General features: G+C 32.6%; 375 protein-coding genes and 5 tRNA genes (1 of these 380 cut by a window edge). 212 read left to right on the forward strand and 168 right to left on the reverse strand.

The features are described 5' to 3' along the window. From atpD to ACFS5M_RS03360, 6 genes are all read right to left on the reverse strand, one after another. A protein-coding gene (gene atpD / locus ACFS5M_RS03335) for a F0F1 ATP synthase subunit beta (protein WP_183485736.1) crosses the window boundary here: on the reverse strand, positions 1-728 show its beginning. Its footprint begins 781 nt before the window's first position; the window shows 728 of its 1,509 coding nt (coding positions 1-728); its start codon is at positions 726-728; its stop codon lies beyond the left edge, outside the window. A 170-nt stretch (positions 729-898) separates the two neighbouring features. Further along, entirely contained in the window at positions 899-2,416 is a 1,518-nt protein-coding gene (locus ACFS5M_RS03340) for a G-D-S-L family lipolytic protein (protein WP_183485738.1), read from the reverse strand. 10 nt (positions 2,417-2,426) lie between these two features. Further along, a complete protein-coding gene (locus ACFS5M_RS03345) occupies positions 2,427-5,246 on the reverse strand; it encodes a TonB-dependent receptor (RefSeq protein ID WP_183485741.1) in 2,820 nt (939 codons plus the stop codon). 177 nt (positions 5,247-5,423) lie between these two features. Beyond that, entirely contained in the window at positions 5,424-7,271 is a 1,848-nt protein-coding gene (gene glmS, locus ACFS5M_RS03350) for a glutamine--fructose-6-phosphate transaminase (isomerizing) (protein ID WP_183485744.1), read from the reverse strand. A 6-nt stretch (positions 7,272-7,277) separates the two neighbouring features. Next, positions 7,278-8,918: a DUF4270 domain-containing protein gene (locus tag ACFS5M_RS03355; RefSeq protein ID WP_183485747.1), complete on the reverse strand. Its 1,641-nt coding sequence runs from the start codon at positions 8,916-8,918 to the stop codon at positions 7,278-7,280. Between the two features lie 16 nt (positions 8,919-8,934). Continuing rightward, positions 8,935-9,744 (reverse strand): glycogen/starch synthase, encoded by an 810-nt coding sequence (locus ACFS5M_RS03360; protein WP_183485750.1) that lies wholly within the window; start codon positions 9,742-9,744, stop codon positions 8,935-8,937. A gap of 109 nt (positions 9,745-9,853) precedes the next feature. On the opposite strand from ACFS5M_RS03360, the gene panC reads away from it, so the two are divergent. The 10 genes from panC (at position 9,854) to ACFS5M_RS03410 (ending at position 21,102) form a co-directional block, all read left to right on the forward strand. Beyond that, the gene (gene panC / locus ACFS5M_RS03365; protein ID WP_183485752.1) at positions 9,854-10,702 is read left to right on the forward strand and encodes a pantoate--beta-alanine ligase; all 849 of its coding nucleotides are present in this window, start codon (positions 9,854-9,856) and stop codon (positions 10,700-10,702) included. A gap of 13 nt (positions 10,703-10,715) precedes the next feature. Then, a complete protein-coding gene (gene panD / locus ACFS5M_RS03370; RefSeq protein ID WP_183485756.1) occupies positions 10,716-11,066 on the forward strand; it encodes an aspartate 1-decarboxylase in 351 nt (116 codons plus the stop codon). Positions 11,067-11,071: 5 nt separating this feature from the next. Continuing rightward, the gene (locus ACFS5M_RS03375; protein ID WP_183485759.1) at positions 11,072-12,025 is read left to right on the forward strand and encodes a lysylphosphatidylglycerol synthase transmembrane domain-containing protein; all 954 of its coding nucleotides are present in this window, start codon (positions 11,072-11,074) and stop codon (positions 12,023-12,025) included. Between the two features lie 38 nt (positions 12,026-12,063). After that, positions 12,064-13,212 (forward strand): alpha/beta hydrolase, encoded by a 1,149-nt coding sequence (locus tag ACFS5M_RS03380; protein ID WP_183485763.1) that lies wholly within the window; start codon positions 12,064-12,066, stop codon positions 13,210-13,212. Further along, positions 13,213-14,577, forward strand: a complete 1,365-nt coding sequence (radA, locus tag ACFS5M_RS03385; RefSeq protein ID WP_183485766.1) for a DNA repair protein RadA — start codon at positions 13,213-13,215, stop codon at positions 14,575-14,577. It begins immediately after the preceding gene. 512 nt (positions 14,578-15,089) lie between these two features. After that, positions 15,090-18,494 (forward strand): isoleucine--tRNA ligase, encoded by a 3,405-nt coding sequence (gene ileS, locus ACFS5M_RS03390; RefSeq protein ID WP_183485768.1) that lies wholly within the window; start codon positions 15,090-15,092, stop codon positions 18,492-18,494. Between the two features lie 4 nt (positions 18,495-18,498). Then, a complete protein-coding gene (locus ACFS5M_RS03395) occupies positions 18,499-18,879 on the forward strand; it encodes a TraR/DksA family transcriptional regulator (RefSeq protein ID WP_183485771.1) in 381 nt (126 codons plus the stop codon). A gap of 35 nt (positions 18,880-18,914) precedes the next feature. Further along, complete coding sequence (locus tag ACFS5M_RS03400; protein ID WP_183485774.1) at positions 18,915-19,556, forward strand: hypothetical protein; 642 nt, start codon at positions 18,915-18,917, stop codon at positions 19,554-19,556. Between the two features lie 33 nt (positions 19,557-19,589). Then, entirely contained in the window at positions 19,590-20,213 is a 624-nt protein-coding gene (locus ACFS5M_RS03405; RefSeq protein ID WP_183485777.1) for a lipoprotein signal peptidase, read from the forward strand. Between the two features lie 67 nt (positions 20,214-20,280). Further along, complete coding sequence (locus tag ACFS5M_RS03410) at positions 20,281-21,102, forward strand: M23 family metallopeptidase (protein ID WP_183485779.1); 822 nt, start codon at positions 20,281-20,283, stop codon at positions 21,100-21,102. Here ACFS5M_RS03410 and ACFS5M_RS03415 read toward each other — a convergent pair. The 4 genes from ACFS5M_RS03415 to ACFS5M_RS03430 are packed head-to-tail and all read right to left on the reverse strand — an operon-like array spanning position 21,099 to position 23,928. Continuing rightward, complete coding sequence (locus ACFS5M_RS03415; protein ID WP_183485781.1) at positions 21,099-21,662, reverse strand: 5-formyltetrahydrofolate cyclo-ligase; 564 nt, start codon at positions 21,660-21,662, stop codon at positions 21,099-21,101. The two genes, ACFS5M_RS03410 and ACFS5M_RS03415, sit on opposite strands and share 4 nt — an antisense overlap. Beyond that, positions 21,659-22,627 (reverse strand): succinylglutamate desuccinylase/aspartoacylase family protein, encoded by a 969-nt coding sequence (locus ACFS5M_RS03420; protein WP_183485783.1) that lies wholly within the window; start codon positions 22,625-22,627, stop codon positions 21,659-21,661. Before ACFS5M_RS03420 ends, ACFS5M_RS03415 begins: the two co-directional genes overlap by 4 nt. Before the next feature lie 3 nt (positions 22,628-22,630). After that, a complete protein-coding gene (gene rimK / locus ACFS5M_RS03425) occupies positions 22,631-23,503 on the reverse strand; it encodes a 30S ribosomal protein S6--L-glutamate ligase (protein WP_183485785.1) in 873 nt (290 codons plus the stop codon). Next, a complete protein-coding gene (locus ACFS5M_RS03430; protein WP_183485787.1) occupies positions 23,503-23,928 on the reverse strand; it encodes an ATP-dependent zinc protease family protein in 426 nt (141 codons plus the stop codon). The genes rimK and ACFS5M_RS03430 overlap by 1 nt, the downstream gene beginning before the upstream one ends. 87 nt (positions 23,929-24,015) lie before the next feature. Between ACFS5M_RS03430 and uvrC the strand changes: the two genes are divergently transcribed. The 10 genes from uvrC to ACFS5M_RS03480 all read left to right on the forward strand — a co-directional run bounded on the left by uvrC (position 24,016) and on the right by ACFS5M_RS03480 (position 38,968). Further along, positions 24,016-25,809, forward strand: a complete 1,794-nt coding sequence (uvrC, locus tag ACFS5M_RS03435; RefSeq protein ID WP_183485790.1) for an excinuclease ABC subunit UvrC — start codon at positions 24,016-24,018, stop codon at positions 25,807-25,809. Then, complete coding sequence (locus ACFS5M_RS03440) at positions 25,806-28,037, forward strand: patatin-like phospholipase family protein (RefSeq protein WP_183485793.1); 2,232 nt, start codon at positions 25,806-25,808, stop codon at positions 28,035-28,037. The genes uvrC and ACFS5M_RS03440 overlap by 4 nt, the downstream gene beginning before the upstream one ends. 426 nt (positions 28,038-28,463) lie before the next feature. Next, positions 28,464-29,621: a homogentisate 1,2-dioxygenase gene (locus tag ACFS5M_RS03445; protein ID WP_183485796.1), complete on the forward strand. Its 1,158-nt coding sequence runs from the start codon at positions 28,464-28,466 to the stop codon at positions 29,619-29,621. A 13-nt stretch (positions 29,622-29,634) separates the two neighbouring features. After that, a complete protein-coding gene (gene hppD / locus ACFS5M_RS03450; protein WP_183485799.1) occupies positions 29,635-30,795 on the forward strand; it encodes a 4-hydroxyphenylpyruvate dioxygenase in 1,161 nt (386 codons plus the stop codon). A gap of 14 nt (positions 30,796-30,809) precedes the next feature. Then, entirely contained in the window at positions 30,810-31,748 is a 939-nt protein-coding gene (locus ACFS5M_RS03455) for a tryptophan 2,3-dioxygenase family protein (RefSeq protein WP_183485803.1), read from the forward strand. Positions 31,749-31,842: 94 nt separating this feature from the next. Then, entirely contained in the window at positions 31,843-32,622 is a 780-nt protein-coding gene (locus ACFS5M_RS03460) for a DUF3108 domain-containing protein (protein ID WP_183487227.1), read from the forward strand. 159 nt (positions 32,623-32,781) lie between these two features. Further along, positions 32,782-34,086 carry a peptidoglycan DD-metalloendopeptidase family protein gene (locus ACFS5M_RS03465; protein WP_379897877.1) on the forward strand — a complete coding sequence of 435 codons (1,305 nt, stop codon included), beginning with the start codon at positions 32,782-32,784 and terminating at the stop codon, positions 34,084-34,086. Positions 34,087-34,089: 3 nt separating this feature from the next. Continuing rightward, positions 34,090-35,709, forward strand: coding sequence for a glucose-6-phosphate isomerase (gene pgi, locus ACFS5M_RS03470; protein ID WP_183485805.1), 1,620 nt, complete (start codon positions 34,090-34,092; stop codon positions 35,707-35,709). A 166-nt stretch (positions 35,710-35,875) separates the two neighbouring features. Beyond that, complete coding sequence (locus ACFS5M_RS03475) at positions 35,876-38,425, forward strand: TonB-dependent receptor (RefSeq protein WP_183485807.1); 2,550 nt, start codon at positions 35,876-35,878, stop codon at positions 38,423-38,425. Positions 38,426-38,527: 102 nt separating this feature from the next. Next, on the forward strand, positions 38,528-38,968 hold the full coding sequence (locus ACFS5M_RS03480; RefSeq protein ID WP_183485810.1) for a hypothetical protein: 441 nt from the start codon (positions 38,528-38,530) through the stop codon (positions 38,966-38,968). A 65-nt stretch (positions 38,969-39,033) separates the two neighbouring features. On the opposite strand, the gene ACFS5M_RS03485 is transcribed toward ACFS5M_RS03480, so the two are convergent. Next, positions 39,034-40,092 carry an endonuclease/exonuclease/phosphatase family protein gene (locus tag ACFS5M_RS03485; protein WP_183485813.1) on the reverse strand — a complete coding sequence of 353 codons (1,059 nt, stop codon included), beginning with the start codon at positions 40,090-40,092 and terminating at the stop codon, positions 39,034-39,036. Between the two features lie 138 nt (positions 40,093-40,230). Here ACFS5M_RS03485 and ACFS5M_RS03490 point away from each other — a divergent pair, with 138 nt between their 5' ends. The 3 genes from ACFS5M_RS03490 to ACFS5M_RS03500 all read left to right on the forward strand — a co-directional run bounded on the left by ACFS5M_RS03490 (position 40,231) and on the right by ACFS5M_RS03500 (position 44,950). After that, complete coding sequence (locus ACFS5M_RS03490) at positions 40,231-43,047, forward strand: carboxypeptidase regulatory-like domain-containing protein (protein WP_183485816.1); 2,817 nt, start codon at positions 40,231-40,233, stop codon at positions 43,045-43,047. A 36-nt stretch (positions 43,048-43,083) separates the two neighbouring features. Then, positions 43,084-44,502 (forward strand): DUF5689 domain-containing protein, encoded by a 1,419-nt coding sequence (locus ACFS5M_RS03495; RefSeq protein WP_183485819.1) that lies wholly within the window; start codon positions 43,084-43,086, stop codon positions 44,500-44,502. Between the two features lie 70 nt (positions 44,503-44,572). Beyond that, a complete protein-coding gene (locus tag ACFS5M_RS03500) occupies positions 44,573-44,950 on the forward strand; it encodes a hypothetical protein (RefSeq protein WP_183487231.1) in 378 nt (125 codons plus the stop codon). Between the two features lie 46 nt (positions 44,951-44,996). Here the strand turns inward: ACFS5M_RS03500 and ACFS5M_RS03505 are convergent, their stop codons facing one another. Next, positions 44,997-45,965, reverse strand: coding sequence for an endonuclease/exonuclease/phosphatase family protein (locus tag ACFS5M_RS03505; protein ID WP_183485822.1), 969 nt, complete (start codon positions 45,963-45,965; stop codon positions 44,997-44,999). A gap of 76 nt (positions 45,966-46,041) precedes the next feature. Between ACFS5M_RS03505 and hflX the strand changes: the two genes are divergently transcribed. The 3 genes from hflX to ACFS5M_RS03520 all read left to right on the forward strand — a co-directional run bounded on the left by hflX (position 46,042) and on the right by ACFS5M_RS03520 (position 49,946). After that, positions 46,042-47,256 (forward strand): GTPase HflX, encoded by a 1,215-nt coding sequence (gene hflX, locus ACFS5M_RS03510; RefSeq protein WP_183485825.1) that lies wholly within the window; start codon positions 46,042-46,044, stop codon positions 47,254-47,256. Between the two features lie 219 nt (positions 47,257-47,475). Beyond that, positions 47,476-48,594 carry a helix-turn-helix domain-containing protein gene (locus ACFS5M_RS03515; RefSeq protein ID WP_183485828.1) on the forward strand — a complete coding sequence of 373 codons (1,119 nt, stop codon included), beginning with the start codon at positions 47,476-47,478 and terminating at the stop codon, positions 48,592-48,594. Between the two features lie 101 nt (positions 48,595-48,695). Continuing rightward, complete coding sequence (locus ACFS5M_RS03520; protein ID WP_183485832.1) at positions 48,696-49,946, forward strand: erythromycin esterase family protein; 1,251 nt, start codon at positions 48,696-48,698, stop codon at positions 49,944-49,946. 76 nt (positions 49,947-50,022) lie between these two features. Here the strand turns inward: ACFS5M_RS03520 and ACFS5M_RS03525 are convergent, their stop codons facing one another. From ACFS5M_RS03525 to ACFS5M_RS03550, 6 genes are all read right to left on the reverse strand, one after another. Next, positions 50,023-50,997 (reverse strand): DUF3078 domain-containing protein, encoded by a 975-nt coding sequence (locus ACFS5M_RS03525; RefSeq protein ID WP_183485834.1) that lies wholly within the window; start codon positions 50,995-50,997, stop codon positions 50,023-50,025. A gap of 103 nt (positions 50,998-51,100) precedes the next feature. Then, a complete protein-coding gene (locus ACFS5M_RS03530; RefSeq protein ID WP_183485837.1) occupies positions 51,101-51,613 on the reverse strand; it encodes a DUF2480 family protein in 513 nt (170 codons plus the stop codon). Positions 51,614-51,616: 3 nt separating this feature from the next. Further along, on the reverse strand, positions 51,617-51,940 hold the full coding sequence (locus ACFS5M_RS03535) for a DUF59 domain-containing protein (RefSeq protein ID WP_183485840.1): 324 nt from the start codon (positions 51,938-51,940) through the stop codon (positions 51,617-51,619). A 1-nt stretch (position 51,941) separates the two neighbouring features. Next, positions 51,942-52,364 (reverse strand): SufE family protein, encoded by a 423-nt coding sequence (locus ACFS5M_RS03540; RefSeq protein WP_183487233.1) that lies wholly within the window; start codon positions 52,362-52,364, stop codon positions 51,942-51,944. Positions 52,365-52,416: 52 nt separating this feature from the next. Further along, positions 52,417-53,217 (reverse strand): META domain-containing protein, encoded by an 801-nt coding sequence (locus ACFS5M_RS03545; protein WP_183485843.1) that lies wholly within the window; start codon positions 53,215-53,217, stop codon positions 52,417-52,419. A gap of 53 nt (positions 53,218-53,270) precedes the next feature. After that, positions 53,271-54,485, reverse strand: a complete 1,215-nt coding sequence (locus tag ACFS5M_RS03550) for an aminotransferase class V-fold PLP-dependent enzyme (protein WP_183485845.1) — start codon at positions 54,483-54,485, stop codon at positions 53,271-53,273. A gap of 107 nt (positions 54,486-54,592) precedes the next feature. On the opposite strand from ACFS5M_RS03550, the gene ACFS5M_RS03555 reads away from it, so the two are divergent. From ACFS5M_RS03555 to ACFS5M_RS03565, 3 genes are read left to right on the forward strand one after another with little or no spacing between them, the layout of a single operon-like run. Beyond that, complete coding sequence (locus tag ACFS5M_RS03555) at positions 54,593-54,931, forward strand: PadR family transcriptional regulator (RefSeq protein WP_183485848.1); 339 nt, start codon at positions 54,593-54,595, stop codon at positions 54,929-54,931. Beyond that, entirely contained in the window at positions 54,928-55,356 is a 429-nt protein-coding gene (locus tag ACFS5M_RS03560; protein WP_183485851.1) for a GldL-related protein, read from the forward strand. The genes ACFS5M_RS03555 and ACFS5M_RS03560 overlap by 4 nt, the downstream gene beginning before the upstream one ends. Before the next feature lie 10 nt (positions 55,357-55,366). Next, complete coding sequence (locus tag ACFS5M_RS03565; RefSeq protein ID WP_183487321.1) at positions 55,367-55,546, forward strand: hypothetical protein; 180 nt, start codon at positions 55,367-55,369, stop codon at positions 55,544-55,546. A gap of 210 nt (positions 55,547-55,756) precedes the next feature. Here the strand turns inward: ACFS5M_RS03565 and sufD are convergent, their stop codons facing one another. From sufD to ACFS5M_RS03615, 10 genes are all read right to left on the reverse strand, one after another. Next, positions 55,757-57,070 (reverse strand): Fe-S cluster assembly protein SufD, encoded by a 1,314-nt coding sequence (sufD, locus tag ACFS5M_RS03570; protein WP_183485854.1) that lies wholly within the window; start codon positions 57,068-57,070, stop codon positions 55,757-55,759. 9 nt (positions 57,071-57,079) lie between these two features. After that, entirely contained in the window at positions 57,080-57,832 is a 753-nt protein-coding gene (gene sufC, locus ACFS5M_RS03575) for a Fe-S cluster assembly ATPase SufC (RefSeq protein ID WP_183487235.1), read from the reverse strand. Position 57,833: 1 nt separating this feature from the next. After that, positions 57,834-58,241 (reverse strand): hypothetical protein, encoded by a 408-nt coding sequence (locus tag ACFS5M_RS03580; RefSeq protein ID WP_183485856.1) that lies wholly within the window; start codon positions 58,239-58,241, stop codon positions 57,834-57,836. An 83-nt stretch (positions 58,242-58,324) separates the two neighbouring features. Beyond that, complete coding sequence (gene sufB, locus ACFS5M_RS03585) at positions 58,325-59,776, reverse strand: Fe-S cluster assembly protein SufB (RefSeq protein WP_183485859.1); 1,452 nt, start codon at positions 59,774-59,776, stop codon at positions 58,325-58,327. 8 nt (positions 59,777-59,784) lie between these two features. Further along, positions 59,785-60,114: a HesB/IscA family protein gene (locus ACFS5M_RS03590; RefSeq protein ID WP_183485862.1), complete on the reverse strand. Its 330-nt coding sequence runs from the start codon at positions 60,112-60,114 to the stop codon at positions 59,785-59,787. A 105-nt stretch (positions 60,115-60,219) separates the two neighbouring features. After that, positions 60,220-61,293 (reverse strand): cytochrome-c peroxidase, encoded by a 1,074-nt coding sequence (locus tag ACFS5M_RS03595; RefSeq protein WP_183485864.1) that lies wholly within the window; start codon positions 61,291-61,293, stop codon positions 60,220-60,222. Positions 61,294-61,308: 15 nt separating this feature from the next. After that, positions 61,309-62,088 (reverse strand): MbnP family protein, encoded by a 780-nt coding sequence (locus ACFS5M_RS03600; protein ID WP_183485867.1) that lies wholly within the window; start codon positions 62,086-62,088, stop codon positions 61,309-61,311. Then, the gene (locus ACFS5M_RS03605) at positions 62,088-63,416 is read right to left on the reverse strand and encodes a hypothetical protein (protein WP_379897894.1); all 1,329 of its coding nucleotides are present in this window, start codon (positions 63,414-63,416) and stop codon (positions 62,088-62,090) included. Before ACFS5M_RS03605 ends, ACFS5M_RS03600 begins: the two co-directional genes overlap by 1 nt. Beyond that, positions 63,409-64,887 (reverse strand): choice-of-anchor B family protein, encoded by a 1,479-nt coding sequence (locus ACFS5M_RS03610; RefSeq protein WP_183485870.1) that lies wholly within the window; start codon positions 64,885-64,887, stop codon positions 63,409-63,411. Before ACFS5M_RS03610 ends, ACFS5M_RS03605 begins: the two co-directional genes overlap by 8 nt. Positions 64,888-64,896: 9 nt before the next feature. Continuing rightward, the gene (locus ACFS5M_RS03615; protein ID WP_183485873.1) at positions 64,897-66,396 is read right to left on the reverse strand and encodes a choice-of-anchor B family protein; all 1,500 of its coding nucleotides are present in this window, start codon (positions 66,394-66,396) and stop codon (positions 64,897-64,899) included. A gap of 190 nt (positions 66,397-66,586) precedes the next feature. On the opposite strand from ACFS5M_RS03615, the gene thiL reads away from it, so the two are divergent. Then, positions 66,587-67,633: a thiamine-phosphate kinase gene (gene thiL / locus ACFS5M_RS03620; RefSeq protein WP_183485876.1), complete on the forward strand. Its 1,047-nt coding sequence runs from the start codon at positions 66,587-66,589 to the stop codon at positions 67,631-67,633. Here the strand turns inward: thiL and ACFS5M_RS03625 are convergent. The 3 genes from ACFS5M_RS03625 to ACFS5M_RS03635 form a co-directional block, all read right to left on the reverse strand. Beyond that, complete coding sequence (locus ACFS5M_RS03625) at positions 67,623-67,847, reverse strand: hypothetical protein (RefSeq protein ID WP_183485879.1); 225 nt, start codon at positions 67,845-67,847, stop codon at positions 67,623-67,625. The genes thiL and ACFS5M_RS03625 overlap by 11 nt on opposite strands. A gap of 69 nt (positions 67,848-67,916) precedes the next feature. Beyond that, positions 67,917-68,183 carry a hypothetical protein gene (locus tag ACFS5M_RS03630; RefSeq protein ID WP_183485883.1) on the reverse strand — a complete coding sequence of 89 codons (267 nt, stop codon included), beginning with the start codon at positions 68,181-68,183 and terminating at the stop codon, positions 67,917-67,919. Positions 68,184-68,247: 64 nt separating this feature from the next. After that, the gene (locus tag ACFS5M_RS03635; RefSeq protein ID WP_183485886.1) at positions 68,248-69,021 is read right to left on the reverse strand and encodes an alpha/beta fold hydrolase; all 774 of its coding nucleotides are present in this window, start codon (positions 69,019-69,021) and stop codon (positions 68,248-68,250) included. Between the two features lie 70 nt (positions 69,022-69,091). Here ACFS5M_RS03635 and brnQ point away from each other — a divergent pair, with 70 nt between their 5' ends. Then, positions 69,092-70,393, forward strand: a complete 1,302-nt coding sequence (gene brnQ, locus ACFS5M_RS03640) for a branched-chain amino acid transport system II carrier protein (RefSeq protein WP_183485888.1) — start codon at positions 69,092-69,094, stop codon at positions 70,391-70,393. Between the two features lie 141 nt (positions 70,394-70,534). On the opposite strand, the gene ACFS5M_RS03645 is transcribed toward brnQ, so the two are convergent. Continuing rightward, a complete protein-coding gene (locus ACFS5M_RS03645; protein WP_183485891.1) occupies positions 70,535-71,095 on the reverse strand; it encodes a hypothetical protein in 561 nt (186 codons plus the stop codon). A gap of 85 nt (positions 71,096-71,180) precedes the next feature. Next, complete coding sequence (locus tag ACFS5M_RS03650; RefSeq protein WP_183485894.1) at positions 71,181-71,723, reverse strand: fasciclin domain-containing protein; 543 nt, start codon at positions 71,721-71,723, stop codon at positions 71,181-71,183. Between the two features lie 241 nt (positions 71,724-71,964). Here ACFS5M_RS03650 and ACFS5M_RS03655 point away from each other — a divergent pair, with 241 nt between their 5' ends. The 5 genes from ACFS5M_RS03655 to ACFS5M_RS03675 all read left to right on the forward strand — a co-directional run bounded on the left by ACFS5M_RS03655 (position 71,965) and on the right by ACFS5M_RS03675 (position 76,510). Beyond that, the gene (locus ACFS5M_RS03655) at positions 71,965-72,294 is read left to right on the forward strand and encodes a LytR/AlgR family response regulator transcription factor (protein ID WP_183485897.1); all 330 of its coding nucleotides are present in this window, start codon (positions 71,965-71,967) and stop codon (positions 72,292-72,294) included. A 94-nt stretch (positions 72,295-72,388) separates the two neighbouring features. Further along, complete coding sequence (locus ACFS5M_RS03660; protein WP_379897901.1) at positions 72,389-72,901, forward strand: hypothetical protein; 513 nt, start codon at positions 72,389-72,391, stop codon at positions 72,899-72,901. A gap of 54 nt (positions 72,902-72,955) precedes the next feature. Next, a complete protein-coding gene (locus ACFS5M_RS03665; protein WP_183485900.1) occupies positions 72,956-73,834 on the forward strand; it encodes a helix-turn-helix domain-containing protein in 879 nt (292 codons plus the stop codon). 91 nt (positions 73,835-73,925) lie between these two features. Further along, positions 73,926-76,127, forward strand: a complete 2,202-nt coding sequence (locus ACFS5M_RS03670) for a leucine-rich repeat domain-containing protein (protein WP_183485903.1) — start codon at positions 73,926-73,928, stop codon at positions 76,125-76,127. A gap of 11 nt (positions 76,128-76,138) precedes the next feature. After that, on the forward strand, positions 76,139-76,510 hold the full coding sequence (locus tag ACFS5M_RS03675) for a group I truncated hemoglobin (RefSeq protein WP_183485906.1): 372 nt from the start codon (positions 76,139-76,141) through the stop codon (positions 76,508-76,510). A 174-nt stretch (positions 76,511-76,684) separates the two neighbouring features. Here the strand turns inward: ACFS5M_RS03675 and ACFS5M_RS03680 are convergent, their stop codons facing one another. Both ACFS5M_RS03680 and ACFS5M_RS03685 read right to left on the reverse strand, forming a co-directional pair. Continuing rightward, the gene (locus ACFS5M_RS03680; RefSeq protein ID WP_183485909.1) at positions 76,685-78,451 is read right to left on the reverse strand and encodes a T9SS type A sorting domain-containing protein; all 1,767 of its coding nucleotides are present in this window, start codon (positions 78,449-78,451) and stop codon (positions 76,685-76,687) included. 68 nt (positions 78,452-78,519) lie between these two features. After that, positions 78,520-79,809: an aminopeptidase P family protein gene (locus tag ACFS5M_RS03685; protein ID WP_183485912.1), complete on the reverse strand. Its 1,290-nt coding sequence runs from the start codon at positions 79,807-79,809 to the stop codon at positions 78,520-78,522. Positions 79,810-79,981: 172 nt separating this feature from the next. Here ACFS5M_RS03685 and ACFS5M_RS03690 point away from each other — a divergent pair, with 172 nt between their 5' ends. From ACFS5M_RS03690 to ACFS5M_RS03720, 7 genes are all read left to right on the forward strand, one after another. Further along, a complete protein-coding gene (locus ACFS5M_RS03690) occupies positions 79,982-82,822 on the forward strand; it encodes a WD40/YVTN/BNR-like repeat-containing protein (protein ID WP_183485915.1) in 2,841 nt (946 codons plus the stop codon). A 48-nt stretch (positions 82,823-82,870) separates the two neighbouring features. Next, complete coding sequence (locus ACFS5M_RS03695; RefSeq protein ID WP_183485917.1) at positions 82,871-83,737, forward strand: hypothetical protein; 867 nt, start codon at positions 82,871-82,873, stop codon at positions 83,735-83,737. A 153-nt stretch (positions 83,738-83,890) separates the two neighbouring features. Beyond that, complete coding sequence (locus tag ACFS5M_RS03700) at positions 83,891-84,577, forward strand: succinate dehydrogenase cytochrome b subunit (protein WP_183485925.1); 687 nt, start codon at positions 83,891-83,893, stop codon at positions 84,575-84,577. 2 nt (positions 84,578-84,579) lie between these two features. After that, complete coding sequence (locus tag ACFS5M_RS03705) at positions 84,580-86,595, forward strand: fumarate reductase/succinate dehydrogenase flavoprotein subunit (protein WP_183485928.1); 2,016 nt, start codon at positions 84,580-84,582, stop codon at positions 86,593-86,595. Between the two features lie 10 nt (positions 86,596-86,605). Next, complete coding sequence (locus ACFS5M_RS03710) at positions 86,606-87,349, forward strand: succinate dehydrogenase/fumarate reductase iron-sulfur subunit (protein ID WP_183485931.1); 744 nt, start codon at positions 86,606-86,608, stop codon at positions 87,347-87,349. Between the two features lie 81 nt (positions 87,350-87,430). Then, positions 87,431-88,369 carry a M28 family peptidase gene (locus ACFS5M_RS03715; protein WP_183485934.1) on the forward strand — a complete coding sequence of 313 codons (939 nt, stop codon included), beginning with the start codon at positions 87,431-87,433 and terminating at the stop codon, positions 88,367-88,369. A 5-nt stretch (positions 88,370-88,374) separates the two neighbouring features. Then, positions 88,375-90,144 (forward strand): MutS-related protein, encoded by a 1,770-nt coding sequence (locus tag ACFS5M_RS03720; protein WP_183485937.1) that lies wholly within the window; start codon positions 88,375-88,377, stop codon positions 90,142-90,144. Here ACFS5M_RS03720 and ACFS5M_RS03725 read toward each other — a convergent pair. After that, positions 90,141-91,052: a thioredoxin family protein gene (locus tag ACFS5M_RS03725; protein WP_183485940.1), complete on the reverse strand. Its 912-nt coding sequence runs from the start codon at positions 91,050-91,052 to the stop codon at positions 90,141-90,143. The genes ACFS5M_RS03720 and ACFS5M_RS03725 overlap by 4 nt on opposite strands. A 125-nt stretch (positions 91,053-91,177) precedes the next feature. Here ACFS5M_RS03725 and ACFS5M_RS03730 point away from each other — a divergent pair, with 125 nt between their 5' ends. Further along, positions 91,178-92,203, forward strand: a complete 1,026-nt coding sequence (locus ACFS5M_RS03730) for a sensor histidine kinase (protein ID WP_379897909.1) — start codon at positions 91,178-91,180, stop codon at positions 92,201-92,203. A gap of 84 nt (positions 92,204-92,287) precedes the next feature. Beyond that, a complete protein-coding gene (locus ACFS5M_RS03735; RefSeq protein ID WP_183485943.1) occupies positions 92,288-92,983 on the forward strand; it encodes a LytR/AlgR family response regulator transcription factor in 696 nt (231 codons plus the stop codon). Between the two features lie 58 nt (positions 92,984-93,041). Here the strand turns inward: ACFS5M_RS03735 and ACFS5M_RS03740 are convergent, their stop codons facing one another. Next, on the reverse strand, positions 93,042-95,138 hold the full coding sequence (locus ACFS5M_RS03740) for a S46 family peptidase (RefSeq protein WP_183485946.1): 2,097 nt from the start codon (positions 95,136-95,138) through the stop codon (positions 93,042-93,044). A gap of 98 nt (positions 95,139-95,236) precedes the next feature. Here ACFS5M_RS03740 and ACFS5M_RS03745 point away from each other — a divergent pair, with 98 nt between their 5' ends. From ACFS5M_RS03745 to ACFS5M_RS03755, 3 genes are read left to right on the forward strand one after another with little or no spacing between them, the layout of a single operon-like run. After that, on the forward strand, positions 95,237-96,379 hold the full coding sequence (locus ACFS5M_RS03745; protein WP_183485947.1) for a methionine aminotransferase: 1,143 nt from the start codon (positions 95,237-95,239) through the stop codon (positions 96,377-96,379). Positions 96,380-96,436: 57 nt separating this feature from the next. After that, on the forward strand, positions 96,437-96,937 hold the full coding sequence (locus ACFS5M_RS03750) for a hypothetical protein (protein WP_183485950.1): 501 nt from the start codon (positions 96,437-96,439) through the stop codon (positions 96,935-96,937). 58 nt (positions 96,938-96,995) lie between these two features. Then, positions 96,996-97,778, forward strand: coding sequence for an amidohydrolase (locus ACFS5M_RS03755; RefSeq protein WP_183485952.1), 783 nt, complete (start codon positions 96,996-96,998; stop codon positions 97,776-97,778). Here the strand turns inward: ACFS5M_RS03755 and ACFS5M_RS03760 are convergent. Beyond that, on the reverse strand, positions 97,762-99,372 hold the full coding sequence (locus tag ACFS5M_RS03760) for an Ig-like domain-containing protein (protein WP_183485954.1): 1,611 nt from the start codon (positions 99,370-99,372) through the stop codon (positions 97,762-97,764). The genes ACFS5M_RS03755 and ACFS5M_RS03760 overlap by 17 nt on opposite strands. Before the next feature lie 57 nt (positions 99,373-99,429). Then, complete coding sequence (locus ACFS5M_RS03765; protein ID WP_183485956.1) at positions 99,430-100,107, reverse strand: ComF family protein; 678 nt, start codon at positions 100,105-100,107, stop codon at positions 99,430-99,432. A 141-nt stretch (positions 100,108-100,248) separates the two neighbouring features. On the opposite strand from ACFS5M_RS03765, the gene ACFS5M_RS03770 reads away from it, so the two are divergent. Then, the gene (locus tag ACFS5M_RS03770) at positions 100,249-101,133 is read left to right on the forward strand and encodes a hypothetical protein (protein WP_183485961.1); all 885 of its coding nucleotides are present in this window, start codon (positions 100,249-100,251) and stop codon (positions 101,131-101,133) included. A 63-nt stretch (positions 101,134-101,196) separates the two neighbouring features. Continuing rightward, positions 101,197-102,741 (forward strand): glycine--tRNA ligase, encoded by a 1,545-nt coding sequence (locus ACFS5M_RS03775; RefSeq protein WP_183485964.1) that lies wholly within the window; start codon positions 101,197-101,199, stop codon positions 102,739-102,741. 92 nt (positions 102,742-102,833) lie between these two features. Here the strand turns inward: ACFS5M_RS03775 and ACFS5M_RS03780 are convergent, their stop codons facing one another. Together ACFS5M_RS03780 and ACFS5M_RS03785 are read right to left on the reverse strand one after the other, a co-directional pair. Next, positions 102,834-103,406 (reverse strand): DUF3575 domain-containing protein, encoded by a 573-nt coding sequence (locus ACFS5M_RS03780; protein WP_183485967.1) that lies wholly within the window; start codon positions 103,404-103,406, stop codon positions 102,834-102,836. A gap of 105 nt (positions 103,407-103,511) precedes the next feature. After that, positions 103,512-106,946: a hypothetical protein gene (locus ACFS5M_RS03785; protein WP_183485970.1), complete on the reverse strand. Its 3,435-nt coding sequence runs from the start codon at positions 106,944-106,946 to the stop codon at positions 103,512-103,514. Between the two features lie 122 nt (positions 106,947-107,068). Between ACFS5M_RS03785 and ACFS5M_RS03790 the strand changes: the two genes are divergently transcribed. The 6 genes from ACFS5M_RS03790 (at position 107,069) to ACFS5M_RS03815 (ending at position 120,113) form a co-directional block, all read left to right on the forward strand. Next, a complete protein-coding gene (locus ACFS5M_RS03790) occupies positions 107,069-107,830 on the forward strand; it encodes an exodeoxyribonuclease III (RefSeq protein WP_183485972.1) in 762 nt (253 codons plus the stop codon). Between the two features lie 24 nt (positions 107,831-107,854). Next, on the forward strand, positions 107,855-108,811 hold the full coding sequence (locus ACFS5M_RS03795) for an OmpA/MotB family protein (protein WP_183485975.1): 957 nt from the start codon (positions 107,855-107,857) through the stop codon (positions 108,809-108,811). Positions 108,812-109,162: 351 nt separating this feature from the next. After that, positions 109,163-110,200, forward strand: coding sequence for an aldo/keto reductase (locus ACFS5M_RS03800; protein ID WP_183485978.1), 1,038 nt, complete (start codon positions 109,163-109,165; stop codon positions 110,198-110,200). Between the two features lie 257 nt (positions 110,201-110,457). Then, a complete protein-coding gene (locus tag ACFS5M_RS03805; protein WP_183485981.1) occupies positions 110,458-117,246 on the forward strand; it encodes a T9SS type B sorting domain-containing protein in 6,789 nt (2,262 codons plus the stop codon). Positions 117,247-117,266: 20 nt separating this feature from the next. Then, positions 117,267-118,181 carry a PorP/SprF family type IX secretion system membrane protein gene (locus ACFS5M_RS03810; RefSeq protein ID WP_183485983.1) on the forward strand — a complete coding sequence of 305 codons (915 nt, stop codon included), beginning with the start codon at positions 117,267-117,269 and terminating at the stop codon, positions 118,179-118,181. A gap of 18 nt (positions 118,182-118,199) precedes the next feature. Continuing rightward, positions 118,200-120,113, forward strand: coding sequence for an OmpA family protein (locus tag ACFS5M_RS03815; protein ID WP_183485985.1), 1,914 nt, complete (start codon positions 118,200-118,202; stop codon positions 120,111-120,113). A 64-nt stretch (positions 120,114-120,177) separates the two neighbouring features. On the opposite strand, the gene ACFS5M_RS03820 is transcribed toward ACFS5M_RS03815, so the two are convergent. Together ACFS5M_RS03820 and ACFS5M_RS03825 are read right to left on the reverse strand one after the other, a co-directional pair. Continuing rightward, complete coding sequence (locus ACFS5M_RS03820; RefSeq protein ID WP_183485987.1) at positions 120,178-121,722, reverse strand: Rne/Rng family ribonuclease; 1,545 nt, start codon at positions 121,720-121,722, stop codon at positions 120,178-120,180. A gap of 393 nt (positions 121,723-122,115) precedes the next feature. Further along, entirely contained in the window at positions 122,116-122,406 is a 291-nt protein-coding gene (locus tag ACFS5M_RS03825; protein ID WP_044626974.1) for an HU family DNA-binding protein, read from the reverse strand. 133 nt (positions 122,407-122,539) lie between these two features. On the opposite strand from ACFS5M_RS03825, the gene mutY reads away from it, so the two are divergent. The 4 genes from mutY to gldD all read left to right on the forward strand — a co-directional run bounded on the left by mutY (position 122,540) and on the right by gldD (position 126,036). Then, positions 122,540-123,580 (forward strand): A/G-specific adenine glycosylase, encoded by a 1,041-nt coding sequence (gene mutY / locus ACFS5M_RS03830; protein ID WP_183485989.1) that lies wholly within the window; start codon positions 122,540-122,542, stop codon positions 123,578-123,580. Between the two features lie 88 nt (positions 123,581-123,668). Continuing rightward, on the forward strand, positions 123,669-124,118 hold the full coding sequence (locus ACFS5M_RS03835; RefSeq protein WP_183485991.1) for a single-stranded DNA-binding protein: 450 nt from the start codon (positions 123,669-123,671) through the stop codon (positions 124,116-124,118). 23 nt (positions 124,119-124,141) lie between these two features. Then, the gene (locus tag ACFS5M_RS03840) at positions 124,142-125,446 is read left to right on the forward strand and encodes a gliding motility-associated protein GldE (protein ID WP_183485993.1); all 1,305 of its coding nucleotides are present in this window, start codon (positions 124,142-124,144) and stop codon (positions 125,444-125,446) included. Positions 125,447-125,457: 11 nt separating this feature from the next. Further along, positions 125,458-126,036, forward strand: a complete 579-nt coding sequence (gene gldD / locus ACFS5M_RS03845; protein ID WP_183485994.1) for a gliding motility lipoprotein GldD — start codon at positions 125,458-125,460, stop codon at positions 126,034-126,036. 54 nt (positions 126,037-126,090) lie between these two features. On the opposite strand, the gene ACFS5M_RS03850 is transcribed toward gldD, so the two are convergent. Next, positions 126,091-126,720, reverse strand: a complete 630-nt coding sequence (locus tag ACFS5M_RS03850) for a heavy-metal-associated domain-containing protein (protein WP_183485996.1) — start codon at positions 126,718-126,720, stop codon at positions 126,091-126,093. Positions 126,721-126,819: 99 nt separating this feature from the next. Here ACFS5M_RS03850 and ACFS5M_RS03855 point away from each other — a divergent pair, with 99 nt between their 5' ends. Next, entirely contained in the window at positions 126,820-127,695 is an 876-nt protein-coding gene (locus ACFS5M_RS03855) for a DMT family transporter (RefSeq protein ID WP_183485998.1), read from the forward strand. A gap of 48 nt (positions 127,696-127,743) precedes the next feature. Here ACFS5M_RS03855 and ACFS5M_RS03860 read toward each other — a convergent pair whose 3' ends face one another. Continuing rightward, entirely contained in the window at positions 127,744-129,807 is a 2,064-nt protein-coding gene (locus ACFS5M_RS03860) for a M16 family metallopeptidase (protein ID WP_183486000.1), read from the reverse strand. A gap of 22 nt (positions 129,808-129,829) precedes the next feature. Further along, entirely contained in the window at positions 129,830-131,155 is a 1,326-nt protein-coding gene (locus tag ACFS5M_RS03865) for a M16 family metallopeptidase (protein WP_183486002.1), read from the reverse strand. A 155-nt stretch (positions 131,156-131,310) separates the two neighbouring features. Between ACFS5M_RS03865 and ACFS5M_RS03870 the strand changes: the two genes are divergently transcribed. The 11 genes from ACFS5M_RS03870 to ACFS5M_RS03920 all read left to right on the forward strand — a co-directional run bounded on the left by ACFS5M_RS03870 (position 131,311) and on the right by ACFS5M_RS03920 (position 145,919). Continuing rightward, a complete protein-coding gene (locus tag ACFS5M_RS03870; protein ID WP_379897923.1) occupies positions 131,311-131,799 on the forward strand; it encodes a DUF4199 family protein in 489 nt (162 codons plus the stop codon). 77 nt (positions 131,800-131,876) lie between these two features. Then, on the forward strand, positions 131,877-132,560 hold the full coding sequence (gene rplU, locus ACFS5M_RS03875) for a 50S ribosomal protein L21 (RefSeq protein WP_183486004.1): 684 nt from the start codon (positions 131,877-131,879) through the stop codon (positions 132,558-132,560). Between the two features lie 42 nt (positions 132,561-132,602). Beyond that, a complete protein-coding gene (gene rpmA, locus ACFS5M_RS03880; RefSeq protein ID WP_183486006.1) occupies positions 132,603-132,863 on the forward strand; it encodes a 50S ribosomal protein L27 in 261 nt (86 codons plus the stop codon). Positions 132,864-133,106: 243 nt separating this feature from the next. Beyond that, positions 133,107-134,618 carry a sodium:solute symporter family transporter gene (locus ACFS5M_RS03885; protein WP_183486008.1) on the forward strand — a complete coding sequence of 504 codons (1,512 nt, stop codon included), beginning with the start codon at positions 133,107-133,109 and terminating at the stop codon, positions 134,616-134,618. Beyond that, positions 134,593-136,098 carry a class I adenylate-forming enzyme family protein gene (locus tag ACFS5M_RS03890; RefSeq protein WP_183486010.1) on the forward strand — a complete coding sequence of 502 codons (1,506 nt, stop codon included), beginning with the start codon at positions 134,593-134,595 and terminating at the stop codon, positions 136,096-136,098. Before ACFS5M_RS03885 ends, ACFS5M_RS03890 begins: the two co-directional genes overlap by 26 nt. After that, entirely contained in the window at positions 136,095-137,039 is a 945-nt protein-coding gene (locus ACFS5M_RS03895; protein ID WP_183486012.1) for an alpha/beta fold hydrolase, read from the forward strand. Before ACFS5M_RS03890 ends, ACFS5M_RS03895 begins: the two co-directional genes overlap by 4 nt. A 36-nt stretch (positions 137,040-137,075) precedes the next feature. Continuing rightward, on the forward strand, positions 137,076-138,491 hold the full coding sequence (locus tag ACFS5M_RS03900; RefSeq protein WP_183486014.1) for a hypothetical protein: 1,416 nt from the start codon (positions 137,076-137,078) through the stop codon (positions 138,489-138,491). 159 nt (positions 138,492-138,650) lie between these two features. Continuing rightward, positions 138,651-141,143 carry a TonB-dependent receptor gene (locus ACFS5M_RS03905; protein ID WP_183486016.1) on the forward strand — a complete coding sequence of 831 codons (2,493 nt, stop codon included), beginning with the start codon at positions 138,651-138,653 and terminating at the stop codon, positions 141,141-141,143. Between the two features lie 15 nt (positions 141,144-141,158). After that, positions 141,159-141,944 (forward strand): alpha/beta fold hydrolase, encoded by a 786-nt coding sequence (locus ACFS5M_RS03910; RefSeq protein WP_183486018.1) that lies wholly within the window; start codon positions 141,159-141,161, stop codon positions 141,942-141,944. Continuing rightward, complete coding sequence (locus ACFS5M_RS03915) at positions 141,934-142,707, forward strand: 3-hydroxybutyrate dehydrogenase (RefSeq protein WP_183486020.1); 774 nt, start codon at positions 141,934-141,936, stop codon at positions 142,705-142,707. The genes ACFS5M_RS03910 and ACFS5M_RS03915 overlap by 11 nt, the downstream gene beginning before the upstream one ends. 104 nt (positions 142,708-142,811) lie before the next feature. Then, entirely contained in the window at positions 142,812-145,919 is a 3,108-nt protein-coding gene (locus ACFS5M_RS03920) for an SIR2 family protein (protein WP_183486022.1), read from the forward strand. Here the strand turns inward: ACFS5M_RS03920 and ACFS5M_RS03925 are convergent, their stop codons facing one another. Together ACFS5M_RS03925 and ahcY are read right to left on the reverse strand one after the other, a co-directional pair. Further along, positions 145,920-146,384: a DUF1569 domain-containing protein gene (locus ACFS5M_RS03925; protein ID WP_183486024.1), complete on the reverse strand. Its 465-nt coding sequence runs from the start codon at positions 146,382-146,384 to the stop codon at positions 145,920-145,922. A 239-nt stretch (positions 146,385-146,623) separates the two neighbouring features. Next, positions 146,624-147,940 (reverse strand): adenosylhomocysteinase, encoded by a 1,317-nt coding sequence (gene ahcY / locus ACFS5M_RS03930; RefSeq protein ID WP_183486026.1) that lies wholly within the window; start codon positions 147,938-147,940, stop codon positions 146,624-146,626. 139 nt (positions 147,941-148,079) lie between these two features. Here ahcY and ACFS5M_RS03935 point away from each other — a divergent pair, with 139 nt between their 5' ends. From ACFS5M_RS03935 to ACFS5M_RS03965, 7 genes are all read left to right on the forward strand, one after another. Further along, a complete protein-coding gene (locus tag ACFS5M_RS03935; RefSeq protein WP_183486028.1) occupies positions 148,080-148,709 on the forward strand; it encodes a 4'-phosphopantetheinyl transferase family protein in 630 nt (209 codons plus the stop codon). Continuing rightward, complete coding sequence (locus ACFS5M_RS03940) at positions 148,709-149,440, forward strand: geranylgeranylglyceryl/heptaprenylglyceryl phosphate synthase (protein ID WP_183486030.1); 732 nt, start codon at positions 148,709-148,711, stop codon at positions 149,438-149,440. Before ACFS5M_RS03935 ends, ACFS5M_RS03940 begins: the two co-directional genes overlap by 1 nt. Next, positions 149,437-150,069, forward strand: a complete 633-nt coding sequence (pnuC, locus tag ACFS5M_RS03945) for a nicotinamide riboside transporter PnuC (RefSeq protein WP_221267546.1) — start codon at positions 149,437-149,439, stop codon at positions 150,067-150,069. Before ACFS5M_RS03940 ends, pnuC begins: the two co-directional genes overlap by 4 nt. Then, positions 150,030-150,599 carry an AAA family ATPase gene (locus ACFS5M_RS03950; protein WP_183486032.1) on the forward strand — a complete coding sequence of 190 codons (570 nt, stop codon included), beginning with the start codon at positions 150,030-150,032 and terminating at the stop codon, positions 150,597-150,599. Before pnuC ends, ACFS5M_RS03950 begins: the two co-directional genes overlap by 40 nt. After that, positions 150,596-152,152 (forward strand): DUF4301 family protein, encoded by a 1,557-nt coding sequence (locus ACFS5M_RS03955; RefSeq protein WP_183486034.1) that lies wholly within the window; start codon positions 150,596-150,598, stop codon positions 152,150-152,152. Before ACFS5M_RS03950 ends, ACFS5M_RS03955 begins: the two co-directional genes overlap by 4 nt. Next, positions 152,152-152,559: an alternative ribosome rescue aminoacyl-tRNA hydrolase ArfB gene (arfB, locus tag ACFS5M_RS03960; RefSeq protein ID WP_183486036.1), complete on the forward strand. Its 408-nt coding sequence runs from the start codon at positions 152,152-152,154 to the stop codon at positions 152,557-152,559. Before ACFS5M_RS03955 ends, arfB begins: the two co-directional genes overlap by 1 nt. 256 nt (positions 152,560-152,815) lie before the next feature. Continuing rightward, positions 152,816-154,999, forward strand: a complete 2,184-nt coding sequence (locus ACFS5M_RS03965; protein ID WP_183486038.1) for a TonB-dependent receptor — start codon at positions 152,816-152,818, stop codon at positions 154,997-154,999. A 237-nt stretch (positions 155,000-155,236) separates the two neighbouring features. Here ACFS5M_RS03965 and ACFS5M_RS03970 read toward each other — a convergent pair whose 3' ends face one another. Next, on the reverse strand, positions 155,237-155,677 hold the full coding sequence (locus ACFS5M_RS03970) for a hypothetical protein (protein WP_183486040.1): 441 nt from the start codon (positions 155,675-155,677) through the stop codon (positions 155,237-155,239). 148 nt (positions 155,678-155,825) lie between these two features. On the opposite strand from ACFS5M_RS03970, the gene greA reads away from it, so the two are divergent. Both greA and ACFS5M_RS03980 read left to right on the forward strand, forming a co-directional pair. Beyond that, complete coding sequence (gene greA / locus ACFS5M_RS03975; protein WP_183486042.1) at positions 155,826-156,299, forward strand: transcription elongation factor GreA; 474 nt, start codon at positions 155,826-155,828, stop codon at positions 156,297-156,299. Positions 156,300-156,376: 77 nt separating this feature from the next. Beyond that, on the forward strand, positions 156,377-156,766 hold the full coding sequence (locus ACFS5M_RS03980; RefSeq protein ID WP_183486044.1) for an HIT family protein: 390 nt from the start codon (positions 156,377-156,379) through the stop codon (positions 156,764-156,766). On the opposite strand, the gene ACFS5M_RS03985 is transcribed toward ACFS5M_RS03980, so the two are convergent. Both ACFS5M_RS03985 and ACFS5M_RS03990 read right to left on the reverse strand, forming a co-directional pair. Continuing rightward, complete coding sequence (locus ACFS5M_RS03985; protein ID WP_183486046.1) at positions 156,757-157,104, reverse strand: hypothetical protein; 348 nt, start codon at positions 157,102-157,104, stop codon at positions 156,757-156,759. The two genes, ACFS5M_RS03980 and ACFS5M_RS03985, sit on opposite strands and share 10 nt — an antisense overlap. An 11-nt stretch (positions 157,105-157,115) precedes the next feature. After that, the gene (locus ACFS5M_RS03990; RefSeq protein ID WP_183486049.1) at positions 157,116-158,291 is read right to left on the reverse strand and encodes a sensor histidine kinase; all 1,176 of its coding nucleotides are present in this window, start codon (positions 158,289-158,291) and stop codon (positions 157,116-157,118) included. Between the two features lie 119 nt (positions 158,292-158,410). On the opposite strand from ACFS5M_RS03990, the gene ACFS5M_RS03995 reads away from it, so the two are divergent. The 4 genes from ACFS5M_RS03995 to aat all read left to right on the forward strand — a co-directional run bounded on the left by ACFS5M_RS03995 (position 158,411) and on the right by aat (position 161,961). Beyond that, a complete protein-coding gene (locus ACFS5M_RS03995; RefSeq protein WP_183486050.1) occupies positions 158,411-159,280 on the forward strand; it encodes a flavin reductase family protein in 870 nt (289 codons plus the stop codon). A gap of 33 nt (positions 159,281-159,313) precedes the next feature. Next, complete coding sequence (locus ACFS5M_RS04000) at positions 159,314-159,691, forward strand: DUF3127 domain-containing protein (protein WP_183486052.1); 378 nt, start codon at positions 159,314-159,316, stop codon at positions 159,689-159,691. 84 nt (positions 159,692-159,775) lie between these two features. Continuing rightward, positions 159,776-161,152: a short-chain fatty acid transporter gene (locus ACFS5M_RS04005; RefSeq protein ID WP_183486054.1), complete on the forward strand. Its 1,377-nt coding sequence runs from the start codon at positions 159,776-159,778 to the stop codon at positions 161,150-161,152. 182 nt (positions 161,153-161,334) lie between these two features. After that, entirely contained in the window at positions 161,335-161,961 is a 627-nt protein-coding gene (aat, locus tag ACFS5M_RS04010; protein ID WP_183486056.1) for a leucyl/phenylalanyl-tRNA--protein transferase, read from the forward strand. 19 nt (positions 161,962-161,980) lie between these two features. Here aat and ACFS5M_RS04015 read toward each other — a convergent pair whose 3' ends face one another. After that, complete coding sequence (locus ACFS5M_RS04015; RefSeq protein WP_183486058.1) at positions 161,981-162,547, reverse strand: DNA-3-methyladenine glycosylase I; 567 nt, start codon at positions 162,545-162,547, stop codon at positions 161,981-161,983. 97 nt (positions 162,548-162,644) lie between these two features. Here ACFS5M_RS04015 and ACFS5M_RS04020 point away from each other — a divergent pair, with 97 nt between their 5' ends. After that, positions 162,645-163,241, forward strand: coding sequence for a thioredoxin family protein (locus ACFS5M_RS04020; protein WP_183486060.1), 597 nt, complete (start codon positions 162,645-162,647; stop codon positions 163,239-163,241). Here the strand turns inward: ACFS5M_RS04020 and ACFS5M_RS04025 are convergent. From ACFS5M_RS04025 to ACFS5M_RS04050, 6 genes are all read right to left on the reverse strand, one after another. Continuing rightward, on the reverse strand, positions 163,238-163,909 hold the full coding sequence (locus ACFS5M_RS04025; protein WP_221267547.1) for a hypothetical protein: 672 nt from the start codon (positions 163,907-163,909) through the stop codon (positions 163,238-163,240). The genes ACFS5M_RS04020 and ACFS5M_RS04025 overlap by 4 nt on opposite strands. Before the next feature lie 113 nt (positions 163,910-164,022). Next, complete coding sequence (truB, locus tag ACFS5M_RS04030; RefSeq protein WP_183486062.1) at positions 164,023-164,727, reverse strand: tRNA pseudouridine(55) synthase TruB; 705 nt, start codon at positions 164,725-164,727, stop codon at positions 164,023-164,025. Position 164,728: 1 nt separating this feature from the next. After that, complete coding sequence (locus ACFS5M_RS04035; protein WP_183486064.1) at positions 164,729-165,523, reverse strand: undecaprenyl-diphosphate phosphatase; 795 nt, start codon at positions 165,521-165,523, stop codon at positions 164,729-164,731. Positions 165,524-165,574: 51 nt separating this feature from the next. Beyond that, positions 165,575-165,829: a DUF3098 domain-containing protein gene (locus tag ACFS5M_RS04040; protein ID WP_183486066.1), complete on the reverse strand. Its 255-nt coding sequence runs from the start codon at positions 165,827-165,829 to the stop codon at positions 165,575-165,577. A gap of 3 nt (positions 165,830-165,832) precedes the next feature. Beyond that, a complete protein-coding gene (locus tag ACFS5M_RS04045; protein WP_183486068.1) occupies positions 165,833-166,168 on the reverse strand; it encodes a hypothetical protein in 336 nt (111 codons plus the stop codon). 59 nt (positions 166,169-166,227) lie between these two features. Beyond that, complete coding sequence (locus ACFS5M_RS04050) at positions 166,228-167,103, reverse strand: cell division protein FtsX (RefSeq protein WP_183486070.1); 876 nt, start codon at positions 167,101-167,103, stop codon at positions 166,228-166,230. 128 nt (positions 167,104-167,231) lie between these two features. Here ACFS5M_RS04050 and ACFS5M_RS04055 point away from each other — a divergent pair, with 128 nt between their 5' ends. From ACFS5M_RS04055 to ACFS5M_RS04080, 6 genes are all read left to right on the forward strand, one after another. Next, positions 167,232-168,092 carry a UbiA family prenyltransferase gene (locus tag ACFS5M_RS04055; protein WP_183486072.1) on the forward strand — a complete coding sequence of 287 codons (861 nt, stop codon included), beginning with the start codon at positions 167,232-167,234 and terminating at the stop codon, positions 168,090-168,092. 64 nt (positions 168,093-168,156) lie between these two features. Continuing rightward, positions 168,157-171,012 (forward strand): leucine--tRNA ligase, encoded by a 2,856-nt coding sequence (gene leuS, locus ACFS5M_RS04060; protein ID WP_183486074.1) that lies wholly within the window; start codon positions 168,157-168,159, stop codon positions 171,010-171,012. Then, entirely contained in the window at positions 171,013-171,378 is a 366-nt protein-coding gene (locus ACFS5M_RS04065; RefSeq protein ID WP_183486076.1) for a hypothetical protein, read from the forward strand. A gap of 155 nt (positions 171,379-171,533) precedes the next feature. Next, the gene (ald, locus tag ACFS5M_RS04070) at positions 171,534-172,622 is read left to right on the forward strand and encodes an alanine dehydrogenase (RefSeq protein ID WP_183486078.1); all 1,089 of its coding nucleotides are present in this window, start codon (positions 171,534-171,536) and stop codon (positions 172,620-172,622) included. A gap of 103 nt (positions 172,623-172,725) precedes the next feature. After that, on the forward strand, positions 172,726-173,421 hold the full coding sequence (locus tag ACFS5M_RS04075) for a zinc metallopeptidase (RefSeq protein ID WP_183486080.1): 696 nt from the start codon (positions 172,726-172,728) through the stop codon (positions 173,419-173,421). 165 nt (positions 173,422-173,586) lie between these two features. Continuing rightward, on the forward strand, positions 173,587-174,594 hold the full coding sequence (locus tag ACFS5M_RS04080) for a T9SS type A sorting domain-containing protein (protein WP_183486083.1): 1,008 nt from the start codon (positions 173,587-173,589) through the stop codon (positions 174,592-174,594). A gap of 57 nt (positions 174,595-174,651) precedes the next feature. Here ACFS5M_RS04080 and ACFS5M_RS04085 read toward each other — a convergent pair whose 3' ends face one another. Together ACFS5M_RS04085 and ACFS5M_RS04090 are read right to left on the reverse strand one after the other, a co-directional pair. Next, positions 174,652-175,122, reverse strand: a complete 471-nt coding sequence (locus tag ACFS5M_RS04085; protein WP_183486085.1) for an Lrp/AsnC ligand binding domain-containing protein — start codon at positions 175,120-175,122, stop codon at positions 174,652-174,654. Positions 175,123-175,318: 196 nt separating this feature from the next. Next, on the reverse strand, positions 175,319-176,686 hold the full coding sequence (locus tag ACFS5M_RS04090) for a saccharopine dehydrogenase family protein (RefSeq protein WP_183486087.1): 1,368 nt from the start codon (positions 176,684-176,686) through the stop codon (positions 175,319-175,321). 101 nt (positions 176,687-176,787) lie between these two features. Between ACFS5M_RS04090 and ACFS5M_RS04095 the strand changes: the two genes are divergently transcribed. The 4 genes from ACFS5M_RS04095 to ACFS5M_RS04110 all read left to right on the forward strand — a co-directional run bounded on the left by ACFS5M_RS04095 (position 176,788) and on the right by ACFS5M_RS04110 (position 180,995). Continuing rightward, positions 176,788-177,180, forward strand: coding sequence for a DUF423 domain-containing protein (locus ACFS5M_RS04095; RefSeq protein ID WP_183486089.1), 393 nt, complete (start codon positions 176,788-176,790; stop codon positions 177,178-177,180). Between the two features lie 65 nt (positions 177,181-177,245). Further along, positions 177,246-178,856, forward strand: coding sequence for a phosphoenolpyruvate carboxykinase (ATP) (gene pckA, locus ACFS5M_RS04100; protein ID WP_183486091.1), 1,611 nt, complete (start codon positions 177,246-177,248; stop codon positions 178,854-178,856). A gap of 105 nt (positions 178,857-178,961) precedes the next feature. Continuing rightward, positions 178,962-179,939 (forward strand): T9SS type A sorting domain-containing protein, encoded by a 978-nt coding sequence (locus ACFS5M_RS04105; protein WP_183486093.1) that lies wholly within the window; start codon positions 178,962-178,964, stop codon positions 179,937-179,939. Positions 179,940-180,011: 72 nt separating this feature from the next. After that, positions 180,012-180,995, forward strand: coding sequence for a T9SS type A sorting domain-containing protein (locus tag ACFS5M_RS04110; protein WP_183486096.1), 984 nt, complete (start codon positions 180,012-180,014; stop codon positions 180,993-180,995). A 70-nt stretch (positions 180,996-181,065) separates the two neighbouring features. Here ACFS5M_RS04110 and ACFS5M_RS04115 read toward each other — a convergent pair whose 3' ends face one another. Beyond that, positions 181,066-181,815, reverse strand: a complete 750-nt coding sequence (locus ACFS5M_RS04115) for a uroporphyrinogen-III synthase (RefSeq protein ID WP_183486098.1) — start codon at positions 181,813-181,815, stop codon at positions 181,066-181,068. Between the two features lie 21 nt (positions 181,816-181,836). Next, on the reverse strand, positions 181,837-182,484 hold the full coding sequence (locus tag ACFS5M_RS04120) for a DUF4271 domain-containing protein (RefSeq protein ID WP_183486100.1): 648 nt from the start codon (positions 182,482-182,484) through the stop codon (positions 181,837-181,839). Between the two features lie 107 nt (positions 182,485-182,591). Between ACFS5M_RS04120 and ACFS5M_RS04125 the strand changes: the two genes are divergently transcribed. The 3 genes from ACFS5M_RS04125 to ACFS5M_RS04135 are packed head-to-tail and all read left to right on the forward strand — an operon-like array spanning position 182,592 to position 185,122. Continuing rightward, positions 182,592-183,314 carry a polyprenol monophosphomannose synthase gene (locus tag ACFS5M_RS04125; RefSeq protein WP_183486102.1) on the forward strand — a complete coding sequence of 241 codons (723 nt, stop codon included), beginning with the start codon at positions 182,592-182,594 and terminating at the stop codon, positions 183,312-183,314. A 9-nt stretch (positions 183,315-183,323) separates the two neighbouring features. Further along, complete coding sequence (locus ACFS5M_RS04130; protein ID WP_183486104.1) at positions 183,324-184,673, forward strand: dihydroorotase; 1,350 nt, start codon at positions 183,324-183,326, stop codon at positions 184,671-184,673. After that, positions 184,673-185,122: a DUF4296 domain-containing protein gene (locus ACFS5M_RS04135; RefSeq protein ID WP_183486106.1), complete on the forward strand. Its 450-nt coding sequence runs from the start codon at positions 184,673-184,675 to the stop codon at positions 185,120-185,122. Before ACFS5M_RS04130 ends, ACFS5M_RS04135 begins: the two co-directional genes overlap by 1 nt. Here ACFS5M_RS04135 and ACFS5M_RS04140 read toward each other — a convergent pair whose 3' ends face one another. Then, the gene (locus ACFS5M_RS04140) at positions 185,123-186,184 is read right to left on the reverse strand and encodes an NAD-dependent epimerase/dehydratase family protein (RefSeq protein WP_379897951.1); all 1,062 of its coding nucleotides are present in this window, start codon (positions 186,182-186,184) and stop codon (positions 185,123-185,125) included. It abuts the gene before it with no gap. Between the two features lie 33 nt (positions 186,185-186,217). Between ACFS5M_RS04140 and tyrS the strand changes: the two genes are divergently transcribed. Then, positions 186,218-187,525, forward strand: coding sequence for a tyrosine--tRNA ligase (gene tyrS, locus ACFS5M_RS04145; RefSeq protein ID WP_183486108.1), 1,308 nt, complete (start codon positions 186,218-186,220; stop codon positions 187,523-187,525). A gap of 101 nt (positions 187,526-187,626) precedes the next feature. On the opposite strand, the gene ACFS5M_RS04150 is transcribed toward tyrS, so the two are convergent. Together ACFS5M_RS04150 and ACFS5M_RS04155 are read right to left on the reverse strand one after the other, a co-directional pair. Then, positions 187,627-188,607 carry a LuxE/PaaK family acyltransferase gene (locus tag ACFS5M_RS04150; protein WP_183486110.1) on the reverse strand — a complete coding sequence of 327 codons (981 nt, stop codon included), beginning with the start codon at positions 188,605-188,607 and terminating at the stop codon, positions 187,627-187,629. Between the two features lie 77 nt (positions 188,608-188,684). Continuing rightward, on the reverse strand, positions 188,685-190,673 hold the full coding sequence (locus ACFS5M_RS04155; RefSeq protein WP_183486112.1) for a lamin tail domain-containing protein: 1,989 nt from the start codon (positions 190,671-190,673) through the stop codon (positions 188,685-188,687). Between the two features lie 275 nt (positions 190,674-190,948). Between ACFS5M_RS04155 and ACFS5M_RS04160 the strand changes: the two genes are divergently transcribed. Next, complete coding sequence (locus tag ACFS5M_RS04160) at positions 190,949-191,632, forward strand: response regulator transcription factor (protein WP_183486114.1); 684 nt, start codon at positions 190,949-190,951, stop codon at positions 191,630-191,632. After that, the gene (locus ACFS5M_RS04165) at positions 191,632-192,675 is read left to right on the forward strand and encodes a sensor histidine kinase (protein ID WP_183486116.1); all 1,044 of its coding nucleotides are present in this window, start codon (positions 191,632-191,634) and stop codon (positions 192,673-192,675) included. Before ACFS5M_RS04160 ends, ACFS5M_RS04165 begins: the two co-directional genes overlap by 1 nt. Here the strand turns inward: ACFS5M_RS04165 and ACFS5M_RS04170 are convergent. Then, a complete protein-coding gene (locus ACFS5M_RS04170) occupies positions 192,649-193,704 on the reverse strand; it encodes a glycosyltransferase (RefSeq protein ID WP_183486118.1) in 1,056 nt (351 codons plus the stop codon). The two genes, ACFS5M_RS04165 and ACFS5M_RS04170, sit on opposite strands and share 27 nt — an antisense overlap. Positions 193,705-193,907: 203 nt before the next feature. Here ACFS5M_RS04170 and trmB point away from each other — a divergent pair, with 203 nt between their 5' ends. The 7 genes from trmB (at position 193,908) to ACFS5M_RS04205 (ending at position 198,733) form a co-directional block, all read left to right on the forward strand. Continuing rightward, positions 193,908-194,582 (forward strand): tRNA (guanosine(46)-N7)-methyltransferase TrmB, encoded by a 675-nt coding sequence (trmB, locus tag ACFS5M_RS04175; RefSeq protein WP_183486123.1) that lies wholly within the window; start codon positions 193,908-193,910, stop codon positions 194,580-194,582. A gap of 1 nt (position 194,583) precedes the next feature. Beyond that, the gene (locus tag ACFS5M_RS04180; protein WP_183486125.1) at positions 194,584-195,213 is read left to right on the forward strand and encodes a LysE family transporter; all 630 of its coding nucleotides are present in this window, start codon (positions 194,584-194,586) and stop codon (positions 195,211-195,213) included. Then, a complete protein-coding gene (locus tag ACFS5M_RS04185; protein WP_183486127.1) occupies positions 195,213-195,542 on the forward strand; it encodes an MGMT family protein in 330 nt (109 codons plus the stop codon). The genes ACFS5M_RS04180 and ACFS5M_RS04185 overlap by 1 nt, the downstream gene beginning before the upstream one ends. 201 nt (positions 195,543-195,743) lie before the next feature. After that, on the forward strand, positions 195,744-196,880 hold the full coding sequence (locus tag ACFS5M_RS04190; RefSeq protein WP_183486129.1) for an Mrp/NBP35 family ATP-binding protein: 1,137 nt from the start codon (positions 195,744-195,746) through the stop codon (positions 196,878-196,880). Between the two features lie 3 nt (positions 196,881-196,883). Then, on the forward strand, positions 196,884-197,126 hold the full coding sequence (locus tag ACFS5M_RS04195; RefSeq protein WP_183486131.1) for a NifU family protein: 243 nt from the start codon (positions 196,884-196,886) through the stop codon (positions 197,124-197,126). 213 nt (positions 197,127-197,339) lie between these two features. Then, positions 197,340-198,401: an NAD(P)/FAD-dependent oxidoreductase gene (locus ACFS5M_RS04200; protein ID WP_183486133.1), complete on the forward strand. Its 1,062-nt coding sequence runs from the start codon at positions 197,340-197,342 to the stop codon at positions 198,399-198,401. Next, positions 198,401-198,733 (forward strand): 2Fe-2S iron-sulfur cluster-binding protein, encoded by a 333-nt coding sequence (locus tag ACFS5M_RS04205; RefSeq protein WP_183486135.1) that lies wholly within the window; start codon positions 198,401-198,403, stop codon positions 198,731-198,733. Before ACFS5M_RS04200 ends, ACFS5M_RS04205 begins: the two co-directional genes overlap by 1 nt. Before the next feature lie 147 nt (positions 198,734-198,880). Here the strand turns inward: ACFS5M_RS04205 and ACFS5M_RS04210 are convergent, their stop codons facing one another. From ACFS5M_RS04210 to ACFS5M_RS04240, 7 genes are all read right to left on the reverse strand, one after another. Further along, positions 198,881-199,780, reverse strand: a complete 900-nt coding sequence (locus tag ACFS5M_RS04210; RefSeq protein ID WP_183486137.1) for a metallophosphoesterase family protein — start codon at positions 199,778-199,780, stop codon at positions 198,881-198,883. A gap of 72 nt (positions 199,781-199,852) precedes the next feature. Further along, the gene (locus tag ACFS5M_RS04215; RefSeq protein WP_183486139.1) at positions 199,853-200,653 is read right to left on the reverse strand and encodes a T9SS type A sorting domain-containing protein; all 801 of its coding nucleotides are present in this window, start codon (positions 200,651-200,653) and stop codon (positions 199,853-199,855) included. A gap of 38 nt (positions 200,654-200,691) precedes the next feature. After that, positions 200,692-204,903 carry a proprotein convertase P-domain-containing protein gene (locus ACFS5M_RS04220; protein ID WP_183486141.1) on the reverse strand — a complete coding sequence of 1,404 codons (4,212 nt, stop codon included), beginning with the start codon at positions 204,901-204,903 and terminating at the stop codon, positions 200,692-200,694. A 339-nt stretch (positions 204,904-205,242) separates the two neighbouring features. Continuing rightward, positions 205,243-206,421: an acyl-CoA dehydrogenase family protein gene (locus ACFS5M_RS04225; RefSeq protein WP_183486143.1), complete on the reverse strand. Its 1,179-nt coding sequence runs from the start codon at positions 206,419-206,421 to the stop codon at positions 205,243-205,245. Between the two features lie 130 nt (positions 206,422-206,551). Beyond that, a complete protein-coding gene (locus ACFS5M_RS04230; RefSeq protein WP_183486145.1) occupies positions 206,552-207,211 on the reverse strand; it encodes a tRNA1(Val) (adenine(37)-N6)-methyltransferase in 660 nt (219 codons plus the stop codon). 56 nt (positions 207,212-207,267) lie between these two features. Then, positions 207,268-207,798 carry a ribosome maturation factor RimM gene (gene rimM, locus ACFS5M_RS04235; RefSeq protein WP_183486147.1) on the reverse strand — a complete coding sequence of 177 codons (531 nt, stop codon included), beginning with the start codon at positions 207,796-207,798 and terminating at the stop codon, positions 207,268-207,270. Between the two features lie 151 nt (positions 207,799-207,949). Then, positions 207,950-208,456, reverse strand: a complete 507-nt coding sequence (locus ACFS5M_RS04240) for a 30S ribosomal protein S16 (protein WP_183486149.1) — start codon at positions 208,454-208,456, stop codon at positions 207,950-207,952. Between the two features lie 134 nt (positions 208,457-208,590). On the opposite strand from ACFS5M_RS04240, the gene ACFS5M_RS04245 reads away from it, so the two are divergent. From ACFS5M_RS04245 to ACFS5M_RS04285, 9 genes are all read left to right on the forward strand, one after another. Next, a complete protein-coding gene (locus ACFS5M_RS04245) occupies positions 208,591-209,460 on the forward strand; it encodes a DUF6252 family protein (RefSeq protein ID WP_183486151.1) in 870 nt (289 codons plus the stop codon). Positions 209,461-209,598: 138 nt separating this feature from the next. Beyond that, positions 209,599-213,984 carry a DNA polymerase III subunit alpha gene (dnaE, locus tag ACFS5M_RS04250; protein ID WP_183486153.1) on the forward strand — a complete coding sequence of 1,462 codons (4,386 nt, stop codon included), beginning with the start codon at positions 209,599-209,601 and terminating at the stop codon, positions 213,982-213,984. A gap of 63 nt (positions 213,985-214,047) precedes the next feature. Continuing rightward, positions 214,048-214,212 (forward strand): hypothetical protein, encoded by a 165-nt coding sequence (locus ACFS5M_RS04255; RefSeq protein WP_183486155.1) that lies wholly within the window; start codon positions 214,048-214,050, stop codon positions 214,210-214,212. A gap of 120 nt (positions 214,213-214,332) precedes the next feature. Then, entirely contained in the window at positions 214,333-214,650 is a 318-nt protein-coding gene (gene trxA / locus ACFS5M_RS04260) for a thioredoxin (RefSeq protein WP_183486157.1), read from the forward strand. 209 nt (positions 214,651-214,859) lie between these two features. Next, complete coding sequence (locus ACFS5M_RS04265; protein WP_183486159.1) at positions 214,860-215,789, forward strand: DUF58 domain-containing protein; 930 nt, start codon at positions 214,860-214,862, stop codon at positions 215,787-215,789. 81 nt (positions 215,790-215,870) lie between these two features. Then, positions 215,871-215,944 (forward strand) — tRNA-Asp (locus ACFS5M_RS04270). A 545-nt stretch (positions 215,945-216,489) separates the two neighbouring features. After that, positions 216,490-216,657, forward strand: a complete 168-nt coding sequence (locus ACFS5M_RS04275) for a hypothetical protein (RefSeq protein ID WP_183486161.1) — start codon at positions 216,490-216,492, stop codon at positions 216,655-216,657. 115 nt (positions 216,658-216,772) lie between these two features. Next, a complete protein-coding gene (locus tag ACFS5M_RS04280; RefSeq protein WP_379897968.1) occupies positions 216,773-218,800 on the forward strand; it encodes an ATP-binding protein in 2,028 nt (675 codons plus the stop codon). A 16-nt stretch (positions 218,801-218,816) separates the two neighbouring features. After that, a complete protein-coding gene (locus ACFS5M_RS04285) occupies positions 218,817-219,491 on the forward strand; it encodes a response regulator transcription factor (protein ID WP_183486163.1) in 675 nt (224 codons plus the stop codon). Positions 219,492-219,766: 275 nt separating this feature from the next. Here the strand turns inward: ACFS5M_RS04285 and ACFS5M_RS04290 are convergent, their stop codons facing one another. Further along, positions 219,767-220,270: a DUF456 domain-containing protein gene (locus ACFS5M_RS04290; protein ID WP_183486165.1), complete on the reverse strand. Its 504-nt coding sequence runs from the start codon at positions 220,268-220,270 to the stop codon at positions 219,767-219,769. A gap of 112 nt (positions 220,271-220,382) precedes the next feature. Between ACFS5M_RS04290 and ACFS5M_RS04295 the strand changes: the two genes are divergently transcribed. Further along, positions 220,383-220,859 carry a hypothetical protein gene (locus ACFS5M_RS04295; RefSeq protein ID WP_183486167.1) on the forward strand — a complete coding sequence of 159 codons (477 nt, stop codon included), beginning with the start codon at positions 220,383-220,385 and terminating at the stop codon, positions 220,857-220,859. On the opposite strand, the gene ACFS5M_RS04300 is transcribed toward ACFS5M_RS04295, so the two are convergent. The 4 genes from ACFS5M_RS04300 to ACFS5M_RS04315 are packed head-to-tail and all read right to left on the reverse strand — an operon-like array spanning position 220,856 to position 224,577. Further along, positions 220,856-221,590, reverse strand: a complete 735-nt coding sequence (locus ACFS5M_RS04300; RefSeq protein ID WP_183487253.1) for a Bax inhibitor-1/YccA family protein — start codon at positions 221,588-221,590, stop codon at positions 220,856-220,858. The genes ACFS5M_RS04295 and ACFS5M_RS04300 overlap by 4 nt on opposite strands. Further along, positions 221,587-222,426, reverse strand: a complete 840-nt coding sequence (locus tag ACFS5M_RS04305) for a hypothetical protein (protein WP_183486169.1) — start codon at positions 222,424-222,426, stop codon at positions 221,587-221,589. The genes ACFS5M_RS04300 and ACFS5M_RS04305 overlap by 4 nt, the downstream gene beginning before the upstream one ends. Before the next feature lie 55 nt (positions 222,427-222,481). Further along, positions 222,482-223,609 (reverse strand): glycosyltransferase family 2 protein, encoded by a 1,128-nt coding sequence (locus ACFS5M_RS04310; RefSeq protein ID WP_379897977.1) that lies wholly within the window; start codon positions 223,607-223,609, stop codon positions 222,482-222,484. Continuing rightward, a complete protein-coding gene (locus ACFS5M_RS04315; RefSeq protein WP_183487256.1) occupies positions 223,606-224,577 on the reverse strand; it encodes a lysylphosphatidylglycerol synthase domain-containing protein in 972 nt (323 codons plus the stop codon). The genes ACFS5M_RS04310 and ACFS5M_RS04315 overlap by 4 nt, the downstream gene beginning before the upstream one ends. A gap of 47 nt (positions 224,578-224,624) precedes the next feature. On the opposite strand from ACFS5M_RS04315, the gene ACFS5M_RS04320 reads away from it, so the two are divergent. The 10 genes from ACFS5M_RS04320 (at position 224,625) to ACFS5M_RS04365 (ending at position 230,536) form a co-directional block, all read left to right on the forward strand. Then, positions 224,625-225,257 (forward strand): outer membrane beta-barrel protein, encoded by a 633-nt coding sequence (locus ACFS5M_RS04320; RefSeq protein ID WP_183486171.1) that lies wholly within the window; start codon positions 224,625-224,627, stop codon positions 225,255-225,257. Beyond that, the gene (gene ruvC, locus ACFS5M_RS04325; protein WP_183486173.1) at positions 225,257-225,811 is read left to right on the forward strand and encodes a crossover junction endodeoxyribonuclease RuvC; all 555 of its coding nucleotides are present in this window, start codon (positions 225,257-225,259) and stop codon (positions 225,809-225,811) included. Before ACFS5M_RS04320 ends, ruvC begins: the two co-directional genes overlap by 1 nt. Before the next feature lie 32 nt (positions 225,812-225,843). Further along, a complete protein-coding gene (gene hemW / locus ACFS5M_RS04330) occupies positions 225,844-226,968 on the forward strand; it encodes a radical SAM family heme chaperone HemW (RefSeq protein WP_183487258.1) in 1,125 nt (374 codons plus the stop codon). Positions 226,969-226,979: 11 nt separating this feature from the next. Next, the gene (locus ACFS5M_RS04335; RefSeq protein ID WP_183486175.1) at positions 226,980-227,732 is read left to right on the forward strand and encodes a cyclase family protein; all 753 of its coding nucleotides are present in this window, start codon (positions 226,980-226,982) and stop codon (positions 227,730-227,732) included. Positions 227,733-227,780: 48 nt separating this feature from the next. Further along, positions 227,781-228,389: a DUF4230 domain-containing protein gene (locus ACFS5M_RS04340; protein WP_183486177.1), complete on the forward strand. Its 609-nt coding sequence runs from the start codon at positions 227,781-227,783 to the stop codon at positions 228,387-228,389. Then, positions 228,386-228,748, forward strand: coding sequence for an MmcQ/YjbR family DNA-binding protein (locus ACFS5M_RS04345; RefSeq protein WP_183486179.1), 363 nt, complete (start codon positions 228,386-228,388; stop codon positions 228,746-228,748). The genes ACFS5M_RS04340 and ACFS5M_RS04345 overlap by 4 nt, the downstream gene beginning before the upstream one ends. Before the next feature lie 169 nt (positions 228,749-228,917). Beyond that, entirely contained in the window at positions 228,918-229,196 is a 279-nt protein-coding gene (locus ACFS5M_RS04350; RefSeq protein WP_183486181.1) for an STAS domain-containing protein, read from the forward strand. A 55-nt stretch (positions 229,197-229,251) separates the two neighbouring features. Next, positions 229,252-229,530 (forward strand): STAS domain-containing protein, encoded by a 279-nt coding sequence (locus ACFS5M_RS04355; protein WP_183486183.1) that lies wholly within the window; start codon positions 229,252-229,254, stop codon positions 229,528-229,530. 63 nt (positions 229,531-229,593) lie between these two features. Next, positions 229,594-230,172 (forward strand): PhnA domain-containing protein, encoded by a 579-nt coding sequence (locus ACFS5M_RS04360; RefSeq protein WP_183486185.1) that lies wholly within the window; start codon positions 229,594-229,596, stop codon positions 230,170-230,172. 100 nt (positions 230,173-230,272) lie between these two features. Then, positions 230,273-230,536, forward strand: coding sequence for a DUF1272 domain-containing protein (locus ACFS5M_RS04365; RefSeq protein ID WP_183486187.1), 264 nt, complete (start codon positions 230,273-230,275; stop codon positions 230,534-230,536). On the opposite strand, the gene ACFS5M_RS04370 is transcribed toward ACFS5M_RS04365, so the two are convergent. The 6 genes from ACFS5M_RS04370 to ACFS5M_RS04395 form a co-directional block, all read right to left on the reverse strand. Next, complete coding sequence (locus tag ACFS5M_RS04370; protein WP_183486189.1) at positions 230,531-231,631, reverse strand: DUF4407 domain-containing protein; 1,101 nt, start codon at positions 231,629-231,631, stop codon at positions 230,531-230,533. The genes ACFS5M_RS04365 and ACFS5M_RS04370 overlap by 6 nt on opposite strands. A gap of 117 nt (positions 231,632-231,748) precedes the next feature. Next, complete coding sequence (locus tag ACFS5M_RS04375) at positions 231,749-231,889, reverse strand: hypothetical protein (RefSeq protein WP_183486191.1); 141 nt, start codon at positions 231,887-231,889, stop codon at positions 231,749-231,751. A 55-nt stretch (positions 231,890-231,944) separates the two neighbouring features. Then, positions 231,945-234,110 (reverse strand): M56 family metallopeptidase, encoded by a 2,166-nt coding sequence (locus tag ACFS5M_RS04380; RefSeq protein ID WP_183486193.1) that lies wholly within the window; start codon positions 234,108-234,110, stop codon positions 231,945-231,947. A gap of 2 nt (positions 234,111-234,112) precedes the next feature. Next, positions 234,113-234,478: a BlaI/MecI/CopY family transcriptional regulator gene (locus ACFS5M_RS04385; RefSeq protein ID WP_183486195.1), complete on the reverse strand. Its 366-nt coding sequence runs from the start codon at positions 234,476-234,478 to the stop codon at positions 234,113-234,115. A 71-nt stretch (positions 234,479-234,549) separates the two neighbouring features. Next, complete coding sequence (locus ACFS5M_RS04390; protein ID WP_183486197.1) at positions 234,550-235,794, reverse strand: DoxX family protein; 1,245 nt, start codon at positions 235,792-235,794, stop codon at positions 234,550-234,552. 15 nt (positions 235,795-235,809) lie between these two features. Next, entirely contained in the window at positions 235,810-237,198 is a 1,389-nt protein-coding gene (locus tag ACFS5M_RS04395) for a dipeptidase (RefSeq protein ID WP_183486199.1), read from the reverse strand. A gap of 115 nt (positions 237,199-237,313) precedes the next feature. On the opposite strand from ACFS5M_RS04395, the gene ACFS5M_RS04400 reads away from it, so the two are divergent. Next, positions 237,314-237,395 (forward strand) — tRNA-Leu (locus ACFS5M_RS04400). A 127-nt stretch (positions 237,396-237,522) separates the two neighbouring features. Beyond that, positions 237,523-239,895 carry a GAF domain-containing protein gene (locus ACFS5M_RS04405; RefSeq protein ID WP_183486201.1) on the forward strand — a complete coding sequence of 791 codons (2,373 nt, stop codon included), beginning with the start codon at positions 237,523-237,525 and terminating at the stop codon, positions 239,893-239,895. Here the strand turns inward: ACFS5M_RS04405 and ACFS5M_RS04410 are convergent. Beyond that, a complete protein-coding gene (locus ACFS5M_RS04410; RefSeq protein ID WP_183486203.1) occupies positions 239,892-241,106 on the reverse strand; it encodes a Pycsar system effector family protein in 1,215 nt (404 codons plus the stop codon). The two genes, ACFS5M_RS04405 and ACFS5M_RS04410, sit on opposite strands and share 4 nt — an antisense overlap. Positions 241,107-241,277: 171 nt before the next feature. On the opposite strand from ACFS5M_RS04410, the gene ACFS5M_RS04415 reads away from it, so the two are divergent. Next, positions 241,278-244,970 (forward strand): metallophosphoesterase, encoded by a 3,693-nt coding sequence (locus ACFS5M_RS04415; RefSeq protein ID WP_379897995.1) that lies wholly within the window; start codon positions 241,278-241,280, stop codon positions 244,968-244,970. Here ACFS5M_RS04415 and ACFS5M_RS04420 read toward each other — a convergent pair. Beyond that, positions 244,967-245,767 carry a hypothetical protein gene (locus ACFS5M_RS04420; protein ID WP_183486207.1) on the reverse strand — a complete coding sequence of 267 codons (801 nt, stop codon included), beginning with the start codon at positions 245,765-245,767 and terminating at the stop codon, positions 244,967-244,969. The two genes, ACFS5M_RS04415 and ACFS5M_RS04420, sit on opposite strands and share 4 nt — an antisense overlap. A gap of 170 nt (positions 245,768-245,937) precedes the next feature. Here ACFS5M_RS04420 and msrB point away from each other — a divergent pair, with 170 nt between their 5' ends. The 15 genes from msrB to ACFS5M_RS04495 all read left to right on the forward strand — a co-directional run bounded on the left by msrB (position 245,938) and on the right by ACFS5M_RS04495 (position 259,911). Continuing rightward, on the forward strand, positions 245,938-246,399 hold the full coding sequence (msrB, locus tag ACFS5M_RS04425) for a peptide-methionine (R)-S-oxide reductase MsrB (RefSeq protein WP_183486209.1): 462 nt from the start codon (positions 245,938-245,940) through the stop codon (positions 246,397-246,399). Then, the gene (gene msrA / locus ACFS5M_RS04430) at positions 246,389-246,928 is read left to right on the forward strand and encodes a peptide-methionine (S)-S-oxide reductase MsrA (protein WP_183486210.1); all 540 of its coding nucleotides are present in this window, start codon (positions 246,389-246,391) and stop codon (positions 246,926-246,928) included. The genes msrB and msrA (ACFS5M_RS04430) overlap by 11 nt, the downstream gene beginning before the upstream one ends. 27 nt (positions 246,929-246,955) lie before the next feature. Further along, complete coding sequence (locus ACFS5M_RS04435) at positions 246,956-248,173, forward strand: bifunctional alpha/beta hydrolase/OsmC family protein (protein WP_183486213.1); 1,218 nt, start codon at positions 246,956-246,958, stop codon at positions 248,171-248,173. Positions 248,174-248,190: 17 nt separating this feature from the next. Then, positions 248,191-249,402 (forward strand): BaiN/RdsA family NAD(P)/FAD-dependent oxidoreductase, encoded by a 1,212-nt coding sequence (locus ACFS5M_RS04440; RefSeq protein WP_183486215.1) that lies wholly within the window; start codon positions 248,191-248,193, stop codon positions 249,400-249,402. A 3-nt stretch (positions 249,403-249,405) separates the two neighbouring features. Continuing rightward, positions 249,406-249,957 carry a DUF1697 domain-containing protein gene (locus tag ACFS5M_RS04445; RefSeq protein WP_379898002.1) on the forward strand — a complete coding sequence of 184 codons (552 nt, stop codon included), beginning with the start codon at positions 249,406-249,408 and terminating at the stop codon, positions 249,955-249,957. Between the two features lie 32 nt (positions 249,958-249,989). Further along, positions 249,990-251,069, forward strand: coding sequence for a diphosphomevalonate decarboxylase (gene mvaD / locus ACFS5M_RS04450; RefSeq protein WP_183486217.1), 1,080 nt, complete (start codon positions 249,990-249,992; stop codon positions 251,067-251,069). 27 nt (positions 251,070-251,096) lie between these two features. After that, positions 251,097-252,023 carry a mevalonate kinase family protein gene (locus tag ACFS5M_RS04455; protein ID WP_183486219.1) on the forward strand — a complete coding sequence of 309 codons (927 nt, stop codon included), beginning with the start codon at positions 251,097-251,099 and terminating at the stop codon, positions 252,021-252,023. A 10-nt stretch (positions 252,024-252,033) separates the two neighbouring features. After that, the gene (locus ACFS5M_RS04460) at positions 252,034-252,936 is read left to right on the forward strand and encodes a geranylgeranylglycerol-phosphate geranylgeranyltransferase (protein ID WP_183486221.1); all 903 of its coding nucleotides are present in this window, start codon (positions 252,034-252,036) and stop codon (positions 252,934-252,936) included. Between the two features lie 51 nt (positions 252,937-252,987). Beyond that, positions 252,988-253,863, forward strand: coding sequence for a pseudouridine synthase (locus tag ACFS5M_RS04465; protein ID WP_183486222.1), 876 nt, complete (start codon positions 252,988-252,990; stop codon positions 253,861-253,863). A gap of 339 nt (positions 253,864-254,202) precedes the next feature. Next, on the forward strand, positions 254,203-255,600 hold the full coding sequence (locus ACFS5M_RS04470) for an arginine decarboxylase (protein WP_183486224.1): 1,398 nt from the start codon (positions 254,203-254,205) through the stop codon (positions 255,598-255,600). Next, complete coding sequence (speB, locus tag ACFS5M_RS04475; protein WP_183486225.1) at positions 255,590-256,528, forward strand: agmatinase; 939 nt, start codon at positions 255,590-255,592, stop codon at positions 256,526-256,528. The genes ACFS5M_RS04470 and speB overlap by 11 nt, the downstream gene beginning before the upstream one ends. Continuing rightward, the gene (locus tag ACFS5M_RS04480) at positions 256,518-257,492 is read left to right on the forward strand and encodes a deoxyhypusine synthase family protein (RefSeq protein WP_183486227.1); all 975 of its coding nucleotides are present in this window, start codon (positions 256,518-256,520) and stop codon (positions 257,490-257,492) included. Before speB ends, ACFS5M_RS04480 begins: the two co-directional genes overlap by 11 nt. Positions 257,493-257,494: 2 nt before the next feature. Next, positions 257,495-259,030 (forward strand): bifunctional GNAT family N-acetyltransferase/carbon-nitrogen hydrolase family protein, encoded by a 1,536-nt coding sequence (locus ACFS5M_RS04485; RefSeq protein ID WP_183486229.1) that lies wholly within the window; start codon positions 257,495-257,497, stop codon positions 259,028-259,030. A 72-nt stretch (positions 259,031-259,102) separates the two neighbouring features. Then, positions 259,103-259,426 carry a hypothetical protein gene (locus ACFS5M_RS04490; protein ID WP_183486231.1) on the forward strand — a complete coding sequence of 108 codons (324 nt, stop codon included), beginning with the start codon at positions 259,103-259,105 and terminating at the stop codon, positions 259,424-259,426. A 71-nt stretch (positions 259,427-259,497) separates the two neighbouring features. Beyond that, positions 259,498-259,911: a VOC family protein gene (locus tag ACFS5M_RS04495; protein WP_183486233.1), complete on the forward strand. Its 414-nt coding sequence runs from the start codon at positions 259,498-259,500 to the stop codon at positions 259,909-259,911. 10 nt (positions 259,912-259,921) lie between these two features. Here ACFS5M_RS04495 and ACFS5M_RS04500 read toward each other — a convergent pair whose 3' ends face one another. The 6 genes from ACFS5M_RS04500 to ACFS5M_RS04525 form a co-directional block, all read right to left on the reverse strand. After that, the gene (locus ACFS5M_RS04500) at positions 259,922-260,719 is read right to left on the reverse strand and encodes an alpha/beta hydrolase (protein ID WP_379898012.1); all 798 of its coding nucleotides are present in this window, start codon (positions 260,717-260,719) and stop codon (positions 259,922-259,924) included. A gap of 13 nt (positions 260,720-260,732) precedes the next feature. After that, positions 260,733-262,148, reverse strand: coding sequence for a mannosyltransferase (locus tag ACFS5M_RS04505; protein ID WP_183486237.1), 1,416 nt, complete (start codon positions 262,146-262,148; stop codon positions 260,733-260,735). A 124-nt stretch (positions 262,149-262,272) separates the two neighbouring features. After that, entirely contained in the window at positions 262,273-263,763 is a 1,491-nt protein-coding gene (locus tag ACFS5M_RS04510) for a cellulose synthase family protein (RefSeq protein ID WP_183486239.1), read from the reverse strand. After that, positions 263,760-264,452 (reverse strand): glycosyltransferase family 2 protein, encoded by a 693-nt coding sequence (locus ACFS5M_RS04515; protein ID WP_183486247.1) that lies wholly within the window; start codon positions 264,450-264,452, stop codon positions 263,760-263,762. The genes ACFS5M_RS04510 and ACFS5M_RS04515 overlap by 4 nt, the downstream gene beginning before the upstream one ends. A gap of 43 nt (positions 264,453-264,495) precedes the next feature. Next, positions 264,496-266,085 carry a 4Fe-4S binding protein gene (locus ACFS5M_RS04520; RefSeq protein ID WP_183486249.1) on the reverse strand — a complete coding sequence of 530 codons (1,590 nt, stop codon included), beginning with the start codon at positions 266,083-266,085 and terminating at the stop codon, positions 264,496-264,498. 2 nt (positions 266,086-266,087) lie between these two features. Next, positions 266,088-267,392, reverse strand: coding sequence for an NAD(P)/FAD-dependent oxidoreductase (locus ACFS5M_RS04525; protein WP_183486251.1), 1,305 nt, complete (start codon positions 267,390-267,392; stop codon positions 266,088-266,090). A gap of 93 nt (positions 267,393-267,485) precedes the next feature. Here ACFS5M_RS04525 and ACFS5M_RS04530 point away from each other — a divergent pair, with 93 nt between their 5' ends. Both ACFS5M_RS04530 and ACFS5M_RS04535 read left to right on the forward strand, forming a co-directional pair. After that, positions 267,486-268,490: a glycoside hydrolase family 113 gene (locus tag ACFS5M_RS04530; RefSeq protein ID WP_379898018.1), complete on the forward strand. Its 1,005-nt coding sequence runs from the start codon at positions 267,486-267,488 to the stop codon at positions 268,488-268,490. Next, positions 268,487-269,749 carry a POTRA domain-containing protein gene (locus tag ACFS5M_RS04535; RefSeq protein ID WP_183486253.1) on the forward strand — a complete coding sequence of 421 codons (1,263 nt, stop codon included), beginning with the start codon at positions 268,487-268,489 and terminating at the stop codon, positions 269,747-269,749. Before ACFS5M_RS04530 ends, ACFS5M_RS04535 begins: the two co-directional genes overlap by 4 nt. On the opposite strand, the gene ACFS5M_RS04540 is transcribed toward ACFS5M_RS04535, so the two are convergent. From ACFS5M_RS04540 to ACFS5M_RS04580, 9 genes are all read right to left on the reverse strand, one after another. Next, positions 269,746-270,495, reverse strand: a complete 750-nt coding sequence (locus tag ACFS5M_RS04540; RefSeq protein ID WP_183486255.1) for a TIGR04283 family arsenosugar biosynthesis glycosyltransferase — start codon at positions 270,493-270,495, stop codon at positions 269,746-269,748. The genes ACFS5M_RS04535 and ACFS5M_RS04540 overlap by 4 nt on opposite strands. Further along, a complete protein-coding gene (locus ACFS5M_RS04545) occupies positions 270,488-271,366 on the reverse strand; it encodes a DUF547 domain-containing protein (RefSeq protein ID WP_183486256.1) in 879 nt (292 codons plus the stop codon). The genes ACFS5M_RS04540 and ACFS5M_RS04545 overlap by 8 nt, the downstream gene beginning before the upstream one ends. Next, complete coding sequence (locus ACFS5M_RS04550; RefSeq protein WP_183486258.1) at positions 271,363-272,247, reverse strand: sterol desaturase family protein; 885 nt, start codon at positions 272,245-272,247, stop codon at positions 271,363-271,365. Before ACFS5M_RS04550 ends, ACFS5M_RS04545 begins: the two co-directional genes overlap by 4 nt. A gap of 49 nt (positions 272,248-272,296) precedes the next feature. Next, positions 272,297-273,265 (reverse strand): arsenosugar biosynthesis arsenite methyltransferase ArsM, encoded by a 969-nt coding sequence (arsM, locus tag ACFS5M_RS04555; RefSeq protein WP_183486260.1) that lies wholly within the window; start codon positions 273,263-273,265, stop codon positions 272,297-272,299. 204 nt (positions 273,266-273,469) lie between these two features. Continuing rightward, positions 273,470-274,282: a purine-nucleoside phosphorylase gene (locus tag ACFS5M_RS04560; protein ID WP_183486262.1), complete on the reverse strand. Its 813-nt coding sequence runs from the start codon at positions 274,280-274,282 to the stop codon at positions 273,470-273,472. Further along, the gene (locus tag ACFS5M_RS04565) at positions 274,275-274,880 is read right to left on the reverse strand and encodes a TIGR04282 family arsenosugar biosynthesis glycosyltransferase (RefSeq protein ID WP_183486264.1); all 606 of its coding nucleotides are present in this window, start codon (positions 274,878-274,880) and stop codon (positions 274,275-274,277) included. The genes ACFS5M_RS04560 and ACFS5M_RS04565 overlap by 8 nt, the downstream gene beginning before the upstream one ends. Continuing rightward, entirely contained in the window at positions 274,873-275,367 is a 495-nt protein-coding gene (locus tag ACFS5M_RS04570) for a rhodanese-like domain-containing protein (RefSeq protein ID WP_183486266.1), read from the reverse strand. The genes ACFS5M_RS04565 and ACFS5M_RS04570 overlap by 8 nt, the downstream gene beginning before the upstream one ends. A gap of 1 nt (position 275,368) precedes the next feature. Further along, on the reverse strand, positions 275,369-276,424 hold the full coding sequence (arsS, locus tag ACFS5M_RS04575) for an arsenosugar biosynthesis radical SAM (seleno)protein ArsS (protein ID WP_183487264.1): 1,056 nt from the start codon (positions 276,422-276,424) through the stop codon (positions 275,369-275,371). A gap of 182 nt (positions 276,425-276,606) precedes the next feature. Then, entirely contained in the window at positions 276,607-276,942 is a 336-nt protein-coding gene (locus ACFS5M_RS04580; protein ID WP_183486268.1) for an arsenosugar biosynthesis-associated peroxidase-like protein, read from the reverse strand. Between the two features lie 218 nt (positions 276,943-277,160). Between ACFS5M_RS04580 and ACFS5M_RS04585 the strand changes: the two genes are divergently transcribed. From ACFS5M_RS04585 to ACFS5M_RS04600, 4 genes are read left to right on the forward strand one after another with little or no spacing between them, the layout of a single operon-like run. Further along, entirely contained in the window at positions 277,161-278,402 is a 1,242-nt protein-coding gene (locus ACFS5M_RS04585) for a cation:proton antiporter (RefSeq protein ID WP_183486270.1), read from the forward strand. 5 nt (positions 278,403-278,407) lie between these two features. Further along, positions 278,408-279,178, forward strand: coding sequence for a xanthine dehydrogenase accessory protein XdhC (gene xdhC / locus ACFS5M_RS04590; RefSeq protein ID WP_183486272.1), 771 nt, complete (start codon positions 278,408-278,410; stop codon positions 279,176-279,178). Further along, entirely contained in the window at positions 279,175-280,182 is a 1,008-nt protein-coding gene (locus ACFS5M_RS04595; protein WP_183486274.1) for a hypothetical protein, read from the forward strand. The genes xdhC and ACFS5M_RS04595 overlap by 4 nt, the downstream gene beginning before the upstream one ends. Next, on the forward strand, positions 280,179-280,670 hold the full coding sequence (locus tag ACFS5M_RS04600) for a nucleoside-triphosphatase (protein WP_183486276.1): 492 nt from the start codon (positions 280,179-280,181) through the stop codon (positions 280,668-280,670). Before ACFS5M_RS04595 ends, ACFS5M_RS04600 begins: the two co-directional genes overlap by 4 nt. On the opposite strand, the gene ACFS5M_RS04605 is transcribed toward ACFS5M_RS04600, so the two are convergent. From ACFS5M_RS04605 to ACFS5M_RS04625, 5 genes are all read right to left on the reverse strand, one after another. Next, positions 280,647-281,054 (reverse strand): hypothetical protein, encoded by a 408-nt coding sequence (locus ACFS5M_RS04605; RefSeq protein WP_221267549.1) that lies wholly within the window; start codon positions 281,052-281,054, stop codon positions 280,647-280,649. The genes ACFS5M_RS04600 and ACFS5M_RS04605 overlap by 24 nt on opposite strands. A gap of 86 nt (positions 281,055-281,140) precedes the next feature. Continuing rightward, positions 281,141-283,465: a xanthine dehydrogenase molybdopterin binding subunit gene (locus ACFS5M_RS04610; RefSeq protein WP_183486278.1), complete on the reverse strand. Its 2,325-nt coding sequence runs from the start codon at positions 283,463-283,465 to the stop codon at positions 281,141-281,143. Further along, positions 283,458-284,873, reverse strand: coding sequence for an FAD binding domain-containing protein (locus tag ACFS5M_RS04615; protein ID WP_183486280.1), 1,416 nt, complete (start codon positions 284,871-284,873; stop codon positions 283,458-283,460). Before ACFS5M_RS04615 ends, ACFS5M_RS04610 begins: the two co-directional genes overlap by 8 nt. Positions 284,874-284,876: 3 nt before the next feature. Further along, the gene (locus ACFS5M_RS04620; protein ID WP_183486282.1) at positions 284,877-285,350 is read right to left on the reverse strand and encodes a nucleoside deaminase; all 474 of its coding nucleotides are present in this window, start codon (positions 285,348-285,350) and stop codon (positions 284,877-284,879) included. A 127-nt stretch (positions 285,351-285,477) separates the two neighbouring features. Beyond that, positions 285,478-285,553: transfer RNA gene (locus ACFS5M_RS04625), tRNA-Phe, on the reverse strand. Positions 285,554-285,706: 153 nt separating this feature from the next. Between ACFS5M_RS04625 and ACFS5M_RS04630 the strand changes: the two genes are divergently transcribed. The 6 genes from ACFS5M_RS04630 to ACFS5M_RS04655 all read left to right on the forward strand — a co-directional run bounded on the left by ACFS5M_RS04630 (position 285,707) and on the right by ACFS5M_RS04655 (position 293,492). Then, positions 285,707-286,471 carry a type III pantothenate kinase gene (locus ACFS5M_RS04630; RefSeq protein WP_379898028.1) on the forward strand — a complete coding sequence of 255 codons (765 nt, stop codon included), beginning with the start codon at positions 285,707-285,709 and terminating at the stop codon, positions 286,469-286,471. Next, positions 286,471-287,781: a hypothetical protein gene (locus ACFS5M_RS04635; RefSeq protein ID WP_183486284.1), complete on the forward strand. Its 1,311-nt coding sequence runs from the start codon at positions 286,471-286,473 to the stop codon at positions 287,779-287,781. Before ACFS5M_RS04630 ends, ACFS5M_RS04635 begins: the two co-directional genes overlap by 1 nt. Positions 287,782-287,800: 19 nt before the next feature. Continuing rightward, a complete protein-coding gene (locus ACFS5M_RS04640; protein ID WP_183486286.1) occupies positions 287,801-289,159 on the forward strand; it encodes a hypothetical protein in 1,359 nt (452 codons plus the stop codon). After that, positions 289,159-289,710 (forward strand): LPS export ABC transporter periplasmic protein LptC, encoded by a 552-nt coding sequence (lptC, locus tag ACFS5M_RS04645; protein WP_183486288.1) that lies wholly within the window; start codon positions 289,159-289,161, stop codon positions 289,708-289,710. Before ACFS5M_RS04640 ends, lptC begins: the two co-directional genes overlap by 1 nt. 234 nt (positions 289,711-289,944) lie before the next feature. Continuing rightward, positions 289,945-291,234, forward strand: coding sequence for a hemolysin family protein (locus ACFS5M_RS04650; RefSeq protein WP_183486290.1), 1,290 nt, complete (start codon positions 289,945-289,947; stop codon positions 291,232-291,234). Between the two features lie 134 nt (positions 291,235-291,368). Further along, positions 291,369-293,492, forward strand: a complete 2,124-nt coding sequence (locus tag ACFS5M_RS04655) for a peptidylprolyl isomerase (RefSeq protein ID WP_183486292.1) — start codon at positions 291,369-291,371, stop codon at positions 293,490-293,492. Between the two features lie 78 nt (positions 293,493-293,570). Here ACFS5M_RS04655 and ACFS5M_RS04660 read toward each other — a convergent pair whose 3' ends face one another. Continuing rightward, the gene (locus ACFS5M_RS04660) at positions 293,571-294,515 is read right to left on the reverse strand and encodes a GYDIA family GHMP kinase (protein WP_183486294.1); all 945 of its coding nucleotides are present in this window, start codon (positions 294,513-294,515) and stop codon (positions 293,571-293,573) included. Then, positions 294,512-295,810 carry a hydroxymethylglutaryl-CoA reductase, degradative gene (locus ACFS5M_RS04665; RefSeq protein WP_183486296.1) on the reverse strand — a complete coding sequence of 433 codons (1,299 nt, stop codon included), beginning with the start codon at positions 295,808-295,810 and terminating at the stop codon, positions 294,512-294,514. Before ACFS5M_RS04665 ends, ACFS5M_RS04660 begins: the two co-directional genes overlap by 4 nt. A gap of 151 nt (positions 295,811-295,961) precedes the next feature. Between ACFS5M_RS04665 and ACFS5M_RS04670 the strand changes: the two genes are divergently transcribed. The 3 genes from ACFS5M_RS04670 (at position 295,962) to ACFS5M_RS04680 (ending at position 300,447) form a co-directional block, all read left to right on the forward strand. Continuing rightward, entirely contained in the window at positions 295,962-298,193 is a 2,232-nt protein-coding gene (locus ACFS5M_RS04670; protein WP_183486298.1) for a S9 family peptidase, read from the forward strand. Positions 298,194-298,223: 30 nt separating this feature from the next. After that, entirely contained in the window at positions 298,224-299,813 is a 1,590-nt protein-coding gene (locus tag ACFS5M_RS04675) for a peptide MFS transporter (RefSeq protein WP_183486300.1), read from the forward strand. An 85-nt stretch (positions 299,814-299,898) separates the two neighbouring features. Then, positions 299,899-300,447 carry a thioredoxin family protein gene (locus tag ACFS5M_RS04680; RefSeq protein ID WP_183486302.1) on the forward strand — a complete coding sequence of 183 codons (549 nt, stop codon included), beginning with the start codon at positions 299,899-299,901 and terminating at the stop codon, positions 300,445-300,447. Positions 300,448-300,452: 5 nt separating this feature from the next. Here the strand turns inward: ACFS5M_RS04680 and ACFS5M_RS04685 are convergent, their stop codons facing one another. Genes ACFS5M_RS04685 through surE form a run of 5 tightly spaced genes read right to left on the reverse strand, consistent with a single transcriptional unit; the run spans position 300,453 to position 305,236 of the window. Further along, positions 300,453-302,486 (reverse strand): ComEC/Rec2 family competence protein, encoded by a 2,034-nt coding sequence (locus ACFS5M_RS04685; RefSeq protein ID WP_183486304.1) that lies wholly within the window; start codon positions 302,484-302,486, stop codon positions 300,453-300,455. Between the two features lie 43 nt (positions 302,487-302,529). Further along, positions 302,530-303,054 (reverse strand): C40 family peptidase, encoded by a 525-nt coding sequence (locus ACFS5M_RS04690; protein WP_183486305.1) that lies wholly within the window; start codon positions 303,052-303,054, stop codon positions 302,530-302,532. Positions 303,055-303,062: 8 nt separating this feature from the next. Continuing rightward, positions 303,063-304,178 (reverse strand): lipid-A-disaccharide synthase, encoded by a 1,116-nt coding sequence (gene lpxB, locus ACFS5M_RS04695; protein ID WP_183486306.1) that lies wholly within the window; start codon positions 304,176-304,178, stop codon positions 303,063-303,065. 4 nt (positions 304,179-304,182) lie between these two features. Next, on the reverse strand, positions 304,183-304,467 hold the full coding sequence (locus ACFS5M_RS04700) for a hypothetical protein (RefSeq protein WP_183486308.1): 285 nt from the start codon (positions 304,465-304,467) through the stop codon (positions 304,183-304,185). Then, complete coding sequence (surE, locus tag ACFS5M_RS04705) at positions 304,460-305,236, reverse strand: 5'/3'-nucleotidase SurE (RefSeq protein ID WP_183486310.1); 777 nt, start codon at positions 305,234-305,236, stop codon at positions 304,460-304,462. Before surE ends, ACFS5M_RS04700 begins: the two co-directional genes overlap by 8 nt. 209 nt (positions 305,237-305,445) lie before the next feature. On the opposite strand from surE, the gene ACFS5M_RS04710 reads away from it, so the two are divergent. Together ACFS5M_RS04710 and ACFS5M_RS04715 are read left to right on the forward strand one after the other, a co-directional pair. Further along, positions 305,446-307,566, forward strand: a complete 2,121-nt coding sequence (locus ACFS5M_RS04710) for a carboxy terminal-processing peptidase (RefSeq protein ID WP_183486312.1) — start codon at positions 305,446-305,448, stop codon at positions 307,564-307,566. Positions 307,567-307,574: 8 nt separating this feature from the next. After that, positions 307,575-308,669, forward strand: coding sequence for an ABC transporter permease (locus ACFS5M_RS04715; RefSeq protein ID WP_183486314.1), 1,095 nt, complete (start codon positions 307,575-307,577; stop codon positions 308,667-308,669). Here ACFS5M_RS04715 and yihA read toward each other — a convergent pair. Both yihA and ACFS5M_RS04725 read right to left on the reverse strand, forming a co-directional pair. Further along, on the reverse strand, positions 308,666-309,271 hold the full coding sequence (yihA, locus tag ACFS5M_RS04720; RefSeq protein WP_183487270.1) for a ribosome biogenesis GTP-binding protein YihA/YsxC: 606 nt from the start codon (positions 309,269-309,271) through the stop codon (positions 308,666-308,668). The two genes, ACFS5M_RS04715 and yihA, sit on opposite strands and share 4 nt — an antisense overlap. 10 nt (positions 309,272-309,281) lie before the next feature. Further along, positions 309,282-310,046: an alpha/beta fold hydrolase gene (locus ACFS5M_RS04725; protein ID WP_183486315.1), complete on the reverse strand. Its 765-nt coding sequence runs from the start codon at positions 310,044-310,046 to the stop codon at positions 309,282-309,284. A 295-nt stretch (positions 310,047-310,341) separates the two neighbouring features. Between ACFS5M_RS04725 and mraZ the strand changes: the two genes are divergently transcribed. The 17 genes from mraZ (at position 310,342) to ACFS5M_RS04810 (ending at position 327,975) form a co-directional block, all read left to right on the forward strand. After that, positions 310,342-310,812, forward strand: coding sequence for a division/cell wall cluster transcriptional repressor MraZ (gene mraZ, locus ACFS5M_RS04730; protein WP_183486317.1), 471 nt, complete (start codon positions 310,342-310,344; stop codon positions 310,810-310,812). Further along, on the forward strand, positions 310,799-311,695 hold the full coding sequence (gene rsmH / locus ACFS5M_RS04735; protein WP_183486319.1) for a 16S rRNA (cytosine(1402)-N(4))-methyltransferase RsmH: 897 nt from the start codon (positions 310,799-310,801) through the stop codon (positions 311,693-311,695). Before mraZ ends, rsmH begins: the two co-directional genes overlap by 14 nt. 41 nt (positions 311,696-311,736) lie before the next feature. Then, entirely contained in the window at positions 311,737-312,054 is a 318-nt protein-coding gene (locus tag ACFS5M_RS04740; RefSeq protein ID WP_183486321.1) for an FtsL-like putative cell division protein, read from the forward strand. A gap of 60 nt (positions 312,055-312,114) precedes the next feature. Further along, the gene (locus tag ACFS5M_RS04745) at positions 312,115-314,076 is read left to right on the forward strand and encodes a penicillin-binding protein (RefSeq protein WP_183487272.1); all 1,962 of its coding nucleotides are present in this window, start codon (positions 312,115-312,117) and stop codon (positions 314,074-314,076) included. Continuing rightward, positions 314,073-315,536, forward strand: a complete 1,464-nt coding sequence (locus ACFS5M_RS04750; protein WP_183486323.1) for a UDP-N-acetylmuramoyl-L-alanyl-D-glutamate--2,6-diaminopimelate ligase — start codon at positions 314,073-314,075, stop codon at positions 315,534-315,536. Before ACFS5M_RS04745 ends, ACFS5M_RS04750 begins: the two co-directional genes overlap by 4 nt. A 1-nt stretch (position 315,537) precedes the next feature. Beyond that, on the forward strand, positions 315,538-316,779 hold the full coding sequence (mraY, locus tag ACFS5M_RS04755; protein ID WP_183486325.1) for a phospho-N-acetylmuramoyl-pentapeptide-transferase: 1,242 nt from the start codon (positions 315,538-315,540) through the stop codon (positions 316,777-316,779). Between the two features lie 79 nt (positions 316,780-316,858). Continuing rightward, a complete protein-coding gene (murD, locus tag ACFS5M_RS04760) occupies positions 316,859-318,196 on the forward strand; it encodes a UDP-N-acetylmuramoyl-L-alanine--D-glutamate ligase (RefSeq protein ID WP_183486327.1) in 1,338 nt (445 codons plus the stop codon). 41 nt (positions 318,197-318,237) lie between these two features. Continuing rightward, on the forward strand, positions 318,238-319,428 hold the full coding sequence (locus tag ACFS5M_RS04765) for an FtsW/RodA/SpoVE family cell cycle protein (protein WP_183486329.1): 1,191 nt from the start codon (positions 318,238-318,240) through the stop codon (positions 319,426-319,428). Then, positions 319,428-320,519: an undecaprenyldiphospho-muramoylpentapeptide beta-N-acetylglucosaminyltransferase gene (gene murG, locus ACFS5M_RS04770; protein WP_183486331.1), complete on the forward strand. Its 1,092-nt coding sequence runs from the start codon at positions 319,428-319,430 to the stop codon at positions 320,517-320,519. The genes ACFS5M_RS04765 and murG overlap by 1 nt, the downstream gene beginning before the upstream one ends. Further along, positions 320,519-321,874 (forward strand): UDP-N-acetylmuramate--L-alanine ligase, encoded by a 1,356-nt coding sequence (murC, locus tag ACFS5M_RS04775; RefSeq protein ID WP_183486333.1) that lies wholly within the window; start codon positions 320,519-320,521, stop codon positions 321,872-321,874. Before murG ends, murC begins: the two co-directional genes overlap by 1 nt. Before the next feature lie 16 nt (positions 321,875-321,890). Next, positions 321,891-322,583: a cell division protein FtsQ/DivIB gene (locus tag ACFS5M_RS04780; RefSeq protein ID WP_379898042.1), complete on the forward strand. Its 693-nt coding sequence runs from the start codon at positions 321,891-321,893 to the stop codon at positions 322,581-322,583. A gap of 3 nt (positions 322,584-322,586) precedes the next feature. Continuing rightward, entirely contained in the window at positions 322,587-323,912 is a 1,326-nt protein-coding gene (gene ftsA / locus ACFS5M_RS04785; RefSeq protein WP_183486337.1) for a cell division protein FtsA, read from the forward strand. 24 nt (positions 323,913-323,936) lie between these two features. After that, a complete protein-coding gene (gene ftsZ / locus ACFS5M_RS04790; protein ID WP_183486339.1) occupies positions 323,937-325,928 on the forward strand; it encodes a cell division protein FtsZ in 1,992 nt (663 codons plus the stop codon). A 155-nt stretch (positions 325,929-326,083) separates the two neighbouring features. After that, positions 326,084-326,533 carry a GatB/YqeY domain-containing protein gene (locus ACFS5M_RS04795; RefSeq protein ID WP_183486341.1) on the forward strand — a complete coding sequence of 150 codons (450 nt, stop codon included), beginning with the start codon at positions 326,084-326,086 and terminating at the stop codon, positions 326,531-326,533. Positions 326,534-326,543: 10 nt separating this feature from the next. After that, positions 326,544-326,617, forward strand: a tRNA-Arg gene (locus ACFS5M_RS04800). A 12-nt stretch (positions 326,618-326,629) separates the two neighbouring features. Further along, positions 326,630-327,511, forward strand: a complete 882-nt coding sequence (locus ACFS5M_RS04805) for a zinc-dependent peptidase (RefSeq protein ID WP_183486343.1) — start codon at positions 326,630-326,632, stop codon at positions 327,509-327,511. A 38-nt stretch (positions 327,512-327,549) separates the two neighbouring features. After that, positions 327,550-327,975 carry a nuclear transport factor 2 family protein gene (locus tag ACFS5M_RS04810; RefSeq protein ID WP_379898047.1) on the forward strand — a complete coding sequence of 142 codons (426 nt, stop codon included), beginning with the start codon at positions 327,550-327,552 and terminating at the stop codon, positions 327,973-327,975. 19 nt (positions 327,976-327,994) lie between these two features. Here the strand turns inward: ACFS5M_RS04810 and rpe are convergent, their stop codons facing one another. From rpe to rpsO, 4 genes are all read right to left on the reverse strand, one after another. Next, complete coding sequence (gene rpe / locus ACFS5M_RS04815) at positions 327,995-328,657, reverse strand: ribulose-phosphate 3-epimerase (RefSeq protein ID WP_183486345.1); 663 nt, start codon at positions 328,655-328,657, stop codon at positions 327,995-327,997. 188 nt (positions 328,658-328,845) lie between these two features. After that, positions 328,846-329,709 (reverse strand): sigma-70 family RNA polymerase sigma factor, encoded by an 864-nt coding sequence (locus ACFS5M_RS04820; RefSeq protein WP_072349917.1) that lies wholly within the window; start codon positions 329,707-329,709, stop codon positions 328,846-328,848. Between the two features lie 289 nt (positions 329,710-329,998). Then, a complete protein-coding gene (locus tag ACFS5M_RS04825; RefSeq protein ID WP_183486347.1) occupies positions 329,999-332,251 on the reverse strand; it encodes a polyribonucleotide nucleotidyltransferase in 2,253 nt (750 codons plus the stop codon). A gap of 175 nt (positions 332,252-332,426) precedes the next feature. Continuing rightward, positions 332,427-332,696: a 30S ribosomal protein S15 gene (rpsO, locus tag ACFS5M_RS04830; protein WP_183487276.1), complete on the reverse strand. Its 270-nt coding sequence runs from the start codon at positions 332,694-332,696 to the stop codon at positions 332,427-332,429. Positions 332,697-332,908: 212 nt separating this feature from the next. Between rpsO and ACFS5M_RS04835 the strand changes: the two genes are divergently transcribed. Beyond that, positions 332,909-333,748, forward strand: a complete 840-nt coding sequence (locus ACFS5M_RS04835) for a hypothetical protein (protein ID WP_183486349.1) — start codon at positions 332,909-332,911, stop codon at positions 333,746-333,748. Positions 333,749-333,794: 46 nt separating this feature from the next. On the opposite strand, the gene accD is transcribed toward ACFS5M_RS04835, so the two are convergent. The 3 genes from accD to tamL form a co-directional block, all read right to left on the reverse strand. Continuing rightward, on the reverse strand, positions 333,795-334,652 hold the full coding sequence (accD, locus tag ACFS5M_RS04840; protein WP_183486351.1) for an acetyl-CoA carboxylase, carboxyltransferase subunit beta: 858 nt from the start codon (positions 334,650-334,652) through the stop codon (positions 333,795-333,797). A gap of 168 nt (positions 334,653-334,820) precedes the next feature. Next, a complete protein-coding gene (gene fbaA, locus ACFS5M_RS04845; RefSeq protein WP_183486353.1) occupies positions 334,821-335,888 on the reverse strand; it encodes a class II fructose-bisphosphate aldolase in 1,068 nt (355 codons plus the stop codon). A 202-nt stretch (positions 335,889-336,090) separates the two neighbouring features. Continuing rightward, positions 336,091-338,610, reverse strand: a complete 2,520-nt coding sequence (gene tamL, locus ACFS5M_RS04850; RefSeq protein ID WP_379898054.1) for a translocation and assembly module lipoprotein TamL — start codon at positions 338,608-338,610, stop codon at positions 336,091-336,093. A gap of 112 nt (positions 338,611-338,722) precedes the next feature. Between tamL and ACFS5M_RS04855 the strand changes: the two genes are divergently transcribed. Next, positions 338,723-339,439: a TrmH family RNA methyltransferase gene (locus tag ACFS5M_RS04855; protein WP_183486357.1), complete on the forward strand. Its 717-nt coding sequence runs from the start codon at positions 338,723-338,725 to the stop codon at positions 339,437-339,439. A gap of 1 nt (position 339,440) precedes the next feature. Here the strand turns inward: ACFS5M_RS04855 and porT are convergent, their stop codons facing one another. Both porT and ubiE read right to left on the reverse strand, forming a co-directional pair. Beyond that, positions 339,441-340,154 (reverse strand): type IX secretion/gliding motility protein PorT/SprT, encoded by a 714-nt coding sequence (gene porT, locus ACFS5M_RS04860; protein ID WP_183486359.1) that lies wholly within the window; start codon positions 340,152-340,154, stop codon positions 339,441-339,443. 2 nt (positions 340,155-340,156) lie between these two features. Then, positions 340,157-340,882 (reverse strand): bifunctional demethylmenaquinone methyltransferase/2-methoxy-6-polyprenyl-1,4-benzoquinol methylase UbiE, encoded by a 726-nt coding sequence (ubiE, locus tag ACFS5M_RS04865; RefSeq protein ID WP_183486361.1) that lies wholly within the window; start codon positions 340,880-340,882, stop codon positions 340,157-340,159. 132 nt (positions 340,883-341,014) lie between these two features. Here ubiE and trkA point away from each other — a divergent pair, with 132 nt between their 5' ends. The 3 genes from trkA to ACFS5M_RS04880 all read left to right on the forward strand — a co-directional run bounded on the left by trkA (position 341,015) and on the right by ACFS5M_RS04880 (position 344,261). After that, positions 341,015-342,364: a Trk system potassium transporter TrkA gene (trkA, locus tag ACFS5M_RS04870; protein ID WP_183486363.1), complete on the forward strand. Its 1,350-nt coding sequence runs from the start codon at positions 341,015-341,017 to the stop codon at positions 342,362-342,364. Next, complete coding sequence (locus ACFS5M_RS04875) at positions 342,364-343,866, forward strand: TrkH family potassium uptake protein (protein ID WP_183486365.1); 1,503 nt, start codon at positions 342,364-342,366, stop codon at positions 343,864-343,866. Before trkA ends, ACFS5M_RS04875 begins: the two co-directional genes overlap by 1 nt. 140 nt (positions 343,867-344,006) lie before the next feature. Next, on the forward strand, positions 344,007-344,261 hold the full coding sequence (locus ACFS5M_RS04880) for a hypothetical protein (protein WP_183486367.1): 255 nt from the start codon (positions 344,007-344,009) through the stop codon (positions 344,259-344,261). Positions 344,262-344,781: 520 nt separating this feature from the next. Here ACFS5M_RS04880 and ACFS5M_RS04885 read toward each other — a convergent pair. Both ACFS5M_RS04885 and ACFS5M_RS04890 read right to left on the reverse strand, forming a co-directional pair. Further along, the gene (locus tag ACFS5M_RS04885; RefSeq protein WP_183486369.1) at positions 344,782-345,966 is read right to left on the reverse strand and encodes a pyridoxal phosphate-dependent aminotransferase; all 1,185 of its coding nucleotides are present in this window, start codon (positions 345,964-345,966) and stop codon (positions 344,782-344,784) included. A 35-nt stretch (positions 345,967-346,001) separates the two neighbouring features. Further along, positions 346,002-347,096, reverse strand: a complete 1,095-nt coding sequence (locus ACFS5M_RS04890; protein ID WP_183486371.1) for a fatty acid desaturase family protein — start codon at positions 347,094-347,096, stop codon at positions 346,002-346,004. Positions 347,097-347,237: 141 nt separating this feature from the next. Here ACFS5M_RS04890 and rsmG point away from each other — a divergent pair, with 141 nt between their 5' ends. Further along, complete coding sequence (gene rsmG / locus ACFS5M_RS04895; RefSeq protein WP_183486373.1) at positions 347,238-347,867, forward strand: 16S rRNA (guanine(527)-N(7))-methyltransferase RsmG; 630 nt, start codon at positions 347,238-347,240, stop codon at positions 347,865-347,867. Between the two features lie 3 nt (positions 347,868-347,870). Here the strand turns inward: rsmG and ACFS5M_RS04900 are convergent, their stop codons facing one another. The 3 genes from ACFS5M_RS04900 to pruA all read right to left on the reverse strand — a co-directional run bounded on the left by ACFS5M_RS04900 (position 347,871) and on the right by pruA (position 352,563). Next, the gene (locus tag ACFS5M_RS04900) at positions 347,871-348,413 is read right to left on the reverse strand and encodes a DUF4440 domain-containing protein (protein ID WP_183486375.1); all 543 of its coding nucleotides are present in this window, start codon (positions 348,411-348,413) and stop codon (positions 347,871-347,873) included. A gap of 6 nt (positions 348,414-348,419) precedes the next feature. Further along, positions 348,420-350,795, reverse strand: a complete 2,376-nt coding sequence (locus ACFS5M_RS04905) for a T9SS type A sorting domain-containing protein (protein ID WP_183486377.1) — start codon at positions 350,793-350,795, stop codon at positions 348,420-348,422. A 142-nt stretch (positions 350,796-350,937) separates the two neighbouring features. Then, entirely contained in the window at positions 350,938-352,563 is a 1,626-nt protein-coding gene (gene pruA, locus ACFS5M_RS04910; RefSeq protein WP_183486379.1) for an L-glutamate gamma-semialdehyde dehydrogenase, read from the reverse strand. Positions 352,564-352,668: 105 nt separating this feature from the next. On the opposite strand from pruA, the gene ACFS5M_RS04915 reads away from it, so the two are divergent. Continuing rightward, a complete protein-coding gene (locus ACFS5M_RS04915) occupies positions 352,669-353,394 on the forward strand; it encodes an NRDE family protein (protein WP_183486381.1) in 726 nt (241 codons plus the stop codon). Then, positions 353,387-354,385 (forward strand): DUF6695 family protein, encoded by a 999-nt coding sequence (locus tag ACFS5M_RS04920; protein ID WP_183486383.1) that lies wholly within the window; start codon positions 353,387-353,389, stop codon positions 354,383-354,385. The genes ACFS5M_RS04915 and ACFS5M_RS04920 overlap by 8 nt, the downstream gene beginning before the upstream one ends. Here the strand turns inward: ACFS5M_RS04920 and apaG are convergent. The 3 genes from apaG to ACFS5M_RS04935 all read right to left on the reverse strand — a co-directional run bounded on the left by apaG (position 354,382) and on the right by ACFS5M_RS04935 (position 356,934). Then, complete coding sequence (gene apaG, locus ACFS5M_RS04925; RefSeq protein WP_183486385.1) at positions 354,382-354,768, reverse strand: Co2+/Mg2+ efflux protein ApaG; 387 nt, start codon at positions 354,766-354,768, stop codon at positions 354,382-354,384. The genes ACFS5M_RS04920 and apaG overlap by 4 nt on opposite strands. 110 nt (positions 354,769-354,878) lie before the next feature. Further along, on the reverse strand, positions 354,879-356,126 hold the full coding sequence (locus ACFS5M_RS04930; protein ID WP_183486387.1) for a type IX secretion system plug protein: 1,248 nt from the start codon (positions 356,124-356,126) through the stop codon (positions 354,879-354,881). Positions 356,127-356,199: 73 nt separating this feature from the next. Next, positions 356,200-356,934, reverse strand: coding sequence for a DUF6090 family protein (locus tag ACFS5M_RS04935; RefSeq protein WP_183486389.1), 735 nt, complete (start codon positions 356,932-356,934; stop codon positions 356,200-356,202). A gap of 225 nt (positions 356,935-357,159) precedes the next feature. Here ACFS5M_RS04935 and ACFS5M_RS04940 point away from each other — a divergent pair, with 225 nt between their 5' ends. From ACFS5M_RS04940 to nqrF, 6 genes are read left to right on the forward strand one after another with little or no spacing between them, the layout of a single operon-like run. Then, entirely contained in the window at positions 357,160-358,515 is a 1,356-nt protein-coding gene (locus ACFS5M_RS04940; RefSeq protein WP_183486391.1) for a Na(+)-translocating NADH-quinone reductase subunit A, read from the forward strand. Then, complete coding sequence (locus ACFS5M_RS04945; RefSeq protein ID WP_183486393.1) at positions 358,515-359,720, forward strand: NADH:ubiquinone reductase (Na(+)-transporting) subunit B; 1,206 nt, start codon at positions 358,515-358,517, stop codon at positions 359,718-359,720. The genes ACFS5M_RS04940 and ACFS5M_RS04945 overlap by 1 nt, the downstream gene beginning before the upstream one ends. Positions 359,721-359,722: 2 nt before the next feature. Continuing rightward, positions 359,723-360,472, forward strand: coding sequence for a Na(+)-translocating NADH-quinone reductase subunit C (locus ACFS5M_RS04950; RefSeq protein WP_183486395.1), 750 nt, complete (start codon positions 359,723-359,725; stop codon positions 360,470-360,472). A gap of 3 nt (positions 360,473-360,475) precedes the next feature. Then, positions 360,476-361,120 (forward strand): NADH:ubiquinone reductase (Na(+)-transporting) subunit D, encoded by a 645-nt coding sequence (locus ACFS5M_RS04955; protein ID WP_183486397.1) that lies wholly within the window; start codon positions 360,476-360,478, stop codon positions 361,118-361,120. A gap of 51 nt (positions 361,121-361,171) precedes the next feature. Further along, the gene (gene nqrE / locus ACFS5M_RS04960; protein ID WP_183486399.1) at positions 361,172-361,885 is read left to right on the forward strand and encodes an NADH:ubiquinone reductase (Na(+)-transporting) subunit E; all 714 of its coding nucleotides are present in this window, start codon (positions 361,172-361,174) and stop codon (positions 361,883-361,885) included. Position 361,886: 1 nt separating this feature from the next. Then, on the forward strand, positions 361,887-363,197 hold the full coding sequence (gene nqrF / locus ACFS5M_RS04965; protein WP_183487278.1) for an NADH:ubiquinone reductase (Na(+)-transporting) subunit F: 1,311 nt from the start codon (positions 361,887-361,889) through the stop codon (positions 363,195-363,197). 86 nt (positions 363,198-363,283) lie between these two features. On the opposite strand, the gene ACFS5M_RS04970 is transcribed toward nqrF, so the two are convergent. Both ACFS5M_RS04970 and ACFS5M_RS04975 read right to left on the reverse strand, forming a co-directional pair. After that, positions 363,284-364,222 carry an NAD-dependent epimerase/dehydratase family protein gene (locus ACFS5M_RS04970; protein ID WP_183486401.1) on the reverse strand — a complete coding sequence of 313 codons (939 nt, stop codon included), beginning with the start codon at positions 364,220-364,222 and terminating at the stop codon, positions 363,284-363,286. 189 nt (positions 364,223-364,411) lie between these two features. Beyond that, positions 364,412-365,158, reverse strand: coding sequence for a DUF6090 family protein (locus ACFS5M_RS04975; RefSeq protein ID WP_183486403.1), 747 nt, complete (start codon positions 365,156-365,158; stop codon positions 364,412-364,414). Positions 365,159-365,281: 123 nt separating this feature from the next. Between ACFS5M_RS04975 and ACFS5M_RS04980 the strand changes: the two genes are divergently transcribed. Both ACFS5M_RS04980 and ACFS5M_RS04985 read left to right on the forward strand, forming a co-directional pair. Continuing rightward, positions 365,282-365,659: a Na(+)-translocating NADH-quinone reductase subunit F gene (locus tag ACFS5M_RS04980; RefSeq protein WP_183486405.1), complete on the forward strand. Its 378-nt coding sequence runs from the start codon at positions 365,282-365,284 to the stop codon at positions 365,657-365,659. Continuing rightward, complete coding sequence (locus ACFS5M_RS04985; protein ID WP_183486407.1) at positions 365,660-366,637, forward strand: FAD:protein FMN transferase; 978 nt, start codon at positions 365,660-365,662, stop codon at positions 366,635-366,637. Positions 366,638-366,645: 8 nt separating this feature from the next. On the opposite strand, the gene ACFS5M_RS04990 is transcribed toward ACFS5M_RS04985, so the two are convergent. From ACFS5M_RS04990 to gpmI, 4 genes are read right to left on the reverse strand one after another with little or no spacing between them, the layout of a single operon-like run. Beyond that, a complete protein-coding gene (locus tag ACFS5M_RS04990; RefSeq protein ID WP_183486409.1) occupies positions 366,646-367,410 on the reverse strand; it encodes a class I SAM-dependent methyltransferase in 765 nt (254 codons plus the stop codon). 6 nt (positions 367,411-367,416) lie between these two features. Next, positions 367,417-368,235 (reverse strand): type I methionyl aminopeptidase, encoded by an 819-nt coding sequence (gene map / locus ACFS5M_RS04995; protein WP_183486411.1) that lies wholly within the window; start codon positions 368,233-368,235, stop codon positions 367,417-367,419. Position 368,236: 1 nt separating this feature from the next. Further along, complete coding sequence (locus ACFS5M_RS05000; RefSeq protein ID WP_183486413.1) at positions 368,237-368,650, reverse strand: BT0820 family HAD-type phosphatase; 414 nt, start codon at positions 368,648-368,650, stop codon at positions 368,237-368,239. Between the two features lie 41 nt (positions 368,651-368,691). Next, complete coding sequence (gene gpmI / locus ACFS5M_RS05005; protein ID WP_183487280.1) at positions 368,692-370,209, reverse strand: 2,3-bisphosphoglycerate-independent phosphoglycerate mutase; 1,518 nt, start codon at positions 370,207-370,209, stop codon at positions 368,692-368,694. A 251-nt stretch (positions 370,210-370,460) separates the two neighbouring features. Here gpmI and ACFS5M_RS05010 point away from each other — a divergent pair, with 251 nt between their 5' ends. Continuing rightward, on the forward strand, positions 370,461-370,847 hold the full coding sequence (locus ACFS5M_RS05010; RefSeq protein WP_183486415.1) for an ankyrin repeat domain-containing protein: 387 nt from the start codon (positions 370,461-370,463) through the stop codon (positions 370,845-370,847). A gap of 45 nt (positions 370,848-370,892) precedes the next feature. Here ACFS5M_RS05010 and ACFS5M_RS05015 read toward each other — a convergent pair whose 3' ends face one another. Together ACFS5M_RS05015 and ACFS5M_RS05020 are read right to left on the reverse strand one after the other, a co-directional pair. Then, a complete protein-coding gene (locus ACFS5M_RS05015) occupies positions 370,893-371,660 on the reverse strand; it encodes a M48 family metalloprotease (RefSeq protein WP_183486417.1) in 768 nt (255 codons plus the stop codon). A gap of 29 nt (positions 371,661-371,689) precedes the next feature. Then, a complete protein-coding gene (locus ACFS5M_RS05020; protein WP_183486419.1) occupies positions 371,690-372,418 on the reverse strand; it encodes a M15 family metallopeptidase in 729 nt (242 codons plus the stop codon). A gap of 108 nt (positions 372,419-372,526) precedes the next feature. Here ACFS5M_RS05020 and ACFS5M_RS05025 point away from each other — a divergent pair. After that, positions 372,527-372,599 (forward strand) — tRNA-Gly (locus ACFS5M_RS05025). Between the two features lie 31 nt (positions 372,600-372,630). On the opposite strand, the gene pepE is transcribed toward ACFS5M_RS05025, so the two are convergent. Beyond that, the gene (pepE, locus tag ACFS5M_RS05030; protein ID WP_183486421.1) at positions 372,631-373,338 is read right to left on the reverse strand and encodes a dipeptidase PepE; all 708 of its coding nucleotides are present in this window, start codon (positions 373,336-373,338) and stop codon (positions 372,631-372,633) included. A gap of 187 nt (positions 373,339-373,525) precedes the next feature. On the opposite strand from pepE, the gene ACFS5M_RS05035 reads away from it, so the two are divergent. The 6 genes from ACFS5M_RS05035 (at position 373,526) to ACFS5M_RS05060 (ending at position 380,689) form a co-directional block, all read left to right on the forward strand. Beyond that, positions 373,526-374,248, forward strand: coding sequence for a carboxypeptidase-like regulatory domain-containing protein (locus ACFS5M_RS05035; protein WP_183486423.1), 723 nt, complete (start codon positions 373,526-373,528; stop codon positions 374,246-374,248). Continuing rightward, positions 374,235-375,002: a hypothetical protein gene (locus tag ACFS5M_RS05040; protein WP_183486425.1), complete on the forward strand. Its 768-nt coding sequence runs from the start codon at positions 374,235-374,237 to the stop codon at positions 375,000-375,002. Before ACFS5M_RS05035 ends, ACFS5M_RS05040 begins: the two co-directional genes overlap by 14 nt. Before the next feature lie 64 nt (positions 375,003-375,066). Continuing rightward, entirely contained in the window at positions 375,067-375,570 is a 504-nt protein-coding gene (locus ACFS5M_RS05045) for a DUF6702 family protein (protein ID WP_183486427.1), read from the forward strand. Positions 375,571-375,631: 61 nt separating this feature from the next. Then, the gene (locus ACFS5M_RS05050; RefSeq protein ID WP_183486429.1) at positions 375,632-377,938 is read left to right on the forward strand and encodes a M1 family metallopeptidase; all 2,307 of its coding nucleotides are present in this window, start codon (positions 375,632-375,634) and stop codon (positions 377,936-377,938) included. Positions 377,939-378,018: 80 nt separating this feature from the next. Further along, the gene (locus ACFS5M_RS05055; RefSeq protein WP_183486431.1) at positions 378,019-378,306 is read left to right on the forward strand and encodes a Sec-independent protein translocase subunit TatA/TatB; all 288 of its coding nucleotides are present in this window, start codon (positions 378,019-378,021) and stop codon (positions 378,304-378,306) included. A 127-nt stretch (positions 378,307-378,433) separates the two neighbouring features. Continuing rightward, positions 378,434-380,689 (forward strand): tetratricopeptide repeat-containing hybrid sensor histidine kinase/response regulator, encoded by a 2,256-nt coding sequence (locus ACFS5M_RS05060; RefSeq protein ID WP_183486433.1) that lies wholly within the window; start codon positions 378,434-378,436, stop codon positions 380,687-380,689. Positions 380,690-380,698: 9 nt separating this feature from the next. Here ACFS5M_RS05060 and ACFS5M_RS05065 read toward each other — a convergent pair whose 3' ends face one another. The 11 genes from ACFS5M_RS05065 to kynU form a co-directional block, all read right to left on the reverse strand. Beyond that, complete coding sequence (locus ACFS5M_RS05065; RefSeq protein ID WP_183486435.1) at positions 380,699-381,340, reverse strand: O-methyltransferase; 642 nt, start codon at positions 381,338-381,340, stop codon at positions 380,699-380,701. Further along, positions 381,340-382,422, reverse strand: a complete 1,083-nt coding sequence (locus ACFS5M_RS05070; RefSeq protein WP_183486437.1) for an amidohydrolase family protein — start codon at positions 382,420-382,422, stop codon at positions 381,340-381,342. The genes ACFS5M_RS05065 and ACFS5M_RS05070 overlap by 1 nt, the downstream gene beginning before the upstream one ends. A gap of 6 nt (positions 382,423-382,428) precedes the next feature. After that, positions 382,429-382,962 carry a 3-hydroxyanthranilate 3,4-dioxygenase gene (locus ACFS5M_RS05075; protein WP_183486439.1) on the reverse strand — a complete coding sequence of 178 codons (534 nt, stop codon included), beginning with the start codon at positions 382,960-382,962 and terminating at the stop codon, positions 382,429-382,431. Between the two features lie 157 nt (positions 382,963-383,119). Beyond that, the gene (locus tag ACFS5M_RS05080) at positions 383,120-383,902 is read right to left on the reverse strand and encodes an SDR family oxidoreductase (protein WP_183486441.1); all 783 of its coding nucleotides are present in this window, start codon (positions 383,900-383,902) and stop codon (positions 383,120-383,122) included. An 87-nt stretch (positions 383,903-383,989) separates the two neighbouring features. After that, positions 383,990-385,432 carry an aldehyde dehydrogenase gene (locus ACFS5M_RS05085; protein WP_183486443.1) on the reverse strand — a complete coding sequence of 481 codons (1,443 nt, stop codon included), beginning with the start codon at positions 385,430-385,432 and terminating at the stop codon, positions 383,990-383,992. Between the two features lie 80 nt (positions 385,433-385,512). After that, on the reverse strand, positions 385,513-386,211 hold the full coding sequence (locus tag ACFS5M_RS05090) for a DUF6090 family protein (RefSeq protein ID WP_183486445.1): 699 nt from the start codon (positions 386,209-386,211) through the stop codon (positions 385,513-385,515). Positions 386,212-386,435: 224 nt separating this feature from the next. After that, positions 386,436-387,500, reverse strand: coding sequence for a DUF6090 family protein (locus ACFS5M_RS05095; RefSeq protein ID WP_183486447.1), 1,065 nt, complete (start codon positions 387,498-387,500; stop codon positions 386,436-386,438). Further along, complete coding sequence (locus ACFS5M_RS05100) at positions 387,497-387,856, reverse strand: GIY-YIG nuclease family protein (RefSeq protein WP_183486449.1); 360 nt, start codon at positions 387,854-387,856, stop codon at positions 387,497-387,499. The genes ACFS5M_RS05095 and ACFS5M_RS05100 overlap by 4 nt, the downstream gene beginning before the upstream one ends. 40 nt (positions 387,857-387,896) lie before the next feature. Beyond that, positions 387,897-388,304, reverse strand: coding sequence for a RidA family protein (locus ACFS5M_RS05105; RefSeq protein WP_183486451.1), 408 nt, complete (start codon positions 388,302-388,304; stop codon positions 387,897-387,899). Between the two features lie 158 nt (positions 388,305-388,462). Then, the gene (locus tag ACFS5M_RS05110) at positions 388,463-389,860 is read right to left on the reverse strand and encodes an FAD-dependent oxidoreductase (protein ID WP_183486453.1); all 1,398 of its coding nucleotides are present in this window, start codon (positions 389,858-389,860) and stop codon (positions 388,463-388,465) included. Continuing rightward, a complete protein-coding gene (gene kynU, locus ACFS5M_RS05115) occupies positions 389,853-391,124 on the reverse strand; it encodes a kynureninase (protein ID WP_183486454.1) in 1,272 nt (423 codons plus the stop codon). The genes ACFS5M_RS05110 and kynU overlap by 8 nt, the downstream gene beginning before the upstream one ends. Before the next feature lie 116 nt (positions 391,125-391,240). Here kynU and ACFS5M_RS05120 point away from each other — a divergent pair, with 116 nt between their 5' ends. Together ACFS5M_RS05120 and ACFS5M_RS05125 are read left to right on the forward strand one after the other, a co-directional pair. After that, on the forward strand, positions 391,241-391,660 hold the full coding sequence (locus tag ACFS5M_RS05120; protein WP_183486456.1) for a (4Fe-4S)-binding protein: 420 nt from the start codon (positions 391,241-391,243) through the stop codon (positions 391,658-391,660). 145 nt (positions 391,661-391,805) lie between these two features. Beyond that, positions 391,806-392,609, forward strand: a complete 804-nt coding sequence (locus ACFS5M_RS05125) for a class I SAM-dependent methyltransferase (protein WP_379898344.1) — start codon at positions 391,806-391,808, stop codon at positions 392,607-392,609. Here the strand turns inward: ACFS5M_RS05125 and msrA (ACFS5M_RS05130) are convergent. The 3 genes from msrA (ACFS5M_RS05130) to ACFS5M_RS05140 form a co-directional block, all read right to left on the reverse strand. Then, entirely contained in the window at positions 392,606-393,271 is a 666-nt protein-coding gene (gene msrA, locus ACFS5M_RS05130; protein WP_183486458.1) for a peptide-methionine (S)-S-oxide reductase MsrA, read from the reverse strand. The genes ACFS5M_RS05125 and msrA (ACFS5M_RS05130) overlap by 4 nt on opposite strands. 108 nt (positions 393,272-393,379) lie before the next feature. After that, complete coding sequence (locus ACFS5M_RS05135) at positions 393,380-394,159, reverse strand: zinc ribbon domain-containing protein (protein WP_183486460.1); 780 nt, start codon at positions 394,157-394,159, stop codon at positions 393,380-393,382. 3 nt (positions 394,160-394,162) lie between these two features. Further along, the gene (locus tag ACFS5M_RS05140) at positions 394,163-395,257 is read right to left on the reverse strand and encodes a Nif3-like dinuclear metal center hexameric protein (RefSeq protein WP_183486462.1); all 1,095 of its coding nucleotides are present in this window, start codon (positions 395,255-395,257) and stop codon (positions 394,163-394,165) included. 7 nt (positions 395,258-395,264) lie between these two features. Here ACFS5M_RS05140 and lpxK point away from each other — a divergent pair, with 7 nt between their 5' ends. Beyond that, positions 395,265-396,308 (forward strand): tetraacyldisaccharide 4'-kinase, encoded by a 1,044-nt coding sequence (gene lpxK / locus ACFS5M_RS05145; RefSeq protein ID WP_221267552.1) that lies wholly within the window; start codon positions 395,265-395,267, stop codon positions 396,306-396,308. On the opposite strand, the gene ACFS5M_RS05150 is transcribed toward lpxK, so the two are convergent. From ACFS5M_RS05150 to ACFS5M_RS05195, 10 genes are all read right to left on the reverse strand, one after another. After that, positions 396,298-398,532, reverse strand: a complete 2,235-nt coding sequence (locus tag ACFS5M_RS05150) for an ATP-binding protein (protein WP_379898085.1) — start codon at positions 398,530-398,532, stop codon at positions 396,298-396,300. The two genes, lpxK and ACFS5M_RS05150, sit on opposite strands and share 11 nt — an antisense overlap. 47 nt (positions 398,533-398,579) lie before the next feature. Then, positions 398,580-399,578 carry a type I glyceraldehyde-3-phosphate dehydrogenase gene (gene gap / locus ACFS5M_RS05155; protein ID WP_183486464.1) on the reverse strand — a complete coding sequence of 333 codons (999 nt, stop codon included), beginning with the start codon at positions 399,576-399,578 and terminating at the stop codon, positions 398,580-398,582. Beyond that, positions 399,578-400,456 (reverse strand): lipoyl synthase, encoded by an 879-nt coding sequence (lipA, locus tag ACFS5M_RS05160; RefSeq protein WP_183486466.1) that lies wholly within the window; start codon positions 400,454-400,456, stop codon positions 399,578-399,580. The genes gap and lipA overlap by 1 nt, the downstream gene beginning before the upstream one ends. 66 nt (positions 400,457-400,522) lie before the next feature. Beyond that, positions 400,523-401,071 carry an RNA polymerase sigma factor gene (locus ACFS5M_RS05165; protein ID WP_183486468.1) on the reverse strand — a complete coding sequence of 183 codons (549 nt, stop codon included), beginning with the start codon at positions 401,069-401,071 and terminating at the stop codon, positions 400,523-400,525. Beyond that, complete coding sequence (locus ACFS5M_RS05170; RefSeq protein WP_183486471.1) at positions 401,062-402,174, reverse strand: glycosyltransferase; 1,113 nt, start codon at positions 402,172-402,174, stop codon at positions 401,062-401,064. Before ACFS5M_RS05170 ends, ACFS5M_RS05165 begins: the two co-directional genes overlap by 10 nt. Positions 402,175-402,180: 6 nt before the next feature. After that, positions 402,181-402,384: a membrane or secreted protein gene (locus tag ACFS5M_RS05175; RefSeq protein WP_183486473.1), complete on the reverse strand. Its 204-nt coding sequence runs from the start codon at positions 402,382-402,384 to the stop codon at positions 402,181-402,183. A 109-nt stretch (positions 402,385-402,493) separates the two neighbouring features. Beyond that, positions 402,494-403,285 carry an anti-sigma factor domain-containing protein gene (locus tag ACFS5M_RS05180; protein ID WP_183486475.1) on the reverse strand — a complete coding sequence of 264 codons (792 nt, stop codon included), beginning with the start codon at positions 403,283-403,285 and terminating at the stop codon, positions 402,494-402,496. Continuing rightward, the gene (locus ACFS5M_RS05185; RefSeq protein WP_183486477.1) at positions 403,282-403,827 is read right to left on the reverse strand and encodes an RNA polymerase sigma factor; all 546 of its coding nucleotides are present in this window, start codon (positions 403,825-403,827) and stop codon (positions 403,282-403,284) included. Before ACFS5M_RS05185 ends, ACFS5M_RS05180 begins: the two co-directional genes overlap by 4 nt. A gap of 66 nt (positions 403,828-403,893) precedes the next feature. Then, on the reverse strand, positions 403,894-404,907 hold the full coding sequence (gene murB, locus ACFS5M_RS05190) for a UDP-N-acetylmuramate dehydrogenase (RefSeq protein WP_183486479.1): 1,014 nt from the start codon (positions 404,905-404,907) through the stop codon (positions 403,894-403,896). Continuing rightward, positions 404,907-406,097 carry a pyridoxal phosphate-dependent aminotransferase gene (locus ACFS5M_RS05195; RefSeq protein WP_183486481.1) on the reverse strand — a complete coding sequence of 397 codons (1,191 nt, stop codon included), beginning with the start codon at positions 406,095-406,097 and terminating at the stop codon, positions 404,907-404,909. Before ACFS5M_RS05195 ends, murB begins: the two co-directional genes overlap by 1 nt. A 124-nt stretch (positions 406,098-406,221) precedes the next feature. Here ACFS5M_RS05195 and ACFS5M_RS05200 point away from each other — a divergent pair, with 124 nt between their 5' ends. After that, complete coding sequence (locus ACFS5M_RS05200; RefSeq protein ID WP_183486483.1) at positions 406,222-407,565, forward strand: retropepsin-like aspartic protease; 1,344 nt, start codon at positions 406,222-406,224, stop codon at positions 407,563-407,565. Between the two features lie 53 nt (positions 407,566-407,618). On the opposite strand, the gene ACFS5M_RS05205 is transcribed toward ACFS5M_RS05200, so the two are convergent. Then, entirely contained in the window at positions 407,619-408,044 is a 426-nt protein-coding gene (locus tag ACFS5M_RS05205) for a DUF1573 domain-containing protein (RefSeq protein WP_183486485.1), read from the reverse strand. Between the two features lie 187 nt (positions 408,045-408,231). Here ACFS5M_RS05205 and ACFS5M_RS05210 point away from each other — a divergent pair, with 187 nt between their 5' ends. Both ACFS5M_RS05210 and ACFS5M_RS05215 read left to right on the forward strand, forming a co-directional pair. Beyond that, positions 408,232-410,868 (forward strand): valine--tRNA ligase, encoded by a 2,637-nt coding sequence (locus tag ACFS5M_RS05210; RefSeq protein WP_183486487.1) that lies wholly within the window; start codon positions 408,232-408,234, stop codon positions 410,866-410,868. A gap of 1 nt (position 410,869) precedes the next feature. Then, positions 410,870-411,679 carry a DNA/RNA non-specific endonuclease gene (locus ACFS5M_RS05215; RefSeq protein WP_183486489.1) on the forward strand — a complete coding sequence of 270 codons (810 nt, stop codon included), beginning with the start codon at positions 410,870-410,872 and terminating at the stop codon, positions 411,677-411,679. Here ACFS5M_RS05215 and ACFS5M_RS05220 read toward each other — a convergent pair. Beyond that, positions 411,672-412,520 carry a glycosyltransferase gene (locus ACFS5M_RS05220; RefSeq protein WP_183486491.1) on the reverse strand — a complete coding sequence of 283 codons (849 nt, stop codon included), beginning with the start codon at positions 412,518-412,520 and terminating at the stop codon, positions 411,672-411,674. The two genes, ACFS5M_RS05215 and ACFS5M_RS05220, sit on opposite strands and share 8 nt — an antisense overlap. Before the next feature lie 9 nt (positions 412,521-412,529). Further along, on the reverse strand, positions 412,530-413,438 hold the full coding sequence (locus ACFS5M_RS05225) for an FkbM family methyltransferase (protein ID WP_183486493.1): 909 nt from the start codon (positions 413,436-413,438) through the stop codon (positions 412,530-412,532). Positions 413,439-413,532: 94 nt separating this feature from the next. On the opposite strand from ACFS5M_RS05225, the gene ACFS5M_RS05230 reads away from it, so the two are divergent. Further along, positions 413,533-414,391: LamG domain-containing protein (locus ACFS5M_RS05230; protein WP_379898098.1), on the forward strand; the 859-nt coding region annotated here is incomplete at its 3' end.

The following is a 414,391-nucleotide window of genomic DNA, read 5'->3' on the forward strand; positions in this document are numbered from 1 at the left end:
ATTTGTCCGAATACGAAAGTGGCTTTAGATTCTTTCATTCCAGATTTATCAACTTTAGATAAATCCCAACCACCTTCTTCCATAGAATGCATAAAGTCATCACCATAACGAATAATTCCTGACTCTAACATTTCACGAAGTAAATCATTTCCTTCACGAGTTCTTTCACCTACTCCAGCGAATACCGAAAGTCCACCATGTCCTTTTGCAATATTGTTAATCAACTCTTGAATTAATACAGTTTTACCTACACCAGCACCTCCAAATAATCCAATTTTACCTCCTTTTGCATAAGGCTCAATTAAATCGATGACTTTAATACCAGTAAATAAAACTTCAGTAGATGTTGATAAATCTTCAAATTTTGGTGCTTGTCTGTGAATAGGTAAACCCGCTTCACCAGCTTTAGGTAAGTCTCCAAGACCATCAATAGCATCACCAATAACATTAAAAAGACGACCATATACGTCATCACCTATTGGCATTTGTATTGGAGCTCCAGTGGCATGTACCTCTGTTCCTCTACTTAAACCATCAGACGAGTCCATTGCAATAGTACGTACAGTATCTTCACCAATGTGAGATTGTACTTCAAGTACTAAAATTGAACCATCAGGGTTCTTAATTTCTAATGAATCATAAATCTTTGGAAGTTCAGTACCAGCACCGAATTCAACATCGATTACTGGACCTACTATTTGTGCAACTTTACCTGTAACTTTTGACATTACTTTTATATTTAATGTTTTGCTATACTATTTATACGAAATAACAGCTGTTTTTTCGCGCTGCAAATATAGGAGATTTAATTTGAAAATTATAGCAAATTTCACAGCTTTTTTATGCATAAAAAAACGCCTCCAATTTGAAGACGTTTTTAGTATAGATTTTAAGTTGTTTATTGAAGTGTTGGTGAGTAGTTGGTTGGATAATCTCCAGCATCTACTAAACTACCAGAAGCTTCAAAATTTGAGCCATAAGTAGCGTCAATAGCTTTCATTATTTCATTAGCCATAACTGCATAACCTCTAGATGTTAAATGCACACCATCTAAGCTTACTAAGCCTCCAGTAACTAAATCTGTTGTTAGTATAAAGTTTCCTGAAGCAATTCCACTAGTTGATGCTTGCTCTAAAATAGATTTAAAATCTACTAAAGCTAAACCATAAGTATCTCTAGCATTATTAATTGCAGCATTGTAAGCGTCAGTTGCTGTTAGCACTGCTTGAACCTCTGTACTAGTTAGAACCCAATTATCAGCTAAAGGAATAGCCACACCATTTACAGTAAGTGGGTTTCCAGGTACAGCTTCTGTACCAATAAAACTTGATGCAAGTAAAACGATTAAATCATCACTAGTTGCTTGTCTCATACTAACAAGAGCAGGATCATAAACTGTTAAATCAGAAAGGTCTTCATCCATAATAACGACAGCGTTACCTTCGCCTGCTTCAAAATTTATCATTCTACTATCAGCTTCTTCCTGAGTCATCATAACTGGAGGAACTCCAACAAGAGCTTGCACTGTTGCATTATAAGTTGCATAAGCACTATTAACAGCACCAGCAGTAGCAGCGTCTAAAGGAATTGGATTATATGGTACGGTTGTAAAATATGGTAAACTTGTAACATAAGGAACGTTTGCTATAACGCCTTGAGCATTATTTGCGGTTAGTTGAGCAACGATACCATCAAATACTTGTCCAAAAACGGTTGGATCTGTAATATCAAATGAACCATATAGCGCTGGATTAAAATTACCTGTTTGGTCAACACCAATTCCACCAGAGGTTGCATAACTTAAAACATCATTACCTCCAATTTCAGATAAAGTAAAAAATGTTGGGTTTTGGTCAGCAGCATCTCCAAGCATTGTTGCAGTAGCTGAGCTTGCCATTCGTCCAAAATAAGGGTTTAAACTTCCATAACCAGGAAGTGTTAAATGGAAACTTTTAGCACCTGGAACACCAACGTTGTTAAATGTGCTCATTAAATTTACAGAAGCATCAGTAGTTGGTGGAGGTACAGGAGCCCCTAAATCAGCTAAAAACTCATTTAACCTTTCAGGTCCTGATCCATTAAAAATTAATCTATATTCTGCAACAGGAGCAGCGCCAAAAAGCATTGCACCAGTATTATCATTCATAAGGGGTTGACTAAATGTGCCACCACCAATATTAGCAAATTGATTCGATAGTATATTAGGAAAAGAATTCTCTTGTCCTGCTATAAATAAAGCACCATCTGAATACCCAGCAGTAAAAGAAGCTCCTAATGCAACATAATTGGAAAAGGTCGCAGAACCTGCTGTTAAAGGAGGTAATACTTCTTCAGTTGAACTTGATGAGTCATCATCACTATTACACGCTGTAAAGCTTAATGCTACAGCGAGTAACCATATATATTTTGTTTTCATGTTCATTTTTTTATAAGTTATTAATTGTCCAAGACACATAATATTGTGAGCCAATAAATCCAGATCCAAAAGCGGTAAAGTATTCGTCACCTAAAAGGTTAGCAGCTCCAACTTTAAAGGTTGATTTTAAGCTAGGGATTCTATAATTAATTTGTGCATCAATAGTATGGTAAGCAGGAACATCTCCATCGCCAAAAGAGGCTTCCCAAAGATAACTGTCACTCCATTTCCAAGCGAGGTTAAATCCGAAATTTTTGAATAACTCTGTATTTCCAAAAGAGGCTTTCACCTTATGTTCTGGAGTATTGAAGCCAGTTCTAAAATCTGGATCTTGTGATGTGTCAAAATCTAATTTCGCAAAAGTATAGTTCATGGCTAAGTCGAAGTTTCCTAAGACTTTGGTTGATACAGCAATTGCTGCACCATAAGAATTTACAGAAGCATCTGTGTTTGTATATGTTTGATAGACCTCAAAATCATCATTTTGAAGCGCAGCAAGTATCATTTGTGTGTCTTCGTTTAATCCAGCAACAGTAGCTGGGTTTGCAGGATCGTAACCTGTTAAATCAAAATTTTGATTATCTCCATAATATGTTGCAATTACATTTTTAGTAGATTGGAAATCTTTGTAAGAGTTATAATATCCACTTAAATCAATCACAAGTCCTTTTACTTTTCCTCTATATCCTAATTCAAAAGAAGATACTTGCTCAGGTTTTACACTGCCAGGATTTGCTACAAATTCACGACCATTATTAGCAGCATCATGATTTCCTAACTCAGTAGCTATACTAGCAGTCATAGAATTGTTGTAACCACTTTCTCCTGTTTGTGTGATTGTTGCAGGCATACCAAATGCCGCTTGGGCAAATGGACTCACATCATAAGTGCCAAAATAGCGTTCATGGTTGATTTTTGCACCACCTACTAAAAAGGCTCTTCCTCCATCAAGACCTATAAATAACTCTTGAGTTGAAGGGTTTCTAAATCCAGTTTGAAAAGATCCACGAATATTATGATCCTTGTTTATGGTTAAACCAGCAGAAATTCTTGGCGAAAAGAATCCGTCAAATAATTCAGCTTTATCATAACGTACAGAACCTGTAAGTTTCAATTCCATGCTTTCGTTTAAATCTAAACTTTTTTGAATTTGTGTATATATACCAAATTCAGAATAATTAATCGGTCCATCATAGTCCGTATAAATTGTACCAAAAGAATTTAACGAGAATTTTCTGTAAGAACCACCAACTTGAATTTCGGCAATATCTAAAAGATGAGAGAAATTATAATTAGCATCAGCATGATAAATTTTAGAGTTATCTTGAAATTTAGATCCTGTTGTTAAGTCTGGGTCATTTATTATTTTATTGAAAGCTCTATTAAATTGTGGAGAACCTGGTTCATAACGCTCAGCTTCAGCCACAGCTCTTGCAGCAGCGTGTGCTTCAGCTTCAGTTGCACCGCTAAATGTAGCATTTACATAAGTACCTATGTAATCACCAAACCAATCGGCATCAGATTTCCATTCTCTATTTATATTCACACCTGTGGCATCCATAACATAAGTATCACCTGCTTTGTCTTCAGTAACATAGCCTCTTAAGAAGAAGTTATCATTTTTAATTTCTAGCTTATGTTGTTGCATAAAAAAGCCATCAATTCTGTAGCGTTGTGCACCTTGATAGATTGTAGATCCAGTTCCAACTTTACCTACATATGCAATTTCTAGGCTATTATCTGTTATTGGCCTATAATATAAGCCCCAGTCTGCTTTAATACTCTCGGCTTTATTGTCTGTTAAATCAGATTCTTTATACCCTGTTCTACTCACCACAACATTTGGTATAATCCCAACACCACCACCAGCAGCTCTAATATTTGCTGAAACTTCATCACCATATATATTAATACCATCGTAATCTAAGTCGGCTCTAGTTAACCCTCTGTTTAATTTATCTGCTTCACTATCTGCTAACCAATCTGTACCATTGACGTAGCCAAAATTCACTTTAGCTGCAAATTTATCAGAAAATTTATGCGCCATACGGATTCCTAAATCTGTATATGGATTGTCTCCAGCAGCTTCTTGTGATGTAATACCTTGTTTGATATAACCACTAATGCCTACATGATCAAAAGGATTTTTACTAGTCATGAATAAAATACCATTAAAGGCGTTAGCTCCGTATAAAGCAGAAGCGGCACCAGGTAGTAATTCAATACTTTGCACATCTGTTTCAACCATTCCAATTAAATTTCCAAGCGGGAAATTTAATGCAGGAGCCGAATTATCCATGCCATCAACTAATTGCATAAATCGCGGATTATTAAAAGCGGCAAAACCTCTAGTGTTAATTGACTTAAATGTTAAACTGTTAGTATTTATATCTACACCTTTTAAATTTTCTAAACCATCATAGAAATCGGCTGACGCTGTATTTTTAATTTCCTTTAAGCCAAAGCGTTCAACGGTTACTGGCGACTCAAAAATACGTTCAGGAGTTCTAGATGCAGAAACTACAACTTCATCTAAAGCTGTTCCTTCATTTAGAATAAAATTTAGGGTTTGATTGTTTGATGTTACTTCTATTGACATAGATTCAAACCCAATGCTACTAGCTTGTAGCGTAAAGGGAGGATTTTGATCTACATTTAAAGTAAAATTACCATCAAAATCTGTAACTGTACCAACTGAAGCATCTACTACTATAATGTTTGCGCTAGGAATAGGCAATCCATTATCATCCACTACAGTTCCTGTTATTGTTGTTTGTGCAAAGGTTATTCCACAAAAAAACAACAATAAAATTGAAAGAATTGTTCTCATTTTTTAGTTTTAGGTTAAATTAATTGAGCCAATATAATTAATTATTCTCAAAATTTGAGATAGATTCTTTTTAAATTATGCACGCATAGTAGTTTTTTAACAAAAAAACAACGGATAAATTATTGTATTCTATAAAGTTATAGGCTAAAATTGATAATATGAAAAAAGTAGAGGTTACTATTCTACAGTAACAGATTTAGCTAAATTTCTAGGTTGATCTACATTTTTATCTAATAATACAGCAATATGATAGGATAATAACTGTAAAGGAATTGTAGTCAATAATGGTGTTAAAGATTCTAAGGTTTCAGGAACTTCAATAACATGATCAGCTAAGTTTTTAACATTAACATCACCTTCTGTTACAATACCAATTATTTTACCTGCTCTAGATTTTATTTCTTCAATATTACTTACTACTTTTTCGTAATGTCCTTTTTTAGTAGCAATAACAAATACAGGCATTTGATCATCAATAAGAGCAATTGGGCCATGTTTCATTTCAGCAGCAGGATAACCTTCGGCATGTATATATGAAATTTCTTTAAGCTTAAGAGCGCCTTCTAAAGCCACTGGAAAGTTGTAGCCACGTCCTAGATATAAACAGTTTTTAGCATCTTTATAGGTGTTAGCAACAGTTTTAATATGTTCGTCAGACAATAAAGCTTTCGCAACTTTTTCAGGGATTAATTCTAATTCTTGTAAGTGATAACGGTAATTAGAATTTGATATTTTTCCTTTTTCTTTTGCAAGTTTTAAAGCGATTAAAGACAAAACAGTGATTTGTGTTGTAAAAGCTTTAGTGGAAGCCACACCTATTTCGGGTCCAGCATGAGTGTAAGCTCCTGCATCTGTTTCTCTTGCAATAGAAGACCCTACAACATTACAGACACCAAAAACAAATGCGCCATTTTGTTTAGCCAATTTAATTGCAGCTAAAGTATCTGCTGTTTCACCAGATTGCGAGATCGCAATAACGACATCTTTATCTGTAATAACTGGATTTCTATATCTAAACTCCGAAGCGTATTCAACTTCAACAGGGATTCTAGCTAAGTCTTCAAAAATGTATTCTGCAACCAATCCAGCATGCCAAGAAGTACCACAAGCAACAATAGTTATTTTATCTGCATTGATGAATTTTTCAATATTATCATCTATTCCAGCCATTCTAATGATACCTTCTTTCACCAAAAGACGACCTCTGTAAGTGTCGCGAATAGCATCTGGTTGTTCGTGTATTTCTTTCAGCATAAAGTGTTCATAGCCACCTTTTTCAATTTGCTCTAAGTTCATTTGAAGCTCATGAATATAGGGAGCAACAAGAGAATCATCTTTAATCTTTCTAATTTTTACACCTTTTTTTATTCTAACAACTGCCATTTCTTCATCTTCAAGATAAATAGCGTTTTTTGTGTATTCAATAAAAGGAGAGGCATCGCTTGCTATAAAAAATTCACCTTCACCTACACCAATTGCTAAAGGGCTTCCTAATCGAGCGATAACAATTTCATCTGGTTTATTTCTGTCAAATACAGCAATCGCATAAGCACCTACAACTTGATTGAGTGCAATTTGTACGGCTTTACCAAGTTTTACATTTTCTTTAAGTTTTATATCTTCAATTAGGTTTATTAAAACTTCTGTATCTGTATCAGATTTAAAGGTATAACCTCTTTTGGTTAGCTCTGTTTTTAAGGCATCATAATTTTCAATGATTCCATTATGTATAATTACTAAATCACCAGAATTAGAGTAATGTGGATGTGAATTTATATCATTAGGAACGCCATGAGTGGCCCAACGTGTATGTCCAATACCAAGGTTTCCGTTTATAGATATTTCATTTTCTAAGCGTTTTTGTAGATCGGCAACTTTCCCTTTAGTTTTAGATACTTTTAAATCAGTACCATCAAAAAGTGCAATTCCAGCACTATCATAACCTCGATATTCTAAACGTTTAAGACCTTCTAAAATAATAGGGTAAGCTTCTCTATGTCCAATATAACCTACAATTCCACACATAGTTAATTAGTTTTCTGGTTCGGTATAAAAAATTTCTAATTGTACTCTTTTTTCATCATCGACATTTTCATGGCTTCCATGTAATATAGTTCCTTTAGGAGACAAAACGGTTCCAGAAGAAATATTTGTTACTAATTCATCTTCACTATCGAGGATACTAGATTGCTGTATTTCATTTACGTTAGTTGAAACAAATAGACCTAGTTTTGTATTTAAAGAATCTCGTATAAATATATTGTTTATATGTTCTGTTATCTTGATTTTATATTTAATACCATTTTTTTCTTCATCTCTTTCAAGCAGGCTAGAATGGTTGATTTTTGAATTTACTGGGTCAGCACTATTTGTAGATCCATCAATAAAATAATCTATTACAGGTAAATTGGTGTTAAGATCTAATAGCAATATTCTATCTGGTTCATTATCGTTAACTAAGGTTTGGTCAACATAAAAAACAATATTAGCTTCATTAATTAACCATTTCTCTTTTTTGTTATTGAAGTATTCAAAAGCAGGCATATAAGTATCTGTTTCTTCATCTAAGACATCGCCATTAAATAAATCTATAACAGCCATAGCGCCTTCTCCGCCTTTTAGAAACAGATGTTCATCACCATCTACATCATTAGCCATAGTGTTTGCATTGTCGATTACGGTATTTGTTGGGTCGTTTTCAATAATGTTTAAACGATTACCTGAAAAATTAAATCCATAAAACCCATCTTCTCTAACATCTACTTCTTCACCTGTATCGTCATCTATTTCTGTTCCTGTAACATGTGTATAATTGACTATGACACTAGCAGTGCTAAAGTTAAGCATAATCATGTTTCCATTTGCATCAACAGCTTCAGTTTTAAAGTATAAACCTCTAAAATATTCTTTAAAGTTATTAGAGTTGCTTAATTCTTGATGAGAAATGTCTTCTACATCATCAAAAAATAATAAATCTTCCCAAAATGAACCACCAGGATTTAGTAGCTCTACACGTAAGCTAGGCGCTATTCTTTCAGACTCTTCTTCTTCTCCAGTTTCTTCATTTATTTCTGTTAAAACAATTTCTAAATTACTAGGGTAGAAATCATCGCTTTCAAATAATAATTCGCCTCTATGTGGTGGGTTGTCAAAATCTACTGTTGCATTAATATTTGAATAGTATTTTTGTGTTTCTTCAGCATTTTCTGGGTTAAAATCTCTTAAAAAATAATTACTCTTATATATAGACAATTTTATTGGTTCACTACCAAAAAGGGAATCTAATTCATATTCAACCTCGCCATTATCATCAGTGCCCAGATTAGTTACATAATAAGGAACGGTTAATATTACCGATTCTAATTCTGGGTTATCTCCAAAATCAGGATCAAATGATGTTGGTACTATTTGAGTCACAACATTAGTTGTTGTTAATCCGTAGGTGCTACTCTTGTACACACCTAATAAATTAGATGGCAACTGATTGGTTTGTACAGGATTTACTTTTTTATTGTACGCTACTATTGGAAATTTCTTAGAATTTGTACTAAAGTTTTCAGATCCTTGAATGTCACTTTCTATTGAAGAGAAATCTTTATCACAGGCTATAAACGCTAAAGTTATAAGCATAAATAGACTAGTTGTTTTAAGGGCTTTTATTATCTTTTTCATAGTAATTTTGATGATTTTAGCTTAATACTTCTGTGTTGTAAAAGTTCGTATATGCTTCGCTAAATTCATCTTTATTTTTATAATCTAATACTGGTTTTTCAGAGTCTTTTAAATGCTTTTCAATGTCTTTAGGTAAATCTTCAGAACCAATAATTAAAGCATCAGAATAATCAATAGCGACTTTCATTAAGTTGTTAAAAGTTGGCTTTTCAAGTGTTTCAATAGCGTTACTATCAATATTATCAAACTTTACTTTGTTAGACATGTCTTTGTTTAACGTTCCTTCAAAGTTTTGATTGTATATTGAGGTTACTATTTTACTTTCATTAAACAAAGGTTCATCTTTATAATACTCTTTAAGGTATAATGGTAATAATGAAGCCAGCCAACCATGTACATGAATAATATCTGGAGACCAATTTAATTTTTTAACCGTTTCAATAACCCCTTTAGCAAAGAAAATAGCACGCTCATCATTGTCAGGAAATAAATTTCCATCTTCATCTGTTAAAGTTGCTTTGCGTTTGAAATACTCGTCATTATCAATAAAATAAACTTGAATACGTTCTTTAGGAATAGATGCAACTTTTATAATAAGAGGCATGTCTAAGTCATTAATTACCAAATTAATTCCAGAGAGCCTAATAACCTCATGTAATTGATGCCTTCTTTCATTAATATTCCCATATCTAGGCATGAATATTCGTATTTGACCACCTTGTTGATTCACCATTCTAGGGACTTCAAATGACATTGAAGAAATTTCGGTTTCAGGTAAATAAGGCACTACTTCAGATGATACATATAATATCCTCTTATCTTTCATATATCTGTTGCTTTTGAAAATTCAAAATAAAAAACACGCAAAATTACAAAAATTTATGCAGTTTGTCAGTAAAATATTAAGTTTGCACACGTTAATTTTTTATTAAATAGTGAAGATCTTTACAGAAAAAAAACAAATCCAAAAGTTTATAACGCAAATTAAGCGTGAAAATCAAACTATTGGATTTGTACCAACCATGGGAGCATTACACCAAGGGCATTTGTCTTTAGTTCAACAAGCCCTTATAAATAATGACGTTACTATAGTTAGTGTTTTTGTTAATCCTACACAATTTGACAATGCTGAAGATCTAAAAAAATACCCCAGAACCCTAAAAAAAGATACCGCTTTACTAGAAACATTATCAGAAAAAATTTTAATCTATGCGCCTTCAGTTGATGATATTTATGAAGGGAAAACCGAAGCACAACAGTTTTCTTTTGATGGATTAGAACATGAAATGGAAGGTAAATTTAGAAAAGGGCATTTTGATGGTGTTGGAACGATTGTAAAACGTTTATTTGAAATCGTGACTCCTAATCATGCTTATTTCGGAGAAAAAGACTTTCAGCAATTAGCAATTATTAAAAAATTAGTAGAAAAACACAGCATTCCAGTTAAAATTATAGGCTGTAAAATACATAGAGAAACTAATGGTTTAGCAATGAGTTCTAGAAACACAAGGCTTAAACCTGAATATAAAAAAGCAGCACCTTTTATTTATAAGACACTTAAAACTGCCAAAGTCATGTTTGGCACAAAAAGTGCTAATAAAGTTACAGAATGGGTTATTAATCAATTTGATGCACACGATTTATTAACTTTAGAATATTTCATTATTGCAGATGTTAAAACCCTAAAAACAGTTAAAAGAAAATCAAACAAAAAAAACTATAGAGCGTTTATTGCCGTTTATGCTGATGACATCAGATTAATAGACAATATAACCCTAAATTAATTATCTTTGCCTCATGCAAATACAAGTTGTAAAATCTAAAATCCACAGAGTAAAAGTTACAGGAGCTGACTTAAATTATATTGGTAGTATAACTATTGATGAAGATTTAATGGAAGCCGCTAATATTATTCAAGGTGAGAAAGTTCAAATTGTGAATAATGACAATGGAGAACGATTAGAAACCTATGTTATTCCTGGACCACGTAATAGTGGTGAAATTACTCTAAATGGAGCAGCTGCTCGAAAAGTCTCCGTTGGTGATACGCTAATTTTAATTACCTACGCATTCATGGATTATGAAATGGCAAAAACGTTCAAGCCTTCGTTAGTTTTTCCTGATGAAGCGACTAATCTATTAAAATAAACCTTTTGAACTCAACAATAGGAAAGACATTAAAAATAACACTCCCAATTTTATTGGGAGTGTTTTTAATTTGGTATTCTTTGTCTAAACTATCGTTTGATGAGTTGGTAGTGTATTTTAAAGAAGCCGATTATACGTGGATTGCTTTAGGGATGTTCTTAGGCTTATTAAGCCATTTGTCTAGAGCATATCGCTGGCTATATCAATTAGAACCATTAGGCTATAAGGTGAAATTAGGAAATAGCATTATGGCTGTTTTTTCAACCTATTTAATTAACTACACCATTCCAAGAGCAGGTGAAGTGGCTCGAGCTTCAATTTTAACAAACTATGAAGGTGTGCCTTTTGAAAAAGTAATAGGAACTATCGTCGCAGAGCGTATTGCAGATATGATTGTTGTATTATTAATAATAGCAGTCACACTATTCCTGCAATTTGATTTTATTTACACGTTTTTATCCGAAAGGTTTAATCCAACCTTGATTATAATTGGTATTGTAGTTCTTATAATCCTATTTTTAATTTTTTCGCAATACATCAAAAAAAGTAAAACAGGCTTTGCACTAAAAATTAAATCTTTTATTAATGGTTTAATTGAAGGTGCATTAAGTATTTTTAAGATGAAGAAAAAATGGCCATTTATTTTTCATACATTATTTATTTGGGGCATGTATTTACTCATGTTTTATATCACTACATTTTCAGTTGATGAATTATCTGGTATTCCTCTTGGGGCGATATTAATAGGATTTATTTCTGCTAGTTTTAGTATCGCTGCAACCAATGGAGGTATTGGTTCTTATCCTATTGCAGTCTATGCTGCATTTTCAATTTTTGCTATAGCTAAAGAACCTAGTATTGCGTTTGGTTGGATTATGTGGACTTCACACACATTTATGATTATTGTGTTAGGTGGATTGTCGTTATTATACCTCCCAATCTTTAACAGAAAAAAATAATTTGTAACTTGCATTTTCAACTCTCAAACACTTTAAAAATGAAGCCATTAATCTATGTATTTATTCTGTTTTTTACTTTCCAATTTTCTAATGCTCAAGTGCAATATGAGATAATTGATTCGCAAAAACTAGGTGAATCACGTCAAATAAAAATTCAATTACCACGAGGATATGATGAAAATACAGATAAAAATTACCCATTAATTATTGTGTTTGATGGCGACTATATGTTTGAATTGGTGACAGGAAATGTTGATTATTATTCTTATTGGGAAGACATGCCTGAAGCCATAGTGGTTGGTATAAATCAGTCAGAGTTTAGAACTGAAGATTGCATGTATTCTGAGCAAAATTCACTTCCAATAGATTCAGGAGCTGCTTTTTTTGAATTTGTTGGTATGGAGCTTATTCCAAATTTAGAAAAAAACTATAGAACCGAAAATTTTAAAGTCGCAATAGGACATGGCGAAACAGCAAACTTTATTAACTATTATATGTTAAAACCAGCACCTTTATTTCAAGCATATATAGCAATAAGCCCAGATTTAGCAGCAGATATGCCAGCATATATTCCAGAGAGAATTCAGAATATAGAAACTAAGGTGTTTTATTATATGGCAACATCAGATAATGATGTTAAATCAATTAAAACTAAAGTGGATGCTTTAAACACAAGTATAACTGCAATCGACAATAAAAATATACTCTATAATTTTAGCTCTTTTGAAGGGCCATCACACTACGCACTTCCTGCACATGCTGTCCCTGAAGCCTTAGAAAGTATATTCTTTGTGTTTCAGCCTATTAGTAAGCAAGAATATAAAGAAACTATTCTTAAACTAGATTCTTCTCCAGTAGATTATCTTTTAGAAAAATACCAAACTATTGAGGATTTATTCGGAATTGAAAAGCAAATCTTAGTGAATGATTTTAAAGCTATTGCTGCAGCGATAAAAAAAACAGAGAAGTATATTTATTTCGAAGACTTAGGAAAATTAGCTCGTAAGCAATATCCAGACACGATGCTTGGGAACTACTATTTAGCACGCTTCTATGAAGAAACTAATGAGCCTAAAAAAGCAATGAAAACGTATCAATCTGCCTTTATGCTAGAAGAAATTGCAGGCTTAACAAAAGATTTTATGTTGGAGAAAGCAGATGAAATTAAAGCTGATTTTGGATACTAAATGGCAAAAGTAAAAACAACTTTTTTTTGTCAAAACTGTGGTTCGCAATATGCTAAATGGCAAGGTCAATGTACTGCGTGTAAGGAATGGAATACTATTGTTGAAGAAGTCATTCAAAAACCAGAAAAAAGTGATTGGAAAATATCATCCTCTAATTCAAGTCAAAAGAGAGCTTCTAAACCTTTAACCATTAATGCTATTGATGCCTCAGAAGATGCAAGATTAGATACTATAGATAAAGAATTTAATCGTGTATTAGGTGGAGGTGTAGTGCCTGGGTCTTTAATTCTTTTAGGAGGAGAGCCTGGCATAGGCAAGAGTACTTTACTCTTACAAATAGCTTTAAAATTACAGTATAAAACGCTCTATGTTTCTGGTGAAGAAAGTCAGAAACAAATAAAAATGCGTGCGGAACGTATTCAGGCCAATAATGATACCTGCTATATTCTTACCGAAACTAAAACTCAGAATATCTTTAAACAAATCGAAGATTTAAAGCCAGATATTGTTGTTATAGATTCTATTCAAACACTACATAGCGATTATATCGAGTCTTCTTCAGGAAGTATCTCACAAATAAAAGAATGCACAACAGAGCTTATTAAATTTGCAAAAGAAACAGCAACTCCAGTAATCCTTATTGGTCACATTACTAAAGATGGAAACATTGCTGGTCCTAAAATACTAGAGCATATGGTTGACACTGTTTTGCAATTTGAAGGCGACAGAAATCATGTGTTTAGAATTCTTCGGGCTAATAAAAACCGCTTTGGTTCGACTAATGAAATAGGGATTTATGAAATGCAAGGCTCTGGCTTAAGAGAAGTTTCTAATCCTAGCGAGATTTTAATCTCCAAAAAAGACGAAGAATTATCTGGGAATGCCGTAGCTGCAACTTTAGAAGGGTTAAGACCATTAATGATTGAAGTGCAAGCGCTTGTAAGTACTGCTGTTTATGGCACACCACAGCGAAGCGCTACAGGGTTTAATGCTAAACGATTAAATATGCTTTTAGCTGTTTTAGAAAAACGAGCAGGCTTTCGTTTAGGTACAAAAGATGTCTTTTTAAATATTACTGGAGGTATTACTGTCGATGATCCTGCTATTGATTTAGCTGTGGTGGCAGCTATTTTATCTTCAAATGAAGATGAAGCTTTACAAAAAGATTATTGTTTTGCTGCTGAGGTTGGTTTATCTGGAGAAATTCGTCCAGTGCAACGCGTAGAGCAACGTATTTTAGAGGCTGAAAAACTAGGGTTTTCAACCATATTTGTATCAAAATATAATACCATTTCATTAAAAAATACAGGAATAAAAATTCAATTAATTTCTAAAATTGAAGACCTTGTTTCCTTTATTACTTAAAAGTTTGATGTTTTTTATAGGCTTTAATGACTTAACTATTAATGTTTTAATAAAATCGATATGTATTTTGTCGATTTTTTTAACAAAAGAAAACATGATATAGATTTTTCTCGACCTTAAATCGAAAAACAGCCTTATTATTCCAAAATTTAGTTTCTAGGAAATATGTTTGTAGTGTTAGATCCCAAATCTATATCGATATGAATTTAAAAACCGATGTTATAAGAAAGCACATTAAAAGTGCAATTGTAAATATTTTTACTTTACAATATAACCATATATTTCCTTTAAAAATCATTAGCATAGCATCAAATAATTTTGACGCCAAAAATGATATATATAAAATTAGTAATTTTTAATTGTTAGCTATTAATCAAAGTTATTGAGTAACTGCTATTAGTCAATAACACGAAGAAAGTCAAGACCGCAATGTTTTGGCTTTTTTTATACTTTTAAATTAACCGTTTCAGTAGAATTCCTTAATTTCGCATTCTTATACGAAAATAGATATAATGAGCGCGACATTTCCTGAATATAAAGGACTTAACTTACCAAAAGTTGCAGATGAAATCTTAAACTACTGGCAAGAAAATAACATCTTCGAAAAAAGTGTAACTACTCGAGAAGGTGCAGAACCTTTTGTGTTTTTTGAAGGACCTCCTTCTGCAAATGGACTTCCTGGAGTACACCATGTACTAGCTCGTGCGATTAAAGATATTTTCCCGCGTTATAAAACCATGAAAGGGTTCCAAGTAAAACGTAAAGCAGGTTGGGATACACACGGTTTACCTATTGAACTAGGCGTTGAAAAAGAACTCGGTATTACTAAAGAAGATATTGGCAAAACTATTTCTGTTGAAGATTATAACGCAGCGTGCCGAAAAGCAGTTATGCGCTATACAGATGTGTGGCATGACTTGACACAAAAAATGGGTTATTGGGTGAATATGGATGATCCTTATGTGACTTACGATCCTAAATATATGGAGTCCGTTTGGTGGTTGTTAAAGCAAATTTATAATAAAAGCTTGCTATATAAAGGCTATACGATTCAGCCGTATTCACCAAAAGCAGGAACAGGTTTAAGTTCACATGAACTTAATCAACCAGGAACCTATCAAGACGTGACAGATACAACAGTAGTCGCACAGTTTAAAGCCAATGAAGATTCTTTACCTGAGTTTTTACAAAATGAAGGCACGATCTTTTTCTTAGCTTGGACAACAACACCTTGGACGCTTCCAAGTAATACGGCGTTAACTGTTGGACCAAAGATTGATTATGTTTTAGTAGAAACGTATAACCAATATACTTTCCAACCTATGAATGTCATTTTAGCTAAAAATCTAGTTGGAAAACAATTCGATGGAAAGTTTAATCAAGTTGAAGATAAATCAGCATTATTAGCTTATACATCAGGTGATAAAAAAATTCCGTTTTATGTGGTTAAAGAATTTAAAGGCAAAGATTTAGTCGGAATCACTTACGAACAATTATTGCCTTATGCACTTCCAAACGATAATCCAGAACATGCCTTTCGCGTTATTTCTGGGGATTTCGTCACCACTGAAGATGGTACAGGAATTGTTCATACAGCGCCAACCTTTGGAGCAGATGATGCGTTGGTAGCTAAACAAGCAACTCCTGAAGTACCACCATTGTTAGTGAAAGATGACAATGATAATTTGGTGCCTTTAGTTGATTTGCAAGGACGATTCAGACCAGAAATGAACGAGTTTGCAGGTAAGTATGTGAAGAATGAGTATTATGCAGATGGCGAAGCACCTGAGCGCTCAATTGATGTGGAATTGGCTATCAAATTAAAAGAAGAGAACAAGGCCTTTAAGGTTGAGAAATATAAACACAGTTATCCTAATTGCTGGCGAACAGACAAACCTATTTTATACTATCCTTTAGACTCTTGGTTTATTAAAGTGACTGATGTGAAAGAGCGTATGTTCCAACTTAATGAAACCATTAATTGGAAACCTAAAAGTACAGGTGAAGGCCGTTTTGGGAATTGGTTAGCAAATGCCAACGATTGGAATTTATCGCGATCTCGTTATTGGGGAATTCCTTTGCCTATCTGGCGAACAGAAGATGGTAAAGAGGAACTCTGTATTGGTTCTGTGGAAGAATTAAAAAACGAAATGAAACGCGCTGTTGATGCAGGTGTTTTGGCTGAAGATATTTTTGCAGATTTTGAAGTTGGAAATCATTCTGATGATAATTATGCGAAAATAGATCTACATAAAAATATTGTCGATGAAATTGTTTTAATTTCACCAAGCGGACAACCAATGAAACGTGAAAGCGATTTAATTGATGTCTGGTTCGATTCGGGTTCTATGCCTTATGCTCAATGGCATTATCCTTTTGAAAACAAAGACCTTATTGATGAAAATAAATCATTTCCTGCCGATTTTATTGCTGAAGGTGTCGATCAAACACGTGGATGGTTTTATACACTTCATGCGATTGGAACCATGGTTTTTGATTCTGTAGCATATAAAAATGTGGTGTCTAATGGTTTAGTCTTAGATAAAAACGGACAAAAAATGTCGAAGCGTTTGGGGAACGCAACAGATCCTTTCGAGACCTTATCAACGTATGGTGCAGATGCGACGCGTTGGTACATGATTGCCAATGCAAACCCTTGGGATAATTTAAAGTTTGATGTAGAAGGTATAGAGGAAGTGAAGCGTAAATTCTTTGGCACACTTTACAATACATATTCATTCTTTCAGTTGTATACCAATTTAGATAAATTTAGTTACGCCGAAGATGATATTCCGCTTAATGAAAGACCAGAAATTGACCGTTGGATTCTTTCCGAATTGCATACATTAATTCAAAAGGTAGATGATTTTTATGCAGAATATGAACCTACAAAAGCAGCACGTGCTATTTCAGATTTTACACAAGAATTTTTAAGTAATTGGTATGTGCGCTTAAGTCGAAGACGTTTCTGGAAAGGAGATTATCAAACCGATAAAATTTCGGCGTATCAAACCTTATATACTTGTATGGTAACTATTGCAAAGTTAGGCGCTCCAATTGCACCTTTCTTTATGGATAGACTTTACTTAGATTTAACACAAGTGACACGTAAAGAAAACTTTGAAAGTGTACATTTGGCAGAGTTTCCTAAAAGTGATTCAAGTTTTATAGATAAAACTTTAGAACGTAAAATGGAAGCTGCACAAACAATATCATCTTTAGTTTTGTCGTTAAGAGCTAAAGAAAAAATTAAAGTGCGTCAGCCTTTGCAAAAAATCATGATTCCAATAGATTCTATGGCTCAAAAGGAAGAGATATTAGCTGTCGCAGATTTAATAAAGCATGAAGTTAATATTAAAGACATTGAACTTTTAGAAGACGCTTCAGATATTTTAGTGAAACAAATCAAGCCTAATTTTAAGACATTAGGACCGCGTTTTGGTAAAGATATGAAAGCCATTTCTGCTAAGATTCAGCAATTTTCAGCAGAAGACATTAAAAATATCGAGCAAAATGGTGTTTTTGATGTTGAAATTAACGAAAAAAAGATTACTTTAGAACTCAGTGATGTAGAGATCACATCACAAGATATAGAAGGTTGGCTTGTTGCAAACGAAGGCCATTTAACAGTGGCTTTAGATGTGACAATTTCAGAAGAATTACGAAAAGAAGGGATTGCTCGTGAGCTCGTTAATCGTATTCAAAATTTACGTAAAGATTCTGGTTTTGAAGTTACAGATCGTATAGATGTTACACTTCAAAAAGACAACCACGTTGTTAAAGCAGTTCAGTCTAATATAGAGTATATAAAAACTGAAACTTTAACTCAAGAATTAAAAATTATTGACCAAGTAAATAATGGTATAGAAATTGCGTTTGATGATGTAAATACCAAATTATTTATTACAAAACATTAAGACTATGGCATCAGAGACTACAGTTAGATATTCAGATAAAGATTTAGCAGAATTTAAAGAAATTCTTAAAGAAAAAATTAGTAAAGCACAGCATGATTTAGAACTGATTAAAAGTGCTTATATGAATGACCATAATAATGGTACAGATGATACGTCTCCTACATTTAAAGCTTTTGAAGAAGGTAGCGAAACGATGAGTAAAGAAGCAAATTCTCAATTAGCAATTAGGCAAGAAAAGTTTATTCGTGACCTTAAAAATGCACTTATTCGTATTGAAAATAAAACCTATGGTGTATGTCGTGTGACTAAAAAGCTTATTGGAAAAGAACGCTTAAAATTAGTGCCTCATGCTACACTTAGTATTGAAGCTAAAAACATGCAATAAAACATTTAATATATAAAGAAACGCTTCAATGAAAATTGAAGCGTTTCTTTTTTAATATGAAATATACGCTTTACATTTTAGGTCTTTGTTTTACATGGTTCTCTCATGCCCAGCACATAACTAAAAAAACATATTCTGCAGAAGACATAACGAGTGTTAATATTATTGGCGAAAACATATTCAAGATATCTGTAGAAACTCAGCCAATTAACGAAATTAGAATTCATTCAAGAATAGAAGGTGAAAACAGTGAGAGTATTGTTTTAGTTGATAGAAGTTCCGACGAAAACTTTAATATTGAAGCAAAATTTCAGCCTATTATTAAGAATCCAAACGATAAATTAAGTGCTCACAAAGTCATATCAATAGAGGTTGAATTAGTAATTCCAGAAAACTTAAATTTATTGGTATACCTACATGATGCCGATATTAATATAGTAGGACAATACAATAAGACATTGGTAAGTTCGAATAACGGTAATATATTTTTAGATGATTTTTTGGGAGATCTGAAAATATTTACCCAGAATGGAAACATCTTCTTGTCAACCAATAACGTTAAGGTTTCTACTACATCAAAAAACGGTATAGTAAAAAAAGAGAAGTTAGATTCGGGTAAAAACAAAATAGATATTAAAACGATAAACGGAGATATAACTATTATAAAGAGTCAATAATATTTCTATTTTTGCCTAACAGATGAAACACCTATGACTTTAAAAAAATCAATAATACTAATCGCCATCATTCTATTAATTGATCAGGTTAGTAAAATATATATTAAGACGCATTTCCTTTTAGGAGAAAGCTATGAGGTTTTCGATTGGTTTAAAATCTATTTTATTGAAAATCCTGGAATGGCTTGGGGAACTAAAATTAGTGACTTTGTATCTTTTATAAGTGACAGGACAGGAAAGATAGCCTTAACGCTTTTTAGAATAGTTGCCATATTTGGAATAGGTTATTGGTTATACACTGCAACTAAGAACAAAAGTTCTAGAATACTAATTTTAGCTATATCATTGATTTTTGCTGGAGCTTTAGGTAATATTATTGATTCTACTTTTTACGGTTTGTTATTCAACGATAGTTATCATCAAATAGCTTCTTTTTTACCTGAAAGTGGTGGTTATGGTCCATTATTAGAAGGGAAAGTTGTGGACTTATTATACTTTCCAATATGGAAAGGCTATTTACCTGATTGGTTTCCGTTTTTTGGAGGAGAATACTTCACTTTTTTTGAGCCTGTTTTTAATATAGCAGATGTTGCAATTAGCACTGGTTTTATAATGCTTATTGTTTTTAATAAAAAGGCCTTTCCAAAAAACGAGTAAAATTTTCTATATAAATCTATAAAATATAGATTATATTCTCTATATTGTATTTCCTTAATATAGTATTATGAGAGTGTATGTCGTCATCATATTAGCTTTTTTAAATTTTATAACTGCTTTTTCACAAGTTAATGTAAAAACGTATTATGAAAATATAGAAAGGGGCAGTGTTTTATATGCAGATAATAATGAGCTTTCTCCGATTTCAATTAAAATAAAGTTAAACCTTAAGAACATGACTTCTTCAGAAGGTAACGAGAAAATATTTGTTTTACCTCCACTAACAAAGCATTATAAATTAACCACTTTAACAAGAATTGACATGAAAAAGAAATATTATGTTAGAGGAGCGACTTGGTTTAATTATGGCAATCATTTTTTAAAAAAATATGATACTGACTTTGAATATTGCCTTCCTTTTCAAAAAGGCGAAGCTTATACCTTATCGCAGGGCTACAACGGAAAAATTTCTCATGAAAACAAGTATCAATTAGATTTTGCTATGCCAATTGGAACCAAAATAGTTGCTGCTCGAGAAGGCTTAGTCATTAAAGTTGTTGATGTTTATAATAAGCAATGCAGTATGCAGCTATGTGAAAAGTTTAATAACTATATTTATGTTTACCATAAGGATGGCACTTTTGCAGAGTATGTTCATATTAAAAGAAAAGGCGCAAAAGTTAAAGTTGGAGATCAAGTAAAAAAAGGGCAAGTTATTGCCGAAAGTGGTAATGTTGGATGGTCTACAGGACCTCATTTACACTTTTCTGTTTTTCTACAACGCTTAGGTGGTGAAAGAGAATTTGTTAAAACAAAGTTTAAACTGAAGGACGGAAAAATGTCAGATTATTTAGTTGAAAGTGAAAAATACAAGAGATTATATGATTAAAATTTATAAACCTGATTAGGCGTGACACAAAAATTAAGAGGAATGTCATTTTCAAATACCTCAGAGATTTCTTCTTCAGCTTCAAAAAATGAGAGGCCTATTTTTAATGTTTTTGAATTACAAGAAGCTAAAAAATGATCGTAAAAGCCTTTGCCATAACCCACTCGATTTCCTTTTTTATCAAAAGCTAAAAGAGGTAAGAAAACCACTTCTATTTTATCATTAGCGATTTCTATTCCATCAACTGGTTCAGGAATATTGTATTTGTTTTTTATTATTATAGTATTATCAGTGAGTAAATAATTCTTTAATGAACCCGTTTCAAAATCACTTTTAGAAATCAGGATATTTTTATCTTTTCCAGATAAGATATTTAAAATATAATCGGTGTTAACTTCTCGCTGTTCTTCAATAGATAAAAAGAGATGATAAAATGAATATTCCCAAATCTCTAAGCGTAAAAGTTGATTTGCAATTTGAAGGCTTAAATCTTCAATTTGAAAAGCCTTTAATTCGTTACGAAGTAACTTGTATTTTTTTCTTAGTTCATTTTTGGTCATGATTTAATCTTTGTCGTAATATGAAATATAGCATCACCTTGATGAATAATAGGAGATTCATTCACATTAAAAATATAACCAGAATTTGGTGCTTTTACAAAATGATTAAAACCGCCATAAGGATCTGTAATATTACCTAAAACAGTATGCTTTTCAACATAAGAATTTATAGTCACATTAGCTTTAAACATTCCAGAGAACTCTGCTCTTATCCATTTACTTTTGTTAATAACAATGGTTTCTTTTTTTGGCTTTGAGACTTTAAATTTTGAGTTTAACATGCCTAAATGATGTAAAACTCGTTTGGTACCATTAACACCAGTATTAGTAATTGTACTATGAATATTAAAGGATTTCCCGCCTTCAAATAATAGCATAGGCACACCTGCTTTTTGACAAGAATTTCTAAAGGATTTGGCTATGTTTTCGGAGTAAAAAATAAATGGTGCTCCAAAAATATGAGCTAATTCTGATAGTCTTGAATCTTTTTTGACAATACGTATTTGTGCAGCATTAAAACGGTCTGCTCCTCCAGTATGAAAGTCCATAACAAAATCGGCATGTGGAACGATCTCCTTCATTACAAAATTTGCAACTCTGCTGGCTAAAGATCCATTAGCACTTCCGGGAAAAACCCGATTAAGATCTCGACCATCAGGAAAAAAGCGATCCATATTTAAAAACCCAAATACATTGATAATTGGAACACAAATAATAGTTCCTCGTTTAGGTTTATTAATCCCTTTAGCAATGATTTGCCTTACAATTTCAACACCATTAATTTCATCACCATGAATCCCAGAAGTAATTAAAACTGTTGGGCCAGGTTTTTTAGAACGTTCAATAATAATAGGCACGTCTAGTGTATTACGTGTATGTAATTTTGCGACTTCAAAAGTTACTGTTGCGCTTTCACCTAAGGCGATTTGTGTTCCTAAAATTTCTAAGACTTCTTTGTCACTCATATGTTATCTATTTCGTTCTATAAAAGTGATGATAGCTCTTGCAATGTTTTTACCTGTTGCGCCTTCAATTCCTTCTAATCCTGGAGTTGAATTAACCTCAAGAAGTAAAGGGCCTCTTGCAGATTGTAGCATATCTACACCACAAACAGGGAGTTTTAATGCGCGAGACGCATTCATTGCTAATTTTAATTCGTCGGCATCTAATTTAATGATATTAGCACTACCACCTCGATGCAGGTTAGATCTAAATTCACCTTCTTTACCTTGCCGTTTCATAGCGCCTACAACTTGTCCATCTACAACTAAAGCTCTAATGTCTGCACCTTTAGCTTCTTTAATAAATTCTTGAACAATAACTCTTGCTTCTAGTCCATTAAAAGCTTCTAATACAGATTCTGCAGCATTTTTACTTTCAGCCAAAACGACACCAAGCCCTTGTGTGCCTTCTAATAATTTTATGATAACAGGAACACCTCCAACATGTTCTATAACTTCTTCAACATCTCTAGAATAATTAGTGAAAACAGTTTTCGGCATTCCTATTCCTGCTTTACTTAAGCGTTGTAGACTTCTTAATTTATCTCTTGAACGTTGAATGGCATCAGAGGTAACAATCGTAAACACTCCCATCATTTCAAATTGCCTTACCACTGCACAACCATAAAAGGTTACAGAAGAGCCAATCCTTGGTATTATAGCATCTACATAGTTTAAATAGCGATCTTTATAGTATATAGTAGGCTTTTCTTTCTCGATGATGATATCACATTTTAAAGGGTCAATGACTTCTATTCGATGGCCACGTGCTTCACCTTCTTCAACCAGTCTATTGGTAGAGTATAAATTAGCATTACGAGATAAAATAACAATGTTCATTAGTGTTTAGATGAGTTAAATGATTGATTTTCAAGATCGACGTCTATAATAAATTTTTTACTTAAAAATTGCCTGCCAATAAGTACTGGAAATTTCATATCGTCTCTAGTGCTTAAAGTTAAGTTAATCTTATATGTTTTTCCAAAGAATATGACCTCAGATTTAATTTTGAATCTATTTTCTTTAAATCCATTACTGCTTTTGACATCAGTTTGAGTAAAATTTTTAAACACAACTTCTTTTCCGCTAAAGTTTGGATGTCCTTTGCTGTAAAAAGTACACCTAAGTGTATTTCCATCAACTTTAACTTCAGAGCAATGTATCGCTGAGGTATAAGCACCAGAATCTATCTTTACATCGATGTTGTATAAATTCAGTTTTGGAAAGTCAACTTTATCAACTCTTCCAATGATTTTTTTTGTCATCTATATTTTTTAAAAAAGTGAGCAAATGTAGTGATAAAGATAATTGAAATGACATCTTTTTTAGTTTGAATTATTACCTTTGATAGGATGATTAACCCTTCTCTAGATATTCAAATTAAAACACTTCCAAATGCTCCAGGAGTGTATCAGTATTTTGATGAAGACGACACTATAATTTACGTAGGAAAAGCTAAAAATCTAAAAAAACGGGTTGCATCATATTTTACAAAAACTCACGATAATGGCAAAACAAGAGTGCTTGTAAAAAAAATAGCAAGGATGAAGCATATTGTGGTTGAGACCGAAACCGATGCGCTGTTATTAGAGAATAATCTCATCAAAAAACATAAACCACGCTATAATGTACTATTAAAAGACGATAAATCTTATCCTTGGATTTGTATAAAAAAAGAACGTTTTCCAAGAGTGTTTTCTACACGACGTGTTTTTAAAGATGGAAGTGAGTATTTCGGACCTTATACAAGTATGAAAACCGTTTCTACACTTTTAGATTTAATAAAAGGACTCTACCAATTGCGAACTTGTAATTATGATCTCTCTCAAGAAAAAATTGAAGCTGGAAAATATAAAGTCTGTTTAGAATATCATTTAGGAAATTGTAAAGGTGCTTGTGAAGGTCATGAAACGGCTGAGGCTTACAACGAAAATATTATTGCCATACGTGAAATTTTAAAAGGAAATTTTAAAGATTCGTTGTCGCAGTTTAAACTTCAAATGAAACAATTTTCTAAAGAGATGCAATTTGAAGAAGCTCAAAAAATAAAAGAAAAAATTGAAGTTCTTGAAAATTATCAAGCTAAATCAACGATTGTCAACCCTAAGATAAGCAACGTCGATGTGTTTAGTATTGTTAGCGATAAAAGCTATGGCTATGTTAATTTTTTACAATTATCTTATGGCTCTATTATTCGCTCACATACTCTAGAAATAAAGAAAAAATTAGACGAGACCGACGAGGCATTATTGCAATTAGCCATTACAGAAATTAGACAACGTTTTAACTCTAATTCTAAAGAAATTTATGTACCATTTAAAGTGAATTTAGGCGAAGACCTTAAAGTAACAATACCTCAATTAGGAGACAAGAAACACATATTAGATTTATCTGTGCGAAATGCAAAGTATTATAGAATGGAGCGTTTTAAGCAAATTAAAATCACAGATCCTGACCGACATGTAAAACGTATTATGGCACAAATGAAAGCCGATTTACGTTTAAAAGAAGAGCCAGTTCATATTGAATGTTTTGATAATTCTAATATTCAAGGCACTCATCCTGTTGCTGCTTGTGTGGTCTTTAAAAATGGAAAACCGAGTAAAAAGGATTATAGGCATTTTAATATTAAAACCGTTGAAGGTCCAGACGATTTTGCGTCTATGGAAGAAGTTGTTTTTAGGCGTTATAAACGTTTGCTAGACGAAAAGCAACCACTTCCACAATTAATAATTATTGATGGTGGAAAAGGACAACTGTCATCAGCTTTAAAAAGCCTTGATGCGCTAAATTTAAGAGGAAAAATTGCAATCATCGGAATTGCGAAGCGTTTGGAAGAATTATTTTATCCAAATGATCCAATTCCATTATATTTAGACAAAAAAAGCGAAACCCTTAAAATAATTCAGCAATTAAGAAATGAAGCGCATCGTTTTGGAATTGAACATCACAGGAATAAACGAAGTAAATCTGCTTTAAATACAGAGCTTGAAACGATTCCAGGAATTGGCGACAAAACGATTGTTGAACTATTAAAACATTTTAAATCTGTTAAGCGAGTTGCTCATGCTAAATTAGATGAATTAGAAGCCATCGTAGGCGTTTCAAAAGCTGAAAAAATATATAATTATTATCATAATACATGAATAAAGCCCTAATCATAATATTCCTTTTTATCTGTCAGTTTGGCTTTTCACAAACCGCAACTCAAGACGACCTAAAAGTAGGTTTGGTTTTAAGTGGTGGTGGAGCAAAAGGACTAGCGCATATAGGAACCCTTAAAGTTATTGATAGTCTAGGCATTCGAGTAGATTATATTGCTGGGACTAGCATGGGAGCCATCATTGGATCACTATATGCCTCAGGTTATTCAGGGAAAGAAATAGATTCTATTTTTCAAAATGTAGATTTTGATGCTATTATTAATGACAAATTACCTCGAAAAGCAAAGACATTTTATGAAAGAGATAACTCTGAAAAATATGCCGTAACACTTCCTGTTAAAAAATTTAAAGTCAAATTACCTTCAGCGTTATCTAGAGGCCAAAACACATTAAGTTTATTGACTAAATTAACTTTACATGTGAGCGACATTAAAGATTTTAGCAAACTGCCTATTCCATTTTTCTGTATCGCAACAAATATTGAAACAGGAGAACCAGTGGTATTAGACAAAGGAAGCTTGCCTCAAGCCATTGCTGCTAGTAGTGCATTCCCTTCATTATTTCAACCTGTAATAATTAACGATCAAATGTTAATCGATGGTGGTGTTGTTAATAATTATCCTATAGATGAGTTAAAAGCTAAAGGCGCAGATGTTATTATTGGAGTCGATGTACAAGATGATTTATCTACGGTAGAAAATTTACAGACTGCTCCCGCAATTATTCTTCAAATCAATAATTATAGAACAATTAATGATATGAAGTTAAAATCGCTAAAAACCGATGTTTACATTAAGCCAGATATTACAAATTTTAATGTTGTCTCTTTTAGTGATGGCAGAGAAATTGTAGATAATGGGACTCTTGAAACAAAGAAGCATATTGAGCAACTAAGCGCAATCGCATCTAAACAAATAAAAAAAGAAAAGAAAACCTTAAAGATTAAGCCTATAGATAGTATTAGAATTCATAATATAAATATTGATGGCAACAATAAATATACAAGAGCTTATGTTCTTGGAAAGTTAAAATTTAAATCTGAACGAAAGATAAGCTATACCTCGTTTCAAGAAGGTGTAAATAACCTAGCAGCGACTAATAATTTTGAAAGCGTTATCTATCAATTACAGCCTTCTGAAATAAATGGCACTTATAACATGAATTTAACCTTAAAAGAAAGTCAGCAAAACACGTATTTAAGATTAGCATTGCACTATGATGATTTATATAAAAGTGGCGTTTTAATTAATGTTACTCAAAAAAAACTACTATTTAATAGTGATGTTACTTCTTTAGATTTTGTTTTAGGCGATAATATTAGATACAATTTAGATTATTATATAGACAAAGGCTTTTATTGGAGCATTGGCTTACATTCACGATACAATCAATTTGGTAAAGATGTGCCTGCAGCAGCCATTTTAACACCAGAACAGCTCATGAGTATTAATGTCAATAAACTAGATATTAACCTTGGAGACTTTACCAATCAGTTTTATTTACAAACCCTTTTCACCAAAGATGTGTCATTAACACTTGGCGCAGAACATAAACACTTAAAAATAAACACTGAAACCATTTTAACAGATGCTAATCAAGAAGAAACAACCTTTGAAAACAGTAGCTTTTTAAGTGTTTACGGACAAATAAAATTAGACACTTACGACAATAAACACTTCCCTAGAGAAGGGTTTTATTTTAATGGCGATTTTCATTTGTACTTATATTCTTCAGATTTTAACAATAACTTTTCTGAATTCTCCATCGCCAAAGCAACTTTAGGCTATACGACAAAACTTAGCGAAAATTTTACGGCTAACATCACCGCAGAAGGTGGATTCAAAATAGGCGAAGACTCCAACCGTTCTTTAAATTTCACACTTGGTGGTTATGGCAACGACTTTATAAACAATTTCAAATCCTTTTATGGCTATGATTTTATTGCGCTTTCAGGAAATAGTTTCGTCAAAGGTTTGGTCGAATTGGATTACGAAATTTTTAAAAAAAACCACATTAATTTAGCCGCTAATTACGCCAATATAGATGATGATATTTTTGATTCAGGCGAATGGTTTACCTCTCCAAATTATTCAGGTTATGCTTTGGGCTATTCTATGGATACGTTTTTCGGACCCTTAGAAGCAAAATACACCTGGTCACCAGAAACCAATCAAGACCTTTGGTTTTTTAGTATAGGTTTTTGGTTTTAGACTTGTAATTAGGGCGTTACCAAGACTTTGTTTAAAGTCTTGGTCAGGCTTTCAGCAGTCGCTTTTTTGACCAAAAAGAGCTCCAACAAATGCTTCAATCCTTAACGCAAAAATCTCAAAAATTTTCACGATATTTGTTACAGATGAAATGAGTTGTAACAACTAAGTCCATGCTATCAATAAGCACATTAACGAATGACATCTAACCTGTTTTAATAAATGAAAGCGTCCAAATGAAACCATTTTGGGAAGACATATTAATCGTATTAAATTTTCTTATTAAAAGAAACCCCGAATAAGCGGCATATTTGTCTTTCCTGCTTAGGCAGGAATCTTTATTAATTTTAGTACTTTAGTATCAATATTAACCTTATGCTTTTTGTACATTTTTAAGTACAAACCTTTGCATAATTAATAACTCAAAAAATGCCATTTTATCATAAACTAGGAAAAATTCCACCTAAAAGACACACGCAATTTAGAAAACCAGATGGTAGTTTATATGCAGAACAACTATTTGGCACCATAGGTTTCGATGGAATGTCCACTAATTCTTACCATGAGCACAGACCAACTCAAGTTAAAGAAATTAGAAAACAATATAACGTCGCGCCAAAAATTGCCAAAGCAAATCATATCCAATCGTATCGTTTTAGAGGCTTTCAAGTGCAACCTGAAAACGATTATTTAGAAAGTCGCAAAGCGGTACTTACCAATAGCGATTGTACCATTATTTTAGCAGCTCCCAAACAATCGACACAAGCGTATTTTTATAAAAACACAGATGCAGACGAGCTAATCTTTATCCATAAAGGCACAGGAAAACTAAGAACCATGCTTGGTAACCTTGATTTTAAATATGGAGATTATTTATTAATTCCTAGAGGGATTATTTATAAAATAGATTTTAACACTGAAGACAACAGACTGTTTATTGTCGAATCAAGACGACCAATTTATACACCAAAACGATATAGAAATTGGTTCGGTCAACTTTTAGAACATGCTCCTTTTTGCGAACGCGATTTACGCCAACCGCAAGAATTAGAAACCCATAACGAGAAAGGTGATTTTATTATAAAAGTAAAAAAGCAAGATGATATATTCGAAATGGTTTATGCTACACATCCATTTGATGTTGTAGGTTATGATGGTTATAATTATCCTTATGCCTTTTCAATTCATGATTTTGAACCAATTACAGGACGTATCCATCAACCACCTCCTGTACATCAAACTTTTGAAACAGATGCTTTTGTAGTCTGTAGTTTTGTGCCAAGACTCTATGACTACCATCCAGACTCTATACCAGCACCTTATAACCACAGTAACATAGATAGTGATGAGGTGTTGTATTATGTCGACGGCGATTTTATGAGTCGTAACGATATAGATGCAGGACACATTAGTTTGCATCCAGCAGGTATACCTCATGGGCCGCATCCTGGAGCAACAGAGCGTAGTATTGGACAAACAAAAACAGATGAACTTGCCGTTATGGTTGATACCTTTAAACCTTTAATGGTTACAGAAGAAGCAATGAAAATAGCAGACGAAGAGTATATTAAATCTTGGTTAGAATAAAAAATTTAAAACAATGAGTAAAGAAATTAAATCAGTAAACTACGGTTTAGAAAAAATATTTGAAGGCGCACAAGATTTCCTTCCCCTTTTAGGAACAGATTATGTAGAGTTTTATGTTGGTAATGCAAAACAAGCTGCACACTTTTATAAAACTGCATTTGGTTTTCAATCACATGCATATAAAGGCTTAGAAACAGGCTCTACCGATTCTGTAAGTTATGTATTAACTCAAGATAAAATTAAGTTAATGCTAACAACACCTTTAAATAGCAAATCACCAATAAATGACCATATTGTAAAACATGGTGATGGTGTAAAAATAGTTGCACTTTGGGTAGAAGACGCAAGGCAAGCCTATAAAGAGACTACTTCAAGAGGCGCAAAATCCTACATGGAACCTACTGTAGAAACAGACGAACATGGCGAAGTTGTAAGAGCAGGAATTTACACTTATGGAGAAACTATTCACATGTTTGTAGAACGTAAAAATTACAATGGTGCATTTCTACCTGGATTTCAAAAATGGGAATCAGATTACAATCCTCCAGCAGCAGGTTTAAAATATATTGACCATATGGTTGGTAATGTTGGCTGGAACCAAATGAACGTTTGGGTAAAATGGTATGAAGATGTTATGGGATTTGAAAACTTTTTATCCTTTGACGATAAACAAATCCATACAGAATATTCTGCTTTAATGAGTAAAGTAATGTCTAATGGAAACGGAAGAATTAAATTTCCTATTAATGAACCAGCTAAAGGAAAAAAACGTTCTCAAATTGAAGAGTACTTAGATTTTTATGAAGGCGCAGGCGTACAGCATATTGCAGTAGCAACAGATGATATTATTAAAACCGTTTCGCAATTAAGATCTAACGGCGTTGAATTTTTATCGACTCCTCCAGAAGAATATTATAAAGCGGTTCCAGGAAGATTAGAGGAGTTTAGCCACGAATTAAGAGAAGATATAGAGAAACTAAAAGGCTTGGGTATTATGATTGATGCCGATGAAGAAGGGTATTTGCTACAAATCTTTACAAAACCAGTAGAAGATAGACCTACACTATTTTTCGAAATTATTCAGCGTATGGGAGCAAGAGGATTTGGAGCAGGAAACTTTAAAGCTCTTTTTGAATCTATTGAAAGAGAACAAGCATTAAGAGGGACTTTGTAAAAAGCTTGAATAAAATGGAAAGAGACGAACTACTTCAGGAAATAGAAGACAAATACAAAAAACTAGGCGTACCACTTAACACCATGTTAGAAGGGTTGTTGTGGAGTACACCAACAACATATTGGGATTATATTCAAACAGATGCATTATTAGGGCTTCAAATTCCTAGAACTACTGAAAAAGATGAAATGGTATTTATCATGTATCATCAGGTAAATGAATTGTTGTTTAAAATGATTTTATGGGAAATCGACCAAGTTGCTACATCTGATACTATATCACCAGAAAAATTTGAAAAACATTTATTGCGTGTTAGTAGATATTTTGATATGCTATCGAGTTCGTTTACAGTAATGATGAACGGCATGGATGTGGACCAATATCTAAAATTTAGAAATACTTTAGCGCCTGCAAGCGGGTTTCAAAGTGCGCAATACAGAAAAATTGAATTCGCATCAACAGAACTCATTAATTTAATTGATGCTAGATTTAGAAAAACAATAGACAGAAATACACCTTTCAAAAACGCCTTCGATCATTTGTATTGGCAAGCCGCAGGTAAAAATTATGAAACGGGAGAAAAATCAATTCTTCTTAAATTGTTTGAGAAGAAATATATGGGCGATTTTATCGATTTCATGGAAGATTATAATGAAATAAATTTGTCTAAAAGGTTTAAACAACTTCCTAAAGAATCTAAAGAAAATAAAGCACTAATAAATGCTATGCGCCACTATGACCATACTGTAAATGTAAAGTGGGTTATGGCACATTATAATGCTGCAAATAAATATCTAGGCGATGGAGACATTGAAGCTACAGGCGGAAGTAATTGGCAAAAGTATATGCACCCTAGATATCAAAAGAGAATATTTTTTCCAGAATTATGGAGCGAAACCGAAATTGAAAATTGGGGAATAACTAATCTTGATGGTTACGAAATAGTATCTTAAATGGGTTTTATTTTTTTTGGAATAGTAATTGTAATCTAACATATTGAACAATTTAATGTCCGTTTTTCGGTTACATTTACAAGAATTTATTATGATGAAAAAAATAATTATTACCATATTAACTTTAGTTAGTATTAATACAATGGTTGCTCAAGAAGAAAGTGCTTTTCAAGTAGGAGAATGGTTTCGTTTTAAAATGAGCTATAGTGGATGGATGAAAGCTGGAAACGCAACTTTAATAGTTAAGGATGCTGAAATAGACGGTAAACCTGTTTATCATGTTGTCGGTAAAGGATGGACAACAGGTGCTATTAAATGGGTTTTTAAAGTTCAAGACAGATACGAAAGCTATTTTGACAAAACCAAATTAGTACCCTATAAATTTATTAGAGATATTGATGAAGGCGGACACACCAAAGACATTGAAATTAAATTCGATCAAGACAATAATAAAGCACATATTCACAATAAAAAATACAATAAAAAATCTGTTGTAGATACTAAACCTAATGTTCAAGATATGGTATCTACGTTTTATTATTTGAGAAATAATATTAATGTATCTACCTTAAAACCTGGAGATGAAATAACATCTGACATGTTTTTTGATGGAGAAAATTATGGATTTAAACTTAAATATTTAGGCCAAGAGATTATTGATACAGAATTTGGCAACATAAACGCTCTAAAATTTAGACCTTATGTTATGGCTGGACGTGTTTTTAAAGAAGAAGAAAGTTTAACACTTTGGGTTTCTAATGATAAAAATAGAATGCCATTGCGTATTAAAGCAGACTTGGCTATTGGTTCGTTAAGAGCAGATTTAGACGCTTTTAAAGGATTAAAACACCAATTTAAAATTATACCGAAATAAGAGTTGTTATACAGAACCAAATAAAAAGCATGCGATTCGCGTGCTTTTTTTATATTGCTAATAAAGCATGTTAAAAAACTATATTATTAACAGTTTTTGAAGAAAATAACAAAGATGAATTTAGTAGCTTTGCAATAATCAAAAAAACAATACAATTTAATGATTAATAATAGAGCCTTAAAAAGCGTTTCATTTATTGCAATATGTATGTTTTGCTTTGGATGTAAAGAAGACCCTAAAAATGATATCATTGAAGAAGAAGTAGCAGTTGTAGAACCTCAAGATGTTTATGAGTTTGGCTTCAATTTAAATGAATATTTAGTAAAAAGAGATACGATTCAAAAAGGAGATAGTTTTGGAGAAATCTTAGAACGAAATAATATAGGCTATCCTCATATCTTTCAAATTGCAGAAAAAGCTAAAGACACTTTTGATATTAGAAAACTTCAAGTAGGTAAACCTTATACCTTACTTTGCTCCAAAGACGATTCATTACAAAAACCAAAATGCTTTATTTACCAACCTAACAAAGAAGAGTACGTCGTTATTAATTTCCAGGATTCAATTCACGCCTATACAAGCACCAAGCCAATAAAATATGTTGAGAAAACTGCCACAGGAGTTATTGAAAATAATATTTCCCAAACATTACAAGAAAAAGGGTTAAGTCAAAAACTATCTTATAAGATGGCAGATGATATTTATGCATGGACTATAGATTTTAGAAGACTTCAAAAAGGAGATCGCTTTAAAGTTATATATACAGATAAATATATAGACGACACTATTTATGCAGGTGTAGATGAAATAAAAGCGGCTTATTTTGAGCATAATAGCGATACATTATATGCTTTTCAATTTGAAACAGATTCTATAAAAGGAATTACAGATTATTTTAACGAAGATGCTAAAAATTTACGTCGTGCTTTTTTAAAAGCTCCTGTTCAGTTTAGTAGAATTTCTTCACGTTATAATTTGAAACGAAGAATTGCACATTATGGCTATCGAGTAAAAGCTCATAGAGGTACTGATTTTGCTGCGCCAAATGGCACGCCAATTATGGCAACAGCTAATGGTACAGTTACAAAATCTAGTTATACTAGAGGTAATGGGAAGTATGTTAAAATTAGACACAATGCAACTTACGAGACACAATATTTACACATGTCCAGGCGTAAAGCTAAGGTTGGTCAATTTGTAAAACAAGGAGAAATTATTGGTTATGTTGGTAGTACAGGAAGCTCTTCAGGAAACCATGTGTGCTATCGCTTTTGGAAAAATGGCAAAGAAGTCGATCCTTTTAAACAAAAACTCCCAGAAGCAGAACCTATTTCAGATAGCCTAAAAATAGAATATTTAGAGTTTATTAAACCTTTAAAAATGCAGCTTGATAATATTCAATTTGATGCTGAAAATCTAGAAGAGATATTAGATGATAATTTAATTACTCAAACTAATAATTAGCCTATGGCTATACCAAAAATAAATCCGACAACAACAACAGCTTGGAAAAATCTTGAATCGCATTTTAAAACTATTCAAGATGTTCACATGAAAACATGGTTTGCTCAAGATCAGAAAAGAGCAGACAAATTCACAATATCTTGGGAAGATTTTTATGTTGATTTTTCTAAAAATAGAATCACTCAAGAGACCTTTAAATACCTTTTACAATTAACAGATGAAGTACGGTTAAAAGAAGCTATGCAAGCTTATTTTAATGGAGAAACTATTAATGAAACTGAAAAAAGAGCTGTACTACATACTGCTTTAAGAGCTTCAAAAGGCGCACATATTGAAGTTGATGGAGAAAATATAATGCCAGAGGTTTTTTCAGTAAAAGAAAAGATAAAACATTTTTCTCACGATATCATTTCAGGAGCTAAAAAAGGGTACACTAATAAGGCTTTTACAGATGTTGTAAACATTGGAATTGGTGGCTCCGACCTTGGACCTGCAATGGTTGTTGATTCACTACAGTTCTACAAAAATCATTTAACCACGCACTTTGTAAGCAATATTGATGGAGATCATGTTAATGAAGTAATTAAAAAGTTAAATCCAGAAACCACACTGTTTGTTATTGTTTCTAAAACATTTACCACACAAGAAACCTTATCTAATGCAACAACTATTAAAGAGTGGTTTCTACAGTCTGCAACACAAGAAGATATTTCTAAACACTTTATAGCTGTTTCAACTAATATTGAAAAAGTGAAAGATTTTGGTGTCGATGAAACCAATATATTTCCAATGTGGAATTGGGTTGGTGGACGATTTTCTTTGTGGAGTGCAGTAGGGTTAACCATTAGTTTAGCCATAGGAAATTCTAATTTTGAAAACTTACTGCTTGGAGCTCATAAAATGGATGAGCATTTTAAAACCGAAAAGTTTGAAACTAATATTCCAGTTGTTCTTGCGCTAATTAGTGTTTGGTATAATAATTTTTTTAATGCCGAAAGTGAAGCTATTATCCCATATTCTCAATACTTAAATCAATTTGCAACGTATTTGCAACAAGGCGTTATGGAAAGCAATGGTAAAAGTGTTGATAGAAATGGTAATCCGATAGATTATCAAACAGGTGCCATAATTTGGGGAGAACCAGGCTCTAATTCTCAACACGCTTTCTTTCAACTTATACATCAAGGCACAAAACTTATTCCTGCAGATTTTATTGGATTTGCTAAATCATTACATGATAATAAAGAGCATCAAGATAAATTAATGTCTAACTTTTTTGCACAAACAGAAGCACTGCTAAATGGGAAAGACAAAAGCCAAGTTCTAGAAGAAGGAACTGAAGAAACACTTACACCTTTTAAAGTTTTTGAAGGGAATAAACCAACAAACACGATCTTTATAAATCAACTCACTCCAGAAAGTTTAGGAAAACTTATTGCTATGTATGAGCATAAAATTTTTGTTCAAGGCATCATTTGGAATATCTATAGTTATGACCAGTTTGGTGTTGAATTAGGCAAACAACTTGCAGGTAAAATTCTTAAAGAATTAAAAAATAACACTTTTACAAATCATGATAATTCTACCTTAAATTTATTAAAACACTATAAAAATTTAACGTAGTCATTGTTGAAAACTCTGTTTGTAGATTTAATCCGTATTAAATTAATAACTGAATAAATGAATTATATTATATGTTGGCAATAAAATGTTAACATTTGATTAATATTCAACACGTATTTATACGTATTTTTGCACAAAATTTTAAAACAAACCTTAATCTAATAAAATGAAAAACATTACACGATTTTTATTTTTAGTAGTAACATTTATTGTTACTACAAATGCAATGGCTCAAAGTACAGTAACAGGAACTGTTATTGATGCCGAAATGAATGCACCATTACCTGCTGCTAACATTATTGAAAAAGGGACTTCTAACGGAGCATCATCAGATTTTGATGGTAATTTTACGTTGACTTCTCAAGCAAATTCTGGTGAAGTAGTGATATCTTATGTAGGATACACTCCAATAACAGTATCATTTAATGGAGATACTAATTTAGGAAGTATCACTTTAACTAGTGATAATTCATTAGATGAAGTCGTAATTATTGGTTCTGGAGTTATTGATTTAGCTGAAGATAGAAAAACACCAATTGCAGTATCTACTATTAAAGCTAAAGATATTCAAGAAAAAGGAGGGAATTCAGATTTACCTGAAGTCTTAAAATCTATGCCTTCTGTACAGAGTGTTCAAGCTGGTGCATTTGGAGATGGTCAAATGTTCTTGAGAGGTTTTGATCAAACTAATACAGCCTTTTTATTAAATGGTCAACCAATTAACGGGATGGAAGACGGTAAAATGTATTGGTCAAACTGGTCTGGAGTTTTAGACGTTGCTAATGCAGTACAGGTTCAACGTGGTTTAGGAGCTTCTAAATTAGCAATTTCTTCTGTTGGAGGTACAGTTAATATTGTAACTAAAACCATTGATAGACGACAAGGTGGTTTTCTTCAACAAATGGTTGCAAATGATAACTATACCAAAACTACAGCATATTATTCTACTGGAGTGAGCGAAAAAGGATGGTCTTTTGCAGCATTGCTAGGTCACTGGCAAGGTGATGGTTATGTAAATTATACAAACGGACAAGGTCAAACATACTTTATCTCTGTTGGATACCAACCTAATGAAAAACATGCGTTAAACTTCTTATTAACTGGTGCTCCACAATGGCATGCAGTAGCTGGAAGCGGTTCAATAGGATCGTTTTTAGAGAATGGAAGAAAATACAATTCATGGAATTTTGATGGTGTAAATAGTTCTAATACAATTAGTGACGGAAAATTTCCAGGTGGAAGAAATATATATCACAAACCTGTAGCTAACTTAAGTTGGGATTGGACCATCAATGAAAAATCTGAACTATCAACGGTAGTTTATGGTTCAATGGGAAGAGGTAGTTTTGCTCAAGCAATAACTTCGGATGGAGATGTAATTTATGCAAGAGGATCTAATAACAATCACGACTGGTTTGGATTAGTAACAAACTATAACAACCAATTAACTGAAAGTTTAAATTTTAATATTGGTGCTGATGCTCGTTTTTATAATGGTTTTCACTTTAGAGATGTAAGAGAATTTATTGTTGTAGATTCTGTTGGCGCATATAGCGAATATAACGGTGGAGATTACAGCTTAACAGAAGCTGGTGGTATAGATCCTTGGTCAGTGTTCTTTAATCCTAATACAGATCACGGACAACGTTTTGGATATGATTATGAAGAGCAAATTAATTATGCTGGAATCTTCGGACAATTAGAATATTCTAAAGATAAATTATCAGCCTTTTTTCAAGGGGCACTCTCTAACCAATCACATGTTAGAACAGAGTTTTTAAACGCTCAAGAAGAAGGTGTTTCTGAAGAATCTGATAAAGTAAATAACCTAGGGTATAATTTGAAAGCTGGTGCAGCTTATGAAATAAGCGATATGCATAAAGTTTTTGTTAATCTAGGATATTACTCACGTCAACCATTTCACGATACCTTATTTCAAGATGATAGAGGATCTAATGTATTATTAGACCCAGAAGTAGAAAATGAAAAAGTAACTGGTTTTGAAATTGGATACCAATTTGGTAGCGAGAAAATTAAAGCAAACTTAAATGCATATCATACAACTTGGGATAACAGAACTTTAATTGATAATAATGGACAAGATGGCGATGATTTTATTAGCTACCAAACTTTAGGTGTAAAGCAAGTACACATGGGAGTTGAGCTTGAAGTTATGACAAACCCTTTTAGAAACTTAGAAGTCAACGGATTTATTTCTTTAGGAGATTGGAAGTTTGATGGTGATGGTGCGATTACTGCTTTTGATGTTAATGGTGCAGATGTGTCTGACACAGAATTAACAACCAATGTTGCTCCTTTAGATGGAGAGAAAGTTGGAGGAGCTGCTCAAGTAACAGCTGGAATTTCTTCTAAATATGAATTCTTACCACGATTTAGTATTGATGCAAACTGGAACTGGTATAATGACTTACACTCGAACATTGGTGCAGGTAGTAATGCGTTATCATTACCAGCTTATGACACTGTTGATTCAGGGTTATCTTATAAAATGTTGTTATGCGATGACCATAGTAAATCTTTACAATTTAGAGTTAATGTTAATAACGTTTTTGATGAAGTGTATTTAGAATCTGTTTTTGGAAACGACCCAGCTTCTGCTATTGATTCTGAAAACTATAAAGGAATTAATAAATCAAATACAGGTAGATTTGGTTATGGTAGAACATGGAATGTAACTCTACGATACAATTTCTAATAAGAATAGTATTATAAATTTCAAAAAAACCTCTTCTTATTTGAAGAGGTTTTTTTATGACTAATAATTAGTACATTTGTGACTAACCAAAGATAAATAGTTATGTATAATGTTGTAAAAAACCTTCATTCGTATTGGGCTTATATTGTGCTCATTGTTTTAGTAATAGCTGTATTAAATAGTATCTTTAAGAGATTGACTAAAAAAGAATATCAAGCAATAGATTTTAGAATATCACTATTTGCACTTATAGTATCTCATATTCAATTGTTAATAGGAATTGTACTGTATTTTGTGTCTCCTAGATTTAGTCTATTTAGTAACTCTGGAATGGGAGAAATTATGAAAAACGCTGTCGATAGATTGTATTTAATTGAACACCCAATCATTAATATTTTAGCAGTTGTTTTAATTACAATGGGTTATTCTAAACACAAAAAGAAATTAACATCTACACCTAAGTTTAGTACCATAGCTGTGTTTTATACAATTGCACTTATATTATTCTTATCAAGAATTCCTTGGAGTGCTTGGATGAGTTAAAACAAAAAAGGCTTCATTAAAAATGAAGCCTTTTTTGTTTTTATAAATAATAGTAACGTTTTATCTTAATCTACAACTTCTTTTATAAGGTAGGCATATACAGGAAAGTGATCACTAAAGCCATCTGTAAATCCACCATCAGCAAAACTACGTTTAGGATATCCTTTATAGCGTCCACGCTTATTTACTAAATAATTCTTGTTAAAGATCCCTGATTTATAAACTCTAAATGAAGAATAATCCTTGTCAAGCAAAGGTTGAGTAAACATAATCTGATCAAATAAACTCCAAGCATCTCTATATGCTGTAGTCCCTAAGCCTTCTTTTTTGAACATGTCAATATACGGATTGTAAAGCCCTTTTAACCCAAGATTCTCTTTCTTGTTTTGAGCTTGTAAAACATCTTTTACACTTGCATTAATAGGGTCATCATTTAAATCACCCATAATAAATACCTTTGCATAAGGATCATCAGATTGTAATGAATCTAATAATTTTTTACTCAGTTTTGCTGCAGCAACACGTTTAGGCCTACTTTTAGCCTCGCCTCCACTTCGTGATGGCCAGTGATTTACAATAATATGAATCATTTCGCCTTCAAGCTTTCCGCTAACTAATAATTGATCTCTAGTGTAAATACGCTTGTTGTTGCTGTCGTCAAAAATTTTCAATTCATGACTGCTAGTAGATATTGGTGTAAAATATGCTTTCTGATATATAAGTGCAACATCTATACTTCTTACGTCTGGTGAATTGTAATGTACAATACCATAATCTTTTTGAATTAACGATGAATCATTAACAACATCTTCAAGTACTTCTCTGTTTTCTACTTCACATACACCCAAAATTACAGGTGAGTTATTTGTAACTTCTCGACCTATTTCAGAAATTACACGAGCCATATTCTTCACTTTCTTTTCATAAACCTCAGCTTGATTTGCTTTCATTTCCATTATAGGACTCCTTTCATCAAATTTGGTGGTATCATTAATGGTATCAAACAAATTTTCAAGATTGTAAAAGCCAACAGTATGGACCTTAAATTTCTTTTTCTCTTGAGCTTCCGCAGAGACATATGCTATAAAACATAGGGCTACGAGCCAGAATTTTAAATTTTTCATGTAATGTTATGTTATGTTTTTGTTACTTTATTACAAAACTCCTGCCAAATGTATATATTTATTATAAATAATGTAAATTTGCATGCTTTAAATAATAATTATTTAACGTAAAATGATTTATTAACTATAAATTTAAGTATGCAAAAAAGATTATTTATTCTTTTCTTCGGAATTTTATCAGGCTTTTCCATGTTTGCTCAGCAAACAATGGTTACAGGAAGTGTAAAACAACCCATTTCCCTAGAGCCTATTCCAGATGTTACTGTTACTATTGAAGAAACTAATCAATCTACTCTAACGAATGAGCTAGGTGTGTTTACGTTTAGCAGTAATTTGCCTTTAGGCGAACAAGTTTTAAGATTAACTAAAGATGGTTACGTTATACAACGTTACCCAATCATAGTTAATGAAGGTGAAACCTTAACCATCGATGATATGGTCATGGAAAAAGATTTATCAGGAAATGATTTATTTACCATACAATTATCTGATGATGAATTAAATGATGACACCAGTGGAGCAGATAATATTTCTGGATTATTATCATCATCACAAGACATTTTTCAACGTACAGCAGCTTTTGAGTTTAGCTCTTCTTTCTTTAGAGTTAGAGGTCTAGATTCTGATAACGGTTCTGTTTTAGTTAACGGAATTGAAATGAATAAGCTTTACAACGGAAGACCACAATGGAGTAATTGGGGAGGACTTAACGATGTGGTGCGTAATCAAGAATTAACTTCTGGATTAACACCTTCAGCATATAACTTTGGTGGCATTCTAGGAACAACTAACATCAACACTAGAGCATCAAGCTATAGAGAAGGTGGTCGTGTTACCTATTCATCATCAAACAGAAGTTATAGAAACCGTTTAATGGCGAGCTATGCTTCAGGATTATTAGAAGGTGGATGGTCTTATGTTATTATGGCAGGAAGACGTTGGGGAGATGAAGGATACCAGGATGCAACGTTATATGATTCAAATTCATTCTTCGCGTCGGTTGAAAAACAATTAAACGATAAACATAGTTTGAACTTTACTTCAATATATGCACCAAACAGAAGAGGTAAATCTTCTCCTAATACTCAAGAAGTTTATGATCTTAAAGACATAAGATATAACGAATATTGGGGAATGCATAATGGTGAAAAACGTAACTCTCGTATTAAAGAAGTAGAGGAGCCAATTTTAATGTTAAATCATTATTGGACAATCTCACCTAGAACGACATTAAACACAAATATTGGATATCAATTTGGAAAACTAGGCAATAGTCGTATAGATTATAACGGTGTTGATCGATTTGTTAGCCCAGAAGGTGTTGAGTCTTTTGAAGGAGGAGGTGCTAACCCAAGCGCAGCGTATTATCAATTTTTACCTAGTTATATGATTAGAAACTTCCCAGATAATCCTGAGTTCGCTTACGGAGCACAACAAGAGTTTCAGAATGATGGTCAAATAGACTGGGATGAGATGTACCGAAGAAATATATCTAATGCAAGTAGAGGATTAAATTCAACGTATGTTTTATATGAAGATAGAGTTGATGACAAACAGTTAACTTTTAACACCATCCTTAACTCAGAAATTAACGAGAACATTATTTTAAATGCCTCATTAAACTATAAAAGGTTAAAGTCTGAAAACTTTGCAGAAGTTATTGATTTACTTGGCGGAACAGGTGTTTTAAATGTTGATGGATTTGATGGCGTACAGTATGATTTAAGAAATCCAAATCAAATTGTAGGTGAAGGCGATAAATTTAAATACAACTATAACTTATTTGCTGATGTAATTTCAGGATATGCAAGTGCATTATTTAAATACAATAAAATTGACTTTTATGTGTCTGGTAATGTATCAAGCACAAAATACCAAAGAGAAGGTCTTTATGAAACAGAAAATTTCCCAGGAGAACGTTCTTATGGAAAAGGTAAAAAATTATCATTTACTGGATTTGGTGCTAAAGCAGGTCTAACCTATAAAATTACAGGTAAGCATTTATTAGATGTAAATGCAGGTTACATTCAAAAAGCACCTACTTTACGTAATACTTATTCTAATTCAAGAGAAAACCACGATGTAGTAGGTGATGCAATTGGAGAAGATATTACTGAAGAAAAAGTAACTGCAATTGATGCAAGTTATATTTTTAGATCACCAATCATTAAAGCTAAACTTACAGGGTTTTATGCTAAATCTGAAGATGCTAACGAAATTTCATTCTTTTTCGCAGATGGAATTGGGCAAACTATAGATCAGAATAATGACTCTGGATTTATTCAAGAAGTTCTACAAGGTGTTGACAAAAGACACATTGGAGCTGAGTTAGGTGTCGAGGCGCAAGTAACTCCAACAATTAAATTAAAAGCTGCAGGTTCTTATGGTCAATATACTTACGATAACAACCCTAACCTTTATATTACATCTAATGATGTGATAGGAGGATTTCAAGATTTTGGAACAACTAATCTAAAAGATTATAAAGTTGCTGGTGGACCTCAAAAAGCTTATTCTGTAGGATTTGAATACCGTGATCCAGACTACTGGTGGTTCGGTGCAACAGCAAACTTCTTTGATGATACTTACGTCGATGTTGGCCCTCTTAATAGAAGCTCAAACTTCTATACTAATCCTGTAGATGGGCAAATCTTTAACGATTATAATGAAGCAGAAGCAAGAGAGTTGTTAAAACAAGAAGAATTTGATAGCTATATGGTTGTTAACCTTATAGGAGGTAAATCTTGGAAAATAGACAATTATTACATAGGTTTCTTTGCTAGTGTAGGAAACTTATTTAATGAAACATATAAAACAGGAGGGTTTGAACAAGGAAGAAATGCTAACTTTAGACAATTAAAAGAAGATAAATCCTTAGACACTCCAGTTTTCGGTTCAAAGTATTGGTATGGTCGTGGTACAAATTACTTCTTAAATGTGTACTTTAGATTTTAGAAAAAGAAAAATTAATTATAACAACATTACATTATTATGAAAACAAATAAATTTTTAACTTTTTTAAGTGTATTAACACTTATGTTTATTATCACTTCTTGTGTAGAAGATGATGATTATGGAACACCAAGCGTAACCATCCAAGAACCGGATTTATCAACGTTTGGAACTAAAACAACTTTTAGTGCAGTAATATCTAGATACAATGATGCTGTTGCAGATGGAGATCAAGTAGGTATCTTTGATACTGAAGATGATGCGCCATTATATATTGAAGGTTATGTAATATCAAGTGATGCTTCTGGAAATTTCTATGAAGAAATTATTGTGCAAAACTCAACAGATGGTAACGATGTTGGAGCTGACCCAAGAACTGGACTTAACGTTCAAATAAACACAGGAAGCTTATCTGATACTTATGAAATAGGTAGAAAAGTATATATTAAACTAAATGGTTTAGCTATTGGTATCGAAAATGGCGTGTATACTCTAGGAAGAGCTAATGGAAGTAGTTTAGAGCAGATTCAATCTTATGAATACCAAAGCTTTATTAAAAGAAGTACTGAAGTTGCAACCCTTACACCTAAAGTTGTTGCTATCGCAGACTTAACTGAAGCGGATGAAAATACATTAGTTCAGTTTGATAATATGCAATTTAGCAGAGGACAATTAGGATTAACTTATGCTGGTGAAGCTAGCGACGAATTTGATGGTTTTAGAACTTTAGAAAACTGTGAAACTAGCGCTACAATTTCTTTACAAACTAGTACGTTTGCAGACTTTAAGTCTGTTCCAGTAGCTCAACAAAGAGGATCTATTCAAGGAATTTACTCAAGAGATTTTGGAGACGACTTTAGTGTATTAATCCTTAATAGTACTTCTGATGTTAACTTTACAAGTGCTGACAGATGTGATCCAGACATTTTAGAATGTACAGGTGATATTGCTGGTAGTACTGTGGTTTTTGAAGATAACTTTGAAAGCTATGGCGATTTAGCTGATATGATTGCTGGTGGATGGGAACATTATAATATTGCTGGAGGTGTTGATTTTAGAATTGGAAGCTTTAGTGGTAATAACTACGCTCAAATATCTGGATTTAGCTCTGGAGATTCTGAAATAGAAACCTGGTTTGTTACTCCTGATATTAATTTAGATGCTACAACTCAAGAGTCTCTTAATTTTGATTTAGAAGTTGCTTACGCTAATAGTATTATTTTATCTGTTTTAATTACTGAAAATTATACAGGTGATGTTACTACAACTGAGTGGACAGAAGTAGGTGTCGATATACCTAATGTACCAACTAGTGGTTTTGGAGGATTTAATAACTCTGGAGATATTAATATCTCATGTTTAAATGGTAATGTTAGAGTTGCGTTTAAATATTTAGGATCTGACCCAAGCGGAACAACAAGATATCATATAGATAATGTTGAAGTAAAAGGAAACTAATTTTTATTCTATAAATAAAATAAAACCTGCTAAATTTTAGCAGGTTTTATTTTTTAATATCACATTATTGATGACCCTTTTCGATCAATTATTCTTTAGTGTTTTTAAGCACTATAAGGACGCTAAAAGTAAAAACGCCAATACTGTAGCGACAGTTTATGTTTCGGTCTTACAGTGTGCTTTATTGTTGCTATTGGGTGTTTTCTTCGCAGGGTTTTTTAATCAAATGCAAATGAATACCATCTCGCAAGACAAAGCGATTACCTTATATATTTTAGCATGTGTTTTTATTGTCTTTAAAAATTGGATGCAATATGCTGGAAGAAAACGTAAAGTACTAAATGCTAAAATGCTAAAAAACAAATCATTAAGTTATAGTATTTGGCTTATTTGGATGCTTCCATTGGCTTGCTTAAGCTTAGCAGCAATCATTTATCAAGCCGTATAATTCTGTGAGTTATGAAGTTGTATTTTAATAATTCATTTCAACTAAACTATCCTCTCTTCAATGTAATATATACAGGAAAGTGATCACTATAACCTCCTTTGTATTTTTTGCCTACATAAGTTCTAAAAGGTGTGCCTTTATATTTTCCTTTAAAGAGCTTTAAAAAGTCTTCATCAAAAATATTACCTGAATCAAATTGTAGTCTATTTGGTGCTTTTTCAAAAAGAGATTTAGTCACTAATATTTGGTCAAATAAATTCCACTTTCCATTATGTTTTGTAGTTCCTCTACTATAGGAATGTAAAGCTTCAATAGCATTATATAAATCAAAACCTTCAACCAAACGTTTTATACTTTTACTTTTTGGGTCATCGTTAAAATCACCTATAATTATAATCTTAGCATGTTCATCTTGAAGTTTTAAAGAAGAAATAATTTCAGCAACTTTATTTGAACCTGCCATACGCTTATGTTCGGTTTCTCTTTCGCCTTCACGCCTAGAGGACCAATGGTTTACAATGACATGTATCTTTTCACCATCCAATTCTCCAGTTACTAATAATACATCTCTTGTGTAATCAGGTAAACCTTCATCATTATATAATTCTAAAGAAAATTTTTCAGAAGATGTTACCTTAAAATGAGCTTCATCATAAAGTAAAGCCACATCAATACCACGTTCATCTTTTGAATCATAATGCACATAATTATACCGACTTTCAGCTAAATGTTTTGAGGTAATCAAATCTTGCAAAACTAAAGCATTTTCAACTTCAGCTAAACCAACCAAAACGGGATGTTTACCAGTTTCTTTTCGACCTATATTAGATATTGCAAAGCCTAGTTTTCTAAGTTTTTTCTTATAGCGTTTTGCCGTCCAACGCTTATCGGCATTCGGTAAAAAATCGCCATCATGTATTTTCTCATCATCATAAATATCAAACAAGTTTTCAGTATTATAAAATGCGACTGTATGTATATTAGGATAAACTGAAGTTTCAGAAAAATCAATCATATAAAAGATAATTAATGCTAAAAATATAAAAATTAAACTGGTTACAATTGATTAACTTTGTGCTTTAAATATATTTATGCTAGAAAAGAAAGATATTGATTTAGAGAAAGCGGTTTTAATAGGTGTTATTACCAAAGAACAAGACGCAGATCAATCTAAAGAATATTTAGATGAATTGGAGTTTTTAACCTATACTGCAGGCGGCGAAGTTTTAAAACGCTTTACCCAGAAAATGGATATGCCAAACCCAAAGACTTTTATAGGAAAAGGGAAAATGGAAGATGTTCGCCAGTTTATTGAAGATAACAATGTAGGAACAGCCATTTTTGACGACGAACTTTCTGCTGCTCAAGAACGTAATATTAGTAAAATATTAGAATGTAAAGTACTCGATAGAACCAACCTTATTCTAGATATTTTTGCTCAGCGTGCACAAACTAGTTATGCCAGAACTCAAGTCGAATTGGCGCAATGCGAATATTTACTGCCACGATTAAAAGGGATGTGGACACACCTTGAACGACAAAAAGGTGGTATTGGAATGCGCGGACCTGGAGAAACAGAAATAGAAACAGATAGACGTATTGTTCGAGACAGAATTACTCTGCTAAAAGATAAAATAAAGACCATCGACAAACAAATGTCTGTTCAACGAGGGAATCGTGGAAAAATGGTTAGAGTCGCACTTGTAGGTTATACAAATGTTGGAAAATCTACATTAATGAATGTCATTAGTAAAAGTAAAGTCTTTGCAGAAAATAAACTTTTTGCAACTTTAGATACTACAGTACGCAAAGTCGTGATTCAAAACTTACCCTTTTTGCTAAGCGATACAGTTGGGTTTATTAGAAAATTACCAACTCAATTAGTCGAAAGTTTTAAAAGTACTTTAGACGAAGTTAGAGAAGCCGATTTGCTACTTCACATTGTAGATATTTCACATCCTAATTTTGAAGAACATATAGAGTCTGTAAATAAAATATTAGGCGAAATCGATGGTGCAGATAAACCTACTATTATGGTGTTTAATAAAATTGATGCCTATCAGGCCGAACCTTATGATGAAACCGATTTAATTCTTGAGCGTACGAAAGCACATTACTCACTTACCGAATGGAAAAACACATGGATGCATAGAGTAGGAAAAAATAATGCTTTATTTATTTCGGCACTAAACAAACAAAATATTAACGAATTTAAAAAGCGCGTTTACGACGAGGTAAGAGAAATTCACGTTACGCGTTTCCCATACAACCATTTTCTCTATCCAGATTATGAAGAGGAGTCTTAAAATTTGGGCGTTACCTTACTTCACTAAAGCAAAGTAAGGTCAGGCTTTCACCACTCGCTTTTTTGGTTGATGCACTCTGTTTAACCTCTAATGCTGCCAACCAAAAAGAGCTCAAACATATGGCTCAATCCTTAACGCATAAAAAAAACGCACTTCTATGAAGCGCGTTTTTTCTTTTTATAGATTTAGTTTTAAGTATATTTGAAAGACTTTAATCGCATGGATTTAGACTTTTCTTTTTTAAATATACTTATTCTCTTTGGGGCTTTTCAAGGCTTTGTGCTTTGTGTGTATTTGTATCAAAAAAAAGAAGCTAACCCAACCTCTGTAAAAATGTTTATTCTATTTTTATTTAGTTTGGCATTTTTAAATATGATGTATGCTTTTCTAGACCTTAACCTCTTTAAGTATTACAGACCTTTACATATGTTTCCATTTCCCTATAAATGGTTAATTGCACCTGCATTTTACTTTTATTTAAAGCAGCAGTTTATTCAAAAAGACAACCCCTTTTTTTATAAAAAAGAATGGTGGTTATTTCTTCCTGCCATTATTTATTTCTTTTTAAGATTGTATTGGTTTTCAATTTCAGTTTCAGAAAATAGCTATAGAGTAACCCAAGTGGTTGTAGATTCTCATTTTTTTAGAATTCAGGAAGTTTTTATTTTAATCTTTAATGTGGCATTAAGCATTCTTAGTTTAAGGTACTTAAGAAAAAAAAGAAATGAACTGTCAAGCAATTCAAAATATGTAGAAAAAATAAATTGGTTAATTAAGTTCTCTCTTATTTTCATTTCTATATCTACGTTTAATTTACTCACCTATTCTGTAGATTTAATCATTCATAATGGACTAGAAAGCTTTTTGTTTCTCTACCCAATACTTATTATAAATGTTGGTTTTATTTATTGGATAGGGTTTATTGGCTTTTCAAAGCCAAATCTTTTATTTAATGTTTTCAAATTAAAAGATAACTCTTCTGAAGCGTTTCCTGATGATTTACAGCTTAAGTTGCATAATGCCATTACAATAGAAGAGGTGTACACCAACGCAAATCTTACACTTATAGAATTAGCAACACAATTAAAATTGCATCCTAAAGAACTTTCGAAATACATTAACGAAGTCCATCAAATGAATTTTTCTGAATTTCTGAATTTTCATCGCATTAAAAAAGTCAAAGAATTGCTAAAATCTTCTGAAGCGAAAAAATATACCTTAGTAACTTTAGCAGAAGCAGCTGGCTTTAGTTCAAAGTCATCTTTTAATGCGACTTTTAAAAAAATGGTAGGAATGACGCCTTCAGCATTTAAAAAACAAGATTCTGATATTAATTAAAAAAACGTCCAACATTCTTTTTTTTGGACGAAAACTGCACTTTTTTCTGTACAATGTTGATAATTGAATTGCATATTTGTTGAAATCATAAATCAAACACAATGAAATCAATCAAACTATTAGCTTTATTTATCTTTATTACTTTTATGTCTTGTGCTCAAGAACCTCAAACTCCTGAAGCTTGGTTGCTAAAACACACCTTTGAACTAGAACCTAATGGCAATTACGATTTTACAGCGCTCGGAAAAGCTATAGGAAATAAACGAATAGTCGCTATAGGAGAAAGCTCACATGGTTTAGGAAAATACTATGAGCTTAAAGCTGCGTTGGTAAAATATTTATATGAAGAAAAAGGATTTGAAGTCATTGCTATGGAAGGTGGACTAGGAGACATTAATTTAGCATATTCTAATATTGACACTCTTTCTGCAATTGGATTAAGAAACAGTACAATTTTTGGAAATTTTAGAGCTGCAGAAGCTACACCAATGTTTGAGCTTATTAAAGACCAAAGTACTACAGAAAAACCATTGCATTTTACAGGCTATGATACGCAAGCATCCTCAGATTACGTTCAGAATGTATTGTCTAAAATGCTAAAGCCATATCACAAAGAATTATCAGATAGTATTCAAACACGTTTGTGGTCTTACGGAAGAGCGTATCAAGCAGGAAACAAAGGAGATTCTATTGGCTTTATCAAGCACAGAGATATCTTTTTAAATACATCAGCAGAAGCTGAAATGATATTAATACAGAACTCAGTAGAGATTAAAAAGAATTTTAATCTGTCTAATTTTCAATTTAATATTTTAAAACGAACATTAGAAATGTTTCAAAAGTCGTATAATTTGCCTTTTGAAAAGCGCTACCAAGGCACTGCTTTGCGAGACAAATTGATGGCAGAGAATTTAATTTGGTTGATGGAAGAGATCTACCCAGATAAGAAAATTATTGTTTGGGCTCATAATGTTCATATTGAAAATGCTAATGCTGAACACCAAAACATTAAATGGATGGGACACTATTTAAAAGAAACCTATAAAGACCAATACTATGCGTTAGGCTTATTTGCTTATAAAGGAAACACCTATCAGCATTGGACCAAAAAAACGATTCCTTTTGAAAATAATGGCGCTAACTATCTTGAGAAAAAAATGATAGATACAGGTAAAAAAGCAGTGTTTTTAAATTTAGAAAAGATGATACAGAACGAAAATACACAATGGTTATTTGAGCCTGTTAATGCCTATGAGGTTGAAAATATGGGAGAAGTTTCTTTTATTCCAACAAAAAGATTAGATGGCATGATTACAGTTTATCAGTCAGAGATTCCAACTTATGATAAGTAAAATCATTGAGTTTTTACGTTAAAAAAAAAGCGCTTCTTATAAAGAAGCGCTTTACTATAATATATTTTAGCGATGCTTAAAATCCGTAGTTAAAACCTACACCAAAAGCTTCTCTAATTTGAAAACCATTGCTGTTAGCGTTATCATCATAAATAGCTTGAAACACTAAATTAGCAGAGATGTATTTGTTTACAGTCATAGAAAGATTCATAGTGTAATCTACATCTACATTTTGAGGATCTTCTAGGTAATTTGTGTATAAGGCTAAGATGTTTTCCATTGCAATGCCTTTAACAATGTTTAATTTGTAATAACCTCTTAAAGCAGCACCAAGTTCAAAACGTGTAGTTTCATTTGCTTCAACACCAAAATATCCAATTTCGTTAAATTCATCAGCAGTTAAACCATAGTTTGCAGGATCTGTGTATTCACCGTGTACTACGATTAACTTAGCAGCAGCAGGAGAAATCATTACATTTAAATTATCAGACTTTCTCCAGAACATGCCAGGTCCAGCTTGAAAATAGGCAGGTGAGAAAAAATGTGTTTCACCATCTGCTCCTTTGTCTAATTGAGTTCTAGCATTAAAATAAGCTGAGTAGAACCAGTTTCCAGATGCTTTTTTACCACCAATCGAATTGAATTCTATTCTGTCATTAGATTTTGTAAAAGCTTCATCACCTTTATTTTTAATTACACCATAATCTACAATGAATTTATTGTCCCAAATGTAGTCTCCTTTTAATAAGTTAAAATCATAGTTAATTAACAAGTTAGCAGTTATGTTGCCAATACCACCTCCTGTCCATTCATTGTTGAATGCAGATTGGTTAAAAGTTAATAAAATATTTCCGCCTTTTCTCCATCCTGGTAAAGCGTCAATTTGAGCTTGTAGTGCATCAGCTTCAGCTTGTGCTGCATCTGCTACGGCTTGTTTTTCAGCTTTTTGAGCTTGTAACTCAGACTTAGTCTGTTCGTTTTCCTCTTTAGTCTGTGCATGTACTGAAGTGATTCCAATAAATAATGCGAATAAAAGTATTAATTTTTTCATTTTTTTCATGGTTTATTTTGAACGCGCAAAAATAGATATAAAGCCTTAACTACAAACTAAACTGTAAATATTTTCTTTAATTACTAGATTAAGTGCGAGATATTTACGACGAAATACGTTTAAATAACGGCACAGAAGAACATGCTTCTCCAAACATAATAGATTTTGCATGTGGTCTTAACTTATGAGCTATCATTATATAAGCGCTTGAAGGGACAGGTTTTTTAGAACAACCTTTAATAATAATAGGCTTGTCTTTATAAGTAGCAACATCTAAATCTTGTATTATATCTTGGTAAAGAGAGGTTTCTAAAGCTTCTAAATTGCCTAAAACTACTTTTTTAGCATAAGGTTCTAAGTGTATGCTTAATAACATAAACGCCCAATCAGGAATTATGGCATCAGTAGAACAAGTTAATGCAACAAAGGCCTCTTGGTATTGCGACCAATCGTGTGCTTTAACTTGAGCTCGAAATTCTTTTTCGCGTAAAACTAAGCCTTCAAACAACCAGTTTTTAATATCAAAGAGCAAGCGTTTCCCTACAGGATAAAAATCCTCCAAGTCTAAAACGACTAGTTTGCTATTCGCTACGCGATTTATAATTTCTTCAGCCATTTGTTATAGCATCCCAAGTTCTAATTTGGCCTCTTCACTCATAAGGTCTTGACTCCAAGGAGGATCAAAAGTAATTTCTACCTCGGCATCTTTCACCTCATTTAAAGATTTTACTTTTTCTTCAACTTCTAATGGTAGTGTCTCAGCAACTGGACAATTAGGTGTTGTTAAGGTCATTAAGATTTTAACATCATAATCTTCATTTACAAAAACATCATAAATTAATCCGAGTTCGTATATATCAACTGGAATCTCTGGATCGAAAATAGTTTTTAAAACACGAACAATTTTTTCGCCTAATGCTGTAGTATCTATAGTTTCACTCATGTTATTGTAATTGTGTTTGGTATGCAATAGCATACATTTTTATTTGCTTAATCATACTTACTAAACCATTTGCTCTAGTAGGAGACAAATGTTCTTTTAATCCTATTTGATCAATAAAGTCTGTATTAGCATCAATAATAGCCTTTGGACTTTGATTAGAAAATACTCGAATTAAAATTGCGATAATACCTTTTGTTATTATGGCATCACTATCTGCAGTAAAAACGATGTTTTCGTCCTTCATTTCTGCATGTACCCAAACTTTACTTTGACATCCTTTAATAATATGGTCTTCGGTTTTATATTGGTCGTCAATAAGTGGTAAAGTTTTCCCTAAATCAATCATATATTGATAGCGTTCTTCCCAGTCTTCAAACATAGAGAACTCTTCAATAATATCATTTTGTATGTCTTTAATAGTCACCTTCATTAATTTTACACAAAAATACAATTAAGAATTGTTTCTAGTGTATAAATCATTGCTTTTCCATCATTGAAGTCATTGTTTTAACTAACTCAGCAATGTAAATGTTTGGATTGCCATCATCAAACTGCGGAACTTCATAAGTCGTTCCATTATGTGTGATTTTAAATTTTCCAATAGCAGCAGCATCTGTAAAACGATGATTTGAAGGTGCTTCTAAAGTTGATAATTTATCTAGTTCAATAGACTTTATTTGTTCTGAAATAGCTTTGATTTCGTTTTCGCTACATGTTCTTGAAGTTGGTTCAATGCCTCTTTGATTGGAGTAGCTTACAGTATTATTTTTTACTGAAATCATTTTATAACTTCCTCTAGTTTCAGCAATGTATTCGATAATATAATCATCCTCTTGAGCAATTCGAGCACTCATTTTTTTATGGGCTTTAAGTAATGCTGTTTTTGAGTTATGAAAATTCAGAACACCATTTTCTAAAGTATAAGTTTCGGTCAGAGTCAAAGTGTTTAGCATGTTTTGTTCAACATCCATAAAGCGTTTGCACATTCTTTTTGTGGTGGCTAATGCGCCAAATTTAATTGTATGACCTTCAAGACTATAGCTTCCAGTAAAATTATTACAACCTGAATAGCCAGAAACAGTATTTGTAGTTTCATCAAAAGTGATGCTGAGTTCTTCAGGTAATTCTGTGCTATTCTCTATAAAATCAATTTTATAAGTTCCGCTTAAGATTTCTGTTGATTTCATTTCAGTATTGTCTTGCATATTAGCTGTCGCTTTTGAGCTGCCACAGGATTCAAGAACAAAAACAGTTAAAAGTATAGTGATAAGTTTCATATATTTTAAGAGTTATAAATTTTAGATATAATATACAAAAAGGAAGCCAAACTTTATGAAAGCATTAATTTTGCTTTTTTTATGCCATTGACTAATGCATCAATTTCTTCTTTGGTATTGTAAAATGCAAAAGAAGCTCTAATGGTTCCTGGAATTTTAAAGTAATCCATAATCGGTTGTGCACAATGATGTCCTGTTCGAACAGCAATACCCATTTTGTCTAAAATGGTACCAACATCATAAGGATGAATGTTTTCTAAATTGAAAGAGATTACAGACGTTTTATGTTTTGATGTGCCATAAATTTTTAAGCCTTCAATGTCAAGAAGCTTTTGAGTTGCATAGTCTAAAAGTTCGTGCTCATAAGCGGCTATGGCTTCAAATCCAGTGGCATTCATATAATCAATAGCAGCACCAAAGGCAATGCCTCCACAAATGTTTGGTGTTCCTGCTTCAAACTTATGAGGCAAATCTGCATAAGTTGTTTTTTCAAAAGTCACTTCTGCAATCATTTCGCCTCCACCTTGATAAGGCGGTAATTTATTAAGCCATTCTTCTTTTCCATAGAGCATACCAACTCCCGTTGGTCCACACATTTTATGAGCTGAGGCCACGTAAAAATCAACATCTAATGCTTGAACGTCTGGTTTAATATGTGGGCATGCTTGAGCGCCATCAACTAAAACTGCCGCACCTACACGATGTGCTTTTTCAATTATTTCTTTAATAGGATTAATGGTTCCTAATGCATTTGAGATATGATTAACAAAAACGAGCTGTGTTTTAGAAGACAATAATTGGTCGTATTCTGTTATTACCAATTCACCTTCTAAATTCATTGGTATAACTTTTAAAGTGGCTCCTGTGCGTTCACATAACATTTGCCAAGGCACAATATTACTATGATGCTCTAAAGCAGAAACAATAATTTCATCTTCAGGTTTAAGCAGTGACGTAAACCCATTTGCGACTAAATTGATGCTATGAGTTGTTCCAGAAGTATAGATGATTTCATGGGCATGTTTAGCATTAAAATGCTTTTGAATGGTATGTCGAGCAGCCTCATATTTATCTGTAGCTTCTTGACTTAAAGCATGCACACCACGATGAATGTTAGCATTGTAATTAGAATAATAATCAACAATAACATCTATCACTTGCTGTGGTGTCTGTGAGGTTGCTGCATTATCAAAATAGACTAAAGGCTTGCCATTCACTTGACGTGAAAGTATTGGGAAATCGGCTCTTATTTTATTCAAATCTAACATTGGACAAATTTACGGTTTGTTTCATAAATGACATATAAAGAAAATATAAAAGATAATTTTTTTAACTTTTTATACAAATGCATTTAAATAAAATGTATATTTGTAATATGTATAATAAAGAATTAACAAAAGGAACTCTACAACCCATAATTTTGAAGCTTATTAGTCAGCGTGATAAAATGTATGGTTACGAAATAACTCAAGAGGTGAAGAAACTAACTTTAGGAAAGATTGATATTTCTGAAGGTGCACTTTATCCAATTCTGCATAAGCTAGAAGCCAAAGGTGTTCTAGAAACGGAGAAGGTATATATAGGTAAACGTGTTAGGAAATATTATAGCGTCACCAAAGCAGGCAAGCAAGCTGTAGTCGAAATTTCTCAAGAAATAAATAACTTTATTGAAACCTTAAACCTCATATTTAACCCAAATCCAGTCGTAAAATGAAACTACAAGAAAAACATATCGATTTTATTGAGAATAGCTTAAAGCTGTATGGTGTTAAATCTGAAGCACTTAGAGAAGACTTAATAGATCATATTTGCACGTTTATTGAGACTCAGGATTCTGAGGATTTTAATACATTATATCAAGAAGCCCTTCAGAAATTTGGAGGCTATAGTAGTTTTCAAGATTTACAATTAGAAACTAATTTGCAAAAGTTCGCGCAAGAAGTTATTTTATTATCGAAACTAAAGTTTAGTGCAAGCTGTATTGTATTGTTGCTTTTTGTTTTAAGCTTTATTTTTAAAATTATGCATTGGCCATATGCTAATACAATGATGATTGCTGGTCTTCTTGTTGCTGTTTTAGTATTAGTTCCTATTCATTTTTACGCGAAGTATAAATCATCTGTCCACAAATTTTCTTAAACTGTATATTATGAAAAAATCATTTTTTGTTTTGGGTTTTATCACCTGCTTTATTCTAGGTATTGGCGCTATGTTTGAATTTTTAACATGGCCTTATCGAGGGATTATCGTTTTTATTGGCTTTTTATTTTTAAACTTTGGATTGATTCCTATGTATTTTTATCAGAAATATAGGCAAGCAAAAAGTTAAGGATTGAAATAACTTTATAAAAAACCTCAAACTTTAATAGTTTGAGGTTTTTGTTTTTTTAGCCCAGATTGAGGCATGTGTTGGAGCTCCTTAAAATGTCATCTCGACTGCGCGCGATATGATATTTTAAGAGCGACTGCCGAAAGCTGGAAATAGCTTCATATTATTATAATAAAGATTGGAGATCCTTCGCTAATGCTATAATGACACTTATAAATCAAATCCAATGTTAACGCCTAATTTGGTGGCAATTAACTTGTTAATTCGTTTTTTAAGCTCAGGAATTTTTACGGTTTCTAACACATTATTTGCAAAGGCGTACATTAATAAGGCTTTGGCTTCCTTTTGCGGAATTCCTCTAGAACGTAAATAAAACATGGCGTTTTCATCGAGCTGACCTATAGTACAACCATGAGAACACTTCACGTCATCAGCAAAAATTTCAAGCTGAGGTTTGGTGTTTATTGTGGCTTTATCGTCTAGTAAAATGTTGTTGTTAGATTGAAACGCATTGGTTTTTTGAGCTTCTTTATTAACAACTACTTTTCCATTAAACACACCTGTAGCATAATCGCCAAAAATACCTTTGTAATCTTGATGACTTTCGCAATTAGGTTCAATATGATGCACAAGCGTACTATGATCGACATGCTGTTTGTCGCCAATAATAGTGATGCCATTTAAGGTAGAATCTATGCGTTCTCCTTTTTGGTAGAAATTTAGATTGTTACGTGTTAGCTTTCCACCAAAGGAAAAAGTGTGAACAGAGACGTGGCTTTCTTGCTTTTGATTGATAAAGGTATTATCAATTAAAGACGCATTTTTATTGTCGTTTTGTACTTTGTAATAATCGACTATAGCACGTTTATTTCCAAAAATTTCTGTCACACTATTGGTTAAAACTGGATTGTTTGTTAAACTCTGGTGACGTTCTATAATTTGCACATGAGAATTTTCATCAACTACAATTAAATTACGAGGTTGTTGTAATAAAGCGACCTCGCTACCTGTTGAAAAATGTATAATTTGAATGGGCTTTTCTACCAATTTATTTTTTGGAATATGAATATAAGCACCTTCTTGGGCAAATGCTGTGTTTAAAGCTGTAATGCTTTCTTTGTTCGCTATTTTATTGAAATAGGTTTCAATAATTAAACGGTATTTGGGTTTGTTTAAAGCCGAAGACATTAAGCAAACGTCTATACCATCGTGAGTTGTTTGCGATAAGTGAGAGCAATATTTACCATCAATAAAAATGATTTTATAGGTGTCGATATCATGAATTAAATATTTTTTAATATCAGAATATTCAAGTGCATTTTCTTGCTTCGGAAACACGCTATAGTCATGTTTTAAAACATTGTTAAGCGAGGTATATTTCCAGGCTTCTTCTTTTTTTGAAGGAAACCCTTGTGCTTCAAAAGCTTTAAAGGCTTTATTGCGAATATCATGTACAGGCGAATCGATATCGACTTGATTTTCGAAAGCTAAATATGAAGAAACTAATTTTTCTTTTAAATCCATGGACTTGTTTTAAGCGTTCACTTCTTCTTTTATCCAATCGTAACCCTTTTCTTCTAGCTCATGTGCTAAAGAAGCTGGTCCTGTTTTTACAATTTTTCCATTGTATAATACATGTACAAAATCAGGTACGATATGATCTAATAAGCGTTGGTAATGGGTTATTACAATAACAGCGTTATCTTTACTTTTTAATTTATTGACTCCATTAGCTACAATTCGTAAAGCATCAATGTCTAATCCAGAATCAGTTTCATCCAGAATGGCAAGTTTGGGTTCTAGCATTGCCATTTGAAAAATCTCGTTACGTTTTTTTTCTCCTCCAGAAAAGCCTTCATTTAAAGAGCGCGATAAAAATTTTCTATCTATTTCTAGCAGTTCAGACTTTTGGCGAATCAATTTCAGCATTTCGTTGGCAGGCATATCTGGCAACCCTTTAGCTTTACGATTAGCATTTATTGCTGTTTTCATAAAGTTAGTTACAGAAACTCCTGGAATTTCAACAGGATATTGAAACGATAAAAACACGCCTTTATGTGCGCGTTCTTCAGCAGATAAATCTTCAATATCGTGTTGGTCTAAAAGTATATTTCCTTCGGTTACTTCATATTCTTCTTTGCCTGCAATTACTGAGGCCAATGTACTTTTTCCAGAGCCATTTGGTCCCATAATAGCATGAACTTCTCCTGCTTTTACTTCTAGGTTAATCCCTTTTAAAATAGATTTGTCTTCTACACTTGCGTGTAAATTATTTATTTTTAACATATTAGTTTGTGCCAAGTTTTACAACGTTATCAGCTTCAGATTTTAAAGCAGAAACATTTAATATTTCTTTTATTTCTATACGATTATCCCAGCCTTCCTCGCCTTCTGGTTTAGGCATGATTTTACCTCTTACTTCTACAAGCACAAAGTCTGTGTCTTCTTTTTTAAATGGTATGGCTTGCTTGTTTATTTCGTCAACTTTATCATTTAGTATTACACCATAAATCTGACTATTAGTTTGCAAAACAGCAGCATCTGAATAGTAAACAAACTCACCTTTTAATAGGGTTAATCCATCACTTTGTTTTTCAGTTCTGCCATCATTGGTTTCAATAGACTCTTTTTTTGGTTCGTTTTTACAGCTTGTAAATGTTACAGCTAAGACTAATAAGAATATTAATTTTTTCATTTCTACTTTTAAAAAATCAATTTAATTAAACTTAAAATTTATAATTAAGATCATGCGTTATTACTACGCTCAACCTGATAATTTTATCCAACACTTCCTTCTAAACTTATTTCTAATAGTTTTTGCGCTTCAACAGCAAATTCCATTGGGAGTTTGTTTAAAACGTCTTTACTAAAGCCATTAACAATTAAGGCGATTGCTTTTTCTGTATCTATACCACGTTGGTTACAGTAAAAAATTTGGTCTTCGCCAATTTTACTGGTTGTTGCTTCGTGTTCTATTTGTGCTGTTTTATTTTTTGCTTCTATATATGGAAATGTATGTGCGCCACATTCATTTCCCATGAGTAAACTATCGCATTGCGAAAAGTTACGCGCATGATCTGCACGAGAACTAATTTGAACTAATCCACGATACGAGTTTTGTGATTTACCAGCAGATATTCCTTTACTTATAATGGTGGATTTTGTGTTTTTTCCTAAATGAATCATTTTAGTTCCAGTATCTGCTTGCTGATAATTATTAGTAACAGCTATAGAGTAAAACTCGCCAATTGAGTTATCGCCTTTCAAGACACAACTAGGGTATTTCCAGGTGACTGCAGATCCAGTTTCAACTTGTGTCCAAGAAATTTTCGCATTCTTTTCGCATAAACCACGTTTGGTTACGAAATTGAAAACACCACCTTTACCTTCAGCATTTCCTGGATACCAGTTTTGAACGGTAGAATATTTTATTTCGGCATCGTCAAGTGCGATGAGTTCAACAACAGCTGCATGTAACTGATTTTCATCACGACTAGGAGCAGTACATCCTTCTAAGTATGAAACATAGCTGCCTTCGTCTGCAATAACAAGAGTTCTTTCAAACTGTCCTGTTCCTGCTTGATTAATTCTAAAATAAGTTGATAATTCCATAGGACAACGAACGCCTTTTGGAATATAACAAAAACTACCATCACTAAATACAGCCGAATTTAGGGCTGCATAGAAATTATCTTTTTGAGGCACCACAGTTCCTAAATATTTTTTCACTAATTCAGGATGCTCTTTAATCGCTTCAGAAATACTCATGAAGATAATGCCCTTTTTGGCTAGTGTTTTCTTGAAAGTTGTTGCTACAGAAACTGAATCAACAACGACATCCATAGCAACATTTGCTAACTTCTTTTGCTCATCTATAGAAATGCCTAGCTTTTCAAAAGTGGCTAAAAGTTCGGGGTCGACTTCATCTAAGCTGTCGTATTTAGGTTTGCTATTTGGAGCAGAGTAGTAAGAAATGGCTTGAAAATCTGGTTTTTTATAATGAACATTAGCCCATTCTGGCTCGATCATATCTTTCCATACTTTAAAAGCTTCTAGTCGCCAGTCTGTCATCCATTGAGGTTCTTCTTTCTTTTTTGAAATCGCACGAACAATATCTTCATTTAAACCAATAGGAAACGTGTCAGATTCAATATCTGTATAAAAACCATATTCATATTCTTTGGTTTTTAATTCTTCCCTAAGGTCATCTTCTGTATACTTATTACTCATAAATGTATTTATAGTGAGAATGATTCGCCACAACCACAAGTTCTATTGGCATTAGGATTATTAAACACGAACCCTGTTCCGTTTAATCCACCAGAATATTCTAGTGTTGTTCCAATGAGGTATAGAAAGCTTTTTTTATCGACAATAATTTTCACCCCATTGTCTTCAAAAACTTTATCTTCTGCTTGATGTTCTTTATCAAATTTTAAATCGTAAGATAAGCCAGAACAACCACCACTCTTTACGCCAACACGAACAAAATCTGTTGTAGCGTTATAGCCATCTTCAGTCATAAGTTCTACGACTTTCTTTTTCGCAGTTTCTGAAACTTTTATCATTTTCTTTAATTAGATTTTGTCTAAAATAGAGTGCAAATATACAATATATGTCATGGATTTCCATATAACCTAACATTATATTGGCAATACTTTAATAAGAAAAATCTATTCGTTATTGAATAGAGGATTGTTGATGAATGTTGAATCTGAAAGCGATAGCAGAAATGCTTTTAAATCGGCTTTATCTTGATCTGTTAGATGCACACCACCTTCATCTACTTTTTTCATTAATGGATCAATAGTTGGCGAGTCTTGTAAGCCTTCACTATAATGGTTGATGACTTCTTCTAAAGTGTCGAATCGTCCGTCGTGCATGTAAGGTGCTGTAAAGGCTAGGTTGCGTAAAGAAGGCGATTTAAACTTACCATTATCTGTAGGGTCACCTGTGAATTCGCCTAAGCCAAGATCTGTAAACGTTGCATCTAAGCCATTATTATGAAAAGCGTTGTCGGTCCATAAAGGATTATTAGGATTACCATGACAGTGAAAACAATCACCTCTTTCTTCATCTAAAAACACATTTAAACCATTAAGTTCTTGAGGAGTCAATGTTTCAGTGCCTTGTAAGTATCTGTCAAATTTCGAATCAGCAGAAATAAGTGTGCGTTCAAATTGAGCAATTGCTTTAGTCGTTAATTCTTTAGTAATTGGGATTTCACCAAAGGCTTTTTTAAATAATTCTGGGTAATCTGGATGTTGCTCTAGTCTATTTACAACCGTTTCCCAAGTGGTATTCATTTCTATTGGGTTTGTGACAGGCTCTAGAGCTTGATGTTCAAGACTAAATACACGACCATCCCAGAAAAAGCGGTCATCATAATTCCACGCCAGATTAAATAAAGGCATAGAGTTTCGTGTTCCTATGCTTCCATCTATTCCAACACTAAAACGTGCAGCATCTGTAAACGCATTTTGAGGTGCATGACAAGAAGCGCAAGCTTGAGTTTGGTCAGCAGATAAAATAGGGTCAAAAAACAGTTTTTTACCTAAGGCAATGCCTTCAATAGTTTGTTGGTTATCTGTAGGAATTACAGGAGAAATAATTAAATCTTCAAATAATTGAGGTATTTGTAATGGACTTGGTGTTGGTATATAAGAATTGGTGTTCTGGTCATCATTTGTGCATGATAAGCAAAAGCAACTAAGAATTAATATAATATGTACACCATATTTTTTCATGAATTATTTTGAATATTATTGAATGATGTCACCTAAGCTAAATACGTTTTGCCCATTTTGATTCATCATAATTTGCGCATTAAAGTTTGGCATTAGCATATTGTTTAAAACATTTAAATCCCATTGGTTTGGGTTTTTAAACCATTCGGCAATATTCATTTCAATATTAAACGTTATGTGGTCTGAAATAGTGACACTTCCTAAATCTACATCTATATAAGTTTCTTGAACTGTAGGAGGAGTAGTGCTTCCATCTGCAGCTCGAATGACGTGATATGCATAACCGACTTCAGCTGAAGAATTATCGATAAACTTTCCTTCTAGTTGCATGTAATGGTAACCTCCAACACTTCCAAGCATTGGTGTGTTTGGAACATTCCATGTAGCTGAGTTTAAATCTGTATAAGTACCATCCGTATTATCTTCGGCATCAAAACCAAAAGTAAAAGAGACGTTGGTATAGTTTCCTGTTGGGATTTCGATGTTAGGCGTATAAGATAAGTTTTCATTATTGGTTAAATCGACTAAATTATAGCCGTCTATAACTATTGTTTCGCCACCTTCTTTTGTAAACGTAATATCTGAAATTAAGTATCTAAGTTTTTCAATACTTAATTCTTCACCATTAGCATTAGTGTATTGAATGGTATTAAAATCTGTACTGTTTACTTCTGTTCCATCCCAATTATGAGAAAAATTAAATGTAGTTGATACATTTTGAACATTATCATCATCATTGTTATTACAAGAAATAAACAGAGGAGCTATTATAAGTATTGCAAAAAGTCTTTTCATTATTTTATTTTTATTATTAGTAAATCTGAGAATCCTTTATTTGTAGGTATATCGCCTTCATTGCTATTGGAATCACCAACAGCAACAATGGTTAGGTCATTTAATTCGATGGCATCATAAGCAAAATCAATGTTTAAGCCACCAATCGTTTTTTGCCATTCAAGGTTAGCATTGGCATCTATTTTTAAAACTAAAGCATCATTTTGTCCATTATTAGAATTTAGGTCTATATCTGAACTCCTTGAGCTTCCAGAAATTAAAAACCCTTGGTCTTGAGTTTTAACTATAGACCTTCCAACATCAAAATTAGTTCCTCCTATAGTTTTTTCCCAGATTAAATCACCAGTAGGTGTTATTTTTATGACCCACAAATCTGCTGCGCCAATTAAATTGTTAACGTCTAAATCGCTGCTTCTAGTATCACCAACAATAACAAAATTATTATCATTGGTTTGTGTTATTGACCAAGCTTCATCGATTTCTGATCCACCATAAGATTTTTCCCAAATAAGATCTCCTGTCTCACTAATCTTTATAACCCAGAAATCATACGACCCTTTATTGTTATTTATATCGACATCATCGCTATCAGAAGATCCTACAATTATGTAGCCGTCTGTAGTTTGTATAGCATCATAAGGTGTATCTGTAAAACTACCTCCGTAATATTTACTCCATTCGATCTCTCCAGATGAATTTAGTTTAAGTGCCCAATAATCTCCACCAGCATGTCTTCGGGTATTTCCTTCACCACCAGAAGCGGTTACATCTAGAACACCTGTTATGAAGAATCCGTTATCATTAGTTTGTATAAGTGTAATTCCAATATCTGCTCCAGAATAGCCATAAGATTTTTGCCAGATTATGTTTCCAGAAGCATCTAATTTTGCTAACCAGTAGTCGTTAGAGCCTGAATTTCCTGTAACATCTTCGTCATTACTAGAGCTCTGTCCTAAAATAGCATAACCTCCATCAGAAGTTTGCACCAAACTATTTCCTCTATCATCATCTGTTCCACCATAAGTTTTAGACCATTGTATTTCATTGTTAGCATCAAATTTTAAAACCCAATAATCAAAACTTTCATTAGGCTTATCAGTAATATCAAAATCCATACTTTGCGTATGTCCTAGAATAGCATAGCCTCCATCTTGAGTATTTACAATAGATTGTGCGCTTTCGTTTTTTGTTCCGCCAAATGTTGAGATGAAATCTATCTCACCTAAAAAAGTGTGTTGTGGAGTCGATTCGTCATCAGATTTACAGCTAAGGTTTGATATTAATATTAAGCTAAAAAACGATGCTTTTATAAGATTTAGTTTATTCACTTTTTCTAATTATAAATAGACCTCTTTCAATATCACTAACAATAATATTACCGCTTGCAAAATAAGGATAAACACTCCATGCTCCATGAAAACTTGTACTATTGCTTTCTGGATAAGTATCAAAATAGCCAGATTCTGTAAGAGTTCCAGCAGCTATACTGCTAATATCAATCATTCTTAATCCAGCTGTATAACTAGCTTGATAATATGTGTTGCCTTTTACATAGCCATTGTGATCAATAGCTGGTGTTGGGCCAAAATAATCGACATGAAATGAAGGGTTGTCTAAATCACTAAAATTAAAAACTATTGTTCTTGTATTATTACCAAATCCCATTTCGTCTGTTTCATCACCTAGAATAAAATAATTCATATCTTCTGTAAACCATCCTTGGTGTGTATAACCAATATTATCATAATCTATTGTTGAAATAGTTATTGGATTACTTTTATCTGTGACATCAGCAATAACAACTTCATTTTCATTACTTCCAATTAATATTTCTCGTCCAATATAATCTGCATCAGGACCATCATAAGTTACCACTTGTGCATCATGTGCGTAGCCTGCAAATCCACCTTCACCTACAGGATTTGTTGGGTTTTGAATGTTAATAAATAAAGGGCCTCCTGAGAAGGGTCCGCTTCTAGTGGTTCCAACGGCATAAGCATATCCTGAATCTTCATTTATTACAATATTGTGAGCACTTCCAAATTCGGAATATAATGCATCAGAAGTAAAGTTAACAGGAGGGCTAGTTACATCTCTTAATCTTGTTAGGTCAAAAACTTGCATGCCATGAGGACCAACACCATCAGCTACAATAAAGGCATGATTGTTATACACTTTTACATCTCTCCAGAAGTTTGTTCCAGCAGAGGTATCAAGTCTTCCTAAAAATACAGGATTTAAAGGATCTGTCACATCTACAAAAGCAGTACTATTTGTAGTTGCTACAAGGGCATACTCTTTTCCTGTTGATGGATCTGTCCATCCCCAAATATCACTACCTTCAGGAGTTCCCATTGTGTTCGCTAAAACAGAAACAGGAACATGTGCCATTAAATCATAGTCATTACAAGGGTAAGGTCCTGCCATACCACCTTCACATGGGTATAATGGTGCGTCTGATGTTCCTTCACAGATATCACCTACACCATTACCATCAGTATCAGTTTGGTCTGCATTTGAAACATTTGGACAGTTATCAATATTGTCTGGAACACCATCTTCATCAGTATCTGCTGAGTCATCACAGACATCACCTATACCATCATTGTCTTCATCAGCTTGGTCTGGATTCATAAAGTTGATGCAATTATCAATACTATCGATTACTCCATCTCCATCAGAATCTCTTAAAATAGTTTGGTCTACAGGTTCATTATCACAAGAATGAAATAAAGGGGTTAAAAGAATTGATAGCGCTAAGGTTAATAATTGAGATTTCTTTTTTATTAATTTGAGCATAATCGCATTTTATTTAAGTATTATTTTTTTTGTTATTAATGAATTTATTTTAACAAAATAAAGGCCATTGGTATAGTGTTCTGTTTGTAAAACGAATTCATTTTTGCCTATATTGTCTATGGAAGATATTTTCTGTCCAAGGACATTATATAATTCAATACTATTAATTAGAGTATTAGATTTAGCCTTTATGGTTGGGTTGTTAAATGATGGATTTGGAAAAATAGTAAAATTTTCATTTTGAGTAACATCATTAGTGGATAATGTGTTTGTTTGTCTAACTACAAATAAACCTCTTTCAATGTCACTAATAATAATATTTCCACTATTAAAATAAGGATAAATACTCCATGCACCATTAAATGAGGTGTTGTTATTGTTAGGGTAAGTATCGAAAAAACCTATTTCAGCATCATCAGCTGTGGTATTACTTGAAGCCAACATGCTTGGGATGTCTATTACTCGCATACCTGCTCTATAGTTAGCCAAATAAAACTTATTGCCTTTTACATAACCATTATGATCTATGGCACCAGAAGCACCAAGGTATGTTGTTGTAAGAACAGGGTTGTCTAGATCTAAAAGATCAAACACAAGTGTTCTGCTGTTCATACCAAAGGCTTGCTCATCAGTTTCATCTCCCATGATAAAATATCTGTGGTCATCGGTAAACCAGCCTTGATGTGCATAACCAGGTTGGGAATAAGAAATTTCAGCAATTTTTATCACATCATTTTTATTTGTTACATCTAGAATTATGAGTTTATCATCAGCTCCAAAGCTTCCGTTACTAGCAACTAATATTTCTCGGCCAACATAGGTTGGTATAGAAGTCGTCTCAGCGTCAGGCTCTAAATCTGGACCGTTATAAGTTATAACTTGAGCATCATGTGTATAATTATCGTCTGGATAACTCCCTGCACTTGTTGGAGATAATGGATTCGATATATCTACAAAAACTGGACCGCCACTAGCAGTGTTACACCCAACAAGATAAGCCATACCTTCACTTTCATTTATCACAATATTATGACAACTACCTACATCATTGTAAACCGTATCAGCAGTAAATATTTCAGGAGGAGAAGCAACACTTCTTAATCGAGTAAGGTCAAACACTTGCATACCATGGGGTCCAACATTATCTGCAACAATGAAAGCGTAATTGTTATAGACTTTCACATCACGCCATAAATTCACCCCAGCTTCAGTATCTAATCGCCCTAAAAACACAGGGTTGGTTGGAATTGTTACATCAACAAAAGCAGTACTATGACTTGTAGCAATAATAGCATATTCTTTGTCATCTAAAGGATCAGTCCAGCCCCAAACATCGCTACCTTCTGCATTTTCTTCACCTGTGAGGGTTAAGATTGAAATGTTAGACATTAAGTCATAATCGTGACAAGGGTAAATTCCAGCAAAGCCATCTGTACATATTGTTTGAGAATAACAAATGCTAGATTGGACTATCAATGATAGTATTAATATTTTTAAATTGAATTTCATGAATTTAGGTTAAGTATGATAATTTAGCCCAGCAAATTTAACGCAATAATCAATAAAAAGCACAAATATAATGTTAAAATAGAGGGTTTATTTTCAATAAAATCAGAAGATTAGAAGCTTTTTTTACTCTATAACAAGTTAATATGAAAATATCCTACTTTTTTAATAATAAGCTTCCTATTTTTGCATTATGATAGAAGATAAAAACCAACAACGAACACCATTAAATAGTTTAGGAGAGTTTGGACTTATAGACCATTTAACATCTCAGTTTAAAGTATCTCATAAATCGACGATAAAGAGTATAGGTGATGATGCCGCAGTTTTAGAGTTCAAAGACAAACAGGTCGTTGTATCTACAGACTTTTTAGTCGAAGGTGTACATTTTGATTTAAGTTATGTCCCATTAAAACATTTAGGATATAAAGCTGTAGTGGTTAATTTATCTGATGTGTATGCTATGAATGCACAAGCAACACAAATTACCGTTTCAATTGCAGTCTCTAATCGATTTTCATTAGAAGCATTAGAAGCACTTTACGAAGGAATTCAAACAGCGGCAAAAATATATAATGTAGATGTGGTAGGTGGTGATACTACAACCTCTACTTCTGGATTATTAATTTCTGTAACTGCTATTGGCGAAATTGAAAAAGACAATGTGGTTTATAGAAGTGGAGCTAATTCAAATGATTTATTAGTTGTTACAGGTGATCTTGGAGGTGCATATATGGGTTTACAGGTTCTTGAACGCGAAAAACAAGTGTTCTTGGTCAACCCAAATAGTCAGCCAGACATGGAACCTTATACTTATATTATTGAACGCCAATTAAAACCTGAAGCAAGAAAAGACATTATTAAGCTTTTCAAAGATTTAAAAGTGAAGCCAACTTCAATGATTGATATTAGTGATGGCTTATCTTCCGAAGTCATGCATTTATGTAAGCAAAGTAATGTTGGGTGCGATTTATATGAAAATAAATTACCGCTAGATCCACAAGTTATTTCTACCTGTGAAGAGTTTAATATTGATAGTACTACAGTTGCTTTAAATGGAGGAGAGGATTATGAGTTGTTATTTACCATTGCTCAAGAAGATTTTCCTAAAATTAAAGCGAACCCTAATTTTACAGTAATTGGGCATATGACAAACGCTAATTCTGGAATGTATTTAGTGACAAGAGCAGAAACTAAAATACCTATTAAAGCTCAAGGATGGAATCCACTTAACGATTAAAAACTAAAGTTTTACGTTTTTCTTTTTTTCTGTGCATGCTTTTTAAAACCGAATTGATTTCTTGAAATTTCGGAGTTAATGGAATTAAATTACCATTTACACTCGTGGTCATTTGTTTTTTACAATGTTTGCATTGATATTCCTTCACATACCGAGTGACATCTTTAGAAACGATGTAGTCATGACCAAATACGCTACAATGGATATGATTCATAATGATGAATTGATTTGGTTTTGAGGAGTTTAATATAAATCAATTTCATGGTTCAAGTAAGAAATTGCTCTAACTAATCGTTGAAATGAGAGATTTTTCCTGTAAACGCAACATTTTATGATTGTAAATTCGTTCTAATATGGAATTTATCTCTTTGTATTTTGGTGTTAAATCGGTTAAATTTCCATTGCTATTTGTAGTCATTTGCTTTTTACAATGACTACATTGATATTCTTTGACGTGAAAAGTGACTTTTTTTGATACCTCGAAATTATGACCGAAAACATTGCAGATTAAGTTCGGTATTAATGCTGGTTTAGTAATTGTTTTTTCCATGTTTAGAGTAGTTTGGGGATATAAACATAGAAAAAAAAATTAAATAAACGACAAAAGACACAATTTATTCGATGAAATGCATTATCGCATTTTGACATTCTAACTCATTTTCAATATGACTCATGTGTCCTTCATTAAAAATTATAGTTTGAATATTGGTGTTTTTAGTATCGTTTACGAGCTTTGTTTTGTCTATAACAGAATCTTTTTCACCAATGATAATCAGCTTTTTACAATTTAATAATTTATAAAAATGAAACTTGTCTTGACGTAATTTCATCCCTTCTTGACCAGCAATATACCCTTGAATAGGTGTTTTTAAGGCTTCTTTTAAAGCGCTTTCAAATTTTTCATTATGTAATCTTTTGCTTACATCGCTAAATAAATTTGCAAACGACATTCTAACCATATTTTCAAAATTAGATTGAACCATTTTGTTGGCGCGAGTGCGTAATAATTTGCGCTCATCATCATCTGCTTCATACGTTGAGTTCATTAAACACAGCCCTTTTAATGCTGTTGAATTTTTTTCGGCAAAAGCTAAAGCGACGTAGCCTCCCATTGAGTGTCCTATCATGAAATATTTTCTTAATCTTAAATGTTTTAAGACTGCTTCAACAGCGATTGCCATGTCTTCCATCGTGTGTACATAACCTAAACAAGGTGTTTTTCCATGGCCTAGTAGGTCTATACAAATGACTCTGTTTTTTTTGGCTAATGTTGGAATGAAAGTATTCCACATCGTGCTATTTTCAAGAAAACCATGTAAAAGGACAATAGCAGAACCTTTACCTTGATCTGTATAAAAAATGTTAATGCCTTTGTGTTCTAAAATCATTTTTAAACTATATTCGACAAAGATAAAAAGAGTTTGTCTTAAGAAATGTTTAGCACTAATATAAATTTTAATGAATAGCAGAAGAGATATACTAATCACAAGTTTCGCCTTGTTTTCTTTGTTTTTTGGAGCAGGCAACTTGTTGTTACCACCTCTTTTAGGTTATAATGCTGGTAATGATTGGTTATGGGTGATTTTAGGGTTTATGATAACGGCAGTTATAATTCCAATTTTTGGAATTATAGCTCACGCTAGGCTACAAGGTACCATGTATGATTTTGGAAAAAAGGTGTCTCCTAGTTTTAGTTTAGTGTATTGTATTATTGTCTATGTAATTTCTATTGCTATTCCATCACCACGAACAGCTGCTGCTACACATGAAATAGCAATTTACCCAGTTTTTGGCACAAGCAAATTACTAACCAGCGCAGTATATTTTTCATTGGTATTAGTGTTTGTTTTAAACCGTTCTAAAATCCTAAATTTTATTGGAAAATTTCTAACACCATTAATAGTCATTATATTATTATTAGTTATAAGTATTGGATTGTTTTCTTCGGAAATGATTACGAATACAACCCAATTTGATTCACCATTTGTAAGTGGCATCTTGGAAGGCTATCAAACTTTTGATGCTATTGGAGCAGTCGTTGTAGGTGCCGTGATTATTATTTCTTTAAATTTTAAAACAGAGACTTCATTTGAAGCCAAAAAAGACCTTATTAAAAAATCAGGTTTCATTGCAGGCTTCGGTTTGTTTATTATATATGCAGGATTGATAGCTGTTGGAGCGTTCTATGGCTCAGAAATTAATGTTGATTCTACTTTGAGTAATGATATGCAACGTGCCACTTTATTAAGAAATATAAGTATTGCTTCATTAGGCACAATGGGTAATACCGTGTTAAGTATTCTTATTTCATTAGCATGTTTCACAACTGCTGTTGGAATTATTGCTGGAACAGCAGATTATTTTAAAGGCTTATTAAATGATTCTAAAACTGTGTATATAATTACATCAGTAATCGCCTGTGTATTTGGAGTCGTTGTTGGACAATTAGACTTTCATGCTATTATTGTTATTGCCATTCCAGTGTTGCTTTTTATATACCCAATTACAATCGTTTTAATTTTACTGAATGTACTTCCAGAACGGTTCGCGAGTCCGTTAGCTTTTAGAGCAACCGTCATTATTACGTTTATATTTAGTGTTCCAGATGTTTTAAATTTTATAAGCCCATCAGTGAGTCTAAATGAGATTATTCAGATTATTCCTTTAGCAGAAAATAATTTAGGTTGGGTGTTGCCAACTCTAATAACTTTTGTTTGCGTTGTCCTTATTGAAACCAAAAAGGATAATATTATGATATAAAGAAATCCCACCAAGTATCTTTAAATATGATACTTAATGGGACTAGCAAATAAACTACCCCTAGTTTACTTTCTTATTCTGTAGATATGGTATATCTGCAATTTTGTTTCATGAGATACAAATGGTTGTCTGAATATAAAATCAGTCTTTATCTCCTTCACTGTCTCCTTCCATAACAGCTTGTCCAGCAACAGATGAAAAATAAATTTCAAAATCAAACCGTAAAGCATTACCATTAAAATCGCCCTCAACATCCATTTCATTATCGAGTACAAAATGTTCCTCCTCTTCAGAAAGAGCAATAGTAACCTCAAACTCTGCATTGTTGATTTCAAAATCGTTTCCTGAAATTTGAGCGATGATATCGTCATCAATATCTACATCAATTACACCAAGTACAACATCGATATCCAAATACAAACCCCTATAGAGATCTTCAATAAACTCTTCCATATCAACCAATAATTCATCATTATTAAGTGAATTATCAATTTCAAAATTTATTCTTGGGTTAAGATCAATTGATACTTCTGGTTGTGTCCCCTCATTATCTGAATATTGTGCCACTGTTTCAGAAATTCTGTAGGAACCAACAAACTCTAATCTTGGATCCACAGGAACAGATTGGTCATCATCTTTACTGCAAGAATATACAGTTAACAAGCAAAGACATACTATTTTAATACTTTTAAAATGTTTCATAATAAATAATTTTAAATTTTTAAATGTTTTCTAAATCGACTTGCAAACACCAAGACAACATCTAGGCGCTGCAGTCTCTCTTTAATTAGTTTGCAGATATAACATCTCTTACAATGTGTATGATACCATTATCTACTTCAATATCTGTTTCAAGTGCAAGGGTAGCGAAGGTTTCATTCCTATCTATTACCATAGTTACACCTTCAATATAGAAGGACATATCTTCACCATTCATGTTTTGAGTGCTTATGCCTTCATCGGCATCGTCATAGTCTATCATTTCATTTTGAAAGATATGCTGTCTTAATATGATATTAAGCGCTTCAATTTTTGCTTCATCAGATTCAAATTCATGCTCTGCATAATAATCATCAAAAGCATCATTGGTGGGAACAAGCACAGTGTAATCCATAGACATGTCTCTTAACTGTGCTTCAAACCCTGTGAAGTTTACTGCTTCAGAAAATTCTGAATAATCTGAATCGTTTAATAGATAGTCATAGATAGTATTTGTAGGTTCTGGCACTGTGTTCGTATCGTCATCACTGCTACATGATGTCATTAGTAATACCATCAGAACAACATTTGTAACACAACGTGCTGTTTTAAAAAAAAAATGGGTTTTCATAAATTATATTTTTTAAGATTTATGGGGCAAATGTAGAAGCAACCTTTTTTTAGATATTGCAAAACATGCACTAGATTGAGAATTGAGACTTATTTTTTATAATTTTAGAGTGGCAAAACATGGATAATGAAGTTTTAACACAGTGCCTGTTTCGTGTTTTTAAAGCCAAAAGACAGCTCTTAACTAGATATGTTTTTGAGGTATTAAAAGGGTACTGGCAATTTTGAAAACAGAAAGACAAATGAAAAACCAACAGAAGTTCACCTTTATAAAGACTGATAAAAAATTAATCAAATTAAATTTTGACGATATTTTGTTTGTAAAAGGATTAGGGAATTATGTCGAAATATTTATCAAAAACAACAAAAAGTATGTTTACTACAAGACTTTAAAAGTCCTTATTGATAAATTGCCTGACGAATTTATGAGAGTTCATAATTCAAATATTGTGAATTTGAAAAATGTAGAATATATAGAAGATAATCATTTAATTATTGGCGAACATAAAATTACAATAGCAAAAAGCTATAAGGAATGTTTATTGAGCAGTATAGACAAATTGTTACTTTAAATAATATAGCGGACTAATTACATAATAATATAAACGAACTAAATAACTTATTTTTTTAAATACACTAGTATGAGTTGCTTTGTAAAAAAAGATAATGAAACATTTTTTTATTTACTTAATAACGGTCGTATTTATGACAACAGGGAATTTAAAGGCACAGAACAAACCATTTGAAAATGATGCAAAAACAATCGACGCTTTAATGAATGCAAGCTATGAGGTTGTTTCCGGTGAAAAAGGAGCAAAAAGACAATGGGAAAGAGATAATTATTTACATCACCCAAAAGCAACATACTCCTTTTTTGACAAAGAAAAACAAGAACAAGTAACTATGACATTGCAGGAATTTCATAAAGAAACTGATGACATGGTTTTTGACACAGCCTTTTATGAAAGCGAAATCAATAGGGAGGTTAGAGTTTTTGGCAATATTGCACACGTTTGGAGTACTTACGAAACACGATTAGAAAAAGACGGAAAAGTTGAAAGAAGAGGAATAAATAGCCTGCAATTAATTTTTAAAAATGATCGTTGGCATATCATGTCTTGGACATTTTTTGGAGAAACGGATAACAATATAATCCCAAAAACATTTGATAAAAATTAAATAAACCGCAGAGTAGATTGTGCTTACTTCGCAAGAGTTGAATAATCACCAACAATGAAAACCGCATTTGAATTTATTAAATCATTAAACTATTTTTATAGTGGCATGTCGAGCGATATCGATGAAGAGGAAGTGTTATGGTATTTAGCTAGAAAAATTATTATGACACTCAATTTTGTGGATTGTGTTATTTACAAGTATGAGAAAGAAAACAATATGCTCGTACAGTCAGCGGCTTTTGGTACTAAAAACCCTTACGATGATATTATTTTTAATAGAATTGACATCCCAGTTGGTTCTGGAGTTGTAGGTCAAGTAGCCGAAACCTTAATTCCAGAAATTGTTTACGATACGACAACAGATTTACGATATATAGTTGACGATAAGCAACGGTTTTCAGAAATATGTGTACCCATTACTATTCATGGAAAACTGTACGGTATTATTGATTGTGAACATCCAGATAAAGAATTTTTTAATCAGTTGCACTTACAATTACTGCTCTTAATTGCATCGTTATCTTCTCAAAAAATCAAAGAGGTTAGAAAGAACAGCAAGGTTTCAAACTTGGATAACAAACTAAAGTATTTTGAAGATTTGGAAGGTATCATGAAACAGAAAAAACTCTATCGTGATGAGCAGTTAACGTCACTAAAATTAGCTGATGAACTCGATATTTCTTCAGGGTATTTATCTAAAATAGTGAATGAAATTAGCGGTAAACCTATCATTGACTATATTAATGAATATCGCGTAAACGAAATCAAAGAACATATCATTTCCGAAGACTTTAAAAACTACACTTTATTATCAATTGGTCTTGAAGCTGGGTTTAATTCTAAAGCAAGTTTTTATAGAAACTTTAAAAAACTCACAGACATGTCGCCTTCAGAATATCATAAAAACTCAAAAAAACTTTATACGTTTAAATAAGTCTCATTTGTTCAACAGATGATATCCTGAGACCTTGAAAGATTAGTGACATTATACTTTTGAATCATTAAACCGATTTAATTTTTATGTCATGAAAAAAACTTATTTACTAAAACTATTTGTCCTATTGTTTACTTCAAATTTTAGCTATGCTCAATTTACAGCTATACCAGATGCAAATTTTGAACAAGCGCTTGTTGACCTTGGTATAGATGATGTTATGGATGGTCAAGTATTTTTAATTAACACCTATTCAGTAACAACATTAGATGTTGCTAATAAAGAAATTACCAACCTTACAGGAATTAATGCTTTTTACAGTTTAGAGTATTTAGATATCTCTCATAACAATCTTACAACTGTTGATTTATCTTCCTTACCAAATTTACAAACGCTGCGTGCTACAAATATGAATTTAGAGTCTTTAGATGTTAGTGCCAACACCAATTTAACTGAACTATTTTGCTATACAAATGACATTACTAATTTAGTACTCTCTAGTTCATTAGTTTATTTAAATGCTAGTTATAATGATTTAACTACTATAGATTTGAGCCCATGCGCCTTACTCGAAGATGTTCAAATTGGCTTTAACAATCTCGAAGTTATTGATGTTTCACAGAACCCTTTATTACTTTTATTAACAGCATCCAATAATACGATAACATCTGTCGATATATCAAACAACTTAGGACTTGAAAATTTGAGGCTACAACATAACCCTTTAGTAAACATTGACCCAAGTGCTAATAGCAATCTCAAAGTTTTAAGGCTTGGCAATACAGCCATAACTGACTTAGATGTGACAAATAATTCGCAGTTAAGCACACTCTATATTCCTAATAATCCACAGTTTACGTCATCTCTAGATGTGAGCCAAAACACATTACTCACGGATTTTTATGCTACAGGTACACCTCTATCGTGTGTACAAGTTGAAAATTTAACAAATGCTTTAAACAATGTGGATATCTATCAGTGGTGGGAGATTGATGAGATGTCAACGTACTCAGATGATTGTTTTGATACAATAGCCATACCAGACCCTAACTTTGAGCAAGCTTTAATAGACCAAGGTTTCGATGATGTTATTGATGGTATGGTCTTTAGATATATCATACATGAGGTTACACATCTATTCCTTACTAATTATAATATAGACGATTTAACTGGTATTGAAGCTTTTAAAAGTTTAAATTTTTTACAAGCGTCTGGTAACAATCTTACAAGTATTGATCTTTCTCAGAATATAGATTTGATAGTTTTAAATCTAGACAACAATCAATTACAAACATTAGATATTTCAGAAAACGCAGAGCTTGAAGAGCTAAGATGTGCTAATAACAATCTCACAACTTTAGATGTATCGGCAAATACGAGCCTTGAGTTATTGCTATGTCATTCCAACGCTATAACAGAGTTGGTAGTGCCATCGAGTATTGTAGAAATATTTGGTTATGATAATCAATTAGACAATCTAGATATAGAACACTGTATAGACTTAGAATTTCTTGCTTTAAGTAATAATATGTTAACCCAATTGGATTTACAAAACAACGTCAATTTAGAAATCTTATTTTTAGAGAATAATTTATTGAACGAATTAGATGTTTCAAACAATATTAATCTTTTAAGTTTAAATGCTTCGTACAACTCAATATCTGAAATATTTCTTGAAAACTGTTTGCTGTTAGAAGAATTACGATTTTACAACAGTACACTCGAAGCCATTGATGTTTCAAATAATACAAACTTAGAGATGCTGCATGTAAGCTCAAATAATCTCGCTACGATTGATGTATCTCAAAATGTAGCCTTACAATATTTTTTGGCTCAACTCAATCCTAATTTAGGCGAGGAATTAGACCTATCGAATAATCCTACTCTAACCACTGTAAATCTAACAGATACGAATGTATCTTGTATAAAAGTTACAGATGAAGTAGCTGCGACAAATAATGAAGGTCTCTATACATATTGGTTAATTCCTGATTCTGCTATGTATACGGAAACCACTTGTGATGTATTAAGTGTAGAACACGTTATAGCTGATGCTGATATGGCTATTTTCCCGAATCCAGCATCAGATTACTTAAATATCACGATTTCAAATAGTGCTTATTCAGAGTCTATATCTAGAATACAAATTATAGAAATCACAGGCAAAATTGTATTCAATGCCAATAACTTTATAGAACGTATTAATTTACAATCGATGGCACAAGGTCTGTATATCTTACAAATACAGTCCTCTCGATATGCGACTGAAACAAGAAAAATTATAATCAAATAAATCCTATAAACATGACAACACATCAATCTTTATTACATCGATTAGGCGGAGAAGACGCTGTAAATGCAGCAGTTGATTTATTTTATAAAAAAGTCTTAGCAGATGATATAATTAACTCTTATTTTAAACATACTAATATGCAATCTCAAGCTGTCAAGCAAAAGATGTTTTTGTCACATGTTTTTGGAGGAAAAGATACTTACAACGGGAAATCTCTTAGACAAGCCCACAAGTATATGAAACTTGAAAACAAACACTTTGAGGCAGTTGCAAAACATTTACTTGCAACTTTGCATGAGCTTAAAGTAAATTCAGATGTGATAGCAGAAGTTGCGTTAACGGTTTATAAATCTAAAGATGATGTTTTAAACATTAAAACTTAAGAAATATAGACATAGTAATTTAAGGGTTAATCCTGTCTAATTTGCTCTATGATGTGTTTTCATTTTTTAAGTCCATAGATTCCTCAATTTTAATTGAAATATAAATTTTTAGTACTACTTATGTCGCCAGAATATTTGGCTCTAGCGTTTAGCAAATAATGATAAAAAATAAAATTAATTCGTCTTTAAAAACTTCATAGTTTTATAGGCGTTGTTTGACTTTATTCGTAAAAAATAAAATCCATTAGCTAAATTCTCAGTCGTTATTGATTGCTCTGAGGTAAAGTTTTTAAGGTCTTTGACCACCTGTCCTTGTGGAGTTATAATTTGTAATTGATATGTTTTGTTTTCTAAACCTTTAATATTAAAGTTATTTTTAACAGGGTTTGGATATAGTAAAATTTTGCTATCTACAAACTCATCAACACTTAAAGGTTGTGTATAATTAATATCTAAAAAAGGTTTTGCGTTATTCATATATTCTGCTAGTCCTACCGTTTCAAAATCTGCATCTACTGTAGCGTTTCCTGTATTGAAATCTATATAGTCTGCGTTGGCATTCGTGTTTGGAAATGAAATTCTAAATTGTGTATTTCCAGTAAGGTTTAGGGCTGCCATTCCAGCAGCATTTAAATCTATACGCATTGCATAATCGTTTGCAGAAACAGTGCCATGAAAACAGCCTGCATCGGTTGCGTCTGCACTTTCAGTAAAGTCAGAATTTTCTATAGTTAAGCTTCCAAAGCTTCCGTTTTTTACATCAATTTGAGGCGCGCCTAATGCTCCAGAAGTAAAAGGATTGGTAAGGTTGGCGTTATTTCTAATTAAGTATAAGCTTACTTTATCGATTGTTACATCGTCTGGAAGAGAACTCGTATCAAAACTTAATATGCCTTTGTAGCTGTTAGTCCCATCATCACCAATACGGACTTCATTCGTGCCTAATGTTGAGCCATTTGTCCAGCCATCTTCTGTGCCTCCAGTAGAAAAAATAGTTGCATCAACATCATCCCTGATTTTTGGCATGAAATAGTTTAGGGTTTGATGTATAATTTTATTCTCATAAGCGTCTGCACTTAGATGTATAGGGTCAAAAATATTTCTAAAATTTGCGCGTAAACTAGGTAGGTTTAAATTACCACCATAAAAGGTTGCTGAAAAAGGAGCCGTTGCTTCTGGTAGAGGAAGTGTTCCAGGTGCGTTCACGCCATCGCCATAATAGTAATGTGAGAGGCCAATGGCGTTATCAAATGCCAGATTAGGTTCTAAATCTAGCCATGAAATACGTTCTTCTTCAACAGTAATCATCATTTGGTTTAATTCTGCATCTGTAATTAAATCATTTGTGGCGTCTCTACTTAAATCATCTCGTAGCGGACAAGCAAAAAGAAAGCATAAAGTAGTATTAAAGTTAGGATAATCGTAGCTTGAAATTAATATTTCTACATCTGGATGTACAGCTAAAATGCTATCAATAATTACAAAGGTATTATCTCTAATGGTTGCAAATAAAGCAGCTTCAGAGCCTGGTGTGTCTAGATCCATGTCTTTATACCATCCTCCACCAGATTTGGCTGCTAAAATATCATTTCCGCCAATACTTAATATAACCGTTTCAATAGTTGGGTTATTGGTTATTTCATTAATTACATTATCAACCCAAGGGTAATTTTCAGTGTCTGCCCATTCATTTGCTTCCGAACCACTAATAGCATATTCGCTACCTGTATAACCAGGTCCTGGATTAGCACCTAACGATGGTCCAAGTAAGTCAAAATCTGCATGTCCGAATTTATCGAAAATAACATTGTGGGTTTCGTCGTCAGACATGTATTGTGCCCAAGAATCGCCAGCAATTAGTACTTTGGGTTCTGGCGCACAAGTTTGTGCATAAAATAGGGTGCAGAAAAAGCTAAAAAAAAAGGTGTAAAGTAATTTCAAAATAGTGTGAATTTAAGGTTAGTTCTTAGTTGATATTCACAAATATAGCGAAATTAAATGGCGAATGTTTAGTTCATCAAATCTTCAATTTCTTCGGCTTCAATAGGAATGTTATGCATTAAGTTAAAAGGCTCTCCATTAGCTTGAATAACCACATCGTCTTCTAGTCTAATACCAAAACCTTCATCAGGAATATAAATACCAGGCTCGACTGTAAAGACCATATTAGCCTGCATTGGCTCGTGTAATAATCCGTAGTCATGTGTATCTAATCCCATATGATGACTTGTGCCATGCATAAAATATTTTTTATAAGCTGGCCAATCGGGGTTTTCATTTTGAACATCAGCTTTATCAATGAGTCCTAAACCTAGTAACTCATTAGTCATAAGTTTGCCAACTTCAATATGATACTCTGCCCAAAGTGCACCTGGAACTAACAGCTTTGTTGCTTCATCTTTGACACGTTTTACAGCATCATAAACCTCACGTTGACGTTTGGAGAATTTCCCAGAAACCGGAATAGTTCGACTCATATCACTAGAATAGTTGGCATATTCAGCGCCTACATCTAGTAAAATTAAATCACCAGATTTACATTGCTGATTGTTCTCTATGTAGTGTAATACATTGGCATTATTTCCAGAAGCTACTATGGGTGTATATGCAAATCCTTTAGAGCGATTATTTAGAAATTCATGCATAAACTCAGCTTCAATATTAAATTCCCAAACATCAGGTTTTACAAAGTTTAAAATACGTCTGAAGCCTTTTTCAGTAATATCACAAGCAGTTTGAATTAAATCTAATTCTATTTGATCTTTTACTGAGCGTAAACGTTGTAAAATAGGGTTGCTCTTCGCAACAGTATGCGCAGGATATTTTTCTTTTAACCATTTGGTGAAACGATCTTCTCTAGTTTCGGTTTCAACTGAAGCTCTATAATGTTCATTGGTGTTTATATAAATAGTTTCGTTAAGTGTCATTAATTCAAACAACACTTTTTCAAGATCTTGAAGCCAATACACGGTCTTAATTCCACTCGTTTTTAAGGCGGCTTCTTTGGTTAATTTTTCACCTTCCCAAACTGCAATATGCTCATTGGTTTCTTTTAGAAATAGAATTTCGCGATGTTTAGGATTGGGACAATCTGGAAATAAAATCAATATACTTTCTTCTTGATCGACACCACTTAAATAAAAGATATCTCTATGTTGCGCAAAAGGCAAAGTACTGTCTGCGCTTACAGGATAAATATCATTTGAATTGAATACAGCTAAGCTTTTAGGCTTCATCTGTGCTGTAAAGTTTTTTCTGTTTTTTATAAAAAGCGAAGAATCTATTAGGTGATATTTCATTGTTGACTATTATATTATGGAATTCATCAAAAATAAGAACTTTAAGATTGAAATAATAAAAAAGAAGCTTAAAGTTTTGACGTCGTGATCTCGAGATTCAATCTTTGTTGATTCAAGCTTTGAGACTATCTCTAGATTATTTACCTTCATAACTTTAAACATCAAACTTATCATGAAAAATACCTTCACCTTATTTTTAGTACTATTAACGTTTCTTCAAACACAAGCTCAGCAACCTGCTACTTCATCAGGCTTAGTTCAAAGTGCACTAAAAGAGAAGCAATTACTAATGGAAAACTCTTTAGTGAAAAATGTGCCATTTAAAAATATTGGGCCAACGGTTATGAGTGGTCGTGTGGTTGATATTGATGTGAATCCTGAAAATCCAACCGAATTTTATGTAGGTTATGCTTCTGGTGGTGTCTGGCATACGACTAATAATGGCTCAACATTTACGCCAATTTTAGATGCTTCCCCAACCCAAAATGTTGGTGATATTGCTATAGATTGGAAAAACAGAAATATTTGGGTAGGTACTGGTGAGAATAATTCATCGCGTTCATCTTATGCTGGTATTGGGGTTTTAAAATCTAATGATAATGGTAAAACATGGACTAATGTTGGTTTGCATGATTCGCAACATATAGGTAGAATTTTAATCAACCCAAATAATACGAATGAAGTCACCATTGGTGTGACAGGACATTTATATTCTTCAAATGATGAACGAGGTGTGTATAAAACGAAAGATGGAGGACAAACCTGGAAACAAACGCTTTTTGTAGATGATTTAAGCGGAATCATTGATTTACAACATGCGCCAAATAATTACAGCATTATGTTTGCATCATCATGGACACGTGATAGAAAAGCATGGAATTTTAATGGCAATGGAAATAATTCAGCAATCTATAAAAGTACTGATGCTGGTGAGACTTGGACTAAAGTGTCTAAAGAAGGAAGTGGTTTCCCAATAGGACAAGGTGTTGGACGAATTGGATTAGCTGTTTATGATGAAAACACGATTTATGCGTTGCACGATAATCAATTCCGAAGAACTAAAGAAAGCAAAGATGAAGAACAACGTGGATTAACTAAAGAGGATTTTAAAACAATAACTACGGAAGATTTTTTAAAGTTAGACGATAAAAAACTGAATAGCTTTTTAAAAACGAATGGATTTCAAGAAAAATACCGTTCAGAAAATGTGAAACAAATGGTACGTAGTGGAAACGTAAAACCAATTGATTTAGCAAAATACCTTGAAGATGCTAACTCTATGTTGTTCGATACACCTGTTATAGGTGCTGAGGTTTATAAAAGTGAAGATGGTGGACAAACCTGGACAAAAACACATGATGATTATCTTGACGATTTATACTATAGCTATGGGTATTATTTTGGAGAAATACGTGTTGATCCTAATGATAAAAATGGAATTTATGTTTTAGGTGTTCCTATTTTGAAATCTAAAGATGGCGGACAAACATTTACGTCTATAAGTGCTGAAAATGTACATGCCGATCATCAAGCACTTTGGGTAAACCCTAACAAGGCAGGACATTTAATAGATGGGAACGATGGTGGATTAAACATGAGTTATGATGATGGCGAAAGTTGGGAAAAACTAAATGTGACTGCTGTCGGACAGTTTTATGCCATTAATGTGGATAATGAAAAGCCATATAATGTGTATGGTGGCTTGCAAGATAATGGGGTTTGGGTAGGTCCAAATTATGCGTCACAGAATAAAGCTTGGCAACAGAATGGTCACCATCCTTGGGAGAGTCTTATGGGAGGAGATGGCATGCACATTCAGATTGATAATAGAAATTCTAATCTGGTTTATACAGGTTATCAGTTTGGAAATTATTATAGAATCAATCGCGAAACAGATGAACAAACGTATATTCAGCCTAAACATGAATTAGGTGAAAATCCATATCGATTTAATTGGCAAACCCCAATTTTATTGTCACCTCACAATCAAGATATTTTATATTTAGGCGGAAATAAATTGATGCGTTCTATGAATAAAGGTGATGACTGGAAAGCCATTAGTAATGATTTAACACAAGGTGGAAAAAAAGGCAACGTCGCTTATGGAACTTTAACAAGTATTAGTGAGTCGCCTTTTGAGTTTGGATTAATTTATACTGGAAGTGATGATGGATTACTGCATATCACTAAAAATGGAGGTGGAACTTGGCAAAACATTTCTGGAAGTTTTCCGAAAGACCTTTGGGTGAGTCGCGTGATTGCTTCACAACATAAAAAAGAACGTGTTTATCTCACTTTAAATGGATATCGTTGGGATGACTTTAAGGTGTATGCGTATGTTTCAGAAGATTTTGGTGCAACATGGAAAAGCATCAGTTCTAATATCCCAATGTCTCCAGTAAATGTGATTAAAGAAGATCCAGTAAATGAAAGCATACTCTATCTAGGAACAGATAATGGAGCTTACGTGTCTTTTAATAAAGGTGAAAAATGGGAGGCTTTTAACGAAGGCTTGCCAGCAGTTGCTGTACATGATATGGTGATTCAGCCTGAAGCTAAAGATTTACTATTAGGAACACACGGAAGAAGCATCTATAAAACAAATATTGAAGCTTTACAAAATATAAACCCTGAGCATTTAGGTAAAGATTTAGTACTATTTCCAGTTAGAGATATACAATTCTCTTCACGTTGGGGAAGTTCTTGGAGTAAATGGTTTGATGCATACGAGCCTTTAAGAACGATTAAATTTTACACAACTACTTCTGGAAAAAAAGACATTAAAATTCTATCTGAAAACAATACTGTTTTAAACACTATTTCTGTAGAAGCAGATAAGGGCTTTAATTATGTGGATTACGATCTGTCTTTAACCGAAGAGGGAAGAAAAAAGCTCTTGAAAGAAAACACCAGCATAGATATTATTCAAGCTAAAAACGAAAAATATTATCTGCCAAAAGGGACGTATACTGTTAAAATTGACTCAGAAATAGCCATGTTTGAAATGAAATAATATACTATTTACTAGGTTTTTAAGTTATAATATAAAAAACCTTGAAAAATGAAATACTTAAAATTATTGCTGCTTAGCTGTGTCATTGTATTAATATCATGTAGCGATGATGATGCGTCAAACACAACTTCTGAACCAAATTTAATTATCAAATTAAAGTTTGATCCTACTCAAGGACGTTTAGGGAATTCTGGGCAACCTGTTTCAGTAGCTGCAGGAAATGCAGCACAATCACCAAATGTGAATAGAATGAGTGCCAATTATATTGAATTTGCACCTAATGCTTTTACCTTATTAGGTGAAGGTGAAATTATTTTTGAAGGCGCTGAAACTAATGTTGGAGGCGGAAATGCAATCGATTTTCAAAATGCAACATTTGCTGGAAATAACGAAACGTTTTTTACGATTCCATTAAGCCAGGTTAATGATGGTAGTTTTGATTGGGTTCGTGTCTCGCTAGCTTACCAAGAAGGAAATATTGATTTTTTAGCAGATGATGGTAACGACTATACAGGAACTCTTGCTAGTTTTGTAGGTTACAACACTTATATCTCTACGTTTGATTTAAATGGAAGTGACATCGTTGTGAATGCGAATAAATTACAAGGATTTTGGGCTTTTGAAACACTAGGTTTTACAGCTCAAGGTCAGGCACCTGAAGGCGCAACAACCGTTCCAAATCCATTGTTTGACTCTTCTCCCATTCCTCAAGGGTCTTGTGTGGTTACGGGACAATTTGAAAATAGCTTAGAAATTACAGGAGATGAAACTGAAGATGTTGTGGTTACTTTATCGTTTTCAACGAACAATAGTTTTGAGTGGACAGAGGTGAATGCCGATGGGAAATACGAACCAAGTGCAGGAGAACAGGTTGTAGATATGGGACTTCGTGGATTAATCCCTATTGTAGATTAACTCCAATTGAAATAAGTTAAGCCCTTTATTTTTTAAAAATTTAAAGGGCTTTTTAATTAAACCCATTCTAAATAAATTTTAAAAAGATGTAAAACTTGTTTGAGTACTTACCGCTTCTTATCTTTGTGTAACAAATAATTAATCACAATTATAATGAGCGGATTTTTTAAATCTTCGATTGGAAGAAAGGTAGCCATGGCTCTATCAGCTTTTTTCCTCATGTTTTTCTTACTTCAACATTTTGCCATAAATATTTTATCAGTTTTTAGCCCAGATACTTTTAACGAAGTGTCTCATTTTATGGGTACAAATCCTTTAGTACAATACGGATTACAACCTATATTGATTTTTGGGGTAATATTTCATTTTGTTATGGGATTTATTTTAGAATTGAAAAATAAAAAAGCTAAAGGCGTGCCTTATGCTAAAAATAATGGTGCAGCAAATTCTTCATGGATGAGTCGCAATATGATTTGGAGTGGTATAGCCATTTTAGCATTTATCATATTACATTTTATTGATTTCTGGTTCCCAGAGATTAACACCAAATTTATTCAAGGCGATTGGTCTGGAATGCATGAAGGTGTAGAGGGCTATCGCTACTTTGAAGAATTACAGCATAAATTTCATAGCCATATAAGAACTATTGCATACGTCATTGCATTTGTATTTTTAATGCTTCATTTATTACATGGCTTTACATCAGCATTCCAATCAATGGGAGCAACTGCAGGACGAAAGAAAACTTTACAAAATATTGGAAAAGCCTATTCAATTATAATTCCTTTAGGATTTATTTTTATTGCACTTTATCATCACCTTAAATACGTATTATCATAAATATGGGAACGTTAGATTCAAAAGTACCGAAGGGTCCAATTAAAGATAAATGGACAGACTATAAAAATCACATCGATTTAGTAAACCCAGCGAATAAACGCCATATTGATATTATTGTTGTTGGAACAGGTTTAGCTGGTGGTTCTGCAGCGGCAACCTTGGCAGAACTTGGCTATAATGTTAAAGCATTTGCTTATCAAGATTCACCACGTCGTGCGCATTCTATTGCTGCTCAAGGTGGAATTAATGCTGCTAAAAATTATCAAGGTGATGGCGATTCAACATACAGATTGTTTTATGACACTGTAAAAGGAGGCGATTATCGTTCTCGTGAGGCTAATGTATATCGTTTAGCTGAAGTGTCTGCAAATATCATAGATCAATGCGTTGCTCAAGGTGTACCTTTTGCACGTGATTATGGTGGTTTATTGGACAACCGTTCGTTTGGAGGTGTATTAGTGTCTAGAACATTTTATGCTAAAGGTCAAACAGGGCAACAATTATTACTTGGCGCATATTCTGCAATGAATAGACAAATTGCACGTGGTAAAATTGAAATGTTTAACCGTCACGAAATGCTAGATGTTGTAAAAGTCGATGGGAAAGCAAGAGGTATTATTGCTCGTAATTTAATAACTGGAGAAATAGAAAGACACTCAGCACATGCTGTAGTTATTGCTTCAGGTGGCTACGGAAATGTGTATTTCTTATCAACAAACGCTATGGGTTCTAACGCCACTGCGGCATGGAAAATTCATAAAAAAGGCGCGTATTTTGCGAACCCTTGTTATACTCAAATTCACCCAACATGTATTCCGCGTTCGGGAGATTATCAGTCTAAATTAACGTTAATGTCTGAATCACTTCGTAACGATGGACGTATTTGGGTACCAAAAAATATGGATGATGTGATGGCCATTCGCGAAGGACGTAAAAAACCTACAGATTTGTCTGAAGATGAACGCGACTACTACTTAGAAAGACGTTATCCAGCTTTTGGAAACCTTGTGCCTCGTGATGTGGCTTCTAGAGCAGCAAAAGAACGCTGTGATGCTGGTTATGGTGTTAATGCAACTGGTGAAGCTGTGTATTTAGATTTTGCTTCGGCCATAGAGCGTTATGGTAAGGAGCAGGCTAAAATTCATAATATAAATAATGCTTCAGCTGAAAAAATATATGAATTAGGTCAAGCCATTGTTGAAGCCAAATACGGAAACCTATTTCAAATGTACGAGAAGATTGTAGATGAAAATCCGTATAAAACACCAATGATGATTTATCCTGCAACCCATTATACTATGGGAGGTGTTTGGGTCGATTATAACTTAATGACTACCATTCCTGGATGTTATTGTATTGGTGAAGCAAACTTTTCTGATCATGGTGCAAACCGGTTAGGAGCTTCGGCTTTAATGCAAGGTTTGGCAGATGGTTATTTTGTATTGCCGTACACTATTGGTGATTATTTAGCTGATGATATCCGAACAGGTAAAATTTCTACAGAAACAGCCGAGTTTGAAGCCGCTGAAAAAGAAGTGAAAGATAGAATAGACTTCTTCATTAATAACAACGGAACAAAATCAGTTGATCATTTCCATAAACGTTTAGGAAAGGTTATGTGGGATAAAGTTGGAATGGCTCGTAACGAAAAAGGCTTAAAAGAAGCGATGGCTGAAATTAAAGCTATTCGTGAAGAATTCTGGAAAGATGTTAAGGTGCCAGGAACGGCAAACGAAATGAACCCAGAATTAGAAAAAGCAGGTCGTGTAGCTGATTTCTTAGAATTAGGAGAGTTGTTTGCTAAAGATGCCTTAAACAGAAATGAATCTTGTGGTGGGCATTTTAGAGAAGAATCTGTTGAACTTGATGGTGAACAAAAAGGAGAAGCTAAACGTAACGATAAAGATTATGCTTATGTAGCAGCATGGGAGTATAAAGGCGAACCAAGTGATGCTATTTTACATAAAGAAGAATTAGAATTTAAAGATATTGAACTAAAACAACGTTCATACAAATAAGAAAGACGATATGAATTTAACACTTAAAATTTGGAGACAAAAAGACTCAAATACAAAGGGTCAAATGGTCGATTATAAAGTTACTGATATTTCAGAACACATGTCTTTCTTAGAAATGATGGATGTCTTAAATGAACAATTAGTAAACTCAGGAGAAGAACCTGTTGCGTTTGATCATGACTGTCGTGAAGGGATTTGCGGAATGTGTTCTATGTATATTAATGGTGAAGCTCATGGTCCAGATAGAGGCGTGACGACATGCCAGCTACATATGCGCATGTTTAAGGATGGAGATACAATTACAATCGAACCTTTTAGAGCAGCAGCATTTCCTGTAATAAAAGATTTAGTAGTCGATCGTATGGCTTTTGAACGTATTCAACAAGCCGGCGGTTATATTTCAGTAAATACCTCTGGAAACACTCAAGATGCCAACTCTATTCCTATTTCTAAACATGCAGCAGATGAAGCTATGGATGCCGCAACGTGTATTGGTTGTGGTGCTTGTGTGGCAACCTGTAAAAACTCTAGTGCAATGCTATTTGTTGGCGCAAAAGTGAGTCAATATGCATTATTACCTCAAGGTCAAGTTGAAGCTGCAGACCGTGTAAAAAATATGGTGGCTCAAATGGATTTAGAAGGCTTTGGGAATTGTACCAATACTGGAGCATGTGAAATTGAATGTCCTAAAGGCATCTCTTTAGAAAACATTGCACGCATGAATAGAGAACTCATGAAAGCAAATTTAAAGTAAAAAAATATTTAAATAAGTATGAAATCCTAAGCTCATGCTTGGGATTTTTTATTTAGCTTTATGTTCTCTAAACAACCATAAATGAAATATAGACACATCGTATTCCTTTTAATAGGAGTATTGGGACTTACTAGCTGTAAAGCCCAAACAGAAACCCCTAAAGTTGCCGTAGATATCATTGAGCAGTCTTGGTTTAACGCCGATTCATTGTTACATCATGTCGCAGTTTTGTCTTCTGATGCTTTTGAAGGCAGACGAACTGGAACTAAAGGTGCTATAAAAGCAAAATCATATATAATTAATCAATTTAAAAGCTTAAACGTTGAACCTTTAGGTGGAAGTTTTGAACAAGATTTTAGTTTTGACAGAAGAGGAGAAACCTTTCAAGGAACAAATGTTTTAGGCCTTATTAAAGGGACTGATTTACCAGAAAAATATATAGTACTTTCTGCGCATTATGACCATGAAGGTGTTAAGGGCGACGAAATTTATAATGGCGCAGATGATGATGCTTCTGGTATTTCTGCACTATTTGCTTTTGCTGAATATTTCAAAGAAAATCCACCTCAACATTCTGTCATTTTTGCTGCAGTTGATGCAGAAGAATTAGGCTTAGTAGGCTCTCAATATTTTGTTAATAATAGCATCGTTGCTAAAAATGACATTAGGCTAAATATTAATATGGATATGATTAGCCGAAGCGATAAAAACGAATTATTTGTTGTCGGTTCACGTTATTATATGGAGCTTGAACCTGCTATTAAAAGTTTTAAACCTTCAGAAAACATAAGCCTTTTGATTGGTCATGATGGAAGTGATGGAAAGGATAATTGGACCCACTCTTCAGACCATGCATCGTTTTATAAAGCGAATATTCCTTTTCTATATTTTGGTGTTGAAGACCACAAAGACTACCATCAGCCAACAGATGATTATGAAAATATTCATCCAAATTTTTATCAAAATGCAGTACTTGCTATAATAACTGTTTTCAGAAGTTTGGATAACATGCAATTATAAATCAAATGCAAAATCCAAATACATTTTATACAGAGCAACTTAAAAAACATCAACTTGAAGTTAAAACGATTTTTAAACAACTTACAGGTTTAAGCTTTGCAAGACTTTTTGTGTTTTTGGCAACAAGTATTGGGGTGTATTTTAGCTTTTCTACTTTACAAATAGCCATTCCTTTGGGCTTAGTTGGTGTGGTAGGCTTTATTTATTTACTTTCAAGATATACAGATGTTAAGTATCAATATAATTTAAAGAAAGCACTCGTTGTGATTAATGAGGAAGAATTAAAAATAGCTTCAGGAGATTTTCACGATAGAAATGAGGGCTTGGCTTTTCTAAATCCTAATCATGCGTATAGTTTAGATATTGATTTATTTGGTAAAGGTTCTTTCTTTCAATATATGAATAGGACAGTTACCCAAGAAGGTACAAATACCTTAGTTAATGCATTAACTGCAAATGGTATTGAATCTATTGTAACACGTCAGGAATCAATAAAAGAGTTGGCTCAAAAACCAGAATGGAGACAACAATTCTTAGGTATTGCTAGCTTAATAGAAATTGAAACGTCAACAAAACAAATTACTGATTGGTTAAAAAAATACCAACCTTTTTTACCCAAAGCAATCGCATGGTTGCCCTTAACGTTTACCATAGGATCGTTAATTATCCTTGGACTAGGAGTTTTTGAAGTGATTAGTTATTTGTTTTTAGGTTATTGGTTATTGACTGGCTTAGGCATTACGGGATTGTATCTAAAAAAAGTAAATAGCTTAGCATCTAATACAGATAAAATTAAAGACACCTTTAGACAATATGCAGCGTTATTAAATCAAATTGAAAACGAAACATTTACTTCAAAATTATTAAAGAATAAACAGTTAGATATTCAACAAGAGCATAAGAAGGCATCAGCTATTTTCTCAAAATTCTCTAAACATTTAGACGCCTTAGATAATAGAAATAATTTTGTTTCTGCCATTTTTGGGAATGGTTATTTTCTTTCGGATTTAAAAAACACTTATAAAATTGAGCAGTGGATTGCTCTACATAAAAATACAGTAACAAATTGGTTTGAGGTTGTTTCGTTTTTTGATGCTTATATTTCTTTAGGGAATTATACGTTTAACCATCCAGATTATGTTTTTCCAGAGATTGTTGAAGGGAATACAATTATTAAAAGTAAAGATTTAGGGCATCCTTTACTTGCTAAAACAAAACGTATTGCTAGTGATTTGCTAATTGATGATCAGCAGTTTTTTATTGTTACTGGAGCGAATATGGCAGGAAAAAGCACCTTTTTAAGAACAGTCTCATTACATATTGTGATGGCTAATGTGGGTTTGCCAGTTTGCGCTACTTCAAGCCAGTATCATCCTGTTAAATTAATTACAAGTATGAGAACAAGTGATTCTTTAACAGATGACAGTTCTTACTTCTTTTCAGAGTTAACACGCTTGAAGTTTATTGTTGATGCACTTGAAAAGGAGTCTTATTTTATTATTCTAGACGAAATATTAAAAGGGACAAATAGTACTGATAAAGCTATTGGTTCTAGAAAATTTGTAGAGAAGTTAGTTTCTAAAAATGCAACTGGCATTATTGCAACGCACGATTTAAGTTTATGTGAAATAGAAAAAGAGCTCGACGATGTAAAAAACTACTATTTTGATGCGCAAATTATTAACGACGAACTCTTTTTTGATTATAAACTAAAACAGGGTATTTGCCAAAATATGAATGCGAGCTTTTTACTAAAAAAGATGGAAATTGTTTAATCTTCTTTATTCATAGCTTCTGTTTTCAACTGGATTTTATCAATCATTTCAGGCGCATTTTTATCATCAGGTTTTAGACTCAATACTTTGTAATAGTTTTTGAGCGCTTCAGTATAATCACCTGTCTCGTAAAAGGCTTCAGCTAAACTGTCGTAAACATTGTATTTATACGGAAATATTTTTGTGTTTATGTCAAATAGATAAAGGGCTTTATCAAATTGTTCGGCACGCAAATACACGTAACCTAAGGTGTTTAGCTCTCGACTGCCTTTAACAAATTCGGCAAGTCGAGGAACTAAATTTGTTTCATCTTGCTTTAAACTATCAACCCCTTTTTCGGTTAATAAATACTGCATGTAATTCGCTGCCATATAATTTGGCGAATAACGCTCACCATTTACAATGGTTAATATATCGCGCTCCAGAGTTTCTTTAGGATGTTCTACAATTCGATTAACTTCTTTGCCATTTTTATAAAATATAAAAGTTGGTACACGATGAACATTCATGTTCTTTTCTTCTCCATTTGGACCTTGTTTATAGTTTTCTGTCCCATTGTCTAAAGCAAAAACTTCTAGTTGATCTTCCGGAAAATTTGTTTGGTCTATAATTGAATAGAAACGAGGAATTTCCTTTCTACTATCACCACACCACGTACCAAGAAATACTTTTATAGTGTATAAATTTAAAGAATCTTTGAGCTTTTTAACGACTTTGTCGTTTACATCGTAATCATCATAGTTTTTATTAAACCATTCCGCAAAAGCAGGCTTTTTTAAACCGTCTTTGTTGATTTTACCTAAGAGTTTTGCTTTGCCTTTGTCATCAAGAACTTCATGATTTATGGTTTGTGAAAAACCAAATGAAAATGTAATGAATGCGATTAAAAAAAGTACTGTTCGTTGCATGATATGATCGTTTTATAAATCAAACTTAATATGATTTTCTAAGGTAAACGAATATTTTTTACCAACAACAGACTTAAATTAACAAACGGCATCAATCATGCTGTTTGCAACACTAATCGTGGTTTTTGTACATAAAGTTTGATGGTTTTCAGTTTTCTAATTACTTTCATATCGAATTCATGATAACATTAAAGAAACATACCTCACAAATTTTAGTACACATCTTATTTTGGATGCTGTTTATCTTCGTGTCTTTATTTGTGTTCTCACAATACTATTGGCGTGAAAATCCGTTTTTACAGTATTTATCTATTCTCGTGGTCATTGTATATGCCAACAACTATTTACTACTTCCATTTTTTATAAAAAAACGACTTTATATTCTTTACGTCTTTGTGTTTGCTGTTATTTCTTTTTTTGCAACACAACTTTACTGTAATGTGTTTGCGCAATGTGGTTGTTCTATTATGAAATGCCTTAGTGATTATTTATGGCAAACTTTAGTGCCTCTTATTTTCTTTTCATTTGTATGGATGTTATATCGCTTTTTAGATAAGCAAGATGAAGTTGAACATATCAAACAGGAACACCTTGAAATGGAATTAAAGTTTTTGAAGTCTCAAATCAATCCACATGTGCTTTTTAATAATTTGAATACTATTTACTCTTATGCTTTAGAAAAACCAAATGAAACCCCAGAACTCATTTTAATGTTATCAGACAACTTAAAACATGTGTTATATGAAAGCAATTCGGAAACCATATCGCTAGAAAAAGAAATTCAGTTTATAGATAATTATATAACCTTTCAAACCATTAGAACAGAAGGTGTAAAGCATATCAATTATTCAAAATCTATAAGCTCATATCAAAACCAAATAGCACCTTTATTATTAATTACGATCATTGAAAACACATTTAAACATAGCACTTTAAATAGTGATATTTCAGTGTCTATTACTGAAAAGAATGGAATTCTGGAATGTGTGTGTATGAATGATTATGATAAAGATAAAGTGAGTAATGAAGCCTTTAAAATAGGCTTACAAAATTTAGAAAAACGCTTGAAGCTTATTTATAAAGAGAACTATAAGCTTGATATTTCTAAAGATGATAGATATAAAGTGTATTTAAAATTGAAGTTGTCTTGATGCTAATGTCTCCTCGAGCGCAGTCGAGTGGTTTTAATAATGAGGTCTCGACTGCGCTCGACCAGACAAAGTGAGATGAAATATATGACTTGTATTATTATAGAAGATGAAATACCAGCACAAAAAATTATTAAGAATTATGTGTCTAAACTACCTAATGTAGAATTGTTAGGTACTTTTAATGCAGCGATAGAGGCGAATTCTTTTCTTAACCATACAACTGTTGATGTTGTTTTTTTGGATATAAACCTGCCAGACATTTCAGGAATCGATTTTATAAAAACTATTAAAAACCCACCAGCAATTGTCATGACAACGGCTTATCCAGATTATGCTGTGAGAAGCTTTGAGTTAGCAACTATTGTAGATTATCTTGTAAAACCATTTTCGTTTGATCGTTTTTTGAAAGCCATAAACAAAGCGAAGACACGTATTGAAAAACCTGCTTCATCTACAGAAAATAACACCCAAGAAATTCTTTTTTTAAATGTCGATAAAACACTTCACAAAATTGTTTTGAGTGATATTTTGTATTTAGAATCTGATCGCAATTACATTACTGTTGCTACTAAAAATCAAAAACTGTCTTATATCGATTCACTAAAAAATTGGATGGCCAAACTTGACGAAACACAATTTATTCAAGTACATAAATCGTATATTGTAAATAGAAGGTTTGTCGATAAAATCTCAGGGAATGAGATTTATGTTCAAGAAAATAGAATTCCTATAGGTAGAACATATAAACAAGAGTTATTATCTATATTAAATATCACATAAAAAGACCTCAAAAATTTATAAATCTTTGAGGTCTAATACTTGTTAAATGAGCACTAAATTATTGCTTATTTTTCTTAGGATGCACCAGAGTCATTTCCTCAATAAGGTGTTTAGCTCCAGCATATTTATCGACAATAAATAAAACGTAACGTAAATCGACCATAATGTTTCGGCAAATTTCTGGATCGTAGTTCATATCGCTCATGGTACCTTCCCAGACACGATCAAAATTCAACCCAACTAAATTACCATGCGCATCAATAGCTGGACTTCCAGAGTTTCCTCCAGTTGTATGATTCGTTCCTAAAAAGCACACAGGGACTTTTCCGTTACTATCTGCGTACTGTCCGTAATCTTTCGTCTTGTATAAATCTAATAATTTCTGAGGCACATCAAATTCATAATCACCAGGCACATACTTTTCAATAACACCATCTAAGTAACTTACAGGATTGTAATACACAGCGTCTCTAGGAGCATAACCACGAACTTGACCGTAAGTAACACGTAGTGTACTGTTAGCATCTGGGAAATAGCGCTCGTTAGGCAGAGCTTTCATTAACGCAGTCATATACTTTGTTTGTAGGGCAGTGATAGGCTCGTTTTTTTCTTGATACTCTTTATCAATAGTATTATAAAACTCAGCAATAATTGGTTTAGCGTATTGATATGCAGCGTCATTATTTAGCTTTTCAATTACAGAATTTGCATCGCCTTCTAATAATTTTAAAGCAGAATCTAAGTTTGTAAAAGCAGAATTATCATAAATAGAAGCATCAACAGTATTGCTATAAAAAGGCATTACATTTTTATATACACCTTTATCAACTTCAACATCATAGTTCTTATGAATACTTTTTAAACGGCTTACCATTCCTTCTTTGGCTTTTTCGAAAGACTCAGGGTTTCCTGTTATCATTTGTTCCATTTGATAGGCTCTAAATGTCATTTGCATGAGTTCATTAGTGACTAAGAAGACTTCAATAAAGTTTCTTCGTTTAATATTCACAGGACCAAATTCTTTATACAAACGATCAAATTCAGGTAAGATCGTTCCGTATTTATCTTCAAGACCAGTTTCTTTTAAGGCTTTAGTGAAAGTAGCTTCAAAGGCACGCCTTTTTTCAACAGCATTACTTTTTTGAATGCCTAAATTTTCACCAATCCATTTTTTCCAAGCATTTGCAATTCTGGCTTGCTTTGATGCATACTTAATACGAACATCATCACTAGTTTTCATTTTAGCATCAATGACTTTTAAAGCAGCTTCACGAATGGCTATGTTTGTTGGATTAAATTCTTTGGTAATATGTTCTATAGCTACAGCAGGAAGGTATTCGTTAGTTCGACCAGGAAAACCAAAAACCATTGTAAAATCACCTTCAGCAACACCATCTAAAGATATTGGCAAAAAGTGTTTTGGCTTATATGGCTTGTTATCTTTGCTGTATTTTGCAGGTCTATTATTAGCATCAGCATAAATACGAAACATAGAAAAATCTCCTGTGTGTCTAGGAAAAACCCAATTATCTGTGTCACTTCCAAACTTACCAATACTCGATGGAGGTGCTCCAACTAAGCGAATATCTTCAAAACGCTCGGTAACAAATAGGAAATACTGATTGCCATTATAAAACGCTTTTACTTTTACATCTTGCCAAGGTTCTCTAGGCCAGTTTTTCATTAACCCATTGCTGTTTTTATCAATAACCGATTGTTTTTCTTTTTCGGATAAATCATCACTAACAACTGCTAAAACTTCTTGGGTAATATCTGTTATGCTTACAATAAATTCAATAAACAAACCTTCATTTGGAAGCTCTTCTTCTAAATTCATCGCCCAAAAACCATCCTTTAAATAATCGTTTTCTAACGAAGAGTGCGATTGTATTTGGCTAAACCCACAATGGTGATTTGTAAGTATTAAGCCTTGATCTGAAATGACTTCGCTTGTGCAGCCACCATTAAAATGACCTATAGCATCTTTTAAGCTAGAATTGTTAACATCGTAAATGTCTTGAGCTGTAAGTTTACTACCTAGACTAGTCATTTCTTGTTCGTTCATTCCTTCTAAAAGTGAAGGAATCCACATACCACCTTGTTGGGCAGAAAGATTAAAAGTTATAAAAAGTAAAAGGAATTTTAAGAATCTCATAATGGATAAAATTAAGTGAACTCAAAGATAAAAAACCAAGTCATAAAAATTGTTAAAAAGCATTAAATTTATGTCGTTAGAACTGACTATCTTTAAGCATGCAACATATTTCTAAACTTCCAAATGTAGGGACAACCATATTTTCTGTAATGAGCGCATTGTCTAATAAGCACAATGCAATTAATTTATCGCAAGGGTTTCCAAATTTTAAGAGCGATCAAAAGCTAATCAACTTGGTTAGCCAAGCCATGAGCTCTGGTTATAATCAATATGCACCAATGCCTGGAAATTTAGAGTTGCGTGAAGCCATAGCCAAAAAGTTTGATTTACTATATACTACAAGTTATCATCCTGAAACAGAAATTACAGTAACTGCTGGAGCAACTCAAGCAATTTATACAATTATATCAGCTTTTGTAAAAACCGAAGATGAGGTAATTATTTTTCGCCCAGCCTATGATTGTTACGAACCAGCAATAGAAATAAATGGAGGTAAAACAATTTCTGTTCAATTACATGCACCACGTTATAAAGTAGATTGGAATGACGTTAAAAGCAAGGTGAATAGTAAAACAAAGATGATAATCATAAATACACCGCAAAACCCTAGTGGATGTATTTTTTCTGAAGCTGATATGTTAAAACTTCAAGAGCTAACCAAAGACACAAATATTATAGTTTTAAGTGATGAGGTTTATGAGCATATTATTTTTGATGGTGAAAAACACCAAAGCGCATGTTTGTTTTCAGATTTAAAATCTAGAAGTTTCATTACAGCGTCTTTTGGAAAAACATTTCATAATACTGGATGGAAAATGGGTTACTGTTGTGCACCAAAATCACTCATGGAAGAATTTAGAAAAGTGCATCAGTTTAATGTGTTTTCGGTCAATCATCCTATGCAAAAAGGATTAGCCGATTATTTACAAGTGCCTAATCATTTTTTAGGACTTTCAGAATTTTATCAAGAGAAGCGCGATTTGTTTTTAAGCTTAATAAAGGACTCAAGGTTTAATTTTAAACCAGCTCAAGGCACCTATTTTCAGGTTTTAGATTATTCTGAAATCACTAAGGAACACGATGTTAATTTCGCGAAACAACTAACAATAAACCATGGCTTAGCGTCTATACCATTATCTGTTTTCAATGATAACCATAAAGACGATAAAGTTTTGCGTTTTTGTTTTGCTAAAACAGATGATACCTTAAAGCAAGCTGCCGAAATAATAAATCGAATTTAAGTGACTTATTAATTTTTAGTGTGTCTAATTTTATAGTTATACTTTAAAATTAAAACCATGAAGAATCTCATTTTATTACTACTTTTTTTAGCCTTTAGCGTAAATAGCATTGCACAAACTGCTGAAGCAGATTTGGCTTATATTGTAAAGGATGATAAAATTTATCTAAATGATAAAGATGTTACTCAAAGTTTAACGGAAGAACAGCGTGAAGCTATTTTTAGTGCACATCAAACTGAAATAAAAATTAAAGAAGAAGCTGCAGAGAAAACCCAAAAAGAAGAAGAAAAACGCGAAAAAGAGCAGAAAAGGGTTGAAAAAGACTTGAAAAAAGCTCAAAAGAAGCAAAAAAAGGCTGAAAAAGCTTTAAAGAAAAAAGCGAAGGCTCAAAAGAATTTTGAAAAAGCTAAAGATAAAATAGAAAAGACTCAAAAGAAATACGAAAAGCTTCAGAAAAAAGAAAAACTCTCTCCAAAAGATGAAGAAAAATGGCTAAAGAAAATAGAAAAAGCCAACTCAGATCTTAAAAAAGCAGAAAAAAAATTAAGACGTTCGTAATTAATGGTTTCTGAGAAAATTCGTTTTAAATTAGTGAAAAATAAATTACTTTTATCTCATGCAAAACGAATTACATATTGCGCTAATTCAGTCTAATTTAGTTTGGGAAAATCCAATTCAAAACCGATTAAATTTTTCAAAAAAAATAGATAGCATTTCTGAAAGCATTGATGTTATTCTTCTTCCAGAAATGTTCACAACTGGTTTTACTATGAATGCTTCAGAAGTTGCCGAAACGATGCAAGGTGAAACGGTTAAATGGATGCGAGCAGTGGCAGAAAAAAAAGATGCTGCGTTGGTTGGTAGTATTGTAATTTCTGAAGATGATAAGTTTTATAATAGACTCCTTTTTGTTCGGCCAGACGGCAACATTTCGACTTACGATAAACGCCATACATTCACATTAGCAGGCGAAGATAAAGTGTTTAAGGCTGGACATAAAAAGCTTATTGTTGATTATAAAGGTTGGAGGTTTTGTCCTCTTATTTGCTATGATTTACGCTTTCCAGTTTGGGCAAGAAACGTAGAAAACTATGATGTTTTATTTTATGTGGCTAATTGGCCTAAGCTAAGAATTTCGGCTTGGGATAATTTACTAAAAGCTAGAGCTATTGAAAATATGAGTTACTGTATAGGTGTTAACCGAGTTGGTATAGATGCAGGAAATTATGAGTATTCAGGAAATACAGCAGCATACGATGTGATAGGTAAAAAAATAACCAATATCGCCTTGGGGAAAGAGCAAATAGAAATTGTTAAGCTAGATAAAGCACATATTAATAAGTATAGAGAAAAGCTTCAATTTTTAAATGATAAAGACGATTTTAATCTAAAAGTGTAAAGTCTATTATTGGATCCCAATTTGCACGAACTTCAATAGCTTCAGTATAATGACTGACACGCTCAGGTTGTATTTTTTTTAAATAATTACCAGAATCATACTTTTTATTTTTATTGGCATCAAAGATGACACGTAAATAGTAAGTCGAAGGTTTTAAATGTCTAAAATCTAAAGGTTCTTGTTTTCTGCTATATAATTCAGATATCACATTACCCTCCTTATCTGTTAATTGGGCTATTAATGGGTACTTCGCATTGTATAAAGTGACTCTAACATTGCCATAATCTGCAAATGTTTTGGTCGTTAACCGATAGTTTAATGTGTCATTCTTATTTCCAAAAAAATCGACAAAAGCATTTGGTAATGCCTGAACATAATAAGTGTTACTTTCAGTTTTATCAAATTTAAAAGTATAACTATTATTTAGTGTGTCTAACTTAACCTTATAGTCGACTTCTGAAGAATCTTTATCTAAAATGGTTAACTTTTTCCTGTTAAATTTTGAAAAAGGAATATTTGCCGAAATTTGAAAGTCATCATTAAAGTTTAAAGTTCCTCTAGGGTTAGACTCCATAATTAATGAATCGCGAGGTTGGTCGCTTATTTTTACAGTGAAATCTTCGGAGTATTCTTTGTTTTTCACTTTAAAAACTAAAGAGTCTCTATTTTTAAGTCTAGGCTTGAACCAATAATTTAACGAATCTGTTTTTGGGTCTTTAGTAATTCTAAAATTGAATTTTTCTGGAGCTTTAGAAGCTAATTGAATTTTAGTATTAGTGTAATCACCTTGATAACCAAAAGCTATTTTTTCTCCAGAAACTAATCGAGGTCTAATAATTTCAAAATCATTTTCTTCTTTAAATAACTTCAAGGTAAATGATGAATCTGTGGGTACATTAACATACTCTTTATGAAAAGCTATTTTATCAGTTTTTTGCTGAAATTTATTATCTTCATTTGCATCTTTTAAAGCGATAAGCATGTACTGTCCTGCTTTAATATTTTCTAAATTAAAAGTGGTTGTACTGTCTAATGTGTTAGTAACGTATTTTGGGAGCTTCTTATAAACAATTGAATCGTTAAAGGTAGAGTCTATTTCGTATAATCGAACAGAAACAAAGTCTTCAGGTTTCCTTAAACTTGCATCTAATATTTGACCTTTTACTGAAAGTGAATCTATATAGCTACCCGTTGAGAATACAAATTTGTAATAAGAATAAGGGTTTTCTTCGTTGTTGTCTGTAATACTATTACCAAAGTTAAAAGCATAGGTCGTATTAGAGAGTAAAGTATCATGAATCTTTATCGTAATATATTTACTTGCCGAGCCTAAAGGAGTAATTTCTGGAATAGGATCCATAGGTGGAGAAATAATCAGTTGGCGTTGCAGATTTTTGATTTTGACGAACTCATCAAAATAGATTTTAATTTCTTTGCCATTAAAATCTGTAGAAAAATTTTCGGGACTTGAACTCACAATTTTAGGAGCGGTTTCATCTTTTGGACCACCACTTGGAGTGCCTCTATTTGCACAACTAAAAATTAGTAAGCCAATACAAATTATAAAAATAAAATTAGAGTGAAATTTACTCATTATCAATTTTTGATTTTGCACAAAGTAACAACATATTTGTTATTCACAAAACAGGGATTAGACGATTGCCATAGTTGCAATGCTTATTTTAACATTTTTAGCAGTATTTAACACATTAATACAAGATTCTAGAGTAGCTCCAGTAGTAATTATATCATCTACTAATAAAATGTGCTTGTTTTCAATTTGATTTAAGTTTTCTATTGCAAAAAGTTCATTTGTAATTTGCCAACGCGCAAAACGTTTTTTAGTGACTTGAGATTTGGTATTCGTTATTTTAATTAGTGAAGTCTTGTTGTATTCTGTAGAGAGCGCTTTAGCTATTTCTTCACCAAATTTATCAACTTGGTTATAACCTCTTTTTTTAAGTTTGTTTTTATGCAGAGGTACTGGAATTACAACATCAACATCTTTAAAACCCTCAATATCTTTTAACTCATTGCCTAACCATTCGCCTAAAAACACACCAATATCTTCGTAACCTTTGTATTTTAAATTGTGAATAAGCTGTTGTACAATTCCTTTTTTTTCAAAGCGAAGTAAGGCCGTAGCTTTTTCTACTTTTGCCCGACCATAAAACACCTTTTCAACGGGGTTATTAGTGTCATAATGAAAATTAGTAATTGGTAAATTGTGTCTACATTTAGTACAAACATAATTTTCAAAATCAAGTAAGGCATCATAACATGAATAGCATACTTTAGGAAAAAATAAATTAACGACAGTATTTAACATACCTAAACTTACAAAATTAATAGCTTACATGATAATAGTGATAGTAATTTTTTACTTCAACAATTATTTTGTTGACTTCATCGATTTTAATTAATTAACCCAAACTTAATTTCTAGATTCGTACTGTAAAATTAATTAATAATGATAGTTATCCCTCAGTACTTTAACTATAGATTAATTATTGGTACATTGGTAATAGCAATTGCTATTTTAGGGTCTTATAGTATTTCTAGTTATATTTCATTTCAAGATCAAGAAGAATTCTTGGCACAAGAAACAGTTCTTGTTAAAAATGAATTATCTGAAATGGTCTCTCTTTATGACGATGTTTCTGTTGAAAATGAAACGATTAAGTTGCAATTAGAGGAGTCTAAAACTAAAGTCTTAAATATTTTAGATTCAGTAGAAAAAGCAAAAACCAATTTATCTTTAATTTCTAAGTATAGAAGCCAAATTTATGCTCTCAAAAACGAGAGAGAAAATATTTTCGGACAAATAGATTCTTTAGTAAGAAATAATGCAATTCTTCAAGTGCAAGTAGATTCTGTATCTCAGCAATTTGAAAATCAAAAATTACAATTAGCTTACTTAACAAAGAAAAACAACAGTTTAAATCAAATCGTAAGCAAAGTAAGTTTGCTTAAAGCTAAAAACATAAAAGTTTCTGCATTAAAGACAACGAGTGCTTTACAAAGCTTTGAAACGGATAAATTAAGTGAAACAGATCATATTGAAGTCTGCACAACGCTTGCTAGTAATGAATTTACACCAAAAGGAAATAAAAATATTTTTGTTCAAATTCTAGACCCAAACAATGAGGTTGTTTCAGAAAGAGGGATTCTTAAGTTTCAAGGTATGGAGTTAGAATATAGTGGTAAGACTACAATTAAAAATGTAAATGAAAATATTACTGCGTGTTTAAAAATTAGTGTTGCTGAAAGAGAAAAACTAAAAGCAGGAAATTATAATATTAATGTCTTTCAAAATGCAACCCTACTTGGAAGTACTTCAATTAAATTAAAATAAAAATAACCCTATAATTTTTTAAAACCATTCCATTTATATGGAGTGGTTTTTTATTTTTGCACAATGGCAACAAATCAAGACGATCAATTTAAAAAAGTAATCTCTCATGCAAAAGAGTATGGTTACGTATTTCAGAGCAGTGAAATCTATGATGGATTAAGCGCAGTGTATGACTATGCTCAAAATGGAGCAGAGCTCAAAAAAAATATTCGTGATTATTGGTGGAGAGCGATGGTGCAAATGCATGATAATATCGTAGGGATTGATGCTGCTATATTTATGCATCCAACCACCTGGAAAGCTTCTGGTCATGTTGATGCCTTTAATGATCCGTTAATTGATAATAAAGATTCTAAAAAACGTTATCGCGCAGATGTTTTAATTGAAGATTATTGTGCTAAAATTGAAGCGAAAATTGAAAAAGAAGTCAAGAAAGCTGAAAAACGTTTTGGAGATGCGTTTAATAAAGATGAATTTATTTCAACGAACCCTCGTGTTGTTGGCTATTATGAAAAAATAGAAAACATTCTTACACGAATGGGAAAATCCTTAGAAAAAGAGGATTTAACAGATGTCAAAGCGCTTATTGAAGAACTAGAAATTGCCGATCCATTAACGGGTTCAAGAAATTGGACAGACGTTAAGCAATTTAATTTAATGTTTGGCACTAAGCTAGGTGCTTCTGCTGAAACTGCGATGGATTTATATTTACGTCCAGAAACCGCACAAGGCATATTCGTTAACTTTTTGAATGTGCAAAAAACGGGACGTATGAAAATTCCGTTTGGTATTGCACAAACAGGAAAAGCCTTTAGAAATGAAATCGTAGCCAGACAATTCATTTTTAGAATGCGAGAGTTTGAACAAATGGAAATGCAATTCTTCATTAAACCAGGAACTCAAAAAGAGTGGTTTAATCATTGGAAAGAAACCAGAATGAAATGGCATTTATCTCTTGGAATGGGAGAAGACAACTATCGTTTTCATGACCATGAAAAATTAGCACATTATGCAGATGCCGCTACAGATATAGAATTTAAATTCCCATTTGGTTTTAAAGAATTAGAAGGCATTCATTCGCGTACAGATTTTGATTTAAAACAACACGAAGAATTTTCTGGAAAGAAATTACAGTATTTCGATCATGAAGAGAATGCAAGCTATACACCTTATGTTCTAGAAACCTCTATTGGTTTAGATCGTATGTTTTTAGCAGTTTTTTCTAATGCTTTGATGGAAGAAGAATTAGAAAACAATACGACACGAACAGTTTTAAAATTACCAGCAGTATTAGCGCCTGTAAAAGCCGCTATTTTTCCTTTAGTAAAAAAGGATGGCTTACCAGAAGTGGCGAAACAAATTGTAGAGGATTTAAAATGGGATTTTAATGTGTTTTATGATGAAAAGGATGCTGTAGGAAAACGGTACAGACGACAAGATGCTAACGGAACGCCATTTTGTATCACAGTAGATCACGACACTTTAGAAGATAAGACTGTTACTATTCGTCATCGTGATACTATGGAACAGAAACGTGTAAAAATAGAAGATTTAAAACGTATTATTAAAGCAGAAGTTGATGTGAAACATTGGCTTCAAAAGATGTAATATTATAATAGTTTTTCATCCTGAATCAAGTTCAGGATCTCAAAAAAACCAAGCTAATTACTTGGTTTTTTTGTTTTATAAAGTTTTGAGACTTAAAATCGCCAACCAAAAGTAGCACCCAATCTTGGGACAAACTCACTACCAACATCATTATTCGATTGAATAATATTTCGGCCTACTCCACCAAAGACTTCAAAAAGAAACCCTTTTTTACTCACAAATTTTCCACCAACAGCTATACCAAAAGCGAGGTTGTTTGAGGTTTCATCATTAAAAGTATATTCATAATCATTAGTAATTTCATTATATAAATACTCATCAACAGTATCATCTTGCACATTAAACATTCCAAACGCTTCAATGAAAAACCCCCAAGCATATTTACTAGAAAAGTAACGTCTATAATAAGGAGTGAAAGCGAATTTTTCGTTATAAAAAACATCTTCACCAGAATCTGTGTCTCTAAGATTAATTAAAACAGATGCACCTACAGAAGATTCAGAATCTAGTAAATATTCGTATGAAAAATCTAAAGATTTAAATAAGATAAGGTTGAATGCATTGGCTTTAATTTCACTTCGTTTTACTTTTTCTTCTTGTTCTGAAACTTGTGAAAATGATATGAAAGAGGTGAGTAATAATAATCCTAAAAGGGCTTTTTTCATTGTAATATTTTTAAACTTGTGTTCTATAAATTAAAAGGCGTACCTACTATAGATGTCAAAAGCGTAAAAAGGTTGCGTTCGTTTTTATAAAAAAATGATTACAAATTAAAAGTAGGCTTTCAATTGAATAGTTCCTGTATGAATCGTTTTACTGGTTTCAGTTTTTCGGCCAAAATAATTCAAATTTAAATCTAAATATTTAGTCAGTTTTTTTTGTGCTAGTACAGTCCAAGTGTAGTTCTTTCCAGGCTGTAACCCTTCTAACATTTGATAGGCAACAGGTGTGTTAGCATTGCCTGTAAAAGTGTTTGAAAAATAATTAAATTCTCCCGAAATGGCCATTTGTTGCTTGCTAGAAAACGTAAAAGAAGCACCATACTTTTGTTGCTCTAGAGTTTCAAAGTTGTCAATCGTATTTTCTTTATTTGTGAATTGATAAAAGACATCAAAACGTGCATTATCATTAAATAAATAAGAAAGCTTCGGATTAAATTGAGTTTCGTCAAGATTGAAATTCTTACTGGTGAAATTTTCGCTTAAGCTTTCATTAGTATTAAAACTAGTCAGAAAATTGATAAGCCAATGCGTAGCAAATTTATGGTTAAACAATAACTGATGGCTTTTAGATTTTGACCCAATAGATCCAATAGATAATAAATTTTTAGTGGAATTGGTTAAAAAAGTATATGATGTTGTGTAACGCTGTTTCCCTCTATTAAAAAACAATACATTTCTAAAGTTAGATTGTAAGCCTAATTGCTGGTCTTCATCGTCTTTAAAGGGATTGAGATTGAAAGAACTTCCTTGGCGTTTTTGTTTTCGGTCAATTAAATAAGAGGTTTGGTTATAAAAATGAGACCAGAATTTTTTGCTTTTATTGTCTTCGGTTGACCATTGCTGTGGATTAATAGTCAATGTTTGGCTGAGTCTATTTTGGTGCGTTTTTACAAATACTTGATTAGGAAGTAACACTCTAATATATGTACCTTGGTCTGCAAATTGTGCGATTTCAAATTCTTCTAATTCTTGAATGCCATTATTATTATAGTCAATCCATGTATAAGCACCTTGTCCAGGTTCTACTTCAACATAAGTAAATTCTTGTTGAGCAAGTGATCCAGAATTAGTTTCATAAATTGTATTCCAATGTACTATTTGTTTAAATAATTTTTGACTGAATTGTATTCTAGAGTTTAATGATTCTTCATTATCTAAAGACTCGTCTTCATTATTTAATGTTCTATAATTTGCATAAAGCGATAAGTTGGTATTATTATTTTGAATGATTCTCGAGTCTAAATAATAGGTGTTCGAGGTGTTTACTTTTTGTAAATTCGTGTCGACTAGACTGTCGTTTACTCTGTGTTTATAACCAACTTCTGCAAAAACTTTGGTGCTATCTCCAATACCTGTGAATATTTCATACGACTTAAAACGTTGACTTAAAGCTGTAAAAGCATCAGTCACTTTATCCTTCTGCTCATTATTTTCCATGGCAAGCTTAGTACCAACCCAACCCTTTTTTAAACTGTAGATAATACTATTGTATGAACGTAAAAATGTTGAGGTGTTCACATTTGATTCAGCATTTAAGACACTAGAATTAGAATGAATTTGCCATTTCTTTAATCTTAAATCGCCTAATAGAACATGCCGACTACCATTAAAGTTTTCAGAATAATTTAAGTACTCAAACTGATACCTTGCAATGCCTTTGTCATGATGAAGCGCTTGAACACCTGAAGTAAAGAGGATTTGGTTGCCATTATTAATAACATTCTGGTTGGTGTTAGTCTGTTCAATATTCCAGTCTCGAATAAATTCAGCATTATACAAACGTTCAATGGTTCTAAAATTTTCTTGAATATATTGAGTGTCTACAAAGGCGTTAAGATTCCATAGGCTATCCTTTTTAATAATAGATTGTTCTACTTTTAATTTTGCAGCAAAACCATCATTATTATCATCATCAATATTAGAAAATAAATTCAAATCATTTTTACTACCAGCGACTTCAAAATCAATATTCGTCTTCTCGGTTGGCAAGTAGCTTCCATTTAAAACTGCTATTTGTAGTTTGTTTGGAGCAATGAGTTGAACAATAGGCTCGTAATTTCCTTGAGGAATTCCAGCAATGGGCTCAACATATTCATAAATTGTAGTAATGGCATTAACATTACTTATTATATAGTTACCTTGATTATCGCCAACTAAAGAGAATCGAACGCTAAAAAGTTCATCATCTGCGTCATTAGAAAACACAAAAGCTTCAACACCACTAATCAACTCTTTTTTATATAAAATACGGTTTTCATTGTATGTTTCTGGTGTTGCTGATGGTGCAGTCATAAGGCTTTGGTCGTCTCCTGCATTTGCTAAAATGTCAACTTGTTCTGTAGATAAATTTTGTTGTAAAGGATTGTTCTTGGCATCATTTTCACTATAGACCGAAACGCCAAGTTTTAATTTTTCGCTATCGTAATTACCTCCACCATAAACCACTAAACGGGAATAATTACGTTCGCTAAATTGATAATCGACTGTTATTCGCATTTCACTAGTGATAGGGAAAGTAGAGTTGAATATAATTTCGCCTGCATTATAATTAATGATGTAGTCTTTGTTTTCACCACGTTCTAAAGTTATACCATTAACATAAACCGTTTCGCTTCCAGAAACAACTAAAACAAATAATTCGCCACTTGGACCACGAAGTTTATAAGGACCTTGATTTCCTTCTTGTGCTGTAAATTGACTTGATGTAAATTGACCTCTAACAATAGCTCCAGCAGCAAAAAGATTGGTTTTAGACTCAGAATGGTTTAAAGTTGCTTGAAGCGATAAACCTTGTACGCGTTTTGAAAAATTTGCAAAATGTGACTGCGAATTTTCTAAGTCCACATCACCTGCGCGAATCTTCCAATGGTCACTAAACAACTCAACAAACACTTGGTCAAACTCATCTAAACGCTGAGAGTAACCACTTTCCTGTAATGGAATATTAGCATCTTGAATAGAGGCTCTTAAAGAAACTTTATCGCTTAACTTACCTGTAATTTGTAAATCTAACTCACTATTTAAGACCGAGTTTTGGTTATTCCCTATAATGACACCACGAGAAATACTTCCAGAAGTGTTTAAACCATCAAAAGGCGTGAATGTTTTTGCCTCACTAGATTGCTGAATTTTATATAATTGCTGAAGATTGTCTGTGTTTTCTACAATGATTTTATCATCAAGTTGTTTATAGGTTTTAGTTAAAAACTTAGGGTAACTCAAATAGTTGATAATAACTGAATCACTATCTATAGGCTTTTTTAAAGTTATAATCGCTTTAGCAAAATCTACCGAATAATAAGTTGAGTCTATAGAAGAATTATCTTTTCTTTTTAAAATAAAATAAGCCGAATTAATACTTACGCTATCTATAGCAATAGTATCTTGCACAACAACTATTTTAGTTTTGTAATTAGAGTCTTGGTCTTGTGCAAATGCAGTAAAACCAATCAGAAAAATAAAAAGAAAGTATATAAACTTCATGCGATACTAAAACTACAAATTACCTAAAATATTTTGTTGATAGTTTTTTGTTAAAAGGACTTTAAAATTATAGTGTAAATGTAAAGCATTATTTATTTTAGCTGAAATTCAAACCGAACAATATGCAAATCATTTCATATAATGTTAATGGCATTCGCGCAGCAGTAAACAAAGGCTTTGCAGATTGGCTTAAAGCAGCTAACCCAGACGTAATTTGTTTGCAGGAAATAAAAGCGATGGAAGAGCAGCTCGATTTAAATATATTTATTGAAGCTGGATATACTTATAACTATTGGTTTTCTGCTCAAAAAAAAGGCTATAGTGGTGTTACTATATTAAGTAAAACGAAACCAAATCATATTGAATATGGCACAGGAATTGAATCTATGGATGTTGAAGGCCGAAACCTTCGTGTCGATTTTGACGGTGTTTCAATAATGAGTTTGTATTTGCCTTCTGGAACTAACGATTTAAGATTACAACATAAGCTAGATTATATGGCAATGTTTCAAGATTATATTAATGCATTAAAAAAAGATATTCCTAATCTTATCATTTGTGGCGATTATAATATTTGCCATGAAGAAATTGATATTCATAATCCTAAAATGAAAAATGTTTCAGGATTTTTACCTGTAGAACGTGAATGGATTGGGCGGTTTATAGATAGCGGATTTATTGACGCATTTAGATATTTACATCCTACAAAACAAGAGTATAGTTGGTGGAGTTATCGCGCCAATGCAAGAGCAAATAATAAAGGCTGGCGACTAGACTATACGATGGTTTCAAACCCTTTACAAGAAAAAATAAAACGAAGCGTTATCCTTCAAGAAGCGGTCCATAGTGATCACTGCCCAGTTTTAGTCGAAATAGAAAATTAATAAACCTCAAATCAAAATTATAGAATGAAAAAAATTTCAATTTTAGTCCTAGTAACACTTATAAGTGCTTCATGTGTATCGCCAAAAGTGTATAAAGATTTAGAAAGTAAGTATGCGTATCTAAAAAAAGAAAACCGTAAGCTTTCTGACGAAAATGAAGCCTTATTAAATGCTAAAAACAAAACACAAAATGAATTAGATAAACTGCAAAACGACTATAATGAAGCCGTTGCTAATCGCGATAAATACCAAGCAGATTATAATGCCGCTAAAACCAATCTAGCTAATTTAAAAGCATCATACGATGCGCTTGAGAAAAACAGTTCAGCATCTATAGCAGAGAACTCAAGAAAAAACAGAGAACTGTTAGCACAATTAGAAGCTAAAGAACAAGCACTTGCGGCAGAAAATTCTAGATTAGAAAATCTAAAAAAGGAACTAGAAGAACGTTCAAATCGAGTAGCCGAATTAGAACATACAATTGCCGCCAAAGACGCAGCGATGACACAATTAAAAAATGCAATTTCTAAAGCACTCACAGATTTTGAAGGCAAAGGCTTAACTGTAGAACAACGTGACGGCAAAGTATATGTGTCTATGGAAAACAAACTTTTATTTGAATCTGGTAGCTGGGCTGTTGGTACACAAGGAAAAAAAGCGGTTCAACAATTAGGAACCGTACTTGGGGATAATCCAGAAATTGCCGTTTTAATTGAAGGTCATACAGATAATGTTCCTTACACAGGAACTTCTCAAATCTCAGGAAATTGGGATTTATCCACTAAGCGCGCCACAGCTATAGTGAATATTTTACAGGAAAATCAGGCTATCAACCCAGAGAATTTAACAGCAGCTGGACGCGGCGAATTTTCGCCAATTGCGAGTAACGAAACCACAGAAGGCAAAGCAAAAAACCGTCGGATTGAAGTGATTTTAACACCAAAACTTGATGAGGTCACTAAGCTTTTAAACGAGATATAATTTTTTAGGGCGTTCCCTCTTTCGCTTTTAAAGCTTCAGAGGGCCGCGCTTTCACAAGTCGCTTTTTTATAAAAAGAGCTCCAACAAGTGTTCAATCGCTAACGCAACAAAACAATAATGGTTTTGTAAAGAAAAAGAAGGTTCTACTTATAAAATTGATGAGTTGTGAGTTGAAAAGTTGTTAAGTTGTATGATAATATTTAATTTCACCTAAACACCTAAACACCTAAACACCTAAACACCTAAACACCTAAACACCTAAACACCTAAACACCTAAACACCTAAACACCTAAACACCTAAACACCTAAACACCTAAACACCTAAACACCTAAACACCTAAACACCCAAAATGAAATACACTACACTTCCAAATACCAATATTAAAGTCAGTAAATTGTGTCTAGGAACTATGACTTGGGGAAATCAAAACACCCAAGAAGAAGGGTTTGAACAAATGAATTATGCTTTAGATCAAGGTATTAATTTTTTTGATACTGCAGAATTATATCCTGTTCCTGCAACAGCAGAAAAGTATGCAGATACAGAGCGTATCATAGGACGATGGTTTAAAAAAACAGGAAATAGAGATAAAATTGTTTTAGGATCTAAAATTGCTGGAACTGGAGACTATACAGCACATATTAGAACCAATGGCTTTAGTCCAGAAGCAATAAAAGATGCAGTGAACCAAAGTTTAAAACGCTTGCAAACAGATTATATAGACTTATATCAATTGCATTGGCCAGAACGACAGACTAATACTTTTGGAGTTCGTGACTATGCGCATGATTCCAACGAGCAATGGCAAGATAATTTTAATGAAATTCTACACACGCTTGATGGTGTAATTAAAGAAGGTAAAATACGTCAGATAGGAATTTCTAACGAGAAAGCTTGGGCAACAATGCGTTACTTAGAAGAATCAAAAATGAATAACTTACCACGAATGATAACAATTCAAAATGCTTATTCATTATTAAATAGAGTTTTTGAAGGCGACATGGCAGAAATAGCGATTCGAGAAAATATTGGCTTACTCGCATATTCTCCTATGGCTTTTGGAGTGCTTTCAGGAAAGTATATAAAAGGGACTGCAGCAGAAAACTCAAGATTAAAACTTTTTCCTCGCTTTGCTCGATATAGTTCAAAGCAATCTACTGAAGCTACAAAGCAATATTTAAAAATTGCAGAAGCAAACAATATGAGTTTAGCGCAAATGGCCTTGGCATTTGTGACACAACAACCATTTGTAACCAGTAATATCATTGGTGCAACGACTATGTCGCAATTGAAAGAAAATATAAATAGTATTGCAATAGAACTAGACGATAACTTAATAAATAGTATTAAATCTGTTCATAATACCATTCCTAACCCTGCGCCTTAGGCTCTCTTTTTTTTCAAACTAACAAATGTTAATTTTTATTAACATTTTGTCGTTGATAAGTGCATTTAGTCTATTAAAGCACAGTTAATTTATTAAGCATAATCTTTTTTTATAATTTAGGTTTTTAAAAATATTACCAGCCTTTTGGTAATATTATAATAAGCAAATTAAACTCCCCATAATAATTTGTTTTTTAGTGCATTAACCTAAAATTAATAATTAAAAAAAATTTTTAATAACTAACCTTATTTAATAAAATGAAAAAAATTACACTTTCTCTTCTATTTGGGTTTATGTCTTTAGTCGGATTTTCTCAAGTAGGATTAGTAGAAAATTTTGATGGAGGACTAGTATTACCAGCTGGTTGGACATCAGATCCAGGAGATTATTTTGGTGCAGTAGTGCAAGTTTGTGATGGTTTTTCACAACGTGTTAATTTAGATTTAAATAACGACACGGCACATTTAACTTCACCAAACATTGTTGGTCAATCTAATGGTACCGACTTAACTATTGCTTTCGATTATAAAGTTGTTGATTGGTCTGAAGCTATAGATGCAACAGCACCAGGATGGGGACAAATGACGATTCAGTACTCTACAAATGATGGAGGTGTTTGGATTGATGTTGAGGTGATTGATGATGACAATCATGTCACTTCTGATACCTGTGCAAATTGGACAACTATAGTTCCAGCTGCAAGCTTGCCAATTGGCTCGGACTTTAAATTACGAATTGATGCTGAGTGGGAAGCAGGTTCTTATTATATTTATTTAGATAATATTTCTGCAACTCAAGTTGTTGTCGGTCCACCATCTTGTGTCAATTTAATTGCACCAACTGATGGAAGTACAGGAGTGTCAATAAATTCAGATTTAGAATGGAGTGCCGCAACAAATATCCCTACAGGATACACTGTAGTTGTTGGAACAACATCTGGAGGTACAGATATAGCAGACAATGTTAATGCAGGACTTTCTACAACTTATGACTTGCCAACTTTAGAATACTCAACTACATATTATGTAAGTGTTATTCCTTTTAATGCAAATGGTCCAGCGATAGATTGCCCAGAATGGTCATTCACTACAGGAGCAGATCCAAATGCACCAGTAGACTGTGCTGCAGGTACACCAATTAATACAGTGTACTGTTATGACAATAATGATACAATGACTTGGAATTTTCAAAGTTCAGATGGTTCGCCATTGAATATTTTCTTTAATGCAGGTCAATTTGAAACTTGCTGTGACGATATTACTATTTATGATGGTATAGATGATACTGGAACGATATTATTTAGTGATGGCTTAGCCGATATGACTGGTGTTTCACATATTGCACTATCTGGCTTCTTATATGTTGAACTTAATAGCGATGTTTCGCAAAGTTGTGCATCTAATGCATTTATTCCTTTAGATTTTGATGTGTCTTGTGTAGATACAACAGCTTTACCAAATTGTAATGCTGCTTTAATATCTCCAGCGAATGGTGCTCTAGATGTTGGGGTAAATGAAGATTTAACTTGGAGCCCAGCGTCAATTTTAGTTACTGGATATTTTGTGTCTATTGGTACAACTCCAGGAGGTACAGATGTTGCAGACAATGTTGATGTAGGATTAGCTACAACTTACGATCCAGGAACTTTAGATTATGAAACAGATTATTATGTAACCATCACACCATATAATGATAACGGTTCAGCAATTAACTGTAATGAAGAAAGCTTTACAACTAGAGATGATCCAAATCAAATAGTCGATTGCTCTATTAACGAAGTGATTAACACTGTATTTTGCTATGAAAATGGCGACAATACTTTTTTAGAATTATTTAACTTTCAAAGTTCAGATGGATCACCACTATCAATAGTTTTTAATTCAGGATACCTTGAAGATTGTTGTGATTTTATCCAAATTCTAGACTCAGATGGATCAACTATATTTTTAAGTGATACAACTCTTGGTAATGACCTTACAGGATTATCATTTATAACAACTGGCGATTCTTTAACGATCTTATTAGATGCAGATACAAGTGTAAGTTGTGGTAGTACTGGAAATGCACCTTGGGATTTTGATGTCTCTTGTGTTGACACAACTCAACTACCAAACTGTAATGCAGTTTTAACAGCACCTTTAGATGGAGATATAGGCATAAATGAAAATGATGACATTAACTGGTCACCTGCCACTATTTTGGTTACTGGATATTTTGTATCTATTGGAACAACTCCAGGAGGTACGGATATTGCAGATAATGTTGATGTAGGTAATGTAACTACATACGACCCAGGAACTTTAGATTATGAAACAACATATTATGTAACTATTACACCTTATAACGATAATGGTTCTGCAACTGGTTGTATAGAAGAAAGCTTTACCACTAGACCTGATCCAAATCAAATAGTCGATTGCTCTATTAACGAAGTGATTAACACTGTGTTTTGTTATGAAAATGGCGACAATACTTTTATAGAATTATTTAACTTTCAGAGTTCAGATGGATCACCATTATCAATATTTTTTAATTCAGGATACCTTGAAGATTGTTGCGACTTTATCCAAATTCTAGACTCAGATGGATCAACTATATTTTTAAGTGATACGACTCTTGATAATGATCTTACAGGCTTGTCGTTTGTAACAACTGGTGATTCTTTAACAATCTTATTAGACGCAGATACAAGTGTAAGTTGTGGTAGTACTGGAAATGCACCTTGGGATTTTGATGTCTCTTGTGTAGATACAACAGCTATACCTAACTGTAATGCATCTTTAACTTCACCATTAGATGGAGCTATAGATATTAATGAAAATGATGACCTAAACTGGACACCTGCTAGCGTTATAGTTACAGGTTATTTTGTGTCTATTGGAACAACTCCAGGAGGTACAGATGTAGCAGATAATGTTGATGTAGGTAATGTATTAACTTATGATCCAGGAACTTTAGATTATGAAACAACTTATTATGTAACCATTACACCTTATAACGATAATGGGCCAGCAACTGGATGTATAGAAGAAAGCTTTACAACCAGACCTGATCCTAATGTTATTGTTGATTGCGATAGTGGAGAAGTCGTTAATACTACGTACTGTTATGAAAATGGGGTTAATGATGTATTTGTTGAAATATTTAACTTTCAAAGCTCTAATGGTTATCCTCTAAATATTCTATTTAACTCAGGTGAAATCGAAGATTTTTGGGATTCTATACAAATCCTTGATGCAGATGGTTCATTGATTTATGAAGGAGATAATGGTGGTGATTTAACTGGGTTGTCATTTACAACAACAGGAGACTCATTAACAATATTAATTGAATCTGATGGTGTTGGAAGTTGTCAAACTAGTGGATATATTCCATGGGATTTCGATGTATGGTGTAGCTCATGTTTGCCTCAAACAGTAAGTTATAATACTATAGGCGATTGTGAAACCGATCCTGATAATCCAGAATTTGTTGTGGAAGTAGATATTACAGATTTAGGTGATGCAACATCATTAACTATCACAGATGATCAAGGTAGTGCACCACAAACAACTACAACTACTGGAGTTATTGTTTTCGGACCTTATGCCGCGAATACTGTAGTTGTTGTAACTACTGAAAATACGGATGACGCAAATTGCGTAAATGTGAGTAGTGGACTAACGTTTATTTGTCCTCCACCACCAAATCCATGTTCTATTATATATGCAGGTGAAGATGCAACTGTAGATTGTGATGATACTGCAACAGATTTAACAGCAAACTTTCATTTGTTTGGGCAAGATACGAGTACTTATATTATTAATGGTCTTGAAACCTGTCCTACACCTGTAACAGTTGGTGGTACACCAACCAGCCTTAATATAGATGACACATGGTCTGAAGTATTAGAAATTGGCTTTGAGTTTTGTTTCTTTGGAGATGTTTATAGTCAAATCCTTGTCGGTTCTAATGGAGTCTTATCTTTTGAAATAGGAAACGCAGGAGGATTTAACGATTGGGGATTTAATGATCCTTTACCAAATAATACAGATGATGCTTTAGCTCAGGGACAAATATTTGGCGTTGGTCATGATATAGACCCTAGTGTATGTGGTGACATTAATTATTTAGTTGTAGGTTCTGCGCCTTATAGACAGTTTGTAGTTAACTACACTAATGTATGCCATTTTAGCTGTAATGAATTAATGTCTAGTAGTCAGATAATTTTATATGAATCATCAAATAATATAGATATTAATGTTTTTGATAAACCAACCTGCCCAGGATGGAATAATGGAAATGCAGTGATTGGTGTTCAAAATGTTGCTGGAACTGAAGCTTTTACAGCTCCTGGTAGAAATACAGGAAGCTGGTCTATAACAGAGCCTGAATCATGGCGCTTTGCACCTTCTGAAGGGACACCTCTTTATACTTTTGAATGGTTTGATGGAGCGACTTCCTTAGGTAATACCGAAACAATTACTGTTGAACCAACTGTAACAACAACGTATACTGCGTCTGTAACATATGAACTATGTACTGGAGGAACAGCGACAATAACTGATGATGTTGTTGTTGAAGTTTTAGGTGATGGATCTGATGATGCTTCATTTACTTTAACACCAACATGCGATGGAGCGACAGCTACCATTACTGGAACACCTGGTGGAACATTTGATTTTGACCCAGCTCCTGCAGATGCAGCAACGATAGACCCAGATACAGGAACAATAACTGGAGGAACTCCAGGTGAAACATATAGTGTTCAATATGTTGTTTCAGCGTCTTCTACTTGCCCAGCGGCTAGTACAGAGACTGTAACTGTATTGCCTGAAGATGACTCATCATTTACAGTATCACCAGCATGTGATGGAGGTACTGCAACAGTCACAGGTGTGCCTGGTGGAACATTTGCATTTAATCCAGTGCCAGCTGATGGGGCCGTAATAGACCCAGATACAGGAACTGTAACTGGAGGAACTCCAGGTGCTTCATATACTATTGAGTACACGACTAACGGAACATGTCCAAGTACGTCAACCCAAACATTAAATACCCTTTTAGATGGAGGTGCATTTGTTGAAGATTTTGGAACAGGAACAGATAGAGAACCAACACCGTATACAACTTACACATTCAATGGTGTAACACAAGTAGATGACGGAGAATATGCAATTAATAATAATGCTTCCGATCTTAATACTGGATGGCATGACATGGAAGATCACACTGTTGGAGATACAGATGGTCTTATGTTTGTTGTCAATGCTTCCGCTGTAAGTGGGGAGTTTTATAGAAGATCAATATTTGTTACTGAAAATACAGAATACAATTTTAGTGCATGGATAACAACTGTATATGATACAGATACTTTCATTTGTCCAGGTACTGGAGTGCCTTCTAATGTGACGTTTAGAATTGAAGATGCTTCAGGGACGCTTATTTCAGATGTTAATACTGGAGATATTCAAAATGAAGCAAACCCTAATTGGCAAGAATTCCAGTTAACCTTTAATACCTTAACAAATACTGAGGTACAACTTGTTCTATTGAATCAAGGAGCTAGTGGTTGTGGAAATGATTTAGCTATTGATGATATTAGCCTAACTCCTGTAGAACCAGTATTAACTTTTACTGCAGATTGTGATGGTGGAACTATTTCTGTAATGGGAGCAGCTGGAGGAACCTTTGCATTAAACCCTGTACCAACAGATGGAGCGGTAATTGATTCATCTACTGGAACCATTACTGGAGGTACGGCAGGAGCTATGTATACTGTTGAATATACATTACTTGGAGGTTGTTTAACAACAAGTTTAGATGTGACCTTATTACTAGAAGATGATGCTTCATTTACTATGACAGCAACATGTGATGGAGGTACTGCAACTATAACAGGAGATACAGGAGGAACATTTGCTTTTAATCCTGTGCCAACTGATGGTGCGATGATAGATTCATCTACAGGAACAGTAACTGCTGGAACAGCAGGAACTACTTATACTGTGGAATATACTACTGGTGGAACCTGTTCTGCAACAAGTACGCAAACCGTAACGGCTCTACCAGAAGATGATGCGTCATTTACCATGACAGCAACTTGTGATGGTGGTACAGCTACAATAACTGGAGATTCTGGAGGAACGTTTACTTTTAATCCTGTACCAACTGATGGAGCAATGATAGATTCAACTACAGGAACAGTAACCGCTGGAACAGCAGGAACTACTTATACTGTAGATTATACAACAGCAGGAACTTGCCCAACAACAAGTTCGCAAACAGTAACAGTATTACCAGAAGATGACGCTTCATTTACTATGACAGCAAATTGTGATGGTGGAACTGCTACAGTAACAGGAGATGCTGGAGGAACGTTTGCTTTTAATCCTGTGCCAACAGATGGAGCTGTTATTGATAGCTCAACAGGGACAATTACAGGTGGAATACCTGGGACAACCTATACTGTAGAATATACGTCAGCTGGAACTTGTACTAGCTCTAGTACTCAAATGATAACAATACTTACTAGTGTGTTTGATTTTACTGTTGTAGGCGATTGTAATGGAGCCATTTTCGAATTAACTGTTAATCCAACAGGCAATTCTTATGACCCGAATACCGCAACGTATGTTTTATATGATGATATGAATTCAGTATTACAAACGAATACTATTGGAGACAATGTATTTGTAATATCTCCAAGTATATTTACACCTCCAATGGCTGGAAGTTCATACAACTATGTTGTAGAAGTCACTAGTGCAGAAGGTTGTGTTGAAACAAATACGGTCTTAGTAAATAGCATTAACTGTCTAATCCCTCAAGCTATTTCACCAAATAATGACAGTTATAATGATAATTTTGACTTATCAGGATATAATGTAAGCCGTTTAGAAATATTTAACAGACATGGTATCAAAGTATATTCTAAAACAAATTATACAAACGAATGGTATGGTCAAACTGATGATGGTAAAGAATTGCCAGTAGGAACATATTTTTATGTTATGGAATATCAAGGAAATAAAACAAAATCATCTTGGGTATATATTAATAAGTAAACTAACACAACTAATAAATAATGAAAAAAATATATATAATTCTCGTTTTCCTGTTGGCTTATCAAATGCAAGCACAACAAGATCCGCAGTATACACAATATATGTATAACATGAATGTCGTCAACCCAGCATATGCTGGCTCCTTCGAAGGTGTCGCTATTGGAATGTTATACAGAAGCCAATGGGTTGGATTAGAAGGTGCGCCTAAAACAGGAACACTTGCTATTCATTCACCTGTAGGAAAAAAAGTAGGTTTAGGATTATCATTAATTAGTGATGAAATAGGGCCAGTAAGAGAAACAAATGCATATGCAGATTTTTCTTATACGTTATCCTTAGGAGCAGAAACCAAGTTAGCCTTTGGTGTTAAAGCAGGAGCTACTTTTCATAAAATAGGGATTAGTGAAAATGATATTGTGGTGATTGATGCTGGAGATCCTTTTTTCGCTGAAAATATTGATGAAGTTACACCAAATGTAGGAGCTGGAGTTTATTTTTATAAACCAAATAAATACTATGTGTCAGTTTCAGTGCCTAACATTTTAAACGCAACTCATTTAGATGCTGGAGGTACAAAAATAGGTTCTGAAACCCAACATCTATTTGCTGCATTAGGTTACGTTTTTAATCTCTCTGAAAATTTTAAATTAAAACCACATGGGTTATTAAAAACGGCGTTTAAAGCACCTTTAAGTTTTGACATCAATGCAAACTTATTTATGTATGATTTTGTAGAACTAGGAGTTGGTTATCGTTTAGAGGATTCGTTTAGCGGAATGATAAACTTTATGGTTACACCTAATCTAAGAGTTGGTTATGCTTATGATAGCATTCAATCGGATTTAAATTATGTAACGACTTCATCTCATGAGGTGTTTATTAATTTTGATATTTCGTTTCCAAGACGTGTATCGCGTTCACCTCGTTATTTCTAATCAGTTAAGCTAAATAAAATGAAAAACTTAAAAATATTTTTAACATTACTATTATTGAGTAGCTTCAGTTTAACTGCTCAAAATAAAGACACTAGAACAGCCGATAAATATTTTGATCGACTTGAATACATTGATGCGATTGATGCGTATACTAAATTGATTGAAAAAGGGAAAGCAGATGAATACGTTTATTCTCAATTAGCAGAAGCAAATCGTATGATTTTTAGCACTGTTGAAGCTGAAAGATGGTATTCTAAGGTTTTAGAATCTTCACAAAATCCAGAAACAATTTATCAATATTCTCAAATGCTTAAAGCAAACGGGAAGTATGAAGATTCTAATGCTCAAATGAAAAAATTTGCAGCATTACGCCCTGGAGACGACAGATCTATTGCTTTTAATTCTAATCCAGATTACCTTCCTAAAATCTTAGAAAAAGGAAAAAAATTCAACATCCAAAACTTAAGTATTAATTCTGAAAACTCTGATTTTGGTGGAATTGTAAATAATAATGAATTTTATTTTACTTCAGCAAGAAATAGTTCAAGACGTAATTATGGTTGGAACGACCAACCGTTTTTAGATATTTATGTCTCTAGTGTATTAACCGATGGAACATACATGGAAGCTGAATTAATAGAAGGTGATATCAATACGAAATACCATGAAGGATCTGTAACTTTTAGCCCAGATTCAAAAACAATGTATTTTTCAAGAGAAAGTTTCTTTGAAAATGAATTTGAAAAAGATAGTATTTCAAACACAAAATTTAGTGTATTGCACCTATATAAAGCCTCTTTAGATGGAGATACTTGGAGAAATGTAGAACCTCTTCATCTTAATAGTCCAAATTATAGTGTAAGTAATCCGTCTATGAGTGCAGATGGTAAAACGCTTTACTTTCAATCAGATATGCCTGGAGGTTATGGTTTATTCGATATTTACAAAGTTTCTGTAAATGCTGATGGAACGGTTGGAGAGCCTCAAAATCTAGGTCAAAAAATTAATACAGAAGGAAATGAAAGGTTTGCATACCTAAGTGATAATGGCACGCTTTATTTTTCATCTGATGGCCATTTAGGGTTAGGTGGACTTGATGTATTCTTTTCAAGAGAAGTTGATGGAAAAATGACTCCAGTGCGTAATGTAGGCGTTCCAGTAAATAGTAATGCAGATGATTTCGCATTCAGTTTAAATGAAGAATCTGGAGAAGGTTTTGTGTCTTCTAATAGAGAAGGAGGCTTAGGAAGTGATGATATTTACGCAATTAAGAAATTACAACCATTATGTGATGTGTTAATCGTTGCTACCATTACAGATAATAAAACTGGAGAACCTTTAGCAGATGCATCTACAACCTTATACGATAGTGAAGGCAATAAATTAGCTTCAAAAATGAGTGATGCTGAAGGTATTGTTGAATATATGGTTGAATGTGATACAGACACAGAATTAGAAGCAGCTAAAGTAGATTACGAAAGTAATAAAATAGCTATTGAAGGTACAGATGAAGAAGAAGTAGCTGTAGCTTTAGCGCTTGATCCAATTGATAAACTAATTGTTGATGGTAAAGTAGAACTAAACCCAATTTATTTTGATTTTGATAAATCTAATGTTACTGCAAAAGCGGCATTCGAGTTAGACAAATTAATACAAATCATGAATAAGTATCCTGAGATGGTTATTAATGCGACCTCACATACAGATAGTCGTGGTTCTGCTTCATATAATGAAAGGTTATCAGATAGAAGAGCAAAAACGACTGTACAATATGTTATTTCAAAAGGTATTGATGCCTCTCGTATTTCTGGTTTAGGAAAAGGAGAGAGTGAATTAGCTGTTAATTGTGGGAATGCATGTACAGAAGAAGAGCATCAATTAAACAGACGTAGTGAATTTATTATTGTTAGTGGTGGTCCAGTTAGTGAATAGTAAATAAAAATTACTTTATATAAAAATAAAAAGCCTTACTTTTTTTAAAGTAAGGCTTTTTTAATTATTTAATTTGATTACCATCTTTGTCAAAAAAATGATATTCTAAATATGTGTAAGCATCTCTTGGTAAAATTTTCACCCATTTCTTGTGTTCAAAAAACCATTTTGAACGTATCGATGGAAAGCCTTTTGTTAAATAGGCTGCTATAAAAGGATGTGTGTTTAAAGTCAACTTTTTATAGTCTTTTTTAAATAGTTGTTCAAGATCAAGATTGATTTTTGATAAAATACCAATTGGAGCCTCAACTTCAGAACCATTAATACTGTCAGGATTTTCCTCACGGGTTTTAATATTCATTTCTGGGCGCACCCTTTGTCTTGTGATTTGTATCAATCCAAATTTACTTGGAGGGAGTATTTTATGTTTCGCTCTATCATCTTTCATTTCATCTCGTAAATGATTGTAAAGCTTTTTTCTGTTTTCAGCAGAATTCAAGTCAATAAAATCGACTACAATAATGCCTCCCATATCACGTAAACGTAATTGTCTGGCCATTTCTGTAGCTGAAATTAAATTAACTTCAAGTGCAGTATCCTCTTGTGAATTTGCTTTGTTAGATCGATTTCCACTGTTTACATCAATAACATGAAGCGCTTCAGTATGTTCAATTACTAAATAAGCTCCTTTTGCCATAGAAACAGTTTTTCCAAAAGAGGTTTTAATTTGTCTTTCGATTCCGAATTTTTCAAAAATTGGAACTTTTGACTGATACAATTTAACTATTGATTCTTTTTTTGGTGCAATTTCTTGCACATAATCTTTAATTTGAATGTAAAGCTCTTCATCATCAACATGGATTCCTGTAAAGGAATCATTAAATATGTCTCGTAAAATAGAAGAAGCTTTGTTCATTTCTCCTAATACTTTACTTGGATGATGTGCTTTATGTAGCTTTTTACACATTGCGGTCCAACGACCTAGCAAATTTTGTAAATCTTTATCTAGTTCAGCTACTTTTTTGCCTTCTGCTACAGTACGAATAATAACACCAAATCCTTTTGGCGTTATACTTTTAACCAAACGTTTTAATCGTTCTTTTTCTTCTTTACTATCTATTTTTTGTGAAATAGAAATGCGGTCAGAAAAAGGAACTAAAACAATATATCTTCCAGCAATAGAAAGCTCAGAGCTTATTCTAGGGCCTTTAGTAGATATAGGTTCTTTTACTATTTGTACTAATAGCGATTGATTTGATTTTATGGCGTTAGCAATGCTACCGTTTTTATCAATATCTTTTTCAAATGGGAAATTTTTTAATGAAAAATCATTTAGTTTACCTGTGCTTACACGTTTTGTGAATTTTAAAAGGGAAGGTAATTTAGGTCCTAAATCATGATAATGCAGAAATGCATCTTTTTCATAACCTACATTAACAAATGCAGCATTTAGACCTGGAACAGCTTTTCTTATTTTGGCTATAAACACATCACCAACAGAAAAGTTGTTACCACCTTCATCTTTATGTAATTCAATAAGTTTTCCATCTTTTAATAAGGCAAAATCAACATGACTTGAACTAGATCTAATGATCAATTCTTTATCCATTTAGTTAATTTTTATCCATACAATTAAGTACAGATGGATTATACATTATTTTTTTCTAACAATAAAAATCATCTCATTGTTAGTCTAACGCCTTAATTGATCTTAAAATAAATCAAGATTAATTTTTTATTAAGGCATTTCACAGGATTTTTAAATCCATGGAGCTCTAATTACGCAAGGTTTTACGTAGGAATAAGAACTCATTTCAAAGAACGTTTTTTCTATAAATTAAAAAAGTAGTTTATAACTACTTTTTTAATTTATTTTTTCTTTTTGTGACGATTTGCGCGTCTTCTTTTTTTACGCTTATGCGTAGCAACCTTGTGTCTTTTGCGTTTTTTACCACTTGGCATAAGTTGTCTTTTTTTTTAAATTAATATTTTATTTAGCGTTTTACTTAACGTCTACATTAGTCTTTACACCTTCAACAAATACCTTTGCAGGTTTAAATGCAGGGATATTATGTGCAGGTATTTTAATCGTTGTATTCTTAGAAATATTTCTTCCAGTTTTTTCAGCTCTCGTTTTAATAATAAAACTTCCAAAACCTCTTAAATAAACATTATCTCCACTTTCTAAAGATGTTTTTACTTCATCCATAAATGTTTCAACAGTTGCTTGAACATCTCCTTTTTCAATTCCTAATTTCTCAGAAATTTTTGCTACTAAATCAGCCTTCGTCATTTTTTGCTATTTTTAATTTATAATCTGTTATTAAGGGATGCAAATATAGGAATTAAAAATTCAATATTTCAAACCTAATTCATTAAAATTTAACCTAATAAACGTTTATTTTTGCACTTATTATATAAATTTAATGACAATAACAAAAACTTTAACAGATTGGTATTCAGTTAATAAGCGTGATTTACCATGGAGAAGAACAAAAAATCCATACCATATATGGTTGTCTGAAATTATTTTACAACAAACCCAAGTTAATCAGGGCTTGCCTTATTATGAAGTTTTTGTGTCTAATTATCCAACTATTTTCGATCTTGCAAATGCTAAAGAAAGTGCTGTTTTAAAACTATGGCAAGGTCTTGGTTATTATTCTAGAGCAAGAAATTTGCACACAACAGCACAATATATTGTTAAGGAGTTAAGCGGAAGGTTTCCTGATAATTATAAAGCGCTATTAAAACTTAAAGGAGTTGGAGATTATACCGCTAGTGCTATTGCTTCTATTTGTTTTGATGAAGTATGTGCTGTAGTTGATGGGAATGTTTATAGAGTACTCTCTAGATATTTTGGAGTTAAAACACCTATTAACTCTTCTATAGGACAAAAAGAGTTTAAAGCTTTGGCTCAGCAACTCATTGATAAAAATAATCCTGCTGAGTTTAATCAGGCTATTATGGATTTTGGCTCTAGACAATGTAAACCTAAAAGTCCTGATTGTAGTGTTTGTCCATTGCAAAATGATTGTCAAGCCTATATAAATAATAGTATTGCTAACTTACCAGTAAAAGTAAAAAAGACAAGGGTTTCCAAAAAGCATTTTAATTTTTTAGTGTTTATAAGTCACGATAATAAAACTATTCTAGAGAAAAGAACTCAACGCGGAATTTGGCAAAATTTGTATCAATTCCCTCTAGTTGAAACCCAGTCCAGTATTAAGTATAATGAGATGAAAAGCCATCTTAAAACATTTCCTATTACAAATAATGGATACGATAGATTGTCATTGTTTAATAAGGAGGACATTATTCATAAACTATCACACCAACATTTACACACAAAGTTTTGGATAGTTGAAATTGAGCATCTTCCAAAGCAGAGCATTTTAATTGAAAAAATTAGAGATTATCCAGTGCCTGTATTACTTTCAAATTTTATTGAAGCCTTTAATTTTTAATGCTTTAGCTAGAATCATATTTTTTTATTAATTTTAAGTTTATCAATTGCAAAAGCTTAATTTTGCAAAATAAATTAAACCACATATCATGTCAGGAACATTAAACAAAGTGATGCTAATTGGGCATTTAGGCGATGAAGTTAAAATGCATTATTTTGATGGTGGAGGCTGTATTGGTCGTTTTCCATTAGCTACCAATGAAACTTATACCAATAAACAAACGAATGAACGTATTACAAATACGGAATGGCATAATATTGTTGTAAGAAATAAGGCTGCAGAAATTTGTGAAAAATACTTAAGTAAAGGCGATAAAGTTTATATAGAAGGAAGAATTAAGACTAGAAAATGGCAGGATGATAGTGGCAATGATCGTTATTCAACTGAAATACAATGTAACGACTTTACTTTTTTAACCACTAAAAATGAAAGTCAAGCTGGAAGTCATCTCACACCAGCGACACAAAAACCACAGGCATCTCAACCTCAAGTTAGTGAGCCATTGGTAGAAGAAGGTGACGATGACCTTCCGTTTTAATATTTAACTAAATAATTTAATCATTGGATCCCGAACCCTCGAGTTTACTAATATTAATGATGACAATTGATTTTTCAATTGTAAGCGGTTATGTGCTCTTATTTGTGCTTTTATTTTGCTCAGCATTAATTTCTGGAGCAGAAGTCGCTTTATTCTCTTTAACCACTTCCGATATTGAAGAAGGACAAGAAGCGAATTCTAAACCCTTAAAGATAGTTTCACGCTTATTACAAAGACCAAAAAAACTTCTAGCTACCATTCTTGTAGCAAATAATTTTATCAATATAGCAATAGTCATTCTGTTTGCCTATTTAGGTAATTTTATGTTCGAAAGTATAAGTTCTTCAGTTTTAAAATTTATCTTAGAAGTTGTAGTTGTTACGTTTTTAATCCTTCTTTTTGGTGAGATTTTACCAAAAATTTATGCGAGCAGAAACAAAGTTAAGTTTGCCACTTTTATGGCTTATCCTTTACGTGTTTTAGATTTTATTTTTTCGCCTATAAGTTTGCCAATGCGAAGTATAACTATTGCAATTCACAGTAAATTAGGCAAACAAAAATCTAATTTAAGTGTAGATCAGCTTTCTCAAGCTTTAGAGCTCGCTAGCGATGAGGATACAACCAGAGAAGAACAGAAAATATTACAAGGTATAGTATCTTTTGGGAATACAGATACTAAACAGGTTATGCGACCAAGAATAGATATTTTTGCGTTAAATGTAGAACAAAAATACACTGAGATTCTTCCAGAAATTATTAAACAAGGCTTTTCTAGAATTCCGGTTTATAAAGATAGTATTGATAGCGTTCAAGGGATTCTTTATGTTAAAGATTTATTGCCTTACATAGATAGAAAACAATTTAATTGGACAACCCTTTTACGGGAACCATTTTTTGTTCCTGAAAATAAGAAGTTAGATGATTTGATGGCAGAATTTCAAGAGAAAAAAGTACACTTGGCAGTCGTTGTTGATGAATACGGAGGGACTTCTGGATTAATTTCTTTAGAGGATATTATTGAAGAAATTGTTGGAGATATTAGTGATGAATTTGATGACGAAGGATTAATATATTCTAAAATTGATGAACACAATTATGTCTTTGAAGGTAAGACTGCTTTAAAAGATTTTTATAAAGTTATAAAATTAGAAGAAGACACTATTTTTGAAAATAATAAGGGCGAAGCAGAAACCATTGCTGGCTTTGTTTTAGAAATTTCTGGGAGTTTCCCTAAAGTGAATAGTAAAATAAATTTCGAAAATTACGTTTTTACTATTGAGTCATTAGATAATAAAAGGATAAAACGTGTTAAAGTAACCATACCTTAAACTGTATAAATATGAAGCGATATCTAGGTGTAATTTTATTAATTTTATGTTTCTCTTGTGGAAACGATACCACACCTAAGCCTCATGCTTATCTGCGTTTAGATTATCCAGTTCCAGATTATGTTAAGACTCATCTAGATTTACCTTTTACTTTTGATAAAAATAAATTAGCGACAAACATTAAAACGCGAAAGCTTCAAGGTGATGTTGATAGTTATGGTATTGATGTAGAATATCCAGCATTAAAAGGCACTATTTATTTGACTTATAAAGCAATTAATGGTAGTGAAGAAAAACTGATTAACTATTTACGTGATGCACAAAATTTTACTCAAAAACACACCCAAAGAGCAGATGAGATTTCTGAAAGGCCTTATGATAATATAGAACGAAAAGTGTATGGTATGTTCTATGAAGTTGGTGGTAATGCAGCTTCTCAATCACAATTTTATGTTACAGATAGTACTAACCATTTTTTAACTGGCTCATTATATTTTTATGCAAAACCTAATTACGACTCTATACTTCCCGCAGCTAATTATTTGCAAAACGATATTAGACGCTTAATGGAAAGTGTCGCATGGAAATAAAAGAAGGCTTCTCATTGAGAAGCCTTCTTTTATTATTCTATATAGTTAAAAAAACTAAGCCTTTGCTTTATCAGAGCTACAACATGCTTTTTTACAATCTACAGCACATGCCGTTTTATTATTTAAAGAGGCATTAGCTTTTTTAGCTTCACACTTCTTTTTACATTCAGCTGTTTTTTCAGCACATTTTTCGCAGTCTTTTTTTGTGCAATCAGGAGAGCACTTTACAGTACATTCCTTCATATCTTTACCAGAACAACAAGCCATTTTGCAATCCGCAGTACATGCTTTTTTGGCAGAGAATGACTCAACAGTTTTCATTTCTTTAACGGTGTAGGTATCTCCAACTTTTTTAACGGTTTCTTCTAAAGTTGTTGTTGTTACTTTAGCATTATCAAACTCTACCATAGCTAATTTGTTGTCATAATCTACCTTCGCAGATTTTACACCTTCCATTTTGGCTAATTTCTTTTCAATAGTTTTAGCACATCCAACAGCACAAGTCATACCTTCAATTGTGAACTCCGCTTTTGCATAAGTTGCATTTGGGTCTAGATCAGCTTTAGCAGTCTCTAAAACAACTTCCGACTCAATAGTTTTAACTTCTGGTTTAGTTTCGTTTTTACAGCTTAAAGCAGTGCATGCTATTACTGCAACTAATAATAAATTTTTTATTGTTTGCATGATATAAATTTTTGTTATTCAATTGTTTGCAAATCTAATAATTATTTGACGTTAATTGTGTAAAAAAGTATCACTTTTGTGCTATTAAACAAGTTATATATGTTTGCAGTTAACAAAAAATGGGTTTATTTAATCATTTTGTCAGTTATTTGGGGCACTTCTTTTATACTTATAAAAAAGGCGTTAATTGGCTTAAGTCCATATCAATTAGGTGCTTTGCGGACTATAATTACAGGTTTGTTTCTATTTATTGCTGGCTATAATAGTATTAAATCTTTAAAAAAATCGGATTGGAAATGGGTTGCTATTTCTGGTTTTTTAGGGTCTTTTATTCCTGCTTTTTTATTCGCTATCGCAGAAACTGAAATTGACAGCGCTGTTGCTTCTATATTAAATTCATTAGTGCCTTTAAATACGATATTAATGGGTTTTGCCGTATTTAAAATAGCTTCAACCAAAAGGCAGGTGCTTGGTGTTATTATTGGTTTTATAGGAACTGTAATATTAATTTTTAAAGGTGCTGAGTTAAATCCAGAACAGAATTATTTATATGCTGGATATGTTATTATATCTACTTTAATGTATGCAGCTAATGTGAATATTATTAAACGTTATCTGCAAGACGTTAAACCGCTAGCTATAGCAACAGGAAATTACGTTGTTATTATCCTTCCTGCAATAGTCGTATTATTGTTTACTGGCTTTTTTGATCAAGCGACATTGACTAAACCCGAATTAACAACATCTATAGTCTATGTTATAATTTTGTCTTTTTTTGGAACAGCTTTAGCCAAAGTATTATTTAATAAGTTGGTACAAATGTCTACGCCAGTTTTTGCTTCATCTGTAACTTATTTAATGCCTATTGTAGCTCTAACTTGGGGTATTTTGGATGGGGAGGGTTTTAGTCTCTTACAAGCTTTTGCATCTGGTATTATTTTAATAGGTGTTTATTTATCCCAAAGGCGTGTATAAAAAAACCACGCTTATCAAGCGTGGTTTTAATTTTTCATTTAGATTTCTTTAGTCAAAATCAGCATCAGTAACACCTTCGTTTACTTTAATTTCTTTAACTAAGAAATCAAATTTACGAGGGCCCATAGTTTGGCTAATTTTAAATGGAAATTTCACACCAGAAATTTCTTGATAATCTGAAAAGAATATTGAAGAAGTACCCATTTCAGTAGCTTTTTCTTCTTTAATTTTTAATCCAGTGTCAACACTATAAAAATTAGTTTGCTCTTCAGAAACTTTAACTCGATATGCTTTTTCGCCATCAACATCTTCAATTTTTTCTAAAGTTACACCACCATTTAAGTAGTTTACTTCTGGGAAAGGAGAGCTATCTAATTGTGCTTTAGTAACATCTTCAGGACTCATATCAGTACGTTGTCCTTGCATTACTACGTAGCCAGCTTCACCATCTACAACTTTTTTCATCATTGACTGTCCCATTGCAGTAACTTCTTGCGCGAATTGATTTTTAGATGTTTTTTTCATTTCTAAATTCATCATCATGCCTGGTTGTAATTCAGCTTCAGCAGTAATAAGTACAGAATTTACATTCGTAAGGTTCCCTTTTCCGCCAATAGCATCAATATACTTGTTTAATACAGCATTAACATCTATATCACTAGGCATTTCAATAGTATAGTTAGGCTTTTCAACTGGTTTGGCGTAAGTGTCGAAATATTTAACAGGAACTTTTTTTCCTTCAAAAGTAACTTTCTCTAGGTTTTCTAAAACTTCACTTCCTTTACCAACGACAACAATTCTAGCATTTTCTGGCTTGAAATAGGTGTTAGCTACACGATTAACATCTTCTGCTGTAACCGCATTAATTTTTTGCAAATAAGTTGTATAAAAATCTTTTGGTAAATCATTTAATTTGATGTTTAGAGCATAGCGTGCAATAGTTTGTGGATTTTCAAGCGCTAAAACAAAATCACCAACATATTTAGCTTTAGCATTTGCTAATGCTTCAGCAGAGACAGGTTCGGTTTTAATACGCTTAATCTCTTTTAATGTTTGAACTACAGCACTATCAGTTACAGCGTTACGAACTGAAGCTCCAGCTCTAAAACGCGCTACATATTTGTCAGCTCCAACACTTGAACGTGCACCATAAGTATAGCCATGTTCTTCACGAAGATTCATATTTAAGTAGCTATTAAATCCACCACCTAAAATCTTATTTGCAATTAAGACCGAATGATAATCTGCATCGCTCATTTTTAAATCAACATTATTAGTAAGCGAGATATTAGATTGTACGGCATTAGGCATATCTATAAAATTGATTTGCGCGTAGTTTACATTAGGCATTGCTTCAGGAACAGTGCTTACGATATCTATATTGCTTTTCCAGTTGCTGAAATGTTTTGTGATTTGTCTTTCAACATCCATAAATTCAACATCACCAACAACCACTAAATAAGCGTTAGTTGGACTGAAATATTTTTGATAGAAAGCGTTCACATTTTCTAATGTAACTTTGCTCACAGATTCCTCTGTCACAAATTCACCATAAGGATGGTGAGTACCATAAGCTAAAGCACTACCAACACGTCCAGCTACAGCGTCTACACTTTTCTTGTTCGATTTTATACCTTCAATAGACTTGTCTTTTTCTTTTTGAAATTCTTCTTCGGTTAGTAAAGGATTAATGACTGCATCTGCCATAAGTTCTAATATTCTATCAGAATATTTAGACAATGAGCTAGCAAATCCACCTCTATAGCTAAAGTTCATTCTAGCACCAAGAAAGTCTATTTCTTCATTAAAAGCATCTTTAGGAATATTTGTCGTTCCGTTTCCTAACATGCTTCCTAATAAGCCAGAAACTCCAGCGATATCTCCTTCGAGCATAGGCTTATTGTCAATAGTTAAACTATAAGATACACGAGGTAATTTATGGTTTTCAACAACAAGCACTTTTAATCCGTTTGGTAATTCGAATTCGCCAGGAACTTCTAAAGAAATTTTAGGAGCAGGTCCTGGTTTTGGTTGTTTAGATCTATCAATTTGTGCGTTTACGCCAACAGATACTAAAAACAAGGTTAATAATGTAAATATTTTAGTTTTCATTTGTTCTATTATATTTTTAATTTTATTGGTCTTCTTTTTTATCCTCTGGTAAGTATTCCATAACTAAACGCTGATTAGGATTTAGATATTTTTTTGCAACCGCTTGAATATCTTCTCTAGTAATAGATCTATATATATCAATTTCCTTATTAACTAAATCTGTATTCCCATAAAGCATGTAATATCTTGCTAAAGAGTTAGCAATTCCAGAAACACTAGAGTTAGAATTTACAAATTGGTTTTCGAATTTGTTTTGAAGTTTTTGATAGTCTTTTTCAGAAATTAATTCATTTTGAACTTTTAAAATTTCCTCATCAATTTCTTTAATTAAATCTTCAAGTTTTACATCTCCAAGAGGTAAACCAAATAGAATATAAGTGCCATAATCTTCTTGGCTATTATTGAAAGCACCTGTTTGTAGAGCCATTTTCTTTTCATCAACAAGCTTCTTGTATAGCTTTGAAGATTTTCCATCACTTAAATAAGTAGATAACATATCTAAAACATAAGCATCTCTATCTTTCATTGAAGGTGTTCTATAAGCAGCAACTATGGCAGGAATTTGAATATTTGGATCGTAAGCCTTAGCTCTAATCTCTTCAGTTATAGGGTCTTCTTTCGGGAAGTTTCTTACAATATCTGCGCCTCGAGGAATAGGTCCAAAATAATCTTGAATCATTTTTTTAACTGCAGGAACATCAATATCTCCAGCTACTACTAAAACGGCATTATTTGGCACATAGAATTTCTTGTTAAAAGCTTGAAACTCTTCTAAAGTAGCAGCATCTAAATGAGCCATTTCACCAATAGTAGTCCATCTGTAAGGGTGTTTTTTAAACATGTTTTTCTTTACATTTTCAAAAAATCTACCATAAGGAGAGTTGTCTACACGCAAGCGTTTTTCTTCTTTAACAACTTCATTTTGGGTGTCAACACCAATTTGGTTAATAATAGGATGTAATAAACGTTCAGACTCCATCCAAAGGCCAAGTTCAACACTATTAGATGGGAATACTTCATAATAATATGTTCTGTCGTCTGTGGTATTCGCATTATTACTTCCTCCATTAGAGCTTACAATGGTAAACCATTCTCCACGAGGAATATTTTCAGTACCTTCAAATAAAAGGTGCTCAAAAAAGTGTGCAAAACCAGTACGTTCTGGGTTTTCATCCTTAGCACCTACATGGTACATAACAGAAGTTGTTACTACAGGAGCCGAATTGTCTTGATGTAAGATAACATGCATGCCGTTATCTAAATCGTACTCTTCATACTTAACCTCTTGAGCTGTAACTGAAAAACCAGCTAGAAATAAAGAAGCTAAAGCTAAAATGCTTTTTTTCATTGTGTATTTAGTTTATATAGTTTGAAATAAATATGTCTATAACTTATTAGAAATGTTACAGGTTTTCAAAAGTAATAAATCAATAGGTCTTTATTGTTAACAATATCAAAAAAAGTTAGGCTAAAAATTATTTTAAATGACAAATTTTCACGAAATTGAAGAAAGATAACCATAAAAGCTTTTTTGATATGAACTCTTCTGCATCTGTAGCGATTAAATATGGCATACTTACTACGATAGGACTCATTGCCTATTTTTTAATCATTAAATTATTAGATTTACACACTAACCCATGGTTTAGGCTATTAAATGGTTTAGTAATGGCTTGTGGGATTTACATAGCGATAAAGCGTTATAAGCTTATCTCTGGAACAACCTTTAACTATATTAATGGTTTTAAAGTTGGGTTACTAACAGGTTTTTTAGCCACTTTTATTTTTGCGCTTTTCATGGGTATTTATATGTTTCACTTGGATACTGCATTTATGAATGCTTTGTTAAAAGATTGGTTTCAAGATATGAGTTACGGTGGCGGTATTTTAATATTTGTAATCCTAATAGAAGGCATGGCATCTACTGCTATTTTGTCTCTTACATTTATGCAAGTTTTTAAAAACAATGCAAAAATTAGTCAAAATTCATAAAACGTTTGTAGTTTAATTAATTAGCAGTATATTTGCACTCATTTTTTGAACAAATTAATTAATAAAAACGTTACGCTATGTACGCAATTGTAGAGATAGCAGGGCATCAATTTAAAGTTGAAAAAGACCAAAAGGTTTTTGTTAACCGTTTACAAACTGAAGAAGGTAAGAAAGTTTCTTTCGATAATGTTCTTTTAGTTGCAGATGGTGACAAAGTAACTGTAGGCGCCCCAGCTATAGGCGGAGCACAAGTAAGTGCAAAAGTCTTAAAGCACCTTCAAGGTGATAAAGTTATAGTCTTCAAAAAGAAAAGAAGAAAAGGTTACCGTGTAAAAAATGGACACAGACAAGCCTTATCGGAAATTGTAATTGAAAGCATTGTAGCTTCAGGAGCTAAGCCAGCTAAAACTGAAAAAGCTGCTCCAGTAAAAAAAGAAACTAAAAAAGCTGAACCAAAAGCAGAAGTGAAAGCTGCTGCACCTAAAGCTAAGCCAGCTGCTAAAAAAGCAACAGCTAAAGCAGATGATTTGAAAAAGATCGAAGGTATTGGTCCAAAAATCGCATCTACTTTAGTAGAGGCAGGAATCTCAACGTTTGCAGATTTGGCTAAAACAAAGGCCGAAAAAATCTCTGAGATTATAGCTGATGTTCGTGGTAATCATGTTACAGACACTTGGCCAGCACAAGCTAAATTAGCTGCAGATGGTAAGTGGGACGAGCTTAAAAAATGGCAAGACGAATTAGATGGTGGAAAAGCTTAATTGCTAACTACACTAAGTTTAACAATATAAAACCTTAAGACAATGGCTCATAAAAAAGGAGTTGGTAGTTCTAAAAATGGTAGAGAATCAGAATCGAAACGCTTAGGTGTTAAGATATTTGGTGGACAAGCTGCTATTGCAGGGAACATTATCCTAAGACAACGTGGTAATACACATCATCCAGGTGAAAATGTATACCAAGGAAAAGATCATACTTTACACGCTAAAGTAGATGGATTAGTAAAATTCACAAAGAAAAAAGACAATAAGTCTTACGTTTCTATTGAGCCTTTTGAGGCTTAGGAATTTTAACCTAAAGATTTCTAAACACCTTTACTTCTACCTATAGGAAGTAAAGGTGTTTTTTTATGCCAAAAATTTATGATTTTGTCGACAAAATAAAGTCACACCAATAATTTTATTATATATTGAAAGTATTATGGAAGATTTTAATTATTTAAATTGAAAAAGTCACACCATTGAAAAAGTAGATATTTAAGATCAAAATAATATAAAGCTGGTTATTTGTTTTAAAGAAGAATCAAAATGATAGCATCAGACAAATTAGTTACTTATATGTGGGCTTTGTTAGCTATTTATGCTGCCGTAATATTGTATTTTGTCATTCGAGGCGCTAAGAAAAACACAAATATCAAAGATTATGCTGTTGGTAATATTGGTTTTCCGGCTTGGGTCGTAGGCTTGTCTTTAGCTGCTTCAATGACTAGTGCGGCAACATTTATTATTAACCCAGGTTTTATCGCTCTCTATGGGATTTCAGGAGTTATATCGTTTGCTATTGTATTACCAATTGCTGCATTTGTGTCCTTAATTGTTTTCACAAAAGGTTTTGTTAAACAAGGTGTTGCTGTTAAAGCCACAACCATGGCGCAATGGATAGGTAAACGCTATAAAAGTAAAAAATATGCATTTTTCTTTGGTGTAATTGCGCTTTTACTTATTACGTTTATTGTACTTATTAATGTTGGGCTTACACAAGTCATTTCTAAATCACTTAATGCAGATCCTTTTTATGTTCTAATGGCTATTACGGCTTTTGTTTTTGGCTATATGATGTTTGGTGGTGCAAATTCAATGGTATATACCAATACGATTCAAGCCATTATTATGTGTGTTGTTGCACTCATTTTAATAGGTTCTGGGGCTGAATATTTCACAGATGGCATTACTGGCTTCCTAGATCGGTTAAATACAATTGACCCTAACTTAACAAAACCTACTAATGCCTCGAGCTTTCTTTTTCGAGATTATTTTGAAATCATTCTAACTCAAATTGTTATTGGCGTTGCTATTGTTTGTCAGCCTCATATCATTACAAAATCCCTTTTATTAAAAGATTCTAGTAAAATTAACATATATCTATTTAGTGGTATAGCCTTTATGGTTGTATTCTTTTTAGTTGTGATTGTTGGTTTATATGCAAGAATTAGTTTTCCTGATTTTATTGTTAACAGCGAGAAATTAAGAATGGACGAAATTATACCAACGTATGTGGTTACTAAATTTTCTGTAGGTGTTGGTTTAGTTATTGTCGTTGGCTTAATTTCTGCAGGCCTTTCAACTTTAGAGAGCCTAATTCAATCCTTGTCTATTACTATTACTTCAGATATTATAAACCCTTTGTTTAAAGAGAAATTTATTAAAAAAACAATTACAATCAATAAAATTGTTATTGTTATTCTTGGTGTTGTGAGTTTTTTATTAAGTTGGGAGCAAATTAAAAATCCTAATGTAAGTGTGGCTATTTTTGCTCAAAATGGTGTTTATGCTTATTTTGCTGCAGCTTTCGTTCCTGTTCTTTTTGGTACATTTTTAAATAATGTTTCTACAAGGGCGGTTTTTATTGCTAGTATTACTGCAATTATTGTTCATTTTGGTATTTATTATGGAAGAATAACGCCTTATATGCAAGAACCCGTAAATAACCCTGGAGTATCTGCAGCAATTGGAATAATTACGTCACTAATAGTTGGTTATATTATTTATAAAATAGATTCTAAAAAAGTAAAAAGTGGACACGTTAGATTGGACAGCTAAATGGGCAGATTATACTCCCGAAAAGATTGCTATAACATCGTATGACGCCAATAAAAGTTATACCTATAGTGATTTACATATTTATGCCAATCGATTAATTAATAAATTTATTGAACTCAATCTTGAAGAAGGAGATAGAATTGCTATTTTGGCAGAACACAGTTTAGAATACATTGTTCTTTTTGTAGCTTGTCAACGCATGGGATTAGTTATTGTTCCTTTAAATTATCGATTATCTGTAAATGAGATATCTAAACTTATTTTAGACTGTACACCTCGTTTGTTTATAGAAAACGAAAATCATTATGATAAGGCAGAACAATTACCACTTCAAAATATAAAAAAAATATCCTTTAAAGATTTAGAATATTTTTTTCATAACTCAGAAAACACTTCAGAAAAAGCTTTTAAGATTAAAGAAGACAACCCTTTATTTATATTTTATACTTCTGGAACTACTGGTACACCCAAAGGTGTTATTTACACCAATAAAATGATGTTTTGGAACAGTTTAAATACATCCATGCAATTAGGCATTACGTTTAGAGATTCAACAATAAATACCTTACCGCCTTATCACACTTCTGGGTGGCATATTTTTGTTACACCATTATTACACAAAGGTGCACATATTGGCATGTTAGAAAAGTTTGATGCCGAAAAAATATTATGTCTTTTAGAACTCAATAAGACCACATTATTTATGGCTTTGCCAACGATGTTGTTGATGATGCAAAAAACAGCAATTTTTAAAGAGGTCGATTTAAAGAAATTGCGTTACATCATTTCTGGAGGAGAAAAAGTGCCTTCTGAACTTGTTTCTTACTGGAAAAACGAAAAAAACATTCATATAAGACCTGGTTATGGCCTAACTGAAGCAGGACCAAGTATTACTTCATTACATCATAAAATGGCAGAGCTTAAGCCAAATTCTATTGGTAAGCCTAACTTTTATTTAGATTTAAAAATCGTGAATAAAAATGGAGAAATAGTTAAGACAAATGAAGTTGGAGAACTTTGTATTAAGGGGAATATCGTAACACCTGGTTATTGGAATAATTCGGTTAAAACTAGTAGTAAAATAAAAAAAGGATGGCTGTTTACAGGTGATTTCGCCTATTATGATGAAGAAGGGTTTTTGTATATGAAAGGACGAAAGAATGATATGTATATTTCTGGAGGAGAAAACATTTATCCACAAGAAATAGAAGTGCAACTAGAATTAATAAAAGGGATAAAGAAAGCTGTAGTTTTAAGTGTAAAGGATGAGAAATGGGGAGAGTGTGGTATGGCTTTTGTAACTACAGAAAGTGACACGCTTTCAGTCGTGCAAATCCGAGAGTATTTAAAAGAGAACCTTGTGGCTTTTAAACATCCAAAACACTTATTTATTCTAGATGAAATCCCTTTAACTAGTTTAGGAAAAGTGTCTAGAAAAAAACTATATCACTATTTTAATACTATTAAATCACAACAATGAAAAGACTCACGTTACTATTTATTCTTACTTTAATTACAACAACTATATTTTCGCAAAAATCAGATAAACTTATGAAGGAAATAATCTCTCAATATGATTTTAAAACATACGCTGTCACAATTGATAATACTGAAATAAGTTATATTAATGAAGGTGTTGGAGAAAAAACATTATTGTTTGTTCATGGATTGAGTAGTAATTCTGATGCATGGTCTAAAAATATAAAAGTTTTAAAAAATCATTATAAATGTATTGCTTTAGATTTACCAGGTTACGGAAAGTCCTCTAAACCAGAAGCCGATTATACGCCTAGCTATTTTGCTGAAATACTACACAAGTTTATAAATGAATTAGAGCTGAAAAATGTCATTCTTGTTGGACATTCTATGGGTGGACAAGCAACGATAAAACTAGCAACATCCTATAAAACAGATATTGAAAAATTAATCTTAATTGCACCAGCTGGCTTAGAACAATTTTCTGAAGCGAATGCAAATATGCTAAAAAGCTTTTTTACTGAAGAAATGGTAAAAAACACTACAGATGAACAAATTGAAAAGAATTATGCTTTAAATTTTTACAAGTTACCAGAGGAAACATCTAAAATGATTAATGATAGAAAGCAAATTAAATTAGCATCAGATTTTGATGCGCATTGTAAAGCTATTGTTCGTAGTATTTCTGGGATGTTAAGTGATCCTGTATTTAATGATTTAGAGCATATATCTCAAAGGACATTAGTTGTTTTTGGAGATAAGGATATGCTTATTCCTAATCGTTATCTTAATCCTAATTTAACAACTAAAGCTGTTGGGGAAATAGCCTCAGAAAAAATTAAGAGTGTAGATGTAGCCTTTGTAAAAGACGCTGGTCATTTTGTGCAATTTGAAAAACCTGTAGAAGTTAATATGCTTATTCAACAATTTATTGATGCTTATTAACGCTAAACTTATCATTATCATTTTATTTGATGTACAATGAAAACTAAGCTTAAAAAGTTTACTGAATTTAGTAAAACCATCCTGCCAAATGAAGCTAAATACCTGCAAACTAAGTATCAATTTATAGATTCAGAAAAGCTTCAGATTATAAAATTGTTAATATCTAATGCTTTATCTCAAAAAGAATTTATTGATTTTGATACCTCCATTAATAAACGCAAATATTCTTATATTAAAGATTGGGTTGAAAAAAAGTTAGCGAATATTGATGTGGATGCAACCATTGGCTGGTTAATGTCTCTAAAGCAAAAAATACTTACAGATGCCATATCATCTAGTGAAGAAAAAGAATTTCTACACTATGTTTCAACCTATAAAACTATTGAATTTAATTTTCAGAATTTATATGATTTAGCCAAAGAATATAAATCGTATTTGTTGGTTAGAATGCGCTACAAAGATCATCAAATTATAGCAGATTTTATTGAAGCTTATAAAACACATTATATACAAGTTAAAGACATTAATGAAAAATTATACACAGCGACTACAGAAATCACAAACCAATACACTCTTAATAATAACGAAACAAAACATTTAGAAGCATGGCTGCTTGAAGTTTTTAATGATAAAAATATAGATGGTAAAAATAGATATCAAGCATTTGTTTTACTCGCGTTTATCTACACTAATTATAACGAGAATGCTAAGTTAAAAGCAATTTTTGATCAGATTGACTATTATTTTAGTCAAGGAGAAATGTATTCCAGACGTTTACTTTCTAATTATTATGCAAGTCGTGTATTGCTACATTCTAAACAAGACGAATTTATAATAGCAGAATTTTATGGTTATTTATCTATCAGACAAAATAATAACGATACTTTAATGTATTTGAATAATTTGGTCGCTATTTTATTAAGAAATAACAGTCCGAAAAAGGCTTTTACCTTATTAGAAAAGTATAAAGAACTGTATAAAGAAACACATAATTATCATCAAAAAATTGGTTATTGTTCTTATCTCATTCGAGTACTATCCGAATTACAAAAAAATAATCTTGCAGAGGCTACGGCAAAAACATTTTTAATAAAGTACAAAAATGAAGTGTTAAAACATCGTTGGCATCATTTTTTCACATCATTTATTAATGTTTTGATCATACAAGAAAAGTATGAAGAAGTGCTTAAATATGCTGCTAAATTTAATTTAATAGAAAAGGAAAGTGAACGACAAAAACAAAGTAATTATGTGCCTAACATTTCATGGAGTATTTCACTTTCCAGATACATGGAAGGCAAAATAAACTCTTCACGTTTATTAGAGGAAATTAAAGCACCACTTAACGATATTCAACCAACAAAAAATCAAAAACAATTAATGGTAAAGGTCATTGATACGCTTTCAAATAATTTACCAGAGGCTTTTTTTAAACTAAAGTCATACATCTAATGTATTGCTATAAAAAACTAGTAAACTTAGGATTAATTTGATTTATATATTTTTTTTAAGTTAAAAGTCATACTTGTCATTAGATGTTTTTATTCCTGTTTTTTTTCTTTTTCCTAATAGATTGCCACCATAATCTAACTTAAAACAATATTTTTAATTATGAAAAAATTACTTTTCTTACTGACCTTAATTAGTTCTTTGGTGGTAAATGCCCAAGACACAGGAAGTATACAGGGAACTATTACTGAAGAAAACGGTATGCCTTTGTCTGGCGCAACAGTTTTTATTAAAAGTATGAACAAAGGAGGTGTGACCGATTTTGATGGAAATTTCACCATTGAAAATGTAACTGAAGGAACCCACGAAGTGTCAATCTCTTATATAGGTTATGAAACTTTAGATCAAAGTGTTTCAGTAACTTCTGGAAATGTAACACAACTAAATGTGACCTTAAACGAATCTAATAATGTTTTAAATGAAGTTATAATAACTGCAGGTAAAAAACCTCAAAAAATTACAGATGTCCCAGCTACAGTCAATGTAATTTCCGCTAGAGACATTGAAGAATTTCCTAGTTTTAATGTTGGTGAATTGGCAGCAAGACAAAAAGGGGTTGATTTTATAAGAAGTGGTGTTTTAGGAACAGGAATTAATATTAGAGGATTTAATTCTGCTTTCAATTCTAAAAACTTACAAGTAACAGATGATAGATTATCCACGTTAATTGCTACAGGTTTACCAATGGGATCGTTTTCTACAGTAACTAAAGATGACATCTCTCGAGTAGAAATATTATTAGGTCCTAACGGAACACTTTATGGTCCAAATGCACACAATGGACTTGTAAGTACAATAACTAAAAACCCTAGACAATCTGAAGGAACTACTTTTGCTATTGGAGCTGGAAACCAAAAAGTGGTTACAGCTAGATTGAGACACGCTCAAATAATAAACGACAAATTTGCCTACAAAATTCATTTTGAAAGATCTCAAGGAGAAGAGTTTAACTATGTAGATAGTGTTTATGTTGGCACAACAGCATACAAAGAACTTGACTTAGATCGTGATTTCGATACACAAAAATATGGCGCTTCATTGTTCTACAAGCCAACAAGTGGTTCTGAATTATCTGGGTATTATGGGCACAGTAATAATAACAACATTGCGGTTACAAATGCAGGTCGTAACCAGATAAAAGACTGGAGTATCGATGTCGCTCAATTAAAATTTGTATCTAAAAACTTTTTTGCAAATACATATTATACATGGAGTAATACAGACGATACTTATGCTATGAACCAAAGAACACAAAATTACGTGTCATTTATAGAAAATGGCTTCTCAGAAGAAGAAGCTCGTGATCGTTCATTTACAGAGCAATGGTTTCAAACAGGTCCTAATCAAGGAGACGGAATTGTATTACAACGTGGTGCGGTTTTTAAAGATGCCTCAAAACGTTTTAATGCAGAAGCACAATACAATAACAACTGGAGTAATTTCTATTTAACTTTAGGAGCTCAGTATCAATTAGATATGGCAGACTCTAGAGGAACTTACCTTTTAGATGAAGACGGAATAGATTTAGACCAAACAGGGATTTATACGCAATTAGAATATAAATTATCAGACTCAGGTTGGGGATTTTTATTAGGAGGACGATTAGATAATCACGAATTATATGGTTCTAATTTTATTCCTAAAGTAGCAGTTACTAAAAAAATAAATAACGGAACATTTAGATTAACTTATGGTAAAGGTATTGCAGTACCATCTATTTTAAATCTTAAAGGAAACCTATTTGGAGGATTAGTTTTAGGAAATGGAGAAGGATTTACATTAACAGATGGTACTAAAATACAAAAATTAGATGTTGAAACTATTCACTCTTATGAAATAGGGTATAAAGGAAAGCTATCAGATAACTTATTTTTAGATGCTAATGCTTATTATAATCAATCGGATAATTTTATAAGTCCATTGCGTAATATTGCAGATGCTGCAAATGGCAATAATGTAACACATATTGGTGACCAACCAATTGGTGATGTTGTTGATGGCTCTGATGGTTCTTTTATATTAACGTATTTAAACTTTGGTCATGTTGATACTTATGGGTTAGATATAGGCTTGAATTATTATTTTAATGATAGTTTTAGAACCTCTTTTAACTACTCCTATTTTGGTCGTGAATTAGATAAAAATGATCTTGACAATGATGGAAATTTAGATGGACAAGTTTTAGAAAGTGAATTGCCAATTAACACACCTAATCATAAATTTAGCCTAGGACTTCACTACAATAAAGGTAAATTTTATGGAGCTATTTATGGACGATTTGTAGAAAAATACGATTTCTTCTCTGGGATAAATGTAGCTGCAGAAACACAAGATCAAGATGGAGATGGAGTCAATGAAATTGTTGAAGATGCGCAAGTAGGTAGAACATGGAACTACGGACAATTAGGAGGTTTTACAGTAGATGCAAATGCAGGATATAACTTTAATGATAACCTGTCTTTAGGTTTAAGCATTACAAATTTATTCAATGCTAAAAACAGAGAATTTGTAGCTTCGCCTATAGTTGAAACACTAGTTTCTTTTGAATTAAAATATAAAGTGAACTTCTTTAAAAAGAAAACTTCAAACAACTAATTTAGTTTCTAAATCATGCCAAAAGTACATGTTAATGATATAGAACTTGACTATGAAGATTATGGAAAAGGAAACACGCTTCTATTACTTCATGGGTTAGGATCCACAAAAAAAGATTGGGACGCTCAAGTCCCTTTCTTTTCTAAAAAATATCGAGTCATTACTGTAGATTTAAGAGGTCATGGTAATTCTACAAAGCCATTAAATGATTATGGAGTAGGGTTAATGACAGAAGATATTAAACAGTTTTTAGACCAATTAAACATTAAAAAGGCAACTATTGTTGGTTTTTCAATGGGAGGAGCGGTTGCTTTTCAAATGGCAGCAAGTCACCCAGAATATATAGATAATATAGTTATTGTAAATAGTGGTCCAGATTTTAATGATATGGGTCAAACAGGAGTAGATCTTTTAAAAAACAGAATTGAATTTTTAGAAACAAAAGGATTAGAGTCCTTAGCTCATGAAATTTCATTTAATATGTTTCCTGAAGAACATCAAATTGATTTAAGGAATGAATTTGAAACTCGATGCAAAAACAACGACTATAATGCATATTATAAATCGTTTGTCACCTTGATGGCTTGGGGATTAGGAGATGCAATAAAAGATATCACAGCGAGAACCTTAGTTGTTTCTTCAGATATGGATTATACTTCGGTTACTTTTAAAGAAAATTATGTAAATAAACTTTCAAATGCTAGGTTAGTGGTAATAAAAAACTCTAGACACGGAGTGGTTTTAGATCAACCAGATGCGTTTAATACAGCGCTTCAAAATTTTTTAGAGGATGAAGAATAAAACCGTTCTTATTACAGGAAGTACTAGTGGTATAGGCTTAGGCATTGCAAATCATTTTGCTAAGGAAGGTTACAATATTATGTTTCATGGTTTAGAACTTAATGGTGAAGAAATTGCAAAAAAGATAGCAGAAAAACACCATATAAAAGCTGCTTTTTCTAATGCTAATTTATTACAACCAGAAGCTATTGAAGGCTTAGTTAATGAAACCATCAAAACTTTTGGACACTTACATGTACTCGTTAATAATGCAGGAATACAATACGTATCACCAATTGAAGATTTCCCTAATAGTAAATACGAAGCTATTATAGCCATTAACATGAATGCCGTTTTTTACGCCTCTAAAGCGGCTTGGAAACAGATGAAGAAGCAAAAATTTGGAAGAATAATTAATGTGTCGTCTGTTCATGGTATAAGAGCATCCGAGTTTAAATCGGCTTATGTTACTGCTAAACATGGTGTGATTGGGATGACCAAAGTAATGGCCTTAGAAGGTGCGCCATTTAATATTACCAGTAATGCTATTTGTCCTGGTTATGTAAAAACACCTTTGGTTGAAGGACAGATAAAGGATCAAGCGAAAGCACATCAAATGACAGAGAGTGAAGTGATTGAAAAAGTGATGCTTAAAAAGCAAGCTGTAAAAGAGTTTGTTCCTTTAGAAGCGATTTCAGATATGGCGATTTTACTAGCAAAAAATAGCTCTACAACCATTACAGGAACTTCCTTTGTTTTAGATGGAGGTTGGAGTGCACAATAATTTTAGATTGAGTTTTTTAAAAGCCCTTTTCAATTTATTTGAGAGGGTTTTTATTTTTTATGGAAAATCTTTAATAAATTACAAGATATTCAAACTATAATTTCATGACAAATAATAATGACTCTCAGCTTGAAAATCTTTTTGAGCAAATAACAGCAAATAAGGTTGTGCTTATTACAGGAGCTGGGGCTGCAGTAGGCTCTAAAAAAATGCTTAGTAAAGAATTAATGAATTATTATAGAGATGAAGAAAATATCGCATATCAAAGTAATGATATCGTAGAATTTGTAGACAAGGTTTTTTCTAATGGTAAGTATTCTAGAAATCACTTTGATAGTCTAGTAGTAAAATATTTAAGAAGGCTAAAAGTAGAGAATTACCATAAAGTTATATCAAGTATTAATTGGAAGGCAATTATAACTACTAACGTTGACATGTTAATCGAACAGGCGTTTATTGGGAGTGATAAAAGAGATAGTTTAGATGTAATAAGAAATTTAAAGGAATGGGATGACTATATTATGTCCTCAAAACTCAAATACATAAAGTTGCATGGCTGCATTTCAGATATTAGCAACTACGACTTAAAGTTTTCTTCCCAAGACTTTAAAAGTGTAGAAAAGTATTATAGAAAATTATTTGGAAGGCTGAAATCGATAAGTCCTGATGTAAAGTTTCTATTCATAGGGCATTCACTTAAAGACGCTTTTGGGAATTTTTTTTTAGAAGAATTTCTTAAAGAGTTAGATCATAGAAATATTTATTATGTTGATCCATACATTGATGAAATTAATCAATCTTTTTTAGAATCAAAAGGGTTTAAAATAATAAAAGAGGATAGTGATGCTTTTTTTGGAAAGTTTTCAAAGTGGGAAGAAAAGTTTTATGAAACTAATATTAAATCTAGGTCTAAATTTAGAAATGTTTTCAAGAGTATTAAAGGAGTAGAAAGTAAATTACTATATAAAGTTGAGAGTTTTGTTAAGCCATTAAACCTTAAAGACTTTTCCACAACTCTATCGAGAAAAGATTTTTATCTAGGAGCAGAACCAGATTTTTCTATTGTTTGCAAAAATTATGATGTAGTAAAAACTGATAAACTTCAAGAGATAAATAAAAAAATACTTGAACAATTTAAAAATATTGATACTATATATCCATTAATATATCTTTATGGTAGTTATGGCACAGGAAAAACAACATTTACTTACAGAATAATAAATCTTTTATTACATACTTTAGAATCGACAATTGCATTGGAGATTACAGATTTTTTAAAATTGGATATTGATGCTTTTAAAAATTTTATAGAATCAATTAAATTCAAAAACATTTTAATCTTCTCTAATTATTCTGAACTTGATTTTAATTTTAAAAATGTAAGACAATTAAGGTCAAGACTGAGCTCTTTCCAGCTCTATGAGAAAAATATTGTTTTCATTCAGTCAATCAGAGAGAATGTTCTTAAAAGTTTTGAAGTTAAGCATAAACCGCAAATAGTAAAATTTAATATTGATGTTGCTTTAAATGAAAATGAAATTTCCCTTTTGCTAGATTATTTAAAAAACGAATCACTTGTTGAGTTTCGTGATGGTAGAGCAAAAAGAGATATTATTAAATATCTTAACTCGAATTTTTCTAATTCAGATCAGTATTTAATTTTATTAGATTTAATAAAAGGGGGAAAACATAAACAATCACTAATAGATACTTATAATAAATTAACTGATAATTGTAAGCAAGCTTTTTTGTTTACTTCATTACTATATAGACACAATATATTAATGCCTTTTAGTTGGTTGCAAAAAATTCTAAAGATGAATTGGGAAGTTTTTGTTGAGAGTATTATCAGGATGGATGGTCACGGAATTTTGATACAAGAAAACATTGAATCAAGCCAATATTTAGAACCAGATATTTACTTTAGAACGAAGCATGCAATGATATCAGATACATTAATTACGTATGTTTATAAAGGTAATAAAGACAAAGAATATCGAGATTATCAAAGTATTGTAAAGAGTATTGATAATAATAGAGTATCAAGTAAAATAATAATTGACTTATTCAAAGCATTATCAACCTCTAAAACATTTAATTTATTTCAAATAAGTAAATTATATGACTTAGCATTTGATAAGTTCTATGATGATTTTAATTTTACTATAAATTATAGTTTGAATATTGAAAAACGTCGTACTATAAAGAATTTAGAAAAAGCATTAAATATTATCAAAGATTTTGATGACTATAATGAAAATAGATATTATAGAAACCCAATTTTGATTCATAGGAAGGCTGTCTTAAATGGAAAGTTATTTAGAGAACACTTTATTAATGAAGACTTTTCAATATCAAAAGAATACTATGATGATGCTATAGATTTGTTCGAAATAAAGCAAATCATTGATCCCTCTTCGTCATATAGTTATTATGATTACATTAAGATTTATTGGTGGTATTTATCAAAAATAAAATTGAGTGATGAAGAGAAATCAAGAATAGAATTTAATATTTTAAATTTATTTGAACTCGCAACGGACAACTTACATGATGGAATTGAAAAGATTAAAAACCTTCAAGTTCAATTTGAGAAAACCTATAATAAGGATCAGGTATCTATTCAAAAAAGAATAGATGAAATGTACCAAAAAGAAGAAACAAGGCCTTATGCTTTAATATTAAAATACTACAAAGTTAGAAGAGAAGGTAATGAGTTTCCGCACGAATTAATTTTGGAGATGGAAGAATACAATTTTAATTTAGATGTTTTAAAGTTGTTATATAAAATTTATTGTGATAATTTACATGAAATAGAATATAGATTGAAATTTTATGAAATAAATAAAGTTGTTTTCAAAAACAATGCTTACAAACCAATTGAGTATTATTTCTATGATGCTGTAGCTGATTATTATAGTTTTCAATTTGAGTCCGCAAGAAAAAAATTGGTGGAACTCAAAAATGAGTTTTCAGGAGCAATTTTAAGCCATAAAGTTTATTGGCTTGATGAAGATGAAGAATCTATGGTATTTCCAGGTAAAATAGATAGACACTCGAAAGGGAAGTTTCTTATATTTAAACCGAATAAATTTGGAGGGTCTATATGGATAAAAGTTAAAAGTGATTTAGGGTCAAAATTAGATAAAGGTCAAACTAAAAAAGCCAAAATTAGATTTACTTATTCAGGTTTGGTTGCTGAAATAGTATAATTATCTACTCATAATCTCCTTAATAATCTTTAAATGATGATTGGTATGTAATTCTAGAAACCGAGTCACTCTTGAAGTATTAATATTACCAAATATGGGATGCTTAAAAAACGCATTTTTATCGAGCTGAGGTAAAGTCTTTATTGCTGCTCTTGCGTCTTGAAGTTGATGAATAAGGTCCTCTTTTAAAACAACTTCTGGAGGTTTTACATATTTAGGTGCTCTAGCTTTTCCTCTTGGGAAAAAACCTAGTGTAAAAAAGATTTTTCCTAAAACACTAAAATTATTTTTATATAAAGAAGGGTCTGAAGATTGAAGTGATAATGAGACTTTATTTATGACTTTAAAACTATGATCAATATGCCATGCAACATTTGCCTTAGAAATAGTGGCGTTTGAAACCTCATGATGTTCAATATGATTTTCTAAAGCATTAATTAAAAGCGTTAATTTTTTTAAATTCATAAATGTAATATGTTTAGAAGGTGAAGTTAAGTATATTTTTTTTCTTTCAGAACTACATATGATATTTTGGCTTTTGCAATAACGATTGTAGCGGCATCCTTTTTGGTACAAAAAGATATAGCGGAAAGCGTGGTGACACGACGTGGCAATTGCCCAAATAATAAAACATAAAAAAACCCTCACAATGCTGTAAGGGTTTCTTTGTATGATGCATCTTCGCTTAAGCGAAGCAATGTTTATTAGTATCTGTAGTGTTCAGGTTTGTATGGTCCTTCTACAGTTACACCAATATAACTGGCTTGATCTTCACGAAGCTCGGTAAGTTCTACCCCAATTTTTTCTAAGTGTAGTTTTGCTACTTTTTCATCTAAATGTTTTGGTAACATATAGACATCATTTCCGTAAGCATCTTTGTTATTCCAAAGCTCGATTTGTGCTAAAGTTTGATTTGTAAACGAGTTACTCATTACAAAACTTGGATGTCCAGTTGCACAACCTAAATTAACTAAACGACCTTCTGCTAAAATAATAACATCATTTCCATTAACATTATATTTATCGACCTGAGGTTTAATAGTATTTTTAGTATGGCCATGATTTTTATTTAACCACGCCATATCTATTTCATTATCAAAGTGTCCAATATTACAAACAATGGCTTTGTCTTTTAAGGCTTCGAAATGACGTCCTTGAACGATGTCTTTGTTTCCTGTCGTAGTAATTACAATATCAGAATTACCAATAACAGTTTCTAGTTTTTTTACTTCAAAACCATCCATTGCAGCTTGTAAAGCACAAATAGGATCGATTTCGGTAACGGTTACGATACTTCCAGCACCTTTAAAAGACGCAGCAGTTCCTTTACCAACATCGCCATAGCCACATACCGTTACACGTTTTCCAGCCAACATAATATCTGTTGCGCGACGAATAGCATCTACTGCAGATTCTTTGCAACCATATTTATTATCGAATTTTGATTTCGTTACAGAATCGTTAACATTAATTGCAGGCATTGGGAGTGTTCCGTTTTTTACACGTTCGTATAATCTGTGAACACCTGTTGTTGTTTCTTCAGATAAACCGTTAATTCCAGGAGCTAATTCGGGATATTTGTCTAATACCATATTAGTTAAATCGCCACCATCATCTAAAATCATATTTAATGGTTTTCTATCTTCACCAAAGAATAAGGTTTGCTCTATGCACCAATCAAATTCTTCTTCAGTCATATCTTTCCATGCGTAAACTGCGGTTCCTGCAGCAGCAATTGCGGCAGCAGCTTGATCTTGAGTAGAGAATATATTACAAGAGCTCCATGTCACTTCTGCTCCAAGTGCTTGTAACGTTTCAATTAAAACTGCAGTTTGTATCGTCATGTGTAAACAACCTGCAATACGTGCACCTTTAAGAGGTTGTGAATCTTTATATTCTTCGCGAAGACTCATAAGTCCTGGCATTTCAGCTTCTGCAAGCTCAATTTCTTTTCGTCCCCATGCGGCAAGCGAAATATCTTTTACTTTATTAGCGACGTAAGGAATGGTTTTAGTACTCATATAATCTTTATTTTCTTTATGTTATTTAAAAAGGTAACACCTTTGGCAATCGTACTTAAAATAGTTAAATTCGCTTAACTAAAATGGTTTAATCGGCCTTAGGTCGTGCAAAGATAATCAATAACTTTCAGAATATTAAATGCCTCTATATAAAACCCTTACGCCAAATTCACAAACTACTGTTAAAATCTGGAAGATTACAGAGACTTATGATGATTTGTTAGAGCCTATTAGTTTAAAACCAGAAAACATGAAGCGTGTTTTAGGAATGAAAAGCGAGCTGCATCAGCGCGGATTTTTAAGTGTTCGTCATTTATTATTAGAGTTTGGCTATACAGATGACGATTTGTTTTATGATGAATATGGGAAACCACATTTAAAAGACGGAAAACATATTTCAATAACACATTCTTTTACTTTTTCGGGCGTTGTAGTAAGTGATGGTATTGTTGGAATTGACATTGAAAAGCAACGTGAAAAAATAGGTGTAATCGCACACAAGTTTATGGATTATGAATATCAATATTTAGATCAGTCAGATGATAAATATATTAATAAGCTTATTGTAATTTGGTGTATAAAAGAATCATTATATAAATTATTTGCTACGCCTGGATTGAGTTTTTTACAAAATACCTTAGTCATTCCGTTTACACTAGAAGAGGCCTCAACACATGCGTGGATAGATTATCAAGACAAAAAATATCGGTTTGATACTACATTTTTTGAATTTGAAGGGTTTACTTGTGCTTATGCTTTACCGTCATAATGAATATTCTTAACGACATATTAAATTCGGTTAAAGAAAAGCAAAAGCTTTTGGCTGTGTTAATCGATCCAGACAAAATGAAGCTTGAAAGCTTACCTGATTTTATGCAAAAGTTGAACGCTTCGATTGCAACGCATATTTTTGTTGGAGGAAGTACAGTTAAGGATAAAGCCACTGAAAGATTAGTTGTTGAAATTAAAGCGCTTACAGAATTACCCGTAGTGATCTTTCCAGGCGATGTGTCTCAAATAACAGCGTATGCTCATGCGATATTATTTTTGTCGTTAATATCTGGTCGAAATGCAGACTACTTAATAGGAAAGCATGTGGCTTCGGTTTCTAAATTAAGAGCCACGAATTTAGAGGTTATTCCAACAGGTTATATCCTTGTTGAAAATGGAAAAGAAACTGCTGTTCAGAAAGTAACAGGAACACAGCCTATGTCTTACACAAACCCAAAACAGATTATAGATACTGCAAAAGCAGGGGAATTATTAGGACTAAAATTGATGTATTTAGAAGCTGGTAGTGGAGCAATACTTCCTGTATCTACTGAAATTATTAAAAGAACAAAAGCGACCTTGAGTATTCCGCTTATTGTAGGTGGTGGAATTCGAACAAAGGAACAATTAGACAAGGCTTACCAATCTGGAGCAGATTTAGTTGTTATAGGAACTGCTTTTGAAGAGGACAAAGCCTTTTTTAATGAGTTAAAAAAAGAAACACATTGAAGTCGATTATAGATTTTTTCATTGAAGCTTATCAAGGAACATCAGCCTATTTAGTGCTATTAGAAGCTGTTGCTTTTATTTTTGGTATTGCGAGTGTATGGTTTGCTAAAAAGGAAAATATTTTAGTTTATCCAATAGGAATTATATGCACTGTAATTACAGTTTATTTATTATACATAAATGAGTATTTTGGAGATATGATGATGAATTTTTATTATTCTGTGATGAGTATTTATGGCTGGTGGAATTGGTCTAGGAAAAAAGATGAAAAATATATAGTCCCTATTTCTAGAACAAATTTAAAAGAAAAGATCATTGGCGTTGTGTTTTTTGTTGCCACATTAATTATTACTTATTTAGTATATAAAGTCAATAATTATGATATTCAAATCCCTAATTATATAGATATTTTCACCTCTGGAGTTTTCTTTACAGCCATGTGGTTTATGGCGAATAAAAAATTAGAAAATTGGACGCTTTGGATTTTTGCCAACATCATTACTATTCCTTTATATGCTTATAGAGGGTTAGGAATGCTTTCATTACAATATTTAATATTTACAATTCTAGCAATTCAAGGATATAATGCATGGAAAAAAAGCTTAAACAAGAACCTAGCAACTGCTTAAAAGTAGTATTGTTTGGACCAGAATCTTCTGGAAAAACAACCCTTTCTAAACAATTAGCTAGGCATTACAATTCTATTTGGGTTCCAGAATATGCTCGTGAATATTTACAAGAGAAGTGGAATAATGAGCGCCTAACTTGTGAGCCAAAAGATTTGTTGCCTATTGCTATTGGTCAAATGAAAAATGAAAATAGATTAGCAAAGAAAACAGACTCTGTACTTGTTTGCGATACAGATTTGCTAGAAACCAAAGTGTATTCTGAAGTCTATTATTCTGGAGTTTGCGATGCTGTTATAGAAAAATTTGCTCTGGAAAATAAATATGATTTATACTTTTTAACGTATATTGATACGCCTTGGGAAGCAGATGATTTAAGAGATAAACCTCATGAGCGTTTAGATATGTTTAAGGCTTTTCAAGAGGCATTAGTAAAGTATAATAGACCATATGTTTTGTTAAAAGGAGATCAAAGCACACGCTTAGAGTTGGCCATAAAGCATATCGATAATTTATTAAAAGAAAGACTGTGAATTTTACACCAAAAGACATACAACAAATAGAAAATAAAGGGTTAACTGTTGAAAAAGTAAACGCTCAAATCGCACTTTTTGAAACAGGTGTGCCATTTGTTAATTTAAAGAAAGCAGCCAATTTAGATCATGGCATTATAAAAAAATCTGAGGCCAATAAGCAAAAGGCTATTGATTTCTTTGAAACTAAAAGACACTCTATTTCTATTCTAAAATTTGTGCCAGCATCTGGAGCAGCAACAAGAATGTTTAAATTTTTGTTTCAGTTTTTAAAAGATTATGACATTTCTAAAGAAAGTATAAATGCTTATATCAATAGAAATAAGGTGTCAGAATTGTCACTGTTTTTAGTTGGAATTGAAAAGTTTCCGTTTTACAACGATGTACTTAATAAAACAAAAGCACTTGTCGATAACTATGATTCGCTTTCAGAAAATGAACAAAAACTAGAGTTTATTAAAACCATGTTAGATGAAGATAAACTCAATTATGGCTTTTTTCCAAAAGGATTATTACCTTTTCACGAATACAAAGACCATGTCTCTTCTGCGTTTGAAGAACACTTATTTGAAGCTGCTTTATACGCATCATCTAATAATGAAGCCAGTTTGCATTTTACGATTTCTGAAGCTCACAAAAATACATTTACTGAAGAGTTTGAACGCATTCAAAACATTGTTGAACAGAAAACAAAAACTAAATTTAATATTTCATTTTCATACCAATGTCAATCAACAGATACTATAGCTGTTACGCCAAAAAATGAAGCCTTTAGAGAAGACGATGGCAGTTTGTTATTTAGACCTTCAGGACATGGTGCGTTATTAAATAATTTAAACGCACAAGATGTTGATCTTATTTTTGTTAAGAATATTGATAATATTGTGGTTTTTAAATATGAAAATGATGTAGCCGAATACAAGAAAATGCTTGGAGGGATTTTACTTCAAGTCCAAGAACAGGCTTTTGCTTATTTAGAACAGTTAGAGAAGAATGACCTTACTGAAAATCAGCTGATAACTATAGCAGAATTTTTAACGAATCAGATGAATGTGGTGATTAGTAAAGAATTTGAAAAATACTCTAAAAACTATCAAATTGAGTATTTAAGAGAAAAACTAAATCGCCCAATACGTGTCTGCGGAATGGTTAAAAACGAAGGTGAACCTGGTGGTGGCCCTTTCTGGGTGAAAGATGAAAGCGGAAATGTGTCATTGCAAATTATTGAATCAGCTCAAATTGATAAAAAAAATAAAAACCAAAAAAGCATTTTAAAAAATGCGACTCATTTTAATCCAGTAGATTTAGTTTGTGGGATTAAAAATTACAAAGGTGAAAAGTTTAATCTTCAAAATTATGTCGATCATAAAACAGCATTTATTACCATGAAAACCAAAACAGGAAAAGAATTAAAAGCTTTAGAATTACCTGGTTTATGGAATGGCTCAATGGCGTATTGGAATACTATTTTCGTTGAGGTTCCTTTAATTACTTTTAATCCTGTAAAAACAGTAACCGATTTACTAAAACCACCACACCAAATTAAAGAATAATGTTTGATGAAGAACACCTTATAACGGAGCTTCAATTTAAGGCGATAAGAAGCTCTGGTAGTGGCGGGCAGCATGTTAATAAAGTGTCTTCAAAAATAGAATTAACTTTTAATCTTAATGCCTCATTAGTTTTAAACGACGAGCAAAAAAAACACTTAGCTGAAAAACTCAAAACGAGATTAACAAAAGAAAACATGCTTATTATTCAATGTGATGAAAGTAGAAGTCAACACAAAAATAAAGCTTTAGCCATTCAACGGTTTTTAAATATCATTAAAGAAGGTTTGGTTGTTCCTAAAAAACGTAAGCCTACAAAAATCCCTAAAGCTGTTATTGCTAAACGTTTAAAAAGAAAGAGTATTCAATCCGATAAGAAGGCCAATCGTAAAAAACCAGATGTTGATTAATTATTCTATTAAGAATTTAATTAAATCAAAAAACTCAACTATCTTTGCATCGTTCTCAAAAAAGGGGTGCTTTTTTAGCTTTGGCTAAAAAGGCTGAGATCATACCCATTGAACCTAGAACAGGTAATGCTGTTTAGGAACCGAGCGTTAAAATGGATGTTAAACATTTTACGATTTTATGCGCTCAAATAAAAATCAACTATTAACAAAAGAATAATGACCTCTTTTTATTCGATTATAATTTTATTTAATCGATATGAAAAACCTATTTCTTTTTTTAACACTTTTAGTGTTATCAGTCAGTGCTAAAGCACAAGAAAAATCACAAGACACCACTAAAATTGAAATTTTAGATGAAGTTTTAGTTAAATCGGTTCGCGTTAACGCAACATCGCCAATTACGCACTCTAATGTGAGTCAAGAAGAGCTTGAGAAACGTAATCTCGGACAAGACATTCCTGTTTTATTAAACTACTTACCTTCAGTGGTTACCACTTCAGATGCAGGAGCTGGAGTAGGCTACACAGGCATTCGTATTCGTGGTATTAATGCACAATCTACGAACATTACCATTAATGGAATTCCTTATAATGATGCTGAATCTTTAGGGACTTTTTGGGTAAACTTAGGCGACTTTGCTTCAAGTGTAGAAAGCCTTCAATTACAGCGAGGAGTTGGAACTTCTACTAACGGTTCAGGTGCTTTTGGCGCAAGTATTAATATACTTACTGATGTCATTTCTGAAACTGCTAATGGAGAACTTTCTAATTCCTTTGGAAGTTATAATACTCGAAAACACACCTTAAAATTTAGTACAGGAAAACTAAATAATCATTTTGAAATTGCTGGGCGTTTATCGCAAATAAAATCTGATGGTTATATTGATAGAGCTACGTCTGATTTAAAATCATTTTTCTTACAAGGCGCTTATGTTGATGAGCATAGATTGATAAAAGCCATTACTTTTAGTGGACATGAAGTCACGTATCAATCTTGGAATGGTTTAGAAGATTTAGATCTTTTAGAAGATGATAGAACTTTTAATACTGCAGGAATGTACACAGATGAAGATGGTACTGTTAGGTTTCATGAAAATGAAGAAGATAACTATAAACAAGACCACTATCAGTTACATTGGAATGAACGCATTAATAATAATTGGTCAACTAATTTAGGACTAAATTATACACATGGTCAAGGCTACTTTGAGCAATACAAAGAAGATGAAGATTTTGCAGATTATGATTTAGAAGAAGTGGTTATTGGAGGTGAAACCATTAATACCACAGATTTAATTCGTAGACGTTGGCTAGATAGTGATTTTTATGTTGTTAATGCTAACGTTAATTTTAAAAAGAATATGCTAAATATGGATTTTGGTGGTTCTTATAGTGTGCATGATGGAGACCATTTTGGTGAAATTATTTGGGCAAGAAACGCCAGTAATAGTGAAATCAATGATCGTTATTACGATGGGAATGGAAATAAAAAGGATTTTAACGTGTTTACGAAAGCCACAATTAAGTTGAATGAAAAGATTAGTCTTTTTGGTGATTTACAATGGCGTTTAGTTGACTATAAAACAACAGGGTTGACGTCAGATCGTTATGAATTGAAAGTAGATGAAAATTACAGCTTTTTTAATCCGAAAGCTGGAATTACCTTTAAATTGAATGACTTAAATCATTTTTATTTCTCTTATGCTCGTGCGAATAGAGAACCAAATAGAGATGATTTTGAAAACAATGAAAATGTAAAACCAGAGCAGCTTAACGATTTTGAATTAGGATTTAGACATCAGTCTGACCGCTTTATAATTAACACGAATTTATACTATATGCATTACAATGAGCAATTGGTATTAACAGGAAATATTGATAATGTAGGTAATCCAATACGAACTAATAATGGTGAAAGTTACCGTTTAGGGTTAGAAGTTGAAGCCGTAATTAATCCTTTAAAATGGCTAACTATTCAGCCAGCAATAACTTTAAGTTCTAACAAAAACAAAAAGACTGTCGTCTTTCAAGATGGAAGTCTAACAGATTTAGGTGAAACCAATATTTCTTTTTCTCCTGAGCTTATTGCCTCAAACGCTCTAGTTTTTGAACCTTTAGACCATTTGCAAGTGTCGCTTTTAAGTAAGTATGTTGGCGAACAATTCATGGGAAATACAGATAGTGACGCTTCAAAATTAGACAGTTATTTTATTAATGATTTTAACATGTCTTACAAAATAGAGACGAATGCTTTTGTGAAATCTATTACTATTTCTGCGTTAGTTAATAATATTTTTAATGAAGAATACATTTCGAATGGATACTATTATACTTATGATGACACTTGGACAGTACCAGGAACGACAACAACTATTGAAGGCGCAGGGTTTTATCCTCAAGCCACTCGAAATTTTTTAGTAGGTGCGACGTTAAAGTTTTAAGTTGCTTCAACATTTTAACAACAATAAAAAGCCATTCTATTAAAGAATGGCTTTTTGATTAACTAACACTGCTATTAATTTTAAAACCCTTTTCAAATATAGTTAAATTTTAGACATATAGAAAATATTCTACAAATTATTTTTTTGCGAAAAGGATTGAGCATTTGTTGGAGCTCTTTTTGTTTACAAAAAAGCGACTTGTGAAAGCCTGGTTTCTAGCTAAGCTAGAAATTTGCCCTAATTATTATACACTCTAATAATAGTGCCACTGACTTCAACAAAATAAGGTTTTAAAGTATATTGGCCAGTAGTACCATCTTGAGCTTGCCCAGTTAGAATATCGTATTGATTAGTATCTGAACAACCACAGGTGGCAATAACACCCTCGATTGTAAGTTTTGAGCAGGTCTGTAAAGCGTGGTTTGGGTCGCTTAATTCAAAAGCCAAATACGAGCTTCCTGAATAATAAACAACAATACCGTTAAGTCCATATTCTTCAATTACTTCATGATTTCCTGGAAATTGTAGGCTGCTGTATTGAGGGAAGTTCGTATTAATAGTTGAGCCTGTGTCAAAATTTTGCTCAGGTAAATATTCGTTAGTCCTAGATGTATCATCATTTTTACTGCAAGACAGTGTTATAAACCCTATAAATACTATTAAAATCAATTTTTTCATGGCTATTTTTTTTCTGTTGCAAGGTACAAAAAAAGTGCATTGCGTTAAATATTTTGTATATTTGTATCACAATCTCGTGATCGCGGGATTTTTTGTGTTTATATGCTAAATGCAACAAGCATAAGTGTTTAATATTAACGATGAAGTTATGAGTAAAGTATCTTATTATACCGCAGAAGGATTAAAAAAACTTAGAGATGAGCTAAAGCAGCTTAAAGATGTAGAGCGTGTAAATGCTTCAAAAGCGATTGCTGAAGCTAGAGATAAAGGCGATTTGAGTGAGAATGCAGAATATGATGCCGCAAAAGAAGCTCAAGGCATGTTAGAAATGCGTATTTCTAAATTAGAAGATCAGCTAGCAGGAGCGCGTTTAATAGACGAGTCGCAAATGGACACTTCTAAAATTCTAGTACTTTCTAAAGTAAAAATTAAAAATCAAACCAATGGCATGGAAATGCTATATACTCTCGTTGCAGATGGAGAAGCTGATTTAGCAGCAGGTAAAATATCTGTGAATTCACCTATAGGTAAGGGCTTATTAGGAAAATCTGTAGGAGAGGTTGCTGAGATTCAAGTGCCAAATGGTGTGATGAAATTTGATATTATAGAAATTTCAAGATAAAACGAGTTGATATAATTTTGTTAAAAGATTCTTGTTCGCAGGAATCTTTTTATATTTACAGCTATAGAAAATAATAAATGGCTTCTATTTTTACAAAAATTGTTCAAGGTGAAATCCCTTGTTATAAGGTGGCAGAAACTGAAGATTTTTTAGCGTTTTTGGATGTAAATCCTAATGCTAAAGGACACACCTTGTGTATTCCCAAAAAGGAAGTTGATAAGATTTTTGATTTAGATGAAGCGACTTATAGTGGTCTAATGCAATTTTCTAGACGTGTAGCTATAGCTCTAGAAAAGGCAGTACCATGTAAGCGTGTAGGTGTTTCGGTTATAGGATTAGAAGTGCCTCATGTTCATGTGCATTTGATTCCGTTAAACTCTATGGAAGATGCACGATTTCTTCAGAAAGTGAAATTATCTACAGAAGAGTTTCAAGAGGTAGCAAAAACGATTCAATCTTATTTGTAGCCAATCACAACAGCTACTCCAGCAATTATTAATATTCCTAAAAGAGCGATAAGAAGCCAAGCTTTCTTTTTTAACTTTATAGACGACTTTTTTGGTGTAAAGGCTTTTCGTTGATATTCAAAAACACGCTCAATATCATCTGTCCACATAACAGGATATATAATTGTGTTACACGTTTTACATTCTATTTCTTGGGTAGTTTCATCTGTAATGGATTTGTACAGTGTTGTTTCTTTAAACTTTTGTTTAAATGTTAATTGTAATCCATTAGTGTTATAACATTCTGGACAATTATTATTTAATTTAATTTCTTTTATGGTAATGAGTTTCTCTGCCATAAGTTATTATTTTAAATACTTTTAAGGGCAATCTCCATTGTTGTGCCAGTACCAATTTCAGAATTCAAAACTTTTATTTTACCATGATGAAATTCTTCAATGATACGCTTTGCTAAAGAAAGACCTAAGCCCCAACCTCGTTTTTTTGTGGTATAACCAGGTTCAAAAATAGCTTTAAATTGATTTTTATTCAAGCCTTTTCCAGTATCTGATACTTGAATACTAACATTGTTTTCTAATGGTATAATTTCAATTTTAAGTTGACCTTTCCCTTTCATTGCATCAATTGCATTCTTAACTAAATTCTCTATAGTCCAACTGTATAATTGTTTGTTTAAATTTACAAATATTTTATGATCAGGTATTATAATTTCAAATTCAATTAGTTTAGAAGACCTTGTTTTAAGGTAATCGTATGAAGCTAATGTTTCGGCAACAATATCGGTTTTCTCTAATATAGGAAGAGAACCAATTTTACTAAAACGTTCTGTAATAGTTTGTAATCTGCTTATGTCTTTTTCTATTTCTTTTATATATTCTGGATTGGTGTTTTCAGTTTTTAGAATTTCTGCCCAACCAATAAGAGATGATAATGGAGTGCCAATTTGATGCGCAGTTTCTTTAGCCATTCCGGACCATAATTTGTTTTCAGCAGCAGTTTTAGAGCTTCGATAAAAAAAGTAAACAACAGCTCCAAATAGTATTATAATTAGTAATAAGGCTAGAGGATAATATTTTAACTTGTTAAGTAAAGGTGAATTACCATAATATAAGGTTTGATTAATTTGTTTTATTTTAATTGGTGTGTTCTCTTCACTAAACTGCTTCACTAACTTGTTTAAATTATTTTTGACATAAATAGAATCTGCTTTTGTGCCTTTACCAATATTACTATAAGTGTAAATAGAAGAATCTTTATTAATGACAAGTATAGGAGTTGATTTGTTACTAGAAAGGATTTTAAAAATTAAATCGGTGTTTATATTGATGTTTTCTTCAATTGGATTCTCATCTATTACTTTTAATAATTCATTTTGTGCAAAGGACCAATTCTCCATTTTAACACGTTCTTCAGCTTTAAATTTTTGAACAAAAACGTAGGTGTTCCATAGGATAAGAGAGATTATAGCAAAAGAAGCGATGACAATTATCCAACGAATTAAATTTCTATTTTTTGAAAAACCCATATGATCTCATTTACAACCTGTAATATAATGTAAATCTGTTAATAATATTGTATTAGCTTTTTTCAAATCGTTTTTTGTTCTTTATTAAAATGCATAGTTTTGTAAAAATTAAAGCACACATGATATCCTTCGAGCCTAAAGATCTTTCAACTGGCAAATTGCATGCTTATTTATTAAGTGCAGTTGCACCAAGACCAATTGCTTTTGCTAGTACTATGGATGAAAAAGGGAATCCAAATTTATCACCATTTAGTTTCTTTAATGTATTTAGTGCCAACCCTCCAATTATGATATTTTCTCCTGCACGTCGTGTAAGAAATAATACCATAAAGCATACCTTACAAAACGTTGAGAAGACCAAGGAAGTCGTAATAAATGTAGTGAGTTATGATATTGTGCACCAAATGTCTTTAAGTAGTACTGAGTATCCTGAAGCTGTAAATGAGTTTAATAAAGCTGGATTAACCATGCTAGAATCAGATATTGTAAAGCCGTTTCGCGTTGCAGAATCTCCAGTACAATTTGAATGTAAGGTTAACGAAATTATTAAATTAGGTCAAGAAGGTGGTGCGGGAAATTTAGTGATATGTGAAGTTGTAAAATTGCATATTTCTAAGGAGGTTTTAAACGAAGACGATTCTATTAATCAAGAACAACTAGATTTAGTTGCTAGAGCTGGAGGAAGCTATTATAGTCGTGCAAAAAACGGCTTTTTTGAAATCCCTAAACCCTTGTCAACTCTAGGTATAGGCGTTGATAATTTTCCTGAAAGTATTAAGAATAGTATGATTTTAACAGGAAACGATTTAGGGATGTTAGGGAATGTTGAAGCTTTGCCTTCTAAACAAGACATAGATGCTTTTGTAAATGAAATTAGTGAACGCTATCCAGATATAAAAAGTAAAACACATAGAGAAAAACACAAAATTGCCAAAAACTATTTAAGTTATGGCGATGTAGATAGTGCATGGAAATTGCTATTATCGTAATAAAACAATAAAAATTGAATCAAATAAATAATAATGGAAGTACAAGGTAAAGTAAAAATGATTGGAGAAACTCAAACTTTTGGAAGTAATGGGTTTAGAAAAAGAGAGCTAGTGGTAACAACTGAAGAACAATATCCTCAACATATTTTAGTAGAATTTGTTCAAGATAAGACTGATCTTTTAAATAACTATCAAGTTGGGCAATCTGTAAAGATTAGTATTAACTTGCGTGGTAGAGAATGGGTAAATCCTCAAGGAGAAACGAAATACTTTAATTCTGTACAAGGCTGGAGAATTGAAAGCTTACAATCTGATGCTCCAACTGGAGATATGCCTCCAATACCACCAGCTGATGCTTTTGAACCAGCAACTAATTTGAATGAAGACGATCATGATGATTTACCATTCTAAATAATAGTTAAAAATTTAAAACCACCTCAATATTGAAAAGTATTGAGGTTTTTTATTTTTAATAAAATAGTTTAATTTCCTACCATGAATATAACTAAAAGCATTGAGACTTTATTTAAACGCTATTTGCCGTCACCATTTACTATAGCGATTTTATTAACATTACTTACAATAGCTCTGGCGTTTTTCTTTACTCAGCCTGTGAATAACGAAAATCATTTTTTAAGTATTTTATCATATTGGGAAAAAGGCATTTGGAATACTGCGCTTTTAGAATTTGCTTATCAAATGATGCTTATTTTGGTGCTTGGTCATGTTTTGGTTCTAAGCCGTCCAGCAAATACACTCATCACAAAATTATCAAAATACGCTTCTAATTCTGTAAATGCAGTAATTTTAGTTAGTGTTACAACAATGTTAGCAGCGTTTTTAAATTGGGGACTTGGACTTATTTTTGGAGCTATTTTAGCACGTAAAGTAGGAGAGCATGCACAAAGAAATAATATTGCAATCAATTACCCTCTGGTAGGTGCATCAGGTTATGCAGGATTTATGGTTTGGCATTCAGGAATTAGTGGATCTGCACCAATTAAAGCCGCAGAAAGTAATCACTTAGTGAGTTTAATGGAAGGTGTTTCATCTCCAAATATTATAGCACAACTTCCTGATAGTGTTAATTTTGATGCCACTATTTTTAGTTGGTGGAATTTATTACTCTTCGGAATTATACTCGTTATCATACCTTATACATTGTCTCGAATTGCGAAGTCTACACAACCCAAAACAATTCATTTAGACGATTATTTGTTTGATGAAGATTCTACTAAAAAAATAGAAGGCGCAGAAAAACTTGATGTTTCTAATATCTTAGGTATTGGTTTTGGGTGTATTTTATTAGTGACTTTTTTTTATCAATATTGGGAGCACCTCTTAGACCTTCAAATTACTCCAAATATGCTCAATTTTTTTATGCTTGGATTTGCTATTGTATTGCACAAAAATTTTAGTAATCTTATACGTGCTGTTGAAGAAGCAATTAAAGGCACATCGGGAATTTTAATTCAATTTCCACTTTATTTTGGGATTATGGGTATTATGAAAAGTACAGGAATGGTTGTAATGATTTCAGATTTTTTTACTTCAATTGCAACCACGACAACTATGCCTATTTTTACTTTCCTTAGCGCTGGATTGGTTAATATTTTTGTTCCAAGTGGAGGTGGTCAATGGGCTATTCAAGGTCCTATTGTTATAGAATCTGCTTTAAAGCTAGGAGTTTCGCTACCTAAAGCTATCATGGCTCTAGCTTATGGAGACCAAATTACTAATATGTTGCAGCCTTTCTGGGCTTTGCCATTATTAGGAATTACTAAGCTTAAAGCTAAAGAAATCTTACCATACACATTAATTTTAATGTGTGTTGGAATAATGGTTTATGTTTTAGGATTATTATTATTGTAAATAAAAAAAGCCCTGTCAAAAAACAAGGCTTTAGTAATGTGGTTTTAGATTGACCTTTATAAAATAATTCAAAAAAAGCAATGATGAACAAAATTTATTGAACAAAGGTCGTCCCAAATATCATAAAAAAAGTTGTGTTTTCAAAAGAAACAAGTCAGTAATCATAAGGTTTTGTATTGTAAATGAAGTATTTAAATACTAAAATAGAATTTCCAAATGTAACTCATTCAACAAAAGAAGGATTGCTCGCTATAGGAGGAGATTTAAGCGTTGAGCGCCTTTTATTAGCTTATACTTCAGGAATATTTCCTTGGTTTAATGATGAAGAACCTATTTTGTGGTGGTCGCCAGATCCACGTTTTGTGTTGTTTCCAGAAAAATTGAAAATTTCAAAAAGCATGAAACAAATCCTTAAAAATTCTAGTTTCAAAGTCACTGTTAATCAAGATTTTTATAGTGTAATAGAGGCGTGTTCTCATGTAAAAAGAAACAGACAATCAGGAACATGGATTACAGAACCTATGCTACATGCTTATGTGAAACTGCACGAATTAGGTTATGCTAAATCGGTTGAGGTTTGGCAAGATGAGGAACTTGTTGCAGGACTTTATGGAGTAGATTTAAATAATGGTGTGTTTTGTGGCGAAAGTATGTTCACAAAAGTTAGTAATGCAAGTAAGGTGGGTTTTATAAGTTTCATTCAAAATACAAATTATAAGCTTATAGATTGTCAGGTTTATACAAATCACCTAGAAACATTAGGCGCTCAAGATATTTCTAGGGCAGACTTTCTAAAGTATTTGAGTTAGGTTATTATCTTAATTCCACCTAAACCTCACTATATCTAAAACACCCAAGCTCATGATCGTTTACCATTCCTGTAGCTTGCATATGCGCATAAACAACTGTTGAACCAACAAACTTAAAACCTCGTTTTTTTAAATCTTTACTCAAAGCATCACTAAGTGGTGTATTAGCAGGAGCATCCTTATAATTCTTTAATTTATTCTTAATAGGTTTCCCATCAACAAAACCCCAAATGTATTTTGAAAATGAACCAAACTCCTTTTGAATTTCCATAAAAGCTTTAGCATTGCTAATAGTAGCTTTCACTTTTAATTTATTCCGAATAATACCTGCATCCTTTAACAGCTGGTCAATTTTTTTCTGATCGTATTTTGCAATTTTTTTATAATCGAAATTATCGAATGCTTTTCTGAAATTTTCACGCTTCCTAAGTATAGTAATCCAACTTAAACCAGCTTGAAATGTCTCTAAAATTAAAAACTCAAAAAGGCTTGCGTCATCAAAAACAGGAACGCCCCATTCTTCATCATGATAGGCTTCGTATAAGTCATCACCAATACACCAACCGCATTTATGTTTGTTTGTCACTTTTGTAAGATTTTGTTATAAATATAGACATAGATATGATAAAAATCATAATATTAAAATAGATATACAAGTATTTTTGCTTGAAGAAATAAAGGACATGAAAGAAATAATACAAAATAGTTTAGATAAGAGTATGTCTTATCCTGATTACATCTCATTGGTAAAAGATTTGGTTGAAAACAATTCAACCACAGGAAATGAAAAAACAGAAAGTTTAGTAGAATATACAGCTTTAAATAATAGACGCATGAAGCGTTGGGGAAAGACCTTAAAAATTGACCAAGAGGCTAAAGCCCAACTTGAAAAATTCAATAAGAATGTTACATGGTTAGTGCTTACTGAAAGTTGGTGTGGTGACGCAGCGCATGTGATGCCTGTTATGGAAAAATTAGCAGATTTAAACTCAAAGATTAATTTTAAGGTGGTACTTCGTGATGAAAATGAAGCACTCATGGATATGTTTTTAACACATGGTGGAAAAGCCATTCCGAAACTTATTATGATTGATAACAAATCAGGTGAGGTTTTAAATGCTTATGGTCCTAGGCCAAGCGAAGCCACTCAATTAGTTAATGACTACAAAGCAAAACACGGTCAGCTTTCTCCAGAGTTTAAAGAGGATTTACAACGTTGGTACAATAAAGATAAAGGACAAACAGCAGTTAAAGATTTGGTAGCAATGTTAAATGCTTAAGGTTTTCCTTCAAAATAAAAAGTTATTGAACCAATTTGCGATTGAATGGTGTTGTCTGAATTAAATCGTGCTTTTTTGGCATATTCTAAAGCATGCTCTATAAGGCATTGGTTAGCCGAATTTGAAGCATTGTTATAATAGCTATCTATAACTTTTCCAGAACCGTTTACAGTAATGTTTATAACTATTTTTCCGCCAGTTTCACATAAATAAATAGGTGTTGGTAAAAACCGATGTTTTCTATTGGTCAAAGAATAACTGACTGTACTTTTTTCATTGTTTAAATCATCTTTTAGCTGTTTGTTAAGTACGTCATTAACCTTGCTAAATGATTTACGTTCTTCTTTTTCAACCTTCAAGTCTTCTGTAGAAACCTTTATATTTGATGAAGATATGCCATATTCAGATTGACTTAAATCTGGTCTTACATAATCCTTTGGTGGTTCAATTCGTCTATAGGCTTGTGCAAAACTTTTGCTTTTTTGATTCTCATTAAAGGCTTGATTGGTTTCAGCTTTTACTTGTTCTTGCTGAGCTAGTTTTTCTAGTTCTTTTTCAAGAAGATCTTCTTCAGTTTCAGGTTCAATTTCATAAAACGTTTCGGCAATACGATCTTGATGTTTTTTAATATGAAGATTAAACACAGCTAAAACTAGCGTGCCTGCCATAAGGAACGTAATAAGTAAAGCTTTATGTTTAGTATTGAATACCATTTAGTTTATAACGAATTTTTCAAGTGTGTTACTCTAAAAGATACGTTAAAATCCCAAAGTTAGATGTTTTAATCTTTTGCTGAGGCCTTAAATTGCTGAATAAAAGCGTCTAAAGTTTGTGCGTTATCGACATGAAAATCACCTATTTTAGTCCGTCTTAATGCTGAAAGATGAGCGCCAGAATTTAAAGCTTTTCCAAAATCATGAGCTAAAGAACGAATGTATGTGCCTTTACTACAAACCACTCTAAAATCAACTTCATTCCCTTCAAAGCGTGTGATTTCAAAAGCTTCGATAGTAATCTTTCGTGATTTGATTTCTACGGATTCTCCAGCACGAGCAAATTCGTATAAACGTTTGCCTTCTTTTTTGATGGCTGAAAAAATAGGAGGAAACTGATCAATTTCTCCAAGAAACTGTTTCGTGGTCTCTTCAACTAAATCTTTATTAATATGATGTATAGGAAAAGTGTTGTCTATTTCAGTTTCTAAATCATAAGAAGGTGTGGTGCTTCCTAAAACTATGGTTCCTGTATATTCTTTTATCTGTCCTTGAAAGGTGTCTATTTGCTTAGTCATTTTTCCAGTACAAATAATCAGTAAACCTGTTGCGAGAGGGTCTAAAGTCCCAGCGTGACCAACCTTTATTTTTTTAATGTTGAACGCTTGCCTAATTTCCCAGCGCATTTTATTAACCACTTGAAAAGACGTCCAATGTAGTGGCTTATCTATTAATAAAACTTGCCCAGATTTGTAGTCGTCTTCGGTTAACATATTAATTTAAAACTGAAAAAACAATAGCGATTAAACCTACAATAACACAGTACACGGCAAAATAAGTAAGTTTACTCTTTTTAACGAGAGAAATCATCCAAGTACAAGCAAAAAGTCCAGCTATAAAAGCCGCTACAAACCCAATAGAAAGCGATGTGAAATTTTGAGCATCATAAGTTAAATCTCCACTTAAGATATCTTTTGCGATTTTTCCAAAAATTAATGGAATCACCATTAAAAACGAAAAACGTGCCGCTTTGGTTTTATCATTCCCTAACAAAACAGATGTTGAGATAGTTGCTCCAGAACGTGAAATACCTGGAAGCATAGCAATAGCTTGTGAAATACCAATAATAAAGGCGTTTTTAAAAGATACTTTTTTGTCAGTATTCTTTGCTTTATCAGCTAAGAATAAAAGTACTGCAGTGATTAATAACATGCAGCCGACTAGCATAATATTTCCGCCAAATAGAGCTTCTAGTTGTTCTTCAAAAAACAACCCAACCACTACAGCAGGAAGCATTGATAAAGCAATTTTAGAAACAAATTGGAGGTCTTCATTCCATTTCATTTTTAATACTCCCTTTAGGAGTTGCCATATGTCTTTTCTAAAAACAACGATGGTACTTAATGCGGTTGCAAAATGTAAAACAACAGTAAAAAGAAGGCTTTCTTCAGGAACCGATTGGTCGCCAAGGATGGCTTTTCCTAATTCTAAATGTCCACTTGAAGATACAGGAAGAAATTCTGTAAGTCCTTGAATAATACCAAGTATGATGGAGTCTATTATGTTCATCTGGCAAAAATATTAAAATAGACGTACCATAAACGAAAAAAGCTTAGAATTTTATTTTTTGTTCGGATTTAAAAGAATGGCATAAATTTGAATCCCAAACCCTAGAAGCACTAAAGTTGGCGCTAAACGAATACGTCTGAAATTAAAAATTTCTGGATTAAACACATTTGGATCATCACTACCACCACCAGACATGAGTATAAACCCAAGAGCAATACAAGCTAGACCAATAAACATAAATTTATAATTTTTCTTTCCAAAAATAAATTCGCTTTTTGAGTTTTCTTTTCGTTTTTGTTCTCCCATGATCTAGTTGAATTCTGTAAATATAATCTCGTCACCAATGGCTATTTGAGCAATGTGTTCTGATGTCACCATGCCTCCAAGCATTTTTGGTAAGTGCAAAGTAACGGTTTTATTTAAAACTTTTGCGTTAAGAGAATCTAAAATTAATCCATGTTCTAATCCACGATTGATATAATAAAAATCAGAGCCATCATCATGAAATACAATATCGTTTGAAGTGCCTTCAGTGATTTTGGTTATTGTCACATTCTGAACAATACACTCTTCAGGTTTTGGATTGTCAATAACACAAGAAGTGAATACTAAAAGAAGCATTATAAAGGAAAGGTGCTTTTTCATAATAAAGTTGGATGAGTTAATTAAAAAAACTAACGTCAACTTTTAGGTGTTTATTGTTGCTAATACAATTGGTCTGTCTTTAAATTTAAGAAGCGTTGCGTTGCGAAAAAAGTTGAAATCCAAGTGATTACAATACCCAAAATAAAGACAAAAGCAAATAATGCAACAATTAAAACTGGGTTGTTAAGTAGCTGTAATTCTGGGAATGTTTTATTTAAATAAAAGAGTACAATTGCCATTCCTATTAATGAAATAATAGCGCCAATAATACCAAGCTGCACACTTTTCCAGACAAAAGGTTTGCGTATAAAACGTTTGGTAGCACCAACCATCTGCATGGTTTTAATAGTGAAGCGTTTGGCATAGACAGCTAATCGTATAGAACTATTAATTAACAATACAGCAATTAAAGTAAAGATGGCACTCAGTATTAATACCCAAAAACTAATTTTTTTGACATTATTATTCATTAAAGTGACCAAGTCATTGTCATATCGTACTTCGTCCACAAAGTTTTTATTAAGTGCTTCTTTTGAGATCTCTTCTAAATGTGCAGAGGTTACATAATCGGCTTTTAAGTGTACATCGATTGAATTTAATAAAGGATTATAACCTAAAAACTCCATGAAATCCTCACCATTTTCAGCTTTCATCGATGAAGCCGCTTGTTCTTTTGAAACGTATTCTGTAGATTTTACATAATCTGCTAACGCCAAGCTTTTTTCAAGTTGTTTCATTTCCACTTCTTTGGCCGAATCTTTTAAGTAAATAGTAACAACCACCTGTTCTTTAAAATGGTCGGATACTTTTTTAGCATTAAGCACTAGCATGCCTAGTAAACCTAGTAAAAATAAAACCAAGGCAATACTTAATACAACTGAAAAGTAAGATGAAATTAATTTACGTTTTTGATATTTTTCAAAAGATGCGCTCATAAAATGGATTGTTAACGTTGTAAAAATAATAAAGAAATTGTTTCCTCAACGTTTATAACGTTTAAACTTTTAATAGTGTTATAATAAGTTTAAATTTGATGTTATAATAATTGATAATTTATATCTATTTGCTTCACGATTTAAAGATTTCTCGACCAGGTTTATGGTTTCCTACTATTTGGATTTATTTAGTTCCTTTTAGCTTGTCAGTCAATTTTTGGGAATCTACTAATTTTTGGATTGGTTTGCTATTTGTCACATTTCCTCTAAACTATTTGGTGTATGGACTGAATGATTTTAATGATATGAAGTCTGATACTATTAATAAAAGAAAAGGAAATTTCCTTTTTGGCGCAAAATCTTCAGAGAAACAATTGTCATCAATTCCGAGGAAAGTTCTATTTATTATTACACCTTTCATTATTTACTTTACGTATGTCTCAGGTTTCAAAATGTTACTATTATTACTTTTCATGATTCTAGTAAATGTTATTTATAATTTTAAACCATTTAGAATCAAAGAGCGTCCACCTTTTGAAATTTGTATTCAATTTGGTTATGTGTTTACTGCGTTTTTTAGTATTCAACTGAATGATTTATCGATGCTTCCATGGCAAACTATTCTTTATCTAACTTTATTTGCCTTTCAAGCACATGTTGCAGGTGAAATTATGGATATAGAACCAGATCTTCAATCAGGAAAAAAAACAACAGCAACTATTATTGGAAGAAAAAAAACTAAATTATTAATGTTGTTTTTACTGATTCTTGAAATCTATGTTTTAAGCTTTTGGTTTCAAGATTATGTGTTAGCGGGCTTTCTAACTTTATTTTCAATGTGGTTAATCTTAGATGTCTTTATTATTTTCAAAGAAAAACCTTACACTCTTCATCAAATGAAATTATTCGGAATCGCCATGAATATCTCTGCGATTTTATCTATGTTTTGGGTCTTGTATTCAGGAAAATTGCTACAGCCTATATTTTGATTACGCTTCTTTTTACAGTCTTAGTAATAAACCGTAAATTCGCACTTTTATTACAAGACACAAAATGAATTACCATTTTAACGAAATTGAAGCCAATTGGCAAAAATATTGGGCTGAAAAACAGACGTTTAAAGCTGATAATAAATCGGAAAAACCAAAGTACTATGTGTTAGACATGTTCCCTTATCCTAGTGGAGCAGGATTGCATGTCGGACATCCTTTAGGGTATATCGCTAGTGATATTTATGCACGTTATAAACGTCATAAGGGCTTCAATGTCTTGCATCCTCAAGGTTATGATAGTTTCGGATTGCCTGCCGAGCAGTATGCCATACAAACTGGTCAGCATCCTGCTTTAACTACAGAAGAGAATATAAAAACCTATAGACGTCAATTAGATCGTATTGGCTTTTCTTTTGACTGGTCTCGTGAAGTCCGCACTTCAGATCCTAATTATTATAAATGGACACAATGGATTTTTATTCAACTCTTTGAATCTTGGTATTGTAAAGCGCATCAAAAAGCATTTCCAATTTCAGAACTCGTTGATTTGTTTAAAGAGGAAGGTAATGAAGGCGTTAATGAAGCGTGCGGATTCGATGTGCCAGTGTTTACTGGTGAAGAATGGAATTCTTATGCTTCTGAAAAACAACAAGAAATTTTACTCAATTATAGATTAACATATCTCGCAGAAACCGAAGTCAATTGGTGTCCCGCTTTAGGTACTGTATTGGCTAATGATGAAATTGTAAATGGAGTTTCAGAACGTGGTGGCCATCCAGTTGTACGAAAAAAAATGACACAATGGTCTATGCGTATTTCTGCATTTGCTGAACGTTTATTACAAGGTTTAGACACTATAGATTGTGCAGAATCACTTAAGGAAACACAACGTAATTGGATAGGGAAATCTGAAGGCGCTTCAGTGACTTTCAACGTCAATAATCATGATGCTGTTATTGAAGTCTTTACAACACGCCCAGATACTATTTTTGGAGTGAGTTTTATGACTTTAGCACCAGAACATGAACTGGTATCTCAAATCACAACTGCAGAGCAAAAGGAAGCTGTCGAGGCTTATGTTGAAGCGACTGCAAAACGGAGTGAACGTGATAGAATGGCAGATGTAAAAACCATTTCTGGTGTATTTACAGGGGCTTATGCAGAACATCCTTTTACAAAACAACCAATTCCTATTTGGATTGGTGATTATGTGTTGGCTGGCTACGGAACAGGCGCTGTTATGTCTGTACCTTGTGGCGATCAACGTGATTATGATTTTGCTAAACATTTTAATATTGAAATTCCAAATATATTTGAAGGTGTAGATATTAGTGAAGAAGCCTTCTCAGATAAAGATGCTACTATTATTGCCAATAGTGACTTTCTTAACGGAATGGACTATAAAAAAGCAACAAAACGTGCTATTTATGAACTTGAACAATTAGGACAAGGCGAAGGTAAAATCAATTACAGATTGCGTGATGCCGTATTTAGTAGGCAACGGTATTGGGGAGAACCATTTCCAGTATATTATGTCAATGGTATGCCACAAATGATTAGCAAAAATCATTTGCCAGTGCGTTTACCTGAAGTTGAAAAATACTTACCAACAGAATCAGGCGAGCCACCTTTAGGTCGTGCAGATATATGGGCTTGGGATACAAAGACAAATCAAGTGGTTAGTAATGACCAAATAGACCATGACACTGTGTTTCCTTTAGAGTTGAATACCATGCCTGGTTGGGCAGGAAGTTCGTGGTATTTCTTTAGATATATGGAATACGAAAAGCGAGCTCAATTTTTTGCGTCGCAAGATGCGATTAATTATTGGGAGAATGTCGATTTATATATTGGTGGAAGTGAACATGCGACAGGCCATTTATTGTACTCACGTTTTTGGGTAAAATTTATGAAAGATCGCGGCATCGTGAATGTGGAAGAGCCGTTTAAAAAGCTGATTAACCAAGGGATGATTTTGGGGACGAGTGCTTTTGTTTATAGAGTTGAAGGAGAAAATACTTTTTTATCAAAAGGACTAATAAAAGGGAAAAAAGTACAACCTATCCATGCAGATGTTTCATTTGTAAATGCATCAGATGAATTAGATATAGTAGCCTTTAAAAACTGGCGACCAGAGTTCAAAGATGCCGAATTTGTTTTTGAAGATGATGGAACATTTAAAGTCGGTCGCGAAGTCGAAAAAATGTCTAAGTCTAAATACAACGTCGTCAATCCAGATAGCATTTGTGAGCAGTATGGTGCAGATAGTTTACGAATGTATGAAATGTTTTTGGGACCTTTAGAACAGGCAAAACCATGGAATACTGCTGGGATTACTGGCGTGCATGGTTTTCTTAAAAAATTATGGAAATTGTATGTAGGCGATAAAGGATTGTTAGTTAATGATGCCGAGCCGACAAAAGACAACCTAAAAACCTTGCATAAAACCATTAAAAAGGTTGAAGATGATATTGAGAATTTCTCATTTAATACATCGGTCTCTACGTTTATGATTGCGGTTAATGAATTGACTGCTCAAAAATGCACGAGCAGAAAGGTATTAGAACCGTTATTAGTTTTATTGTCGCCTTACGCACCTCATATCGCAGAGCATTTATATGCTTGTATTCAATTTAATATGTTGGTTAGTGTAGCTGAATTACCAGAAGATTATGAAGGGATTTCAAATGTTTCTTTTCCTGTTTTTGATGAAAGCTATTTAGTCGAAAGCTCAAAGAATTATCCAATTTCTTTTAATGGGAAAATGCGATTTACTTTAGAGTTGCCTTTAGATATGTCTAAGGACGATATTGAAACAGCAGTCATGTCTCATGAAAAAACCATTGCACAGTTACAAGGGCGAGAACCAAAGAAAGTCATTATTGTTCCTGGTAAAATTGTAAATATTGTTGGATAAATGTATGTATTATCTAGGCTAAAAAGAAAAGATAAAATAGGATTATTCTTTTTTGTAGCCTTTGCAATAAGTACGTCATTAATTTATTTATTTGAAGAGCGTTTTGATAAAGACCTTTGGAGGTCTAGCCCTTCAAGTCGATATAAAATGGTAGATGATATCATTGAGTCACAGTTACTCATGGGTAAAACTGAAGATGAGGTTCTTTTCCTTTTAGGGAAACCTAATTCGATGATATCAAAAGACTCCAATTCTTTTCTCTATAAGTTAGGTAACGAGCCAAGTTTTATTAAATCGAAGAAAGAACAATTACTGATTGTTTTTAAAAATGGAAAGGTTACAAAAGTGACCATAGCCATAGAATGATTGATCATTATTTTTATTAAAATGATTATAAACTTCGCAATTTCAAGACCTTAATTTGAGAATTTTATAAAAATTACTAAGAACTTAAAAGTCAATAAGTGCTCTTGAAATATTCATTGTATTTTTCCTTCGGTAATTATTAAACAATCTAACCGATGATTATAGGAATTCCTAAAGAAATTAAAAATAATGAAAACAGGGTAGGTATGACACCTGCAGGCGTTTTTGAATTGGTCAATAATGGTCATAAAGTTTACGTGCAATCTAAGGCAGGAGAAGGCAGTGGATTTTCTGATGAAGACTATCATGAAGTTGGCGGAATAATTGCAAACACTATTAATGAGGTATATGAATGGAGCGACATGATTGTTAAGGTTAAGGAGCCAATTAAAGAGGAATATGCATTAATTAAGCCTCACCAAGTTGTCTTTACATATTTTCATTTTGCATCTAGTAAAAAACTAACATTAGCCATGTTAAAAAGTAAAGCTGTTTGTATTGCTTATGAAACCGTTGAAGATGAAGATGGAAGCCTCCCGCTTTTAACTCCAATGTCTGAAGTTGCTGGTAGAATGTCTATTCAACAAGGTGCGAAATATTTAGAAAAACCTATCAAAGGACGAGGTGTTTTATTGGGAGGCGTTCCTGGTGTGCCTCCGGGTCGTGTTCTGATATTAGGTGCAGGTGTTGTTGGAGTTCAAGCAGCTAAAATGGCTGCAGGCTTAGGAGCACATGTTACTATATTAGATATTAATATGAAGCGATTACGCTATGTTAATGATATAATGCCAAACCATGTTGTGACAGAATTTTCAAGTGTTTATAATATTAAAAAGCATATTAAATCTCACGACCTTGTCATTGGTGGCGTTTTAGTAAAAGGTGGTAAAGCCCCTAAATTAATCACAAAATCTATGCTTAAAGACATGCGACCTGGAACAGTCATTATAGATGTTGCTGTAGATCAAGGTGGTTGTTTTGAAACAACCAAACCTACAACACATGAAGACCCAACTTATATTATTGATGATATTGTGCATTATTCGGTAGCGAACATGCCAGGCGCTGTACCATATACATCTACAATGGCTCTAACAAATGTAACACTCCCTTATGTTTTAAAGCTAGCAAATAAAGGTTGGGAAACAGCTTGTAAAGACGATGAAATTTTAGCAAAAGGACTAAACATAGTAAAAGGGAATATCGTCTATAAAGAGATTGCTGATGCGTTTGATTTGAATTAAATACTGATTTTTATTTTTTAGAATGACAAATTAGCATATGTAAAATATTGGCTCATTTTTTGTTATATCCTTATATAGATTTTAAAACTAAAAAAATAAAATAATGATAGGATATTATATATTAATAGGAGCTATTGCTTTAGTAAGCTGGTTGGTAAGTAATAAGCTTAAACAAAAATTCAAGAAGTATTCACAAGTCCAATTGCGTAATGGTATGAGCGGAAAAGAGATAGCTGAAAAAATGTTAGCAGATCATGGTATTACTGATGTTGAGGTGATTTCTACACCAGGACAATTAACCGATCATTACAATCCAAAAAACAAAACGGTTAATTTAAGTGAGTCTGTATATAACCAACGAAATGCTGCAGCTGCTGCAGTCGCTGCACACGAGTGTGGTCATGCTGTTCAGCATGCACAAGCCTACAGTTGGTTGCAAACACGTTCAACTTTAGTGCCTATGGTAAGTGTGACTTCTGGAATGTCTCAATGGTTAGTTATTGGAGGTTTAGTTCTAGGAGCTGCTGCTGGTGTAGGAATGGGCTATTGGGTTGCCGTTGCAGGATTAATATTTATGGCTGTGGCAACGATTTTTAGCTTTATAACATTGCCAGTAGAATACGATGCTAGTAACCGAGCATTAGCTTGGCTAAAGAATAAGAACATGGTATCTCAAGAAGAATACGCTGGTTCTGAAGATGCTTTAAAATGGGCAGCTAGAACCTATTTGGTAGCTGCTATTGGTGCTTTAGCATCTTTATTATATTGGGCGCTTCAAGTGTTTGGTGGTAGAGATTAATTGATATAAAAAATGACTTTAAAAAGCTTCAGAAACTTCTGAAGCTTTTTTTGTTGAAGCCGTTGCCATTTCAGGGAAATAAAATGATTAGTTCAAATACGTAACTATTTAAATATACTAAGGCAATATTTACTATATTTACGTTTAATTTTAAAATTAAACACTATGAAAACAAAATTACTTTCTTTTATATGCATTGCAGGTTTGATGCTTTTTAGCACAAAGACATTAGCACAAACCACTTTGGCTCCAGGCGATATTGTCGTTTTTTGGAATCAAGCAGATACACCTGATAAATTTGCTTTTGCAACCTTTGTTAATATTGCAGCTGGCACTGTGATTTATTTTACGGACTCTGGTGTTGTTCCTTCTGGATCATTTGATCCTTTAGGTACTGGAGAAGGTGCTGTAGCTTATACTGCGCCTGCTGGAGGTTTAAGTATTGGAGATATTGTGATTTGGGACTCAACTGCTCCTGCACCTGAATTTGCAAACTATTCAGACACTATAATAACAGGTCCTACTGGACCAGCGCTTTCAACAGGTGGAGACCAAGTTTTAGTCTTTCAAGCCACAGGAAGCCCAGGAGGTTCAGCTAACGCGTCGTCTAACCCAAATTTTATTTTTATAAATAGTAATTCATCAACCATGTTTGCTGGTGATGATAGTAATAGTTCAACTGAAACAGGTTTACCTACTGGGTTGACCGATGTTGGTTTGCCTAGAACAGCATTAGCTGTGGGAGCAGGAGCTGGACCATCAGAGGAATTTGATAATACAGTATATAATGGGACCTATTCATTTGCAACAGTTTTAGATGCTAAGACTGCATTAACTAATCCTGCAAATTATGTTGGGTCTAATGCAATTACTGATGGGGCTTATAGCTTGCCTGTTAGTTTTATTCCAAATAGAATTACGATTACTACATTGTCAACAGACGAATTTGATGTTAATAGCGTGAAGATGTATCCTAATCCAGCGCAATCTCATTTCTCGATTTCTGGTTATGATTATATAAATGAGGTTCGAGTTTATGATGTTACAGGAAAAGAAGTTATTAAAACCAATGTGGTTGACCGCGTTGATATTTCTCAATTAAATAGTGGATTGTATTTAGTCAACATTATTAGTGATGAAGGTCAGGTGGTAAAAAAACTGATGAAACAATAGAATATATATTCAATTCATAAAAAAAGCGTCTATATTTCTAGACGCTTTTTTTATACATTATATTTTAATTTGTCGATCTATTTGTTGTTGTAATGAAATAAAAGTCTCGGTTCTTGAGACACCAGTAATTGATTGAATGTCTTTGTTTAGAACTTGCATTAAATGTTCGTTGTCTTTACATAAAACCTTAATAAAGATACTCCAGTTTCCTGTTGTGTAATGACATTCTAAAACTTCTGGAATTTTGTTGAGTTGTTTCACTGCTTCAGGGTTACTCATGGCTTTATCTAAATACACGCCAATATATGCCATTGTGGTATATCCTAATACTTTTGGGTTAATGACAAATTTTGATCCAGCGATAAGTCCAGATTTTTCTAGTTTACGCAAGCGTTGGTGTATGGCAGCACCAGAAATGCCAACATGTCTAGCGATTTCAAGAATAGGTGTTCTGGCATCTTGCATTAAAGCACGTAGTATTTTTTTATCGATACCATCGATATGTATATTTTGATTTATAACCTTCATGTCGTATTTTGATTTTATTACAAAACATAAATGTACATAAATGATTTAAATTGAAACTTAAAATCGCGTTAAGGATTGCAGTGACATCCTTTTTTGTCTGGTTGAGCGCAGTCGAAACCAATAAGACAAAAAAGATATAGCGTAAAGCCTGACCCTAAATCGCTTGAAAAGTGATTAGGGAAACGCCATGAAGATGTTAAACATGTAAAGGATTATAGCCTAAATACGGCACTTCTTTTTCACTAAAAACAATGCCGAAATCTTCTAATTCTTTAAGAATAGGTTCGTAAACTTCTTTGTGAATAGGCATTTGTACACCAGGTGTTGTGATTTTTTCATTAAGAATAGCTAAGGTTGCTATCGCTACAGGTAAACCAACTGTTTTTGCCATAGCTGTATAAACTTGATCGTCGCCTAAAGTTACCATTGTTGCATCTATTTGGTGTTTTTTGCCATCAAGTTCATAGCCAAATTTATGATACATGACAATCATATCTTTATCAGCTTCATCAAGCGTCCATGAATCCATTAAAATTTTAGTTAGAATTTGTGCTGGAGTTGCTTTTTTTAGTTCTACCATTTTGGTTTTACTGAAAATATCCAGTTCTAAAAATTTATCCCAAACGACATCATCCTGATCTATTTTTAGTGCATGTCTAAATTTTAATTCTACAGAATCTGTAGGGCTATACGGAAGGAAAGCGTTAACAAAGTCACGATAACTCATGTTTTCACTGTCGTCGATAGTATAACTATCGTCGGTCATACCGAGTTGAACAAAAACATTCCACGCTCGACTATAGCCTACGCGGCGCATAGTGCCTCTGTATAATGTCTTAACATTGTCAAGTCCGTAAACACTTTGGTATTTCAAAGAGTCACGATTAGCATAAGCCTCAAAGCGTCCGTAACCATCGACTTCTAAAAACTCTGTTCTTCTGAAGAGTCGGTTATATGAGATGTATTTATATTTGCCTTCTTGTAAAAATTTAGCAGCGCCACCACCTTGTCCAGCGACAACCACATTTCTTGGGTTCCATGTAAATTTGTAGTTCCATAAATTATTATCATTTTCTGGGGCAACAAGACCGCCAGTAAACGATTCAAATAAAATCATGGTTCCTCCATTATTCCTAATGCGATCAATGACTTGCATGGCACTCATGTGGTCAATTCCTGGATCTACACCAATTTCATTCATGAAAATAAGGCCTTTGTCTTTAGCAGCTTTATCAAGCATTTGCATTTCAGGGCTTATATATGAAGCTGTTACCATATTTTTATTAAACGTAATACAGTCTTTAGCAACCTCAATATGAAAACGAGCAGGAAGCATAGAGACTACTATATCTGCATTTTTTATGGCATCTTGGCGCGAAGCTTTATTAAAAACATCTAATAGGATTGCTTGAGCATTTTCATGATCACCAATTAGTTTTTTAGCGTGAGTAAAATTAATATCACCAACAATTATTAAAAGATCTTCTTCATTAGACTTATCTAATAAGTATTTGATAAGGTATGATGATGATTTTCCAGAACCAATGACTAAAATCTTTCGCATAATGAGAATTGTTGAGTAATTTTGTTTAATTAGAAATTACAATTTACAAACACGAATGTAATAAATAGTAGCAGTTATTAAAACTGAAAAGATAAATTTATATGAACAAAAAAATATTAATTTCAGGAGCTGTTTTAGGTGTCATAGGAATTGTCTTAGGCGCTTTTGCGGCTCATGGGTTAAAAGAATTGCTTCCTGCTGCATCTATGCAATCTTTTGAGACAGGAGTACGATACCAAATGTACCATGCTTTTTTTCTTTTAATACTAGCAAATATTTCAATAATAAAAGAAAAACCTAAAAAAGTAATTTTTATTTTAGTGTTAATTGGTGTGTTCTTTTTTTCAGGATCTATTTATGGTTTATCAACAAATGAACTTACGAGTATAAATTTTAAAAGTATAGCTTTAATAACACCAATAGGAGGTTTTTTATTAATTTTAGCATGGTTAATACTGTTAATAAACTTTTTAAAAATGAGAGCTGATAATTAAGAAATTAGATGGCTACTTTAAAATAAAGTTTTAATTTTGTACCATAAACAATACTATCAAAAAATATGATTAATCATACTCAAGCAGCGAAAACGATTTCGTTAGAACAATACGGAATTAAGAATGCAAAAGTAAATTATCAACTATCACCAGATCAACTACACGACATAACAATAGAGAAAAACCAAGGTGTTGAAGCGTCTTCTAAAGCTCTTGCGGTCAATACCGGAGAATTCACAGGTCGTTCGCCAAAAGACAGGTTTATTGTAAAAGATGATATCACAAAAGATCGTGTTTGGTGGGGAAATATTAATATCCCTTTTGATTCTGATAAGTTTGAAAAATTATATGATAAAGTTGTTAATTATTTATCTGAAAAAGAAGTTTTTGTAAGAGATAGTTACGCTTGTGCAGACGAGAATTACAAGCTTAATATTAGAGTTATAAATGAGTACCCTTGGAGTAACATGTTTGCTTATAACATGTTTTTAAGGCCTACTGAAGAAGAGTTAAAAAACTTTTCTCCAGAATGGACTATTGTTAATGCGCCAAGCTTTATGGCAGATCCAGAAGTTGATGGTACACGTCAACATAATTTTGCGATATTAGATTTCACTAGAAAAATTGCTTTAATTGGAGGTACAGGATATACAGGTGAAATAAAGAAAGGCATTTTTTCAGCATTAAATTTTGTACTCCCTGTTTTTAAAAACACATTGCCAATGCACTGTAGTGCTAATGTTGGTAAAGATGGTGATACCGCAATTTTCTTCGGATTATCAGGTACAGGAAAGACCACACTTTCAACAGATCCAGATAGGAGCTTAATTGGAGACGATGAGCATGGTTGGACGAGTGAAAACACCGTATTTAACTTTGAAGGAGGTTGTTATGCTAAAGTAATTAACTTGTCGGAAGAGCAAGAACCAGAGATTTATTCTGCGATTAAAAAAGGAGCGATACTTGAAAATGTGATTATGAATGAAGCAGGTGAAGTGGACTTTAAAGATACTTCTATCACTCAAAACACAAGGGTGAGCTATCCTATTTATCATATTGAAAACATACAAGTGCCATCAATAGGTAAAAACCCAAAAAACATTTTCTTTTTGACGGCTGATGCGTTTGGAGTTTTGCCTCCAATTTCAAAGTTAACACCTGGTCAAGCAGCCTATCACTTTATTTCAGGCTATACGGCTAAAGTTGCTGGAACTGAGGCAGGAATAGACGAGCCATTACCAAGTTTTTCAGCTTGTTTTGGAGCTCCATTTATGCCTTTACATCCTGCAAAATATGCTGAAATGTTAAGCAAAAAAATGAAAGAAGCTGGAGTTAATGTTTGGTTAGTTAATACAGGTTGGACTGGTGGACCTTATGGTGTTGGAACAAGAATGAAATTAAAGTATACACGAGCAATGATTTCTGCTGCTATGGATGGAAGTCTTGAAGCTGCTAATAAAGATAATTACCATATACATTCTGTGTTTGGAGTACAGCAACCAAGAACATGTCCAAACGTTCCGACAGAAGTTTTAAGTCCGAGATCAACATGGAATAATGATGAAGGCTATTATAAAACAGCGTATAAATTATCAGACTCTTTTAGAGATAATTTCAAAAAATTTGAAAGTTACGCGAATCAGGAAATCATAGAAGGTGCTCCTAATGTTAGGTAATTAATTAGGCAAATTGCACAAAATTTAGTCAGAATAGTTAAATTAGGGTTTGTTTGTAAAATAATAAAACAGTAATTTTACAGATTAATCTTAAACCCTAAAACTATGAAAAAAACTACTTTTAGTATAGTTTGTTTTTTTGTTATGCAATTAAGCCTACTAGCACAATGTCCAGGAACACCTCCAGTTGGTTATACATGTATTCCAGATGCCAATTTTGAACAGGCTCTAATTGACTTTGGTTACGATACCGAAGGGACTTTAGATGGTCAAATGTTAACTATTGATGCTGTTTCTAGACCAACACTTTCAATAATCAATAGAAGCGTTTTAGACTTTACTGGTGTGGAAGCATTTGCGAGTATAACATCTCTTGATGTGTCTTACAATCCAGGAATAGTAACTTTAGATACGTCTTCAAATACATTATTAGAAAGCTTAAATACTGAAGGCTGTACAGCTTTAGCAAACTTAGATTTAACTAATAATACAGCGTTAACAAGTATTAATTTATTCAACAATGATTTAAGTGCTTTAGATTTATCTAATAATTTGTCTTTAGAAACGATTAATATTAAACAAAACCAATTAACTAGTCTTGATTTTTCTAATCATACAGCGCTTACTAGTGTGGATGTTAAGAACAATATGTTAACATTTTTAGACATGCGCAATGGTTTTAATTCGAATATCACTTTTTTCGATTCAGATTTCAATCCTAATTTAATTTGTTTGTTTGTAGATGATTCAAGTGCACCTTATTTAACAACTTTACCTTGGATTATAAGTTTTGCGACTACTTTTGTGAATAACGAAGCAGAATGCAATACTTTGAGTACTGAAAATATAGATCGTGTTTCATTTCATTTATACCCTAATCCTGCAAGTGATTTAATTTATATTTCTTCAAGTGCTTCTGATGCTTCGTTAGAGTTGTATGACATTAATGGAAAGCAGGTGATAACTAAATCTATTCTTTTAGGGAATAATACACTTGATATATCGAAATTAAATGCAGGTATTTATATTGCAAAGTTGCTCACAAAAAACAGCGTTGAAACCACAAAATTGATAGTGGATTAATTCTGATTGATTACAATATTCTTTAAAACAGACTAATAGCAAATAAACTCTTAAACTTTAAAACAATTAATTATGAAAAAAATTACTCTTTTACTAGCAATATGTTTTGCTTTTCAATTTAACGCATTTTCACAATGCCCAGGTTCACCAGATCCAGGATTCGTTTGTGTACCAAATGCAGATTTTGAACAATTTTTAATTTCAACAACGACAATTAATGGTCCTTTAGATGGTCAAATATCTATTGCAGAGGCAAGTGCAGTTGTTGGAACACTTAATTTAGGTGGTTCTGCGCCTTATAATGCTATCGATGATTTTACAGGTATTGAAGCGCTAACTGGGATTACTGAATTAGTCATCACTTATAATTCAGTGGTAACAAGTATTGATGTTTCTGCGAACTCAAGTTTAACGACGCTTAATGTAGAAGGATGTACTTCAATGTCTTCTATTACAACAGGAGCAAATACAACTTTAAGTTCATTACTTATGGCTGGAGCAGCTGCAACGACTATAGATGTTTCTTTAAATTCTGGATTAACAACTGTTGATGCTAGATTTTCAGATTTAACGTTATTAGATTTGTCTAATAATTCAGCTCTTGTAAGCTTACAATGTAGAAACACTTCTTTAACTAGTTTAGATATGCGTAATGGAAACAACGCGAATGTCACTCAATTTAATTCTGATTTCAACAGTAATTTGGTTTGTATTTTTGTAGACGATAAAACAGCTCCTTATTTAGCGACTTGGTCTAAAGATGCACTTAGTACTTATGTTGATAATGAAGGTGAGTGTAATACACTAACTCTTGAAGACGCAAATCAAGTTGTGTTTGAGATGTATCCAAACCCAACCAAAAACACAGTGTTTATTAATGCTAATGCTCAAGACACTCAACTTTCTATTTATGATATAACTGGAAAATTAGTACTTAATAATGCATTGTATTTAGGACAAAATACTGTTGATGTTAGTCAAATGACTTCAGGGATTTACTTAGCTAGATTTACAGCTAATGGAAATGTTCAAACTAAGAAACTGATAATTCAATAATCACAAAGTATTGATATAAAAAAAGCGCAACCTATAGGTTGCGCTTTTTTTATTCGTTAAGGTAAGGTTCTTATTTGCCTTTATTCATTTCAGTAATATACTTTTCTAAAGCCATAGTCATTGATGGTGTTTCAGGTGTAGGCGCAGAAATGTCTACACGTAAACCATGAGATTCAACAGCTTTTATGGTTGTGTTTCCAAAAACGGCAATTTTAGTGTCATTTTGTTTAAAATCAGGAAAATTCTTAAACAATGAATCTATTCCAGATGGACTAAAAAACACAAGAATATCATAATACACATTAGCCAGATCAGATAAGTCACTAATAACCGTTTTGTAAAAAACAGCTTCCTTCCAGTTAACAGATAAACCGTCTAATATTTCAGGAACTTCTGGTTTTAATTTATCTGTGGTAGGCAGTAAAAAAGTTTCGTCTTTATATTTTTTTATAATAGGAGACAGCTCACTAAAGGTTCTTTTACCAACATAAATTTTACGCTTTCTGTAAACCACGTATTTTTGTAAATAATAAGCAACAGCTTCAGATTGACAAAAATATTTCATAGAATCTGGCACTTTAAAACGCATTTCTTCAGCAACTCTAAAAAAATGGTCAACCGCATTTCTACTGGTTAATATAATGGCTGTGTAATTTGTTAAATCAACTTTTTGAAGTCTAATTTCTTTTACAGGAACACCCTCTACATGTATAAAAGGTCTAAAGTCAATCTTTACTTTTTGTTTTTCTTGCAAATCAAAATATGGCGAATTCTCAATTTTAGGTTCTGGTTGAGATACTAAAATAGTTTTCACTTTCATAAACATTTAACTTTTAATCCCTTAGGCGTCTATAGCTAACTTGTATAGAATGACATAAGGTGAAATTTCGAGAGCGCAAAGATACAAAATAAAATAAAATAAATTGGATTTAATTAAACTTTGATAAGTCTTGAAAGAAGATGCTAATCCTATGCCATTAACTAAAAGAAAAATTACGATAAGAATTTGAAGTATGTTTTCTGTTGGGACATTTCTATATATTAAAACCGCATTAATAGGAATAAGTAGTAAGCCAAGAAAGTTTTTATAGCTCATTTTCTGAAAGACATAAACATCTATTAATGCATCGATATTAAACAAACTACCAATAAGTCGTTCAATTAGTATTTTACCAAGAATAAATACACCTATTCCAACAAAAAGTTTGATTAGAAGGGTGTAAACATCTTCTGCTTCACCAACAAAACTCTTATAAATTAAATACCCAAAAATTGAACCTGAAACTAATAAATTAGTAAAGAGTAAGGCATCAAAACCATCAATAAATTTTTGGTCTCTTGCATAAACCTTTAAATATCTAAAATTCCCTAAAACATAAATAAAATCGTTAAATCGCTTAGGAAAAAACACTTTGGCAAGAGCAATTAATACTAGACAGATGACTAGTAAAATGGTGAATATTTCATTAAAAACTATTGGACGAAGCATATTGTAAAATTATCATAAATAATCCTATTCTTATTGAATTATTTAAGGAATATTTAAAATAAAGTAACTTCTAAATAACTACATTTGCTAAAATTAAACATCAATTAATGCAAGACAGTATTGTCATTATTCCCACTTTTAATGAAATAGAAAATATTGAGGCTATAATCAAAGCTGTGTTTTCTCTTGAAAAAGCATTTGATGTTTTAATTGTTGATGATAATTCCCCAGATTTAACGGCATTGAAAGTAAAAGAGTTACAAAGCCAGTTTCCAGATCGATTGTATTTAGAAGTTAGAACCAAAAAGTCAGGATTAGGAACAGCCTATATTCATGGATTTAAATGGAGTCTAGAAAGACATTATGATTATATTTTTGAAATGGATGCCGATTTCTCACATAATCCAAAAGATCTTATACGTCTATATAACACGTGTCACTTAGAAGATGCAGACATGTCTATTGGGTCGCGTTATGTTCAAGGAGTTAATGTAGTTAATTGGCCTATGAGTCGTGTTTTGCTTTCGTATTTAGCATCTAAATATGTGCGATTAATTACGCGGATGAAGATTCATGATACTACAGCTGGATTTATTTGTTATAAAAGAAAAGTGCTTGAATCATTCAATTTAGACGCTATAAGTTTTACAGGTTATGCCTTTCAAATTGAAATGAAGTTTAAAGCCTATTGTAAGAACTTTATAATAAAAGAAATTCCAGTTATTTTTACAGATAGAACTAAAGGTGAATCTAAATTGAGCTCTGGAATAATATCTGAAGCTATTTTTGGCGTTTTCTCCATGAAACTTAAAAGTTTTTTTAAAAAGTAATAATATTTTATGACCTCTAAGAAGACACTTATTAAGAATGCAAAAATTGTAAATGAAGGCTCTATTTCTCTTGGAGATATTCTTATTGAAGGGGAGTATATTGTTGAAATAAATAAAACTATAAACCCAAAGCATATAGCAGATGTGCATGTGATAGATGTAGATGGAAAATATGTCATGCCTGGTGCTATAGATGACCAAGTGCATTTTAGAGAGCCTGGATTGACGCATAAGGCTAATATAGAAACAGAGTCAAGAGCAGCCATTGCTGGTGGTATTACATCGTTTATTGAAATGCCTAATACCAATCCGCAAACAACAACTATTGAAAAGCTTAATGAAAAGTTTGAAATAGCATCAAAAACCTCTTCAGCAAATTATTCGTTTATGTTTGGAGGGACTAATGATAACCTTGATGAAATTTTAAAAGTAGACCCTAAACAGGTTGCCGCTTTAAAACTCTTTTTAGGGTCATCAACTGGAAATATGTTAGTTGATAACCCAGAGGTTTTAGAAAATATATTTTCAAAAACAAAGCTGTTAATTGCTGTGCATTGTGAAGATGAGACTACAATTAGGCAAAATTTAGAAAAATATAAAAACAAGTTTGGCGACTCTATTCCAATTAAATATCATCCAGAGATAAGAAGTGAAGAAGCTTGCTATTTGTCTTCTTCAAAAGCAATTGAACTTGCTAAAAAAACTGGAGCTAGACTACATGTATTTCATTTATCTACTGCAAAAGAAACCGATTTATTCAGCAATAAAATTCCTTTAAAGGATAAAAAAATAACAGCAGAAGTTTGCATCCATCATTTATGGTTCACTAATAAAGATTACGATGAAAAGGGAACCTTTATTAAATGGAATCCAGCGGTGAAATCTCAATCAGACAAAGAAGGCTTATTAAAAGCTTTGTTAGACGATAGGATAGATGTTATTGCAACAGACCATGCACCTCATACTCTTGAAGAAAAAGCTAATGTTTATACCAAGGCGCCATCTGGTGGTCCATTAGTACAGCACGCACTTCCAGCACTATTAGAGATGTATCATCAAGGTAAGATTACCTTAGAAAAAATCGTCGAAAAAATGTGTCATAACCCTGCCATACTATTTCAAATTGAGAAAAGAGGCTATATTAAAGAAGGGTATTTTGCCGATTTAGTGGTTGTAGATTTAAACTTACCATGGACAGTTAAAAAAGATAATATTTTGTATATGTGTGGCTGGTCTCCATTTGAAGGAACAACCTTTAAATCATCCATAACGCATACTTTTGTAAATGGATGCTTGGCTTATGAAAACTTTAAGTTTAATGCTGTAAAAGCAGCTAAACAATTAACATTTAATAGATAATGAGAAGCCTTATAAATATATGCTTTGTATTGTTATTAGTGTCATGCTATGATATAAAAAAACCTAAGAAGCCTGACAATCTTATTGCAAAAGATAAAATGGTTAATGTTATTATTGATTTGTCTTTGTTCAATTCAGCAAAAGGGATTAATAAAAGAATACTTGAAGATAAAGGGATTAACTTAGAGCAATATGTTTATGAGCAGCATGATATAGATAGCCTTCAGTTTGCAGAGAGCAATAATTATTATGCGCATCATATAGACGATTATGAAGCTATTTATAAAGAGGTAAAAGATAGTTTAAGTCAATTAAAAGACAAGTACACTGAAATAGAGAATAAGCAAAAAAGAATTCAACAGAGGAGAGATTCTATTAGAAGAGCTGAAATTAAAGATTCTATTTATAGGAATAAAAAAGGAATGAAGGCTTTAACTAAAGATCATTAGTTAATGCTCTTTTAAAAACTGTTCTGACACGTCCTTGATACTTGTTTTAATAGGTGTAAAGCTAAAGTTTAGTGCCTCAACAATTTTATTATTATTATAATTAGTTATTGTTAATGCAGTATTGGCATTCTGTTTTGTTAAGCTTCTGGGCTTACCAGTTATAAAGCTTTTTAGCCAATCAAATCGCCAAGCTATTTTTAGCATTAAAGGCGTTACAGATTTCTTCGGAGCTTTCACCATTAAATACTTTGATGCCATTTCTGTAAACTGTTTGAAGCTTAAATTTTCAGAAACCACAATAAAGCGTTCGTTTATAATTTTACTTTCCATGAGTTGCGTCATGCACTTAATAACATCTTTAACACTAACATAACCTGAGGTTCCAGTAACATAATGCGATAAACCTCGATGTACTTTTGTAAATAACATGCCACTTCCAGACTCCCAAAAACCAGCACCTATTATTAATCCAGGGTTAATAATTACAGCGCCTAGTCCTTCTTGAGTTCCTCGCCAAACCTCCATTTCTGCGCCATACTTTGTAATGCCATAAACACTATTATCTGCTTCTGGACTCCAATAAGTTTCTTCACTAATTAAACTATGATCATCACAAGTTCCTAAAGTAGAAATTGAACTTACATAGCATAGTTTTTTAATGCTGTTTGCAACACTTAAATTAACAATATTCGCGGTACCATCAATATTAATTTGTCTTAACTCATAATAATCTTTTGGGTCAAAAGAAATGAATGCAGCACAATGATAGACGTAGTTTATGTTTTGAAAAGCCTCAGTTAAAGCAGGAATATCAAGTATATTAGCTTCTACCCAGTCAATTTTATTGAAAAGTAAATCAGCGTCATCAGAAAAATAAGAAAACACTTTTTTTACGACTTCAAGTTTTTGCTTAGTTCTATATATAGCACGAACGTTTTGGTTACTACTTGCCAATTCAAAAAGTAAATGCGAACCTACTAATCCTGTTCCTCCTGTAACTAAAATCATAAAACAAAAATAGTCTTTTTTGGTATTCGCTTTTCTCTTTTGTTTGATAAACATATCTTTGTTGCACTTTAGAATAATAAACAGAAAATGAACTATAATTTAGTAGAAGAATTAACGTGGCGTGGAATGGTACATGATATCATGCCTGGAACGGAAGCACAATTAAATAAAGAGATGACCACAGCCTATATTGGTTTTGATCCTACGTCTGATTCTTTACATATTGGCAGTATGGTTCCTATTATTTTATTAATGCATTTAGAAAAAGCTGGACATAAACCTATAGCATTGGTTGGTGGCGCAACAGGAATGATTGGAGATCCTTCTGGTAAAAGTGATGAACGTAATTTATTAGATGAGGAAACACTTAATCATAATGTGGATGGTATAAAAAAGGTATTGTCTCGATTTTTGAATTTTAATTCAAAAGAAAAAAATGCACCAGTTTTAGTGAATAATTATGACTGGATGAAAACATTTTCATTTATTGATTTTGCTCGTGATGTTGGAAAGCGTATTACAGTAAACTACATGATGTCTAAAGACTCTGTAAAAAAGCGTTTAAGTGGCGAAGAAGGCAGTATTGGAATGTCTTTTACAGAGTTTACCTATCAGCTTATTCAAGGCTATGATTTTTATCATTTACATAAAAACCATAATTGTTTATTGCAAATGGGAGGAAGTGATCAATGGGGAAATATAACAACTGGAACCGAATTAGTAAGACGCATGAATGTAGGTGAAGAGGCTAAAGCCTTTGCTATGACTTGTCCGTTAATCACTAAAGCAGATGGTTCTAAATTTGGGAAAAGTGAAAGTGGAAACGTTTGGTTAGATGCCGATAAAACTTCTGTTTATAAGTTCTATCAGTTTTGGTTAAATACCAGTGATGAAGACGCAGAAAAATATATTAAGATATTTACTTTTTTAGATCAAAAGACAATTGAAGCTTTGGTTCTTGAACATAAAGAAATGCCACATTTACGTCTGTTACAAAAACGTTTAGCAGAAGAAGTAACAATTTTAGTGCACTCTAAAAGCGATTTTGAAAATGCTGAGCGTGCATCTAATATTTTATTTTGCAAATCCTTTAAAGAAGATATCAATACTTTAGATGAAAACACCTTTTTAGATGTTTTTGAAGGTGTACCTCAAGCTGAAGTTTCTAAACAAGAAATTGAAGGCGGTTTAGATATGATTGCAGCGCTATCTGCACAAACGAACTTCTTAGCATCAAATGGTGAAGCACGTCGTGCTTTAAAAGAGAATTCAGTTTCTGTAAACAAAGAAAAAGTAACTGAAGATTATAAAATTACTACACAAGATTTAATTAATAATACCTATGTTGTCATCAACAAAGGGAAACGAAATACATATATTATTAAGGTTGTTTAAATTCAAAGCCTGACTGCTATTAGCAGCCAGGCTTCAAAAAACTAACCAATCAACTAAAAAAAAATTCTAGTACTGTGTTAGTCGTATTTTTATAGGTTTACTTACAATACCATAAGGTTACAACCACGAATATCACTTTGATCAAATCGTCCTAAAATTTCAAAAGACCGATTATTGTGTGTTCGACCCAAATCTTGAGTAGCTATAAAGGAACAGGAGTAAATATTTGCTAAATCTATAATATTTAGTCCTCCAGTTTTCTTAGGGCTTTGTATGGTTAATGCATCTTCTGTATCACGAGTTAAAACACGCATCCAATTAGGGCAATTAAAAAAACCATTTCCATTTGAATAAGCTTGACTTAATAATTCGGTCATGCCGTATTCGCTATGTATAGTATTTACACCAAAGCCTTCTTTTAAAATTGCATGTAATTCATCTCGAATCAATTCCTTTCGTTTACCTTTCATGCCACCTGTTTCCATAATTATAGTGTTTTTTAATTGAAACTGATGGACTTCCACTAAATCTAATAGAGCAAAAGAAACACCAATGAGTAATACCTTTTCTCCTTGCTGATCTAAAGTTTCAAGCGTATTTGTTAATGAAGAAAGTTGATCTAAATAAAAACCGCTTTTAGGTTTATGAGATTGTTTTATTAAATCATCTACCATATAGACTAAAGAAGAGCCTTCACGCTCTAAATAACTAGGCAATAAAGCAAGAACAGTATAATCCTTGATATTTCCATAAAACTGTTTAAAACCACTTCTAAAACTGTTTTCATAAATTGATATATCTGAAATATGATGTTTACTTGTTACACTTCCTGTTGTTCCACTACTCGTAAATGTTTGGACAATATTTTTATTTGAACATAACACCTGATGCGATTTAAAAAATTGAATAGGAAGAAATGGAATGTCTTCAATGCGTTTCACATCACTTGGATGCTTATATAATAAATCACAAAACGACCGATAGACAGAATTATTCTCAAACTGAAACTTGAAAATGCGTAATGCTATATTTTCAAATTCAGCATCAGTATTAATGCTAAATATGTCTTTTGAATTGATCATGTTTTATAAAACAAAAATAGATAAAATAAAAAAGCGCTACCAATTGGCAGCGCTTTTTATATGTTGAAAAATAGAAACTATTTTATCACTAATTTCTTAGTCGATACATTTCCATTTTGAGACATTTTAAGAATATAAACCCCACTATTTAAACGAGAAACGTTTAACACATTGTTAGTGATAGTTTGATTAAGAACTTGTTTTCCAAGAATATCATAAACACTAACTAAGATCGCTTCATTTTTAGAGCTTGTAATATTTACTATTCCAGTTGAAGTTGGATTAGGATATACATTAAAAGAAGACAAATCAAAAGAATCTACAGATAATGAGTTTGGAGCTCCAGGAGTTCCAAAATCTCCTAAACCTATATCAGTCGTAGAATTTTGCCAATTCATTCCATCATTATTACTTACATCGTCAAAAGCAGTATCTATAAGCTCCATAGAAGTTCCAGTAGTATCAGGGAAATCTGCATCTGTATAAGCTACAGCATCTATTATAGTTCCTGAACATTCTAATTGTACTTCATCATCACCATTAGATAAGGTATAACTAGAGTATTGATAATCTACATTTACACCTCCATTAGTTGCAAAATCACTGTTAATTCCTAATACAGCATAGCCTGAAGCAGGTACGATTAATGTAGCAGCAATAGTATGAGACTCTCCGTCAGCATCAGTAATATCCCAACCTTGCATATCAATTGGGCTTCCTGTGGTATTATAAACTTCAAAATATTCACCTAGACCATCAGCTACAGCATTTGGGTTCTTCATGATTTCAGTCACAATAATATCACCAACATTCGGACATACAAGTGTTCCTATACATACAGGGCTATTAATTGTTCTACTTAAGTCACAGCTACTATCAGCTGAATCTCCAGTTACCGTTACAGTAACGTTTGTGCCTTCAGGAATATCATTAATCAATATGGTACCATCAGTCATAACCGAAGGATTATCACCTCCTACAGAACCAACACCACCAGTATCGATAGTGTAAGTAGAAGACCCACCACCAGTAAATTCAATTGATGCTGTATAATTATCTACACCACTTGTTTCAGTATCACAAACAGCGTCTAATGTTCCTAAAAACAAATCACAAGGAAATGCAACAGAAAATGTAACCGTAGCATTAACCGCAGGAGTTATTGGTGTATGAGAATTATCTACTAATTGCATAAAAACCACATAAGTTTCTCCATCAACAGTTGCAATCATTTCATCATCAACATCATATTTCATTGGTTGAGCTACACCATTAATAGTCCAATGTATATGGCCATCAATGCCTGCGCCAGGATCACCAACAATAAAGTTTTCTACAGAAACTGATAAATCAACATTTGTAGTACCAGAAGGGAAAACTGCCATATCAGCTGGTGCGCCAATTGTTAAAACAGGATCACTTAAACAACCAGAAAATGCACCTATATTTCCCCAACCAGAATCACTTGCTCCAACAATCCATTCAGAAGAGTCAGCGTCAACACCTGCAGAATCAGCCCAATCATTATTTGGTCCGCAAACAGAAGATTTTCTTGTTAGAGTATTGTCTGTTGTAGCATTTGAAACTCCAGCAACGTCCCATGGACCATCACCTTGCCAAGTTCCTATCCAGTCTAAAATTGTAAATCCAGTCATTTCACCTGGATCTACTTGATCATCCATATCAGCATCATCCCATGTTCCATCATTTGCAACTAAAGCAAAACCATCATCACCATTACTTAAAAAGTTGAACAACATATCTGCTTCATCTGTAATTGCTGTATCAGCACTTGAATGAGCAATAACAAAAACATCACCATCAGCTAACATCGTTCCCTCTGGAAAAGTATTCCAAAATTCATACTCACCAGCTGTTGTTGGAGCATTAGATACATTTGGAAAAGCATAGTTGTCTAGATTGACAGCTGCTCCAGTACCATTATAAATTTCTAAAAATTTATTATTACTTGATCCTTCTCCATACATACTAAAATATAAGTCTGAAGTTTGACCAAAAGACACTGCACTAATTAATAATGCGAATAAAAAGTAAATTTTTTTCATAATTGTTTTTTTATAAATATAAATTAAGACTACAAATATAAGGAGAATATAGGTTTAAACGATGATAAACACATAAAATAAATACCTTTTTACAATTATTTAACATGCTTTATTGGCTTAGTTATCAGTTTTGTAATGTAAAATATGTCTTTTAATTAAAGTGCCTCTGCGAAATAAATTTCAATATTACCTTATTGTTATTTGTGTGTAAAGTTTGTGTGTATCTTTATGATTAATTTTATCTTTACTTCATCTTAAAACTAACTTTAAAATTAATGAAGAAGAAAGACATAAAAATCCTATTGGTAGATGATGAACCAGATATTCTCGAAATTGTGGGTTATAACCTAACTTCTGAAGGCTATCAAGTCCTAACTGCCGAAAACGGAATACAAGCTGTTAAGAAAGCAAAAAAGGAACATCCTCACCTTATTATACTTGACGTTATGATGCCTGAAATGGATGGCATAGAGGCCTGCGAACAAATCCGTAAAATAGATAGCCTAAACAATACGATTATTACTTTTTTAACCGCTAGAGGTGAAGATTATTCACAAATGGCTGGTTTTGATGCTGGCGCAGACGATTATATCACAAAACCTATTAAGCCAAAAGTTTTAGTGAGTAAAGTAAAAGCTTTATTAAGACGCTTTAAAGAAGATGATACCGAAATTAATGTTGTAAAAATAGGAAGTCTCGTTATTAACAGAGATGAATATAAAATAGAACTTAAAGGAAAAGAAATTATTTTACCACGAAAAGAATTTGAATTATTATCTTTACTAGCATCTAAGCCAGGTAAAGTTTTTAAGCGCGAAGATATTCTTGACAAAGTATGGGGAAATGAAGTCGTTGTTGGCGGAAGAACCATAGATGTGCATATTAGAAAACTTAGAGAAAAAATAGGCGACAATTACTTTAAAACCGTTAAAGGTGTAGGCTATAAGTTCGTAGATTAATGCAAAGACAATTAAAAAAGACGTATAAGTTTGCTTTTAAAACAGCACTATACATCACTATTTTTCTAACGCTCTTAATGAGTGTTTTTTTGTATAAATTTTATGCTGTAGATTGGATACAGATTGTATTTATTGCACTGACTTGCTATGTGTCCTCTTTTATCATCATTCAATATCGTGTAGAACAATTCATTTACAAACGTGTAAAAAAAATATACGATGACTTAACGCTTTTAGAGTCTTCTAGTTTACGTAAAAATAGAATTACTACAGACATGGCGACCCTAACAGAAGAAATAGATAAATACGCCAAAGACCGAAAGTTAGAAATAGAAACCCTGAAAGTTCGTGAGGAATATCGAAAAGAATTTTTAGGGAATGTATCTCACGAACTCAAAACCCCTTTGTTTACTGTGCAAGGCTATATTCTTACCTTGTTAGATGGCGCTATTAAAGACAAAGCTGTTCGAGATAAATATTTAAATAATGCGAATAAAGGCGTCGAACGACTTATCTATATTGTTAAAGATTTAGATATGATAACTAAGTTAGAGATTGGCGATTTAAGGTTAAATATAGAAACTTTCGATATCGTTGAACTCGTTCAAAGTGTTTTTGAACTTTTTGAAATGAAAGCGAGTAAAAAGCAAATTAGCTTGACATTTGATTTAGATTATAAAAATCCAATTTATGTTAAAGCAGATAAAGAACGCATTCAACAAGTGCTTACGAATCTTATTGTAAATTCTATAAAATACGGAAGATCTCAAGGAACAACGGAAGTTAGTATTGAAAACCTTATAAAAAACAAAGTCATTGTTCGTGTTACCGATAATGGCGAAGGTATCGCAAAACAACACATTCCGCGCTTATTCGAACGTTTTTACCGCGTCGATAAAAGCGGTTCTCGTAAAGTTGGTGGCTCTGGATTAGGACTGGCCATTGTAAAACACATTATAGAAGCTCACGACGAAAAAATATATGTCGAAAGTGAATTAGAAGTTGGAAGCGAATTTTCATTTACCCTTGAAAAGACCGAATAGTTTTTTGTAGTTAATCTGGTAGTCAGCGTTTTTTAAACCTCGACTTCTACTTACACGGTTTAACATATCTAGTGTAAAATCAGCTTGTTTACAACTTGGCACCATACTTAAATCATCTAATCGCTGTGCTAAATATTCTTGTTCATATTGACCAGGAGTTGGAATAAAAAAAGCTTTTTTCTCTAGTTTAGCTAAATCCATAATTGTAGTATAACCAGAGCGTGATAAGACCATAGCACTTTCATTTATGGCTTGCTCAAGTTCAGTACTCGTCATAAAATTGTAGATTACAATATTATCATTTACAATTCTTGATTGTACTTTCTCAACAACACCTCTTACAAAAAGCACCTGACCTCGAAAGTCTTTTAATCTCTTTAATAATGTATCTTCTAATAAGCTACGCTGAGGTTCTGGACCAGATAATAACACCAATAAATCATAAATAACTTTTGTATTTTTTTTAGAAAATCGACTTATAGGTCCAAGATATTTAATAGTCATTTCATCTATAGAAACATGGCCAAGCTTACCGCTTAAATTAGTGTCATTTTTGTTGTCAGGAACCCAGCATTCATCATATTGTTTAATGATTTTTTGATGCATTTTAGTGCTTAGCCAAGTTGTATTTCCACTTAAAACTTGTAATTGATGCGTCATAAACACACAAGGGATGCTCTTACTGTGCACACCTAACCTGTTATCACTAATTAAACCATCAATTTTATACGCTTTAATAATCGTTTTTACAGCTTTCTTTTCAGCTTTAATCGCTTTTATTAATTTAGGAGAACCCTTTAGTAATTTCCATTTAAAAAGCTGCGAATTTTTAGCATAAGTAATATTATAGCTCGGGAGCTCAACCGTGTCTAAATCTGGAAATTCTTTTCTTAATAAATCTAAAGCAACACCATCACTAGCTAAGACAACATCAAAATGATGATGTAAAAGCGCATGAATAATCGGTATGCAGCGCGTCGCATGACCTAAACCCCAATTTAAAGGTGCAACAAGAATTCTTTTTTTCATATGTGTTTTTGGGCGTGACCAAGACCATGTTAACTCATGGTCTTCGTCGGGCTTTACGTTAAATCTTTTTTATACTAAACAAGGTTCAGCATAAAAAAGGATACCACTGCAATCCCTCACGCAAAATTTTATCTAAAATTCAAAGATAAGCATAATATAGGCTCGCTATATTTCCTTAATTTTGCCAAAAGATTAAATTAATCGTGGGAAGTAAAAATAAACTCAAACGCTTTAAAGAAAACGAGACCTTTAAGAATGTGTTTCAACCAACAAGAGAAGAACTTGTTGAGCAAGACTATAAATTAAAAGGACAGTGGAATGCTTCTTTTTTTAAGAATAGTAACCCATTAATTTTAGAATTGGGTTGCGGTAAAGGAGAGTACAGTGTGGCTTTGGCAAAAATATATCCAAATAAAAACTTCATTGGTATCGATATCAAAGGAGCACGATTCTGGCGAGGTGCAAAAACAGCTATTGAAGAGAACTTACCTAATGTGGCTTTTATTCGTACCCAAATAGAACTAGTTGAATTCGTCTTCGCTCAAAATGAAGTCGATGAAATTTGGATTACGTTCCCAGATCCACAGATTAAATATAAGCGTACGAAGCATAGAATGACGAATACCACATTCTTACAACGCTATAAAAACATTCTTAAACCAGAAGGTGTGGTGAACCTTAAAACAGATAGCGAGTTTATGCATGGTTATACTTTAGGGCTGTTGCATGGCGAAGGCCATGAGGTGCTATATGCAAATCATAATGTGTATAAACAAGAAGGGAGTCCAGAAGAAGTAACCAACATACAAACCTATTACGAAAGTCAATATCTTAAAGAAGACAAAGCAATTACGTATATTAGATTTAAATTAAAATAGTTTGAATATTACTATCGTCTTTTTTATTGGGTTTGTCGTTGCATTGGTTGGTGTAGTTCCTCCTGGATTACTCAACATGACTGCTGCTAAAATTAGCCTAAAAGATGGTTATGCTAGAGGAATTACCTTTTCTATAGGTGCTTGTGTTATTATTGTTTTTCAAACTTATATTGGGACTCTTTTTGCACGTTATTTAAGTAATCATCAAGATGTTGTAGATGTTCTGCAACGCGTCGCATTCGTCATTTTTGTATTAATTACGATTTACTTTTTAGTCATTGCTAAAAGTGAAGATAAACCCAAAGCCGAACTCAAAGTAAAGAGTAAAAAGAGTCGTTTTTTTCAAGGCATGTTGCTTTCGGCATTAAATGTGTTTCCAATTCCATATTATGCGTACATGAGTATAACTGTAGCCTCATTTGGTTGGATGGATTTCGAAAAAACTAGTATTATCTCTTATGTTGCTGGAGCTACCATGGGAAGTTTTGTCGCTTTTTATTTTTATATTTTCTTTTTCGATAAAATTAAAAGCAAGACGCTGACTTCTCAAAAAAGCATGAATTATCTTATAGGAACAGTAACAGGAGTTATTTCTATTATTACTTTGGTTAATATTATTAAAGAAATGTAATGCAAGAAAAAACTTTAAATTTCTTCGACAAAGTTTATCAAGTTGCCAAGTTAATTCCTTATGGTCGCGTAACGAGTTATGGTGCTATTGCAAAATACTTAGGTGCAGCAAAAAGCGCACGCATGGTGGGTTATGCGATGAACGGTTCAGGAGGCAAAGATGTACCAGCACATCGTGTGGTGAATAGAAAAGGCTTACTGACTGGCAAATTTCATTTTGATGGCACTAATCTCATGCAACAACTTTTAGAAAATGAAGGTGTTAAAGTTATAGACAACCAAATTCAAGATTTTGAAGCCTTGTTTTGGGATCCTGCAAAAGAGCTTTAATTAGTTTTTACACACTTTTTTAGAAAATCCGTTTTGTACTGCATTCGGATGGATCGAAATAAATTTCAGCTTCATTTTCAAAGGTATCATCTAAGACGAAAGTGAAAGTAAATTAAACCATCAATCATTTCAATAAAAGGGTTTCTAATTCTAAACATTTCGCTGTATATTTGCACTTTAGAATTAATCTAAATTGAGAGCATGAAGTTGAATAAACAAGACATATATAAAGCCCTTGAAACCATTACAGTGCCTGGAGAAGGACAAAATATGGTAGAGAGTGGCGCCATCACAAACGTGATTACTTTTGGCGATGAAGTTATTGTAGATATTACTATAAAAAACCCAAGCCTTCAAGCCAAAAAGAGAACAGAAGTCGATATCCTTAAAACCATACATGAAAAAGTGTATGAAAAAGCTAAAATAAAAATCAACATTAAAGTTGAGGCTCCTGCAAAAGCGGCAACCAACGTTATTAAAGGGAAATCAATTCCTGGCATTCAAAATATTGTGGCTATTGCTTCAGGAAAAGGTGGTGTAGGGAAATCTACAGTCACTGCAAACTTAGCAGTGTCATTAGCCAAAATGGGCTTTAAAGTTGGTGTTCTAGATGCCGATATTTACGGACCTTCAATTCCTATCATGTTTGATGTCGAAAACGAACGGCCTTTGGCGGTTAATATCGATGGCAAATCTAAAATGAAGCCTGTAGAAAACTATGGTGTTAAGGTCTTGTCTATTGGGTTTTTTACAAAACCAGATCAGGCTGTCGTGTGGCGAGGACCAATGGCTGCTAAAGCCTTAAACCAAATGATTTTTGATGCGCATTGGGGCGAACTTGATTTTATGTTAATAGACTTACCTCCTGGTACAGGAGACATTCATTTAAGTATTATGCAATCGCTTCCAATTACAGGCGCTGTTGTGGTGAGTACACCTCAAAATGTCGCTTTAGCAGATGCTAAAAAAGGCGTCGCGATGTTTCAGCAAGATAGTATTCAAGTCCCTGTTTTAGGTATTATTGAGAATATGGCTTACTTTACACCAGAAGAATTACCAAACAATAAATATTATATCTTCGGAAAAGAAGGCGCAAAGAACCTTGCCGAAGACTTAAAGGTGCCATTTTTAGGTCATCTTCCATTAGTGCAAAGTATTAGAGAAGCAGGTGATGTTGGTCGTCCTGCAGCATTACAAACAGCAACAATTTTAGAACAAGCTTTTGAAAAGCTTACTCAAAATGTAGTTCAGGAAGTCGTGCGAAGAAATGACACATTACCTCCAACCGAGGCGATTAAAATAACAACTATGGCTGGCTGTTCAGCTGTTAAAAAATAGCATATGAGTTCAGAAGAATTAAGGCTTAATATAGAAAAAGCCCTAGATGAAATTCGCCCTTTTTTGCAAAGCGATGGAGGCGATATTTCGTTATTGTCTATCGAAGACGATAAGTTGGTAAAGGTCCAATTACAAGGCGCTTGTGTTGGATGCAGTGTCAATCAAATGACGCTTAAATCTGGTGTAGAAATGACCATTAAAAAGTATGCGCCTCAGATAGAACAGGTTATTAATATTGAATCTTAGTTGGGCGTGACCACAAGGGTCAGGCTTTCGGCAGTCGCTTTTTTACTGTCACCTTGAGCGCAATCGATAGGTCTATAGTAAAGTAAAAAGAGCTCCAACAAAGCCTCAATCCTTCACGCAAACTGACAAATGTCATAAAAACTAAAAGATAAAAAATAGAACTTTGCAGAGTTAAAGTTAAAATAAAAAGCACCCATTTTTAAGGGTATTTATATGATTAAAACAGACATACTTATAATTGGCGCAGGCCCAACTGGACTTTTTACTGTTTTTGAAGCAGGCTTACTCAAATTAAAATGCCATTTAATCGATGCACTTCCTCAGGCTGGCGGACAATGCTCAGAGATTTATCCTAAAAAACCTATTTACGATATTCCCGCCTATCCAGAAATTCTTGCAGGCGATTTAACCGATAAGTTATTAGAACAATGCAAGCAATTCGAGCCAGGATTTACCCTAGGAGAACGTGCCGAAACGATAGAGAAACAAGACGATGGTACCTTTATTGTAACCACCAATAAAGGAACAAAACACCATGCTCCTGTAGTAGCAATTGCTGGTGGATTAGGAAGTTTTGAGCCTAGAAAGCCATTGATTCATAATATTACAGATTTTGAAGATAAAGGTGTAGAATACATTATAAAAGATCCAGAAATCTATAGAAATAAAAAAGTAGTTATTGCTGGTGGAGGTGATTCTGCTTTAGATTGGAGTATTTTTCTAAGTGATGTGGCTAGCGAAGTAACTTTAATTCACAGACGAAATGAATTTCGTGGCCATTTAGATTCTGTTGAAAAAGTACAAGAATTAAAAAATGCAGGGAAGATTAATTTAATCACTCCTGCAGAAGTTGTAGGTATTGTAGGCGATCACCAGGTGAAAGCAATAGTGGTTAAACAAGCGGAGCATATCGAAAAAGAATTTGAGTTAGAGTGTGACCATTTTGTCCCTCTATTTGGCTTATCGCCAAAGCTAGGGCCAATTGCAAATTGGGGACTAGAAATTGAAAAAAATGCGATTAAAGTTAATAATGCTCTAGATTACCAAACGAATATTCCTGGTATTTTCGCCATAGGTGATGTGAATACCTATCCTGGAAAATTAAAATTAATTTTATGCGGTTTTCATGAAGCCACATTAATGTGTCAAGCGGCTTATCAAATTATAAATCCAGGAAAACGGTATGTGTTAAAATATACCACTGTAAGTGGTATTGATGGTTTTGATGGTACACGAAAAGAAGCGCCAAAAGCAGTGGTTAAAAAAATAGAATAGTGGAACAAGACGTAAATATTAAAATCACAGATCGTGATGGTGTCATTCATGAGGTGTTAGCACCTACAGATATGGCTATGAACTTAATGGAAGTGGTACGTTCTTATGAACTTGCTCCAGAAGGTACCATTGGTATTTGTGGTGGTATGGCCATGTGCGCTTCTTGTCAATGCTATGTCAATTCTAATCATGAATTGCCAGAGATGCAAGACGATGAAGAAGCCATGTTAAGTGAAGCGTTCCATGTGAAAGACAATTCGCGATTAGGCTGTCAAATACAAATAACACCTGAAATGGAAGGTTTGGAAATTGAGCTAGCTCCAGAAAGTTAAATATTAAACCTAAGCCTTGCGTTAAGGATTGAAATGGCATCCTTTTTATGTTTGTTCTTGTGTTTGTTTTGAAATAGGATGGAGAAGACATAAAAAGATATAATGTAAAGCCTGACCTTTTGAAAAAAGGGAACGCCCAAAAACTAATTATTCTGTTTTATAATCGATTAATTTTTTAGGGCCTTCAAGTAAAACTCTTACTATTTTGAGTGTGCCATCCTCACTCGTTGCAATTTGCCATTTGATTAATGAAATGGCACCATTTTCAATTTCTATTCCTGTAATACTGCGAGGATGTACGCAGCTTCCATCATTAAAAAAAGCAATATCGCCTGGTTCTGGAAAACGCGGTCTATGTGTATGACCAACAATGGTAATGAGGTTATTGTTTTCGATAATCCATTTTTTGGTGCGACGCTCTACTTTAATTAATTCTTTGTAGTTTTTTGCTGGACTTGTAGGGTCTGCAATTCCCATAACATTTAATGGTTTCCATAAAACACGAACCATAAAACGGCTCCATTTCCAAAACGTGTAATTCCACCAATCTGCTTGGTGACCATGAGTTAAAAACAATTCTTGCTGAGTTTTGGTGTGCTTTAAAATAATACCTTCATGATATTTAATATTGGTAAAGAGTGCGACATCTTCTCCAATTTTTGGGTCAAAATAAGTCGATAAATTTTTCTTAACATACTCAGGGTCTCTATATACCATGTCGTGGTTTCCCCAAATCATGTGCAGTCTGTTTTGCTCATGAAAAAGTTTCATGAGCATATACACATTTTTATGTGCTTCTAGAATAGGTGTAAAGGACAAGTTTTCCCAAAGTTCATCACCATCACCAATTTCACAATAATTAAAGCCTTCTGCATAATAGTGTTTTAAGGCATGAAAGTATATGTTTCTGTTGTTGGCAAAATCATCAGCAAAACTATTGTCACCTCGATGACAATCGCTAAATAGGATAAATTTAGAATTATCGTCAAAGTCAACAATTTTTGAATCATTGTAGGCTTTATCTAATCGTTTTTTTGCTGAAAACATAAAGTAAATGTAATTAAAAAGCATAAAAAAAGCGAACCTTTTAAGCTCGCTTTTTTATACTTTTATAATTGGTTATTCTATAATAATCTTTTTTGTTAGATGTCCATTGGAAGTATATACTTTAAGCAAATACACACCAACAGGTAGTTGATTGACACGAATTTGATTGGTTTGCTTTGTTTCAAGAACACGTTTACCTGTGATATCAAATAATTGCGTTGATTGAATTTGATAAGATGACGAGATATTAATAAGCTCAGAAGTTGGATTCGGATAAATCTGAATGCTTGCATTATCCAGTGTGATGTCTTCAACAGTAAGCGTAGAGAACATAAAGCTATCTAGTCCAGCCGCAGGCGAAGAAAAGTAATCTTGAGTTGATGTGGCATCAATATTAGAGTTGTAAAAGCTATCTAAAACGCCTCCAGCTCCCATTGCAATAGGGTCAGAATTTAAAAGAAAATACATTTCGCCAGAAGTAGGGTTATTCGTTATTTGAAAACTTACTAAGTCTATTTGTTGTCCAGAGGTATGAGCTAGAATACTTTGTCCTGGTGGTAAATTAAATTGAAATACATCTTTTGAACCATCACCTAAACCAAGACCTGTTAAAAAAGCGGCGTCATATTGCTGAACATCCCATGGTCTTCCTGTTAATAAACCTACTTGATTAGCGACATCATCAGCGCCAGCAGGAAGTACTAATGTAAAACCAACATCAGAAGCATCTGTATTTCCAGAGGAATCAAAATCTGGAATGGCTACGATTTTAAAGTCATAATTAGAAACATGTATTATACCAAATTCATAGCTTTGAGCGTAACTAAAAATGGTTGTCAATGTTAGAATAATAATTAAATAATTTTTTTTCATAATGGTAAATATATAAATTTTATAATAAGTGGTTTAGATTAATCTTGAGGTACTGCACTATTAATAGTAAAAGTTGGTGAATTAAACCCATTTCCTGGGTGAGATAAGACATTGTCTTTAATAATATTTCCGTCGTTGTTAGCGCCAGAGAATTTTCCGTTACCATCCATATTTAAATCATAATTTAAATATCCAGACGATGTAAATGTCGCCGAGTTAAAGCCGTTAGCAGGATCGTCAAGGACGCCATCTTTTATGGCATTGGCATCATTATTAGAGCCAGAAAATTTAATTTGACCATCACCACCAACATCACCAGTCCATAAAGCAAAGGTTCCGCTCATGTTAACTAAAGCATTCGCGCCTAAAACAGTCGTGCTTCCATTCATATAATTTTGTGTCTGATTAAGCGGGAAAGGTTGCTTAAGACTTGTTATTACGCCAACATGATTACGGTGTTTTAGCACCACATTATAATGTTTGGCCTGTTGTGAAAATACTAATGGGCTCACACCATCTGGAGCGACAATATCACCATCGCGTTGTAAAAGAGCAGATTGCCCTTCTATGACTAGAGTGTTATCTGTATCATCACGTAACTCTACCCAAACCCAATCTACAATGGCATCTGTGCCAATCGTACTAAAAGGTGTGCCAATAAGAGGCGCATTATCTGCATAAGGTGAGGTTGATGGTAAATAGCCATTGGCGCGTAAATCGTCACGCATAAAAGCTTCTTCACCAACACGAGGGTTTAAAAAGGCACCTTGTAAATACGCAGAGGCTTCTACAACAACCTCCCCACAATTGGCACTAAATTGGGTTTGAGGGTCAACAGAAAAGTTGATTGGCGTATTAATTACATTATTCCAGTCGTTTGCAATGCTCTGATTATCTACTTGAATACAAGTGAGATTAGGGTTGAAGTTAACAACTAACTCTAATAAACTAGTGTTGAAATTGTTGTTAATATTTAAGTTTTCTAGTAGATTTCCGAAACAATGCAATGAAATTATATCTGAATTCTGACTGACATCTAATGTTGTTAATTGATTTATCGAACAGTTCAAATAAACTAAAAATGAATTCTGACTGACATTTAATGTTGTTAAATAATTGTCATGACAATACAAAACAGATAGATTTGTAAATCCTTCAATCCCTGTTAAGTCATAAATATCTTGATTTGATACTTCTAAAACATCTACTGTATTAATTCTATTATTAAGCACAAAATCATCGTTAGCAATACCATTTCCCATACTTGTTGGGTCGCCTAGAGGCACAACCGTTCCTAAAGCATCATGAGTTTCTAGGTGGTTTTCAAAATTATCATCTGGCACATACGTGCTGATTGCAGGATTTCTATAGGCAGAAATTTTAAAGGTGCCTAAGTTGTTATTTTCATAATCCCAGGCACGAGCATAAATAACTTCTCCTGGTGTACGATTTGTTAAAGTGATGATTGAATAAAAATCATTATTATCTATATCAACATCGTCATTACAAGTTATTTGGATAAGGCTCCCTGGTAAGCCAGAATAAACTGCTAAACCAGTGTCGTCGATACTAGATCCACTATTTAATTCTGTTTCAATAATAACACTCCCGTCATCTGGAATGGTAACTTCATACCATAAATCACCACCAAGATAGCCTGCAGAATCACTAAAAGTACCACAACCTGTTGGTATTGGAATAGAGGAATCTATAAGCTCAGACGCTGTAGCAATGGTATTATCTGCAATTTGTGCTTGATCTTCAAAATCATGACCAACGTTTAATGTATAAGCTTTTTTAGGAATGTTATTAAAGTTGCAATCGATACTAAAATAGGATTGAGGATCTATATTTATCCAGTTGGTCGTTGAGTATACTGTGTTGTCAACCTGAATACATTGTAAATTAGAATTAGATCTACTATCAAAAGAAGTGAAATTAACATTATTATTATTCCTAACATTTAAAGAATTAAGATTATTAAATCTACAATTTAAAGAAGTTAACGAAGTATTATTGCTCACATCCAAAGTGGTTAGATTACTATTAAAAGAACAATCTAAAGAAGTTAATACAGTATTATTGCTCACATCCAAAGTGGTTATATTAGTATAAGAACAATCTAAAGAAGTTAACGCGGTATTATTGCTAACATTCAAAGTGATTAGACTATTATTAAAAGAACAATCCAAAAAAGTTAGAGCAGTATTATTGCTAAAGTCCAGAGAAGTTAGGCTCATATCACTGCATCGTAAATCAGTTAACGCAGTATTATGACTCAAATCTAAAGTATCCAGACTATTGTTGTCACAATTTAAAACTGTAAGACTTGTAAAGTCTTCAATTCCAGTTAAATCATCAATATCTTCATCGTTTACATCTAAGGTTGTTACTGTGTTTATATTAGCAGTTGTCACATAATTGTCGTTGGCAATACCATTACCCATACTGGTTGGGTCTGCTAATGGGACCACTGCCCCTGAAGCATCATGGGTTTCTAGATAGTTTTCAAAATTATCATCGGGAACGTATGTGCCACAATCTTCACTAAAAGAAGAAGTAGGGTCAATAAGTGTCCAATTAGTAGTCGAGTAGGTCGTATCATCTACTTCTATACAGCTTAAATTAGGATTGCCATCACTTCTAAAATAAACAAAGCTTGTGTTATTTCCATTAGCAACGTTTAAATAACTAAGTTGGTTATTAAAACACCGTAGGTTATTTAAAACGATATTATTGGTTAGATCTAGAAATTCCAAATTATTATTGCCACAATCTAAATAGGTTAGACTAACATTATTACTTACATCTAATTCACTAATATTAATTCCTTTAATATCCAAAGTTTCTAAAGCGCTATTATTAGTTACATCTAAAGTTCCAAGGTTATTTAATATAAGCCATAAATATTTTAATTCTAAATTATGACTAAGGTTTAAATTTGTTACAGTATTAGCAGTAATGTCAAATGCTTCTAAATTAATATTAGTATCAACATTTATGGCAGTTAATGAATTTGATCTTAAAGAAAGATTTTTTAGATTAATATTATTCGATACGTTAATGGTTGCTAGATTGTTATTGTCACCATTTAAAATTTCAAGAGCAATAAAATCTTCTATTCCAGTAAGGTCTGATATGCCTAGGGTACTAACATTTAAATGTGTAACCGTATCAATTTTTGAAGTAGGTACAAAATTATCATTAACTGTACCATTTCCCATACTTGTTGGGTCGCCTAGAGGTACGACAGCTCCAGAAGCATCATGCGTTTCTAGGTAGTTTTCAAAATTATCATCTGGGACATAAGTGTCATTAGCGTAAGCAGAAATTTGAAAGTCACCAAAGTTGTTGTTATTGAATTCCCAGACTCTTACAATGTAAGGACTACCAGGGTTTAATCCGCCTACTTCAATTTTAGAAAAGAAATCTGAACCACTTTTATCATCATTACAAGCAATGAGGTTATTAGATGTGTCATAAATAGCGATGGCTGTATCTGTCACATCAGAACCAGGAACGGCAGCAGTTTCTATGGTTATGGTTCCGTTATTAGAAGCCCAAGATTCAAACCATAAATCACCACCAAAATAACCACCATTATCAATGGTGCCACATCCTGTTGGAATATCTAAATTGGTCCAATCATTAATTTCAGAAGCTGTTGCTCCTGTATTATTAGCAGTAATAGGATCATCTGAAAATTGCTCACCAGGTACTATTAAATTAAGTGGTCCTATAAAATTATCATTTTCATTATAACCTGCAAACGTAATAGACCAAGAGTTAAGTGTACCTGTATCAAATTCATAAGCATCACAAACAATTAATAACCATTCGCTATTTGGGTCAAGGCTATCAAAAGCACTTAAGCTGTTTTCAGGTAAATACCCGGCTCTATATGGTGCAACACCAAGTGTAATACTAGTATTAGAGCCTCTAGTAAAAACGGTATTTGTATAATTGTCTCCATTATCTGTTGCATCAGGGTTAACTAAAACGACTGAAGTTCCAGAATTTACATGCGTTAGTGTTAATGAGATATCACCAATATAGGTATGTGTTATATCGATATCGATATGTGCCAGATTTGATGACGTTGCACCTGTAACTGTGGTTGAAAACGTATTAGGTGTAGTCGCACAATTGTTGTCAGTTATTGGCCCTGTTGTCCCATTAAAAGTTTGAGAAAATGAAAATATAGTTGTGAAGAACACCACAAAAATTGTGGAAATGTAGTTTTTGATCATTGGTTAGTTGGTTTTAAAACTTGATATATATCTAGTTTATAACACCAATAGGTAGCTTAGTAGAAAAGGTAACTATACATCAAAAACAATAAGAATAAGTAATAATTAATTAGTACTTAAAACAAGAATGGTTGATTAATAGCTGAGCTAATTTATGAAAAAAAAACATACAAAGTTGATAATTAGTTTATTATGCATTAATTTTTTTTAGAATTGTATATTTAAAGGGGATATTAAAAAAAATGCTCCTCAATATAGAGAAGCTTTTTTGTAAATTATATCAACCCGGTTAGTAGTAAATTTTATTTCTACCATTAGATTTTCACATTCGTTGAGATTTTACTTAAAAGCATTTAAGCCAGTCACATCTAAACCAGTAATTAATAAATGAATATCGTGTGTCCCTTCATAAGTAATCACACTTTCTAGGTTCATTGAATGCCTCATAATTGAGTATTCTCCAGAAATCCCCATGCCGCCAAGCATTTGTCGTGCTTCACGAGCAATATTTATTGCCATATCTACATTATTACGTTTAGCCATAGATATTTGAGCAGAAGTTGCTGTACCATTATTACGCATAACTCCTAATTTCCAAGCTAATAATTGTGCTTTAGTAATCTCTGTAATCATTTCGGCTAATTTCTTTTGTTGTAATTGAAATTGTCCAATAGGTTTTCCAAATTGCATGCGTTCTTTACTATAGCGTAAAGCAGTATCGTAACAGTCCATAGCAGCACCAATTGCTCCCCAAGCAATTCCAAAACGAGCTGAATCTAAGCAACCAAGAGGTGCGCCCAATCCAGATTTATTAGGCAATAAATTTTCTTTAGGAACCTTAACATTGTCAAAAATAAGCTCACCAGTAGCAGATGCTCTTAAAGACCATTTGTTGTGTGTTTCTGGAGTAGAAAATCCTTCCATACCACGCTCAACAATTAAACCGTGAATTCGGCCTTCTTCATTTTTGGCCCAAACGACAGCAACTTGAGCAAAAGGCGCATTAGAAATCCACATCTTAGCTCCATTTAAAAGATAATGATCGCCCATATCTTTAAAATTAGTCACCATGCCTCCAGGGTTAGAGCCATGGTCGGGTTCTGTTAATCCGAAACAGCCCATCCATTCACCAGAAGCTAGTTTAGGAAGATATTTTTGGCGTTGTTCTTCATTTCCATATTTCCAAATAGGATACATGACTAAAGAGGACTGTACAGAAGCTGTACTTCTAACTCCAGAATCTCCACGTTCTATTTCTTGCATGATTAACCCATAAGAGATTTGATCTAATCCAGCACCTCCATATTCATGTGGAATATATGGACCAAAAGCGCCAATTTCGGCTAATCCTTTAATAATTTGAGAAGGGAATTCAGCTTTTTGAGCATAGTCTTCAATAATAGGAGATACATCTCGTTTTACCCAATCTCTAGCGGCATCACGAACAAGTTTATGTTCGTCAGTTAGCAACTCATCGAGGTTATAATAATCTGGTGCTTGAAATAAATCTGGTTTCATCTAGTTGTTGTTATAGTTTTAGAGGTCAGATGTCATTCACAATAAATGTTCATTTCATTTATTCCTCTATGCTCTTAATTTTTAATTGAATAATAGAAAAACTATTAATGAAAGCAAATGTAACAAAATGCTACATTTTAAGATAGAAATCTTTCACCAAATTTATATACGCTTCTGTATATTTATGTCTTTGGGTTTCTATAATAAGCTCTTCTGTTTTGATATCACTTTTGTGGAAAGAAAATTCAATCAAACTACGCTTTATTTCAGATGAAGGCGAGCCTTTTACATGTAAAATTCTATTAGGTATGAGTTTGACTTCTGAAGCTAAAGAAATAAAATAGGCCTCTTCTTTAAACGGAAGCACCACAGAAAATATACCATCGTCAGATAATAATTTTGAGACGCCTTCAACTAAATGTTTAAAAGGTAAGGCGTCAACAAAGCGCGCTAAATCACGTTTAGAGTTCTCCGTTTTATAATTTTCCGAATAAAAAGGAGGGTTAGAAATGATAAGGTTATATTGATCGTCTATTTCGTTAACAAACTCTTCCAAAGATGCATGATAACAAAAAAGCCGATCTGCCCAAGGCGAGTTTTCAAAATTCGTCACGCATTGCTCGTAGGCATTAGTGTCTATTTCAATAGCATCAATAAGTTCCGCTTGACTACGTTGGGCTAGTATAAGCCCAAGAATACCTGTGCCTGAGCCAATATCTAAAGCAGCAAAAGGATTGTTTTTTAGCGAAACCCATGCGCCAAGCAATACAGCATCTGTGCCAATTTTCATAGCACATTGGTCTTGCTGTACTTTAAATTGTTTAAATGTAAAAGGTTTGTCTGACACTATTCTTCTAAATATAAATCAATAAGACCTTCAGGTGTTTCTACTGTAATAGTTTTATTGACTTTATCGACTTTCTTAATAAAATGATCATTCATCGGAATTAAAATTTCAATCCCATTTCTATCTATTTCAAAAAGGGCTTGTGCAGTCGAATCATTAACACCAGTAATAATGCCAACTTGCCCAAAGTTTACATCTTCAATAGTAAAACCTATAATCTCATGATAGTAAAATTTATCATCATCTAGTTTAGGTAAAAACTCTAAGGGCAAATAAAGATTACTTTTCATAATAGAATCTACATCAGCTTCAGTATCTACATCTTCAAATTTTATGCGAAGTAATTCCGATTTATGTAATTGTGCATGCTCAATAAAAAAAGGAACAAGGTGGCCTTTTAAATCTACAAAAACAGAGTCAAGTCCATCATATATTTCAGGTTCATCTGTATCGAGTTTTACAAGGATTTCACCTTTAAAGCTGTATTTTTTTACAATTTTGCCAAGAAAAAAACAATCTTCTTTTTTCATGTGTTTATATTTATTGTTTTTCAATGGTCACATGTAGCATCCATTTAATCATAATCCTTGAGTATTAAATTTATTGTATGGATGTTTCATAATATTAAATAAAAAACTCCGATACATGTATCGGAGTTTAAAAGTATAAAAAATAATTTTTTTATTCTTCTTCGTTTGATGCTTTTGCTTCTTCTTCAGCTTCGGCAACTTCTTCAACAACAGGAGCTGCTGCTGCGATTCTAGCTTCGTTAGCTGCTTTTTCAGCTTCAAAAGCTTTTGCTTTTGCATCAGCTTCAGCTTTAGCTAATTCATCAGTTTTAGAACCAATTTTATTAGCTTTTTCTTCTAACCAAGCATTAAATTTAGCTTCAGCTTGTTCCTCAGTTAAAGCTCCTTTTGCTACACCACCTTTTAAGTGTTTTTTTAACATAACACCTCTGTAAGATAATATAGCTCTTGCAGTATCGGTTGGCTGTGCACCATTTTCTAACCAAGTTACAGCACCATCAACATTTAATTCAATTGTTGCTGGATTTGTGTTTGGATTGTAAGCACCTAATTTTTCTAGGTATTTACCATCTCTCTTCGCGCGAGCATCTGCTGCTACGATCCAGTAATAAGGTTTTCCTTTCTTACCGTGTCTTTGTAATCTAATTTTTACAGGCATAATAATTAATTAATTGAGGTTCACGACCTCGGGTTATTAATAAGTGCGCAAAGATACTGTATTTTTTTTATTTAAAAGTTTTCTGTTAATCATTTTTTTTATCTTATTTTTAGAGTCTTAAAAAATGAGATGAAATGAGAAAATTATTAATATGTTTACTTGGAGTGTTTTTACTTCATGGATGTGCAGAAGAAATAGAATTTAATAACCCTTCAGTTCAGGCGAATAAAGATGGTCAATTTTGGAGAGCAACTAATTATCAAGTAGATATTGATGATGGTGCAATTATTATTAGAGGAGGCTATAATTCTGAAGCTATTTGGTTGTTGCCTAATGATGATGTTCGTGGGACTTATGTGTTAGGAGAAAATGCAATTAGCGAAGCAAGATTTGTTGATGAAAACGATTTAGAGTATTCTACAAGGTATGAGCCAGATCCTTCAGTGCAATTGTATCCCGCTGACGGACAAATTATTATAGAGAGTTTTGATGAGGTCGATGGTCGTAATACAGTTACAGGAACGTTTTGGTTTAATGCTTTTACTCCTGATGGACTTCAAAAGATTAACTTTAATGAAGGCCATTTTTACAGGATTCCATTTACAGGTGGATTAGTTGTAGACCCTATATTGTCTTGTGACGAATCTGTTGCGGCATCTGCCGCTGCATTAGAAACATACAATGCAACAGATGAGGCGAGTGAAGAGTTCCCAGCAGTATGTAATGCTTATATTGCTGCTTTAATGAATCAAATTACGAGTTGTGGAGATGAAACTAATGTCATTCAAGACATTATTGATGGACTTGATTGCTCAGAAATTGTAGTGCCTGGCGAGTGTCAAACCTGTACTGGTGGAGTTATACCAGATTCAGAATATTGTGACAATGGCGATGGAACTATGGATGTAACTACTGGAGGGTCTACTACTACAGTTGATTTAGGTGGTGTTAGTTTTGAATTTTACATTGAGGCTTTAGAGTCTAGTGGCTCTACATGTAACTAAGTGAAATAGTAAATAATACAAAAAAGCACAACATTTATGTTGTGCTTTTTTGTTTACAACTGTTTATAACTTTAAACAAATTAGAAGGTCAATTTTTCTTATTTTTAACCTCCTTATTTATTTTGAAGAACAGACTCTATGTACTTAATTTTTGATACTGAAACTACTGGCTTACCTAAGCGATGGGATGCACCAATTACTGATACAGATAATTGGCCTCGATGCATACAAATTGCATGGCAACTTCACGATGCCCTTGGGAATTGTATAGAACATCAAGACTATTTAGTGCAACCTGAAGGTTTCAATATCCCTTATGATGCTGAGAAAATTCATGGGATTTCAACAGAGCTAGCGCAAGAGCAAGGAGCACCACTGTTAGAGGTTTTAGAGAAATTCAATGAGGCACTGAGCAAAACCAAATTTGTTGTAGGTCAAAATGTGGGATTTGACTTAAATATTATGGGAGCTGAGTTTGTTCGTGAAGATATAGCTAACCAGTTGCAAGAATTACCAATATTAGATACTTGTACAGAGCATACGGCTAGTCTGTGTCAAATTCCTGGAGGCCGAGGAGGGAAATTTAAATTACCAACTTTAACTGAATTACACCAGTTTTTATTTCAACAACCTTTTGCTGAAGCACACAATGCAACCGCTGACGTGGAAGCAACAACACGATGCTTTTTTGAACTGATTCGTCGAGGCGAGTACACCAAAGAACAGCTTGATGTACAGCCTGATTATTTTCAGAAATTTTCTGAAGCCAATCCTAAAACAATTCAGCTTATAGGCTTGAAACATATTAATCTCAAGCAGGAAAGCGCTAAGATTAATGAAAGGCTACAACAGGCTCAAGTTAGTGACCTCTCTTCAGAAGATTTAAAACAAAACGTTTCGGCTTTAGAAGCTGTCGATTTTGCTCATCTACATAACCATTCTCAGTTTTCAGTATTACAATCTACTATAAGTATTCAAGATTTAGTGGCTTCGGCCGCAGAACATAATATGTCTGCTGTTGCACTTACAGATCATGCAAATATGATGGGGGCTTTTCATTTTGTAAAGGCAATTAATAATCATAATAAGAGTGTAAAAACTAAAAACGCTGAGGCCATAGAACAAGGTGAACCAACACGATTAAAAGAAATTAAACCTATTATTGGTTGTGAGTTTTTTGTTTGTGAAGATCACTTAGATAAAACCAGAAAAGATAATGGCTATCAAATTGTTCTTATTGCAAAGAATAAAAATGGCTACCATAATTTAGCGAAATTGTCTTCACATGCTTTTGTTGATGGATTTTATTATTTGCCTAGAATTGATAAACAACTTATTCAACAATACAAAGAAGACCTCATTGTACTTACAGGAAATTTATATGGTGAAGTGCCTAGTAAAGTTTTGAATGTTGGTGAAAGTCAAGCCGAAGAAGCTTTGCTTTGGTGGAAATCGGAGTTTAAAGACGACTTGTACATTGAGCTCATGCGTCATAATCAGGAAGATGAAAATCGCGTAAATCCTGTCCTTATAGATTTTTCTAAAAAACACAATATAAAACTTATAGCTACAAACAATACCTATTATTGCAATAAGGAAGATGCCAATGCACACGATATTTTATTATGTGTGAAAGATGGTGAGAAGCAAGCGACACCAATTGGAAGAGGACGAGGCTATAGGTATGGATTGCCAAATCAAGAATATTATTTTAAGTCTTCTGAAGACATGAAAGCTTTATTTCATGATGTTCCCGAAGCGATTATTAATATTCAAGAGGTGGTTGATAAAATTGAAGCTTATCAATTAGCAAGAGAGGTCTTATTACCTGCTTTTGATATCCCTGAAGAATTTCAAGACATAGCAGATCAAACCGATGGTGGCAAACGAGGAGAAAATAAATTCCTCCGCCATTTAACCTATCAAGGTGCTAAAGAACGTTACGAAGAACTTACTGAAGAGATTACAGAACGTCTCGATTTTGAGTTGAGTGTTATTGAAAATACAGGTTATCCAGGGTACTTTTTAATTGTCGAAGATTTTATTAGGGAGGCGAGGAATATGGATGTGTCTGTTGGTCCAGGTCGTGGTTCAGCTGCAGGATCTGTGGTTGCCTATTGTTTGAAGATTACAAATATCGACCCTTTAAAGTATAATCTGCTTTTTGAGCGTTTCTTAAATCCGGATCGTATTAGTATGCCAGATATTGATATCGATTTTGATGATGAAGGTCGAGGGCGTGTCATGGATTATGTAATTGATAAATATGGAAGTAATCAGGTTGCACAAATTATTACTTACGGTACCATGGCAGCCAAGTCATCTATTCGTGATACAGCACGTGTATTAGATTTGCCTCTATTTGATGCCGATCGTATTGCAAAACTTATTCCTACCATGTCTAAACTAGGTAAGATATTTGGTGCAGACGAAAAGAAGTTAAAAGGCATGTTTCGTGCTGAGGACCTAGAAAAAGTCAATCAACTCCTTAATATTTCTGAAGGTGAAGACTTAGAAGCTGAAACTGTCAATTTAGCTAGAACATTAGAAGGCTCTGTTCGTAATACTGGAATTCATGCGTGTGGCGTCATCATTACACCAGACGATATTACCAAGTTTGTACCTGTAGCTACTGCAAAAGATTCCGATTTATACGTGACACAGTTTGATAATTCTGTGGTTGAAGATGCTGGGCTATTAAAAATGGATTTCTTAGGATTAAAAACCTTAACCTTAATCAAAGATACCGTAAAAATCGTTAAGGCTAAACACAATATTTTATTAGATCCAGACAATTTTCCACTTGATGATGAAAAAACCTATGAGCTCTTCCAAAGAGGTGAAACTGTTGGTGTGTTTCAGTACGAATCTCCTGGAATGCAAAAACATCTTAAAGAATTAAAACCAACAGTTTTTGAAGATTTAATTGCTATGAATGCCTTGTACCGTCCTGGTCCGATGGAATATATTCCAAGTTTTACAAGACGTAAACATGGCGACGAAGAGATCGAATATGACCTTCCAGCTATGGAGGAATATTTAAAAGAAACTTACGGAATTACGGTCTATCAAGAGCAAGTAATGCTGTTATCTCAAAAACTTGCTGACTTTACTAAAGGTGAAGCTGATGTCCTACGTAAAGCTATGGGGAAAAAGCAAATAGCGGTTCTTAATAAAATGAAACCAAAATTTATCGAGCAAGCAAATGCGAATGGACACGATACAGATAAGCTTGAAAAAATCTGGAAAGATTGGGAAGCCTTTGCTAGTTATGCTTTTAACAAGTCTCACTCTACGTGTTATGCATGGATTGCTTACCAAACCGCGTATTTAAAAGCGCATTATCCAGCAGAATATATGGCAGCTGTGTTGTCTAATAACATGAACGATATTAAACAGGTTACCTTCTTCATGGAAGAATGTAAACGTATGCGATTAGAAGTATTAGGGCCAGATGTGAATGAGAGTTATTATAAATTTTCTGTTAATCAAAATAACGCGGTACGTTTCGGAATGGGAGCCATCAAAGGTGTTGGGCATGGTGCTGTAAAAACCATTGTGCAAAACAGAAAAGAAGACGGACATTATACTTCAATTTTTGATTTGTCTAAACGTATTGACTTACGTGCAGCAAATAAAAAAGCTTTCGAAAATTTAGCACTAGCTGGTGGATTTGATTGCTTTAAAAATACTCATAGAGCACAATATTTTCATAGCGAAGGTGATGGCATCACCTTTTTAGAAAAAGCTATTAAATATGGAGCAAAACATCAAGAAAATGAAAACTCAGCACAAGTGAGTTTGTTTGGCGATGCTAGCGATGTGCAAATTGCAGAGCCTCAAGTACCACCATGTGAAGAATGGGGAACCATGGAAAAATTAGCACGTGAAAAAGAAGTGGTTGGAATTTATATTTCAGGGCATCCATTAGACGATTTTAAAACTGAAATGAAAACCTTCTGTAATGCCAATTTAGCATTGTTTAATGATTTAGAAACGTATGTCAATCGAGAATTGACTTTTGGAGGAGTGGTTACAGATATTCAGCATCGTGTAAGTAAACAAGGTAAAGGCTGGGCTTCTTTTACAGTTGAAGATTACACAGATAGTTTTGAATTTCGAATTTTTGGCGAAGAGTATTTAAAGTTTAGACATTTTTTGATGCAAAATAACTTTGTGTTTGTTAAGACGTATGTGAAAGAAGGTTGGACCAATCGTGAAACAGGTAAAAAAGGTGAGCCACGACTCCAGTTTAATAGCTTCCAATTATTGCATGATGTCATGGATCAGTATGCAAAGAAATTATCAATACAATTAAACATTAAAGAACTCGCCGAAGATAAAATACAAACTCTAAAAGAGACCTTACAAATGCATCCAGGAAATCAGATGCTCAATTTTGTCATCTATGATAATGCCGACCAAATTAAACTGCAAATGCCAAGTCGAAAACAAAAAGTAAAAGTCTCTCAAGAACTATTAGATGAGTTAGATGAGCAACAGGTGTTTTATAAGTTGAATTAAATATGTATGTAACATTTTTAATGAAACAAATACGTATTACGTATAACTAAAACAGTATAAGTTATGAAAAATACAAAATACATATTATTGATTATTGGGCTTCTCGCTATTGCTTCAACTGTGTATTTCCTAATACAAGGAGAACCATTTGTAGAGCAAATTATGTCATTGGTTTGTGGTTCAAGTTTAATTTATGGATATTTTGAACTCAATAAGACCTCCAAATAAGGCATAGAGCAAAACAATACACTAATAAACTAAACAAATTGTTAGTATGTAAGCTTTGGCAAAATTTTTGACTAATATTGCATATTAATATGAAGTAAAACACAATTAAATTATAATATTATGGCATTAGAAATCACAGATGCAAATTTTGAAGAAACAGTATTAAAAAGTGATAAACCAGTAATGGTTGACTTTTGGGCAGCTTGGTGTGGACCATGTAGAATGGTTGGACCAATCATTGACGAAATTAGTAAAGAATACGATGGTAAAGCTGTTGTTGGTAAAGTAGATGTAGATGCAAATCAAGAATTTGCTGCTAAATATGGTGTGCGTAACATTCCTACTGTTTTGGTATTTCAAAACGGAGAGGTTGTTGGACGTCAAGTTGGTGTAGCGCCTAAAAATGCATACTCCGATGCGATTGATGCACTTTTATAAATCATTACGCAAAAGAAATCTTAAAAGGTTTGTCATTATGGCAAACCTTTTTTAGTTTAGACCAATTGCAATATGGGCGTTTCTCTACGTCGCCAAAGCGACCTAGAGTCAGGCTTTTCGCTATATCTTTTTTCTTGCAACTTCTCGACTACACTCGAAGGACAAGAAAAAAGGATGCCGCTGCAATCCTTAACGCAAAACAAGATAGATTGAACTTAAGAGACGAACTTAATAAAGCTGGAGGATTTAAAAACCTAGAACTACTTGCCAAACAAGTGGTAGAAGGGTTTATTTCTGGGATGCATAAAAGTCCGTTTCATGGCTTTTCTGCAGAATTTGCTGAGCATAAAATTTATAATCAAGGCGAAAGCACCAGACATATAGACTGGAAACTCTTTGCTAAAACCGACAAGCTATATACCAAACGTTATGACGACGAAACTAATTTACGGTGTCATATTATACTAGACAATAGTAGCTCGATGCATTATCCAGAAATGCGCGAGTTTTCTATTGATGACCTCAATAAAATTGCCTTTTCAGCATTAGCGTCTGCTGCTTTAATGCACATGCTAAAAAAACAACGTGATGCTGTAGGTCTAAGTATTTACAGTGATGCCTACGATTTTTATGCACCAGAAAAAGGCAGTGAGCGTCATCATCAAATGTTATTAAGTCAGTTAAGCCAAACTGTAACCACGAAAACACTTAACAAGAAAACCGAAACCTATACCTATCTACATCAAATTGCAGAAAAGATTCATAGACGCTCTATGATTTTCCTGTTTACAGATATGTTTCAAACGAGTGAAGACGAGACTAAATTATTTGAGGCTCTACGACATTTAAAGCATAATAAACATGAAGTGGTTCTGTTTCATGTTTTTGATAAATCTAAAGAACTCACTTTCGATTTTGATAACAAACCCAAACGTTATGTAGATGTAGAAACAGGAGAGTATATTAATTTGTATTCAGAAAGTATAAAGGATAATTACGAAAAAGCAGTACAAGTTTATTTTGATAATTTACGCTTAAAGTGTGGGCAATATCGCATTAAATATGTTGAGGCAGACATTAATAAAAATTTCGATAATATCCTCACAACTTATATGATAGAGCGTCAACGATTTGTTTAAACGTTATTTTTTTAAAAAAACTTAATAAAAGATTTGACATATTAAATTTGCAATGTATATTTGCCCTCGCAATAATGCAACGGTTTGGTAGTTCAGTTGGTTAGAATACCTGCCTGTCACGCAGGGGGTCGCGGGTTCGAGTCCCGTCCAGACCGCAAAAATTGCTAAAAGCTTCTCTTAGGAGAAGCTTTTTTTAGCAATACAAAGAAGTTGTGTTGTTTTACCTTAATGAAAGTTAGGGTGAAAGTTGTAAGAAACCCAATTTTGTTGGGACTTACCAATGGAAAGCTTTCCTTTTTTCTTTTTAGAAGATTGGGATGCTTTTTTGTTTTAGTGAAATGTGTAAATTTTTAATAATATTATAATTTACCTCTTTTTTAGTGTAAATAATAACAAAAAATACATTTCATCGATAAAATGCATCATTTCATCGATTATATTTTATATGTCATTTCACTTTAACCTATATTTACAACCCTTCATAAGTCCCCAAAAGATTTATTCTCAGCTTATCAAGGCATAAATTAATCCATTTTATTACTTCCCTCATTAAATAGATTATTAGTTAGTTACTAATAGCACTATTTTAAAATTTAAGTTAATTATCCATTTTTCCCTCAATTAAGGATTTTTGCTATGCAATAATCTGTATTTAAAACAATAAGAAAAATAATTATAAATAACTTAAACCTAAATTAACATGAAATCCCTAAAAATTACATTAGCAGTTGCAGTTGTATGTGCAGTATTTGCATCATTAACGCCACAAAACCAACCTACAGAAGAATTAGATAAAAACAATGAGACTATTGTTAAGGTTACTTTTAAGAAAGAAAAGAAAAAATATCAAGTACCTTCTCAATCGTAAACAAAAAATATCATTTTATTATAGCCCTTTGTATCATATACAAGGGGCTTTTTTTTATCTTTAGTCAAATTGTATTTGATAAAATATTATAAATTTGATTACTAAATAAAATATATTGAAGCCTTACCTTACTTTTCTATTACTATTATTCTTTTTTAATGTTGGCTATGCGCAAAAGAACAAAGCGTTTCAAGATCAATTGAATCGTATCCAAAACTATAGAAGTTTATCTTCAGATGGAGCATTAACCATGGAAGAAAGACTTGATTATGCCGAAAAGGCCGTTGAACTTTCGCTACAAACTAAGGAAGATACAATCATCTTAAAAAGCAAAAGAAACCTTTCGTTGTTATACATGCAAAAAGGCGACTTAGAGATTTTTAAAACGATGAGTTTAGAAAGCTTAGATAATGCAATTAAAATAAAAGATACTTTTTCAATAGCTATTGCAAATTACTATTTAGGTTCATATTATCATATCAACGAGAAGCATGATAGTGCTTATTATCATTATTTCAATTCTGCAAAATTATATAAAATATTAAATGACATTCAAAGTGAAGGAGAAGTGCTCTCTAACATGGCTGATATACAAGAAACTGAAAGAGATTATGTTGGTTGTGAAAATAATGCTATTAAGGCAATTGCTTTAATAGAACAGCTTCCTGAAACAGAAAGGAACTTGCTTTATTTGTGGAGTACACATAATCTAATAGCATTAGTTTCGGCAGAACTAGAACAATATCAAAAAGGCTTAGAGTATCATAATAAAGCCTTAGCTATTTGTGAAAGAATGGAAGACCCTTATGAAAGTCAGTTGTTTTCAAACATTAATATCGCAGCTTTATATAGAAGAAAGGGCGATTATGAAACGGCACAAAAGCTTTATGAAAAACTAAAAGAAGACGAATTGGTTTATGAATTTGATCCGACTTCATATTCTATCATTTTGTCTGGTTTAGCTCATGCCAAGTTTAAAAATGGAAATAAAAATTATGACGAAATAACAACCCTTTTTCATAAGGCCTATTCTATTAGTAAAAAAGAGGATGATCAATTTGGGCTTTTATCTATAAGTATGGATATGTCCGAATTTTACTTCAATACCAAAAACATGGATAGTGCCAGATACTATGTCGACAATGCCTATGTTATTGGAAAAGATTTAAAAGCCAATGAAACCATATTAGAAGCCTTATTATTAAAGTCTGAAATAGAAACTGGAGCGGAAGCTAAAGCGAGTTTAAATAGATACATAAGTTTAAGCGATAGTCTTCAAAAAGCAGAACGCTCTATTAGAAATAAATTTGCTAGAATTGATTATGAAACCGATCAAATAAAAGCAGAAAAAGAACAGGTCACTAAAGAACGCTTACTGTTTTTAATCCTTTCTATAGGGTTATTTATAACACTAGCCTTATTGTATATCGTAATCACTCAACGATCAAAAAATAAGGAGTTAAAATTTATTCAGCAGCAGCAAGAAACAAATGAAGAGATATATAACCTTATGCTTTCACAACAAGATAATATTGAAGAAGCTAGAACTATAGAAAAAAGAAGAATTTCTGAAGAACTTCATGATGGTATACTTGGTAGATTGTTTGGTACACGATTAAGTTTAGATAGCTTAAATATGAGTAACACTGAAGAAGCCATGAAATCTCGTGAAGGCTATATAGATGAATTACAATCCATAGAACAAGAGATTAGAAAAGTATCTCATGATTTAAATTCAGATTTTGTTTCAGGTTCAGGATTTACAGATATAATTAAAACACTGTTAGAAACACAAACAGAAGCTTATAAATTAAAATATGAATTTACAAAAGACGATGCGATTCAATGGGATTCAATATCCAATAAAACCAAAATACACATATACAGGATATTACAAGAATCATTACAGAATATCTACAAACATGCTAATGCAACACTCGTTGAAATTAGTTTTAGTTTAAAAAATAATGTAATTTGTATCACGATTAAAGATGATGGAACTGGTTTTGATGTTAACAAATCAAGAAAAGGTATTGGCATTAAAAACATTACATCACGAGTTAAAGAAATTGATGGCGAACTCACTATAGAATCTCAAAAAGACATAGGAACAAGTATCATGATTACAGTTCCAACCAAATGAAAAAAGCCTAACAAACATGGAAGAAACTATACGTATCTTAATGACAGATGATCATCCGATAATTATTGAAGGTTACCAAAATACGTTACTTGCCACAAAAAAAGAAAGTCAGAACTTAATTATCGATATTGCTAATAATTGCGACCAATCTATAGCGTTTATGAATAAATCTATAGAAGAAGAAAATCCTTACCAAATTCTTTTTATGGATATTAGTTTACCGCCTTCATCTGACGGAACCATTACCTCTGGTGAAGATTTGTCGAAATTTGCAAGAGAGATTTTACCTGATGCAAAAATTATTATTCTCACGATGTTTAATGAACCGTTTAGAATTCACAATATTATTAAGGAAATTAATCCTGAAGGCTTTGTCGTTAAAAGCGATTTAACTTCTAGAGAATTAGCAAGTGCATTTCAAGCCGTTGTAAATAATCCGCCATTTTATAGTACGACTGTTACAAGTTATCTTAGAAAAACACACGCTTCTGAAATTGAGATTGACGACAAGGATAGGAAGATATTATATTTGCTGTCTCAAGGTATTAAAACAAAGAGCTTAACAAAACATTTAGGTATTTCTACAAGTTCTGTTGAAAAACGAAAAAAACAACTCAAAGAAATTTTTTCTATTACAGATGGTCAAGATGAAACACTTCTAAGTGAAGCTAAAAAATTGGGATTTTTATAGATTTTGAAGCGATTTACTGGATGTAAATGTTAAAGTTTCATTTTTTTTCATTTTTTTTCAATGCTTATAAGCCCTATTAAGCATAAATAGTACGGTTTTCCCGTAAACACTGTACGGAAAAACCGTAACCAAGATTCGTGTAAATTTTTATATTGGTACCAGTCAACAAGCATAATTAGTTAATCCCTCGAGTGAAATTATGTTGGTTATAGCATGTAGAGCCTTATGGTATTTAATATTTTGTTGAATACTGTGAGGTTTCTTCATTTATAGTATTATAGTGTGAAAATAGCACTCCAATGACTAATAAGTGTATTTATAAAAAACCCTGCATAAATTACCGCTACAATAAACTTCATAAATGTTCCAGTTAAAAAACCTAAAAATGAACCAAAAGCGGCTTTTATTGCTGTTGCCGAATCTGCTTTGTTCGAGAGTTCGCCAATTAAAGCACCTAAAAAAGGACCTATAATTATACCAAAAGGAATTGGAGCAATAATACCAACGATTAAACCTACAGTAGTTCCAATCATACCAGCTTTTGTTCCACCAAATTTTTTTGTTCCTATAGCTGGGATAATATAATCTAAGGCAAATACAATTAATGCAACAACAAGTGTAATGCCTAAAAACCACCAGTCATCAGGTACTGCTTGTGTTAAATATATAAGTAATAAACCAACCCAACTCATTGGAGGACCAGGAAGTATAGGTAAAAAGCTACCAATAATTCCAATTATAATAAAAACCACTCCAATTAAAACTAAAAAGATATCCATTGTGAATTTTTAATATAAGACGAGAATTTATAAATATTGTTACAAAGTTTTCCAGAAGCTATTTTTTAAATTAAATCAAAAAAAATTGTACATTTCGGTTTGACTAAAATTTATGCAAAGAATATTCTTTTTTTTGATATTTATAAGTGTTACTTCCTGTAATTATTTTAAAGCAAAGAAAACATCTTCAGAGGCTATTTTAAATGAAGAGATGCAAGCCTTTAATTGGAATGAAGTTGATGAATATCCTAATTTTTCTTCATGTGTTACTGCTCTAGAAAAAGAAGAAAAAAAGGAGTGTTTTGAAAACACTTTGATAGATAATATATATAGTAATCTTTCTTCAGAAAAAATAATAGTTACTCAAGATATTCATGATACTATTTTAGTTCAATTTTTAATATCTGAAACAGGTGAAATAAAGTTTGTTGAGGCTAAAATAGATTCAATAACAAGATTGGAAATTCCAAATATTGAAGAGTTAATTACCCAAAGTTTGGAGTCTCTGCCAGAAATTTATCCAGCTATAAAAAGAAGTCAACAGGTTAAAACTCAATTTACTTTACCAATTCTTATTCAGGTGAATTAAAATCGAATGGCTAGTTTTTTCATAAGTCTTAAGGTCTCTGCATACAACCATACTAAGGAAACTAAAAGTCCCCAAGTGGCTATCCATTCTTTACTTTTTGGCGCTTTGTTTTTTTGTTTTTCAATATAATCAAAGTCTAAAAGTAAACTTAGAGACGCAAAAATTGCAGCTACAAAGTTAAAAAGAATTGCAACCCATGATGTTCCCCAGACAAATGATTTTATACCAAAAAAACCTAAAATCCAAGAAATAATATAGACTAAAAAGATACTAGCACAAGCAGTAATAATAATACTTCGTATTTTTTTTGAAACAACAATAAGTCGGGTTTGGTAAAGGAGTAAAACAGTTATAAATGTTATTATAGTTACACCTATAGCTTGATATGGTAAATTAGGAAATTTCGCATGTGCATAACTGCTTATTCCTCCTAAAAAGAACCCTTTAGCAATAGCGTATAATGGCACTAAAAATGAAGCCCAATGTTGCCTAACTGAAATGACGATGCTAATAATAATAGCAGATAGCATACCACCAGAAATATACCATTTTATTGAGTTGCCTTCAGAGTATAGTTTCCAGATTCCAACAGTTATGATTGCTATTAAAAGGATACAAAATATAGATTTATAAAATATCCCAGAAACGGTCATCTTATTAGAAGACGATTTATTATCATCCCAAAAATAATTAGAAAATGCTGGATTTGAAGTTTGATTTAAAAGCACTATAATTTCATTTTATAGCCAATAGCAAAATCTATAGGGAAATTCCCTTCATTATCTATAAAGACTGCGAATAACTCATTATAAGCAAATGTTATAAAGCCATTTTTTCCAACTTTTATATCTGAGCCAATTCCAAAAATAAAAGGCACATCAAAAGACGATTCGCTTTCATCTAAGAATTTAGAAAATGTATAGGTTGCAAATTTCACATTAGCATAAATATTGAAACTAGGCTGATTAATAAATCGATATCTATAGCCCAAAGCTAATTGCGTTGCAGAGTATTTATAATCTGAGTGTTCTAAAGCATGTCTCATACTAAAAAAACCAGCATGTCTTGGCATTTTATTAGCTTCTAATATCTCAAATTCGATACCAAAAAATGGGGTTGATTTATTGTCAGGATTTTCAACAAAAGGATGGTTTGTTAATCCACCAAAAACACCAATTCTAGATTCTAGTCTGGCTTTTTCAGAAACTTGATAATCTATGTTTTTAGAAACATTGTAGTCATCAAAAAACTGTCTTAAGCTAGAGAGTGTTAGGTTGACTTTATCTGTAGAAATTGAATTTCCTGTTAGGCGATTTAAAACAGTTTTATATTCTTCTTTGTAGGTTTTAGATTCTGAGTCTTTCGTGTTTTTTAGTTCTTGTATTGCGTCACTATCATCCTTTACAAAGTATCTAAATTCACCATCAATTGTATTCCAGAGGAGGTCAAGAGTACCTTCAACTTCTGTTTTAAGCTCTAAAGTTTCATTGTTTACAGTGAATGTGTTTTGCGCAATTGAAGACGTTGTTATAGTAAATAGAAAAACTAAAATTAGGCATTTTTTCATCTCAAATTTTTATTATGATTCTTGTAAAACTACAAAAATTTATACTGATATACTATTATTTACGAAACGCTCTACCTTTCCATTTATAGTGTGAGAATAGACTAATAAAGGCTATATAAACACAAAAAATTGGATATAGTAATCCGCAGAATAAATAAGAAGATAAATAAGATTCTTGATTAAAAAATCGAGCTGTTTTAAAGAGGAGTAAAAAATCAATACTCAACTTAATAAAAAATAAATACAGTAAAATTTTAATAGGAAAAATACCAATAGAACTTAATGTTAATCCAACAATAAGACTAGCATTCATCATTAATATAATAAGTCCTGTTATTTTAGCAAATAGGCTTTTGTATTTTGATGTTTTTGAAGCCCAACGAACACGTTGAGAAATTAATTGTTTTACATCTGGTTCGGCCTTAGTGGTTACAATGGCCTTTTCAGATTTTAAATAATGTACAGTACTAGACTTTTGCTTAAGGGCTTTTTCTAGTAGAAAGATATCATCACCACTCGCAATATGATCGTTCCCAATAAAACCATTTACAGATTTAAAAAGCTTTGTTTTGTAAGCTAGATTTGCTCCATTGCATAAAAAAGGACGATGTATTCCAAAGCCGCCAATGGTTGCTCCTTGAAGGCTTAAAAAATCAAGTAGTTGAAAGCGTTTTAAAAACGAATCAACTTTACTGTATGTCACTGGCGCTACAATTAAATCGGTGTTATTTTTCTGTATAAAAGCATCGAAAGAGGCTAACCAATATTTTGGTAAAATACAGTCGGCATCTGTAGTGACAATCCATTCGTTGGACGCTAAATGTATTGCCGAAGTGATAGCATCTTTTTTTGGAGAAAGGCTTTGACGGTCATTTTTTATAAGATGAACAGATATCTTTGATTTAGAGATAAATTGAGTTACAATATCAATTGATTCATCGTCTGAGGCATCATCTACAAGAAATACTTCAATGAGATGCTTCGGATAGTGTATTACACTTAAAGATTTCAAAAGTTCAGGTAAGTTTTCGGCTTCATTTCTAAATGGAATAATGACCGAAAACGATGTTGTAGCTTGCACATCGTATACATAAAAAGATTTCACTTTATCAAAACCTAGAGCCAAACTTCCTATTAAAAACAGGTAAATTATAGTAATACAGACCAATAACAAAACCATCATATTGCATTGTTTTTAGGAAGCTTAAAAGTAAGCACATAGAAACTCCCAATTAGGCTTGGTAAAACAAAGTTTAAAATCCACATTAATAGTACAATACTTAAAATAGTAAACTCATGCACACCATAAGCTGAGAAAATATATACAGCAACACTTCCTTTTATAAGAACATCAAAAATAAAAACAGAAGGTATAATAGAGGCTAATAAATATAGGCTTGAAATGAGTACCATGGCATCCATATAAAAAATATCAACATTAAAAATATGAAGTAAAAAGTAAAACTGAAACGAAAAAATTAAATACCTCAATAAAGAAAACACAAAACCAAGTAGTTTGGTTTTAGAGGGAAGATTTTTAATAAATTCAATAATTTTTTTGATAGAAAATCCTTTAATTCTAAACCTTTTTTGTTTGGCACCAAATACAGAAAATGCAAATATGATAACAATAATTAAAAAAAATCTGACGACTTTTTGTGGGCTAAACTCAATGTTATAATCAGTAACAAAATAGTATATAGCAATAACTCCAAACAGAACAGTTATACTCATTTGTAAGACATTACCAATAAAGTTTAAAAGTAGAATGCGTTTTCTATAATTTGAACTATAGTATAATGCTTTTGCGCCATATTCTCCTATTCTATTTGGTGTTAAAAGTGATGCTGTTAAGGATCCTAAGCTTTGTTTTAAGGCTTCAAAAAAGGTGATTTTTTTGACAGAATCGACTAAATATTGCCATTTTATAATTTCGAAAAACCAATTAAAAATGCTTAAAACAATTAAAAAACTTACATTTTTTAAAGAAAAAAGCCTGTTTTTGCTTAAAATCGAGACAAAATCAGAAAAACGCAAATCAGGATTAGAAGTGACTTTATTATAAATAAAGTAAAAAGCACCAATAACAATACTTAATTTAATAAGTACAAAAAAGAATTGTTTAGTTTTGTAAGGCAGTGCTCGATTCATCATTACTGAATTAATCAGTTTAGTACAAATTAAAACAATATTGCCTTATGAACACATCATTTAAAACATTTAAGTTCGCATCTACAATTTTGCTCATAGTTGTATGTTATTTTTCAGGATATTCACAAAGTGAAACGAGTACTTGGAAAGCTCAATTTGCAGTCGGCATTAATAGTCCAAGTCAAAATGCATTTGTGACTCCTTTTGAAGCCAAACCTGTGAATTTTCCAACCTTCAATATTGGATTACAGCGAATGCTTAGTAAAAGTTTAGGAGTAAAATTAGACTTTGGCTATAATCGATTTTCAAACGCTTCTAATTCACCAGATTTTAAAGTTAACTATTCTAGAATAAATGCTCAAGCTGTTTACGACCCTAGTGATATGATTAATTTTTTGCCTCCAAGAATATCTGTAATTGCTCATGGTGGACCAGGATTTACTTTTGTTAAACCTCTTGGTAATTACGTAGATTATAATACTTCTTTTTTAAATGCTATGGTTGGCTTAGAGGTTCATTATGGTATTTCACAAACCCTTTCTTTATACTTTGATACCTCATACATTTATAGTTTTGGTCGTACACATGATAGTTTAGGAGATGGCTTTTATAACGGAAACCTTTTAACAGCAACTGTAGGGATTTCTATTTCTTTAAGTGGTTGTTATTACTGCGAATAATGAGTAACGAAAGAATTATATTAGGTATAGATCCAGGGACGACTATTATGGGTTTTGGACTCATAAGAGTTAAAAATAAAAAGATGGAGTTCTTGCAGTTAAATGAACTCGATTTAAAAAAATATAGTGATCATTACTTAAAACTCAAGCTTATTTTTGAACGTACTATTGAGTTGATTGACACGCATAATCCTGATGAAATAGCCATTGAGGCGCCTTTTTTTGGAAAGAATGTACAAAGTATGTTAAAGCTTGGTCGAGCTCAAGGTGTTGCCATGGCAGCAGGCTTGTCGCGTGAAATTCCTATTACCGAATATTTACCTAAGAAAATAAAAATGGCAATTACAGGAAACGGTAATGCAAGTAAAGAACAAGTAGCTAAAATGCTACAAAGTCTTTTAGGCTTAAAAACCTTACCAAAAAATTTAGATGCTACAGATGGCTTAGCAGCTGCAGTGTGTCATTTCTATAATTCAGGGAAAATCAATGTTGGAAAAAGCTACTCAGGATGGAGTGCCTTTGTAAAACAGAATGAAGGTCGAGTTAAAAAATAAGAAAGTTAATGCATCCTTAATATCAGTTAATCATCGCAGGAATTTATATTCATATCCCATTTTGTAAACAAGCGTGTTACTATTGCGACTTTCATTTTTCGACGTCGTTTAAGAAAAAAGACGAACTCATTCAAGCTTTAATTAAAGAACTTGAATTGAGAAAAGATGAACTGCAAAATCAAATTATCGAAACTATTTATTTTGGAGGTGGTACACCTTCACTATTAAATAATAACGAGTTACAAACAGTGATTGAAGCTGTTTATAATAACTATAAAGTAATTGATAAACCTGAAATTACTTTAGAGGCTAATCCAGACGATTTGTCAAAGGATAAAATCATTCAATTATCAAACACACCAATCAATAGACTGAGTATTGGTATTCAATCTTTTTTTGAAGACGATTTAAAAAGTATGAATCGTGCACATAACGCTCAAGAAGCAGTAAAATGTCTTGGAAATGCAACGCAATATTACGATAATATCACTGTTGATTTGATTTATGGAATCCCGAATATGGCTCTAGAAAAATGGAATAAAAATCTAGAAATAGCTTTTAACTTCGGAATTAACCACATTTCTAGTTACGCTTTAACAGTCGAACCTAAAACAGCTTTAGCCAATTTTATAAAGAATGGAAAATATCCACCAATTGACGAGGCCTTAGCGTTAGAGCATTTTAATCATTTAGTTGAAGCTACCCAAAACCAAGGTTTTATACATTATGAAATCTCAAATTTTGGAAAACCGCACTATTTTTCAAAGCACAACTCAAGTTATTGGCTAGGAAAAACCTATCTAGGAATAGGACCCTCGGCGCATTCATTTAATAAAACACAGCGCAGTTGGAACGTTTCTAATAACATAAAATATATTGAGGCGATTCAAAATAATACTTTACCCAATACGATTGAAACCTTAACCATAGAAAATCAATATAATGAGTATATCATGACTAGTTTACGAACTATTTGGGGAGTGTCTCTGGAGAAAGTTGAATCAGATTTTGGTGTGCACTATAAATCATATCTTCTACAAATGGCCAAAAAGTATATTGGTAAAAATCAACTATATATTGAAAATCAAAAATTAAAGACGACTCAAAAAGGAAAATTTTTAGTCGATGGAATTGCTTCAGAACTCTTCATGATTTAGTATATTTGAGTATGATTGCAACTATAGAAACAAATTCAAAAAAATATAAGATAGATTTAACAAAGCCTTTAGATTTGTCTATTCCACTTATCGCATCCAAAAAAAATGTAAACGCCTGGTATCTAGATGAACCAAAAATAGAACCTGTTCAAGATAAAGGATGGATAGCAAGTGTAAAAGAAGGTGCTAGTATTAATTTTAATAATATTTTTTTTAATCCTCATGGACATGGTACTCATACAGAGTGTATAGGTCATATAACCGAAAAAGTACATTCTGTAAACAAAAACTTGAAACAGTTTTTCTTTTTAGCTGAAGTGGTTACTGTAGCACCTGAGAAATTAGATGGTGATTTTGTGATTTCCAAAAAACAATTGCAATTTGCTATTGGGAACAAAAAAAGAAAAGCAATCATTATTCGTACTTTACCTAATACTAAAGAAAAACTATCAGCTCAATACTCTCATACTAATCCACCTTATTTGTTAGAAGCTGCTGCCATCTACTTGAAAGATAAAGGTATTGAACATCTATTAATAGACTTACCAAGTGTAGATAAAGAAAAAGATGAAGGGAAACTATTAGCGCACAATGCATTTTGGAATACAAAAGGTAAGAAAAGGGTAAATGCAACTATTACAGAATTAATTTTTGTGCCAAATACGGTTAATGATGGTACTTATTTCCTCAATTTACAAATTGCCCCTTTTGAAAATGATGCATCGCCAAGTAAGCCCATCTTATATGCACTATTAAACGATTAAATTTATGGTACATATATTGATAATATAAGTTCAAAGAATTAAATTGATATGGAAGCATTTTTAGGAATTATTATTGGTGTTTTAGCAAGTTTAGGCGTTGTGACTTATTTTAAATCACGTCATAAAAAACAGCTTGTAAATTCACAATCATTATTGCTTTTAGATAAAATAAAAACGGTTTGTAAGTTCATCACTGTAGAAGGTGATTTTGCTGAAATATACCACTATGAAGACGTTAAAGAACGCTTCTTAAAGTTGGTGTCAAGTAAAAAGAAAGCGCTAGTTGTTATTAATGCGAAAGCACATGTTGGTTATGATTTGAGTAAAATTCAACTACAAGCAGATAAGGAAAATAAGAAAATTATTCTTGAACATTTTCCACAACCTGAAGTTTTAACTGTAGAAACCAACTTAAATTATTACGATAAAAAAGATGGTTATTTTAATAAGTTTGATGCTTCAGATTTAACAGAGTTGCATGTAGAAGCGAAGCAACATATCATTGATAAAGTTCCAGAAAGCGGTTTAATACAAGTAGCGCAGAAAGAAGCTCTAGACACCATTTTACTTATGGAAAACATTGTAGAAACGATTGGCTGGAAGTTAGATTATTCTGCTTTAAAATTAGAAGACAAAGCCTCTAAATTACTTAAATGAACATAGAACAACTTCGCGAGTATTGCCTGAGTAAAAAAGGAGTTACTGAAGATTTCCCTTTTGACGAAACCACATTAGTCTTTAAAGTGCTTGGTAAAATGTTTGTATTAACATCATTAACAGGTTGGGAAGCAGGTACAGCATCTGTAAATTTAAAATGTGACCCAGATTATGCACAAGAACTTCGCGCGGAATACGAAAGTATAGAGCCAGGCTTTCACATGAGTAAAAAACACTGGAATACCATTAGATTATACAAATTAGAATGCCCTCCAAAATTTATTTTCGAACTCATCGATCATTCTTATGAAATGGTAATCAGTGGTTTACCAAAAAAAATGAGAGCCACTTTAAATTAGCAATCGATTTTATCGAAGATTTCTAACCCTTCATCTGAAAGTTTTTAAAAGTCCTTTTTTTCAACAATTTTAATAGTCATTCATCGTAATTTTGAGGTGGATTGAAAAATAATATTGATATTTACATTGATTAATAGCGCTATTTACTTAATATATAATTTTTAAAACTATGGCACTAGAAATCTCTAACTTCAATGAAGCGTTTGAAATTAAAGGAACCCTTAATGAATCAAACGTCAAAAAATTTCAATCGCATTTTAAAGATATTTTTAATACCACGAATCAACTGGTTATTAATATAGACCAATTAGAAAGTGTTGATCAAGTAGGTGTTTTAGCTTTCGAGGAGCTATATAAACAGTCTTTAATAAAACACAAACGCTTTTATATTACTGGACTAGGTAGTAGAGATATGTTTGAACATTTAAGAACTATTGATGCCGCTTAGCTCTATAAAAGAATAGTCGTTCCAAATTTATTTTATTAATTAAAAACAATAACCTATGACCCTAACAATTACAAATAATAACAACGTTTACAAAGTAAAAGGCCAATTAGTCAAATTTAATATTCGTGCTTTTCAAAATGAATTAAAAAATATTTTTGAAGAAGCAGATCATATTATTTTAAACTTAAGAGACTTAATTAATATTGATAGTCATGGCATAAATGCTATAGCAAAGCTACATAATGAAGCGCTTTCAAAAAAGAAAAAACTTGCCATCATTGGTTTTGGTAATAATGAGTTGGTTCATCACTTTAAAACCAATAAAGTCGCTTAAACTTTTTCTTCTTGTTGCACTGCAATAATAAATGTACTTTTACACTTCAAAAAATACATTTACATGAGTCTAGAAAGAGAACTGCAAAAGCGTAGTAACTCGCAATGCGAATTATGTTCAAGTCCAGAACATCTTAAAGTTTATCAAGTCCTTCCAACTCAAAAAGGAGGGTTAGACGAAAGTCTTATGGCATGTTCTACATGCATCAACCAAATTGAAAACCCAGAAACCACAGATGCTAATCATTGGCGTTGTTTAAATGATAGTATGTGGAGTGAGCATAAAGCCGTTCAGGTAGTCGCTTGGAGGATGCTTTCACGCTTACGTGCAGAAGGTTGGCCACAAGATCTATTAGATATGATGTATTTAGACGAAGAGACAATAGAATGGGCAAAAGCAACTGGAGAAGGCGAAGACGAAGCAGATCAAGTTGTACATCGTGATGTTAATGGTGTTGTTCTTGAAACTGGAGATTCTGTAGTACTTATCAAAGATCTTAAAGTTAAGGGCTCTAGTATGGTTGCCAAGCAAGGTACAGCGGTTAGAAATATTCGATTAGATCGTGAAAATGAAAATTATATCGAAGGTAAAGTGGGCCCAACACAAATTGTTATTATTACAGAATATGTAAAGAAAATTTAATTTTTTGGGCGTTACCTAAAGGTCAGGCTTTCGGGACTCGCTTTTTTTAAGAAAAATAAAAAAGAGCTCAAACAGATACCTCAATCCTTAACGCAAACACATGCTAGAAATAAGACCAACGTGCGAACATTGCAATAAAGTACTGCCTAACGATTCCCAGGAAGCTGTAATTTGTACCTTTGAATGTACCTATTGTAAAACTTGTGCAGAATCAGTTTTTAAAAATGTCTGTCCTAATTGTGGAGGTAACTTTTCGCCAAGACCTATTCGTCCGAATCACTTATTAGAAAAATATCCTGTATCTACAAAAGTGATTTACAACCCAAAAGACATCAAATCACATTTAAAAAAATATAATTTATAAAATCTTTGTTTGTTTATTGTAGAAGGCTTCTTGCTGCTTTTTCATTAGTTCTTGAGCCATTTTCTTTTTGTAGGTGTACAGTTCTTCTTCTTGAGCAAGGTCTTTATATACTTTGTCATTTAAAAGATGGTCAGCTTCAAGTAAAGTCTTTTCTTGGTAGACTTGTTGTGTAGTCCACGTTTTAACCTTGTGCTCTTCATTTTCAAATTTAAAATCGTACTCACCTTTAGGCGACAACAACTTCGCAATTATAGGCGACGTTTCAATAGCTAAAAAGAGTAAAAAAATAAATAAACTTGGCAACCAAGGCAATTCATTTAACGCATTTACACGCGCCATTAAACCATCAAAACCATCAATAATGGGTTGAGTTGTAGAGACCTGAGTATCGTAATCTGTTTTAAGTTGAAGAATTTGAGCTTCAGTAGCGGCTATTTTTTCTTTGTTTTCAATTTTAAGTTGTTGTAATTCTGCTAAAGCGGCATCATGCTTGTCGCGTTTTTCTTTATAGACAGGGCCTTTGCCTAGTAGTTTTGTGCCAGCAGTACCTTCAGCTTCATTAATGTATATATCATACAAAGCATTAACTTCTGCCTCTTTGGTATCAATACTGTTTTGTAAGGTAGTAATACTGTTTTGTAATGCGATTATACTTGGTGTAAACTGTTGAGCAATTTGATCTTTATTAGCTAGCGTAAGTTCATTTTTCTGTTCTAAAAGGACTTGATTAATTTCTTTCTCAAAAATCTTTAATTCTAAAGGTTTAGAAATCACAATGGCAATAATAATGGCTAATACAATTCGAGGAGAAGCTTGAATAAGTTCATCAAAAAAATGATCACGGTTTTTGATTGTTGAAACTATAAAACGATCGAGATTAAAAATGAGTAAACCCCAAATGAGTCCAAAAAACACAGCAGCATAAAGATTGTCAAAGACAGTATATAATGCATAACTAGAAGCTATAAAAGCCATTACAGCAGTAAAGAATACAGTAGCTCCTATACCTGCATATTTGTTTTGTTCGCCATTTGAGCAACTATTAATAATAGAAATGTCAGCTCCAGAGCAGATGATAAAGAATTGTTTAAGCATAACGTTTGATTTTTGATTGATTGACTATTAGAACGTAAAAGTTTAGGATTTGTTACAAAAAAAGCCTCGATTAACGAGGCTTTAACTTTTAGTAGAATAGGAAAGGCGGTCTTTAGACTAAGACTTTCTTATAATGACAACATTACTTGCAGTAGAAGATGTAACATCAGCATCTCTATGCTTTCTTACCTGTTTTAAAGCGTCTTCAAACGAGATTTTTTTATCCTCTAAATAAAAAGTTGTACCATGTCTATTCATGAATTTAATATGGCTTTTTATATTTACAGCTGTTGGTTTAGGAACGTCTTGTTTATTAATTTTTTATAGGCTCTGTTGATAAGTGTACTGTAGGATTTTTACCATTAGAGTTTTTTGAAGAAATATTAATATTATTATTTTCTTTTAAAAGTTTAATCGCTTCATCCGATGAGATTTTTTTTCCTTCATAGAAGAAAGTAGCTCCTTTCTTAGTCATATCGATAACATGGTCTAATGGTGATTTCGGCGGCGGCGGTGGAGGAGGTAATTCTGCTTTTCTCTTTTCCATTAATAATCGTCGCTCTTGCACAACTTGTTCTCTCTCTTGTTTACGTGCAATCATTTTAGCCTCTCTTTCTGCCATTTCGGCTTCCCTTTTGACCATCTTTGATTCTTTATCAACCATACGTCGTTCATGTTCTTTTTCAGCCAACTCCCTTTTTTTCATCTCCGAAGCTCTTCTTGCCATCAAATGTTCTCTCATCTCCACTTTTTTAGAATATTCAATTCGTGCTGCTTCATACCTCTTTTTTTGTTCTGGAGTAGCATTTGCAGGAATGGGTGGAGGTGGCGGAGGTAATCGTTTACTAACCTCACCATTTTTTATTTCATATTTCCTATTATATTCTTCATGAATCTTTTGGTATTTTACTTTTTGCTCAGCTGTTGCATTTGCTGGAATTGGAGGAGGTGGTGGAGGAATATTAGATTCTTCGCCTTTTATTACCTTTCCATATTTCTTTTCATCTCGTTTATTAACAAGACTAATCAATATTGGAGATAGTTTTTGTTTGTCAATTTTTATATCAAAAATTTGAATAATTTCTCCATGTTTTGATTCATATAAAAATTTGATGGCTTCATCATTTAATTTGTTGCCTTTAATGGTGAGTGTTGGTTTTTTAGGAAACTTTACCTTAAAGCTTTTAATATCATCATGTGTTGTTGTTGCAACTTTAGCGTTTATTATAAAAGTTCTATCTGCATGAATAGGCTCGCCTTTAAAAACAGAGTTGCCAAACATAGGAAGTGTTTCTTGGCGTTCCGCATTCTTTTGTTCAATATCTGTTTTATTGTCTTTTATATAAAGAACACTGTCTAATATAATATTTTCAAGATTAGGTTTTAAAGCATCTCCTATTTTCTCTAATAATTTATAATCAATATGTTCATCATCAGAATTAACTTTTAAATTAGATTTTTCACCATTTGTGAGGTTGAAAAAATCTTCGTTTAAGGATTCTAAACTAGTTTCTTTTCCATTCAGTGTAAGGCTAAATGGATTTTGCTTTAAATCCAATATTGGAATATCAGTTTGATGGTTGTCATTAGTGATAACCACTTTTGAAGCCAATTCTTTTTCTACTTTCTTAGTAGTGCTAAAACCAAAAATAAGGATGGCTAAAAGTGGCAATAATAAGAGGCTACGTAGCCATAAGCTTTGTTTAGATGTTTTTGTTTTCATAACTGTGAATCGTTTTTTGATTAATGAATAATTAATGGCATTAGCCAATTGATTGATAGAAGAATTTGATGAGAATTCTAATAGTAATTCTTGATAATTGGCAGTATTTATGCCTTGGTTAATCACTGCTTGATCTGCTAAAAATTCGTGATTGAGTTTAATGTCTTTTTTAAGAATGTATATTAAAGGGTTAAACCAAAATGCGATTTGAAGCACTTCAATAAACAAGACATCTAAACTATGTTTTTGTTTAGCATGTGTTTGCTCATGAAGCAAAACTTCACTCGGAATTTCTTTGTTTTCAAATTTGTTTTTATTTAAAAATATATAGTTGAAAAAGGTATGAGGAATTACCAAATCTTTAAGTAACACACCAATAAAATTAGAGGTTTTAAGTTTCGGGTTCTTTTTTATTTTTAAATAAGTTTGAGTAAGATTATAGCCAAACCTAATGCTAAATAATACAACGCCCAATCCATAAAGACTCCATAATACTATTGATAGATAATTTATTGGTACTTCTTGTAACTCTGTAACGTCATTTGTCAAATAAGTGGTTGCATTAAAATCATTTAAAATGAATTGTGGTTCTATATATTCAATAAAGGTTATTAAAGGAATTCCAATGGAAACTAAAACAACACTCAATAAGTAAAAACGCTTAAACTGATGGTTACTAGTACGCTCTAAAAACACTTTGTAAAAAGCGATTAGCGCTAATAAACATGCACTAGATTTTAAAAGTAATACCTCCATGACTATTTGTTTTTTAGTTCTTGGTCTATAATGGATCTTAAATCTTCTAATTCTTTTTTTGAAAGATTAGTTTCTTTAGTGAAAAATGAAGCAAATTGAGAACTACTATCGTTAAAGAAATTCTTAATTAATCCGTTAACGTGTTTAGAGAAATAATCTTTTTTCTTCACCAAAGGAAAATATTCACGCGAATTCCCATAACGTTTATAATCTATGAATTGTTTATCTGTCATACGCTTTAATAACGTGGCAACAGTAGTTGTTGCTGGCTTAGGTTCTGGATAAGCTTCTAATAAATCTTTCATAAACGCTTTTTCTAGCTTCCAGAGATAATTCATTAATTCTTCTTCAGATTTTGATAGTTGCATTTTCTACAATTTTAGAATGTTCTCTACAAATGTAGAATAAATATTTTAATTCTACAAACGTAGAGTAAAAATTATCTATTATATGGATATTCGTTTATCCAATTAAACCCACGATGGTTTAATCTAAAATCATTAAGGTCTTTCTTAGAAAAGAGTATATGTAAGGTGTCGTCTTCAATTTTCCCGTCGAATTCAAGAAAATAAGGGTTAGGTTTTTGGTATTTAAAATTAAAGCTATCTAGTAACTCTTCTTCTTTTTCATGCATTCTAATTTGACGCGTTAGAGTGTCTATACTAAACTTATAATGTTTGTTAGAATCGTCCATGGTTTTGACAGTAACTCTATCTTTAAAATCAATAATGAGGTATCTCCAGCGGTCATGGTTGGTGGTTAGAGGAGGTAGTGTATCATCATTTTTTATAAAGAGAGCAACTTCCCATATACCATAAAGCAAAGGTTTTTCTTTTTGGAAACGTCTTCGGGAAGAAAATAAGGTAAACAATCCTATGAATGCAATTAAAAAGATAACCTTAATTCCATTAACAATTTTTTTGTCGTCTTTATCTAAATAAAAGGGCCTATAATGTTTAACCTTAGGAGCTGTTTTGTTTTTTATAAAGATGTAAATGAATCTTTTAATATCAGTTAAGAAAATAATACTGGCAAATACTATAAAATGAAATGAAAAGAGTTTTACAGGAATGTCATAACTCAGATTCATAATAAACACGTTAAGCATAACTCCAATAGTTATAAAAGCACCTAAGGTTTTAGTGCGCTTACTTATTAAAAGTACACCTCCAATAACTTCAGCTAAGCCTGTAAAAATATTATACAGATTAGAATACCCCATAAAAGTCCAAGCTAGTCCCATAGGAGACATATCTCCTACAGGTTGTAATAGTCTTGTTAGGTGAGGATAAGGGAATTGCGATTTAAAAACTTTGGCAAAGCCATAGCTTAGCATAAAGAAAATAAGGAATATCCGAATTCCTAGTCTTAACCAATAAAATAAAGCATTATATGAGGGTCTTTTTCTATCTAAAATAGACCATATTATGGTAGTTATTACTGAAATACTAAGTATAAATAAAACGAGTATATATTGATAGGTTGTATCTCCACTTCCATTACCAACAGAACTAAACGTATATTTTAATTGAATAATATCACTTCCAATCCACTGAATGATAGGGCTCCAAATTGCAGGAGCAAAAACTGAAAACATATAAATGCTACAGTAAGTAAAAATAAACCTGAAACTTATTTTATTAAGAGGGCTCCAAAGTTCTTTTCCTTCTCTAGTGAAAATCATGTAAAGGATGCAAAATTATTGAGATAGCTCAGTAAAATATTTATAAAATAAAGGAATCGTTTCTATTCCTTTAAAATAATTCCAAACTCCAAAGTGCTCATTAGGAGAGTGTATAGCATCACTATCAAGCCCAAATCCCATAAGAATTGTTTTGCTTTTTAATTCTTGCTCAAATAAAGAAACAATAGGAATACTACCACCACTGCGTTGTGGAATAGGTGTTTTACCAAAAGTATCAGAATAGGCTTTGCTTGCAGCTTGATAACCAATGCTATCAATAGGTGTTACATAACCTTGTCCGCCATGATGCGGTGTTACTTTTACAGTCACGCCTTTAGGAGCAATACTTTCAAAATAATTTTTAAACAGCTCGGTAATTTCTATCCAATCTTGATGAGGTACCAAGCGCATAGAAATTTTAGCAAAAGCTTGGCTGGCAATAACCGTTTTTGCACCTTCACCAGTATAGCCTCCCCAAATGCCATTAACATCTAGAGTTGGTCTTATGGAGTTGCGTTCGTTGGTGGTATATCCAGCTTCACCATAAACAGCTTCAATATCGAGTGCTTTTTTATAATGTTCTAAAGAAAAAGGTGCTTTGGCCATTTCAGCTCTCTCTTCTTTGGAAAGTTCTTCTACTTTATCATAAAAACCAGGAATAGTGATGTGATTATTTTCATCATGTAAAGAGGCTATCATTTTGGTTAATATATTAATAGGATTCGCTACAGCACCACCATATAAACCAGAATGTAAATCACGATTCGGACCAGTAACTTCTACTTCTACATAACTTAAACCGCGAAGCCCTGTTGTTATCGATGGAGTGTCTTTAGCAATCATTCCTGTGTCAGAAATAAGAATCACATCGTTGCTTAGTTTGTCTTGATTTTCTTTAACAAAATCAGCAAGACTTGCACTACCAACTTCTTCCTCGCCTTCTATCATAAACTTAACATTGCAAGGAAGTTGATTAGTTGCCGTCATAAACTCCATTGCCTTTACATGCATAAACATTTGCCCTTTATCATCACAAGCACCACGAGCAAAAATTGCGCCTTCTGGATGTAGTTCAGTGTTTTTTATAACAGGTTCGAAAGGAGGTGAATCCCATAAATCTAAAGGGTCTGGTGGCTGCACATCATAATGTCCATACACTAAAACAGTTGGTAGGTTTTTATCTATAATTTTTTCACCATATACAATTGGGTAGCCTTTTGTTTGGCAAATTTCTACAGTATTACAACCCGCTTTTTCAAGGCTGTTTTTAATTTCCTCTGCAGTTTTTAGGACTTCAGATTCATAAGCTGAGTCAGCACTAATCGATGGAATTTTTAAGAGTTCAAGAAGCTCGTTTAAGAAGCGATCTTTATGTTGATTTACGTATGCTTGAATGTTTTTCATGTATAAATTTTGATTTATGTAAAAGTACAAAAATGAAAATTATTTTCTTTAAATGGATGTTATGAATATTGAAACTATTGTTTATATTTGCAGTCCGAAATTATCGGAATAAGTTGCAGGCGTGGTGGAATTGGTAGACACGCTAGACTTAGGATCTAGTGCCGCGAGGTGTGAGAGTTCGAGTCTCTCCGCCTGTACAAAGTAAAAAGCTTCTTGGAAACAAGAAGCTTTTCTTTTTTAAGACACTTTGTATGTTATATTATTACTCCCTGTACGACTAATCATTATAATTCGTATTTTTATATTTCCAATAAGGCATCAATAATGAAAAGTTTAAATCTATCTGAATCCCCAATGTTACTTAAGATTAGCTTTAATAAGCTATTAGAGCAGTATGAGGACTTAGCAAATCATTCAGATGAATTTATTTCTAAAAAGGCAAAACGTGTTTTAAATACTGCTGCAGCTTATCCTGAATTACGTGAAGGGTTTACAGATTATTCTTTATTGCATAAATATAAAGATGAAATTCAGATTATTTTACAAGACTCTTTTAGCCCTGTTTTAACTAATAATGAAATTAAAACAGCATCTGTACCTTTTGAAAATGTGATTTTTAATTCTTCAGAACGCTTTAAAAATATAGTAAAAACGGCAGGAAAAGACTTTGAATTAACCATCAAGAATATGCCAAAAGATGACAAGTATATTATTGCTTGTACCATCATTCTTAATTTTTGTTATGGATATACTTTAAATTTTAAACGCCCTTTTTATTACGAAATTCCTGATGCTAATGGTATTATGCGTTATTATAAAATATTATATAATGCAGATTTTACTGAAATTATTCCTCATAAAAATGCGCCAAAAATAACCAGAAAAGATTACGATGAGTTATTAGATAATTTTGAGAATATTGCTCTTTGGAAAGAAAAGTTTCCTCCAGAGAGTTACACTTTTAAAGGTTTTGTGATTTCAAATATTTTTGATGTTACTGATGACCAATCGATTTCTAATATTAAATCAACATTAATAGGTGAAGATAAAAGAAAAGATGAAGGTTTTATGGAAGACTTTTATGACATTTTTCGTTCACTTTTAGGACTTAAAGACATTAAAGTTGGCTTTTCTATTTACAATAAAGAAGAAGATAATTTTGAACGTGTATATGGTGAAGGCATGAATAGTTTTTTACTGAACAACAAAGAAGTTTCTAATTGTGCGGATGCTTTATGTAACTGGTCATATAACCGATTATTGATAGAGAAAAAATATTTTTCTGTGTCTCACGTTGAGCGTATGTTTGAGAAATCTAAAGGACAAGCGCCACATATTAAAGTTTTACACGAGCAAGGCATACAAAGTGCTATTTTTGCGCCAATTGCAAATGATGAAGGCGTTATGGGAATTCTTGAAATAGTTTCAGAAAAACCTTATATTCTTAATAGTATAAATGCACAAAAGCTTGAAGATATTATGCCTTATATTGTTTCGGCAGTAGAGCGTTCTAAAAATGAAGAAGAACATTTAATTGAAGCAATTATTCAGCAAGAATGTACCTCTATTCATCCAAGTGTAAATTGGCGATTTGTAAAAGAAGCTAAAAATTTTATAAGAGCTCAAGCTGAAGGCAAAGAGCCAAGTTTTAATAAAATTGCATTCGATAATATATATCCTTTATACGGACAAATAGATATTAAAGGGTCTTCAGAAGCTAGAAATTCAGCCACACAGCAAGACTTAATTTTGCAATTAAATGCAGCTAAATCTATTTTAGAAAAGGCATCAAAAATTGAAGAGCTTCCTATTTACGATCAGTTTATTTTTCAGATAGATGAATATTTAATTGGGTTGACAACTCATTTTCAAGTCGATAGCGAACAGCAAATCACTTCGTTTTTTAATCATGATATCGAGCCTGTTTTATCGCATCTTACTTCAGTAAAAACTTTGCAAAATGAAATTGAAAGCTATTATAAAAATATAGATGATACTGTTAAAGTGGTTTACAAACACAGAAAGCAATATGACGATACAGTAGCCTTAATTAATAAGGAAATGGCCTCGTTTTTAGACAAAAAACAGGTGAGTGCCCAAAAGATGTATCCTCATTATTTTGAGCGTTTTAAAACAGATGGCGTAGAGCATAATATGTATATAGGCGAATCTATTACAAAGGAAGAGAGTTTTAATCCTATTTACTTGTATAATTTAAGACTTTGGCAATTGCAAGTAATGTGCGAAATGGAAAATGTGTATTACCAATCACAATCTACTCTACCTATACCTTTAGATGTGGCTTCAATGATATTAGTATTTAATCAACCCTTATCTATAAGTTTTAGAATGGATGAAAAACAATTTGATGTTGATGGAACGTATAACGCTAGATATGAAATCGTTAAAAAGAGAGTAGATAAAGCATACATTAAAGGCACAAATAAGCGTATAACCGAAAAAGGTAAAATTACTATTGTTTATTCTCAAAAAGAAGATGAAAAAGAATACTTACGATATATTAAATTTTTGCAGTCTAAACATTATTTAGATGCAGATGTTGAAATCCTAGAGCTTCAGGATTTACAGGCAGTAACAGGCTTAAAGGCGATTCGAGTAAGTGTGTTATATCATAAAGATAAAAAAGACAAAACGTTTTATACATATAACGACTTAATGAAAGAATTAAAAGCTTAATTTCCTGCGAATTTAAAAGCTACAATAAACGACACAACGCTAATAATCATCCCTATCATAAAAACAGTATACGTTAATCTTAGTAAGCTGTATTTTCTATTTAGAACTAAGCCAAGGAAGTATAAATCTTTAGTAAGAGAACTGTATAAATAATCTCTGTCTTTCATCATCTCACTCATTGCCCATTCAAATTCATCTAATTTCATTTTATGGAAATTTCCAAAAAAAAGTAGGTTTACCTTTTTATCTTCAACATCTTTTTTGCTAAACTTACCTTGTGTTACATTAGGTCTTGTAGCTAAAACTGATAGTATTATTGATGCAACAGTGAATAGCATAAATATTAATGTAGGATAAATAAGATAATGATTAGAAGGGTTATCTAGTTTAGGAATTAAATTAGATAGTGCAACAGATATAATAATAGCATTTACCGAAAGTAATATGTTTGCCTTAGTATCTGCAATATCACTTAAAGTAATATGGTTTCTTAAAGCTACGCGAAACATCGTTTCTACACCTCGTTCTGGTAAATCTACTTTCTGTTTTTTTAAATGTAATTCTCTTTTCTTTTGTTCGAATTTTTTAGCCTCCTTTTCAAGTTTTTCTTTTGTTTTTAAGAGTCGAGCTATATTCTTGTCTTTAGTTTGTGACCAATTTTTTAATGCATAATCAGAATAAAAGGAATGTTTATTAGTTAAAAAGTTAATGTTACCATCTATCCATTCTAAATCACCACTTGCTTTAATTCCTATAAGTTCCCATTCTTTTCTAAGTAATTCACTTATTTCAAAATAACTTTTTTTACCAAAATGAGAATTGTCAGCATCTTTAATTATTTTTTCAAGAACATTAGTGGGTTCATATCCTAACCTTGTCGCTAGTATAATATCAGAAATTGCAGTAATCCTTTCCTTATCTATTTCGTGGGATATTAAAAAACGACTTGCTATTTTACTGCCAACAATTTCATTTTGTTCGTATTTTTCTACAAAACCAGTATCATGAAACCATGCAGCAATAATTAAGTTTTCTTTATCTGTTTCGGTTAGTTCTGTAGCTTCAGCTATTTCTATAACACTATTTACAACACGCTGTGTATGACTTAAATTATGGTATAAATATGTGTTAGGTAATTTCTCGCTAAATAAATTAGTTACATATTTTTCAGATGCGAGAACTAATGTACTCGTATGATTAGCTGGTTTCATAAAAACAAAAAAAATTAAAGTATGTTAAAGATACATTTTTTAATGGAAGAGAAATTCTTAATGTATTCAAGATTCCTTAATTTAACAGAATTATTTTTTCATTGATTAATTTCAATTTATTCTAACTAAAAAAATTGTTTATAAATGAGGCGTTTTTGTAAATCCATTTGCTTGATTTTAGCTTTATTATTGTTTAATGCCTGCGCAACATATAAAAAACAATATAATAGCGAATCACATTTAAAGACTTTTCCACAAGATCGAGACATAGTGCATTCGTTTTATTTCATTGGTGACGCAGGCAATTCTGATTTTGGAAAGCCTTCACCTGCACTTGAAGCTTTTGAAAAGGAATTAAATAACGCATCTAAAAATAGTACTGCTGTTTTTTTAGGGGATAATATATATCCTAAGGGTTTACCTAAAAAAGAGCAAGAAGGTAGAGCTTTTGCTGAAAATCAATTACAGATTCAAACCGATGTTGTGAAAGATTTTAAAGGAAACACTATTTTTATACCTGGAAATCATGATTGGTATTCCGATGGCTTAAAAGGACTTAAAAGACAAGAAAAATATATTGAAGATCGACTTGGTAAAAACACCTTCTTACCTGAAAATGGATGTCCGATTGAAAAAGTAAACATCAATGAAGAGATTGTACTCATTATTATTGACTCTCAATGGTATTTAGAAAATTGGGACAATCATCCAACTATAAATGATGATTGCCAAATAAAAACAAAAGCAAACTTTTTTGATGAATTTGAAGGACAAATTAAAAAAGCCATTGGTAAGACAACTATTGTTGCGATGCATCATCCCTTATTTAGTAATGGTCCGCATGGTGGACAATATTCAATAAAACAGCAGCTTTTTCCATTAAACAATAATATTCCTTTGCCTATTATTGGCTCATTAATAAATGTGGTTAGACGAACTGGAGGCCTTTCTAATGCAGATTTACAAAACAAAAAATATATCGAGCTCAAAAAACGTATTATTACTTTAGCTCAAGAAAATAGAAATGTGATCTTTGCTTCTGGGCATGAGCATAGTTTACAATATCTTGTAGAAGATAATATTCCTCAAATCATTAGTGGCTCTGGTTCTAAAACTTCAGAAACTAGAGCTGTTGGAACTGGGCAATTCTCTTACGGTACTCAAGGCTATGCTAGATTAGATGTGTTTAAAGATGGCTCTTCTTATGTAAGGTATTATAGTGTGAATGATAATCGTGTTGTATTTGAAATTGAAGTTATTCCTCCTCAAAAAAAAGAGGCTACACAAAATTATTCAAACGAATTTCCAGCAACCAAAAAAGCGTCTATTTATACTGAAGAGGAAACCAACAAAAGTGCTTTGTATAAAATCATTTGGGGAAAACGTTATAGAAAATATTACAACACAGACGTTGAGGCTCCAATAGTAAATTTAGATACTCTTTTTGGAGGTTTAACACCTGTAAGAAAAGGAGGTGGTCATCAATCAAATTCACTCCGACTTAAAGATAAGGAAGGAAAAGAATACGTGATGAGAGCGTTGAGAAAAAACGCGTTAAGATACATACAATCTACCGCATTCAAAGACCAATATATTGCTGGTCAGTTCGATGATACATTTACAGAAAACTTAATCCTTGACGTTTTTACAGGGTCGCATCCTTATGCGCCTTTTACAATTGGTAAAATGGCTGATGCTATAGGTGTGTTTCACACCAATCCAGTTTTGTATTATGTGCCTAAACAAAATGCATTATCGCAATTTAACGATGATTTTGGAGATGAATTATATATGATTGAAGAACGTGCGGCATCAGGACATGGTGATCAAGCTAGTTTTGGGTTTTCTAACAAAGTGATTAGCACCAATGATATGTTAGAAAAACTTCGAGAGGATGAAAGTTATATTGTAGATGAAGAAGCATACATTAGAGCTCGCTTATTTGATATGCTTATTGGCGATTGGGATAGACATGAAGATCAATGGCGTTGGGCAGAGTTTAACGAAAATGGGCGTACAGTATACAGACCAATGCCTAGGGATCGTGATCAAGCGTATTCTATTTTAGCTGATGGCGTATTACTAAATCTTTTAACTCGAATTATTCCAGGCTTAAGATTATTACATTCTTATGAAGAAAAGTTAAGAAGCCCTAAATGGTTTAATGTAGAACCTTACCCTTTAGATATGGCACTCATTAATCGCGCAAATAAAGACTTGTGGGATGCACAAGTAAAATATATTCAAACACACATAACAGATGAGGTTATAGAAGATGCTTTTAATTTTTTCCCTACAGAAGTTTATGATGAAACTATTCATGAAATTGCAGAGAAATTAAAAGGGAGAAGAGCTAAGCTTCAAAAAACATCAGACACCTATTTTAAGCATTTGCATAAATTTGCGGCTATTAAAGGTACAGACAAAGATGATTGGTTTGATATTAAACGCTTGCCAAATGGAGAAACACAAGTCATAGCATATAGAATTATAAAGGGAGAAAAAGGAAAAGTTTTTCACAATAAAACATATAATAAAAAAATCACTAAAGAAATATGGATTTATGGTTTAGATGATGAAGATACCTTTCATGTGTTTGGCGATGGAAATCATAAAATAAAGATTAGAATTATTGGAGGTCAGAATAAAGATACATACACCATTGATAATAATGAAAACATTGTAGTTTATGATTTTGAAACCAAAAAGAGTGAATTCACTACTAATATTAAAAACAAAAGACTAAAAGACGATTACGAAACTAATATATACGATCACAAAAAACTCAAAAATAGTCAAAACCAACTTATACCAAGTATTGGATACAATCCAGATGATGGATTCAAAATGGGCATAAATAATACTTATACAACCTATAGTTTTGAGCGTAACCCATATACTACTCAACATGTTCTTGGCGCAGCGTTCTACTTCGCTACAAATGGCTTTGATTTGAATTATAAAGGCGAGTTTGCTAATGTTTTAGGCGAATGGAATTTAGGCATGAAGGCCGATTATACAAGCTCCAATTACAGTATTAACTTTTTTGGATATGGAAATTCAACACTGAATCCTAATAAAGAAGATAAAAATACTTTTGATAGAAACTATAATCGTGTAAAATATAGTACAATTAAAGTGGCACCTTCATTAATTTGGTATGGCGAATTAGGCTCTCGAATTGAAGGGTCTTTAATTTATGAATCTATTGAAGTTGAAGAAACACAAGACCGTTTTATAAATACTTTTTATGTCGCTAATGGTGAGGAAAATAATAATAATTTTATAGGTGCTGAAGCTGATTATTCTTTTGTTAATTTAGATAATAAAGCCTTTCCAACCATGGGCTTACAGGCTCACCTTACTTTAGGCTATAAAACGAATTTAAAAGAAGCGAAAAGTTTTGGTTACATTATTCCCTCTTTAGCATTTAACTATAAGCTTATCCCAAACGGACAATTAGTTTTAGCGACTAAATTAAAAGGGCATGTTAATTTAGGACATGATTTTGAGTTTTATCAAGCAGCAAGCTTAGGTGCAAGTGATGGACTTAGAGGTTATAGAAATCAGCGTTTTGCAGGACAAAATGCGTTTTATCAAAATATAGATGTAAGATTAAATTTAAGAAAAGTCAAAACAAGTCTATTGCCATTAAATATTGGGATTTATGGAGGCTTCGATTATGGACGCGTTTGGATTGATGATAAATTTGTTATGGATCCAAGTTTTAATAAAAATGAATGGAATAAATCTCTTGGTGGTGGATTTTTCTTGAATGCAGCAGATTTTATGACAGCTAATCTTTCCGTATTTAATAGTGATGATGGTATTCGTTTAGCCTTTAAAATGGGGTTTGGCTTTTAGTTTAAGTCATACAGATAAATATTACTGTTTTTATTGCTTTCATCTGTAATGAGAACCTCATTTTCGTTTTTAAAACACACACCTTCCTTTTGAGAATTATGATTAAAATTATGTGATTGTATCTTTCCAGAAAAAAAATCATCAGATTCAAACTGAGACAGTTTCCATAGTTTATCATGATTTAATAGAACAACTGTTTTACCATCTTCACTAATATCAGCCGAAGTCACTTTGTTGTTTTCTCCTTTAAACTCATGTTTAGAAATGAATTCAGCAACATGGTTTCCAATCCGATTTGGAACTTTAAATAATTGACATGTTTTAGCATCTTTACTAAAGATATAAAACGCATTTTTCCATAAAAAAAACGATTCAAAATTTAAAGATTTAACAGTTACAGGTAGTTTAAAATTAATGGTCTTTGCTGTCGTTTTATTATTGGTTGTATCTAAGTTTTCTACTTTATAGATTTTAAAATATTTTCGTTTTTTATTGTTATTTCCAAAATCACCAACATATAAATTTCCTGTCGAATCCGTTGTTAAGTCCTCCCAATCTTTATTTTTTGAATTGCTAATTTGAATAGACGTCTCAATACTCCCATTAGTGTTTAGACCATAAATAATAGGTTGGTTTCCTGCGTCTTCTACAACCCAAAGTAAATCCAAATTTGAAACGGTTTCAATGGCAGAAACTTCAGTTAAACTTGGCGAAATATCGCCTATAACTTCAAGATTCCCAGATTGACACGATAATAACACGCCTAAAAATATAATGTAGTAATATATATTAATCATATTCGAATATAAAAAAGACTCAACTAATGTCGAAGTATTTCTGATTATTTTTTTACCTTTTGTAAGAAAGGATCACTTACTTTTAAAATGTAAGTTTTTTAATGTTTTTACGACTATATTTAAGTTCAAAAAGCATATTTATTAATTTAACAAAGAAAGGTGCTAGTCATATGCTAACTTGGAAACATGTAATTAATTTTACAGTAAACGGAAATCCAACGCCAGATTTTAGAATCGAAAAAACGGAAAACGAATGGAGAACACTACTCACTCCAGAACAATTTAGAATTACTAGACATAAAGGAACTGAAGCACCACATAGTGGAACGCTTTGTAGTATTTATGATGAAGGACAATACAACTGTGTGTGTTGTAATACACCTTTATTCGACTCTACAATTAAGTTTAGTTCTGGTTCTGGTTGGCCAAGTTTTACACAACCTATTAAAGAAAACGCTATAAAATATGAAAAGGATACGGCCTTTGGTATGGTTCGCGTTGAGGTTATGTGTAATACATGTGATGCGCATTTAGGGCATGTTTTTCCTGATGGCCCAGAACCAAGCGGATTGCGATATTGTATTAATTCTGAGTCTATGCAATTAGAGAAGGAGGCTACAAATGACAACTAGAAATATGCAATTAGCAACTCTTGGAGCTGGCTGTTTTTGGTGTACAGAAGCTGTATTTCAGAAAGTAAAAGGTGTAGAAAAAGTAGTGTCTGGTTATTCTGGAGGAACAGTTCCAGGACATCCAACCTATCGTGAAATTTGTTCTGGTTTAACAGGTCATGCTGAAGTCATACAAATTACTTTTGATGCTAATGTGATATCGTATGAAGATATTTTAGTCATTTTTATGACTACTCATGATCCAACAACGTTGAACCGACAAGGCGCAGATCGTGGCACGCAATATCGTTCTGTGATTTTTTATCATGATGAACAGCAAAAAGAAATTGCAGAGGTTGTAATCAAGGAGGTGGCTCCTTATTTTGAAAGTAAAATAGTAACAGAAATCAGTCCTTTAACGATGTTCTATGAAGCTGAAAAAGCACATCAAGATTACTATAGAAACAATGAAGGAAATGGCTATTGTAGCTTTGTAATTACTCCAAAATTGACAAAGCTTCGCAAGCTTCATGCTGATAAATTAAAGTAGCTCATTGAGGTAAATAATCGAAAGACTATGAAGAACACAAAATTAAATATTGAAAATAAAAAAGGGCACGCACTACAAGCCTATTTAGAACTTCCAGCCAACCAAAAACCTAATCATTATGCCATTTTCGCACATTGCTTTACATGTACGAGTACCTTAAGTGCAGTGAAAAATATTAGTCGTGCTTTAACAACACATGGTTTTGGGGTTATTCGTTTCGATTTTACGGGGCTTGGAAAAAGTGAAGGGGAATTTGCAGAGAGTTATTTTTCAGCTAATGTTGAGGATTTAATTGCTGTGAGCGATTATATTGAGCTGCATTATAAAGCACCTTCGTTGTTAGTTGGTCATTCTCTTGGTGGCGCAGCAGTAATTTCTGCAGGAGCAAAATTAAACCATGTTAAAGCTATTGCAACTATTGGTGCACCATCAAATGTGAATCATGTGACACACTTATTTTCACATGGTTTTGATGAAGTGGAAGAAAAAGGAGAAGCCGAAGTTAATATTGGAGGAAGACCTTTTAAAATCAATAAAGAATTTGTAGAAGATTTTAGTAAATCTAATTTACCTTCTATTGTTAAAAACTTAAGGAAGCCATTGTTAGTCATGCATTCGCCAATTGATACTATAGTAGGCATCAAAAACGCAGAACAAATTTATCATGAAGCACATCATCCTAAAAGTTTTGTAACCCTTGATCAAGCAGATCATTTGTTAACTAATTCTAGGGATAGTCAATATGCTGGAAATGTTATAGGCACTTGGGTGAAACGTTATTTTGAGCCTCAAGAAAATGAAATGTTAGAAACGAATGGAGAACAATTGGTTGGTTATTTAAATCTTATAGAAGATAATTTTACAACGTCTATTCAAACAAAAAACCATAGTATGATTGCCGATGAGCCAGCTTCTATTGGAGGCGATGATTTTGGACCTTCGCCTTATGAATATCTAAATGCAGGTTTAGTGGCTTGTACAGCAATGACATTAAAAATGTATGCGCAGCGAAAACAATGGGACCTAAAGGAAGTCTTTGTGTATGTAACACATTCTAGAAAGCATAGCGACGATCTAAATATTGAAACTGATAATCCAACATATTTAGATCATATTAGTAAAAAACTAAAATTAGTTGGTAATTTAGATGCCAAACAAAAAGAACGTTTAAAAGAAATTGCATCCAAATGTCCTGTGCATAAAACCCTGGCAAGTGAAGTCGTTTTTGACACTATAGTAATGTGAAATATGAAAAGTAGAACATGATAAATTATGATGTTTTAATTGTTGGAGGTGGAGCAGCTGGTTTTTTTGCTGCTATAAATTGTGCCGAAAATAATCCTAAATTAAAGATTGCTATTCTCGAAAAAGCAAAAGAAGGCTTGCAAAAGGTGAAAATTTCTGGAGGTGGACGTTGTAATGTGACACATGCTGAGTTTGTTCCTCAGGATTTAGTTCTTAATTATCCTAGAGGTGAAAAAGAATTATTAGGTCCTTTTCATCAATTTATGACTGGAGATACTATTGAATGGTTTGAAAAACGAGGTGTTGTATTAAAAATTGAAGAAGATGGCAGAATGTTTCCAGAAAGTAATTCTTCGCAAACGATTATTGAATGTTTTTTAAACGAAACTCGAAAGCATGATATAGATGTTTTATACAGTCAAACGGTGAAGCAGATTAAAAAAGAAAATGAAGTATGGGAAGTGGTCACACAAGCGGATGAGTTTTCAACCAAAAAATTACTTATCGCAACAGGCAGCAGTCCTAAAATGTGGAAACTACTTGAAAGCTTATATCATAACATAGTACCACCTGTTCCATCACTATTTACATTTGATATTAAAGACCAACGCATTGCAGATATTCCTGGTGTTGTTGCTTTAGATGTTGAGGTTAAAGTTTTAGAAACTGATCTGGTTTCAGAGGGTCCATTGCTTATTACTCACGTAGGAATGAGCGCTCCAGCTATTTTAAAATTGTCGGCTTTTGGAGCTCTTGAGCTAGCAAAAAGGGACTATAAATTTAGTATAGAAGTTAATTTTGTGAAAATGCTTTTTGAAGATTGCATAGAAACTTTAAAGCAGTTAAAATTAAACTTAGCGAAGAAAAAGGTCTATAATTCTACGCAGTTTAATTTACCAAAACGCTTATGGCAACAATTGGTGTTAGCATCAGAAATGTCTAATGAAACACGTTGGGCAGATATGAATAAAAAACAGTTAGAAGCATTGACGAATCAGCTTACAAAAGCTATATTTAAAGTGAATGGAAAAAGCACTTTTAAAGATGAGTTTGTAACTGCTGGAGGCATCGATTTAAAGGAAGTCAATTTTAAAACTTTTGAAAGTAAGCGTCATAAAAACCTGTATTTTGCAGGTGAAATATTAAATATTGATGCTGTTACAGGAGGCTTTAATTTTCAAAATGCGTGGACAGGTGCATATATTGCAGCGTTGAATATTTCAAAATAAACCATGATGATCAGTTATATTGCTTTATTAAGAGGAATTAATGTTGGTGGCCATAAGAAAATTCCGATGGCAGATTTACGTGAATTACTTGCAAATTTAGGATTAAAAAATGTACAAACTTATATTCAAAGTGGGAATGTGGTTTTTAAATCTACTGAGAAAAATGCTCAAAAACTAGAGAAAGTCATTTATAACGCAATAAGATCTCATTTCGGATTTGAAGTGCCAGTGTTGATAAAAACGACTCAAGATATACAACGTATTTTTAAAGCTTGTCCATTTTCAGAAGAAGAAAAAAAAGCGAGTTATTTTATGATGTTGAGCGATACACCAGACCAAGATTTAATAAAAAAAGCCTCTGAAAAAGTGTACGAAGGCGAGGTATATAAAATTATAAATGATTGCATTTATTTGTATTGTGATAAAGGATATGGTCGTGCTAAATTCAATATGAATTTTTTTGAACGTCAGCTAAAAACAACAGGAACGGCGAGAAATTATAATACGATGCTGAAGCTAATCGCAATGTCTTCAGAAAATGAAATAAACCAATAGATATTTCTTATTTTTGCGTCATAATATAGCTTATGTTAGAAGAACAATTTATACTTAAAACGCATAGTGATAGTACAGAAAAAGGAGCTTTTACTTGGTCTTCACCTAGTAATATCGCGTTGATAAAATATTGGGGAAAAAAGGAGGATCAAATTCCCGAAAACCCATCAATTAGTTTCACGCTAGATGCTTGTAAGACAACGACAACGTTAAGTTATTCTAAAAAAGAATCCTCTAATTTGTTTTCATTTGAAGTGATTTTTGAAGGAAAAAAGCATGATGATTTTAAACCTAAAATCGAAACTTTTTTTAGGCGTATAGAAGTTTATGTGCCATTTTTAAAAGAGTATCATTTTATAATTGAAACCTCAAACACCTTTCCTCATAGCTCTGGTATTGCTTCTTCTGCTTCAGGAATGAGCGCTTTAGCATTATGTATTATGAGTATCGAAAAAGCACTAAACCCAGAAATAACAGAGTCGTATTTTAATCAAAAAGCGTCATTTTTAGCACGTTTAGGTTCTGGAAGTGCATGTAGAAGTATTGAAGGCGATTTAATTGTTTGGGGAAACCATAAGCATATTGAAGGAAGTTCTGATTTGTTTGGCGTAAAATATCCTTTTAAAGTTCATAATCATTTTAAAAATTATCACGACACCATTCTGTTAGTCGATAAAGGTGAAAAGCAAGTCAGTAGTACAGTTGGTCATAATTTAATGCATAATCATGATTTTGCGCAGCAGCGATTTATTCAAGCTAATAAGAATATGACTACGCTTATTGAGGTCTTAAAAACAGGAGATTTAAATACTTTTATAGAGCTTATTGAAAGTGAAGCATTAACGCTTCATGCTATGATGATGACGAGCAGACCTTATTTCATTTTAATGAAACCCAATACACTTAAAATAATAAATGCCATTTGGGCGTTTAGAAAACAGTCTGGTTTACACATCAGTTTTACATTAGATGCTGGTGCAAATGTGCATGTTCTATATCCTGAAAATGAAGCAGAACAATGCATTGAATTTATTCAAAATGAATTAGTTGCGTATTGTCAAAATGGACATTATATTTGCGATAGAATTGGTTTTGGTGCAAAACAGTTGTAACTTTATCATTCCAAAATAAGACAGTAGATGAAAGGACCGCTTTTTTACTCAAAAATTTTACTCTTTGGTGAATACGGAATCATTAAAGATTCTAAAGGATTATCGATACCTTATAGCTTTTATAATGGTGCTTTAAAGATCGGAAATGACAGCGAAGAGGCCATAAAATCTAATGAAAGTTTAAAAGATTTTGTGTCACATTTAAAGCAAATTGAAGCCGAAGTGGTTGCTTTTGACTTTGAGAGATTACAAGCAGATGTTAATGCAGGAATGTATTTTGATTCGTCTATACCTCAAGGCTATGGTGTTGGTAGTTCTGGCGCTTTAGTGGCTGCGATTTATGATAAATATGCTCAAGATAAAATTACAGTTCTTGAAAACTTAACACGTGAAAAGCTACTTAAATTAAAGCTTATTTTTTCTGAAATGGAATCTTTTTTCCATGGAAAATCCTCTGGATTAGACCCTTTAAATAGCTATTTAAGTATTCCAATTCTTATTAATTCTAAAGATAATATTGAGGCCACCGGAATTCCTTCTCAAAAAACTCAAGGTAAAGGTGCAGTGTTTTTATTAGATAGTGGCATTACAGGAGAAACCGCTCCAATGGTTCGTATTTTTATGGATAATATGAAGCAGGAAGGCTTTCGCAACATGATCAAAGACCAATTCATAAAGCATACAGATGCATGTGTTGATGACTTTTTAAAAGGAGACATCAAGTCATTATTTAAAAACACAAAACAATTATCTAAAGTCGTTTTGAGTAATTTTAAACCGATGATTCCTAGCCAGTTTCATGACCTTTGGAAAAAAGGCATTGAAACGAATGAATATTATTTAAAACTTTGTGGTTCTGGCGGAGGTGGTTACATTCTTGGGTTCACTGAGAATATTGAAAAAGCCAAACAATCACTTAAAGCTTATAAATTAGAAGTGGTATACAACTTCTAAAACTTCTTTTATGCTTTCTCGAAAACAAAAACATATTTTGCTAAAATTTTTTAGCATGTTTTCTGTTGTTAGAGGCTATAATGTTTTAATAGTAGTTATTGCACAATACCTAACTTCTATATACATTTTAGCACATGACAAGTCGTTAGGACAAGTTGTTTTTGATTTGAATCTACTCATGCTGGTTTTGGCTTCAGCAGTAACTATAGCAGGAGGGTATATCATTAATAATTTTTACGATTCAGAAAAAGATTTAATTAATAGGCCACAAAAATCAATGTTAGATAGATTAGTGAGTCAAAACACAAAATTGTCTTTCTATTTTGTGCTTAACTTTCTAGCGGTTATTATGGCTAGCTTTGTGTCATTTAATGCCGTTTTATTTTTTTCGGCCTACATTTTTGCAATTTGGTTGTATTCACATAAGCTTAAAAAACTGCCTATTATTGGAAACTTAACGTCTGCTATTTTAACGATTACTCCGTTTTTTGCAATTTTCATGTATTATAAAAATTATGAGCCTGTCATTTTTGTTCACGCTAGCTTTTTGTTTATAATTATTTCAATGCGAGAACTCACTAAAGACTTAGAAAATTTAAAAGGAGACTTGGCATTAAACTATAAAACTATTCCTATTGTTTACGGAGAGAAAGCCTCAAAAATCATGCTTACAATATTAGGCGTATTCACTCTAATACCAGCATATTTTTTGGTTAATAGCTTTCAAATAGGCAAGATGAATTACTTTTTTTATTTCAGTGTTTCCTTGATTATTTTGTTTTTGATTTTCTTGTGGAAATCTAAAACAAAAACGCATTATCTACTACTCCATAATATTCTGAAAATAATAATAGTTGTAGGTGTTTTTAGTATTTTATTAATTGATGTTAATGTGCTTATAAAACATTTATAATTCAAGAGTATAAATAATATTTATACTCTATCTTTGCGGAAAATTTAAGTCATGAGCAGACAACAAGGAAGTCAAGGAAAAGGAAAATCTTCAAGTCGAGGAAAAGATGTTAAAAAAGGAAAAACTTCTGCAAGAGGCGAAGCTTCTGGTAAACCTAAAAGTTTTGCTAGAGGGAATGCACCAATAAAAAAGAAGAGCACACCTCAAAAATCATCTAATCCTGATGAAATTCGTTTAAATAAATATGTTGCAAATTCTGGCATGTGCTCACGTCGTGAAGCGGATGTACATATTGCAACGGGTTTAGTTTCTGTTAACGGGAAAATTGTTACAGAAATGGGTTATAAAGTTAAGCTAGATGATGAGGTTCGTTATGATGGAGCACGCATTAATCCTGAGAAAAAAGCTTATGTCTTATTAAATAAACCTAAAGGATTTGCGACAACTACTAGTGAAGGTAAAGGACGTACAGTAATGGATTTAGTGGCAAATGCAACGAATTCACGTATTAAGCCTATTGGTCGTTTGGGTAGAAATAGTAAAGGCCTTTTACTGTTTACAAATGATGATGCAATTACTAAAAAATTTACCAATTCTAAACATGGAGTAGCACGTTTATTTCATGTAGAATTAGACAAAAACCTCAAGCTAGAAGATCTTAAAAAAATAAGAGATGGCTTTAAAGTGCAAGGAAAACTAATAGCTGTTGAAGAGGTAAGTTATATTGAAGGCGCTTCAAAAAAAGAAGTTGGGTTAAAAATTAAAAACACAGGAAACACAATTATTCGTACTATTTTTGATTATCTAAAATATGATATTATCAGTTTAGATTGTGTAGCGATAGGACATCTTACCAAAAAAGATATTCCAAGAGGCCATTGGAAACATTTAACAGAGCAAGAAGTTAATACACTTAAGATGCTATAAATGAGTGGCTAAAAAAAAATAATTTTTTTTTCAAAAAAAGCTTGTAATTCAATTTTTTGTATTTCATTTGTACTGTTATTAGCTGAACAAATTGAAACCTGTTTCTGTGTTCGGGCTTTTGAAAATTAGGAAGTCATATTCAAAAGCAGCTTACCGATTAAGCGACCGAATTTTAAAGCTAACTTCCGTTTTCTGCACTATCGTTGCTAGCCAGCATCAGTATGCCTTTGTGCCTACTACTGAGCTTAAAATCCAAGTTTGATTACTCATTATTTTTTGTTTTTCACAGCACAATACACGCTGTTTCTTATTTAAATTTCAACATTTTTAAAAATAATAATGAATACAAAATATATTGATCTAATCAATCAAACTTTCGATTTCCCTCAAGAAGAATTTAAACTTGAGGAAAGCAAACTTCATTTCCATGATATTAATCTAATGCAATTGGTTGAGCAGTATGGAGCACCTTTAAAATTCACCTATTTGCCACAAATATCAAATAACATTCAACGCGCAAAACAATGGTTTAATTCAGCCATTAAGAAGCATGATTATAAAGGAAAATACAACTATTGTTATTGTACTAAAAGCTCACATTTTAAACATGTTTTGCATGAAGCTTTAAAGAATGATATTCATATTGAAACATCATCAGCTTTTGATATTGATATTGTTGAAAACTTGAAAGCCGAAGGTAAAATTAACAACAACACTTTTATTATTAGTAATGGGTTTAAGCGTGCTCAGTATGTTACAAATATTGCGAGACTTATTAATGAAGGACATAAAAATTGCATTCCAATAATAGATAACTACGAGGAAATCGATTTGCTTTCCCAAGAAATAAAGGGCAAGTTTAATATTGGAATACGTATTGCTTCAGAAGAAGAACCAAAATTTGAATTTTATACCTCACGTTTAGGGATTGGCTATAAAAACATTGTGCCATTTTATAAAAATCAAATTGCAGGGAATAAAAAAGTAGAACTTAAAATGTTGCACTTTTTTATTAATACTGGAATTCGAGACAATGCTTATTATTGGAATGAACTCTTAAAATGTTTAAAAGTTTATACAAGCTTAAAAAAGATTTGCCCTAGTTTAAACAGCTTAAATATTGGAGGTGGTTTTCCTATAAAAAATTCTTTAGCTTTTGATTTTGATTATGAATATTTAGTTGATGAAATTGTAAATCAAATTAAAACGACTTGTGAAGAAGAAGAGGTCGATGTTCCTAACATCTTTACTGAATTTGGTAGCTTTACCGTTGGTGAAAGTGGAGGTGCAGTTTATGAAGTATTATATCAAAAACAACAAAATGATCGTGAAAAATGGAATATGATTAACTCATCTTTTATTACAACACTACCTGATACTTGGGCTATAAATAAGCGTTTTATCATGCTTCCAATTAACCGTTGGGATCAAAGTTATGAACGCGTATTACTAGGTGGATTAACCTGCGATAGTGATGATTATTACAATAGCGAACAACACATGAACGCGATTTATTTACCAAAATATAACAAAGAGAAACCATTATACATTGGCTTTTTTAATACAGGAGCTTATCAGGAAACTATTGGTGGATTTGGTGGTTTACAACACTGTCTAATTCCGTCACCAAAGCATATATTAATCAATCGAGATGCAAGCGGAAACATTTCAACAGAACTATTTAGTGAACAACAAAAAAGTGAAGACTTACTTAAAATTTTAGGTTATGCAAACTAGAACTTATGCTGGGATTCCAGAAGAATTAGCAAAATTAGAACAAGCAAAAATCGTTTTAATTCCTGTGCCTTATGATGGCACAAGTACTTGGCAAAAGGGTGCAGATAAAGGCCCTGAAGCCTTTTTAAATGCTTCAGAAAATATGGAGCTTTATGATATTGAAACCGAAACAGAAGTGTACAAACAAGGTGTGTTTTTAGCCGATGCTGTAACAGAAAATAATTCACCAGAAAGTATGGTTGAAGCAGTGCATCAAGCCACAAAAAAGTACATTAAAAAGAATAAGTTTGTTACCATTTTTGGAGGTGAACACTCAGTTTCTATTGGTACAGTTCGCGCTTTTAATGAAATGTATCCAAGCTTAACTGTTTTGCAACTCGATGCTCATGCAGATTTACGTAAAACCTATGAAGGTTCTACTTGCAATCACGCTTGTGCAATGTATGAAGCTAGTCAAACCACAAACTTAATTCAAGTTGGTATTCGTTCTATGGATGTGATGGAAAAAACAGTAATGGATGAAGAGAAAACTTATTTTGCACATGAAATGGCTTTAGATGATACCTGGATGGATTCTGCCGTAGACCAAATGACAGATAACGTTTTTATTACCATAGATTTAGATGCTTTTGATCCTTCTATTATGCCAAGTACAGGAACACCAGAACCTGGAGGCTTATTGTGGTATGAAACCTTAGAGTTTTTAAAACAAGTTTTTGAGGAAAAAAATGTGGTAGGTTTTGATATTGTGGAATTATGTCCAAATACAAAAGAAAAATCTTCCGATTTTCTAGCTGCTAAATTGTATTATAAAATGCTTAGTTATAAGTTTCAAAATGATGAAGTTGAAGCGGATTATGATAATGCTTTCGACAATTCATTAAATAAAAACACTAATTCTAAATTCCAAGATGACGATGACTACTAAAGGACCAATTTCTCAATTTATTGAAAAACACTACTTGCACTTTAATGCTGCTGCTTTAGTTGATGCTGCAAAAGGGTATGAAACTCAATTAGAGTCTGGAGCAAAAATGCTAGTGTCTTTAGCAGGTGCTATGAGTACAGCAGAATTAGGTAAAAGTTTTGCCGAAATGATTCGACAAGATAAAGTACATATTATTTCATGTACTGGTGCAAATTTAGAAGAGGATATCATGAATTTAGTTGCACACTCACATTATAAACGCGTGCCTAATTACCGTGATTTAACGCCTCAAGAAGAATGGGATCTATTAGAAAAAGGCTTGAATCGTGTTACAGATACGTGCATTCCAGAACATGAAGCTTTTAGACGCTTACAAGAACATATTTATAAAATATGGAAGGATGCTGAAGCCAACGGTGAACGCTATTTACCTCATGAGTACATGTATAAAATGCTACTGTCGGGTGTTTTAGAACAATATTATGAAATTGATTTAAAAGACTCATGGATGTATGCTGCTGCAGAAAAGAATTTACCTATTGTTTGCCCAGGATGGGAAGATAGTACCATGGGAAATATTTTTGCAAGCTATGTGCTTAAAGGCGAACTTAAAGCAAGTACGATGAAATCTGGAATTGAGTATATGACTTTCCTTGCAGATTGGTACACCAACAATTCGCAAAAAGGAATTGGTTTCTTTCAAATTGGAGGTGGAATTGCTGGTGATTTCCCAATATGTGTGGTGCCTATGTTATACCAAGATATGGAACGTACAGAAACCCCATTTTGGAGCTATTTTTGTCAGATAAGCGATTCTACAACAAGTTACGGTTCGTATTCTGGAGCTGTACCAAATGAAAAAATCACTTGGGGAAAACTAGACATCAACACTCCTAAATTTATTATTGAAAGTGACGCTACTATTGTAGCGCCATTAATTTTTGCGTATTTACTCGGACAATAATCATGGAATCAAACAAAATAGATAACATCGAACTTAAGTACTTAACAGTTGATGATTTTGAGGAATTAAAAGCCGCAACTTTAGAGTCTTATGGAGGTGTACTTGATTCGTATTGGAAAAAAGATCATATTCAAAAGTTAACAACCATGTTCCCTGAAGGACAAGTGGTTATTAAAGTTGATGGAAATCTAGCAGGTTGTGCTTTGTCACTTATTGTAGATTATGATAAGATAGACGATAACCATACGTATAATGATATTATTTCAGGGGAATCGTTTAAAAATCATAATCCTGAAGGCGATGTGCTTTATGGAATCGATGTATTTATAAAGCCAGAATATCGAGGATTGCGATTAGGAAGACGACTCTATGATTACAGAAAGGAAGTTTGTGAAAACTTAAATTTAAAAGGTATTGTTTTTGGAGGCAGAATGCCTAACTATCATAAATATAAAGACATTACTCCTAAACAATATATCGAAAAAGTAAAACGTAAAGAAATTCATGACCCAGTTTTAAACTTTCAAATTTCTAACGATTTTCATCCTGTTCGTATCTTAAAAGGTTATTTAGAAGGTGATACTGCGTCAAACGAATATGCTGTTTTAATGGAGTGGGATAATATTTATTATACGAAACCAAGTAAAAAAGCAAGTGCTGTAAAAACGGTGGTTAGACTTGGGCTTATTCAATGGCAAATGCGTCCATATAAAGACTTGAGTGATTTAATGCAACAAGTGGAATATTTTATTGATAGCGTGGCTGCTTATCGATCAGATTTTGCGGTGTTTCCAGAGTTTTTTAATGCACCTTTAATGGCAGAATTTAACCATCTGCATGAACCTGATGCCATTAGAGAATTAGCAAAATTTACTCAAACTATAGTTAATAAATTAAAGCAGTTATCTATTTCATATAATATTAATATTATTTCTGGGAGTATGCCAGAAGTGGTTGATGATAAGTTATATAACGTAGGTTATTTATGTCGTAGAGATGGTAGTGCAGAGCGTTACGAAAAAATACATGTCACTCCAGATGAAGCCAAAGTTTGGGGCATGCAAAGAGGCAATAAATTACAAACTTTTCAAACAGATGCAGGTAAAATAGGGATATTAATTTGTTACGATTCAGAATTTCCTGAATTGTCACGTTTGTTAGCAGATGAAGGTATGGACATCCTTTTTGTTCCTTTTTTAACAGATACACAAAATGGTTATTCTCGTGTGCGACTCTGTGCCCAAGCTCGTGCAATTGAAAATGAATGTTATGTTGCGATTTCTGGAAGTGTTGGGAATTTGCCTAATGTAAATAATATGGATATTCAATATGCGCAATCTGCAGTATTTACACCTTGCGATTTTTCATTTCCAAGTAATGGTATTAAAGCAGAAGCCACAACAAATACAGAAATGATCTTGGTTGCAGATGTCGATTTAAGTTTACTAAAAGAGCTCCATTCTTTTGGTGCAGTTAAAAATTTAAAAGATAGACGAAAAGATTTTTACGATGTTATTAGAATTAATAACAATAAATAATATCTTTAAATCTAGAAAACATTAATAATAAGATTAGATTTTCGCTAAAGCGGAAATGAAAATGATTTTTCAATGGAAAAAAGAAAAGACAATTTAAAACGTGTTATTGTAGATTTTAAAAAACTCACACCAGAAATCCTTGCGTTATTAGTAGAAAAATATCCTGATGGTTATGATGAAGATCAAATTATATCTTTCAGGAATATAAAAAACGAAATTATTGAGGCTGTTGAAGTGGTTACTGAAGATACCAAGTACTTAGTTAAAGTGAGTACTAAACTTGCTGTAACTATGGAGAATTACGATGAGGATGATTATGAAGATTTTGATGATAATGACCCTGAAGCTGTTCAAGACCCAAATATTGTTGATGAAGACACAGAAGATTTTGATTAAAATTGAAATCGGATAATTTTATTTTGTACTTTACTATAAGTAAAAAAGTATAACCTTTAAAAGTTAAGCGTATGGAAACTTCATTTCACATGTCATTGCCTTGTTTAAGTGTCACAAAGACTAAAAACTTTTATACGAACATTATTGGCGCTTCCTCAGGAAGAATGGCGCAACATTGGGTAGATATTAATCTGTTTAATCATCAATTAACTTTTATTAAAGCAGAAAAATTTCACTTTAATAATCCTAATTATGTGTTTGAAGGCAAAATTTTACCTTCTTTCCATTTTGGTGTGATTGTAGATGTCGAAACTTGGGGAAAAATCTACGCAAAACTTAATGAACAAAACCTAGAGGTAGTCACTCAAACTACATTTTTAAAGGATAAACCTGGCGAACATTTATCTTTTTTTGTTAAAGACCCTAATGATTATATGTTAGAATTTAAGAGCTTTAAAGACCCAAAACAAATGTTTGAGTCTTAAACTTAAAGAGTTACAAAATCACTTTCAATAAATCATAATACGCTTTTGTAATATGCAACCCATTATGGCCTGCATCTGTAATAGGATGAAGAGTTATCTGGTCTGGTTGAATCGCCTTTAATTTTTTGGCGTTGGTCTCTGGATGAATTAAAAAATCACGTGTACCATAACAAATATGAATAGGACAAGTCACTTCTTTTATAAATTGATAAGATGGAATGTCATACCTTATAATATACTTAGGAACAGGAGGTGCTATTTCTTCTGCAATTAATGTTTTCCAAGAATAATAAGGAGCATTTAAAATGAGCATTTTAGGCTTGTTTTTTGAAGCCACATAACTCGCCATTCCTGAGCCTAATGAAAAACCAAGAACAGTAATTTCATCTTCACTATATTGTGTTTTAGTATAATTGTAAACCTTTTGAGCATCACTTAAAAGTTGATCGCTATTGCTATAACAACCTTCACTTTTACCATAGTCTCTATAATCCACAAATAGCACATCGTAATTATTTTCAAGGAATAAGTGTGCGCGTTTTCCCCAATCGTGAATGGCTCCAGCATTCCCGTGAAAATATAAAATAACACCTTTAGACACTTCAGCTTTAAAAAGGACAGCATTTAAAAAGAGATCTTTTTCTACTTCAATATTTACTTCTTCAAAAGGCTCAGTAAATTCAAAAACGTAATTTTCATCTAAGTGTTTTGGATTAAAAAAGAAGCGTTCTTGTTTAAAATAAAAGAAAATTAAAGTCAATACATAAAGCACAATAAGACCTACAATGGTTCTTGCGGTACGTCTCAATATTTTTTTAAAATTAATATGCAATGGGTTTCTTTTTTAAAAGTTCGTACAAAAATACACTAAAAACAATACCATACTCTAATGCAATAAACCATAAGTTTTCAGATTTATCTGCGGAGTTGAGATTGATATAGGCTAAATAACTTAAAACGATAACAAGACTCCAAATTAAAGGAAATTTATAATTAGTAAAGACACTAAGAATTAAAAGTGTTGCAATGTACCAAGGATGAACCGTTGTACTTAAAAATAAGTAAATACTGAACGCAAATACCATTGAGGTTATTAACTCAATGGTAGTTTTATTTCTTTTAAAAACAGCCAGAGAGATTACAAAAAGGATTACGATAATAGGTAATACTTTACCAATAACAGCGATTTCATTATAACCTCTTACCCAGTAGCCAACTTCTCTAGCGAGATAATAAATACTAGCATTAAACTCGAATTTTTGAAACCATAAACCAACAGTTTGTGCATAATTAGTTACAAAGGTTGAAGAGTAAAATGGAAGAAAAAAAGTGAGCGTGATTAGACCAATTAAAACGTAGAATGTGAATAAATTCATCATCGCTTTAGGTCTCGATTTCGCTCGACCTGACAACAATTTTGAATTGTCTCCTGGAGTGTAGTCGGGAGGTTTAACAAACCACTTAAAAAACAAAGGTAAAAACAGTAACGGTATTAATTTTACAGCAACGGAACAAGCAAAAACGACTGCAGCTTGTTTCCATCTACTATTGTGAAGCAAATACAAACTCCATACTAAAAAGAAAATCATAACGCCTTCAAAGTGGAGGTTGCCTGTAAGTTCTATAATGATAAACGGATTTAATAGGTACCAAAAAATATGATGTGCTGGGAGTTTTAATTTTTCTAAGAGCTGTCTTCCAAAATAGAGTGTGCCAAAATCTGCAGCAATAATAATAAGGCGTAATACAATGGCCGAACCCAGAATACTTTGCCCAGAAAGCAGTCCAGCAATAACAAAACACAACTGATTTAACGGTGGATAATTACTAAAATGACTTCCATTCAGGTTGCCCATTCCAGCATATAATTCTTGCGCTTGAAATACAGGTAATTCGTTTTGAATTAAAAATGATTCTGGTGTAAACAAGTAAGGATTAAAGCCTTCTAAAATCATACGTCCATCCCAAATGAATCTGTAAAAATCTTGTGATAAATTCGGAATGGCAAAAATAAATACAACTCGAAAAACAAAGGCTGTATAGGTTAGAAACTTGATGTTTTTTTTGTTGATTTGAATCAGTTTATAAAACAAAAAGAAAAGTGCAATATAGAGGGTTACCAATTTTATATAATCTGTTCTCACAAGATTATAAGCGAAAGTGAAATAAAACAAAACACTAGCTAAGGCTAATAGAATAGAAATTTTATTGCGTTTAAATACAGTTGTGTTTAACATTGCGTTAGCGATTGCAGTGGTATCCTTTTTGCGTTAGTTTGAGTGTTTAATGTATTAAAATTTATGGAGAATAGGCAAAAAGATTTAAACGTAAAGCGCGACCCTTGTGGTAACGCCCAAAACATTAAGCTTTAGAAGTTAACGATTTGAAAAATACAAAGCCAAAGCCTAAGAATAGCATAAGGTGAAAAGGGAATAATCCAAAGTCACCACCTTGATCGCCAACTACAAATGCGCTATACATACCAAAGGCAAAATAGAGCATGAGTAGGCCTTCTAAAATGACATGTGTCGAAATATTTTTCTTTAAATATTTATTGCCTTTCCAGCTATCTGTAACTTTGCTAATATTAAATTTAGGTGTACGTACAAAATCACTTCGCTTTCCTAAATGGCCTTCTATAACAGCAATAGAGTTATGTAAGGAAAAGCCCATGGCAATAGAGAAAAAAGTAAAAAATAACACGAAGTATTGTATGAAATTTTTAACGCCATTTCCGTAGGTTTTTTTATACATATACCAATAACAGATAAAGAAAATCACAGTACTAATCACAAAGAAACTCATGACATAAAAATATGGTTTTAGATGCGCATATTCGTTTTTGATGTAGAGCATTGGAATGCTTAAAAGCGCGACAATTAGTACATTTAAAAACATGGTTGAGTTGAGTAAATGTAAAAGGCCGTGAACTTTAGTTTTAGCAGAAATGTGTTTGTTTTTTAGTACTTTCCACATCATTTTTCTGAAGTTTTCTGCACCACCTTTGTTCCATCTAAACTGTTGTGAACGTGCTGCACTGATGACCACAGGGAGTTCGGCAGGCGTTTCTACATCTTCAAGGTATTTAAATTTCCAGTGTTTTAATTGGGCTCTGTAACTTAAGTCTAAATCTTCGGTAAGCGTGTCGCCTTCCCAATTTCCAGCATCGAGAATACAGGTTTTTCGCCATACACCAGCTGTGCCATTAAAATTAATAAAATGCCCTTTACTGTTTCTGCCGACTTGCTCTAAGGTAAAGTGAGCATCTAGTGCAAAGGCTTGAATTTTAGTTAGCACCGAATAGTTTCTGTTAAGATGACTCCAACGGGTTTGAACTACGCCAATCGCTTCGTCTTTAAAATGCGGAATAGTTTTTTGTAACCAGTTTTTTTGAGGAAGAAAATCGGCATCAAAAATGGCAATAAATTCACCTTTAGCAACAGCTAAACCTTCTTTAAGTGCGCCTGCTTTAAAGCCTTTTCTGTTGGTTCTGCAAATATGTGTAATGTCTAATCCAGAAGCTTTAAGTATTGTTATTTGAGCTGCAGTGGTTTCAAGAGTTTCATCTGTAGAATCATCTAAAACTTGGATTTCTAACTTGTCTTTAGGGTAATCAATTTTGGAGATATTGTTTAGTAAACGCTCCATAACATATAACTCATTATAGACAGGTAGTTGTATGGTTACATAAGGTATTTCTTCTGAAATAGATAGATTTAAGGGTTCTGATTTATCTTCATTTTTATGCGCAGAAATATAATTAAAGAGCAGGTTGAGTTGTGCTAATGCATATAAAAATATAAGCACTAATGCTATAGAATAAATAATGATGATGGTGGTTTCTAAAATCATTTTTTGAAGCTGTATTTAAAAATCCAGCCTAAAATTTTTATACCAGCAAAGATACTTCCTTTTACCGTTCCAGAAACTTTAGAAACACCTATTCTGTTTCTATAATTCACAGGAATTTCAATATAAGTTAATTTTTGCTTTAAGGCTTTAAGTTGCATTTCTACAGTCCAACCATACGTTTTGTCTTCCATATTTAAAGCTAAAAGCTTTTCGTATTTAATTGCTCTAAATGGGCCGAGATCTGTAAATTTTGCACCAAAAAACATTTTCATTAAAAAGGTGGCTAACCAGTTTCCAAAAATTTGTTGAGGTGTCATAGCGCCTTGCTCACGAAGTTGTTTTACACGTGCTCCTATAACAAAGTCGATGTTATTTTTTAGAATAGGATCCACGATTTTTGTCAGTTCTTCGGGATAATCGCTGTAGTCTCCATCTAGAAATACAATTATATCAGGTTTTTGGTTTTGTTTACTAATATAGTTCATGCCTTTTAAGCACGCATAGCCATAACCTTTTTGGTGTTCGGTTAAAACGGTTGCTCCAGCTTGTTTCGCGTTAGCTTCAGTAGCATCGGTAGAGTTATTACTAACGACAATGATTTCATCTACACTTTTAGGAATCTCATGAATGACTTTAGCAATAGATTCCGCTTCATTAAAAGCAGGAATAATGACTTTTATTTTGGGCATTATTTTTTTCTTTGAAGGTGCAAATTTACAATTGTTTTTAGCATTATTTCTGATTAATTAAATCGATTAAATCGACATCATTTCCTAATAAAATTTCTGTAGGATTAATGCGTCCTTTCATGGTGTCATTTTCTAATTTTAAAACCCCTCTAGGACAAACTGCAGAACAAATGCCACAGCCTACACAGCTTGAACGGACGATGTTTTCGCCTTTTTGAGCATAAGCTCTAACGTCAATTCCCATTTCACAATAAGTAGAACAATTACCACAAGAAATGCATTGTCCACCATTGGTTGTAATTCTAAATTTTGAAAATAAACGCTGTTGAAATCCTAAAATTGCAGCCATCGGACAGCCAAATCTACACCAAACTCGATTGCCTAAAATAGGATAAAAGCCAGTGCCTATAACACCAGAAAAAATAGAACCTATATAAAACCCATAAGCAGATCTTAATGTGCTTCCTTGAATAAAAAACACTTCGTTTGTAGTACTGGTAAAATGCAAAAGGAGTAATGCTACCAAAACAACAAAGTAACCTATTGCACCATATTTAGCATCCTTCCCTAAAGCTTTGCGTTTAAAAATCATAACTAATGAAAAGACAAGTGTTAAGAACGCTATTACTAAAGCGATGAATAGACCTTTGGTTAACCAAAAGTTATTATGCTCATATCCTAAGTATGTGTAAACCATTGCAACAGTCATAACTACAGAAAATACTAATACAGTATGTACTAGCCAGCGTTCTATTTTCCATGCTGACATTTTTTTAGAGGATAGTTGTCTGAAGGAATCTCCAGCAGTTTCTGCGAGTCCACCACAACCACAAACCCAAGAGCAATACCAGCGTTTTCCATATTTATAAGTAAGTATAGGAGTGATTACAAAAATAGAAAGGATACCAAAAACAAGTAATATTAGACCAATATTTCCATTCGATAAAAAGGCTTTTACAGACCATTCATCAAAAAGATAATAGTTAAGAGGCCAGATACTTTTTAAATCATAGTAAGGCAAATTAGAATTCATACGATACATGAATTCAGGAATTAGAAAAGCAAATGCCAATTGAAAAAACATCACAGAACCTGTACGAATTTGTTCATAACGATTGTGTCGATATTTTAAAATAAATTTGTAACCAAAGATTAAAATAGCAACTGTATATAAGGTTCCATATACAAACCACTGACTTGCTGGTCTGCCACTAAGCAATTGACTTAACGGATCGAACAATGAAATTAACCCAGTATTTGCTGCGCCATCTTTTCCTAAGCCTAATAAGTTAGGATAGAAATACAAAACAATGTAAAAAGAGGTTAATACAATTCCTGATATCCAGCCTAAAAGCCCTCGAGAAGATATAGATTTAAACCAAACACCATCGTTTTTTACACCTTCTAATTTGTTTAAATAAGCATCTCTAGAGTAAATGATTGTTCCAATTGTAATTAACCCTAAGGCAAGCGTTAAAAACAATTCTTTGTTTGGAAAACTTGTATTAAATAAAGCTAAGGTTAAAATAAAGAGTCCAACAACGCCTAAAACGACTGCTATTTTTTGTTTTAATGATAAGCTAACCAAATCAGGTTTAACTAATGACATGCTTGTGTTTAATTTGTTACTCATCGTTATGCTGTTTGTAATTGGTGGTTAAAAGCCGAACGGATTTCGGTTTCATTGTGTTTGTAAAATTCTGGATCGAAATTGGCTTCAGCTAAATGTTTGACTACATAATTTACATCGCGTTTTTCAGTTAACCAAGTGTCAAAAACCTCATGTCGCATGCGAATTCCAAAGGTGTTAATTCCTAAAAAGGCATTGGTATTTTTATTAAATGCAATTGTAATGCATTTGGTGTCATCATCATGTTTCCAATGAAAATGAGTTTCGTACTCTGGTTTTCCTTTATTTCCATGAACCCAACCATAAGTTTGGTATTCAATATCTAAAAACTTTGCAGAATTAAACCAATGTCCAGGTTTATATTCGCGTTTATTTCCACAAATAGTTTGTGCTACAGTTTCTCCCATCATACGTCCTGTGTACCAGACTGCTTCAATAGGTCTTCTGTTTCCAATGGCTTTATGTTGCTCAGCACAATCGCCAATAGCATATATATCTGGAATATTTGTTTCTAGAAATCGATTCACTAGTACACCACGATTGGTTTCTATAGAAGAGGTTTTTATGAAATCTATGTTTGGTGAAACACCAGCAGTTAATCCAACAAGATCACAAGCGATTTCTTCTCCAGTTTCTTCAATAATAATAGATTTTACTTTTCCGTTTTCATCCGAAATAATTTCTTTTAAATTGGTGTTTAAACGCAAATCGATATGATGGTTTTTGATGTGTCTGTTAATCATTTCACTTTCACCATTTGGCAAAACACCGTTCCAAAAACTGGATTCACGAACTAGAAAAGTGACAGGAATCTGGCGTGAGTGAAGCATTTCGGCAAGCTCAATTCCTATTAATCCACCACCAACAATAACAGCACGTTTGCAGGTTTTGTTATTTGGTGCATAGGCTTCTAAGTGGTCTAAGTCTTGCTTGCTATATAGACCTTGAACCCCTTTTAAATCTTGTCCTGGCCAACCAAATTTATTAGGTTTGCTTCCTGTTGCAACAACTAATTTATCATATTGTAAAGTATCGCCTTCAGCAAAATTTAGGGTTTTAGAATCTGTATGAATAGATTTTACAAAGCCTTTTTTAAGTTCGATTCTATTTTTTTTCCAAAACCAATCTTCATAAGGCTTGGTGTGTTCATACTTCATGTGTCCCATGTATATGTACATAAGTGCAGTTCGTGAAAAGAAATGTTCGGATTCAGCAGAAATAATAGTGATTTTTTTATCAGAATTTTTTCTAATATGCCGAGCCGCTGTCACACCCGAAATTCCATTTCCAATAATAACAATATGTTCCATTTAATTGGTTTAGTTCTTGTTTTTGTCGAAGCTAATGTTAAAACCTTAATTCAAGACATTCAATTTGTTTAAATTTAAACATTAAATAGTGTTATGCGAATATTTTTTCAATCCTTTATTTTTATTCTACTCTGTTCTTGTAGTATGATTCCAGTTAATTCTCAAAAAATTAATGGTGTGAGTTTTGTCGCTTCAAGAGATAGTATTCATGAAAAACATGTTAATCCAATAGTACAAATAAATGCCAATTATGCAGCTATTATGCCTTTTGGTTTTATAAAAAATTTAACACATCCTGTAATTATTCATAATACAAACCGACAATGGTATGGAGAAACTAAAGCAGGTTCTAAGCAATATATAAATGAATTGAGGAAAAAAAATATAAAGATTATGATTAAGCCTCATATTTGGGTTCGTGGAGGAGAATTTACAGGTCATGTTAAGATGGAAAATGAAACAGATTGGAAGTTGTTCGAAGATTCTTACACTCAATTTATATTAAAATATGCCGTTTTGGCCGAAGAAACACAGGCTGAGATTTTATGCATAGGAACAGAGTTAGAACAGTTTGTAATGCATAGACCAGAGTATTGGAACTATTTAATTGTTGAAATAAGAAAAGTGTATAATGGGAAATTGACGTATGCTGCTAATTGGGATGAATTTAAACGTACACCATTCTGGAATGCTATAGATTATATTGGAATTGATGCTTATTTTCCTGTGAGTGATTCTAAAACACCAACAGTTTTAGAATGTATAGAAGGTTGGAAACCTCATGTTGATATTATAAAATCGCTATCTAAAAAGGAAGAAAAACCAATATTGTTTACAGAGTTTGGTTATAGAAGTGTTGATTATTCGGGAAAAGAACCTTGGAAATCAGATAGAAGCATGACCAACGTAAATATGGAAGCCCAAGTCAATACAACACAGGCACTATTTGAAACCTTTTGGAAGGAAGATTGGTTTGCAGGTGGATTTATATGGAAATGGTTTCATAATTACGAAGAGGTTGGTGGTGTTGCTAATCATCAGTTTACACCACAAAATAAACCCGTTGAAACAGTAATACGGAACTTTTATAAAAGATGAAAAAAACCTTAACGTATCTCATTGTTTTATGTTCATTTTATATGAATGCTCAAGAACTTTTGGTTGCCGATTTTAAAGTGCAAGGGAACAAGAAGCTGAAATCGTCTTTTGTCAAGAAAATATCTAATATTAAAGTTGGTGAGAAACTGGATTCAACAATTATTGAAGCAGATATTAAACTTTTAAAACGCTTGCCTTCTATCTCTCATGCTTACTATGAAATCTTAAGGTCTGAGGGAAATACATGTACTGTGTTTTATACAATTGAAGAGAATTTCACGATTATACCTTCAGTAAATGTTTACACCACAAACGACGATGAGTTTGCTTATCGATTAGGTTTATACGAGTTTAATTTACTTGGGCAGAATATGATCTTTGGTGGCTTTTATCAAAAAGATATATACAGTTCTTACGCCATAAATTTTAGAGCACCATATCTGTTTTCAAAACAACTTGGCTTAGCAGTCAATTATCAGGATTTGACAACACAGGAGCCAGTTTTTTTTAATAATACTTCTGCAGATTATAAATATAAAAATGTCTCTACGGAAGTATTAGGGCTTTATCAATTAAATTTTAATAACCGATTTGAGATTGGCCTTAATTTTTTCACAGAAGATTACAATTATAAATCTGGAGCCACGCAGCCTAACATTTCGCAAGAATTAAGTGCGCATAAATTAATGTATAAACTTATTTATGAGTACAATAATTTAAACTATGATTATCAGTATGTTGAAGGTTTTAAAAGCCTTTTGAATTTTCAGCATGTAACGTCTAGAAAAGAAGAACAATTACCAGGCTTTACGATTGGGTGGAATGATTTTTTGTACTTTAAACGTCTTAGAAGTAAAGGGAATTGGGCAAGTAGATTGCGATTGGGTGTTTCGACTAATAATGATACGCCTTTTGCACCATTTTCTGTCGATAATAATCTTAATATTAGAGGTGTAGGTAATACCATTGATAGAGGTACTGGCTCTATTGTATTGAATACTGAATATCGTTATACACTTTATGAAAAAGGATGGTTTGCGTTACAAGGAAACACTTTTGTTGATGCAGGAACATGGCGAAACCCAGGAGGCGATTTTGGAGATTTTGTTGATTCTCAAAACCTTCGCGTCTATCCTGGTGTAGGGTTACGATTGATTCACAAAAAAATATTTAATGCGATTTTAAGAATTGATTATGGTGTAGGAATTACCAAAAATTCAACTCAAGGATTTGTATTTGGTATTGGGCAGTATTTTTAAGTGATATACTTCTTATAATAAGCATATAATTCATCAGCAGTCGCACCAAACCATTTTTTGACATAGATGGTCCAAAAGTGATATTGTAAAGTCCATACACCATGTTTTTTGTAAAGCCTCGCTGAGGTTTTTATTTTCTTCGGAATGACAACAAATTGCTTTCTAGCATATAACTCATTAATTAATATGTTGTCTTCATAAATGATATAACTCTCGTCAAAACCTCCAATCTCATCAAATAATTTTTTGGTGATAAACTGACTCTGGTCTCCACCTCGACACGCTCTCCAAGAAAATTGTGTGAGCCAACTCGCTAAACGTAACCACCAATGTGAACTATCAAATTGCATTCTAAAACAGCCCGCGAGATTTTCTTTTTCAATTTCATTAATGATGAATTGATCAAAGTTTTTAGGCGGAATAGAATCGGCATGAAGGAAATATAGAATGGTTCCCGTTGTATTTTTTGCGCCAAGATTCATTTGTTTGGCTCTACCTTTTTCAGAATTAATAAGGCGTGTTTTTGTCTCTTCGGATGCAGTCGAGAGGTTTTTTATAGGTCTCGACTGTGCTTGATCTGACAAGAAATTCGAAACAATCTCTTTAGAGCCATCAGTACTTCCACCATCAACTACAATAATTTCAGAAATGTTCTCTTTTAATGAATTTGATAACAAATGTTGAAGCAGATGCTCAATAGTATTTGCTTCATTAAGTATTGGAATAATGACAGAAATTTTATTCATTCAAATCCCAGTTGTAATCTTTATAACTCTTTTTAGCTTTAGGTGAAATTTGAAGATCAGAATATTGATTTAAGAAATCGATAAGACTTCCATTTTGTTTAAAATCTTTAGAAAACCATTGAAATATTTTTGAAATTTTAATGCTCTTTTGAGAGATTTCATTCCTGTTTTTATCAGCTAAAAATTCTTTGGCGGCTTGTGTTAATTGCTCTTCTAGATTGATGGCTGTAAACGCTTCGTTTTGAAGTTTGGGACAAGAAAAAGAGGCGCAAACAATAGCAAAATGAATGCGAGGTTCATCCATTTTACGTAAAATATCATGTTCAATTTCATTTAAATTATACCATTTATCACCTAACTTCCATAGACGTTGGTCCCAAGGGTCTTTAATATCTTTAATACTGCTTAAGGGATAATTTTGAACAATTAAATCTATGGTCATTGCATTATAGGCATTTATCCAATAAGCTAGTTTTTCTTCCTTAGTCCAATCCGCAGTAGGCCGATTTTCTGCTAAGAATTTAATATAGTTTTTTAGGGCTTTTTGATCTGTTTTAAATCCTTTGTAATTTACATTCCCAGCATCAGACACATATTTTTGTAACAAGGTATTCCATTGTGTGTGGTTTAAAACATAGGAGTTTACTAAGCCAATCATATCTTGGGGTGTTGTTTCTTGGCGAATTATAATTTTTGAATCATCTTCTTCAAATGGTGGAATGGTTTTAGTTACTGTAGTGTCTTCTATTTTAGCGTTATTTTTTATTGAAGTGACTTGCGCGATATCATTTTGAGAAGTGTTTGTTAATTGTTTAGCACTACAGCATGACGACATGAAGAAGGTAATCAATAAAAGACTTAAATATTTCATTTCTTTTTTAAAGGATATAATTCTTGACTCATAAAATCTTTTGGAAATGTTTCATCGTCTTCAAAACCTAACTCAATATATGTGCCATCATAAGGCACATAATTGGTTTTAAAGAGATAATCCCATAGACTTAAGGTTAGTCCGTAATTCACACCATACCTTACATGCTTAGGCAGTTCTTTAGCGTGATGCCAAATATGCATTTTAGGATTGTTGAATACGTATTTCAAAATCCCATAATCCCAGCCTAAATTGGCATGGTTTAGATGCCCAATAATTATAGTAAAGAAATAAACGATAGCCACATCTTGAGCATCGAATCCACCAATAATAGCAATAGGAATATAGAGTAATGATTTATAAACTACAGGCTCCATCCAGTGGTAACGTAAGTGCGCTGCAAATCCCATTTGTTTTACAGAGTGGTGTACTTTATGAAAGTTCCAAAGCCAAGGCCATCGATGTAATAAGCGATGTGTATTCCATTGCACAAAATCACTAACTAAAAAGAAAATAAGTAAGCCTAGAGCTTTTGGGAGATCATCGACATCAAAAAGTTGAAAGCTAGCTATAGATAAGCCTACAGGTTTTAAAAGATCATTGAAGAATTCTGCAATCACATTAGACAGTGCAATAAGGATAATTAAATTCAACAAAAAGAAGTTGAAGAACATATAAAAAGTGTCTAGCCAAAAATCTTTTCTAAATATAGCTTGGTTTTTTCGCCAAGGAAAAGCGATTTCTAATCCCCAAACCACTAAAGAAATAAGGATTAAGCCGTAAAAATAATTATCCCAGTGGTTAATAGAAATGATCTCGTTTTTGAGGTAATTCCAGTAACCAGAATAAGAATTTTTAATAATGTCTAAATATTTTTCCATAGCAGTAAAATTAATACTATTTTTTGGTTAGCTATGTGACTTTTGATACCTAACAGCAACCTCCACCATCATAATGAAAGGTAGATTCGCTAATAAAAATATCATCTCTATTTAAGTTTGCTATAGCACCAGCTGTTTTATCGCAGATAGCTAATGGCTGATTTTTGAGTAAAACATGTCCAGCGTTATCATCAAAATAATCATTATCACCAAAATAAATTGCTGCTTTTCCAGTAAAGATACATGGTCCATCATTAGGCATAGGATCTTTTATTGCGGCAACTTCAATAGATTCTATATAAATTAACTCGTCTGTAGCATAGTTTTTAGGATCTAAAATTCTGTAAGGCTTACGCGCTCGAATTTCAATAGTTCCAAAACCTGCATCAGTAAGGGCTTTCACATATTCTGCAATAGTTAAGCTACCACTTAAACACAATGCGCGAAGTCTGTCGTCGTTGCGTAATTCGTCATTCATTGGTTGTTCGCAGGTAGGATCGCTCATCACTAATCGTCCATGAGGTTTTAAAACACGATACATTTCTGCGATGGCTTTTTGTAAATCGTCTGCCTTAAAAATATTAAACAAACAATTTTGAGCAGCAACATCAATACTATTATCTTCTACAGGAAGATGCATGGCATCGCCTTTTTTAAGGTCAACAAACTCAGACTTAAACCAAGGGTTTAGAGCTTCGGCTTCTATAAAGTTTTTACGAGAAGCTTCTAGCATTTCATCGACCACATCAATACCAATGACACCATTTTTTTGACGATTAAAATAGGCGAATTGTAATAATTCCATACCACCACCAACACCAACATAAAGTGTTTTAGGATTGTTGGTTAAATCACGAGCATGCACAGTTGAGCCACAACCATAATTCATTTCTTGCATGATGCGCGGAATTTTAAGTCCAGGTAATTCCCAAATAGGGTTTGTTGTACAGCACAGACCAATATCTGGTGTGAGTGCAGCATCTTTATAAACGTCGTGTGTGGTTTCTAGATAACTCATATTTTTTAAGACTTTAGAGGTTAGACCGCATTATGTTTGGTGTCTAAAATTAATATTGCATGTTGAATTTGCGTTAAGGATTGCAGCATTTGTCGGAGCTCTTTTTTGAGATTTCGTATGAATGTACGACATGGCATGACTAAAAAAAGCGACTGCGGAAAGCCTGACCAACCGAGGCTTAAGCATTGGTTGGTAACGCCCCAATTAAAGGGTTTTAATTAACTCTTTAAATAAGGTAATCATATTCGGTTCGGCTTTTGCAGCCATAGCAATAATTTCATTAATATTTACTGGTTTTAGATTATCTGGGTCGCATTCATCGGTTAAAACTGACACTGCAGCCACATTTAATTTTAAATGATTGGCCACGATAATTTCTGGAACCGTACTCATGCCGACAGCATCTGCGCCAATAATTTTAAGCATTCTGTATTCTGCTCGTGTTTCAAGTTGCGGTCCGACGACACTCGCATAAACACCTTCGTGTAATTTGATGTTATTAGCTTTTGCAATAGACTTGAATGTTTGATTAATGGTATGGTTGTAAGGCGCACTCATATCTGCAAAACGTTCGCCTAATTCTGAAACGCCTTTGAAAGCGAGAGGTGAACTGCCTTGAAGATTTATATGGTCTTCTATAAGCATGAGTTCTCCTTTTTTAAAATTAAGGTTGATGGCTCCAGAAGCATTAGAGACGAGTAAGGTTTTAATGCCTAGTTTTTCCATAATGCGGACAGGATAAGTCACGTCCTGTAAAGAATAGCCTTCGTATAAATGAAAGCGTCCTTGCATGACAATAATTTTTTTGCCAGCAAGTTCACCATAAATTAATTTCCCTTTATGAAACTCAACAGTCGCCGTTGGAAAGTTTGGAATATGGTTATAACTTACTTCATTTATAATCGTTATTTCATCTATAAGTTTGCCTAATCCAGTGCCAAGAATGATTCCTATTTCTGGTTGGTCAAAGCCTTTTTCTTGTAGATATTCAACGGTTTTATTGATGTGTTTAATCATGTATTAATTGTTTTAATGTGGAATTGTTTTTCATGTCTTCAAAAGTATCGATATCGTTTAGGGTCTCAAGTTGGTGTACTTTAATTTTATGTAAATCTTTTAAGGTATCTTTTAAAACTGAAGACGTTCCCCATGTTTTGTTTTCAAAAATATGTGCGTGTAAAGCCTTCATTCCTAATAAATAATAGCCACCATCTTTTGCAGGGCCAATCACTACATCACGTTTATTTAAACTTTGGAATGCTTCAGTGACGTGTTTTTGTTTTAAATCGAATAAATCACTGCCAATAATCATGACCTTTTCGTAATTATTTTGAAAGGCATTTAGAAAAGCATTGCTCATTCTGGCGCCTAAGTCTGTGCCATTTTGAAGGTGTTTTTGATATATTTTTGGGTTCCAAATATCTTTTTCTTGAATAGCTTCTGAGTAATATACAGCTTTGTCACAAGCTAAATCTCTAATGATTTTTTCAGTATGCTCTAATAAGAAGGAATAAATGTTTAAAGCAGAAGCTTCGCCAATTGTTTGTGCTAAACGCGTTTTTACTTTGCCAAGCTCTGGGTTTCTAGTGAATATAATAATGAGGTTTTTACTCATATATTTTAATGCCTTTAGTTAACCAAGTACTCCATATTTTAGAAAAGACATGAACATTATGTGTTTCTTCGTCTTTCAAATTGAATAGAGGTAAGTCGTTATTTTTCCACTCAAAAATACCACCATATAAGTTATATACGTTAGTATATCCTTCTTTTTTAAGTTTTTCAGCAATATCTTCAGAGCGTATGCCAAGTGAGCAATAAATAACAATGAATTGTTGTTTATTGGGTAACTGTTTAGTTGTTTTCTTTAAATCAAATTTATTAAAACCAACATGTATGGCATTTTTAAGATGACTAACGTTATATTCTTCTAACTCTCTAGCATCTAATAGAATGGGTTCTGTGTTATTCTCTGTTAATTCTTCAATTGAAATATAAGGAATGCTGTTTTTATTGTGCTTGTCTAATAATTCTGCAAGTGTATCTTGAGAGAAACTAGAGAAAGTGCATATAACGCATATGTAAAATAGGAGTGTTTTCATATTAAGCAACTGTTCCTTGGCAACTACTTCCAGCTCCAGCTGTACAGCCATAACAGTGTTGCGAAATTACAATATTTCTATCTTGAAGTAAAGTTTCGTTATAGTCTGAAATATGTTTTACAGAGCTATTTACAGGCAGCTCTAACATTTGATTAAAATCACAATCGTATAAATAGCCATCCCAACTTATTGAAATGGTATTCGTACACATCACGTTTGTAACTGCGCTAGGATTGTAGGCTTCAACTAAAGCATACATATAATCTTCATAATTTTCTGAAGCGATAAGATAATCTAAAAAGCGACTAATTGGAAGATTTGTGATGGCAAATAAATTATGAAATTGGATATTAAAATCATCTATAAGTGCTTTTTTAAAATCACGTTCCATAGCCATTTGATCGCCAGGCAAAAAAGCACCAGAAGGATTGTAAACTAAGTCGAGTTTCAAGTTGCTATTAGGCATACCATAACCTACTTTATTCAGTTCTTGTAGAGCCTTAATTGATTGGTCGAAGACACCATTGCCTCTTTGTTTGTCAGTTTTTCCGCGTGTCCAGTGTGGCATTGAAGACACCACGTGAACATTATGCTTTTTAAAAAACGCAGGCAAGTCGTGATATTTTTTATTGGCGCGAATAATGGTTAAGTTAGAACGAACGATAAAATCTTTAATTCCAGCTTTAGATGCTTCTTCGACAAACCATCTAAAATTTGGATTCATTTCTGGTGCGCCACCTGTAAGGTCTAAAGTATGCGCTCCTGTTGTTTTTATTACATTAAGACACTGTTGCATGGTCTCTTTAGTCATAATTTCTGTGCGATCTGGTCCTGCATCAACATGGCAATGTGTACAAACTTGGTTGCACATATAACCTACATTAATTTGAAGTATTTCTAGTTTTTTAGGACGTAGAGGAAACTGATTTGTTTCCTTTATTTTATTCGAAAATGTTGGGAGTTCTCCACTTTTAAAAATGCCGTTAGATAGAATTTCTAATTGTTTATTTGCTTTTGCTAAATCGCTATCTCGTTTATGAAGCGATTGTGTTTTTATTTTCGTCATATTTTATTCTGAAAATTTCAGATGATTTATTAAGATTTGCGTTAAGGATTGCAGCATGTGTTGGAGCTCTTTTTTGGGGTTCGGCATTGCAGTGCGGAATGGCAAATCAAAAAAAGCGACTGCGAAAAGCCTGACACTACAATGCTTAGGCGTTGTAGTGAAACGCCCAAAAATTAACCATCTAATTTATTTACTTTATTCATCATTTGAACACCATGCACTAACGAGGCTCCTCCTCTAATAGCACCAGAAACATGTAAGGCCTCCATCATTTCTTCTTTTGTTATGCCACGTTGTAAGCCATCTCCTGTATATGCATCAATGCAATAAGGGCATTGGATGGTATGTGCGACGGCTAAGGCAATTAATGATTTTTCTCTTTCAGAAAGCGCGCCTTTTTTAAAAACAGAATTATAGTATTCAAAGAATTTAGAGCCTAACTCTTCATTCCATTCAGATATTTTACCGAATTTTTTTAAGTCTGCTGGATCGTAATATGTTTTTTGCATGTTTTGATTTGCTATTTATAATTGTATACGTAAAAAATGAATATACAGTTTTATGTCGTAAACTGTTTAGAAACTTAACAAAAAAACTAGAATTAGTTGAAATGTGATTTTTAAAAGGTTTCTGCCTTTAAAACGTCACTTTGTGAAGTCATTTATAGCGTTAAAATTTTAACTCTTAAAAGATATAAATTTTTAACTTAGCATGAAATATATAAGTCATGGATTATTTTGTTATTGCTTCAATATTGGTACTTATTTCGGCAGTTTTTGGGTACATTAATGTACGGTTCTTAAAATTGCCAAATACGATTGGCTTAATGCTAATTACCATACTATTTACATTAGCTGTCTTCGCTTTAAGTTATTTTGATGACACGTTATTAAATGCGGAACGGTTTATTATTAAACAGATTGATTTTAAAGCGATCTTGCTTGATGTTATGTTAAGCTTCTTGCTTTTTGCAGGCGCATTACACACGAATTTCGAGCAGTTAAAAGTGCAGCGTTGGCCTGTTTTAGTATTTGCTACTTTTGGTGTTTTGACCTCTACTTTTTTAGTAGGAATTGTGATGTTTTATATGTTGCAATTAATAGGTCTTGATGTGCAGTTTATTTATTGTTTGTTATTTGGTGCATTAATTTCTCCAACTGATCCAATTGCAGTTTTAGGAATTCTTAAAAAGGCTGGAGTTCCCAAAAAATTAGAAACAAAAATTGTTGGTGAATCTTTATTTAATGATGGTGTTGGCGTTGTTGTGTTTTTAACTATTTACAAGATTGCCGATTTAGGAATTGATAACGTAAGCACTCTTGAGGTTGCAGAACTATTTGGAAAGGAAGTCTTTGGCGGAATTGTATTAGGACTTATTTTAGGATGGATTACTTACAGAGCCATGCGATCTATTAACGATTACGACATAGAAGTTATTATAACATTAGCTGCTGTTATGGCTGGAACCGTTATTGCGCAAAAGTTGCACGTTTCAGCACCTTTAGCTATGGTAACTGCTGGTTTAGTTGTTGGGAATGATACGGTTAGAAATTCAGCCATGTCTGAAACTACAGAAATTTATGTGGATAAGTTTTGGGAGCTGATTGATATTCTTTTAAACACGATTCTTTTTGTGCTCATTGGTATGGAAATGTTAGTGTTGTCTGTTGAAGGAGATTATTTAATCGCTGGACTTTTGGCCATTCCATTAGTGTTGTTATGTCGATATACCTCTTTATTATTGCCAATAAATTTCTTTAAAAAGCGATTAGATTTTGTTCCAAAAACGAATTTAATTATGACTTGGGGAGGACTGCGAGGTGGTATTTCTATTGCACTGGCTTTAGGTTTAACTGAAACTATGGAGCGTGATTTGTTTTTAGTTATTACTTATGTCGTGGTTGTGTTTTCTATTTTAGTTCAAGGGATGACTGTAGGGAAATTGGTAAAAAAAGTAGAAGTTAAATAGTCTTTATGCAAAATTGGATTGAATTATTAGCAAGCTTTAAAGCAAAGCAAGAACCTGTAGCATTAGTTACTGTAACTAAATGCTTGGGTTCAACGCCTTGTGTCGTCGGATCAAGAATGATTGTCACTCAAGAGAAGAAAATTCACGGAACAATTGGTGGCGGGAAACTCGAATTCAAAGCAATTGAAGAAGCTTTAACATCATTAGAAGCTAATGAGATTATAGAATCAAACTACACATTAGGTCCAGAATTTGAACAATGTTGTGGCGGACAAGTAGAATTTATTATAGAACCCATGAATCAATCACCAGAATTATTTTTATTTGGCGCAGGACATATAGGCGTTGAAATTTGTCAGCTTTTAATAAACACGCCCTTTAAAGTTACTTTAATTGATTCTCGTGAGGATTGGTTTTCTAGTATCGATTTAGATGAATCTATAGTACGAACTGCAGTAAAAGAAACCGATTTTAAAACCTTTAAAGATGCTGTAAAATGGGGAAAAAACTGTTATGTTTTGGTGTTAACTCATGATCATGGTATTGACTTTAATATTATTGCAATGGCTTTACAAAATGAGACTAAATACTTAGGTTTGATTGGAAGTAAGACCAAACGCGTTCGGTTTAACAATATGCTTATTAAAGAGATGAATATTAAAGAAGGTATGCAGCATGTTGTTTGTCCGATTGGACTAGAAACTGGAGGTGACTCACCAAAAGAAATAGCCATTAGTGTCGTTGCACAATTATTGCAAGTACATTATAGTAAATGAAAAACAATAAATCCATTATAGATAAATTAACTGCGCTTTGGGCGTTAAATGAATCAGGTCTTGGTGGATTTTTACATGTGTTTAATTCACCATTTACAGGGTTAATTGTTGGAGGGATTGCGATATTACTTATTAGTCTCATTGCGTTTTACGCAGAAAAAAAATGGCAAGCTATTTTAAAAGCATTGATAATTGTCTTAATTATAAAAATGGCAGTAAGTCCTTACTCACCATTTACTGCTTACATTTCTGTAAGTTTTCAAGCTATTTTTGGGGCTTTTTTATTTTCTAATTTTTCATGGAAAGGAATAACCTTAATAGTTTTAGGAATGGTCACATTTTTACAGTCTGCACTTCAGAAATTACTTAAGCTAACTATTATTTATGGTACAGAATTTTGGGAAGCAATAAATATATATGGAGCATGGATTCAGCAAAAAATGAATTACATCATCGAAAGCTCTACAACGTCTGTTATAGTAACCATTTATCTTTTAATTTATGGCATCTGCGGATTACTTACTGGACTTTTTATTAAAAGTATAATGCAGATTATTTCTAAAAAGAAAGAAACTGATTTTTATCTAGAACCTATAAAACAGCCAGCTAAAACAAAACCTTCAAAAGGAAAAATGAAAGCTAAAATCGTTTGGGTTTGGTTAATTACAGTTGCTATTATTGTTTTAGCATTCACTTTTTTTGGTGGTACCTTAATTGGATGGCAAAAAGCTATTTACCTTATTTTACGAAGCTTCTTAATTTTAATGCTCTGGTATTTAGTTTTAGGACCTTTTGTATTGAGATTAATTAGAAAATACCTTCAAAAAAAAGAATCAAAATATCAGGAAGATATTGCAAATGCAATGGATTTATTTCCATATTTCAGACAAATCATTTTATTTACATGGAAAGAAACTAAAGGCTTAAAAGGCTATACAAGATTCAAGTATTTTATGGCTAATAGTATTTCAAATTGTATTCATTTTAAAATGCCTTCGGAATGATTTACATTCTTACAGATGAGATTAGAACAGGAAAGACTACAGCTTTATTAGAGTGGGTCAGTGGTAGAGCAGGTGTTGATGGATTACTTTGTCCAGATGATGACAATGGGAAACGCTATTTTTTAAAAATAAAATCAAAAGAAGGATTTAAACTTGAAGCTGATTTTGAAACAGAAGCGATCATCAACATAGGAAGCTTCAAATTTTTACAGTCAGCATTCAAAAAAGCCAATGATTACATAATAAAAGTGGCTGAAGAAAGAGCGTTTCAATATCTTGTCATAGACGAAATAGGCAAACTAGAATTAAAAAAGGAAGGACTACATGTTTCGGCTGAAAGATTAATCTCTACATTTATATCTGATAAAAAACAACATGTTATTTTGGTTGTCCGCGATTACTTACTTGATTCTATTTTGCAACATTATGATATTTCAGAATATCAGCTAATTTCGAAATCAGATTTAACTAAAAATAGTTTCGCTTAAAGCATAATAAATTGCCATAAGTGCAGAAAAAATAGCACTTGCCATGAAACGCCATTTCAGTTTAAATTTATTTTGAATAATATAGTTTGCAATAAAAGATATTGGGATATTCACTAAAAAAGACCAAAAAGCAATTTCTAAAAGATTAAAACCAATCGATTCAAACTGCCCAGAAAATAATTTTATAAACAACAAATGTCTTGCAATCCAAAGCGGATTAAAATACAGAATAGCCAAAAGCGTTTTGCTTAAAGTAGCTTTAATGCCTTTTGAAATTTGTGTTTTTTTATCAATCCAATCAAAGTAATTTGGGATTTCAAAGGCGTAAAAACTAGCTCCAACTAAAATCATTCCTAACAAACGATACCAAGAAAACTCATCCAATACTAAGGCAGCAAAAGTGTCTCCAGCACTATAAATTATAGCGCCTTTTATTGTGTTTTGTTTTTTATAGTGAAGTGCGATAATGTTTAATTTTGGTACAAACTCATTAAAACTTTCTCAGGCGTCATTGGAGCGTGAAATTTTAAATTGTAGTTTGGGTTATAGGCTTTAATGGCATTCTGAATAGCGAAATAAGCACCAATGCCATACATTAAAGGTGGTTCTCCTACAGCTTTTGATTTTAAAATAGCCAGTTCATGACCTTTAGTTTCCAGAGGAATAACTTCTACATTTTTAGGCACCGAAAATAAATCAGGAATTTTATAGGTCGATAAAGCATTAGAAAGTAATCGTCCGTCTTTATTATAAGCTATTTCTTCCATGGTCATCCAACCAATACCTTGAGCTAAAGCACCTTCAACTTGACCTAGATCAATACCTTTGCTCATGCTTTTTCCATAGTCATGAACAATTTTAACGGAATCAAATTCATAAGTGCCACGAGTACAATCTACAGTCGTGATAACAATAGCTGTACCATAAACATGATAGGCAAAAGGATGCCCTTTTTCTTTGGTTTTATCGAAGTGAATTTCTGGTGTAGCGTAATGTGCATTTTCGGTTAGAGCTACACGTTTTAACATGGCTTTATTGATGAGGTCTGTCCACGATAATTTAGATTTTTCACCATTAGTATAAACACATTCATCTTTTAAAGAAATGCTATCTTCTGGAGCATTTAAGTCTTCTGAAGCCACTTTTTTTAAGCGTTCCAAAAGTGAATTACAAGCCATTAAGGTTGCTTTTCCGTTTAAATCTGCAGTAGAACTTGCCGCAGAAGGCGAGGTGTTTGCAACTCGAGTTGTATTGGTGGTTTCAATCTTTGTTTTTTCAATAGGAACAGAAAACACTTCAGCAGCAATTTGCATCATTTTAGTGTTAACACCTTGTCCCATTTCTACAGCAGCAGTACTTATTCCAATACTTCCGTCTAAGTAAATATGAACCAAGGCACGAGCGTGATTCATGGGTGTGTTGGTAAATGAAATTCCAAAAGCAATAGGCATTAGCGCTAGGCCTTTTTTAAAGGCTTTATTAGTCCTGTTGAAATTTTCAATATCACGTTCTAACGCTTCAATATTAAAGATGTTTTTTGCAGAATTCCAAGAGGTTTTGGCCTCTACTTGTTTTGCGATTTGGCCATAAGAGAACGTGTCGTTTTCATCCAACAAATTAGCTTCTTGAATTTGCCTAGGACTTACACCAATTTCTGACGCGGCCTTAGCGATAGCAGATTCTATAACGAACATGCCTTGAGGACCACCAAAACCTCTAAATGCTGTATTGGGTGGTAAATTAGTTTTACAGCTCAACACTTTTGTGGTTACGTTTGGAACATAATAACTATTGGTGGCATGAAATAATGTACGCTCAGCAATTGCAGGCGATAAATCTGCTGCAGCACCAGAATTTTGGAGAAATTCAGCTTCGTAAGCTAAAATCTTTAAATCTTTAGATAAGCCAATTTTATAAGAGCTTTCATAAGGATGACGCTTTCCTGTCATGCGTAAATCGTCATGACGATTTAGAATTAGTTTAACAGATTGATTTAAATGATGCGTGGCCAATGCAGCCATAACAGCCCAAGGTGTGGCTTGATCTTCTTTGCCGCCAAAACCACCGCCAAGTCGTGTTACATCAATTTCAATTTTATGCATCGATACACCTAAAACTTGAGCTACTGTTTTTTGAACAGCAGTTGGACCTTGCGTAGATGATGTAATTTTTATATTGCCATTTTCTAGAGGTTCTGCATAAGCGCCTTGAGCTTCGATGTACAGATGTTCTTGTCCGTTTGAAAAGGTTTCACCTTCAAAAATAAAGTCACAATCTTTATAGGCATTTTCGGTATCACCCAAACTGAAGGATCTAGGCGCATTGATAAAACTCCCTTTTGTTTTAGCTTCTTTTGCTGTGGTAATAACAGGTAAGTCTTCAATATTTATGTCGATTAAATCCCTTGCTTTTCTTGCAATAAATTCGGTTTCAGCGACAATTAAAGCAATAGGCATTCCCCAAAAATGAACTTCGTTTTCAGCAAATAGAGGTTCATCTGGAATAATGCCACCAATTTCATTTTTACCAGGAATATCTTTGTAGGTAAAAATACGTATAACACCTTCTAAGGCTTCTGCTTTAGAATAATCAATATGTTTTATTTTTCCATGCGCTTTTGGTGAATCAAAAACGACTGCATGAAACGTACCTTGCCTGATATTAACATCATCAACATACAACGATTCCCCTCTAACATGTGTATATGAGTCTAAGTTTTTAATGCTTTCTTTTAAGTCTTTTGAAACAGCATTTAATTTTGTTTTTAGTATGTTATTTGATGTGTCTTTAAGCATGCTGAACAAAATCGTTTAAGGTGAATTGCTTTGGAAATAACTCAGTAAAATGTGCAAAAAATAATTGTCTTCCTAAAAGGCGTTTATAATCGCTTGACCCACGAACATCACTAATTGGTGCAATTTCCTTTTGAAGCCTCTCGTTAGCTTCCAATATGGTTTCTGAAGTCAGTGATTTTCCTGTTAAAAAAGCAGAAGTTTCATGTAAGTACTTAGGAATTGCAGCAACTCCACCTAGAGAAACATGTGCTTCAGTAATGGTGTCGTTTTCCACTGAAATATAAATTGCTGAGTTTACACTTGCTATATCCAAATGGGTTCGTTTGCAGACTTTTTCAAAATTGAAAAAGGCGTTTTTATTAGGTAATTTAAAGTGAATGCTTTTTAAAAGTTCATCCGCATTTAAGTCGTATGTTTTATAGGCTTGATAAAAGTTTTTAAGTGCAACCGTTCTTTCTTTTCCTTCTGAATTAATAATTGTTATAGTACTATTTAGCGCTAAAAAGAAAATGGTCATATCACCAATTGGCGAGGCGTTTACTAGGTTTCCACCTAAGGATGCCATATTTCTAATTTGCTCAGAAGATACTAGCTTTAGATGTGTTCTTAAGTTTGGTAAAATACTATTTAATTTGCTGTGATTCCATAAATCGGAAACGGTTGAATTGGTTCCAATAGTGCAATTTCCGTTTTCTATTGCAATGCCTTTTAAATACTCTTTTTCAGCAATAAGATGAACATCATTATCTGCTAAATGGTCAGCTTGTTGTACATATAAATCAGTTCCACCAGAAACATATTTTCCTTTAGGTTGATTTAAATCTTTAATTTCAATATCTTTTAAACGTTTTGGAATGCTTTCAAAATACTCAGGAATAAATTTATTTTCAATTAACCACTTGAAATTTGTTTTAGAATTGTAATGTTTCAGTTTTTCAACCACTTGATGTGCTGCTTTTTCAATAGACTTGTAGCCTGTGCATCTGCAAATATTTCCACTAATAGCATTTAACGCATTGTTATAATTGTTCTCTGAATAAGATAAAGCAAAACCTGTTAAAGCAACCACAAAACCAGGTGTGCAAAAGCCACATTGTGTCGCGTAATTTGCTTTCATGGCCTCTTGAGTAGCCGTTAATTTGTTTTTTAGATTGGTGCCTTCAATAGTAACAATATGTTTACCATGCGCATTTCCTAAAGGAGATATACAGGAGGTAATGCTTTGATAGCTTATAGTTTCATCCTTATTTAAAGTGCCAACTAAAATGGTGCATGCTCCACAATCACCTTCACGACAGCCTATTTTAGTTCCTGTAAGACGCTGCTCGTAGCGTACAAAATCTAGTAACGTCATTCCAGAATGTTCAGACGTTTTTATAGTTTTATTGTTGAGGATGAAGGTTATCATTTATTAGTATTCGGTTTTATCTTCTTTTCTGGTCCATTCTTGAAAAGGCTCTAATGCAATTTCACGTGCTAGTTGTTCAAACGGAATACTACGTTCAGCATAAGGTAATGGAATTTCTTTGTAAATAAACTCGTCATCAAACCCAATATTGGCAGCGTCAACTTGATTGCTTCCGTAGTACACTTTATCTGGTCGTGCCCAATAAATAGCACCTAAGCACATTGGGCAAGGCTCGCAAGAGGTATAAATTTCGCAACCATCTAACTGAAAAGAATCTAAGTTTTTACATGCATCTCTTATAGCTGTGACCTCTGCATGTGCAGTTGGATCGTTAGTCGAAGTGACTTTATTATTTCCACGTCCAACGATTTTTCCATTTTTAACAATGACACAACCAAAAGGCCCACCTTCATTATTATTCATTCCTTTTAAGGCAGCATTTACAGCTTCTTTCATGAATTGTTCTTTATTACTCATATTAAATTTAAGTTGTTTTTATTGATAAAAAGTTGAACAAGCTAATATACTATTTTTTATAATGAATTTTTAGTTTAGCTTTTGTTGTTATAACCAAAAAACCCGAACATATTGTTCGGGTTTTTAGTGGTGGTGCCTCCAGGAATCGAACCAGGGACACAAGGATTTTCAGTCCTTTGCTCTACCAACTGAGCTAAGGCACCAGTCGCTTAATTGCGGATGCAAATATATATTCATTTTTATTATTACCCAAGAGAAAATTATAAAAAATCGTTTCATTTAAAATAATACATTTTTATTATTCAGTCTTAGCTCTTTAGCTTTGGATATTATTTTGATTATAATAATAAATGTTAATGCCATTTTGTAAATTTGCATCTTTAAGAAATGGTATGAACTTAATTATTGATGTTGGAAATTCTTTTGTAAAACTCGCTGTGTTTGAAAAAGATAAAATGCTGATTAGGCATAAAGTACAAAGTAAAGACGTTCTAAAAACTTTGCGCTTGTTAAGAAAAGAATACAAAAACCTTCAAAAAGCCATTATTTCTTCAGTAGGGAAATTGCGACAAACAGATGTTGCTTATGTTGAAAAATACTTTGAGACGATTGTTTTAAATTCTGAAACCAAACTTCCTTTTGAAAATTTATATAGTACACCAAAAACTTTAGGGATCGATCGAATTGCTTTAGTAAGCGCTTCAGTAGAACAATTTCCAGATAAAAATGTCTTAATAATTGATGCTGGGACGTGCATTACTTTCGACTTTATTACTAAAGAAAATCATTATTTGGGTGGAGCTATTTCACCAGGAATTAGAATGCGTTATAAAGCTTTGCATAATTTTACAGCTAATTTACCGTTATTAGAAACTGAAATCCCAAAAAATAGTATTGGCAATTCTACGGCAAACTCAATGCATTCAGGAGTAGTGCAAGGTGTTTTATTAGAAATTGAAGGTGCAATTCAAAAATATAAGTTAAAATATCCTGATTTAACAGTTATTTTAACAGGAGGAGACACTAATTTTTTGTCTAAACAATTAAAAAGTAGCATATTTGCCAACTCTAATTTCCTTTTAGAAGGATTGAACTATTTATTACAATTTAATACACACTAATGATAAAAAAACTTGTATTAGTTTTTATTGCAATAATTGCAATTCAAAGTCAGGCTCAAGAAGGCACAGCTTCACCATATTCGTTTTATGGTATTGGTAGCCTTAAATTTAAAGGTACTGTTGAAAATCGAAGTATGGGAGGGTTGAGTATTTACACAGACAGTATCCATGTTAATTTAAGAAATCCTGCTTCTTATGGTGGAAATAACCTTGCAATATATAACGACGAAGGAAGGCCAATGAAGTTTTCTGTTGGTGGCAGCCATACAAGTACAAAATTAAAAAGTGATTCAAGTAGCGATCGTGTTTCTTCATCTACTTTTGACTACTTATCAATAGCATTACCAATAGGGAAATTAGGCGTAGGATTTGGCTTATTACCTTATACTTCGGTAGGCTATAAGCTAGAAAATTTTGAAGATAACGGAGATTTATCCACACGCTTTAGTGGAGAAGGAGGTATTAATAAAACTTATTTGTCTCTAGGATATCAAATTACTGATGGTTTAAGTATTGGTGTTGATGCCAATTATAATTTTGGGAATATAAAAGGAAGTACGATTAAGTATGTTTATAATGATGAAGGCGAACTCGTTCAATATCAATCACGCGAAAATAACAGGTCAGATTTAAGTGGACTAAACTTTAATCTTGGACTTTTATATAAAACAAAAATAAAAGGAAAACTTGAATTGGTTTCTGGGTTAACGTATTCTCCTAAAAGTGATTTGAAATCTCGAAATGAAAGATCTTTCAATACGATTACAATTAATAATTCCACTGGTCAAGAATTTGTTGTTAACACTATTGAAGCTGACCTAGAATCGCAAGACCTAAAAGAAACAAAATTAGTGCTTCCATCTAAGTTTTCTTTTGGAGTTGGTATAGGTCAACCAAGAAAATGGTTTGTTGGAGCAGAAAGCACTTTTCTTCAAACAAGTAAATTTGAAAATGAACTTTATAGTTCAGTTAATACTAGCTATGAAAATAGCAGTACGTTTTCTTTTGGAGGCTTTTATATACCTAATTACAATTCGTTTAGAGGCTACTGGAAACGTATTGTTTATCGTGCAGGATTTAGAACCGAAAAAACAGGGTTGAAAATCAATGGAGAGTCCATAAATGAGTTTGGCATGTCTTTTGGAGTAGGATTACCAGTTGGAAATAATTTGTTATCAAATATGAATCTTGGATTTGAATTTGGAAAAAGAGGAACAACTAACAAAAACTTAATAAAAGAGAATTTTATTAATTTCCAATTAAGTCTATCTTTGAACGATAGATGGTTCCAAAAAAGAAAATTTGACTAACTGCATAAATATTAAGAAGATGAAAACGAAAATTACATTAATAACTATCTTATTCCTAGGTCTAGGATTTGGTTTCTCACAAGGTAACGAAGAAGCAATGATGAAGTTGTCTATATTTCACGAGTATGTGAAAGCTGGAAACTATGATGCTGCATATGAACCATGGATGGAAGTAAGAACAAAATGGCCTAAATTTAATAATGCAATTCCAGTAGATGGACAAAAGATTTTAGAACATAAAATTGAAAACTCAACTGGTGCTGAGAAAGTAGCATATATTAGAGATTTGTTAAAGCTTTGGGATGAAAAGCGTGAAAACTTCCCAAGCAAAACTAAAGTTGGAGATTTATTATCTGATAAGGCTCAATTAATGTATGATTATAAAACAGAATTAGGCTTAACAGATGCTCAAATATATGATGCTTTTGACGAAGCATATAAAACAGATTTAAAAACCTTTAAAAATGCCAAGTCATTATATACTTACTTTTCTTTAATGGTTGATTTATATGATGCTGGAAGTAAAACAGATCAGCAATTATTTGATAAGTATGATGACATTGTTGATAAAATAGAAACTGAAGTAAAGAGTAATTCTGAAGGATTAAATAAACTTATTGCTAAAGAAGATGCAGGAACACCATTAACCAAAAAAGATGGTCAGTATAAAAGATATTATGAAAGTTCATTAAAAGCTTTTGATCAAATCTCAGGTAGTGTTGATGCTAAATTAGGAGATAGAGCTAATTGCGCAAACTTAATTCCATTATATCAAAAAGACTTTGAAAATAATAAAACTAATGGTGTTTGGTTACAAAGAGCAATGAACAAATTATATGAAAAGGGTTGTAAAGAAGATCCAATGTTTGTTAAAGTTGTAAAACAAAAAAATAGCATCGAGCCAAATGCTAAAACATCTTATTACTTATACTTAATCACTGGAGAGCAACAATATTTTGACCAAACACTAGAGTTAGAAACAGACCCTTTCAGAAAAGCTAAATTGTACACCACTATTGCTGAAGATTTTAAATCTAAAGGAAGCTATAGTAAAGCGAGACAATATTATGAGAAGGCATTACAATTAAATCCATCAAATGGAAAACCTCATTTACGTATTGCTTCAATGTATGCTAGAAGTGCAAACGATTGTGGAGATACCAACTTTAATAAACGTGCCGTTTATTGGTTAGCAGCTATTGAAGCAGAAAAAGCAGGTCGAGTAGATCCAACTTTAAAAAGCGCAGCAACACAAACTGCAGCTAGTTATAGAGCAAAAGCGCCAAGTAAATCAGAGATTTTCTCTGAAGGAAAAGCAGGACAAACGATTAAAATTGGTTGTTGGATTGGTAGAAGTGTAACAGTACCAAAAATCTAATGCGACATTTAAATTTATATCTAAAAAGCATAGTCTCAATATTTATTGTGACTATGCTTTTTTCATGTAAAAACAATTTTAATGAAGTTCAGAAAATAGGTGTCTCTGAAGACCAACCAATTGGTGTTGCAGAAGATATAGATTTAAAACATACAGACTCAGGACGCGTTACCGCAAACCTTATAAGTCCGAAAATGTTAGATTTTACAAACCGACCTTTTGGATATAATGAATTTCCTGATGGCGTGGTTTTACATTTATACGATGAAAACAATGAAAAGAGCACAGTAATCGCAGATTATGCAATTTCTTACTCTAAAACTGGACTTATAGATATGCAAGGTAACGTTGTGCTATCATCTCATAATAAAGACACCTTATTTGCCGAACAATTGTATTATGACCAAAATAGAGAATGGTTGTTTACAAATCAGCCAGTTACGTTTAGACAAGGTAGAGACTTAATTAATGGTAATGGCTTCGATTCGGATTCTAAGTTTAAACAAGCTCAAGTGTTAGAAATTGATGGTATTATAACACTTAATGAATAGCATTTAATATCTTTGTTTAAAACTAATCATAATAGACCAATGAAGACTATTAAAATTTTTCAATACGCATACTTGTTTTTTGCAGTACTATTTATATATGATGCAATAAGTAATTGGACTACAGACAGGTCAAGATCATATATTTCTTTAGGATTTACTGCGTTGGCCATCTTTATGTATTTTTTTAGAAAAAAGTTTAATAAAAAATTTGAAGATAAAAACAACACGAAATAAATGAGTACGTATGTCCTTATTATTGTTGTTTCTTTATTGCTTTCCGCTTTTTTTTCAGGCATGGAAATAGCTTATGTGTCTTCAAACAAAATTCATATAGAAATAGAAAAAAAGCAAGAAGGCTTTCTTGCAAAAATCCTCTCAAAACTTACAACAAAACCCTCTAAGTTTATTGCTACGATGCTTATTGGAAATAATATAGCATTGGTTATTTATGGGTTTTTTATGGGAGATTTACTCCTTAATTGGTTTCAATCTCTATTGCCAACAAATTCAGGTTTTATAAACTATTTACTTACAGATTTTAATTTATTAACTCAAACTATAATCTCAACATTAGTTATTTTAATAACTGCCGAGTTTTTACCAAAAGTATTCTTTCAAATTTATGCGAACTCGTTATTAAAAATATTAGCCTTTCCAGCATATCTGTTTTACATGCTGTTTACATTTATATCTGATTTTGTATTATGGATAACAGATTTTGTGCTGAAAAAGTTCTTTAAAACCGAAGGAGACCAAGTGCAATTAGCTTTTACAAAAGTTGAATTAGGCAATTATATTAGCGAACAAATGGAATCTGTCGAAGAGCATGATGAAATAGATTCTGAAATACAAATTTTTCAAAACGCCTTAGAATTTTCGGAAGTAAAAGCTAGGGAAGTTATGGTGCCAAGAACCGAAATTATTGCTGTTGAATTGAATGAAACTTTAAAAAACTTAAATACCACTTTTACCGAAACAGGCTGTTCAAAAATACTTGTTTATAAAGATAATATTGATGATATTCTGGGTTATGTACATTCTTTCGAGCTCTTCAAAAAACCTAAAACAATCAAATCAATAATCCTTCCTGTTGAGTTTGTTCCTGAAACAATGCTTATAAATGATGTGCTTAACGTACTTATAAAAAAGCGTAAAAGTATTTCTGTTGTGCTTGATGAATATGGAGGTACCTCTGGAATTATGACTGTTGAAGATATCGTTGAAGAACTTTTTGGCGAAATTGAAGACGAGCATGATAGTGTAGATTTAATCGAAGAAAAATTAGGCGATCATCACTATAAATTTTCCGCACGTTTAGAAGTAGATTATATTAATGAAACGTATAAAATGAATCTTCCTGAAGGTGAAAATTATGAAACACTCAGTGGATTAATTGTAGCACATACTGAAGAAATTCCGCTTCAAAATGAAATGGTTGAGGTTGAAAACTTTCAATTTACAATACTAGAAGTCTCTAACACAAAAATTGACTTGGTAGAACTTAAAATTTTAGAGGAAGATTAGCGCAATTCTCGTATTAAAATCTTCAATAATTATGAAAGCTTCTTCTAAGTCGAAATAATCCCAAAGAACCCTTTTATAATTAAATAGAAAATGGTATTTTCGCGCACTATATTGAATAAAAAATTATACCAAAAATGGCAATTTTAAATAAAATTAGAAAACAATCATTAGTACTAATTGCAGTTATTGCTTTAGCATTATTCTCTTTTGTATTAGCAGATTTATTTAGAAATAGTGATGCGCTTTCTTCTAAGTCACAAAACATTGTGGCTACAATTAATGGCAAAGACATTACTCGTGAAGATTTCATGCAAAAAGTTGAAGCTGCTCAACGTCAATCTGGAAACAGAGGAACAACAACGCAAGCAATGAACAATGTATGGAACCAAGAGGTAAGACTTGCAGTTATGCAAACGCAATATGATGCTTTAGGATTTACAGTTGAGAAAGATCAAATGAGAGATCTGTTAAAATCAAACTTAGCGAATAGTCCTGATTTTCAAAATGAAGCAGGTTTATTTGATGAAAATAAACTAAATGAATATATCGCTAACTTAAAAGAAACCTCTGCTGTTGCTTATCAACAATGGGTAGATTATGAAGAAAGTGTCGCGGCTACTGCACTTAACCAAAACTATATAAATATGGTTAAAGCTGGTATGATTGGAACATTAGCAGAAGGCGAATTACAACATAAATTAGAAGGTGATCAAGTAGATATTAAATATGTACAAGTTCCTTTTTCTTCAATTCCAGACAGTACAATTACAGTTTCTAATAGCGATATTACAAGCTATATGAATGCACATAAAAAACAGTTTACTGTTGAAGAATCTAGAAACCTTAATTATGTGGAGTTTAAAGAAGTAGCTTCATTAGAAGACGAAAATGCGATTAAGCAAAGCTTATCAAGCATGTTAAATGATAATGTAGTTTATAACGAAACTACAAAGTCAAACGATACCATTGTGAGTTTCTTAAAAGTCACTGATAACGAAGCCTATATTAATGCAAATTCGGATATTAAATTCGATAATCGCTTTATCAAAAAAACAGATTTACCTACAGCTGTTGCAGATTCTATATTTAATTTAAATGTAGGTGAAGCTTTCGGACCATATAAAGATGGGAATCACTTTAAAATTTCTAAAGTAGTTGCAGTCACTCAAATGCCAGATTCTGTAAAAGCTAGACATATATTAATTCCTTTTATTGGTTCTCGTTCTGCAACTGAAGAAACCGTTCAAACTAAAGAACAAGCAAAAATAACTGCAGATAGTTTAATGGGTATCGTTAAAGCAAGTCCATCTAAATTTGTAAGCTTATTAGATTTTTCAGTCGATACAGTAAGTAATGAAAAAGAAGGTGTTTTAGATTGGTACACTTATAACGCTATGGTTCCTGAATTTAGAGATTTTACCTTTGAAAATAAAACAGGAGATTTTGGTGTTGTTGAATCACCATTTGGATATCACGTTATTGAAATATTAGGACAAAAAAATCATCAACGTACAATAAAAGTTGGGACTATAGCTAGAGTTATTGAACCAAGTGAGGCGACTATTTCAAAGGTGTTTAGAGATGCTGCAAGTTTTGAGAATGCAGTTGAAAATACCGCTTTTGCTGATGTTGCAAAAGAAAATAATTATGAGGTTCGTCCTGTAGATGGAATTAAAATTTTAGATGAAAATATACCAGGATTAAACGCTCAACGTGCTATTGTGCGTTGGACATTTGAAGACGAAACAGAAGTTGGTGATGTTAAAAAATTTCCAATTGCAAGTGGTTTTGCTGTTGTACAATTAACAGGAAAAAACAAAGCAGGAATGATGAATACTCAAGATGCCTCAGTTACTGCATTACCTGCAATTCGTAAAGACAAAAAAGCAGAAATGATTAAAAGTAGAGTTTCTGCAACAACATTAGAGGATTTAGCTGCAGCTGAAGGACAAACTGTAAAAACGGCTTTAGCATTGAATATGAAAACACCTACGGTTTCTGGGGCAGGTAGAGAGCCTAAAGTTGTTGGTACAGCTTTTGGTTTACAAGAAGGAGAAACTTCTAAATTAATAGTTGGTGAAAATGGCGTGTACATGGTTGAAGTGACTAAAGCTACGCCAGCAGTAAAGCTCGATAATTACCAAGCTTTCGCTAATCAAGTTACACAACAAAAACAATCTGCAGTAAATACAAGATTATACAATGCTTTAAAAGAAGCAGCAGATATTGAAGATAATAGAGCAAAGACAGTTCAGTAATTAAGAACTCTTTCGTTCATAAAAAAAGCGACTCATAACGAGTCGCTTTTTTTATGAAATTATAAGACTTAAATAGGATTAGTTGATCATCTCATCAAAACTCAAAATAGTCTCAAAGCCTTTGTTTTTAAAATAGGATTTAGGATCAGTTTTACTGGTTGCCAACACAAAATCTCCTCCCCAAGCTCCAAGACTTTTAATACTTCCCTTAAAGTCACTAAAAAATAATTTTTTAATGGGTTCTTTTTTTATGATTTTAGAAATAATAAGCTCATGTTTTTCGATGCAATTATTAAAATCATCTAATGTTTCACAGGTCATTATTTTGTTTGTAATGCTATTTATTTCGGAAATAACTTTAGCTAAATGACTAGAATTTTTTCTGTATTGAGCAATGCCAGCTCTACTGTTTTGTTTTTTATTTAAATGAACAAAATAAAGATGAGCTTTGAATTCTGGATTGAAATCTACAGGTTTAATTATGCGTTTATTGTCCGTTTTTGCTTTAGGTGAATTTAGAATGTTTTGCACTAGTTGATAGGTGATTCCTGTATGGTATTGAGCGCAAGCAATATCGTAGCCACTACCTCCAAAAGTCATTTCAAGTAAAGTGAAAGGGTTAACCTTAGCCCAAAGCGCGATGTTGTTTATAAGTGTAGACGATGTGCCAAGACCCCAGTTTTTAGGAAACTCTAATAACGTTGTAACTTTAAAACCATTGTTTGTATTTAAGAAATTTGGGTTAAGCTGTTGAACAGCTTGTAATATTTTAAATAATTGAATAGAGATTTCTGATGTATTCCGACTAGAGCAAACAATGGTATTATTTTTAATTTCGAATTCATCTTCAAACCAAACAGCTTCTTTTTCATCTTTGCTAATCCAAATCAATTTTGAATCTTCAATGACTTCAACTCTTAAATGCTGTCCATATCGTGTTGGTAAAGCTAAAGCTATAGCACCATCAAGGACCACGTATTCTCCAGTGAGTAATAATTTTCCGCTGCTGTAATAACTTTTCACGATTTATTTTTCTGTCTTAATTTCTCTAATGCTTCAATAACTGAGCCATGAGTTACAGTATGTTTTTTAAAGTGATTTACAAGTGTTTCTTTTTCGGCTTCAGTAGCATCAAACTGATTTAAAATGTTCATTAAATGCATTTTCATGTGTCCTTCTTGGATTCCTGTAGTCGTTAAAGAACGTAAAGCTGCGAAATTTTGAGCCAAACCAGCTACTGCAACAATTTGCATCAATTCTTTTGCTGAAGGTTTGTGTAATAGCTCTAAGGCTAGTTTTACCAATGGATGTAAATTGGTTAATCCACCAACTGTGCCAAGCGCTAAAGGGATTTCCATCCAAAAGGTAAAGATGCCGTGTTCAATTTTTGCGTGAGTTAAACTGCTGTATTTTCCATGGCGTGAAGCGTAAGCATGTACACCAGCTTCAATAGCTCTGAAATCGTTTCCAGTAGCTAAAACGACAGCATCAATACCATTCATGATGCCTTTGTTGTGTGTGACAGCTCTATAAGGTTCAACTTCGGCAATACGAACAGCTTGTATAAATTTTTCAGCATTAAAATCATCTTTTGGTAAGTCTTTTAAAGCGCAACTAACTTCAGCTCTAACCAAACATTCGGGAACATAATTAGATAAAATACTCATAACAATTTCTATGGTTTTATCTAATTGTTTTTCAGCTTCAGTTTTAAACGTTTTTGCAAATTGCTCTAAGCAGGAGTTTATAAAATTAGCTCCCATTGCATCTAAAGTCTCAAAAGTGGCGTGAAGTTGGTAGTAACCTTTTATGTCTTTGGTTTTGTCTATTAAAACAATGTCTAAAATACCTCCACCACGTTTTTCCATATTCTTAGTAATAGGTTTTGTGGCATGAATGAGTTGAGGTTTCACGCTGTCAAAAAACTTTTGAAGCGTTTTAAAATCGCCATGATACATAAAATGAACTTGTCCGATTTTAGTCGTTGAAATCACTTCAGTTTTAAATCCGCCATAGTCTAACCAGAACTTTGCGGCCTTACTTGCAGCGGCAACAACCGAGCTTTCCTCGATAGCCATAGGAATGGTATACACCTTCCCATTAATCAAGAAATTAGGAGCAACACCAAGAGGTAAATAATAATTAGTTATCGTGTTTTCTATAAACTCATCATGAAGAGTTTGGAGTCTGTTGTTCTTGTTCCAATATTGTTTTAAAACCTGTTTAGCTTCGTCTTTGTTAGAAAAATAGGTATCAACAATCCAATCAATTTTTTTAGATTTAGATAATTTTGAAAACCCTGAAATAGATGCACACATGTACTATAGTTTTGAAAACACAAAGATACTATTCTTGGTACTATAATTGTGTGAGTTGGTATAATATTGAGTATTTAACTGTTAATATTTACGGTTTTTTGCTTAATTTTTAGTAAACTTGACATCTATTTGTCATAAAGATTTATAATTGATGAGAACATTTAAATTCTTCCTATTAAGTTGTTTTTTTATAACAACAATTTCAAAAGCACAAACAAAAGACATTTCACTCGAAGATATTTGGAGTGGTTCATTTAGAACAGAAAGAATGGATGCACTGCATTCTATGAAAAATGGACAACAATATTCGGTTTTAAATTTTGATAGAGCAACAAGAACGACAACTATTGATGTTTATGATTATAAAACCTTAAACAAGGTTGAAACCATTGTGAATTCTGCAAATATTGAAGCTATTCCTTATTTTACTGATTATACGTTTAGTGATGATGAGAGTAAAATTATACTTGCTACTGATGTAGAATCTATTTTTAGAAGATCGACATTAGGAAAGTTTTACGTGTATGATACTAAAGATAATTCGGTAAAATTAATTGCTGAAGATAAAATTCAAGAACCAACTTTTTCTCCAGATGCGACTAAAGTTGCTTACGGCTTGAATAATAATTTATATGTAACTGATTTGATCTCTGGTGAAACTAAACAAATCACTTTTGATGGCATAAAAAATAAAATTATTAACGGAATAACAGACTGGGTTTATGAAGAAGAATTTGGTTTTGTTCGTGCGTTTCAATGGAATGCCAATAGTGATAGAATCGCCTTTATTCGTTTTGACGAAACTAATGTTCCTGAATTTTCAATGGATGTTTATGGTAAAGGTTTATACCAAACCCAACAAGTGTTTAAATACCCAAAAGCTGGTGAAAAAAATGCCATAGTATCTCTTCATTTATATGATTTAAAAACGAATAAGACTTCAGAAGTAGATTTAGATAAGGATTATAACGATTTCTACATCCCTAGAATTAAATGGACTAATGACTCTGATGTGCTAAGTGCTCAATACATGAATAGACATCAAAATGAATTAGATTTATGGATGATTAATGCCAAAAAAGGGAGTGCTAATTTAGTGCTTGCTGAAAAGGATAACGCTTATATTGATGTGACCGATAATTTAACGTTCTTAAAAGATGATAGCTTTATTTGGACAAGTGAAAAAGATGGTTACAATCATATTTACCATTACGATAAAGACGGAGAGTTAATTAATCAAATTACTAAAGGCAATTGGGAAGTCACTAATTACTATGGCTTTGACCAAAAGGCAGGAAAAATTTACTACCAGTCTGTTGAGAATGGATCTATAAACCGTGATGTTTATGCCATTGATTTAGATGGACGAAACAAAACACGCTTGACAAAAAGCAGAGGAACTAACAACGCGTCTTTTAGCGCAGATTTCACCTATTATATTAATACATTTTCAAGTGCAACAACACCTCCAGAATATACTTTAAACGATGCTAAGTCTGGAAATTTAGTAAAAAGTATAAAAGATAATGATGCACTTTCTAAAAAGATATTAGATTATAAAACCTCAAAAAAAGAATTTAGTACCATAGAGATTAATGGTAATAATTTAAACATGTGGATGATTAAGCCTGCTGATTTTGATGCGTCAAAAAAATATCCATTATTTATGTATCAATATTCTGGGCCAGGATCACAACAGGTAGCAAACCGTTGGAATAGCGCTAATGATTATTGGTATCAGCATTTGGCTCAACAAGGTTACATTGTTGTCTGTATTGATGGAAGAGGAACAGGTTTTAAAGGTGCGGCGTTTAAAAAAGTAACTCAAAATGAATTAGGAAAATATGAAGTAGAAGACCAAATTGAAGCGGCTAGGCAATTAGGTAAAAGACCTTATATTGATGAGTCTAGAATAGGAATTTGGGGATGGAGTTATGGTGGTTTTATGAGTAGCAATGCCTTATTTAAAGGTAACGATGTCTTTAAAATGGCAATTGCAGTGGCTCCAGTTACTAGTTGGAGATTCTATGATACTATTTATACCGAACGCTATATGGCAACGCCACAAGAAAATCCAAGTGGTTATGATGAAAATTCACCAATCAATCATGTCGATAAATTAAAAGGCGACTTTTTGTTAATACATGGTTCAGGAGACGATAATGTACATTTACAAAACACTATGCGCATGGTAGATGCTTTAATTCAAGCAGATAAGCAATTTGAATGGATGGTCTATCCAGATAATAATCATGGCATATATGGAGGGAACACCAGATTGCATTTGTATAAAAAAATGACCAATTTTATCAACAAAACCCTTGGAGATAAAATTGAAAAGCAAGACGTTAAAGAAGAACAGAAAGCTGAAATTAAAGGATAAAATATTAAATACTAACTAATAAATATAAACATGGAATTTAAATTTGGAGGTTCTGCAGAGAATCAAAAAACAGTTTTAGGACATCCTTCAGGGTTGTTTGTACTCTTCTTTACTGAAATGTGGGAACGCTTCTCTTATTATGGAATGCGTGCATTGCTGGTATTATTTTTAGTATCAACTGTATTAGATGGAGGCTGGGAATGGTCAAGAGCTGATGCCTTAGTGCTTTATGGATGGTATACAGGACTAGTATATCTAACACCAATAATTGGTGGATTTATTGCGGATAAATTTATGGGTTATAGAAAAGCAGTCGTTCTAGGGGCTTTTATTATGACTTTAGGTCATGCAGCTATGGCATTAGAAGGTATGACATCTATGTTTTTCTATGCTGGACTAACTTTTTTAATTATTGGGAATGGATTTTTTAAACCAAACATTTCATCAATGGTTGGGCAACTATACAAGACTCAAGGCAAAGAGAAAGATGGAGGATATACCATATTCTATATGGGAATTAACGCTGGTGCCTTTTTAGGTATTTTACTATGTGGTTATATTGGTGAAAATATTGGTTGGCATTATGGCTTTGGTCTTGCTGGTATCTTTATGTTCTTAGGGATGTTGCAATTTTACTTTACTCAAAAAATATTTGGAAAAATTGGATTGACTCCAAAACAAGCAGAAGATTTTGATGACGTAATTGAAGACGGTGTTGAAAAAATTGGAGAGGATATCAAAGAAGCAATTGAAGAAGCGGAAAGCTCTAAAGTGGTTAGAGATAGAATGATTGTAATAGGAGTATTTTCTTTATTTGTAGTGTTCTTTTGGTGGGCGTTTGAACAAGCTGGTGGATCCATGACCGTTTTTGCAGCAGATTATACAGATAGAGCTTTAGAAGGAAGTGCAGCAATGACATTTAAAATCGTAAATACTATTATTACTGTAGTGCCAATGTTGGTTATTACTTGGGTTTTGGTTATGTTATTTAAACAAACGTTTAGCAAATTTAGTTTAGCAAGTATCTTGTTAGGTTTAAGCTTTGTTATTATTTGGGGTATTGTTATTTGGATGTTAAACAGAGAGTTTCAATCAGATGCAACCGAAGTACCAGCATCGTGGTTCTCGGTTCTAAACTCCTTATTTATTATTCTATTTGCGCCTGTTTTCTCTAAAATATGGGAAAGTAAATTAAACCCTTCTGGACCAGTTAAGTTTGCCATAGGTCTGTTATTAGTAGGCCTAGGGTTTGGAATTTTAGCTTATGGTGCTGCTGGGATACCTGATGGAGCTAAAACAGCTTCTGTGAGTTTAATGTTCTTAGTTGGAGCGTATTTCTTACATACTATGGGCGAACTATGTGTGTCACCAGTTGGATTATCTTATGTTAGTAAACTAGCGCCTGTTAAATTTGTAAGTTTAATGTTTGGAATTTGGTTCACAGCTAATTTCTTCGCTAATCTTTTAGGAGGTGTTACAGGAAGTTTTATTGATCCAATTTCTGAAGAGTATGGACTATCCACATTTTTCTTAATATTTACAATTATACCTATAGCAGCAGCGATAATAATGATGTTGTTAAATCCTATGCTTAAAAGAAAAATGCATGGTATTAAATAAGGTTAAAATATATACAAAAACGCCTCAATGAGGCGTTTTTTATTTTTTTTGTAATTTTGGAATAATAATTGACACTATATAAAGTATGAAAAATTTAGTACTTACACTTTTACTTGCAGTTTTTACAGTAGGCACTGTTGCTGCTCAAAAAATAAATTGGGTAACTCTTGAAGAAGCCATGGAACTTCAAAAGAAAAAGCCTAAAAAAATTATGATAGACATGTACACAGTTTGGTGTGGACCATGTAAAATGTTAGATAAAAACACGTTCCAAAATAAGGATGTTGTTGACTATGTGAATAAAAATTATTACGCCGTTAAATTTAATGCAGAAGGTAATGATATTGTGAAGTTTAGAGGCAAAGAATATACAAATCCAAATTATGACCCTGCCAAGGCTAGCAGACGAAATAATGCACATCAGTTGACACGATTATTTGGTATTACTGCGTATCCAACCATTGTTTATTTAGATGAAAAAGGCGAAGTTATTGCTCCAATTAAAGGCTATCAAAAACCTGATCAAATAGAACTGTATTTAAAGATGTTTGCTACAGATGATTATAAAGAATTAACAGATCAGCAGGCATTTAGCGATTACTATTTAGCCTTTAAACCAGAGTTTAAAAGCTAATTAGTTTAGTCACTTAATATAAAAGCTCCCGTTTTACCAGTTTGGTAAAATGGGAGCTTTCTTTTTTTACAAGACGATTCCCATCGTGTTATATAGGATTTGTAATTGCTACCATCTGCAATGATGCCTTTTGGTTGTAGTGAATCCATGAGCCGCTCTAAATTAATTTTAGGCGAATTGTAAAGTAAAACATAATCTGGATTTATAGTTTTAATATTATAAACACCTAAACTATCAACTAAGAAAATAGTTTTGTTTTTGTAAACAAATAGATCTTGTAAAGTATCTTCGGTCACGTGATGAATATAATTTGCTACTAAATAATCAGAGACTACTTCGTTGTATTTTATTGTGTCTAAATTATGAAAAATATCTAATCTCTTATGGTGCTTTTGGGCAATTACAGTATGCCTGCTTTTGTAAAAAATAATGAATGCATCATTACTGTTTTTATATTTGGTATATACAGACGCTGCCTGTAAACTTATAATTGAAATACAGAAAGCAATTATTGATTTGTGGCTTCGGTTTATGTATAAACTGATTAAAGTTATTATGATAAAATAAGAAGTAAAAACATGAAGCAGACTAAATGAAATATCTTTAATTATAAATTGATCTTGTTTTGCAATCCAACCAAAAAAAGTATTCATTAAGCTAATAACTTCCCCAAAACAATCCGCTAATAGTTGTGGTAAGATATTTAATGATGCCATGATAATGATAATAATACCAGTTGTTAGAATTAATCCTAATAATGGAATAATAATAATATTTGACAACCAAAATAGCCCAGGAAACTGATGAAAATAAAAGAAGCTTATAGGTAACACACCAAATTGTGCTGCTAGTGTTACTGTTAGAATTTGCCATAGCTTATCTGGAAGCCAAAATTTTGGCTTCCAGATGTTGTATAGTATTGGCTGTATTGAAACGATTGCAAGTACTGCTAAATAGCTTAGCTGAAAACCAACATCAAATAAAAATAAAGGCTTGAAAAGTAAAATAAAAAATACAGAAATAGCGAGTGTATTATAAATGTTACTAGGACGCTTTAAATGCATACCAATTGCAACAATACTAAACATGGTAGATGCTCTAATGACGGAAGCAGATGCGCCAGCTATTAGAGCATATGACCATAACAATAGTATTATTAATACCATTTTTATGGTCTTGCCATGTTTTAAGCGTTCTAGAGGTTTGAAAAAACCATTTAAAATGAGTAACAGAATTCCAATATGTAACCCAGAGACAGCAAGAATATGTACAGCTCCTGCATTTATATAATTGGTGTAAACGGCTTTATCTATATTTTGCCTCTGACCTAAAATTAGTGCGTTAATAATCGCTAATTCATCAGATTTAAAATGATAAAGTTGAAGCTTTTGGTTAATGGTGTTTCTTAATTTATTTGCGTAACCATTAAGTGTATGAATGTTGTCACTGACGTGGAAAAGTGTCTTGGGACTAACAAATAGTTGATGATAAATATATTGTTTTTCTAAATACGCTTTATAATCAAATTGATTTGGGTTTAAAGCCGAATTGATATCTGTGAAACGCTCACTAGTGTTATAAATAGCATCAACGTTTAATGGTTTTGTTAAATGATCTTTCGGAATATTTAATAAGGCTTTACCTGAAGTTTTTTCACTTGCAATTTGAAGAATCTCAATTATATATTTATCATGATAAAATCCAGACTTTAAAACCTTCTTAATTCTAAAAGTAATTGGTGTAACAGAATCATTTTTAAAAGAATAATTATGAGTGTAATGATTTGAAAAGTGCTTTTGATTATGAAAGTTTGTACTTGTAATTCCAATAAAAATAGTCGTTATATAAGTAGTAACACCAAACCAAATGGTTTTGTTAAACTGTTTTTTAGCAACATATAATAAAAGACTAAGAATTGTTAATAATATAATAGCGATAAGACTAATTAGCGCTGTAGAAATAGAAAATGTTTGTGCTATTAGAATACCAACGATTAAACAAGCACATAATTTTATAATTGTAAAATTAATAAGTTTCACATTATAAATATAGTAAATATTCTCTATTTATAAAGAAAATAATCTACAAAATGCGTCTAGCCTGCACATAAGCTAAATACCAATAACGCTCTGCAAGATTTGAAATCATAACTCCTTTGCTGGTAGAAGCATGAATAAACTCAACATAACCTGTTCTTGATGTTGTGACAATACCAACATGATTTACAGACCGACTATTTTTTTTTGTTGCAAAGAATAGTAAATCACCTTCTTGTACTCGCTTTAAGTCAACCCAGTCGCCTGTTTTAGCTAAATCTTTAGTAGTTCTTGGTAAATTTATATGCTCTTTTTTAAAAGAAGTATAGACTAATCCTGAGCAATCCATTCCCTTTTTTGTTGTCCCACCATACTTGTAACGTACACCTTCAAAGGTTTTGGCATAATCAACTATATTCGATATGCTTTTGCTGCTTGATGGTTGAGGTGCTGAGGAATTGGTTGTGGTTTTGGTTATACGTGTTTTTTTAGTTGTAATACGCTTGCTTTTAGAAGACTTACAGGAAGAAATAGAAACTAACAATATAAGAAAGAGGGCAATTTTTTTCATAAAGATATTTAAGTATTTATAGCATCAAATATAAGTTTAGCTGTTTTTTTACTCGCACCTTTTCCACCAAGTTTTTTTTCAAGTTCATAATACGCAATAAAATATTTAGTGCGTTCATATTCATCAAGGATGTGATCTAATTCTTTTTGTAATCGTTTGGTATTGAAATCATTTTGAATTAACTCCGTAACCACTTCTTTATTCATAATCAAATTCACCAAAGAAATAAAATCTAAATTTACAACACGTTTACCAATTTGATAGGATAGCCAGCTTCCTTTATAGCAAACAACTTGTGGAACTTTAAATAAAGCAGTCTCTAAAGTTGCTGTACCTGATGTCACTAAAGCGGCAAATGAAACACTTAGTAAATCATAAGTCTTATTAGAAATAAAATGAACGTTTTGATTGCTTATAAACTGCTCGTAAAAACTGTAATCTTGACTAGGTGCACCAGCAATGACAAACTGATAATTAGGATAATTAGAAACCACACTTAACATGACAGAAAGCATTTTTTTAATTTCTTGCTTTCTGCTTCCTGGTAATAATGCAATAATGGGTTTGTCATCTAATTCATGTTCTGCTCTAAAAGTATATTCATCAACTTGAGTTCTGTTTGCAATAGCATCAATTAAAGGATGACCAACAAAATGAATTGGGTAGTTGTGTTTTTCTTCATAGAATTTTTTTTCAAAAGGAAGAATAACATACATTTCATCTACATCACGTTTTATAGCTTTAATTCTATTTTCTTTCCATGCCCAAATTTGAGGAGAAATATAATAATGTGTTTTGTAACCTTTTAATTTTGCCCATTTAGCAATTCGAAGATTAAAGCCTGGATAGTCAATAAAAATAATAACATCTGGATTATAGACTTCAATATCTTTTTTGCAAAATGTTAAGTTTCTAGTGATTGTTCTTAAATTCATGACAACTTCAAGAAACCCCATGAATGCTAAATCTCTATAATGTTTTACTAAAGTATTACTGACTTGAAGCATCAAATCTCCTCCCCAAAATCTAAAGTCAGCATTAACATCTTCTACTTGTAATGCTTTCATTAAATTTGAGCCGTGTAAATCACCTGAAGCTTCTCCAGCAATGATGTAATACTTCATTTAATTATAAAAATTTAAAAGCAAAGGTTAATACTGCAATTAAAATAGTTGCAATAAGTACACCTCGTGCGCGTGCATCTTGTTTTTTTCTTAAAAAATAAAAAAAAGCAATAAGGTTTAAAATAGCTCCAAGACTTATAAGTTTTCCGATAAAACCTTGAGCATTTGCTGTTTTAATAACTTGTATAAAGCCATCACCTTTTCCTAAAAAATGCGCAGCTAAAAACAAACCAATTCCGTTAGTAATTAACCCAACAATTAACCCAATTATAGTTTCTTTTCTAGTCATTAAAATTCCAAGTATTTAAGTTTTGTATGCAATAATGTGCTGTTAAGTCAAATTGAACAGGAACAATAGAAACATAACCATTATCTAAAGCCCATTCGTCTGTGTCTTCGCCATGGTCTAAATTTACAAATTTTCCTGTAAGCCAATAATAAGCCTTGCCTTGAGGACTAATGCGTTTGTCAAATTCTTCAACCCAATTTGCTTTTGCCTGCCTACAAATTCTTACGCCTTTAATGTCTTTTTGCTCAAGTTTTGGGAAATTCACATTTAATACTACGCCAGATGCTAAACCGTTTTTTAATACATTTTGGACTATTGTTTTGGCGAAATATTGGGCAGCTTCAAAATTAGCGTTCCAATTATAATCTAATAATGAAAACCCAATAGAAGGAATGCCTTCAATTCCAGCTTCAAGAGCAGCGCTCATAGTCCCAGAATAAATTACATTTATAGAAGAGTTTGAGCCATGGTTAATCCCTGAAACACATAAGTCAGGTCTGCGGTCTAAAATCTCGCTAATAGCGAGTTTAACACAATCTGCAGGCGTGCCAGAGCAATTGTATTCTATTTGTTTGCCTTCATCAATATAAACTCGCTCTAAATATAGAGTAGAGTCTAAGGTTATCGCATGTCCCATTCCACTTTGTGGGCTGTCTGGCGCAACAACAACAACATCACCTATGGTATTCATGGTTTGTATAAGTGCTCTTATTCCAGGTGCAGTTATACCATCATCATTGGTGACTAATATAAGCGGTTTTTTTGGCATGTTTTTGAAGGTTTTCAGCACTGCTAAAATACATATTTTATTAAGTAAATTATTAATTTACTCAGTTTAACAAAAAATTAGTATCAAATGATTTTCATTGGCACGGTTTTTTCTTTAAATTAGTCAATTCGCATGAAGTCATAATCTTGAATCATTGCATAGTGTTAAATGGATATGATAGGTGATAATAATAAATAATAAAAGAACAGATGAAAAGAAAATATAATGTATTAATTCTATTGCTTTTACTCGCTTTTGCATCGTGTAGTTTTACAAGCAAAACATTTGATGATCCTGACAAGGACAAGTTATTAGTACAAGTGATAACTTATGTTTTAGAACGTGGGCATTTTGATCCAAAAGAAATGAATGATGAGTTTTCTGCTGGAGTTTATGCAGATTACCTAGAACAATTAGACCCTTTAAAGCGTTATTTTCATAAATCAGATATTGAAGAATTTCAGAAGTTTGAAACCTTGTTAGATGACCAACTAAAAGAATATGACATCGCTTTTTTTAATTTGACTCATGAAAGATTATTAAAGCGTATTGAAGAATCTAAAGATATTTATAAAGACATATTAAAACATCCTTTTGATTATAGTATCGATGAATCTTATAATACAGATTATAAGGAGATGGAGTATCTGAAGAATAAAAAACAACTTAAAGAACGCTGGAGAAAGCAACTTAAATTTTCTACCATTTCAAATTATGATGAATTAGTTTCTGAAAATGAAAAAAGCGAAACAGAAAAGAAATCATTAAAACAATTAGAAGAAGAAGCTCGTGAAGAAACATTGAAGTCAATAAACATGTATTATAACGACTACGTAGATGATATGCAACGTAAAGATTGGTTCTCTATGTATGTAAATGCAATTGTTGAAGAATTCGATCCTCATACATTTTATTTTGCTCCAGAAGACAAAGATCGTTTTGACCAATTAATGTCTGGTAAATTAGAAGGTATAGGAGCAAGACTACAAAAACGAATGGACAATACTAAAATTGTTGAACTTATTTCTGGAGGTCCAGCTTGGAGAGGAAACGAACTAGAAGTTGGTGATATTATCATGAAAGTACGTCAAGAAGATGAATTAGAGCCTGTAAACATCGTTGGGATGCGTTTAGATGACGCCATTAAACTTATAAAAGGACCTAAAGGGACTAAGGTTATACTCACGATAAAAAAAGTAGATGGTATGGTCGAAGATATTACCATCACTCGAGATTTGGTTGAACTTGAAGAAACCTATGCGAAATCATCTGTAGTTAACAAAAATGACAAACGCTTTGGTGTTATTAATCTCCCTAAATTTTATGTTGACTTTGAAGATTATAGAAAAAGAAATGCAGCAAGTGATATTAAAAAAGAAATCGAGCGTTTAAAAGCTGAAGGTATGGAAGGCTTAGTGTTAGACCTTCGTAATAATGGTGGAGGATCGCTTCAAACAGTTGTTGATATGGCTGGACTTTTTATTAAAGATGGTCCTGTAGTTCAGGTAAGATCAACAGGAGAGCCTAAAGAAGTATTAAAAGATAAAGATAAATCTATAATTTGGGATGGTCCTTTGGTTATTTTAGTAAATGAGTTATCTGCATCAGCATCAGAAATTTTAGCTGCAGCGATGCAAGATTATAAACGCGCTATTATTATTGGAAGCAAACAAACCTATGGAAAAGGAACCGTTCAGAATGTCTTAGACTTAAATAGAATGGTGCGTAATAATTCTAATGGAGATTTAGGGGCTTTAAAATTAACCACTCAAAAGTTCTATAGAATCAATGGTGGCTCAACACAATTAGAAGGAGTTAAAAGTGACGTGATCGTTCCAGATCGTTATAGCTTTATTGATGTTGGCGAAAAAGATCAAGAAAATCCATTGCCTTGGGATAAGATTGAAGCTGTAGATTATGCGTTTTGGGATAGTTATTTTGATTATGATAAAACAATTAAAAATAGCCAAGAGCGCATGAGTAATAATAAACAACTTAAATTAATTGAAGAAAATGCAAAATGGGTAAAAGAGAGAATGGATGAAAATATACTTTCTTTAAACTATGAAAAATATAAGCAGAAGTTAGACTTAAACGAAGAAGAAGCTAAACGCTTTGATATCATATCAGATTATCAAACAAGTTTAACTTTTGAATCTTTACCTTATGAAAAAGCTCTTTTTGAAACAGATACAATTTTAAAAGAAAAACGCACACGTTGGCATCAAAGCCTTAGTCAAGATGTCTATATTGAGGAAGCTTTAAATGTTTTAGAAGACTTGAAAATGAGTTATGCTATTAAAAAAGTAGCAACTACTGTTAAAGATTAAATAAATTTATGAGTCGTAAAACCAACTCATTAAGTGCTTTAGCGCTCCAAAAATTTAAAAGTAATTTTTGGGGCGTTTTTAGTTTTTGGTTTATAATAGTTATTGGGTTCGTTTCTGTTTTTGCTTATGCTTTTGCTCCAGATAACTCGCAATATGCAAATCAAATGCATTTGTCAATTCACTCAAAAAAACCAGGGTTTAAAGTGCAAATGTTAAGCTTACCTTCTCCTATTAAAAGCGAACAGTCTTTTTTTAATCAATTATTCTTTGGAAAAAAAAATACGACAACCGAAATTCCAATTTCTAATTTTAATGTTGAAAATAAAAGTTTAAATTATACCGAATATGCTTCAGATGGATTGGAAGGCGTTACAAAAACTGTTGAATTTCAGACACTAAATGAAGAGGAAATAAGAGCTTTAATTTCAGAAAATAAATTTCTCTTTGGGACAGATAAATATGGACGAGATCTTTTAAGTAGAATTTTGGTAGGCGCTAGAATCTCATTTTTTATTGGTTTTGTAGCAGTTTTTATCTCTTTGGTAATAGGTATTTTCATGGGTAGCGTGGCTGGTTATTTTGGCGGAAAAATAGACGCTCTTATAATGTGGATAATTAATGTTACTTGGTCTATTCCAACTCTATTGTTAGTTATAGCTATTACCTTGGCTCTTGGAAAAGGGTTTTGGCAAGTTTTTATTGCTGTTGGTTTAACAATGTGGGTTGAAGTTGCTAGAGTGGTTCGAGGACAAATCATTAGCGCAAAAGAAATGCAATATATTACAGCTGCTAAAGCTTTAGGGTTTAATCATTTTAGAATTATTACTAGACACATCTTACCTAATATTATGGCTCCAGTTATCGTTATTTCTGCAGCTAATTTTGCAGCTGCAATTTTAATAGAAAGTGGTTTAAGTTTTTTAGGGATTGGTGCACAGCCACCTATGGCAAGTTGGGGTGCTATGATTAAGGATCATTACAATTACATTATTTTAGGAAAACCTTATTTAGCTTTAATTCCTGGATTGTGTATTATGACTTTAGTAATGGCTTTTATGCTTATTGGTAATGCACTTCGTGATGCACTAGATGTCAAGACTTAATCTAATATCATGTTAGAGTTTAAAGAATCAATATATTCTAATACATCTTCTTTGCCAATATTTTTAGATGATGAGGTGATAAAATAATTTGGCATTTCTTCCCAAGTTTCAAGCAGTACATTCTTATAGCTTTCAATATGATTGTCAATAGCTTTTGGTTTTAGTTTATCAGCTTTAGTGAAAATGATTGAAAAAGGAATTCCATGTTCTCCCAACCATTGCATAAATTCTAAGTCAATTGGTTGAGGATTGTGCCTTATATCTACAAGGACAAATGCAGAAACAAGTTGCTCGCGTAAAGCAAAGTATTGCGTTATAAATTTTTGAAATGTTTTTTTTGAAGTTTTAGAAACTCGTGCATAACCATAGCCTGGTAAATCAACCAAATACCAATTGTCATTAATGATAAAATGGTTTATGAGTTGTGTTTTCCCAGGTCTTCCTGAAGTTTTTGCTAAGCTTTTTCGACTCGTCAACATGTTTATTAGAGACGATTTGCCAACATTACTTCTGCCTATAAAAGCATATTCAGGGATGCTGTTTTTAGGACATTTTGAAACATCAGAATTACTTACAACAAACTCTGCAGACTTAATTTTCATCATCAAGAAATTACATATTGCGTTTAGTCAACCATGTGTCTAATATCGAATTAAATTCATCTGGATGTTCCATCATTGCAGCATGGCCACACTTATCTATCCAAAATAAATCAGAATCAGGAAGCAAGCTGTTGAACTCATCAGCTACTTCTGGAGGTGTAACATTATCATTTTTCCCCCAAATAATACAAGTAGGTGTTGTCATTTTAGGTAAATCCTTTGCCATATTATGCCTAATAGCACTTTTGGCAATGGCAAGTGTTTTTATAAGTTTATTTCTATCGTTTACCGTTTCATAAACTTCATCTACTATTTCTTTGGTCGCCACTGCAGGATCATAAAAAACATCTTGAGCTTTCTTTTTAATGACCTCATAATCGCTTCGTTTGGTATAACCTCCACCCATGGCACTTTCATACAAGCCAGAACTACCAGTTATTACTAAAGCTTTTACTTTTTCTGGGTAAAGCTTTGTATGGTATAAGCCAATATGACCTCCAAGCGAATTACCTAATAAAATAACTTCCTTAAATCCTTTAAACTCTATAAAGTCATGCAAGTATTTTGCAAAACTTTTCACGTTCGTTTTAAGTAAAGACATGCTGTAAATAGGAAGTTCAGGAATAAGTACTTTATAGCCTTTCTCGCTAAAGTAATTGGTAACGGCATCAAAATTACTCAAGCCTCCCATAAGACCATGGAGTACAATAATTGGTGTGCCTTCACCAACCTCAATGTAGTTGTAATTCTTTTCTTTTTTTAAGCGATGAGCCATGTATTAATTAGTCATTTCTTTAAAAACAAATATAGGTAATTCATTCATATTATAGTGATTAAAATTAAAAGTCCCTAAGGACTTTCTTAAATGAGATGTTAACAATGCTTTATTGAAAATCTTGATTTAATGTAATCTATTGATATTGAGTGATTAACATTTTTTAAGCCTTTTTAAAATCGATATTAATCATCTTTTAATCGAAAATTTATTAACAAAGTGGTAAAATGTGGTAAAATGTGGTATATTTTTCAATATATTTGAAGCTTAAACGTTCAAGAAGTAATAAATCACAGTGAACTCATTAATAGGAACATACGAATGTAAAGTAGATGCCAAAGGAAGGCTTATGCTTCCTGCTGCTCTAAAAAAACAGTTGTCTCCTGTGCTGCAAAACGGATTTGTATTGAAGCGTGCGGTTTTTCAATCGTGTTTAGAGTTGTATCCAATGAGTGAGTGGCAAGCTTTAATGAGTAAAGTGAATAAGCTTAATCGTTTTAAAAAGAAGAATAATGATTTCATAAGGCGTTTCACGGCTGGTGTAAAAATGATTGAAGTCGACGCAACAGGACGTTTATTAATCCCTAAAGATTTAGTGGTTTTCGCCAATATTTCAAAAGACATCGTAGTGTCTTCGGCTGTTAACATTATTGAAATTTGGGATAAAGATAAGTACGAGCAAGCTATAGATGATGCAACCGTAGATTTTGCTGATTTAGCTGAAGAGGTTATGGGACAAGACGATATTGACGATGGAATATCATAATCCAGTTTTGCTGAAAGAAACCGTTGATGGCTTAAACATTATAGAAAATGGTGTTTATGTTGATGTTACTTTCGGTGGTGGTGGACATAGTAAAGAAATATTAAAACGACTTGGTACTAATGGGAAATTGTATGCCTTTGACCAAGATCAAGATGCTCTTAAAAATGCAATTGATGATGAGCGATTTACATTAATACATGAGAATTTTAGATATGTAAAACGCTTTTTGAGATTCTATGGTGTTAAGCAAGTTGATGGTATTCTAGCCGATTTTGGCGTGTCATCTCATCAATTTGATGTTGCTGAACGCGGTTTTTCAACTCGATTTGAAGCCGATTTAGATATGCGAATGAATCAACAAAGTAAGTTGTCCGCATATCATGTGGTTAATGAATATGATGAAGAACAATTAAGACAAGTCTTGTGGCAATATGGTGAATTAAGACAAGCGCCAGCAATGGCAAGAGTGATAGTAGAACATAGAGCAAATGAAATTATAAAAACGAGCGAACAATTAAAAACTGTTTTAAAACGCTTTTTGCAACATAAAAAAGAAAATAAAGTTTTAGCTCAAATTTATCAAGCCATTCGTATAGAAGTGAATCAGGAAATTGAAGCTTTAAAGGAATTTTTAACACAAACTCCAGACGTATTGAAACCGTCTGGACGTTTAAGTTTTATATCATATCACTCTCTAGAAGATAGGTTGGTGAAACGTTTTATAAGAAACGGACTGTTTGAAGGTGAGCCAGAACGTGATGTATTCGGAAATTTTGAAGTGCCTTTAAAGAAAGTAAATGGGCTAATAGTTCCAAGTAAAGAAGAAATAAGTAAAAACAATAGAGCTAGAAGTGCAAAGCTTCGAATTGCTGAAAAACTGTAAAAATTTGTGATTTAAAGATTTTAGAAATCACATAAATAAAAATGAAAAAAAACATCTATAGCATATTAAAAGGAAAGTTTCTCGTTAGTGACGATGCTTTTAAAAACTGGAGAATGATTTTGTTCATTTCTGGTTTAGCTATTGTAATGATTGCAAGTTCTCATAGTGCAGATAAAAAAGTACATGAAATTGCAAAGCTCAATAATGAAGTGAAAGAATTAAGGTCTGCCATGATAGATGGTCGAGGCAGGCTCATGAAACTCAAAAAAGAATCTTTTTTAGAAAATATAATGGCAGAAAAAGGAATTGCGATTTCAGAAATTCCGCCACAAAAAATTAAAGTTAAATCACAAAACTAGTTCACCTTGGCAGTAAGCGAGAAGAACATATTAAATCGATTGTATTTTATAGCAGGATGTATGTTCATCTTCGCTCTAGCAGTCGTGTTTAAATTGTTAAGTATTCAGTTTATTCAAGGCGATAAATATAGAGATATAGCACATAAACGAACCATTAAGGAAATTCCTATTCCTGCAAATCGTGGTAATGTATATTCTGTAAACGGAAACCTGCTTGCTACTTCAATTCCTAAATATGATATTAGAATTGATGCCTTGACGCCTTCATCAAAAACCTTTGAAGAAAACTTAAAACCATTAAGTGATGCACTAGCTAAACATACAGGAAAAACATCATCTTATTATCAAAAAGAATTACGTAAAGCAAGAGCGAATAAAAACAGATACTATTTGTTAGCTCGTAACATTGGTTACTCCGATTATATCAAATTTCGAAATTTTCCAATGTTAAAATTAGGCGCCTATAAAGGCGGTTTAATTGTTGAGCAAACTACAAAACGAGAACACCCAATGGGTGGAATTGCAGAAAGATCCATTGGTTATGAGCGTTTTGACGATAAAGGCAATGTGACAAGAGCAGGTATAGATGGCGCTTTTGGAGTGAAATATTTAAGAGGGAAAGATGGTAAGCGTTTAAAACAAAAAATAGGAAAAGGCCAATGGAAACCTATTGTAGATTACAATCAAGTTGAACCAAAAGATGGCTATGACGTCTATACCACTATTGATGTGAATGTTCAAGATATTGCACATCATGCATTACTGAAACAACTGGAAATGTACGAAGCCGAACATGGTTGTGTTGTTGTAATGGAAGTTGAAACAGGCGAAATAAGAGCGATATCTAACCTTGCTAAAAGTGAATCGGGGAAATATTATGAAAAGCGAAACTATGCCGTTTGGGAATCTCATGAGCCTGGCTCTACGTTTAAAGTGATGGCTCTAATGGCAGCTTTAGAAGATAAAGTTATTGATACGTCTACTATTGTTGATACTCAAAATGGAAAGAAAAGATTTTATGGTAGAGATATTAATGATTCGCATCGAGGTGGTTATGGAAAGATTTCAGCAGCACGAGCACTTGAGGTGTCTTCTAATATAGGACTGGCTTCAATTATTGATGAACATTATTCTAAAACACCTGAAAAATTCATCAATAGATTAAAAAAGTGGCGATTAGATCAACCGCTTGGAGTTTCAATAATGGGAGAAGGTCATCCTGTAATTCCTAAACCTGGAGATGAAATTTGGAGTAAAAATGCATTGCCATCTATGGCTTATGGTTACAATCTTCAGTTAACACCTCTGCAAACTTTGGCGTTTTACAATGCCATTGCAAATAATGGTGAATTAGTAAAACCTCGCTTTTTAAGAGCTGTTAAAGAGTTTGATAAAGAGATAGAAACCTTTGAAAAAGAAGTGCTGGTTGATAAGATTTGTACTGATAAAACTTTACTTGAGATAAAAGATATTTTAAAAAACATTGTGGTTCGAGGTACTGGAAAGAAGCTTTATTCTAAAACTTTCTCAATGGCAGGAAAAACAGGAACAGCCAGAACAGACTACAGTAATAGTGAAGAATGGGAAAAAGACCGCAAATACATCTCGTCTTTTGCAGGATATTTTCCTGCTGAAAAACCAAAGTATTCATGCATCGTTATTATTCATAAACCAAGTACTAAGGTTGGTTATTATGGTGCAGATGTTACTGGTCCTGTGTTTAAAAGAATTGCTCAAAAAATATTTACAGATACACCAATCATTGATGAGGTGCATTCTTTGGAAGTTGTAAATGCTTCAGTAGAAAATGAATTTGAAAGCTATTACAATACTGCGCAAACGTTTAAAACGATTATGCCAAATGTTGTCGGCTTGCCTGCTATGGATGCTCTTTCATTATTAGAAAATATGGATGTAGATATTGAGGTGAAAATTACTGGGACAGGTGTTGTTAAAAAACAATCCATCGATAAAAATACAAAACTTAAAAACAAACAAACTATTCTTTTAGAAGCATCGTGATAGATTTTAAAGACATATTATATACTGTAAATATCAATGCCGTAGTTGGTAGTACTAACGTGTTTATTAGAAACATCGATTTCGATTCACGTAAAATTGCTATTAATGACGCGTTTGTTGCGATTAAAGGAACTGCTGTAGATGGACATGATTTTATCAACTTAGCCATTAAACAAGGTGCTATGGTTGTGGTTTGTGAAAAACTACCTCATAACCTTAACCCTAAAGTAACTTACGTTCAAGTCAATGATACGACTAAAGCATTAGCTATCATGGCATCTAATTATTATGACTCGCCTTCTAAAAATTTAAAACTTGTTGGTGTTACAGGAACTAATGGAAAGACTACAATAGCAACACTTTTATATCAGTTATTTAAAGATGCTGGTTATAAAGTAGGCTTGCTGTCTACCGTAAAAATAATGGTTAACGATTTAGAGTATAAAGCGACGCATACTACTCCAGATTCACTAACTATTAATCGCTATTTAAAGGAAATGAATGACGAAGGTGTTGAGTTTTGCTTTATGGAAGTAAGCTCTCATGGCATTCATCAAAACAGAACAGAAGCTCTTTATTTTGAAGGTGGAATATTTACCAATTTATCTCATGACCATCTGGATTATCACGATACATTTGATGAGTATAGAGATGTTAAAAAATCGTTTTTTGATAAGCTGCCACGTGAGTCATTTGCACTTGTAAATGTTGATGATAAAAATGGCTTAGTGATGCTTCAAAACACTAAGGCAAGAAAGTTTACTTATGCTTTAAAAAATTATGCAGATTATAAAGCGCAAATTTTAGAAAATCAATTTAGTGGTTTATTACTTAAAATTAATAACGCTGAAGTTTGGACGCGATTAATTGGAAATTTCAATGCTTACAATGTGTTAGCTATTTATGCAACAGCAGATTTATTAGGCTTAGAAAAAGTAGAAACTTTAAGATTAATAAGCGGCTTAGAAAGTGTAAGTGGTCGCTTTCAATACCTTATATCTGACGAAAAAATTACTGCAATTATTGATTATGCTCATACACCTGATGCCTTAAAAAATGTCTTAGAAACAATTAATAGTATTCGCACCAAAAATGAAGAACTTATAACTGTGGTTGGTTGTGGTGGTGATCGTGATAAAACCAAAAGACCAAAAATGGGCAATATTGCTTCAGCATTAAGCACTAAAGTCATTTTTACAAGTGATAATCCTCGTAGCGAGGTTCCTGAAATGATAATTTCAGAGATAGAAAAAGGTGTAGATCCAATAAACTATAAAAAAACAATGTCTATTGTCGACAGGAAACAAGCTATTAAAACAGCTTGCCAGTTAGCAGGTCCAAACGATATCATTTTAATAGCTGGAAAAGGCCACGAAACCTATCAGGAAGTTAATGGGGAACGCCATGATTTTGATGATTATAAAACGGTACAAGAATTTTTAAAACAATTACAAAAGTAGTATGCTGTATTATTTATTTGAATATTTAGAACAACAATACCAATTTCCAGGAGCATCTCTTTTTGGGTTCATTACCTTTAGAGCTGCTGTTGCTATTATCTTATCTCTGTTGTTTTCTACAATATTTGGAAAACGTATCATACGCTTTTTACAAAAACAACAAGTTGGTGAGACCATTAGAGATTTAGGGCTTGATGGACAAGCAGAAAAAGCTGGAACGCCTACTATGGGTGGAATCATTATTATTATGGCGACGTTAATCCCAGTTTTACTACTCGCTAAACTTGAAAATATTTATATCATCCTATTAATAGTTACCACATTATGGATGGGAACTATTGGTTTTATTGACGATTATATTAAAAAATTTAAAAATGATAAGGAAGGTTTAAAAGGCCGATTTAAAGTGTTAGGCCAAGTTGGTTTAGGGATTATTGTTGGAGCAACGTTATATTTCAGTCCTAATGTAACCATTAAAGAAAAGCTTCCTATCGCTCAACAACAAGAGATTTTAGCTGAAAACCCTAATGCTTTACCTTCAAAGTTTTTTCAAGCGGAAGAGCAATCTACTAAAACAACAATTCCTTTTGTAAAAGGAAATGAATTTGATTATGCAGATTTAATCACTTGGATAAACCCTGAATGGTCTAAATACGCTTGGCTAATTTTCATTCTAGCATCTATATTCATTATTACAGCGGTGTCAAATGGCGCAAATTTAACCGATGGTATAGATGGTCTCGCCGCAGGAACGTCAGCAATTATAGTCCTCACTTTAGGCATATTCGCTTTTGTGTCTGGTCATATTGTGTTTTCAGATTACCTGAATATCATGTTCATACCAAGAATTGAAGAAATCACTATTTATATCGCAGCATTTGTTGGAGCGCTTATTGGGTTTTTGTGGTACAATTCGTATCCAGCTCAAGTGTTTATGGGAGATACAGGAAGCTTAACTATTGGAGGAATTATCGCAGTAATTGCTATTGCAGTAAGAAAAGAATGGCTTATTCCTGTGTTATGTGGCATCTTTTTAGCCGAAAACCTCTCGGTGGTTATGCAAGTGAGTTGGTTTAAATATACAAGAAAAAAATATGGTGAAGGACGACGTATTTTTAAAATGTCGCCTTTACATCATCATTATCAAAAGTCAGGATATCATGAAAGTAAAATTGTTACAAGGTTCTGGATTGTCGGAATTCTGCTAGCAATACTTTCTATAGTGACACTAAAAATAAGATAGCGTTTGTCATTCCGCACTTGATGCGGAATCCATATAAATGAAAGTAAGATTCTATAACAAAATATAGAATGACAAAATAATGAAGAAGCAGAGGTTAGTCATATTAGGAGGAGGAGAAAGTGGTGTAGGTACAGCGCTTTTAGGAAAAGATAAAGGCTATGATGTTTTTGTTTCAGATAAAGGAACAATAAAAGAGAAATATAAAGAAGTTCTTATACATAATGAGATTGAATGGGAAGACAATCAGCATACAGAATCAAAAATTCTGAATGCCAATGTTGTAATGAAAAGCCCAGGAATTCCTGATGCAGTTGCTATTGTTCAGCAATTGATAAAAAAGGGCATTCCTGTAATTTCTGAAATTGAATTTGCGGCACAGTATACTAAGGCAACATTAATTGGTATAACTGGTAGCAATGGTAAAACGACAACAGCTTCACTAACACATCACCTTTTAAAACAGGTGTTAAATGTTGGTTTAGCTGGAAATATTGGCGACAGTTTTGCTAAGCAGATTATTGAAGAAGGTTTTGAAAATTACGTGTTGGAGATTAGCAGTTTTCAGTTAGATGGAATCATCAATTTTAAACCAAAAATTGCCATAATCACTAATATCACACCAGACCATTTAGATCGATATGATTATCAATTTGAAAATTATATCGCTTCAAAATTCAGAATTGCTATGAATCAAACGAAAGATGATTTTTTGATTTATGATGCAGATGACGACGTCATCACTAATTGGTTAAAATCACATCCAGTTCAATCCACATTATTGCCATTTTCATTAACAAAAGTTATCGAAAACGGCGCGTATTTAGATAAAGAAAACATAATAATAACAATAGATAACAACCAGATCAACATGTCAACATCCAATCTAGCATTAGAAGGTAAACATAACATTAAAAATGCAATGGCTGCTTCAACAGTGGCTCATTTGCTAAAAATTAGAAAGCAAACGATTCGAGAAAGTTTAGAAAATTTCCAAGGTGTAGAGCATCGTTTGGAACATGTATTGAAAATTAATAAAGTGCAATACATAAACGATTCAAAAGCAACTAATGTCAATGCGACTTATTATGCTTTAGAAAGTATGGACGCACCAACCATTTGGATTGTTGGTGGTGTAGATAAAGGGAATGACTATAAGGAGCTTTTTCCTTTTGTTAACGAAAAAGTCAAAGCCATTATTTGCTTAGGAGTCGATAATGAAAAGTTGCTAAGCACTTTCGTGAATATGGTTGATGTTATAGTTGAAACACAATTTATGAGTGAAGCAATAAAAATTGCTTACAAAATAGCAGATGCAGGCGATAATGTTTTGCTTTCTCCTGCTTGTGCAAGTTTTGATTTATTCGAAAACTATGAAGACAGAGGTAGACAATTTAAAGACGCTGTAAGAAATTTATAAAAAGTAAAGATGGCCTCGAGCGATGCCATTAAAAACACAAAATGCAAACACTATTTAAAAACATAAAAGGAGACAGATTAATTTGGGCAATAGCTGCTCTATTGGCTATTTTCTCATTTCTTCCTGTGTATAGTGCTGCGAGTAATTTAGTAAACGTTGGAGGAGGAAACACCTTCTCTTATTTTGTAAAACACTTCATGCATTTGTTTTTAGGTTTCACCATCATGTTTGGAGTTCATAAAATTCCGTATAGATATTTTAGAGGATTATCCATGGTTATGATTCCTGTAGTATTAGTGTTATTGGTTGTTACAATGCTACAAGGAACTACAATAGAAGGCGCAAATGCAAGTCGTTGGATACAAATTCCAATCGTAAACATGTCGTTTCAAACCTCTACACTTGCAGCTGTAGTGTTAATGGTTTACGTGGCTAGGTATATGTCTAAAATTCAAGATCAAAATATCACTTTCGTAGAATCTATTTTGCCACTTTGGGTACCTGTATTTTTAGTCCTCATACTCATTCTTCCTGCTAATTTTTCTACAGCAGCTATTATGTTTGTTATGGCTGTGATGTTAGTTTTTTTAGGAGGATATCCTATTCGTTATTTAGCAGTCATTATTGGTTCTGGAATAGTAGCATTAATCTTATTTGTATTAGTAGCTAAAGCATTTCCTGAGGTGATGCCAAATAGAATAGATACCTGGATGAGTCGAATAGATAACTTTTCTAATGGTGAAGATACAGAAGCAGATTACCAAATTGAAAAAGCAAAAATCGCTATAGCTTCAGGAGGTGTTCAAGGCGTTGGTCCTGGAAAAAGTATTCAAAAGAACTTTTTGCCTCAATCATCTTCCGATTTTATTTATGCCATTATTGTTGAAGAATATGGACTTATAGGAGGTTTCTTTCTTATGATATTATATATGTGGCTGCTCTTTAGAATAGTTATTGTAGCACAAAAATCAGAAACCATTTTCGGAAAATTATTAGTCCTAGGTGTTGGTTTACCTATAGTATTTCAAGCCTTAATAAATATGGCTGTTGCTGTAGAGTTGTTTCCAGTTACTGGACAAACCTTGCCGCTTATTAGTAGTGGTGGAACATCAATTTGGATGACGTGTTTGGCTATTGGAATTATTTTAAGTGTGAGTGCCAAACGTGAAGAAGATAAAGACAAAGAGAATAAAGAGGATAATCCATTGGAAATATTAAGCGAAGCAATTTAATGAGCAACTATAAAATCATATTGTCTGGAGGAGGAACAGGAGGTCATATTTATCCTGCAATTGCCATTGCTAATGAGCTAAAGTCTCGTTATCCTAATGCAGAGTTTTTATTTGTTGGCGCGAAAGATAGAATGGAAATGGAAAAAGTCCCTGAAGCGGGCTATCCTATAAAAGGACTTTGGATTTCTGGTATTCAACGAGAGATAACGTTTAAAAATTTAATGTTTCCTTTTAAACTATTAAGTAGCCTATGGAAGGCTAGAAAAATTGTAAAACAATTCAAGCCTGACGTTGCTATTGGTACAGGAGGATTTGCTAGTGGCCCTTTATTACAAATGGCTGTTGTAAAAGGCATACCAAGTCTTATACAGGAACAGAATTCTTTTCCAGGGATTACTAATAAATTATTGTCCAAAAAGGTGAATAAAATTTGTGTGGCTTATGATGGTTTAGAACGCTTTTTTCCTAAAGAAAAAATAGTAAAAACAGGAAATCCTGTACGTCAAGATTTGTTAGATATAGACTCTAAAGTGGCTGAAGCTAAAAAACATTTTAATCTTATTGAAGGCAAGAAAACACTTTTAGTAATAGGCGGAAGTCTAGGTGCAAGACGTATAAATGAATTGATTAAAGATGAGCTTGACTATTTTAATACGCTGAATATGCAAGTCATTTGGCAATGTGGAAAGCTATACTACAAAGCGCATAAAATTGATGGTAACGAAAAGCAAGTACAATTGCATGAATTTATAAATACAATGGATTTAGCGTATGCTGCTGCTGATGTAATTATATCTCGTGCTGGTGCAAGTTCGGTAAGTGAATTATGTATTGTTGGTAAACCAGTAATTTTTATTCCATCACCAAATGTTGCTGAAGATCATCAAACCAAGAATGCGATGGCTATTGTAAATGAAAAAGCTGCCATATTAATTAAAGAAAGTGACTTAGAGGTTGATTTTGAAAATAAGTTCACTCAGCTTATGGCATCGCCTGAAAAACAAAAAGAATTAGGAGAAAATATAAAAAAATTAGCATTAATAAATGCAACTAAACAAATAGCAAACGAAGTTGAAAAACTATTGAATTAATGAATCTTAATCATATACATAACATTTATTTTATTGGTATTGGTGGTATTGGTATGAGTGCACTTGCTCGCTATTTCCATGCTAATCATAAGCAAGTTGCTGGATATGATAAAACATCAACTGAAATTACTGATAGTTTGATTGATTTAGGGATTCATGTACATTTTGAAGATTCAATAGCAAATGTAGATGATTCATATTTAAATTATGAGACTACCTTAGTGGTGTACACACCTGCTATTCCTAAAGATCATAAGGAATTAACTTATTTTAAAAATAACAAAAACTTTACGGTTTTAAAACGCTCAGAAGTCCTCGGATTAATTACAGAACACACCTTTTGTTTAGCTGTTGCAGGAACACATGGTAAAACCACTACAACTAGTATTTTAGGGCATTTATTATATGAATGTGATGTTAAATTGACTGCTTTTTTAGGCGGATTAAGCGAAAATTATAATTCTAATCTTATTATAAATGGTACAGATGTTTCTGTGGTTGAAGCAGATGAATTTGATCGCTCCTTTTTAACCTTGTCTCCAAATCTAGCATGTATTACTTCAATGGATGCAGATCATTTAGATATTTATGGTGATGCTTCAGAACTCCTTAAATCATTTGAAGATTTTTCAAAAAAAATAAAACCTAAAGGTAAATTATTTATTAGAAATGGTTTGCCTCTAAAGGGAATAACATACGGAATAGAAGATGATTCAGACTATTCTGCTCAAAACATAAAAATAATAAATGGTGCTTATGTTTTTGATGTGAAAACACCAAAAACAACACTAGAAAGAGTTTTATTTAACCTACCTGGTAGACATAATTTGTCGAATGCTATAATAGCCTTGGCGATGGCTGTAGAATATGGCTGCCCTCAACCGCAGCTCGTCAAGGCATTAGCATCTTATAAAGGTGTGAAACGCAGATTCACCTATCAAATTAAAACTAAAGATTTAGTTTTTATAGACGATTATGCGCATCATCCAGAAGAGATTAATGCAGTACACCAAGCAATTCGTGAAATGTATCCAAATCAAAAAGTACTTGCTGTCTTTCAACCCCATTTGTATTCAAGAACTCAAGATTTTGTAGATGATTTTGCAAAAAGTTTGTCTCAATTTGATGAAATCTTATTGCTTGATATTTATCCAGCTAGAGAATTACCTATCAAAGGCGTGACTTCAGATTGGTTAATGCAAAAAATAAATAATAAAAACAAACAACTTATTAGTAAACAAGAAATCGTTTCTAAGATAAAAGAAAGTCGAGCACAAATAATTTTAACTATTGGTGCTGGAGATATTGGAGAAGAAGTTAAACATATTAAAAAAGCATTAAGCCTTGCGAGTTAATTGGAACTACATAAAAATGGTAATTCTACTAGTGTTAGTAGTGTTTTTATATGCTTTTTCATCATTGAAAAATGAAGTTAGATTGGTTTCTGAACCTCATGTTCAATTTCTGGGAGATAACAACTTATTTATCACTCATGAGACTGTTAGTAAATTGTTAATACAAAATCAACAAGGGATTAAAAAGGCGTCTAAAGAAATTTTAGATTTGAACCAATTGGAATCTGCCCTGAATTCTAACCCAATGATAAAATCAGCAGAAGTCTCTATCGCAGTAAACGGAGTACTTAAGGCTGATATTATACAGAAAAAACCTATTGCAAGAGTAAGTACTAATGCATCTTATTATATCGATGATGAAGGTCGTTATATGCCGTTATCATCTAATTTTTCGGCAAGAGTACCATTAATTACTGGTTCTGTAAATAAGGAAGCGCTTTCTAATGTGTTTCAAATTGCACAGAAAGTATATAATGATGAATTTTTAAAAAAGTATGTCATAGAAATTCATCAAAACGATGATAATAGTATTGATTTAAAATTAAGACAGTCACCATTTACAGTGCATTTAGGACGTTTAAATCAATTAGAAAAAAAAATAAATAACCTAAAGGTATTTTACCAAAAGGCATTAAAAGAAAAGACACTTAATAAGTATAGTAAAGTTAATTTACAGTTTGATAACCAAGTAGTGTGCACCAAAGCGTAAACTATGGAAAATAATATAGCAGTAGGATTAGATATCGGAACCACAAAAATTGTGGCTATGATTGGTCGTAAAAATGAATATGGAAAGGTTGAAATTTTAGGCATTGGAAAGTCTAAAAGCCTTGGTGTTCATCGTGGTGTAGTAAATAATATTACACAAACTATTCAGTCTATTCAATTAGCTGTTCAGGAGGCAGAAGCTTCTGCTACAACAAAAATTGAAGGCGTAACAGTTGGAATTGCTGGTCAACATATTCGAAGCCTACAACATAGTGATTATATCACAAGAGCAAATTCTGATTTGGTTATTGATGAAGAAGATATTGAACGTTTAATTAACCAAGTGCATAAATTAGTAATGCTTCCAGGAGAAGAAATTATTCATGTATTACCTCAGGAATATAAAGTTGATGGTCAAGCTGAAATAAAAGAACCTATTGGAATGTATGGCGGAAGACTTGAAGCAAATTTTCATGTAGTGGTTGGGCAAGTGTCATCCATTAGAAATATAGGAAGATGTGTAAAAAGTGCTGGGCTAAACCTTGAAGGAATAACACTAGAGCCTTTAGCATCATCAAATGCAGTTTTAAGTCAAGAAGAAAAAGAAGCAGGTGTCGCTTTAATTGACATTGGTGGTGGAACGACGGATTTAGCCATTTTTAGAGATGGTATTATTCGTCATACTGCAGTCATTCCGTTTGGAGGAAATGTGATTACCGAAGACATAAAAGAAGGTTGTTCTATTATCGAAAAGCAAGCCGAACTTTTAAAAATAAAATTTGGATCTGCATGGCCAGGAGAAAATAAAGACAATGAAATTGTTTCTATTCCTGGACTTAGAGGAAGAGAACCCAAAGAGATCACATTAAAAAATCTTTCAAAAATCATTCATGCTCGTGTAGTAGAAATTATAGAGCAGGTGTATGTAGAGATTAAAAATTATGGTCATGAAGAACAAAAAAAGAAATTAATTGCAGGAATTGTTTTAACAGGAGGAGGAGCTCAGTTAAAACATTTAAAACAATTAGTAGAATATATAACAGGAATGGATACCAGAGTTGGTTTCCCTAACGAACACCTCGCAGGAGATAGTGATGATGAAATTACAAGTCCTCTTTTTGCAACTGCTGTAGGATTAGTTATGGATGGCCTAAAACGCAATGAAAGAAAAAAAGCAGATACTGTTTTTGAAGAAGTAAATGTTGAAGATGAAGCTTTAGAAACAGAAGAAGAGGTGGTAGCCAATACTAAACAAACAGTAAAAGAAAGACGTTCGTTTTTAGATAAACTAACAGAACGTGTTAAAGATTTTTTAGATAACGCAGAGTAATTTAGAACAAGAAAAATAGAATTTATGAGCAGCAACAAAGAATTCGAAACCAATATTGCATTTGATTTGCCAAAGAACCAATCAAACGTCATTAAAGTTATTGGTGTTGGTGGTGGTGGTAGTAACGCTATCAATCACATGTTCCAACAAGGTATTAAAGGTGTAGATTTTGTTATTTGTAATACAGATGCACAAGCACTACAAAATAGTGGTGTGCCAAATAAAATCCAACTCGGACTTAGCCTTACGGAAGGTTTAGGAGCAGGTGCTAATCCAGAAGTGGGAGAGCAATCTGCTATAGAGAGTTTTGAGGACCTTCAACGTATGTTAGATACTAATACTAAAATGATTTTTATCACTGCAGGAATGGGCGGAGGTACGGGAACTGGAGCAGCACCTATTATTGCTAAAATGGCTAAAGATTTAGATATTTTAACAGTGGGTATTGTAACAATGCCTTTTCAATTCGAAGGAAAAATGCGTAATGAACAAGCGCAAATAGGTATTGAAAATTTACGTAATGTCGTCGATTCATTAATTGTAATTAATAATAATAAACTTCGCGAGGTTTATGGAAATTTAGGCTTTAAAGCTGGGTTTTCTAAAGCAGATGAAGTACTATCGACTGCTGCTCGTGGTATTGCTGAAGTTATTACACATCATTATACTCAAAATATAGATTTACGTGATGCTAAAACAGTATTAAGTAGTAGTGGTACTGCAATTATGGGATCAGGAAGTTCTTCTGGTCAAAATCGTGCCCATGAAGCCATTCGTAAAGCTTTAGATTCACCATTGCTTAATGATAATAAAATTATTGGTGCTAAAAATGTGTTATTACTTATTGTTTCTGGTTCACAAGAGATTACCATCGATGAGATAGGAGAAATCAATGACCATATTCAAAATGAAGCAGGTCATGGTGCTAATATTATTATGGGTGTTGGTGAAGATGAATCTTTAGACGAGTCTATTGCTGTAACAATTATTGCAACTGGATTTGATATTGAACAGCAAGATGAAATATCAAATACAGAAACTAAAAAAGTAGTCCACTCTTTAGAAGAAGAGCAAACCTTAGAGCAAGATTTGACTAAGAAAGAAACGAATCCTGTTATCATTACACCAAATATTGAGTTAGAGACTAAACAAGAACAACCTATTGTTAAACATACTTTAGATTTGGATGAAGTAGATGAGTTTGAAGCCCCAAAAAACGAGGCTTTAAATCACACAAATCTTATTCCAACGACAGAAATAATTAGAGATATAAATGTAGTTTATGAAGAGGTTATAGGCGCAACTCCAATCCAAGAAGAATGTATTCAAGATCAAGTTGAAGACGATGATTTTGTAATTACAGAGGTCGCTCCAGTACAAGATGAAACTCATGATTTTGAAGATGAAGAAGAACAACAAATTACATTAACCTTTGATATGCCTTTAAGCATAAATGAGCCTGTTGTTGATGAAGTTATTGAAGATAAAGTTGTGCATGATTTAGATCAAGATGACATAAAAAAAATGCCTGTAAAAGACTTTATTGAGTTAATAACGGTTACAGAAACTAATGAAAAAGGAGAAACGCGTTACGCCCTTGATGATTATTTAGAGTTTGAATCTTCTATCAATGAACCTAAAAAAACACCAGTAACTGAGGTTTTAGATAAAGAACTAGATCAAGAAGTTGTTTTTGAAAAGCAAATTATAGAATCAAATACTACTGAAGAAAAAGTTGAAGAAATTGATCCTATGAATAGCCCAATTTCTGACTTACTTAAAGAAAGAGCAGAAGAACGCAGACGTAAAATGAAAGACTTTAACTATAAATTCAATAATGCAAAAATTGATGATATAGAAAAAATCCCTGCGTATAAGCGTCAAGGCGTATATTTAGATGACGCACAACACTCATCTGAAGATACAAGTATTTCTACTACAAGTTTAAGTACAGATGAAAACGATGACATACAATTAAGAAGTAACAATTCGTTTTTACACGATAATGTAGATTAGTAAGTTAAGTTTAGTGTTTAGCTTCGACTAACCCGAGGAATTCCCCAAATTTTCTTCGGGTTTTTTATGCGCTTTACTGAAGCTTAAACACTCCGCGAGATACTAGAATCTTAAATTTCTTAGTATCTTCGCTTTTTATCAATAAAGAAAGTATTATGAGTTTACAACAAGATATTATGACAGCAATGAAAGCTGCCATGAAAATTAAAGATCAAACAGCTTTATCTGCTTTACGTGCTGTAAAGTCAGAAATATTATTAGCTCAAACAGAAACAGGATCAAAAGAAGAAATTACGGAAGAGCAAGAAATAAAAATATTATCTAAATTAGTAAAGCAAAGAAAAGATAGCGCAGCTATTTTTACAGAGCAAAATAGAAACGATTTAGCTGAACCTGAATTAGCCCAAGCTGAGGTGATTAGCCAATTTTTACCTGCACAATTAAGCGAAACTGAAATAGAAAAAGTTGTTGTTGATGCGATTGCAACTTTAGGTGCTGATGGAATGAAAGATATGGGCAAAGTCATGGGAATGGTCAATCAAAAATTAGCAGGTCAGGCTGATGGTAAGACCATTTCTACTATTGTGAAAGCTAAACTGTCTTAAGCTTTTATTTGGCTGCGTAGCTCAATTGGATAGAGCACTGGATTTCGGCTCCAGCGGTTGTAGGTTCGACTCCTATCGCAGTCACTAATACTATACATGAACCACGTGTTATTGTCTTTTATAGAAGAACAAGATCCGCCTTTAATTTTTAAAGTTGTTTTAGCGATTTTAATAGCAGCTACACTTTTTCTTTTTCTTTTTGTTCTTACTCGTGGCATTTTTAATTTTTTAGAAATGGCTTATGTTGAGTTTTTTAAAAAAAAGCTATTCTTTAATCATGTCTATGTTAAAAGAAAAAAGCTTCCCGAAGACTATAGGCTTATATTAAGGCAAGAATTTTCTTTCTATAATCGACTAACAGATTTAGAAAAAAAGAATTTTGAACACAGACTTAACCACTATTTGAAAAGTTGGGAGTTTATAGGTAAAGAAATTGTGGTGACTAATACCATGAAAATACTTATTTCTGCAACCGCCGCAAAACTCACTTTTGGTTTAAGAGATTATAAAATTAGAAGTATTGATAAAATAATAATTTACCCCGATGAATATTATTCTACGATTAACAAGGTCATGCATAAAGGGGAATTTAATATGGCATATAATGCTTTAATTTTTTCATGGGAAGACTTTAAAATTGGCTACGACGTTCATAATGATAATTTAAACTTAGGTGTTCATGAATGTATCCATGCTATGCATTTTACTTTTTTAAAATCTAGAAGGCATAGTACAAGCGCAGCAGTGTTCTTAGAGTCGTTTCAGGAACTAACGGTTTTAATTGATGAAAACATTTCTTTGAAACAAAAATTAATAAATTCTGATTACATTAGAGATTATGCTTTTGAAAACCAATTCGAATTCATTTCTGTGCTTGTCGAAAATTTCATAGAAACACCTGTAGAATTTCGCTCCCATTTTCCTAAAATTTACTCTAAAGTCAAACAAATGCTTAACTTTAATTTTGCAGGTTATTAAAATGGTTTTACTACTTTTAATGAATAATACTATATATCATGAAATTTAAAACAACATTTATCATCTTACTAACGTGCCTAGGAATGCAGTTTTCTTATGGACAAACAGAACACGAAAAAATTACAAAAACCTTAATGGATTATATTGAAGGTACAGCTAATGGAGAACCCGATAGAGTAAGACGAGCGTTTCATAAAGATTTAAACTTATACACAATTGCGAATGATAGTGTTAAGGTATGGTATGGTCAAAATTATATTAATGGTATAAAGGAAGGCAACAAGAGTAATCGTATTGGTAGAATTGTATCTATAGATATAGAAAATGATGCAGCTTCTGCAAAAATTGAAATTTTAATGCCAAGTAGAAAACGAAAATACACCGATTACCTTCTACTCTTAAAATACCAAGGGCAATGGAAAATTATTCATAAGTCTTATACTTATGTGCAATATCCAGAATAAATAAGATGATAAAAAACGATTATGAATTAGCAAGTGCTTTTAAGTCAGCTATCGTTTTCGTTTGATCATTACTTCTAAAAACATGACTTCCAGCAACAAAAGTATCTGCGCCAGCATCTACTAATTGCTTGATATTTTTATCAGTTACACCACCATCAATTTCTATACGCGTGTCTAAACCACGTTCATCAATCATTTTACGTAATTTTCTCACTTTGTCATAAGTGATGGTTTCAAATTTCTGACCACCAAATCCTGGGTTTATAGACATTATTAATACCATAAAGCACTTTGGTAAAATATCTTCTAAAACAGACACAGGAGTCGTTAAATTAAGCACTACTCCAGCTTTACAGCCAGCATCTTCAATTTGTGTAAGTGTTCTATGTAAATGGACTGTAGATTCGTAATGCACTGTAATAATATCTGCACCAACTTTCGCAAATTCTTCTATATAACGTTCTGGCTTTTCAATCATTAAATGCACATCCAAAGGTTTAGTCGCGTGTTTTTTTATAGCTTGTATGACTGGCATTCCGTAGGAGATGTTAGGCACAAAATGCCCATCCATAACATCAATGTGAAACCAATCGGCATCACTATTATTAACCATTTCTGTATCACGTTGTAAGTTGCCAAAATCGGCAGCAAGCATAGAAGGTGCAATTAATTTTTCAGCCATTGTGAGGAGTTGTGTTGTTTATACAAAGATAAATAAAAAAAGAAGTTCCATCACTTTGTAACCATAAGATAAGTATAAAAATGAGTGAACCCAGAGTAATCAGCTCTGGGTTCTTTCATCAATCAAAAAACGAACAGTTATGTGTAACTGTTTGTTGCTGTAAATTTAGTCGTAATTTATATAAATTACTATCCTAAATATGTTTTTAATATTTTACTTCTAGACGTATGTTTTAATCTACGAATCGCTTTTTCTTTAATTTGTCTAACACGCTCTCGAGTTAAATCAAATGTTTCTCCAATTTCTTCTAAAGTCATAGGATGTTGATTTCCTAAACCAAAGTACAAACGAATCACATCAGCTTCACGAGGTGTTAATGTTTCTAAAGCACGCTCAATCTCAGTACGTAAAGACTCATGTAATAAGTCCTTATCAGGATTAGGAGACTCTCCAGAATTTAAGACATCGTATAAGTTAGAATCTTCACCTTCAACTAAAGGTGCATCCATACTTACGTGACGCCCAGAATTTTTCATAGACTCCTTAACATCGTTAATCGTCATGTCTAATTCTTTAGCAATTTCTTCAGCACTTGGCGGACGCTCATGAGCTTGCTCTAAAAAGGCGAAGGTTTTATTTATCTTGTTAATAGAACCAATCTTATTTAAAGGCAAACGTACAATTCTAGATTGTTCAGCTAAAGCTTGTAAAATAGATTGTCTAATCCACCAAACAGCATAAGATATAAATTTAAAACCACGAGTTTCATCAAAACGTTGAGCCGCTTTAATAAGTCCTAAATTACCTTCATTAATTAAATCTGGTAAGGTTAATCCTTGATTTTGGTATTGCTTAGCTACAGAAACTACGAAACGTAAATTAGCCTTGGTCAACTTTTCTAAAGCGACTTGATCACCTGCTTTAATGCGTTGTGCTAATTCTACTTCTTCGTCTGCTGTAATTAAGTCAACTTTTCCTATTTCTTGTAGATATTTATCTAACGAAGCGGTCTCTCTATTAGTAACCTGCTTGGTAATTTTAAGTTGTCTCATCTAATGTTCTCCTGTAAAAATTAAGTGTGAATAAAACGTTCTATATAATTATACGTACAAAAGACAATAAATGTTACAAAAAGTTTCATTTTATTTTTATGGGCATTCCCATTTTTCGTTTTAAACTCCAAATGGTCGCGCTATACGTTATATCTTTTCTTTTTGTCATTTTGCGCTACACGGCAAAATTTATTTCAACAAAAAGAAAAGGATGCCACTGCTATCGCTAATGCAAAAAGCCTATTCTAATTAAAGAATAGGCTTTTTAATATAGATTAAAAACTAGTGTTTAGTTTTCTTTCTTATCGTCTCTTGGTTTACGATCGTCACGACGGTTATCACGTCCGCGATTATCTCGACCTCTGTTATCACGTCCACCAGAACGTTTATCATCTCTTGGTGGTCTAGCAACATAACCTTCAGGTTTCGGTAAAATGGCTTTACGCGAAACTTTTTCTTTACGCGTTCTAGAATCTACACCAAAGTATTTGACATCAAATACATCGCCCATGTTAACCACATCAGATACATTTTCTGTGCGTTCCCAAGCTAATTCACTTACGTGTAATAAGACTTCATTTCCAGGGGCTTCAGTATATTCTACAACAGCACCAAAATCAAGCATTTTAATGACTTTAACTTCGTAAATACTACCTACTTCAGGCTTAAATAGCAAGGCATCAATTTTTGCCATGACCGCATCAATCCCTTTTTTACCAACACCTAAAATTTCAACAATACCTTCTTCAGTAACAGGATCTTCGTTAATAACGATAGTTGTTTCAGTTTCTTTTTGCATTTCCTGAATCACTTTTCCTCCAGGGCCAATTAAAGCGCCAATAAATTCATTAGGAATACGTCTGGTTACCATTGTAGGCGCATGATCTTTTACGTCTGTATTTGGTGTAGCAATCGTATCAGTCAATTTCTCTAAGATATGCAAACGACCATCACGTGCTTGTTTTAGTGCATTCACTAAAATTTCGTAAGACAATCCTTTTACTTTAATGTCCATTTGGCAAGCTGTAATACCATCAGCAGTTCCAGTCACTTTAAAATCCATATCACCTAAATGATCTTCATCACCTAAAATATCAGACAATACTGCATACTTTCCAGAATCTGCATCAGAAATTAATCCCATTGCAATTCCAGAAACTGGTTTCTTTAACTGAACACCAGCATCCATAAGTGCCATAGTACCAGAACAAACTGTAGCCATAGATGACGAACCGTTAGATTCTAACACTTCAGATACAACACGAACAGTATAAGGGCAATCTTCAGGGACCATACCTTTTAGTGCACGTTGTGCTAAGTTACCATGACCAACTTCACGTCTAGACGTTCCACGAATTGGTCGTGCTTCACCAGTTGAAAAAGGAGGGAAGTTATAATGTAAATAGAAACGCTCTTCACCTTCAAAAGATGGCATATCTATTTGGTTTGCTTCTCTAGATGTACCTAAAGTAACGGTTGCTAATGCTTGAGTCTCTCCACGTGTAAATATTGCAGATCCATGAGTAGATGGTAAATAATCAACCTCACACCAAATAGGTCTTATGTCAGTTGTTTTACGTCCATCTAAACGTAAGCCTTCGTTTAAAGTTAAGTCTCTTACAGCAGCTTTTTCAGCTTTAGAGTAATATTTAGAAATTAATCCGCCAATATCTTCTAATTCTTCTTCAGTAAATGTTGCTTTAATTTCTTCTTTAATTTCAGAAAAAGCAGCACTACGCTCATGTTTAGCAGAACCTGCTTTTGCAACGGCATATACTTTATCGTAAGCTAAATCATGAATTTTTTGTGCTAAATCGGCATCTTCTCTTTCTGGCTCGTACTCACGGACTTCTTTTTTACCGAAAGCTTCAGCTAATTTTACTTGAGCAGCACATTGTACTTTAATCGCTTCGTGGGCAAACTTAATGGCTTCGGTCATTTCTTCTTCAGAAATCTCGTCCATTTCACCTTCAACCATCATTACAGAATCTGCAGAGGCACCAATCATCATATCAATATCAGAAATCTCTAATTGCGATCGTGTTGGATTGATTACAAATTCGCCATTTACACGACCAACTCTAGCTTCAGAAATTGGGCATTCAAACGGAAAATCTGATAATTGTATAGCTGCCGAAGCTGCTAAACCTGCCATAGCGTCTGGCATAACATCATCATCATGAGACATTAATTGAATCATTACTTGCGTTTCTGAATGATAATCTTTTGGAAATAATGGGCGTAATACACGATCTACTAAACGCATCGTTAAAACTTCTCCATCACTAGGTCTTGCTTCTCTTTTAAAGAAACCTCCAGGATAACGTCCTGCAGCAGCAAATTTTTCACGATAATCTACCGTTAAAGGTAAAAAGTCAACATCTGCTTGTTTGTAATTGGAAACAACAGTACATAATAACATACATTTTCCAGATTGAACCACAACAGAACCATGTGCCTGTTTTGCTAATTTTCCGGTTTCAATGGAGATTTCTCTTCCATCACCAAGGTCAATAACCTCTTTAAATACTTTTGGAATCATAAATTTTTTTAATTCTAATTAAACAATGGTCGCTGTGTTGTTGTAGTTGTTGTTGTGAATGACATGTGATGTCTGACCAATGAAAAACTGTAATTAGCTTCTTATTTACGATATTTATACTCTTTCGTACGAGTTTAATATTAATGAAAAAAAGAGGCGTGAAGCCTCTTTTTTGTTATTTTCTTAATCCTAATTCTTTCACTATTGCACGATATCTTAAGATATCTTTCTTAGTTAAGTAATCTAGTAATGAACGACGCTTACCTACTAATTTTACTAAAGAACGCTCTGTATTGTAATCTTTACGATTGTTTTTTAAGTGTTCTGTTAAGTGATTAATTCTTTCTGTGAATAATGCAATCTGTCCTTCTGCAGAACCAGTGTTTTTTGCATCACCACCATGTTTTTTAAAGATTTTCTCTTTTGCTTTTTGATCTAAATACATGCTAATATTATTGTAAATGATTGTTATGTACACGAAAGTATTTCTTTCGAGCGGCAAATATAGTAATTTTTAATGATTTACAAGAGATTGTAAAAATTGTTTAACGATTTATATACTTAATTTTAAAATTGTTTAACGATTTATATACTTAATTTTAAACCTTTCCGTTCTAATGTGGTCTTAACATTATATTAACATTAAAAAAAGTAATGATGAAAACATTTAATTTAACAACAAAGGTTGTGTTAGTTCTTGTGGTTTTAGGATTGACATTTACAGGCTGTACTTCAGACGCATCAGACGATCCTGAAATACAAGAACAAGATTATTCAGAAGTTGTGATGGCCTCTGAAATGGACAGAGTTTCTGCTTCTCTTGAAGATTTTTTAATTGAAGTTTATGAAGATCAGGAAGATAGTGAAACTCGAGTAGGTTATTCGAGAACTGCTTTCCCAGGTTGTACGACGATAACTGTTGTTGCCGAACTAGGATACAGGCAACTTACAGTAGATTTTGGTGAAGGTTGTGTGATTAGAGGACACCTTTATCAAGGGAAAATTATTATCACTTACGACAGAGATATTGACGAGCAACAAGTGTCTATTGGGTATGTGCTTGAAGATTTTTACTTTGATGCAAAGCAGGTGATTGGGAGTAATTCTATTTTAAGAGAACTTTCTAATGATGATGGTAACCCTCAATTTACACACACCTTAGATCTTACTGTAGTTTGGCCAAGTGGAGTTCAGGCGTCTAGAGAAGGACTTAAAGTGAGAGAATGGGTTGAAGGATTTGGTTCTGGAGTTTTTAGCGACAATGTTTTTGAGGTTACAGGATATTGGGTCGCTAACTTTGTGAGTGGACATACACATAGTTATGAAATAGACATTCCTTTAAGACGAGAAGTGGTGTGCTACTATTTTGTAAGTGGTAGTGTTAATGTTGAACGTACAGCTTTTGGTGGTGTGTTTGATTATGGTGAAGGTGATTGTGATAATCAAGCAACATTTACATTTAATAGTGGTGATGTTGTTAATATAACGCTAAATTAACTGCTGTGTAAAAAGCATAAAAAAAGCGACCAATTGGTCGCTTTTTTTATGCTCTTAAAGGCTGATTTGTAATTAAATCAATATATTGATTTAATCTGTCTTTTAAATCTTTACGATGTGTGATAAAATCTAGGAAACCATGTTCTAATAAAAACTCAGAGGTTTGAAACCCTTCAGGTAAATCTTGACCTGTAGTGTCTTTTACAACGCGTGGTCCTGCAAACCCAATTAAAGCACCTGGTTCTGAAATATTAATATCTCCAAGCATGGCAAAAGATGCTGTAGTTCCTCCAGTAGTTGGATCTGTACATAAAGAAACATAAGGTATTCCTGCATCTGCTAATTGTGCTAACTTAACTGATGTTTTTGCCAATTGCATTAAAGATAATGCGGCTTCCATCATACGTGCACCTCCAGATTTAGAAATAATCATAAACGGAATTTTCTTTTTAAGTGAATAATCTGCTGCACGAGCAATTTTTTCACCTACTACAGAACCCATTGAGCCTCCAATAAAACTGAAATCCATACAAGCAATAACAAGGTCTTTTCCTTTAGATTTGCCAACAGCTGTGCGTACGGCATCTTTAAGTTTGGTTTTTTCTTGAGCCGCTTTTAAGCGCTCTGGATATTTTTTAGTGTCTTCAAACTTTAAAGGGTCTTTAGACTCTAATTTTTCATCAAGTTCTTTGTATTTATTATCGTCAAATAATATTTCGAAGTATTCATTACTGCCAATACGAACATGATACCCATCTTCTGGACTTACGTAATAATTTTTTTCTAATTCTTTAGCATCTACTATTTTTCCTGTAGGTGATTTATACCACAAGCCTTTAGGAGTGTCCTTTTTTTCTTGTGTTGAGGTGGTGATGCCTTTTTCTTTTCTTTTAAACCAAGCCATAGTGTATAAGGTTTTGCGTTAAGGATTGCGCCATTTGTTTGAGCTCTTTACTTTTTGTTAAACATTTTAAAATGCACTTAAAGTGACAAAAAGTAAAAGCGAGTGGCAAAAGCCTGACGCCAAAATTAAGAACTTTGTTTTTAATTTTGGGGAAACGCCCTAATTATTTTATAAAGTGTTTACGTTATTTAAATCTTCAAATGCCTTTTTTAAGCGTTCGACAAAAGCATTTTCGCCTTTACGCAACCATACTCTTGGGTCGTAATATTTTTTATTTGGCACGTCCTCGCCTTCAGGATTACCGATTTGCGATTTTAAATATTCTGCTTTTTCATTCATATAATCTCGTACACCACTCATAAATGCGTACTGCATATCTGTGTCGATATTCATTTTTATGACACCATAACCAATAGCTTCACGGATTTCTTCTACAGAAGAACCAGAACCACCATGAAATACAAAATCGATATGATTGTGAGGTAAATTATATTTTTGAGACACGTACTCTTGCGAATTTTTAAGAATTTTTGGGGTAAGCTTTACATTGCCAGGTTTGTAAACACCATGTACATTTCCGAAAGCTGCAGCAATGGTAAATTGGTCGCTAACTTTACTTAATTCTTCATAAGCGTATGCAACTTCTTCTGGTTGTGTGTATAATTTTGAGTCATCAACATCTGTATTGTCAACACCATCTTCTTCGCCTCCAGTGATGCCTAATTCTATTTCTAGTGTCATACCCATTTTACTCATGCGTTGAAGGTATTGTTTGCAGATTTCGATATTTTCTTCGATAGGTTCTTCGCTTAAATCGATCATGTGCGAACTGTATAATGGTTTGCCTGTATCTTTAAAGTGCTTTTCACTAGCCTCAAGTAAACCATCTATCCAAGGCAATAATTTTTTTGCACAATGATCGGTATGTAAAATTACAGGAACACCATAGGCTTCTGCCATGTGGTGTACATGCTTAGCTCCAGCAATAGACCCAGCAATTGCAGCCTTTTGGTTGTCGTTACTTAAGCCTTTACCAGCATTAAAAGCTCCTCCACCATTTGAAAACTGAATAATTACAGGTGCATTTAATGCCGCAGCAGTTTCTAAAACTCCGTTAATACTATCTGATCCGATAACATTAACAGCTGGAAGCGCAAATGCTTTTTCTTTAGCCAATTTAAAAATCTCTTGAACTTCACGACCTGTTGCAACTCCTGGTTTTATATTATGTGCCATTTTACGGTAAATTTTTGTTAAAAATTGATTACTCAAAAGTACACATTTTTTTCAGAATTTATTTTGAGATTTAGAAGTTTATTAATGAAAATGGCATGATAAGCTTTTAGTGATTTTTAAATTGTATTAAGTTTTCGTTAATAAACGAAAGACCATTATATAAGAAGTCCTAATTCTGAATATACTGAGGACTATTTTTTAATTAGAAAGGATAATTTATACCAATATTATATACAGCATTACCAAAGTTATAATCTGTAAACCAGCGATTGCCTTCATCTAAAGAAGGGTTGTAAGTTTTAAATCCTATATCTAAACGAGCGACTGCGAAGCCAAAATCGTAACGAATACCAAAACCAGTACCGACAGCTATATCTTTTAAGGATGAAAAGCTATCAAAAGTTGCCTTAGGGTCTTCAACGTCATCAAAAACATTCCAGATATTACCAACATCGATAAATAGAGCAGCATTAACATTGCCAAAGACATTGAATCTGTTTTCTAAGTTAAAGGCAAGCTTTAAATTAGCTTCATTAAATTCGTTATTAGAACTCGAGCTTCCTGGACCTAAGTTATAAGCGGTCCATGCGCGATTATCGTTAGTTCCTCCAGCAAAGAAACTCTTAGAAAAAGGAATGTTTGTTGAGTTTCCATAAGGAATTGCAATACCTAAAAAGCCACGCGCTGCAAGAACATTTTTTTTGCCTAAATCCCAATGACGAATATAATCAAACTCTGTTTTTACATATTGAGAGTAGGCTACATTAAAAAGTTCATAACGATCATCGCTGTTTTTTTCTAAACCAAAAAGTTTTGAAGCTGTGGAGAAGATGTTACCAGCAAGCTCTAATTTAAATCGAAAAATAGAAAAGGTTTCATCAAATAAATTTTCTCGTCGATCTAATGTATAGTTGTAATTTGAGGAGAATATCAGGTTGTTTTCTGTTAATCGGTCTTTACGTTCATTTATGGCAGAAATAGTTTGATAGTCGTCATCAGTAGAAGTTAAAGTCGTATTTCCTGTTAAGACGTCATTTATAAATAAATCGGTTTCAACTGGAATAGATAAGTTTTCACCATCTTCATTATAGTTTAAGTCAAGTGCAATGCTATTTAAATTGTCATAAGAGTTTTGGTAAACACCAAAATAGTTATCTGTGTTTAAGTTTCGGACGTATTGAATGTTAAAAACATCTAATCTGTTTGTCGTACTTTTATTAGGAAACCATTTGTAGTTAAAAGCACCAGTAAAGGACTGTTTATCTAATCCGATATTAGTTTGACTAGTCATTGCTAAAGAAATTCTGGTGCTAGGGAACATGTATTTAGGGATGATCTTCTCAGTATTGAATGGAGAAAAAAGCCTAGGAATGGTTAGTTTTAAATCGGCTCCAATTTCGTTAATATCAAAAAACTGGTCACGTTCGTTGCCTGCATCTTTAGAAGCGCCAATTGAACCAATAGCTGATATTTCAAGGGTTTCGGCACCTCTAAATATATTACGCATCAATAAATAAGGACTAAAAGCAAAGCCAACAGTCTGGATATTACTTTGAGAGACTTCTGCACTAAATCCTAATTTAAACTTTTTTTCTGGTGCTAAGTATATGTTAGCGGTTAAGGTGGTGTCTCGATTTTCGACATATTCGATGTTTGGATATTTAAATGTTCTTAAATTACTTAAATGTCGATATGAACGAGTTCTATTAATGTCTCTAAAAGTGCTATTAGGTGTAATAAAAATAGCATCAGTAAGTGCTTTTGGTTTAAAGCGCATTTTGCCAATGCTGTAAAGATTATAATTGTTGTATGTTACTGAATCTGTAATTGCTTTATTCCTATTTTCATAAGAATTATCTGTGTAAATATTAACGTCTTTTACCTTATAAACTTTAAAAGGGGTTCGATAAGCAGAGTCTTGTTTTCTTACGACTCTGTTTTTTATTTGTATTTCGATAGGCATTTTATGGTCTATGTCAATAGAATCCATTTTAAAATACACATAGTCCTGACTAAAATGAAAGATTCCAGAATTTCTAAAATGATCTGTAATGCGTTCGCGTTCTTGTTGGAAGTTTACAGTTTTATATTGTTCTTTTTTAATAAATGATTTGTGTTTTTCTGTTTCATACAGCGAATCTAAAACAGGAGTATCTATAGCAGTAGTTATAGAATCAATTGTGTATGGTTTGCCTTTTATAACAGTATAATTAACAGCAGCCTTTTTATTATCCAAAGTGTCTGTTTTTGCAGTAGCTTTAGCATTAAACCAGCCATTATTAATGTAATAGCTTTCTAAACGATTTATAGATTTTTCTGTTCGAGCATCATTAAGTATTACAGGTGCTTCTCCTGTTTTTTTTAGCCACGAATTAAAATTTATTTTAGATTGTAAATATTTATCGAGCTGTTTTTTAGATAAGAAGCGTTCTAATCTTGCTTTTCGTTTAGGGTTTCTATTAATTTTTTCATGCACAATAGAATCTATATTAGGTCTTGCAGTATTGTATATGAATAATCTTAAAGGAATATTATTAAATAATAATGTTCTGTTAGGTCTTTGGTATAATAAGTTGTTAATTCTTTCAGAATTATCTTTTTTACCATCAACAAGAATTGTGTTTTTGGTGAGTAGATGTTGATTTTCACCAACTCTTTTAACGGCATTACAAGACGTAAAAAATAGTGCTATAAAAACAAGTAATACTATTTTAAGATGCAATAATTTCAAGTCTTTTTAAATGATAAATTAATACTAATTTTGTTTTTAAGAATTTAAGATATAATCTTTATATAAAATATCCTGTTAAAGGATTCAAAAATACACTATTTGCATGGTATCAAAAAGCCAAATAAAACTAATAACACGATTAAAGCAAAAAAAGTTTAGACAGCAAGAAGGCTTGTTTGTTGCCGAAGGCCTAAAAACTATTAATGAACTTTTAAACTCTTCTTTAAAGCTTCATCATGTATTTTCGACTAAGACCTTCAATTTTGGTGCCAAGAATGAAACTTTGATTACTGAGAATGAATTAAAAAAAATCAGCTTTTTAACCACGCCAAATCAAGCCTTAGCCATTTTTGAAATCCCAAAATCGCAAGCTATTCAAGGCAATAGCTTAATTGTTGCTTTAGATAATGTTAGAGATCCAGGCAATTTAGGAACCATCATAAGACTTTGTGATTGGTTTGGTATTCCGGATTTAGTTTGTAGCGAAACAACTGTTGATTGTTATAACCCAAAGGTTATTCAAGCTACAATGGGTTCTATTACACGTGTTAATGTGAGTTATATTGATTTAGAACATTTTTTAAAGACTACCGAATCTGAAGTTTTTGGGACGTTTATGGATGGTGAAAATGTGTACGAATCTAGCTTGCCTAGCCAAGGTGTTTTGGTGTTGGGAAATGAAGCAAATGGTATTTCTGCTGCTATTGAAGCTTGGGTTGATAAAAGGATTACGATTCCAAGATTTGGCACACTTCAAGCGACTGAAAGTTTAAATGTCGCAACAGCAACAGCAATAATGCTAAGTGAATTTAAGCGCTAGGTTATTGGAAAGTTAAGTTAATAAACAAGCCTCTAGTTTTCATGCTTTTTACATTTCCTGTCCATGGACTATTAGGATCCACATCAGGAACAATTTCATTGTTAAAAGAAAATACACCACGAACGGAAGGTGTAAACTTAAAGAAGAACAGGTAAAAATCTATCCCAAAACCAAGTTCATAAAAATATAAATTCTTATTTGTTCTAAATTCTCCAGCGCTGTTATCGTCTGGGTTATCTTGATTACTAGATAAGTTTAATGCAGTAGAAAATCCACCAACAATAAAAGGTTTAAAGTTATTGATTCTTTTAGTCGATAATTTTAAAAGTAAAGGCACGTGAATGTAAGTTGCTTTTACCTCTCGAATTAAATCTGAGTCTGTATATTCTAATCCGCTAAAATAGCTTTCATCATAGATTAAATTACGAGTTGTGATATACAAACCAGGCTCTAATCTTACATCTATATAATCATTTATGCGTAAGTTTCCTATAAGACCAACACTAAAGCCAATGCTTTTTTCTACAAGGATATCTTTTCTGTCTTGATAATAATCAAAATTAAAATCGTAACTATTAAAACCAAGAAAATAGCCATAGCTTAATGTTTTTTTATCTACATTTTCATTGTTTTTAATTTTCTCTTTGTCAAATAATTGAGCAGAAGCAGATTGAATGCAAAAAAAAGTAATAAGTATTGCAAGTATATTCTTCATATTTATTTAGACGATTTATAAATAGTTGCCACTCCAAAAGTTTGTGGAAAATCTTTCACATTAATAAACCCAATTTCTCTTAAAATATTGTTTAATGCTTCACCAAAAGGAAACACAGAAGCAGATTCACATAGATACTTATATGCGCTTCGGTCTTTTGAGAATATTTTCCCAATTAGAGGCAGTATGTTTTTTGTATATAAATTATAGCCTTGTTTAAAAGGTGTTTTTGTAGGCATAGAAGTTTCTAAAATCACAAATGTACCTTGAGGTTTTAAGACACGATATATTTCTTTTAAGCCTTTTTCAAGGGTTTCAAAATTACGCACACCAAATGCAACAGTAATTGCATCAAAAGAATTATCTTCAAAAGGCATGTGCTCGCTATCGCCTAAAACCATTTCAATAGTGTTTTCTAAAGCACGCTTTTTAACTTTGTCTTTGCCAATATCTAACATGCCACTACTAATGTCTAGACCAATAATTTTTTCAGCATTAGTTTGAGCTAAATTAATAGCTAAATCTCCTGTTCCTGTAGCGATATCTAAAATGGTTTTTGGTTGAGCTTCTTTGACCATAGCTACCACTTTTTTTCTCCATTTCACATCAATACCAAATGAGATAACACGATTTAAACCATCGTAATCTTTTGATATGGTGTCAAACATTTTGGTAACCTGTTCTTTCTTACCTAAATCGCTATCCTTATATGGTTTAACTTTCGACAAATCTATTTTTTTGGCAAACCTACATATTTTTTTTTATTTATATCCTTCCGAAGTCATCAAATCAAATGCTTGTCTATCATTTATATCTTAATATTTTGCAGTATATTTGCTTACTTTTTTATTATAATACAGATGAAAATAATTATTGCTGGAGCTGGTGAAGTAGGATTTCATTTAGCAAAATTATTGTCTTACGAATCGCAAGAAATAACCTTATTAGACACTAATAAAGAAAGTCTGACTTATGCAGACAATCACTTAGATATAAAAGTTATCAAAGGAGATGCTACATCCATAGCAATTTTAAAAGAAGCTAAAGTTGATCAAAGTGATTTGGTAATAGCGGTTACTGCTTCAGAAACGACTAATATTACAGTCTGTGTTCTAGCAAAGCAATTAGGTTCAAAACGTACTATTGCTCGAATTTCGAATACAGAGTTTATTAATCATAAAGATGAAGTAGGATTTACTAAATTTGGAATTGATGAACTTATTTCTCCAGAATCTTTAGCTGCTTCAGAAATTGAATTGTTACTCAATCAATCAGCGTTTAATGATAGTTACGAATTTGATGAAGGCGCTCTAACCATGGTTGGCTTAAGCTTATCGAGAACTGCATCTTTTGTTGGAAAAACAGTTCGTGAAGCCGCTCAATTATTTTCTGAAATCCATTTCGTTCCTATTGCAATTCAGCGCTTTGGAACACAGTATACAATTATTCCAAGAGGAGATACTCAGTTTAAAGAAGGTGATAATGTTGTATTTATTACTAGTGAAGGTGGTGGTGATGAGTTGTGTAAAATGACTGGAAAAAGTAATACCGAAATTAAAAATGTAATGATCTTAGGAGGTAGTAAGATTGGGTTTAAAACTTCTAGAGATTTATATGAAAATGGATTTAATGTAAAGCTCATTGAAAAAGACAAAGAACGTGCTTTCGACTTAGCAGATATACTTCCGCGTGTTTTGGTTATTAATGGTGATGGCCGAAATGTTGATTTACTAGATGAAGAAAGTATTCATGAAATGGATGCGTTTATTTCTGTTACAGGAAATTCTGAAACCAATATTATGTCCTGTTTAGTCGCAAAGTCTAAAGGGGTAAAGAAAACCATTGCCTTGGTTGAAAACATGGATTATTTCGAATTGTCTCAATCTATTGGAATTGACACATTAATTAACAAAAAGCTTTTAGCAGCAAACAACATTTTTAGATATATTAGAAAAGGAGAAGTGGTTGCTATGACCAAATTGAATAATATGAATGCGGAGTTGTTGGAGTTTAAAGTGAAAGCCAACTCAGAAATAACAAATAAGTTTATTAAAGATGTTGATTTTCCGCGTTCAGCCATTATTGGTGGTGTAGTAAGAGATGGAGAAGGCTATATAGCTCTTGGGAGCTTTAGAATTCAAGAAGGAGATAAAGTCGTTGTTTGTTGCCTTCCAAGGTCTATAAAACGTGTAGAAAAAATCTTTTTGTAATGAGAAGAATAAAGCTTAATTACAAAATTATCTTCCATTTTTTTGGTTTGCTCTTATTGTTTAATGGTGGCTTTATGCTATTGTCTTCACTCATTAGCTTGATTTATAAAGATGGGGTTACTTTTAAATTATTCCTTTCAGGTATCGTCACTCTTTCTGTAGGCGTTTTAGCTATGATATTGACTCGGAAACATTCCAAAGAAATGAACAAGCGAGAAGGATATATCGTTGTTACTTTTGGATGGATTGTTATGGCATTATCTGGAACTTTACCTTATGTGTTTACTGAAAGTATTCCACAATTTACAGATGCATTTTTTGAAACCATGTCTGGTTTTACGACAACTGGAGCTTCTATTTTAAATGATATTGAAGTTGTGCCTAAAGGTGTTTTGTTTTGGAGAAGTTTAACACATTGGATTGGTGGTATGGGAATTATTGTTCTTGCTATAGCTATTTTGCCCTTATTAGGTATTGGAGGAATGCAGCTTTTTGCGGCTGAAGCTCCTGGCCCTAGTACAGATAAATTACACCCTAGAATTACTGATACAGCAAAACGGTTATGGTTAATTTATGTAGGGTATACTGCTGCTGAAACGATTCTGCTTCAAGTTGCAGGCATGTCATTTTTTGACGCGATAAATCACGCGTTATCCACGTTGTCAACTGGAGGCTTTTCAACAAAAAATGCGAGTGTAGCACATTGGAATAATCAGCCTATTATTCAGTATATTATTATCGTCTTTATGTTTTTAGCAGGAACCAATTTTGTATTAAGCTACTTTGCTTTTAAAGGAAAAGTGCAAAAAATTATTAAAGATGAAGAGTTTAAACTTTACTTTAAGTTTATTGCTATTTTTACATTAATAGCTGCGGTAATTATTTACTTTAGAGCAGATATTGCTGCGTCTAGCATTGCGCATCCTATGGTCTTAGGAGAGGCAGAAAGTGCCTTTCGCCATGCATTATTTCAGGTGTTAGCGATAGTTACTACAACTGGTTTTGTTACTGCAGATTATACCATGTGGACACCTTTTCTAATAGTGTTCTTTTTCGGACTTATGTTTTTAGGTGGTTCGGCAGGTAGTACTTCTGGAGGAGTTAAAGTCGTGCGTCATTTGGTTTTAATTAAAAATGGTTTTTTAGAGTTTAAAAGAACGTTACATCCTAACGCTGTTTTACCAGTTCGCTATAATAAAAAAGCAATTTCTGGAGATATTGTATTTAATATTCTTGCTTTTTTTATTCTTTATATGTTATCCTTTATTGTAGGTTCTTTAGTGTTTTCAATGTTTGGTATTGACTTTGAATCTTCTGTTGGCTTGGCAGCTTCTAGTCTAGGGAATGTTGGTCCAGCTCTTGGAGATTTTGGCCCAGTAAATAATTATTCAGCTTTACCTAATTTAGGAAAATGGTGGTGTAGCTTTTTAATGCTCATTGGTCGTTTAGAATTGTTCACTGTGCTTATTTTATTTACGCCTTTTTTCTGGCGAAATAGATAAGTTTTGCAAAATAATTTATTCTTAAATTCTTGAGTATTTATAGGTGTTTTGTCGCTATAGCTGAGTTTCAAGATGATTTGAATTGTAACATTTTTTAAATTGGCTCGTCTATATTATACAAACCAATTAAAAACACAATCATGGAATTATTAATCACATCTCAAGATTTAGAACCGCTTCCCAAGTACAATGAAGACCAAGTAAATCAACCTTTAGGGTTTTTAAATTCAAACTACCAACAAATTGTTAGACACACTTATAATAAAATGAACTCTGGTTCAGTTTTTGGAATAAGACAGCGTCTTAAAAGTAAGCAATACAATTCCTGTTGCTCTATTGAAACGACTTTAAAAGTGTCTTTGTTTTTAGTAATATTTCTTATAGCCATTTTATAATTTATAGTTTCAAAATATTTTTTTGGATTTATAGCGTAACGTTTTTGCGTAAAGTATTACTTATAATATAAAGCAGCTTTTTTATAGATTGTTAACTGATGATCTTTTGAGCTAATCTCAAAAATAATCTTTTATACCATTACATAGAAATTCAAGAATATTAATTCTTGCTCAAGTATTCTATGCTCTAAACTTTAATGTTTCACTTTTAAAAACTAGAACTTATGAGCTTCGGTGTTGTGCAATCGGGAATAACTACCTTAAAGAATAACAGAAATCTATTATCAAAAAGGAAAAAACTAAAAAACAATTTAGGAAACAATAGTAGTAAACGATTAACAGACTATAATTTACCTAAGTCTAATCCAATGGTTTTAAAACAATTAAAAGAAAAAATTAGGTTAGAACATAAGAAGACTACACAAAAGCAGTTACTTGTTTTTTGCTTGGTAATTATACCTTTAATTACACTATTAATCATTTATATATAAAAGCCATATATTAATGGCTTTTATGTTTATTAATTCACAGTGTCTTTAATTCGTTTAATAGCTTCAGTTAATTGTTCTTGACTAGCTGCGTAAGAAATACGAATACAGTTTGGGTTTCCAAAAGCTTCACCTGTAACAGTTGCTACAAGAGCTTCTTCTAAAAGATATAATGAGAAATCGGTAGCATTTGTTATTGTTCTGCCACGTAAGGTTTTTCCAAAGAAATAAGAGATGTCAGGAAATACATAAAAAGCACCTTCAGGAGTATTATTATTAAATCCTTTGATTTCATTTAATAAATCTAGGACTAAATCTCGTCTTATTTTAAACTCGTCAATCATAAATTGGACACGAGAAGGCGGCTCATTTAAAGCCGTAATAACCGCTCGTTGAGCAATGCAATTAGCGCCACTTGTAACTTGACCTTGCATTTTGTTACAAGCGCGAGCTATAGCTTCAGGAGCACCAATATAGCCAATTCTCCAGCCTGTCATAGCAAAGGCCTTAGAGACTCCGTTAACTGTAATGGTGCGATCAAACATACCATCAATTTGTGCCATGCTTACATGACCACCAACAAAGTTAATATGTTCGTAAATTTCATCAGAAACGACATATATATTTGGATGATTTTTTAAAACTTCTGCTAGTGCTTCTAGCTCTTCTTTGCTGTAAACAGATCCACTTGGATTGCAAGGCGAAGAAAACCAAAGCATTTTTGTATTTGGAGTTATAGCAGCTTCAAGCTGAGCAGCTGTCATTTTGAAATCATTTTCAATAGACGTTTGTACTTCCACAGGCACACCTTCTGCAACTTTAACAATATCGCTATAGCTTACCCAATAAGGACAAGGTAAAATCACTTCATCACCTTTGTTAATCATTACCATTGCTACATTAGACAGGCATTGTTTTGCGCCTGTTGAAACTACAATTTGAGGTAAGGAGTAATTTAAATTATTATCACGTTTAAACTTGGTAATAATAGCTTCTTTTAATTCAACATAGCCATCAACAGGAGTGTATGAATTATAATTGTCATGTATCGCTTGAATAGCAGCGTCTTTTATATAATCAGGTGTATTAAAATCGGGTTCACCAAGACTTAATCCTATAATGTCTTTTCCTTCAGCTTTTAACTCTCTGGTTTTTGCGGCCATTGCAAGAGTAGCAGAAGTTGACATATTTAAGACCCTTTCTGAAAGTAGGCTCATCGTGTGTGATTAGTTATTTATAAAGTAGAATTGTATTAAGCCATGCTAGGTTTTCTACCTAATGCTTTTAATTGCTGATAATGTTCTGAAATAGCAGTCCAAATTGAATTGTATTCGTTATAAGGTAAGCTAAATTCGTGAGCAGTTTCTCTTACTATTTTTGCTATGTTTTTATAATGAACATGACTTATATTAGAAAATAAGTGATGCTCTACTTGTCTGTTTAAACCTCCAGTATAAAACTCCACAATCCAACTTTTAGGTGAAAAATTAGAGGTTGTAAATAATTGGTGAATTGCCCAAGTGTTTTTCATATTACCATTTTTATCTGGTAAAGGCATTTCAGTATTTGGCATCACATGCGCTAATTGAAAAATAACACTAAGAATAATTCCAGCGGTATAATGCATGATAAGGAAACCAATTAAAACTTGCCACCAAGCATACCCTAAAGCTATAGGTAGTACAACCCAAATAGAATAGTAAATTATTTTACCAATAATTAACTTTGTCCATTGTGTTGCTGGATTTGGAAAATCGCCATAAGATAATTTTCTTTTTAAGTATATGTAAGTTTGTTTAAAATCGGTTGTTATAGCCCAATTAACAGTTAATAAACCATATAAGAAAAATGCATAATACTTTTGATATTGGTGAATTTTCAACCATTTAGAATGTTTTGAAAAACGAATTATTCTACCAGCATCAATATCTTCATCGTGACCTTGAATATTTGTATAGGTATGGTGTAATACATTATGCTGTACTTTCCAATTGTAATCGTTTCCAGCTAATATATGTATGCTGCTTCCCATGAGTTTATTAACCCATTTTTTACTAGAAAAAGAACCATGGTTGGCATCATGCATCACATTCATTCCTACTCCAGCCATTCCAATGCCAATAACCATCATACAAATTACCTGTAACCAGGTTGGTAAATCAACAGTTAATAAAAGAACTAATGGACCCAATAATAATGTGAACATTATTATGGCTTTGCTATATAACTTCCAGTTTCCTGTTTTCTTAATGTTATTATCTTTAAAGTAAGCATTTACACGCTTGTTTAAAGTTCTAAAAAACTTCGCAGAATCAGTTCTAGAGAAAGTTAGAGTTTGGTTTGACATACTTTTAGGGTTTAAAATAGAATAACGTAATTAATTACTAAATGTTATTGTGACCAAAGATAAATAAATAAGCCTTTTATCTTACTAAAGAATTCACAAAAATATAAACAATAAAGTCTATTTTTGTGGAAAAATAATAAAATGGAGCTCATTTTAAAGTACTTTCCTGATCTTACAGAAGATCAAATTGATAAATTTACAAGACTAGAAGCCTTATACCAGGATTGGAATTTAAAGATAAATGTCGTGTCTAGAAAAGACATAGATGAGTTGTATTTACGCCACGTATTACATTCGCTTGCTATTTCTAAAGTGATACAATTTAAGCCGCACACCAAGATTATGGATGTAGGTACTGGAGGAGGATTTCCAGGAATACCTTTAGCCATTTTATATCCAGAATGTTCTTTTCATTTGGTAGATAGTATTAATAAAAAACTAAATGTTGTAAGAGAAGTTGTCGCTGGTTTAGGTCTAGAGAATGTGAAAACTACACATACTCGTGTAGAAGAAATTAAGGACACCTATGATTTTATTGTGAGTCGAGCTGTTGCTGCAATGCCTACATTTGTGCATTGGGTAAAGGGAAAGGTTGCAAAAAAGCAAAATCATCAACTTAAAAATGGAATTATTTATTTAAAAGGAGGTGATTTAACTCTAGAATTGCAAGATTACCCTAAAGCTACGATTTATGATATACCAGATTTTTTTAGTGAAGATTTTTTCGAGACTAAGAAAATAGTACACTTACCTTTAAAGTATAAAGGTTAAGCCTTATTTTTCTAACGCGCTCCATTCTTCGTCTGTGGCTGCATTTTTTTGATGCTCCATTACACCTAGCCATTTACCATTGCGTTTAATGAGTAACATTTCAAAGTGTATGGTATATTCTGCTATAAGTTTACCGTCTAATTCTTTAGATGTAAATCGAAAAATCCCAGTTTCATGCGCAGTCGTTTCATTACCTATTCTTTGAGAAAACCGAAATTGAACGGCATCATTTTGTTTTCCTTCTTTAGTTTTTATAAAGCCTTCTTTCCAGCCATCTAATGCTTGACTCAAAGCAACTGATGTTTTGTTTTTGCCAGTTGCAAATACAACCACTGCATCTTTATGGTAAGTTGCTGCATAAGCTTCAAAATCTCCTTCTTTCACGGTTCTTGATAATTCAGCCCAATAACGATCTAGTTCTGCTAATCGTGTAGAGTCATTTAGGGTTTCATTAATAAGTATTAAATCACTTTTATAATTATTTGCTAGAGAGACTTCAAGGTTAGAAATTATTACTAGTGTAAATAGGATGATGATTTTTTTCATGATAATTTATTTGACTACAAATTTGGTTTTTAAATTATAGTTCTCTGGAGTTTCAATGTTTAAAATATATAAACCAGAAGAAATATTTAAAGGAATATGAGTGCGTTCTTGTAGATTTAAAATGTTATTATATATCATTTTTCCTGTAAGATCTACAACCGAAACACTGGCTTGATCAACAGTCTTAGTACATAAAATAGTTAAAACGTTTGAAATAGGATTTTGCTCAAGACTAATCGAGTTTTGGTTATTTGTGTCTGTGCTTAGAGTTTCTTGAAAGATTTCATTAAGCGCAAAAGCTACATTTTGTTCTGTTAAAGTCACATGTGGTTCATTTTCTTGAGGCATAAACCAAGCGTCAAAAGGTGTGATATTGGTGGTGGCTCTAGTAGGCCCAAACGGTGTATGAAACCAGTTGATTTGATCTGCTGTGATTTCAAAAGCCATTGCACTTATACTTGGGATAAAGTTGAAATGATCTGTGCTTAAAGAGGCTAAGAATTCACCAACAAGACCATCTGTAGATAAGTCCTCAGTCAAACCAATGATGTCAAAAAGACCTCCTGACGCAGCATCAATGCCATCAGAATAACTAAAAGCTCTAGAACTTGCATTATTGATTCTGTCGTTTGCTAATGGAAACCAAATCGGAAAATCTAAATGAACTTGGCTTGTTTCAATTTGTGTGCCTGCATTAGGTGTAAAAAAAGTATTAGCTTTTAATTCTGCAACACCAAAAAGTTCAATATTAGCATCTACAATTTGGCTGCCAGGAACCAAATCGTTTGCTCCTGAAGTGTTGTCTGGATAACGGTTATTTTCGCCACTACCATTAATAATTGAGATGTTTCTGGTTAATTCGGGAAACCCAGAACCTGTTAAAAGGTTCATTCTTGCATCAAAATCGCTTTTATAAGGATGAGCTCTAGGTAATGATAATGACCCATTAAAAGTTACACCATCGCTATCTGTAATGTGCGGTTCAAACTGATCTGTTAGCATTTGTCTAGCTGCTGAAGACCTTAGCATACCATCAATAATTGGTTGTAATTCTTCAACATTTTGGTCGCCAAGAACCCAGAAATCATCTAAACCAAAAGCAAGAAAATTAAATTGATGTTGAAATCCAATAGGGACATTTGCACCATGATGAGGTGCATCAAAAGAAATCCACAACCTTGTGTCGTGATCCATAGATTCATTATTTTCCATATAATTTAATGCATATCTAGAAATTAATCCACCCATACTCGGACCAATTATTACATTTTGTTCGGTACCTTCTTTATCTTCATTAATTATATTTATTAATTCAACTAATAGCATTGCATTACGTTCAATAAAATCAACACCTCCATCAATAACAGCGCCATCAGCATCTCTAGTATAGATTGGGAAATTTAAATACACAACATCAAAGTCTTCAGCCTTAACTAAGTCTTCAAGATTTGACGTCGATCCTCCATCATCAAAATTTAATAACTCACGTAAACCAGTAATATCGCGACCATCTCCAGGGTCAAATCCATCTACTAAAATAATAGGCTTGTTTAAAACGCCATCAGCACCCAAGAATATTTCATATTCACCTGTTCCAAAATTATCTGGTTCATTGTCGTAGTCTGACAGGTCAGGAGCAATGCTAGAGGTGAATGTGTTAACCACACGATTAAAATGCGTATATAAATCAGCATTAGAATATTTAATGTCAATTTTTGAGCTGCGGCTTATAATATCTCCATTATCCAAAGTCATTTGAAAGGTTAAAGTTTTTTTACCAATTTCAGAATAGTCTACAACAATATTTTGATTAAAGCGGATTGTTCTAAAACCTTCACCATCATCAAAATCAATTGCGACACTTTGAATTGTTTGGTCTGTTGTATTATAAATATTAGATGACGCTAAATTAAAGGTGGTCTGCAAGCCTTTAGTTTTTACTCTTAAAGGAGAAGCAAGCGTTATGTGTTTTTTTTCGAAGATAGGTGCTTCAGTATTTGTTCTCATTAAATACCCTTGAGCATCTCTAGAAACTGCGTTGCTTTGTAAAGCATCATCGCTAATTGATTCAAAATCACTATGTATTATTGCTAATGGGATAACATTTGTGAAATAACTCTGTTTAGTTTGTTCTTTTATGTTTTCAAGTGGACTTAAACGTTGATTTAAATCGGCTTGAGCAATACTTTTATAAGCTTGATAAAAGCTGAAAGAATTTATAACTTTTTCGTTATAAGTGGTAATATCTGAAATAGGTGATTTATGCACTAAAATTGTAGTCTCCATACCAGAAGTATCAAACTTGTTTAATGCGTTTTTTTTGTCTTGTGAATAAAGGCTAATAGAGATGAGGAAAGCGAGTAGAAAGTAGTTTTTTTGCATTTCGTTGGATATTAATTAATCTCTTAAATATAAGAAGTTCTATCAATATTTTATAATGCGGAGGAGTTTTTAAGTTAAACCGCATAAAAAAACCCTTAAAACGATATTGTTTTAAGGGTTTGAATTTTAATTATTTAGGGTTTTATCCTAAAAATGGATATCTGTAATCTGTTGGCGTTACAAATGTTTCTTTAATAAGTCTTGGTGAAACCCAACGTAATAAGTTTTGAGCAGAACCTGCTTTATCATTTGTTCCAGATGCTCTTGCGCCACCAAATGGTTGCTGACCAACAACAGCTCCAGTAGGTTTGTCATTAATATAGAAGTTTCCAGCTGCATTTTGTAACGCATCTGTAGCCTCAGTAACAGCATATCTGTCAGTTGCTAAAATAGCTCCAGTTAATGCGTATTCACTAGTTTCATCAACTAGTTTTAAAGTTTCAGAATAAGCATCATCCTCATACACATAAATAGTGATCACAGGACCAAATAATTCTGTGCACATTGTTGTGTATTTAGGGTCTTTTGTAACTATAACTGTTGGTTCAATAAAGTAACCTTTGCTTTTGTCATAATTTCCACCAGCAATAATTTCTGCGTCATTATCATTTTTAGCTTGATCAATGTATTTAGCTAACTTATCGAAAGAGCCTTCATGAATTACTGCAGTAATAAAATTACTCATGTCTTCAGGAGAGCCCATTTTAAAAGAAGCAATGTCTTCTTGAACATATTTCTTTACATCGCTCCAAATACTTTTTGGAATATAAGCTCTAGATGCTGCACTACATTTTTGTCCTTGAAATTCAAATGCACCACGAGAAATAGCAGTAGCTACCTGTTTTGGGTTAGCTGATTTATGTGCGACAATGAAATCTTTTCCTCCTGTTTCGCCAACAATTCTTGGGTAGGTTTTGTAGTTATGAATGTTATTACCAATTTGTTTCCATAATTCTTTAAAAATAAATGTAGACCCAGTAAAGTGTAAGCCAGAAAAATCAGGGCTTGCTAAAACAGTATTGGTTATCATAACAGGATCTCCAAAAACCACATTAATAACACCATCTGGAACGCCAGCTTCTTTAAATACGTCCATAATGATTTTAGCAGAATAAACCTGACTATCACTAGGTTTCCAAACTACAACATTTCCCATCATAGCCATACAAGCTGGTAAGTTGGCTGCAATGGCTGTAAAGTTAAAAGGAGTTACTGCATAAGTGAAGCCTTCTAAAGGTCTGTATTCAACTCTGTTCCATGCATCACTTGTACTTTCAGGTTGTTCATGATAAATGTCTGTCATGAATTGTACATTGAATCGTAAAAAATCTATAAGTTCACATGAAGCATCTATTTCGGCTTGATGGATGGTTTTTGATTGAGCCATCATGGTTGCAGCATTAATTTTCGCTCTATAAGGTCCCGCAATTAATTCAGCAGCTTTTAAAAAGATACCTGCGCGTTGTTCCCAAGGTGTTTTAGACCATTTTTTTCTGGCTTCTAACGCTGTAGAAATTGCATCGTCAATATGCTTTTGCTCTGCTAAATGATAGGTTCCAACCACATGTTTATGGTCGTGAGGAGGAGACATTGTTCTCGTGTTTCCAGTGGTAATGTCTTTTCCGTTTATATATAATGGTACATCAATAGTACGATTAAACATTGCTGAATATTCTTTTTTAACTGCTTCTCGCTCTGGGCTTCCAGGAGCATAAGATTTAACGGGTTCGTTAATAGCAATTGGTACATTAAAAAATCCTTTTCCCATGATTGTTTTTGGTTTTGTGATTTGTAAAATTTTGAAGTGCAAAGTTACAATTTTTTTAATGATTTTTTTTGTAAGTTGTCATCCAGTTTGTAGACTACAAAAACCATGTGTACAGTAACAATTATACCTAAAGGTGAAAATGATTTTGTGCTAACTTCTAATCGGGATGAAGCACCTAATCGTGTGTCTTTATCTCCTGATTTTTATACTATAAATAGTACTAAAATGTTGTTTCCAAAAGATGAAAAAGCTGGAGGAACATGGATTGGTATAAGTGAACACAATAGGTTAATTTGTTTGTTGAATGGAGGTTTTAAATACCATGAACGGCAAAATAAATATAGAATAAGTCGAGGGACTGTGGTTACCGATTTATTAGCTTCCGAAGATATTATAACTAAAATTAAGGCCTATAATCTTTTAGATATTGAACCTTTTACTTTAGTGATAGCAGATTGGAATGATCATTTAAAGTTTTTTGAGTTGGTATGGGATGGCTTTCAAAAGCATTTTAAAACACTACCCAAAGAACCTAGAATTTGGTCGTCTTCTACGTTATATTCTCAGCGTATGAAAGAAGAACGAGAACAATGGTTTCATGCTTTTAAAAGCAATAACGAATTAAATTCCGCGAAAGCGTTACAATTTCATAAAAACACCCATGTTGAAAATTTAGATTATGGAATTGTTATGAATCGTCATGTTGTAAAAACAACAAGTATAACGCAAGTAGAAAAAACAAATGAAGAAATTATGATGAATTTTGAAAATCTTCAAGACAACACTTCTACTTCAACTATTTTTTTATTTCCTGAAACAATTCATGAATAACAATACAGGTATTATTTTAACTCTTGCATATCCAGAAACTATTGTAATGGTTTCTGAAGAGTGGTTTTCTCCATTTCTGCGCTATTTAGGTGTTGGTAAAAAGAATTATTTGCGTGCAGGACATGCTGCATTAGTCCTTATTGAAAAAGCTACAGGTGTTTTAGAGTATCATGATTTTGGAAGATATATAACCCCAGAACCTAACGGAAGAGTGAGAGGCCGAGATACAGATCATGAGCTGCATTTTCCTATTGTTGCTCATATTGAAAACAATACCATCCAAAACTTAAACGATATTCTAGAATTCCTGGGAATACACCCTAAATTAACCCATGGAGATGGTAAACTTATAGCATCTGTTTGTGATCAAGTCGATTATAGCTTAGCAAGACAACATATTACAAAAATGCAACAACGTGATTTTATTAGATATGCAGCTTTTATTAAAGATGCCTGTAATTGTGCTCGTTTTGTAACCGATTCTTTGATTGCTTCAGTAACCAATACTAATATTAAGAAGAAATTGATTAGCTCTAAATGGTTTACACCTAGTACAGTTGGTAATGTGGTGATTGCTAATACTGGAGACCAAATATTTGAAGTGAGTGAAGCAGGAGTGATTTCTGAGTATAAATCATCTGTAAGCAAAGATAATAGACGCTATTTTTTAGATCGATTAAAAAATCATGAGCCTACTTTTGTTGGAACCTTAGAACCAAAACCTGTTGATGATTTGCATGAAAAAGCACAATGGCTTTCAGGTATTGCTGCTGGAGCTTGGTATGAACTGCATCAAACAGACCACACTTTAGAATATGCCTACAGACGTATTTCTCCTTATGGCAATATTGATGTTCATGCCATATATGAAATTGATGAGACAGGATTTAATTATCATGAAGAGTTTGAATTTATACACTATTCAAATTGTAAATTCTTTCATGTAAAACAGAATGAAAAGGTGTATAGATTTAAAATTAAGGAGGGTTAATTTATGGCGAAAGGTGCACTAAGTTTAAAAGTAGGTATAGTTACATTAAACTTTTTAGTGTTTGTAAAGTTTACCATTTCGTAATGCCCTTGCATAGCTCCAAAAGGCGATGTTAATAAACAACCAGAGTTATAAGTATGAGATTCTCCTGGTTTTAAAACAGGCTTTTTCCCAATAACGCCTTCACCTGAAACAACTTCTATATTATTTAAAGCGTCTAAGATAGTCCAATGTCTTGCATTAAGCTGTACAGAGTCTTTGCTCTGGTTTTCAATAGTAACTCGATATCCAAAGGCAAATTGTATTTTATAATTTTTATAAAATGTGCCTTCAAAGGTAGTTTCTACCGAAATTTTAATGCCTTTTGTGACTTGTTGAACCATATTAACTATTGAGAATCAATGATTTTTAAAAAATCAAAAATAATAAAATTAATGATATGAAAATTTATTATTGTGGTGCTTTAAACGATAAATATAGGTTAATTAACTAATTAATTAGTAATATTTACAGAATTGCCTTCACCCAATCCAACAATTTTATCATAACGAGCTCCTAAGTCTCTGTAGTAAACTAATACTTTGTAATTGTTTTCAGTTTGATAAAAGTTTCCACTTATTGCTCCTTCGTCTATAGTGCCATCAGGTTCTACAACGACATATTTATAATTATAAAACCCTTGTTTTAATAAGATTTGCTTTTCATATTTATAATCTTCTGCATTAAAGATCATTTTAGTACTCTCGTCAATGGTGTAATTATTAAAATTACCATAAACATGAAGCTCTTGACCTTTAGAGAGTTCTCCTACTAATAAAGAAAAATGCATCCAAACATAATCCGCTTCAATGCTAGGATTTTCAGCATCAATTGCTGTTACTAAAAAATTACCATTAATGTCTGGATTGTACGTGTAAGGTTGATTGTGTCTAATAACATTGGTGTATAAATAATTATGGTATAATTCCTTTAAATCAATAAACTGTATGCCTGTATTTGAAGCTCTAATATCTTTGTTTTCAAACCATAAAAACTCATTTCCAGACCAGAAGCTAGACTCAGTATCATATTTATAAATAAGTTCGTTGCCTATGGTGTACATTGGTTTTAACCCAGAAATAGTAGTGTTTAAATTGTTATTTTGAATAATAACTGTTTTTACAGTTTGTTTTGGGTTAGTAAAACGCATACTTGTTGAAGAGATACTAATATCTACACTTTGCTTTTCTTGAATAGTTCTAACATCACGAGATCTTTTTATGGCCACGCCAACATTAGCTTTATTTTCATATACCATAAATTTTCTAGAGAATACTAACTCGTCATAATCATTATATATTTTTATCATGTAATTTCCAGAAATCTTTAAACGACGTACACGTTGATTTGGGATCGTAAGCTTGTAATTTGAATAAATTTGTAAGGTGTTAAATGAGTTTTCATAAGATAAAATTCGCTGGTTGTCAAAGCCTTCTAAGTATTCTACTTTAGATAATACTGATGGCGTCCAATCGTAATTAAAATGTTCAATTACATAATAATAATCTTCTTCATCGCCATTTAAAGCGTCAAATTCTAATTTTAAGTATTCACCAAGTTTTAAAATAGGCAATTGACTTTCTGGCGTATTACCTTTAAAAGTAATTGTTTTTATATAGTCTGGAGGAGCAACTTCTGTTTGTACTTGACTAAATGCTGATGTAATACAAAAAAGAAAAATGAAAAGAGTTTTAAAATTCACAAGTGTAATGTTTTTGTTTGACAGTAAATATAAACAAAATTTATGCCTAAAAACTCCATTGCGAATTAATGAGTTATTTATTAAGCTCTTTGTCAATAATTTCTAATATAGCTTTTGTCTGATCTAACATACTTTGCTGTCTTGCTAATCTATTATTTTCATCATAAGACTTGGCAAGTAGGTTCCCGAAAAATGAATCATTAGTGAAGAATTTTTTTGCAACGACTAAAGTGTCTTTAGGTCTTGGGTTTAAGTTAGAACGTTTTCGATACTTATTACTCGTAATTTTTAATAAAATATCACTACTTGTCTTAGTGAGCTCATGTAACAAATTCATTGCGGTTTGTTGATCTTCAAAACCAGATTCTAAATCAGCTGAGAATTGTGCGAGTATATTTCTTAGTTTTTCATTTTTTATTAAATCAACTTTGCCTGCACTTATTAAGGCATTATAGGCTCCAGTAACAGGTTCTGCCCTATACCAAGATTTTCCATAAACAATAAGGTTGTCTAAAGAGTCGAGATTTGTATCGAAATATTTAAATTCTTTTTCATCTTGGCGTTCATGAATATTAATAAGTGTAGCGCTATGATTCAATGCTTTTTGTTGCATAGACATGGTTTTTTCTATCCTTATTTTAGAATCTTTAAAATCTGTTCGTAGCGCAGTTAATATTTTAGTTTCTTCATTGGACGCTCTTCTATTTTCATTCCAAGTATTAATCTGCAGCGCTATTAATATTCCAATAACAACAAGTATAATTTCACCAAAGGCATATTTAAAATATTTTGATGTTTTGTTTTTCATGAGAAGATTTTTGCGAATTTTACTAAAGAATTTAATCATAAATGATTTTATAGAATCTGAGCTAAAGGTAAACAATTTTTAAAGCTGAAAATTGACGTGGTTGATTGTGATTAAATTTCTATTCAATTTATTATGAAAACGGATTAGTTATTCTTAAATTTGCATCGATTTTTAAAACACTTAAAAATTAAAGTCAATATAACTATTAACAAATAGATTTATAATATGTCAAACGACATTAAGATTAAAAAAGGTCTAGACATTAAATTAAAAGGCGCTGCAGAAAAGGCAAAAGAAAATGCCATTATTAGCAACTTTTATTCAGTAAGACCAGAAGACTTCCACAGTGTTATCCCAAAATTAATTGCAAAAGTTGGAACTAAAGTAAAAGCAGGTGAGCCTATTTTTTACGATAAATCTAACGAAAATGTAAAATTTGTTTCTCCAGTTTCTGGTGAAATTATTGATATACCTCGTGGAGAGAAGCGTAAAATTTTAGCCGTTAAACTTCAAGCAGACAAAGAACAAACTTATGTAGACCATGGTAAGTTTAATTTAGATGCTGCAAAACCTGAAGATGTTAAAGCACATTTATTAGCTTCAGGATGCTGGCCATTTATTAAGCAACGTCCTTATGACGTTATTGCTAATCCAGAGAAATCACCTAAAGCTATTTTTGTTTCAGGATATGCCTCTGCTCCTTTAGCTGCAGATTTAGATTTTACGTTACAAGGTAAAGACGCCGAATTGCAAGTAGCTATTACTGCACTAAGCAAACTTACAGAAGGTGAAGTTCATATTAGCGTAGGTAAGAATGGAAATTCACCTCTAGCAAATATTTCTGGAGCTACTATTCATAAAGTTTCTGGACCGCATCCTTCAGGTAATGTTGGTACACAAATCAATAAAATAGATCCTGTAAATAAAGGTGAAATCGTTTGGACTGTTAATCCGCAAGATCTTGTAATTATTGGTGAGTTGCTATTAACTGGAAAATTTAATGCCGAGCGTATTATTGCTTTAACCGGTTCTTCAGTAAAAAAGCCAAGATACTTTGTTACTAAATTAGGTGCTGAAGTGGCGTCAATGATTTATGATAATGGTGTAGATAAGAATGATAATATTCGTATTATATCAGGGAACGTATTAACTGGAAAGCAAGTACAGCCTGATGGTTTCTTAGATTATTACAGCAACACAATTACTGTAATACCTGAAGGGAATGATTATGAATTTTTTGGATGGAATAAGCCAATTTTCAATAAAATATCTACTTCAAGAGCCTTAACGTTTTCATGGCTCTTCCCTAAAAAAGAATTCGATTTAAATACAAATACTAACGGAGAGCATCGTGCTTTTGTAACCACAGGAACATATGAAGAAGTATTTCCTTTGGATATCTTTCCTATGCAAATCCTTAAAGCTTGTATGTATAAAGACTTAGACGAAATGGAAGCTTTAGGGATGTACGAAGTTGCTCCTGAAGATTTCGCATTAACAGAATTTGTATGTGTATCTAAACAACCACATCAAGATATTATTAGAAAAGGTTTAGACTTAATGCTTAAAGAGATAGGATAATGGGTTTAAAAAGTAGTTTACATAATTTAAAAGAAAAGTATAAAGGCACTAAAATGGCTCCTGCGTTTAACGCAATCCATACCTTTTTATACTTGCCAAATGAGACCACTCATAATGGCACACACATAAAAGTAGCAGACGATTTAAAACGTACCATGAATACAGTAATCATGGCGTTAATACCTTGTCTAATTTTTGGGATGTTTAATGCAGGTTATCAACATCACTTAGCTTCTGGAGCTATTGAAGCTGCTAACGGTTTCTTTAGTACATCGTTTTGGACTTGGGACAATTTAGTTGTTGGACTTTGGAAAGTACTTCCACTTGTTGCGGTGTCTTATGGCGTAGGTTTAGCTGTCGAATTTATTTTTGCAGTTATTAAAGGTCATGAAGTAGAAGAAGGTTACTTAGTTACGGGAATGTTAGTTCCGTTAATTGTGCCAATTGATATTCCTTTATGGATGCTAACTGTTGCAGTTATCTTTGGTGTTGTTATTGGAAAGGAAGTTTTTGGTGGAACAGGAATGAATATTTTAAACCCTGCACTAACCATTCGTGCGTTCTTATTCTTTGCTTATCCTACTTGGATGTCTGGAGATAAAGTTTGGGTTCATGGTGCTGTTGAAAAAGCAGGAACACCTGATGCTATTTCTGGTGAAACCATCTTAGGAAGCTTAGCGCAAAATAACGAGATCACTCATTCGGTTGCTGATATGTTCTTCGGATTTATTCCTGGTTCAGTTGGAGAGACTTCTACATTGTTAATCCTATTGGGCGGATTATTCTTAATCTTCGCTAAAATAGGAAGCTGGAGAATCATGTTGTCTTCAGCTATTGGAGCAATTGTAATGGGGTTAATTTTTAATTTTGTTGTTGATTCTGGGTGGATTTCAGAGAGCAGTAAATTCTTCGGATTAATGAGCACAACATGGTGGCATCATTTACTTATAGGAGGTTTTGCCTTTGGTACAGTATATATGGCCACAGATCCTGTAACAGCTTCTCAAACCAATAAAGGAAAATGGATTTATGGATTTTTAATTGGATTCATCTCCATATTAATTCGTGTATTCAACCCAGCATACCCAGAAGGTGTGATGCTAGCTATCTTATTAATGAATGTGTTTGCACCAACTATAGACCATTATGTGGTTCAAGGCAATGTGAAAAGAAGACTGAAACGTTTAAAAACTAAAGTGGCTTAAACATGGAAAAAAGAACAGATAAAAATTCATATACGATACTATTTGCTATTGGAATGGTATTGATAGTTGGTTCATTGTTAGCTTATGCTGCTTCAGCTTTGAAACCAAATATTGATGAAAATAAACGTTTAGAAAAGCAACAAAACATTTTGTATGCTATGGGTGTTAATGAAAATGAAGGTAATTCTGCTGTTTTCGTTTCTACCGATAAGGCACCAGAAATGTTCAATCAATATATCAAGCAACAATTGGTCATTACTAATGGGACTACTGTTACCGAAGATGATCAAGCCTATTTAATTGATGTTAAAAAGGAACAAGCAAGTGCTAAGGCTGGTAACGAAAGAAGATTACCATTGTTTATTGGTGAAAAGGATGGGAAAACATTCTATATCGCACCAATTCGTGGTAAAGGACTTTGGGATGCTATTTGGGCTTATGTTGCTATGGATGAAAACATGGTAGTACAAGGGGCTTATTTCGACCATAAAGGTGAAACTCCTGGCCTTGGTGCTAACATCAAACAACGTTACTTTATGGACGATTTTATTGGTGAAAACCTTAAAAGTAATGGGGAATTTAAAGGGATTACTGTCTCTAAAAGTAATAATGACCCAACGAATAATGATAAATCAGATAATGAGGTAGATGCCATTGCTGGAGCAACCATTACAGGCGATGGTGTAGCAGCGATGATTAGAAGCGATTTGAAGCTTTATGTAGCTTATTTTGAAAACTTAAAAAAGAATTAATTTATGGGACTTTTATCAAAAAAAGACGTAGCATTAATTAAAGATCCATTAGCAGATAATAACCCTATTACTATACAAGTATTAGGTATTTGTTCTGCCTTAGCAATTACTGCGGAATTAGAAGCTTCTATAGTTATGGCAATATCTGTATTGTTTGTACTAGGTGTTGGTAATGTTGTCATTTCTTTAATGAGAAATATTATTCCTTCTAAGATTAGAATTATAGTACAACTTATTGTAGTTGCAACTTTGGTGATTATAGTAGATTTAGTCTTAAAAGCTTTTGCTTACGAACTTAGTAAAACACTTTCAGTATTTGTAGGATTAATCATTACAAACTGTATCATTATGGGACGTTTTGAGGCTTTTGCTTTAGCCAATGGACCTTGGCGTTCATTTCTAGATGGTATAGGAAACTCTTTAGGATATGGGGTTATACTAATTATAGTAGGATTTTTTAGAGAATTATTAGGCGCTGGTACATTATTAGGTATCCCTGTATTAGGTGATCCTATTGCTAAAACAGGTTTATATGCCTTTGGTTATGAAAATAATGGATTTATGTTATTATCGCCAATGGCATTAATAGTTGTTGGAATCATTATTTGGGTACAACGTAGTAGAAACAAAGCATTAATTGAGGATTAAATTGACTTGTCATCCTGAACTTGATTCAGGATCTCATCAAAATAAATAATTATGGAACATATAGAATTATTTTTCAAATCAATATTTATAGATAACATGGTATTTGCTACATTCTTAGGAATGTGTTCTTACCTTGCTGTTTCTAAAAAAGTAAGTACAGCAGTTGGTTTAGGAGCTGCGGTAATTTTTGTATTAGCAATCACAGTGCCTTTAAACTGGTTGTTAGATCAGTATATTTTACAGCCAGGCGCATTGTCTTGGTTAGGTGAAGAATATGCATCTTATGACTTAAGCTTCTTGTCATTTATCATGTTTATAGCCACTATCGCTACTATGGTACAATTGGTGGAAATCATAGTCGAGAAATTTTCGCCTTCTTTATATAATTCATTAGGGATTTTCTTACCATTAATTGCTGTAAACTGTGCTATTTTAGGAGGCTCTTTATTTATGCAGTCTAGAGAAATAGCGACTTTTGGTTTGGCTTTAAATTATGGGGTTTCTTCAGGAATTGGTTGGTTCTTAGCTATACTTGCTATTGCTGCCATTCGTGAGAAAATAAGATATTCAAATGTACCACCTGCTTTAAGAGGTTTAGGTATTACATTTATAATTACAGGATTAATGGCTATCGGGTTTATGAGTTTTGGAGGTATGTTAACAGGAGGAGATGAAGAAACTACTGAAGAAAAAACAGCACAAATTGAAACTGTAAAAAATGATTCTGAAAAAGAGTTAGCTAACAATACAACAATAAATGAGTAACATGATATTAGCAGCAAGTACATTAGGAACAATTATAGCAACTGTAGCAGCTTTCTTACTAGTCACTTTAGTATTAGTATCTCTGTTGTTGTTTGTAAAACAAAAATTATCACCATCAGGTCCTGTTAAGATTATGATTAATGGTGAACGCGAAATTGAAGTCGCATCTGGAGATACACTATTAACAACTTTAGGTGCTCAGAAAATATTCTTACCATCTGCTTGTGGTGGTGGTGGAACATGTATTCAATGTGAATGTCATGTCTTATCTGGTGGAGGTGAAGCGCTTCCAACCGAAACGCCTCATTTTACAAGAAAAGAATTACAACATGGCGCACGTTTATCTTGTCAGGTAAAAGTGAAACAAGACATGGAAATTACAATTCCTGAAGAAGTCTTCGGAATTAAAAAATGGGAAGCTACTGTTGTACGTAACTATAATGTTGCTTCTTTTATTAAAGAATTTGTTGTTGAGATTCCCGAAGATATGGGCTATAAAGCTGGTGGATATATTCAAATTGAAATTCCTCCATGTGAAATTAAGTTTCAAGAAATGGATATTACGGCACATCCTGAAGAACATGAAACGCCTGATAAATTTCAAGCAGAATGGGATAAATTCAATTTATGGCCATTAGTAATGAAAAATACAGAAACTGTAGAGCGTGCTTATTCTATGGCCTCTTATCCTGCTGAAGGACGTGAGATTATGCTAAACGTTCGTATTGCAACACCTCCTTGGGATCGCGCTAAAAATGGATGGATGGATGTTAACCCTGGAATTGCATCGTCCTATATTTTTAACCAAAAACCTGGAGATAAAGTAACTATTTCTGGACCTTATGGTGAGTTCTTTATTAATGAGTCTGAGTCTGAAATGTTATATGTTGGTGGAGGTGCAGGAATGGCACCAATGCGTTCACATTTATACCATTTATTCAGAACCATTAAAACTGGACGTAAAGTTACGTATTGGTATGGTGGACGTTCAAAACGTGAGTTGTTCTATATCGAGCACTTTAGAAAGTTAGAAAAAGACTTTCCTAATTTTAAGTTTTATATGGCTCTATCTGAACCTATGGAAGAAGATAATTGGAAAGTTAAAACAGATATTAATGATGAAGCTGGAGATGGTTTTGTTGGATTTATTCATAATTGTGTAATTGACAATTATTTAAATCATCATGAGTCGCCTGAAGATATAGAATTATACTTCTGCGGACCACCATTAATGAATCAAGCTGTTCAAAAAATGGGAGAGGACTTTGGTATTCCAGATGAGCATATTAGATTTGATGACTTTGGAGGATAGACTTTCATTTAAAATAAATAAAAAGCCCAACATAATATGTTGGGCTTTTTTGTTTTTATAACAATGGTCTTTTATTAATTAATAACCTAAGCGCTAAAGTTTTTTAAAGGGACATGTGCTGGATTAAAATGAATTCCTAAATCCTGTTTTGCGGCATCATTTTGATAAAACATTTTTGCTTTCCCTTTTGGAGTTTCATTATTAAGCATAGCAGATATGTCTGAGACTTTCCAACTTTCACTACTTAAAATATAGTTTTTACCATGTAATCCTTTTGTTGTTCCTGATTTAAAAATAGCTTGAGAAACATCCTTTACATCAACCATTGCAAATTCGGCATCAGTATCATAAAGCATTTGTACGAATGGGTTAGGAGCTATTTTGTTTTTAAATAAAAACTGCATACCTGCTGAAGTAGAATCTTCTCGATTTGATAAAGGCTTTCCTGTTACAAAAACAGGGGAAACACTTGAAATTTCAAAGGATAAATTAGGGTGATCTTGAATGAACTTTGAAACTGTTTGATTGGCAATAAACTTTGCTTGTGCATAAGGATGACTTGCTTCACTTGTAAATGGAGTATCGTTTTCGTTAAAAGTATCCTCAGGGTTTTTATGGCCTGGAGGCATTGGAAAATCTGTATTATAGGCTGCAATAGAAGCTATAAATACAACCTTTTTCACCTCTTTAGATTGGTTAATAATCTCAAGAAAGTTTTCGGTGCCTTTTATCGTTGGGTCAAATAATTCTGCCTTAGCATCTTCAAAATCTAATTTAAATGGCGTGCCACCATGAACTACAATTTCGCAACCACTTATAAATTTTTTTAATTGCTCTTTGTTTTCAACTTTAAGTGGAACAATTTCTAAATGTTTAGCATTTGGTAACTGTTTCAAGTGCTCGTATTTTTCTGGTTTAGAAATATCAGTTGCAGACACTTTTACATGATAGCCTTGCTCTAAAAATTGTTTTGTAGTGTGACTTCCTATAAAGCCAGATCCACCAATAAGACCTACTGTTTTCATATTTTTATTTTTTAAATTTTTAAAATATATTATTTGCTTTTTTCGAGTTCTATACCTACTACTTTAGATAGGTCAAGAATACTCTTTTATAAACTGTATAGTTCCGTTGCGCAACAAAAGTACAATGAAAAGGCTAGAGCATTTTTAACGTATTTGAATGCTTTGTTCCATAAGGTATAACAAAATTTATCATTTATAGAGCTCAATTTGATGAATAAGTTTTGATCCCGTTTTTTGCAATTGATTATACTTTTCAAACAAGGTTTTTAAATTTGACATTCTAAAGTTAGCACCTGCAAATGCATGATGCTGAAATATTTTATGTGTTTTATCAATATCATTGGGTTCATTAAAACCTCTACGTAGCATTTTTAATAACGCTCTCACAACATTGTCTTTGAACATTTCATTTTCCATTTCTTCAACAAAATTATTGACACTACTTTCTTCAGCTGCAATCACGTCTATTGTTTCATAGTATTTAAATAGTAATGTTTCAATATTTGAATTGTGAAGTTTACCAATATATCCTGAATTTTTTAAGGCTTCAAAACCGCTAAGGTCTGCTCTAAAATAGGTATCGAAAATGGCTAAATAATTGCTGTGATTTTTAAAATAATTTTTAATATCTTCAGAAGAAACTGAAGGACTGTCAGCTATTTTTAGAAATTCTATTGCAGATAATTTTACACTATTTCTAAAGAGTAAAAGCGTGTCAAGGTTTGAAAGATCTGTTTTTATATTTTTAGAAATATTATTCAGATAGCCTTTCAGTTCAATATGTTCTTGTTTTTTGGTGTTCCAGTTGTTAATTTGAAGAGCAATCAAAATGCCAATAACAACAAGTATGATTTCGCCAATGGCATATTTAAAGTATTTCCCTGTTTGATTCTTATTCAAAAGGGTATAACGTATTTTCCGAAAGAATTTTATCATAGACTAACTTTAAGTTAGCAGATAAGTTGATAGCGTAAATCTGGTTCGATTATAAATTTACACTTTTTTATCTATTTTATAGTAATTCAATTTTGCTGCCTATCTTTTTATTATTTTTGTACCATGAGTAAATCGCTTACAAATCAAGAATTACACAATCTTGCCATGAACCATGTTGGGAAGGAATTAGAGGAACGTGGTTTTGAGTTTATCGCTATTAATAGTAAATTAAAAAAGCACCCACAATTTGTGTGTATAGATAAAAATAACCAATATTTTTTTGTTATTGTTCGAGCTGTGATGTTACCAGAAAACCCAAATAATTATGATGTGGTTTGGATGGAAACTTTTAAGAAACATGCTTATGAAAAAGATGCTAAAGTCCTTTATGCTGGAGTTGGACTAGGCAATCCTAATGGTAAAGACTTACCCATTTATTTAAATGAAGATTACCTTATTGAATATAATGGCATTCAAGTCATTGAAACGCATTTGAATTAGATGAAAAAAATAGTTTTTTTAGTGGTTATGCTTATGGTGTTTTCTTGTCAGCAAGAGCAAAAAAACACTAAGCTTTCTGGAGCTATTTTTGGAACTAGTTATTCCATCATATATAATGGAGAAACAAATTATCAAAGCCAAGTTGATAGCTTGTTTTATGTGATTAATAAATCCATGTCAACCTACCAAGCTAATTCAGATATTTCTAAACTAAATAGGAATGAATCTAAAGAAGTTGACGCGCATTTTGTAAAAGTGTTTGAAGCTTCAAAGAGATTCCACGAACAAACCAATGGTGTTTTCGACCCAACCATTGGAACGATTGTAAATGCACTAGGTTTTGGACCTAAACAAAAAATGGAACGCATAGACAGTCTTAAAATTGACAGTTTAATGCAGTATGTAGGTTTTGATAATGTGTATAAAGCAGATCGATTTGTCATAAAAAAATATCCTCAGACGTTTATCGATTTTAATGCCATAGCCAAAGGCTATGCTGTTGATGTGGTTGCTGATTTTTTAGAAAGTAAACGTACTGTAGATTACTTAGTTGAAATTGGTGGAGAGATACGTTCTAAAGGCATGAATCGAGTTAAAGAAGCCGCTTGGTCTGTTGGAATAGATCAGCCTAATTTTGATGGTACACAATCGGTTTTAAAAGCCATTGCTTTACATGATGATGCAATGGCAACTTCTGGAACGTATCGAAAATTTAAAATTGACGAAAATGGTAAGCGCTTTGCACATATTATTGATGCAAAAACAGGCTATCCTAGTAAGTCAAATTTATTAAGCGTTTCGGTTTTAGCACCTAACTGTATGACTGCTGATGCATTTGCTACGGCTTTCCAAGCCATGGGAATTAAAAAAACAAAAGCCTTTTTAAAGAACCATCCAGAGCTTAAAGCTTTTTTAGTTTTTGAAAATGAAAAGCATGAACTAGAAACTATAGCTTTAAATGAATTTCCACTAAACTGATTCGTATTTTATTTATGAACCACAGGAATAATTTCACCTTTGGCTAAACAGTATTTAATTTGATCTGTTTCGGATATTGTAGAGGTGTAATCTATTTCTTCAACTTTAAAGCCAATACCTCTTAGCTTGTCAAAATAATCTCTGCCATACACACGCACATGATCGTATTGGCCAAAGATTTTAGCACGTTCTTTTTTATCTGTAATGCTGTCGTCTTCAAAAGTTTTTGCTCTTGACAAGTCCTGCGGAATTTGAAATATACCATAACCGCCAGGTTTTAACACACGATATAATTCTTGCATCGCTTTTGTATCGTCTGGAATATGCTCTAAAACATGATTACATAAAATAATATCATAGCTATTATCTTCAAACGGAAGATTACAAATATCGGCTTTCACATCAGCTATTGGAGATTCTAAATCTGTAGTCGTATAATCTAAGTGTTTCAATTTTTTAAAGCGTTTTAAAAAGCATTGTTCTGGAGCAAAATGCAACACTTTTTTTTTAGCTGAAAAGAAATCGGTTTCATTTTTCAAATACAACCACAATAACCTATGGCGTTCTAAACTAAGCGTAGAAGGCGATAAGACATTGTTGCGCTGTGTGCCATAACCATAGGGTAAAAAGCTTTTGAAGCTTTTGCCATCAATTGGATCAGTATACGTATTGCCTCTTAAAAAAAAAGCTAAAATCGGACGAGCTATATAACTTAACCTGATTAGTAGAGGTCTAGGAATAATATTTAGAATTATTTTGAAGAGTTTCTTCATAGTAAACTAAAGCACTAAGGCTTTTTGTCTAAACTCATTTTCCTCATCAGTTGTAATGCCTAGTGCTTCATAAATATAAGCAAAGGTTGAAAGTAGTTCAGGCTTACCATCTATAATGGCAACGTCATGCTCAAAATGTGCTGAAGGTTTTCCGTCTAGCGTCGTAATAGTCCAGCCATCGCGATGTTGCTTAATGCGTTGTGTGCCTAAATTAATCATAGGCTCGATAGCCACAACCATACCTTCAATAAATTTCTTACCACGACCTCGTTTTCCATAGTTTGGCATTTCTGGGTCTTCATGCATTTTTCGTCCTAAGCCATGACCAACTAATTCACGAACAACACCATAGCCATAATCTTCACAGTACTTTTGGATAGCATAACCAACATCACCTACACGATTGCCTAATTTGAATTCTTTAATCCCTACATAAAGAGAAGCTTTAGTTACTTCTAGAAGCTTTTGAGTTTCAGGAGCAATTTCACCAACAGGAAAGGTGTAGGCATGATCGCCATAAAAACCATTTTTAATAGCGCCACAATCAATAGAAATTATATCGCCTTCCACTAAGGGTGTGTCATTTGGAATGCCGTGCACTACTTGGGCATTTGGACTCATGCAAAGCGTGTTAGGGAAGTCGTATAAACCTAAAAATCCTGGAATTGCACCTTGATCTCTAATACAAGTTTCTGCAATTTTATCGAGTTCTAAGGTTGTGACTCCTGGTGTTACAGCTTTAGCAACTTCACCTAAAGTTTTAGATACAACTAATGCAGCTTCGCGCATTAACTCAATCTCTTCTCTTGTCTTTACTATAATCATATTATCGCTTAAAAAATGAAAAGAAACCTTTCTTTTTAGCCAAATTATTTGGACTATATTTTGGGTTAGAAAGGCGTTGATAGACTTCTCCCCAGCCTAAAAAGCCTCCTATGTTTCTATCGTCTATAAATAAATCAGCATGAATTTTTCGACTTTTAGTATCGTCATATTGCTCTTCTGGAAAGCTTTTGTTTACAGCATAAAATGTAATGCCTTTACTTTTACAGAAAGCAACAGCTTCTTCTAAAGGTTTACCGCTTCTGTAAGTCCATAATATCAGACGATGACCATCTTGTTGTAATTTTTTCAAAGTTTCAATGGCAAACAGTTTTGGCTTTCCAACTTTAGGGTAAGCATCATCTACAATGGTACCATCAAAATCTATAGCAAGTATAAGTTTATCGTTGAAATTCATTTTTGTTATAATAGGTTGCAAAAATACAATAAATATTGATTTTATAGCAAAGCATGTTGTGTCATTGATTTAGGTTGTTCTATTCCCATTAATTTTAAGACAGTTGGAGCAATATCACCTAAAATACCATCCTTTATGTGCTTTAATTCCTTATCAATTAAAATAATTGGAACAGGATTGGTCGTGTGCGCAGTGTTAGGAGTGCCATCAGGATTTATCATTGTTTCACAATTACCATGGTCAGCTATTAGTATAGTTGTATAATTGTTATTTAAAGCAGTTGTAATGACTTTTTCTACACAGGTGTCAACAGCTTCGCAAGCTTTAATTGCTGCATCCATAACTCCTGTGTGCCCAACCATATCTCCATTAGCAAAATTTAAACACACAAAATCAACTTCTCCTTTTTCTAATTCAGGAACTAAAGCATCTGTTAATTCAAAAGCACTCATTTCAGGTTTTAAATCGTAAGTAGCTACTTTAGGTGAGTTTCTAAGTATTCTGGTTTCTCCTTGAAATGTTTTTTCGCGACCTCCAGAAAAGAAAAAAGTAACATGAGGGTATTTCTCAGTTTCTGCTATTCGAATTTGTTTTTTATGATGTTTTTCTAAGACTTCGCCTAACGTTTCAGTGAGGTTGTCTTTATCGTAAATTACATGTAATCCTTTAAAAGAATCATCATAATTAGTCATTGTAACATAATGCAAATGAAGATGATGCATATTTTGTTCATGAAAATCTTTTTGAGATAAAGCTTCAGTAAGCTGTCGTCCTCGATCTGTCCTAAAGTTGAAAAAGACCACAACATCATCATCTTTAATTGTTGTTATTGGCTGATTTGAATCGTTAACTTTTATTATAGGCTGTATAAATTCATCAGTCACATCATCAGCGTAACTTTCTTTAATAGATTTTAATATATTTTTTGAATACTCTCCTTTTCCATTCACCAAAGCATCATAAACGCGTTTAATGCGTTCCCAACGATGGTCACGATCCATAGCGTAATAACGCCCAGTTATAGTTGCTATTTTGGTCTTTTTATTTTCAAGATACTCTTCTAATTCTGTAATAAATCCGTAACCAGATTTTGGATCAACATCGCGTCCATCTGTAAAGGCATGAATAAATGATTTTTGAATTCCGAAATCTTCAACTGCATCAATTAAACCCAATAAATGATTAATATGAGAATGTACGCCGCCATCGCTAACCAAGCCTAAAAAATGCACAGCTTTATTATTGTTTTTAGCATAGGTAAAGGCATCAATAAGCGCTTGTTCTTTAGCTAAAGTTTTGTTTTTAACAGCTAAATTAATTTTCACCAAATCTTGATACACAATACGCCCAGCTCCAAGGTTCATATGTCCTACTTCACTATTTCCCATCTGCCCTTCTGGAAGCCCAACATGTAAGCCATCTGTTCTTAGAGTTGCATGAGAGAATTTAGTGTATAACGAATCTATAAAAGGGGTTTTTGCATGTTCTATTGCAGATACATTTGGATTAGGAGATTTCCCCCAACCATCTAAAATCATTAAAATAACTTTCTTGTTCATATTATAAAAAGTGTATGTTTTCAAAGATACTTGTTTAAATAGATATTTAAAATGAAAACAGTATTTGTTAACGACAAATATCTAATACTGAATGTTAGTAAAGACCTGAATAAGACATATAAAATTTTAACATATTTGCCCTCAAGGTGTTAAATAAATGTTATCGTTCTGTTTTATTGTAACAATTAGTATTTGGTATCGTCTTTTAGTTATATCAATAACAAATCATTAATCAATAAAAATCATTCATCATGAAAAAAACAATCATTATTTCGGCAATCGCATTATGCTTTACTTTAGCAACAAATGCAAAAACAGTTAGTGAAAACAACAATCCTTATCAAATAGAAGCTGTATTCGACGTTAGTCCTTTATGTGCTTCTATTGTTAAAGGTGACTTTGAAACTGTAAAAAAGTTAGTAGGCTTAGGTGTAGATGTTAATGAAAAGTCAAAAGGTATGACTCCAGCTATGTATGCTGCAAGATACAACCAAGTTGATATTTTAAAGTATTTAATAGATCATGGCGCGAAGTTAAAAACAAGGTCTAATAAAGGGCTTACTGCAAAAAAATATGCTGAAATTTCAAAGGCTAATGGTGCGATTTCTGTTATAGAAAATGCACTAAAAAAAGATTAAATTTATTTCAGTCTAAAAAAAAGCCCTGAATTTTCAGGGCTTTTTTTATTGTTGACTGTATTTTTTTATTGACGCTCTTATTTCTTCGATGCGATTATCGGGATCTGGATGAGAGCTTTGGAATTCTGGAACACGATTTGGCCCAGCAGCAGCTTTCAAGATTTCCATGACATCAATCATTTCTTCAGGATCATAGCCAGCTCTAATCATAAAACGAACTCCAAGGTCATCACTTTCTAATTCATCGCCTCTTCCATTTTTAAGCAAAATACTTTGTCCGCCTTGAGCTATAAGTCCGCCAATATCACCACCAACAGAACCAGCAGTAGAAAGACCTTGCCAAAGCTCGCTATTAGCAATACGTTCAGCACTATGCTTTCCAAGAACATGACCAATTTCATGACCTAAAACACCAGCAAGCTGATCTTCATTTTCTAATTGAGAAAATAAGGCATAAGTGATAAAAATTTGACCACCAGGTAATGCAAAAGCATTAATGGTTTGAGGGTCTGCTAATAAATGAAACTCATACTTGTAGGGTGTTTCTCTAGCAATACTGTTGTTGACTAATTTGTTCCCAACATTATCTACCAAAGCTTGATAACTTTCATTTGGATATAAGCCACCATGTTGTGCTGCCATTTGGTCCCGACTTTGTAAGCCCATTTGAATTTCTTCATCAACGGTCATTGAAATGGCTTGTTTTTTTCCTGTATAAGGATTTATCTCTTGCGATGAAAAATATTTAATACCAAAATAAGCAGCTATAACTAAACCTATTAGTAGTCTAAATTTTAAACTTTTACCTCTCATTTTTTCTTTGTTTTGTATATGTTTTAAAGTTACAAAAGTTCTGGATTAATATCTAAAATATTTTCTTTTAGGTACATGTCCATAAAGGCTTCATTGAAAAAAGCACTCCCAATGAGTTTTTCTTGTAGAAGAATGTCCTTAATATTTAGTTTTTTATAACTAAACAGATATGGTTTTGATAGTGGTTTGTAGCTGTAGTGCCAAGGTTCATATTTAAACCCTTTTCGATTTGATTGGTTAGTATAAACCAAATGAAAGCCATAAGTAGAGGCGTGTTCTTCCATCCATTGTCTCAAATATATGAAAGCTCCATCTCTATGAAAATGATCGGCTCTAAGTACATTTTTTGGAGGATGTACATGGCCATCAATAATGTCGATATCTGTCCCCCAATGATGTCGAGAAGTTCCAGGTATGGTTGAGTATTCTATTATCTTCTTTATAATTTTTTCGCCAGACAAACCTTGAGAGCTGTAGCGTTTATATTTTCTTTCCCATATTCTTTTTTGGTGCTCAAAATTTCTATAACTAGACACAATTTGTATAAGAATATTATCTTTTAAAGCTGCCTTTTTCATTTTTTGAAATGCAAAATGAGCATCTTCTTGTAATTTATATGCGCTTCCAAATAATTTTGGATTTCCTTTACCTATAAGTAATTCTATTGGGTTTGTGTTTTGAGAAAGCGTAAATTGCGGTATAGCTGTTATTGCTATTCCTGATAAACTCGTCTTTATTATGAAGTCTCTTCTTTTCAATCTAATTGGGGTTACACAAAAGTTAAGCCAAAATATATAATTTAATTATTAAAAAAGCTTTAGTTTTTTTCATTAAAGAGAAAGGGTTTTTTATATTTGCCGAAGAATGCGGGAGTAGCTCAGTTGGTAGAGCGTCAGCCTTCCAAGCTGAATGTCGCCAGTTCGAACCTGGTCTCCCGCTCTAAAGCTTCATCAATAACGATGAGGCTTTTTTATTTTAAATTATCTAATTGAGTATTCGGATCTATCTCATACGGTGCTTTATTATGTTCAAAAACGCGAGCTTGCAAATGCCCTTTTAATGTTATTGTGCTTCCGTTTACTTCAAGCCAGCTGCCTTCTCTTAAACCTATTACAGGTTGAGTATTAAAGGCATGAAACTCTTTAATTCTAGTTTCACGTGTTTCTCCATTATGTTTAGAATTAGGGTCTGGGTCTAGATAATGTGGATTAATATTAAAAGGGACTAAGCCTAAAGTTTTAAAACTTGGAGGTTGCACTATAGGCATATCATTTGTGGTATTCATTGTTAGGCCACAAACATTGCTTCCAGCGCTAGTGCCTAAATAAGGAATGCCTTTTTCTACAGTTTCTTTTAAAGGGGTTAGTATTTTATTTTTATATAATTGATTTACTAATACAAAAGTATTTCCTCCACCAACAAAAATAGCTTCAGCATTTTTTATAGCTTTAACAGGGTCTTTAAGTGTATGGATGCCTACAATGTGTTTGTTTATTTTTAAAAAAGCATCCTGTACTTTGTTAGTGTAATCATCATGAGAGATTCCACTTGGTCTAGCATAAGGGATAAATAGGATGGTTGAAGCGTCTTTAAAAAACGATACTAGTTCGTCTAATATGTAGCCTAAATAATTAGATTCATGTAGTGTCGAAGTACTTGCAATTATGATGTGTTTCATTAAAATAAGCGTTATTTCAGTAAAAATACTGAAAAGCTTTTAACAAAAGTTTAATTGGCTTTTTCATTTTCTTTAAGAATTGAAAACCGTTCTTTACTTATAAAATTTAATGAGCTTGAGGATACTATTATTTTTTGTAATTTTTTTAACTACAACTTTAATCATCGCGCAAACTAATCATCGTGTGATGATTACTGGTAAAATTGCTTCAAAAAGTAAAGATGTTGAAGGCATAACACTTTATAATACCACTTCAAAAAAAGGAACAATTACAAATCATGAAGGCCTTTTTTTTATTGAAGCAGCAATTGGTGACTCTGTAGAAATTTCTGCCCTTTTATATGAGCAGATAACTATTGTTATTGATGCAGAAACCATAAAGAATAAAAAGTTAACGATACAATTAGTTGAAGAAGTAAATACTTTAGACGAAGTTTTAATTTTAACTCATGATTTAACAGGAGATTTAACGACAGATATAGATAATGTAGAGCCATTGAATCTAATAAGTTTTAATGGCATAAATACTGATAATATAGCGCCAGGTGATATACGAATGACTAAACCAGATAATCCGTTTATGAAACAAGGTCAATTTTATAATGGATTAAACATCATTGAGCTTTTAAAGTTATTTGGCGTTAAATTTAAAAAGAAGAAAAAACGCTCTTATATTGAAGTTCAGAAAATGAAAGCTAGTGAAATGCTAGATTTAGCCGATAAATACTCGCCTTCATTTATGGTTGAAAATTTTAAAATCCCAAAAGAAAAGTTAGAACTATTTTATGCGTTTTGTTACCATCAAAATTTTGATAATAACCTTCTTAAAACAGAAAATGAAGTTGCTTTAATTGAGTTTTTAGTCAAAAAAAGTAAAATGTTTTTAAATACGTTAGATGAAGAAAACTAAGTATATTTTCATATTGTTTTTTATGTGTCTTCATGTTGTTTGGTCACAAACGATATTAATCGAAGGGCAAATTAACAGTTCTAATGATGTCGAAAACATTCATATTATAAATAAAACAGAACAAAAATTTACTATTACAAACCAAAAAGGGGAATTTCAAATTTCGGTAAAAGTTAATGATACTTTAGTGGTATCTTCAATTCAAAATAAATTAAAAACCCTAGTTATTAATAAAACACATATCCTATCAAAAAAAATTACGATTACTCTAGACGAACAAATTAATCAGCTAGATGAGGTTGTCGTTGGTAAAATACTGACTGGCGATTTAGCTAAAGACTTGCAAAATGTAGAAGGTAAGGCTGTTACAAGCAAAAGTCTAGGAATACCTAGCTATCAAGGACCCTTAAAAACTCAAAATGAAAGACAGCTCAATGAGGCTACAACTGGCAGCGGATTAATTCCACTTTTTCCCATTATAAATGCCATCTCTGGAAGAACCAAAAAACTAAAGCTTCAGATTAAACTTGAACGAAGAGAAGAACTTATGTATGAAGTGAAAACTAGGTTATCAGAAGACTTGTTTAAAGATAATCCGCTTCATGAAGATTATATTATGGATTATTTTTATTTTGTTTCTGATGATGAGAAGTTTACAGCAATTTGCAGCAGTAAAAGTGATTTAGAAATACTAGTTTTTTTAAAGGAAAAATTAAAACAATATAAAAACAACCAGAAGCAAAATGAAGATTAATTTGCTTTGGAATACTTTTTGAATTGATAAAATAAATTACTTTTACAAAAACTAAATGATTTAAATGAAGACCTTTAGAATTGCTTTAATAATATTTATACTTCCATTGTTAGCCTATACAACAATGCATAAATATTATGTTAGCGTAACAAAAATTGAATATGTTAAAGAAAAAGAATCTGTTCAAATCATTAGCCGCATTTTTATTGATGATTTCGAGAAATTACTACGAGAACGTTATGATGAAAATATTACTTTAAGTACTAAAAATGAATTGAGTACAATTGATAGTTATATTGAACGTTACTTAACCGAAAAGCTTAAAATTGATATAAATGACAAGCCTTCAAATTTCAATTATCTAGGAAAAGAATATGAAGATGATATTATTTTTTGCTACTTAGAAATTGAAAATGTAAAAGCCATTAATACGTTTCAAGTCTCTAATAAAATCTTACTAGATTTGTTTAAAGAACAAGAAAATATTGTTCGCACAAATATTAATGGGAAACGTAAAAGTTTTATTCTCAAAAAAGGAAATGATAAAGGCGTGTTAAACTTTAATTAAAAAAAGTTAAAACCCTTTTTTTTTATTAATTTACGCATCATTTTATAACAAAACTTTCACAATGAATAAATTAAAGTATGTATTCCTTTCTTTTGTTTTTATTTCTGTAAGTGCATTTGCACAAGATCAAGAACAACCAGAAAGAGAACAAGGCCACACAAACAACAACAAATTCAAGCAACTTTATGATGAGTTCTCTACACCTAACATGTATAGAGCAGCTTCTGGTGCTCCAGGTTCCGCTTATTATCAGCAACAAGCAGATTATAAAATGGATTTAGTGCTTGATGATGTTAATGCAAAATTATCTGGTTTCGAGACGATTACTTATACCAACAACTCGCCAGACGTATTAAAATATCTTTGGGTTCAGCTTGATCAAAATATGAGAGCTAAAGATTCTAAAACACCTTTAATTCAAAACGATGCATCTCAACCAGCTGAAATGCCAGGAACTTTTGCAAATAAATACCTTTCTGAGCCTTTTGATGGTGGATTTAACATACAAGAAGTAAAAGATGTTAATGGTAAGCCTTTACAGCACATGATAAATCGTACAATGATGCGTGTTGAATTGCCTAAACCATTAGCAACAGGAGAGAAATTTTCATTCTCTATTAAATGGTGGTATAATATTAACGACCATGTTAATGGTAGAGGCCGTTCGGGTTACGAATATTTTCCTGAAGATGATAATAGAGCCTATGTTATTGCACAATTTTATCCAAGAATGGCTGTATATAACGATGTAGAAGGCTGGCAAAATTCACAATTCTGGGGAAGAGATGAGTTTGCTTTACCTTTCGGAAATTTTGAAGTTAACATTACTGTTCCAGCCGATCATATTTTAGATGGTACTGGACGTTTAATGAATAGAAAAGAAGTTTATACCAAAGAACAAATGAAACGTTATGAACAGGCTAAAAAATCTTATGATGAGCCTGTAGTAATTGTTACTCAAGCTGAAGCTGAAGCTGCTGAAAAAACTAAATCGACTCAAACTAAAACATGGAAGCTATATGCTGAAAATGTTCGTGATTTTGGTTTTGCTACTTCAAGACGTTGGATTTGGGATATGATGGCTGTTAAGATTGGAAATAAAGATGTTATGGCAGTTTCATTATATCCAAAAGAAGGTAACCCTCTTTGGGAAGATTGGTCTACTAAAGCGGTTGCCAGTACTTTAAAGTCTTACTCAAGAATGACCTTTGATTACCCTTACCATAAAGCCATTTCTGTACATGCCAAAAATCAAGGGATGGAATACCCAATGATTTGCTGGAATTATGGACGCCCTGATAAAGACGGAAATTATAGCGATAGAACTAAATACGGAATGATGAGTGTGATTATTCATGAAGTCGGTCATAACTTCTTTCCTATGATTGTAAATAGTGATGAACGTCAATGGACATGGATGGATGAAGGATTAAATACGTTTGTACAGTATGTTGCAGAACAAGATTTTGGAGAGTGGTATCCTGATGCGCTATCAGAAGGCCATGATAAATATCCTTCTCGTCGTGGACCTGCAGCTAAAATTGTAAATTATATGGGAGGCGATCAAGATTTTATCGCACCAATTATGACTAAAGGATTAAATACATACCAATTTGGTAATAATGCTTATGGTAAACCAGGAACTGCTCTTAATATATTAAGAGAAACAGTTATGGGACGTGAATTATTTGATTATGCTTTTAGAGAATATGCACAACGTTGGATGTTTAAACACCCAACACCAGAAGATTTCTTTAGAACTATGGAAGATGCTTCTGCCTTTGATTTAGACTGGTACTGGAGAGGTTGGTTTTATACCACAGATTATGTAGATATTGGTATTAAAGAAGTGAAAAAGTACTACGTGTCTAACGAACCTAATGCTGAAGTAAAAGAAATCGTTAAACAACGTGGAATGAAAATGAGTGACTTACCTCCATTAGTTTACTTGGTTGAAGAAGGTAGTGAAGATTTTAATGAAGACTTACGTAATGGTTCTGCAATGGAAAATTCTAAGAATTTAAAAGAGTACATAATGGATAATTTTACTCCTGAAGAACGTGCTAAAATAAAAGAGCCAAAATTCTTCTATAAAGTTACTTTTGAAAAACCTGGAGGTTTAGTAATGCCTATCATTGCTGAATATACTTATGCAGATGGAACTTCTAAAACCATTAAATATCCAGCGCAAATATGGAGATTAAATGACAAAGAAGTAAGTAAAGCAATAGCTTCTGAAAAAGAAATTGTGTCTATTAAAGTCGATCCAAATTTGGAAACTGCAGATGTAGATACATCAAACAATGCTTGGCCAAAAGAAATTGAACAAAGCCAATTTGATAAATTTAAAAACGAAGTTAAAGACTAAGTTTATATCATGTAAAAAAAGCCAACTTTAATAGTTGGCTTTTTTTATTCCTATAAAACAAAACTCACTATATTTGTATTGTGATTATACAACCAACATTATTATTCATTAGTAGCACAGAAATAGCATTTATTCTATTTGTTGTTATAATGGTTTTTGGTGCAGACAAAATTCCTGACATCGCAAGAGGTTTAGGCAAAGGTATGCGTACACTAAAAGACGCTACAAATGGAATAAAACAAGAAATTACTAAGAGTGCTGAAAATCATGGTATAGACACTAGTATTACCAAGGGAGTCGATGATGAGCTGAAAAAAGTAAAAGAAGATCTAGAAGATTTTACAGGCTCAGTAAGACGAAAACTTTAACCATAACTCTCGATTTTTCACTCAACGAACTTCATGTGAAAATGTTTAAGAACCTATGTATTACTACTAAAAAATTTTGTGGTTTCATCCATTTTGCTATATTTGATTGACCCAAATCGAATTAAAAGTGAAAAATTACCTACTTATATTTTTCATTCTACTTGCGCTATCTCCTATTTTTAGCCAGAATGAGCGTGCCATTATTAGCAGAATTGATAGCTTAAATACAACAGCTATCGAACTTTATGATAATAGCCAAATCGCACTTTCAATAGACCATTTTAAACACGCCATTAAATTATCAGATTCTATTGAAGATAATTACGGCAAAGCTATAGCCAATAGTACTTTAGGTAGTATCTATTTTAAAATGACTGAAAATGAAGACGCAGAAAAATCGTACTTAAAAGCACTCGATGCTGCCCAAAACATTAATGAAAATTATTTAATTGCAAATGCATACTTAAAAATTGGGAATATCTATGCGAATGGATATTTGATGAAAAATGAAGCTCTAACTTATTATAAAAAAGCACTGGCTGCTGCTAAAAATATAAACAGTTTAGCTAAAGAAAATAGAAAGGACAAAAAGCAAATACTATCTAATATCTTCCTTAGTATAAGCTCTATATACTTAGACTATAAACAACCAGAAGACGCCATCACATATATATTAAGAGCGCAACAAGAACAAGACTCTATTGGCATTTCTCCATACGAAAAAAGTCAATTGGCTTTCGTATTTGGCAGGTATTATGCTCAAAAAGGAGCCCTCTATAATTCAATCTTAAATTATGATAACGCTATCATTATTTTAAAACGATTAGATGAAAATAATAGTCAGAGGAATCTTATGATTTCAAAAATTTACAAACAATACGCAGCGTCATTAGCAAGCTTAAATAATAACGAAAAAGCTTATGAAGCACTATTAAATCACAATAAATTTAGAGAAAAAGTCATCAACGAAGAAAAAGTAAAACAATCAAAATTCGCAAAGGCTAAGTTTGAAATAGAAGATTATAAGCGTGATGCAAAAGAAGCTAATGAAGAGAAAAATGTCTTTGCCAAAACTACAGAGAATGTGCAAAGAGTTAATACAATTTTTATTATAGCTGTTGTCTTTTTATGTTTTAGTTTAATAGCATTATTTATTAATTACCAATCTAAAAGAAAACTAACAGCAACTTTACAAACTAGAAATGAACAATTAGAAATTGCTAAAAATGAAGCAGAAAAGGTGTCAGAGCTTAAATCTGGTTTTATTTCTAATGTCAGTCATGAGTTAAGAACTCCTTTATATGGTGTTGTTGGTTTAACATCATTATTATTAAAAAACAATGATTTAAATACTCAAGATAGTAAGTATTTAAGATCCTTAAAATATTCTGGAGATTACCTGCTAAACTTAATTAATGATGTTTTACAAATCGGAAAGATTGAGTCTAAAAAAATTGAGCTTCATAGTAATTCAATACACTTGAAACAAATGGTTATTAATATAACCGATTCGTTTGAGTATCAATTAGAAGAAAAATCAAACAAGTTGTTTTTAGAGTTTGATAATAAAATTCCGCAATACCTTTTTGCAGATAATATTCGTTTAAGTCAAATATTAATCAACCTATTAGGGAATAGCTTAAAATTCACGAATAAAGGCAATGTGTGGCTAAAAATTATCTTATTAAAAGAGAATAAAGATTTAGCAAAAATTCGCTTTGAAGTTATTGATGATGGACCTGGAATACCAGAAAGTCAACAAAAAGTGATATTCGAAAACTTCTCTCAACTCAATAGAAAGCATGATAGCGATTACCAAGGAACTGGTTTAGGGCTTTCAATTGTGAAAAACTTGGTAGAACTCTTTGGTAGCAAAATAGAACTAGTCAGTAATGAAGGTCTTGGCTCTAAATTCTCGTTTAATATTACATTTAAAATTGATAATGAAGCCAGAGCAATAGAAGATAAAAAATCGTTTAAACAACGTTTAGAGGAAAGTAGTGGTAGAAAAATTTTAATTGTAGAAGACAATAAAATCAATCAAATCGTAACACAAAATATTTTAAAAAAGGAAAACTTTAAAAGTGATATTGTTGAAAACGGCCTTTTAGCTTTAGAAGCTGTCAAAGAACAAGATTACGATATTGTTTTAATGGACTTAAACATGCCTGTAATGGATGGATTTCAAGCAACTAAAGCCATAAGGGCTTTTGATAAAGAATTGCCAATTATTGCGCTAACAGCTTCAAATATTGAAGAGGTTAAAGCGCAAGTATTCTCCTCTGGATTTGATGATATTATTATTAAACCTTATGATGATTACGAGTTTTTTCAAACCATCATAAAAAATATTCAAGTTAGAAACTCCATTAGTTTAGAGTAATTGTTTATTTTATTTCTTCCGACTAATAGTTAAACCATCTCTTATAGGTAATAAAACGGTTTCTATTCTATCATCTTCTTTCAAAAGTGTATTGTATTCTAAAAGTGTTTTTGTAGAAAGGTCTTTGTCCTTTAGAGGTTCTACAACCTTACCATGCCATAAAACATTATCTGATATAATAATCCCTCCAGGATTTAACTTGTCTATAATTAAATGAAAATAGTTCACATAGTTAGGTTTATCAGCATCAATAAAGACCAAATCAAAAGAAGCTTCCAGAGTTGGAATAATATTTAAAGCATTTCCTAAATGTTGATGAATGTGTTGTCCAAATTCAGATTGATCAAAATACTTCCGCTGAAAATCAAGAAGTTCTTCATTAACATCTATGGTGTGAATTTCACCTGAAGCGTCTAAGCCTTCAGCTAAACACAAAGTAGCATATCCTGTAAAAGTACCGAGTTCTAAAATAGTTTTAGGACGTATTAACTTTGAAATCATACTGAGCACACGACCTTGATATGGTCCACTAAGCATAATAGGCTGCAATATTTTTTGATAGGTTTCTCGAGTGAGTTGTTGAAGCAATTCAGGCTCGTCCTGACTGTGATTAACAATGTAATCATCTAATTTTTCAGATAAAAAATTCATTAGCCTAAAATTCTGTTAATCAACTTTTCTTTAGCATCATCATTATCACCACACAACCATTGAATAACATTATCTTCCCAAATTGCATCGCGTTCGGATTCTGTAATAATGTGACGATCTATTGCTAGGTCTAAAATTTTTCCTGGATAAGACGATTGTTTAGCGCTTTCCATTTCACCTAAAGGATAAGGGTCGTCAAGTCCCATTAGCACTTGTTTTGAGCCTTGATTCTTAATTAATAATTCTAAGCCTCCAGTATCATGTACTAAAGTATCAAAAAAGATGTTTTTGTGTCCTACTGCTTTTCTAGGATGGCTTTTGCCTTCAAATAAATCAGGACGTCCATCAAAACCTTGAATACGTCGCCCTAAGTTAATTTGTGCTAATTGTCCACCATGAGCAAAACAGGTTCGCATATTAGGATACTTATCTTGTAAGCCGTTTAACGTTAAAAAATGATAAGCATCAGCACATTGAGCAAGCATCCAAATTAAATGAAATCGCCAAGAGGTGTTTTCTAATTTGATGAATTTTTCTCCATCGTAAGGATGTATTTCTACAGCTAAATTGTATTTGTTAGCCAGTTCAAAAATAGGCTCGTTTTCTTCATCAAAAATACTTCGCCATGTCCCAATTGTATCCATGTAATGTGTTGGTAGGCATAAGAGTTGTAAACCTAGTTGCTCTACACAGCGTTCAATTTCCCAACATGCACCACGAACAAAACCAGGATGGACCACAAAACCACATGTAAATTTAGTAGGATTTTCATGCTGTATTCTTGCATTAAAATCATTTTGAAATCGTAGCGCTTGTTTCATTTCTTCTAAACGCAAACCATTACCATAGAGTTGTGATAGATTTAAAACCACAGCATGATCTATCTTAAAACGTTCCATCCATGCTAATTTTTCATTTAGAAAAAAGCTTGAATCGGTTACAGGACGACTCCAATCTTTCTGAAGCATGAATTTTCGGTCTTTATCTACCCAAAAAATCCCTTTATCTTTCATAAACTGAGGAATTTCCTCAGGATATGGCAAAAGATGTGAGTGGCCATTTATGCGAAGTTTTCTTTTCATATACAATTAATCTATTTGCACTTTCTTTGGTGGTTGCATGACTTCACCACAATTCGGACAACTACGTTTTTCTTTATCGCTATAATATTTGTCAAAAATAACCGGCATATCAGTCTCAATATTTTCTACAGTAAAATCTTCTTCATATAGTTTAGTGACACAATTTTCGCAAAACCAAAGGAGTGCATCACGCATACCTTCAGGCCTTTTGTATTCAATAACTAAGCCTACAGTATTTGCGCCACGTTGAGGCGAATGCGGTACTTTTGGAGGTAATAAGTAAATATCACCTTCTTTTATATGTACGTCTTTTGGTGTGCCTTTATCAATAATTTTTAAGACGATATCACCTTCTATTTGATAGAAAAATTCAGGTGTTTCATTGTAGTGATAATCTTTTCTGCTATTCGGACCACCAACAACCATAACGATAAAATCACCATCTTTCCAGACGCATTTATTGCCTACTGGAGGTTTTAAAAGATGTCTGTTTTCTTCAATCCAAGCTTTAAAATTTAAAGGAGAAACAAGTTTACTCATGATGTTTTTGTCTTTTGGGCGTTACTCTACTACGCTAAAGCTTTGTAGAGTCAGGCTTTCCGTTATATCTTTTTTGTCTTTTAGGTTTTGGCTATGCTCAACCAGACAAAAAAGGATGTCACTTCAATCCTTAACGCAATTTTTAATTGTTATAAAGTTACAAACTTTTTGTTCTTCCACCATCAACTGGTAGGTTAATTCCATTAATATAACTTGCAGGTTCACTTGCTAAAAAAGTAATTGCAGAGGCTATTTCTTCAGGTTTAGCAAACCGCTTTGCTGGTACAGCACTTTTCATAGCATTAGCAGCTTCCTCTTCTGTGTTTCCAGTTTTAGCGGATTTATTTTTAATAATTTCAGCTAAACGTTCTGTTCCTGTAGCACCAGGAAGTACGTTATTTACGGTCACACCAAATTGACCAAGCTCATTAGCTAAGGTTTTGCTCCAATTGGCTACAGCACCTCGAATGGTGTTGCTCACGCCTAAGCCATCTAAAGGTTGCTTAACTGAAGTTGAAATTACATTAATAATTCTGCCATAAGCTTCACTTTTCATAAATGGAACAACAGCTTGGGCTAATACGTGATTGCATTTTAAGTGTTGAGTAAAAGCGCTTTCAAATTCTTCAACGTTGGCAGCAAATACAGGACCTCCTTTTGGACCGCCTGTATTATTCACCAAAATATGAAATCCATGATGCTTGTCAATATACTCTAAAACCTTACTTTGCAAGGTCTTAGGATTTGAGAAATCGGCAACAATATAATCATGATTTTTATGTTGAGGTAATTCAGATAAAGCCATTTTAAGCTTATCTTCATTTCTTGCTATAAGTGTGACTTGCACGCCTTCTTCAGCTAAAGCCAAGGCTGTTGCTTTTCCTATGCCTGCAGTGCTTCCGCAGACTAAAGCGTATTTGTTATTTAAGTTTAGATTCATAATGGTTATTCCAACGAAAGCAGGAATCTTTTTAATTGTTTCTTAATTTTATGAGATGCTGAAACACGTTCAGCATGACGCTAAGCGTCAATATTTTATACACACATTCTTCGCTTCGGTAAAAAAGCGTAAGGCTTCAAAACCACCTTCACGACCAACACCAGAAGCTTTAACACCTCCAAAAGGAGTTCGTAAATCACGCATCATCCATGTGTTCACCCATACAATCCCAGAATGTAATTGATTGCTCATACGCATGGTACGCTTTAAATCGTTAGTCCAAAGCGTTGCCGACAAGCCATATTTTACTTTGTTTGCCATTTGCAGCACTTCGTCTTCACTATTAAAAGGCATAATTGTCACTACTGGACCAAAAATTTCTTCTTGATTTACTCGGCACTCATCATTTTGAACTTCAATAACTGTAGGTTCTAAATAATAACCATTTTCATAATCTTTGATGCTGACTTTATTTCCGCCACAAAGAATGGTGCCATTTTCGGATTTGGCAATATTAATATATTCAAGAACTTTTTCTAAATGTGGCTTGGAAACTAAAGCTCCAATATTTGTGGTTTGATCTGAAGGATGCCCAACTTTTAAGGCGCTTACTTTTGCTACAAAATCAGTTTTAAATTTTTCATAAATTGAGGCTTCTACAAAAATACGACTACCACATAAACAAATTTGACCTTGATTGGCAAAAGATGAACGAACAGAGGTTTCTAGCATATTATTATAGTCACAGTCAGCGAAAATAATATTCGGGTTTTTTCCACCAAGCTCTAAGGATAATTTTTTAAACATTGGTGCTGCGACTTTTGCAATATGTGCTCCAGTTGCTGTGCCGCCAGTAAACGAAATGGCTTTAATGTCAGGATGTTCTATAATGGCTTGCCCTGTTGTAGTCCCTAAACCATGAACAATATTTAAAACGCCTTTAGGTAAGCCAGCTTCTGTACAAATTTCACCTAATAAATAAGCTGTCATAGGAGTAACTTCACTCGGTTTAGCTACCACGCAATTTCCTGCAGCAATTGCAGGAGCGATTTTCCAGGTAAATAAATAGAGAGGAAGGTTCCAAGGCGAAATACAGCCTACAACACCAATAGCTTGACGCAAGGTGTAGTTAATAGCTTGTTGTCCAACACTTTCATGACTTTCGCTAGCAAATTGCGTAATTGCGTTACCAAAGAATCTAAAATTACTCGCTGCTCTAGGAATATCAATAGCCTTTGCTAAGCTGACTGGTTTACCATTGTCTTTGCTTTCAGCTTCAGCGAAACGTTGTAAGTTTGTTTCTAATAATTCAGATATCTTAATCATAATTCTGCTACGTTCTTCAAAAGTGGTTTGTGACCATATTGGAAAAGCAGATTTTGCTGCGATATAGGCATTCTCCACATCTTCTTTGGATGAGTTTGGAATTTGCCCGTAGATGTCTCCATTCGATGGATTGTAATTATCTATCCAATTGTTTTGAATGGGATTATGAAAATTGCCGTTGATGTAGTTTTGTATGTTTTTCATTATTGTTGTCCTGTATTTGATTCAGGATCTTTTTAATTAAAACTCAATTCCCACAACGAATGTGGAATGACAAGTTACTATTATTCTAAATAATTTTCTATATCTTTTTTTAATTGCTTTGCTTCATTTTCAACGTTGTTTAAAGTTTCAAAATATGCAATGTTTACGCTTAGAAAAGTTTTAATTGATTGAATATATTCTTTGTCTTTTTTTAAAGCATCAAAATCATTAGGGACTAATTTTTCAACAGAGTTATTAATGATGATTATTGTGAATTTTTTTCTATAATAATCTAACATATAGCTATAAAAATCTAAATGTACTTCTTGAAAACTTCCTTTAGAATCATCAATAGATGAAGTGTGGAATTTCCCAATAGATGAACGTAGCTCTGGGTTCTCAATTAAATCTGTTCCTATAGATACTAAAGATTGATAACCACTCGTTTTAAAATCAATAGCATCGTAAGCGTTAGTTGCTCTAAAGTAAAATGCCAAAGAATCATGATAGGGTTTATCTTTTTCAAGGACATCAATTATTGTATTAATTGAATTGATAGTTCTTTTTAAATTGTTTGTTCTTTTATTGATAACGCGATCTAAATCTTGAAGTGTAAATTCTAAATCTGAAACAATTTCAGTTAATACTTGACGCTCTTTTTCTTTGATTTTTTTAGTTTCATTCCAATTATTAATCTGCAAGGCAATGAGAATACCAATAACCACCAAAATAATTTCACCAATAGCATATTTAAAGTACTTGCCTGTTTTGTTTTCCATAAGAAGGGATTTACGAATATGTCTGAAGAATTTAATCATACTATAATATATCTCCTCGAGCGTAGTCGAGAGGTTTTAATTAGGTCTTGACTCTGCTCGACCTGACTATGGATGTATATAAAAAAATTAATCATTGTTCATGTTTGTAGTATTGATTTTCCCGCAAGCGGCTATTTTCACCAAATGTCCACTGGACATCTGATTTTGTTTCTCAAAATTACGTTTCAATAATCTACTTTTATAAATTCATAATCTATATCTAAAAGCTTGACAAGTAATCCACTAATGTTTTTAGACTCATTTTTTATAATAGTAGCTTCACTATGGTTTCCATATAGATTGTTGTTATCTTTAAAGTAAAAATTAACAGTGTAATCATAATTTATATCAGAAAACTCTAAAATATGATTGTTAACTTTCATAATAAAAGGGTCCTCTAATGTTATAATGTCTCCATTACTATATTTAATTTTAATTAATTTGTAATTCCCAGTAAGCGCTTCAAATTGTTGCGGAGTTACATCTATTAAATGATGAGGAATAAAATCTGGTAATTCTTCTGGATAACCTGTAAGCTCTGCAATTTTTTGATATGTATTGATTGCGTTTTGGTTAAACGCTAAAACATTAGCTGTTAAATTTTGTGATGCATTACTATATAGATATAGTGCATTTTTATATAATGAATCATTAAGAAAATAATGGATGGCCTCCTCACTTATTTGATTTCGATTCATACCATAATACCAAGGTTTTGTTGCTGCGAGATGATCTATTAAGCGATCCGTAATTTTATCTAATCGCAGATCAAATTTGTCTATTTCGTATTTATTGTAGGTGTAAATTTCGTTGAGAGGTGCAATGATTTCTGTAAATTTTTCTGGAATATCATCCAAATGATCAGTTAAGTTTTTATAACCGTTGCTGTGAATTTTAAGATGGAAGGCATTCATTGCAACATAAAGGTATGTAATGTTATTAGTACCTAAATAATCTTCACGAGTCAGCTTGTTATCTATAGCCAATTGTATTATGGAGTCCCTACTTTTATAATACGCGAACAAAGCTTTGGATTTAATAATATCTTCTCCCAAGTCTTTTTGCACCTCTTTTAAAATGGACACTATTTTGTTTTCTGTTTTCTGTTTTTCACTCCAATTATTAAGTTGCAATGCAATAAAAATACCAATAACAACAAGAATAATTTCACCAATGGCATATTTAAAGTATTTGCCTGTTTTGCCTTCGTGAAGAAGGTTTTGACGGATTTTTCTAAAAAATTTAATCATACTTTGTTTTTTGTCTGGTCGAGCGCAGTCGAGACCTCCTTTAGTTCAGGGTTATACTTTAAGTGCGTAGCATTTCTACATTCAGCTAAAATTTGAATCATTTTAAAATCTCCTTTAGCTAAAGCTAACTTTTTCTTCCCACTCCAGTTTTTAATTTTCTTTTCAAAATAGATAGCCTGATTTATATCATTGAATTCTTGTGTAAATATTAACTTCAATGGTCTTCTTTTAAATGTGAAACAATTTTTATTTAATCCAGTTTGATGTTCTTCAAATCGTCTTGAAATATTATTTGTTATTCCAGTGTAAGTTAACCCATCTGAACATTTTAATATGTAAACATAATATAGTTTCATAATAGACCTCTCGACTGCGCTCGAGGAGACATTTAGTTTATTATTTATTCCCCACGTATGCCATCACTTTAATTTCAACCACTAAATCTGGATGTGGTAATTGGTGTACGGCAACGGTTGTTCGTGTTGGTCCGGTTTCCTTTTCGAAGAATTCTGCATAGGCTTTATTATAACCTGCGAAATCATTCATGTTGACTAAAAAGGTGGTGACATCAACCACATCTTTTATTGAAGCCCCTACTTTTTTTAAATTAGAATCAATATTCTTTAAGACTTCTCGGGTTTGGGTTTCGATATTAAGGCGTTTGGTTCCCATGTCGTCAATAATATCAACACCAGCAATGGTGTTATCTGGTCGTCTTGAACTGGTTCCTGAAACAAAAATAAAGTCGCCTACACGTTTTGTGTGTGGATAGGCTCCTCGTGGTGTTACTATTTTTTCGCTCATAATTTTGTTTTCTATTGTTGTTTCGCGTTAAGGATTGAGGCATTTGTTGAAGCTCTTTTTTGTGGATTCCGCATCGAAGTGCGGAATGACAAGTCAAAAAAAGCGACTGCCGAAAGCCTGACTCTACGTCGCTTAAGCGATGTAGAGTAACGCCCAAATTATTTTAATCCAGCAATTCTGTCATCTTCTAGAATGGCTTCTGTTTCTTGTTTTACTTTTTCTAAAATTGATTTTAAATCATCATCAGTTTTTAGTGTGCCATCAGAAAGCATATTCAATATGGCTTTGTCTTGAGCACGACCTTTTAGCATGGCGTCTCTATACGTTACATTTTCATTAAAGGTGACTAGTGAATATTTTGAAGAATATTCATCTGGAAAATTTTGCTCTAAAGCCATTTCAATCTTGCGCTTTTCTTGAAAAATAGGATTAGCAACGTGACTTTTCATTTCGTGAAAGTTATCTATTGCCAAATCTGCTATAGCATCAGTGTCTTTTTTGCGGTTGGCTTCATAGGTTTCAAAAACGGCTTCCCAGTTGTCTAAGTTTTGATCTAGAACTTTGTCAAATTCAACCACATCTTCAAAAGAGGCATTCATCCCTTGTCCGTAAAACGGCACAATCGCATGAGCAGAATCGCCCATTAATAGCGTGTTGCCTTTATAATGCCAAGGCGAACATTTTACAGTTCCCAGAGGTGCTGTTGGGTTGCTAAAGAAATCTTCTACCAAATTAGGCATTAATTCTAAGGCGTCTGGAAATTCTTTTTGGAAGAATTCAGTGACCTTTTCAGGTGTGGTTAAATTATTAAAATTATATTCACCTTGATTAAAACTCAAAAACAAAGTGACTGTAAAGCTGCCATCTAAATTAGGAAGAGCAATGACCATAAAATCGCCTCTAGGCCAAATGTGTAATGCATTTTTATAGGTTTTGTAATCGCCTGTTTCAGTGGGTAAAATGCTTAATTCTTTATAGCCATGAGTTAGGTAGTCTTGCGAAAAACTAAACAAAAATTTCTTTCCCAAATAGTAGCTTTTTCGCATCGCAGAGCCTGCGCCATCTGTTGCGATTATAAGGTCTGCATCTTCAACAAATTCGGTATTAGATTCATAGTCTTTGAATAAAGCTGTCGTTTTTTCAAAATCAACTGATTTGCATTTTTTGTTGAAATGAATTTTTACATTTTCATGTTTTTCTGCTTCGGTTAAAAGTAAACCGTTAAGCTCACCACGAGAGATAGAGTTAATGTATTCGTGGTCTCTTCCGCTGTAATTAGATAGCATGGTGTTGCCTTCGCGATCATGAAGCATGCGACCATTCATAGGAATGCAAAGCGCTTTAACTTTATCTTCTATACCAACCAATTTCATGGCTTTATTGCCACGATCTGAGAATGCAAGATTTATAGAGCGTCCAGCAGAAATATCGACTTTACGTAAATCTTGGCGCATTTCCATAACAGTTACGTTGTAACCACGTTGCCCTAGGCGTAAGGCTAAAAGACTTCCGCAAAGTCCAGCGCCAATAATAAGTATGTTTTGTTGTTTATTCATTCAAAATAAATTTCAATTTTTCAACCATTTTATAGACGTCTTTAAAGGAGTTATAAAAAGGGACAGGCGCACAACGAATCACATCAGGCTCTCTCCAATCTGTAATGATATGTGCTTCAGTTAATTTTTGATGCAAACGTTTGTCAGCATTTTTGACTTGAATAGACAGTTGACAACCACGTTCCTTTGGATTAGAAGGTGTGATAATTTGTATTTGGTCATTGTTTAGCTCATGAATTAAAAACTCAAAGTATCCTGTTAGTTTTTCAGACTTTAGTCTTAAAGCCTCCATGCCAACGCTATTAAATAAATCTAATGATGCTTTTATAGCAGCCATTGATAGAATAGGAGGGTTGCTTAATTGCCAACCTTCAGCGCCAGGCATAACGTCTAATGGTTGTCTCATATTAAAGCGTGTGGATTTGTTATGACTCCACCAACCAGCAAATCGTTTTAAATCTTTGTTATATGCATGCTTTTCGTGTACAAATAATCCGCCTAAACTTCCAGGTCCAGAATTTAAATATTTATAAGTACACCAAGCGGCAAAATCTACACCAGAATGATGAAGTTCAGGTGTTATATTTCCAGCGCCATGTGCTAAATCGATACCAACCATACAATTTTTTGCATGACCTAATTCAGCAATTTTTTTTAAATCTAAATATTGACCAGTATAATAGTTAACACCTCCAATTAAAAGTAATGCAATCTCATCGCCTTGTTCTTCAAGAATAGTCTCTAAGTCTTCAATACGTAAAAGGTCTTCTCCAGGTCTTGGTTTCCATTCAATTAAGCCTTCATTGGCATCAAATCCATGAAACTCTAATTGTGTTTGAACAGCATACCGATCAGAAGGGAAAGCATCACTTTCAATAACTATTTTATATTTGGTTTTCGTAGGTTGATAAAAAGATACCATTAACAAATGTAGATTCGTTGTTAAGGTATTCATGATAACCACTTCAATCGGTTTAGCACCTACAATTTTCGCCATAGACTCGGTTAAGAATTCATGATAAGGCATCCATGGGTTTTTAGCCTCGAAGTGCCCTTCTACGCCAAAATTAGCCCAATCGTCAAGTTCTTGTTGAATGTATTTTTGAGTGTTTTTTGGTTGTAATCCAAGGGAATTTCCAGTAAAATATAACCAGTCATTTCCGTCTTTGTCTTTTGGAATATGAAATTGATTTCTATACTGTGCTAATGGGTCTTTTTGATCCTGTTCATTTGCGTAATCAAGACCTAATTTATAGTTGGACAAAGTGAATTGTTTTTCGGTTTCCAACAAAAATAAGAATTATTATCTTAGAAATGAAGCATTAAAAGCGGCATCATTAAAAATGAGTTTTTTTGTATATTTAATAAAATATTAAGGTCATGAGCAAAATAAAAGAATACTCTAACGGAGAGGTTACTGTAGTTTGGGAAGCAGAAAAATGTATTCATTCTGCTATTTGTGCTAAAGGTTTACCACGTGTTTTTCGCCCTAAGGATAGGCCTTGGGTAAAGATTGATGCAGCTGAAACAGAAGCGATAGTTGAACAAGTGAAACAGTGTCCTTCAGGAGCTTTAGGTTTTTATATGAATAATGAAGCTGACAAAACATCTGAGCATTTAGAAACTAAAGTGGAAGTCTTAGAAAATGGCCCTTTATTAGTCTATGGCACGTTAAAGGTGACTCATAAAGATGGAAATCAAGAAACGAAGAATAGAACAACAGCCTTTTGTCGGTGTGGATTATCAAATAATAAACCATTTTGTGATGGAACACATGTAAAGGAAAACTTTATAGGATAACAAAACGAACCAAAAAAAAGCGCTTTGTATATTGTAATACAAAGCGCTTTTCAATTTATATATAGACGCAATAAATATGCGGAAGCTTTTATTTATATACGTTTAAAATGTGTATTTTGGATGTTTGAAAATAAAAAAATATTTTATTGTGAGTGATTTAAATCAATTTTTTAGTACAAATAAAGCGACTTGGAATGATAAAGTGAAAGTGCATGCAGAAAGTGATATGTATGCTTTAGAACGCTTTAAAAAGGGGAAAACGTCGTTAATGCCTTACGAATTAAAAGCCTTAGGTGATGTTAAAGGAAAGTCTCTTTTACATTTGCAATGTCATTTTGGACAAGATACTTTAAGTTGGAGTCGGTTAGGTGCTAAATGTGTTGGAGTTGATTTAAGTGATGAAGGCATCGCTTTAGCAAAGGCATTGAACGATGAATTAAAATTAGATGCTGAATTTGTGTGTTGTAATGTTTTAGACACTTCAAAACACATTAAAGATACATTTGACATTGTGTTTACGAGTTATGGTGTTATTGGTTGGTTGCCAGATTTGAAACCTTGGGGAAAAATGATTGCTGAGCGTTTAAAAAAAGGGGGTGTGTTCTATATTGCTGAGTTTCATCCTATTGTTTGGATGTATGACTACATCATGGAAAAACCAGAGATGAAATATGCTTATAATAGACGTGAAGTGATTTATGAAGAAGAAACAGGAACCTATGCTGATGAAAATGCAGATATAGAATCAAAAACCTATTGTTGGAATCATGGTTTAAGTGAAGTTATTAATGCCTTAACCGAAGCAGGTTTACATATTGACTACTTAAATGAGTATGACGAAAGTCCGTATGATGTGTTGCCAGATTTAATAAAAACAAAATCTGGTATGTACGAAACTAAAGATAAATTATACCCTTTAATTTTTGAATTGAAAGCCACAAAACTTTAGTGATTTGCTTTTAAAACTTCAGGCATTTTAGCTTGAAAACGTTTTAATCTTGGTATAGAGACATTTCTAATATAGCCATGATTTGGATTTAACTTCTCAAAATTTTGATGGTAGTCTTCAGCAATCCAAAATTTTTGAAAAGGATACACTTCTGCTGCAATCGTTTCACCCAAAGTTTTAGCTAAAGCCTCTTTTTTATTCATTATGATTTGTTTCTGCGTGTCGTTTTGATAAAAAATAATAGAACGATATTGCGAGCCATTATCTGGGCCTTGACCATTTACTTGTGTAGGGTCTTGGGAAGCAAAATACACATCAACTAGAGTTTCAAAACTTACGATTTCAGGATTATAAATAACCTCTACAGCTTCAGCATGACCCGTTTTACCTGTGTTACTAGCTTCATAAGTTGGGCTTTTAGTAAATCCGCCAGAATACCCAGAAATTACTTCATCAACACCTTTTACGCTTTCGTAAATAGCTTCAACACACCAGAAGCAACCACTTGCAAAATAAGCTCTAGCTTTCCCGTTTACTAATTCAACTTCAATAGGTTTAGCATCTATAACAGCTTGTTGTTTAGGGTTGATTTGTGCTATGTTTTTACAGCTAAAAAGGATGATTAATAAGAAGGAGGAAAGATAAGTTTTGTAAGAATACATATGATTTAATTTTTTTAAAGTTTGTCGTAAAATGCATTTAAACCTTAACTTTGAAGCAAAAAAAAGCCTTTAAACATTTGTTTAAAGGCTTTTTTATATTAGGATTGGTTATAGTTTCTTGAAAAGTTTATCCATTTTAGTTTTCTGTTCTTCAGCTAAAGCTGCATCCACTAAAATACGACCACTATGCTCATCTGTAATAATTTTTTTACGAGCAGCAATTTCCATTTGTACTTGAGGTGGAATTGTAAAGAAAGATCCTCCAGAAGCACCTCTTTCAATAGGCACAACTGCTAAACCATTTTTTACATTGACACGGATTCTAGAATAAGCAGATACTAAACGCTCTTCAATAGATTGTTTATAATCATCAGATTTTTTAATGAGTGCTTTTTCTTCTTTTTCAGTTTCAGCTAAAATTGCATCTAATTCACCTTGCTTATGCTTTAAGTGTGTTTGGCGTTCTTTTAAACGCTCTTTAGTTTCAGAAATAACTTCTTTCTTCTGATCTATTTGCGCTTTAAATTCTTTGATGTGTTTTTCAGCTAATTGAATTTCTAATTCTTGAAATTCAACTTCTTTAGTCAGTGAGTTAAACTCTCTATTATTTCTAACATTTTTTTGTTGCTCAGCATACTTTTTAATTAAAGCTTTTGCTTCTTCAATTAAATTCTTTTTTAAGCTAATGTCATTATTGATAGTCTCTAAGCTTAATTCTAATTTTTCTAATCTCGTGTTTAAACCAGCAACTTCATCTTCTAAATCACGAACCTCTAAAGGAAGTTCTCCACGCACGTTTCTAATTTCATCTATTCTAGAATCGATGAGTTGTAAATCATATAAAGCTCTTAAACGATCTTCAACAGTAACTTCTTTCTTCTTTGCCATACTTTAAAAATATTGAACAGGATTGGTATTTGTCTTTGATAAAACGACTGCAAAATTAGTAATTTTTTTTGTAAGATGCGCTACTAAACCATTTTTTGTGAACTGTTCACTTTCATAATGACCAATATCTGCTAATATTATATTGTTTTCTGCTGAAAAAAAGTCGTGATATTTCAAGTCGGAAGTCACTAAAACATCTGCGCCTGAGTTTATTGCAGCTTGAATTGCAAAGCTGCCAGAACCACCTAAAACAGCAACTTTCTTTATAGGCTTACATAATAAATTTGAATGTCTGATACATTTTGTATTCATTTTAGCTTTAAGCATGTTTAAAAAATCTGTTTCAGATAGTGCGACTTTAAGTTCGCCATACATGCCCATGCCTATATGTTGATTGGTGTTTTCTAATGTTATAATTTCATAAGCAACTTCTTCATAAGGATGAGTCTTAAATAAAGCTTTTAAGATTTGGGATTCTAAATGTTTAGTATAAGTCACAGAAATTTGAGTCTCTGCTTCTTCATGAGTAATGCCTCTTTCACCAATGGTAGGATTCGCGTTTTCATTGCCTTGGTAAGTTCCAAAGCCATCACTGTTAAAACTACAATTGGTGTAATTCCCAATGGTTCCTGCTCCAGCTGTAAATAAAGCTTTTCGGACGATTTCAGCTTGTGTTTTAGGGACAAATGTTGTTAGCTTTTTTATCGTTTGTTTTTGTGGTATTAAGACGCTTCTATTGCTTAATTCTAATTGGTTGCAAATCATATTGTTTACTCCTTGCCAGGCATTATCTAAAGCAGTATGCATCGAGAAGATAGCAATGTCATGTTTAATGGCTTTCATGACCACACGTTCTACATAGGTTTTTCCTGTTATTTTTTTTAAGCCTTTAAAAATAATTGGATGAAAGCTAACAATAAGATTGCAGTTGTTTTCTATAGCTTCGTCAACAACAGCTTCAAGCGTGTCTAATGTTACTAAAATTCCTGTAATTGGATTGTTTTTGTTACCTACTAGTAATCCTACATTGTCAAAATCTTCAGCATAAGCCAAAGGCGAAAGTTCTTCTAAATAATTAATAACGTCTTGAACAATCATAATTTTTATGTTTAACTTCAAAGATAAAATAATTACTTTCGTTGCTGTGAAGCTTTTAAGAAAAATATTTTTCCTCATTGTTCCCATTTACTATTTAGTAACTTGGTTACGCAATGTGTTTTATGATTTAGGTGTTTTTAAATCTAAAGCATATGATTTCCCAGTAATATGTGTTGGTAATTTAAGTGTAGGAGGTACAGGGAAAACACCAATGATTGAGTATTTAATTCGGTTATTAAAAGATGAGAATCAGGTTGCGACTTTAAGTAGAGGTTATAAGCGAAGCACTGAAGGGTTTTATTTAGCTAATGAAGCTGCTAATGCCAAAACGCTTGGAGATGAGCCTTTTCAGTTTTATAAAAAGTTTAAAAATGAGATTCAGGTAGCAGTAGATTCCGACAGACAAAACGGAATAGCAACTTTAAGCTTGCAAGAACGTATTCCAGACGTTATTTTATTAGATGATGCTTTTCAGCATAGAAAAGTACAAGCAGGTTTAAATATTTTATTGACAACATATAACAATTTATATGTTAATGATTGGGTTTTACCAACAGGGAATTTACGCGAACCAAAATCAGGAGCCAAGCGTGCTCAGATTATTGTAGTAACTAAATGCCCTAAAGACTTAAAAGCTTCAGATAAAGAAAGGGTTGTGAAACGCATTCAACCTCAATCTAATCAAAAGGTGTTTTTTAGTTCTATAGTTTATGCAAAAGAGGTGTTTTCGGAAGCAAAAAAAATGGAATTAAAGGCATTGAAAGATTTTACTTTAGTTACAGGAATTGCTAATGCAGAACCTTTAGTCCATCACTTAGAATCAAATGGATTAAAGTTTGAACATTTAAATTTTAAAGATCATCATAGTTTTACAGCGCAAGACATTGAGTTGTTTGAAAGTAAATCTCTAATTATTACCACAGAAAAAGATTATGTAAGACTTTATAATTATGAGTCTTTAAAAGATAAATTATTTTATTTGCCAATAGAGGTAGTTATTGATAAATCTGATGATTTTAATGCCTTAATTAAAGTATTTGTTACGCCTTAACTGTAGCAGATTCTTCATTAATTAATGCTGAATAGAGTTTTTTCTCGAAGTCTTCTTGTTTAAAAGGTTTAGAAATGATATCATCAAAACCAGCTTCATCAAATTCATGCATTTTATCTTCAAGGGTAACAGCAGTTAAAGCAAAAATAGTAAGCTCTTTATTAAATGTTCTAATTATTTTTGTGGCTTCTAAACCGCTAATGCCTGGCATGTGAATATCCATTAAAACAACATCGTAGTTTACCATCTTAACCTGTTCTACAGCATCTTCTCCGTTTTCAACGACATCACAGTTTAAGTTCATTTTATTGAGGATTTTTTTGGTAATCATTTGGTTGATTTTATTATCCTCAACAATTAAAATTTTAATGGTACTTAATTCTATTTCACTTATATCTTTAAAATAGCTTTTCTTAGGTTCTGGCGCTACAACTTGTTTGGTGTGTTTTAAAGGCACTTCAAAGGTGAAAGTTGATCCTTTTCCGAGTTCACTTTTTAGATAAATTTTTCCGTTTAATATATCAATTAACCCTTTAACAATTGAAAGTCCTAAACCAGTTCCTCCATACTTTCTGTTAATTTGAATTGAGCCTTGAGAAAAGCTTTCGAACATGTGTTCTTGTTTCTCTTTACTTATTCCAATTCCATTATCTTCAACTTCAAAGCGAACAGAGTAAGAATCATTGTCTTGATTGATTTTATAAACACGAACCCAAATATCTCCATCTTTAGTAAACTTAATTGAGTTCCCTATTAAATTGATTAAGATTTGAGAAATTTTAAGCTGATCGGCATTGTAGCTTTCAGGCAAGTCTTTATCGTATTCAAAATGTATTTTAATATTATTGTCTACTGCTGAATTGTTTAAAGCTGCAATCACGTTTGCAACTTTCTTTTTTAAATTAAAGACCTCAGGTTCGACTTCAACTTTATTAGCTTCAATTTTATTAATTTGAAGGATGTCATTAATAAAAGTTAATAGATAATCACCAGAAAATTTTAAAGATTTTAAATGCTGTACTTGTTCAGGTTTCGGGTTTTCATCTAATAACATATTACTTAAACCAGTAACTGCATATAAAGGTGTTCTTAGTTCATGTGTTACAGTAGATAAGAAGTTGGCTTTTGTTTTTGAAGCTAATTCTGCTTTTTCCTTAGCTAGAATCAATTCGCCATTCTTTTTGTGTAACATGTTGTTGGTTTTTAACCTAATTCTATTGTTTTTGTATAATGACAAGGTTAATAAAGAAAGTATGGTAATTAAAGCCACACTAAGTATTGCAGTTAATTTGCTTAAATTTTTCGAGTCCTGTAATTCTTCAAGATCTGCTGCCTGTTGTTTTTGATATTCTGTTTGACTATTTAATAAGAACTCTAATCTTTTTTCAGGCGATAAACTTTCTCGTTTTACTTTTAAAAGTGAATCTGATAATTTGATGTGTTTTCTCAGGTATTCGTTGGCAAGTTTATAGTTGTTGGATTCTTGGTTTAAGTCGCTTAAAATTAAATACCCTTCGTTTAAAACATTGACATAGTTGTTTTTTAGAGCTTCAGAAACTCCAGCATTAGTCACTTCTAGTGCTTTGTCTATGTTTTTTAGATTTGAATGCGCAATACCTAAATTTATTTGTGCACTACTGTGAATTTTCTTTAAGTTATATCTATTCGCAAGGGCTAGAGACTGACCTAAATAGTTCTCTGCCATTTTAAAATCTTTTAAGGCAATATAAGTTTGACCTTGATTTAGCAAGACTTCAGCAACATATTCATCTAAACCTTCCTGTTCAAATAGGTTTTTTGATGACTTATAATACTCTAAAGCAGTTTTGTATTCTTTTTTAGCAGCATAAACATTGCCAAAGATTTTATAAGATTCGGCAAGATTAATTCTGTCTTCATTAAAGCGTTGAATTTCAACAGCTTTTACGAGGCTTTTTATGGCTTCATCTGGTTCTTCAACACTATATTTAATTTTACCCATTTTAGAGTAAATTAAACCAATACTTTTCTTATCATCTATAGCGATTGCAGGTTCTATCGCACTTTCAAGATTTTTTTGAGCTTCGTAGTAATTTGAGTTATCAATATTGTTTTGTGCTTGTTTAAGAAGATTGTTTACATTTTGAAGTATAGCATCTTTCTCTTGAGCACTTGCGTTTTGAGAAAACACATTGCAACTCAACACCATGATAATAGCACATATATAGTAGTTGATTCGGAACATTTTAATAACTATAATAAAAGCAAATATAAATATTTATTCGATAAAAGTCATTTTTTTACCGATAAATTGCTAATTAAGTCAATAATTCGACTAGAATACCCTGTTTCATTATCATACCAACCAATAATTTTTACCATGTTTCCAATGGTGGAAGTCATTTGCGCATCAAAAATACAAGAATGCGTGTTACCTACGATATCTATTGACACTATTGGGTCTTCAGTATATTCTAAAATACCTTTGTATTTTCCTTGTGAAGCGACTTTGAAAGCATTGTTTATTTGGGTAATACTAACATTTCTTTCAACATTAAAGGTTATGTCAGTAAGTGAGCCATTTGCTACTGGAACACGAATACCACATCCACCAATAACATTTGATAGGTCTGGAAACACCTTTGTTAATGCCTTCGCAGCGCCTGTAGTTGTTGGTACAATAGATTGTCCAGCTGCTCTTGCTCGGCGTAAATCACGATGAGGTTGGTCATGTAAACTTTGATCAGTCGTGTAGGAGTGTACTGTAGTAATGTAGGCTTGTTTAATACCACAAAGTTCGTTCATGATAGCAATCATAGGAGCAGCATTGTTGGTTGTGCAGGATGCTGCTGAAATTATACTTTCATTTCCAAGAAGAATATGTTCATTGACACCTAAAACAACCGTTTTAATATCATCGGCAATTGGAGGAACACTAAGAATAACCCGTTTTGCTCCATTTTTAACATGCCAATTTAAGGACTCTTTGACTTTAAATTTACCAGAAGATTCAATGACAATATCAACATCATGAGTTTCCCAGTTAATATCTTTTGGATGCTGCTTATTAAGTAGAGGTATGCTTCTTCCGTTAACCTTAATAATACTGCCTTCATGGGATACATTTTCATTAAAAACACCATGAATACTATCGTATTTTAATAAATGACTTAAAGTTTTTGCATCTGCTAAATCATTTATAGCTACTACTTGTATGTTTGGATTGTTTTGTAAGAGTCTAAAAACACGTCTGCCTATTCGGCCAAAACCATTTATCGCAACATGAATCATTAGTTAATATGTTTTTGGGCTTTATATGATGAACGCACTAATGCACTACTTTCAACATGTCGAAATCCAAGTTCTAATCCAATATTTTTATATTCTTCAAATTGATCTGGATTAATAAAATGTTTTACAGGTAAATGTTTTTTACTTGGTTGAAGATATTGACCTATGGTAACTACATCAACATCATTTTCTCTTAAATCATGAAGAGTTGTAATAACTTCTTCACGAGTTTCACCTAAACCTAGCATAATACCTGATTTAGTACGTCTCTGACCTTGTTGTTTTAGATACTTTAAAACACCTAGGCTTCTGTCGTACTTTGCTTGAATACGTACTTCACGTGTTAAGCGTCTAACCGTTTCTATATTATGAGAAACCACTTCTGGTGCAACCTCAATAATTCTATCAATATGTTGTTCTAGTCCTTGAAAGTCAGGAATAAGCGTTTCTAGAGTAGTTTCAGGATTCATTCTACGTACAGCTTTAACAGTTTCGCTCCACATAATACTTCCCATGTCTTTAAGATCGTCACGATCTACACTAGTTAAAACCGCATGTTTAATATTCATAATTTTTATAGAACGTGCAACTTTCTCAGGTTCATCCCAATCTACAGATTCTGGACGTCCAGTTTTTACACCACAAAAACCACAAGATCGTGTGCAAACATTACCAAGAATCATAAATGTAGCTGTGCCTTCTCCCCAACATTCTCCCATATTTGGGCAACTTCCAGAAGTGCAGATAGTGTTTAGTTTGTATTTATCTACTAAACCACGAAGTTCAGTATATTTTTTACCTGTAGGTAATTTAACACGAAGCCATTTTGGTTTTGGTTGACGTTCAGGCAATATATTTGAAGCAGTTTCTGTATTCATTTCATTCAATTTCCTAAAGACAAAGATACAAAGTATTCTATAAAATTAGTGCTTATAAAGGTGAAGTTACTTTTCTTTAATTATTTCGGATAATAGCTTTTTAGCACGTAATAGTTTTACCTTTACATTATTGATAGGTTCATTTAATTCTGAAGAAATTTCTTTGTAACTTAATTCTTGAAAGTACCGTAGATTAATAACCTTCTGGTAATGAGGTTTTAGTTTTTTTATATCTCGAAGTAGCTTGGCAAGATTTTGTTCTGTAATGAGTTTGTCTTCTACTGAAGGCGATTCATCTAGAATTTGAAAAACTGAATTATCATCAGTATTAGGAGTTATTGTTGAAATTGAGCGTTTTTCTTTTCGAATAATATCAATATGAATATTTTTTGAAATCGTGATCAGCCAAGTTTTAAAACTGTAATCCTTGTTATAAGTTTCAATTTTGTCAAAAGCTCTAGAAAAAGTCTGTATCGTTACATCTTCAGCATCATTTTCATTTTGAATACGTTTTAATTGAAATCCATAGACATCGTCCCAAAATGTATCTAACAAGAAGTTAAATGCTTTTTGGTCATTATTTTTTGCTTGTTCTATAGCATGTTCTATTTCCAATGTTTAGGTTTTGTCAAAAGATTGGTTATAAATATAGCTAATTGCGTGCCAATTAAAAAAAACTCTAAAAAAGGTAGAAATAAAATGAGGTCTTTCTCATTGAGTTTTTTTGAGGTTTCACTAAATATAATGAAGAAAATCAAAAATCGAATCCCTATTAATGGCAAAACTAATTGCCATTTAAAAAGTGTTAATACAAAGGTGATGGATAAAAACCAAAATAGGAATTGCGATATATAGAACAAAGCAAGTAGCGTTTTGTGTATTGACTTATAATGCTTTGCTGTTGAGATATGCCTTCTTTTTTGAGTTAGCCAATCTTTAAAAGTGGTTTTAGGATTAGAGATGGTAAAACTATTTTTACTAAAACAGATGGTCGTGTTTTCTTTTGATGCGACTTGATTTATAAATATATCATCATCTCCAGACGGAATTTGCATATGATTTTGAAATCCGTTAGCATTAAAAAACAAGTCTTTCCTGTAGGCTAAATTCCTGCCTACACCCATAAATGGTATTCCAGATTTAGAGAATGAAAAGTATTGTAAAGCTGTTAAAACCGTTTCAAAACGTATAAGTTTGTTTAGAAATGAATTTTCAATTTTGGCATAAGCTCCGTAGCCTAATACAATAGTTTTAGTGTTGCTAAAATGAGAACTCATTTCTTTTAACCAATATTTCGAGTTTGGTTTGCAATCGGCATCAGTAAGTAATAAAAAATTGTGTTTAGAAGCTTTAATGCCTAATGTTAAGGCATATTTTTTACTGCCTAAAAATCTATCGTTTCTTGCTACATTAACCATTTTCACGTTGTTGTATTGTGCAGCATATGTTTCCATTACACTTAGAGTGTCATCTTGAGAATCGTCATTGATTAATAGAACTTCAAATTTTGGATACTCTTGATTGAGAATAAAGGGAAGGTTTTTATTTAAATTTTCAGCTTCATTTTTTGCACAAATAAGAATAGAAACAGCAATATCTTTTTGGGTTGCTTTCTTAGGTTTTAAAAAAGCAAATTTTGAAAATATGAAAAGGTAGTAAACAACTTGGACTACAACTACAACGACAAAAATGTAGAAAGCAATATCAAGTAAAGGCATGAACAATTAAGAATGTTGAGGTTCGTTACAATCTTGAAATTGGTCTGGTGTTTTTCCGCAAAAACCACAAGCTTCGCCTTTCGTATTTAGCATTGGGTTTTGACTTGCACAAGTCCCTGCAAATTCACCGTCTTTTTTTGCCCAAATTTTAATAGCGATACCAGCAATAGCTAACCCTAAAAGGATTAAAGTGAGGACTAATAGTTTCATGTGTTTAATTTTTTACAAAGATACTATTTTTTAGTCATTGATATATTCAAAAATGCCTCGTTTTGTATAACGAGGCATTCTTTTTTGATAATGGGTTTTTATTGAAATATTACTTTTTTAAAGTAATTTCTGCTACAGTTTTTTCAATTGAAGCATTTTTATTTCCTCCTTTAGGTTCAATAGTAATGTTTAATCCTAAAGCATTTTCTGTATATGGTAGCGGAATAAGCTGACTGTCAGATTCACTTAAAACACCTAAACTAACCATTTTGTCTTGTACTTCTGCCCAGATTTGATAGCATTGTTCTTCAGGTAATTGTGGTAAAGAAACCACATCAATCATTGATGTTTTTTCAATAGGATTAATGTATGCAACAGTTTTTAAATTCTTAGCTCTTTCATTACCTTTAATAATATACTTGTGAGTTTCAGGGTTGTTAAGCTGTTTAAATTGTTGCATGATATCACTTAGCATTTTGTTATTCTGCTCAATGTCATTACGTAAATCAAAAATTTCATCTGCTATGATTTCATTTTCACGCAAAAGGTCTTGATTATTCATATAGAACATAAAAGTAGATCCAGCAAAAATTAATGCAGCAATACTAGCAGCAACACCAAAACTATACCAAGACTTGCGTTTAGGTTTAGTTTCTAAAGTGATAACTGGTTGATCATCTAATGCGTTAAGAATGTCGTTTAATAGATGCATAGGCGCATCTACAGCATTACTTTTTGCAACAACTTCTAAGTTTTGTTGTAAAGTTGTATAAGCATCCTTAACCTCTGGATATTTAGAAATATAAGATTCTACCATTTCTGTTTCATCAACAGTAGTTGTTCCTATTAGGTACTTATCTAATAGATCTGAATTTAAAAATGTAATTATTTTATCATTCATGACTTTTTTAATTCTGGATTGTAAATTTTTTTTAATTCACGTAATCCAATTTTTAATCTAGATTTAATCGTTCCAAGTGGAATATCTAATTCATCACTTGCTTCTTGTTGTGTTAAACCTTCAAAAAAGAGTGCGTTTATTACTATTTGATATTTTTCATCTATACTTTTTAGATGCGTTTTTATATCAATAACATCTTCGTTTAAACTCTTTGTTGTTAATCTATATACGTTTGAAGTTTCAATTTGGACTTCTTTACTTGTTTTATTTGATTGAGAACGGACTTTATCTATTGCAGTATTGTAAGCAATTCTATATAACCAAGTAAAGAGTTTTGCTTTTTTTACATCGTAAGTTTTGCCTTTTTTCCAGACTTTAACAAAGGTTTCTTGTAAAGCATCTTGAGCTAGATCAGTATCTGTAATCACCTTTAGTATCACACCATACAATGTGTCTGAGTAATTTTCATACAGCAAGGTAATGGCTTTTTTGTCGCCATTATGTAATAGTTTTACGATCTCTTGTTCTATAGATGTACTCAAAAGTTGATATGATTTAGTTATTTGCTAACTGATAGGCTATCAAAGTTATAGATTTATTTTTGAATATTACAGAATATTTACTTCTGCTTCAATAGAAATATTAAAAATGCGTTTTACTGTTTTTTGAATCAGTTGAGAGAGTTTCAAAATATCTGAGCCTTTTGCATTGTCATAATTTACTAATACTAATGCTTGTTTTTCATGAACACCATAATCACCGAAACGTTTCCCTTTAAAACCAGCTTTCTCAATTAGCCAACCAGCAGGAACCTTTATGGTTGTATTTGACACAGGATAGCTTGGCGCATTAGGGAAATTTTGCTTTAGAGTTTCAAATGATTTTAGCGATATTACAGGGTTCTTAAAAAAACTGCCACTATTTCCAATTTCTTTTGGGTTAGGGAGTTTGCTTTCGCGAATAGCAATCACAGCGTTAGATATATCTTTAATTGTAGGTTTTTTAATTTTCATAGTTTCTAATTGTAACGCAATTGCGCCATAATTAGTATGTAAGCTGTGATTTTGTTTGCTTAATTTAAAAGTTACACTTGTTATAATATACTGCCCTTTTAGTTCTTGTTTGAATATTGAATTTCTATAATCAAATTTACAGTCGGCATTTGAGAAGGACTTTGTTTTAAGTGATGAAATTTCAATGGCTTCACAAGACACAAAATGGTCTTTTAATTCTATACCATAAGCACCTATATTTTGTATAGGAGCTGTGCCAACATTTCCAGGAATTAGAGACAGATTCTCTAATCCGCCAAAATTGTGATTAAGACACCATAAAACAAATTCATGCCAATTTTCTCCTGCCTGTGCTTTTACAATTACAGACGAATCACTTTCAGAAACAATATTAATACCTTTTAAATTGATATGCATTACAAGTGCATCAATATCTTTGGTAAGTAACATATTGCTTCCACCTCCAAGTATAAACCGTTCTTGATACTCCTGAAGTTGTAAGGTGTTTATTAAATCTTCAATAGTATTAATAGAGGTAAAGTGCTTAGCATAGGCATTTATACCAAAAGTATTATAGCCTTTTAAGGATATGTTGTGTTGAACTTGCACTAGTCTTTATATACTTTTAAAGCTTCTTTGATAATGTTTACAGCCTTTATAAGGCTCTCTTTTTTGAGAACATAGGCAATTCTTATTTGGTTTAAACCTACACCTGGAGTTGAGTAAAAACCGCCAGCTGGTGCAACCATAACCGTTTCACCATCTACATCAAAATGCTCTAATAACCATTGTGCAAAAGCATCACTATTTTTTACCGGTAATTCTGCAATACAATAAAAAGCTCCTTTAGGATTGGCCACTTTTACACCTTCAATTTTTTGTAGTTCAGAGATTAAGGTGTTTCTTCTTTCTACATACTCTTCAATAACAGCATCAAAATAGCTTTGAGGCGTTTCTAGAGCAGCTTCACTAGCAATTTGAGCTAAAGTTGGAGGGCTTAATCGTGCCTGAGCAAATTTTAAAGCGGTTTGAATAAGTGCTTTGTTTTTTGAAACTATACAGCCTATCCTAGCGCCACACATACTATAGCGTTTAGAAACAGAATCAATCATTATGGCATGTTCCTCTAAACCTTCTTCTTGCATCACTGAATAATGTGTGTTTCCATCATAGGCAAATTCACGATAAACTTCATCAGCAATTAAAAAGAGATTATGCTTTTTAACGATATGAGCTAATTTTTTAATTTCTTCTTTTGAATATAAATAACCAGTTGGATTTCCTGGGTTACAAATTAGAATAGCTTTAGTTCTTGGTGTAATTAATTTTTCAAACTCTTCGATTGGAGGTAAAGCAAAATTGTCTTCAATTTTTGAAATTACGGGAACAACTTTTACGCCTGAAGCTGTTGAGAAACCATTATAATTGGCATAGAATGGTTCGGGAATGATGATTTCATCATCAGTATCCATAATGCTTCCAAAGGCAAAAAGTAAAGCCTCACTACCTCCAGTTGTTACAATAATGTCATTATGTGAAAGATTAATATGATGTTTCTTATAGTAATTAGCAATTTTTCTTCTATACTCTTCAGAGCCTTCAGATCTCGTATAAGCTAGAACTTCTAATGAATGCGTTTTTACAGCATCTAATGCAATTTGAGGGGTTTTAATATCAGGCTGTCCAATATTAAGATAGTATATCGTTTTTCCTTCTTTTGTAGCTTCTTCAGCAAAAGGAACTAATTTCCTAATAGGAGATTGTGGCATTTGCTGCCCTTTTCTTGAAATTGTTGGCATTTCTTATAATGTTAGTCCACAAAGTTGCAAAAATTATCTTAAAGTTTTTTTAAAAAGCTATACTAAATATTGATTTCAGAATAAAGAATTGTAAATTGATTATTATAAATAATAGCAGTAGCTAATGAAAAAAAAATATTTCTTTTTATGGTTTCTTTTTAGTTTCTGCACTTTTACTTTTTCTCAAAGCAAATTTGTAATTCAAAACAAAAAAAATGCGGATAAAATAAAGTTCAAACTTATTAATAATTTAATCTTAATACCTGTTGAAATTAATGGTGTTGAATTGTCTTTTATTCTTGATACTGGTGTTAGCAAGCCAATTGTATTTAATATTTTAAATGTAAGTGAAACGCTTAAAATAAACAATACAGAAAAAATATTCCTAAGAGGGCTTGGAGAAGGAGAACCTGTTGAAGCCTTACGCTCAAGGAATAATATTATAAAAATTGGAGACGCTATTAATGTGAGTTTAGATTTGTATGCTGTTTATAATTCTAAATTAAATTTTGCACCAAGACTTGGTATGCCTGTGCATGGTATTATTGGCTATGATTTCTTTAAAGATTTTATTGTCGAAATTAATTATTCAGGGAAATATATTAAAATCTATGAAAATGATAAATATCAACATATCGATTGTAAAAACTGCGAGACCTTAAGTCTGGATTTTTTTAATAAAAAACCCTATATACAAGCAGATGTTACTGTAGATGCAGAAAAAATCCCAGTAAAATTATTAATAGATTCTGGAGGTAGCGACGCTTTATGGCTATTTAAAGATAAGGCTCTAGGATTAACTGTTGGTGAAAAAAGTTTTGAAGATTTTTTAGGTCATGGCTTAAATGGAAGCGTGTATGGCCAGCGCTCGAAAATGGAAGCGTTCTCTATAAAAAGTTTTAAATTACCTAATGCTAATGTTGCCTTTCCAGATTCTACTTCTATTTCTTTTGCCAAGAATCATAAGGATAGAAACGGAAGTCTTGCAGGAAACATTTTAAAACGATTTAATATTATAATAGATTATAAAAGAGCTACAATTCAACTTAAAAAGAGCAAGTATTTTAATGAACCGTTTAGCTATAATAAAAGTGGTATCGAACTTGAACATAACGGAATTAGACTTGTACAAGAAGAAAAAAACATAGTGCCAGATATTCGCTCACAAAGATCTAATAAAGATCACACAACACCTGGCGGAAGACTTGTTTTTAGTCGAGAGTATAGGTATTCTATTAAACCAGCGTTTGTTATTGTGGAGTTGCGAAAAGATTCTCCTGCCGAAAAGGTAGGCTTACGGATTAATGATGTTATTTTAAGAGTGAACTCTAAAGATGCATCAGATTATACTTTGCAAGAAGTAACCCAATTCTTTTATGAAAAGGCAGGAAAGACCATAAGGTTAAAAATTGATAGAGATGGTGAAATGTTAAATTTTCAATTTAAATTAGAAAGTGTATTAGAATAAAAAAAGCTGTTTGCAGAGTGCAAACAGCTTTTTTTAAAGAGTTATTAAAAAACCTAGTTTTCCATAACACTTTTTTCTCTTTTTTCAAGAACACTTGTTTTTTCAGGATCAATAACCTCACCTTTAATTTTTAAGGCTACTGTAGGTGTGTCTGCGTTAGAAAGTACAGTAATGGTCTTTCTAATTGGCATTACACGCTTTGTATCGTATTTAACTTGAATTTCACCATCTTCTCCTGGCATAATTGGGCCATCAGGCTTTTTAGGCACAGTGCAACCACAACTAGAAGAAACCTTAGAAATAATAAGTGGCGCATCTCCTGTATTTGTGAACACGAATGTTCTAACACCATCAGCACCTTTTTCTATAGTTCCATAATCTATAGTAGTGTCTTTAAATTCAATCTTAGCTACTTTGTCTTGAGCACTAATTGAAAAACTAAATAATCCGATAAATAAAATTGTTATTAATTGTTTCATCATTTTGATTTTTAATTTGATTGTAAACTTACTTACTTTTTAAGCAATCTGCAAAATTATTAGACGTAATGCATGAGTGTGAATGCAATCAGCCTATATAAATGTATATTAATTACTTTAATATAATTTCACAAAACACAAAATATAAGTACTTTTGCATGATATATTTCAAAAACTATTCCAAAGTATGAGTATTCCATCAAAATATGATGCAAATAGCGTAGAAAGCAAGTGGTACAGCTACTGGATGAAACATAATTATTTTCACTCCACGCCAGATGACAGAGAGCCCTATACGATTGTTATTCCTCCACCAAATGTTACTGGTGTGCTACACATGGGACACATGCTTAATAATACGATTCAAGATGTTCTTATTCGTCGAGCACGTTTATTAGGAAAAAATGCATGTTGGGTTCCTGGTACAGATCATGCATCTATTGCGACTGAAGCTAAGGTGGTTGCTAAATTAAAGGAGCAAGGTATTGACAAAAATGATTTGTCAAGAGATGAGTTTTTAGCTCACGCTTGGGATTGGACCCACGAGTATGGTGGCGTTATTTTAGAGCAGCTAAAAAAATTAGGTTGTTCTTGTGATTGGGATAGAACAAAATTCACAATGGATGACGATATGTCTGAAGCTGTCATTAAAGTGTTTGTTGATTTGTTTGATAAAGGCTTGATTTATCGTGGTTATCGCATGGTAAATTGGGATCCTGAAGCTAAAACAACCTTATCTGATGAAGAAGTGATTCATGAAGAGCGTCAAGGGTTATTGTATTATATCAATTATAAAATTGAAGGCAGTAATGATGTATTAACCATTGCAACCACACGTCCAGAAACTATTTTTGGAGATACAGCAATTTGTATTAATCCTAATGATGAACGTTTCTCTCACTTACGTGGAAAAAAAGCCATTGTGCCTATTTGTAATCGTGTCATTCCAATTATTGAAGACGCGTATGTTGATGTTGAATTTGGTACAGGATGTTTGAAGGTGACACCTGCTCATGATGAAAATGATAAGAATTTAGGTGATAAGCACAATTTAGAAGTAATAGATATCTTTAATGAAGATGCGTCATTAAATAGCTTCGGATTGCATTATGAAGGGCAAGATCGTTTTGTGGCGAGAAAAGCAGTGGCTAAAGAGTTAGAAGATAATGAGGCTTTAGTTAAAACTGAAACTCATATTAATAAAGTAGGGACTTCAGAGCGTACCAAAGCAGTTATCGAACCGCGTTTAAGTGACCAATGGTTTCTTAAAATGGAAGATTTAGTAAAACCTGCAATTAAAGCAGTTCTTGGTGAAGATGCCGAAATTAAATTGTTTCCAAAAAAATTCGAAAACACGTATCGTCACTGGATGGAGAATATTCGTGATTGGAATATCTCACGTCAATTGCTTTGGGGACAACAAATTCCTGCCTATTTCTATGGTGATGGAAAAGAAGATTTTGTCGTTGCAGAAACTATTGAACAAGCTTTAGAAAAAGCAAAAAAAATAACCAACAACCAACACTTAACCACTAACGATTTAAAGCAAGACACAGACGCTTTAGATACGTGGTTCTCTTCTTGGTTATGGCCAATGTCTGTCTTTGATGGTATTCGTAATCCTGAAAACGAAGAGATTAAATATTATTATCCGACCAACGATTTAGTAACTGGTCCAGATATTTTATTTTTTTGGGTCGCACGTATGATTATTGCTGGTTACGAGTATAAAGACGAAAAGCCTTTTAATAATGTGTATCTCACAGGTTTGGTTCGCGATAAGCAACGCCGAAAGATGAGTAAATCTTTAGGAAACTCTCCTGATGCTTTAAAATTAATTGAAGATTATGGCGCTGGAGGTGTTCGTGTTGGCTTGTTATTAAGCTCTGCTGCTGGAAACGATTTGATGTTTGACGAAGCCTTATGCCAACAAGGAAAAGGTTTTGGGAATAAAATATGGAATGCCTATCGTTTAGTTGATGGTTGGGAAGTTGATGAAAACATTGAGCAACCAAAAGCAAGTCAAATAGCTATTGAATGGTATGAATCTAAGTTTCAAAAAGCGTTAATAGATATTGAAGATCATTTCAGCAAATATAGATTGAGTGATGCTTTAATGACAACTTATAAATTAATATATGATGATTTCTGTGGTTGGTTTTTAGAAATGGTAAAACCAGGATATCAACAACCTATCGATGCAAAAACATTAAAAAGTGTGATTACTATTTTTGAAGATAATTTAAAAATAGTACATCCTTTTATGCCATTTATAACAGAAGATATTTGGCATTATATTGCTGAAAGAACACCAGAGGAAGCGTTAATCATTTCAAAATGGCCTGAAACTAAAGCCATTAATGAAACTTTAATTTCTGAATTTGATTTTGCTTCTGAAGTCATTTCTGGAATACGTACCATTCGAAAAGAAAAGAATATAGCCTTTAAAGATACTATTGGTTTCTCTGTAATAAATAATGAAAGAGCGAGTACAACCTTTGATGCTGTTATTGCTAAATTAGGAAACCTTGAAGCTATAAATTACACCACAGAAACTATAGAAGGTGCTTTAACCTATCGTGTGAAATCAAATGAGTATTTTATACCTATGGTTGGTGCAATAGATATCGAGGCTGAGGTTAAAAAACTAACAGAAGAACTCAACTATACAGAAGGGTTCTTAAAATCGGTTCAAAAGAAATTATCTAATGAGCGTTTTGTTGCTGGTGCTCCAGAACAAGTTGTCGCTAGTGAGAAGAAAAAAGAAGCTGATGCATTAGCTAAAATTGAAACTTTAAAAACGAGTTTAGCCTCTTTAAACTAAAATGACTAAAAGAAAGCTATACACTTTTATTGCTATTATAATTCTAGTAGGTGTGTATGCTTATGATGCCTATTTTGACCATCAAGTAGCAGAAGAAATTATTGAAGAAGGTACTTCTGTAAAAACAGAGACCAACGCGTATTTTTTGCCAACAAGTACAACTGGACAAGTTGTCCACCATGAAGGCTATTCTTTAAGCTATAGCGAGCCTCATGAACAGGCTGAATGGGTGGCTTACGAATTAAAAAAATCGCATTTATCTAGTACAAATTTTAAACGCCCTTATTTTGAAATAGATAAAGCGGTGAAATCAGGTGCTGCTCATTGGCGTAATTATAAAAACTCTGGTTATGATCGAGGGCATCTTTGTCCTGCAGGAGATCGTAAATACAGTCAATTTGCACATGATGAAACTTTTTTAACCTCTAATATTTCTCCTCAAAAGCATGATTTTAATTCAGGTGTTTGGAATCGTTTAGAGCAAAAAACACGCTATTGGGCAAATAAATATGATGGTGTATTTGTAGTGTCTGGAGGAATTTTAAAAGGACAAATGAAAACGATTGGTGAAGAAAAAGTGTCTGTGCCTAATCAGTTTTATAAAGTGTTAATCGATAATAATTCTGGACAGACTAAAATGTTAGCTTTTTTAATGCCTCATAAAAATTCTGACGAGCCTCTATACAAATTTGTGGTTTCTGTTGATGAGGTGGAAGAACTTACAGGCATTGATTTTTTTGCAGAATTAGATGATGCTGTAGAAAATAAATTAGAAGCATCGAATAGCTATAAAAATTGGAGTTTTAATTAAACTTGTTAAGAATACCTTTCCATCGCAGCTTTCTAATAAAATCACCTTGATCTTTAGTGACTAAATAATCAGCCTTGTTTTTTTTAGCTTTAAAATATCCAGAAATATAATCTCTAAATAGTGAAAAACGTTTCTTTTTATAAGCGAGTTTTAATGCAGAAATAAGAGTGATTATAAAGCCGTATCGCATTTTATACATGGCTTCGCCTTGTAAATATTTAGAGGATTCATTATAGCTAAGACCTGTTGGTTTTAAATGCTTCACATGTAGTGACTCATCAGTTAAAATTTCCCAGTTATGATATTTTGCTAATAACTCATCAACAGTATCCCAACCCATAGATGTTTTTAGTTGTCCGATCTGGTTAAAGCACTCTTTTTTGTATGCTTTAAGAGCGCCGCGAATGTGATCTTTACGAGTTAAATTCTCTAAAATCCATTCATTATTCTTTTCAATATAACAGAAACCTGAAGCCATTCCTAGCTTTTCGTTTGCTTTAAAATGATTCGCTAATTGTTCTAAATAATTTTTAGGAAAGATTAAATCGGCATCAAATTTACATATCACATCATAGTTGTTATCTAAAGATTCAAAACCTTTATAAAAGGCATTTATAATTTTGCTTCCTGGCAAATGTTGGTCTGAAGATTTTGAATGCAATAGCTTAACCCAATCATATGTTGAAGTGTAACGTTCGACAATAGATTGTGTGAGGTCTGAAGAGTTATCATTCACAACCACAACACGTTTTGGAAGTAAAGTTTGACTGGCTATGGATTCTAAAGTTTGCGCTATAAAATCTTGCTCGTTATGTGCAGGAATGATGATGTAAAAATTCAAAATTTAATTTTAGATAACAAATTTGGAGATTAAATGTAACTTAGATTCAGGTACAAAGAAACAATTTCTTATGCCATCATCAACATTACGCTTAATTGTAGGTACTTTTTTTAATCCTTTAGGAGTATGATTAAAAAAGTAATAATTTATTGAATTAAAATAAAAATCTAATTCAGGCTCAATATTATTAAATAAAGTTTCACAAATAATAATAGGCTGAAATTTTACTATACTTTCTTTTCCGGAGTTTAAAATATCTACCTCAGTGCCCTCAGTATCAATCTTTATAAGATCAATGTTCTCAATAGATTCATCCTCAATGAATTTGTTTAGGGTTTCAGAATGCACTGAGTTTTTAATGAAATTACGAGAGGTTGTTTTTGTACCTGCATTTCCTTCTCCTGCTAAATTATACTTTAAGTATTGATATTTTACATTTTCAACTTCATAAAAATCTATTTTTCCAGTAGTATTAGATAGTGCAATATTTTTATGTATTATATTATTTTCAAAATGGTTAAGCTTAATATTTTTCTGTAAATAATGCTTAGGCCCTTTTGCTGGTTCAAAAGCATAAGCCTTAATTTTAGGATTAGCTTTAATTGCTAATAAAGAGTAGTATCCAATATTAGACCCAATATCTAAAAAAACACTTATGTCTTTAGATAGAGATTCAAATATTTTAGAATATTCAAAAGATTTATAGCCATTCCAAAATAACAATTGAGTTAAATAGCTAGTTTGATTAGTCTCCATTTTTAAATTACCCGAATCAGTTTTTAAATTAATTATTCCTGATGGAGGAATTTTTATTTTATTTAATAGTAAATCTTTAAATAAATAATTTAAATTTCTAATGATATAATTTAATTTAGGATGATAAATAAGTCTATAGAAGATATTTATAAAAAAATTCATTATTGTTTTTTTTATTACCTTGTAAATATATATACATTATAAAGAAGATTAAAATAATTTTATTTCTTAAAACTTGAGAAAAATGTAAAAACAAATGAAGCTCATATACATTATATTCTTTCTTGTATGCACTAATTTATTTCCTCAAGATTTAAACGACAATTTACTCCTTCATTATTCATTTAATGGCGATGTTATTGATGCAAGCATAAATGATAATCATGGTGTTAACTTTGGGGCAACTTTCGGTATTGACCGATTAGGTAACCCTAATTCTGCTATATATTTTGATGGTGTTAATGACTATATTAATTTCCCAAATACTGCGCAATTAAAGCCTGAATTACCAATTTCTTTTTCGTTTTGGATTAAATATGAAAGTTTTAGTTTAGATGATAGAGAGGTGTTTAATACTTCTTTTGAAGAAGATAGAAATACAGGAGTGTTTTTTAATTCTCAAGCATCTACAGGTAATTATGCAATCAATTTTGGTGATGGATCATATAGCTATTTATCTTCAACGAGAAGAAGTTTTGTTACAAATGTAGCTATTGACACTAATGTTTGGCATCATATTATCATAATTGTCAATTCTGCGACTAATATGAAAATATATGTTGATTGTTTAGAAAATGGAGGAAGTTATTCAGGTACTGGAGGTGCTCTACAATACTCAACAGGTCCTGGCTGTATAGGAAGACATGATAGAGATTTAGGTGTTCCTGCTAATTATTTTAAAGGGGCAATTGATGATTTTAGATATTGGGATAGGGCACTTACAGATGATAATATTGCTGAGTTATTAGGTGTAAGCTATAGCCTTTTTAATTCAGAAGACCCAACAGATTGTTCTTTAGCTGATGGTAGTATTACCATTTCAGATTTGAATGCAAGTACAGACTACACCGTGACTTATAATTATTTAGGAACACCAGTAACAGTGATGCAAATGT

The organism is Lacinutrix iliipiscaria (genome assembly GCF_042686125.1).
Classification (GTDB): domain Bacteria; phylum Bacteroidota; class Bacteroidia; order Flavobacteriales; family Flavobacteriaceae; genus Oceanihabitans; species Oceanihabitans iliipiscarium.

Bases quoted from the DNA above. Each gene is read 5' to 3' on its own strand.
- ACFS5M_RS03340 (WP_183485738.1), bottom strand. From the start codon at position 2,416: ATGAAAACAAAATATATATGGTTACTCGCTGTAGCATTAAGCTTTACA.
- ACFS5M_RS03345 (WP_183485741.1), bottom strand. From the start codon at position 5,246: ATGAGAACAATTCTTTCAATTTTATTGTTGTTTTTTTGTGGAATAACC.
- glmS (WP_183485744.1), bottom strand. From the start codon at position 7,271: ATGTGTGGAATTGTAGGTTATATTGGACATAGAGAAGCTTACCCTATT.
- ACFS5M_RS03355 (WP_183485747.1), bottom strand. From the start codon at position 8,918: ATGAAAAAGATAATAAAAGCCCTTAAAACAACTAGTCTATTTATGCTT.
- ACFS5M_RS03360 (WP_183485750.1), bottom strand. From the start codon at position 9,744: ATGAAAGATAAGAGGATATTATATGTATCATCTGAAGTAGTGCCTTAT.
- panD (WP_183485756.1), top strand. From the start codon at position 10,716: ATGCAAATACAAGTTGTAAAATCTAAAATCCACAGAGTAAAAGTTACA.
- ACFS5M_RS03380 (WP_183485763.1), top strand. From the start codon at position 12,064: ATGAAGCCATTAATCTATGTATTTATTCTGTTTTTTACTTTCCAATTT.
- radA (WP_183485766.1), top strand. From the start codon at position 13,213: ATGGCAAAAGTAAAAACAACTTTTTTTTGTCAAAACTGTGGTTCGCAA.
- ileS (WP_183485768.1), top strand. From the start codon at position 15,090: ATGAGCGCGACATTTCCTGAATATAAAGGACTTAACTTACCAAAAGTT.
- ACFS5M_RS03395 (WP_183485771.1), top strand. From the start codon at position 18,499: ATGGCATCAGAGACTACAGTTAGATATTCAGATAAAGATTTAGCAGAA.
- ACFS5M_RS03405 (WP_183485777.1), top strand. From the start codon at position 19,590: ATGACTTTAAAAAAATCAATAATACTAATCGCCATCATTCTATTAATT.
- ACFS5M_RS03410 (WP_183485779.1), top strand. From the start codon at position 20,281: ATGAGAGTGTATGTCGTCATCATATTAGCTTTTTTAAATTTTATAACT.
- ACFS5M_RS03415 (WP_183485781.1), bottom strand. From the start codon at position 21,662: ATGACCAAAAATGAACTAAGAAAAAAATACAAGTTACTTCGTAACGAA.
- ACFS5M_RS03420 (WP_183485783.1), bottom strand. From the start codon at position 22,627: ATGAGTGACAAAGAAGTCTTAGAAATTTTAGGAACACAAATCGCCTTA.
- rimK (WP_183485785.1), bottom strand. From the start codon at position 23,503: ATGAACATTGTTATTTTATCTCGTAATGCTAATTTATACTCTACCAAT.
- ACFS5M_RS03430 (WP_183485787.1), bottom strand. From the start codon at position 23,928: ATGACAAAAAAAATCATTGGAAGAGTTGATAAAGTTGACTTTCCAAAA.
- uvrC (WP_183485790.1), top strand. From the start codon at position 24,016: ATGATTAACCCTTCTCTAGATATTCAAATTAAAACACTTCCAAATGCT.
- ACFS5M_RS03440 (WP_183485793.1), top strand. From the start codon at position 25,806: ATGAATAAAGCCCTAATCATAATATTCCTTTTTATCTGTCAGTTTGGC.
- ACFS5M_RS03445 (WP_183485796.1), top strand. From the start codon at position 28,464: ATGCCATTTTATCATAAACTAGGAAAAATTCCACCTAAAAGACACACG.
- hppD (WP_183485799.1), top strand. From the start codon at position 29,635: ATGAGTAAAGAAATTAAATCAGTAAACTACGGTTTAGAAAAAATATTT.
- ACFS5M_RS03455 (WP_183485803.1), top strand. From the start codon at position 30,810: ATGGAAAGAGACGAACTACTTCAGGAAATAGAAGACAAATACAAAAAA.
- ACFS5M_RS03460 (WP_183487227.1), top strand. From the start codon at position 31,843: ATGAAAAAAATAATTATTACCATATTAACTTTAGTTAGTATTAATACA.
- ACFS5M_RS03465 (WP_379897877.1), top strand. From the start codon at position 32,782: ATGATTAATAATAGAGCCTTAAAAAGCGTTTCATTTATTGCAATATGT.
- pgi (WP_183485805.1), top strand. From the start codon at position 34,090: ATGGCTATACCAAAAATAAATCCGACAACAACAACAGCTTGGAAAAAT.
- ACFS5M_RS03475 (WP_183485807.1), top strand. From the start codon at position 35,876: ATGAAAAACATTACACGATTTTTATTTTTAGTAGTAACATTTATTGTT.
- ACFS5M_RS03480 (WP_183485810.1), top strand. From the start codon at position 38,528: ATGTATAATGTTGTAAAAAACCTTCATTCGTATTGGGCTTATATTGTG.
- ACFS5M_RS03485 (WP_183485813.1), bottom strand. From the start codon at position 40,092: ATGAAAAATTTAAAATTCTGGCTCGTAGCCCTATGTTTTATAGCATAT.
- ACFS5M_RS03490 (WP_183485816.1), top strand. From the start codon at position 40,231: ATGCAAAAAAGATTATTTATTCTTTTCTTCGGAATTTTATCAGGCTTT.
- ACFS5M_RS03495 (WP_183485819.1), top strand. From the start codon at position 43,084: ATGAAAACAAATAAATTTTTAACTTTTTTAAGTGTATTAACACTTATG.
- ACFS5M_RS03500 (WP_183487231.1), top strand. From the start codon at position 44,573: ATGACCCTTTTCGATCAATTATTCTTTAGTGTTTTTAAGCACTATAAG.
- ACFS5M_RS03505 (WP_183485822.1), bottom strand. From the start codon at position 45,965: ATGATTGATTTTTCTGAAACTTCAGTTTATCCTAATATACATACAGTC.
- hflX (WP_183485825.1), top strand. From the start codon at position 46,042: ATGCTAGAAAAGAAAGATATTGATTTAGAGAAAGCGGTTTTAATAGGT.
- ACFS5M_RS03515 (WP_183485828.1), top strand. From the start codon at position 47,476: ATGGATTTAGACTTTTCTTTTTTAAATATACTTATTCTCTTTGGGGCT.
- ACFS5M_RS03520 (WP_183485832.1), top strand. From the start codon at position 48,696: ATGAAATCAATCAAACTATTAGCTTTATTTATCTTTATTACTTTTATG.
- ACFS5M_RS03525 (WP_183485834.1), bottom strand. From the start codon at position 50,997: ATGAAAAAATTAATACTTTTATTCGCATTATTTATTGGAATCACTTCA.
- ACFS5M_RS03530 (WP_183485837.1), bottom strand. From the start codon at position 51,613: ATGGCTGAAGAAATTATAAATCGCGTAGCGAATAGCAAACTAGTCGTT.
- ACFS5M_RS03535 (WP_183485840.1), bottom strand. From the start codon at position 51,940: ATGAGTGAAACTATAGATACTACAGCATTAGGCGAAAAAATTGTTCGT.
- ACFS5M_RS03545 (WP_183485843.1), bottom strand. From the start codon at position 53,217: ATGAAACTTATCACTATACTTTTAACTGTTTTTGTTCTTGAATCCTGT.
- ACFS5M_RS03550 (WP_183485845.1), bottom strand. From the start codon at position 54,485: ATGTTAGATTTGAATAAAATAAGAGCCGATTTCCCAATACTTTCACGT.
- ACFS5M_RS03555 (WP_183485848.1), top strand. From the start codon at position 54,593: ATGTATAATAAAGAATTAACAAAAGGAACTCTACAACCCATAATTTTG.
- ACFS5M_RS03560 (WP_183485851.1), top strand. From the start codon at position 54,928: ATGAAACTACAAGAAAAACATATCGATTTTATTGAGAATAGCTTAAAG.
- ACFS5M_RS03565 (WP_183487321.1), top strand. From the start codon at position 55,367: ATGAAAAAATCATTTTTTGTTTTGGGTTTTATCACCTGCTTTATTCTA.
- sufD (WP_183485854.1), bottom strand. From the start codon at position 57,070: ATGGATTTAAAAGAAAAATTAGTTTCTTCATATTTAGCTTTCGAAAAT.
- sufC (WP_183487235.1), bottom strand. From the start codon at position 57,832: ATGTTAAAAATAAATAATTTACACGCAAGTGTAGAAGACAAATCTATT.
- ACFS5M_RS03580 (WP_183485856.1), bottom strand. From the start codon at position 58,241: ATGAAAAAATTAATATTCTTATTAGTCTTAGCTGTAACATTTACAAGC.
- sufB (WP_183485859.1), bottom strand. From the start codon at position 59,776: ATGAGTAATAAGTATACAGAAGATGACCTTAGGGAAGAATTAAAAACC.
- ACFS5M_RS03590 (WP_183485862.1), bottom strand. From the start codon at position 60,114: ATGATAAAAGTTTCAGAAACTGCGAAAAAGAAAGTCGTAGAACTTATG.
- ACFS5M_RS03595 (WP_183485864.1), bottom strand. From the start codon at position 61,293: ATGAAAAAATATGGTGTACATATTATATTAATTCTTAGTTGCTTTTGC.
- ACFS5M_RS03600 (WP_183485867.1), bottom strand. From the start codon at position 62,088: ATGAAAAGACTTTTTGCAATACTTATAATAGCTCCTCTGTTTATTTCT.
- ACFS5M_RS03610 (WP_183485870.1), bottom strand. From the start codon at position 64,887: ATGCTCAAATTAATAAAAAAGAAATCTCAATTATTAACCTTAGCGCTA.
- ACFS5M_RS03615 (WP_183485873.1), bottom strand. From the start codon at position 66,396: ATGAAATTCAATTTAAAAATATTAATACTATCATTGATAGTCCAATCT.
- thiL (WP_183485876.1), top strand. From the start codon at position 66,587: ATGATAGAAGATAAAAACCAACAACGAACACCATTAAATAGTTTAGGA.
- ACFS5M_RS03625 (WP_183485879.1), bottom strand. From the start codon at position 67,847: ATGAATCATATCCATTGTAGCGTATTTGGTCATGACTACATCGTTTCT.
- ACFS5M_RS03630 (WP_183485883.1), bottom strand. From the start codon at position 68,183: ATGGAAAAAACAATTACTAAACCAGCATTAATACCGAACTTAATCTGC.
- ACFS5M_RS03635 (WP_183485886.1), bottom strand. From the start codon at position 69,021: ATGATTTTAGAACACAAAGGCATTAACATTTTTTATACAGATCAAGGT.
- brnQ (WP_183485888.1), top strand. From the start codon at position 69,092: ATGAATAGCAGAAGAGATATACTAATCACAAGTTTCGCCTTGTTTTCT.
- ACFS5M_RS03645 (WP_183485891.1), bottom strand. From the start codon at position 71,095: ATGAAACATTTTAAAAGTATTAAAATAGTATGTCTTTGCTTGTTAACT.
- ACFS5M_RS03650 (WP_183485894.1), bottom strand. From the start codon at position 71,723: ATGAAAACCCATTTTTTTTTTAAAACAGCACGTTGTGTTACAAATGTT.
- ACFS5M_RS03655 (WP_183485897.1), top strand. From the start codon at position 71,965: ATGAAAAACCAACAGAAGTTCACCTTTATAAAGACTGATAAAAAATTA.
- ACFS5M_RS03660 (WP_379897901.1), top strand. From the start codon at position 72,389: ATGAAACATTTTTTTATTTACTTAATAACGGTCGTATTTATGACAACA.
- ACFS5M_RS03665 (WP_183485900.1), top strand. From the start codon at position 72,956: ATGAAAACCGCATTTGAATTTATTAAATCATTAAACTATTTTTATAGT.
- ACFS5M_RS03670 (WP_183485903.1), top strand. From the start codon at position 73,926: ATGAAAAAAACTTATTTACTAAAACTATTTGTCCTATTGTTTACTTCA.
- ACFS5M_RS03675 (WP_183485906.1), top strand. From the start codon at position 76,139: ATGACAACACATCAATCTTTATTACATCGATTAGGCGGAGAAGACGCT.
- ACFS5M_RS03685 (WP_183485912.1), bottom strand. From the start codon at position 79,809: ATGAAATATCACCTAATAGATTCTTCGCTTTTTATAAAAAACAGAAAA.
- ACFS5M_RS03690 (WP_183485915.1), top strand. From the start codon at position 79,982: ATGAAAAATACCTTCACCTTATTTTTAGTACTATTAACGTTTCTTCAA.
- ACFS5M_RS03695 (WP_183485917.1), top strand. From the start codon at position 82,871: ATGAAATACTTAAAATTATTGCTGCTTAGCTGTGTCATTGTATTAATA.
- ACFS5M_RS03700 (WP_183485925.1), top strand. From the start codon at position 83,891: ATGAGCGGATTTTTTAAATCTTCGATTGGAAGAAAGGTAGCCATGGCT.
- ACFS5M_RS03705 (WP_183485928.1), top strand. From the start codon at position 84,580: ATGGGAACGTTAGATTCAAAAGTACCGAAGGGTCCAATTAAAGATAAA.
- ACFS5M_RS03710 (WP_183485931.1), top strand. From the start codon at position 86,606: ATGAATTTAACACTTAAAATTTGGAGACAAAAAGACTCAAATACAAAG.
- ACFS5M_RS03715 (WP_183485934.1), top strand. From the start codon at position 87,431: ATGAAATATAGACACATCGTATTCCTTTTAATAGGAGTATTGGGACTT.
- ACFS5M_RS03720 (WP_183485937.1), top strand. From the start codon at position 88,375: ATGCAAAATCCAAATACATTTTATACAGAGCAACTTAAAAAACATCAA.
- ACFS5M_RS03725 (WP_183485940.1), bottom strand. From the start codon at position 91,052: ATGCAACGAACAGTACTTTTTTTAATCGCATTCATTACATTTTCATTT.
- ACFS5M_RS03735 (WP_183485943.1), top strand. From the start codon at position 92,288: ATGACTTGTATTATTATAGAAGATGAAATACCAGCACAAAAAATTATT.
- ACFS5M_RS03740 (WP_183485946.1), bottom strand. From the start codon at position 95,138: ATGAGATTCTTAAAATTCCTTTTACTTTTTATAACTTTTAATCTTTCT.
- ACFS5M_RS03745 (WP_183485947.1), top strand. From the start codon at position 95,237: ATGCAACATATTTCTAAACTTCCAAATGTAGGGACAACCATATTTTCT.
- ACFS5M_RS03750 (WP_183485950.1), top strand. From the start codon at position 96,437: ATGAAGAATCTCATTTTATTACTACTTTTTTTAGCCTTTAGCGTAAAT.
- ACFS5M_RS03755 (WP_183485952.1), top strand. From the start codon at position 96,996: ATGCAAAACGAATTACATATTGCGCTAATTCAGTCTAATTTAGTTTGG.
- ACFS5M_RS03760 (WP_183485954.1), bottom strand. From the start codon at position 99,372: ATGAGTAAATTTCACTCTAATTTTATTTTTATAATTTGTATTGGCTTA.
- ACFS5M_RS03765 (WP_183485956.1), bottom strand. From the start codon at position 100,107: ATGTTAAATACTGTCGTTAATTTATTTTTTCCTAAAGTATGCTATTCA.
- ACFS5M_RS03770 (WP_183485961.1), top strand. From the start codon at position 100,249: ATGATAGTTATCCCTCAGTACTTTAACTATAGATTAATTATTGGTACA.
- ACFS5M_RS03775 (WP_183485964.1), top strand. From the start codon at position 101,197: ATGGCAACAAATCAAGACGATCAATTTAAAAAAGTAATCTCTCATGCA.
- ACFS5M_RS03780 (WP_183485967.1), bottom strand. From the start codon at position 103,406: ATGAAAAAAGCCCTTTTAGGATTATTATTACTCACCTCTTTCATATCA.
- ACFS5M_RS03785 (WP_183485970.1), bottom strand. From the start codon at position 106,946: ATGAAGTTTATATACTTTCTTTTTATTTTTCTGATTGGTTTTACTGCA.
- ACFS5M_RS03790 (WP_183485972.1), top strand. From the start codon at position 107,069: ATGCAAATCATTTCATATAATGTTAATGGCATTCGCGCAGCAGTAAAC.
- ACFS5M_RS03795 (WP_183485975.1), top strand. From the start codon at position 107,855: ATGAAAAAAATTTCAATTTTAGTCCTAGTAACACTTATAAGTGCTTCA.
- ACFS5M_RS03800 (WP_183485978.1), top strand. From the start codon at position 109,163: ATGAAATACACTACACTTCCAAATACCAATATTAAAGTCAGTAAATTG.
- ACFS5M_RS03805 (WP_183485981.1), top strand. From the start codon at position 110,458: ATGAAAAAAATTACACTTTCTCTTCTATTTGGGTTTATGTCTTTAGTC.
- ACFS5M_RS03810 (WP_183485983.1), top strand. From the start codon at position 117,267: ATGAAAAAAATATATATAATTCTCGTTTTCCTGTTGGCTTATCAAATG.
- ACFS5M_RS03815 (WP_183485985.1), top strand. From the start codon at position 118,200: ATGAAAAACTTAAAAATATTTTTAACATTACTATTATTGAGTAGCTTC.
- ACFS5M_RS03820 (WP_183485987.1), bottom strand. From the start codon at position 121,722: ATGGATAAAGAATTGATCATTAGATCTAGTTCAAGTCATGTTGATTTT.
- ACFS5M_RS03825 (WP_044626974.1), bottom strand. From the start codon at position 122,406: ATGACGAAGGCTGATTTAGTAGCAAAAATTTCTGAGAAATTAGGAATT.
- mutY (WP_183485989.1), top strand. From the start codon at position 122,540: ATGACAATAACAAAAACTTTAACAGATTGGTATTCAGTTAATAAGCGT.
- ACFS5M_RS03835 (WP_183485991.1), top strand. From the start codon at position 123,669: ATGTCAGGAACATTAAACAAAGTGATGCTAATTGGGCATTTAGGCGAT.
- gldD (WP_183485994.1), top strand. From the start codon at position 125,458: ATGAAGCGATATCTAGGTGTAATTTTATTAATTTTATGTTTCTCTTGT.
- ACFS5M_RS03850 (WP_183485996.1), bottom strand. From the start codon at position 126,720: ATGCAAACAATAAAAAATTTATTATTAGTTGCAGTAATAGCATGCACT.
- ACFS5M_RS03855 (WP_183485998.1), top strand. From the start codon at position 126,820: ATGTTTGCAGTTAACAAAAAATGGGTTTATTTAATCATTTTGTCAGTT.
- ACFS5M_RS03860 (WP_183486000.1), bottom strand. From the start codon at position 129,807: ATGAAAACTAAAATATTTACATTATTAACCTTGTTTTTAGTATCTGTT.
- ACFS5M_RS03865 (WP_183486002.1), bottom strand. From the start codon at position 131,155: ATGAAAAAAAGCATTTTAGCTTTAGCTTCTTTATTTCTAGCTGGTTTT.
- rplU (WP_183486004.1), top strand. From the start codon at position 131,877: ATGTACGCAATTGTAGAGATAGCAGGGCATCAATTTAAAGTTGAAAAA.
- rpmA (WP_183486006.1), top strand. From the start codon at position 132,603: ATGGCTCATAAAAAAGGAGTTGGTAGTTCTAAAAATGGTAGAGAATCA.
- ACFS5M_RS03885 (WP_183486008.1), top strand. From the start codon at position 133,107: ATGATAGCATCAGACAAATTAGTTACTTATATGTGGGCTTTGTTAGCT.
- ACFS5M_RS03895 (WP_183486012.1), top strand. From the start codon at position 136,095: ATGAAAAGACTCACGTTACTATTTATTCTTACTTTAATTACAACAACT.
- ACFS5M_RS03900 (WP_183486014.1), top strand. From the start codon at position 137,076: ATGAAAACTAAGCTTAAAAAGTTTACTGAATTTAGTAAAACCATCCTG.
- ACFS5M_RS03905 (WP_183486016.1), top strand. From the start codon at position 138,651: ATGAAAAAATTACTTTTCTTACTGACCTTAATTAGTTCTTTGGTGGTA.
- ACFS5M_RS03910 (WP_183486018.1), top strand. From the start codon at position 141,159: ATGCCAAAAGTACATGTTAATGATATAGAACTTGACTATGAAGATTAT.
- ACFS5M_RS03915 (WP_183486020.1), top strand. From the start codon at position 141,934: ATGAAGAATAAAACCGTTCTTATTACAGGAAGTACTAGTGGTATAGGC.
- ACFS5M_RS03920 (WP_183486022.1), top strand. From the start codon at position 142,812: ATGACAAATAATAATGACTCTCAGCTTGAAAATCTTTTTGAGCAAATA.
- ACFS5M_RS03925 (WP_183486024.1), bottom strand. From the start codon at position 146,384: ATGAATTTAAAAAAATTAACGCTTTTAATTAATGCTTTAGAAAATCAT.
- ahcY (WP_183486026.1), bottom strand. From the start codon at position 147,940: ATGAGTACTAAAACCATTCCTTACGTCGCTAATAAAGTAAAAGATATT.
- ACFS5M_RS03935 (WP_183486028.1), top strand. From the start codon at position 148,080: ATGCCTCTATATAAAACCCTTACGCCAAATTCACAAACTACTGTTAAA.
- ACFS5M_RS03940 (WP_183486030.1), top strand. From the start codon at position 148,709: ATGAATATTCTTAACGACATATTAAATTCGGTTAAAGAAAAGCAAAAG.
- ACFS5M_RS03950 (WP_183486032.1), top strand. From the start codon at position 150,030: ATGGAAAAAAAGCTTAAACAAGAACCTAGCAACTGCTTAAAAGTAGTA.
- arfB (WP_183486036.1), top strand. From the start codon at position 152,152: ATGTTTGATGAAGAACACCTTATAACGGAGCTTCAATTTAAGGCGATA.
- ACFS5M_RS03965 (WP_183486038.1), top strand. From the start codon at position 152,816: ATGAAAAACCTATTTCTTTTTTTAACACTTTTAGTGTTATCAGTCAGT.
- ACFS5M_RS03970 (WP_183486040.1), bottom strand. From the start codon at position 155,677: ATGAAAAAATTGATTTTAATAGTATTTATAGGGTTTATAACACTGTCT.
- greA (WP_183486042.1), top strand. From the start codon at position 155,826: ATGAGTAAAGTATCTTATTATACCGCAGAAGGATTAAAAAAACTTAGA.
- ACFS5M_RS03980 (WP_183486044.1), top strand. From the start codon at position 156,377: ATGGCTTCTATTTTTACAAAAATTGTTCAAGGTGAAATCCCTTGTTAT.
- ACFS5M_RS03985 (WP_183486046.1), bottom strand. From the start codon at position 157,104: ATGGCAGAGAAACTCATTACCATAAAAGAAATTAAATTAAATAATAAT.
- ACFS5M_RS03990 (WP_183486049.1), bottom strand. From the start codon at position 158,291: ATGGGTTTTTCAAAAAATAGAAATTTAATTCGTTGGATAATTGTCATC.
- ACFS5M_RS03995 (WP_183486050.1), top strand. From the start codon at position 158,411: ATGATATCCTTCGAGCCTAAAGATCTTTCAACTGGCAAATTGCATGCT.
- ACFS5M_RS04000 (WP_183486052.1), top strand. From the start codon at position 159,314: ATGGAAGTACAAGGTAAAGTAAAAATGATTGGAGAAACTCAAACTTTT.
- ACFS5M_RS04005 (WP_183486054.1), top strand. From the start codon at position 159,776: ATGAATATAACTAAAAGCATTGAGACTTTATTTAAACGCTATTTGCCG.
- aat (WP_183486056.1), top strand. From the start codon at position 161,335: ATGAAGTATTTAAATACTAAAATAGAATTTCCAAATGTAACTCATTCA.
- ACFS5M_RS04020 (WP_183486060.1), top strand. From the start codon at position 162,645: ATGAAAGAAATAATACAAAATAGTTTAGATAAGAGTATGTCTTATCCT.
- ACFS5M_RS04025 (WP_221267547.1), bottom strand. From the start codon at position 163,909: ATGGCAGGCACGCTAGTTTTAGCTGTGTTTAATCTTCATATTAAAAAA.
- truB (WP_183486062.1), bottom strand. From the start codon at position 164,727: ATGTTAACCGAAGACGACTACAAATCTGGGCAAGTTTTATTAATAGAT.
- ACFS5M_RS04035 (WP_183486064.1), bottom strand. From the start codon at position 165,523: ATGAACATAATAGACTCCATCATACTTGGTATTATTCAAGGACTTACA.
- ACFS5M_RS04040 (WP_183486066.1), bottom strand. From the start codon at position 165,829: ATGGGAGAACAAAAACGAAAAGAAAACTCAAAAAGCGAATTTATTTTT.
- ACFS5M_RS04045 (WP_183486068.1), bottom strand. From the start codon at position 166,168: ATGAAAAAGCACCTTTCCTTTATAATGCTTCTTTTAGTATTCACTTCT.
- ACFS5M_RS04050 (WP_183486070.1), bottom strand. From the start codon at position 167,103: ATGAGCGCATCTTTTGAAAAATATCAAAAACGTAAATTAATTTCATCT.
- leuS (WP_183486074.1), top strand. From the start codon at position 168,157: ATGAATTACCATTTTAACGAAATTGAAGCCAATTGGCAAAAATATTGG.
- ACFS5M_RS04065 (WP_183486076.1), top strand. From the start codon at position 171,013: ATGTATGTATTATCTAGGCTAAAAAGAAAAGATAAAATAGGATTATTC.
- ald (WP_183486078.1), top strand. From the start codon at position 171,534: ATGATTATAGGAATTCCTAAAGAAATTAAAAATAATGAAAACAGGGTA.
- ACFS5M_RS04075 (WP_183486080.1), top strand. From the start codon at position 172,726: ATGATAGGATATTATATATTAATAGGAGCTATTGCTTTAGTAAGCTGG.
- ACFS5M_RS04080 (WP_183486083.1), top strand. From the start codon at position 173,587: ATGAAAACAAAATTACTTTCTTTTATATGCATTGCAGGTTTGATGCTT.
- ACFS5M_RS04085 (WP_183486085.1), bottom strand. From the start codon at position 175,122: ATGAAGGTTATAAATCAAAATATACATATCGATGGTATCGATAAAAAA.
- ACFS5M_RS04090 (WP_183486087.1), bottom strand. From the start codon at position 176,686: ATGCGAAAGATTTTAGTCATTGGTTCTGGAAAATCATCATCATACCTT.
- ACFS5M_RS04095 (WP_183486089.1), top strand. From the start codon at position 176,788: ATGAACAAAAAAATATTAATTTCAGGAGCTGTTTTAGGTGTCATAGGA.
- pckA (WP_183486091.1), top strand. From the start codon at position 177,246: ATGATTAATCATACTCAAGCAGCGAAAACGATTTCGTTAGAACAATAC.
- ACFS5M_RS04105 (WP_183486093.1), top strand. From the start codon at position 178,962: ATGAAAAAAACTACTTTTAGTATAGTTTGTTTTTTTGTTATGCAATTA.
- ACFS5M_RS04110 (WP_183486096.1), top strand. From the start codon at position 180,012: ATGAAAAAAATTACTCTTTTACTAGCAATATGTTTTGCTTTTCAATTT.
- ACFS5M_RS04115 (WP_183486098.1), bottom strand. From the start codon at position 181,815: ATGAAAGTGAAAACTATTTTAGTATCTCAACCAGAACCTAAAATTGAG.
- ACFS5M_RS04120 (WP_183486100.1), bottom strand. From the start codon at position 182,484: ATGCTTCGTCCAATAGTTTTTAATGAAATATTCACCATTTTACTAGTC.
- ACFS5M_RS04125 (WP_183486102.1), top strand. From the start codon at position 182,592: ATGCAAGACAGTATTGTCATTATTCCCACTTTTAATGAAATAGAAAAT.
- ACFS5M_RS04130 (WP_183486104.1), top strand. From the start codon at position 183,324: ATGACCTCTAAGAAGACACTTATTAAGAATGCAAAAATTGTAAATGAA.
- ACFS5M_RS04135 (WP_183486106.1), top strand. From the start codon at position 184,673: ATGAGAAGCCTTATAAATATATGCTTTGTATTGTTATTAGTGTCATGC.
- ACFS5M_RS04140 (WP_379897951.1), bottom strand. From the start codon at position 186,184: ATGTTTATCAAACAAAAGAGAAAAGCGAATACCAAAAAAGACTATTTT.
- tyrS (WP_183486108.1), top strand. From the start codon at position 186,218: ATGAACTATAATTTAGTAGAAGAATTAACGTGGCGTGGAATGGTACAT.
- ACFS5M_RS04150 (WP_183486110.1), bottom strand. From the start codon at position 188,607: ATGATCAATTCAAAAGACATATTTAGCATTAATACTGATGCTGAATTT.
- ACFS5M_RS04155 (WP_183486112.1), bottom strand. From the start codon at position 190,673: ATGAAAAAAATTTACTTTTTATTCGCATTATTAATTAGTGCAGTGTCT.
- ACFS5M_RS04160 (WP_183486114.1), top strand. From the start codon at position 190,949: ATGAAGAAGAAAGACATAAAAATCCTATTGGTAGATGATGAACCAGAT.
- ACFS5M_RS04165 (WP_183486116.1), top strand. From the start codon at position 191,632: ATGCAAAGACAATTAAAAAAGACGTATAAGTTTGCTTTTAAAACAGCA.
- ACFS5M_RS04170 (WP_183486118.1), bottom strand. From the start codon at position 193,704: ATGAAAAAAAGAATTCTTGTTGCACCTTTAAATTGGGGTTTAGGTCAT.
- ACFS5M_RS04185 (WP_183486127.1), top strand. From the start codon at position 195,213: ATGCAAGAAAAAACTTTAAATTTCTTCGACAAAGTTTATCAAGTTGCC.
- ACFS5M_RS04190 (WP_183486129.1), top strand. From the start codon at position 195,744: ATGAAGTTGAATAAACAAGACATATATAAAGCCCTTGAAACCATTACA.
- ACFS5M_RS04195 (WP_183486131.1), top strand. From the start codon at position 196,884: ATGAGTTCAGAAGAATTAAGGCTTAATATAGAAAAAGCCCTAGATGAA.
- ACFS5M_RS04200 (WP_183486133.1), top strand. From the start codon at position 197,340: ATGATTAAAACAGACATACTTATAATTGGCGCAGGCCCAACTGGACTT.
- ACFS5M_RS04210 (WP_183486137.1), bottom strand. From the start codon at position 199,780: ATGTTTTCAGCAAAAAAACGATTAGATAAAGCCTACAATGATTCAAAA.
- ACFS5M_RS04215 (WP_183486139.1), bottom strand. From the start codon at position 200,653: ATGAAAAAAAATTATTTAATTATTATTCTAACATTGACAACCATTTTT.
- ACFS5M_RS04220 (WP_183486141.1), bottom strand. From the start codon at position 204,903: ATGATCAAAAACTACATTTCCACAATTTTTGTGGTGTTCTTCACAACT.
- ACFS5M_RS04225 (WP_183486143.1), bottom strand. From the start codon at position 206,421: ATGAAACCAGATTTATTTCAAGCACCAGATTATTATAACCTCGATGAG.
- ACFS5M_RS04230 (WP_183486145.1), bottom strand. From the start codon at position 207,211: ATGAAAATTGGCACAGATGCTGTATTGCTTGGCGCATGGGTTTCGCTA.
- rimM (WP_183486147.1), bottom strand. From the start codon at position 207,798: ATGAAAAAAGAAGATTGTTTTTTTCTTGGCAAAATTGTAAAAAAATAC.
- ACFS5M_RS04240 (WP_183486149.1), bottom strand. From the start codon at position 208,456: ATGCCTGTAAAAATTAGATTACAAAGACACGGTAAGAAAGGAAAACCT.
- ACFS5M_RS04245 (WP_183486151.1), top strand. From the start codon at position 208,591: ATGAGAAAATTATTAATATGTTTACTTGGAGTGTTTTTACTTCATGGA.
- dnaE (WP_183486153.1), top strand. From the start codon at position 209,599: ATGTACTTAATTTTTGATACTGAAACTACTGGCTTACCTAAGCGATGG.
- ACFS5M_RS04255 (WP_183486155.1), top strand. From the start codon at position 214,048: ATGAAAAATACAAAATACATATTATTGATTATTGGGCTTCTCGCTATT.
- trxA (WP_183486157.1), top strand. From the start codon at position 214,333: ATGGCATTAGAAATCACAGATGCAAATTTTGAAGAAACAGTATTAAAA.
- ACFS5M_RS04275 (WP_183486161.1), top strand. From the start codon at position 216,490: ATGAAATCCCTAAAAATTACATTAGCAGTTGCAGTTGTATGTGCAGTA.
- ACFS5M_RS04285 (WP_183486163.1), top strand. From the start codon at position 218,817: ATGGAAGAAACTATACGTATCTTAATGACAGATGATCATCCGATAATT.
- ACFS5M_RS04290 (WP_183486165.1), bottom strand. From the start codon at position 220,270: ATGGATATCTTTTTAGTTTTAATTGGAGTGGTTTTTATTATAATTGGA.
- ACFS5M_RS04295 (WP_183486167.1), top strand. From the start codon at position 220,383: ATGCAAAGAATATTCTTTTTTTTGATATTTATAAGTGTTACTTCCTGT.
- ACFS5M_RS04305 (WP_183486169.1), bottom strand. From the start codon at position 222,426: ATGAAAAAATGCCTAATTTTAGTTTTTCTATTTACTATAACAACGTCT.
- ACFS5M_RS04310 (WP_379897977.1), bottom strand. From the start codon at position 223,609: ATGATGGTTTTGTTATTGGTCTGTATTACTATAATTTACCTGTTTTTA.
- ACFS5M_RS04315 (WP_183487256.1), bottom strand. From the start codon at position 224,577: ATGAATCGAGCACTGCCTTACAAAACTAAACAATTCTTTTTTGTACTT.
- ACFS5M_RS04320 (WP_183486171.1), top strand. From the start codon at position 224,625: ATGAACACATCATTTAAAACATTTAAGTTCGCATCTACAATTTTGCTC.
- ruvC (WP_183486173.1), top strand. From the start codon at position 225,257: ATGAGTAACGAAAGAATTATATTAGGTATAGATCCAGGGACGACTATT.
- ACFS5M_RS04335 (WP_183486175.1), top strand. From the start codon at position 226,980: ATGATTGCAACTATAGAAACAAATTCAAAAAAATATAAGATAGATTTA.
- ACFS5M_RS04340 (WP_183486177.1), top strand. From the start codon at position 227,781: ATGGAAGCATTTTTAGGAATTATTATTGGTGTTTTAGCAAGTTTAGGC.
- ACFS5M_RS04345 (WP_183486179.1), top strand. From the start codon at position 228,386: ATGAACATAGAACAACTTCGCGAGTATTGCCTGAGTAAAAAAGGAGTT.
- ACFS5M_RS04350 (WP_183486181.1), top strand. From the start codon at position 228,918: ATGGCACTAGAAATCTCTAACTTCAATGAAGCGTTTGAAATTAAAGGA.
- ACFS5M_RS04355 (WP_183486183.1), top strand. From the start codon at position 229,252: ATGACCCTAACAATTACAAATAATAACAACGTTTACAAAGTAAAAGGC.
- ACFS5M_RS04360 (WP_183486185.1), top strand. From the start codon at position 229,594: ATGAGTCTAGAAAGAGAACTGCAAAAGCGTAGTAACTCGCAATGCGAA.
- ACFS5M_RS04365 (WP_183486187.1), top strand. From the start codon at position 230,273: ATGCTAGAAATAAGACCAACGTGCGAACATTGCAATAAAGTACTGCCT.
- ACFS5M_RS04370 (WP_183486189.1), bottom strand. From the start codon at position 231,631: ATGCTTAAACAATTCTTTATCATCTGCTCTGGAGCTGACATTTCTATT.
- ACFS5M_RS04375 (WP_183486191.1), bottom strand. From the start codon at position 231,889: ATGAATAGACATGGTACAACTTTTTATTTAGAGGATAAAAAAATCTCG.
- ACFS5M_RS04380 (WP_183486193.1), bottom strand. From the start codon at position 234,110: ATGGAGGTATTACTTTTAAAATCTAGTGCATGTTTATTAGCGCTAATC.
- ACFS5M_RS04385 (WP_183486195.1), bottom strand. From the start codon at position 234,478: ATGCAACTATCAAAATCTGAAGAAGAATTAATGAATTATCTCTGGAAG.
- ACFS5M_RS04390 (WP_183486197.1), bottom strand. From the start codon at position 235,794: ATGATTTTCACTAGAGAAGGAAAAGAACTTTGGAGCCCTCTTAATAAA.
- ACFS5M_RS04395 (WP_183486199.1), bottom strand. From the start codon at position 237,198: ATGAAAAACATTCAAGCATACGTAAATCAACATAAAGATCGCTTCTTA.
- ACFS5M_RS04405 (WP_183486201.1), top strand. From the start codon at position 237,523: ATGAAAAGTTTAAATCTATCTGAATCCCCAATGTTACTTAAGATTAGC.
- ACFS5M_RS04410 (WP_183486203.1), bottom strand. From the start codon at position 241,106: ATGAAACCAGCTAATCATACGAGTACATTAGTTCTCGCATCTGAAAAA.
- ACFS5M_RS04420 (WP_183486207.1), bottom strand. From the start codon at position 245,767: ATGATTAATATATATTACTACATTATATTTTTAGGCGTGTTATTATCG.
- msrB (WP_183486209.1), top strand. From the start codon at position 245,938: ATGCTAACTTGGAAACATGTAATTAATTTTACAGTAAACGGAAATCCA.
- msrA (WP_183486210.1), top strand. From the start codon at position 246,389: ATGACAACTAGAAATATGCAATTAGCAACTCTTGGAGCTGGCTGTTTT.
- ACFS5M_RS04435 (WP_183486213.1), top strand. From the start codon at position 246,956: ATGAAGAACACAAAATTAAATATTGAAAATAAAAAAGGGCACGCACTA.
- ACFS5M_RS04440 (WP_183486215.1), top strand. From the start codon at position 248,191: ATGATAAATTATGATGTTTTAATTGTTGGAGGTGGAGCAGCTGGTTTT.
- ACFS5M_RS04445 (WP_379898002.1), top strand. From the start codon at position 249,406: ATGATGATCAGTTATATTGCTTTATTAAGAGGAATTAATGTTGGTGGC.
- mvaD (WP_183486217.1), top strand. From the start codon at position 249,990: ATGTTAGAAGAACAATTTATACTTAAAACGCATAGTGATAGTACAGAA.
- ACFS5M_RS04455 (WP_183486219.1), top strand. From the start codon at position 251,097: ATGAAAGGACCGCTTTTTTACTCAAAAATTTTACTCTTTGGTGAATAC.
- ACFS5M_RS04460 (WP_183486221.1), top strand. From the start codon at position 252,034: ATGCTTTCTCGAAAACAAAAACATATTTTGCTAAAATTTTTTAGCATG.
- ACFS5M_RS04465 (WP_183486222.1), top strand. From the start codon at position 252,988: ATGAGCAGACAACAAGGAAGTCAAGGAAAAGGAAAATCTTCAAGTCGA.
- ACFS5M_RS04470 (WP_183486224.1), top strand. From the start codon at position 254,203: ATGAATACAAAATATATTGATCTAATCAATCAAACTTTCGATTTCCCT.
- speB (WP_183486225.1), top strand. From the start codon at position 255,590: ATGCAAACTAGAACTTATGCTGGGATTCCAGAAGAATTAGCAAAATTA.
- ACFS5M_RS04480 (WP_183486227.1), top strand. From the start codon at position 256,518: ATGACTACTAAAGGACCAATTTCTCAATTTATTGAAAAACACTACTTG.
- ACFS5M_RS04485 (WP_183486229.1), top strand. From the start codon at position 257,495: ATGGAATCAAACAAAATAGATAACATCGAACTTAAGTACTTAACAGTT.
- ACFS5M_RS04490 (WP_183486231.1), top strand. From the start codon at position 259,103: ATGGAAAAAAGAAAAGACAATTTAAAACGTGTTATTGTAGATTTTAAA.
- ACFS5M_RS04495 (WP_183486233.1), top strand. From the start codon at position 259,498: ATGGAAACTTCATTTCACATGTCATTGCCTTGTTTAAGTGTCACAAAG.
- ACFS5M_RS04505 (WP_183486237.1), bottom strand. From the start codon at position 262,148: ATGTTAAACACAACTGTATTTAAACGCAATAAAATTTCTATTCTATTA.
- ACFS5M_RS04510 (WP_183486239.1), bottom strand. From the start codon at position 263,763: ATGATTTTAGAAACCACCATCATCATTATTTATTCTATAGCATTAGTG.
- ACFS5M_RS04515 (WP_183486247.1), bottom strand. From the start codon at position 264,452: ATGCCCAAAATAAAAGTCATTATTCCTGCTTTTAATGAAGCGGAATCT.
- ACFS5M_RS04520 (WP_183486249.1), bottom strand. From the start codon at position 266,085: ATGAGTAACAAATTAAACACAAGCATGTCATTAGTTAAACCTGATTTG.
- ACFS5M_RS04525 (WP_183486251.1), bottom strand. From the start codon at position 267,392: ATGGAACATATTGTTATTATTGGAAATGGAATTTCGGGTGTGACAGCG.
- ACFS5M_RS04530 (WP_379898018.1), top strand. From the start codon at position 267,486: ATGCGAATATTTTTTCAATCCTTTATTTTTATTCTACTCTGTTCTTGT.
- ACFS5M_RS04535 (WP_183486253.1), top strand. From the start codon at position 268,487: ATGAAAAAAACCTTAACGTATCTCATTGTTTTATGTTCATTTTATATG.
- ACFS5M_RS04540 (WP_183486255.1), bottom strand. From the start codon at position 270,495: ATGAATAAAATTTCTGTCATTATTCCAATACTTAATGAAGCAAATACT.
- ACFS5M_RS04545 (WP_183486256.1), bottom strand. From the start codon at position 271,366: ATGAAATATTTAAGTCTTTTATTGATTACCTTCTTCATGTCGTCATGC.
- ACFS5M_RS04550 (WP_183486258.1), bottom strand. From the start codon at position 272,247: ATGGAAAAATATTTAGACATTATTAAAAATTCTTATTCTGGTTACTGG.
- arsM (WP_183486260.1), bottom strand. From the start codon at position 273,265: ATGAGTTATCTAGAAACCACACACGACGTTTATAAAGATGCTGCACTC.
- ACFS5M_RS04560 (WP_183486262.1), bottom strand. From the start codon at position 274,282: ATGATTAAACACATCAATAAAACCGTTGAATATCTACAAGAAAAAGGC.
- ACFS5M_RS04565 (WP_183486264.1), bottom strand. From the start codon at position 274,880: ATGAGTAAAAACCTCATTATTATATTCACTAGAAACCCAGAGCTTGGC.
- ACFS5M_RS04570 (WP_183486266.1), bottom strand. From the start codon at position 275,367: ATGAAAACACTCCTATTTTACATATGCGTTATATGCACTTTCTCTAGT.
- ACFS5M_RS04580 (WP_183486268.1), bottom strand. From the start codon at position 276,942: ATGCAAAAAACATATTACGATCCAGCAGACTTAAAAAAATTCGGTAAA.
- ACFS5M_RS04585 (WP_183486270.1), top strand. From the start codon at position 277,161: ATGGATTATTTTGTTATTGCTTCAATATTGGTACTTATTTCGGCAGTT.
- xdhC (WP_183486272.1), top strand. From the start codon at position 278,408: ATGCAAAATTGGATTGAATTATTAGCAAGCTTTAAAGCAAAGCAAGAA.
- ACFS5M_RS04595 (WP_183486274.1), top strand. From the start codon at position 279,175: ATGAAAAACAATAAATCCATTATAGATAAATTAACTGCGCTTTGGGCG.
- ACFS5M_RS04600 (WP_183486276.1), top strand. From the start codon at position 280,179: ATGATTTACATTCTTACAGATGAGATTAGAACAGGAAAGACTACAGCT.
- ACFS5M_RS04610 (WP_183486278.1), bottom strand. From the start codon at position 283,465: ATGCTTAAAGACACATCAAATAACATACTAAAAACAAAATTAAATGCT.
- ACFS5M_RS04615 (WP_183486280.1), bottom strand. From the start codon at position 284,873: ATGATAACCTTCATCCTCAACAATAAAACTATAAAAACGTCTGAACAT.
- ACFS5M_RS04620 (WP_183486282.1), bottom strand. From the start codon at position 285,350: ATGAGTAATAAAGAACAATTCATGAAAGAAGCTGTAAATGCTGCCTTA.
- ACFS5M_RS04630 (WP_379898028.1), top strand. From the start codon at position 285,707: ATGCCATTTTGTAAATTTGCATCTTTAAGAAATGGTATGAACTTAATT.
- ACFS5M_RS04635 (WP_183486284.1), top strand. From the start codon at position 286,471: ATGATAAAAAAACTTGTATTAGTTTTTATTGCAATAATTGCAATTCAA.
- ACFS5M_RS04640 (WP_183486286.1), top strand. From the start codon at position 287,801: ATGAAAACGAAAATTACATTAATAACTATCTTATTCCTAGGTCTAGGA.
- lptC (WP_183486288.1), top strand. From the start codon at position 289,159: ATGCGACATTTAAATTTATATCTAAAAAGCATAGTCTCAATATTTATT.
- ACFS5M_RS04650 (WP_183486290.1), top strand. From the start codon at position 289,945: ATGAGTACGTATGTCCTTATTATTGTTGTTTCTTTATTGCTTTCCGCT.
- ACFS5M_RS04655 (WP_183486292.1), top strand. From the start codon at position 291,369: ATGGCAATTTTAAATAAAATTAGAAAACAATCATTAGTACTAATTGCA.
- ACFS5M_RS04665 (WP_183486296.1), bottom strand. From the start codon at position 295,810: ATGTGTGCATCTATTTCAGGGTTTTCAAAATTATCTAAATCTAAAAAA.
- ACFS5M_RS04670 (WP_183486298.1), top strand. From the start codon at position 295,962: ATGAGAACATTTAAATTCTTCCTATTAAGTTGTTTTTTTATAACAACA.
- ACFS5M_RS04675 (WP_183486300.1), top strand. From the start codon at position 298,224: ATGGAATTTAAATTTGGAGGTTCTGCAGAGAATCAAAAAACAGTTTTA.
- ACFS5M_RS04680 (WP_183486302.1), top strand. From the start codon at position 299,899: ATGAAAAATTTAGTACTTACACTTTTACTTGCAGTTTTTACAGTAGGC.
- ACFS5M_RS04690 (WP_183486305.1), bottom strand. From the start codon at position 303,054: ATGAAAAAAATTGCCCTCTTTCTTATATTGTTAGTTTCTATTTCTTCC.
- lpxB (WP_183486306.1), bottom strand. From the start codon at position 304,178: ATGAAGTATTACATCATTGCTGGAGAAGCTTCAGGTGATTTACACGGC.
- ACFS5M_RS04700 (WP_183486308.1), bottom strand. From the start codon at position 304,467: ATGACTAGAAAAGAAACTATAATTGGGTTAATTGTTGGGTTAATTACT.
- surE (WP_183486310.1), bottom strand. From the start codon at position 305,236: ATGCCAAAAAAACCGCTTATATTAGTCACCAATGATGATGGTATAACT.
- ACFS5M_RS04710 (WP_183486312.1), top strand. From the start codon at position 305,446: ATGAAAAGAAAATATAATGTATTAATTCTATTGCTTTTACTCGCTTTT.
- ACFS5M_RS04715 (WP_183486314.1), top strand. From the start codon at position 307,575: ATGAGTCGTAAAACCAACTCATTAAGTGCTTTAGCGCTCCAAAAATTT.
- yihA (WP_183487270.1), bottom strand. From the start codon at position 309,271: ATGAAAATTAAGTCTGCAGAGTTTGTTGTAAGTAATTCTGATGTTTCA.
- ACFS5M_RS04725 (WP_183486315.1), bottom strand. From the start codon at position 310,046: ATGGCTCATCGCTTAAAAAAAGAAAAGAATTACAACTACATTGAGGTT.
- rsmH (WP_183486319.1), top strand. From the start codon at position 310,799: ATGGAATATCATAATCCAGTTTTGCTGAAAGAAACCGTTGATGGCTTA.
- ACFS5M_RS04740 (WP_183486321.1), top strand. From the start codon at position 311,737: ATGAAAAAAAACATCTATAGCATATTAAAAGGAAAGTTTCTCGTTAGT.
- ACFS5M_RS04745 (WP_183487272.1), top strand. From the start codon at position 312,115: ATGTTCATCTTCGCTCTAGCAGTCGTGTTTAAATTGTTAAGTATTCAG.
- mraY (WP_183486325.1), top strand. From the start codon at position 315,538: ATGCTGTATTATTTATTTGAATATTTAGAACAACAATACCAATTTCCA.
- murD (WP_183486327.1), top strand. From the start codon at position 316,859: ATGAAGAAGCAGAGGTTAGTCATATTAGGAGGAGGAGAAAGTGGTGTA.
- ACFS5M_RS04765 (WP_183486329.1), top strand. From the start codon at position 318,238: ATGCAAACACTATTTAAAAACATAAAAGGAGACAGATTAATTTGGGCA.
- murG (WP_183486331.1), top strand. From the start codon at position 319,428: ATGAGCAACTATAAAATCATATTGTCTGGAGGAGGAACAGGAGGTCAT.
- murC (WP_183486333.1), top strand. From the start codon at position 320,519: ATGAATCTTAATCATATACATAACATTTATTTTATTGGTATTGGTGGT.
- ACFS5M_RS04780 (WP_379898042.1), top strand. From the start codon at position 321,891: ATGGTAATTCTACTAGTGTTAGTAGTGTTTTTATATGCTTTTTCATCA.
- ftsA (WP_183486337.1), top strand. From the start codon at position 322,587: ATGGAAAATAATATAGCAGTAGGATTAGATATCGGAACCACAAAAATT.
- ftsZ (WP_183486339.1), top strand. From the start codon at position 323,937: ATGAGCAGCAACAAAGAATTCGAAACCAATATTGCATTTGATTTGCCA.
- ACFS5M_RS04795 (WP_183486341.1), top strand. From the start codon at position 326,084: ATGAGTTTACAACAAGATATTATGACAGCAATGAAAGCTGCCATGAAA.
- ACFS5M_RS04805 (WP_183486343.1), top strand. From the start codon at position 326,630: ATGAACCACGTGTTATTGTCTTTTATAGAAGAACAAGATCCGCCTTTA.
- ACFS5M_RS04810 (WP_379898047.1), top strand. From the start codon at position 327,550: ATGAAATTTAAAACAACATTTATCATCTTACTAACGTGCCTAGGAATG.
- rpe (WP_183486345.1), bottom strand. From the start codon at position 328,657: ATGGCTGAAAAATTAATTGCACCTTCTATGCTTGCTGCCGATTTTGGC.
- ACFS5M_RS04820 (WP_072349917.1), bottom strand. From the start codon at position 329,709: ATGAGACAACTTAAAATTACCAAGCAGGTTACTAATAGAGAGACCGCT.
- ACFS5M_RS04825 (WP_183486347.1), bottom strand. From the start codon at position 332,251: ATGATTCCAAAAGTATTTAAAGAGGTTATTGACCTTGGTGATGGAAGA.
- rpsO (WP_183487276.1), bottom strand. From the start codon at position 332,696: ATGTATTTAGATCAAAAAGCAAAAGAGAAAATCTTTAAAAAACATGGT.
- ACFS5M_RS04835 (WP_183486349.1), top strand. From the start codon at position 332,909: ATGAAAACATTTAATTTAACAACAAAGGTTGTGTTAGTTCTTGTGGTT.
- accD (WP_183486351.1), bottom strand. From the start codon at position 334,652: ATGGCTTGGTTTAAAAGAAAAGAAAAAGGCATCACCACCTCAACACAA.
- fbaA (WP_183486353.1), bottom strand. From the start codon at position 335,888: ATGGCACATAATATAAAACCAGGAGTTGCAACAGGTCGTGAAGTTCAA.
- ACFS5M_RS04855 (WP_183486357.1), top strand. From the start codon at position 338,723: ATGGTATCAAAAAGCCAAATAAAACTAATAACACGATTAAAGCAAAAA.
- porT (WP_183486359.1), bottom strand. From the start codon at position 340,154: ATGAAGAATATACTTGCAATACTTATTACTTTTTTTTGCATTCAATCT.
- trkA (WP_183486363.1), top strand. From the start codon at position 341,015: ATGAAAATAATTATTGCTGGAGCTGGTGAAGTAGGATTTCATTTAGCA.
- ACFS5M_RS04875 (WP_183486365.1), top strand. From the start codon at position 342,364: ATGAGAAGAATAAAGCTTAATTACAAAATTATCTTCCATTTTTTTGGT.
- ACFS5M_RS04880 (WP_183486367.1), top strand. From the start codon at position 344,007: ATGGAATTATTAATCACATCTCAAGATTTAGAACCGCTTCCCAAGTAC.
- ACFS5M_RS04885 (WP_183486369.1), bottom strand. From the start codon at position 345,966: ATGAGCCTACTTTCAGAAAGGGTCTTAAATATGTCAACTTCTGCTACT.
- ACFS5M_RS04890 (WP_183486371.1), bottom strand. From the start codon at position 347,096: ATGTCAAACCAAACTCTAACTTTCTCTAGAACTGATTCTGCGAAGTTT.
- rsmG (WP_183486373.1), top strand. From the start codon at position 347,238: ATGGAGCTCATTTTAAAGTACTTTCCTGATCTTACAGAAGATCAAATT.
- ACFS5M_RS04900 (WP_183486375.1), bottom strand. From the start codon at position 348,413: ATGAAAAAAATCATCATCCTATTTACACTAGTAATAATTTCTAACCTT.
- ACFS5M_RS04905 (WP_183486377.1), bottom strand. From the start codon at position 350,795: ATGCAAAAAAACTACTTTCTACTCGCTTTCCTCATCTCTATTAGCCTT.
- pruA (WP_183486379.1), bottom strand. From the start codon at position 352,563: ATGGGAAAAGGATTTTTTAATGTACCAATTGCTATTAACGAACCCGTT.
- ACFS5M_RS04915 (WP_183486381.1), top strand. From the start codon at position 352,669: ATGTGTACAGTAACAATTATACCTAAAGGTGAAAATGATTTTGTGCTA.
- ACFS5M_RS04920 (WP_183486383.1), top strand. From the start codon at position 353,387: ATGAATAACAATACAGGTATTATTTTAACTCTTGCATATCCAGAAACT.
- apaG (WP_183486385.1), bottom strand. From the start codon at position 354,768: ATGGTTCAACAAGTCACAAAAGGCATTAAAATTTCGGTAGAAACTACC.
- ACFS5M_RS04935 (WP_183486389.1), bottom strand. From the start codon at position 356,934: ATGAAAAACAAAACATCAAAATATTTTAAATATGCCTTTGGTGAAATT.
- ACFS5M_RS04940 (WP_183486391.1), top strand. From the start codon at position 357,160: ATGTCAAACGACATTAAGATTAAAAAAGGTCTAGACATTAAATTAAAA.
- ACFS5M_RS04945 (WP_183486393.1), top strand. From the start codon at position 358,515: ATGGGTTTAAAAAGTAGTTTACATAATTTAAAAGAAAAGTATAAAGGC.
- ACFS5M_RS04950 (WP_183486395.1), top strand. From the start codon at position 359,723: ATGGAAAAAAGAACAGATAAAAATTCATATACGATACTATTTGCTATT.
- ACFS5M_RS04955 (WP_183486397.1), top strand. From the start codon at position 360,476: ATGGGACTTTTATCAAAAAAAGACGTAGCATTAATTAAAGATCCATTA.
- nqrE (WP_183486399.1), top strand. From the start codon at position 361,172: ATGGAACATATAGAATTATTTTTCAAATCAATATTTATAGATAACATG.
- nqrF (WP_183487278.1), top strand. From the start codon at position 361,887: ATGATATTAGCAGCAAGTACATTAGGAACAATTATAGCAACTGTAGCA.
- ACFS5M_RS04970 (WP_183486401.1), bottom strand. From the start codon at position 364,222: ATGAAAACAGTAGGTCTTATTGGTGGATCTGGCTTTATAGGAAGTCAC.
- ACFS5M_RS04975 (WP_183486403.1), bottom strand. From the start codon at position 365,158: ATGATAAAATTCTTTCGGAAAATACGTTATACCCTTTTGAATAAGAAT.
- ACFS5M_RS04980 (WP_183486405.1), top strand. From the start codon at position 365,282: ATGAGTAAATCGCTTACAAATCAAGAATTACACAATCTTGCCATGAAC.
- ACFS5M_RS04985 (WP_183486407.1), top strand. From the start codon at position 365,660: ATGAAAAAAATAGTTTTTTTAGTGGTTATGCTTATGGTGTTTTCTTGT.
- ACFS5M_RS04990 (WP_183486409.1), bottom strand. From the start codon at position 367,410: ATGAAGAAACTCTTCAAAATAATTCTAAATATTATTCCTAGACCTCTA.
- map (WP_183486411.1), bottom strand. From the start codon at position 368,235: ATGATTATAGTAAAGACAAGAGAAGAGATTGAGTTAATGCGCGAAGCT.
- ACFS5M_RS05000 (WP_183486413.1), bottom strand. From the start codon at position 368,650: ATGAATTTCAACGATAAACTTATACTTGCTATAGATTTTGATGGTACC.
- gpmI (WP_183487280.1), bottom strand. From the start codon at position 370,209: ATGAACAAGAAAGTTATTTTAATGATTTTAGATGGTTGGGGGAAATCT.
- ACFS5M_RS05010 (WP_183486415.1), top strand. From the start codon at position 370,461: ATGAAAAAAACAATCATTATTTCGGCAATCGCATTATGCTTTACTTTA.
- ACFS5M_RS05015 (WP_183486417.1), bottom strand. From the start codon at position 371,660: ATGAGAGGTAAAAGTTTAAAATTTAGACTACTAATAGGTTTAGTTATA.
- pepE (WP_183486421.1), bottom strand. From the start codon at position 373,338: ATGAAACACATCATAATTGCAAGTACTTCGACACTACATGAATCTAAT.
- ACFS5M_RS05035 (WP_183486423.1), top strand. From the start codon at position 373,526: ATGATTACTGGTAAAATTGCTTCAAAAAGTAAAGATGTTGAAGGCATA.
- ACFS5M_RS05040 (WP_183486425.1), top strand. From the start codon at position 374,235: ATGAAGAAAACTAAGTATATTTTCATATTGTTTTTTATGTGTCTTCAT.
- ACFS5M_RS05045 (WP_183486427.1), top strand. From the start codon at position 375,067: ATGAAGACCTTTAGAATTGCTTTAATAATATTTATACTTCCATTGTTA.
- ACFS5M_RS05050 (WP_183486429.1), top strand. From the start codon at position 375,632: ATGAATAAATTAAAGTATGTATTCCTTTCTTTTGTTTTTATTTCTGTA.
- ACFS5M_RS05065 (WP_183486435.1), bottom strand. From the start codon at position 381,340: ATGAATTTTTTATCTGAAAAATTAGATGATTACATTGTTAATCACAGT.
- ACFS5M_RS05070 (WP_183486437.1), bottom strand. From the start codon at position 382,422: ATGAAAAGAAAACTTCGCATAAATGGCCACTCACATCTTTTGCCATAT.
- ACFS5M_RS05075 (WP_183486439.1), bottom strand. From the start codon at position 382,962: ATGAGTAAACTTGTTTCTCCTTTAAATTTTAAAGCTTGGATTGAAGAA.
- ACFS5M_RS05080 (WP_183486441.1), bottom strand. From the start codon at position 383,902: ATGAATCTAAACTTAAATAACAAATACGCTTTAGTCTGCGGAAGCACT.
- ACFS5M_RS05085 (WP_183486443.1), bottom strand. From the start codon at position 385,432: ATGAAAAACATACAAAACTACATCAACGGCAATTTTCATAATCCCATT.
- ACFS5M_RS05090 (WP_183486445.1), bottom strand. From the start codon at position 386,211: ATGGAAAACAAAACAGGCAAGTACTTTAAATATGCTATTGGTGAAATT.
- ACFS5M_RS05095 (WP_183486447.1), bottom strand. From the start codon at position 387,500: ATGATTAAATTTTTTAGAAAAATCCGTCAAAACCTTCTTCACGAAGGC.
- ACFS5M_RS05100 (WP_183486449.1), bottom strand. From the start codon at position 387,856: ATGAAACTATATTATGTTTACATATTAAAATGTTCAGATGGGTTAACT.
- ACFS5M_RS05105 (WP_183486451.1), bottom strand. From the start codon at position 388,304: ATGAGCGAAAAAATAGTAACACCACGAGGAGCCTATCCACACACAAAA.
- ACFS5M_RS05110 (WP_183486453.1), bottom strand. From the start codon at position 389,860: ATGAATAAACAACAAAACATACTTATTATTGGCGCTGGACTTTGCGGA.
- ACFS5M_RS05120 (WP_183486456.1), top strand. From the start codon at position 391,241: ATGAGCAAAATAAAAGAATACTCTAACGGAGAGGTTACTGTAGTTTGG.
- msrA (WP_183486458.1), bottom strand. From the start codon at position 393,271: ATGTATTCTTACAAAACTTATCTTTCCTCCTTCTTATTAATCATCCTT.
- ACFS5M_RS05135 (WP_183486460.1), bottom strand. From the start codon at position 394,159: ATGGCAAAGAAGAAAGAAGTTACTGTTGAAGATCGTTTAAGAGCTTTA.
- ACFS5M_RS05140 (WP_183486462.1), bottom strand. From the start codon at position 395,257: ATGATTGTTCAAGACGTTATTAATTATTTAGAAGAACTTTCGCCTTTG.
- lpxK (WP_221267552.1), top strand. From the start codon at position 395,265: ATGTTTAACTTCAAAGATAAAATAATTACTTTCGTTGCTGTGAAGCTT.
- ACFS5M_RS05150 (WP_379898085.1), bottom strand. From the start codon at position 398,532: ATGTTCCGAATCAACTACTATATATGTGCTATTATCATGGTGTTGAGT.
- gap (WP_183486464.1), bottom strand. From the start codon at position 399,578: ATGATTCATGTTGCGATAAATGGTTTTGGCCGAATAGGCAGACGTGTT.
- lipA (WP_183486466.1), bottom strand. From the start codon at position 400,456: ATGAATACAGAAACTGCTTCAAATATATTGCCTGAACGTCAACCAAAA.
- ACFS5M_RS05170 (WP_183486471.1), bottom strand. From the start codon at position 402,174: ATGCCTTTACTTGATATTGCTTTCTACATTTTTGTCGTTGTAGTTGTA.
- ACFS5M_RS05175 (WP_183486473.1), bottom strand. From the start codon at position 402,384: ATGAAACTATTAGTCCTCACTTTAATCCTTTTAGGGTTAGCTATTGCT.
- ACFS5M_RS05180 (WP_183486475.1), bottom strand. From the start codon at position 403,285: ATGAATGATAAAATAATTACATTTTTAAATTCAGATCTATTAGATAAG.
- ACFS5M_RS05195 (WP_183486481.1), bottom strand. From the start codon at position 406,097: ATGCCAACAATTTCAAGAAAAGGGCAGCAAATGCCACAATCTCCTATT.
- ACFS5M_RS05200 (WP_183486483.1), top strand. From the start codon at position 406,222: ATGAAAAAAAAATATTTCTTTTTATGGTTTCTTTTTAGTTTCTGCACT.
- ACFS5M_RS05205 (WP_183486485.1), bottom strand. From the start codon at position 408,044: ATGAAACAATTAATAACAATTTTATTTATCGGATTATTTAGTTTTTCA.
- ACFS5M_RS05210 (WP_183486487.1), top strand. From the start codon at position 408,232: ATGAGTATTCCATCAAAATATGATGCAAATAGCGTAGAAAGCAAGTGG.
- ACFS5M_RS05215 (WP_183486489.1), top strand. From the start codon at position 410,870: ATGACTAAAAGAAAGCTATACACTTTTATTGCTATTATAATTCTAGTA.
- ACFS5M_RS05225 (WP_183486493.1), bottom strand. From the start codon at position 413,438: ATGAATTTTTTTATAAATATCTTCTATAGACTTATTTATCATCCTAAA.